Origin of the sequence: Ancylobacter amanitiformis (genome assembly GCF_030814815.1) — a bacterium.
Taxonomy (GTDB): Bacteria; Pseudomonadota; Alphaproteobacteria; order Rhizobiales; family Xanthobacteraceae; genus Ancylobacter; species Ancylobacter amanitiformis.
The window spans coordinates 1-453,712 of the sequence record NZ_JAUSVR010000002.1; the positions used below are offsets into that span (position 1 = coordinate 1).

Genomic DNA, 453,712 nt, shown 5'->3' on the forward strand with positions numbered 1-453,712 from the left:
CCGCTATGATCGTTGCGCCCACACCTTCTTCTCAGCCATCTGCATCGCCGCTACCGTCATCTTCTGGCTCGGTAATCAATGAGTCCTGAGCCTAGTCTATGGCGGGGCGGGCAACCTCTCCGACGAGCAGTTCGAGCGGCTGAAGGAGGAGCTGGAGGCGAATTTCTCCGGCCCCGCCAATGCCGGCCGCCCGCTTCTGCTCGATGGCGGGCTCGACTGGCGCCCGCTCTCGCTTTCGCCCAAGGACATGGATTTCCTGGAGGCGAAGAACGCCGCGGCGCGCGAGATCGCGCTCGCCTTCGGTGTGCCGCCGATGATGCTCGGCATTCCCGGCGATGCCACCTACGCCAATTATGCCGAGGCGAGCCGCGTTCTCTGGCGCCAGACCGTGCTGCCGCTGGCGCGCCGGCTGGGGCAGGAACTGGCGGGGTGGCTGGCGCCCGCCTATGGCGCCGCCCCGCTCGCCCTCGAGCCCGACCTCGATGCGATCGAGGCGCTGGGCACGGAACGCGAGGCGCTGTGGCGGCGGGTGAACGAGGCCGGCTTCCTCACCGAGGAGGAGAAGCGCCGGGCGGTGGGGTACGGCGCGCGGGATTAGCGAAAGCCGGCGGGCGGCCTTCCCCCCCCACCCCAGCCCTCTCCCCGCCGGGGAGAGGGAGCGCCGTCCTCACCTCTCCCGGTCGGGGACAGGTCGCCGCGCCGCGGCGGGTGAGGGGGACGGCTGCCCGCCAGGGAGAAACCCCATGCAGACCCTGATCGAGGCCTTCGCGGCCAAGGCGGACCTCGCCCATCTCGCCCTGCTGATGTGGGCGCTCGGCGCCTCGGCCCTGGCCATGGCGGCGATGCGCGAACTCTCCCGCGCGGTGCGGCGCTTCGACGATTTCGTGCGCGAGATCGCGCGCTTCAACGCCCTGTTCGGAGATGAGAAATGACATCGATGCCGCGCATCCGGGCTTTCCTGCCCAATCGTCCGCACCTGCCCGCGCCGAGCCGCGCCGGCGACGCGCCGCAGGTATTCCGCCAGTTCGGCCGCACGCTCGGCAAGCTGGAGCGCGCCGCCGCCACCCGCCGGCCCAAGGGCGAAGGGGAGGGCGCATGATCGGCTCCGCGCGCCTTGCGGGAGAGGGCGCCCTCCCGCCTTTGCAGACCAAGGCACATGCCGGCCGGCTTGAGCAGATCGAGCCCGATGGCGGTTTCGAGGGCTATGCCGCCCTGTTCGGCCGCGTCGATCTCGGCCGCGACCTCATCCTGCCCGGCGCCTTTGCCCGCTCGCTGGCCGAGCGCGGCACCTCGGGCGTGCGCATGCTGTTCCAGCATGATCCGGCCGAGCCGATCGGCACCTGGATTTCCATGCGCGAGGATGGCGTGGGCCTGCATGTGCGCGGCCGCCTCACGCTCGATGTCGCCCGCGCCCGGGAGGTGCTGGCACTGATGCGAGCCGGGGCGGTGGACGGGCTGTCCATCGGCTTCCGCGCGGTGGAAGGGCGCACCGACCCGCGCTCGCGGGTGCGCCGTCTCGCCCGGATCGACCTCTGGGAAGTGTCGGTCGTCACGTTTCCGATGCAGCCGGATGCGCGCATCGCCTCCGTCAAGCGCGGCGATGGGGGCGGCGGCCTCGGCCTCGCGGCCGCCATCCGCCGCGGTGCGCGGCGCCTGCGCACCCTGCCGGGGCTGACGCCGCTGCCGGCCTGAACCCTTCCTTACACCATCAGTCCGGACGCCCGCGACCGGGATGACGCAACCTTTTGCAACAGGGACAGCACCATGGATCTCAGCAATCCCGCACCCGAAGTGAAGTCCGCCGGCCCGGAAGTCTCCGCCGCCTTCGAGGATTTCATGAGCGCCTTCGAGGCGTTCAAGGACGCCAACGACCAGCGGCTCGGCGAACTGGAGCGGCGGGGCGGCGATGCCCTCACGCGCGACAAGGTCGAGCGTATCAATGCCGCGCTCGACGCGCAGAAGTCGCTGATCGACGAACTGGTGCTGAAGACCCGCCGCCCGGCGCTGGGCGGCTCGGGCGATGCGTCGAGCTTCGCGGGCGATCTGGCGGCGCGGGAGCACAAGGCGGCGTTCGACGCCTATGTCCGCACCGGCGAGGCGGCGGGGCTCAAGCGGCTGGAGGCCAAGGCGCTCTCGGCCGGCGTCGCCACCGATGGCGGCTATGTGGTGCCGAGCGAGACCGAGCGGGAAATCGGCAAGCGCCTCGCCGCGCTCTCGCCGATCCGCGCCATCTCGGACGTGCGGGTGATTTCCGCCGGCACCTACAAGAAGCCGTTCATGACCTCGGGCCCGGCGGTGGGCTGGGTGGCGGAGACGGCGGCACGCAGCCAGACCGCGAGCCCCGTGCTGGACGAACTCACCTTCCCGGCCATGGAAATCTACGCCATGCCGGCAGCGACGCAGACCCTGCTCGATGATGCGGCGGTGAATATCGACGAATGGCTCGCCATCGAGGTCGAGGCGGCGTTCGCCGCGCAGGAGGGCACCGCTTTCGTCACCGGCGATGGCTCGGGCAAGCCGAAGGGTTTCCTCGCCTATGACACGGTGGCCGAGGGCGCCTGGACCTGGGGCAAGCTCGGCTTCGTCGCCACCGGCGAGGCGGGCGACTTTCCCTCCGCCAACCCGGCCGACCCGCTGGTCGACCTCGTCTATGCGCTGAAAAGCGGCTACCGGCAGAATGGCAGCTTCATCATGAGCCGCCGCACGCAGGGCGCCGTGCGCAAGCTGAAGGACGAGAACGGCCAGTATCTGTGGGCGCCGCCCACCGCGCCGGGCGCGCCGCCTCACCTGCTGGGCTTCCCGGTGTTCGAGGCGGAGGACGTGCCGAACATCGGCGCGAACAGCCTGTCCATCGCCTTCGGCGACTTCAAGCGCGGCTATCTCGTGGTGGACCGCGCCGGCGTGCGCGTGCTGCGCGATCCCTATTCCGCCAAGCCCTATGTGCTGTTCTACACCACCAAGCGGGTGGGCGGCGGCGTGCAGGATTTCGACGCGATCAAGCTGCTGAAGTTCGCGGCGTAGCGCGGGCGAGGGGCGCTTCTATGAGGCGCCCCGACCTCATGAAGGTCGGCGAATTCGTTCAACTATCTCTTTCAATATTTCATAGGTTGAAAAAAGCACGTCGGTAGCTCTGACCTCAATTTCTCCGTCGCTTATGACCAATATGGACCCACCTAACTCATCTCCGCATTGGAAGTAACCAATCTCATTTTGGATCGTAGAGACTTGAGATAGACAGCGCACCACGCGTTCCTTCGGTCGATTCAGTACTCCATGCTTGTAGGTGGCAGCCAAATCCCTGAGAAATCGAAAATTGCTATTCTCCGCTGAAATCTTATCGCGGTATAGGTCATCGGTCGGTGGAACTGTAGTATCGCCTAGAGACAGGAGGTCACGGTGTATAATTCCGACGCATGCATCCATCGTCAGAATTGCATTGACGATGTGGCGCTCGTCGCCAGGCCGCTTGCGCGGCTAGCTCGAAATTCGGAAGCACCACTTGGTAGAGGAAGTTGACTGACGGAAGTTCTGTCATCTGACGTGTCTCGCCGAAATCGGTCTGCTACTTCGTCATCGCCCGCAGCGTCGCGTCGATCCAGGGGCGCTGCGGGCCGACCAGTGTCGCGCCGGTGACGCCGCCGCAGCCGCGCGCGCCGCCGGCCGCGGTCGACCAGCCAATGATGCCGGCCACCGCGCCACCCAGCAGCACCGGCCCGCCGCTGTCGCCCGTGCAGCCGCCGGCGGCGGGGCCTTCCGAGAGGCGCACCATGATGCCGCCGGTGGTGCCGATGCTCGGCAGGTCGACCATGCGCAGCGTGCCGGCCGATTTGCCGTCGCCATCCTTCACCACCCCGAAGCCGGCCAGGGTGAAGGCGGTGCGCCGCGCCGGCAGCGCGATCTCCCCGGTCAGCGTCGCCGGACGGAAATCGGCCGGTAGGGCCGCCGAGAGTTTCACCACCGCGAGGTCCGGCGTCGGGCGTCTCGTGTCGAAGGATGCCGGGTCGAAACCCGGATGCACGGCGATGCGGCTGACCGGGATCAGCCGGGGCCCGGCCGGCTCGAACACCACGACCGCATAATCGGCCGCCGGCTGCACACAGTGCGCGGCGGTGAGCAGCACGTTCGGCGCCAGCACCACGCCGGTGCAGGAGGCGCCGCGCGTCGAAACGATCATCGCCGTTTCCGCCTTGAGATCCGCGTCCGCCGGCCGCCCGCCCACGATGGCGAAGGCCGGGCTGATCAAGGTGAGGGCGGCGAGGGCAGAAAACAGCAGGGCGCGCATCGGTCTTTCCGGGTCAGAGCGCGGCCGTTGTGGCGGCGGTTGCGACGCGCGTCAATCGGGGCAGGAACCGTGCGGCGCGCGGAGCGGTGCGCCGGGTCCCGGATCGGCGTTCAGCCCGTGCCGTCACCTGACCGGGAAACAGAGATTGCCCGTGCCTCGGACCGACGGCGGCGCAGCCCAAGCGCAGAGCCGGGATGCAGAGCCGGGATATGGCGCACCACCCCGCCACAGGCGGCAGTTCCGCCGACATTTCTTGTCATCCACCACAGAGGCACACCATGCCCGCCTTGCTTCTCGCCGGCCCGATGGCCGAGCCGCTCGGCCTCGCCGAGGCCAAGACCTATCTGCGCGTCGACCATGACGCGGAAGATGCGCTGATCGCCTCGCTGATCACCGCCGCCCGTGCCACCGTCGAGGCACTCACCCGCCGCGTGCTGATCGACCAGCGTTGGCGGCTGGTGCGCGACACCTGGCCGGTTTCCGGGCTCATCGCCGTGCCGGTGAACCCGCTGCGCGAGATCGTCGCCGCGCATGTGGTGGAGGAGGCCGGCACCGAGGTCGAGGTGCCGCTTTCGGCCTTCACCGCCAATATGGCGCGGCTGCCGGGACTGATCCGGGTCGATCGCTCGGCCGTGCCGGCACCGGGGCGCTCGGTCGCCGGCATCGCCATCGACGTGATCGCCGGCCACGGGCCCGATGCCGACCATGTGCCCTCGCCGCTGATCGAGGCGGTGCGGCTGGTGCTGGCCCATTTCTACGAGCATCGCGACGTGCCCGGCCCGGGCGCGGCCTTTCCCGCCAGCCTCGACGCGCTGGTCGCCCCCTTCCGGGTGACGCGGCTATGACCGCGCCGGCGACCGGCATCGCCGCCCTGCGCCACCGGCTGGTGCTCGAGACGCCCGTGGAGGTGCCGGACGGGGCCGGCGGGGTGACGCGCAGCTTTCTCGCCGTCGACGCGCTGTGGGGGGCGATCGAGACCAGCGCCGCCCCCGGCGAGATCGCCGATCGGCCCGGGGCCGTGCTGACCCACACCGTGACTCTGCGCGCGCCGGCAACGGTACAGCCCGGCGACCGGTTGCGGTTTGGCGCCCACCATTTCCTCGTCGACGCCGTGAGCGACCCGGAAGGGCGCGGGCGCCGGCTCGTCTGCGACTGCCGGGAGGAGACGCCGTGAGATTCGATGTGAGGCTGAAGGGGCTGGCGGTCATGCTGCGACGCCTTGCGCAGCTTGAGCCGAGGAGGCGGCGATGAGCGCGGCCAATGCGCTGCGCGCCGCGGTCCATGCCGCGCTCAAAGCCGATGCGCCGCTCATCGCCGCGCTCGGCGGGCCGCGCATCTACGACGTGCCGCCAGGCACGCCGGAATTTCCCTATGTCACGCTGGGCGAGGCGCAGCTTATCGACTGGTCGACCGCGACCGAGACGGGGCAGGAGCATCGGCTCACCCTGTTCGCCTGGTCGCGGCAGGGCGGGCATGGAGAGGCCCATGCCATTGCCCACCAGCTGCAGCAGGCGCTGCATGATGCGCCGCTGGAACTGGCGGGCTGCCGGCTGGTGAACCTGCGCTTCAGCAATGCCGAGATCCGCCGCGAGGCGGGCGGGCGCACCTATCGCGCGCTGGTCCGCTTTCGCGCGGTGACGGAAACGGATTGAGATTTCCCAACCGTGTCAGCAAATCGCGCCAGGGGATTCACCGGACTCGACAATCCCACCTCAACCTCGCTCAGAACATGAAGGCGGTTGCAGCGGTTTGCGCATGTGGCGCGTGAAGTCGCGCCAGGCTGCCGGCGGCGCGTGTCGACGGCACCCTACGACGCCCGCGTTAACCGCCGCTGAACGCCCCCTTCACATCGCCGGAAAAGGAAAGGCCAGCCCATGGCAGCCCAGAAGGGTAAGGACCTCTTGTTGAAGATCCATGACGGCACGGCCTTCGCGACGGTGGCGGGGCTGCGCTCGCGGCAGATCGCGTTCAACACCGAGCCGGTCGACGTGACCCACGCCGAGAGCGCCGGGCGCTGGCGCGAATTGCTGGCGGGCGCCGGAGTGAAGCGCGCCTCGCTCGCGGGATCCGGCATCTTCAGGGATGCGGCCTCCGACGCGCTGATCCGCCAGAGCTTTTTCGACGGCACCATCCGCGCCGCGCAGCTGGTGGTGCCCGATTTCGGCACCATCGAGGGCGCGTTCCAGATCACCAGCCTGGAAATCGCCGCCGAGCATGATCGCGAAGTGACCTTCGACATCGCGCTTGAGAGCGCGGGCGAAATCAGCTTCGCGGCGCTGTGAGGGAGGACGCCATGGCGAACCGCCATCGCGGCGAGATTTCCGCCGACCTCGACGGACGCGTGCGCACGCTGGTGCTGACGCTCGGCGCGCTGGCGGAGCTGGAGGATGCCTTCGGCGCCGGCGACCTGGTGGCGCTGACCGAGCGCTTCGGCTCCGGCCGGCTTGCCGCGCGCGACGCCATCCGCATCCTCGCGGCCGGGCTGCGCGGGGCGGGCGAGGATGTGCGCGAGGAGGACGTGGCGCGCATGACCACGCCGGGCGGGGCGGCCGGCTTCGCGCGCATCGTCGGCCAGCTCATCGCCGCCACCTTCGGCGCCGGGGAGGGCACGGACCCGGGCCCTTTGGAGCGGGCGCCGCGCGCCGCGAGGTGAGGGGCGCTCGCAGACCCGCCTTTCCATGGCGCGAGACGATGGCGTTCGGCCTCGGCCGGCTGCGCCTGTCCTCGCGCGATTTCTGGGCGATGACGCCGCGCGAGATCGCCGCCGCCGTGGAGGCGGTGGCTGGCCCCGCCCGCGCCCCGCTGGACCGCGCCGCACTGGCGGCCCTGATGGCGCGCTTTCCCGATTGAGAGGGAGCGTCCTTTGTCTGAAGGGTTCTGCCGACAAATCTTGCGCCGGGATCCGGCTCCACGTTCCGCCTGCGGCGTCCCTCGTCCGGGGCGCGGAGGAAGACTGTTTCCCGGAAAAGCCGCAGGCAAATGCAGCGCCGATCCGGCACCCAGCGCAAGATTTCGCCGCAAGACTTCGCCGCAAGACTTCGCCGCAAGACTTCGCCGCAAGACTTCGCCGCAAGACTTCGCCGCAAGACTTCGCCGCAAGACTTCGCCGGAGGCGGCAGAGCCTTCGGATCGCGTGAACGCGGGCAGCATGTCCATCATCCCGGGAGAGCCCCATGACCGACAGCTATGACAGCACGGCGGGCGAGAGCCTGACGGTGGAGATTTCCGCCGACACCAGCGCCTTTCGCCGCGAACTCTCCGAGGCCGAGCGGCTGGCGCGCGGCTTCGGCCGCGTGGTGGGCGATGCGCTCACCGGGGCGGCGCTGAAGGGCCGCGCGGCGGACGACGTGTTCCGCTCGCTGGTCTCGCGCCTGTCGACACTCGCGCTCGACGCCGCCTTCCGTCCGCTGGAGCAGGGTCTTGCCGGCCTGTTTCAAGGCGCCCTCGGCGGCACCCTGGGCGGCGCGCTGGGCTTTGCCAAAGGCAGCGCCTTCCAGGGTGGGCGCGTGGTGCCCTTCGCGCAGGGCGGCGTGGTGGCGGCGCCGACCTATTTCCCGCTTGCCGGTGGCCAGACCGGCCTGATGGGCGAGCGCGGCGCCGAGGCGATCCTGCCGCTCAGCCGCGGGCCGGACGGACGGCTGGGCGTTGCTGCCGGCGGGGCGAGCGGACGCGCCGTCAACGTGACGGTGAACGTGACCACTCCCGATCCCGGCGCCTTCCGCCGCTCGGAGGCCTATCTCGCCGGCCTCGTCACCCGCGCCGTCGCGCGCGGCGAAAGGAGCCTCTAGATGCCGGCCTTCCACGAGACGCTGTTTCCGCTCGACATCGCGCTTGGCGCGGCGGGCGGGCCGGAGCGGGCGACCGAGATCGTCACCACGCTCACCGGCCGGGAGGAGCGCAACACGCGGCTGCATCACTCGCGCCGGCGCTGGGATGCCGGCTATGGCGTGACGTCGCTGGCCCAGCTCTCCGCCGTGGTGGCCTTCTTCGAGGAGCGGCGCGGCCGGCTTTACGGCTTCCGCTGGCGCGACCGGCTGGATCACGCCTCCGCGGCGCCGGGGGCGGGCGTGACGCCGTTCGACCAGAACCTTGGAACGGGCGACGGGGAGCGGGCTGCGTTCACGCTCGCCAAGGCCTATGGCGGCGCGCACGCCCCCTATGTGCGGCCCATCGCCAAGCCGGTGGCGGGGTCGGTGCGCGTCGCGATCAATGGGGCGGAGCGGGTGGTGGGCGAGCATTTCACGCTCGATGCGACGACCGGCACCGTCACCTTTCTCGCGGGACATGTGCCGGGTGCCGGCGCCAGCGTGACGGCGGGCTTCCTGTTCGATGTGCCGGTGCGCTTCGATACCGATTTCCTGGAGGTCAACCTCACCGCCTTCGAGGCCGGCGCCATTCCGCGCATCCCGATCCTCGAGATCCGGCCGTGAGCGCCGGGAACGTGAGCGGCGGAAACGTGAGCTTCGGGAACAGGAGGAGCGGAACATGAGAGACCTGCCCGCCGGCCTTGCCGCCGCGCTCGCCACCGGCGCGACCACGCTCGCGCGCTGCTGGCGCATCACCCGTCCGGATGGCGTGGTGATCGGCATCACCGAGCATGACGAGGACCTGTTCGTGGCCGATACCCGCTTCCGCGCGGCGGGCGGGGTGACCGGGAGCGAGGAAGCGTCCGCGCTCGGCTTCTCGGTCGACGGTGGGGAAATGTCCGCCGCGCTGTCCTCCGACCTCATCGATGAAGGCGACCTTGCCGCCGGCCGCTATGACGGTGCAGAGGTCGAGCTGATCCTGGCCGACTGGTCGGCACCCGCGAATTTCCTTCGGCTGCGGGGCGGCACCATCGGCGAGGTGCGGCGCGAGGGCGGGGCGTTCACCGCCGAGCTGCGCGCGCTGTCCAGCCGGCTGAATATCGTGCGGGGCCGGCTTTTCACCGGCGGCTGCGACGCCGATCTCGGCGATGCGCGCTGCAAGGTGGCGCTGGAAGGGGCCTATCGCGGCAGCGGCACCGTTTCCACGGTCGAGGGCGCGAGCCTGCTCGTTGCGGCGGGGCTCGACGGCTTTGCCGGCGGCTGGTTCACGCAGGGCCGGCTCGTCTTCACCTCCGGCGCCAACGAAGGCTTTGCCTGCGAGGTGAAGACCCACGCCACGGCCGGCGTGGCGCGGCTGGAGCTATGGCAGCGCCCACCCGAACCGCTTGGCGTCGGCGATGCCTTCATTGTCACGGCGGGCTGCGACAAGCGCTTCGAGACGTGCCGCGACCGTTTCGCCAACGCGCTCAATTTTCGCGGCTTCCCGCACATGCCGGGCAATGACGCGGTGCTGCGCGTCGCCGTGCCGGGAGGCTGACCATGTCGATCGATGACATTCGGGCGCGGATCCTCACCGAGGCGCGACACTGGATCGGCACGCCCTACCTGCACCGGGCTTCCTGCAAGGGGCATGGCGCTGACTGCCTCGGGCTGGTGCGCGGGGTGTGGCGGGCGGTCATCGGCGAGGAGCCGGAGGGGTTGCCTTCCTATGCGCCCGACTGGGCCGAGGCGACGCGCGCCGAGCAGATGGCGCAGGCGGCGCTGCGGCACATGCGGGCGGTTCCACTCGCGGACATCGCGCCCGGCGACGTGCTGCTGTTTCGCTGGCGGGCGCATCTGCCGGCCAAGCACGCGGCGATCCTGGTGAGCGGGGACCCGTGGAGCGGGGGCGCCTCGCAGCCGACCTATCCCTGGCGCGGGCGCATCACCTGCCATCCCGCGCCGGACCGGCCCGGCTCGCCGGACGGAACGGCAACCGCGGCTGCGCAGGTGGCGGCGCTGTTCGGCACCGCCTCGGCCGCGCATTTCACGGTGACGGGCGGTGCGGTGAATTATGCGGGGCCGGCGGAATGGACGTTGCGCCGCATGGTGCTGCACTACGCCCGGCTGGTTGAACTGGCCGGCGGGGTGGAAGCCTTCATCATCGGCTCCGAAATGGCGGCGCTGACACGGGTACGCTCGGCCTCCGGCGTCTACCCCGCGGTGACGCAGTTCGCGTCGCTGGCCAGCGAAGTGCGTACCGTGCTGCGCGCCGGAACCAGCATCGGCTATGCCGCCGACTGGACCGAATATGGCAGCCATGTGCGCGAGGGCGGAGCGGAGCTGCGCTTTCCGCTCGATCCGCTCTGGGCCTCGCCGGCGATCGATTTCATCGGCATCGACTGGTACGCCCCCATCGCCGACTGGCGCGATGGCGACGCCCATCTCGACGCGGCGGCGCATGCGAGCGGCTATGACCGGGCCTATCTCGCCGCCAATGTCCGTGGCGGGGAGGGCTTCGACTGGTATTACCCGGATGATGCCGCCCGCAACGCGCAGGCGCGGCTGCCCATCACCGACGGGGCCCATGGCGAGCCCTGGGTGTTTCGCCAGAAGGACATCGCGTCGTGGTGGAGCCATGCCCATCACGAGCGGGTCGGCGGGGTGCGGATGGCGAGCCCGACGGACTTCGCGCCGGGCTCCAAGCCGGTGCGGCTGACCGAATTCGGCTGTGCCGCCGTGGACAAGGGGGCGAACCGCCCGAGCGTCTTCCCCGATCCGAAATCGGTCGAGAACGGCCTGCCGCCCTTCTCCAACGGCCAGCGCGACGACCTGATGCAGCGCCGCCATCTGGAGGCGACGCTGGACGGTTTCGCGCAGGAGGACGCCAACCCGCCGGCCGCGCTGCCGGGCGGGCAGATGATCGATCCGGCGTCCATCTATGCCTGGACCTGGGACGCGCGGCCCTTTCCGATCTTCCCGCTCGCCCGTGACATCTGGGCGGATGGCGCCAACTGGCGCACCGGGCACTGGCTGACCGGCCGGCTCGGTGCCGCCCCGCTCGCCGAACTCTGTGCGCGGCTGGCGGAGGATTTCGGCGCCAGCCTCGACGCCTCGCAACTGCGCGGGGTGATTGATGGCTATGTGGTCGACCGGCCGATGACGGCGCGCGCGGCGCTGGAGCCGCTGGCGCAGGCCTTCGGCTTCGATCTGATGGAGAACGGGGAGGGGCTTGCGCTGCGCCCGCGCGGCGGACGTCTTGTGGCGACGCTCTCGGACGAGGATATCGTCGCCGGCGAGGACATGGCCGTGCCGAGCTTCACCCGCGCCAGTGAGGATGAACTGCCGCGCAGCGTCACGCTCGGCTTCACGGACGGTTTGAACGATTATCGCCGGGCCACCGCCGCCTCGCGCCGCCTTGCCGGCCGGGCGCGGGCCGAGACCGCGCTGGACCTCGCGATGATCGCCGATAGCGGTCTCGTCGCCGGCCTTGCCGAAATGGGGTTGCAGGATGCCTGGGCCGGCCGCGAGAGCGGGCGCCTCACCCTGCCGCCCTCGCGCCTCGCCCTGGAGCCGGGCGACGTGGTGCGGATCGACCGCGACGGTCGGCAGCTTCTGGTGGAAATCACCGCCATCGAGGATCGCGAGGCGCGCACCATTTCCGTGCGCGGCATCGACCCGGCGGTCTTCAGCCTCGCGGTGCGAACCGAGCGCCCGCCGCCCGTGACCGTGCCGGCGAGCCACGGCCCTGCCGAGCTGGCGCTGCTGGGATTGCCGGCCGTGCTCGACACCAGCCCGACAGCTTTGTCCTGGCTGGCCGCCTTCGCCTCTCCCTGGCCGGGCGCCATGGCGGTGTGGCGGCAGGTGGATGGGGCGAGCTTCGAGCGGGTGGCGACGCTGGCCGCGCCGGCGGTGATGGGCGAAACGCTGAACGAGCTCGCGCCCGGTGCACCCTGGCGCTGGCATCACGGCCCGGTGCTCGAGGTTGAGCTCTATGGCGGCCTGCTGGCGGCCGCGAGCGCGGAAGCGGTGCTGGGCGGAGCCAATGGGCTGGTGCTGCTCGCGCCTGACGGGAGTGTCGAACTCCTGCAATTCATGGAGGCGCAGTTGATCGGGGAACGCCGCTGGCGCCTTTCAGGGCTGCTGCGCGGTCAGCTTGGCACCGAGGCGTCGACCCGCGCCATCTGGCCGGCGGGCACGCGTCTCGTGCGGCTCGACGCGAACCTGACCGCGACGGCGAGCGGGCTCGATCTTCTCGGCCGCGGCATCGTTCTGCGCGTTGGGCGGGCGGATCGCGACCATGGCGACGAGGGCGTCGCGCAGATCGCCGGAAATGTCGGCCCCGCCGCGCTGTGGCCGCTGGCGCCGGTGCAGCCGCGGGCGCGCCGTGTCGCGGAGGGCGTCGCGCTGAGCTGGATCCGGCGCACGCGGATCGGCGGCGATTCCTGGGATCTCAACGAGGTGCCGCTCGGCGAAGAGACCGAGGCCTACCGCATCGACCTCCTCAATGGCGGCGCCGTGGTGCGCAGCGTCATCACCACGGTGCCGGCCCTGCTTTACGCGACAGTGGACGAGATTGCCGATTTCGGCGCGCCGCAACCCTTCCTCGACGTGCGCATCGTCCAGCTCTCGGCGAGCGTGGGCCCCGGCTGGCCGCTGGACGCGCGCCTTCCGCTCTGACTTCACCCCGACAGGACATTCCGATGAGCGAGACGACACCGTTGCTCGCGCTGCCGCTGCTCGCGGCGGCGCAGGCGCAGAAACACGTCACCCATAACGAGGCGCTGCTGCAGCTCGACGCTCTCGCGCAACTGGCCGTGATCGACCGGGTGCACACGACGCCGCCCGGCGGGGCGGTGGCGGGCGATCGCTACCTGGTCGCGCCCGGTGCGGGCGGCGACTGGGCCGGGCGCGACGGGCAGATCGCGCTGCAGGACGGAGGCTGGACCTTTCTCGTGCCGCGGGCGGGCTGGCGCCTGTTCGTCGCCGCCGAGCGCACGACGCTGGTCCATACCGGCACGGGCTGGGCGGATCTGCTTGCCGGCACGCCCTTGGGCGGCACGGTGGCGCTGCGCGCCGTGGAGCAGGAACTGGTGCTGAGCGGCGCCTTCGTGACCTCCTCCATCGCCATTCCCGACCGGGCCATCTGCCTCTGCGTCGCCAGCCGCACGGTGGCGGCGGTCACCGGCGCCACGGCCTATGAAGTGGGCATCGCCGGTGAAACCTCGAAATTCGGCGGCCTTCTGAGCGTCGCGGCGGGCGCGAGCAATGTCGGCGTGATCGGGCCGCAGGCCTTCTACGCCACCACGCCGCTGCGCGTGAGCGCGCTGGGCGGCTCCTTCACCGGCGGGCGCGTGCGCCTCGCTCTGTTCTTCCTCGCCTTCGGCATCTGACGCCGCGGAGCCCCCATGCCCTATGAATCCGCCAAGGACCCCTGGCGCGGCAGCGCCGTCTCACCCACCAGCCTCGGCCGCAGCGGCGAGGCGGTCATGCCGAGCGATACCGCAGATCTCCCGCGCTACGCCCGCGTCCGCGTGTTCGCGCCCGGGACGCTCGACAGCGCGCAGGTCTGCATCCTTCCCGTGTGGAACGAGGATGACGAGGCGATTGTCCTGTCGCTGCCGATCGGCTTGCCCATCGTCCTCGAATTCCTCGTCCGGCGCGTGCTCGCGACCGGCACGAGCGCCGGCCTCGACATCCACACGGTGATCTGAGCCCGCCGATCCCGAACCGGCCATCCACGGAGGTTCCATGAGCGCACTCGGACCCGGCCTGTCACCGGGCGGGTGGGGGCGCCGCGCGCTCCCACGGCTCCGTCACGGCTACGTCGTCCTCCGCGGCAAGGCGGCCGACGGCACGCATTTCACCGTTCGCGCCCGGCGCGACGGCACCACCCTCCTCGTCCTGATAGGAAAGGTATTCTGATGTCCGGAGAAATCGATCTGGCCGTCCCCCGCACGCTGAGCCATGCCATCGGCCATGACGCGCAGGGCTATTTCGGCCGGCAGGCCACGGACAGGCTGGTGCGCTACGCCCAGAGCCACGCGGTGCCGTGGGAGCGGGCCGGCGCGGTCGTCGACATCGACTTCATCTATGACCGCGCGAGCTGGTACGGGCTCAAATTCGCGTCCATCGACCGGTTTCTCGCCGCCGTCGGCGGCACGGTGCTTTCGGGCACGGGTGCGAGCCGCGTCATTCGCCTGCCCTGGACGGATAATTCGGTCTACGTGGTCGCCGAGTTCATCAACTCCGCGGAAGCCTGGGCGAGCGGCTCGCGCTACCCCTACGAGTTTTATTCCAACGATAACAACAGAATGACCGCATCGCGGACCACGTCGGGGTTTCTGGGTGTGGCGGCGGTCACTGCGGGCACGACATCGTACCTGCCGGCCGGGTTCGGCCCGATCGGCGGGCCGATCCTGCGGCTGGCGGCCTCCTACGGCGCCACCATGCGCGGCGCCTATAATGGGCAGGATGCGCAGCTGTCGACCAACTGGCCCGGGGCGCCGGTGGTAACGAATCTCGTTGTCGGCGGGGACCGCAACGGCGCGAATTTCGGCTCGCCGTTCCGCCGGTTCACGATCTACGCCGACGCCGTCACCGATACGGCTCGCATCAAGGCGGATAGCCTCCCGGTGTGGGATTGCTGGGTGGACGGCGACAGCTATGGCGGCGGCGCGGGCAACCCCGAGGTCGGCTTCGGGCGCTCGCTGGCGCTGCTCGGCTGGACGCCTTACATGACGGCGGTCGGCGGCTCGACGCTGGAGCAGATCAAGACGCGCATGCTGGCGGCGCCGGCCTTCGCCAAGGCCTTGCCCACTCTCTGGTGGGACGGCGACAATAACAGCTACGACGCGACGACGGCCAATGATGTCGCCCGCCATCAGGCCATCATCACGGCGTTGGGCCATACCAACTATCTCATCATCCCCACCGCCAAGCGCGAGGGGCAGGCGGCGTTGGCGCAGACGGCCGTCACCGCGCTCACCGCGGCGCTGCTCGCGGCCAATCCCGGCAAGGTGCTGCCGCCCATGCCGTATCTCCTCAGTCTCGGCAATGGCACGACGGACAACACCGCGGTGGCCAATGGCAACGTGCCGCCCTCGGCCCTCGCCGATGGCGTGCACCTCACCTCGCCGGCCATGAGCGGGATCGCGGCCCTGGTCGACAGCGCCATGCGCGGCGCCGGGTGGGGCATGGCGGCCTGATCGCCATCCCCAGAGGAAGGTAGGAAACGGATGGGCCGGGCGCTGTGCCCCCCAAGGCGCCGCCCGGCCCATCCGGTCATCGCGCGTTGGTCCTGCACGCACGACGACGCCTCGATACTACGTGGCGATCGCCTCCGCGGTAAATGCGCCGTGAGTTGAGCCGTCGCCGGCGCGTTCCAATCCTTGCCGATATTCCGGAGACGTTTCATGCCCCGCAGCATCAATGCGGCCGGCCTCGCGCTGATACAGCAGTGGGAGGGCAAGCGGCTCGTCGCCTACAAGGACCCCGTCGGCATCTGGACGATCGGCTACGGCCATACCGATGCGGCCGGAGCGCCGAAGGTCACGCCCGGGCTGACCATCACCGACGCCGAGGCGATCGCCATCCTGCGCCGCGACCTCGGCCAGTACGAGGCGGCGGTGCGGCAGGCGGTGACGGTCGCGCTCACCGACAACCAGTTCGCGGCGCTGGTGTCATTCTGCTTCAATGTCGGCCCCGCCAATTTCCGCAAATCGACGCTGCTGAAGAAGCTGAATGCCGGCGATCCCGCCAGCGTGCCGCGCGAGCTGATGAAGTGGAACAAGGCCGGCGGCAAGGTTCTGCCGGGCCTCACCAACCGTCGCGCGGCCGAGGCCGGGCTGTGGGCCAAGGGCGAGTTCGTCGCCTCCAACTATGTCGAGCCGGCGCCGAAGCCGCGCGCCACCGGCAGCACCGAGGGCAAGGGCACCGCCACGGCGAGCGTCGGCGTGCTCGGCACCGCCGCCTCCGACGCCGCGCAGCAGCTGGCGCCGCTCACCGAGGTGTCGTCCGTGCTGAAATATGCCTTTGTCGCGCTGACCGTGATCGGCATCGCCGTCGCGGTCTATGGCGTGTGGAAGCGCAGCCGATCCGATGTGGGGCTGGCATGAACTGGCTCCTCGACCTCATCCCCTGGTGGCTATGGGCGCTGGCGGGCGCCGGCCTGCTCGCCGCGACATGGCAGATCTGGCTGCCGCTGTGGCGCCTCCTGCCGCCGCCGCTGCGGGCGACGCTGATTGCCCTCGGCGCCGCCGTCCTCGCCTATCTCGCCGGCCGCAACCGTGGCGCGGCCGGCGCCCTCCAGCGCGCCCGGGAACAGGAGCAGGCCCATGCTGACGACATCCGCAAAACGGGCGCTGCTGCGCGCGCCGATTCTGATCGCGACGCTGTGTCTGGCCGGCTGCGCGACGACGACGGATGGAAGCGGCGTGACGGGTAGAGCGGTGTGCGAGAGCTTCCGGCCGGTGCTGTGGTCGGAGGCCGACACCGACGAGACCATCCGTCAGGCGAAGGCGAACAACGCGGTGGGCGCCGCGATCTGCGGGTGGGGACGCTGAGGCGCCGGGCCGCGACGCATCCCTACCTGACAGGTGGCGCTGGCAATGGCATTCTCCGCGCGCCGCGTGGTCGCGCGGCGCTGCCGTGAGGATCTGCCGTGCGCCTGCTCGTTGTCGAGGATGACCCCGATCTCAACCGCCAGCTCTACGAGGCCCTGGTCGATGCCGGCTACGCCGTGGACCGCGCCTATGACGGGGAGGAGGGGCATTATCTCGGCGAATCCGAGCCTTATGACGCCATTGTGCTCGACATCGGCCTGCCGAAGATGGACGGCCTGTCGGTGCTGGAGGCCTGGCGCCGCGACGGGCGCAAGATGCCGGTGCTGATTCTGACCGCGCGGGACCGCTGGAGCGACAAGGTCCAGGGTTTCGACGCCGGCGCGGACGACTATGTCGCCAAGCCCTTCCATATGGAGGAGGTGCTGGCGCGCATCCGCGCGCTGCTGCGCCGTTCCGCCGGGCACGCGGCGAGTGAACTGACCTGCGGTCCGGTCATGCTCGACACGCGCTCCGGCCGGGTGACGGTGGATGGCAAGCAGGTGAAGCTCACCTCGCACGAGCACAGGCTGCTCGCTTATCTCATGCACCATTCCGGGCGGGTCGTGTCACGCACGGAACTGGTCGAGCATCTCTATGATCAGGATTTCGATCGCGATTCCAACACGATCGAGGTCTTTGTCGGCCGTTTGCGCAAGAAGCTCGGCATCGAGGTGATCCAGACTGTGCGGGGGCTCGGCTATCTCCTGGCGCCGCCGGAGGCTCCGCGCTGATGCGCGTCGGCTCGCTCGCGCTTCGGCTGTTTGCCTCGGCCACCCTGGTCAGCGTCGCCGTGCTGCTGGTTACGGGCCTGGCGCTGTCCTCGATCTACCGCGACGCGGTCGAGCGCGCCTTCGACCAGCGGCTCGATGTCTATCTCAAGACCATCGTCGCCGACGTCGCCAATTCCACCACCGGCGCCATGCCGGAGCCGACGACGCTCGGCGATCCCATCTTCAATTTCCCCATTTCCGGCTGGTACTGGCAGATTGCCCGCGTCGACGGGCCGGCCCGCGAGTTCAAGACATCGCGCTCGCTGCCCGAAGGCCGCTTGCCGTTGCTCTACGAGCAGGGCACCTCCGCCGACCTCACCGGCCTGCGCGAGGCCTATGGCAAGGGTCCCTCGAACCAGACGCTGCGCATTGTCGAGCGCACGATCGATCTGGGCGAGGACGGCCGCTATGTGGCCGCGGTCGCCGCCGATGCCGCGGAGATCGAGGAGGAGGTCGAGGGTTTCAACCGGGCGCTGGCGATCACGCTCGCGGTCATCGGCATGGCCTTCCTGCTCACGCTCGCCTTCCAGGTGCTGTTCGGCCTGCGCCCGCTCAAGCGTCTGCTCGATGCGCTGCATCAGGTGCGGACCGGCAAGACGGACCGGCTGGAGGGCGCCTATCCGCAGGAGATCGCCCCGCTGGCCGCCGAGGTCAATGCGCTGATCGACGCCAATCGCGAAATCGTCGAGCGCGCCCGCACCCATGTCGGCAATCTCGCGCACGCGTTGAAGACGCCGCTCTCCGTGCTGCAGAACGAAGCCGCGCGAACCGTCTCGCTCCATCCCGACGACGTCCTCGCCGCCAAGGTGGCGGAGCAGGCCGCGATCATGACCGGGCAGGTCGCCCACCACCTCGAGCGCGCCCGGATGGCCGCGCGCGTCACGGTCGCCACGACGGTGGAGGAGGTGGGTCCGATCGTCGAGAAGCTGGCAGCGACGCTCGCCAAGGTCTACCGGGCGCGCGGCATCGCGGTGGAGGCCGAAATTGCGCCCGGCATGCGTTTCCGCGGCGAGCGGCAGGACCTTGAGGAGATTCTCGGCAATCTCATCGACAATGGCTGCAAATGGGCCCGCTCGCTGGTGGAGGTGAGCGTGACGCCATTGCCCGGCACCGGCGGCCAGCGCGATTTTTTCGAGATCGTCATCGACGACGATGGGCCGGGTCTCACGCCCGAGCAGCAGGCTGAGGCGCTCAAGCGCGGCCGCCGGCTCGATGAGACCAAGCCCGGCTCGGGGCTCGGCCTGTCGATCGTCGCGGAGCTTGCTGCGCTCTATGGTGGCAAGCTCACTTTTGATCGCTCGCCCTTCGGCGGCCTCAGGTGCCTCGTGCGGCTGCCGGCCGCCTGAGGCGCTCATGGCGGGTGACGGAGCCGCCGTTTCGCCCTATTCCTACCGCTTTCTGCCGCCCTCTGCGGCTTGATCTCGGAAGGATTCTTCATGCGCGCTGTTCCTCTCGTCGCCCTTGTGCTGATCGGAGCGACCCTGGCTGGCTGTCAGGCCACCCAGGAGAACCCAAACATGGTCGGCGGTGCGGCGACCGGCGCGGTCGCGGGCGGCATCATCGGCGCGATCGCCGGGCGGAACGTGGCCGGTGCGGCCATCGGCGCTCTCGCGGGCGGCCTGATCGGCGGCACCATCGGCGCGGCGCTCGACGACCAGGACCGCCAGCGGGCGCAAGCGGCGGAGATGCAGGCGCTCGAATATGGCTCGCCCGGCGCGCCCGTGAGCTGGCGCGGCGACAATGGCAATTACGGCACGGTCGTTCCCGGCCCGGCCTATGCGCGCGGCGGCTCGCCCAAGTGCCGCGAATTCACCCACACCATCTATATTGACGGCCAGCCGCAGACCGCGCGCGGAACCGCCTGCCGCAATCCGGACGGCACGTGGGCGCCCGTGGCGGGCTGACGCCCGGCCACGGACGTCGCGTCAGCGGGCCGGCTGATGTCCGGCCGCGGCCGTGCGGCCGTGCACGGTCGATGCCTTTGGCAGCACGCAGGACGCTCCGGCGGGGCGATATCCGCCGCGACGCACGGTCGCCCGGCCGGCGGATCGGCGGCCTGCGTGATCACGCTCGCGTGACTTCGGGCCCCGCGATCCCGCGACTGTGAGCCTGCGTCGATCCGACTGAGGGGGTTACGGATTGGCGCGGCCGCCAAGCTCGGCTACCTCAGCGCATTAGAGGAACGCTAATGTTGCTGTGGACCGCCATCTCCCTCATGACCGGGGCCGCCATATTGGCGGTGCTGTGGCCGTTGCGCGCCGGCGGTGGCACCGCGCCGGCCGCCAGCGCCGCCGATCTGGCCGTCTATCGCGATCAGCTCTCGGAGATCGAGCGCGACCGCGTCAGCGGGCTCATCGGCGCGTCCGAGGGGGAGGCCGCCCGTGCCGAGGTGGGACGGCGCATCCTGCGCGCCTCCGCCGAGACGGCTTCCGGTGCGGCCCGCCCATCCGGTGCGGACCGCCGTCGGCAGATCGTCGCCGTGGTCGCGCTGGTCGGCCTGCCGGTCATGGCGGGCGGGCTCTATCTCAAGCTCGGCTCGCCCGCACTGCCGCCGCAGCCTCTCGCGGCGCGGCTGGAATCCCGGCCCGACCAGTCGGACGTCGCCATTCTCGTGCGCAAAGTCGAGGCCCATCTCGAGGCCAATCCCGAGGACGGGCGCGGCTACGAGGTTCTGGCACCGATCTATGCCCGTATCGGCCGCACGGCGGACGCGGCGCGCGCCTGGACAAGTGCCATCCGACTGCTCGGCCCCAGTGCCGTGCGGGAGAATGGGCTCGGCGAGGCGCTGACGGCCGAGGCGGGCGGTGTCGTCACCGTCGAGGCGAAAGCGGCCTTCGAGGCGGCAGCGGTGGCCGATCCCAGGGATCCCAAGGCGCGCTATTTCCTTGGCCTTGCGGCTGAGCAGGACGGCCGCCCCGCCGACGCCGCGCAGATCTGGGGCGCGCTGGCCGCCAGTTCCCCGCCCGACGCACCTTGGATGGGGCTGCTGCGCGCGGCGCTGGCCCGGGTCGGGGCGCCGGTGGCAGCCGCGCCGGGGCCGAGCGCCGCGGATGTCGCCGCCGCGCAGGACATGACGCCGGCGGAACGCGACCAGATGGTGCGCGGCATGGTGGCGCGGCTGGAAGCGCGCCTCGCGCAGGACGGCAGCGATATCGAGGGCTGGCTCCGCCTGATGCGCGCCCGGATCGTACTGGGCGAGGCCGACAAGGCCAAGGCAGCCGCCAGCGAGGCGCGCGCGCATTTCGCCACGGATGGCGGCGCCCTGGGGCGCATCGACGCGCTGGCGCGCGAACTCGGTTTAGGGAGTTGACGACATGACCCGCAAAGGGCGGCGCCTTCTGCTCATCTCCTGCGCGATCGGCGTGCTCGGCGTTGCCGCGGGACTGGTGCTGTTCGCGCTCAACGACACCATCGTGTTCTTCCGCTCGCCGAGCGAGATCGCCGCGGAGCACACCGCCCCGGGCTCGCGCCTGCGGCTGGGCGGGCTGGTCAAGGATGGCAGCGTGATGCGGCAGGACAATGCGCATGTCCGCTTCACCGTGACAGATGGCGGGGCGGACATGGCTGTCTATTATGAGGGCCTGCTGCCGGACCTGTTCCGCGAGGGGCAGGGCGTGATCGCCGAGGGCGTGTTGCTGGGCGACGGCACCTTCCGCGCCGACAGTGTGCTCGCCAAGCATGACGAGAAGTACATGCCCAAGGAAGTCGCCGACGCGCTGAAGAAGCAGGGTGTCTGGAAAGAAGGCGAGGCGGCGCGATGAATCCGGAAATCGGCCACTACGCGCTCGTGCTGGCGCTCGCCGTCGCGATCCTGCAGACCGTGATCCCGATCTGGGGGGCGAGGGTGGGCGATGCCGCGCTGATGCGCGTCGGGCCGGCGCTCGCTGTCGCCTTCTTCGGCTTCGTGAGTCTCGCTTTCGCGGTGCTGACGGTGGCCTATGTGCAGTCCGACTTCTCAGTGCTGAACGTGGTCGAGAATTCGCACTCGCTGAAGCCGATGCTGTTCAAGATCACCGGCGTCTGGGGCAACCATGAGGGCTCCATGCTGCTCTGGGTGCTCGTCCTCGCCCTGTTCGGCGCGATGGTGGCGCTGTTCGGCTCCAACCTGCCGGCCACGCTCAAGGCCAACGTGCTCGGCGTGCAGGGCTCGGTCGGGGTGGCGTTTCTCCTGTTCATCCTGCTGACATCGAACCCTTTCATCCGCGTGATGCCGGCGCCGGCGGAGGGGCAGGACCTCAACCCGGTCCTTCAGGATATCGGCCTCGCCATCCATCCGCCGCTGCTCTATCTCGGCTATGTCGGCTTCTCCATCACCTTCGCCTTCGCCGTTGCCGCGCTGATCGACGGCCGCATCGATGCGGCATGGGCGCGCTGGGTGCGGCCATGGGCACTCGCCGCCTGGGCCTTCCTCACCGTCGGCATCGCGATGGGATCCTACTGGGCCTATTACGAACTGGGCTGGGGCGGCTGGTGGTTCTGGGACCCGGTCGAGAACGCCTCGCTCATGCCGTGGTTCGCCGGCACCGCGTTGATTCATTCCGCCGTGGTGATGGAAAAGCGCGACGCGCTCAAGGTCTGGACGCTGCTGCTCGCCATCCTCGCCTTCTCGCTGTCGCTGCTCGGCACCTTCCTGGTGCGTTCGGGTGTGCTGACGTCGGTGCATGCCTTCGCCACCGATCCGACGCGCGGCGTGTTCATCCTCGGCATTCTCGTCTTCTTCATCGGCGGATCGCTGGCGCTCTATGCGCTGCGCGCGCCGATGCTGCGCCAGGGGGGCATCTTCGCGCCCATCTCGCGCGAGGGCGCGCTGGTGCTGAACAACCTGCTGCTCACCGCCGCGGCCGCCGCCGTGCTCATCGGCACACTCTACCCGCTGGCGCTGGAATCCTGGAACGGCGCCAAGATCACGGTGGGCCCGCCCTATTTCAACCTGACCGTGGGCGCGCTGATGCTGCCCGTGCTCTTCGCCATGCCGTTCGGCCCGCTGCTCGCCTGGAAGCGGGGCGACCTCGCGGGCGCCGCGCAGCGGCTGATGAGCGCGCTGGCCGTGGGCATTCTGATCGCGCTCGCCGCCGCCTACATGCAGGGCGGGGGCCCGCTGCTGGCGCCGCTCGGCATGGGGCTCGCCGCGTTCATCGTCATCGGCGCGGTGGTCGATATTGCCGAGCGCGGCGGCATCGGCCGGGTGCCGGCGGCCACGGCCTTCGCCCGGCTGCGCGGCCTGCCGCGCGCCTCCTATGGCGCGGCGCTTGCCCATGCCGGCGTCGGCGTCTGCCTGTTCGGCATCATTGCCGAGACCAGCTGGAACGCCGAGCGCATCACCGGCCTAAAAATCGGCGAGAGCTTCGAAGTGGGCGGTTATGAACTGACGCTCGCCCGCGTCGAACCGCGCAACGGCCCGAATTATCGCGACCTCGCCGGCGTGTTCACCATTCGTCGCGGCGGCACGGAAATCGGCACCATCGAATCCTCCAAGCGGCTGTTCACCGCCCGCAACATGCCCACTACCGAGGCGGGTATCCGCACCTTCGGTTTCAGCCAGCTCTATGTCAGCCTGGGCGATGAACTGCCCGGCGGCGGCATTGGCGTGCGCGCCTATTGGAAACCCTTCGTGACGCTGATCTGGCTCGGGGCGGTGATCATGGCGCTGGGCGGGGCGCTGTCGCTGAGTGACCGGCGTCTGCGGATCGGCGCTCCAAAACCCGCCAAGACCAAGCCCATTAAGGACAAGCCAGCGAGCAAGCCTGATGCCGCGCCGGCGCCGGCGGAGTGACGACCATGCACCGTGCGCTGCTTCTCGCCCTTCTCGCGCTCGGGCTGCTGGCCGGTCCGCTCCACGCCGTTCAGCCGGACGAGATGCTCCCCGATGCGGCGCAGGAGGCGCGGGCGCGCCAGCTCTCCAAGGAGCTGCGCTGCATGGTGTGCCAGAATCAGTCGATCGACGATTCCGATGCGCCGCTGGCCAAGGACCTGCGCCTGCTCGTGCGCGAGCGTATCAAGGCAGGCGACAGCGACGGCCAGGTGATGGATTTCCTGGTGTCGCGCTATGGCGAATTCGTGCTGCTGCGCCCCACGCTGCACGGCGCCAACATCGTGCTCTGGCTCGCGCCGTTCCTCGTGCTGGTCGTTGGCGGCGCCGGCCTCTGGCTGGCCTATCGCCGCCGCGGCAGCCGGCCCGCGCCGACCGCTCCGCTGAGCAATGAAGAGGAAGAAAAGCTCCGCCGCGTGCTCTCCGAAAATTCCGGCGACGTTACCAAACTGTAACACCACCGCCAGCCTGCGTTAAGGCGCGGACACCTATCTTCTCGTTCGAACCTTCCCGATGGGGAAGCGAGATCTGGTTGAACGAGGAACGACATATGTCGCGCAACGCGCTTTCCGACACCACCAAGACTTCGTCCTCCACGCTGCGCCGCAGCCGTTCCCGGCTGCTCGCGGGCGTGTTCACCCTGGCCCTCGCCGGTGGTGTCGTTGGCGGTGTCGTCCTGCCCGAAATCGTGACCCCCGCCGAGGCGCAGCTCAGCACCAACCAGCCGGCCAGCACGTTCTCCTTCGCCGACATCGTCGAGAAGGTCTCGCCGGCCGTCGTCAGTGTGAAGGTGAAGAAGGACGAGGACGAAGTCGCGTCGAATGACGACGAGCCCGGCATGCAGAACGTGCCGCCGCAGATCGAGCGCTTCATGCGCCGCTTCGGCCTCGGTCCGAACGGCCAGGGCGGTCCCGATGCCGGCCCGCGCCGCGGTGGTCCCGGCCATGGCCGCGTCGTCGGCCAGGGCTCCGGCTTCTTCATCTCGGCCGACGGCTATGTCGTGACCAATAATCACGTGGTGGACGGCGCCTCGGAAGTCGATGTGACGCTGACCGACGGCAAGAGCTACACCGCCAAGGTGGTGGGTACGGATCCGCGCACCGACGTGGCGCTGCTCAAGGTGGACGGCAAGGGCGATTTCCCATGGGTGAAGCTTGCCGAAACCGCGCCGCGCGTCGGCGACTGGGTGGTCGCGGTCGGCAACCCGTTCGGTCTTGGCGGCACGGTGACGGCGGGCATCGTCTCGGCGCGCGGCCGCGATATCGGCTCGGGCCCCTATGACGATTTCCTGCAGATCGACGCGCCGATCAATCGCGGCAATTCCGGCGGCCCGACCTTCGGTCTGAACGGCGAGGTCATCGGCGTCAACACCGCCATCGTCTCCCCCTCGGGCGGCAATGTCGGTATCGCCTTCGCGATCCCGTCGGAGACCGTTTCGCAGGTGGTCGAGGCCCTGAAGTCCGGCGGCCAGGTGGCCCGTGGCTATGTCGGCGTGCAGATCCAGCCGGTCAGCGACGAGGTCGCCGAGGCAATGGACCTCAAGGACGCCCAGGGCGCGCTGGTCGCCCAGGTGCAGCCCGGCACGCCCGGCGAGAAGGCCGGCCTCAAGCCCGGCGATATCGTCACCGCCATTGACGGCGAGACCATCAAGGACTCCCGCGAAATGTCGCGCGAGATCGCCCGCAAGAAGCCCGGCGTGACGGTGAAGCTGAGCGTGCTGCGTGACGGCAAGTCCATCACCGTGCCGGTCACGCTGGAGCAACTGCCGACGGACGTTGCCTCGAACGATGCCCGCAAGGGTGCCGATCAGGAGCAGAACAACCGTGACGTGCCCCGCCTCGGCCTGTCGCTGGCGCCCGCCAAGGGTGTCGCCGGCGCCGGCGACCTGGGCGTGGTCATCACCGAGGTCGACCCGAACGGCCCCGCCGCCGAGCGTGGCCTGAAGGCGGGCGACGTCATCCTCGACGTTGCCGGCAAGCCGGTGATGAAGCCCTCCGACGTGCGCGACGGCCTCGCCGCCGCGAAGAAGGACAACCGCAAGGCCGTGCTGCTGCGCGTCAAGTCGGAGCAGGGCACCCGTTTCGTGGCGATCTCGCTCGGCGACAACCGCGGCTGACGCGGCGCCGGGGATCATTCCGGGGGCGCCCGCTCGGGCGTCCCAAGGGATCGGTTCCGTCTGCGGTCTGTCCCGTCGCCCCCTTGGACTGCAGATGGCCGGTGGCGCGGGGAGTCCTTCAGGACTTCCCGCGTCGTCCTTTTTCAGCGGGGGCGATGGTGCAACCCGGCGGCTCCGATAGGCGCGAGGCTCGAAATGACGTACATGGAGACGAATTCGAATCTTGCCGCCGCCGCCGATTCCTCTGCGGGTTCGGGCCTTCCGGCCCTCGACCCGGCGGAGGTCAGGAAATCCGCCGAAGAATTTGCCATGCGCCTGCTCGTCGTCGAAGATGATCGCGATGCCGCCGACTATCTGCGCAAGGCTTTCCGCGAAGCGGGCCATGTGGTGGATGTCGCAACCGAGGGCGAGGAGGGCCTCGCCCTCGCGCTGGACGGTGGCTATGACGTGCTTGTGGTCGACCGCATGCTTCCGCGCCGGGATGGGCTGTCGCTCATCGCCCATCTGCGTGGGCGCGGCGACCAGACCCCGGCGCTCATCCTCTCCGCTCTCGGCCAGGTCGATGACCGCGTGACCGGGCTGCGGGCGGGTGGCGACGACTATCTGCCAAAACCCTATGCCTTCTCCGAACTGCTGGCCCGCGTCGAGGCGCTGGCCCGGCGCGGCGGCCCGCAGGCGGCCGATACGCTCTATCGCGTCGGCGATCTCGAACTCGACCGGCTGGCTCATCGGGTCACCCGCGCGGGCCAGGAGATCGTGCTGCAGCCGCGCGAATTCCGGCTGCTCGAATATCTCATGCGCCATGCGGGGCAGGTGGTGACGCGCACCATGCTCTTGGAGAATGTGTGGGACTATCATTTCGATCCGCAGACCAACGTGATCGACGTCCATGTCTCGCGGCTGCGCTCCAAGATCGACAAGGGCTTCGATCCGCCGCTGCTCCACACGGTGCGCGGCGCGGGATACATCCTTCGTGACGGCGCTCGGTAGGCTCATCCGGACGACCGCGTTCAAGCTGATCGCGGCCTATCTCCTCGTCTTCGCGATCTTCGCCGGGTCGGTGATCGCCTATCTCGGCTGGCACACGCAGCGCCTCGTGACGCGGCAGGCCGTGGAGGCGATCGAGAACGACACCAGCTTCATGCAGGCTCAGTTCGAGCGCGGCGGCGTTTCGCGGCTGGTGCAGGTGGTGAACCGCCGCTCGCGCGCGCCCGATGCCGGGCTGCTGCTCGTCACCAGCTTCAATGGCGAGCCGCTCGCCGGCAACGTGCTGAACCTGCCGCTGAACTTCCTCGACAAGCAAGGCTGGCGCGAGATCGACTATGTTCGCTCGGAAGATCAGGCCGCCCCGCCTAGCCGGGCGCTGGTCAATGTGCTGTTCCTGCCGGGCGAGTTCCGCCTGCTGATCGGTCGCGACGTGGTCGAGCGCGAGGAACTGCGCAAGATCATCATCGGGCCGGCGCTGTGGGGGCTCGGCCTGCTGGTCGTGCTCGGCGTCGCGGGCGGGCTGTTCGTCACCCGCCGGGTGCTCAAGCGGATCGACCAGATGACGGCGATCTCCGATGGCATCATGGCTGGCGACATGTCCGGCCGCCTCGCGGTGGCTGGCACCGGCGACGAGTTCGATCGGCTCGCCTTCAGCCTCAACGCCATGCTCGATCGCATCGAGGCGCTGATGGCGGGGCTGAAACAGGTCTCCGACAACATCGCCCATGATCTCAAGACCCCCCTCACGCGCCTGCGCAACCGCGCCGAGGATGCGCTGCGCACCGCCCGCTCCGACGAGGAATGGCGGGCGGCGATCGAGCAGACCATCGACGAATCGGACGGGCTGATCCGCACCTTCGATGCGCTCTTGATGATCGCCCGCGCCGAAGCCGGGCAGGCGAGCGCCTCCGCCGTGCGGTTCGATCTCGCCGACACGCTGGCGAGCGTCGCCGAGCTTTACGAGCCGGTGGCGGATGAGAGCGGGCTCGACCTCACGCTCGAATTCGTGGAGCCGCTTGGCGTGATCGGGGTGCGCGAGCTGCTCGCGCAGGTGCTGTCCAATCTCATCGACAACGCGATCAAATACAGCGCGCCGGACACCCCCGGCGGGCGCGGGACAATCCGTCTGGCGGCGAGCCGCGTAGACGGAAAGGCGCGCATCGTGGTGGCCGATTGCGGCCCCGGTATCCCCGAGGCGGATCGTCCACGCGTTCTGGAGCGCTTCGTCCGGCTGGAGGCGAGCCGCACCCGGCCGGGCTTCGGGCTCGGCCTGTCTTTGGTGGTGGCCGTGGTGCACCTGCATGGCGGCTCGCTGCGGCTGGAGGATAACGAGCCGGGGCTGCGCGTGATCATCGACCTGCCTCTGGCACCGGCCGTGGAGGAAGTGGCGGCCGTGTGAGGGACGCCGCGGCGGCAGCGATTTGGCAACCGGTCGCGGTTACGCTAGGGAGCGGTATGGAGGGTGCGGCCCTGATGGCGAGAATGCACAGCGGCACCGGAGAGGCATCCCGGCATGAGGGGAGCGGCGCGCCCGACCCGCTGGCGGCCCGCATGCGGCTCGATCCCGGAATACGGGCGCCCGCCCGGCTGCCCGCCGCCGTGCGGCACCTGTTCGCTCCCGAACACGCGCAGGCCGACGGATCCGAGGCCCGCCTTGCGGCGCTTGCCGCGCGATTCCCGGCCATGCGCGGCGTACTCGCGCGCGTCGCGGCATATTCCCCCTTCCTCACCGAGTTGATGCGGGCCGACCCGGAACGCCTCGTGCGCATCCTGGAGGCCGATCCGGCCGATGGGCTGGCCCGGGCGCGCGCGGCGGCAAGGGCCGTTCTCGCCGTCACCGAGGATGAGGCCGAGGCGATGACGGCGCTGCGCCGGCTGCGCGCCGAGACCGCCCTGACCGTCGCGCTGGCCGATATCGGCAATGTGCTCGATCTCGCCGAGGTGACATCCCAGCTTACCGACAGCGCCGACGGTGCCATCGCGGCCGCGACGCATTTCCTGTTCCGCGAGGCGCAGGCCGCCGGCAAGCTGCGCCGGGGGGCGGTGAAGGCTGGTGGCGCCTCCGAGCATGCATCCTCCGACACGCCACCCGGCTTCACCGTGCTCGCCATGGGCAAGCATGGGGCGCGCGAACTCAACTATTCCAGCGATGTCGACCTCATCGTGCTCTACGATCCCGAGGTGGCGCCGCTGAAGGCGGGTGTCGAGCCGACGCCCTTCTTCGTGCGGTTGACCCAGCGTCTTGTCCGGCTGATCCAGGAGCGGACGGCGGACGGCTATGTCGCGCGGGTGGACCTGCGGCTGCGACCTGATCCCGCTTCCACGCCCATCGCCCTCTCCGTCGAGGCGGCGCTTGATTATTATGAGCGCGAGGGGGCCACCTGGGAGCGCGCGGCCTATATCAAGGCGCGGCCGATCGCCGGCGATATCGCGCTCGGCCACAGCTTCCTGCGCCGGCTTTCTCCCTTCGTCTGGCGTCGTTCGCTCGACTATGCGGCGGTGTCCGATGTTCATGCGATGAAGCAGGATATCCATGCCTTTCGCGGGCATGCGGCCATCGCGGTCGAGGGGCACAATGTGAAGCTCGGGCGCGGCGGCATCCGCGAGATCGAGTTCTTCGCCCAGACCCAGCAATTGATCGCCGGCGGCCGCGATCCGCGCCTGCGCACCCCACGCACGCTGGAAGCGCTTGCCTTGCTGGCCGAGACCGGGTGGATCGGCGAGGGCGCGCGCGGCGAGCTGGACGAGGCCTACCACTTCCTGCGCCGGGTGGAGCATCGCCTGCAGATGGTAGCGGATGCCCAGACCCACACACTGCCCGATGACGCCGAGGCGCTCGCCGCCTTCGCGCGCTTCATGGGCTATACCCGCCGCGAGGACTTCGCCGGCGCGCTGGTCGAGCGCCTGTCGCGGGTGCAGGATCACTATTCCAAGCTGTTCGAGGACGCGCCGCCGCGCGCGCTGGTCGAAGGGCGGCTGGATTTTCCTGCCGCCAAGGACGATCGCGAGACGCTGGCGACCCTGCACAAGCTCGGCTATGGCGATCCGGTCGCGGCCAGCGCCACTGTGCGCGCTTGGCTCGCCGGTGACGACTATCGCGCACTGCGCCCGGACATGGTGCGCACCAGCCTTGCCGCCATCCTGCCGCTGCTCATCGACGCGCTGGCTCGCGGCGGCGCGGCGGATGCGGCGCTGGCGGCGGCGGACCGCTTCTTCCGGGAATTGCCCATCGCCACGCGGCTTTTGCCCGCGCTGGTGCATCACCCCGATCTGGTGCGCCTGCTCGCCACGATACTGGGCACCGCCCCCCGGCTCGGCGAGATGCTGGCGCATCGCCCCTCGTTGATCGACGCGCTGCTCGATCCCGCCTTTTTTGGCGCGCTGCCGGACGAATCGGCGCTGGCCAACCGCCTTGCCGCGCTGATCGAGGGGGCGGAGGGCGAGGAGGACCTGCTCGACCAGGCCCGCCGCTTCCGGCAGGAGCAGCATGTGCTGATCGGCGTGCGCATCCTCTCCGGCACCCTGCCGGCCGCGCGCGCGGGGGAGGCCTTCGCCCGGCTGGCCGACGTCATCATCCGCGCGCTGGAGCGACCGGTGACAGCCCGCTTTCGCGAGGCTTACGGCAAGGTCGCCGGCGCCGAGTTCGCCGTGCTCGCCATGGGCAAGCTCGGGGGGCGGGAGATGACCGCCGGCTCCGACCTCGATCTCATCGTGCTCTATGATTTCGACGAGGAGCGACCCGAGAGCGATGGTTCCCGCCCGCTCCATGGCGCGCAATATTTCGCCCGCCTGACGCAGCGCTTCGTCAGCGCGCTGACCACGCCGACCAATGCCGGCCAGCTCTATGAGGTGGACCTGCGCCTGCGCCCCTCCGGCCGGGCCGGCCCCGTGGCAACCAGCCTGCCGCGCTTCGAAACCTATCAGGCGGAGGAGGCGTGGACCTGGGAGCACATGGCGCTCACCCGCGCCCGCGTCGTCTCGGCCTCGCCCGGCTTTCGCGCGCGGGTGGAGGCGGCGATCGCCGAGGTGCTGCGCCGGCCGCGCGACAGGGCGCGGCTGGCCGCCGATATCATCGACATGCGCGGCGCCATTGCCGACGAGAAGGGCGATGATGACCCGTGGGACCTGAAATATGCCCGGGGCGGACTGATCGACATCGAGTTCATCGCCCAATATCTCGTGCTCACCCATGCGCGCGCGCATCCGCAGGTCATCGATACCGCCACCGCGCGGGTGATCGCGCAGGCAACACAGGCGGGGCTGCTCGACGCGCAGGATGGGCAGGTACTGGGTGATGCCTGCCGGCTGATGCATGACCTGACGCAGGTGCTGCGGCTCGCGCTCACGACGCCGTTTCAAAGCGCTGAGGCGAGCCCGGCGCTGAAGCGCCTGCTGGCCCGTGCCGGCGCGATGCCGGACTTCTCCACGCTCGAAGCGCATCTGTTCGAGACGCAGGCGGCGGTGCGCGCGACCTTCGAGCGGCTGCTGGCGGCGGCGCCCGCGCGCCGACGCGCCTGAGAGAGCCGCGCTTCAGGAAAGCTGTGTCGCGACCCGATCACCAATGGCGAGGCTGGAGGTGAGGCCGGGCGATTCGATGCCGAACAGCTGCGCGAGGCCGGGCACGCCGTGGTCGGCCGGCCCATCGATGCGGAAATCGGCGGCCGGAGCGCCCGCCGGCACGATCTTCGGCCGTATGCCCGCATAGGCCGGGTTCAGCGCGCCGTCGGGCAGCGCGGGCCAATAGTGGCGGATGGCGGCGTAGAACGCATTTCCACGCAACGGGTCAACCTCGTAGTGCGGCGTGTCGATCCATTCCGTGTCGGGCCCGAAGCGCGCCTGTCCGCCGAGGTCGAGCGTGAGATGCACGCCAAGGCCCGCCTGCTCCGGCACGGGGTAGATCAGCCGCGAGAACGGCGCCTTGCCGGACAGGGTGAAATAGGACCCCTTGCAGTAATAGGCTGGCGGAACCGCCTCCGCCGGAATGCCGGCAATGGTCCGCGCCAGCGGCACGGCGCCGTGCCCGGCGGCATTGACGAAGAGCCGGCAGGCGAGCGCCATCGGCTCCTCGCCGCCCACGTCGAGCGAGAAGCCATCCCGCTCCACGCTGCCGCGCAGAATGGGAGCATTGAAGGCGATCATGCCGCCCGCGTCTTCGATATCGCCGCGCATGGCGAGCATGAGCGCGTGGCTGTCAATGATGCCGGTAGAGGGCGACAGCAGCGCCTCGACCACGTTGAGCGCCGGCTCCAGCGCGCGCGCCTGCGCCCCGGTGAGAGGCTGGAGATCGGTGACGCCGGCGGCACGGGCATGGGCGTCGATGGCGGTGAGCTTTGCCGTCTCCGCCGCGCTGGCCGCCACGATCAGCTTGCCGCAGCGCCGGTGCGGGATGGCGCGCGCGGCGCAATAGGCATAGAGCGCGTCGCGGCCGGCGACGCAGAGCTGGGCCTTCAGCGAGCCGGCGGGGTAATAGAGGCCGGAATGGATCACCTCGCTGTTGCGCGCCGAGGTGTCCGAGCCGATCAGCCCGGTGGCCTCCAGAACCAGAACCTCAAGGCCCCTGAGCGCCAGCGCCCGGGCCACCGCCAGCCCCACCACACCCGCGCCGGCCACGACGCAGTCGACAAAAGCCCGATCCGTTCCGCTCATGCCCGCTTCTCAGTTTTCCGATAGTGCCGCATGGCGATACTGCAGCGCGGGGCGTCCGTGCAATGGCAGGCGCAGGATCACGGTGGTTCCCACCCCCTCGGAGGAGCGGATGCGCATGGTGCCGCCATGCAGTTCCACCAGCGACTTGGCGATGGCGAGGCCGAGGCCCGAGCCCTTGTAGGTCTTGGTGAACTGGCTTTCCACCTGTTCGAAGGGGCGGCCGATCTTGGCCAGAGCGCTCCGGGGAATGCCGATGCCGGTATCCTCGATCACCATCAGCGCGGAGCGGGCGGAGGCGCGGGTGCGCAGCGTGATGCGCCCATGCTCGGGCGTGAACTTGATGGCGTTGGAAATGAGGTTGAGCGTGATCTGCTTGAGGGCGCGCCGGTCGGCGTCGACGGTCACGTCCACGTCGCTCTCGCTGGTGATGGTGAGCTGTTTCTCATCGGCGCGCACCGACATGACGCGGATGGCATCCTTGATGATCTCGTCGAGCTTGGTCGGCTGCAGCGTCAGCTGCACGCGGCCGGCCTCGATGCGCGACATATCGAGAATGTCGTTGATGACGTCGAGCAGATAACGGCCGGAATCGCGGATATCGCGGCAGTATTCGTTGTATTTCAGGTTGCCGAGCGGGCCGAACAGGCCGCTCTCCATCAATTCGGAAAAGCCGATAATGGCGTTGAGCGGCGTGCGCAGCTCATGGCTCATATTGGCGAGGAACTCGGACTTGGCGCGGTTGGCGTCCTCGGCCTTGTTCTTCTCGTCGGCATAGTTCTGGGCGAGTTCGGCCAGCTGGAGGGCCTGCATCTCCAGCGTCTGCTGCGATTTTCGCAGGTCCGCGACCAGTGCCATCAGCCGCTTCTCGCTCTCCATCAGCCGCTCTTCGTGGCGTTTGAGCGCGGTGATCTCGGTGCCGACCGAAACGAAGCCGCCATCCTTGGTGCGCCGTTCGGTGACCTTCAGCCAGCGCCCGCCTTCCAGCTGCGCCTCGAAGGCGCGCGCGCCTTCCTCCGGCCGGTCCTCGGTGCGCAGGGGAATGCGCACCACGGGCTGGCGGGCAATGGCGGCGATCGCCTCGAACGGCGTGCCGGGCGCGACATTGGTATCGCCGAAGCCGTGCAGCGACTGGAATTTGGAGTTGCACAGCACCAGCCGGCTGGCGCTGTCCCACAGCACGAAGGATTCCGAAATGCTCTCGATGGCGTCGCGCAGCCGCATGTCGGCGGTGGCGGTGCGTTCGGCGAGGCGGCGTTCCTCGGTCACGTCGACCGCGATGCCGACGAGATGGGGGGGCTCGCCATTGTCCTGCGGCACCACCTCGGCCCGCGCCCGCAGCCAGACCCAATGGCCGTCGGCATGCTTCATGCGGAAGACACGCTCGATGATCCGGCCCGGCTTGTCGGCGATCTCCTTGGCGACATCATAGAGGTTGGTGTCGTCGGGATGGACGAGGGCGGAGACCTCGCCGAAGGAGATGAGTTCGTCGCGGGGTTCATGGCCGAGCAGTTCGAACATCGAACTGGACCAGAACATGCGCCCGCGCCCCATGTCCCAGTCCCACAGGCCGCAGCGCCCGCGCGAGAGGGCGGTGTCGATGCGCGCACGCACGGTGTCGTAGATGCCGTCCGCCTCGCGCGCCCGCGTCGCCTGCCAGTGGAAGGCGAAGCCCAGGATCAGCAGGACCGCGCCGGTCGTCGACAGCAGCGTGACGGTCAGGATCGTATCGGACTGCCAGGTGGCCAGCGCGCTCGACAAGGGCTGCACGGCGACCAGTTGAAGCGGCACGGCGTGCAGATTGTGCACCGTCGCCAGCGCGGCGGAGCCGTTGGCCAGGGTCACGTCCAGCACGCCGGCATCCTCGGCGAACACGGCGATGGCCTGCACATTGGCCAGGATGGTGCGGATGTCGTCGGCGGTCTCCGTGCCGGGCGCCTCGTCATGAATGGCGACGACCTTGCCGGCCGTGTCGATCAGCCCATAGCGGCGGCCCTCCTCGGTGGCGCGCGAGGGCAGGCCCGATTTCAGCAGGCCATCGGGCGCGAGCCCGCTGCTGCCGCGTCGGTCGATCTCGCTGGCAATGGCAACGGCGAACAGCGCCAGTTCGTCCTTGGCGCTGGCGACGGCGTCGGCGCGGTAGGATCGGATCTGGACGGCGGAGGCGATGGCGACGATTGCTATGAAGGCGACGATCAGGGCAGGGACGGCCCTGCGCATGAAAGGTTCGGCGTCGACAAGCCGTTGATAGGCGGGTCTCGCCACCGAACGCGCCAAGCCTCTCATGGCTTGTACGCGCACGGAAGCGCCCGCAGCGTTGGCGCGCGCCATCGCCGGCCTCCCCCGAAGTCCTAGTGCCCCGTCCGCGAAAGGAGCGATGTGCCGCATCTCTCCGAATCAGCTTGATTTGAATCCAATCGACCTCGCGCGTCCAGAGTCCGCAGGAGTCAAGTTAACGAATTAGCAACCTGTGGGTGTTTTCGGGTCGTCGCGGCGATGCATCGACGATGTCGCGGCCCGCCATGGACGAAGAGGCCGCGTCGATGCTATTCGCGATCGCTTGAAGATGCAGGCGATGGAGAATGAACAATGAGCGAGATCTGGTTCCGTACCGGCGAAGCAACGGTTCTTGCGGCTGAGGGACAGTTCACCGACGCCATGCCCGAAGTGCTGATCGGCTCGGTGCGCGGCCCGGCCGGCCAGGCCTTCGCCTCCATGATGGGGCAGGTGCAGGGTCACACCCGGATGTTCGTCGTGCGCGACCTCAACCAGCAGGTGCGCCCGGCAACCATGATGACGACCAAGGCCACCATCCACACGCTGGAATATGTCGACCTGCTCGGCGGCGTGGTGCAGGGCGCCATCGGCGATGCGATCGTCGACGCCCTGGTCGAGGGCATCCTGCCCAAGGATCAGGCCGACGAACTCTGCATGATCGTCATGGTGTGGCTCGACCCGCGCTGCGCGGAGGATCCCAATCTCGACAAGGCCGATCTCTACCGCACCAATTACGAGGCGATGAAGATCGCGCTGGAGCGTGCGATCACCGGCAAGCCGACGGTCGACGAACTGATCGCCAACCGCAAGAGCGTGAAGCACTACGCGCTGGACGGCGTCATCGACTATTGAGCCGGATCAATGCGGGGTTCCCGACCGCGCGTTCGCGAGCGCGCGGTCGGCGCATTCTCCGTGACCGTCATGGTGCGCAGCGTGCCGTCATTCGAGATGCCGGCTGAAGCGATGCAGTTGCGGCCGGCCTGCTTGGCGGCATAGAGCGCGCGGTCGGCGGCGTGGATCACCACGGCCGGGATCATGTTCGTGCCCGGCGGCGAGGCCCCATCGAACACGGAAATGCCAATGCTGACCGTGACATGGCCCAGCGAGCTGCCGGCATGCGGCAGCCGCAGCGCCCGAACGGCGTCCAGCATGGTTCCCGCCATGACGAGAGCGGTGGATTCGTCGCTGTCGGCCAGCACGGCCGCGAATTCCTCCCCGCCATAGCGCGTGACCAGGTCGCCGGCGCGATGCACCGACTTGCGCAGCGCGGCCGCGACCTTGCGCAGGCACTCGTCGCCTTCGAGATGACCGTGCAGGTCGTTGTAGCTCTTGAAATGATCGACATCGATCATCATCAGTGCCAATGACGGGGGATGACGACCTCTGCGGCGCATCTCGCGCGCCAGCACCTCGTCGAACTTGCGGCGGTTGGGCAGTTCGGTGAGCGGATCCATCTCGGACAGGGCGGTGAGGCGGCGGTTGGCGTCGACAAGCTCGCGTTCAAGCTTTTCGCGCTGGCGTACCGTGGCCGCGAGTTCCTGCTCGACATGCTTCTGGCGGGTAATGTCCACGCTGGTCGCGAGCAGGCGCAGCGGCCGGCCCTCGGCGTCGCGCGCGACGATGCGGCCCCGTGCCATGATCCAGATCCACCTGCCGCTCTTGTGTGACACGCGGTAGGTGGCCTCGAACAGATCGGTCCTGCCGTCGAGCAGATCCTGGTAGCGTTTCAGCACATAGGGGCGGTCTTCCGGATTCACCACGCTCCAGGCAATATCATCCGTGCCGCTCACTTCTTCGCGCGACGCATAGCCAAGTCCATGCTTCCAGTGCGGCGAGCGCCGGACCCTGTTACTCGGGATGTCGAGTTCCCAGATCCACTGATTGGCGTTCTCCAGCGCGAACGTGATGCTCTGTTCCATCTCGGCCAGCGCATCGGTGGTCCGGCGCCGCTCGGTGATGTCGACAAAGGCGATGGACAGTCCGACGACCGTCCCGCTCGCGTCGCGGAACGGTTCCGCGGTGACGAGGTAGACATTGTCCCGCCCGGGAATCGACATCTCGCGTTCGTCGATCGACGCGCCGGCCATGGCGCGGGCCAGGCCACGCCTCACCAGATCGGAGGAGCCGGGAACCAGCGCCTCGACCTCCTGCCCGACAATCTCATCGAGCGGGCGGCCAAACATCGCGGCAAGGCGCCGGTTGCCGTTCATGCATGTGAGGTTGCGCCCGATCATGGCGAGTGCAACCGGCGCACTGAGATAGGCCGACGACAGCGTCGTCAGCTCGAATGTCTCGGGGACCGTGCCGTCAGCCACCATGGACCGCCATGTGTCCTGCAATCAATCGTGCAGGCCACGGACTGTAGCGCCAATCCGTACCGACCGGAACGACGAATACTGCGCTTTTTATACGCTTGCTTAGCTGAGAGAACGGGCAGCGATGTCGGCGACATCCGGTGAGAGGCCGGGCGTGTCGGCTACCCTCCTCACTTCAGCCTCGGCAAGGGAGCGGCGCCGGGGCTCCAGCGCACGCCAGCTCTTGAAGGCCGCCAGCAAACGCGCGGCGACCTGCGGATTCCGGCCGTCGAGCGCCAGTACCGTGTCGGCGATGAAACGGTAGCCGGCTCCGTCTGCACGGTTGAATTGGGTCGGGTTGGCGCTGGAATAGGAGCCGATCAGCGCGCGCACCCTGTTGGGGTTGCTCATGGCGAAGGCAGGATGGCCGGTGAGCGCGCGCACGCGGTCCAGCGTCGCGGGCTCGGCGATCTGCGCCTGCAGGGCGAACCACTTGTCGATCACCAGCGGATCGTCGCGGAAGCGCTCGTAGAAGGCGGCGAGGGCCGGCTCGCGCTGCTGCGGTGCGCCATGCGCCAGCACGGATAACGCGAAGAGGCGATCCGTCATGTTGTCGGCCGCTTCGAAATGCGCCACCGCCCGGGCGATGTCGGCGGGCGCCGCAGTGGCGGCCAGCAGATCAAGGCAGGCATTGCGCAGCGCCCGGCGTCCGGCCGAGCCCGCGTCCGGCGCATAGGTGCCGAAGGGCGCGAGGCGGGGATAGGTCATCTCCAGCAGCGGGCGCAGCGCATCGCCCAGCGTCCGGCGCAGGTCCCCGCGCGCGGCATGGATCGCGTCGGGGTCCACCTCGCGGCCGATCTCCCGTGCCACATCGGCTTCCGAGGGCAGCGACAGCGCCTGCGCGACGAAGGCGGGGTCGAGTGCGGCATCCTCCAGCGTCGCGCTCAACGCCTCCACCAGCGGCGTCGCCGAGGGAGCCGCCCCGCCACTCCGCGCCCGCGTCGCCGCGACGAGATGGGCGAGGGCGAGGGTCTGCGCCGCGTCGAAGCGGTTGAATGGGTCGCTATCGCGGCGGGCGAGGAACACCAGATCGTCGGTCGACAGGTTCGAGGTCAGCTTGACCGGCGCCGAGAAGCCGCGATTGAGCGAGGCGACCGGCCGCGTCGCCACCTCGCGAAACACGAAGCTCTGCCGCGGCTGGCTGACGACCAGCACGCCGCGCTCGGCATTGGCGCCATCGTCCAGCACCAGTGGCAGGTCCTCGCCATCCGGCCCGACAAGGCCGAGCGCGAGCGGGATCACCATCGGCGCCTTGTCATCCTGACCCGGCGTGGGCGGCAGGTGCTGGGCAATGTCGAGGCGGTAACTGCGCGTGGCCGCATCCCAACTGCCGTGCACGTCGAGTTCCGGCGTGCCCGACTGCGCGTACCACCGCGCGAACTGCGTCAGGTCGATGCCGTTGGCGTCGGCGAAACAGGCCAGGAAATCCTCGACGGTCGCGGCGTCGCCGTCATGGCGGTCGAAATAGAGGTCCATCCCGGCGCGGAAGCCCTCCTCGCCCAGCAGCGTCCGGAGCATGCGCACGACTTCGGCGCCCTTCTCGTAGACGGTGGCCGTGTAGAAATTGTTGATCTCGCGATAGGTGGAGGGACGCACCGGATGGGCCAGCGGCCCGGCATCCTCGGCGAACTGGTGGCTCTTGAGCAGCCGCACGTCGGCGATGCGCTTCACCGGGCGCGAGCGCTGGTCGGATGAGAATTCCTGGTCGCGGAAGACCGTCAGCCCTTCCTTGAGGCAGAGCTGGAACCAGTCACGGCAGGTGATGCGGTTGCCGGTCCAGTTGTGGAAATATTCATGGGCGATGATCGCCTCGATATTGGCATAGTCGGCGTCGGTCGCCGTTTCCGGACTGGCGAGCACGTATTTGTCGTTGAAGATATTGAGGCCCTTGTTCTCCATGGCCCCCATGTTGAAGTCGGCGACAGCGACGATGTTGAAGACATCGAGGTCATATTCGCAGCCGAACACTTCCTCGTCCCACCGCATCGAGCGCTTCAGCGCATCCATGGCGTAGCCGGCCCGGTCGGCCTTGCCGGGCTCGACATAGATGCCCAGTTCCACCTGTCGGCCGGTGGCCGTCCGAAACTCATCGGCCACCTTGTCCAGCCGGCCGCCGACCAGCGCGAAGAGATAGGAGGGCTTCGGCCAGGGGTCGTGCCAGATGGTGTAATGGCGGCTCGTGCCCTCGATCTCGCCGGCCGCGACACGGTTGCCGTTGCCGAGCAGGATCGGCGCCTCCTCCCGCTCGGCCTCGATGCGGGTGGTGTAGACGGCGAGCACGTCCGGCCGGTCGGGAAAATAGGTGATGCGGCGGAAGCCCTCCGCCTCGCATTGCGTGCAATAGGCCCCGCTGGAGCGATACAGGCCCATCAGCTTGCTGTTGGCGGAAGGGTCGAGCCAGGTCTCGATCTCCACCAGAACCGGCTGCTGCGGCGGGGCGAACAGCGTCAGCCCCGAGGGCGTCGCGCCATAGGCCGTGCCCGCCAGCGGCGTGCCGTCGAGGCTGACCGCCTTCAGCACCAGTTCGTCGCCGTCGAGCGCGATGGGCGAGCCCTCGCGCCCGTCCGGGTTCGGTCGCATGGCCAGCCGGGCCATGACGCGGGTGGCATGGCGGTCGAGGCGGATGTCGAGATGAACCGTGTCCACCAGCCAGTCCGGCGGTCGGTAATCGCTGAGGCGGACGGGTTGGGGCTCGGCATCACGCGACATGGCAAGGCTCCGGAACGCTCATTTTCCCAAGAAGTAGGCCCTCGGCACGCGAACCGGAAGCCCTGCCATGCGCGATGGTTCACCGCGTGCGGATGATTTCGACGCCGACATCGCGGAAGATGCCGGGAATGGGCGCGGCCGGCTTGTGAACCTCCACCCGCACCTTGTCGACCCGCGGATAGCGCGCGAGCACCGCGCCGGCGATCGCCTCGGCCAGCGCCTCGATGATGTGGAACCGATGCCCGGCGGAGACCTCGTGCACCAGCGCGAACACTTTGTCGTAGCCGACGGTCTCGGCATAATCGTCATGGATGGCGGCCGGGGCGGCATCGAGCCACCAGTCGATATCCACGATGAAGCGCTGGCCGAGCCGGGCCTCCTCCTCATACAGGCCGTGATGGGCGTGAATCTCGATGCCACGCAGGAAGATGCGGTCAGCGGTGGAGGCGGCCATGCGGAATTTTCCCGGTCAGTCTTCGGTGAGGGCGGCGGCGAGCAGGCCGACGGCGACGGCAGGCGCGCAATCGGCGGCCTCGCGCGCGAGATTCTCGTCGTCCGTCAGCACCTGGGCGAGGTCGAGATAGGCGAGGTTGCGACGCTCGGCGAGCCGGGCGGCGAGGAAGCGCCCGACGCCGGCACCGACGATGAGGTCGGTTTCCTCCGGCCCGGCGGAGGCGACGCAGTCAAAGGCGCGGCTGAGCCGGTGCCGTTGCTCCTCGGCGAAATAGCGCGCCAATGCCCGGGCCGCCGGCAACACCTGCGGGGCGAAATCCTGCCCCACCATGCGCAGCAGCCGGCGCGCGCTGGCCTCCGCGCTCTTGGGGCCGCCATCGGCGCTCGGATGCAGGTCCGACGCCTCGGCCAGTTCGCCGGTCAGGCGATGCACATCCGCCGTGGTGGCGTAGTGCTCCGCCATGAGGGGCAGCCAGCGCCCGCCCCATGGCGCGGCGTCCGCCAGTGCCATCACCGGCGTGCGCACGACGCCGGCATAGATCAGCTCGTTATTGGCGAGGCGCTCGGCATCGCTGAAGCCGCGCGCGGCGACGCGGCTGGCGCTGAACGGGATAATGTCGCTCGTGGTCGAGCCGATATCGATCAGCACGCCGCCCGGCAGCAGATGGGCGAGCACGGCGGCGGTGGCATACCAGTTGGCCGAGCCGATCGTGTCGGCATGCGCCGCCGCCTCGGTTGCCGGCACGAAGCCTTCCGGGCCGGCGAACAGCGCCAGCGGCGCGGTGCCGAGTTCCTCGATGAGGATCGCCGCCGTGCCGACCACACCGGCCCGGCGGTCCGGCCACAGGTCGGCGACTTCCGCCGTCATGGTGACGGCGGAGGCGGCGTCACCGGGGAACTCGGCGCGCAGCGTGCGGATCGCCTCGCGCAGATGCGTGGCCCCTTTCCACACCGGGCAGGGAGCGATACGCACGGCCTTGAGGCGGCCGTCGCGGCCAAAGGCGGCGAGCTTCACATGCGCGCCGCCGACGTCCCAGCCGAGGCGGACGACGTTGCGCAGGGTTTCGGATGTCAAAGGTTGATCTCCACGGGTCGGGCAGGCGGCAGATGCGGCAGGTTGGGGACGTCGCCCTCGGGAACCTCGCCGTCGCGGATCAGTTCGGCGACGAAGGCGAGCGGATTGACCGCCAGCGCGCGTCGCAGGCCGACATAGGATGTGGTGAGGCGCGGATTGACCTCGATCACCACCGGCCCTGTCGGTGTGGCGAGGTAATCGATACCGACCAGTCCGCTGAGGCCCGGCAGCGCGGCACCGATCCGCTCCGCCAGCATGCGCAGCGTGTCGTCCACCGGAAAGGCACCGACCGTCACGCCGCTGAACCGGAACCGCCCCCCGATGATCGCCACATGCTGCCGGTTGGCCGCGAGAACATGGGTGCGGCCCTGCTGGCACAACAGGCTGAGGCTGGCGGCGGCTCCCTCGACCAGCGGCTGGATGATGGCGCCCGGCGCGATCGGTTCCGCCGGGAGATTCGCGATCGGCAGATCCGCGACCGGGAGATTCGCGACAAGGATCACATCGAGCGCGCCCGCGCCATCATCCGGCTTGATCACGAACGGGCCGGCCTGTCCGCGCGGAACCGAGCCGGGCCGCCAGGTGGGAATGACCGGCACGCCGGCACGGGCGAGCACTTCGGCCGTTTCCCGCTTGCTGGCGCAGATGCGCAGCGTCGCGTCGTCCGGGGCGATGACCCGGCTGTTGCGGGTGCGCAGCCGTTTCACCAGTCGCGCGAGGATGCCCTCGCATTCCGGCGCGATCGGCCAGCAGCACTGCGCCTCTGCCGCCAGTTCGTCCCAGAGCGCGCCGGCATCGTCGCCCGGTCCGACGGGACGGCTGGCCCCGCGCGGCGGCGGGGGCAGGCGCGCGTCATGCGTCGTGACGACGCGGATGCCGGGCAGGTCCTCGAGATCGCCGATCAGCGCGTCGCGCATCAGCGCGCCTTCGGCTATCAGATCCTCCGGCAGCGCCGCGCCGGCATAAAAGCCGCCCGTGACCGTTTCGCATACGAAGACCCGCATTAGGCACGCCCGATCTGGATAGGCCGGAGTGGAGAGACTGCACCGTGGAACTTATACCCGTCCTTGACCTCATGGGAGGTGCGGTTGTCCATGCCCGACGCGGCGCGCGCGATGCCTACCGGCCGATCGAAACCCCGCTCTGCGTCGGGGCGACCCCGCGGGATGTCGCCGACGCCCTGCTGCGGCTCGCGCCGTTTCGCACGCTCTACGTAGCCGACCTCGATGCCATTGCCGGCCGGGGAGGGCATGATGAGGTGCTGGGCGAACTCGCGTCCCGGCATGAGGGGCTCGCATTGTGGGTCGATGCCGGCGAGGCCAGGGCCGCTGCCGTGGCGCGCCGCGCGGTTCACGGACCGGGCCGGCCGGTGGTCGGCAGCGAGGCCGTGGCGAGCCTCGAACAGGGGCTGGCGGCCCTCGCCGTGACCGGCACTGTGTTCTCGCTCGATTTCGGCCCGGAAGGTCCGCGCGGCCCGGCGGCACTGCACGCCGATTCCCAATTCTGGCCGGACACGGTGATCGTGATGACACTGGCGCGGGTCGGGGCGGGGGAGGGGCCCGACTATGCGCGGCTCGGCGCGATCCTCTCCCGCGCCGGCGGGCGGCAGGTCTATGCGGCGGGCGGGGTACGCCATACCGACGACCTCGCCCGGCTGGCCGACCTCGGTTGCGCCGGCGTTCTGCTGGCCAGTGCCCTGCATGATGGACGCCTGGCCCGCCGCGAGATCGAGGCCTATCTGAGCTGACGCGCTCATGCGTCCACCGGCCGTGACGAGAGGGCGGCGGCGAACAGCGTCGCCACGGTGAGATCGGCGCTGGTGCCGGGATTGAGGCCGCGCTCCTTGAGCGAGAGGTCGAAGGCGAGAAGCGGCGGATGGCGCATGGCCGCCGGCGCGCGAAGATCGACCGTGCCAGCCACGCGCTCGGCCTCGCTCCGCACCTCTTCCGCGACGGCTGTCCCGAACTTGCGGGCGATATGGCTGTCGGGGAAGGCGGAGAGATAGGCGAGATAGACCGCCTCGGTCCGCGCCTGGGGTTCGGCCTCCGCGAAGGCGGCAAGCCGGGGGAGGCCGAGTTCGAACACGTCTTCGAATCCGCGGGCATATTGCCGGGCGATGCGGTCGCGCCCGGCCGCCAGCGCCATTGCCTCCACGAGGCCGATGCGGGCGGGAGTGGCCACGTCATGCACGTCCACCCGCCCCAGCCCGCCGGGATTGGCGGCCGCGATGGCCCGGAAGGCGGCCTGCGCGTCGTCCCCGTCGAGCCCGTGGAGGACAGCGGCAAGCTCCGCGCGCAACGCCCCTGCTGCTTCCGCCGCGGCGGCGAGCGGGGCGCAGAGCAGAAGGATGCCGAGATTGGTATTGAGCCCGGTAACCTTGAGCGAGGCCGCCACCGCCGCCTCGATGCGCGCGCCGACCCTCGCGCCGCGCGCCGCGATGCAGGGCGCCGCTGCCGCGGCCGCCCGCTCGAAATGGGCCACCTCCATGCCGTGGCCGGCGCTGAAGCGGTGCACATTGCCCGGTTTCAGCGCTTCAAGCTCGGCCATGCAGGCGGCGCGGAAAGCGCGCGCGATCGCGTCCGGCGTCATTGGGCGGGCATCGGCTCGAGCACGGGCTTGAGCGCGGGCTTGAGCGCGCCTGCGAGATAGGCGGAGAGCCGGCCGGCAATGTCGATTTCGGTGGTCTTCTGCAACCCCTTCCAGGCCGGCATGGAATTGACCTCCAGCACCTGGAAGCCGCCCCGCGCATCCTCGATCAGGTCGACGCCGGCATAGTCGGCCCCCACCGCCGCCGTCGCGCGGATGGCGAAGTCGAAGGCTTGCGGATCCTGCGGCGCGCTCTCGCCGATGGCGCCCTGATGGATGTTGGTGATCCAGCGCGGCGAGCGGCGGATCATCGCCGCCGCAACCTCGCCGCCGATCACGAATACCCGCCAGTCGCGAAAATCGGGTCCACTCCGCTGGGTGACGAAGTCCTGCAGGTAGTAGAGGCCGCCCACCGTCTCCGGTTCCGGCAGGGTGGCGCGGGGGGCGAGGCGGCGGATACCCTTGCCCTGAGCTCCGAAAAGCGGCTTCAGCACCATGTCGCCCGGCGCCTCGTCAACCAGTGCCTGCATCGCCGCGCGGTCCTCGCCCACGAGGGTGCGCGGCGTCGGCAGGCCGGCCTTCGCGATGAGGAAGCTGGTCATGCTCTTGTCGACGCAGCGCTCCACCGCGCGCGCATCGTTCACCACCTTCACGCCCAGTTCGCGCAGGGCGTGAAGCAGGCCGAGCCGGGCGGTGATCTGCTCGGTCGTGCCCTTGGCGATGAGGCGCACGAAGGCGGCGGCAGGCAATTCGTCGCCGAAGCCCGGCAGCATCAGCCCATGCGCCGTCGCGCCGATGGCGAAGCCGCAATCGTTGAGCGAGAGCACGACCACCCGGAGCCCCGTCCGCTCGATCGCGGCCTTGAGGTTGCGCGTGTGCCAGTCGGCATCCTCGGTGAAGATGACGACCGTGTCGCCCGCCCGTCCGCTCATGCGCAAACTCACGCGAAAGAGCGGTCGATCACCGCCTCGTCGAAGGCGCCATGGGTGAAGCTGCGCCCGGTGGAGAGCGCCGTGACCGTCACCCGCGCGGGGCTGAACAGCATGGGATCCATGGCATAGAAATCGCCATTATAGGCCGTGAAGATCTCGCCGAAGGCGCGGCCATAGTCGCGCGAGGTGGAACTGGGCAGCCCGGCCGCCAGCGCCGCGGCCTCCTCCTCCGGCCCCTCGACGAAAAGATGCACGTCGCCGCCGTAAAGGCTCGCGTCGTTGGTCCGGCCCATCGCCGTGATGAAGTCCGGCGCGGGCGGAGGCAGCGGCGCGCTGGCCAGCCCGTCGACGATGCGATCGAGCGGGAAATGCAGCGCATGCGCCTTGTGCAGCGCCACTTCCAGCACGCGCGCCACCACCTGCACGGTGCCGGCGAGGCTCATGGTGGGGGTGAGGATGAGGGTGAGCTGATCGGGCGCGACGCCGCAGCCGGCCGCGATGCGCTCCACCAGCACCTCCGGCGGGAGACGGTCGACCTCCAGCACCAGCACGGCGCTCGACGCCTCGTCGCGATAGCCCAGTTCCCCGAACAGTTCCTCCTTGGCGTGCAGCGCCCGGCCGGGCCCGGAGCCGAGCGCGAAGAACTCGCCTTCGGCCAGGCTCCAGCCGGCATATTGGCTGGCGAGGCAGGCGGTGACGGGGTCGGCGGTGCGCACGCCGATGAGGGTTCCCCAACGCGTGAAGCGCGCGGCGGGCACGATATCCACCGCGCCGAGGCCGCCGAGGCAGATTTCGGCGATCAGCCTGCCCGCCTCGATGCCGCCGCGCGCCTTTATGCCGGCATCCACGATGCGCGCGCCCGCGGCACTGCGGGTGACGGCGAGGCGCAATTGCGGCGCCCGCCCGATCAAGCTTTCGACGAGCGGCTCCGTCAGCGTCGAGACGCTCGGGCGCGGGGTGTGGGAAAGGTGGTCCATGGTCAGTTACTCCGCCGCGTTGCGGCTGGCCGGTTCAGGTCACGCCAGAGATGGTCGGTACGGGTGTCAATCAGCGCACGCGCCTGCGCGGCGTCGCGACCATGCGCGAAGACGGTGCAGAGCGGCTCGCCTTCCCCGATGAGGGCGCCCGCGGGCGGGCGGTCGGCCACCCAGCCGGGCAGCGGCGCGCATGGTATCGCGACAGCCGCCGGGGCATAGAAGACGGCGGCGGCGCGAACCGCCTCCGCCTCGTCCGGCATCTCCGCCGGATCCAGCGTTGCGCGCTCGGGCAGGTGTCCCTCGCACGCCGCGATATGCAGCTTCAGCAGCGGCGGCAGCGGCGCGTGGTCGAAAATGTCGAGAGTCGCGCCGGGGCGCGGGTTGATCTCGATGAGATGCCAGGCCTCATCACTCACGATCAGGTCGGCGCTGGCCAGCCCGACAAGGCCGGCGGCCGCGACGATGGCGTCCAGCGCCACGGCGATTTCGATCTCCACGCCGACATCCAGCCGGATCGGGCCGGCCGCGCCGCCATAGCGGAACGGGGCGCCCCGGGTCGGCGCGCACCATTGCTCGGAGAAGGCGAGGAGGCGCGCCTCCCGGCCATTGCCGAGGAACAAGGCCGAGACCGTGCGGCCCTCGACATGTTCCTGCAGGTACCAGCCTTCGCCGCGTGCTCGGTCCGCCCGGCTCACATGCCCGCCACCGGCGCCGCCGACGCGCTTCTCCAGCACGGCAACGCCCTCCGGCGCGCGATCGAACAGGCGCGGGTGCGGGATGCCGAGATCGCCCAGCAACCGGTCCATCATCCGCGGCTCCTTGAGCGCGAGCAGCGTGCGCCGGCCATTGCCGAGCAGGCGGAACCGCGCGCCGAGCCGCTCGACAAGGCCCGGCGCGGCCTCGAAGCCGGTGCCGAGCACGAGCGGAAGGCCAGGGGCGGCATGGCGGGCAAGCTGCGCCAACAGGTCGTGCGGATCGATGGCGAAGCCGGGAAGGCGCCGCAGCGCGACAGCCTCCACCGCCAGTTCGCGCGTGTCCTCATCGGCGAACAGGTCGAGGACCAGCGCGCGAAGTCCGGCCCGGCGGGCGGCGGCGGCAAGCCCGCGCGCCGCGACAGCGACGATGACGACATCGGCGTCATTCCCGCGCGGCAAGGGAGCGTGCCAGCGTGAAGGCATCCTCGAACCCGATGGTCAGCGCCTGCGTCGCGACGCGCATGCGTGCCAGAAGCTCATGCTGAACGCGGTATTTCAGATGACCGATCGTCAGCGCGCCGATGCCGACCGCACCGCCCGCCGCGCCGCCCGCCAGCGGCTTGGCGTCGGCATGGGCGTCGATGCCGGCAATGCCGGCCGGCGGCACCGCATTGACGTCGGCGGCAACGAGAAGATCGCGGGCGGCGGCGAGGGCATCGGCGGAGAGGATTTCCACGCCCGCCCTGCCGCAGGCCAGCACCACCTGCGCGCCGGGCAGCAGGGCGCGCTTCTCGTCCTCGCTGCTGGCGCTGGCGCTGGCAAGATCCACGCCGAAGCGCTGCTTGAAGTCGCGCGCCTTGGCGGCGACCGCCTCCACGTCGCGGTGGCTGACCAGCGTCACCTCCGCACCCGCCTGCGCGGCGATCACCCCGGCAATGCCGCCGACCACGCCGGTCGCGCCATAGACCTGCACCTTCACGCCCTTGATGCCCTCGGGATGGCTCGGGCGCAGCCGGCGCTCCACCTCGGCCACCATGGCGGCGGCGGTGGTGAACGAGCCTGCCGGATCGACGAAGAGAGAAATCTCGAACGGCGCGAACAGCACGCTCTTCGCCTTTGCCGCCATGTCGAGGGCGAGGCTCGCATCCTTGCCGCCGATGAACAGCCCGGTGCGTGGGGCGGCCTCGGGGCTGCGCGAGAACATCATGTCCTGTGTGAGGTCGGCCATCTCGTCGAGCGTCACGCCGGAATAGGGCAGGATGGTCGCGTAGCCGGCATCCACCGCCATGTTCACGTCGAAGGGCGAGACGTGGCGCAGCGGGGAGACGATGTGGAGAATCGGGGCGATGTCCGCCATGTCGTTTCGGTCCCTGGGCAAAATGGGCCTTGCGGCCTCTGGTCGAGGAGGATCGGAAGAGCGACGCGGGCGTTTACGCCAAAACCGCCGCTAGCACTGCTCGAGGCAGGCAAGCCATTCGATCCGTGCCCCGGCATTGGCGCCGCGCACACAGTCGAAAGCCAGAGCGGGCCGGTCGCCGAAAAGGGCGCGGGCCTCGCTGAGAATCGTTTCCGCTTCCTCGGGGCTGCCCAGCACAGCAAAGCCGGTGGGGCCCCAGGAACTCTGGCCAAGGCCGCGCAGCCCGCGGCTCTCCAGCCAGTCCATCACCTCGGCGACGGAAGAGCTTGTATAGCGGCCGCCCTGGGCACTCGCATAGTGCTCTCCGAGCAGGCGCTGCATTTCGCCGACCGCCGCCGCGAAATAATCCACATCCGCTTCCGCCAGCGCCGGCAACGCCACCATCACAGCCAGCCGCGCCATGTGGCCCGCCAATGTGTCCGCGAAGGGCGGCAGCCCTTCCATCGCGGCGGTTTCCTCGCTGCCGCTAAGCCCCTGATGGCTGTTGTCATATACCAGCAGCAGCCGCCAGTTCTCGGGGAAGGGCAGGCGCGAGAGGATGGGCGGGGGGGCATCCGAGCCGCGCTTCTTGCCGCCATCCAGGATCACGCCGCCCTCGGTGAAGGCGCCGATGCCGATGGCCGAACGCGCCCCGCGACCCAACGCCGCCCCCACTTCGCGCGGGGAGAGCGCCAGACCGTTCAAGAGGCACAGGCCGGTCGCGACGGCGAGGCCGAGCTGGGTGCCCGAGCCGAGGCCGGAATGAGGCGGCAGCGCCGTCTCGACGGTGATCTCCACCGCCTTGTCGATGCCGAAGCGTTCGGCCGCCTTCACCGCCGCCGCCAGCGCCCGGCCGGCATCCGGCCCGGTGGCCGAAAGCGAGGGCGCGCGCTGCATCCGCACGATGGTGGAGGGCCGGTCGAGGGTGATGCCGAGGCTGCCGAAGCGGCGCCCGAGCGTGCCGGCGAGATCGAGGAATCCGAGATGCAGCCGGCCCGGCGCGGTGATGCGCACCACGTTGCTGCCGTCCGGCCTGTGCGCCATCTGCGGGTTGGGCGTCGTCTTGTTCACGGGCGTTTCCTCAAGAGCCATCGTAAGGCGGGCGGGGCGGCAAGGACAAGCGCCCCAGACAAATGAGCCGCGAGGGGGGATTTGCGACCTGCCCCCGCCGCGTGCTACCGAATCAGGTGAGGCCACCCGCGACAGAACGGGGGCACACCGCCCAGAGGACGCTCGACGAGGACGCCGCTTATGGCGCTGGATCCGAAAAAGACCTTCACCGACAATGAGGTGGAGGAACGGCTTGCTGCCGACCTGCCGCACTGGACGCTCCAGGACGGCTGGATCCGGCGCACCTATCGCACCTCCAGCTGGAAGGGAACGCTGATGGTGATCAACGCCGTCGGCCATCTGGCGGAAGCGGCGTGGCACCATCCCGATATCACGGCGTCCTATGCCTGGGTCGAGGTGCGGCTGATGTCGCATGACGCCAAGGGCATTACCGAGCGCGATTTTCAGCTGGCGAAAAAGATAGAGGACGTGGTCGGCTGGCAGCCGGGCACGGAGGCGAACAGCGCGCTGGAAGGCACGCCGCGCGGCGATCTGCGCTTCGCCTACATCAAATATGACTGACCGGGCAGGAACGATGGCCGACGTTGCGATTGAGACGATCGAGGATGTGGTCTGCGGCTTCTGCGGGCTGGGCTGCGACGACCTGCGCGTCGAGGTCGAGGGGCGCGCGCTGCGCGCCGCCGGCACGATCTGCCCGGAGGCGGCGCGGCTGATCCGCCGGCTCGACGTCGCCGACCGGCCGGCCAGCGTGGCCGGCACGGCCGTCGATCTCGACACGGCGGCCGAGGCGGCGCGCCATATCCTGCTGGGCGCGCGCGCCACGCTGATCGGCGGGCTCGGCACCGACATGGCCGGGGCTGGCGCGCTCACCGACCTCGCCATCCGCTTCGGCGGCGTGCTCGATCACCATGCCTCGGACGGTCTGTTTCGCAATTACGCGAGCGTCCAGCGCACGGGCTGGCTGGCCACCACGCTGGCGGAAGTGCGCAACCGCTGTGATCTTCTGCTGGTCATCGGCGAGGATCCCGCCGGCCAGTGGGGCCGGCTGTTCGAGAGGCTGTTTCCCGAAGCGCCGCTTTTCGCCGAGGGCCGCCGCCGGGTGGTCTTCATCGGCGGCGCGCCGGGCGAGACGGCGCGGCGCCAACTGGGGCACGCTGACATTTCACATCTCGCCACGGATGATCCCGTCGCCGTTCTGGAAGCGCTCGGCGCGCTGAGCGCCGGCCGGACGCCGCCGGGCGAGGCGTTTGGCGGGGTGCCCGCCACCGAACTGGCCGCGCTGGCCGAGGCGATGGGCGCCGCGCATTACGTCGTCGCGACCTGGAACGCCGCCGCGCACGATGACGGCGACCTCGTCGCGGAGCGGGCGACGGCGCTGGTCGACCGGCTCAACGTCACCACGCGGGCCGGCGTGTTCCCGCTCGGGGGACGCGACAACATCATCGGGGTGAACCAGCTGCTGCTGTGGCGGCTCGGCTATCCCTTGCGCACCGCGGTGCGCGGGCAGGCCAGCGCGCATGACGGTGCGCTCTACGCCACCGAGGCGGCGCTGGGCGATGCCGACGTGCTGCTGTGGGTCTCCGCCTTCCGGCCGGAGCCGCCGCCTTCCTTCGCGGGCAAGATCATTGCGCTTGCCCATCCCGAGACAATCTTCGACAAAGAACCGGATGTTCTTATCCCCGTGGGCACGCCCGGCATCGACCATGCCGGCACCGTGTTCCGCATGGATTCCATCGTGAGCCTGCCGCTCGGCGCCTTGCGCGTCGCGACGCTGCCCAGCGTCGCCGAGGCTGTGCGTTGCATAGCGGAGGGGTAGATGAGACTGCGGCTCACGGGCGGGCGCGTGCTCGATCCGGCCAATGGCGAGAACGGCGTCGCCACCGGTTCGGTGCGCGACATCGAGATCGAGGACGGGCGCATCGTCGCCCCGACGGACCAGCGGGCGGATGCCGAGTATGATCTCGGCGGCGATGTCGTGCTGGCGGGCGGCATCGACCTGCACAGCCATATCGCCGGCGGCAAGATGAACCTGGCGCGGCTCTTGATGCAGGAGGATCGCCGGGCCTTTCCCGAAATGCCCGGCAATTTCTGCGGCTGCGGCGGGGGGCGGGCGGTGCCGACCGCCCATGCCACCGGCTGCCGCTATGCCGAGCTGGGCTACACCACGGTGTTCGAGCCGGCCATGGTCGGTGCCAATGCGCGCGGCGCGCATCTGGAAATGGCGGATATCCCCAATCTCGACACCGGCGCCTATCTGGTGCTGGGCAATGACGATTTCTTCCAGCGCCTGCTGGCGGCGGGGGCGCATCAGGAAACCATCAACGCCTATGTCGGCTGGATGATCGAGGCGACGCAGGCCTTCGCCATCAAGATCGTCAATCCGGGCGGCATCAACGCCTTCAAGTTCAACGCCCGCAAGCTCGACCTCGACGAGGCCAACCCCCATTACGGCGTCTCGCCCCGCCGTGTGCTGACCACGCTGATCCGCGCGGTGACGGAACTTGGCCTGCCGCATCCGATTCATCTGCACGGCTGCAATCTCGGCGTGCCCGGCAATGACGAGACCACGCTCGCCACCATCGCCGCCGCCGAGGGGCGGCGCCTGCACCTGACGCATCTGCAATTCCATTCCTACGGCACGGAGGGCGACAAGCGCTTCTCCTCCTCCGCCGCGCGCATCGCGGAAATGGTGAATGGCAATCCGAACATCTCCGTCGATGTCGGGCAGGTCATGTTCGGCCAGACGGTCACCGCCTCGGCCGACTACATGTCGCAATACCGCAACCGCGCCATTGCCAGCCCGAACAAGTCGATCGGCATGGATATCGAGCTGGACGCGGCCTGCGGCGTGGTGCCGTTCGAATACAAGGACAAGTCCTTCGTCAATGCGCTGCAATGGGCGATCGGGCTGGAACTGTTCCTGCTGGTGGAGGACCCGTGGCGGATCTTCCTGACCACGGACCATCCCAATGGCGGGCCGTTCACCACCTATCCCCACCTCATCCGCCTGCTGATGGACCGCGATTTCCGCAACGCGCAACTCGCCACGCTCAACAAGGCGGCGCAGGCCCACACGCTGCTGAGCCAGATCACCCGCGAATACTCGCTGGAGGAAATCGCCATCCTCACCCGCGCCGCGCCCGCCCGCATCCTCGGGCTGACCGACAAGGGCCATCTCGGCGTGGGGGCGGTGGCCGACATCGCCGTCCACACCGAGGATTCCGACCGCGAGGCGATGTTCTCGACCACGCGCTTCGTGTTCAAGAACGGCCGGCTGATCGTGAAGGACGGGCTGGTGGTGGAACTCGCGCAAGGCACCACGCATGTGGCGCGTCCCGAGTTCGACCGCGCGATCGACAAGGACATGCAACGCTGGTTCGACGAATCGGTGGGGCTGAAGTCGAAACATTTCCGCGTCGCCGACGGCGAACTGCGCGGCGGCGCCGGCCCGACCATCCTCAAATGCGAGGGAGTGGCGTCGTGATGGCTCTCGACATGATGTTCCTCGCGCGGCCGCTTTTCACCTCTCCCCGTGGGGCAGAGGTCGGCGCGCAGCGCCGGGTGAGGGGCCCCGCGCTCGCCGCTTTGTCGCGCCGCTGCCCCTCACCCCGCCCCTCTCCCCGACGGGGAGAGGGAGCAGGGCGCGTGGTTGTGATCGGGCGTCCGCTCCTCGTGACCATGCAGGAGGCCGCGCGATGATCCTCAATGGCGTCGAGATCCGCGACACCTTCGCGGAAGCCTTCCCCATGGTCGGCACCCGTCTCATCGTCACCGCCGACACGCCCGAATGGGCGCTGGTCGCGGGGCGGACGACGACGGGCTTCGCCACCTCGGTCATCGGCTGCGGCTGCGAGGCGGCGATCGAGCGCACGCTCAGCGCGGAGGAGACGCCGGACGGGCGGCCGGGCGTGTCGCTGCTCATCTTCGCGATGGATTTCGCATCGTTGAAGAAAGTGGTGCCGCTGCGCCTCGGCCAGTGCGTGCTCACCTGCCCGACCACGGCCTGTTATGCCGGCATCGAGACCGGCAAGCGCGTGCCGCTGGCCAAGACCATTCGCTATTTCGCCGATGGGCACCAGATCTCCAAGAAGATCGGCGACAAGCGTTTCTGGCGCCTGCCGGTCATGGAGGGCGAGTTCGTCTGCGACGAGGATACCGGCTCGGTCGAGGGCGTGGGCGGTGGCAATTTCCTCATCCTCGCCCGCTCGCGCGGCGCGGCGCTGAAGGCCGCGGAGGCGGCCGTGGCGGCGATGGGCAAGGTGGAGGGCATCATCATGCCCTTCCCCGGTGGCGTGGTGCGCTCCGGCTCGAAGGTCGGCTCCAAATACAAAGGCCTGTTCGCTTCCAGCAATGACGCCTATTGCCCGACCCTGCGCGGGACCCGGCCGAGCGCCCTGCCGCCGGAAGTGGGCTCGGTGCTGGAAATCGTCATTGACGGGGTGAGCTTCGCGGCGGTGGCGGAGGCGACGCGTGTCGGCATCCATGCCGTCTGTGCGGTCGGCGAGGAGGGCGGGGTCGTGGCGATCGATGCCGGCAATTACGGCGGCAATCTCGGCCCCTTCCACTTCAAGCTGCGTGAGATCATGGGCACCGAGGGAGGCGCGGCATGAGCGGGGTTTCGCTGAAGCCACGCGCGCCGTTCGAGGCGCGGGTCGATTTTTCCGGCATCACGCCGGCGGTCACGGGTCCGCTCACCCTGCGCGAACTGGAACATCTCGCCGTGCCCCATGGCACACGCAGCGTGCCGCTGGCGGAACTTTTCTTCATCGAGGGCGCGCCCGAGGGCGTGCTCCTGATCGAAATCGGCGATACGCGGCTCGATGGTGTGGGCGCCGGCATGCTGGAAGGCGAACTGATCGTCGACGGCCCGGTCGGGGCCTGGGCCGGGCGGGGCATGGCGGGCGGCATTCTGCGCATTGCCGGCAGGGCCGGTGACTTCCTCGGCGCGGAGCTTTCCGGCGGGCGGATCGAACTGGCCGGCGATGCCGGCGCGCATGCGGGCGCGGCCTCCTCCGGCTCGCGGCGCGGCATGTCGGGCGGCGTGCTCAAGATCAGCGGCCATGCCGGCGCACGCGCGGCCGAGCGCCAGCGCGGCGGCCTGATCATCATCGACGGCGATGCCGGCGAAGGGCTGGCAACCGACATGATCGCGGGCACGGTGAGCGTCGGCGGTGCCATCGGCCCGCTCGCCGGTCGGGGCATGAAGCGCGGCACCATCTTTGCGACATCGGTTCCCGCGCTCCCCGCCGGCTTCGTCGACACCGGGGCGCATGAACTCGTGGCGCTCGCCCTTCTCGCCCGGCGCGTGCCGGAACTGGCGGGCCTGAAGGATTGGGGCCGCGCCCGCCGCCTGGTGGGCGATACGCTGCTCGGCGGGCAGGGCGAGGTGCTGGCACCGGGCTGACCAGCCGCTTTTGTGATTGGGGTGTCGTGGTGGCGCGGGTGTAGATTGCCGCCCCGGCGCCGGGCGTGCCGTTCGGTGCCCGAACCACAGGAGGCGTCCATGGGCCGAATGTTCGTCGATTGCCGTGAAGTGCCCAGCGACAGCAAATGCACCGTAGCCATTGCCGCCGACAATGAGCGCGAACTTCTCGATGCCGTCGTCCAGCACGCGGTGGCGGTGCACGGCGCGAAAGACACGCCGGAGTTCCGCAGCGAACTGAAGAAGGCGATCCACCACGGCACCCCGCCCATGCAGGTGCATCGCGCCGCGTGATGCGAGGGAGAACCGCCGGCCGACGCCCCGAGACGCCGGCCGGCGCCGACTAGAGCAATGTCCCGTGCAGGATCAGCAGGGCGACGCTGAAATAGATCACCAGTCCCGTCACGTCGACGAAGGTGGCCACGAACGGCGCCGAGGCGCTGGCAGGGTCGAAGCCGAGGCGGCGCAGCACGAAGGGCAGCATCGAGCCGGTCATCGAGCCGAACGTGACGATCGCCACCAGCGCGGTGCCGACGGTCGCCGCGACCAGCACCCAGTGCTCGCCATAATCATGGAAGCCGGCGAGCTGCCACACGGTGATGCGGGTGACGCCGAGCACGGCGAGGATGGAGCCGAGCACGAGGCCGGAGGGCAGTTCGCGCAGCGCGACGCGCCACCAGTCCTTCAGCTTGATCTCGCCCAGCGCCAGCGCACGGATGATGAGCGAGGTCGCCTGCGAGCCGGAATTGCCGCCCGAGCTCATGATCAGCGGGATGAACAGGGTGAGCACGATGGCGCGCTCCAGTTCGTCCTCGAAATGCTGCATGGCGTTGGCGGTCAGCATTTCGCCGAGGAACAGGATGGAGAGCCAGCCGGCGCGCTTCTTCAGCATGGCGACGAAGCCCATCTCCATATAGGGCTCGTCCAGCGCCTCCATGCCGCCGAACTTCTGCGCGTCCTCGGTGCCCTCCTCGATGATCGCGTCGATCATGTCGTCGACCGTGACGATGCCGAGCACATGCTCGTGCTCGTCCACGACAGGCACGGCGAGCAGGTCATATTTCGAGATGAGCCGCGCCACGTCCTCGCGGTCCATCAGTGGGGCGCAGGTGATCGGATCATGCTTGGGCGCCACCGAGAGGATCGGCTGGCCGCTCTCGCCGGTGATCAGCCGACGCAGGCTCACCGCCTGCTCCAGCTTGTGGGTGATGGGATCGAGCACGTAGATGGCGTAGATGGTCTCGCGCGTGCGCTCGGTTTCGCGGATGTGCCGCAGCGTCTCGCCCACCGTCCACGTGGAGGGAACGGTGACGAACTCCGTCGTCATCAGGCCGCCGGCGCTGTGCTCGGGCCAGGAGAGCAGGCGGTTCAGCTCGGCCTGCGTTTCCGGCGGCAGGCGGGCGAACAGGTGCGAGCGTGCCGGCTCCTCCATCCAGCGGAACAGGTCGGCCGCGCGGTCGGCGGACATGGCCGAGACGAGACGCACGGCCTCCTCGACAGGCAGCGCCTCGATGAGGTCGCTGGACAGGTCGAAATCCGACTGGTCGAGCACCTCCACCTGCTGCTCGCGCGAGAGGCTGGCGAGCACGGCGGAGGCAACTTCCGGCTCTTCCTCGTCGAGCGCCTCGGCAATGTCGGCGGGGTGTTCTTCGGCAAGCTCTGCCGCAAGAGCGGCCGTGTCGACGAACGGGTCGTCGTGGCGGTCTTCCTCACGGCGGTCCGGCGAGGGGTCGCGGATGTCTTCCATTTCGGCTCTCTTTCCGACGTCCGGCCTTCGGCAGGCGGGCGCGGGGAGCCGAAACCCAAGGACGGGCTACGGTCGGCTCACGGCGCCGACCGCTGACGGCCGGACAATCGACTGTAACTGTCGCTGGGCATGGGTAAGGGGGTCCGATTGCGCCACCATGACAGGGGCGGCAGGGGAATGGACCTCGCCGGGTACGAAGTCAAGCGCCGTTGCGGGCCATCTTGTGCGGTGCGTCAGATCCGCGGGAAGCCGCTCGAAAGGCCCAGTTTTTCACGCGCCAGCGCCAGCCGCGCGGGGTCGAGCGTGCCCGTGCGGCCACCCGCGCAGAGCGCCCCGCGAAAGCCGAGATAGTCCGGCCCGACAGGGGCGAGGGTCGCGATGTCAGGCAGCTTGAGCGAGCCGGCCAGCCCGGTCATCAGCCCGTGCCGGCGCGCCTCGCCGACGAACTGGCCAAGCGTCAGCGGGTCGAGATGCTCGGTGAGCGAACCGGACCGCTTGTCCGCCGTGTCGATCATCACGCCGGCAAAGCCGCAGCGCCCGAGCGTGGCGATGTGGCCGAAATCAGGCCCCTCATCGGCGAACAGCACGCCGATGAGCCGCGTGCGGGCGGCCAGCGGCGCGAGCGCCTCGATGCAGGCGCCCGCATGCGGCGAGGCGAACAGCCCCACCTTGACGATGGGCACGCCCGTGCCGGCGATGCGGGTAGCGGCGGCGAGGATGAGGGCGGGCACCATCGGCTGGTCGCCCGCCGTGGCGCTGAGGGCGGGACGGTGGTCCGCGCCGCCGCTGCTCCAGGCGTTCCACAGCATCACCGCGGCGGTCAGTGCCGGCGGGCTCCAGGCGCCCAGCGCGCCGAAGGCTGGCTGCTTGAGGTCGACGATGTCGGCGCCGCCCGCACGCGCCAGCTCCATTTCGTGGAGGTCGGCGACGGAAGCCAGCAGGCCCGGCGGTCTTTCGGTCATGATGCGCTCGCGGGCGGGTGCAGGGGCGGGTTCGCTCAGGAAGCCCGCTTGTGGCGAAACTCGGCGACAGCCTCCAGCATCCAGCCCCATGCCTCCTTTTCCTGCGGCCCGGCGGTCTTTTCCACCGCGATGGCGAGATAGGCCATTTCCTGGTCGATTTTTTCGTCGGGCAGGAAATTGAGCCGGCTTACCAGCACGGCGGCCTCCAATACGGCGGCCTTGGCGCGGTTCAGTCCCTCGAAGCGGCTGTGCCCTTCCGAATGGTAGGTCTTGCAGAAGAATTTTGGCCGTTGCGGATCGTCCTCCACCCGCTCGACAGTGATCTCGTCATGGGAGAGCGCGTCGGCGAGGCGCGGGCAGTCGATATAGGTCGCCTTCTTCACGTCGACCGGCACGCGCTTGCCGACCACGCAGCCCGCGAAGATGCGCACGTCATCGGTGAAGTTGACCACCGCGATGCGGGTCGTCGCCAGATTGTCGAGCGTGCGCGAGGGGCGGAACGGCTGCAGCAGGTAGCCGCCCTCGATCACGCTGGCCCCCATCGGCGCCAGATGCGGCTCGCCCGCCAGTGAACGGGTGGTGACGATGACTTCACGGATCACGGCGGCGTCTCACCAGTTTGCGGCTTTCCGGCGGCTGCCTGCCGGTCGGCCTTGGCCTGCAGGGTCGTGCCGGCCTGCTTGAATGTCAAACGATGGGCCTCCTCGGGGCTGCCGGCAATGTCTCCGGCGACGCCCCATTTCAGGCCCTCGTCCTGCGCATAGCGCTTGCCGAGCTTGAAGGCGATCTCCGCCCGCGCGCTTTCCACGCCGAGATAGAAGGCATGGGCGCCGTCCTCCTCCACCTTGAGATGGGGGAACAGCGCGAAGGGCTCGTCGGCGATGTGATGGCCATCGCGGTTATAGATGTGGATGCCCGCCTCGCTCACCTCGATGCGGAAATTGCGGTCGCGCACCTGGCCGGCAAGATACGCGATCTCGGCGGGCGTGGATGCGTGCGGCTTGCGGTCGCGCAGCGCCATCAGGCCGCCACCGAAGCCCTGCGGCAGCGCCCCGGCCTGCCGCGCGGCAAAGAATTCGCGCCGGGCACGGTCGAATTCGCGAACCGCCGTGCGGCAATGCGGGCTCACCTGCACCGCCAGAACGGCACCGATGTGCAATTCCGAGATCATCCCCATCAGGAGGGCATTGATCCCGGTGGTGTCGGCATCCGTCAGCTCGGTGACATTGCCGATGCCCATGAGGATGGGAATGCTGGGGTAGCGCCGGCGCAGCTCGGCATAGCGCACGATCGAGGCGGTGTAGCCATAGTGGATCGGATCGAGGATCGGGTCGGCAAGGAAGGGCCGGCCGCTGGCGAGGCAGATATCGACCGCACGGCACAGCGATTCCAGGTCGCCCTGCCGGGCCGGCACGAGGACCGGCACCGCCGGACCTTCCTCCGCGACGTGAAGATTGGTTTCATTGAGACTGAGCAGGAAATCCGCGCCGGCGCGCGTCGCGCGGGAGAGTTCGCCAAGGTCGAAGGAATCCACGCTCACCTTCAACCCCTCCGCGTGAAGGGTGGCGATCGCCCACTCCAGATGGGGAAAGGCCGTGTCCGGCATGCAGCCGAGATCGATGACGTCGGCGCCTTCGCCTTTCAGGAAGCGGGCGCGGGCGAGGATGCCCGCCACATCGAGCACGGTGGCGTCGACAATCTCGGCGAAGATGGTCACGTCGTGCCGCGACAGGTCGACGGCGCGGCGCTGTTGGCCGAAATAGTCCGGCAGGTCGGCCATCTCGTCCGGGCCGCGCGAGAACGGCACGCCGAAAAAGCGCTCCAGCCGGTCGAGATCGCCGCGAAACCGGCCGGGCATCAGCACGCGGTCGGTGCCCTCGGGGAGCTTCAGGCGGCGCTCGACGATTTCCGCCGTCATCAGCGCGGCCACCTTTACCCCGACATTGACCACGACCGGATCGAGGCTCGCATCGGCAATCTCGCCGGCGATTCGTGTCAGGCGCGGTTCGGCCAGCGAGCCGGTGACGAGGGCGATCTTCTCCGGCCGTTTCGCCGCGTCAGTCATCGCCGGCCGCGACCTTCGCCGCCACATCCGGCTCCGCGATCCGGCGCTGGCGGGCGGCGATGGCGGCTTCCAGTTCGTGGATGGACTCGACCACCGTCGTATCCTCGAATTCCTTGAGCCTCGCCGTGTTCTCCAGGTCGATGCGGCGCGGATAGACGGGATAGAGGCCCTTGGGCGCCATGGTGATCATCTCCGGCGCGGTGTCGCAGGCGAAGACGATTGTCTGCACGCGGCACTTGCCGGCCTGCGCGAAGCAGTTCGTCACCAGCGTGTCGGAAATGCCGTAGACCGCCTTGGCCACCGTGTTGGAGGAGGCCGGCGAGACTATGAGCGTGTGGTAGAGCTGCTCGTAGAAGCGCCCCACCGGCGCGGAACTCGCCGTCGTTTCCCGGAAGATGCGCGTGTCCTTGGGCAGGTCCTGCTTGTACATGCGCAGCACTTCGTCGGCGGCTCTGGACACGAACAGGTCGACCGCGTCCAGCGCCTTGATCAGGGCGATGGATTCGGTGAAGTAATGCCCCGAGCCGGTGAGCGCCCAGGCCCAGCGCGGATAGAGCCCCTCATTCTCGCTCATGCTGCCCGTGCTCCCTCGTTGAGGCTCGCCCGTGCCGTATCGGGCGTGACGAGGTCGACCGCGCCGCCAAACGCGGCGGCAAAGCTGGCAAATAGCGGGTCGACCAGCCCGGCGGTGGCCCAGTCGGCCGGGCCGCTGCCCGGCGCGGCGGGGGCCGATTTCACCAGGACGAGGCGCGCGGCGTCGGTCTGGCCGGCCAGCCACGCGGCCAGACTGTCGGAGGTGAGGTCCCAGCTTTCGGGCAGTTCGGCGGCTGCCAGCGCCATGCGGGCGGGCAGCCAGAGTGCGGCATGACCCTGTGCATGGGCATGGGCGATGGCGGGCAGGCTGTCGGCCAGCACGAGGCCGGGCGCGAGATCGGCGAAGGCGTGGGCCGCCTGTTCCATGGCGAGGATGGCCATGCGGTGACAGGCGCCATCGCTCAGCGACATCCGGGGCTGCAGCGCGCGCACGCCATCGGCAAGCGGCCCGCCGCCGGCGACCAGCACGAGTGGCGCGCCGCGCCGGGCGAGAGCGGCGAGCAGCAAAGCGAGGCGCGGCGAACCCATCAGGCTGCCGCCGAGTTTCACGATGATGGGGCGGGCCGCCGATCGGCCGCGAAAGGGGGGCGATGTTTCGTGCATCTGGCGTTTCCTCATCGGCGGCCGGCAGGCCGGGCGCCGAAGGGGCAAACTATCTGACGCGGCGAAAGGATCAATGGAAAGGGCGGGTGCGCATCGCCGGCTACAAAAAAAAGACCCGGGGCGAGGCCCCGGGTCGTAACGAAGTCGACGGTCATCAAACGGGTAATCCGTCTGGTATTCCAATTTGAGGATATCCCTCTCGGCACGTTTGTCGAGGGTTGAATCGCCGCCTCACGCGGCCGTTATCGAGCATCCGCAAGGGAATGCAGCACGATACCACTCGTGGTCGCGACGTTGAGGGAATCGAAATCTCCCTTCATCGGAATGCGCACCGTGTGGGCGCGCGCCAGAATGTGCGGGGGCAGCCCGGGCCCTTCCGCGCCGAGCAGCACCGCCGCCCGTCGCGGGCGCGGAAGGGCGGTGATCGGGGTCTTCCCGGCGGGGCTGAGCGCGATCAGCTCGAATCCGTGAGCGACGAGCAGGTCCAGCAGGCTCTCCGCCGAGCCCTCGCGGGCGAAGGGAACGATGAGGCTGCCGCCGACCGAGACGCGGATCGCCTTGCGGTAGAGCGGATCGCAGGAGGCGAAATCGAACAGCGCCGCGTCGACGCCGAAGGCGGCGGCATTGCGCATGATGCCGCCGACATTGTCATGATTGGTGATGCCGAGCGGCACGACCACCAGCGCTTCCTCGGGCAGGCCGGCGATGAGTTCCTCGGCCCCCGGCATCTCCCCGCGCAGGCCGATGCCGAGCAGGCCGCGATGAATGTGGAAGCCGGTAATGCCGTCGAGGACGGTCTGGCTCGCGGTATAGACCGGCAGGTCCTCCGGCGCCCCCGCCAGCAGGCTGCCGAGCGCCTCGATACGGCTTTCCGCCAGCAGCAGCGATTCCAGCGGGAAGCGGTTGCGCGGCGACAGCGCCACGTCGAGGACCGTCTTGCCCTCGACGACGAACCGCCCGCCGCGCCCCACCAGATCGCGTTCCTTGATCACGCGGTAGGCATCGATGCGCGGATCGTCCGCCGAGGTGAGCTCGACGAGCCTCACCCGCCCAGTTCCTCGCGCAGCATTTCCAGCTGCAGCCACTCTTCCTCGGCCTTGGCGTGCTCGGCCTGGATGCGGGTCAACTCGGCGGTGGATTTCTGGAAGCCGGCGGGGTCGCGGGTGTAGAAATTCGGCGTGTGCAGCTTGTTGTTCAGCCGCGCAATGTCGGATTCCAGCTGTGCGATGCGCTTGGGCAGCTGTTCCAGCGCATGTTTCTCCTTGAAGGAAAGCTTGCGCTTGGAAGCCGATGCCGAGGGGGGCGTGCCTGCCGCTTTGGCCGGCTTGGTACCCGCGGACTTGTTGTTTGCCGGCGCCGCCGCGGCGGCTGCCGCCCGCGCCTTCACGCCATGGCCGCGCTGGGCCACCATGTCGGAATAGCCGCCGGCATAGACTTCCCAATTGCCGTCGCCCTCATAGGCGATGGTGGCGGTGACGGTGCGGTCGAGGAAGTCGCGGTCATGGCTGACCAGCAGCACGGTGCCGGCATAGTCGTCGATCATCTCTTCGAGCAGATCGAGCGTTTCCAGATCCAGATCGTTGGTCGGCTCGTCCAGCACCATGAGATTCGAGGCCTGCGCCAGCGCGCAGGCCAGCAGCAGCCGGCCGCGCTCGCCGCCCGACAGGCGCGAGACCGCGGTGCCCGCCTGTTCCGGGGTGAACAGGAAGTCCTTCATATAGCCGATGACATGGCGCGGGTTGCCGCCGACGAACACCTGGTCGCCGCGCCCGTCGGTCAGGGTCTCGCGCACCGAGCGGTTGGGGTCGAGCGCGGCGCGGCGCTGGTCCAGCGTCGCCATCTCGATATTGGTGCCCATCTTGGCCTTGCCGCTATCGGGGGCCAGTTCGCCGGTGAGCATTTTCAGCAGCGTGGTCTTGCCCGCGCCATTGGGCCCGACAATGCCGATGCGGTCGCCGCGCTGGATGCGGATGGAGAGGTCGCGCACGATGACGCGGTCGCCATAGGTCTTGGAAATGTGCTCGGCTTCCATCACCAGCTTGCCCGAGACATCGGCCTCGGTGGCGGCCATGGTGATGGTGCCCAGCGCCCCGCGATGGTCGCGGAACTGCGCGCGCAGGGCGGCGAGTTCGCCGACGCGGCGCACGTTTCGTTTGCGTCTCGCGGTGACGCCGTAGCGCATCCAGTGCTCTTCCGCGACGATCTTGCGGGCGAGCTTCTGCTGGTCGCGCTCTTCCTCTTCCAGCACCTGGTCGCGCCATTCCTCGAAGAAGCCGAAGCCGCGCTCCATGCGCTTGGTGCGGCCGCGATCGAGCCAGACGGTGGCGCGGGTCAGGTCCTGCAGGAAGCGGCGGTCATGGCTGATGAGCACGAGGGCGGAGCGCAGCGAGGCGATTTCCGCCTCCAGCCACTCGATGGCCGGCAGGTCGAGATGGTTGGTCGGCTCGTCGAGCAGCAGGATGTCCGGCTCGGGCGCCAGCACGCGGGCGAGCGCCGCGCGACGGGCCTCGCCGCCCGAGAGATTGGCCGGATCTTCCGCGCCGGTGAGTCCCAGCTCGTTGAGCAGGTACATCGCCCGGTATTCCTGGTCGCCCGGACCCATGCCGGCTTCGACATAATCGAGCGTGGTCTTGAAGCCGGAGAGGTCCGGCTCCTGCGGCAGGTAGCGCACCGTGGCGCCGGGCTGCACGAAGCGCGGACCGCTATCGGCCTGCACGAGGCCGGCGGCGATCTTGAGCAGGGTGGACTTGCCCGAACCATTGCGGCCGACGAGGCCGACGCGTTCGCCGGAGGAGACAGACAGTTCCGCCCCGTCGAGCAGCGGCGTGCCGCCGAACGTCAGTCGGATGTCCTGGAGGAGGAGGAGAGGAGGCGCCATGGCGCGGGGATAGGGGGAAAGCGCGCGCGGGGCAAGGGGAGGAGAGGCCGGCAAGGGCCGCAACGCCCGACACGGATGTAAGCTGTGGTAAGTGAGCCATCATCGCGCTATGCGAGCCTCCATTTCTGGTCCGCCTGTCGGAGACGGTTCATGTCCTCCTCGATCGATAGCCTGCTCAAAGCCATCGCCCAGCGCATCGGCGCTGCCCATGTGCTCACCGCGCCGGAGGACATGGCCCCCTATCTGCGCGAGGAGCGCGGGCTCTATCAGGGCCAGACGCCGGCCGTGCTCCGGCCCGGCTCGACGCAGGAGGTCGCCTTCATCGTCGAGGCCTGCGCGGCGGCCGGCATCGCCGTGGTGCCGCAGGGCGGCAATACCGGCCTGGTCGGCGGGCAGGTGCCGTTCGGCGAGGTGCTCCTCTCGCTGCAGCGTCTTGACCGTATCCGCCAGGTCGACCCCATCGACATGACCATGACGGTGGACGCCGGCTGCATCCTCGACAAGCTGCACGAGGCGGCGGAGGCGGCGGGTTGCCTGTTTCCCCTGCACATCGCCTCGCAGGGCTCCTGCCGCATCGGCGGCAATCTCGCCTCCAATGCCGGCGGAACCGCCGTGCTGCGCTATGGCAATGCGCGCGATCTGGTGCTGGGTCTTGAAGTGGTGCTCGCCGACGGCCGGGTGTGGAACGGCATGAAGCGCCTGCGCAAGAACAATGCGGGCTACGATCTCAAGCACCTGTTCCTCGGCACCGAGGGCACGCTCGGCATCATCACCGGCGCTGTGCTGAAGCTGTTTCCGCAGCCGGCGCAGCGCGCGACCGCCTTTCTCGCGGTGCCGGATCCGGCGGCGGCGCTCGCCCTTCTCAACCGCCTGCGTGGCGAGGCGGGGGACGCGCTGACCACGTTCGAGCTGATGGCGGCCTTCGGCGTCGAGACGGTGCTCAATCACATGCCCGGCACCGTGCGCCCGTTCCGCGACAGCTATGACTGGTATGTGCTGGCGGAATTCTCCGCGCCGACCCGCGCCTTCGACCTTGCCGCCCTGATGGAGGAAAGCCTCGGCACCGCCATGGAGGCGGGCGAGGTGGTCGATGCCGTCATCGCCGCCAGCCAGGCGCAGGCGGCCGCGCTGTGGCGGCTGCGCGAGGATATGTCGGAGGCGCAGAAGCACGAGGGCGGCTCGATCAAGCACGACGTTTCCGTGCCGGTGTCTCGCGTGCCGGAATTTCTCGCCCGCGCCCTGCCGGCGGTCGAGGCCCTGCTGCCGGGCCTGCGCCCATGCCCGTTCGGCCATGTCGGCGACGGCAATATCCATTTCAATCTCAGCCAGCCCGTCGGCATGGACAAGGCCGCCTTCCTCGCCATGTGGGAGGCCTTCAACCGCGTCGTTCACGATATCGTGGTCGAGATGGACGGCTCGATCGCCGCCGAGCACGGCATCGGCATTCTGAAGCGCGAGGAACTGGCGCATTACGCCGATGCGGTCGGGCTCGACCTGATGCACCGCCTCAAGAGGGCGCTGGATCCCGCCGGACTGCTCAATCCGGGCAAGGTGATTCACTTGTGAGACAGTAGTAAATCTCAGTTTAGAATAATGTAAAACTGGTATTTGCTAAGGAATTTCCCGATTTGAAACGTTCTACATTAAGGCGCCGAGGCTTTTTGCTGTTGTCGGCCTCGTGCCTGCGGGTTTATGGAAGCCGGTAACGGACAAGTCCGGCACGCCATGACGCTGTGATTCATCACGCGGAGGAGGGCGGCCGACCGAACTCGGGTTGCCGCCATGCTGACACGCCACACCGCCCTTTCGCCTCGCCTGCGCCAAGCGGCCTTTCTGGCGCTGGCCCTTCTGTTCGGGCTTGCGCCGGTGCAAGCCCAGCAGCCGGCCGCCCCCGCCCCCCAGAGCGGCGCGCCCGTGGCCGGACAGCCGGCGCAAGCGCAGCCGGCGCCCCTCCAGCCGCTGCCCCTCCAGCCGTTTGTCACGCCGTCTCCGGCCACCGCCGTCGAGCCGGCGCCCGTAGTTCCGGCGGGCACGCCCGTCGTGGATCCGGCGGCGCCGGCTCCGGTGGTCGCGCAGGAGGATGTCACGGTCGCCGCGCAGATGCCGCATGATCTGTCGCCGTGGGGCATGTTCATGGCGGCCGACTGGGTGGTGAAGGCGGTGATGATCGGCCTCGCCTTCGCGTCCGTCGTCACCTGGACGGTGTGGCTCGCCAAGTCGGTGGAACTGCTTTTCGCCAAGGCGCGGCTGCGGCGGGCGCTGAAGGGCTTCCTCGCGGCGGCCTCGCTTGAGGAAGCGCGCGATGTCGGCGCCGCGGGACCGGCCGGCGCCATGATCAAGGCGACGGCGCTGGAACTGAAGCGCTCCAGCGATCTGCCGGCCGAGGGCATCAAGGAGCGCGTGTCGATTTCGCTGGGACGCATCGAGGTGGCGGCGGGCCGCGCCATTGCCCGAGGCACCGGCCTGCTCGCCACCATTGGCGCCACGGCGCCCTTTGTCGGCCTGTTCGGCACGGTGTGGGGCATCATGAACTCGTTCATCGGCATCTCGAAGGCGCAGACCACCAACCTCGCCGTGGTGGCGCCGGGCATTGCCGAGGCGCTGCTGGCCACCGCGATCGGCCTTGTCGCCGCCATTCCGGCGGTGGTGATCTACAATCATTTCAGCCGGCAGGTTTCCGGCTATCGCGTGCTGATGGGCGACGCGGCGGCCGAGGTGCTGCGCCTGCTCTCGCGCGACCTCGACCGTCGCGATGTCGCCCGCACGCGCGGCGGACAGGTCCATGCCGCGTCGCCGGCGGCGGCCGCCGCCTCGCGCCTGCGCGCCGCTGCGGAGTAGCGCGCCATGGCCGCCAAGCTGCAGAGCACGGACAGCGACGATCTCGTCGAGAACCACGAGATCAACGTCACGCCCTTCATCGACGTGATTCTGGTGCTGCTGATCATTTTCATGGTGGCCGCGCCGCTCTCCACCGTCGATGTCGCGGTGGACCTGCCGGCCTCCAATGCCGCCGTGCAGCCGCGCCCGGACAAGCCGGTCTATCTCACGGTGAAGGGCGATCTCGGCCTCGCGCTCGGCAACGAGGATGTGGCGCGCGAGGCGCTCAACTCCACGCTCGACCGCGCGACCGAGGGCAAGAAGGACACGCGGATCTTCCTGCGGGCGGACAAGAGCGTCGACTATGGCGCGCTGATGGAGGTGATGAACCTGCTGCGCGCGGCGGGCTATCTCAAGATCGCGCTGGTGGGGCTGGAAATGGCCGGCCAGCCCGCCGCGGGATCTGCCGCCGCGCCCGCTGCCGCCGCGCCGGCAGCGCCGTGAGCGCGCGGCGGACATGAGCGTGCGGCCAGAGATGCGGGCCAAGCCGGAAATGCGGGCCAAGCCGGAAATGCGGGCCAAGCCGGAGATGTGGGCAAAGCCATGAGCCTGATGCTCCTCAAGGGCGGGCCGCGCCAGCGCGGCGTGGAGGTTCTCGTCTGGACCGTGTGCGGCGCGCTGGTGCTGGGCGTGCACGGTGCGGCGGTGGCCTACATGCTGCAGCAGCCTCCCCTCGTCGCGGCCGACGAGCCGGCGGCGATCATGATCGAACTGGCGGAACTGCCGGTCTCGCCCGAGGCCGAGCCTGTCGAACTGCCGCCCGGCCCGCAAATGGTGGAGGCGCCGGAGAAGATCGAGCAGGAGGTTCCCCCCGATCCGCTGTCGGAGGTGGAGGACGTGCCTCCGCCCGAGCCGGAGATCGAGCAGGAGCCGATTCCCGAGGTCGCGCAATCGCCTGCTCCCGACATCGAGGTGCCGCTGCCGCCCCCTCCGCCGCTTGCCGCCGAACTGACGCCGCCGGAGAAGAAGCCGGATCCGCCGAAGGAGCGGCCCAAGCCGAAGCCCAAGCCGAAGGAGCGGGAGAAGAGCGAGAAGCCGCCGGCGCCGCAGACCTCGGCCGCTCCCTCGATCGACGCCGCGCGCGCCGACCGCGTCGCCGCGCCGACGGCCGGCGCCGCCTCCTCGCGCTCGATGACGGCGGCGAACTGGCGCTCGCGCCTGATGGCCCATCTCAACCGCCACAAGCGCTATCCAGCCGGCGAGAATGGCAGCGGCAAGGCGCGCGTCGCCTTCACCATCGATCGCTCGGGGCGCGTGCTCGCAGTGCGGCTGATCGGCGGTTCCGGCAATGGCAGCTTCGATGAGGAAGCGGTGGCCATGGTGCGGCGCGCCTCGCCCGTGCCGCCGCCGCCGGCCGATATTGGCGGCAGCACCATCAGGTTCAGCGTGCCGGTGGACTTCACCCGGCGCTGACGCGGGAAGGACGCGTCAGCGGCACGCCGGATGTGACGGCGCACGCTTTGGAGCGCACGCCCGCTGCCGCGCCCGCTATTGCGCCACCCAACAGGCGACCAGTTGTTCGCCCTTGCGCTCCAGCGGCGGCATTTCCTGCCGGCAGCGCTCCACCACCAGCGGGCAGCGCGGGTTGAACGGGCAGCCCTTGGGCGGGTTGAAGGGGGAGGGCAGTTCCCCTTCCAGCACGATCCGCTCCTTCTTCGCCTCCGGATCGGCCATCGGCGTGGCGGAGAGGAGGGCGCGCGTATAGGGGTGCCGGGGGGCGTCGAAGATGGCGTCGCGCGGGCCATGCTCGACCGCGCGGCCGAGATACATCACCAGCACTTCGTCCGCCATGTGCCGCACCACGCCGAGATCGTGCGACACGAACACGTAGGCGACGCCGAGGCCTTCCTGCAGTTCCACCAGCAGGTTGAGCACCTGCGCGCGGACCGACACGTCGAGCGCGGAAACCGGCTCGTCCAGAACCAGGATCTTCGGCCGCAGCACCAGCGCGCGGGCAATGGCGATGCGCTGGCGCTGGCCGCCGGAAAACATGTGGGGGTAGCGCCCGTGATGCTCCGGCCGCAGCCCGACGCGCGCCATCATGTCCACCGCGCGGGCGTGCCGCTCGGCGGCGGAGAGGTTGGTGTTGACCAGCAGCGGTTCCTCGATCGCCTTGCCCACGGTCTGGCGGGGATTGAGCGAGCCATAGGGGTTCTGGAACACCATCTGCACCTCGCCGCGATAGCGGCGCAGCGTGGCCTTGTCGGCGTCCGCCACATCCACGTCGTCGAGCAGCAGCGAGCCGGTGCCCGGCCGCTCGATCATGGTGAGCATGCGCGCCAGCGTGGACTTGCCCGAGCCCGACTCGCCGACAATGGCGAGCGTCGAGCGCGGCGCGAGGCGGAAGCTGATGCCGTTCACCGCCTTCACGGTGGCGGGCTTGGCGAACATGCCGCGCGCCACCGCGTAGCTCTGGGCGAGGTTGACCGCCTCCATCACGCTGTCGGCGGCCTTGGACTCAAAGGGGGCGATCTCGTTCATGCGGCGATTTCCTGGGCCCGCGGGACGCCGTCGACCAGCGGGGTGTGGCACAGCGCATGGCCGAGCGCGGCGCTCGCGCGCGGTGGCGGCACGGTGCGGCAGGTGTCGGTGGCGAAGCGGCAGCGGGGCGAGAACAGGCAGCCCTTCGGCCGGTCCGCCAGCCCCGGCACCACGCCGGGTATGGAGGGCAGCAGCCGGCCATGCGCCCGCTCGGGCAGGGCCGCCAGCAGGGCGGATGTATAGGGGTGGTGCGGATCGCGGAACAGGCCGCGGGTCGTCTGCATCTCGATCTGCTGGCCGGCATATTGCACGCAGACCCGCTGCGAGGTCTCCGCCACCACGCCCATGTCATGGGTGATCAGCACCAGGCCGACGCCGCTCTCTCTCTGCAGCCGCAGCAGCAGGTCGAGGATCTGCGCCTGAATGGTGACATCGAGCGCGGTGGTCGGCTCGTCGGCGATGATGAGCTTGGGGCGGCAGGCCAGCGCCATGGCGATCATCACGCGCTGGCTCATGCCGCCGGAAAGCTGGTGCGGAAAAGCCTTCAGCCGCCGCACCGGCTCGGGGATGCCGACCAGCTCCAGCAGTTCCACCGCCCGCGCCTGCCGCTGCGCCCGCGACAGGTCGAGATGGGCGGCCATCGCCTCGCGGATCTGGAAGCCGACCGTGAAACACGGATTGAGGCTCGACATCGGCTCCTGGAAGATCATCGCGATGTCGCGCCCGATGATCTTGCGCCGCTCGCGCGGGGTGAGGGTGGCGAGGTCCTGCCCGTCGAAGGAGAGCCGGTCGGCTGTCACCTTGGCGGTCCACGGCAGCAGGCCCATCACCGCCAGCATGGCGACCGACTTGCCCGAGCCGGATTCGCCGACGATGGCGACCAGTTCGCCCGCCTCGACGTCGAGGTCCACCCCGTCCACCGCCCGGAAGGGGCCGCGTGAGGTCGCGAAAGTAACGGAGAGGTTGCGGATGGAGAGTAGCGGCATCTCTCAGCTCCTCCTCAGCTTCGGGTCGAGCGCGTCGCGCAGGCCGTCGCCCATCAGGTTGATGGCGACCACGGTGACGAGGATGGCAAGGCCCGGCAGCGTCACGATCCACGGCGCGGAGCGGATGAATTCGCGCGAGTCGGCCAGCATGGCGCCCCATTCCGGGGTCGGCGGCTGCGCGCCGAGGCCGAGGAAGCCCAGCGCCGCTGCTTCCAGGATCGCGTCGGAAATGCCGAGCGCGGCCTGCACGATGAGCGGGGCGAGGCAGTTCGGCAGCACGGTGACGAACATCAGCCGCAGCTTGCCGACGCCGGCGACCTGTGCCGCGACGACATATTCCTTCGACAGTTCGGCCATGGCGGCGGCGCGCACCAGGCGCACATAGCGCGGCAGGTAGACGACGGTGACGGCCACGATCGTGTTGGTGAGGCTGGGGCCCAGCACCGCCACGACCAGGATGGCCAGCACGAGGCTCGGGATGGCCACCACGAGGTCCATGACGCGCATCACCACCACTTCGACGATGCCGCGCAGGAAGGCGCTGGCGAGGCCGAGCACGATGCCGACCGCGACCGAGACCAGCATTACCGACAGGCCGATGCCGAGCGAGATGCGCGCGCCATAGATGAGGCGCGAGAGCACGTCGCGCCCCACCGCATCGGTGCCGAACGGAAAGGACCAGATGCCCCCCGCCCATACCGGCGGCAGCAGCACATGCTCGCGGAACTGCTCGATCGGCGAATGCAGCGCGAGAAGCGGCGCGAAGATCGCCAGCAGGGTGATGAACACCACCACCGCGAGGCCGAGCACGGCGCCGCGATTCTCGCTGAAGGCCGACCAGAAGGCCCGGAGCGGCGAAATCTCGGGAGGAACCGTCTCGATCAGCGCGTCCGCCGGCGAAGAGGCGGGCGAAGTGGCCGGCGAAGAGGCCGGCGAAGGGACTGAAGCGGCGTTGAGGACCGGATCATCCGCCATGACGAATCCTCGGATTGATCGCGACATAGAGCAGGTCGACGATGAGATTGACGAGGATGACGATGCCGGAGATCAGCATGATGCCGCCTTGCAGCGCGGGATAGTCGCGGCGGGAAATCGATTCGATCAGCCATTTTCCCACCCCCGGCCAGGCGAAGATGGTCTCTGTCAGCACCGCGCCCGCGAGCAGCGTGCCGGTTTGCAGCCCAATGACGGTCACGACCGGGATCAGCGCGTTGCGCAGCGCATGAAGGCCCACCACGCGCAGCGGCGAGAGACCCTTGGCGCGCGCCGTGCGCACGTAGTCCTCGCTCAGCACTTCCAGCATGGAGGAGCGCGTCATGCGCGCGATCACCGCCAGCGGAATGGTGCCGAGCACGATGGACGGCAGGATGAGGTGGGATACCGCCGCGCCGAACGCGCCTTCCTGGTCCGACAGCAGGCTGTCGATCAGCATGAAGCCCGTCACCGGTTCGAAATAGTAATTGATGAGGTCCATGCGACCGGAAACCGGGGTGAGCCCGAGATATTCCGACATGAACATGATGAGCAGCAGGCCCCACCAGAAGATCGGCATGGAATAGCCGGCCAGCGCCACCGTCATGACAGAGTGATCGAAGATGCTGCCGCGCTTGACCGCGGCGATGACGCCGGCGGGGATGCCCAGCACGATGGCGAAGATCAGCCCGCAGAAGGCCAGTTCCAGCGTTGCCGGGAACAGGATGGCGAATTCATGCAGGATGGGCGTCTTGGTGACGATGGAGACGCCGAAATCGCCGTGCAGGATGCCGTTGGCATAATGCAGGAACTGCTGCCACACCGGCTGGTCGAGGCCAAGCTCGTGGCGCAGCATGGCGAGGCGCTCGGGCGCGATGCCGCGCTCGCCGGTGCGCGCCTCGATCGGGTCGCCCGGCACCAGCCGCACGGCGACAAAGGTGACGAACATCAGCGCCACGAAAGTCGGCAGCGTCAGCGCGACTCGGCGAAGAAAAAATCGAAACATCGAGATCCCGGGCTTTGAATGCCCCGCCTCGGCGTCGCCAGGGGCGACGGAGCGCTTGCGCGCCTTCACGAGCGGGGAGGGGGTTGCGCCTCAAGGGACGCGGCACGCGCTACGGCATTGCCTGCGGCACGAGCCGCCGCCCTTGTAAAGGCGACGGCTCATCCGCTTTTTCGCGAATGCACGGCGCCGGCGGGGCGCTCCAGCCCCCGGCGCCGGCATCAGGTCACTTCAGGTCGACGCCGTAGAAATCGTGGCGGCCGAGCGGGCTGACCTTGTAGTTCATCACTTCCTTGCGGGTCGGCTCGTAGACGACCGAGTGGGCAATGGTGAACCAGGGAGCTTCTTCCTTCACGATGACCTGCGCCTGCTCATAGAGCTTGGTGCGCTCGGCGACGTCCGAGATGGTCTTCGCCTTGTTGATCAGGTCGTCGAATTCCTTGTTGCACCACTTGGACAGGTTCTGTCCGCCCGGACGGGCGGCAGCGCAGCCGAGCAGGAAGAAGAAATTGTCCGGATCGCCATTGTCGCCGGTCCAGCCGAGCTGGCCGGTCATGTGCTCGCCCTGCTGCAGGCGCTTGCGATATTCGCCCCACTCATAGGAGACGAGCTTGGCATTGACGCCGATCTTGGCGAGGTCCGACTGCATCATCTCGGCGATACGCTTGGCGTTCGGATTGTAGGGACGCTGCACCGGCATCCACCAGAGGTCGATGTCGAGCGGGGTCTTCACGCCGGCCGCGGCCAGCATTTCCTTGGCCTTGGCGGGGTCGAACGGATAGTCCTTGATGTCCTTGTTATAGGACCAGATGGTCGGCGGGATCGGGTTGATCGCGGCCTGGCCGGCGCCCTGGTAGACGTCCTTGATGATGGCGGCCTTGTCGATCGCCATGTTGAACGCCTGGCGGACTTCCTTCTTGTCGAAGGGCGGCTTCTGCGTGTTGAACGAGAGGTAGCCGATGTTCAGGCCCGGCTGCGAGATCAGGTTGACCACCGGGTCGGTCTTGAGACCGGCAATGTCGGCCGGGTTCGGCGCGATCATCACATGGCACTCACCCTTTTTCAGCTTGGCGTAGCGCGCCGTCGCGTCGGGGGTGATGGCATAGACCAGGTTGTCGAGCGGCGACTTGCCCGCGAAATAGGCCGGGTTGGCCTTGTAGCGGATGACCGCGTCCTTCTGGTAGTTCACGAAGGAGAAGGGGCCGGTGCCGACCGGGATCTGGTCGAACTGCTCGGGCGTGCCCTTCTTGAGCAGCATGTCGGCATATTCTTTGGACTGGATGGTCGCGAAGTCCATCGCAAGGTTCGCCAGCATCGGCGCGTTGGGCTCGGTGAGGGTGAACTTCACCGTGTAGTCGTCGACCTTGTCGATCGACTTGAGCAGGTCCGGCATGCCCATGTCGTTGAAGTAGTCGTAAGCACCGCCGGTGACCTTGTGGTACGGGTTCTCCGGCTTCCACATGCGGTCGAACGAGAAGATCACGTCATCGGCGTTGAAATCGCGCGTCGGGGTGAAGCCGTTGACGCCCGAATGAAACTTCACGCCCTTGCGGAGCTTGAAGGTGATCTCCTTGCCGTCGTCGGACACCGTCCAGCTCTCGGCGAGGCCGGGCACCACCTTGGTGGAGCCACGCTCAAACTCGACGAGCTGGTTGTATACGGGCCGTGCGGCGTCGAAGCTGGTGCCTGTCGTGTTGAGGGCGGGCGTGAAATTCTCGGGGCTGCCCTCCGAGCAATAGACGAGCGTCTTGGCGGCGTAGGCAGGCGCAGCGAGCACGGTGAGCATCGCAGCCGCGATGACCACCTTGGTGTTGATGACCAGCATTTGAAAAACCCCTCTTATGGACGTCACGGCGTTGGCGTGCCCGTTCGAATGGCCAGCCTATTGTTTAGTCACCGTCGCCCGCTTCCACTCAAGCATGTGTCTCGACGTTACGCAATCACACCATATGTATAGACGAAAGTCGCATGTGAATTCGCAAGGCCAGCGTTGGAGCGGCTTTGTGCGTCCCGCCGGCGTGCATGCCGGCGTGCGAAGTTGTAAGACCATGCGGCCGCCGGTGCCGGACCGGCCAAGGTTCAGGAGACAGGATCCGATGAGTGCCGCGCCTTCCGCCACCGCTGCTGGAACCGCTCCTGGAACCGCTCCTGCCGCCCGCTCGTCCGGTCGTGCGGTGTTCGACTGGGCCGATCCGCTCGATTTCGAGGCCCAGCTCACCGAGGAGGAGCGGCTGGTCCGGGACACGGCGCGCGACTATGCACAGGAAAGGCTGCTGCCGCGGGTCGCCTCCGCCTATCTGGAGGAGCGCTTCGACCGCGAGATCATGAGCGAGATGGGCGAGCTCGGCCTGCTGGGGCCGACCATTCCCGAGGAGTTCGGCGGTGCCGGCCTCGGCTATGTCTCCTATGGCCTCGTCGCCCGCGAGGTGGAGCGGGTCGATTCGGGCTATCGCTCGGCGATGAGCGTGCAGTCCTCGCTGGTCATGCACCCGATCCACGCCTATGGCAGCGAGGCGCAGAAGCGCAGGTTCCTGCCCAGGCTTGCCACCGGCGAATGGGTCGGCTGCTTCGGCCTGACCGAGCCGGATGCAGGCTCGGACCCCGCCGGCATGCGCACCCGCGCGGAAAGGATCGATGGCGGCTACCGCCTCTCCGGGGCCAAGATGTGGATCACCAACGCGCCGATCGCCGATGTCGCCGTCGTGTGGGCCAAGCTGCGCGAGGGCGCGGGCGCGGCGGAGGACGGCGAGATCCGCGGCTTCCTGGTGGAGCGTGGGACGAAGGGGTTCTCCACCCCGAAAATCGAGGGCAAGCTCTCGCTTCGCGCCTCCATCACCGGCGAGATCGTGCTCGACGACGTGGAGGTGCCCGAGGACAGCCTGCTGCCAAACGTCTCCGGGTTGAAGGGCCCGTTCGGCTGCCTCAACCGCGCGCGCTACGGCATTGGCTGGGGCACGATGGGGGCGGCGGAGGCCTGCTACGCGGCGGCCCGGCAGTACACGCTGGACCGCCAGCAGTTTGGCAAGCCGCTGGCGGCCACCCAGCTGATCCAGAAGAAGCTGTCGGACATGGCGACCGAGATCACGCTCGGCCTCCAGCTTGCGCTGCGTGCCGGCCGGCTGTTCGATGAGGGCAAGCTGCCGGTGGAGACCATCTCCATGCTCAAGCGCAACAATTGCGGCAAGGCGCTGGATATCGCCCGGCTCGCCCGCGACATGCATGGCGGCAACGGCATTTCCTCGGAATATCCCGTCATGCGCCACATGCTGAACCTGGAGACGGTGAACACCTATGAGGGCACGCACGACATTCACGCGCTGATCCTCGGCCGGGCGATTACCGGGCATCAGGCGTTCTTCTGAGCGATGCGTCGGCGGCGCGCCTCGGCGGGGAAGGCGTCAGTCTTCCTCCGCCAGCGCGGCGATCAGCATCTGCGCGGTGGCGGGGTTCAGCGCCAGCGGGATATCGTAGACCAGCGCCACGCGCATCAGCGCCTTGACGTCGACATCGTGCGGCTGGGCGGTCAGCGGATCCACCAGAAACACGAGCGCGCGCACCTGGCCTTCGGCGATCAGCGCGCCGATCTGCTGGTCGCCGCCGAGCGGGCCGCTCTTCAGCCGCGTGAGCCGCAGTTCCGGGCAATATTCGAGGATGCGCCCGCCGGTCGTGCCGGTGGCGACGATAGGGAAGCGCGCCAGTACATGGCGATGGGCGATCGCCCAGGCCACCATGTCGTCCTTCTTGCTGTCATGGGCGATGAGCCCGACCAGACCCGGCCCCTGCGATGCGCCAAGTGTCATCCGCACCCCGCCATCATCCCGAATCCGCTGTCACGACATGCCCGAAATCACGAAACCGCATGCCGTGGCTACCGCCGGACTGCCGCCTGACAGGGGCTCAGATATTGTACATCAGGTCCGCGTCGGGTGTGCTGGCGAAGACCACCATGTCGTGCAGCGTCATCCGGTCGAGAATGTCCGACATCGCATCGCGCACCTTGGTCATGGTGATGCGCACCGCGCAGGCCGGCAGATCCTCGCAGTCCTGGCAGGGCACATAGGCGCTCTTGGACGCGCACCCGATCGGCGCCAGCGGCCCGTCCAGCGTGCGGATGATATGGCCGATGCGAATCTCGCGTGGCGTCTTGGCGAGGGCATAGCCGCCGCCCGGGCCCTTCTTGGAGCGCAGCATGCCGGCATTGCGCAATTCCAGCAGGATCGCGTCGAGAAATTTCTTGGGGATGTTGTTGGCGGTGGCGATCTCCTGGCCCATGGCGCTGCTGCCCGGTTCCAGCTTCGCCAGAAAGAGCATGGCCTTGAGGCCGTACTTTCCCTTGTTGGTCAGCATGTCCGCCCACAATCTCGCGTTAGGCCGCAGTCAATCCACGTCCGTGATACGCTATATAGATGATAGAGGGGCAGTGATATTGCCAGCGCTGATTTCCGCTCAGCGCCCGGCCTCGGCTGTCGTGGCCGCTGTCGTGGCCGCCGTCGGCGCCGCGCTCTCGCTGGCGAAAGGATGCGCGAACAGGATCGCGCCGAACACGATGGCATAGGCGAGCGCGAAGAGCAGCTTGTCGCGATAATGGCGGATGCTGGTCTGGCTCATGGGCGCCCCTTCCTCGGTGGCCCATAATCTATCAACAATATGGAATTAGTAAACCCTCAGCGCGGCTCGGTCGCCCCGATCCGGCCCGCCGCCTCGAAAGCGGTGGTGAAAGCGGCCACGCGCCGGTCGATACGGATATCGGAGGTGCGCAGCGGGCGCGCCAGCGACAGGCCTTCCAGCGAGCGCGCGCGCGAGAGCGCCACATAGGCCTGCCCGGCCGCGAAGGTACCGCTGTCGAAGTCGATGCGGGCATCGTCCAGCGTCAGGCCCTGCGCCTTGTGCACCGTCACCGCCCAGGCCGGCACCAGCGGCAGCTGGGAATAGGTGCCGACCACCTTGGCCGCGATCTGCCCGGTCGTCTCGTCCCAGTCATAACGGATGCGTTCCCAACTGGTGCGCTCGATCTCGACCACGCCTGCCCCGTCCAGCCGCACGAAGGCGCGATCAGGTGCGAGGCCGATAATGGTGCCGACCGAGCCGTTGACCCATTGCTTCTCGGGATCGTTGCGCACCGCCATCACCCGCGCGCCAACCTTCAGCACCAGCGTCTCGGGAACCGGCAGCCGGTCGGTGGCAAGGTCGAACTCGCCCTCGCTCTTGCCTTCGAAGATGCGTCCCGCCTCCGCCAGACCTTCGAGGCCGCGCCGGTTATAGGCGTCGACACGGGCATTGGTGGGCGCCAGCACGACCGGGACCCGCCCCGGCCGATGCTCGCGGAAGGAGGCGGCATTGATGGCGGCAACCGCGCGCTCCATCTGCCGGCCCATGCGCAGATCGGCCAGATGCGCCACGAACTCTTCGTCGGTCTGCCGGTAGACCTGCGTGAACGGCAGGCGCGCCACCTCCACCTCGCGCAGCACGCGGGCGTCGAAGGCGAAGGGGCCCTCATAGCCGAGATGGCCGAGAATCTCGCGCTCGGCCGTCGGCACCACGGGCGGCAGCTGCAGGAAATCGCCGACCAGCACCACCTGAACCCCGCCGAACGGGGCGGGATCGCTGCGCGCGATGCGCAGGCAGCGGTCGACCGCATCGAGCACGTCGGCGCGCACCATCGACACCTCGTCGATGACGAGACGCTCCAGTTTCTTCATCAGCGTGCGCTTGGGGCTGCGCGGCTTGACCTGGTCGGGATCGACGAGGCGGGGCGGCAGGCCGAAGAAGGAATGGATGGTCTGCCCGCCAAGCTGCAGCGCGGCAACGCCGGTGGGGGCGAGGAAAGCCTGCCGTCCGCCGCCATGACGCCGCAGGGCATGCAGGAAGGTGGTCTTGCCCGTGCCCGCGCCCCCCAGAACCATGATGAGCGGCGCCCCCTCGCGCACGAGGGCGAGCGGGGCGGCGAAGGCCTCCTCCGGCAGGGAGGGGCGAATCGTGGCGGCGGGCAGCGTGTTCATGGGCGCAATGGAGCACAGCCCGGCGCGGGGAGCCAATTCAGTGCAGCTTGATGAGGGTGAGGCCGCCGATCACCATGAAGGCGCCGATGATACGGTCGGTACGCAGGGGTTCGCGCAGGATCGCCACCGACATGATGGCGCCGAACAGCACGCTTGATTCGCGCACCGCCGTCACCAGGCCGATCGGTGCTTGCGTCATCGCCCAGACCGAGAGCCAGTAGCTGACGAACAGCATGGCCCCGCCCAGCAGGCCGAGCGGCAGGAAGCCGGCCATCGGCACCAGCACGCGCGGCCCCTTCCAGGCGAGGACGATGATCACGATCACCACCGCGTCGCAGACGAACAGCCAGGTCGTGTAGGCATTGGCCGAGCCGGAAATGCGCGCCGCCGTGCCGTCGATCACCGTGAAGGCGGTGACGGCGAGGCCCGAGCCCAGCGCCAGCAGCAGCGCGCGCCCCTCCATCATGTGGCCGAACGCCTCGCGCGCCATGGTGAGGATGGCAAGCGCCAGCAGCACGATGCCAATGACGCCGATCAGGCCGATCGGCTCGCTCAGCACGAGTATCGAGATCAGCGCGGTGAGCAGCAGCGCGCTGCCGCGCGCCACGGGGTAGGTGAGGCCGAGATCGGCCCGCGAATAGGCGCCGATGAGGAAGGCGTAATAGCTCAGATGCGCCACCACCGACGCGCCGATCCATGGCCAGAGCTGCCGGTCGGGCGGGCCGATCCATAGCGCGAAGGGCAGCGCCGCCGCGCCGGCGCCCAGCCCCACCAGCACCAGCGCGCTGAACGGGTCGAGCCTGATCTTGAGGATAATGTTCCACGCGGCCTGCATCGCGGCCGAGAGGAGGACGACCAGAAAAACGGCGAGATCCATGGGAGGGGCCGGCGCGGGAGGGGATCACTATCTTGATACCGCATTCCGTGCCGGCAGCCGAGCCGGTTCCCGGACCCCGGCGCGTTTTTTACGTCGGGGCCGGGATATGTCAGCGCCCGGAGGCGATCACAGGCCGAGTTCGGTGACGAACTTGGTGTTCACATAGGCCTCGATGGCCTCGATGCCGCCTTCCGAGCCATAGCCGGAATCCTTCATGCCGCCGAAGGGCGTCTCCGGCAGGGCGAGGCCATGATGGTTGATCGACACCATGCCGCTCTCGACGCGGCGGGCGAACTCGTCGGCGCGCTTGGCCGAGGTGGTGTAGGCATAGGCGGCCAGCCCGTAGGGCAGGCGGTTGGCCTCGGCGATGACCGCCTCGGTGGAGGTGAAGGACTGGATCGGCACGATCGGGCCGAACGGTTCCTCGTTGAGGATGCGCGCATCCGCCGGCAGGTCGGTCAGCACGGTGGGCTGGAAGAAATAGCCCTTGTTGCCGATACGCGCGCCGCCGGTGCGCAGCGTGGCGCCCTTGGCGAGGGCGTCGGCGGTGAAGCCTTCCATCGCCTCAACGCGGCGGGCATTGGCGAGCGGGCCCATGCGGACGTCCTCGTCCAGACCGTTGCCGACCTTCACCTTGTTCACGGCCTCGGTGAACCCGTCGACGAAGCGCGCATAGAGATCCTCATGCACGAGGAAGCGCGTGGGCGAGACACAGACCTGCCCGGCATTGCGGAACTTGGCGCCCGACAGCATCCTCACCGCGTGGTCGAGGTCGGCATCCTCGAACACCACCGCCGGCGCATGCCCGCCCAGTTCCATGGTGACGCGCTTCATGTGCGCGCCGGCCAGCGCGGCGAGCTGCTTGCCCACCACGGTCGAGCCGGTGAAGGTGATCTTCTTCACGATCGGGTGCGGGATCAGATAGGAGGAAATCTCCGCCGGCACGCCGAACACCAGATTGACGACGCCCTTCGGGATGCCGGCATCCTCATAGGCCTTGATCAGCGCGGCACAGCTGGCCGGGGTCTCTTCCGGTCCCTTGAGGATGATCGAGCAGCCGGCGGCCAGCGCCGCGGAAATCTTGCGCACGGCCTGGTTGATCGGGAAGTTCCACGGCGTGAAGGCGGCGACGACGCCCACCGGCTCCTTGTGCACCACCTGGTGGACGCCGGCCGCGCGGGCCGGGATCACGCGGCCATAGAGCCGGCGCGCCTCTTCCGCGAACCAGTCGATGATGTCGGCCGCCGCGTTGGTCTCAAGGCGGGCCTCGACCAGCGGCTTGCCCTGTTCCAGCGTCATGAGGGTGGCGATGGCGTCGGCGCGCTCGCGCAGGATCTCGGCGGCCTTGCGCATCAGCTTGTAGCGCTCGTGCGGGGCGACATGGCGCCACGTCGCGAAGCCCTTCTCGGCAGAGGTGAGCGCGGCGTCGAGGTCGGCGCGGCTGGCATGGGCGAGGGTGCCGATCACCTCCTCGGTGGCCGGATTGATGATCGGCTCGCTTGCCGGCTTGCTGTCATGGCCGCGCCCCTCGCGCCATTCGCCGTCAATGAACAGGAGGACGTCGGGAAAGCTCACGGGGGCGGAACTGGAGGTGACGGCACTGGAGGGGGCGGAGCTCATGGCGGACCTCTGGAAGCTGGCGCGGCGAATGCCGGGAGGAGGAGGGTGGCACACACCTAATCCTCCTCCCGGTCCGGCGAAAGAGGCGGCGCTGCAACATCGCTGTGCGCCGAAACGCAGAACGGGCGGGACCATGGCCCCGCCCGTTCATAAAACCGTGTGATGGCTGAACTCAGCGCGCGTCGCGCAGGATCTCGCGCTTGCCGGCATGGTTGGCCGGCCCGACGATGCCCTCGTTCTCCATCCGCTCCATGATCGAGGCGGCGCGGTTATAGCCGATCTGCAGCCGGCGCTGGATGTAGGACGTGGACGCTTTCCTGTCGCGCAGGACCACGGCCACCGCCTGATCGTAGCTGTCGCCGGATTCCTCGCCCATCGCGCTCTTGTCGAACACGGCCGCGTCGTCCGGAATCGGAGCCGCCTCGTCGTCTTCCTCCGCGGTGACCTCGTCGAGATATTCCGGCCGGGCCTGCGATTTCAGGTGCTCGACGACGCGCTCGACCTCCTGGTCGGAGACGAAGGGGCCGTGCACGCGCGAGATGCGCCCGCCGCCGGCCATGTAGAGCATGTCGCCCTGACCCAGCAGCTGCTCGGCGCCCATTTCGCCGAGGATGGTGCGCGAATCGATCTTGGATGTGACCTGGAAGGAAATGCGGGTGGGGAAGTTGGCCTTGATGGTGCCGGTGATGACATCGACGCTCGGGCGCTGCGTCGCCATGATGAGGTGGATGCCGGCGGCGCGGGCCATCTGCGCGAGGCGCTGGATGGCGCCCTCGATGTCCTTGCCGGCCACCATCATCAGGTCGGCCATCTCGTCCACCACGATCACGATATAGGGAAGGGCGGAGAGATCCATGATCTCCTCCTCTTCCTCGATCAGCCCGGTTTCGCGGTCGAAGCCCTTCTGCACGGTGCGGGTGATGATCTCGCCCTTGGCCGCCGCCTCCGCCACGCGGGCGTTGAAGCCATCGATGTTGCGCACGCCGAGGCGGCTCATCTTCTTGTAGCGCTCCTCCATCTCCCGCACCGCCCATTTGAGGGCGACGATCGCCTTCTTGGGGTCGGTCACGACGGGGGTGAGCAGGTGCGGGATACCCTCATAGACCGAGAGTTCCAGCATTTTCGGATCGATCATGATCAGCCGGCACTGCTCCGGCTTGTGCCGGTAGAGCAGGCTCAGGATCATGGTGTTGATGGCGACCGACTTGCCCGAGCCGGTGGTGCCGGCGACCAGGAGATGCGGCATGCGGGCGAGGTCGACGATGACCGGCTCGCCGCCAATGGTCTTGCCCAGTCCGATGCCGAGCTTGGCCTTGGCGGCCTCGAACTCGTGGCTCGCCAACATCTCGCGCAGCCACACCGTCTCGCGCCGCTGGTTGGGCAGCTCGATGCCGATGACGTTGCGCCCTTCCACGACGGCGACGCGGGCCGAAATGGCGCTCATCGAGCGGGCAATGTCGGCGGACAGGCCGATGACGCGGCTGGACTTGATGCCGGGGGCCGGCTCCAGCTCATACAGCGTCACCACCGGGCCGGGATTGGCGTCGATGATCTCGCCGCGCACGCCGAAATCGTGCAGCACCTGCTGCAGCTTGACGGAGTTGCGATCGAGGAATTCCTCGGAGAGTTCATAGTCCGGCTCATGCGCCGGCGGCTCGGTGAGCAGGTCGAGCGGGGGCAGTTCGTAGCCCATGCCCTCGGACGGCACGAGACGCGGCGTGGGACGTGGGGCAACGGGCGCGGCGGCAACCGCCGGCGAGGCGGGGGCGGGTGCGGCCGGAGCCACGGCCGGGGCCACAGGGGCACGCGCGGCTTCCGCCACGGGGACGGCAACCATGCCGAAGACCGGCCAGCAGAACGAGACTTCCGCCGGCGTCACCGTGTAGCCGCCGAACGCCGCCGGCCCAGCCGGCAGCAGCGCCGCCGTATCGTCGGCCATGGCCGCCTCGGCGGCGGCGAGCATCGCGTCGTCCGTGAACGCATCGTCTGCCACAGCCCGTTCCACAACGGCCCCTTGCGCCACGGCCTCGGCCTCGTCGTCCGCGGCTTCGTCGTCCGCGGTGTCGAAATCGTCGAAGGCTTCCGGATCCTCGCCATCGTCGTCATAGCCGAGATCGTCCTCCGCCTCGTCGGCGTCGGTCTCGGTCTCCTCCGCCGCGAACGCGTCGTTGGCGACCACGAAGGTCTCGTCCGGCATCCATTCCGGCGTCTCGTCCTGCTGCGAGGGCAGAACCGGGGGAACATCCCAGCCGAGCTGGATCATGCCGGCGATCTGGCGGATGGAACTCGGCGCGGCGTCGCGGGCGACCGGCACGGCCACCGTGGCCGGCACGACCCCGTCGGCCATCCATTCCAGCGACGCATCCACGGATGCCGGTGCCGGCGCGGCGATGGCCGCCGGTGCCGGCGGGCCCTGGAAGCTGGTCGGCTGGGAAAGCGGGGTGGGGGAGAGCGGAGCGGGGGAAAGGACGGTGCGGGTGAGGACGGGCGACGGGGCGGGCTGGAAGGCTGGGCCGTGCGACACGGCAACCGCGACAACGGCGCTCTCGACGGCCGGGCTCGTGCCGGCCGTGCTTTCACGGGCAGTGCTTTCACGGGCCGTGCTTTCGCGGGCCGTGCTTTCGCGAGAGGGCGCGGGTGCCGCGATATCCGCCGTCGCGGCGCCCGGGGCGGGGTGCGGCGTGTCGGTGTCGGCGGGCTTCTCGCCACGCGCGGCTTCCTGCGCGGCGCGGGCCTTGCGCAGTTCGGCGGCGATGATCGGCTGCTGAGGGCCGGCGCCCAGCGGCGGCTTGCGCGGCGGCACGCGCAGCACGGGCGTCTGCGAGGCGCGCGGCGGCACCAGCGCGGTGGTGGCATTGATGGTCGCCGCCTCCGAGGCCGCCGGCCGTTCCTGCCGCTCCATCTCCTCGGGAGCCTTGCGCAGCAGGTAGTCCGGCGTGCGGGTGAAGCGCGTGTTCGGGGGCATGGAGAAGGGCTGCAGCCAGCTGGGAATCACCACACGCCCGCTGGGCGCGGCAACCGAGGCCCCCCCCGGCTGGGGCGCCTGCCTGGGGGCCTGCTTGCTGCCCTTGGGCGCCGGCGGCGGCAAAGGCTGCGGGTTGGCCCGCGAAAATCGGTGCGTGGAGACCGGCGCCCGATCCGCGGTCTTGCCGGAAGAGGGAAACTCGCTGGAATCGCTGGGACGCACGGGAGCACGCATGGGACGCCGAAACCTTTGCCGCTGATACCTTCGAGGGCGCTCCGGAAGCGAACCGGGGCGCGCCATTTGGCTGGCCCCTATGGTTAGGAGCACAGCGTTAATGAAGGGTTTGAAACCGGCGGTTTTCCCGGGCTGTGGCCTTTGCGTGACGCTGGGGCGCCGGCGATGCGGCGGCGCTTTTTCAGCCCGGCAGGCCAAGAGTGGCGCGGATTTCCGGGGCCATCAGCCCGTGCGTCTCCGGATGTTTCATCATGTAGCGGCCAAACACCGAACAGCGCGGAATGACCGACAGGCCGCGCTCGCGCGCGCTGGCGAGCCCCGCTTCCACCAGCCGCGTCGCAAGGCCGCGCCCGCCGAGTTCCGGTGGCACCTCGGTATGGGTGAAGATGATGTGATCGGGCGCCAGAATATACTGGGCGATGGCGAGATGGCCGTCCTGCTCGATTTCGAATCGGTCGGCACCGCGGTTGTCGCGGACCGGAATTTCACCATTGATGCTCATGTCGTGCTCCTTGGGGCGGCCTCTGATTATCGCTGCCGCACGAGTCGGCGGCGGCTGCCGTGGGATATTGTCGACCAATTCGGCCGTGGAGTCGCCCCCTGCCCATGGTGTGGGCGCATTTCCCGCCGGTACCTGTTATCTGGGGCGCGCGCGGCGCGGTTGGTAGGCGTCGCGGAGCGTGGAACGTCGCGCCGGTTGGCGCTGCCGCCGCCCGCAGGCAAACATGCCGCGCTGTTGCAGGAAGGATTGCCCGTGTCGTCCGAATCATCGCCCCCCGCGCCGCCGCCCCCATCCGCCACGCTGACGCCGGACCAAACCTGGCTGACGGCGCTGGAGACCCGCCGCTCGGTGCCCGCCGCCCGGCTGGGTGCGCCGGGGCCGACGCCCGACGCGCTGGCGCGTCTCCTCGCCATCGCGGCGCGGGTGCCCGACCATGCCGCGCTGGCGCCATGGCGCTTCATCGTGATCGAGGGGGAGGCGCGCGCCGCGCTCGGCGCCCTTCTGGCGGGGGCCTACCGCACGCGCAATCCCGACATGGCGCCGGAAAAGCGGGAGAAGTTCGCCGGCATCATGTCGCGCCTGTTTCCCGCGCCGCTCGCCGTTGTCGTGGTGAGCCGGCCGAACCGGGAGACGATGATCCCGCTCGTCGAGCAGGAGCTTTCCGCCGGCGCCGTGTGCCTCAACCTGCTGCACGGGGCGCAGGCGCTCGGCTTCGCGGGCACCTGGGTCACGGGCTGGGCCGCCACCGATCCGGAAGCCGTGCGTCTGCTCGGTGCCGGGCCCGGCGAGCGGATCGCCGGCATTGTTCATCTCGGCACCGCCACCGAGGTGCCGCCGGACCGGCCGCGCCCCGATATCGGCGTGCTCGCCACGCACTGGACGCCGCCCGCGTGAGGGGACGCGCCTGAGGGCGCGCGTCAGCCCGTCGCGGCGGCCTCGACGGCGGTCCGCTGGGCAAGGTCGTTGGCGATCTGGGTGCGGGTGATCGCCGCTGCCGCCTGCTCGGTGCCGGCGGGGCCACCCAGCGCCTGCACCGAGACCATGTTGTTGGCGAACTCGATGCCCTGCTCGGGCAGGATGCGGATCATGCGCTTGACCGCCTCGCGCTGGATCACCGTCGGGCGGGTCGGCTTCACCGTGAACTTGAAGCGCACGACCAGCGCGTTGTCGGTGATGTCGGCGACGCCCTGCATCTTCAGCGGCATCAGGAAATCGTCCTTCAGGTCGGGATCCTCGAGCATTTCGAGGCCGATCTTCTTCACCGTCTTGCGCAGCTTCTCGATGTCGGTGTCGCGGGTGAAGCGCAGGTTGAACTTCAGCGTCGCCCAGTCGCGGCTGAAATTGGTCACCTGGCCGAGCTGGCCGAACGGGATGGTGTGGATCATGCCGTTCTGGTGGCGCAGCTTCAGCGAGCGCAGCGTGAAGCCTTCCACCGTGCCTTTGGCCCGCCCGCAATCGATATATTCGCCGACCCGGAACGCGTCGTCGACGAGGTAGAAGACACCGGAGACGATGTCCTTCACCAGCGTCTGGCTGCCGAAGGAAATGGCGAGGCCGATGATGGAGGCGCCGGCGATGAGCGGCATGATGTCGATGCCGAGCTGGGACAGCACGGTGAGGCCGGCCATGACGACGATGGCCAGCATGAGCGTGACGCGCAGCAGCGGCATCAGCGTGCTCATGCGCGAGGCGGGAGCGTCGCCATGGCCATCCGGGTCTTCCTGGCCCGGCATGATGATGGCGACTTTGGCGCTGTGCACCGTGGTGAAGTACTCCACCGCCTGCCACGCGCAATAGGCGCCGAGCAGGATGGCCCCGGCCGGCAGGGCGGCGCCCGCCAGCGCGTTGTAGCGGCTCATTTCCATCATCCCGACGCCGTGCACCGCCCAGATGCGGAACAGCAGCGACAGCGACAGCAGCAGGATGGCGACGCGCAGGCAGCGCATCAGCGCCTCGATGGCGCGCTCGCGCGCCGCCGTCGCGGGCTGCACGTCGGCACGCATCAGGCGGCACACCTTGTCCATGAAGGATTCGAGCACGATGAGCGCGATGAGCACGTCCATCGTCATCAGGATCGCCAGGTGGATACTGCCCACCGAGGTCAGCGCGCCGTAGATGCGTGCCATGCCGAGCGCGAGGAAGAGGGGAATGGCGATCACCAGCCAGAGCCGCGCGATGGTGCGCACCAGAGGGCCGGGACGCCCCTGCTGCGACAGCCCGTGGAACCACAGCGCCACCGGCTCGCGCACCGCCGCCGCCGCGGCGACCAGCAGCGAGGTGAGCAGCAGCGTGTTCACCAGCACCGCGCAGGCGACCACCAGCGGCGAGGAGTGCATGCCCTCAAGGATACGGCGGATGTCGCCGAGCGTGATCGCCACCGCGATGACCAGCGAGGCCCAGCGGTAGATCTTGCGCGCGCCCGCCGTGTCGATCTCGGCAAGACGGGCCTGCGGCAGGTTGGGGCGCAGCGCGATGCGGAAGATCAGAAGGTACAGCCGCCAGTAGAACACGCTGGTCAGCACCAGGAAGCCGAACTTGTCCTGGGGCTCGGTGCCGCTGAACAGCCCGACGACGAAGCCGTGCGTGACGAGCCACATGCCGGTGAGCACGACCATGTCGAGGCTCACCAGAGCGGCGAGCGCCCAGATCGAGGCGGCACCCTCGACCCGCCGCGCCAGGTAGTGGCGCGCGGGTTTCAGCGCCAGCCGCAGCAGCAATTCGGTGGCAAGCGCCGCCGCGACGCAGCCAAGCAGCAGCAGCAGGAAGCGGTTGGGATCGCGCCCGCTGTTCAGCTCCGGCCCGAGGATGGTGGGAATGCGCGCGCCCTGCGCGATGAGCGCGGGAAACTGCTCCAGCGCATCGTCGCCGCGCTCGATCACCTCGATCAGCATCTCGCTGAGCGGTTCCTCATTGGCCATGTCCATCATCGGCGCGCTGGCGGCGGGCGCGGCGGGCGCGGCCTTGCCGGATGCGGATGTCGCGGTTCCCGAGGTTTCGGTGGCTGCCTTGCCGGCGGCGGCGTGGGCGGGTTCGCCCGGCTGCGCCTGCAGACGCTCGCTCACCGCCTTGGCGAGCGAATCGACCAGCTGGTCGAATTGCTGCTGGCTCAGCGGCGCGGGCGGCGCGGTGGTGGACGGTGCGGTCTGAGCAATGGCGGGCATCGCCCACAGGGCGAGAGCGAGGAGCGCGGACAGGAGATGAAGCGACAGGCGCGACAGGAAGGTCATGGATGAGGGCCGAAACGAAAGACCGCCTTGTTGCCTCCGCCGGCTCCAGCGGAAGCCGCATACGGAGCGGGCCCCGGCCGGAAGTCGTCGCTTCGAGGCGGTCGAGGTCGCCGCGACAGCGCCACTATCCGGCGCGCGGGGCGGGCTGTCCATCGGGAAATCGCGGTATCCCGGGAGCCGGAGAGCGTGGGATCCCGCACGCAGGCCGCGCCGGTTTCCCGCCGCGGCCGTTGGACGGTGCCTGTTTCGGGAGCGACCCGCGGTTCAGGCGGCCTGTGCCTGCTTCTGCGCGTCCTTGGCCTCGCGGCGGCGGCGGGTGAGGACGAACTCGGTATAGCCGTTCGGCTGCGTGCGGCCCTCGAAGACGAGGTCGCGCGCGGCGCGGAAGGCCACGCCGTCATAGGCGGGCGCCATCGGCGCATAGAGCGGGTCGCCGGCGTTCTGCCCGTCCACCACCTTGGCCATGCGGCGCAGCGTTTCCTCGACCTGCTCGCGCGTCACCACGCCGTGCAGCAGCCAGTTGGCGACATGCTGGGAGGAGATGCGCAGCGTGGCGCGGTCTTCCATCAGGCCGACATCGTGGATATCCGGCACCTTGGAGCAGCCGACGCCCTGATCGATCCAGCGCACGACATAGCCGAGAATGCCCTGGATGTTGTTGTCCAGCTCTTCCTGCACCGCCGCCGGTTCCCAGTTGCCGCGGTCGACCACGGGGATGGTCAGCAGGTCGCGCCGGGAGGCCGGGGTGCGCGTGCGCAGCTCCGCCTGGCGGGCGAACACGTCGACCTTGTGGTAGTGCAGCGCGTGCAGCGTCGCCGCGGTCGGGGAGGGCACCCAGGCGGTGTTGGCGCCGGCCAGCGGGTGGGCGATCTTCTGCACCAGCATGTCGGCCATGCGGTCGGGCATCGCCCACATGCCCTTGCCGATCTGGCCGTGGCCGTCGAGATGGGCCTTGAGGCCCGCATCGACATTCGCGTCCTCATAGGCCTTGATCCAGGGCTGCGCCTTCATCTCGTTCTTGCGCACCACGGGGCCCGCCTCGATCGAGGTGTGGATCTCGTCGCCGGTGCGGTCGAGGAAGCCGGTATTGATGAACACGACGCGCTCGCGCGCAGCGCGGATCGAGGCGGCGAGGTTGGCGCTGGTGCGCCGCTCCTCGTCCATGATGCCAATCTTCAGCGTGTTGGGCTCCAGCCCCAGCAGGGTCTCGACGCCGGCGAACAGGTCGACGGCGAACGCGACCTCCTCGGGCCCGTGCATCTTCGGCTTCACGATGTAAACCGAGCCGGTGCGGCTGTTGCGCCGCGCGCCGGTGCCCTTGAGGTCGTGCAGCGCGATCAGCGTGGTCACGGCCGCGTCGAGCACGGATTCGGGAATTTCCCGGCCGGCGGCGTCCAGCACCGCGTCGGTCATCATGTGCTGGCCGACATTGCGAACCAGCATCAGGCTGCGCCCGTGCAGGGTCAGTTCGCTGCCATTGGCGGCGACATAGGTACGGTCGCTGGCGAGGCGGCGCTCCACCGTCTCCTTGCCCTTGGCGAAGGCGGCGCTGAGCGTGCCCGTCATCAGGCCGAGCCAGTTGCGGTACACGAGAACCTTGTCCTCGGCATCCACGGCGGCGACGCTGTCCTCGCAGTCGACGATGGTCGTCACCGCCGCCTCGATGACGATGTCGGCAATGCCGGCCGGATCGGTCGCGCCGATGCGGTGGGTGCGGTCGATCTCGATGTCGATATGCAGGCCGTGATTGATCAGCAGAACGGACTGAGGCGCATGCGCTGCCCCGCGATAGCCGGCAAACTGCGCGCCGTCCTTCAGCTCGGCGCGGCTTCCGTCCTTCAACTCGGCCGTGAGCCCGCCCTCGGTGATGCGGTAGGCGACGACATCGGCATGGCTGGCGCCGGAGAGCGGCACCGATTCATCGAGAAACGCGCGGGCGCGCTCGATCACGCGCGCGGCGCGGATCGGGTTGAAGCCCCTGGAGCGGGCCGCGCCATTGTCCTCGGGCAGCGCGTCGGTGCCGTAGAGGGCGTCATAGAGGCTGCCCCAGCGGGCATTGGCGGCGTTCAGCGCGTAACGCGCATTGGTGACGGGCACCACGAGCTGCGGGCCGGGAATGCGGGCCAGCTCGTCATCCACCTTGTTGGTGACGACCTCGAACGGCTCGGGCTCGGGCAGCAGATAGCCGATCTCGGCGAGGAAGACCTCGTAGGCGGCGGGATCGACCGGCTTGTTGCGGTGGGCGCGGTGCCAGGCATCGATCTGCGCCTGCAATTCGTCGCGGCGGGCCAGCAGCGCCGCATTGCGCGGCGCGAAGGTCGCCACCAGCCCGGCGAACCCGTTCCAGAAGACCGCCGCGTCCACGCCCGTTCCAGGGATCGCTTCATGGTTGATGAAGTCGAGAAGGGCAGCGTCAACCTTCAGGCCGGAGACGTCGGTATGGCTCATGGCGTTTCCCCTTGTGGGCGATTGGGCGGCCGTGCCTGGCGCAGAGGCCGGCCAGTTTGTGCTATGCGGCACATAACTGCTGCGACGCAATATCGCACTTAGTCGGATAGGCGGCGCTGGAGCAAGCGTCGACCCGTGCATCCACCGCATGGCTGAACTGCAGGAACCGCAACGGGTTGAGCACGTTTCGACGGGTCGACAAAATGCCAGGCATGGCATCTCGGGTTACGGTCGAGGCATGGTGCGATGCACCATTTTTCGTCTGAGTCCGGCCATCCGGCGCGGGTTTTCACCGGCGCCGGATGACGGACCCGTGCGGTAGGGAAAGTGTCATCCCGGGGCGCCGGACGATGCCGGACCTCAAGGGCGGTTCTCCCCGAACCGGCCAAAGGCTCGCTGGGCTTCCACCCCGGGATGACAAGCCGGGTCGGCTCGCGCCGTCGGAACTGCGCGGTCAGAACTGCGCGGTCAGAACTGCGCGGTCTCGGTCGATTCCTTCATCGCCGTGGTCGAGGACGCGCCCTCGCTCAGCACGGTGGCGATGGCGTCGAAATAGCCGGTACCGACCTCGCGCTGGTGGCGGGTGCCGGTGAAGCCCTGGGCCTCGGCGGCGAATTCGGCTTCCTGCAGCTGGGAATAGGCAGCCATGCCGTCCTGCCGGTAGCGGCGGGCGAGGTCGAAGGTCGTGTAGTTGAGGTTGTGGAACCCGGCCAGCGTGATGAACTGGTACTTGTAGCCCATCGCCCCCAGCTCGCGCTGGAAGGTCTTCATCTGGGCACGGTCCATGTGCTTGGCCCAGTTGAACGAGGGCGAGCAATTATAGGCCAGCATCTTGCCCGGATGCACCTTGTGCACGCCTTCCGCGAAGCGGCGGGCATCATCCAGGCTCGGCGTCGAGGTCTCGCACCACAACAGGTCCGCATAGGGCGCATAGGCCACCGCGCGGGCGATGCCGGCCTCGAAGCCGCCATTGTAGCGGTAGAAGCCCTCCGCCGTGCGCTCGCCGGTGATGAACGGACGATCCAGTTCGTCGATATCCGAGGTGATGAGCCGCGCGGATTCGGCATCCGTGCGCGCCATCAGCACGGTCGGCACGCCCATGACGTCGGCGGCGAGACGGGCCGCGTTCAGCGTGCGGATGAACTGGCGGGTGGGCACCAGCACCTTGCCGCCGAGATGGCCGCACTTCTTCTCCGAGGCCAGCTGGTCCTCGAAATGCACCGCCGCCGCGCCGGCCTCGATCAGCGCCTTGGTCAGCTCATAGGCATTGAGCTGGCCGCCGAAGCCCGCCTCGGCATCGGCGATGATGGGCACGAAGAAGTCGAGTTCGGGGCCGGTGATGCCGTCCGCCTTCTCCATGGTCTGGATCTGGTCGGCGCGGGTGAGGGCCTTGTTGATGCGCTTGACCACCGCCGGGACGCTGTCGACGGGGTAGAGGCTCTGGTCGGGATACATCTCGCCGGAGGAGTTGGCATCCGCCGCCACCTGCCAGCCGGAGAGGTAGATCGCCTCCAGTCCGGCCTTCACCTGCTGGATCGCCTGCGCGCCGGTATAGGTGCCCAGTGTGGGCACGAAATCCTGCGTCTGCAGCAGGTCCCACAGGCGGCGGGCACCGTTCGCGGCCAGCGTGTGCTCGATGCGCAGCGAGCCGGACAGGCGGGCGACGTCAGCGGGGGAGTAGGTGCGGCGGATGCCGTTCCAGCGCTCCGGCGCCCATTGCGGGGCGAGGAACGGCGTGGCGGGGGTGCGAAGCTGGTCCAGCATGGTTCTTCTCGAATTCCGAGCTCGTTGAAGGGGTGCGATGGGGCGCGGGAGCCACGCAGCTGGAGGCTCCCGCGGTGGCCGATCCGGCACGAGGCGCAGGACGCGCCTCCTCGCGCAGGATCGGACGGAAGCGCGGCCTAGCGGCCACGGCGCGTATAGGTGGCGGCGACGAGGTCGCGGCCGTCGAACAGCGAGAGCAGGTCCTGTCCGGCCGGGCCGGCGAGGCGATGGCGGCCGATGCGGTGGACGATGCTGAAATCCTGCTCGGCCAGGCCCTGCTCGCGGAAGGTCCGGCTGATTTCCTCGGCGCTGCCGCCGACGATGGTAACGAATTCCTCGGGGCCGTTATGCTGGCTGCCGTCGTGATGCCGTCTCATGTCAATTCCTCCGTTCGAGGTGTGATGTAAAGATTTCACACTCGACACGAAGGGGCAATAAATATAGCAGTATGAGCATGTTAAGCTGATAAGGCTTGTAAAGTTTACAGGCCTGTTTTGTAAATCGAGCAAAGGACCGGGCCCATGCTCGCCACTGAACCGCGCATCGGCAGCCGCGTGCAGCGGCTGCGCCGCACCAAGCGTATCTCGCAGGCCGACCTGGCGAATGCACTGGGCATTTCCGCCAGCTATCTCAACCTCATCGAGCATAATCGCCGGCGCATCACCGTGCCGCTGCTGATGAAGCTGGCGGGCTATTTCGGCATCGAGCCGGGCGAACTGGTCGAGAATGACGAGCCGCGCCTCGTCGGCGACCTGATGGAGCTGTTCAGCGACGACGTGTTCAGCGAGAACGCGCTGACCAACCAGGATATTCGCGACCTCGCCGCGTCAAATCCGGCGGTCGGGCGGGCGGTGGTGCGGCTCTTCGACCAGTTCAAGACGCTGCGCGAGGCGCGCCGCACGGGCGCGCCCGGCGCGCCGGACGCGGACGAGGTCGGCTATCATCCCGCGACCGATGCGGTCTCCGATTTCATTCAGGAGAACGCCAATCATTTCCCGACGCTGGAGGCGGCGGCCGAACGGGTGCGCCGCGACATCGACTTTGCCTCGGATTCCTTCGAGTACGGCTTGAAGACCTATCTCGCCAACGTGTTCGGGCTGAACTGGCATTGCGCGTCGCTGCCCGGCGGCATCGCCCGGCGCTATGATGCCAATGCGCGCGAACTGATCACCGCCGAGGTGCTGCCGCCCGAATCCGCCCTGTTCGTGGTGGCGCACCAGCTCGGCCTGCTCGCCGCCTCGCGCGAGATCGACCAACTGATCGAGGGCGGCAACCTCGCCGCCGATGCGGCGATCGTGACGCGCAACGCGCTGGCGAGCTATTTCGGGGCCGCGCTGGTGATGCCCTATGAGCCGTTCCTCAAGGCCTGCCAGGACACCCGCTACGATATCGAGCGTGTCCAGCGCCGGTTCCGCACCAGCTTCGAGCAGGTGTGCCACCGCATGACCACGCTGCAGCGCCCGGGCCAGAGCGGCATTCCGCTGCATCTCGTGCGCACCGACATTGCCGGCAACATCTCCAAGCGGTTCTCGCTGTCGGGCATCCATATCTCGCGCCATTCCGGGGCCTGCCCGCGCTGGAATGTCTACGCGGCCTTCCTCCACCCCGAGCGGATCAATGTGCAGCTCAGCCAGATGCCGGAGGGGCAGCGCTATTTCTGCATCGCCAAATCGATCACCAAGGGCGGCTACCGGCACAACGCGCCGCGCCGGCACCTGTCCATCGGGCTCGGCTGCCACATCAGCCATGCCGGGCAGATGGTCTATTCCGACGGCATCAACCTCAGCGACCCCTCCCAGACGGTGCCGATCGGCGTGGGCTGCCGAATCTGCCCGCGGCTGGATTGCGAGCAGCGCGCGCAGCCCCCGCTCGATCACCGCTTCACGCTGAACGAGACGGAGAGGGCGGAGAGCTTCTACGCCACCGCACGGCGGAGTGTGTGAAGGGTTTACACAGTCGTCCCGTCATCCCGGACGGCCGACAGGCCGATCCGGGATCGTAGAAATTGGCGAGCGATCCCGGCTCTGCGGCTTCGCCTTCGGCCGGGATGACGACCCTGGTCAGGTGAGCCCGCCTCAATGGCAGCACGACCCGCCGCCGCCCTTGCGGTCCCCCTTGCCATCCCCCTCGCCGCCGTCCTCGCCTGCGCGATTGTCGCGGGAATGCGCATTCGTCTCCGGCGGCAGGTCCATGGCGATGTTGGCGGCGAAGAAGCCGTTCGGCTTCAGCAGGAAGCCGGCATATTCCACCGGCATGATCGGGAAATCCTCCGGCTTGCACACATGGCTGTGGCCGAAGGAATGCCACAGCACGACATCGGCATTCTCGATTGCGCGGTTCTGCTTCACATAGGCCGGCAGCCCGCCGCCGCCCGCATTCACATTGGGATAGTCGCCCGAGGCGTATTTCTCCGCGGCATCAAAGGCGGTGACCCAGATGTGCTTCTTGGCGAAGCCGCCGCGCTGGGCGACGGTCGAGCCCTCCTGCGCCAGCATCACCGGGCTCGGCATGACCACGATCTTGTAGCCCGGCGCCTTGCCGACGCTGTTGGCGAGGTTGGGATTCTGCACCTTCCAGTAGCGCCCGGTCTCGCCATTGGCCAGTGCCGGGCTGTCCAGCTCGCGCTTGAGCACGCGGCTGCGGGAATCGAACACGTTGCCATACGGGTTGTCGTCGCCCCAGGGGCGCGGCACGAATTCGTGCTCGGTCACGGTGTTGCCGCCGCCGTCAATGTCCATGTGCAGGCGCGCATTGAAGAAATGCTGGTGCGTCGGCCCGCCCAGCCCCTCGTCCACCATGCCGCCCCAGGGGTAGACCTCGCCCGGCGTCACCGCCGCGGTCTGGATGATGCCGGTGAGCTTGGCCTCCAGCTGGATGGTGCCGTCCTGGTAGAGATACCAGTAGAAGCCGTAATCGTAATTGCCCACCGTGGCGAAGAAGGAAATCACCAGTCGGCGCGAACGGCGCGTCTCATAGATGCCGTTGCGGAATTCATAGTGCTTCCACAGCGTGCCATAGTCTTCCTCATGCATGCAGATGGCGTTCCGCATGGTGAAGGGCTGGCCGAGATCATCCGCCGCCGGCACGTCGAAATAATGGATCAGGCCGAGGCAGTCGCAGCCCAGTTCCAGCTGGTTGGCGAGCCGGCCGAGGCCGTATTCTCCGGCATCGAAGGCGCTTTTCCAGTAGTGGTTGGCGGTGGGGTCGGCATAGGGCACCACCATCTCGGTGACGCTGGCGCGGAAGATCACGGGGCGCAGCCGGCCCCCCTCGGTGATGCCGAGTTCGTGCAGAACCAGCCCCTCGCGCGGGGTGAAGCCGATGCGGAAGCTCCAGTTCTGCCATGTGACCTGCCAGCCATCGACGCGGAAGCTGGGCCCTTCCGGCTGCACGATGTTCAGCGGCTTGATGTCGTCGCGTGTGTCGGGGAAAGCCTCGCGGCCGTAATTGCGCTTCTTCTTCGGCACGGGGACGATCTTCTCCTCGTCCACCAGATGCACCACCCTGTTGGCGACGAGGTCGACCACGGCGACCACGCCCTCGATCGGGTGGGCATATCCATTGTCGCGGATGTCCTCGCGCCAGTAGGACACCGCGCGCACGATGCGCCGGCCCTTCTCGAAATCGCGGCCGAAATAGCCGGAGGAGAAGGGGTCGATCTGCACGAGGGGAATGTCGGCTTCGGTGATGCCGCGCTTGGCCACCGCCGCGCGCCAGCCGGCATCGGCCTTGACGATCTCCTCCGCGCGGATGAACTCCTCGATCATGATCGGCGGCTGGCCATAGGGCGGCCGGTCGTTCGGCAGCGTGGTGAAAGAGACCACATGGGCCGTGGCGAGATCGACGATCGCCTCGCTCGCCTCGCCCGTCGTCACCTCCAGCACCAGCAGGAAGGCGAGGCGGGGCAGGGCGCCACCCGTGCGCCAGGCGGCCAGTTCGGCCTTGGCGGGCTCTTCCAGTCGGATGATGGGGAAGCGGTGATAGGCCCCGAGCCCCTTGGCGGCGGTCAGAATGGCGACCGCCTGCGCGATCTCGGCAAGGCTCAGCGGGTCGAGCGGGTGGGTGATGTCGATTTTGGCGTCCATGGCGGACCTCCCGAACGGATGAGGAAACAGGCGGGGCCGCGGCCCCGCCGCCGGGATGGGACAGGCGGGGGCGGCGCCCGCCGGATCACGGGATCAGGGCAGCGAGGCGGCGATGCAGAGCACCGTGTCCATCGGCGCGCCCAGCGCCTCATGCAGGCAGAACAGCGCGCACAGCGCGTGGCTCTCGACGCTCGCCACGAGGAGCAGGGCGAGCGCCGCCCCGGCGAAGGCGGCGCGGGCGAGATCGCGCGCGAGGCCCTGTGCCGGCGCGGACATATCCGCGTGGGGGGAGAAGCTGAGCGCGCTCACGAGAACACCTCCCCGAGGCTGGCATAAAGTTCCGGCCGGCGCTGGCGCAGGAACAGCGAGAAGCCCGCCCCGATGAGGAAGACCAGCGCAATCCCATAGGGAAAGGCCATCACCAGCGGGCTCTCGCTGCCCGTCAGCAGCGACAGGTTCACCGTCACCAGCACCAGCGCGCCGACGAGGCCGACAAGGCCGAGCGCGGGGGCGATGAGCGTCGTCCACACGCCATGCCGGGTGGGGGTGACGCGGAAGAAGCGGATCACCGCCAGCGAGACCAGCACCTGCACGGCGAGGATGCCGAGCACGGCCAGGGCCGACATGAAGGAGAACACGACCGTATAGGGATCGGCGCCGGACGACACGAACAGGGCGAGGATCACCGCCGCCACCGCGCTCTGCACATAGCCGGCGACATGGGGCGAGCCGTGCACCCCATGCACCTTGCCCAGGGCCCTCAACGCGAGCCCCTCGCGGCCGAGCGCGAAGAAATAGCGGTTCAGCGTGTTGTGGAAGGAGAGGATGCAGGCGAACAGCGAGGTGATCAGCAGCAGGTTCATCACCTCCACCGACCAGCCACCCAGCACCGCACCGGCCGCGGTGAAATAGAAGGTCTCCAGCCCGGTCCCGGCCACGGCCTGCACCTGCGAGGGCCCGTAGAACTGCACCGCCGCCCAGGTCGAGAAGGCATAGAACACGGTGATCAGCAGCACCGCGATATAGGTGGCGCGCGGAATTGTCTTCTCCGGCTGCTCGGCCTCCTCGCCGAAAATCGCCGTGGCCTCGAAGCCGATGAACGAGCCGATGACGAAGACCAGCGCCACGCCGAGGCCCGGCGCGAACACGGTCGCGGGCGCGAAGCTGGAGAAGGTGAAGCCCTCCGGCCCGCCGCCCTTCGCGAGGATGCCGATGTCCAGGAGCAGCAGGATGGCGATCTCCGCCAGCATGCACACGCCGAGAATGGCCCCGGAGAAGGCGATGTTGCGCTGGCCGCAGAACATCACCGCCACCAGCGCGACGAGCGCCCACAGCCACCACGGCGCATCAAGGCCCAGCGGCGTGAGCGCGGCGGCGACGAAGACGCCGAACAGCGCATAGACCGCGATCTGCACCGCGCTGTAGGTGACGAGCGCCACAAAGGCGCCGCCCACCCCGGCCGGCTTGCCGAGCCCCTGCGCGATATAGGTATAGAACGCGCCGGCCCCGCCGATCTGCCGGCTCATCGCCGCGAAGCCGACGGAGAAGACGAGGTAGAGCAGGCCTGCCAGCACGAAGGCGCCGGGCACGCCCGCCCCGTTGCCGAAGGCGAAAGCCGCGGGCGAAGCACCCACCACGGCGGTGAGCGGGGCGGCGGCGGCCACCACGAAGAACACGATATGGGCGAGGCCCACCGAGTTCTTCGCGAGGCGGTCGGGCGGCACGAGCGGCACAGCATCGTTCATGGACATCACGAGACCCCTCTCTCCATCTAGGCCAATAATTTCCTGAGAGGAATATCGAGACCCGGCTGGCCCTTGAATTGCTGCGTATGCCGCGAATTCGATACTTCGCGCCAGCGGTGCCACCGGAGCCGACCATCATGGCAAATGCACCGAATTTAGACGGCCACTTGCCCGCAATCGCTTCAATCCGCGCCTCGGTCCTGCTCAGCGTGGTGGCCCAGCTCGACCGCCAGACCGGCAAGACCGACATGCTGCTGGCCGGCCATGGCCTGCTGCGCTCACAGCTGGAGGACGCGTACGGCCTCATTCCCATGGCGCGCTACATCGCCGTGTTCGAGGACGCGGCGGTGCATGCTGGCGATCCCGTCTTCGGGGCCCGGCTCGGCTCCACCTTCCGGCCCGCCGATATCGGGCCGATCGGCATGCTGTTCGCGCTGTCGGCGACCATCCACGCCGCGCTGGCGCGCATGGCCCGGCACGTTGCCGTGGTGCAGGGCGCGACCGGCATCGGCGTGGTCGACGAGGATGACCGGGTGACGTGGAGCTACCGGCTGGAGGACCCGCGGCTGTGGCCGCGCCGGCAGGATGCGGAATATTCGCTGGCCGCCACCTGCCAGCTGGTGCGCGGCTGTTTCAGCGCGCGGTGGAACCCGGTCGAGGTGCATTTCGAGCATGGCGCGCCGGTGGATGCCGGCGAACTGCGACGCCTGTTCCGTTGTCCGCTGCTGTTCGGCCAGTCGGCCAATCGCATCGTGGTCGCCCGTGCCGATGCCGAGCGCGTCTATCGCAGCGAGGATCGCGATCTCATCGCCATATTGGAGCGGCACGTCGCCGATATCCGCGAAAAGGAGCGGCGGGCCCCGGGCTTCGCCGAGCAGGTGCGGGCGTTGATCGGCATCTATCTCGGGCACAAGCCCATCACGCTGACCAGCGTGGCGGCCGAGCTGGGCCTGTCCGCGCGCACCCTGCAGCGCCGGCTGGCGGGGGAGGGGCTGTGCCTGCGCGACCTCGTGCGGGCCCAGCGCCAGGCGATCGCCGCGCACCAGTTCTCCGCCGGCGCGGGCCCCAGCAAGGCGCGGCTCGCCGAGGCGCTGGGCTATGCCGACAGCACCGTGTTCTGGCGCGCCCGCAAGGCGTGGGACCGGCAGGGCCCGTGATGGGGCCGTCGCCGGGCCGGGACGGCCTGCGCCTCAGTGCTCCGGCGACACGGCCAGGAGATGGCGCACCACCGGCCCCTCTTCGAGCAGGTGGAAACGGCGCACCTCCTGCTGCACATCGGCATCGGCATGCGACACCCGCCGATGCTGGCGCAGGTGCTCGGCCCAGCTCTCCACCATGAACCATTCGGTGATCAGCTCGGGCTCGGCGGCGTCCTCCATCACCCCCCAGGAATAGGCGCCGTCGCGCCGGCGCGAATCCGACAGCTGCCGCAGCGCGGTGAGGAAAGCCGCGCGCTCCGCCTTCGCCACGCGGTACTCGATGAGGATGAGCACCGGGCCGCGATCGCCCTCCACCGGCTCGGCCAGCATCGGCTCGGGCCAGTGATGGGAAGGCGTGAGGTCCGCTTCGCCCTTGGGCAGGGCGACGCGATGGACGATCAGCCCGGTGATGACGAGGCCGGCGGCGGAGGCGAGCAGCGCTCCCGGCAGGCCGATCGCCTGCGCCATGAAGCCCCAGCCGAGGCTGCCGCCCGCCATGGCGCCGTTGAATACCGTGAGGTAGACGGCCAGCGCCCGCCCGCGCACCCAGTTGGGCAGGATTGCCTGCGCCGTGGCGTTGAGCGTCGTCAGCGCCACGATCCACGCGCCGCCCATGGCAAGCAGGATGACCAGCGCCGCCCATTTTGGCGGGCCCAGCGCCAGCCCGCCGGCGGCGAGGCCGGTGACGAGGGCGCTGGCGAGCATCAGCCCGTCCGGGCCGAGGCGTTCGCGCAAGGTGGGCAGAACCAGCGCGCCGCCGATGGCCCCGAGCCCGACCGAGCCGAGCAGGATGCCGTAGAACGCCGCGTCACCCCGCAGCAATTCGCGGGTGACGAGCGGCAGCAGCGCCCAGACCGCGCTGGAAAAGGCGAAGAACACCACCGCCCGCAGCAGCACCACATGCAGTTCGCGGCTGGAGCGGGCATAGCGCAGCCCCGCGCGGAAGGCGCCACCGAAGCGCTCGCTGAGCGCGTCCTCGCTGCTGGCCGGGCGCCTCCACCACAGGAGCGCGCCGATGACGATGGCGTAGCTCGCCACGTCCGCGCCATAGGTGAGCGCCGCGCCGAAGCCGGCAAGCAGCAGCCCGCCCACCGCCGGGCCGATGGAGCGGGCGATGTTGATGCCGAGCGAGTTGAGCGCCACGGCGCTCTTGAGCTCGCCGCGGGGCACCAGCTCGGGCACGATGGATTGCCAGGTCGGCCCCATCAGCGCCGCGCCGATGCCGCCGATAAAGGTCAGCATGATCAGCGCCGAGACGGTGATCAGCCCCGAGGCGGAGAGCACCATCAGCGTCGCGCTGACCGAGGCCAGCAGCAGCTGGACGGCGATGAGGAACTTGCGGCGGTCGAGAATGTCGGAGAGCACGCCGGCGGGAATCGCCAGCAGGAAGATCGGCAGCATGCCGGCCGCCTGCACCGCCGCCACCGCGGTGGGCGAGGCCGAGAGGTCCGTCACCAGCCAGGCGCTCGCCACGTCGCGCATGAAGGTGCCGGTATTGCCCAGCACCGTCGCGCCCCACAGCACCGCGAACACCGTGCGCTTGAGCGGGGCGAAGCTGCCCGCTGCCGGCGCGGGTGGCGGGGGCGGGGCGAGCGGAGCCGCCTTCACGTCGTCGGTCATCGCGCGCTCCTCGTCGATTTCCGGCACCGGGTGGCGGCCGGCCTCATGCGGGTGTTTTCGGGTGAACTCGGGTTCAGTGAAAACGCTTCAGGCATCTGTCTTGGCGCGTTTTTCCCGCGAACCGGTATCCACTTCGCCCGAAAACGATCCATAGCGACCTCCGGAGCGGCGGGCACCGCCGCGCGTGCGGCAATGCCGTCGGCCAACGGCCTAGACCGCCCAGCAGGCGCAGCCGAGCGCACCCCAGAAGGAGCGCGCATCCGACACCGGCACGTCCGATCCCCATGCGCCGGCATGGGCGTGGCCGTGCACGTTGCAGCCCTTGGCGCAGCCGCACAGCCGGGCGAATTGATATTTCGGATCCTTGCCCGCCTCGGCGCGTTGCTGGTAGCCGCCGAAGGTGCGCACCGGCGACCAGTCCGGCATGGCGGGCGGCAGATCGGGAGCGAGATCGGCGAAGTCGCCGGCACCATGTACCGGCGCGCCGCCCAGCAGGGTGAGCACCGAGGTGATGTCGGCGATGGCATCGCCCGGCACCGCGAAATAATCGTCCGAGAGCACCACCAGATCGGCGAGCTGGCCCGGCGCGATCTGCCCCTTCTTGCCCTCCTCGTTGGAGAACCAGGTGTTCGCGTGGGTCCACAGGCGCAGCGCGCTGTCGCGGTCGAGGAGGTTCGAGGCGGGGTAGAGCGAGAGGCCGCCCACCGTCTTGCCGGTGACGAGCCAGGCCAGCGAGACCCAGGGATTGTAGGAGGCGACGCGCGTCGCGTCGGTGCCCGCGCCCACGCTCACGCCCATGTCGAGCATGCGGCGGATCGGCGGGCTGCGCTCGGCGGCGCGGGGACCGTAGCGTTCCGCGAAATACTCGCCCTGATAGGCCATGCGGTGCTGCACGGCGATGCCGCCGCCAAGCGCGGCGATGCGCTCGATATTGCGGTCGGTAATGGTCTCGGCGTGGTCGAAGAACCAGTTGAGACCCTCAAGCGGGATGTCGCGATTGACCTTCTCAAAGACGTCCAGCGCGCGGGAAATGGTCTCGTCATAGGTGGCGTGCAGCCGCCACGGCCAGCGCTTCTCGGCGAGCAGGCGCACCACCGGCTCCAGGTCGCCTTCCATGCTCGGCGCCATGTCGGGCCGCGGCACCTGAAAATCCTCGAAGTCGGCGGCGGAATAGACCAGCATCTCGCCGGCGCCGTTCACCCGCAGGCTGTCATCGCCCTGTCCCGGCGTCACCGTGCTGGTCCAGCGGGCGAAGTCGGCCAGTTCCTCCTTCGGCTTCTGGGTGAACAGGTTATAGGCGATGCGCACGGTGAGGTGGCCCTCGCGGTGCAGTTCCTCGACGATGGAATAGTCTTCCGGGTAATTCTGGAACCCGCCGCCGGCGTCGATCACCCCGGTGACGCCGAGCCGGTTCATCTCGCGCATGAAATGGCGGGTGGAGTTCTTCTGGTATTCCGCCGGCAGTTTCGGGCCCTTCGCCAGCGTCGCGTAAAGGATCGCGGCGTTGGGCTGGGCAATGAGCAGGCCCGTGGGGTTGCCGGCGGCGTCGCGGGCGATCTCTCCGCCCGGCGGGTTCGGCGTGTCCCTGGAATACCCGACAGCCCGCAGCGCCGCGCCGTTGAGCAGGGCGCGGTCATAGAGGTGAAGGATGAACACCGGCGTGTCGGGGGCGATCGCGTTGATCTCCTCCAGCGTCGGCAGGCGCTTCTCCGCGAACTGGTGCTCGGTGAAGCCGCCGACCACGCGCACCCATTGCGGGGCGGGGGTGTTGTCCACCTGCCGGCGCAGCATTTCCATGGCGTGGCTGAGCGAGCGCACGCCGTCCCAGCGCAGCTCCATATTGTAGTTCAGCCCGCCGCGGATGATGTGCATGTGGCTGTCGATCAGCCCGGGAATGACCCGCCGCCCGCCGACATCGATCACCTGCGTCTTCGGCCCGGCAAGGGCCATCACCTCGGCGGCCGGGCCGGCGAGGTGGATGCGCCCGCCCGTCACCGCGACCGCCTCGGCCTGCGGGTTCGCGCGGTCCAGCGTCGTCACCTTGGCGTTGAGCAGGATGAGGTCGGCGGTGGCGGGCTGATCCATGGTCTGGGCCTCCGGCAGGTAAGAAGTGACGCCGGCCGCGATGATGTCGCGAGGGGTCGCGACGGCTCGGCAGGTCGCGCTTCGGCGCGCGCCTTCAGGATTTCGGCGGTGCCTCCGGCGGGGCGGAGGCGTTGCGCCCGGGCAACTGGCCGAGCACATGGTCCGAGCAGTCGGCGAGGCCGATGGCGGCGCGCAGCCCGTCGCCGGCCAGAAGGTGACGCGCCACCGGTACCACCTGCTCGCCGAGGAGAATGCCGAACAGCCCGATCAGCGCCACCACCGGCGGCGCCGGCGAGCGGACATTGATCAGGCTGTAGACGATGCCGACCAGCAGGCCGGCGGCAAGCGAGGCGAGATAGAGCTTCATGCCGCGGACCTTCCTGTAGGATCGGGCGGGGTGCCGGCCGCCCCTGGAGGGCTTTCCGCGAAAGTGGAACGCCTTTCGCGATTCGAAAACGCTCCAGCCCGTTGAATCGAGAGCACTTTCTGATCCATCCGGTGATGTCACCGGATGGATCGGGGCTCTAGCCGGCGGAGACCTGCGTCACCGCCTCCAGAATGACCTCGGCGACCGCTTCCGGCAGGGAGAGCAGCGAGACATGGCTCGCCGTCAGCTCGGTGGTGCGGGCCTTCATCCGGCTGGCCAGTTCCCGCTGCAGGTCGACGCTTACCGCCCGGTCCTCGGTGGAGACGATGTACCAGCTGGGCCGATCCGCCCAGGCCGCCTGGCTGACCTTGTCGCCGAACGTCGCCAGCCCCAGCGGGGGCTGGATCGCGGCCAGGATGCGCGCGTCCTCCACGGGGAGATCCTGCGCGACATTCTCGATCCAGCTTTCGACGCTCATCTTGAGATGGCCGGTGCCATCGTCGCTCACACCGCTCAGCCCGGGCGGGGCGGCATGGGCGGCGACCTGGTCGCCGGTCGACTGGCCGACATCGGGGGCGAAGGCGGCGACATAGACCAGCGCCTTCACCTTGGGGTCGTTGCCGGCTTCGGTGATGACCGTGCCGCCCCAGCTATGGCCGGCCAGCACGACCGGGCCATCGATGGAGGCGAGCGCCAGCCGGGTGGCGGCGACGTCGTCGGCGAGCGAACTCGTCGGGTTCTGCACCGCGACGACCGCGATGTCGTGCTTCTGCAGCACGCGGATGACGCGCCGCCAGCTGGACCCGTCGGCCCACGCGCCATGCACGAGGACGACGGTGGCCTTGTTGGGAGAGGACGTGGTCACGGGAAGTCTCCGTCGCGTGGGAGGAACGGGAAGGTCGGCCGCCGCGCTCAGTGGCCTTCCGAGGCGTCGAACATGGTCTTGGCGTAGGTGAGGCCGAGGCCGTACGCGCCGCCGAACTTCCTGGCGATCCCGGTGGTGAGTTCATAGGTCTCCGTGCGGGCCCAGTCGCGCTGCAGTTCGAGCAGGTATTGCAGCGAGGTCATGGGGCGAACGCCGGCATGGATCATGCGCTCCATGGCGCGTTCATGCGCCTCGTCGGAGACGTCGCCGCAGGCATCGGCGATGGCATAGACCTCGAAGCCCTGATGCAGCGCGGAGAGCGCCGGGCCGACGATGCACACGCTGGTCCACAGGCCGGCCAGCACGATGCGGTCCCGGCCGATGCGGTTGACCTCGTCGATGACGGCGGCGTCTTCCCAGGTGTTCATCGAGGTGCGGTCGAACAGCGCCTGCCCGGGGAAAGCCTCGGTGATCTCCGAGAACATCGGGCCCGAGAAGCTCTTCTCGGCGACCGTTGTAAGGATGGTGGGCACCTTGAAGCCGGCCGCGGCATTCGCGATCAGCGCGGCATTGTTGCGCAGCGTGATCGCGTCGATCGACTTGGTCGCAAACGACATCTGCGACTGGAAGTCGATCAGCACGAGCGCGTGATTGTCGGGCGCGATCAGGGCCTTGCCGGGGGTGGGGGTCGCGGTCGCCATCGGACATCCTGTGGTTGGAGAGTTGCCGAGTTTTAGGAAGCGCGAGCGGTTCGGGGCAATTGTGCCCCGGAGGGGGGCGGATTGGCCTTGAGGATAGGACGGTGCCCGCGATCGCGCGCAATTCGGGGCGCGGGCGGTGTCAGCGCGGGTCCGCGGTCGGCCGCAGGCATGCCAGCAGCGCTTCCGGCGATACAGGCTTGGCGAGATACCCCCGGACCCCATCCTTCAGGGCCTGAAGCCGTGTCGCCTCGTCGGGATAGGCGGTGACGAGCACGGTCGGCAGGCGGATGCCGAGGTGCCGGAGGTGGCGATGCAGCGCCAGCCCGTTGAGCCCGGGCAGGCGGAAATCGGCGATCAGCGCGTTCACCTCGACGCCACCGCGCGCGGCGAGGAAGGCGGCGGGGTCATGGAAGACAAGGGTACTGAAGCCGAGCGCGTCGACCAGCCCGGCCATTGCCGCCAGGGATGCCGCGTCATCGTCGACGATCGCCACCACCCAGTGCATCGGCGGGTCCGCTCCGGAAGGCCGCACCCTGTCAGGGGGCGGCGAGACGGGCGAGATTGGCCCCCGCGCCGGGCGGGAACAATTATCCTCGGGTGTGATCCGGTTATACCTTACCGGCATCCCCCGAGAGCCGGTCGGATATGCGCACCAGGTCGGCCAGCGTACGCGCCTTCAGCTTCTGCATGATCTGCGAGCGGTGCACCTTCACCGTCACCTCGCTGAGCTGGAGCGAGGAGGCGATCTGCTTGTTCATCAGGCCGCTCGCGACCAGCGGCATGATCTCGCGTTCGCGCGGCGTCATCGCCGCGTAGCGCTCGCGCAGTTCGAACATCTGCGATTCCGCCATGCGCCGGGAGCGATCGAGCTCGATGCCGTTGCGCACGGCATCGAGCAGGTCCTGGTCGCGGAACGGCTTGAGCAGGAACTCGATGGCGCCGGCCTTCATCGCCGCGACCGACATGGGCACGTCGCCATGGCCCGTGATGAACACGACTGGCGTGGGATTGCCGCGCCGACGCAGCTCGCGCTGGAATTCCAGCCCGCTGGTGCCGCGCAGCCGGACATCCAGCACGAGGCAGCCGGGCGTCGTGCGGACGGGGGCGTCGAGAAAGGCCTGCGCGCTGTCGAAGGTCAGCACCTCGTAGCCCTCGGAGGCGAGCAGGCTTTCCAGCGAGGCGAGGATCGACCGGTCGTCATCCACGACATAGACGACGGATGCCATCATCGCGCGCCCCCCTGTTCCACACCGCGTTGGTCCGCGCCCGCCATATCGGGCGCATCGCCGGCCGGCACCATGGCCGCAGGCAGCGAGAAATGGAAGACCGCTCCCCGCGGCTGGTTGGGGCTGGCCCAGACACGCCCGCCATGCGCTTCCACCACCGCGCGGCAGAACATCAACCCCATGCCCATGCCGCCCGGCTTGGTCGACACGAACGGATCGAACAGCCGCTCGACGATGTCGCTGGCAATGCCGGTGCCGTTATCGGCGACGCTCACATGCACCTCGCCCGCCGCTTCCAGCCGGGTACGCACGATCACGCGGCGTGGCCATTCCCCGCCAATCCGCACGGCATCGATGGCGTTCTCGATGAGATTGCGCAGCACGTGGTGAAGCTGCACGGTGTTGCCGACGACGGTCAGCGGGGAAGGCGCGAGGTCGGTGCGGATCTCGATGAAGCCATGCATCGCTTCCGTGCTCGCGCTCTGGACCGCCCCTTCCACCAGCGCGTTGAGATCCAGCTCGGCGCGCTCCTGCGTGCCGGTGGTGAACATGGTGCGAATGCCGGTGACGACCGTATTGGCGCGGTGGCCATCCTCGACGATGCGCCGGAGCGCATCCTCCGCCTTGTCCAGCCGCGGCTCCGCCTTGGCCAGCCAGCGCAGCGCGGCATCGGCATTGGTGACCATGCTGGCGAGGGGCTGGTTGATCTCGTGCGCGATCGAGGCGGACAGCGCCTCCATCGCGGTGAGGCGGTTCTGCCGCACGCGCCGCTCGGCGGCGACGGTGCGGGCCAGCCGCGCATAGACCATGGTGGTCTCCGCCAGCAGCGCCAGCAGCACGATGCTGGCGGCAACCAGCCCGTAGAGCCGGCCGGCCCACCAGCCGACGCTGAGCCGGATGGCCCCACCGAGATAGGAGATGAGCAGCAGCTCGACCACCAGCGAGAACAGCACGAGACCCACCCACAGATCGAGCTGGCTGCGCCGGCGCCGCAGCAGGATGGCCATGTCCAGCCCGTAAAGGGCGAGGGCGATCGGCGGTACATAGCTCCATAGCCGATCGACGCGGCGACCATCGAGCATGAAGGCCGGCAGGCTCTCGCTGCTGGCGAAGATGGCGAAGGTGATAAGGCCGACCATGCCGGCCACCATCGCGATCGCGCCGATGAGGCTGCGTCGCGCGGTGCCGTGAGGGATACCGCGCGCGGGAGCGAGGGCATAGGCCAGCACGAAAAGGGGAAAGCCGATACGGCGCACGGTCGCGATCGCCGCCGTCGTCTGCAGGCCGAACTCGAGGCCGAAGGCGGGGAACAGGCCGGGAAAGGACAGCAGCCAGCTCGGAACGATCAGCGCGGAAAACAGGTAGCCCGCCGCGAGGAACAGTAGCGCACGGTTCCGCTGTACCGTGTAGAGCGAGAACAGCAAGGCGGCGGTGATGCCTTCGAGCAGCCCGGTCGCGGAGGCATAGGCCGGCAGCAGCAATTCGCTGTGCGCGAGGGGCGCCCGGGCAAAGGGCATGGTCGCCACGAAGCCGGAGACCAGCACGAGCGAGAGGGTGATGGCGACGGCCACCCAGAGCCCGGCCGCGTTGGCGGCCAGGAACGGCTGCAGGAAGGGGCGCGACAGGGAATGCGAAGCGGGATGTTCGTCTCTGTCAGCCACCGTGGCTTTTCCTCCTGCGGCGCTCCCCGGCCGGCATCGGCCTTCCGCCGGCGGCATGCGCCCTGATTATACCCACGTCGCCCGGCCGGAAACGATCCTGCCGCCGTGCCTCGCCGCGACACGGGCGTGCGTCCTCGAAGCCCGGTCTCTCACTGCGGTTGACAGGCGACGTCCGGATGTCGATCTCCTGAGCCAGCGACGCTGCCCGGATAGCGCGCGGCGGCAGTGGAAGGGAACCCGTGCCATGAGCCAGATTCACTACGTGATCGTCCCCCATGACGAGGGCTGGGCCTACCGGCTCGGCGATGTCTATTCCGAGACCTTCACCACGCATGATGCGGCGCTGAAGGCGGCGCGCCACGCCGCGGCGCGCCAGTCGCTGCCGGACGAGACCCGGCGCATCCAGTATCAGGACAAAGCCGGCAAATGGCACGAGGAAACCGCGCTGGGCGGCGACCGGCCCCAGGCGGAAGTGGACGATATTCCCCCCCGATGAACGCGGCCGGCCCGACGCATGGTCGGGCAGGGGCGCCCGTTTGCGTGACGCCGGCGGGTTGGGGGCCCCGCCGGAGTCCATCCGGTGAACCGGCATGCGCTGGAAGGCTGGCGGGAAGGATGCGGTTCAGCGTCGCGCCGCCATCCATCCGGCAATCTGCGGCCAGGTCTGCGCATGCGCCCGACGGCCGGCGAGAATGGCGAGGTGCTGCAAGCCGACGCCGATTTCCGCGGGGTGTTCGAGAATCTGTGTGTCGCCGCCCGATATCCGCGCGAAGAATGGTTCCACCGCCGCGCGCGGGCCGATCTCGTCGGCCGGCGTGATCACCGCGAGCACCGGTGTCGTAAGATCGGCCGGACCCAGCACATGCGCGCCGAGCGCAAGGCGGCCAAGCCGGAAGCGATCCTCGCGGTAGAGCCAGTCCACCATCTGGCGGATGAGCTTGCCCGGCAGCGCCACCTCGTCCAGCGCCCAGCGCGTGACATGGAGATGGACGTTCAGCGCGGTGGGATCGGTAAGGCTGAGCGCGATGTCCATCCAGCGCGCCCAGACGAAGGCGACGGGCGAGAGCATCGCGCAGCCTTGCGACAGCTGCGAGCCCGGCACCGGCCTGTCCTCCGGCGTGTCGTGGTGCTGCGCCACGACGAGATCACGGAACGCGCTCGATCCCGGCTCGAAGCTCAGCGGCGCTCCGAGCAGCACGACACCCCGGGCCAGATCCGGTTCCATCGCGCAGGCAATGGCCGCCAGCGTGCCGCCCAGCGAGTGGCCGATGAGGAAGAGGGGCGCCGGCGCCCCGTCAGGCTCGTGCGCGTCATGCCCGTGCGCGTCAGGCTCGTGCGGGCCATGCCCGTTGCCGTGACCCTCCGCGCGAACATCCCGGATGGCTCCGCCCGCCGCGAGGATGGCGCGGGCATAATCCTCGATTCCGGCCGGTTCGTCGGCGTCGGTCGGCGCGATCCATTCCAGGAGGTGGACCGACAGGCCGTGATCGAGCCAGAAGCGCACCACGCTGACATCCGGCGTCAGGTCCCAGATATAGGGCCGCTTGATCGGCGCCGGGACGAGAAACAGCGGCGCGCCGGCTGCCGCGCCATGGTAGCGCCGCAGCCGCCAGTGCGGCCCGGCGCCGACCACGTCATAGGCGCATTCGTGGGTGCCGAAGCCGAGCAGGTCGAGCGAGCGGGCCTGCGCGCCGCGCATCTGGTCCATCGCGGCGGCCTGCGCCGCGCGCGCCTGCGCGAACAGGTCGGAACCGTCTTGAAAGGGATGACGTTCCATTGGCTGGCCCTCCTGAACCGTGCTTCCGGCCTCACGCGTCTATGTCGATCGCAAACCATGGGCGCGGCCAAGATGGGTTGCCAAGATGGGTTGCCGAACTGGGTTGCCGAACTGGGTTGCCGAACTGGGTTGCCGAACTGGGTTGCACTGGGGACGGCAGGCGCTGATGCGCCCGGGGAGGGGGCGGATCCGCAGGGCTGGGAAAGGGCATGGGCCGACCCTCCGCGGCGTGGCTCTCACGAGGCCAATCGCCGGATGTCGACATCATAGCAAACCGGGCAAGACTGACGATCACCATCTTCATCGAGACAAGCGGATTGGCTCGCGGAGCGCGTTTTTCTGGTTCGCCCGCCGCCGAACCGAATTCACGGCGTGCCTTCCCTAGAGGTAGATCGGCGAGACGGATGGGGTAAGATCACGCCGTCGGCCTCCAGCTGGGCCGACGACTTGCCGTCGGCAGTTCAATCCTGGCCGCAGGCTTGCGTGCTGTTGATCGGCATCAATGCGGGCGACATTTCTTCTGCCAAGCTGCGTATGCACCATAGAAAATACCAAGGGAGACGACCATGCAGGCGCGTGATGTGATGACCTCGCCGGTGATTACCGCCAAGCCGACCGATCGGGTGACCGATGTCGCCCGGCTGCTTATCGAAAAACGCATCAGCGCCCTGCCGGTGCTGAACGAGGCCGGCGATCTCGTCGGCATCATCAGCGAGGGCGATCTCCTGCACCGCGTCGAATCGGGCACCGAGCGCCGGCGTTCCTGGCTGCTCTCCGCGCTGACCGACAGCGACACGCTGGCGGCGGAATATGTGAAGTCGCATGCCTCGACCGTGGCCGACCTGATGCGGCGCGGCGTGGTGACCGCGCCGCCCGACATGCCGCTGCACGAGATCGCCGCCCTGCTGGAAAAGCACGGCATCAAGCGTATTCCGATCCTTGAGAACGGCCGGTTGATCGGCATTGTCAGCCGCGCCAACCTGATCCAGGCGGTGGCGCGCGCCAGTGCCCCGCTCGATATCCCGAAGACCGATTCCGCCATTCGCGAGAGCGTTCTGGCCCGGCTGAACGCGCAGCCCTGGGCCAATACCTGGCGCATCAACGTGACGGTGGATAACGGCGTCGTCGACCTCTGGGGCATCACCAATGCCGAGACCGAGCGGCATGCGCTGCGTGTCGCCGTCGAGACCACGCCGGGCGTGCGCGGGGTCAATGATCATCTGATCCGCGAGCCGATCGGCGGCTCCGCCTGATCGCGGTCCCGCCCGCCGCGCGCGACGGGATCCATAGGCGTCTTGCCTCTGGCTCCCGCCGCCGGGGCTGGTAAAGATCGTGCCGCGCAGGCGGCCCGTCGTCGCCTGCCTTGAGGGCGCGGGTGCGGGATGGCCGATTTCAGCTGCATGTATCGTCACGGTTTCCTGCGGGTGGCGGCCTGCGTGCCGCGCGGGCGGGTGGCCGACCCCGCTTTCGCCGTGCACGAGCATCTGGAACTCGCCGCCGCCGGCCATGCGCGCGGCGTGGGCGTGATGCTGTTTCCCGAGCTTGGCCTCTCTTCCTACGCCATTGACGACCTGCTGCTGCAGGACGCGCTGCTGGACGAGGTGGAGGCGGCCATTTCCCGCATCACCGTGGCCTCGCAGGAGCTTCACCCGGTGCTCGTGGTCGGCGCGCCGCTGCGCCGGGCGGGGCGCCTCTACAATTGCGCCGTCGTCATTCATGCCGGCCGGGTGCTGGGCGTGGTGCCCAAGAGCTACCTGCCGAATTATCGCGAGTTCTATGAGCGCCGCCATTTCACCCCCGGCGGCGGTGAGGGCGGGGAGATCGCGGTTGCCGGGAGGAGCGCGCCCTTCGGCACCGATCTGATCTTCCGTTCCGGCGGAGCCGTGGCGGTGAATTTCCACGTCGAGATCTGCGAGGATATCTGGGTGCCGCTGCCGCCCTCCACCCGGGCGGCGCTGGCCGGCGCGGAGCTGCTGCTGAACCTCTCCGCCAGCAACATCACCATCGGCAAGGCGCGCACGCGCCGGCTGCTCTGCGCCAGCCATTCCAGCCGCTGCATCGCCGCCTATGCCTATTCGGCGGCGGGGCCGGGCGAATCCACCACCGATCTGGCATGGGACGGGCATGCCGCGCTGTTCGAGAATGGCGAGATGCTGGCCGAGAGCGAGCGCTTTCCGCCCCGCTCGACCTTCGTCACCGCCGATATCGATCTGGAGCGGCTGCGTCAGGAGCGCATGCGCACCAACACGTTCGGCGACTGCGCGCGCGCCGAGCTGAGCGGCGCGCCGTTCCGCACGGTCCCCTTCGCGCTGGAGCGGCCGGCGGGACCGGTGACGCTGGAACGCGTGATCGAGCGCTTTCCCTATGTGCCGGCCGACGAGGCGCGGCTCGCCGAGGAGTGCTACGAGGCCTACAACATCCAGGTTCAGGGCCTGTCGCAGCGCCTCGCCTCGACCGGGCTGAAGCGGCTGGTGATCGGTGTCTCGGGCGGACTCGATTCCACGCAGGCGCTCATCGTCGCCGCCCGCGCCATGGACCAGCTGGGCCGCCCGCGCACCAACGTGCTGGCCTACACGCTGCCGGGCTTCGCCACGTCCGACGCGACGAAGGCCAATGCCTGGGAGCTGATGCGCACGCTCGGCGTGACCGGCGCGGAGATTGACATCCGCCCGGCGGCGCGGCAGATGCTGGCCGATCTCGGCCATCCCTTCGCGGAGGGAAAGCCGGTCTATGACGTGACGTTCGAGAACGTGCAGGCGGGGCTGCGGACGGATTACCTGTTCCGCCTCGCCAACCAGCAGGGCGGGCTGGTGGTCGGCACGGGCGACCTGTCCGAGCTCGGGCTCGGCTGGTGCACCTATGGGGTGGGCGACCACATGTCCCACTACAACGTCAACGCCTCCGTCTCGAAGACGCTGATCCAGCACCTCATCCGCTTCGTCGCGGAATCGGGCGACGTCTCGCCGGAAACGGCGACGGTGCTTGCCGCCGTGCTCGCCACCGAGATTTCGCCCGAGCTGGTGCCGGCCGGGGCGGGCACGCCCATCCAGTCCACCCAGCAGGTGGTGGGCCCCTATGCGCTGCAGGATTTCAACCTGTTCTACCTCACGCGCTACGGCTTCCGCCCCTCGCGCATCGCCTATCTCGCCGAGCAGGCCTGGGGCGACGAGACGCGCGGGCGCTGGCCGGCGCATGTGCCGGGCGAAGACCGGCGGGCCTATTCGCGCGAGGAGATCCGCCACTGGCTGCGGCTGTTCCTCACCCGCTTCTTCGCCAACCAGTTCAAGCGCTCCACCTTGCCCAACGGCCCGAAGATTTCCTCGGGCGGTTCGCTCTCGCCGCGCGGCGACTGGCGGGCGCCTTCCGATGTCGGCGCGCGGGTGTGGCTGGACGAGCTCGACGCGGCGCTGCCGCCGGGCAAAAGCGGATAAGGCTAATCCTGCAGCAGTGCCTCCAGCCGGTCGAGCAGCGGCAGCTGGCTCGGCAGCATCTTGGCGCGGGCCTCGACAAGGGTGAACCAGCTTGCCCGGTCCACTTCCGGGTAGTCGCGCAACTGCCCGCTGCGCGGCGGCCATTCCAGCGAGAACCGGGTGCTTTCGATGGTGCTGATGTCGAGATCGCCCTCCTGCGCGAAGGCATGCACGGTCTTGCCGCCCTTCTGCCGCACCGAGCCGAGCGGCTGCAGCGGGCCCTCCGCATGCTGGCCCACCTCTTCGCGGAACTCGCGGCGCGCGGTGGTCTGCTCCTCCTCGCCATCCTCCATCTGGCCCTTGGGTATGGACCAGGCGCCCTCGTCCTTGCGGCTCCAGAACGGGCCACCCGGATGGACAAGCAGAACCTCGATGACACCGCCGGCCCGGCGGTATCGGATGATGCCGGCACTCTTCCTCACGCCCGTCCCCCCGTTCAGGCGAGTTCCGGAACGTCGTCAGGCGCGCGCAAACGGATGGAGCCCCCGCGACATCGCCTCCCGCGCGTCAGCTGCCCTGCTTCGCCGTCGCACCGTTCCGCTCGGCAATATTGAAGGGGTGTTTGGCCCGACGTGTCAAACCGGGCGAAAAACCCGGCGCCGGCCGTCCGCGTCCCGGGCGTCGCCGGCGGGGCGTGCGGCGCGGCGCCTTCATGCCTTCACCCGCATCATCTGCGGATCGTAAAGCGGGGCGAGGCTGGCCGTGGCGGCCACGCGCGTGCCGGCAACTTCCAGCTCATAGCTGCCCGACAGGACATGGGCGGCGTCGACGCCGGCGGGATCGCGCACATAGCCATAGCCGACCGGCTTGCCGAGCGTGTAGCCGAAGCCCCCGCTCGCCAGCCAGCCGGCGCGCACCCCGTTGCGATAGATGGTCTCGCGGCCGAGCAGCACGATAGCGGGATCATCCACCGTGAAGGCGGCCAGCCGCCGCGGCAGCGGCTTGGCGCGCTGCGCTTCCAGCGCCTCGCGGCCGAGGAAGGGCTGGTTGGTCTTCAGCTTCACCGCCCAGCCGAGGCCGGCGACGAGCGGGGAATGGTCCGGGCCGATCTCCGCGCCCCAGGCGCGATAGCCCTTCTCCAGCCGCAGCGTCTCGATGGCGCGGTAGCCCGCCAATGCCAGCCCGTGCGGGCGCCCGGACTCGATGAGCGCGTCGAACACCGTGGCGGCGAACTCGGCGGGCACGTGCAGTTCCCAGCCGAGTTCGCCGACATAGGTCACGCGCAGCGCGATCACCGGCGCGCCCGCGATGGTGAGCTGACGCACCCGGCCGAACGGGAATCCGGCATTGGAAATGTCGTCGCCCGTGAGCGCGCCGAGAATGTCGCGCGCCCTCGGCCCGAACAGCGAGAGCACGGCATGGGCGGAGGTGACGTCGACCAGCTTCGCCTCCAGCCCGTCTGGAATATGGCGGGCGATCCACTCGAAATCATGGGTGGCAAAGCCCGTGCCGGTGACGATGTAGAAGCGCTCGGGCGCGAGGCGGGCGACGGTGAGATCGCACTCGATGCCGCCGCGCGCGTTGAGCAGCTGCGTGTAGGTGAGGGTGCCCGGCGGCTTCGACACATCATTGGCGCATAGCCACGAGAGCGCCGCCTCGGCATCGCGGCCGACCAGCTCGAACTTGGCGAAGGAACTCTGGTCGAACAGTGCGGCCCGCTCGCGGCAGGCTTCATGCTCGCGCCCCACGGCCGCGAACCAGTTCGGCCGCTCGAAGGAATAGCGGTCGCGCGGCTCTTCCCCGTCACTGGCGAACCAGTTGGCGCGTTCCCAGCCGAGTTTCTCGCCGAAGACCGCCCCGGCGGCCTTCAGCCGGTCATAGAGCGGGGAGCGGCGCAGCGGGCGCCCGCTCTCGTGCTCCTCGGCGGGCCATGCCATGGTGTAATGCTTGGCATAGGCCTCCAGCGTGCGGGTGCGCACCCAGCTCTCGTCGCGGTGATTGGCGCCGAAGCGGCGGATGTCGACCGGCCAGAGGTCATAGGGCGCCTCGCCCTTGGCCACCCATTCGGCCAGCGCCATGCCCGCGCCGCCGCCCGAGGCGATGCCGAACGCGTTGAAGCCGGCGCCGACATAGATGCCCTTCACCTCCGGCGCTTCGCCGAGGATGAAATTGCCGTCCGGCGTGAAGCTCTCCGGACCGTTGATCAGCTGCTTGATGCCGGCGCTTTGCAGGGCCGGCACGCGGCCGAGCATGAGGTTCATGGTGGGCTCGAAATGTTCCCAATTCTCCTGCAGCAGCTGGAAATGGAACCCTTCGGGAATGCCGCGCATCGCCCAGGGGATCGGGTTCGGCTCATAGCCGCCGGCCACCAGACCGCCGACCTCTTCCTTGTAATAGGTCAGCCGGTCGGGGTCGCGCAGGGTGGGCAGGTTGCGCGGCACGCCGGGGATCGGCTCCGTCACCATGTACTGGTGCTGCACCGGCACGAGCGGGATGTTCACGCCGGCCAGCTGGCCGAGCGCGCGCGACCACAGACCGGCGCAGATCACCAGCTTCTCGCAGGCGATGCGGCCGGCCGTGGTGACGACGGCCCGGACCTTGCCGTGCTCGACCTCGATCGCCTCGACGCCGATCTCCTCGGCAATGGTGACGCCGGCCATGCGCGCGCCCTTGGCCAGAGCCTGCGTGATGTCGGACGGGTTGGCCTGCCCGTCGGTGGGCAGGAAGGCGGCGCCGACCACGTCATCTATGGTCATCAGCGGCCACAGTTCCTGCGCCTCCTTCGGGGTCAGGAGCTGCATGTCGAGGCCGAAGCTCTTGGCGGTGGTGGCCTGCCGCTTCACCTCGGTCCAGCGGTCGGCATTGCAGGCGAGGCGCAGGCCGCCATTCATCTTCCAGCCGGTGGCGAGGCCGGTCTCGGCCTCCAGCCGCTTGTAGAGCGCGACGCTCTCGCCGAGCAGCTGGGTGATGTTGGCGCTGGTGCGCAACTGGCCGACCAGCCCCGCCGCATGCCAGGTGGAGCCGGAGGAGAGCTTGTGGCGCTCGATCAGGATGACGTCGGTCCAGCCCATCTTGCCCAGGTGATAGGCCACCGAGGTGCCGACAATGCCGCCGCCGATGATGACGACGCGGGCGGAGGAAGGAAGATCGGGGGCGCTCATCGGCGGTCCATCTCGTTGAAGGCGGCGAGGGCGGCCTCGAACCGCGCGAGGTTCTCATGCGTGTAGGCGCGGTAATCGAAGTCGATCGAGGAATGGATTTCCGAGACCATGCTCCACATGGCCTCGCGCAGCAGCGAGGCGGTCAGCATGGCCTGGAAGGCGCGGCGCCGCGCCTCACTCGGCGGCGCGCCGAAATAGAGCGCGAGCAGGCGCTCGGCCTCCTCGGGGCTGAACCCGTTATTGGAGGCGAGCCCGCCGAGGTCGAACAGCGGCGAGTTGAAGCCGCCATAATCCCAGTCGATCAGCCATAGCCGCGCGCCATCGTCGAGGAAGTTGGCGGGCAGGAGGTCATTGTGCCCGAACACGATGTCGACGGGCCCGACGGCGGCCTGCAGCCGTTCCGCCATGTCGAGATAACGTGGAATCTCCCCGCCCAGCCGGAAGCGCGCCTCGATGAGCCGGTGCGCATAGTCGCGCACCACGTGGAATACCCAGAAGGCCGGGGCGGGACCGCGTAGATGCCGCTGCACGCCATGATGGGCCTGCCGCACCAGCGCGGCGACGCGCTCCATATCGGCCCGCACGTCTTCCGCGGCATAGGTGCGGCCTTCGATATGGTCGAGCACCAATATGCCCGGCTCGGCGTGCCGCACGGCGGGCGAGACGCCGGCTTCATGGGCGGCGCGGCTGGCGGCGAGTTCGGCCGTGCGCAGGATGCCGTGCTCGGGAATATCCGCGCCCACCCGCACGACGAAATGGCGGCCGTCATCCTCCACGCGGAAATTGGTGTTGGTGATGCCCCCCGTCAGCGGTTGCGGATCAACCGGCCCGCGCCAGAAGCCGAGCGCGCGCACCTTCTCCCGGACGGCGTCGATGTCGCTCATAGGGCGGTACCCGGGAGCGAAAGGCGAAGCGGGCGAAGGGCGGACAGGGGGACCATGGACAGACACCCGATCTGGAAGGGCCGGCAGCGCGGGCACATTCGGCTCATGACGATGAGGATCACGGACATTCCCACGAAAATCAACACTAACCCCTCAAAATTGTTGATTTGAAAGTCTCAACTCCACAAACTCCCGCGCATGGGAGTTCGCGTATGACCGTTTCTCACCCGACGCGCTGGCAGGCGGCGATCCTTGAGGCGGTGCGCGCGCAGGGCTTCGCCCGCATCCGCGCGCTGGCGGGCACGCTCGGCGTGTCGGACGAGACGGTGCGCCGGCATGTGCGGGCGCTGGTCGAGGCCGGCCTGCTGACCCGCGCGCATGGCGGCGTTGCCTGGGCGGGTGCCGCGCCGGCGCTTGCTGCGCCGCTTGCCGAAGCCCCGTTCGAGCGACGCCTGCGCGAGCACGCCGCGGAAAAGCGGGCGCTTGCCGCGGCGGTCGCGGCGCGGGTCGAGGACGGCCAGGTTCTGCTGATCGATACCGGCTCGACCACCGCCTATGTGGCGCAGGCGCTGGGCATCCGCCGCAACCTTACCGTGGTCACCAACTCGCTGGAGATTGCCCGCCATCTGGTCGGCCGCGCGGGCAACAGAGTCTACATGGCCGGCGGCGAACTGCGCGCCGATCTCGCGGCGACAGTCGGGCCGGAGGCGCTCGCCTTCATCCGGCAGTTCCGCGCGGACCTCGCCATCCTGTCCGTCGCGGCGGTGGACTCCGGCGGAACCTTCATGGATTTCGACCTGGACGAGGCGCGCATCGCCCGCGCCATGATCGAGGCGTCGAGCCGGGCGCTGGTCGTGGCGGACAGTTCCAAGTTCGGCCGGCGCGCCGCCGTCGGCATCTGCGCCACCACCGATATCGACCTTCTGGTGACGGACCGCGCCCCCCCGCCCGCCGACGCGGGCTGGATCAGTGAGGCGGGCATCGAACTCATCGTGGCTCCGGTCTAGCGGCGCACATCGGCCCGCCCCCCAGGCAAATACCTCATGCCGGCTTGACAGCGGGTCCTGTGACGGGCGTGTTGGGCGGGCTGCATGGTGTCCGCGTGGATTGGTCCGCGCGGATGAAACGGGAATGGGGAAGGGTGCTGGTCCACGGACAACGGCGCCCGAAGCCCCGACCGCCCCCGCGACTGTGAGCGGCGAGCGGCCTTCCAACGCGCCACTGGTCTGCCTCGCAAGGGGAGGGCCGGGAAGGCGGAAGGCTAGCCGTGACCCGCGAGTCAGGAGACCGGCCCTGCAGGAAGGCCCATGCAAACGCCGTCGGGTGAGACGGCACAGGAGAGACTTATGCATATCGAACCCGGCCTCGTGGCCGAAGGAAAGATCTGGCTCAGCTATGTCACGGCGGCGGGCGCCGGAACCTATGCGCTCAAGCTGGCGGCCGACGCCGTGCGCGAGCGCGGGCTCGGCTCGCTCATCGTCCGCAGCGTGCTGACCACCGCGCTGGTCTTCGCGTTCTTCGAGGTGCTGCCGCACCATCCGGTCGGCGTGTCCGAGGTGCATCTCATCCTCGGCTCGACCCTGTTCCTGATCTTCGGCCTTGCGCCAGCGGCGATCGGCCTCGCGCTTGGACTGCTGATCCAGGGCATCTTCTTCGCCCCGTTCGACCTGCCGCAATACGGCATGAACGTCACCACGCTGCTGGTGCCGCTCTTCGCGCTCACCGCGCTGGCCGGCCGCATCATCGCGCCGAACACGCCCTACGTGGAACTGAAGTACAGTCAGGCGCTGGCACTTTCCACCACCTACCAGGCGGGCATCGTGGTGTGGGTGGCGTTCTGGGCGTTCTACGGCCACGGTTTCACCGTGGAGAACGCGGCCTCCATTGCCTCGTTCGGCGCGGCCTACATGCTGGTCATTCTGGTCGAGCCGCTGGTCGATCTCGCCGTGCTGGCAGCGGCCAAGGCGCTGCACGGGCTCAAGGGCAGCGCGATCTTCGAGCGCCGTCTTTTCAACGCGGCGTGACGCGGTATCGACACTTCCGGGCCGGGAGGCGCTGCGCCTCCCGGTTCCCCTTGCGGTTCAGACGCTGATCCGCCCCGTCGCGAGGCCATAGAAGGCCAGCACGGCCCCGCCCGCCGCCACCGCGAAGAGCAGCGCCTCCGCCGGGGAGAACACCCGGTGGCCCCGCTCGCGCTGGGCGATGACGAACAGCACCGTGCCGGGCGCATAGATCACCAGCGACAGCAGCAGGAATTTCAGCCCGCCAGCATAGATCAGTCCGGCGGCATAGAGCGTGGCGAGACTGGCGCGCACCAGGTCGACATGGCGGCCCTTCGGCTCCCGCACATAGGTTTCGCCGTGCAGCGCGAGTTTCAGCGCATAGGCGGCGACGAGGAAATAGGGCAGCAGGATCATCGAGGACGTCAGCTTGAGCGCCAGCAGGAAGGCCTGTTCGGCGAACAGCGTCAGGATCAGGAAAATCTGGATCAGGCTGTTGGTCAGCCACAGCGCGGCGAACGGCACCTTGTTGCGGTTCTCCGCCGCCAGAAACGCCGGCATGCTCTCCATCTTCGCCGCGGAATAGAGCACCTCCGCCGCCAGCAGCGACCAGGAGAGATAGGCGCCCAGCACGGAGACGATGAGCCCGAGGCTGATGAATACCGCGCCCCATGGCCCGACCAGCGCGGCCAGCACGCCGGCCATGGAGGGATTGCGCAGTTCCGCCAGATCCGGCCGCAGCATCACGCCATAGGACAGCATCGTCACCAGCACGAGCAGGCACAGCACGCCAAGGAAGCCGAGCAGCGTGGCGAGGCCCACATCCGAGCGTTTCCGTGCATAGCGCGAATAGACGCTGGCGCCCTCGATGCCGACGAAGACGAACACCGTCACCAGCATGGTGCCGCGCACCTGCGCGAACAGGCCTTCGCTCTCCAGCCCCGGCCCGCCGTAGAAATTCACGGCGAAGATGTCGGCCTTGAAGCCGAACCCGACGAAGACGAGGAAGATCAGGATCGGGATGATCTTGGCGACCGTCACAACCGTGTTGATGAAGGCTGCCTCGCGCACGCCGCGCAGGATGAGGAAGTGCACCACCCACACGCCGACCGAGGAGATCGCCACCGCCGTCACGGTGTTTCCGTCACCCAGAACCGGGAACAGCGCCCCCAGCGTCGACTTGATCAGCACCCAGTACGAGACATTGCCCAGGCAGCACACGGTCCAGTAGCCGAGCGCCGAGAGGAAACCGAGATAATTGCCGAAGCCGGCCTTGGCATAGGCATAGACGCCCGCGTCCAGCTCCGGCTTGCGGCGCGACAGCGTCTGGAACACGAAGGCCAGCATCAGCATGCCCCCGCCCGCGATGCCCCAGGCGATGATTGCCCCGAGCCCGCCGGTGACGCGCCCGAAGGTCTGCGGCAGCGAGAAGATGCCCGCCCCGACCATGGAGCCCACGACCATGGCGGACAGCGTCGGCAGGGCGAATTTCTGCGGCGAGGGTTCGGTCATCGGGGTTCCTGAAACGGCCACTCAGCGAACTTTTCCTCTCCCCGTCGGGGAGAGGGAGCTTCCTCCGCCTCAGAAGTCCACCGCGTCGCGGATGATCGGGCAGGTCATGCAGTGGCCGCCGCCGCGGCCGCGGCCGAGCTCGGAGCCGTCGATGGTGATAACCTCGATACCGGCCTTGCGCAGCAGCGTGTTGGCGTAGGTGTTGCGGTCATAGGCGAACACCACGCCCGGAGAGGCGCAGACCAGGTTGGCGCCGGAATCCCACTGGGTGCGTTCGCGCATGTAGTCGTTGCCGCCGGTCTCGACGACGCGCAGTTCCTTCAGGCCCAGCGCCTCGCGAACGGTCTCGACCAGGCCCTTGTCCTTGGAAAGCTCGACCCCGCCCTTGCCGTCCGGGCGGTAGGAGAAGCACTCGATCTTGTCGACGATGTCGGGGTAGAGCAGCACGCAGTCGCGGTCGGCGAAGGTGAAGACGGTGTCGAGATGCATGGCCGCGCGCAGCTTCGGCATGGCCGCGACGATGACGCGCTCGGCCGCGCCCTGGGCGAACAGCGCCGCTGCCGCCTGGCTGATCGCCTGGCGCGAGGTGCGCTCGCTCATGCCGATGAGCACATTGCCCTTGCCGATCGGCATCACGTCGCCGCCTTCCAGCGTGGCCATGCCCCAATCCTGCGTCGGGTCGCCCCACCACACCTTCACCTGGCCGGCGAAGTCGGGGTGGAACTTGTAGATCGCGGTGGTGAGGATGGTTTCCTCGTGCCGTGCCGGCCAGTAGAGCGGGTTGAGCGTGACGCCGCCATAGATCCAGCAGGTGGTGTCGCGGGTATAGAGCGTGTTCGGCAGCGGCGGCAGCAGATATTCGTTCACCCCGGCCGCGTCGCGGATCAGGTCGAGAGTGGCCCCGCCGATGGTCTCGGGGAACTCATAGGTCGACAGGCCGCCAATCAGCGTCTCGGCGAGCTGGCGGTTCGGCAGGCCGTCGAGATAGGAGCGGACCTCGTCGACGAAGCCGAGGCCGATCTGGTTCGGCACCACCTGGTTGTCGAGGATCCATTTCTTGGCTTCCGGGATCGCCACGGTCTCGGTCAGCAGGTTGTGCATTTCCACGACGTCGATGCCGCGCTCGCGCATCTTGCTGACGAAGTCGAAATGATCGCGCTTGGCGACGTCGACCCACAGCACGTCGTCGAACAGCAACTGGTCGCAATTGCTGGGCGTCAGGCGCTGGTGGGCGCGGCCGGGCGCGCAGACCATGACCTTGCGCAGCTGGCCGACCTCGGAATGCACGCCGAATTTCGTTTCCATAGTGAGGCTCCCGATGCTTGTTCTTGTCAGGGTGTGATGATGCCGGTGAGAAGGCCGTAGGTGCCGATGGCACCCGCCACCACGGTCACGCCGAAGATCACCAGCTCGATGGGGGTGAACAGGCGCGCCTTCTGCTCGCGGCGGGCCCAGACGTAGAGGATGATGGTGCCCGGCACGAACAGCACGGCCACCAGCAGCACGTATTTCAGGCCGGCGGCGACGAACATGAACAGCGTGTAGATCACGGCGATCCAGGCGAAGATCTGGTCGCGCCCACGCTCATTCGGCGTCGTCTCGTAGCCGACGCCGCTGCGCGCCAGCAGCACGCCATAGCCCGCCACCAGCAGGTAGGGCAGCAGCGACGTCACGCTGGTCATGTCGAGCATGAAGTTGAAGGCGTCGCGCGACCAGTAGGTGGAAATGACGAACAGAGAGACGACGATATTGGTCATCCAGAGCGCGTTGGCCGGCACGCGGTTGCCGTTCTGCGCCGCGAACAGCTTGGGCATGTCGTTGGACTTGGCGGCGGCGAACAGCACTTCCGCGCAGATCAGCGACCAGGCGAGATAGGCGCCGAGCACCGAGACCAGCACGCCGATGGAGATGAAGATCGCGCCCCAGTGCCCGACAACGAGTTCCAGCGCGCCGGCCAGCGAGGGGTTTGCCACGCCGGCGATCGCCGCGCGGGGTGCCGTGGCATAGGGCAGCATGGTAACGGCCACCATCAGGCCGGTCACGGCGACGAAGCCGAGAATGGTGGCGGAGCCGACATCCGAGCGCTTCTTGGCGAAGCGGGAATAGACGCTGGCGCCCTCGATGCCGAGGAACACGAACACCGTGATCAGCATGGTGTCGCGCACCTGCGCCAGCAGGGTCTTTTCCGGCATGCCCACGCCGCCGAAGAAGTTCTCGGAGAACTGCGCATAATTGAAGAAGAAGACGAAGGCGAGGATCGCCACGATCAGCGGCACGATCTTGGCGATGGTGACGACCATGTTGACGAAGGTCGCCTGCTCGACGCCGCGCAGGATCATGAAGTGGAACAGCCAGATACCGGCCAGCGACACGATGATCGCGGTGGCGGTGCTGCCGTCGCCGAACAGCTCCGGGAAGAAGCGGCCGAGCGTCGAGCCGATCAGCACCCAGTAGAACACGTTGCCCAGGCAACTGCCGAGCCAGTAACCGAAGGCCGAGAGGAAGCCCATATAGTCGCCGAAGCCCGCCTTGGCATAGGCGAACACGCCGGAATCGATGTCCGGCCGCTTTTCCGCCAGCGCCTGGAACACGCGGGCCAGCATGTACATGCCGGTGCCGGCGATCGCCCAGGCGATGATGGCGCCGAACGGGCCCGTCGCCGTGGCGAAACGGCCCGGCAGGTTGAAGATGCCGGCGCCGACCATCGAGCCGACGACCATGGCGGTGAGCGAGAAAAGGGAGAGCTTGCCGACCGACTTGTCAGCCATGATGCGCCTCATCGAGCGAGGAAGGAGGGCGGAATTCCACCCAGCGAGCCGGAATTCTCGGAGTCCCAGTCATGATGCGACGGGCGTCGAATAAAAGCGTGTCATGATACGCCATTTTATCGGAGGCGCATCTGTCGTGTATTTTGCAATAGCTAGCAGGATGGGCCGATTTATCCCGCAATGCAGCAATTGTATTTGATATTATACATGCAGTTCGAGCGCGTCGCCTGGCGCAGGGAGCCGGCGGGCGGGCGTGTCGGCCGCGCCGGGGGCGCCTCTTGGCATGTGTGAAGCTGATCGGGCGCAAGGGATGGTTCGGCGAATGGGGGCGATCGAGTGGCGCATCTTCAGAGCGATGCCCGTGCGGGCGCCGTCAGCCTGTTTGCTGGCAGAGGAATGGCGCAAAGCGAAGCCGGGCATGATAACTGGATACAGCGTGTGACAATGCGCGATAGCCATGGCTACCCGTCGAGCGGCGGCACGCCCGGCGATGCGGGGTGCGCGAAGATTCGGGCGGTCGGTGGACGGGAAGTGATTGGGGCATGTCCGAGTACCACAAGCTGGATATCGATTTTCGCGACGTGCTCACCGGGCTGCGCCCCGGCGAGCGCCTGCGCGGGGCCGAGGCACTGGGCGCAGGCGACGACATCTTCCGTGTGAAGGAGCACAATTACCGGCGCGTGGACGATTACACGCTGCTGCATGTGCTCAATTTCGAGGCCGGGCAGCCCTACAGCCTGACGATCGCCCGGCAGGACCTCGTCTGCATCCAGGCCATCGTCTCCGGCAATTATCACCGCTGGATCGGCCAGCGGATGGATCTTGTCAGCCCGCATCTGCTGGAGATCAGCAACGTGCCGCAATCCGTCGTGGACGTGGGAGCGGGCGGCCGGCTGCGTGGCCTGCTGATCATCTGCGACCGGCGCCATCTGGTGGAACATTACCGGCTGAACGTCGATCGCCTGCCGGCCGCCTACCGGCCCATCTTCCTTTCGCGCACGGGCACGCCCGAGGTGCTGCATCTGCCGCTGTCCTCGACCGGCCTGCACCTGGTGGATCAGATCCTCACCTGCAAATATCAGGAACCGCTGCGCGGCATCTTTGTCGGCGCCAAGACGATCGAGATCATCTGCGACGTGGTCGCCCAGCTCGGCGCGATGCCCGGGCAGGGCGCGCCCCGCCCGGCCGGCCCGCGGCAGAAGGCGCGGGCGATCGAGGCGGCGGCGGAGATCTACCGGCGCGAGTTCGGCAGCCCGCCGACCATCGAGCAACTGGCGCAGCGCGTCGGGCTTAACCGCAATGAACTGACCAGCGGCTTTCGCGACGCCTTCGGCGTGACGCCCCATGCCTATGCGCTGGTTCAGCGCATGGAGCGGGCCCAGCAGATGCTGCGGGAGGGCCGGCTGTCCATCAGCGAGGTGGCCCGCCGCATCGGCTATGAAGGCTATTCCAGCTTCGCGCGGGCCTATCACGCCCATTACGGGCGTCCCCCCTCGCTCGACATTCCTGCGCTCGACATTCCTGCGCTCGACATTCCTGCGCTCGATGTCGCCGCGCCGGACATTCCGCCCCTGGACGTCCGCGCGTTCGATATGCCAGCCCTCGGGGTTCGCGACGAATAGGCGGGGGGTGGGGCTTGCCCGTCGGATCGCTACGCGACAGGTTCGTGCGCGGTTTCCGGCATCAGCCGCCAGATGACGAGCAGGCTCGTGAGGCTGGCGAGGACGACATAGGCGACCGGCGCCAGCGGGCTATCCAGCGCGCTGGTGAGCCAGACGGCGATGAAGGGCGCGAAACCGCCGAACGTGGCGGTGGCGAGCGCATAGGAAATCGACGACCAGCGCGAACGGTCCAGCGTATCGAACAGTTCGACCGTCACCGCCGGCCCGGGTCCCGAATACAGCGCGATGGCAACGCCGAACAGGGCCTGCACGAGAAGAGCCATCGCGAGGCTCTGGGTGTGGAGGACGCTCCAGAATCCCGGCAACACCAGCACCAGCACGGCGAGGCACGAGGCGATGAGGAACGGGCGCCGGCCATAGCGGTCCGACAATCGCCCGACGAGCGGCACCAGCAGCACGATGATCGCCGTGCAGAGCGCGGTCGACCAGCCCGCCTCGGCGGGACTGAGGCCAGCCTGTTTCTGCGTGAAGATCGGAAAGTAGATGACGAGGACGTAGAAGCAGACCGTCCAGTGGATGGTGAAGCCGAACACCGTGAGACCCGGCCGCCGCACACGGTCGAGCAGCGGGCCGGAGCCCCGCGTGCGGCGTGTCCGCGCCTGCCGATAGACCGGGGTCTCGTCAATGCCCGCGCGCAGCCACAACGCGAGGAGGCCGAGCACGGCACCGAGCAGGAAGGGCACGCGCCAGCCCCACGCCGCCATCTCCTCGACCGACAGCAGGCTGCCGAGCAGCGCGGCGGCGGCGCTGGCGAGGCCGCTGCCCAGCGCCACCGTGGCGGACAGGAAGCTGGTGGCAAAGCCGCGCCGGCCTCTGGGCGCCGATTCCAGCAGGAAGGCGCTCGCCACGCCCCATTCGCCGCCCGCCGAGAAGCCCTGGAACATGCGGGCCACCAGCAGCAGGATCGGCGCCAGCACGCCGATTCGGTCGTAGGCGGGGATGAGGCCGATCGCCAGCGTTGCCATCGCCATCAGGCTCGCCGCCAGCAGCAGCGCGGGCTTGCGCCCGCGTCTATCGCCGAGGCCCCCGAGCACGAGCCCGCCGAGCGGACGCATCACGAAGCTCACGCCGAACACCGCGAGCGTGGCGAGCAGCGCGGCATTCGCGCCGTGCTGCGGGAAAAAGGCTCGGGAAATATGGATCGCCAGCAGGCCGTAAATCGCGAAGTCGAACCATTCCAGCACGTTGCAGAGCATCACCGCGACCAGCGCCCGGCCGCGCCGGCGGGGAAGCGCCGAACTGGCGCGCGTCATCGGCACGAGGGTTGACGGATCGTCGCCGGGCGCTGATTGCGGGGCTTGGGTCATGAGCCTCGCGGACATGGTGAGGTGATGCGCCCTCAAGGCACCACAGCCGCCGCGCCGTGGCAAGCGGTGCCGCCGCGCCGCGCCGGCTATGCCGGCTCACCTCTACAACCCAGGGTGTCCTCACCGCGGGCGCCGACGGAGTGGGCCGGCGTGGCGGAATCCTCCGCCATTGTCCATTCAAGATGGAAAGACAACGTGCGGCGTCTTGAGGAATGCTGGGTTAGCGGTCGCGCCGCCCCGTTTTCGCCACATTCTAGCCGCGGCGACCACAAAAGTGTGTCGCGGAAGCCACGCAAGCGGCGATATGTGCCGCCGGGCGTGCGGACCCGTCGAAATCTAGGAGAAAATTGCCGAGAATGTGTGGGATGAGAGCTTCAAGCGTTGCCGAGTGCGTTTTCAGATACGCTCGTTCACATTAGGGCCACAGCATGGATATGGCGCTTCGCCCACATTTCGCAATGGACTTTGACGGCACCATCTGCCCGTCCGATGCTACGGATTCGTTGTTCGACACTTTTGCGACACCGGAATGGCGTGCGATCGAGGATAGGTGCGTCGCGGGCGAAATGACGTCGCGCGAGTGCATTTCCCGTGAGGTGGAGCTGTTCCGGGCCACGCCGAAAGAGCTGGAGCAGGCCATCGCCAAGCTGAGCATCGATCCCGACGTCCCCGATTTCGTTGCCGCCGCGCGTCGCTATGGCGCCACCGTTTCGGTCGTCTCCGACGGTTTCGATCTGTTCATCCATCCGCTGCTGCGTGCCGCCGGCCTCGACCTGCCGGTGAGCGCCAACACCATGCTGCAGATGGGCGCGGATGGCTGGAAGGCAGCCTTCGCCAATGGCGCGGAAGGCTGCGGCAGCGGCACCTGCAAGTGCAAGGCGACGAGCGGGCGGCATCCGCTGGTGCTGATCGGTGACGGGCGGTCGGATTTCTGCCTCGCCCGGCGTGCCGACTTCGTGCTCGCCAAGGGCAAGCTCGCCACGTACTGCGCGCAAGAGGGCATCCCGCACATCGCCATCACGAATTTCGCCGACGCGCTGGCCCTGCTGCCGACGATCATGGCGGAGATCCGCCCGACCATTCCCACGTCCCTCGACGTGTCATTCGAGAGCAGCAATGCGTGATCGCAGCCGCGTCATCGATGTGCGCCGTGCGGCCGACGAGCGCCTTTGCGCGCTCCCGTTCGCCGGCGCTGCATGGGTGAGTGGCGTGTCGTGTTTCCAGAGCCGCCAGGTGAAGCGAGGGATTGTTCCTTGTTGCACCTGATCTTTGGAAGTGAAGACCCGCGCGGAGGGGTTGTTCCTGCCCGCGACGGGGGTTTCGGAGTTCGGGTGCAGGATCGGTGCACCGGAGTTCCGCGCCTTCATCTTTGTCTATTCAACACGGCGCATCAACAGGGTGCGGGCCCTGGCGCCGTTTTGTCTCCGATCGCGTGATTACTTGACTACCTGAGCAGTTCAGCAAGGTTCGCCGCCAATTTCTCGCGGGTCGGCGATCGGTCGGCCGGCGGCAACGGTCAAACCGGAAGTTTGCTGAGCGTCAAGGGCTTGGTCAGGTTGTATTGGAATTGGGAGGGGGGCTTCGATGCGTAATCCTGTTGTCGATAATAGCATCTATTACGAGCGCGGCCCTGTCGGTGTCCTTCTCATCCATGGTCTAACCGGTACGCCGGTCGAGATGCGCGATACGGCCCGCCGGCTCGCGGCAGGTGGCCACACGGTTCTGTGCTGCCAGTTGGCGGGCCATTGCGGCACCGAGCAGGACCTGGTCGCCACCAATTTCGAGGATTGGTACGAGAGCGCGGTCAAGGGCATCGAGCGGCTGGAAAAGCATTGCTCGCAGATTCTCGTCGGCGGCCTGTCCATGGGTGCGGTTCTGTCCGCGCTGGTGGCCGCGCGCCAGCCCAAGCGCGTGCATGGCCTCATCATGCTGGCGCCGACCCTGACCTATGACGGCTGGTCGATCCCCAAATACAGCTTCCTGCTGCGTATCGCGATGCAGACGCCGCTCGGTCGCTATTACCGCTTCGAGGAGCGCGAGCCCTACGGCCTCAAGGATGAGCGGGCGCGGGCCATGGTTGCCTACGCGCTGAAATACGGCAACTCGGCCGAATCGGGGCTGATCTCCAAGCCGGCGCTCTCGCTGCGCGAATTGTGGCGCCTCACCGCCGCCCTGAAGCCGCTGCTCTCGCAGATCAACCAGCGCACGCTGGTCATCCAGGCGCGGCAGGACGACGTGGCGAGCCTCGGCAACATGGTGACGCTGCAGCGTGAACTGGGCGGCCTGGTCGAAACCATGGTGCTGAACGACAGCTATCACATCATCACTGTCGACCAGCAGCGCCATCTGGTTGGCGAGCGGGTGCTGGAATTCGTCAACCGCTTCGCCCGTGGCGCGGCGAGCGAGGCGCCCTATACCGTCCCGGCGCGGGCGGTGGAAAAGGCGAATGGCGTTGTGTCGGTTGGACATGCGCTGCCCGATCCCGGCAGCCTGGTCGGGGGAATGAGTGCGGGTCTGGCGCCGGCGGGCGTTGCGCACGGCTCCTGAGTGCCTGACCTGCCGGCTGCCTTCCTATTCCGTAACCGTCTCTTCCCCCGCGGTACGGAATAGGAAGGCAGCCGGCGGACGTGAGTGATGCTGCGTGCATGGCGTTTGCGATGCCCGCAGGAACTGTGCCGATGGGCGCCATTCGCATCGGCCGGACGACGTGCCTTCCAGATTTCGGTGGGAGGGATGGCCTCGCCGTCTGGATTGGAAGTGAGTGGTCGCCCGTCTTGCGGCGCGGCTCTGGTGGGGCGGGAACACTGGTTCCCGATCACGGCGCGCGTCAGCTCGCCGGAAGAGAATTGGTGGGGTGGGGCAGTGCATAAGCGTTTAACAGATCACACAATTTTCTATGAGCGCGGTCCGGTCGGGGTTCTTCTCATTCACGGACTCGCCGGCACGCCGGTGGAAATGCGCGATACCGCCCGCCGGCTGGCCGCGGGCGGCCACACGGTATTGTGCTGCCAGCTGGCGGGCCATTGCGGCACCGAGGAAGACCTCATCGCGACGACGTTCGAGGACTGGTACCAGAGCGCGATGCACGGCATCGAGCGGCTCGAAAAGCACTGCTCGCGCATTCTGGTCGGTGGGCTGTCCATGGGCGCCGTGCTGGCGGGCCTGGTGGCGGCCCGCCAGCCCAAGCGCGTGCATGGCCTCGTCATGCTGGCGCCGACCCTGACCTATGACGGCTGGTCGATCCCGAAATACAGCTTCCTGCTGCGTATCGCGATGCAGACGCCGCTCGGCCGCTATTACCGCTTCGAGGAGCGCGAGCCCTATGGGCTGAAGGACGAACGCGCCCGTGCCATGATCGCCTACGCGATGAAATCCGGCAATTCGAGCGAGGCGGGCCTGCTCTCCACACCGGCTCTGGCGGTGCGCGAACTCTGGCGCCTCACGGCGGCGCTCAAGCCGATGCTGCCGCAGGTCAAGCAGCGCACGCTGGTCATCCAGTCCCGCATCGATGACGTGGCGAGCCTCAAGAACATGATGACCCTGCAGCGCAAGCTGGGTGGGTTGGTCGACACGATGGTGCTCGACGACTGCTATCACGTCATCACGATCGACCATCAGCGCGACCTTGTCGGCGAGCGCTGCGTGGAGTTCGCCAACCGCTTCGCCCAGCAGATTGCCGGCGAAGCGCCGATCGCCATCCCCCTGCGGGCCGCCGAGAAGACCGGCCACGTCCCGGCCGCGTTGCCGGAACAGGCGGGTCCCGTCAGCCGGCTGGCCACGACAGGCGCCATTCCCGCCGGCATCGCCACGGCCCAGGAACTGGGCCTGCGGCTTATGAGCCTCTGAGCCTTCGCGCGGCCGCCCTTCCACGCGCAGCCCTGGTTTGGGTGAGCGGGTCAAGGGCGGGCCACGCGGTCGCCGGCCGGTGCCGCCCACGCGGAATGACAGCGACGCGGCACCATGACCGCGAGCCGTCTCGGCGGTCTTCCGGCGACGATGGCGACCGGTAAAGGCAACCGGACCGCCTCGAGTTCGATTGCGGAATGTGCGGCTCGTCCGGTGCCGTCGGCGTCGGCGCCCTGCGGCATTGCCGGTGGCACCGCCGGCAGGCGACCGCGCGGTATGTCGGGCTCCCGCCGGGATTGGCCGGTCGGCTGGCCCGCGCCGCGAACCGGTTCCCGCAGGGATGCGCCCCCGCGCGTGCGCAGCATCGGACGGCTGGATCGGCGGCTCGCCGGCCGCCGCCGCTCGATCCTCTCACGAACCTCCCCACCGTCGCCTTTCCGCGCCCTCATCGCAGGCCTCATGCGAGGGGCGGGGGCTCCGCGTGCTCGTGGCTTGGCGCCCTCCCGCGGCGCGGCGCTGCCCGGCCATCCGAAAACGCCCTTGTTCCGGCTTGGACACAGTTCGTTAGCGAAAGAATCAATTTCTGGAGCGCTTCCAGACGAAAAGGGTCCGTGGCCGGCAAACCTGTCTTGTACGACAATGTCACCCTCTGTCACGCCTTGGTCATCGTGTGGGTATTCGCGATGCCGGGGCGGTCCGGGCGGAGGTTGAGGAGGTCGAAGCCGCAGCGCCGGAGGCGCGCGGGGCCGGATACGCGAGCGCAACGATGAAACGCATATGGCATCTACTTGGCGTCGTGCTGGTCATGCTCGGGGGCGTCGCTCCGGCCTTGGCGGATACGCCCGATGACATTCGCGGGGTGTGGATGACCGACGATTCGCAGGCGGCGGTGGAGTTGATGTCCTGCGGCTCCTCGGTCTGCGGCAGGATCGTCTGGCTCAAGACCCCCATCATGGACGGGCAGCCGCTGCGCGACATGCGCAACCCCAATGCCGACGCGCGCAGCAGGCCCCTATGCGGGCTGTCGATCATCGGTGGATTGCGCCCCAATGACGACCGCTTCGAGAATGGCTGGGTCTACGATCCCGTCTCCGGCGGGCGCTACCGGCTGAGCGCCGAGTTGAGATCCAGCGGGCGACTGGCCATTACCGGCTTCATCGGCGTCGAAACGCTCGGCCAGACGCGGGAATGGCGCCGCGCGCCCTCCAGCCTCGGACGCTGCTCGGACCCGCAGACCCGCCAGAGCTGAAGCCCGGCGCAGCGGGAGGCGTGCGGCACGAGAGGTTTCGCGCATCGCCCGCCGGCTCAGTCCAGCGGCTCGCCGGTGATTTCGCCGAGCCGCCGCGCCATCTCGTCGCTGTAGCGCTTCACCGCGTGAGCTTCACTCAGCAGGCCGACAATCCGCCGCTCGGCATCGACAACCGCGAGAGCATCCGCCTCCGCCCGTGAAAAGGTGGCCAGCGCATCGCGCAACGTCGCGTCGGGGGCGAGCGTTTCGCCGGCATGGGTCAGCAGCGCGCGCACGGTCGCGGGGGCATCGGCCGTGCCATCGCTCTCGGCCTCGGCCTCGAACAGCGCGGTGGTGGAGACCATGCCGGCATAGAACTCGCCCTTGTCGCTGGCGACGAGATAGGGGGTGGAGCCCGGCGGATAGGCCCGGCACGCCTGCGCCAGCGGAGTATCGGCATCGACAAGGGGCACTTCGCGGCGCATCAGGCTGGCGACGGTGAGTTCGCGCAGCCAGCCGACATCATGCGCGCCGCGGATGTTCTCGCCGCGCAGATGGAAGCGCCAGGTGGTGAAGGAGAAGCCGAACAGCCGCCGCGTGGTGAGCGAGGCGGTCGCGGCGGCGGCGAGCACCGCGAGCGTCAGCTTGAGGTCGCCGGTAATCTCCAGCGCCAGCAGCGTCATCGTCATCGGCCCGCCCACCACCGCCACCGCCAGGGCGCTCATGCCGATGAGAGCGTAGAAGGCATGCGAGGCCACGAGGCCGGGCAGCACCAGGTCCAGCCCCGCGCCATAGGCCCGCCCGGCCAGCACGCCCATCAGCAGCGAGGCGAAGAACAGGCCGCCGCGAAAGCCGGAGCCGATGGAAACCGATGAGGCCACCACCTTGGCGACCAGCAGCAACCCGAGCACGGTGAACGAATCGCCCGAGACGATGAAGTGATACACCGCGCCGTGGCCGGCCGAGAGCACCGCCGGGTTCCACAGCGCCAGCGCGCCGACGATCAGCCCACCGGCGGCCGGCCGCAAGATTTGGGGCAGGGCCGAGCGGCGGAAGCCGCTTTCCACCAGCGTGACGCCGCGCATGACCGCGATGCCGACGAGCGCGCAGACGAGGCCGAGCAGCAGCACCGCCGGCCAGTCGCCCAGTGTCGGCGGATCGAGGGCCGGCAGCACGGGCACGGGCATGGGCTGCAGGATCTGCCGGGTGAGCGAGGCCGTGAAGCTCGCCGTCATCATCGGCACGAAGGCGGGAATGGCATAGGTGCCGAGCACCAGCTCGAAGCCGTAGAAAGCGCCCATCAGCGGCGCGTTGAAGGCGGCGCCGATGGCCGCACCCGCGCCGCAGCCGACCAACAGACGCAGATCGGCGCGCCGCAGCCGGACCGCCTGGCCGATCCGCGAAGCCGCGCCGCTCGCGGCCTGCGTATAGCCAGCTTCCAGCCCGACCGAGGCGCCGACGCCGCTCGAGAACATGGTCTGCACCGCGACGATGGCGCTGTCCTTCAGCGACATGCGCCCGCCATGGAGCGCGTTGGCCTCGATCGGATCGACCGGCGGGGCGCTCGCGCGGCGCGTCGCCAGCCAGGAGCCGACGCCGAAGACGAGGCCGCCGAGCGTTGGTCCGAGCAGCAGCAGCGCCGGCGCCATGCCGGAAGTGATGGACAGATGCGCATCGAGCGGGATGCGGAAGATGACCTCGTGCATCGCCTGCGTCGCCGCGTTCATCACGACGACCGCCAAACCCGCGGCGATGCCGACCAGCGCCGCCAGCAGCACAATGCCGATCTCGCTCGCGCGAATGAGCCGCCGCAGCGACCGCATCTCGGTCTCAGGCGTGGATGATGCCGGATCGGAAGCCACTATCTACCCGCCAAACCCTGCCATGCCGATATCCGCCGTGCCGATATCGGCCGCGTTTCCGCGCATATCGCCACCCGGAGCCCATCCGGCGAAGGAGCCCACACGATAGGCTCTAATCCATTTCACGCGCCCGGGAAATCGCCGGATTCGCCGTGACCGGATACCGGCGGCCTCCTGTCGGCGATCTCTCGTGGGCTGCCGGCCCGTCGAGCGAGGGCGTCATGGATGCGTATTTATACTTGCATAAAAATAGTTGCAATAAAATGCAATCGTTTTATCTAAGAGAACGACAGGGAGATCCCTGCCGGCCCGCTGGAGGTTAAGCACATGAACCACAATATCGGACGCACCGACCGCGCCCTGCGCGTCGTCGTCGGTCTCGCGCTGCTCTCGCTGCTGGTCGTGGTCGAGGGCGATCTGCGCTGGCTGGGCCTCATCGGCCTCGTGCCGCTTCTCACGGCGCTGGTCGGCAACTGCCCGCTCTATTCGATCCTCGGCGTCTCGAGCTGTCCGCGCGGCGCGGGCAAGCTCGACCGGCGCTCGTGACATCCTCGCACCGCGAGGCCTTCGCACCATGAGCCAGAAACCTGAAGTGACCGGGTTCTTCGATCCGCGGACCTGGTCAATCCAATATGTCGTGGCCGATCCAGTGGCGCGGTGCTGCGCCATCGTCGATCCGGTGCATGATTTCGATGAGAAATCGGGCCAGACCGCTACCGCCAGTGCGGACCGCCTGCTCGCCTTCATCGCGGACAAGGGATACGCGCTCGAGTGGATCCTCGATACCCACCCCCATGCCGATCACTTCTCGGCCGCGCACTACCTGAAGGCCCGGACCGGCGCGCCGACGGCGATCGGCGAGCGCGTGAAGGACGTGCAGGAATTGTGGAAGGGCTTCTATAACTGGCCGGATTTCCCCGCCGACGGCTCGCAATGGGACCGGCTCTTCACGGAGGGCGAGCGCTTCACGGTGGGCGGGATCGATGCGCGCGTGATGTTCTCGCCCGGGCACACGCTGGCCTCCATCACCTATGTGATCGGCGATGCGGCCTTCGTGCACGACACGCTGTTCATGCCCGATAGCGGCACCGCGCGGGCGGATTTTCCCGGCGGCAGCGCGACCGCGCTGTGGGCGTCGATCCAGCGCATCCTGGCGCTGCCGGACGCCACGCGCCTGTTCACCGGCCATGATTACCAGCCCGATGGCCGCGCGCCGGCCTGGGAATCCACCGTGGTTGCGCAGAAGGCGGACAACATCCACCTCACCCAGTGCCGCACGGAGGCGGAATTCGTCGCGCTGCGCGAGGCGCGCGACCGCAGCCTGCCCATGCCCAAGCTGATCCTGCAATCCCTGCAGGTCAACACCAATGGCGGACGGCTGCCCGCGCCCGAATCGAACGGGGTGCGCTATCTCAAGATCCCGCTCGATCTGCTCAACAGTGCCGCCTGGGATTGAGACCATGCCCGACACGCTGAATCCCGAAGCCGCGCAGATGAAGGCGCGGGTCAATGAGGCCTCCGGCTTCCTCAAGAAACTGGCCAATCCCGACCGTCTGCTGGTGGCCTGCGCGCTGGTGGACGGCGAGCGCTCGGTGCGCGAACTGGAGGATCTGCTCGGCATCCGCCAGCCCGGCCTGTCGCAGCAACTTGCCGGCCTGCGCGTCGCGGGGCTGATCACCGGGCGCAAGGAGGGCAAGCAGGTGTTCTACCGTCTCGCCGATCCGCGGGTGGAGACCTTCATCACCACCCTGCACGGTCTGTTCTGCGCGGCGCCGAATGAAGGCGACGGCGCGGCGGAAAACGAGGTGTTCCCATGACTGAGCTATCATCGACCGGATTCCCGCTGACCGACTTCACGCCCGTCGCCTCCTTCCTCGGCGGCGCGCTCATCGGCCTCAGCGCGGTGTTGATGCTGCTGGTGGAGGGGCGTATTGCCGGCATCAGCGGCATTGCGAGCCGGTTGCTGCCACCCTACCGGGACGATGGCTTTGCCGGCCGTCTGGCCTTCATTGCCGGCCTCATCGCCGCGCCCTTCCTGGTCGGCGCCGTGACGGGCGCACCGGTTGTGCAGACGGTCTCCTCCAACCTCCTTCTCATGCTGGCGGCGGGGCTGCTGGTCGGTTTCGGCGCGGTATGGGGCGGGGGCTGCACGTCCGGCCACGGCGTGTGCGGGCTGGCGCGCCTGTCGCCACGCTCGTTCATTGCCACCGGCGTTTTCATGACGACGGGCTTTCTCACGGTGTTCCTCATGCGTCACGTCATCGGAGGCTGAGCCATGTCGGTTCTGGTCAATCTCGCTCTCGGCCTGCTGTTCGGTCTCGGCCTTGTCCTTTCCGGCATGAGCGATCCGGCCAAGGTGCTGAACTTCCTCGATCTCGCCGGCAGCTTTGATCCCTCGCTCGCCTTCGTCATGGGCGGGGCGGTGCTGGTCGCGTTCCTCGGCTACCGGCTGACCCTGACGCGCGAGCGGCCCCTGCTGGCGCCGCGCTTCCAGCTGCCGACGCGGCGCGACATCGATGCGCGACTGATCATCGGGCCGGCATTGTTCGGCATCGGCTGGGGGCTGGGAGGCTTCTGCCCCGGCCCGGCCTTCACCGCGCTTGGCCTCGGCGAGGCCGGTACGCTGGTCTTCGTGCCCGCCATGCTGGCTGGCATGTGGGCGGCGCGGGCGCTGGCCGAGCGGCGGGGCTGACGGGCGGGGCTGACGGGCGGGCCTGAACGTCTGCCGCCAGCGCGGGAGCGGGCTGGGTGAGACGATCCGTCCACCCCCGCGGTGACGAAATCGACAAACCGCGGATGGGCGGGAGTGCGAAAATGGAATACAGGCTGGCCATTAATTTCAGAAACTTCTGAAATCACCGTACGAAACTCGTCGGGGCCAGCGCCGTGAATCTGCCGCCGCTCATACGTTCCTTTGTGCTGCATTTCGGCGAAATGGGCAGCCGCTGGGGCATCAATCGCACCGTCGGCCAGATCTACGCGCTGCTCTATGTGGCGCCCCGGCCGCTCTGCGCGGATGACATCGTCGAGGCGCTCGGCATCTCGCGCTCCAATGTTTCCATGAGCCTGCGGGAGTTGCAGGCGTGGAACCTCGTCGTGCTGAAGCACCTGCCGGACGACCGGCGCGACTTCTTCACCACCCCGGACGACGTGTGGCAGATTCTGCGGACGCTGGCCGAGGAGCGCAAGAAGCGCGAGGTCGACCCCACGCTCTCGGTGTTGCGCGAGATCCTCATGCAGCCGGCCGGCAGCGAGGAGGAAGCCCATGCGCAGCAGCGCATGGCGGAAATGCACGATCTCATCGAACAGCTGACCACCTGGTATGATGACGTGAAGCGGCTGGAGACCGAGCGTCTCGCCACGCTGCTCAGCCTCGGCTCGAAGATCACGCGCCTGCTGGAAACCAAGGACCGCATCGTCTCCTTCGGTCGAGCCCGGAAGTCCGAGCGGCCCGGTGAGCGCCGCACCGGCGCCGCGACACCACGCAAGGACCCGGAAGAATGAGCGAGACGAGCGCCGTTCCCGCCACGCCCTCCTCCGCCACCTCCCCGGCGCCGCCCTCCGGCCGCCGTGGACGGACGGGCACGGCCGCGCTGAGCCGCGCCGAGCGTCGCGCCATCGGCCTGCAGGTGGCGGCCGCGCTCGTCTGGGTGCCGCAGGCCGGGCTGCTCGCCCATGCGGTGGCGGGCATTGCCGATGGCGCGGGAATGAGCGCGGCGCTGCTGCCGGCTCTCGGTCTCGTGCTGCTCGGCATCCTGCGCGCGGGGCTGGATGCCGCCGGTGGGCGGCTGGCCTTCCGCTTCGCCCGGGCCGAGCTGTCACGGCTGCGGGCGCAGGCCGCCCACGCCCTGATGCGCCGCTCCCCGGTTGACGCCGGCCGCGCCACGTCCGGCCTTGCCGCCAGCGTGCTGGCCGAGCAGGCGGAGGCGGTGGTGCCCTATCTCGCCCGCTTCCGGCCGGCCCGGTTCAAGGCAACCTGCGTGCCGCTGGTCCTGCTCGCCTTCGTGCTGCCGGTCTCCTGGGCTGCGGCCTTCGTGCTCGCCTTCGCGGCGCCGTTCATCCCGCTGTTCATGGCGCTGATCGGCTGGCGCGCCAAGGAGGCGAGCGAGGCCCAGCTGGTCGAGGTCGGCGGCATGAACGCCTTTCTGCTCGACCGGCTGCGCGGGCTCGCCACCATTCGCGGCCTTGGCGCGGTGGATGCGACGGCGCGGCGCCTGCGGGCGGATGCGGAGAGTCTGCGCCGGCGCACCATGGTTGTGCTGCGCATCGCCTTCATGTCCTCGGCGGTGCTGGAACTTTTCTCCGCCGTCGCGGTCGCGATGGTCGCGGCCTATATCGGTCTGCACCTCTTGGGCTCCCTCGACTTCGGCAGCTGGGGCCACCGGTTCGGGCTGGGTGAGGGCCTGTTCGTGCTCCTCCTCGCCCCGGCCTTCTTCGATCCGCTGCGCGAACTGGCGGCGGCCTGGCATGACCGGGCGGCGGGGCAGGCGGCGCTGGCCGCGCTTGAGCAACTGGCGGAGCCCGGCCGGCCGGTGGTCGGTGGCGATGTGCCGGTTGCCCCCGTGCCCGCCGGTGGCGGTGCCCCGGCGCTGGCGCTGGAATCGGTTTCCTTCCGCCATGCCGGCACGGATGCGGCGGTGTTCGACGGGTTTGATCTCACCGTGGCGCCCGGCGAGCATGTCGCGCTGTTCGCGCCGAGCGGGGCGGGCAAGTCGACGCTTCTCGCGCTGCTTGCCGGTCTTGCCGCACCGGAAGCGGGCCGGATCCTGATCGATGGCGAGGTGCTGACGGCCTTGAGCGCGGATCGGCTGCGGGCGCGCATGGCCTATATCGGCCAGCAGCCGCATATTTTCGCGGGCACGCTGGGCAGCAATGTCGCGCTCGGCCGGCCCGAGGTGGACGCCCCCGCCATCGGCGTGGCCATCCGCGCCGCCCGGCTGGAGCGGGTGGCGGACGCGCGCGGGCCTGCGCCGATCGGCGAGGGCGGGCGCGGCCTGTCCGGCGGCGAGGGGCTGCGCCTCGCGCTGGCCCGGCTCGCGGCGGCGCCGTCGGCCGGGCTCATCCTCGCCGACGAGCCGACCGCCCATCTCGACAGCGGCACGGCCGGCGAGATCACCGAGGCGCTGCTGGAACTGGCGCGCGGCCGGACGCTGGTGGTCGCCACTCATGATCCGGTGCTGGCGGCGCGGATGGACCGCATCATCCGCCTCGCGCCGAACGGGGAGATCGCGCCATGAGCCGGCTTCGCTCCATCGGCACGATCCTGCGCGTGTTCTTCGCCGAGCGACGCCTCGCGCTTGTCGCCGGCGCGCTGCTGGCGGCGCTGACGCTGGCGGCGGGAACCGCGCTCCTCGGTACCGCCGGCTGGTTCATCACCGCCACCGCCATTGCCGGCTTGAGCGTCAGCGCCGCGCTGGTGTTCGATATTTTCGTACCCTCCGCCGGTATCCGGCTGTTCGCCATCATCCGCACGGCGGCGCGCTATGGCGAGCGGGTGGTGACGCATGATGCGGCGCTGGCCGTGCTGGCGGGCCTGCGCGAAAGGCTGTTCCGCGGCTGGGCCGAGCCGGAGGCGGCGGGGCGGCTGGCCGACCGGCCGGCGCGGCTGCTGTTCCGCCTCACGCTGGATATCGACGCGCTCGATTCACTCTATCTGCGCGTGCTGGTGCCGGTTGTCGCGGCACTGGTGGTGACGCTGGGCGCTGTCCTCGTCATCGGCCTGATCGACCTGAACACCGCGCTCGTCTTCGGGCTCGTCGTGCTCACCTGCGGCATCGCTCTCCCGTTGATCGGCCTGCGGGCCGCGCGGCGCCCGGCGCGCCGCCGGCTGCATGCGCTGGAAGTGCTGCGCTCCCGTGCGGTCGACCTCGTCGCTGGCCAGACCGAGTTCATCATGGCCGGCCGCCTCTCGGCCGCGCGCGACGGGCTGGCCGCCGCCGATGCACGCCTCGCGGCGGCGGACGATGCGCTGAACCGGGTGGAGACGTTCATTTCGGCCGGCTTCGGCATCGCCGGCGCGGTGCTGCTGGCGCTGATGCTGGTCATCGTCGCCGCGCTTGCCGGCAGCGGCGCGATGGACGCGCCGATCGCCGCGCTGGTTCTCCTCGTGGCGCTGGCGGCGTTCGATCCGTTTGCCGCCCTGCGGCGCGGGGTGATCGAGGCCGAGCGCGCGCTCATCGCCGCGGGTCGGGTCGCCCCGCGCCTCAAGCGCCGGGACGCGCTGGTTCTGCGCCACGCGCCCGAGGCGGGGATGGCGGCGGAACTTGTGGCTCTCGACCTTGCCCCTCCCGGCGTGGCGCGGCCGGTGCTGCGCCATCTCGACCTGCGCGTGCCGCTGGGCGAGACGCTGGCGCTGGTCGGCCCCAGCGGGGTCGGCAAATCCACCCTGCTCGCCGCGCTGGCCGCCGAGATCGCGCCGGCGGCGGGCACGCTCGCGGTATTGCCGGCGACGCTGCTCACCCAGCGCACGGAGCTGTTCGTCGATAGTCTGCGCGGCAATCTCCTTCTCGCGGCCCCCGGCGCGAGCGATGCGGAACTGACGGCCGCGCTTGATGCGGCCGGGCTGGCAAGCGTCGTCGCGGGCCTGCCCGAGGGGCTGGACACCCGGCTCGGCGAGGCGGGGCTGGGCCTCTCGGGCGGGCAGGCGCGGCGGCTGACGCTGGCTCGGCTGATCCTGCGCGACGCCCCGCTCTGGTTGCTCGACGAGCCGACCGACGGGCTCGACGGACCGACGGCGCGGGACGTGTTGCGCCGCATCAAAGCGAATGCCGGCCACCGGACTATCATCCTCGCCACTCATCTCGCCCGCGAGGCGGAGATCGCCGATCGCATCGCCGTCCTCGCCGATGGCACCCTTCACACCCTCGCCCGACGCGGCGAGCCGGGCTTCACCGCGGCGCTCGCCGCGCTGCGGCCCGACTGACACGCCTTTCCGGCGCCGCGCCCATGCGGTGCCACAAGACCAGGAGACCGGACGCAACCGGAGACCACGATGGAACTTGATGTCGTCGACCTCTCGCGCCTGCAATTCGCAATGACGGCGCTCTACCACTTCCTGTTCGTGCCGCTGACGCTGGGCCTTTCCGTGCTCCTTGCCATCATGGAGACGGTCTATGTCATGACCGGCCGGCGCGTCTGGCGCCAGATGACCAAGTTCTGGGGTGTGCTGTTCGGCATCAATTTCGTGCTCGGCGTCGCCACCGGCCTGGTGATGGAATTCCAGTTCGGCATGAACTGGAGCTACTACTCGCATTATGTCGGCGACATTTTCGGGGCGCCGCTCGCCCTCGAAGGGCTGATGGCGTTCTTCCTCGAGGCGACCTTTGTCGGCTTGTTCTTCTTCGGCTGGGACAAGCTGTCCAAGGTGGGCCACCTGATCGCCACCTGGGCGGTGGCGGCCGGCTCCAATTTCTCCGCGCTGTGGATCCTGGTGGCCAATGGCTGGATGCAGAACCCGGTGGGTTCGGCGTTCAACCCGCAGACCATGCGCATGGAGGTGACCGATTTCTTCGCCGTCGTGACCAACCCGGTGGCGCAGGCGAAGTTCGTGCACACCGTCTCGGCCGGCTATGTGACAGCCTCGATCTTCGTGCTCGGCGTCTCCGCCTGGTATCTGCTGAAGGGCCGGCACATCGAGATCGCCAAGCGCTCGATGACGGTGGCCGCCTCCTTCGGCCTCGCCGCCTCGCTCTCCGTCGTCGTTCTGGGCGACGAGAGCGGCTATCTCACCACCGAGCACCAGCAGATGAAGCTCGCCGCCATCGAGGCCATGTGGGAGACCGAGCCGGCGCCCGCCGCCTTTACCGTGTTCGGCTTCCCCAGCGAGCAGGACCGCGAGACGCATTTCGCGGTGCGCATTCCGTGGGCGCTCGGCCTCATCGCGACGCGTTCGCTCGACACCGTGGTGCCGGGCATCGAGCAACTGGTCAACCACGCGGAGGAGCGGATCAAGAGCGGCATCATTGCCTTCGACGCGCTGCAGAAGATCCGCGCGGCGGGCTCCACGGCGGCCATTCCGCCCGCCGTCAAGGATGCCTTCGAGGATAACGGCACGGATCTCGGCTATGCGCTGCTGCTGAAGCGCTATGTCGACGATCCGCGCACCGCCACGCCCGAGCAGATCAAGGCGGCCGCCTGGGACACGGTGCCGAGCGTGCCGACGCTGTTCTGGGCCTTCCGCATCATGGTCGGGCTCGGCTTCTTCTTCATCGTGCTGACGGCGGTGTTCTTCTTCCTCTCGGCGCGTCGCACGCTCGACCGCTACCGGCCGCTGCTGTGGCTGGCCGTGCTGGCCATCCCGCTGCCGTGGATCGCGGCGGAAATGGGCTGGGTGGTCGCGGAGATCGGCCGCCAGCCCTGGATCATCGAAGGCGTGCTGCCGACCGCCGCCGCCGTCTCCAGCCTCGGCGCGGCCACCGTGCTTACCACCATCGTCGGCTTCGCGGCCCTCTATACCGTGCTGATCATCATCGAGATGACGCTGATGATCCGGGCCATCGCCAAGGGCCCCGAGCCGGACGAGGATCCGGAAGCCAATCTCATCCCCGCCCATCTCGTCGCCGCGGAGTAGGAACATGGTTCTCCACACGCTCATCGACTACGACACGCTGCGCGTCATCTGGTGGCTGCTGCTCGGCGTGCTGCTGATCGGCTTTGCCGTGATGGACGGTTTCGACCTCGGCACCGACATCCTGCTGCCCTTCGTCGCCAGGACCGACCTGGAGCGGCGCATCGTCATCAACTCGGTCGGGCCGGTCTGGGAAGGCAACCAAGTGTGGCTGATCCTCGGCGGCGGCGCCATCTTCGCCGCCTGGCCCCAGCTTTATGCGGTGTCCTTCTCCGGCTTCTACCTCGCCATGTTCGCCATCCTGTTCGCGCTCATCCTGCGGCCGGTGGGCTTCAAGTACCGCTCGAAGCGCGAAGGCCGGCTCTGGCGCGGCGCGTGGGACTGGGCGCTGTTCATCGGCGGGCTGGTGCCGGCGCTGGTGATGGGCGTGGCCGTCGGCAACGTGCTGCAGGGCGTGCCCTTCCACCTGAACAACGACCTGCGCATCTTCTATGACGGCTCCACGCTGTTCGAACTGCTCAACCCCTATGGCCTGCTCGCCGGCCTGCTCTCGGTGGCCATGCTGACCATGCACGGCGCCGGCTGGCTGGTGCTGAAGACCGACGGGCTGGTGGCCGAGCGGGCGCGCAGGTTCGGCGCCGTCGCGGCGCTGGTGACGGTGCTGCTGTTCGTGCTGGGGGGCGTGTGGCTGTTCCTCGGCATCAGTGGCTACCGCATCACCAGCGTGATCCCGGTGGCCGGGCCGTCCAACCCGCTGGGCAAGACCGCCGAGGTCGCGGTGGGTGCGTGGTTCGCCAATTATGCCGCCCATCCCTGGATGCTGGCGGGTCCCGTGCTGGGCATTGTCGGGGCGCTGGCCGCCTTCGCCCTGCTGTGGGCGCGCAAGGAGGTAACGCCGGTGCTGGCGAGCGCGGTGTCGATCTTCGGCATCATCTCGACGGTGGGGCTGACGATGTTCCCCTTCATCCTGCCGTCCTCGGTCGATCCGAAATCCAGCCTGACCGTGTGGGACTCCTCGTCGAGCCACCTCACGCTGTTCATCATGCTGGTCAGCGTCGGAATCTTCGTGCCCATCATCGTCGCCTACACCAGCTGGGTGTACCGCGTGCTGTGGGGCAAGGTGGATGCGCGCGAGATCCAGAAGGACAACAGCCACGCCTATTGAGAGGCGAAGCCCTTCCGGCGAATCCTCGCTCGCGGCAAGGGCTCCAGATGATCGTTTCGATGCGCTTTCGTCACGCGAACCGGAATCCGCTTCGCTCGAAAACGCTCAAGGGAGAATGCAGATGTGGTACTTCGCCTGGCTGCTCGGCCTGCCGCTCGCCGCCGCCTTCGCGGTGCTGAACGCCATGTGGTACGAGCTGATCGACGATGCCAAGCGGGCCGGACCGGCCGTGCGGGCGGCGCCCGTGCGCCCGGCTCCCGCCGCCGCCCGCCGCCGTAGCTGATAGGGTGAGCGACCGGCCCCGGTGCGCGGCGCATGCCGCTCGCCGGGGCAGACTATTTCCGGTCACTCGGCCGGGGTGGGGGCGGGCGTCGCCTCCGGCACGGGACGGGCGGTGAGCCGGGCCTGCAGCCGCGCGAGATAGAGATAGACTACCGGCGTCGTGTAGAGGGTGAGCACCTGGCTCAGCGCGAGGCCGCCGACCATGGCGAAGCCGAGCGGCTGGCGCAGCTCGGATCCCGTGCCGGTTCCCAGCATCAACGGCACGCCGGCCAGCAGCGCCGCCAGCGTGGTCATCAGGATCGGCCGGAAGCGCAGCCGGCAGGCCTCGGTTATCGCCTCCTCCGGGCTCATGCCACGGTCGCGCTCGCCGGCAATGGCGAAGTCCACCAGCATGATGCCGTTCTTCTTCACGATGCCGATCAGCAGGATAATGCCGATAATGCCGATCACCGAGAGGTCGAACCCGCCCGCCCACAGCGCCAGCAGCGCGCCGATGCCGGCCGAGGGCAGCGTCGACAGGATGGTCAGGGGGTGGATGTAGCTTTCATAGAGCACGCCGAGGATGACATAGACCGCGAACAGCGCCGCCGCGATCAGCGCCGGCTCGCTGGCCAGCGCACTCTGGAACACCTGCGCGCTGCCCTGGAAGCTGCCCGACAGCGTCGAGGGCGCGCCCAGCTCGGCCGAGGCGGCATTGATCACCTGCACGGCCTGACCCAGCGAGACGCCGGGCTTGAGGTTGAAGGAGAATGTCGCCGCCGGGAACTGCGCCTGATGCGAGACCGAGAGCGGCCCGACCGTCTTGGAATCGATGGTGACGAGGGTCGACAGCGGGATGGCCTGGCCCGAAATCGGCGACTTCACATAGATCTGGTCCAGCGAGCCGATATGCTTCTGCAAGTCCGGCGTCGCCTCGATGATGACGGCGTAGGAATCCAGCTGGGTGAAATACTGCGCCGCCTGGCGCTGGCCGAAGGCGTCGTTGAGCGTGGCGTCGATCACCGCCGGCTGGATGCCGAACCGCGCCGCGCGGTCACGGTCGATGGTGATCTTGAGCTGCGGCGCGCTGCCCTGCTGGTCGCTCGACACGTCGGTCAGTTCGGGCATCTGCCGCAGCCGGGCGAGCAGCTTCGGCGCCCAGACGTCCAGCTCGTCGAGGTCGACATCGGTGAGCGTGTACTGATACAGGGCGCGCGAAATGCGCCCGCCGACCGTGATGTCCTGCGAGGGCTGGAGAAACACCGTCGCCCCGCCCACGCCGTTCAGCTTGGGCCGCAGCCGGGCGATGACCTCGGAGGCGGAGGCGTCGCGCGCCTCGCGTGGCTTCAGCGCGATGAAGAAGCGGCCGGTATTGGTGGTGGACGCGCCGCCCGAGCCGAGCACCGAGCCGAACGCGGCCACGGCCGGATCCTGGGCGATGACCTCGCCGAGCGCCTGCTGCAGGCGCTTCATCTGCTCGGGTGAGACATCCTGCGCGGCTTCCGACAGGCCGGTGAGGATGCCGATATCCTGCGTGGGAAAGAAGCCCTTGGGCACCACCACGAACAGCCAGCCGGTGATCGCGACGGAGGCGAAGAACACCATCAGCGTGACGAAGCGGTAGCGCATCGCGATCCGCAGCGTCGCCACGTAGAAGGCGAGGATACCGTCGAAGCCGGCTTCGATCACCCGGTACAGCCATCCATGCGTGTGCGCCGGCGGCTTCAGGAAACGCGAGCACAGCATCGGCGTCAGCGTCAGCGACACCAGCGCCGACACCGCGATGGCGGCGGTGACGGTGAGGGCGAATTCACGGAACAGCCGGCCGACAATGCCGCCCATCAGCAGCAGCGGGATGAATACCGCCACCAGCGAGAGGCTGATGGACAGCACGGTGAAGCCGATCTCCCGCGCGCCCTTCATGGCCGCGCTATAGGCGGGCTCGCCGTCCTCCATGTAGCGCACGATGTTCTCGACCACGACGATGGCGTCGTCCACCACGAAGCCGACGGCGATGGTCAGCGCCATCAGCGACAGGTTATCGAGACTGAAGCCGAGCGCGTACATCACCGCCGCGCTGCCCGCCAGCGACAGCACCACCACGAGGGCGGGAATGAGCGTCGCGCGCAGATTGCGCAGGAACAGCAGGATGATCATCACCACCAGGCCGATGGTGAGCGCGAGGGTGAACTGCACGTCCTCGACCGCGGCGCGAATGGTCGTGGTGCGGTCGATCACCGTGTCGATGGTCATGCCGGCGGGAATGATGCCGTCGAGCCGCGGCAGGGTCGCCTTGATGGCGTCGACCGTCTCGATGACGTTGGCGCCCGGCTGCTTGAACACCAGCAGCACCACGGCGTGCTTCTCGCCGCTCCAGGCCGCCACGTTGACGTTTTCCGCTCCCTCGATCGCGTGGCCGACATCGCGCACCTTGATCGGCGCGCCATTGCGATAGGCGAGGATCACGTCGTCATAATCGGCCGCCTTCAGGATCTGGTCGTTGGCGGCGATGGTGAAGCTGCGCACCGTGCCGTTGATCGATCCCTTGGCCGCCTCGGCGGTGGAGGCGGCCAGCGTCGTGCGCACATCCTCGAAGGTCAGCCCGCTGGCGGAGAGCCGCGCGGGGTCCAGCTGCACGCGGATGGCCGGCTTCTGCTCGCCGCCGATCACCACCTGCGCCACGCCCTGCACCTGCGAGAGCCGCTGTGCCAGCACGTTGTCGGCGATGTCGTCCACCTGCGTCATCGGCATGGTGTCGGAGCGGGCGGCCAGGATCATGATCGGGCTATCGGCCGGATTGACCTTGCGATAGCTCGGCGGCGAGGTGAGATCGTCCGGCAGCTGCCGCAGCGCGGCGGTGATGGCCGCCTGCACGTCCTGCGCCGCCGCGTCGATATTGCGGGAGAGTTCGAATTGCAGCGTGATGGACGTGGAGCCCAGTGTCGAGGACGAGGTCATCTGGTCGAGGCCGGAGATCTGGCCGAAGCGCCGCTCCAGCGGCGAGGCCACCGCCGAGGCCATGGTATCCGGGCTCGCCCCCGGCAGGCTGGCCGAGACCTGGATGGTGGGAAAGTCCACCTGCGGCAGCGGCGCCACCGGCAGCAGCGGATAGGCGACCACGCCGAGCAGCGCCAGCGCCGCCATCATCAGCGAGGTGGCGATGGGGCGTTCGATGAAGGGGGCGGAAATGTTCACGACGCTGTCCTCGGCACCCGGCTCTGGGCGGTTGATCTAAAGCGCTGTCTTCACGCGAACGCGTGTCGGGCGAGCCCGAGTCAGGGGCTTGTCTTGACAGTGCCGTCCTCGGCGAGGTGTTCGCGGCCGGCCTCCTTCTGGCTGTCGCCGCTGATCGCCACCTTCACGTTGGGACGCAGCCGGTACTGGCCCTCGGTCACCACCCTGTCGCCGGCATCCAGCCCCTTGGTCACGACCGCGACGCCGTCGGCGACCTGGCCGGTCTCGATCGGCTTCACGCCGGCCGTGCCGCTCTCGCCCACCACCCAGGCGAACAGCCCGTCCGGCCCGCGCTGCACGGCGGCGACCGGCACGGTGAGCGCATCCCTCACCGTGTCGACCGCGAGCAGCACATGCACGAAGCCGCCGGGCCACAGCCGCTCGTCATCATTGGGGAAAACCGCCTTGAGCCGCAGGGTCGCCGTGCCGGCATCCACGAGATTGTCGATGACGGTCAATTTGCCGGTGCCGAGCACGCCGCCATCGTCGCGGGCGGCGGTGACGGTCACGGCGCCCCGCGCCTGCGCGTTCTTCACGGCGTCGAGATCCTTCTCCGGCAGGGAGAAGATCACCGATACCGGCCTGAGGGCGGTAAGCACGGCGATGGGTGTGGTGTCGCTGGTATGGACGAGATTGCCGGGGTCGATCTGGCGCAGGCCCATCCGCCCGTCCACCGGGGCTGTGACGCTGGTGTAGTCGAGATTGGCCTGCGCGGTTTCGATGGCGGCGTCGTCGGCGGCGATCGAGGCCTTCAGCTGGTCGACCGTGGCCTGCTGCTGGTCCACCGACTGCCGGCTGGCGTAATCCTTCTGCACCAGCTGGGTGTAGCGGGAGAGATCGGCCTCGGCGCCGTGCAACTGGGCCTCGTCCTTGGCCTTGGCGGCGCGGGCCTGATCGAGGCTCGCGCGGGCGAGGCGCGGGTCGAGCGTGGCCAGCACGTCGCCCGCCTTCACGTTCTGCCCTTCAGTGAAGTTGACCGATTGCAGCGTGCCGTCGACCCGGGCGTGGATGTTGACGGTCTGCGAGGCCTGCACCGTGCCGAGCCCGTTGAGCACGACCGGAACATCCCGCCGCTCCACCGGCGCGACATTGACGCGCACGGTCTGCGACCGGGGAGCGGCCGCCGCCGCGGGCTGCGCGGCATTGGCGCGGTTCTCGCGCCAGAGATAGGCGCCGCCGGCGCAGGCCAGAACGGCCCCCATGATCAATGGAACGGCAAGGCGCCCCCGCCGCGAGGCACTCTGTGCAGTTTCCATCGTCACACTCCGCTGGCAGTCCGGACAATTCCCCTCATTGTGCACCGCAAACCCGCGGTTTCCTCATTAAATCTTGTTTAGTCGCAGTACCTTACGTAAGGCGTCCGTCGCGCGGGCGGTCATCCCCAATCCCGTACCGGAAACTCGTGCGGGTGCACGGTGACACTGCCGCCGCTCGCCAGGATGACGGCATAGGCCGGCGATTCGAAGCTGACCGCGTACGGGCCGGTGAAGGTGAGTGCCGACTGGTGGTTGGTGCCCCGCAGCGTCGAGAAGGGAATGCCGCCCCAGCTGCCATTGGCCAGCCGGTGCACGTGGCCGGCGAAGATGTGCCGCACATTGTGGTGCCGCCGCAGCACCTCCATGAGCCGGCCGGCTTCCGCGAGGCAGGTGTCGTCGAGCGCGGGCACGCCGATCGGGCAGGGCGGGTGATGCAGGAACATCAGCACATGGTCGGCATCGGCGAGGCGGGCATCGAGCCAGTCGAGGCGGGCGCCGCACAGCCGGCCCTCGATGCGTCCGGGCTCCAGCGTGTCGAGCAGCACGATCCGCATGCCGTCAATGTCGACGAAGGAATGGGCGAAGCCGTCCGGGTCGAGCGCCTCGGAAAACACCGCTCCGAACGCCGCGCGCGCGTCGTGATTGCCGAGCATCAGCCGGAAGGGCGGGACAAGTGCCTCCAGGCGCTCGCCCAGCGCGGCATAGGCCGCCGGTTCGCCGTCATTGGTCAGGTCGCCCGAGAACACGACGAGGTCGGCATCGGCATGATGGAGGTTGAGATCGACGATGCAGTCCTCAAGCCGGTCCAGCGGGTCGCTGCCGAATAGCGGCTCGCCGGGCGTGACGAGGTGAAGGTCGCTGACCTGGATGATCTTCATGCCAGAGCCTCCATCCGGGCGGCCTCGATCAGGCCGAGCAGATCCTCGCACAGCTGCGGTGCACAGCCGATGACAGGCCCGCCCGCCGCAAGATCCCCACTGGCGGCGAAATCATGGGTCCAGCCGCCGGCCTCGCGGATGAGCAGCAGCCCGGCGAGGCAGTCCCACGCGTGCATGTGCGGCTCGTAATAGGCGGCGAGCCGCCCGCAGGCGACATGCGCGAGGCTGAGCGCGCCCGAGCCGCCGCGCACGAACATGCCCCCGGCTTCCAATAGCCGCCTGATGACGGCGGCGATCAACTGCGCGGGCACGCGGAAACTGGCGCCGACCGACGTAAGGCCGTGCCGCAGGTCGGTGCGCGTATCGACGCGGATCGGGCGGCCATTGAGCGTGGCCCCCGCGCCATGCACGGCGATGAACGTTTCCTGCGCGTTCGGGTCGAGGATGAAGCCGGCCACCGTGCGTCCGCGCTCCACCAGCGCCAGCGCGACGCACCAGTTGGCGATGCCATGGACGAAGCAGCTGGTGCCGTCGATCGGATCCAGCACCCAGACGAAATCCGAGCGCGCGGGCGCGGTGCCCGATTCCTCGCCGAGGAAGCCGTCCTCGGGAAAGGCCTGCGCGAGGCGGCCGCGCACCAGCTGTTCCACCGCGCGGTCGGCGATGCTGACCACGTCCTGACCATTGGCCTTGGCCTCCACCGCCAGCGATTCCACTTCAGCGAAATAGGCAAGCGCGCGGGTGCCCGCCTCGGCGAGGATGGCGTGCGCGGCCTCGATCCGCGCGGTGAGATGGGCGGGAGCGTTCACGGGCAGGCTCCGATGAGGCTGTCGTCGGCGGCGAGGATGTCGACCTGCGGCGCCTCGACATGCGAGGCGGCGGCGCAGGTGGTGGTGCGCGCGATGAACACCGCGTCGAGCCGGGCGGTGGAAGGGGATGCGCCGGGGTCGGCGATACGGCGGTCGAGATGGGCGATGGCCTGCGCGGCGATCCGCGCCGGGTCCTGCCGGAACGTGCTGAGCCCATAGGCGCCCCAGCTCGCTTCGGGGATGTCGTCGAAGCCGATGACCGCGAGATCACGCGGAATGGCGAGGCCGAAGCGCCCGCGCGCGGCGTCCATCAGCCCGAAGGCGACGAGATCGTTGACACAGAACACCGCTTCCGGCCGTCCCGCCCGGGCGAGCATCGCCTCCGCCACCTCCTGCCCGCCGGCATAGTCGGTATCGGCGCCGCGCAGGATGGTGATGTCGGCGCCGAGCTGCCGGGCCTCCTGCGCGAAGGCAAGCTCGCGCTCGGTGATGCTGGGCGTGCCCGATTGCGAGCCGGCAAAGCCGAGGCGGCGGAAGCCCTGGGCGAAGAACAGCCGGGCGGCCAGCCGCGCGGCCCCCGCATTGTCGATCTTCACATGATCGCAGCCCGGCTCGGACCGGCCGATCGACACCAGCGCATGGCCGTTCTGGCGCGCCGTCTCCACCAGCGAGGCGGGCGGCGAGCCGGACAGGATGATGGTCGCCTCCGCGCGATAGCCGAACAGCGCCGCCTGCGCGGCCTGCAGTTCCGCGTCGGAATGGCCGGTATTGATGACGACGGGAACATTGCCGCGCCGGATAAGGGCCCCGGTCAGCGCCGCCACCAGATGCGCGCGGAAGCCGACCTCGGGCTTTGTCACGACGAGCCCGACCAGCCGGCTGCGATTGGCCAGCAGGCCGCGCGCGAGGTCGTTGACCTGGTAGCCCAGCTCGGCGGCGGCGTGCATCACCTTCTCCCGCGTTTTCACGGCGATGCTGGCACCCGGCGTGAAGGCGCGCGAGACCGCCGAGCGCGAGACGCCGGCCAGTTCCGCCACCTGCTGGGCGCTGACGAAACGCCGGGCCGCCGCGGCCTCATCCGAGAATGGCGTTTCTGAAACGGGGAGGGGAGGGTTCGGGTTTTTCACTGGCCGACCTTCGCGAGCACGTCGGATTTGAGAAAGCGTTCCACCACCAGCATGAAGCCGATGGAGGGAACGAGCAGCAGCAGCGCGCTGATCGAGGCGATCTGGTAATTGCCGCCGGCTCCGGCCGAATAGAGCAGCAAAGGCAGCATGTTCACATCCGGCGCGCCGACGAAGTAGCTGCCGGTGAACTCGTCCAGCGATTCCAGGAATACGAAGATCGCGCTGGCCAGCAGGCCGGGCGCGGCGAGCGGCAGCGTGACGTCGAGGAAGGCCCGCAGCGCCCCGGCGCCGATCGAGCGCGCCGCCTGTTCGAGCTCGCGATCGACGGCGGCAAAGGCGGCGGTGGCGATCCACACGGCAAAGACGAGGCCATGGGTGACATGCACCAGCACCACGCCCGCGACCGTGCCGTTGAGGCCGATCTGATAGAATAGCCGCGCGACGTTCACATAGACCGGCAGGTTGGGAAAGGCCTGAGGAACGAGGAAGGCGATGAGGATCAGCGCCCGGCACGGCAGCTTGAGGCGCGCCAGCGCATAGCCCGCCGGTATCGCGAGGGCGAGCGAGACCAGCACGGTGAGGCTCGCCACCAGCAGGCTGTTGCCGAGCGATTCCATCGCATTGCCGCGCGGCGCGAAGACCCGGGCCCAGTAACTGAAGCCGTAGTCGATGGGCAGCGCATGGGGAAAGTACCAGCGCTCGGCCACGGTCCACAGCACGAGATTGGCCAGCGGGCCGAAGATGACGAAGGCCAGCAGCCCGAGAACGAGCCCGCGCGGGATCCACCACAGGTCCAGCGTCGGGCCGGAGCGCCGGAGGAGGGAGGAGGCGAGCAGGGTCATGCGCGCTCCCTCACGCTGTGGCGCAGATAGACGATCGCCGCGCAGGCGCTGATGGCGAGCGAGACGAGGCCAAGCGCGTTGGCCACGCCATAATCGCCATAGGCATTGATGCGGAAGGCGATGTCGGCGGTGATCATGGTCGGCGACTGGGCGTTGATCATCAGCGGAACCGACAGCACCGACATCATGGTGACGAAGGACAGCACCAGCGACACCATCAGCGTGGTCGCCACCTGCGGCACCAGGATCTCGATGAGGATGCGCGCCCGCGAGGCGCCCAGATTGCGCGCGGCCTCCAGGGTGCCGCGGTCCACCGAGGCCATGGCGCCGGCCACCAGCAGGGCGACGAACGGTGTCTGCTTCCACACGAAGGCGATGACGATGCCGCGCCAGTCGAGAAAGCTGGTGGCGTCGAGCGGGGTGATGAGGCCGGCGCCGATCAGTACATTGTTCATCAGCCCGTTGCGGGCGAGGAAGGTGCGCAGCACCTGCCCGACCACGATGAAGGGAATGAACATCGGCCAGCGGTAGAGCCAGCGCAGGATCGCGACCGCGCGGGGGTTTTCGCCGAGCGTGAGATAGCCGCCGATGGCGATGGCGAAGGCTCCGATCAGCGCGGTCGACAGGCTGACGATCAGCACGGTGAAGACGATGTCCGGGGTGTAGAGCGCGAAGGTCTTGACGAAATTGCCGAGGCCGAAGCCGTCCGCCACCACGAACGCCCCCACCACCGAGGCGGCGAGCGGCACCACGAACAGCAGCACGATCACCGCCAGCGCAGGCAGGACGAGCAGCAGTCCGAGGAGGGGGAGGGGCATGGCGGGTTTCTTGAGAGGGGTGGGTTGGAACGGTGGAATTCCGAGCCACAGAGGATATTGCCGAAGAGTTTTGCGCTGGGTCCCGGCTCTGCGCTCCGGCTTCGCCTTCGCTGGTCCGGGACACACTGTTTCCCGGACAAGTTGCGCGCAGCGCAGCGCCGATCCGGGACCCAGGAGAGACTCTTCGGCAATAGCCTCGTTGGCTCGCCAATACGGACGGGACGCTCAAGAGGGGGAGGTGCATGGTCGCACCTCCCCGAAACGCCGATACGCAGGCATGAGCGAGCTAGCTCAGTTCGTCGCCTGGCGCTCATAGGCTTCCAGGATCGCGCTGTTATAGGGCGCGATCGGGAAGGGCTTGCCGTATGTGGCGAGGTCTTCCGGCGTGACGCTGGTGAACAGCTTCTTCCACACCGCGTCGGGAAGTTCGGCCTGCACATAGGTGGCGTCGATGCCGGGATACCAGTTGAAACGCTCGACGATGCCCTGCGCCTGAACCTTCGGGCTGGTGGCAAGCTCGACGAACTTCTCCGCCAGTTCCTTGTTCGGGCTCTTGGCGGGGATCACATAGTGCATCGGCTGGCCGGGCATGCCGGGGGCGGGCAGCACCAGCTTGAAGTCGGGCGGCAGGCGCCCGTCGGCCTGCCAGCTGTAGAACATGTCGACCCAGACCGGGCCCATGGCGATCTCGCCGCGCGAGAGCAGATCGAGCGTGCCGGCATTGCCGGGGGTCAGCGTCGCGTTGCGGGTGAAGTCGCGCAGGCTCGCGAAGGCGGCATCCCACTTCTTCGTCTCGGCCTCCTCGAACGGGCCGTTCATCAGCTTGTTGGCGTCGCCATCGCCGAAGGCATAGATCCAGCCCATGACGAAGCTGACGCCCGAGGCGCCGCCCTTGATGCCGTTATAGCCGAACTGCTTGGGATGGGCCTTGGCCCATTGCGCGATCTCGGCGTAGCTGCGGGGCGGGTTCGGCACCAGCGCGGGGTTGTAGGCGATGGCGGTCTGGCTGTTGAACATCGGCATGACATAGCCCGTCACCTTGGTGCCGAGCGCCATGTCGGCATTGGCGCGGGACACCAGCTTGCCGCTGGAAATCCGGTCGCGGTAGGATTCCAGATAATTGCCCTTGATCATCGGGCCGACGAACTTCTCGTGCACCACCGCGACGTCGGTGTCCCAGGTCGTGCTGCCGGCCTTGTCCTGCGCGTCGAAGCGCTCGACGATCTTCTGCGAGCCGGCATCGCCCGGCCCGGTGCCGACCACGCGCACCGTGTTGCCGGGATACTGCTTCTCGAACAGCGGGGCGAGGTACTGGTTGACGTAGTCGACCATGTTCTGGTCGCCGGCGGTGATGACGGTGAGTTCGGCGGCGCCGGCGGGTGCGGCGGCGAGGCCGAGAAGGAGCGTCGCGGAAGCGAGCGCGGGCGCGAGGAGGCTCTTCATGGGGCAAGGTCTCCGGTGAGGATCAGGAAATGACGGGCTCCCGAACGCGGTCCGGTCGGCTGGCGCGGGTCGCGGTCGGGTGTGTGTCGGTCGCCGGCGCGGCGGCGCCGGACGGCGAGGGGGTGTCGAAGAGAAACAGTTTTTCCGCGGGGATCGTCAGCCGCACGGCGGTGCGCGGTGCCAGCGCATGTTCGGCATCGGCGAAGACCGGCGTCTGGCCGATGCGCACCGAGTGGCGCCAGGCCCCGCCGAGATAGCTCACCGCCTCGACATGGCCGGAAAGCGCCAGCCCCTCGGTGGCGCGCGGCGCATCGAGCGTCTCCAGTTGCACCGCCTCGGCGCGGAAACGCGCCTCCAGCGCGCCGCTGGCGAGCACCCGCCCGTCCCGCGGCACGGCCGCTGCCCCATGGTGCGGGCCGGCGGCGATGTGGATCTTGTCCCCCGCCACCGTGCCGTTCAGCGCCAGCATGTTCTCGGCGCCCATGAAGGCGGCGACGAAGGCGGAGGCCGGCCGGTTGTAGATCTCTTCCGGCGTGCCGGCCTGCGCGATGCGGCCGGCCTCCATGACGACGACCCGGTCGGCCATCGCCATCGCTTCCTCGCGATCATGGGTGACGTGCACGGCGGTGATGCCGAGCCGCTGCTGCAGCGCGCGGATCTCATGGCGCACCTTCAGGCGGATGCGGGCGTCGAGATTGGAGAGCGGCTCGTCGAGCAGCAGGATCTGCGGATCGACCGCCAGTGCCCGGCCGAGCGCCACGCGCTGGCGCTGGCCACCAGACAGAGCGCCGGGCTTGCGCGCCCCGAGCCCGCTCAAGCCCAGCAGCGCCTCGATCTCGCCGACGCGCCGGTCGATCGCGGTGCGCGGCAGGCCCTTGAGCTTGAGCCCGTAGCCGATGTTCTTCGCCACGCTCATGTGCGGCCACAGCGCATAGGACTGGAACACCAGCGCCATGCCGCGCCGGTCCGGCGGCAGCCGGGTCACGTCCCGTCCGGCCACCGCGATGGCGCCGGCGGACGGCGCGACGAAGCCGGCAATCGCCCGCAGCAGCGTGGTCTTGCCGCAGCCGGAGGCGCCGAGCAGCGCCACGAATTCGCCTCGGCCGATGGTGAGGCGCAGGTGCTCCAGAACCCGCGTCGCGCCATAGCCAACCGACAGATCGGTGATGCTCAGGAAGGCGTCGTCGTTCATGCGGATTCCTTGCACAGCTGTGCAACGGGGCGTGTGGCTGGGTGGGCCGTCGCGGTCTCAGCTAGCGCGGGTTCATTGCAGCTGGATGACGCCGCGCCCGGCCGGCGTTGGGCCGCTCACCGGCGGGGTACCTCCTCTCGCCCTGGCGCGGGCCCGTGCGGGGGCGCGGCGATGATGACCGCCGGGTCGAGGGCCGGCAAATCCGCAAGGCGGTGCCGAAACTTCGCAATGTCACGCAACCGTCATGTAGCTCCCTTAGCTGTTCGCCCAAATCCATTGCCTGGAACAGCCATGTCCTGGACCCTCGATGCCCTCTGAAGCCTCTCCAGCGGTCCGCGTTCGCGGCCTCGGCCTTTCCTATGGCCCGGCGCGGATCCTGAACGATGTCGGCTTCGAGGTGACGCAGGGTGAGGTGCTGGCGCTGCTCGGCCCCTCGGGGTGCGGCAAGACCACGCTGCTGCAACTGCTCGCCGGGCTGCTGGCGCCGACTACCGGGCAGATCGACATTCGCGGCCGGCGGGTGGCCGATGCCTCGGGTGGCACGTTCCTGCCGCCGGAGGCCCGCGGGCTCGGCATGGTGTTCCAGGACTATGCGCTGTGGCCCCACATGAGCGTGGCGGACAATGTCGCCTTTCCCCTGGAAATGCGCGGCGTGCCGGCGCGCGAGCGCCGGGCGCGGGTGGGTGCCGCGCTGGAGCGGGTAGGCCTTGGCCAGCTTGCCGGGCGCCGGCCTTCCGACCTGTCGGGTGGCCAGCAGCAACGCGTGGCGCTCGCCCGCGCCATCGTCGCCGAGCCGCAGCTGGTGCTGTTCGACGAACCGCTGTCCAATCTCGATCCCGAATTGCGCGAGGCCATGGTGGGCGAGATCGGCGCGCTGGTCGCCCAGTTCGGCCTGACCGCGATCTACGTCACCCATGACCGCACCGAGGCCTTCGCGCTCGCCGACCAGGTGGCGGTGATGCGGGGCGGCCGGATCGCCCAGCTGGCGCCGCCGCAGGCGCTGGTGGCCGAGCCGGCGAGCCCGGAGGTCGCCGAATTCCTCAATCTCGGCTGCGTGCTGCCCATGCGGCGCACGCCAGACGGATGGCGGATTGCCGGCACCGCGATGAGCGTCGGCACGGAGGGCCCTGCGGGCCGCGAGGCGCGCCTGCTGCTGCCCGGCCGCAGCACCCGCATCGGCACGGCCGAGGAGGGGCGCCCGGCCGGCGAAGTGCTGCGCACCCGCTTTCGCGGCGACGGCTACGCGCTGACGCTCAGGATCCTGGGCACGCCGTTCGAGATCCAGCTCGCGAGCCCCGTGCGGGCCGAGGTCGGAGACGTGGTCGGGCTGTCCTGCCCGCCCGAGGACATGCGCTGGTTCGCCGGCGCGGCCGCCTGAACCCCTTGAAGGAGACGACAATGCGCGCATTCACGGCCGTCATGGGCCTTGCCCTTGCCCTCGGTGCCTCGCTCATGGCCAGCACGGCGATGGCCGACATCACCGTCTATTCCGCCGGTCCCGGCGGGCTGATCGACAAGCTGGCCAAGGGCTACACGGACAAGACCGGCGTCAAGGTCAACGTGTTCCAGGCCACTACCGGCAAGATCATGGCCCGCATCGAATCGGAAGCCGCCAATCCTGTCGTGGACGTGCTGATCTCGGCCTCGTGGGATACGGCGACCGACTTCGCCAAGCGCGGCTGGCTCATTGCCTATGCCAGCCCGAACGCCGCCATGGTGCCGGACTTCCTGAAGAACGACACCGCCGTGGCGCAGGGCATTTCCGCGCTCGGCATCGCCTGGAACCCGGCCTCCGGCACCCCCCGGCCGACCGAGTGGGCGGACCTTGCCAAGCCGGCCTACAAGGATCTCGTGACCCTTCCCGATCCGGCGCAGTCCGGCGCCTCGTTCGAGCTGGTGGCGGCGCTGCAGGCCCGCAATGGCTGGGGCCTGTTCAAGGATCTCGCCGCCAACGGCGCCATCGTCGCGGGCGCCAATGCCGAGGCGCTGAACCCGGTCATGCAGGGCGCCAAGGCGGCGGTGTTCGGCGCGGTCGACTACATCTCGCTCGCCGCCAAGGCCAAGGGCGAATCGATCGACGTGATCTTCCCGGCCTCCGGCACGGTCATCGCGCCGCGCCCGATGATGATCCTGAAATGGTCGAAGCAGCCGGACGCCTCCAAGGCATTCATCGACTACGTGCTGTCGGATGAGGGCCAGAAGGCGGTGGCGGCGACCTATCTCATGCCCGCGCGCAGCGACGTGAAGGCCAATCGCCCGCTGATCTCCGACCTGAAGATCCTGCCCGTCGACGCGGCCGCGGTCTACGGCACGCGCGACACGACGCTGGCCGAGTTCGCCAAGCTGTTGGCCAAGTGAGGGCGGCGGTTCCCGCCCGATAGCCAGATAGAATGAGTGCCTGGGACATGCGGAGGGATGTGAAGACGGGCGGCCATGGGCTTCTGGGCTGGGTCGCGGGCATCAGCCTGAGCGTCATTGTTCTGGTGCCCTTCGTCTTCATCGTTCTGCAGGCGATCTTTCCGGATCTGGGGCGCGGTTCGTTCGCCGCGCCCCTCGCTCATCTCGGCCGCACGCTGGCCGATCCGAAGCTGCTGCACCTCACCGGCAACACGCTGACCCTCGGGCTCGGGGTCATGCTGGGCTGCACCCTCATCGGCGTGCCGCTGGCGGTGGCGCGGGCGCTGTTCCGCGTGCCCTTCGCGCTGGTATGGGACGTGCTGTTCCTCGTCCCCTTCATGATCCCGCCCTATATCGCAACGCTCGGCTGGATCATGTCGATGCAGCCGCGCGGCTATCTCCAGCAACTCACGGGGGTCAATCTCGGCCCGCTGCTATTCTCCGTGCCGGGCATGGTTCTGATCATGAGCCTGAACCTGTTTCCGGTGGTCTATTTCGCGCTGTCGCGCACCATCGAGGCGGTCGGCACGCGTTATGGCGATGTCGGGCGCGTCTTCGGCGCCCGCCCGGTGCGCGCCTTCTTCCGCATCACCCTGCCGCTCGCCACGCCGGGCCTGGCGGCGAGCCTGCTGCTGGTCTTCGCGCTGGCGATCGAGGAATACGGCACGCCCGCCGCGCTCGGCAGCCGCTTCGGCTTCCAGGTGCTGGTGACGGGTATCGAGAACCGCATTTCCGACTGGCCGATCGATCTGCCCGGCGCGGCGATCCTCTCGCTGCTGCTGGTCGGGCTGTCGCTGGTCGCCTTTCTCATCCAGCGCCGCATCCTCGCCGGGCGCAATTACGATACGGTCTCCGGCAAGCCGCAGGCACGGGAGAAGCGCGCGCTGGGGGCGCTGGCGCTGCCGGTGTCGCTCGCCTTCGCGCTGGTCGCCTTTCTCGCCACCGGCCTGCCCATCCTCGCCATTCTCGCCACGGCGCTGTCGAAGACCATTTCCGGCGGGCTGAAGCCGTCCAATATGGGGCTGCAGAATTTCGTCGAAGTCCTCGCCAATAGCGGCGGGGCGCTGCAGGCGCTGGTCAATTCGCTGTCGCTGGGCATCGCGACGGCGCTGCTGGCCGGGGCGCTGGGCGCCATCACCGCCTATGCCGTGGTCAAGGGGCGGGGGCGCGGGCGTCTCGCGCTCGACATGCTGGCCATGCTGCCCAGCGCGCTGCCGGGCGTGGTCGTGGCGGTGGGCATGATCCTCGCGTGGAACCAGCCCTGGCTGCCGTTCACGCCCTACAACACGCCGCTGATCCTGCTCATCGCCTATTGCTGCATCCTGCTGCCGCAGCCGGTGCGCTATGCCAGCGCCGCCTTCCAGCAGATCGGCGACAACCTGGAGGCCGCCGCGCGGGTGGCCGGGGCGCGGCCCTTCACGGTGTTTCGCCGGATCATGCTGCCGCTGGTGCTGCCGAGCCTGATCACCTCCATGCTGCTGGTCTTCGCGGTCGCCTCGCGCGAGCTGGTCGCCTCGCTCCTGGTGGCGCCGGTGGGCATGATGACCATTGCCGGCTTCATCTGGCGGCAGTTCGAACAGGGCTCGGTGGGGCTCGGCATGACCATGAGCTTCATCGCCATAGTGCTGACCACGCTGATTCCGATGCTGCTGATTGCCGTGCTGCGCCGCATCGCCGGAGGACGCTTTACCGGGCTTCACTAGAGCTTTTCCGGTGAATTCCGGTTCACCGAAAAAGCTCTAGGTTATTGTTCTGACGTATTTTCTTCACGCGAACCGGAATCCACTTCGCTCGAAAATGCTCCAGGCGCAAGCTCGCTGGAATGTGCCCGGCGTCTCGCCTTTCTTCATGCAGGAGAAAGGCGTTTTCTTTGCAAGAAATTTTGTTGACACACCTCCGTCCCGATGCAAACATTCCCGGCGTTGAGGGCGCTGGCGGGGCATGTCCTTGCCTGGAAGTCGCCCGGCATTTCCTGTTCAGTTTCGTATTCCGCACCCCGGACTTCGTCGAGCGAAGGTTTCATCAGATATGACCGCCGCATTCCCTCGCAATTCTATTCTAAACGAGCGGCATATCCAGCTCGGGACCAAGTTCGAATCGTCCTGGAACGGCATGCCGCTGCCGCAATTCTATTCGACCGATCCCTATGACGAGGTCGCCACCATTCGCTCGCGCGCGGGGCTGATCGATGTGTCGTCGCTCAATCTGGCGAACGTCAAGGGCAAGGACGCCGTCGCTCTGCTCAACGAGGTGCTGACCTCGGATATCGCCGGGATGAAGCCGGGCCAGTCGGCCATCAGCAATATCGTCGACGATAACGGCTCGCTGATCGACGACGTGCTGGTCTATTGCAACGGCGCCGATGATTTCCGGCTCTCGCACGGCTCCGGCAAGCTGGAGGAGGTGCTGGCGCAGTTCAGCGCCGGGCGCGACGTGTCGGTCGCCAATGACGGGGACACCCATGTCTTGTCCTTGCAGGGCCCGCGGGCGCTGGACATTCTCAAGCCGCATGCCTCGATCGACCTGACGACGCTGAAATATTTCGAACATGCTCCGGCGACCCTGTTCGGCCGCGCGGTAACGCTGGCGCGCGGCGGCTATTCGGCCGAGCGCGGCTATGAAGTGTTCAGCGCGGCGGCCGATACCGTGTTCCTCTGGGATTCCATCCTGGAGGCCGGCGCGCCCTATGGCGCCATGCCGGTGTCCTGGCAGAGCCTCGACATCGTCCGCGTGGAGGGGGCGCTGCTGTTCTTTCCCTATGACATGCCCAAGGGCGACGAGACCCCCTGGGAAGTCGGCGCGGACTGGACGGTGGATCTCGACAAGCCGTCCTTCCGCGGCAGGGAGGCCCTCATCCGCCGCAAGGGCGAGGCGCGCGTCGTGCAGCGCGGCATGGAGATCGACCATCACGAGCAGATCGAGCCGGGCGCCAGGCTGTTCAAGGACGGCAAGGACGTCGGCTCGCTGAACTCGTCCATCTATAGCCGGCACCTGATGCGCTCCATCGCGCTGGTGCATGTTCTGCCCGAGTTCGGGGCGTTCGGTACGGAATTCGAGGTGGTGGGCCCGCAGGGCACGTTCACCGGCCGGCTGGTCAAGACCCCGTTCTACGATCCGCTGCGCCTGCGCACCCATCCGCTCGACGAGCGGGGCTGAGGTTTCCCTTTCGTCATCCCGGACGGCCAGCGGCCGATCCGGGATCGTCGGCAGAACGGGGATCGATCCCGGCTCTGCGCTGCGCTTCGGCCGGGATGACGCCGCTGCAACCAATATGAAAAAGGCCGGAGCGCCCTCGCTCCGGCCTTTTCATCTTCTGCCGTCACGGTTCAGGCGCGCACGCGACTCTTGGTCGGGTCGTAATGCGGGAAAGCGACGATGGTGGCCGCGAGGCGCTTCTGGTGCCCGTCCAGCTTGCCGATCTCGACGCGCGCGCTAGGCTCCGCCGCGCTCACATCCAGCCGCGCCAGCGCGATGATGTGACCCAGAATTGGTGAGCGGGTGGCGCTGGTGACGATGCCGATCTGCGCGCGCCCATTATAGACCGGGTCGCCGTGATGCACCGGTTCGTTCTCCTCCATTGCGAGGCCGACCAGCTTTTTGGCCGGGTGGGCACGCCGGCGGTCGAGGGCCGGCTTGCCGACAAAGTCGTCCGATTTCGATTCCGGAACGGTGAAGCCGATGCCGGCCTCGAACGGGTCGGTCTGGTCGCAGAATTCATAGCCGGCAAAGGCCAGTCCCGCCTCGATCCGAAGCATGTCGAGAGCGAGCAGGCCGAGCGGTTCCAGTCCGTGCGGCGTGCCGGCTCCGAGGATCGCGTCCCACAGCTCGACGCCACGGCTGGGATGGCACCAGATCTCATAGCCGAGTTCACCGGTATAGCCGGTGCGCGACACCATGACGGGAATGTCGCCCACCTTGCCGATGGTGAAGCGGAACCATTTCAGCGCGTCCGCGCTCGGCTGGTGCGCCGGCGTCACCAGGATTTCGCGCAATATGTCGCGCGATTTCGGCCCCTGCAGCGCGAGATTGTGCAACTGGTCGGTCGAGGACTTCACGAAAGCATGCAGCCCGTACTTGGCCGCCAGTTCGCGGAGCCACACGCCGCAATAATCATCGCCGCAGACCAGGCGGAAATTGTTTTCGGCGAGCCGGAACACCGTGCCATCGTCCAGCATGCCGCCATGATCATAAGTGAGGGCGGTATAGACGACTTGGCCGACAGCGAGCTTGCGGATGTCGCGGGTGACGGCAAGCTGCACCAGCTTTTCCGCGTCGGGTCCGAGAATCTCGAACTTGCGCAGCGCCGAGAGGTCCATCACCACCGCACGCTCGCGGCAGGCCCAGTATTCGGCGATCGGCCCGGCGGAGGAGAAGCTTTCCGGCAGCCAGAAGCCGCGATAGTCGACAAGCGTGCGCGTGAGCGCGGAGGTGCGCGCATGGAAGGCGGTCTCGCGCGTCAGCCGCGGGGCGGAGTCGGGCGTCATGCGGTGGGCGATCCCTCTGGAGAAATCATTGGCGCCGTCATAGACGCGCAGATGTATGTCGGTGGGGTGCCAGGCGTTCGACGCATCGATGTCGTCGGCGCAGGAGGAAGAGGCGCAGACGAGATCGGTGAGCGCGCGCAGCAGCACATAGTCGCCCGGCCGCGACCACGGCTCGTCCATGCCGATGCGGTCGCCCGGCGAGACGAAGGTGTTGTAGAAGAAGTTCACCGCCGGCCAGCCCATTTTCGGCGCGATGCCATAGGGCGCCAGCGCACGGTTGAAATTGTCCGTGCAGTTGTCGTGGCCGGGATAGCCCATGTCGTCGTAATATTTGGCGTTGCAGGCCAGCATGAAGGTGTCGTGCCGGCCGACCGTGTCGCGGATCACCTCGACCAGTGCGGTCTGGTCCTCGTCGAAATATTTCGAGTGCAGGCCGGGGCCGGGGCTGGCCGAGCCCATCAGCGTGCGGGTGGTGGTGGGGTCGAGGCCTTTTTCGCGGCCGGCGTGGAGCTTGGCGGCATCGAAGGCGAGGAAGTCCGAGCACTGCTGGCCATCGACATCGATGATCTGGATATAGTCGCCGGCCTTCACCTCATAGGCGCTGGCCGAGGCCGCGCGAATGCGCAGATCGAGCTTTGGTTCGGCGAGCGGGGGCGGCACGGTGCCGGTGGAAGGGGCGGCCGGCTCGATTTCGACGATGAGATCGGTCGGGGCATCCTGGTTGCCCGGCTCCATCGGCCCGCCGGGCGCGATGAGCAGACAGGCGAGAGGCGCCGGCGCGGTGAAGCTGACCTGCGCGCCGGGCGGCTGCGCGGCGTCGAACAGCGCGGTGCCGGCGGCGTCCGGCCCGAGAAGCGCGCGCGCCACCTCGGGCAGGGTCTCGCCCGCGAGGGGAACCTGCCCGGCCGGGCGGCCCAGAAACTCGTCGAGGCTGCCGCTCGGCCCGGCAATGAACAGGAGGCCGGGCTGGCCGCCCTCCGGGTCGAGAATATGCACCCGGTCGCCGGGCATCAGGCCGAAGGCGACATACGCTCCGCCCGGCGCCACGTGCCGCAGCCGCGCGGGATTGAGCCGCCGCGCGCCCTGGCTGGCGAGGCTGGCCCCGGACTGGATGTTCATCATGTCTCTCCCGCCGCTGCAGCGTCCTACTCGGCCGCGACGGCCGCAGGATTGATGAAGGCCTCGAAGGAATCGTCCAGCGCCTCCAGCCATTTGGTGTGGTGCGGCGGCGCCATGTTGCCGGTCATGATCGAGGTGTAGGAATTGTCGCGATAGCCCATGATGTCACGCTCCTTGTCGTGTTCCCACACCTTGAACAGCGCGGCGACGGCGTCGAGGTCGAACATGGGATAGTCGGTGGCCGGGATCAGCTCCTTCATGTAGTCGGTCTGGAAGTCGATCGCGTCGAAGGCGGTCTCGATCGTGCCTTCCTTTTCCAGCCAGCGGGCGATGTCGGCGGCGATTGTCTCATCGGCGGGCAGGGCGATGCGGCCGAGAATGATGTCGCGCACGTACCAGGCCTGCGCGTCGAACATGTTGAACGTGTAATACTGGTCCTGCATGCCGAGATAGAACAGCTTGTGGTTGTTCTCCCAGACCACGCCCTTGTAGAGATCGGGCGGGTTCATGCGGTTGGCGCTCTTGAGGCGCATGTCGTCGGGCAGGAACGGGTAGTGGTGGAGATAGCCGGTGCACAGGATCACCGCGTCCACCTCGGCCGTCGAGCCGTCGATGAAATGGGCGACGCGCCCGTCCAGCTTTTCCAGCAAGGGCTTCTCGGTGAAGCAGCTCGGCCATTTGAAGTTGGAGCGGCGGGTGCGGTAGCTGAAGGTGATCGACTTGGCGCCGTACTTGTAGCACTGGCTGGCGATATCCTCGGCCGAATAGGACGAGCCGACGATGAGCAGGTCCTTGCCGACGAACTCGTCCGCCGCGCGGAAGTCATGGGCGTGCATCACGCGGCCGGGGAACATCTCGATGCCGGGGAAATGCGGCACGTTCGGCGTCGAGAAATGCCCGGAGGCGACCACGACATAGTCGAAAACCTCCGAATAGAGCGCGTCCTTGACGTTGTCCTTCACCGTCAGGGTGAATTTGCCGGTCTCCTCGGAATAGTCGACCCAGCGCACCGGCGAGTTGAAGCGCACATGCGCGCGCAGCCCCGCCTTCTCGACGCGGCCCATGATATAGTCGTGCAGCACGGCGCGGGGCGGATAGGACGGGATCGGCTGGCCGAAATGCTCCTCGAACGTGTAGTCGGAGAATTCGAGGCACTCTTTCGGGCCGTTGGACCAGAGATAGCGGTACATGGAGCCATGGACCGGCTCGCCATACTGGTCGAGGCCGGTGCGCCATGTATAGTTCCAGATGCCGCCCCAGTCGGACTGCTTCTCGAAGCAGACGAATTCGGGAACCTCGGCCCCCTTCTGGTGCGCGGATTGGAAGGCTCGAAGCATGGCCATGCCCGAGGGGCCGGCACCGATAATGGCGACGCGGATGCTCATGTGCGTGTTCCCTTAGGTCCTGATAGGCCGGCTGCAAGGTGCCTGATCGCGGCCACCCTCAAGGGGAAACCCGTCCGTCCGGCTTTACGCAAAGCCTCGCCGATATTTCTTGTTTGTCAAGTTAGTTTCCTGCAAAGAATTTGACACCCAGCTCGCCCTTGTCTTTGGCAGCACGCTCAAACAATGGGCATTCGAAGTTCTTGACGGCCAAAGTTTCCTGCTGGACACTTCATTTTATCGAAGAGAAACATTTGAGTGTCGGCGAGGGGTCTGCTTTCCCAGGCAGCCGTCCGGCTGGACACTCGATGGAACGGCCTCCAGAGACCGCACGCATGCTCATTTCGGACATAAAGAGCCGGCCCGTCTATGAGCGCCTGAGCCTTGACGGCGCCGGCCGGCGCCATCTCGTGCTGAGCGACGCCCCCCGTCCGCTGGGCGAGGTGATCGACGGCACGGACGGTGCCGACGCGCCGCTCGGCTACTGGATCGTCGCCGCGACCAGCGCGGTCGATGCCCAGCCGCAGGCGGAAGCCGCGCCCGGCAATGCGGCGCCGGTGGAATGGCGCGCCTTCCGTGCCGCCTCCCATCTGCTCGACCGGCTGTCCCACCGTCTGGCGCAGGAGACCGTCGGGCTCCGCCTCTACGCGATCGGCGAGGAGGGCTTCATCTGGGATGTGGCGCGGATGGCCCGCGAGGCGGGGCTGGAGCCTTCCGAGTGCTTCACCGCGCATGCCGGCTCGCTGCGTCGCAAGGTGTTCTGCGTCCATTGCAAGACCGTCACCTCCGGCGTCACCACCAGCATTGCCGTGTGCGAGGGTTGCGGCGCGCATCTGGTGGTGCGCGATCATTTCTCGCGCATGCATGCGGCCTTCATGGGTGTGCAGGCCGATGCCGAGGCGCCGGGCGAACTGCCCCCGGTGGAGGAGGTGTTTCCATGACCGCGCGCCCCCGCACCATGCCGCTGCGCGTTGCCGCCGCCATTCCGCTGTCGCCCACGCTCAAGGCCTTCACGCTCATTCCCGCCGATGGCGGGCTGGTGCCGCCCTCGGGGCCCGGCGCGCATCTGCGGCTGAATCTGCCCGTGCCCGGTCGGATGCTGAAGAACGCCTATTCGCTGATCTCCAACCCGGCGGACCGCAGCCACCTCGCCATCATCGTCCGCCGTGTCGCGGGCTCGAAGGGGGGATCGGCCTTCCTGCATGAGGAGGTGGAGGACGGCGATGTGATCGAGGCCGGGCTGCCGGCCAATCTCTTCCCGGTGGTGCGCACGGCGCGCCGTCATCTCATGGTGTCGGGCGGCATCGGCCTGACGCCGTTTCTCGCCTATATCGCGGCCTTCGAAGCCGCCGGCACGCCGTGGGAACTGCACCATTTCTGCCGCCCGGACGAGCGCGGCGTGTTCGAAGGGCTGCTCGCACGCTATCCGGCGGCGAGGGTTCACCTCCATTGCGACGTTGATCTCGGCGTGCTGGACGAGGCGCTGCTGCGCCAGCCGCTCGGCACGCATTTCTACACCTGCGGGCCCGCGCTCCTGATGGATACCGTGATGGAGCGCGCCGCCGCGCTCGGCTGGCCGCGCGCGCGCCTGCATTCGGAATCCTTCGGCGGCGCGGCGGAGGGTGGCGAGCCCTTCATCGCGGTGCTGCGGCGCTCGGGGCTGGAAGTGGCGGTGGGCGCCGATACAAGCCTGCTCGCCGCCATCGAGGCCGCCGGCGTCGAGGCGCCGTGCCTGTGCCGGGGCGGTGCCTGCGGCCAGTGCCTCATCGAGGTGGCGGAAGGCATTCCCGAGCATCGCGATCATTTCCTCGATGGCGAGGAACGTGCCTCGAACCGCCTCATCATGACCTGTGTGTCGCGGTCCCGTACCGCGCGCCTCGTCCTCGACCTCTGACCGGACGGAGCCTGCCGTGACCATCCAGTTCAAGCCGGACGAGACGTTCCGCGACGAGTTCCGCTATGCCAACTCCGACGCCGCGGTGCTGCGCTTTCCGTTCCCCTTCCCGGAAGACGCCTACATGTACTCGGTGAACATCGAGCCGCATGTGCCGGGCGGGGCGACGCCGGCCTTCGACAACCCGTTCGATGTCGACGAGCATTATGTCGCCGAGTGCCGCGAGCGGGCGCGGGTGCTGGAGCAGGACCCCAGCCGCTGCAAGGTGCTGCCGCACATGATGGCGGCGCAATGGGACACGCTGGAACTCATCATGGAGAGCCTGGCGACGTCCTATCCCGCGCATTTCACCCTCACCCGCGAGGGCATCAGCTGGACCTGGGAGAACCGCCCGCTCGGCATTCGCGACAGCTTCACCTTCGGCGATGCCTCAACCCTGCCGTTGCCGCCCTTCGAGTACATCACCCGGCAGGCGCAGGGCGACTTCACCCTGCAGGACCAGCGCGACGACAACCTGTTCATCGATGCCGGCATGGTGACGACGCAGGCCGACTGGTCGCTCGATTTCGATGTCGGCATGAGCTTCCACCAGTGGCACGGCCCGGTGCCGCTCGCCCACCAGAAGGGCGTGTTCGACCGCGCCCTCAAGTTCCTGCTGCGCCTGCAATATGGCGCGCCGGTGCGTCGGCTGAACTGGACCATGACGGTCAATCCCCGGCTCGACACCAGCCCCGAGAATTACCCGCAATGGGGTCCGGATCGCACCACGCTGACGGCCGAGAATATCGGGCAGAAGCTGCATCTGCGCGTCGAACTGCAGTCGCTGTTCCGTCTGCCGCGTTCCAACGCCATTCTTTTCGGCATACGCTGCTATCTCTGCAGCATCGAGGACCTTGCCCGCGTGGAACTGTGGGGCAAGCGGCTGCACCGCGTGCTGCGCGACCTGCACCCGGAGATTGCCGACTACAAGGGCACGACGCGCTTTCGCGAGATGGCGGTGGCCTATCTCGCGCCGTTCGACGACGGCGCCGATCTGCCGGTGGGCACGGCGCCCCGCCAGGACACCCTGCCGCCCACAGCCCTTCCTCTCGGACGCTGAGGCCGGCATGCGCATGCCGCTTCGCACCCTGACCCGACCGACCGAGCCGCCGCCCGCCGCGGCGGCGAGCGAGACGAGGGCAGACGGTGCGCCGGCGGTGAACGGCAGGGCGCCCGCCAAGTCCCTTGCCGAAGCCTTGCCGGCCGCGGGCGAGGAGGGCCTTCCCACCGGCTCCAACGCGCCGCGCGCCGCCAGCCTGACGGTCGAGCAGGCGATCGGCGCGCAGATCCGCCAGCACCGCAAGACGCTGGACATCACCAGCGCCGAACTCGCGGCAACGGCGCGGATTTCCCCGGGCATGATCTCGAAGATCGAGAACGGGCAGATCTCCTCCTCGCTGGCCACGCTCACCGCGCTGGCCAGCGCGCTGAACGTGCCGATCGCTTCGCTGTTTGCCGGCTATGACGACCGGCGCGACTGCTCCTTCGTCAAGGCGGGGCAGGGCGCCCTCATCGAGCGGCGCGGCACCAAGGCGGGGCACATCTACGAACTGCTCGGCCATTCGCTCGGCGCGGGCGTGATGATCGAGCCGTTCCTCATCACCCTGACCGACGAGGCCGCGCCCTATTCCGCGTTCCGCCATGCCGGCGTCGAGTTGATCTACATGCTCGGTGGCTGCGTCGGCTATCGCCACGGCGACCGGATCTACCAGATGGAGCCCGGCGACACCCTGTTCTTCGACGCCTCCGCCCAGCATGGGCCGGAGGAACTGATATCCGTGCCGGCGACCTACCTGTCGATCATCGTCTACCCCAAGGAATGAGTGCCGCGGCGGCATATCCTTCCGCGCGGAAACGTCCTTGGCGCGCCGATCTTGTGGCCTGACATTTGCCTACCAAGAAAGTGATGTTCCTGCGGGGACACTCTTCGCGACGCATTGCCTCCAGAGAACCATCCAAGGGAAAAGATACGATGCGCGTTCAAAGCCTCCTGAAGACACTCGCGGTGTGCGGGGTGCTCGGCGGACTGCCCGCCCTTGCTCCCACCCCGGCCCGGGCCGATGAATCCAAGGACACCATCATCATCGCCCTGCATGACTGGACCGGCCAGCACATCACCTCGCACATCACCGGCGAGTTGCTGAAAGCGAAGGGCTACAAGGTCGACTACGTCACCATCGACTACCTGACCGGCCTCACCGCCATGGAAAATGGCGACATCACCTTCATGTCGGAACTGTGGGCCACCACGGCGGGCGACGCCATGAAGGCCTCCGACGCCACCGGCAAGACCGAGAATCTCGGCCCCCTCGGGCCCTCGGCGAAGGAGGAATGGTGGTATCCGCTCTACATGAAGGAGAAGTGCCCCGGCCTGCCGGACTGGAAGGCGCTGCTGAAGTGCGGCGAGGCGTTCTCCGCGCCCGAGACCGCGCCCAAGGGCCGCTATCTCGGCATGGAGGCCACCTGGGGCGGGCATGATCCCGAGCGTATCGAGGCGCTGGGCCTGCCCTTCGTCGCGGTCGATGCCGGCACCGAGGCGGCGATGTTCGCCGAGCTGAAATCGGCCTATGAGCGCAAGGCGCCGATCCTGCTGTGGGTTTACTCGCCGCACTGGGTACCCTCGGTGTTCGAGGGTGAGTGGGTGCAGTTCCCGGAATATGAGGCGGCCTGCTACACCGATCCGAAATGGGGCATCAATCCCGACAAGGCCTATGATTGCGGCAAGCCGCATGGTGAGATCTTCAAGTACACCTCGGCCGAGACCAAGAAAAAGTGGCCCGGCGCCTATGAGGTGATGAAGAAGCTCAAGGTCGATGGACCCGAGCTGAACCTCATGGTCAAGGAGGTCGATGTCGACGGCAAGCCGCTGGATGAGGTCGTCGCCGCCTATGTGACCAAGCACAAGGGCGAATACTGATCGCTCGCCCGGCGCCGCTGCCCTTTGCCGCGGCGCCGGGTTTGCCTGCCTGATTGCCTTGTCGCCCACCCGACCGATCGATGAAGGGCCCTCTCCATGGCCATGGTCTCTCTCGCGCCAGACACCGCGTCTTCCTCCGCCAAGGTGCGGGCCGCCACGGACGCGCCGGCGGCGCTGATCTGCCGCAACCTGTGGAAGATCTATGGCGCCAATGCCGAGGGCTTCCTGCGCGAGAACCCGATGCCCTCGCATGCCGAGGTGCGCGCCGCCGGCCTGTTCGCGGCGGTGCGCGATGCCTCGCTGGAAATCCGCCAGGGCGAGATCTTCATCATCATGGGCCTGTCCGGCTCGGGCAAATCCACGCTGGTGCGCTGCCTGTCGCGCCTGGTGGAACCGACCGGCGGCTCGGTCTTCTACGAGCACCAGAACCTTCTGCGCATGTCGCCGGCCGAACTCATCCAGGTGCGGCGGCACAAGATGGGCATGGTGTTCCAGAACTTCGCGCTGCTGCCGCACCGCACCGTGCTCGGCAATGTCGCCTTCCCGCTGGAGGTGCAGGGCCTGCCGAAGGAGGAGCGCGAGGCGCGGGCGCTGAAGATGATCGACCTTGTCGGCCTCACCGAGCGCGCCGGCTACTATCCGCGCGAACTCTCGGGTGGCCAGCAGCAGCGGGTCGGCATTGCCCGCTCGCTGGCGGTGGAGCCGGCGCTGTGGTTTCTCGACGAGCCGTTCTCGGCGCTCGATCCGCTGATCCGCCACGAGATGCAGAACGAGTTCCTGCGCCTGCAGCGCATGCTCTCCAAGACCATCGTCTTCATCACCCATGATTTCGACGAGGCGATCCGGCTCGGCGACCGCATCGCCATCATGAAGGACGGGGCGGTCATCCAGGTCGGCACGGCCGAGGAACTCGTGCTCAACCCGGCCTCCGATTATGTCTCGGCCTTCACCCGCCATGTGGCGCGGGCCAAGGTGCTCACGGCCGGCGGTGTGAGCGTGCCGGTCACGCCCGGCGAGACGCTCGGCGCCGCGGTGCCGGCGCGCGCGCTGGTGGCCGAGGTGGCGGAAGCGGTGCTCACCTCAGACCTGCCCGCGGCGGTGGTGGACGCGGATGGCGTGATCATCGGCAAGCTGGAGCGCGCGAGCGTCATCGCCAATCTGGTTGGAGGCGTTTCGTGAGCGAGGTGGCGCTGCCGCGCGGGGAGGCGCACCCGCGCCGCTTTCCCGTCGGCTGGATGGTGGCGGCCATCGTGGCGCTCGCCGTTCTCGTGCCCTATGTGGCGCCGGGCACGTTCGGCTGGGCGAAGTCCTATCCCGCCACATGGATCGTGCCGATCAGCGACTGGCTGAAGGCGTTCCTCTACTGGCTGGCGCGCGACGCCACCTTCGGCCTCTTCACCTTCAAGGACATGACGCGCTTCATCTCCGGCCTGTTCGGCCATGCGCTGGATGTGCCGAAGGCGCTGCTCTCGACCGGCATCACCCTTGGCGACGAGGACGGCGCCTTCCACATTCCTCGCCTGTCCTGGGCCGGGCTGATCGCGGCGGTGACGATCTGGAGCTATCTGCTGGGCGGCGCGCGCCTCGCGCTGCTGGGCTTCGTCGGCTTCGCCTATATCCTTGTCTTCGGGCAGTGGGACAGCGCGATGGTGACGCTGTCGCAGGTCATCGTCGCGGTGCTGAGCGGGGTGATCGGCGGCATCCTCGTCGGCATCCTCGCCTATCGCGTGCCGCGCATCGAGGGCGCGGTGGTGGCGGCGCTCGATTTCATGCAGACCGTGCCGACCTTCGCCTATCTGGTGCCGCTGGTGTTCCTGGTCGGCGTGGGGCCGGTGTCGGGCATGCTGGCCACCATTCTCTACGCCATGCCGCCCATGGTGCGCGTCACCATGATGGCACTGAAGCGGGTGCCGCCGGAACTGGAGGAACTCGCGCGCATGACCGGCTGCGAGCCGCGCCAGGCGCTGTGGAAGGTGCTGGTGCCCTCCGCCCGCGACGACCTCTTGGTCGGCGTCAACCAGGTGATCATGCTGACCCTCAACATGATCATCATCGCCGCCATGATCGGCGCCGGCGGCCTCGGCTTCGACGTGCTCAACGCGCTGCGTCAGGCCAATGGCCTCGGCAAGGGGCTGGAGGCCGGGCTTGCCGTGGTGGCGCTGGCCATCGTGCTCGACCGCATGAGCCGCGCGCTGGTGGAAATGCGCCCGGTGCACGGGCCCGCCGCGCAGCGCCGCCGGCAGCTGTTCTGGCTCGGTCTCGTCGTGCTGCTGGGCTTCACCGCGCTGTCCTTCCTCGTTCCGGCGCTGGAGAAGCTGCCGAACGAATACCGCGTCTCCACCGGCAGCATGTGGTCGGACGTGGTGTCGTGGGTGAACATCAACATGTTCGCCACCACCGATGCCATCCGCACCTTCCTGCTGCTCTACCTGCTGGTGCCGGTGAAGACCTTCCTCATCGGCTTTCCCTGGGTCGGGCTGCTGGCGGTGGTGGGCGGTGGCGCCTATGCGCTGGGCGGCGCGCGCTTCGCGCTGGGCATGATGGCGCTCATCGCCTTCATCCCCGTCGCCGGGCTGTGGGAACGCGGCATGACGACGATCTACCTGTGCTCGATCGCGGTCATCATCGCCATGCTGATCGGGCTGCCGCTCGGGCTGCTCGGCAGTCGCTCGGAGCGCATGCACGGCTTTCTCGGCGCGATGTGCGACACGCTGCAGACGCTGCCCTCTTTCGTCTATCTGCTGCCGGTGGTGATGCTGTTCCGCATCGGCGATGTCTCGGCGCTGGTGGCGATCGTGCTCTATGCCATGGTGCCGGCCATCCGCTTCACCGACCATGGCCTGAGGCGCGTGCCGCCGAGCCTGCAGGAGGCCGGCACCATGGCCGGCTGCACCGGCATGCAACGGCTGACCAAGGTCGAGCTGCCCTATGCGCTGCCGGAAATCATGCTGGGCGTGAACCAGGTGATCATGATGGCGCTGTCCATGCTGGTCGTGTCGTCCTTTGTCGGCACCAACGATCTCGGCAAGCAGATCCAGGTGGCGATCTCGCAGGCCGATCCCGGCAAGGGCCTGTCCGCCGGCCTCGCCATCGCCTTTCTCGGCATCCTCGCCGACCGCATGATCGGCCGCTTCGTCGCCGCCCGCCGCCAGCGCATGGGGCTGTAGGCGGCGGCTCCCGGTCCTCATGCGTCGTCGAGATGTTTGTAGACCGTGGTGCGCGAAATGCCGAGCTGGCGCGCGGTGGCGAGCACATTGCCGCCGGTGTCGCGATACGCTTCGCGGATCTGCCGGCAGCGCAGGCGTGCCAGCATCGTGTCGGCGCAATGGCGGCACGTTTCCGACCCCGTGTCCGGGGCCGGCGGCTCGTCCTCCTCCGCCTCGCCATCCAGGTCGTCGACCAGCACGGCGCGGCGCAGGAAGGATTGCAGCTCGCGTATATTGCCATGCCACGGCCGCAGCCGGGCGCGCTGCAGCGCGGCATCGGGAAGCGTTGCATCGGGCGCATGGAGCGCAAGGAGGTGGCGCGCGATGGCGTCGAAATCGCGCCGCGCCCGCAGCGGCGGGATTTCGATGGGAAAGCCGCACAGGCGATAATAGAGATCGGATCGGAATTGCCGCGCCGCCGCCGCCGTGGCGAGGTCGCGATTGGTGGCGGAAACGATCTGCACGTCCAGCTTCACGCTGCGCGTGCCGCCAATGGCGCGCAGTTCCATCGTGTCGAGGAAGCGCAGCAGCGCGCTCTGGGCGACGAGAGGAATTTCGCCCACCTCGTCGAGGAACAGCGTGCCCTTGTCGGCCAGCCGGATGAGGCCGGAGGAGCCCTCAACGCGCGCGCTGGTATAGGCGCCGCGCTCATGGCCGAACAGTTCGCCGATGAACAGGCTCTCGGGCAGCGCGCCGCAATTGACCGCGACGAACGGCCCGGCGCGGCCGCTGATCTCGTGGACATGGCGGGCCATCAGCTCCTTTCCGGTTCCGGTCTCGCCATGAATATGCACGGCAAGGCGGCTGCGCACCGCCGCGTCCAGCCCGCGCATGCGCCGGCGCAGCACCGGATCCTCGCAGATGAAGGACGGCGATGGGGCCGCCGCCGGGGCCGGCACCACGGCGGGGCGCGCGGCGGGTGGGCCGGCCTTGGCCGGGACGGCGGGGCGCCCGGCGAGGCGGCGGCAACTGACATGCAGCAGGCTGCCGGCGCGGTCGCGCAGCCGCGCCACGCCATGAGTGGCCATCTCGTCCGCCACCGCCCCGAGACGCCCGTCGAACAGTGCCTCGAAGCGCTGGCCCGGCTCGGCCTCCAGCCCTGCCAGCATCGCCCGCGCGGGGCGGTTGAGCGCGAGCAGCACCCCCTCGGGCGAGAGCGCGATGAGCCCGGCCGACAGCGTGTCGAGATATTCCGCGCGCGGGTGCAGGGCGATGAGCAGCACATCGCTCCGCTCCTGCGCGATCAGCCCGTTCTCCACGGCCGCCGCGGCCATGCGCACCAGCGCATGGGTATGTTGCTGCCGCGCCTCGTTGGTCGAGGACGCGTCGATGAGCCCGGCGAGGCGGCCGGCGGGATCGAAGATCGGCACGGCCACGCAGCTCAGCCGGCCGTGGCTGGCGAAGAAATGCTCGCGCCCATAGACCGCGGCCGGGGCCTGTTCCACCAGCGCGAGGCCGAGCGCGTTGGTGCCGCGCAGGGTCTCGTCCCAGCGGCTGCCCGGCACGATGGCGCGCCCCGCCTCGCTCTCGCTGAAGCGCGGGTCGCTGAGCGTGTCCAGCACCACCCCGTCGGCATCCCCGAAGGCGATCATGAATTCGGAGCCGGCAATCTGTTCGTAAAGCAGCTGCATCTGCGCCAGCGCGAGGCGCCGCAGCAGCGCCCGCGCCTCGCGCCGCGCCTTCACCTCGGGAAAGGCCACCACGACCTCGGAGGGGCGCTGGCCGGGGTCGAGCCCGCCGGCGACACAGCGCTCCCAGCTGCGGGCGATCTCCGGATTGAGCGCGCCGCCGGGAAAGCGGCCGCCGGCTTCCAGCGCGGCGCGCGCGCGCTCAAGGCTTGAGAGCGGTGGCATTGGCGTTCCTCCCGCGTTCTTATTTGCGGCGTTCTTGTCATTTTGCGCCAGCCTCCGCCTGATGCGCGCGGATGGCAATAGCCAGAAACTGAACACTGCGTTCGCCCGGCTGTTCAGGCGCTGGACGGTCGGGACGCACGGCGCGTCCACCAAGCCATTGTTATATAAGAAAAACACTCCCTGGCACGGATGCTGCGCTTGTCCCTTTGGCGGCGGCGGCTGCCGGCGCGGAAAAAACAAGGGAGAACGCCATGAAGGCTCAGGTCCTGAAAACCTATGACGAAAAACTCGCCGGCGATCGCTGGGTGGTCGAGGCGGACGTGCCCGACCCGAAGATCGTCAAGTCGACCGACGTCATCGTGCGCGTCGGCGGCGCCGGTGTCTGCCGCACCGACCTGCACATCATCGAGGGCGTGTGGAAGCCGCACATGGACCCGACCGGCGACCAGTTGCTGCCGCTCATCATGGGCCATGAGAATGCCGGCTGGATCGAGGAGGTCGGCAGGGAAGTCGAGGGGTTGAAGAAGGGCGATCCGGTCATCGTTCACCCCAAGATCACCGGCGGCACCTGCCTTGCCTGCCGGCGCGGCTTCGACATGCACGGGCCGGGCAAGTTTCCGGGGCTCGATTGCGACGGCGGCTATGCCGAGTTCATCTGCACCTCGGAGCGCAACATCGTGCCGCTGCCGCGCACGCTGGCGCCGAAGGAAGTGGCGCCCTATGCCGATGCCGGGCTCACGGCCTATCGCGCGGTGAAGAAGGCGACCCGCCACCTGCTGCCGGGCGAGAATTGCGTCGTCATCGGCGCCGGCGGCCTCGGCCATATCGGCATCCAGTGCCTCAAGGCGATGTGCGCCGCCGACATCATCGTGGTCGACAAGTCCGACGCCTCGCTCGCGCTTGCCGCCAAGAGCGGCGCCGACAAGACGGTGAAGGCCGACGGCAACGAGGTGGAGGCGGTGCTGGAACTCACGGGCGGCGTCGGCGCCGAGGCGGTGATCGACTTTGTGGGCGAGAAGGGCACCACGACCAAGGGCCTCAAGATGACGCGGCCCATGGGCAGCTATTACATCGTGGGCTATGGCGAGGACATCCAGATCCCCGCGGTCGACCTGATCATCTCCGAGCGCAACATCATCGGCAACCTGGTCGGAACCTGGGCGGAACTGACCGAACTGATGGCGCTGGCCGATCGTGGCCTGGTTCATCTGGCAACCACGGAATACAAGCTGTCGGATGCCAACCAGGCGCTGCACGACCTCAATGCCGGTAAGATCCACGGCCGGGCCGTGCTGATCCCCTGAGGCCGGTGCGGCATGATGTTGCCGCCGCATGGCAATGTCGGCCGGCAAAATTCTGGAATACCATATATCATTTCGGCGTCCCGGAAAATATATGTCGCGACGCAGCAATGAATTCGGTAAGTAAGTGTTGTTGTCTGTCTCTTCGGCGACGCAACATTTTCTCAAAATGAAACAACAACAAGCTGGAGATTCGCAAAACGGATCAATCCAGCCGGTCATTGGAAGCGGCGAGCCTGAAAAGTCGTTAAAACACCTACTGCGACGAGTTGGCACGCCTCTTGCGAACCTTCACATTAGAAAAATGCTGACTGGTCCCACGGGACGAGAAGCGACAAGAACGAAGGGGAGATATCCGAGGAAGGCACCGGCGCGGCACCCCGCCGCCGGCCGGTGGACGATGTTCGCGCCCTGAGCGCGGCCATCGAACCGCCAGACACGTCCCTCGGATCTTGGACCTTTGCCGTCGTCGAACCCGCCTGCCGCGCCGCGCGTCGGGCAAGGGTTCGCCATGTCCAAAGCCCGGCCGCCGGGCGGCACCGCGTGCCGCGCTGGCGACGGGAGGAAACAGACCGTGGACTCCGATCCAGGAGGAGGATGGTAGAAATGACCAACACACTGACCCTCAACAAGATCACGGCGCAGAAGGGCATTCCCGTCGCGGAAGCCGCCAAGAAGATCGCCGATCTCGGGTGGAATCCCTCCTATGTGCAGGAGGCGATGACCTTCCCCACCGACTACAAGATCACCAAGGCGCCGCGCGACCCGATGAAGCAGGTGCTGCGTTCCTACTTCCCGATGCAGGAAGAGAAGGACAACCGCGTCTATGGCGCGCTCGACGCGGCGCTGCGCGGCGACATGTTCCGCAATGTCGAGCCGCGCTGGGTGGAGTGGATGAAGCTCTTCCTCGCCATCATCCCGTTCCCGGAAATCTCGGCCGCGCGCTCCATGGCGATGGTCGGGCGCCTGGCGCCGGGTGAGGAACTGCGCACCGGCTTCACCATGCAGATGGTCGACGAGTTTCGCCATTCCACGATTCAGATGAACCTGAAGAAGTGGTACATGGAGAACTATATCGATCCGGCCGGCTTCGACATCACCGAGGAAGCCTTCGGCAAGTGCTACGCCACCACGATCGGCCGCCAGTTCGGCGAAGGCTTCATCACCGGTGACGCCATCACCTCGGCCAATGTCTACCTCACCGTCGTGGCGGAAACCGCGTTCACCAACACGCTGTTCGTCGCCATGCCCTCCGAAGCCGCCCGCAACGGCGACTACGCGCTGCCGACCGTGTTCCTCTCGGTGCAGTCCGACGAGAGCCGGCATGTCGGCAACGGCCATTCCATGCTGATGTCCATGTTGAAGGAGCCGGAGAACCACCTCCTGCTGGAGCGCGACATGCGCTATGCCTTCTGGCAGAACCATGCCATCGTGGATGCCGCCATCGGCACCTTCATCGAATATGGCACCACCAACCGCGACAAGAACAAAGAGTCCTACGCGGAGATGTGGCATCGCTGGATCTTCGAGGATTACTACCGCACCTACATGCTTCCGCTTGAGAAGTACGGCATCAAGATCCACCACGATGACGTGCAGACGGCGTGGAAGCGCATCACCGAGAAGAATTACGTCCACAAGATCGCGCAGTTCTTCTCGGTCGGCTGGCCGGTGAATTTCTGGCGCATCGAGGCCCAGACCGACAAGGACTTCGAGTGGTTCGAGTCCAAGTATCCGGGCTGGTATGGCGAGTTCGGCGAGTACTGGAAGTGGTACGAGAAGCTCTCGCATCGCGGCCAGACCAACATCACCTTCAACCCCGACACCGGCTATGTCTATCCGCACCGGTGCTGGAGCTCGATGGTGCCCTGCGTGGTGCGCGAGGACATCGTCACCGACACGATCGACGGCCAGCTGCACACCTTCGCCCATGAACTCGACCGCTGGACCGCGGTTGAAGCTTTCGCCGGCGAATATCAGGGCCGTCCGACCCCGGCGATGGGCCGCTTCAGCGGTCGTCGCGAATGGGAAAGCTGCTACCACGACTGGGATCTGGCGGACGCCATCAAGGATCTCGGCTTCGTGCGCACCGACGGCAAGACCCTGGTGCCGCAGCCGCACCTGCGCTTCGAGCAGGACGAGATGTGGACGCTGGACGATGTGCGCGGCTTCACGCTGAAGAGCCCGCTCATCACCCTGCGGGGCATGAGCGAGGCCGAACGCGAGACGCACCTCGCGCAGTACCGCGCCGGCTTCACCATCAACCCCTGCAACTGAGCGCATGGCCGGGGCCGGTTCATCCGGCCCCGTGCCTGCCATCCGCCTGCACACATCCGAGGGGAGGTCGCGCGATGGGCGACGTCTATACCGTCCGCTTGAACCCGGTCGGCGTCGAATTCGAGGTCGAGGAGGGCGAGACCGTCCTCGATGCCGCGTTCCGGCAGGGTATCGCCCTGCCGCACGGCTGCAAGGAAGGCCGCTGCGCCGCCTGCAAATGCGTGCTGAACGAGGGCGAGGTGGAAATGAAGACCTATTCCACCTTCGCGCTCAACGAGATGGAGCGGGACCAGAACCACATTCTCCTGTGCCGCACGCTCGTCTACACCGATATCGACGTCGACCTGCTCAACTATGACGAGGAACTGCTGTCGAAGTCGATCCCGGTCCGCAGCATCGCAGGGCAGGTGAAGCGGGTCGTCGAACTCACCCACGACATCCGTCGTCTGGAAATCGAGCTCGATCAGCCCATCAAATTCTGGGCGGGGCAATATGTCGACATCACGCTCCCGGGACCAGAGGCGATTACGCGTTCGTTTTCCATGGCAAATACGCCGATCGAAGGCAAAGAGCTCGCGTTCATCATCAAGAAATACCCCAATGGACGCTTCTCCTCCCGCCTCGATGGAGAACTCACGCCCGGAACCCGTCTCGATGCCCGAGGCCCCTTCGGAACCTGCTTCCGCCGGGAAGGCCGATCCGGCGCCCTGATCCTGGTGGGCGGCGGCTCGGGCATGTCGCCGCTGTGGTCGATCCTCAACGACCACTTCCAGAGCGGGGAGGACCGCGAGGTGCATTTCTTCTACGGCGCCCGCACGCAGAAGGATCTGTTCTACCTCGACGAATTCGCGCGGCTCGCCGCGGAATATCCCCGCTTCCACTTCATCCCGGCGCTCTCGCATGCCGGCGATGACGCCGGCTGGACCGGCGAGACGGGCTTCGTGCACGAGGTGCTCGACGCGCATCTGCGCCGGCTCGAATTCGGCGAGGACTGCGATGTCTATGCCTGCGGCCCCGAGCCGATGATCGAGGCGCTGGTGCCGGTTCTGCAACTGAACGACGTCGCCACGGAGCGGATCCACTTCGACAAGTTCACGCCGGCATCCGCCACCACGGAGAGTTTCGCTCACAGCTGAGTGAACCGTCTTCCACGCCGTCTCAATTGAAGTCGCCAATAAAAGGGAGGAACACATGACCGCCACAGAACCGGCAACGTTCAAGTCGGGGGCTGCCGGCTCGGCGATCTTCGCCGATAGCGATAGCCGCAAATACCGTTACTTCGAGCCGCGCGGCAAGCGCGCCACCCATTACGAGGACGTCACGGTCGACGTCCAGCCCGATCCCGAGCGTTACCTGCTGCAGGACTGGATCATCTCCTTCGCCAATGGCAAGGGCGCCTATTCCAAGGACAATACCGCCGCGCTGAGTTCCAACTGGCACCTGTTCCGCGCCCCGGACCAGGAGTGGGAGCGCACCCATTACCAGCGCCAGTCCAAGATCGAGGCGATGGTGCAGGCGGTCATCGCCAATGGCCGCAAGGCCGGCGCGCCCAAGGCCTTCGACCGCGCCTGGATCAAGGTGCTGCAGACCCATCTCGGGGCGTGGAAGCACGCGGAGTTCGGCCTTGGCACCGCGCTGATGCAGGCGCAGCGCTACGGCTACACGCAGATGATCAACAACGCGACGCTGACCAACTCGTCGTACAAGCTGCGTCTGGCCCAGGACATCACGCTCTACCTCGCCGAAATCGGCATGGACATTCCCGGCTTCGACGACGAGGCGGGCAAGCGCGCCTGGCTTGAGGAAGGGGTGTGGCAGGGCACCCGCCACGCGGTCGAGGCCATCATGGGCGCGACCGATTATCTCGAACAGTATTTCGCCATCAACATCGTGTTCGAGCCGCTGGTGGGCGAGCTGTTCCGCTCGGGCTTCCTCATGCAGGTGGCCTCGCCCAATGGCGATTTCATCACCCCGTCGGTGATCTCGGCGGCCGAGGCCGACTACGAGCGCAACCTCGCCAACGCCATCGACCTGTTCCATGTGCTGGTCCACGACGCCGAGCATGCGGGGCACAACAAGGGCCTGTTCCAGGCCTGGCTGCACAAGCACACGGTGCTCGCCGCCAAGGCCGCCGCCGGCCTGCAGCCCATCTGGTCGCAGCCCCATTCCAAGCCGGTGTCCTACGCCGACGCGCACGGCCATTCGCTGGAACGCTTCGGCAAGATCCTCGGCGAGCTCGGCCTCGACATTCCCAGGGAGTGACCATCCATGTCCGTGACATCGCGTTCCGCCACCAACAGCAACATCTTCCAGAAGATGGACGCCATCGTCTTCAACCAGACGATTTCGCATCAGTGCGGCGTCACCATGAATGACAGCGTCGAGGCCCGCGCCATCGCCGAGTTCATGGCCCAGAAGCCCAATGTCACCGTGACCTATCAGCCGGCGCTGATACGCATCGATGGCGAGGGCAAGATCGTGTTCAAGATGGACGAGATCGGCGAGATCCTCGGCAAGGAAATGAATGCCGAGATCTTCGAGGTCAACACGTCCACCCACTATGGCCGCATGATCCGCGTCGACGACAACACCGTCACGCTGTTCGGCGACATGGACGAGATGCGCCAATACATCGAGTGAACGCGCCGGCCGCCCGGGGGAGGGGCTTCTCCCCCGGCTTGCCCGCGCCCGCGGTGGCCGGCCCGCTGCGGGAACCACATCAGAAGGGAGAACGCCATGTACACGACGCCCGACGGCGAAGAGGTCTTCATCATTGACGGCCATACGCATTTCTGGGACGGCAGCCCGGAAAACCAGAAGAACATCCATGGCAAGCAGTTCATCGACTGCTTCTACGGCTACCACTCTTCGCTGAGCCCCAAGGACAAGCTGTGGACCCGCGAGCAGTTCGCCAAATACAGCGCCGACAAGATGTATCATGATCTGTTCGTCGATGGTCCCGACGACATGGCCATCGTGCAGTCGACCTATCTCAAGGACTTCTACAAGAACGGCTTCAACACCATCGAGCGCAATCATGAGATGGCGAAGGGCCAGCCGGGCCGCTTCATCGTCAACGGCGCCTACGATCCGCGCGACGGCGAGGAAGCGCTCGAATACATCCACTTCCTCAAGGAAACCTACGACGTCAAGGGCGTGAAGCTCTACACTGCGGAGTGGAAGGGTGAATCGCGCGGCTGGAAGCTGACCGATCCCAATTCCTATCGCTGCCTGGAGCTGTGCCAGAAGCTCGGCATCACCAACGTTCACATCCACAAGGGCCCGACCATCATCCCGCTCGACAAGGACGCCTTCGACGTCCACGACGTCGACCATGTCGCGACCGACTTCCAGGGGCTCAACTTCATCATCGAGCATTGCGGCCTGCCCCGGCTCGACGATTTCTGCTGGATCGCGGTGCAGGAGACCAATGTCTATGGCGGCCTCGCCGTGGCGCTGCCCTTCATCCATTCCCGTCCGCGCTATTTCGCCGAAGTCATCAGCGAATTGCTGTTCTGGGTCGGCGAGGACAAGCTGCTGTTCGGCTCGGACTACGCCATCTGGACGCCGCGCTGGCTGGTCGAGAAGTTCTGGAACTTCGAGATTCCCGAGGACATCAAGCAGGAACACGGCGTCGACCTGACCCGCGAGGCCAAGCGCAAGATCCTCGGCCTCAACGCCGCGCGGCTCTACAATATCGACGTGGAAGCGCAGAAGGTGCGCCTGAAGAACTCCCCGCTCGCCGTCGCCGCGGAGTAGGCGCGATGACCGGCGCCATGGACACACCGATCGGCGGCGACACGCGTGTCGCCGCCCTGTGGGACGGCCTGTCCCGCGTCATGGATCCCGAGCTCGACGAGTCCATCGTCGATCTCGGCTTCGTGACCGATGTCTCGCTCGACGCGGCCGGCCGCGTCGATGTCGGCTTCCGCCTGCCCACCTACTGGTGCTCGCCCAACTTCGCCTTCCTCATGGTGGACGATATCGCCCGCGAACTGGCGCGGCTGCCCTTCGTGCGCGAGGTGCGTCCCAAACTGCACGACCATATGGCCTCGGACGAGGTCAATCGCGGCGCGCATCTCGGCCTGTCCTTCGCCGAGACGTTCGAGGCCTTCGAGGTGGCCGGCACGCTGGAGGACCTGCGCGAGACCTTCCATCGCAAGGCCTTCCAGCGCCGGCAGGAGGCGGTGATCCTCGGGCTGCGGCGGGCCGGCTGGTCGGATGCCGCCATCGTGACGGCCGACCTCGCCACGCTCGATCGGGTCGTGCTGGAAGATGGCGAGGCAACCCGCCAGAAGCCGCGCTACCGCGAATTGCTGCTGGCGCGCGGGCTGGCATTGATGCCCGGCGACCGCGCCTTCGTGACTCTGGAGGGCGCCGCGCTCACCGAGGCGTCGCTGCCGGCGCATATGCGGGCGCTGCGGGCGGTGCGCATCAACATGGAGGCCAATGGCGCCATCTGCCGCGGACTGCTCGATGCCCGCTATGGCGAGACGGCGGTCGCCGAGCCTCCCGAAGCCCACGCAAACGCGGCGCGTGCAAATGAGACGCATGCCTGCGGGGGCGGTGGAAAATCCTGCTGCGGTGGCTGCGCACGGCAGGCTTCCGCCCCCCAGCCGGCAGCCGCGCCGGATCTCTGACGCGCGGCGCCGACGAACGAGGACGAAACCAGGTCGAGCCGACGTAACGCCAGGGGCGACACGTCACCCCACGCCGGCATCGACCCACGATCAGGTCGTCCCCCGGGACGACATCACAAAATAAAACGCACTCAAGGAGGACGCGATGGCTAAGAGGATCCTGCATGACGCCGAAGCCCGGCACGCACTTTCGCGCGGGGTGAGCAAGCTGGCGGCGGCGGTCGAGGCGACGCTCGGTCCCAAGGGCATGAACGCCATGGTCGACCGGCCGATCGGCACTCCCATCGTCACCCGCGATGGCGTGACCATCGCCTCGGAAATCGAGCTGCCGGATCGCTTCGAGAACATGGGCGCGCAAGTGGTGCGCGAGGTCTCGATGCAGACCAACGCGGTCGCCGGGGATGGCACCACCACCGCCATGGTGATCGCCAACGGTCTGATTCAGAACGGCGTCGCCGCGCTCGACCGGGGCGCCAAGCCGGTCGACCTGTGCCGGGGCATCGACAAGGCGGTCGAGGTGGTGGTGGAGACGCTGAAGAGCCGCGCCCGCCCCGTGACGGATCGCAAGATGCTGGAAGCGGTGGCCACCATCGCCGCCACCAATGCCCATCTCGGCAGTCTGGTCGCGGAGGCGCTCGACACGGTCGGCCTCGACGGCATCATCTCCTCGGAATATGGCCTCACCATCAACACCACGCTCGATGTGGTCGAGGGCATGTCGTTCGATCGCGGCTACATCTCCCACCACATGGTGACGGATGTGGAGAAGATGGAAGTGGTGCTCGACGAGCCCTACATCCTGCTCACCGACCTCAAGGTTCGCGCGCCGCAGGAAATTGCCGGCCTGCGCGCGGCGGTGGCGAAGACCGGGCGCACGCTGGTCATCGTCGCCGAGGAAATCGCGCCAGATGTCGTCGTCACCCTGCTCGGCGAGGGCAATCGCGGCCGCGTGCTGGTGGTCAATCCGCCCGATTACGGCCATTGGCGCAAGGCGATGATGGACGACCTCGCCATCATCACCGGCGGCCGGGTCATCGCCCGCGATCTCGGCGGCCGGCTGGAGGACGTGACGCTGGAGGATCTCGGCACCGCCCGCCAGGTGCGCGCCAGCGCCCGCGAGACCGTGATCGTGCGCGGCGGTGGCGATCCGGACGCCATCGTCGCCCGGCGCGCCCAGGTGCAGCGCCAGCACGAGCTGGCCCCGCCCAATATCGAGCAGGACAAGCTGAAGGAGCGCCTCGCCAAGCTGTCGGGCGGCACCGCCATCATCTATGCCGGCGGCGTCACCCCGGTGGAGCAGAAGCGCACCATCCAGCTGATCGACGACGCGCTCAACGCCACCCGCGCGGCAGCGGAAGAAGGCATCGTCGCCGGCGGCGGCACGGCGCTTCTGCAATGCGCGCCCGTCGTGGCGGCCAAGCTCGGCAATCTCAACGGCGATGTCGGCGAGGGCATCCGGCTGGTGCGCGAGACGCTGTCGCGCCCGGCCGCCTTCATCGCCCGCAATGCCGGCTATGACCCGGAGTCCATTGTCGGCCAGCTGGTCAACGCGGCGGAGGGCGTCGGCTTCGATGCCGCCTCGGGCGAGATGACGGACATGATCTCGGCCGGCATCGTCGATCCGGTGCGCGTCACCTACACGGCGCTGCGCAACGCCGCCTCGGTCGCCACGCTGGTGCTGACCACCACCACGCTGGTGGCGGACATCCCCGATTATGTCGATCCCACCGCCGGCCCCGCCCTTGGCGGCGGCGCAGAAAAGCTGGGCCGGGCATGATCATCTCGACCCGCCGGCGGGCATTGTCCGGCCGGCGGGGCGCTCCGCTCGCCGCGAACGCAGCGCCCCGCCTCGACACCGGCGCCCGCCCGCTTTCGCAGCGGGCGGGCGATGTGGCGTCATCGCCGCCGCAGCCCGGCAGGGCCATCCGCCGGATGCTCGATCGCGCCACACACCTGTTGCGCGGCCTTGCCGAAGCCGTCGCGGCGGGGTGTCGCTTCGGGGTGTCGCTTGTGCTCCCCCACCCGTCGCGGACAAGCGCGGGCGGGGTGGCCGGCCGATCCGAACGGCAGGCTCGGGGTCCGCATTTCTCCCGCCTTGACAAGTGACGACAGTTTGAAACCGTGCTAAGCAATTAGTCTAACTCGGGTGGCTCTGATCAACTCGGGAAGCCAGACGCTCTGGAACAATATAATAAAGGGAGAGAGCAGTGGTTTACGTCATATCCAAACAGGACGGTCCTCGAAAAGAGGATGTCGTTGCCAAGAGAGTTATTCGCGATAACTGGCAAACGATCGATCGTCTTGCCAATCAACTGTCCGGCGGACACTGGAACGACATCAAGCGCTCCCGCAATGCGCCGGTGAAGACGCCGGAGGAGCAGCGCAAAAGTCTGCTCGGCTATGCGCCCACCGGGCGGCGAGACGAGCCGCGCCCCTATGTGCGCATCAGCGCCAATAACCGCGTGGTGATCGTCGACGAGGAGACCAGCCGCCAGATGCTGTTCGTGGGCGAGTTGCGCACGGGGGCCGAGGGCCGGCAGCTGCGGCTGGCGATCCGCGCCAACGGTTTCTTCGACCCGCTGTCCGACGAGGTGCAGGCCGATCTTGCCGACCTGGAAGGCGCCCTCATCGCGGACGAGGACGGGGAGGAGCGTCTCAAGCAGCTGCTTGCCGAGCGCCTCGGCTTTGCTCCCTCGCCGCCCACCGCCACCGCCTGAACGCGCGTCGACGCGCTCGCCGCTCCACGCGGCCGGCGCCTGATGCGCGCGGCGGGGAAGGGGCGATCGTTCTGGCATGCGCACGGACGTGTCCATGATCAAGCCTGCCTATCCGCGCGGACCCCTTGTCTCCCTTCGCCCCGCTGAAGCGGCGAAGCGGGAGGCCCCGGTCGATCCCTCGACCGCGCCTCCCTATAACGAGGCGGCCACCGCCAAGGCCTGGGAACGTTTCGTCACCTCGCGCGAGGCGTCGACGGCGGGCCTGCCGGTGCGCGGCGTCATCCAGCGCTCGTGGGAGCGCAGCGTCCGGCTCGGGGTCGATGCGCACGGGCGAGGCAGCGACGTCATCCTCTCCCCGGAGGAGCTCGGGCGGATCCGCAAGGGCAAGGCCGATCTCCTGTCCATCGCCGGCGTGACCTTCGCGCGGGTCGCCGAACTGCTGGCCGACACTTCCACCATGGTGGTCATCACCGATGACGAGGGAACGATCATCGAAGCGGGCGGCGACCCGCGCACCATGGATGATGCGCACGACATCCGCCTGGAGATCGGGGCGAAGTGGTGCGAGGGATCGGCGGGAACCAACGGCATCGGCACCGCCCTCAGTTCCGGCGCCCCGGTCTATGTGCGCGCCGCCGAGCATTTCTGCGAGGGGGTGAAGGCCTGGACCTGCATCGGCACGCCGATCCGCAGCCCGCTCGACGGCAGCATCATCGGCGTCATCGACTTCTCCGGCCCGCGCGACATCTTCCAGCGCCACAATGTGGCGCTCGGCATGATGGCGGCCAGCCATATCGAGCTGGGTCTCGCCGATCGCATGCGCATCGAGCGCATGCAGTTGCTGGAACTGTGCCTCGGCCGGCTGCGGGTCGGCCCGCAGAGCGACGGCTACGTGTTGCTCGACCGGTTCGGGCGGGTGATCCACCACAGCCCCTGCGCGCCGCGGCGTTGGCAGGAGCGCAATCCCGGCGTCGATCTCAAGATCGGTGCGCGGCTGGTGGATTTCGACGATGCGCAATGGCCCGATACGCTGGGCAAGCCGGCAGCCGGCGGGCTGGACCTCGAAGGCTTCGAGCGCCTCGTCTGTGACGGCGCCTTTTCCGGCGCGATGGTCGTGCTCGGCCCCCATGTGCGGGCGCGGCGCGCCGCGCCGGCGGCACCGTCGATCCGCCCGGCGCCGGGCGAGGCGTTGCTGGCGGCGCGCGCGGCGATCATTGGCGATAGCGAGACGCTGATCGAGGCGATCGAGCGCACCGAGCGCGCCGCCCATGGCAGGTCGTCCATCCTTCTGGAGGGCGAGACCGGCGTCGGCAAGGAACTGTTCGCCCGGCTCATCCATGCCGCCAGCCAGGAGAGCGGCAAGGAGCCCTTTGTCGCGTTCAATTGCGGGGCGGTGTCGAAGGAACTGCTCGGCGCGGAGCTGTTCGGCCATGCGCCGGGCTCGTTCACCGGCGCCACCCGCGAGGGCCGTGCCGGTCGCTTCGAGGTCGCCGATGGCGGCGTGCTCAGCCTCGACGAGATTGGCGAGATGCCGCTCGATCTCCAACCCTATCTGCTGCGCGTGCTGGAGGAAAAGGCGGTCTATCGCATTGGCGAGAGCAAGCCGCGCCCGTTCAATGTGCGGCTCGTGGCCTCGACCAACCGCAATCTGCGCCAGGAGGCGGCCGAGGGGCGCTTCCGCAAGGACCTGTATTTCCGCATCGGCGCGGTCAAGATCATCATCCCGCCGCTGCGCGCGCGGCAGGGCGACGTGGCCCGGCTGGTCGAGCATTTCAGCCGCGAGATCGCCAGCGGCTACGATATGGAGCCGCCGGTCTTCGAGCCGGCGGTGCTGGACCTGCTGGAGCGCTATGGCTGGCCCGGCAATGTGCGCGAACTGCGCAACCTGGTGGAGAGCATGGTGCTGATGGCGCGTTCGCGCGTCGTCGGGCTGGATGATTTCCCCGAGGATTTCGCCGCCGAACTGCACGAGCTGGAGGCGGAACTGGCGCCGGGCACAAGCATGGCGGCGAGCGAGCCGGTGCAGCGCATCGACGCCACCGAGCGGCAGCTCATCGAGAAGGCGATGGCGGCGACCGGCGGCAATACGTCCCTTGCGGCCGACCGCCTCGGCATCGCCCGCAGCACGCTCTATCGCAAACTGCACCAGTACAGGACGGGTCGCTAGGGCGTTTCCGAGCGACGTGGATGCCGGTTCGCATGTCGGAAACGCGTCGAGGCAAAGGCTTCAGCTCCCGCGGTGCTCAAGGTGCCACGGGAACCATCAACGGCGGAAGGCGAGATGTCTCATGACCGAGCCACCCCATTTCGAGCGCGCCCCCAGCCGCTCGACCGCGCTCGCCTCGGCGGTGCTCGATCGGGCCGATCGCGATGTCGCCTTCATCATCCGCATCACCGGGGAGAGCCTCGACCTGCTGTCGCGCCACTTCCAGTCCTTCATCGAGGAGGAGTTGCAGCGTCATGGCGTGCTCTATGGCGATCACCCGCTGCTGCGCCTGTTCGTGGAGTCGCACAGCCGGGAACTGACCGATTTCGTGGTCAACGGCATCGCCCTGCAGCATCAATTGGGCCTGCAGAGCTTCGAGCGCTCGCGCGGCGACGCGATGCGGCTGCTGCGAGCGGACCTGTGGGACACGCTGCACGGCTATGTCGACACCGCCGAGCAGCATTTCGTTTCCAGTCTCGGCGGATTGCGCGACATCCTCGCCCAGATCGATGCCGACCGCAAAATGCTGGGAGGGGGCGATGACGAGCCCTGATTCAGTGGAGATGCCCACGTTCGGCCGGCCCCATCGCCGCCAGCAGGCTGCCGGGGTTCTCCCGCAGCCTTTGATGCGCCGCGCCCATCAGCTGCGTGCGCAGCGGTTCGGCCAGCTGTTTCAGCGCGGCCTCGGCAGCGGCGATGTCGGCCGGCATGCCGGTCTGGCCGGCCCGGCCCAGTGCGGCCGTGCAGGCGTGGCCGGCGCCGAGGGCATCCGTGGCAGCCGCGGCCAGCGCGCTGAACAGCGGTTTGCCGATGAGATCGAACATGGAACCGTCCTTGCCGCCCGCAACAGCGCCATTATCCGCCGCCGCGCCGGCCCGCGTCCAGCCCGGTCGCGTTGGCCGAACCGCCGTCGCGAGGTGAGGTCATGAAGACGGAGCCGGATCTGGCCACCCTGCTGATGCAGCGGCTGGCGATCGTGCAGGAGATTGCCGGCCTCAACGCCCGTCAGCTGAAATGCCAGCAGGAAATCGGCGGGGTGGAGCTGGAAGGCGAGCGCTGCGCGCGCGATGTCGCGGAGGGCGTACCGGGCGCCTCGGCCCGGCTTGAAGCCCTGCGCGTCCAGCTCGCGCAGGCGGTCGCCCGCTTTGCCCAGGCGCGGGGGGAACTGACGGCCAGCGAGGACCGCCTCGACGCGGTCGATCGCCAACTGGCGGGTCGATGAGCGGGCCGTTGCCAGGCCGGCCGGGGCTGCCGGACAAACCAATGAAAAAGAGCAGGAGAGGGAAACATGAATATCGCCGAAGCTGAGACAACCCCGCTCGTCAAGCTTCTGGCCCGCCGCTGGCGGCTCGGCGAGGAGGTGGGCGACTGCCGTTTCGATCGCGCGGGCGGGCGCCTCGCCTTCGTCCTTGGCGACGGCACGCTGGCGCTGGCCTCGATGGACGACCCCGAATCGGCGCAGGCGCGCTGGCGGGTGGCGCTCGATACCGGCCGCGCCAGCATCGCGCCGCGCCGCCGGCCGGTGCCGCCGTTGATGCGGCTGCTGGCCGATGTCGCGCCGCTGCGGGTGGCCCCGTTCGGCGCGGAGGGCTTCATCGTCGGCGGCGCCAGCGGCCGGCTGGTGAGGGTGGCGCCGGACGGGACGACGGCGGTTCTCGTCGAGATCGACACCGGCGCGGTGGATGCCATCGAGCCGCTGCCCGACCACAGCGCGCTGGTCGCCGCCGGCGGGGTGGTGGTGCGCTACGACGCCGGGGGCGGCACCGCGCGGGCGCTCGCTCATATGGAAGGGCCGCTGCGGGCGCTGGCCGCCGCGCCGGATGGCGATCATGTGGCGCTGGCGACGCCGGACGCCGTCGCGGTCATCGGACTGCGCGACGCGGGCCGGACCGATCTGGCACTGGCGCGCGCGCAGGTGCTGGCCTGGTCGCCCGACGGGCAGCGCCTCGCCATCGGCCTCACGGAGGGCGGACTTGCCTTGCTCGATATGGAGGATGGCCGCGTGCTGCGGCTGCCCGACTATCCCGCGCCCATCCGCTCGCTCGACTGGAGCGCCGATGGAAGCCAGCTGGTCACGGGCGGCGCCTTCCGCACCATCGTGTGGGACATGGCCGAGCCGGGCGACAGGCCGCGCACCATCGAGACCGGACGCGCGGGAATGGTGACGGTGGAAGTGGTGCGCCGGCATCCGCGCAGGCCACTGGTGGCTGTCGGCTATGAGGACGGCTCCATCGTCATCGCCAGGATCGGCCACCGCGACGAACTCCTGCTGCGCGAGCCCTCCGCCGGCCAGGTGGAAGACCTGCGCTGGTCGGGTGATGGCGAGCACCTCGCCTTTACCACCGCGCAGGGCGAGCTGGGCGTGATCGATCTGCCGCCGCACATGTTCAAATAGGCCGGATACCGGGCCGCCCAATTTCAATCATCCCAAGGGAGACACGCCATGACATCGCCCGACCGCCAGATCCCCGACCCCCAGGACGAGAGCAAGGACCTGTTCTTCGAGGAAGTCGCCGCCCTCGCCGAACGGATGATCGCCGCTCATGGGCGCGATTTCGCCATGGGCACGCTGGTCCTCGCCGCCCGCTTCATCGCGGAGAAGAAGGATTTCAGCACGGCCGGCGCGCGGGCGGGCTCGCCCGCCCCCGGCCTGAGCTCCTGAACGGCGCCCGCCGCCGCGCCGCCATCTTCCGGCGGCGGCGTCGTGCGGGAGTCAGGAGGGATCGACCGGGTGCACGTGCCAGTGCTCGTGCACATGGCGATGGCCGTGCACCTCGCCCGGCAACAGGCGGCGGTCATGAATGACCATGGCCCGCGTCGCCAGTTCGGCGATGAAATGATCGTCATGCGAAATCAGCAGCATGGCGCCGGGAAAGGCGTGCAGCGCCGCCCGCAGGCGTTGCCCGTTTTCCGCGTCGATGCCGTTGGTGGGCTCGTCCAGCATCAGCACGTCCGGCCGCATGGCGAGCAGGCCGGCGAGGCAGACGAGGCGCTTCTCGCCGCCCGACAGGCGATGGCTGATCCGCTCGGCCAGGGAACCGATGGCGAGCGCGTCCAGCGCCGCCTGCGCGCGCATCCGCGCCTCGGCCGCCGGGCAGCCCATGTTCAGCGGGCCGAAGGACACGTCCTCGATCACGCTGGGACAGAACAGCTGGTCGTCGCTGTCCTGGAACAGAAAGCCGATGCGCGGCCGGAACCGCCGGAACGCGCGCTCGTCGGCGCAGGCCGTGCCGAACAGCCGGACCACGCCCCGCGCCGGGCGCTCCAGCCCGACAATGGTGCGCAGCAGCGTGGTCTTGCCCGCGCCATTCGGCCCGACAATGGCCAGCCGCTCGCCGGCTGCCAGCGAAAGGTTCACGTCCCCGAGCACGGAGGTCGCGCCGCGGGTGATGGAGACGTTCTCCAGTGAAATCAGCGCGCTCATAGCCGGTCGATCACCAGGATGGCGACGCCCGCGGCGGAAATCGCGCCGAAGCCGATCCAGTCCCGCAGCGGCGGAAATGGCGGGGCGTGGTAGGGGAAGCTGCCGGTATAGCCGCGGCACAGCATGGCTTCCTCCACGCGCTCCGCCCGGTCGAGCGCGCGCACCAGCAGCATGCCGATGAGGTTGCCATAGCTGCGCCAGGTGTGGCGGCTGGAGCGCGGCCGGAAGCCGCGCGCGCGCATGGCGTCGTGCAGGCGGCGCGCCTCGTCGCGAAGCAGCGAGGTGTAGCGCATCGTCATCACGCAGAGCCGGGAGAGGCGTTCGGGAACGCGCAGGCCGCGCAGAGCGACGCCGAGGCGCGCGGGCTCGACATCGCCCAGCAGCACGGTGAGCACGAGCACGCAGGTCGACACCTTGGCCGCGATCAGCGACGCGCGCCACACGCCGTCCAGGCTGGCGACGAGCGGGCCGAGGGTGAACAGGGGGCGCCCGTCCATCGTGAAGGGCAGGGTGGCGAACAGCAGAAGCAGGAAGCCCTCCAGATGCCACAGGCGCCGCCAGGGAAAGGCGAGGGGGCCGAGGAACCACGCCAGCGGCAGGACAAGCGCGAGCAGAACGCCCGCCACCGCGAGCGAGTGCAGTTGCGAGAGGCAGGCGATCGCGATGAACGCCGCGAGGAGCCGAAGCCGCAGGTCGGCGGGGGCCATCACCGTCGCCGGCCTTTCTCCCAGAGGGCCATGCCGCCCAGCCCTAGGATGAGGAACACGCCCGAGAGCGCATCGACAAAGCGCAGGCGGGAATCCATCGCCTCGATCCGCTCCTCGAGCGGCTCCACCTGCCGCTGGACCGCCGCCTCGACCAGCGCGGCAAGCCGCGTGTCGGACAAGGGCGGAGCGGGGGTGCCCGTGGCTGAAGCGGCGGGCGTGGCGGGGGGCGCCGCCGCGCCGCCCAGCCGGGACACGGGTAGCGTCGTGGAGGCGATATGCGCCTCGCGCGTGTCGACGGTGATGGTGAGGTCCGAGGCAATCGTGGCCGGGCGCGCGAAGGAGAAGCGCCCCTCCGCATCGGTCAGCCCGGAAGCGACCTCGACGCCCTGCGCGTTCTTCGCCGTCCATGGCACGCCCTGCGGCCGGCCGCCGCCGATGAAGAACGCGTAGCCGCCTATCTTCTCGCCCTCGACCGCCGCGAAGACCTTGAGCTTGTGGGCCTCCGCCGCCCCGGCAAGGCCCGGCAGGATGAGCAGGGTGAGCAGAAGACGGCTCATGAGGCGGATGACGGGGTGGAGGGCGGAGCGGAGGGCGAGGCGGAACTCGCGATCACCGGCCGCAGCGCCTCCGGCTGCACCCGCGCCAGAAAGCCCACGATGGCCGCGGTCACGAAGGCCTCTCCCACGGCGAGCGGCAGATAGGTGGCCAGCAGCACGCTGGCGACGGGAGTAAATTCGGAGGAGGAGAGGGCGAGCGACGACGCCACCAGGGCGCCCGTGCCCAAGACGCTGAGCGCGCCCACCGCCCCGGCCAGCGCGGCGCGCAGGACGCCGCTCGGGGTCGCCCGGATCGCCGGGCCAAGCAGCAGGGCGAAGACGACGCCCGGCAGCGCGATATTGACCGTGTTGACGCCAAGCGTGGTCAGGCCGCCGAAGCCGAACAGCAGCGCCTGCAGCAGCAGGATGACCAGCACGACCGCGAAGGTCGCGGTGCCCAGCATGATGCCCATCATGCCCGACAGCAGCACATGAACGCTGGACGGGCCGACCGGCACGGCGATCAGCGATCCCGCGAACACCGCCGCGCCGAGGATCGCCGCGCGCGGGATCATCCGGTCATCGAGCCGCCGCAGCGCCAGCGCGACGCCGCCAGCCGTGATCAGCCCGCCGCCGATCAGCACGGGAAGTGACAGGATGCCATCGGGAATATGGGCCATGGGCGGCTATTTCCCGCCCATGTCGGTGGCCTTGACCCAGATGAGCGCGCCCAGTTCCACCGGCACATCCTTGCCTTCCGGCGATTTCTGCGGCGTATCGGCCTCCAGCAGCGCGGCAAAGCCCCACCAGCCGCCGCGCGGCATGGCATAGGCGAAGGTGCCATTCGCGTCGGCCTTGATGACCTGCGTCACGAAGGCATCATTGGGCGGCGTGACCGATCCATCATTGATGAATTCCACCTCGACCTCGGCGAAGGGAACCGGCTTGCCGTTCTTGAGCACGATTCCGGAGAACAGATTGCCGGTCCAGAGGCCGGTGGGGCGGGTGAGCGGCTGGATTTCCACCGGCAGCCCGACCAGCGCGTCCCAGCCCTCGCCGGAGGCGAAGCCGTCGACGATGACCTTGGCATAGTGGACGATCAGCTTGCCCTCGGCGGGCTCCCAATAGGGTTGCGGCTCCACGTAGAAGACCGCGGCGCCCGGCGTCGTCAGATCATGGCGCAGCGACCAGGCGCTGTGGCCCGCCACCGGCTTTTCCGTGATCTGCGCGGTGAGGTCGGTCGGCGTGCCGTCGGCCAGCACGCCGACGCGCACCGGCTTTCGCATGTCCATGACCGGCCCGCCCTCGACCGGGTGGGTGAACACCATGTCCAGCGTGACCGTGCCGCCCTCAGGCAGCACGTCCGCCGATGGGATGATCTCCTGAAAATGCGCGGAGGCGGCGCAGGAGCCGAGCGAGAGCCCCAGAAGGGCGAGGCGAAACGAAGCGGCGATCCTGACCAAGTGGCACCCGTCGTATGAATATTGCGAAAATTTATCATACAAGCGGCCTGGCCCGCCGCAAGCGCGCGGCGTCGCGCACGGGGACAAATATCTCACTGTCGGGGCCGTGCCGGGTGAGCCTCATCCGCTCGGTCCGAGCCCGGGTCCGCCGATGCCGGCTGCGCGCCGACGGGGGGCATCGGGAGGGCGGCGGCAGGGGGCATTTCGACCTTTGACGAATTGTGCTAGGCAACAGCGTGGAATGTCGAGCAGCAAAGCGTCGGACGGGCGGAAGGCCCCTTGTGGTCGGGGTACTCGCGCTGGTGGGTCCCCTCGTCTATAGCCCATTCGCGGGCGTGTTGCCGGTATGGGCAGCGGCCCAGCACAAGCCGGCGCCGGCCGCCAATCCGGCGTCAGCCATTGCCGCGCCTGTCCTGGCCTGGCCGTCCGGCGACGGGAGCATCCCCGCCACGCTCCTGGTGCCGGTCGCCCACGTTCCCGCGGACCTTGTGGCTCCCTCCTATGCGGGATGGCTGACCGATCCGCCGCATGGGGCGCTGCCCGGCGACAAATTCGTCGCCCGTGGGCCGGGGACCGTCGGGGCCGAGGTCTTCCAGCGGGTGAGCGCGCTTGCGCCGCCGGCGCCGCCTTCCTCCGCGTCGGTTTCCCCCGCCCTGGTCCCAGCGGCCTTGCCCGCCGCCTTGCCCGCATCATCCGCCCCCCTGCCGCCGAAGCGACTGGCGGAGAAGCGCGGCATTGTTCTGGCGTCGCTGGCGCCACTGCCGCCCCGGCGCCTCGCGGAGCCGGTCTCCGTGGCGCCGCCGGAGACGGCCGCGCGCGAGGATGCCCCGCCGGCGGACGCGCCGGCACCGAGCGACAATGCGGTAGACGCCGGCACCGAGGTCGCCCCGGAAGAGATCCCCCAGGAGGATGCCGCCCGGTCCATCGATGACGCTCCCGAGCCGGCGGCGACCCGGGCGTCGGCCGATCGCGCGCCGCCGCATATCGAGGCGCTGATCCAGCGTCACGCCGAGCGTTTCGATGTGCCCGCGCGGCTCGTGCGTCGTGTGGCCTGGCGGGAAAGCCGGTTTAACCACCGATTGCGACATGGTCCCTATTGGGGATTGATGCAGATCCGCGTCGACACGGCGCGCGCCCTCGGCTTCCGTGGCGAGCCGAACGATCTTCTCGATGCCGACACCAACATGGCCTACGCCGTCGCTTATCTCGCCAATGCGTATCGGGTCGCCGGGCGCGATGAGAAGCGGGCGGTGATGCTCTATGCCCGGGGTTATTACTACGAGGCCAAGCGCAAGGGCATGCTGGGCTCCCTCATCCGCACCGCAACAGCCGAGCAATAGCCGCAGGCGCCTCTCGCGTCGGCCGCTCCCCGTCTGGGCTGCGAACCGCCGCGATTATTGGCGGCTCGAATGGGTCTGCCCGTCTCTCCGTCGGTAATGCACAGGATGGCACGCCCGGGAGCGGTGTCGGGCAGCGCTCGATTCTGACCGATGCAATGGCGCTGCCATCGATATGGGTAAGCGATGGCGGGGCGAAAATAACGGAGACGTTCTTCTCAAGCCGCGTCTTCGGCCATTCGCGGAACTGGGCGGACGGTGCCGCATCCTCTCGACAAGGCGCGGGCGCAGATCAGAGCGACGAAGCGGCGCGAGCCGCCGCGATCGTCGTTGATCCGGGCCGTATCGGGCCGGATTGAGGAGCGCATTGCCAAAGAGGACATTTCACCACGGCCTCTCGACAGAACGTGATATGCAGGTATATACACGCATTATGGAGAAACCCTGCTACTGCACGCAGCTGCGTCAGGCGACGCGCCGACTTAGCGCGGTTTATGACGATGCGCTGGCGCCGCTCGGCATCAATGTCGCGCAATATGCGCTGCTGCGCCGGATCCACCGCAACGAGCCGGTCAGTCTTACGCGGCTTGGCAGCCTGTGCGACCTCGACCGCTCGACGGTCGGGCGCAACGTGCGCGTGCTGGAGCGCATGGAACTGGCGACCAGCACGCGCGGCAGCGAGGACCAGCGCGAGGCCATGATCAAGCTTTCCGAACGCGGCCGCGACCTGCTCCAGCTGGCCGTGCCGATGTGGGAGGCGACGCAGACGGCGGTCGCGGCACGGCTCGGCCCGCAACGCGTCGAAGCGCTCGAGGATCTTATCGCCGCCATCTGACCCATCCGGCGTGGCCCGCCAATCCAATCGCTATCGCATAGAAGCGGGCATCTACCCGCAGAAGGGAACCCATGGAAAGCCAGCCCCCGGAAGCCCCCGTTCCGACCGGGACGCTTCCCGCCTTCTTCGCCCGGCGCGGCATCCATTATGGCTGGGTGGTCGCCGCCGTCACCTTTCTCACCATGCTGGTCACGGCCGGCGCGGTGGGCGCGCCCGGCGTGCTGATCGGCCCGCTGGAGCGCGAATTCGGCTGGGCCACCGCCGATATTTCCTCGGGCTTCGCGATCCGCCTCGTGCTGTTCGGGCTGATGGGGCCCTTCGCCGCGGCGTTCATGAACCGCTTCGGCCTGCGCCCGGTGGCAACCGTGGCGCTCGCCCTCATCGGGCTCGGCGTGTTCGGGTCGTTCTTCATGACCAGGATCTGGCACCTCATGCTGCTCTGGGGTGTCGTCGTCGGCTTCGGCACCGGGCTCACCGCCATGGTGCTCGGCGCGACGGTGGCGACGCGCTGGTTCGCCCAGCGCCGCGGGCTGGTGCTGGGCCTGCTCACCGCCTCGACGGCGACCGGGCAGCTCGTCTTCCTGCCGTTGCTCGCCCAGCTCACGGAAACGCTCGGCTGGCGCAGCGCGCTGTCGCTCATTCTCGCCATGCTGCTGGTGGCCGCGCTCGCGGTGCTAATCCTGCTGCGCGACCGGCCGTCCGATATCGGGCTGCTGCCCTATGGCGCCAGCGAGCCGCCGACGAATCCCGCCCGTCCCACCACGCTGAAGGCGATGCTCGCCTCGCCGCTGCTGGCGCTGCGCGATGCCTCCAGATCCGCCACCTTCTGGGTGCTGTTCGGCACCTTCTTCATCTGCGGCGCCTCGACCAACGGGCTCGTGCAGACCCATTTCGTCTCGCTCTGCGGCGATTACGGCATGGCAGCGGTGACGGCGGCCGGCATGCTGGCGCTGATCGGCGTGTTCGACTTCATCGGCACGGTCGGCTCCGGCTGGCTGTCGGACCGCTTCGACAGTCGCTGGCTGCTGTTCTGGTATTATGGCTTGCGCGGCCTCTCGCTGCTCTATCTGCCGTTCAGCGATTTCAGCTTCTACGGCCTGTCCATCTTCGCCGTGTTCTACGGCCTCGACTGGGTCGCCACCGTGCCACCGACGGTGAAGCTGGCCGCCGACCGGTTCGGTGATCGCGCCAGTCTGGTCTTTGGCTGGATCTTCGCCGGCCACCAGCTTGGCGCCGCTTCCGCCGCTTATGGCGCCGGCTTCAGCCGCACCTTCTACCAGACCTACCTGCCCGCCTTCGTCGTCGCCGGCATTCTCTGCCTGGTCGCCTCCCTCGCCATCATTGCCGTGCGCGAGCGCCGGGGCGGCGGACCCGTGGCAGCGCGGGTGTGACAGCCCGCTCATTCCATTGAAGGAGGGACATCATGAAGTACAGGCTGCTTGGACGGACCGGGCTCAGCGTCTCCGAACTGTCTCTGGGGACCGCGAATTTCGGCCGGCGTTGGGGGCATGGTGCGGATGAGGCGGAGAGCGCCGCCATCCTCAATGCCTATGCCGAGGCCGGGGGCAATTTCATCGACACGGCCGACGTGTATCAGTTCGGCCAGTCGGAGGAATTCCTCGGCGACCTGCTGCAAGGCCGGCGCGAGGATTTCGTGCTGGCGACGAAGTTCAGCAATGGCGCCGCGCCGAATGCCGGCCGCCTCGTGACCGGCAATAGTCGCAAGGCGATGGTGGCCTCGCTGGAGGCGAGCCTGAAGCGGCTGAAGACCGACCGGATCGACCTCTACTGGGTGCATCACCCCGACGCGGTGACGCCTTCGGAGGAGATCGTGCGCGGGCTGGACGACCTCGCCCGCGCCGGCAAGATCCTCTATGCGGGCCTGTCGAACTTCCCGGCCTGGCGTCTGGCCCGCGCCGTCACGCTGGCAGAGATGACAGGAGCGGTGCCGATCGCGGCCGCCCAGTTCGAATACAGTCTCGTCCATCGCGAGCCGGAAGCCGACCTGCTGCCGGCCTCTCACGCGCTGGGCCTGGGCGCGGTCACCTGGTCGCCGCTGGGAGGCGGCATGCTCACCGGCAAGTATCGCGACACCCAGCGTGGTGGCGAAAAGCGCCGCGCCGAGGCGCTCGGCGGCAGGGTGTTCCAGGCGGAAGACACGGTACAGCGCAGCGCGATCCTCGATACCGTGCTCGCGGTGGCGGCCGAGCTTGGTGCGCGGGCCGATCAGGTCGCCATTGCCTGGGCGGCAAGCCGCGGCGCCATTCCGCTGATCGGCCCGCGCTCGGTCACGCAATTGACCAGCAATCTCGCTGCCGCATCGCTCACGCTCGGCCCGGACCATCTGGCACGGCTTGCGGCCGTCAGCCTCCCCCGGGCGACGGCGGCAACGGCTCGGGCGGTTGGGCTCGCGCACGGCGATAGCGGGCTCCCGCCCTTGCCGGTGGCGTGACGACCGAGCAGCCATTGGAACGCCCCTTTGGGAGAAACGCAGGAGCGCTCGTGGCATGACCTGATCCCGACTCGATCGTATCGCAGATTGGGGATGGTCCGGCAGCGGGTGGACCACTCATCCCCTGCTGCGCGCGGCGTGGGATCGACCCGGCATCACGCTCTCAGTTTTCCTTCGCGCTGCCGTGAGCGATAGGATGGTTATCTATCAATCACGCACCCGCATTATGTGAGTTATAGCGGGAGACCCTATCGCTCATGGCGTGGAACTGGACGCCGCACGGCCGGCCGCATTTTGTCTATGATCCGGTTGCCCTCGTCAGCTCGGCCTCGACACCGACAATCGCAACGTGAAGCCGAAGGAGCGGGGCATCGCGGAGATGATGGTCGATCTCTATCGGAGCCGTCGGGCGCGAGCCAGGTGCGGTGTCCGCCAGTGATCCTGCCGGAGAGAGCCGCCGACGGAAGCCTCCGATAGACGGCGCCAAGATTAAGAATGGCGCCAGCGATGGCCGTCGCGGCATCGCCTTTTCTTCGCGATCAGGCCGTCGAAGCGAAAATCGCCACGTGACGGCCCAGCTCCCGGTCGCTGTTGGGGCAGATCACCACAGCTCGACTGTGCGCATTTGCACCCAGCTTGATCGGTTCGGCCGAGACTTTTCCGATGACTTCCGGTTCACCGGAAAAGCTCCAGATTCTTGGTTTGACGCATTTTCTTAGCGCGAACCGGAATCCACTTCGCTCGAAAATGCTCTCGATCCCGGTCGCGCCGATGGTCGCCACCGCTTTCGATATCGGAGAGTCGATGGACGACTTGGCGCATCACCAGTTCTGTCGATGCGCTCTCAAGGCGGAAGAGATATTTCATTGGCACTCGGGTTCGCAAACGGACCCTTGGTGCGGGCGGCGATCTTCGAAGCCCCGGACGTCACCTTGCGAGGCTCCTCATGCGAACCACCTTCGGACGGCTTTCCGGCTTGTGGCTCGGCATGCTGGCGGCGTTGCCGGCTTCGGCGATGCCGCTTGCGCCAACCCCTCTGCCGGATACCCCCATCGCGACCCGCGTCGCTCAGGGCTGCGGCCCGGGCGCGTGGCGCGGGCCGTGCGGCCATTGCCGCGACACTCCCTATCATGGCCGGCTGCCCGGCGGCGGATGGCGATGACAGCAAGTGGCCTCTCCGCCCTGAAATCCAACGACGCGAAAGATCTGACCATGAACCGCGCCCTCATGGCCGCCCTGATGGCCGCCCTGATGGGCGCATTCCTCATCGCGGCGCCGGCCGCGCGGGCCCAGACGGCACCGCCCGCCGGCGCGCCGCCGGAGCCCCCTGCCATCGAGCTCTACCGCGCGGCGGATGCGCAGGCCGTGCTCAATGCGCGCATTCTCGCGCTCAAGACGGTGATGACCCTCACCCCGGAGCAAGAGAAGCTCTGGCCGCCGGTGGAAGCCGCCATCCGCGCGGTGGCGAAGCAGTCAGCCGAGCGCCGCGCCGAGCGCGCGAAGGCGCCACAGCCGGCCGATTTCGTGGACATCCTGGACCGCATCGCCGATGCCGAAGCGGTGCGGGCGCGTGACCTCAAAAGCGTGACGGCCATGCTGAAGCCGCTTGTCGCCACACTCACGCCGGAACAGCAGCGGCGCATTCCCGCGTTCCTCGGCCTGCGCGAAGGCGCCGGCGGCCTGCCCCAGCCCACCGCCGAGATCTGGCTGTTCGAGGAAGAGAACTGACGCCAAATCAATATTATCTCACCAACCCCCGTCTCAAGGAGGCTCGCATGTCCATATCCTTCCTGCATTCGAGGGGCACCGAAGCCCCGATCAAGATCCCGGCCATCGGTCTCGACCTGTTCGTGCGCATGCCGCCGGCGGCGAGTTCCGGCGAGTTCTGCTTCATCGAGACCATCAATGCTCCGGGCGCCGGTCCGCCCCGCCATCGCCACCGCGAAGCCGAGATCTTCCGCGTCATCGAGGGCCGATATCTCTATGAGGCGGATGGCCGGCGCTTCTATGCCGAGGCCGGCGACGTGGTGAGTATTCCCGGCGGGGTCGAGCACGGCTTCTGCAACGTCACCGACAAGCCCGCGCGCCAGTACATTCTGATGGCCCCAGCGCTCGATGCGGCAACGTTCTTCACGGAGCTTGCCGGCGTGATGCATGACGGCATCCCCGACCAGGCGGCGCTCAATGACTTCGGGCTGAAGTGGCACGTGGAGTTCCTCGGTCCGCCGGTGAGCAGGAACGACCAGCCCACGGATTGAGACGCATCGGCACCGCGGCCATCGGCCCACGACAAGGCCGGCCGCGCTGCGGCCGGCGCGCAGCCGGCCAGCGCATGAACTGACGGGGGAAGCAATCATGAAGAACAGCGTTCTCATCGCCGGCGCGGGGCCGGTTGGACTGACGATGGCGCTGGAACTGGCGCGCTATGGCGTGCCGGTGCGCGTCATCGACAAGATTCCGGAAGCGACGCACAGCTCGCGGGCGGTCGCGGTGTGGCCGCGCACGCTGGAGCTTCTCGACCGCTCCGGGGCGGCGGCGGACATCATCGCCATCGGCAACAAGGTCACCGTTGCCAACATCCTGTCGGGTGGCCGGCCCGTGGCCTCTCTGTCGCTCGACGACGTGCCGTCGCCCTATCCGTTCGCGCTGATGGTGCCGCAATACGAGACCGAAGCCGTGCTGCGGCGTCACCTCGCTGGCCACGGCGTCAAGCCGGATCTCGGCGTCGAGCTTCTGGGTTTCGAGGAGGACGGCGATGGCCTCTCGGCCCGTCTGCGGGAAGCCGACGGCACGGAGCGCAGCGAGCCATATGGCTTTCTGGTGGCCTGCGACGGCGCACACAGCATGGTGCGCCATCGCCTCGGCCTCGACTTCCAGGGCGACTCGCTGGGCCTTGACTGGACCCAGGGCGATTTTCACCTGAGCGGCTATCCCTTCCCCGCCTCGCAGATGGCCATCTTCTGGCATGAGCACGGGCCGCTGCTGTTCTTCCCGATGGCGCCCGACCGCGCGCGCATCATCACCAGCCTCGGCCCCTCCACCGCAACGCCGCCCGTTCCGCTGGACCAGGACGCGTTCCAGGAGATGATCGATGCGCGCGGCCCCGGGGGGATCACGCTCACCGGCACGGAATGGGTCAGCGCCTTCCGCATCAACGAGCGGCAGGTGGAGAACTATCGGTCCGGGCGGGTCTTCCTCGCCGGCGATGCGGCTCACATCCACAGCCCGGCTGGCGGGCAGGGCATGAATACCGGCATGCAGGACGCCATCAATCTGGCGTGGAAGCTGGCTCTCGTGATCCGGGGCATCGCCTGTGCGCCGGCGCTGCTGGAGAGCTATGATCTGGAACGCCGCCCGGTGGGCGCACAGGTGATCGCGGCCTCGGGGCGCATGACCCGGATCGGCACGCTGGCCGACCATACGCTGCAGCATGTCCGCGACCTCGTCGCCCATACCCTGATGGGACTTTCGCCGGTGCAGCGGGCCGTTACCGGGCTGATGGCGGAAGTCTCCATCGGCTATCCCCACAGCCCGATCAACGGCCCCTCGCACGGTGACGCGAAGGCCGGCGCGCGGGTGCGGCCGATCATGGGGGAGGTGCCGTTCGGCTGGGGCGACACGCCGCTATTCACCGCGCGCGGCGGTGCCGGCGCGACCGAACTCGCCGCGCGCTTTCCCCGGCTCGTGGCGACGTCGCCGCGTCCCTCCAGCGAAGAACCGCTGCTCTCGCTGGTCCGGCCGGATGGCTACCTCGCAGCCCAGGTGCAGGATGCGAACTGGCAGGAACTCGTGCCCTATCTCCAGCAGATCGGGGCGGAGCGGTGACCGCCCATCACGTGACGTCGCTCCCAAATGGCCGCGGCGGGAAAAACGACGGCCCGCTTCACATCTGAGAGAACCGCAATGCCTCGCCTCCTCGATGCCGAAGAGCTTGACCTGCTGGCCATTGGCGCCTGGATTCTCGGGACCGGAGGCGGCGGATCGCCCTATGCCTCCTACCTCGTCGCGCGGCACTTCTATGAGGAGGGCGGCCGGATCGCCCTGCTCGACCCGGACGAACTGGCCGATGACGACATCGTCGCCGTGGTCTCGACCATGGGCGCGCCGCTGGTGTTTCAGGAGCGCATGACCGATGCCGCCTTCGCCCTCAAACCGGTGCGGATCATGGAGGCCTTCCTGGGCCGGCCGTTCCGGGCGGTGATGACGGTGGAGATCGGCGGCTGCAACGCCTTCCAGCCGCTGCTCGTGGCGGCGGCGTCGGGGCTTCCGGTGGTCGACGCGGATGCCATGGGCCGGGCCTACCCCGAGGCCCAGATGCAGACCTTCTCGATTGCCGGGCTACAGATGGTTCCGCACGTGGTTTCCGACATCCGCGACAATGATGTCATCATCCCTACCGCTTCCGGCTGGCACGACATGGAACGCGTGCGGCGCAGGGTCTGCACGGAATACGGATCGGTCGCGACCACCTGTCAGGCGCCGCGCACCGGGGCGGAGGTGAAGCGTCACGCGGTCCCGCGCAGCCTGTCGCGGGCCATCGCGCTGGGGCGTGAGGTGCGCCGTGCGAAGGCGGCGCATGAGGATCCCGTCGAGGCGACCGTGACGGCGGGCGGCGGCAAGCGGCTCTTCACCGGCAAGGTGATGGATGTGCAGCGGCGCACGACCGAGGGCTTCCTGCGCGGATCCCTCAGCCTCGCCGGCCTCGGCGGCGATGCCGGCGCGTCTTTCGCCATCGCCTTCCAGAACGAGTTCACCATCGGCCGGCGCGACGGCGCGGTGATCGTCACGACGCCCGACCTGATCTGCGTGCTCGACACCATCTCGGGTGAGGCGATCGGCACGGAGAGCTTGCGCTACGGCCAGAGGGTGACGGTCATCGCCCTGCCGTCGCAGCCGATCCATCGCAGCGCGGAGGGGCTGCGCCATGTCGGTCCGCGCGCCTTCGGCCACGACGTGGAATTTCGCAGCGTCTTCGGAGAAGAGCCGGCATGAGCCGCATTGGGATCGATGTCGGCGGCACCAATACCGATGCCGTTCTGCTCGAGGACGGCCAGGTGATCGCCGCGCTGAAACGGCCGACCACCGTCGATGTCGCGGACGGCGTGCGCCAGGCGCTGGTCGATCTGCTCGCCGCGGCCGCCGGCCATCCGGCCCTCCGGCGCATCGACGCGGTGATGATCGGCACCACGCATTTCACCAATGCCGTGGTGGAGCGACGCCATCTCGACCGCGTCGCGGCGCTGCGCATCGGCTTGCCCGCCAATGCCGGCCTGCCGCCCTTCATCGGCTGGCCGAAGGACCTCGCCGAAATGATGCGCGGCAGCGTCCACATGGTGGGCGGGGGGCACGAATATGACGGGCGGGTTCTGGTGCCGCTGGATCGGGCGGCGGTGCGGCGCGAGGCGCAGCGCATCGCGGACAGCGGCATCAGCTCGGTCGCCATCACCAGCGTGTTCTCGCCGCTCACCGACGCATGCGAGCGCGAGGCCGCGGAGATCGTGCGGGAGGTGATGCCCGCGGCGCGCATCACGCTCTCCCACGAGATCGGCCGGATCGGCCTGTTGGAGCGGGAGAATGCGGCGCTGCTGAATGCCGGGCTGCAGGGCCTCGCGCAGCGCACCACGGCCGCCTTCGCGCGGGCGCTGCGCGACAGTGGCATCGCGGCGCCGCTTTATCTCACGCAGAATGACGGCACCATCGTGCAGGGGGCGGTGGCGAAGCGCCATCCCGTCTATTGCTTCGCCTCCGGCCCCACCAACAGCATGCGCGGCGCGGCCTTCCTTTCCGGCCTGACCGATGCGCTGGTCGTGGATGTGGGCGGCACGACGACCGATGTGGGCTGCCTCAGGGGCAGGTTTCCGCGCCCGGCCAATGCGATGGTCGAGATCGGCGGGGTGCGCACGCTGTTTCGCATGCCGGACCTCATCTCCATCGGCCTCGGCGGCGGCACTGAGATCGCCGATGACGGGCACCGGATCGGTCCGGGCAGTGTCGGCTTCCGGCTGCCGGAAAAGGCGCTGTGCTTTGGCGGCGACACGCTGACCGCCACGGACATCGCCGTCGCGGCGGGACGGATCGCGCTGGGAGATCCGGGGCGGGTGCGCAGGCTTCCCGGTTCTCTGGTGGCGGACAGTCTCCGTCACATGGAAGGCATGATTGCGGAGGTGGTGGACCGGATGAAGACCGATGCGGCGCCTATACCCCTCATCGCGGTGGGCGGCGGCAGCTTTCTGGTGCCCGATCGCATGGAGGGCGTCTCGCAGGTGGTGCGCATCGAGCACCATGATGTGGCCAATGCCGTCGGCGCGGCCATCGCGCAGGTCAGCGGCGAGGTGGACCGCATATTCTCGGGTGTCGAGCGCGACGCGGCGTTCGATGAAGCGCACCGGGAGGCCACGCGGCGGGCGATCGCGGCCGGCGCGGAGCCGGGCAGCGTGGAGACGCTTGATGTAGAGGACATCCCTATCGCCTATCTCCCCGGCAATGCGCGCCGCGTGCGCGTGCGCGTCATTGGCGAGATCGCGCGGCTCGATGGGTAGCGCAGGGCGCGTTGGCGGGCCGGCAACGCCCAGGCCGTCATTCTCCCCGGTCCAGAATGTATCGATCTGACCTGCTCACAGGAGTCGCAAGTGCAGAAGGTCCCCACGGGTCGGCGCGTGTATCGCGAAGCCTCGCCTACGGAGATGATCTACATCGCCACGCGCATGATCGTGGTGAGCCGCAGCAGCCTCCGCGGAGCCGTCGACCGGGCACAGTTCGAGGCGGCCGTCGCGCATCTCGAAGCGCGCTATGGAATCCTGCGCTCGGTGGTCGAGGACGGGCATTTCGTGGGTCGGGTGGACGACCGATCCGCGGTCGAGAGCTGGTGGCCCGCCGATAGCTGCTCCGCCGAGGCTATGTATGCCAGATTGCTGAACGCCGACCTCGATACCGGAAAGACCCTCTATGCCATCCACGTCATCGCCACCGATGACGCGCTCGATGTCTTCATGCTCACCTCCCATGCGATCACCGACGCGACATCGCTGGTCGAGCTGCATTCCTGTCTCGCCCATATGTGCGACGGCGTCGTGCGCGGCCAGGTGCCGGCGCTCGGCGCGCAGCCGTTCCCGATCCCGGTCGACGATGCCGTGAGTTGCCGTCTGGCGGCGCTTGGCACGGATGCGCCGCCCTCCTCCTATTGCGGTGTGTTCGCCGAGATTCCCATGCCCGCGCGCCATGATGGCGGCCCCGTGACCCATCGGCTCGAACGCGTCGTGATCGGGGCGGACGCGATGCATCGGATGAAGACGGCAAGCCACGCCACCGGCTCTTCCGTGCACGCGCTCCTGCTGGCCGCGCTCGCTCTCGCCATACGTGACGTCGCGGACGACCACCCGCGCCAGATCCTCATGCGATCATCGGTAGACATGCGCCGGCGGCTCGAGCCCCATATTTCACCCGAACTGGTGTTCACGGCCATCACCGGGCACATCACGCCGGTCCCCGACCTCGACCGGCCCATGGTCGAGATCGCCCGGTTCATCTTTGACGATATCCATCAGGGACTGGCGAACGGCAGCATCTTTCACGACTACATCAATTATCCCAAGGCATTCAGCAGCCCTCGGCAGTCGCCGGTCGCCATCAATGTTTCCGACATCCAGACGGTGGAGTTTCATTGGCCGGTCGAGCGCCTGGCCGTGACCGGTTTCGAGTATGCACTGGGCTGGATGAAGAAATTTCCGAACATCTCCGTGTCGGTCTACGACGGCACACTGATCGCCAACATCGTCTATGTCGAAGAGTTCGCCACTCCGGCAACGATCCGCGCCATCTCGGACGACTTCGTCAGGAGGCTCGATTCGGTCTGCTAACAATAGAAGCGCTGCCCCGAGGAGCCCGGCCGAGTTGCGGGCGATTACGTTTCCTTCGCGGTGAGCGGGACATAACGCGGCGTCCAGACCTTGGCGCGCAGGCGCTGCTGGATCTGATCGACCGCGACGTCGGGCGCATCGCCGTCCCGATGCGCCTGCATCGCAACCGCCAGGGCGACCTGTGCCGCGACCTCGCGCAGGGCGCTCACCGGGGGCAGGAGATTGTGCCGCGGGTTGTCGCGCGCCGGCGACGCATCGGCCAGCGCCTTCGCCGCCGCCATGAACATTCCATCCGTGACGCGGCTCGCGCCGACCGCCAGAACGCCGAGGCCAACTCCCGGAAAGACGTAGGAATTGTTGGTCTGGTCCACCCTGAAGCGGGCGCCGTCGCGCAGGAGCGGGGGGAACGGGCTGCCAACGCCCACCAGGGCCCGCCCATCGGTCCACACCTCGATATCCGCCGGCGTCGCTTCCGCACGCGAGGTCGGGTTCGACAGCGGAAAGATGACCGGTCGCTCATTGCATTGCGCCATGGCGCGGACCACCGGCTCGCTGAAGGCGCCCGCCTCGCCGGAGACGCCGATCAGCACCGTTGGCCGGGCGTTGCGCACCACGTCGAGAAGCTCGATCCTGTCGGGACGGCCCAGCGTCCAGCCGTCGACCGCCGGCCTCTTCTGCACGAAGGGGATCTGGAATGGGGCAAGTCCGGGCATATCTTCGATCAGGAGGCCGTCGCGATCGACCATGAAGAAGCGTGCGGTCGCCTCGCTTTCCGAAAGCCCCGCATCGCACATGGCGGTGTGGATCAGGCGGGCGATGCCGCAGCCGGCCGAGCCGGCACCGAACACCGCCACACGCTGCTCGACCAGTGGCACGCCAGTGACATTGATAGCCGCCAGAAGAGTGCCGGTCGCCACCGCCGCCGTGCCTTGCACGTCGTCGTTGAAGGTGCACAGCCGGTCGCGATAGAGCTCCAGCAGGCGCGTCGCATTGGTCTTCGCGAAGTCTTCCCACTGCAGCAGAACCCGCGGCCAGCGCCGGATGACGGCGGAGACGAAGGCCTCGATGAAGTCGTCATACTCCTGCCCCCGCACCCGCGCGTGGCGCCAGCCCACATAGAGCGGATCGGCAAGGCATTCGGCATTGTCGGTCCCGACATCGAGCAGGATCGGCAGTGTGGTCGCCGGATGAAGGCCGCCGCAGCCGGAATAGAGCGCGAGCTTGCCGATGGGGATGCCCATGCCGCCCGCGCCCTGGTCGCCCAGCCCCAGGATGCGCTCGCCATCGGTCACGACGATCGCCTCCACCCCGTCGAAGCGCGGGTGCGCCAAGATCTGGTCGAGCCGCGACCGATGGGGAATGCTGAGGAACAGGCCGCGCGGCTTGTGGTACAGGCGGCTGAACTGCTGGCAGCCGGCACCGACCGTGGGCGTGTAGACGATGGGCAGCAGCTCTTCCAGGTTCGCGACCAGCGTCGCGTAGAACAGGGTCTCGTTGGTGTCCTGAAGCTCGCGCAGGAAGGCATAGCGTTCGAGATCGGTCTCGAACTGGCGCAGCGACTGCAGGGCGCGGGAGATCTGTTCGTCCAGGGTCGAGACATGCGGCGGCAGCAATCCGTGGAGATGGAAGGCATCGCGCTCGGCCTCGGAGAACGCTGTACCCTTGTTGAGCTGCGGATCAGCCAGCAATTCGTATCCGCTCAGCGCGGTGGCCATGGGTGCCGTCGCTTCAGACATGAAAATCTCTCCTATCCCTGACCGGTGCGCCGCAGCTCGATGTAGGTATCAGGCCCGTAATGCAGGGTGTTGCGCGCGTAATAGGGCGGCACCTGCATGTCGAATTGCGCGTGCCCGTGGCTCACGTCGCTGCGCAGCAGGTCGGTGCGGCTGGCGATGTCGAGACGCAGCCGCTCGCCCGGCTTCAGCACCACGGGCTGCGGCGTCAGGCTGAAGCGCAGCGTCACCGGCACGCCGGGGGTGAGCGGTTCGGGTGTGTCGATGTCGATGGCGATTTCCGTTTCGGTGCAGCGCGCGGCGTCGATCCTGCGGCAGGCGGGGCGGATCGCGCCCATGGAGAGGATCTGGTAGGCGCCATCGGCCGAGACGAGGCCGGTGCGGGCCACCACGTAGGAATCGATCTCGTTGCAGCTGAAGGAGAGGCTCACGGTCACCGGACCGGTCAGCTCGATTTCCTCCTCGATCGGTAGTTCGAAGGTGAGGCGCTGGGTCTCCACCTCGTCGAAACCGGCCGTCACGATGCCACCCAGCGGCACCGCCGCCCATCGGTTCGTCCCGCCGTCGCCCGGCGCGTGGTCGAGGCGATGGGTTGCGGCGTCGGCGCCATCGGAGGCCGGGTAGAGGCGCAGTGCCGTGCCGCCGGGCAGCGGCCAGTCCGGTGCGCTGCGATAGTCCTTCGTGCCCTCCGTCCAGTATCGCACCCGCGGCTGCGCGCCATAGCCGTTCTCCGCGCCGTAGACGAGGTGATCGAAGAAGGCGAGCGCTTCCAGCTGCCACGCATAGACCGGCAGGTCATAGCTCGCGGGGCCGATGATCAGCCAGCGTTGATCTTTCGCCGTGCCGGCATTCTCGAACAGATCATAGGCGCCGAACTGGTGCAGGTTGAGGTACCCGGCATTCTGCACCACCACGAACGGCACCTCGATGTCGCCCAGCGCGCCGGACGGGCCGGCGGGCAGCACGCTCGTCGCCCGGGTCTTGCCGTCGAGCATGAGGCCGGCGAACAGGCGGCGCGCCTGCGGCGTCGGCACCTGTCGCTCGAAGGTCCTCATGATCCGCGCCGTGCGCTTCTTCACTTGCGGCCACCACACAGGCTTCAGGGCGGAGTTGGTGATGTGGCTCACCACCGCGCGCAGCAACGGCGGCACCTGCAGCCGGAACTGCAGGGGCGTGAAGTTCGCGCCCATCCAGAGCGCGAAGAAATCGGGCTGTGGCGCGCCGCCGAACATGGCGATGTGGCGGAAATAGTCCGTGCACATCTCGTTGGTGAAGAAGCCCTTCAGCGCCGGCGGGCGAAGCCGCGCCACCTGCGGCTGGGTCAGCCCGTAATAGGAGGTGCCGAACAGCACCACCTGCCCATCGCACCAGGGCTGCGCGGCGGCCCATTGGATCACCTTGGCGTAGTCCTCCACGTCGGTGTCGTTGAGGTAGACAGCATCGGCGCCGCCGGAACGGCCCATGCCGCGCCGGGTGACGATGACATGGGCATAGCCGCGATCGGTGAAGACCGGCGGGCTCCCGGTTTCGTTATTGCCCGCAGGCACGCCGGCGGCCTGCAATTCCTTGGAATAGGCCCCAAAGCAGATGACTGCGGGAAAGCGGCCGGGCGCCCGGGGCACATAGACATCGGCCGCAAGCGCGACGGCGGGCGCGACCTCGATCATCTGGTCGGCGAGGACGCGGCAGCCGAGCCCCGACTTCGCGACGGGTCCCGGCGTCCAGCCGGCCAGCTGCGCGCCGAACAGGCCGCCCTTCGGCGCGATGAGATTATCCCAGAAACCCGGCTTCCCGTTCCTGGCCGTCATGTGGATTCTCCCCCGGTCTCAGGCTCGCCGCGTCGGGCCACGGCGCGGGGTGCGTCCTACAATTGCGAGCGGTCGAAGCCGGTCTTCGTCTGCGCCGCCAGCCGCATCTCCCGCACCACCCATTTCTGCTTGTCATCGGGAATGAAGAAGCCGCCGATGCCGGATGAAAAGAGCAGGTCGAAGACGCGCTCCGTCATCTCGGTGAGTGCCCGCTCCAGATCCGTCCCGGCCTCGGGCTTCGGCGGAACCATGATGACGATGGTGTCTTCCACCTGCTCGATGATCTCGATCCTGAAATCCGGGCCCGGTGTGTAGCCGAACTCCGCGCAGACCACCCCGACCGGGTCGGCGAGGAGCTTCGCGCGATAGTCGGGATCGGTGGCGATGCGCTCGTAATTCTTTTCGACGAAATCGGCATGGCTCACGGCTGATCTCCCCCGGTGCGGGCCGCATTGCGCAGGGCGAGCAGCTTGAATTTGGCAGCGACGGGCACAAGCCAGATGAAAAGCCCCTGGCTGGACCATAGATCCATCTGGTTGAGCGGCGCCGTCGGCGGCGGCGCGTTGGGCGCACGCGCGGGCGGAATGGTGAAATAGACCCGGTCGCGCCGCTGCACCACGACCTTCACCTTGACGCCGGCCGGCACCTCGACGCCCATGGATCCCAGCGCTGCGACGGGGTCGCGCTCCACCTGCGCGGCGAACGCGTCGTCGGTCCACACGCGCCGCGTCAGCTCTTTCTCGAAATCTCCGGACACGGATGTCTCCCTTACTCCCGGTTCGATGGGGATGCGGCGGGGCCGCGCCGCCGCCGCTTCACGGCTCGCGATCGATGATCAGGCGGCGATGCAGGCCGTGAGGGCCCGCCACTGCCCGACCAGCGATCCCGGCCGCACCACCCCCGCCGCACCACGGCGAGGACCGGGCCGCTGCCGAACCTTGTCCCGGTGCGAAAGCGGCGCGTGGCCTCGGGGCTCGTCAGGGCATGCGACCGACCGACAATCTTCTGCAGGACCGTGATGAGGTACGCTTCATCCGCGATCGTCTTTCGTCCGGCAGCGTCGCGCATCGGGACGGTCAAGTCGAGAAATGCAGCGTCCATGGCCACAGGCTCCCCCAACATCATCTCCAGCTATCGGCCGCATGCGACCAACGGTCTGATCTGATGATCGCCCCTGAAAAAGATCCGTCGGCGGCTGATGAACCGCCCGGCCTGTGCTTATGAGACGTCAGCCTATCGCCACGGCATTGGGGCGCACATCAACAGAAGTGGTGAGGTGCCCAAGATTGTTGTTCGGATTGAAAGACGAGCGGTGAACCCGGGCAATGCCGCTTTAGCTGTATCCCGGTAGTCGGTTTGCGTTGAATGCGCGCCGCGTCTCTGGCATCTTCTGGCTACCTCCAAGGTTGGCCAGCGTGAAAGACACGGAGCGCGAGCTCGCCGATTGCGTCGGCGCCATTTATCAGGCTGGCGCCGGGGACGGCAGCTGGCTTGACGTTGGCGACCGCATCTGCCGGATCATGGACGCCCGGCGCGCCCTGCTGGTCCTCGGTGGCCCCGGGGGACCTCGCAACGTGCTGATGCCTGCCGACGGCAGCGAGAGCGCATACTCGGGCTATTTCCACGCCAGAGACCCCTACGCCGCCAAGGCCCGCCATGACTTCGCGACAGCACGGGCCCACCACCTCGGCAACGCGAAGCTCGGCGCCGAGCTGGTCGCCGAAAACGACCTTCTCCGTAGCGAATATTACTTCGACTTCGCCCGGCATCACGAGCGTCGCCATGTGATCGGCGGCATGGCCGGCCTCACGGAGGCGACGCCGATATTGGTGTCCCGCGGCGACGAGTCCGGGGCGTTCGACGAAACCCATATCCGGCTGCTGAAGACCCTGATGCCGCACGTCCAGCGCGCCATCGAGCTGCGCGCACGGCTGGGGCGGGAATACGAGGCGAGCGCTCTGACGCGGGCCGCCCTGGACGCGCTTCCCGTGGGCGTGGGGGTCGTCGATGCGGGGTTGAAGATCCGCTTCGTCAACGATCTCGCCCGCAGGTACTTGGCCGGTCCCGATTCCGGCCTGTTCTCCATGCGCTCAGGCCCTTATGCCGGCAGTGGTGTGTACCTCGCGGCCATGTCCCGCGAGGAGACCAGCGTGCTGCGGCGGCTCGTGGCCTCCGCAACGTCAGGGGGCACGGGAGGCGCCATGCGGGTGACCTCCCGCAGCGGCGCGGTGGTGGGCCTGATGGTTGCGCCGGCGCCGCAGGGCCTGGCCGCTGAAGTGAGCGGAATGGATGGCGGCGCCGCAAGGGAGGCCCTCGCCCTGCTGATCCTACGCCCGCTCGACCGCAAGGTGGCGCCGCAAGCGGACATGCTGTGCGAGATGTTCGGCTTCAGCCGGGCCGAGGCGGAGGTCGCGATCGCGCTCACCGGCGGCGCCAGCGCCGAGGATGTGGCGCGCGGACGCGGGGTCTCTCTCATGACCGTCCGCAGCCAGATCCGCTCGATCCTGGGCAAATCGGAAGCGGAGAACCTGCGCGATTTCGAGCGTACCATGGCGACGCTCGGGGCGTTTGTGCCGCAATTGCGCTGAAGCGTCTTCGGCCGGCCCCGTCCGGCGGCCCTAGTTCCCGCATAGACAGTTCTGACGATGAGGCCTCTGGCCCGGCCGGCTAGGCTCCGTTCAATCGAACCGGGACCGGACGCACGCCATGCAACTGCACGTCACTCCTGCGCCACGCCGGCGCATGATCGTCGGGATCAGCGGCGCCACAGGGATCATCTACGGGCTGCGCATCCTGGAGGTGCTGAGGCTTCTCGACATCGAGGCGCATCTCGTCATGTCGAAGCCGGGCGAGCGCACCCTTGCCTATGAGACCGACCTGAAAATGCGCGACGTCCGCGCCATGGCTGATTTCAGCTATGGCGACGCCGACATCGGTGCCGCGATCGCCTCCGGCTCGTTCCGCACCATGGGCATGATCGTCGCGCCCTGTTCGGTGAGGAGCCTGTCCGCCATCGCCACCGGCAACACCGACGGCCTGCTCACCCGCGCGGCCGACGTCTGCCTGAAGGAGCGGCGCCGTGTGGTCCTGATGTTCCGCGAGACGCCCCTGCATGCCGGGCACATTGGCGCCATGGCGCAGGCGACCGCGAACGGCGCCATCGTCTTCCCGCCCGTCCCGGCCTTCTACGACCGACCGGCCTCGCTCGACGAGATGGTGAACCACACGGTCGGGCGCGTGCTCGACCTCTACGACCTCGATGCCGGGCTGGTGCGCCGCTGGAGCGGCAAGCCTGAACGCACTCCGCCCGAAGCCGCCGGCCGCTCCGAAATCCTCGCCAAGGAACGCGTGTGATGCCGCTGACCGATCTGCGCCAGTATATCGAGGCCCTGCGCGACCTCGGCGAAATCCGGGAGATCGACGCGCCGGTCTCGCTCGATCTGGAACTCGGCGCCATCATCCGGCGCTGCATCGAGACCGGGGCGCCGGCGCCTTTGTTCAACACCTTCTCGGATCACCCCGGCGGCTTCCGCATCCTCGGGGCTCCGGGCGGCATCAGCGCACAGCCCGGCATGGAACTCGTTCGCGTTGCCGTCGCGCTGGAACTGCCGCCGACCACGGGTGGCCTTGCGATCGCCGAGGCCATTGCCGCGAGCCTCGACAGGCTGGCCATCGACCCGGTGGTCGTGGACGCTGCGCCGGTCTTCGAGAACACCGTCACGGGCGCCGCGGTGGACCTCACCGCGCTTCCCGTGCCGCTGCTGCATTATGGGGACGGCGGGCGCTATCTCAACACCTTCGGCTGCATCGTCGCCCGCACGCCGGACGGAAGCTGGACCAACTGGTCCATCGCCCGAATGATGGTGATCGACGGAAAGCGCCTCTCGGGGATCGTGGCGCCGGAGCAGCACCTCGGGATGGTGGCGAAGGCCTGGGCGGATCTGGGCAAGCCGATGCCGTTCGCGCTGGCGCTCGGGGTCGAGCCGGCCATTCCCTTCATCTGCGGCATGCCGCTGCCCGCGCAAGTCGACGAGGGCGGGCGCCTCGGCGCGCTGCTGGGGCGCGCCATCAGGACCGTGCAGTGCCGGACGGTCGATCTGGAAGCTCCCGCCAGCGCGGAGATCCTGATCGAAGGGCACCTCCATCTCGACGAATTGGTCGAGGAAGGCCCCATGGGCGAATTCGCCGGCTACATCCCTCTCGATACGCAGATGCGCCGGCCCACCTACCGGGTCTCCGCCATCAGCCATCGCGACAACGCCATCCTGCCGGTCGTCGCCGCCGGCGAGCCGGTGGAAGAGAACCACACCGCCTGGGGCCTGCCCTGCTCGGCGCAGATTCTCTACGATCTGCGGAAGGCCGGCATTCCGGCGACCACGGCCTGGATCCCCTTGCAGTCGGCGCTGCACTGGCTGGTGGTCACGGTTCCCCGTGACTGGCGCCGTCGCAGCGGCATCGGCGAGAGCGGGGCATTCTGCCGGCGCATCGGGCAGACGGTCTTCGCGAGCAAGGCGGGGGCGGTGATCCCCAAAGTGATCGTGCTGAATGACGATGTGGACCCCACCGACTTGAAGGAGTTGGTCTGGGCCTTCGCCACGCGCTGCCATCCCCTTCTCGGTCATGCCGTTTTCGACGACATCGAGGCCGCGCCGCTGCTCGCCTATCTCCGCAGGAGCGAGAAGGTTGCCGGCCATACCGGCAAGATCGTCTACAACTGCCTTGCCCCGGACGAATGGGGCGAAGCCCTGCCGATGCGGGCCTCGTTCCGCCACGGCTATCCGGCGGAGATCGTCGACCGTGTGCGTCGGCGCTGGAGCGAGTACGGCTTCAGCTGAGCGTTTCCCACCACCCCACCCACGGACCCGGACAGCCGAACATCCCCTTGGCGGCCGGGAGAGAGGAAATCATGTCCGATCCATTCGAATCCACCCGTCCGGCCGAGATCGCCCCCTTCGTCGGCAAACACATCATCTACACCTATGCCAATGGCTGGCTGTACGAGATGTACTTCAAGAACGAGCGCACCATCGACTACCGCGTGCATGGCGGCATGGTGGGCGGGCGCTGGGTCAAGGGCCAGGAGGTCCACATCGTCCGCCTCGCCGACGGCGTGTACAAGGTCTCATGGAATGAGCCGACCGGCACCTGCGTCAGCGTCGCCTATAATCTCAATGAAAACCGCGCCCACGGCGCCACCTTCTTCCCGCGCTGGATCGAGCAGGAACCGAAGAAGATCATCGGCTTCCAGAACGAGAAGATCGACCTGATGCGCCAGTATCGCGATGCGGGGCCGACCTATCCGACCCTTCTCGTCGACGAGTTCGCCGATATCACCTTCGTGGAAGATTGCGGCCGCGACGACGAGAGCGTGATCGCCTGCGCCCCCGAGGATCTGCCGGCCGGCTATGCCACCCGCCGCAACGTCGGCTGATGGCTGGACGCGATATGGAGGTTCGAGAGCGGTTGTCTGCGACCTTGATCGTCGTCAAGCCGCGATGCTCGGCGTAGCCTTGGCTGCGACATGGCGCGCTCCGGCGGAAGCACAGAAGAGATCCCCCATGCTCTATCCGGGCGAAGAATTGACCGAGGCGGCCGGCTATCCGGCTCTGGTGCGGTTCGAACCGGGGCGCGAGGGCCTTCCCCTCGTGGTGTTCGTCACAGGCGGAGGCGTGCTCGGTCGCATCGCCTACGGACCGCCCGGGGGAAGGGCTGCCGATTTCCTGTGCCACTGGCTGCATGAGGAAGGCTTCCCGTCGCTGGTCCTGTCCTATCCCATCGACAACAGGGGTGTGTTCGACGCCGCATTCCCGCAATTTTCGATCACCGACTGGGCGGAGCAGAGCGCCGAGATCATCGCCCGCTACATGGACCGCAAGGGCCTGCCGGCGAACGCTATCGTGCTCGGCTGGAGCATGGCGGGGCGCATTGCCGAGCCGCTTCATGCCGCGCTGCGACGAAAGGGAAAGGGCATCGAACTCTTCATAGCGATGGCGGCCGCATCGGCGCTTCCCCATACCCTGCCCGGTCTCGACCACCTGAAGCCAGCCGGAAGCGGCCTCGCCGCGATCAGGGGCGCCTACCTCGACTGGCTGCTCCAATGCCTCGCGGATCAGAACGTCGTGACCGGCCATTCGGCACTCGATGGCGACGAATTCACACGCGAGATGACCGGCGATTTCCCGGTCGGGCTGGCAGCATCGGCCATGCGCTATAGAGACGGAGCTTTCGTTCCCGACCCGGCCGGAGACGCGCTCGAGGTCGGCGCCGCGCGGTATCGCGCCTTTCCGCCGCTCGCCTTGATGACGCACGCCTCCGCGATCGACGCCCGGCACGCTCTCACGGACCGCTCCACATGGGGCGTCTACATCACCCAGCAGCTTTGCGAAGGTCTCGTCTTCTCGCAAGTGGACAAATTCGCCGCGCTTCCCTCCGAGAAATGGACCTTGCTGGTCGAGCATGTCGGGCACGCCGCCCAGCGGCTGAGCGCGACGCTGCCGGGCAACCACATGTTCTTCCTTGGAGAGATTGGTGCGAGGAAAACCGTGCAGACGTTGAAGCTCCTCAGGCAAACCGCCGCAGATATTGCAGGCGAGATTTCAGATCTTATGGACTGAAAAATCGCTCATTCAGTCCTCTCCAGTGCGCGCGCGGCAATGTTCCGGCGCACGGATCGTCGCCGGAAGAATGGACGGGTAAGCCGATTCCGTCCCATCCCGGTCGCATGGATGTATCCGAAGTCCATGCTCACCGTGACCGGACCAGCCCCTCCCTTCGCGCGGTCCTTGCCGTACTTGATAAGGCGCTCGCGGTCGAACTCGCCGATCTTCAGAGCGCCGCGCGCCTCGTCGATGGCGGTGAGGCAGAAATCCTTGGAACGACGGATCCTGATCCCCACCTCGGCCATGTCCCGGCGGTGGAGCTCTACGAGATCGCGGAAGCGTTTCGCGTCGCACGACCTGCGCGAAATGGCGGGTTCCTGGCGATCGATGCGGCGCTCCATGTCGAGCGCCCATATGTCGAGCGCCTATATGTCTAGCGCCCATGCCTCGGCATCCCTCCGGCGCAGGAACGTCTCGTTGACGTACGGCCCTTCCGACGGATCTGGGCTCTCCAGGAGCGCGATTTTAGTTTAGTGAGGGTAGCCAAGCCGTGTGCGCTCCGTGTGCACTCACGCGTCGAAAAATCGGAAATTGGGGCGTATCGTGGCGGAAAATCGAGTGTGCACGACGAGCCCCAACTCCCCAAAGTTACAAAATAATGTCGAAAAATCAATCATTTAGATTTTCCGTGGCGCCGATGATGGATTGGACCGACCGGCACTGTCGGGCGTTCCATCGCACGCTGTCGTCCCACGCGCGGCTCTATACGGAGATGGTGACGGCCAATGCGGTCATCTTCGGGGATCGCGAGCGGCTGCTCGGGTTCTCCGATGTCGAGCATCCGCTGGCGGTGCAACTCGGCGGATCGGAGCCGGAGGCGCTGGCCAAGGCGGCGCGGATCTGTGCGGACTGGGGCTATGACGAGATCAATCTCAATGTCGGCTGCCCGTCCGACCGGGTGCAGGGCGGCAATTTCGGCGCCTGCCTGATGCGCGATCCCGCGCTGGTGGCGCGCTGCGTCGCGGCCATGAAGGCGGAAGTCGCCATCCCCGTCACGGTGAAGTGCCGTATCGGCGTTGACGAGCAGGATCCCGAACCCGCCCTGGATGCGCTGGTCGACGCCGTGCTGGCGGCCGGTGCGGACGAGTTGATCGTGCATGCCCGCAAGGCGTGGCTGCAAGGCCTGTCACCCAAGGAGAACCGCGACGTGCCCCCGCTCGACTATGATCGTGTGCACCGGCTCAAGCGGCGCTTGCTCAAGCAGCATCTGCCGGATGTACCGGTGAGCATCAATGGCGGAATCCTGACGCTGGACGCGGCGCAGGCGCAACTCGCCCATGTCGACGGGGTGATGCTGGGGCGCGCCGCCTACCAGAGCCCGGAGATCCTGCTCACCGTCGATTCCCGGATGTTCGGCGCAAGCGATGGGCATGCGGACGGTTTCGCGGCGGTCGAGGCCTTCGAGCCCTATATCGCCGCGCATCTGGCCGCGGGCGGGCGGCTGCACGACATTACCCGCCACATGCTCGGCCTGTTTCCCAGCCGGCCCGGCGCGCGCGCGTTCCGGCGCATGCTGGCCACCGAGGGGGTCAAGCCCGAGGCGGGGCTGGCGGTGCTGCGCGCGGCGGTGAACGAGGTGCGGGGTGCGCAGGCGCGCGCGTCGGAGCGGCGGGCTCTGGTGGCATGATGCTCGCTCTGCCCTGGGATTACCTGCTCTGGCTGGCCGGCGCGCTGCTGGTGGCGGGATTCGCGACCGGCATCCTCGCCGGGCTGTTCGGCATTGGCGGCGGGGCTATCCTGGTGCCGGTGCTCTATGAGGTGTTCGGCGCCATCGGGGTGAGCGATGCCGAGCGCATGCATGTTTCGGTCGGCACCGCGCTGGCCATCATCGTGCCGACCGCGCTGCGCTCCTTCTTCGCCCACCGCGCCCGCACGAAAGTCGACAATACCGTGCTGCGGCAATGGGCGCTGCCGCTCGTGCTGGGCGTCGTCGCCGGCACCGGGCTGGCGGCCATCTCGCCGGACACGGTGCTGAAGATCGCCTTCGTGCTGTTCACCGTGCTGATGTCGTCGAAGCTCCTGTTCGGGCGCGACAGCTGGATTCTGGCCGATCGTCTGCCCGGCCGGCTCGCCATGTCGGCCTATGCCTTCGGCATCGGCGCGGCCTCGCCGTTGATCGGCATCAGCGGCGGCGGCATCGCCACCGTGGTGCTCACGCTCTACCGCGTGCCGATCCATACGGCGATCGCCACCTCGGCGGGGCTCGGCGCGCTCATCGCGGTGCCGGGCACGCTCGGCTATATCGTCAGCGGACTGCCGCATCTGGCGCAGCTGCCGCCCTTCTCGCTCGGCTATGTCTCGCTGCCCGGCCTCATATTGGTCGGCGGCGTGGCGACGCTCGCGGCCCCGCTCGGCGCGCGGCTGGCGCACCGCTTCTCCAAGCGCCAGCTGGAGGTCGGATTCGGGCTTTATCTGCTGATTGTCGGCCTGCGCTTCGTGTTCGCTCTGGCGGGGCTCTGAACGCCGCCCGCGCTCTCTCAGGGCGAGCCGGCCTTCGCCCGCATCACCAGCTTCTCGCCGCGGATCTCGAAGCTGCCGAGCCGCGACAGAAAGCTCATGCCGAGCAGGCTGTGCTTGAGCGAGCCGGGGCTGGCGATCAGCGCGGGCACCTTGCGCTCGGCGATGCTGCCGGCGATTTCCACCTTGTCGAGCACCACGGCGGCGGCGCGCCCGCGCCCGTTCGCGGTGTCGATCGGGATGTCATATTGCAGGAACTCGATCGGCAGGCCCACCGCCACCGCATCCTCGGGCGTCAGCACCATGCTGGAGGCTCCGGTATCCACCAGCATCGGAATGCGGTTGCCGTTGATCTCGACGCGCACGTTGAAATCGCCGTCGCGCGCGCGCGCCACCTCCACCGCCGGCGTGCCGTCCTTGGCCAGCGGCACCGCATAGCCCGGTGCGAGTTCGGCCAGCACGCGATAGGCGGCGGCGTGAATCTCGAAGCGGTAGGTGTAGCCGGTGGCGAGGAAGGCGAAGATGAACACCCAGAGGACGGCGGCGCGCAGCAACTCGCCGATGCGGCCGGTCAGCACCGTGAAGGTTATGGCGCCGAGCACCAGCGCCAGCGAGCCATAGCCCACCGCATGGACGAGGTCGCCCATGTCGAGGCCGGCCACGGCGCCATATTGCGCGGCCCAGACGAGCAGGCCGATGCCGCTCGCCAGCCCGAGGATGACGGTCCACAACAGGCGGTCGGCATTCATCGGCCGCTCTCCGCGGTGGGGAGAGCGGCGAGGCGGGCCATGATCGCGCGCCGCTCGGCTTCGCTCATGCCGCTCCAGGCGCCGATTTCCGCCAGCGTCCGGCCACAGCCAAGGCACTGCCGGCCGCTCACGTCGAGCGTGCAGATCGAGATACAAGGCGTGGAGACCGTCATCGGCATCGGAATCGGTACGCTTAGGGATGCCGGGAGAGGATAAGCAGACCCGTCAGGAAGGCAATCTCGACCACCAGCACAGCCGCACCGGCGACATCCCCCGTTTGCCCGCCGAATTGGGCGCGGGCAAGGCGGACGAGGGCGAAAAACCCCGCTGCCGCAAGGAGAAGGCCGCCGAGCAGCGCCCGCGCGCCAAGGCTGGGGACAACCGCCATGGCGGCGATGGCCAGCGCCGCCGCCAGCCCCGCCGCGAGCGCGGCGCCCGCGGGGCGCCCGGCGCGGCGCGACAGGCCCTCCGCCCGCGCCGGGGGGAGGGCGGCGAGCATGGCCAGCGCCCCGACCCGCGAAAGCGACAGCGCCGCCACCAGTGCCCCGGCCACCGCCGGCACGCCATGCAACGCCAGCGCGTGCAGCGCACCGGCGCGCAGCGCGAAGCTCACCACCAGCGCCAGCACGCCGAAGCTGCCGATCCGGCTGTCCTTCATGATTTCCAGCCGCCGCGCCAGCGTCCCCCCCCCCAGCGCATCGGCGGTGTCGGCCAGCCCATCCTCGTGAAAACCGCCGGTCACGATCATCAGCGCGGCCAGCGCCAGCGTGGCGGCGAGAAAGCTGCCGAGGCCCAATCGATCGGCGAGGGCGAAGACCAGCGCGCCGACCAGCGCGATCAGCGCCCCGGCGACAGCGAAGGCCGGCGCCATCTGGCCGAGTTCGCGCCTCTCGTCTGCCGACCGCTCGAAGGGCAGGGGCGGGATGGGCAGCCGCGAGAGGAAGCGCAGCGCCGCCGGCACGTCGCGAACCGTGTCGCGCAGGATTTGGCCGAGTCCCTGGCCGAGCACGGGAATGGGCATGGCGGGCGAGCTTCCTTCAGCGCTCCAGCAGGAAATCGGCCGGCGGCCGCCTGTGCTCCCAGCCGGCGCGCTCCAGTTCGGGCACGTCGGACGGTTCGCAGGGATAGCCGATGCAGAGATAGCCGACCAGCCGCCAATGGGCGGGCACATCGAGCGCCGCCGCCACGGCCACCGGATCGAGAATCGACACCCAGCCGACGCCGATCCCGCGTGCCGCCGCCGCCAGCCACAGCGTGTGGATGGCCATCACGGCGGAATAGGCGAGCGTTTCCGGCATGGTGGCGCGGCCGAGGCCATGGCCCGCCGGTGGATCGGGCTCGACGAACACCGCGAGATGCTCGGGCGCCTCGTCGAGCCCGGCGAGCTTGAGCCGGGCATAGAGCGCGGCGCGGCTCGCCGGCTGGTCCGCCAGCGCCGCGGCGTTGCAGGCGGCGAAGATGGCGCGCACCGCGCGGCGGCGCGCGGGCGCGCCGACCCGCACGAAGCGCCAGGGCTGGCTGAGCCCGACGCTGGGCGCCTGCATGGCCAGCGCGATCAGCGCCGCCAGTTCGCCCGGCGCCAGCGGCGTGGGCCGGAAATGCCGCACGTCCCGCCGCCAGGCGAACAGCGTGTCGAGCCGCGCGCGAAAGGCTGCGTCGAACAGGGGAGGGTGGAGGCTTCCGGTTGACGGCGCGGGAGGCGCGTCGTCCGGTTTGGGGGGTTGCGCGTGCATGTGCGAGGGTCTACCCCGCCGCCGCGCCCGACGCGATCCCCCGTGCCGGGCGCGCATCACGAACGAGGCTTCCATGCTGCGCTCCGCCACCGGCCTGCCCTTCGACGACATCCGCAACCTTGTTGCCCAGATGCCCGGCCCGGATGAGGCGGCCCGCGCCGCCGCGCGGGCGCGCCAGAACCTGCTGGTGAAGCCGCCCGGCGCGCTCGGGCGCCTGGAGGACATCGCCATCCACATGGCCGGCTGGCAGGGCCGCGAGATCCCGGTGGTGAACCGGCCGACGGTTGCGGTATTCGCGGCGACCCACGGCGTTGCCGGGCGGGGCGTCTCGCCTTACCCCTCCGACGTGACCAAGCAGATGGTTGCCACCTTCACGGCCGGCAGGGCGGCGGTGAACCAGATCTGCGGCGTGTTCGGCGCGGGACTGCGGGTATTCGACCTCGCGCTTGACCTGCCGACCCCCGATATCGTCGAAGGCGACGCGTTCACCGAGGCGGAATGCGCCGCCACCATGGCGTTCGGCATGGAGGCGCTGGCCGGCGAGCCGGACCTTTTGAGCCTCGGCGAAATGGGCATCGGCAACACCACGGTGGCCGCCGCCATCTTCCACGGCCTCTATGGCGGCGAGGCTGCCGAATGGGTGGGTCCGGGCACCGGCGCCATCGGCGAGACGCTGGCGCGCAAGATAGAGGCGGTGCGGGCGGCGGTGGAACGTTCGCGCGGGCATCTCGACGACCCGCTGGAGGTTCTGCGCAAGCTCGGCGGGCGCGAGATCGCCGCCATGGCCGGCGCCATCCTCGCCGCGCGCCTGCAGCGCGTGCCGGTAGTGCTGGACGGCTATGTCGTCACCGCCGCCGCGGCCGTGCTCAAGGCGATGGACCCGGGCGCGCTCGACCATTGCCTCGCCGGCCATGTTTCGGCCGAGCCGGCGCATCGCCGTGTGCTGGATCAACTGGGCCTTGTTCCGCTGCTCGACCTCGGCATGCGGCTGGGCGAGGGCTCCGGCGCGGCGCTGGCGATCGGCGTCGTCAAGGCGGCGCTGGCCTGCCATTCCGGCATGGCGACCTTCGCGGAAGCCGGCGTGGCGGACGCCTGAACCTTGCCCCGGCTCTATCGACGCCCGCGCGGCGGCTGGCGGCCAAGCACGCGGCTTTCCATCCTGTTCGCGGTGGTGCTGGTGGGGATCGCCCTCCTTGTCCAGCATTTCGTTCCCCCGCTGACCGGCGCGGTGCGGGTGGCGGATGGCGACAGCCTGGAAGTGGCGGGCGAGCGCGTGCGCCTCGGCGGCATCGACGCGCCGGAACTGCACCAGTCCTGCGGGCCGGCCGGCAAGGGCTGGGCCTGCGGCGAAAAGGCGAAGGCCGCGCTGGTGGCGCTGGTCCGGGATGCTGATATCCGCTGCCGCCCGGTGGACGAGGACCGCTATGCCCGCGCTGTCTCGGTCTGCGAGGTGGATGGGCAGGATATCGCCGCCCGCCTCGTGGAGCAGGGCTGGGCGGTGGCGACCGGCCTGTCCTATCGGCGCGAGCAATCCGCCGCCCGCACGGCGGGGCGGGGCATCTGGTCCGGCCCGTTCGACCTGCCGGCGGACTGGCGGGCCGCCCATCCGCGCCCCCCGTCCTGAGCCGCTTTCGAACCGGGGCTGCCGCGCCTATCTAATGCCCATGCCCGCCATGCCCCCGACCGAGACGCTCGATACGCTCCTCGCGCAGATCCGCGCCTGTCGCGCCTGCGTCGAGCATCCGCTGGGCCGGCCGCTGCCGCATGAGCCGCACCCGGTGCTGCATATGGGGGCGAGGGCGCGCATCCTGATCGCCGGACAGGCGCCGGGCACAAAGGTGCATGCCTCCGGCCTGTCGTTCAACGATGCGTCCGGCGAGCGGCTGCGTTTCTGGCTCGGCGTCGACCGCGCCACCTTCTACGACGCGGAGACGATCGCCGTCGCCGCCATGGGCTTCTGCTTTCCCGGACAGGATGCCAAGGGCGGCGACCTGCCGCCGCGCAAGGAATGCGCGCGCCTCTGGCATGACCGGCTGTTCGCCGCGCGCCCGCCCTTCGACCTCGTGGTAGCCGTGGGCGCGGACGCGCAGGCCTATCATCTGCGGCGCCTCGGGCTGGAGCGCTTTGCCGGGGGCGGGCTCACCGAGCGGGTGGCGCGCTGGCGGGAGATCTGGGCGGCGGCGGGGGAGACGCGCGTGCTGTCTCTGCCGCACCCGTCCTGGCGCAATACCGGTTGGCTGAAGCGCCATCCCTGGTTCGAGGCGGAACTGCTGCCGGTGCTGCGGGCGGAAGTGGCGCGCCTTCTCGGGCAGCCCCCTCAGCGCGAGAGCAACTGATGCCGGTTGAGCCGGCGTTCCAGCACGTTCCACACCCGGCGCACGATTTCCACCATCAGCAGGTAGAGCGCGGCCGCCCAGAGATAGACCTCCATGTCGTAGGAGCGCGAGAAGGCGAGGCGGGTGACGCCCATCAGGTCGTACACCGTCACCACGGAGGCGATGGCGCTGGACTTGATCATCAGGATCAGTTCGTTGCCGAGCGGGCGCAGGCCCACCGCGTAGGCCTGCGGCAGGAGAATGGTGCGGTAGATCTGGTAGCGCGTGAGCCCCATCGCCTTGCCGCCCTCGGTCTGCCCGACCGGCAGGCTCTGGATGCCGCCGCGCAGGATCTCGCACTGGTAGGCGGCGGTGTTGAGCGTGAAGGTGAACACCGCGCAGTTGAACGCGTCGCGGAAGAACCACCACAGCCCGATATCGGTCAGCGGCTGACGGAACTGGCCGGCGCCGTAATAGATGAGAAACGTCTGCGCCAGCAGCGGCGTGCCGCGGAAGAAATAGGAATAGCCGAAGGACACGGACCGGGCGACCTTGCCGCCCTCGATGCGCGCAATGGCCAGCGGCAGCGACAGCACCGCGCCGATCCCCACCGACAGGAAGACCAGTTGCAGCGTTACCCAGATGCCGCCGAGAAAGCGCAGCCCGTAGCGGTCCATCAGGTCCGCGTTCAGGCCGATGGCGCTCATCAGCCAGAGGAAGCCGTCGCCGGCCTGGGCAAGAAGGCTCATGATCATGCCTTGCCTCCCGCGCGCTTCAGTCCGCGGTTTGCCCGCTGCTCGGCCTTGGTCAGCACGAGGCTGGAGGCGATGGAGAACAGAAGGTAGATGAGGCAGGCGACGAGATAGAAGAAGAAGGGCTGCTTGGTGACGCCCACCGCGATGGCGGTCTGGCGCATCAGGTCGTTGATGGCGATGACGGAGACCAGCGAGGTGTCCTTCATCAGCACCATCCAGTTATTGGACAGGCCGGGCAGGGCGACGCGCCAGAGCTGGGGAAACACCACGAGGCGGAAAGCGTTGAACCGCGACAGGCCGAGCGCCGCAGCCGCCTCCTTCTGCCCGCCCGGCACGGCGCGCAGCGCGGCGAGGAACACCTCGCTGGAGAAGGCCGCCAGCACCAGCCCCAGCGCGGCGACGCCGGCAAGGAACTGGTTGACCTCGATGGTCGCGCCCTCGACGAAATAGCCGGCGACGCGCGAGAACAGCATCTGCCCGCCATAATAGACGATGAACAGCGTGAGCAGTTCGGGCAGGCCGCGAAACACGGTGGTGAAGGTATCCGCCGCGGCCCGCAGTGCCCGCGACTGCGAATCCTTGGCCAGCGCCACGGCGAGGCCGAGTGCGAAGCCGAAGGGCAGCGTCGTCAGGGCGAGTTCCACGGTCAGCAGGGCGCCGCGGGCGATTTCATCGCCCCAGCCATCCGGGCCGAAGGAGAGCAGGCGTAGGAGGTCCAGCATCGGGAGGGAGGCGCTCCGCAACCGGCCGGTGGCCGTTGCCGTGGGACGGGAGCGCCATTCCGGAAGCCTTGGCCCGGAACGGCGCGCGGAACGTCAGTCGGCGCGGGAGCGCAGAGGCACGGGCCGGGCCGGCGCGCCGCCCGAGGCGGGCGCGACGACGGGACAAACCGCCGCGAAACGGGTGACGAGGCTCATGCTGTTCCCCTCTGCCATTGTGTTCCCCTCTGGAAGGTGGGGCCGGCGCCGGCTGTGTTTTTGTTCCGGCTCGCGCAATGCTGGCACTTTTGCCCGCCCCTGCGCAACGATGCCGATGCAATAACGATCATAATCGCGAATGATGGAGAATTAAGCAGAAAACTGCGCCGGACGGCGGCGTGTCCCCGCCATACGCACAACTGATCGGCCGATGTGCATCGATGGGTTGACGCTGTGGGCGCGCTGGTGTCTCACCGCTTGAAACGACATGGAAGGAGCGTGACGATCATGGCGGTAACCGCAGATGAGGTTCGTGCCCGGCTGGCGCAGATTTCCGCGCCCAACGGCCGGCCCGTGACCGAGACGGGTGCGCTGTCGGACATCCTCGTGTCGGACGGCAAGGTCTACATGTCCATCACGGTCGATGCCGGCGAGGCGCAGGCGTGGGAGCCGGTGCGCGCGGCGGTGGAGCGCACCGTGCGCGGCACGCCCGGCGTGACCTCGGCGCTGGTGGCGCTGACGGCGGAGCGCAAGGGCGGCGCGGCGCCGGCGGGCGGCAGTTCCACCCAGCCGGTGCGCGTCTCGGGGCAGGGCGGGGGGCATTCCCACGCCGGCCATTCTCACGCCGGTCATGCCCACGCGCAGCCGCCGGCCGATCCGCAGAAGGAAACCCCCGGCCTGCCGGGCGTCGGTGCCATCATCGCCGTGGCGTCCGGCAAGGGCGGCGTCGGCAAGTCGACGCTGGCGGCCAATCTCGCGCTCGGCCTGTCGTCGCTCGGCCTCAAGGTCGGCCTGCTCGACGCCGATATCTATGGCCCCTCGGTGCCGCGCCTGATGGGCCTCAAGGGCAAGCCGGACGTGGATGGCCGCATGCTGCAGCCGCTGCAGTCCTGGGGCCTCAAGGTCATGTCCATCGGCTTCCTCGTCGAGGAGGAAACGCCGATGATCTGGCGCGGGCCGATGGTGATGTCCGCCATCAGCCAATTGCTCAAGGAAGTGAACTGGGCGCCGCTCGACATCCTCGTGGTCGACATGCCGCCCGGCACCGGCGATGCCCAGCTCACCATGGCGCAGCAGGTGCCGCTGGCCGGCGCGGTCATCGTCTCCACCCCGCAGGACCTCGCGCTGATCGATGCGCGGCGCGGCATCGCCATGTTCCAGAAGGTGAACGTGCCGGTGCTCGGCGTGGTCGAGAACATGAGCTATTTCATGTGCCCGCATTGCGGCACGCGCTCGGACATCTTCGGCCATGGCGGCGCGCGCCACGAGGCCCAGCGCCTCGGCGTGCCCTTCCTCGGCGAGGTGCCGCTGCAGATGGCGATCCGCGAGACTTCCGATGCCGGCCGCCCGATCGTGGCGACCGCGCCCGACAGCCCGGAAGCGCAGATCTACCGCAACATCGCCCAGGGTGTGCGCGAGGCGCTCGCCGCCCGCCGCGCCGGCGCGCGCGCCGCGCCGCGCATCGTGATGGAAAGCTGAGGCGCGCGTGCTGAAGGTGATCGCCCAGGATTTCATGCGGGTCGAGAGCATCGACCTCGTCCTGCCGCTCTATCGGGAACTGGTGGAAAAGACCCGGCAGGAGGCGCACTGCCTCGCCTACGATCTGTTCATCGACCAGAAGGACCCCGGCCATTTCGTCTTTGTCGAGGAATGGCCCGACCGCGCGGCGCTGGACGCGCATTGCCGCACGGAACACTTCACCCGGCTGGTGCCGCTGATCAACGCGCACCAGCGCCAGCCATGCATCATCACGCTGATGGAACCCGTCGCGGCCTGAGCCGGCCTTTTCAGGCGCTCGGGCTGGCCCAGTCCTGCGGCAGGCCGAACGCATCGATGAAGCCGCGACGGCCCGCCGGGGTGATGGCGAGCGCGCGGCTGCCGGTCGTGCGGCGTACCCAGCCGCGCGCCAGCGCATGCGCCAGCAGCGCCGCGCCGAGATGGCCGGCGAGATGGGGCCGGCGCTCGCTCCAGTCGAGGCAGGTGCGGCAGAACGGACGGTTTGAGGCGCCCGCGAGGTCGATGCCGATATCGCACAGGAAGGCGCGGCCGCCCTCGGTGATGAGCCCGGCGCCATCCGCCAGCACGATGTGGTCGCCGCCGGTGAGGGCATCCGCCAGCGCGATGCCGAGCCGGCCGGCCATGTGATCATAGCAGGTGCGCGCCAGCCGCAGCGCCTCGTCCCTTGGGCCGGGCGGGCGGTGGCGCTTCGGGCCGGCGGCGGCGACCGCCATCAGCGCCTCCAGGGCATGGGCGATCTGCGGCGAGGCGAGCCGGTAATAGCGATGCCGCCCCTGTTTCTCCACCGCGATGAGGTCGGCATCCAGAAGCCGTGCGAGGTGCCCGCTGGCGGTCTGCGCGCTCACCCTCGCATGGCTTGCGAGTTCGCCCGCCGCCAGCGCCTGGCCGCCCATGAGGGCGGCGAGCATGTTGGCGCGGGCGGCATCGCCGATAAGGGCGGCGACCTGCGCGATGGCGTTGGCGGAGGCGATGTTGGTCATGACGGCAGATTATCGACGGCACGGGCCTTCGTCACCGGCTCATGGTTCGGCCGGGACCGAAGCATTGGCGGGCGGGGAGGGGCTAGAAGACGGACCCTCCCGTGAATCGCCGGATGCCCGCATGAAGCCCCCCGTTTCGAACCTCGCCACGAATTTGTGGCTGCTGCTGGCGCTCTCCACCCTGTGGGGAGCGTCCTATACCTTCATCAAGATCGGCGTGGAGACCATCCCGCCGGTGACGCTGATCGCGGCGCGCACGCTGATCGCCGGGGTGGTGCTGCTCGCCGTCATGGGGTATCGGGGGCTCGCGCTGCCGAGGGGCGCGCCGATATGGCGGCGTTTCCTGTTTCAGGCCTGCCTCAACAGTGTCGTTCCCTTCACGCTGATTGCCTGGGCCGAGACCTCAACCGATGCCGGCCTCGCGGCGATCCTCAATTCGATGACGCCGATCTTCGCCTTCCTGATGACCGCGCTCATCACCCGCCACGAGCCGGTGACGGGCGCCAAGATGTTCGGCGTGGCCGTGGGACTGGCCGGCATCTGCCTCGTGGTCGGGATGCAGGCGCTGCAGGGCGTGGGGCGCGAAGTGTGGGCGCAACTCGCCATCGTGCTCGCCACGCTCTGCTATGCCGGCGCGGCGATCTTCGGGCGCAACTTCCGCGGGCTCCACCCCATCCTGCCGGCGGCGGGATCGCTGGTCTGCGGCGCGGCGATCCTGCTGCCGGCAAGCCTGATCGTCGACCGGCCGTGGACACTGGCGCCCTCGCTCGCCTCCGTCCTCGCGCTGCTGGCGCTGTCGGTATTCTCGACCGCGCTGGCCTTCGTGATCTATTTCCGGCTGATCGACACGCTGGGCTCGGTCGGCACCACGGCGCAGGCCTATCTGCGCGTGCCGATCGGCGTCGCCATCGGCGTGCTGGTGCTGGGCGAGAGCCTGAGCGGCACGGCCTGGGTCGGCCTGGCCTGCGTGGTGGCCGGCGTCGCGGCGATGACGCTGCCGGCGCGACGGGCCGCGGCAATTGAATAGCCGGCAGTGATCGCGATACTCGACTTAAGGCGAAAGCGGCTCGCCGTTGCGCAGCGGCAAGGCGTGGCGTAACTCTAGTTCAAGAACAAGCAATTCGTGTGCGGAGGTGCGCAAATGCCCAACCGTGCCGAGAGGGATCCCACCAGGAGAGACGAATGAAGCGCCGTCAGTTTTTGGCCGCCGCCGGCACGGGCGTCGCGGCGACAGCCCTTGCCGCGCCGGCCATTGCCCAGTCCGCCCCCGAGATCAAGTGGCGCCTCGCCTCCAGCTTCCCGAAATCGCTCGACACCATCTATGGCGGTGCCGAAGTGATGGCGAAGATGGTTTCGGAACTGACGGACGGCAAGTTCCAGATCCAGGTTTTCGCGGCCGGCGAAATCGTCCCCGGTCTGCAGGTGCTCGACGCTGTGCAGAACAACACGGTCGAGATGTGCCACACCGTCTCGTATTATTTCGTCGGCAAGGATCCGACCTTCGCCATCGCGGCGTCGGTGCCGTTCGGCCTGAACGCCCGCATGCAGAATGCCTGGCTCTACCAGAATGGCGGTAACGAGCTGTTCAACGAATTCTACAAGAAATACAACGTCTTCGGCCTGCCCTGCGGCAATACCGGCACGCAGATGGGCGGCTGGTTCTCCAAGGAAATCAAGACCCCCGCCGACCTCAACGGCCTGAAGATGCGCATCGGCGGCATTGCCGGGCAGGTCATGGCGAAGCTCGGCGTCGTGCCGCAGCAGATCGCCGGTGGCGATATCTATCCGGCGCTGGAGAAGGGCACCATCGACGGCGCCGAATGGGTCGGCCCCTATGACGACGAGAAGCTCGGCTTCTACAAGGTGGCCAAGTACTACTATTATCCCGGCTGGTGGGAAGGTGGCCCGACCATCCACGCCTTCGCCAATCTCGAGAAGTTCAATTCGCTGCCGAAGAACTACCAGGCGGCCCTAGTGGCGGCGACCACCTATGCCAACACCATCATGCAGGCGCGCTATGACGTGCAGAACCCGCCGGCCATCAAGCGGCTGGTGGCGAACGGCACGCAGCTGCGCCCCTATCCCACCGACGTCATGGAAGCCTGCCTGAAGGCGACCAACGAGCTGTGGGCGGAAATCTCGGCCAAGAACCCGGATTTCAAGAAGGCGATCGACGCCATGCAGGCTTTCCGCAACGAGGAATACCTGTGGTGGCAGGTGGCCGAGTACACGTTCGACAGCTTCCAGATCCGCACCCGCCCGCGCGGCTGACGACAGACGGCTGACGGCTGAACGCGGAACGCCGCCCCTCTACCGGACGCCGTCCCGGCCGCTGCCTGGCGCAGGGCCGGAACGGCGTCCGCCCGGGAGGCGCCCGCCTTGATATCGCTGCCATCCCGGGCGCGGTCCGCCGGTCTCGTCCGCGATGACGTGAACGGGGCGGTGTTGCGCAGATCGGGCGGCCTGTGGCAGGACATTCCGCATGAAACGTCGTGACCTCATTCGCTCCGCCGGGCTCGGACTTGCCGCCTCCGCGGTCGCCGCACCCGCCATCGCCCAGAGCGCGCCGAAGGTGCAGTGGCGGCTCACCTCCAGCGTGCCCAAGGTGCTGGACGCCATTTTCGGCGCCAATGAGCTGGTGTCGAAATATGTGAGCGAGGCCACGGACGGGCGCTTCGTGATCCAGAACTTCGCGGCCGGCGAGATCGTCCCCGGGCTTCAGGCGCTCGATGCGGTGCAGAACGGCACCGTCGAAGTGGCGCAGACCCCGCTCTATTACTACACGGGCAAGGATCCTACCTTCGCCTGCTTCACCACCATGCCGTTCGGGCTCAATGCCCGCCAGCAGAATGCCTGGTACTACCATGGCGGCGGGCGCGAGCTGCAGGACGCGTTCCTCGCCAAATACAACCTGGTCGGCTTCCTCGGCGGTAATACCGGCACCCAGATGGGCGGCTGGTTCCGTCGGGAAGTGAAGGACCTTTCCGACTTCAAGGGGCTCAAGTTCCGCATCGGCGGCATTGCCGGGCAGGTCGTGGCCAAGCTCGGCGTGGTACCGCAGCAGATCGCCCCCGGCGACATCTATGCCGCGCTGGAAAAGGGCACCATCGACGCCTGCGAATGGGTCGGGCCTTATGATGACGAGAAGCTCGGCTTCGTGAAGGTGGCGCCCTATTACTACTATCCCGGCTGGTGGGATGGCGGGCCGACCATGAATGTCGTGGTCAACCGCGGTAAATGGAACGAGCTGCCCCGCTCCTATCAGGCGATCTTCGAGGCGGCGACCGCCTATGCCAATGCCGACATGCTGGCGAAATACGACGCGCGCAACCCGGCGGCGCTGCGCCGGCTGGTCGGCGCCGGCGCGCAGCTGCGCCCGTTCCCGCAGAGCTTCCTCGATGCGTCGTGGACCGCGACCAACGAGCTTTACGCCGAACTGAGCGCCAGGAATGCCGAGTTCAAGAAGGTGATCGACGCGCTGATCGCCTTCCGCAACGAGGAATATCTGTGGTGGCAGGTCGGCGAATATCCCTATGACGGCTACATGATCCGCGCCCGCTCGCGCGGGTGACGGGCGTCGTCTCTCCAAGGAAACATCCATGACCCGCCACATCGAACGCCGCACCGTGCTGCGCGGTGCGGGCCTGGCGACGGCCGCTGCAAGCGTCGCGCTGGCCGCCCCCGCCATCGCCCAGACCGCCCCGCAGATCCGCTGGCGCCTGTCGTCGAGCTACCCGAAGTCGCTCGACACCATCTATGGCGCGGCGGTGCTGCTGTCGAAATATGTGGGCGAGGCGACCGATGGCCGCTTCACCATCGACGTGTTCGCGCCGGGCGAGATCGTGCCCGGCCTGCAGGCGCTGGACGCGGTGCAGAACCGCACCGTCGAACTCGCGCAGACCGCGCTCTATTACTATATCGGCAAGGATCCGGCCTTCGCGCCCTTCACCACGCTGCCCTTCGGCCTCAATGCGCGCCAGCAGACGGCGTGGCTCTATCATGGCGGCGGTCTCGAATTGCAGAACGCCTTCCTCGCCAAGAGCAACGTCATCGGTTTTGCCGGCGGCAACACGGGCGCGCAGATGGGCGGCTGGTTCCGCAAGGAAATCAAGACGCTGGCCGATATCAAGGGCCTGAAGATGCGCATCCCCGGCATGGCCGGGCAGGTGCTCTCGCGCCTCGGGCTGGTGCCGCAGAACCTTGCCGGCGGCGACATCTACCCGGCGCTGGAAAAGGGCACGATCGACGCCGCCGAGTTTGTCGGCCCGGTGGATGACGAGAAGCTCGGCTTCAACCGCGTCGCGCCCTATTACTATTATCCCGGCTGGTGGGAGGGTGGCCCGACCATCCATTTCATCGTCAACCTGCCGGCCTGGCGCTCGCTGCCCAAGCCCTATCAGGCGGCCTTCGAGGCCGCGAGCGCCTATGCCAATGCCGACATGCTGGCGAAATACGACGCGCGCAACCCCGCCGCGTTGCGCCGTCTGGTCGCCGCCGGCGCCCAGCTGCGCCCGTTCCCGACCGAGGTGATGGACGCCTCCTACAAGGAGAACATCGCGCTGATGGCGGAGATTTCGGCGAAGAATGCCGATTTCAAGACGATCTATGAATCGATGCTCGCCTTCCGCAACGAGGAATACCTGTGGTGGCAGGTCGGCGAATATCCCTATGACGGCTACATGATCCGCGCCCGCACGCGCGGATAGGCAAGCGCCGGCGCGAGCGGGCAACGCTCCCGCGCCCCCCGGCCAGACAGGCTTGGCCAGACCGGGTTGGTCTCAGAGCGGGTTGGTCAGACCGGCTTGGCCGGCGCCTCGGCGGGCAGCGCGCTTGCCACCGGCGCGGGGGAGGGGCGGTGGCGGTGCATCGCATAGAGCCCTGCGGCCGTGATCAGCGCCATGCCGCCGATCGAGACGAGGTCGGGCATCTCGCTGAACACCGCGGCGCTCAACGCCACCGAGCACACCACGGCGGCGTAGCGGAAGGGTGAAATCACCGCGGCGTCATTGCCGCGGAAGGCGGCGATGGTCAGCATGTGTCCGCAGATCAGCGTGAGGCTGCCGCCGAGCAGCCAGGCCAGCGTCATCAGGTCGAGCGGCCGCCAGTCTTGCACCAGGCTGCCGCCGAAGCCGAGCAGCATGCCGACCATGGCGGTCGCGAAGGTGACGACGAGAATCGGCACATGCGCGCCGATCCGCTGGGTGACGAAGTCGCGGAAGGTGAGCAGAATGGCCGAGCCGACGGGCAGCAACGCCACGGCATCGAAGGCCGAACTGCCCGGCTTGACGATGAGCACCACGCCGGCGAAGCCGACCAGAACGGCCACCCACTCGCGCAACTCGATGCGCACACGGAACAGCAGCACCGCAGCCGCCATGGTGATCAGAGGCGCGATCTGGATGATCGCCGCGGCATCGCCGATCGACATCGTGGTGATGGCGGTGATGAACAGCACCGCCACGAAGGCCTCGGCGGTGGACCGCAGCAGCACGCGGCTGTCGAGCGCGAAGCGCAGGCTGGCCAGCTGGCCCTTGTGCGCCAGCAGGGCGAGAAGGAACAGCCCCGCCATCGCGCCGCGTATCGCGAGCACCTGCGTGGGCGGAATATGCGCCAGCGCCAGCTTGGAGAAGGCGTCGTTGGTCGCGAAAATCGAGGAGCCCGCGATCATCAGCAGGATGCCGCGACGCAGGGCGGAAGACGGGTTCATGTGACGGAACGCAGCGTAAGGCGCGGCGCGAAGGAAGGGGCCGCGCGTCCTGATCGGATGTTGGATTGGAAATAGAGCGCCACCGGCGCCTTGGCCAGAACTATCCCGTCCCACGCCCTGCGGTCAGGGCATGGCCGATCAGCATTCCTCGCAGGTCGCTCCCTCGCGCGCCGCCACAAGGCCGCCATCTCGCCGTTCCAGCGATTGCGAGACCATGCACAGGCCGAGCGCGACCACGGCGAGCGCCGCCCCGACCCAGGGCAGGTCGGCATAGCCCAGGCCCAGCGTGATGGACGCGCCGCCGATCCAGGCGCCGGCGGCATTGCCGAGGTTGAAGGCGCCCTGATTGAGCGTCGAGGCGAGGTTGGGCGCGCCGATGGCGGCATCCACCACGCGCACCTGGATCGGCGCCACCACGGCGAAGACGAGAATGCCCCACACGAACACCGTCGCCACGGTGAGCGCCGCATGGGGGCTGGCGAAGACCAGCGTCACGAGAATCACGGCGAGACCGATGAAGATGCCCATCAGCGACGGCATCAGCCGCCAGTCGGCCAGTCGGCCACCGAGAATGTTGCCGATGGTGATGCCGACGCCGAACAGCAGCAGCACATAGGTGACGGTATGCGGCGCCAGCCCCGTCACGTCGCGCAGCAGCGGGGCGATATAGGTGAGGACGGTGAACAGGCTGGCCGAGGCCAGCACGCTCAGCGTCATGGTCAGCAGCACCTGCGGACGCCGCAGCACGCCGAATTCGCGGATGATGTTGCCCGCCGCATGGGGAATGTCGCGCGGCACCCACAGCGCGATGGCGCTCACCGCGAGGATGCCGATCGCCACCACCGCCCAGAAGGTGGAGCGCCAGCCGAAGGCCTGCCCGAGCGCGGTGCCGAGCGGCACGCCCAGCACATTGGCCAGAGTCAGCCCGGCGAACATCAGCGCGATGGCGCTGGCGCGCTGGTTGGGCGGCACGAGATTGGCCGCCACCACGGCGCCGATGCCGAAGAACGCGCCGTGGCAGAACGCCGTGACCACGCGTGCCGCCATCAGGAACCAATAGTCCGGCGCGATGGCGCACAGGAAATTGCCCACCACGAACATGCTGGCGAGCCCGATCAGCGTGGCCTTGCGCGGCAGCGAATTGGTGATGATGGCCATGATCGGCGCCCCCACCACCACGCCGAGCGCATAGCCGGTGACGAGCAGGCCCGCCGCCGGAATGGAGACGTGAAGATCGGCGGCGACCTCGGGCAGCAGGCCCATGATGACGAATTCGGTGGTGCCGATGCCGAAGGAAGCCATGGCCAGGGCCAACAGCGGGAGCTGCATGGACGGACTCGCTCGATAGGAAATGCAGGATCGGGGCGTAGGTAGCAGGACGTGCCCGCGTAACCTACGCAAATGATGTTGCGATGCGGCAACAATAGGGAGCGATGCCGGCGCGCCGCGCGAAAGGCGCCCGCTCGGGTAGAACAGGGGGGATGGCGGGGCCGCCTGCGTCAGCCGCCGGTGACGCTCATGTGACGGCGCAGGGCCGGCGGGCGGCCGGGGCGGTCGATCACGAAATCGTGCCCCTTGGGCTTGCGGAAAATGGCGTCGTCCAGCGCCGCGTGCAGCTTGTCGTCGCTTTCCGAGGCGCGCAGGGGGCTGCGCAGATCCGCCGCGTCGTCCTGGCCGAGGCACATATAGAGCGTGCCGGTGCAGGTGACGCGCACCCTGTTGCAACCCTCGCAGAAATTATGCGTCAGCGGGGTGATGAAGCCGAGCCGCCCGCCGGTCTCCTTGATCGAGACGTAGCGCGCCGGGCCGCCGGTGCGGAACGCGATGTCCTCCAGCGTCCAGCGCTGCGCCAGCCTTTCGCGCACGGTGGTGAGCGGGAGATACTGGTCGATGCGCTCCGCCCCGGTCTCGCCGAGCGGCATCACCTCGATCAGCGACACGTCCATGTCGCGGCCATGCGCCCATTCGATCAGCGAGGGAATCTCGTCCTCGTTCTCGCCGGCCAGCGCCACGGCGTTGAGCTTCACATGGATGCCGGCGTCCTGCGCCGCGTCGATGCCGGCGAGCACCTTAGGTAGATCGCCCCAGCGCGTCAGCGCGCGAAAGCGCTGCGGGTCCAGCGTGTCGAGCGAGACATTGATGCGCTTCACGCCGCACGCCGCCAGTTCCTTGGCGAAGCGGGCGAGCTGGGAGCCGTTGGTGGTGAGCGTGAGTTCCTCCAGCGCGCCCGAATCGAGGTGGCGCGAGAGCGAGCGGAACAGCGTCATCACGTCCCGCCGCACCAGCGGCTCGCCGCCGGTGAGGCGCAGCTTCTTCACGCCGCGCGCGACGAAGGCTGAGCACAGGCGGTCCAGCTCCTCCAGCGTCAGCAGTTCCGGCTTGGGCAGGAAGGTCATGTGTTCCGCCATGCAGTACACACAGCGGAAATCGCAGCGGTCGGTGACGGAGACGCGCAGGTAGCTCACCGCCCGGCCGAACGTGTCCATCAGCGGCGCGCGCGGCGCCTCCCGCTGCAGGCGGTCGATCAGGGCTTCGCCGCTGAGGGCGTTCTGGAGGCTTTCCGGACGGCTCACGCGCATCGCTCCCGAGGCGCTACGTCGCGCCAGTTGCAGGCATTTCTAGACTGTCGGCCGACGGGCGCCAAGGCGCCACCGCCTATCGCCCGATTGCAACAGTCATTCGACCATCACGACGCGGTGAGGTCTTCCCCGCGCGCACGCCGGCGGCAGGGAATTACCCGTCCGCCCGCTCAGGGCGCGCCGCCCACCGCTTGGCGGATGGCGTCGCCCCCTCTATGTGGGGTGGAGATGCAACCGGGGAAAGAGCACCGTGACCGACGCCTGGCCCACCGAGATTCGCGTCCACAAGGATCATCGCGCGCTCACCATCGCCTTCGAGGATGGGGCGAGCTTCACCCTGCCGGCGGAATATCTGCGGATCGAGAGCCCCTCCGCCGAGGTGCAGGGCCATTCCGCGGCCGACCGGCAGCTGGTGGCCGGCAAGCGCGAGGTGCGCCTGCAGGAACTGATCCCGGTCGGCAATTACGCGCTGCGCCTCGTCTTCGACGACGGCCACTCGACCGGCATCTACACCTGGGACACGTTCCACGAACTCGGCCGCGAGCAGGATGCGCGGTGGACCCGCTATTTGCAGGAACTGGCCTCGAAGAATCTCTCGCGCGACGAAGCCGGCACGGTCCGCCGGCACTGACACGCGCGTCGTCAAGCCGGCGTGCCATCCAGCCGGCGTGCCGCCGGGCGCGAGCATCCCGGATCGGCCACGCCGGCGATCCGGGATGATGCGTCAAGCGCTCTCAGTTCTGCACGATCACCGTGGTGCCGACATTCACCCGGTTATACAGGTCGGTGACGTCGTCATTGGTCATGCGGAAGCAGCCGGACGACACCGCCTGGCCGATCGTCTCCGGCTCGTTGGAGCCGTGGATGCGGTAGAGCGTGGAGCCCAGATACATGGCGCGGGCGCCGAGCGGGTTGTCGATGCCGCCGGGCATGTAGCGCGGCAGGTCGGGCCGGCGCTTGATCATCTGCGGCGGCGGCGTCCAGCCCGGCCACTCGGCCTTGCGGGTAATGGTCTTGACGCCGGACCAGCGGAAGCCATCGCGGCCGACGCCGATGCCGTATTTCAGCGCCATGCCATTGTCCTGCACGAGGTAGAGCCGGCGCTCGCCGGTATTCACGATAATGGTGCCGGGCCGGTACTTGCCATCATAGCGCACCGTCTGGCGCGGCACCGGAGAACCGGAATAGCCGCTTCTCGGGCCGATGCCGAAGTCGAACGGCTTGGGAAATGCGTTGCCCAGCAGCGAACTCTGCGCCTTCGCCGGCGCGCCGCCCGTCAGCGCCAGCCCGCCGAGAGCCAGCCCCGTGAGCGCGAGCCCGGTGAGCACCGCGGCCGCAATTTTTGTCCGTCTCATTGCACGCCTCACAACTCGATCCGTTTGCGGCCTGCCTCTGCGTCGTCCGCAATGGAAGCCATGAAACGACTATGCGCCGCGAACTGCAAACAGAGACTTGACGAAGCGGGATGATGACGGCCCCGCGGCTGTAGCGCCCCCGGCGGGCTGAGCCGGTTGGAGACAGTATCGGAATGCGGCAGGGGAGGGCGGCATTCGCGCCAGGGCTTCGTGCGCCGCTCATGTCCGGCAGGGCCTGCCCGCAGGGGCCGAACCGAATCAGCGATCGGGAACACGCGCGTGATTCGCGCGGTGAAGCGCGTGCCCGCCCGACGTGTGGGACGGCCAACCCGTGCGGCGAAGCATGAAATGTGACGGCGTCGCCCATCCGGGCCGCCAGGAAAATGGTGGGCGATGCAGGGATTGAACCTGCGACCCCTCCCGTGTGAAGGGAGTGCTCTCCCGCTGAGCTAATCGCCCGCTGCCCCGGAGATGTTCCCCGAGGGCGTCGCCGTCAATTGCGGCGGGGGGGATTTAGTGTGTGGGCACCGTGGGTGTCAAGCGCGCTCGCGCCATGGACCGTGGATGAGCAGTTCTTCCACCGTTTCCGGCAGCCGGTCGTAATGGTGGATCAGCGCGTCGCCGCCCAGTTCCTCGGCCGGCGTCTCGGTATAGCCGAACGGCACCACGATCACCGGAATGCGCGCGTTCTTGGCGGTGAGCACATCGGTGGCGCTGTCGCCGACCATGATCGCCCGCTCGGGGATACCGCCGGCGCGCGCGATCGTGCCGAGCAGGTGGCCGGCATCGGGCTTGTACACCGGAAACGTGTCCGACCCGGCGATCACCGCGAAGCGGTCGGTGAGGCCGAGCCGGTCGAGCAGCAGGCGGGAGAGATATTCCAGCTTGTTGGTGCAGACCGCCAGCACGTGGCCGCGCGCGGCAAGCTCGTCCAGCGCTTCGAGCAGGCCGGGAAAGGGGCGCGACGAATCGGCGATATGGGCGGCGTAATGGTCGAGGAAGCGGTCATAGAGCGTGGTGAAGGTCGCCTCGTCGACGCGGATGCCGGCGGCGGTGAGGCCGCGATTGACCAGCGCCCTGGCGCCGGCGCCGATCATGCGGCGGGTGTCGGCGCGCGGCAGCGGCGGTGCGCCGGCCTCGGCGAGCACGATATCGAGCGTGTCGAGCAGGTCGGGGGCGGTGTCGACCAGCGTGCCGTCGAGGTCGAAGGCGATGACGGCAGGAGGGGCGGACGAGCGGGGCATGGGGTCTCCTTCGGCTGGATGTGCACAACGAGGGGGTCGAGTGCCCGCCGCCGCGAGACGAGCCTGCCATTCGATGCCTACAATCCCGCCGCTTTTCCTGTCCAGCGTACCGCGTCCATCGGGCGCATGCGGCAGCGTGGGTGGGATGGTAATCCGGCGACGCAATTGAGGAGCCACGACATGATGACGACGTTCCGCCACACGGGGGCAGCGGCCCGGGGCGCATCCGGCTTGATTGCCGTTGCGGCGCTGGCGCTGGTCATGAACATCGCGGCGGACGGGGCGGCCATGGCGCAGGGCGCCGCGCCCGCCGTGCCGCCGGCGGGGGCGCCTTCCGCCGATCCGCCGGCTCCCGCCGCTACCCAGGCTCCGGCGACGCCCGCGGCCACGGCGGACGGTCCCTACGTCTTCACCTCGCCCCCCTCGGCGCAGGCCAACCGCGTCTATTCCGTGAACATGCGCACCGGCGAGGTGAATGCCTGCCAGTTCGAGCGGCCGGAGGGCAGCGTTATCGGCATCACCAAGTGCTTCCCGCGCGATGCCAGCGCGGCGGGAACGGCGGCCGGCGCCTATGATGTCATGACCACCCGCTATTCCGGCGAGACCGGCATTTTCCGCGTCAACACCCAGACCGGGCAGATGAGCGTGTGCTACGTGCGCGACATGCCCAAGGAGGGCGGTGGCGTCGAACCCGCCGTGGTCTGCACGCCGGGGGCGCGGTGAGGGGCCGGGCCGCTGAAAGACCCGGACACAGGATGTGAGGCCGGAAAGCCTTGTCGCGGCGCCGTTTCGGCGCTACGCAGCGGCGGAACGCGTGACGAATTCCCTAACTCAAGTGCCGGGCCCCTCATGTCCTCTTCTGCCGTCACCGCCGAAACGCTGAAGCGACAGGCCGCCGCGCGTGCGCTGGAGCATGTGCGCTCGGGAATGAAGCTCGGGCTTGGCACCGGCTCGACCGCCAAGCACTTTGTCGAACTGCTGGCCGAGCGCGTGGCGCAGGGTCTGGAAGTGGTGGGCGTGCCCACCTCCGAGGCGACGCGCGCGCAGGCCGAGAGCCTGGGCGTGCCGCTGGGCACGCTGGACGAGCATCCCATGCTCGACCTGTGCGTGGACGGCGCCGACGAGATCGGGCCGGACCTTACCCTCGTCAAGGGCGGCGGCGGAGCGCTGCTGCGCGAGAAGATCGTCGCCAGCGCCGCGCATGAGATGATCGTGATCGCCGACGCCTCGAAGATGGTGGCGCAGCTCGGCGCCTTCTCGCTGCCGATCGAAGTGGTGGATTTCGGTGTCGCCGCCATCCGTCGCGGCATCGAGCGCAGCGCCCGCGCGGCCGGCTGCCAGGGGCTGCTGACCTTGCGGCGCCGTGCGGACGGTCATGTTTTCGTCACGGATCAGGGACACCTCATTCTCGACGCAGCCTATGGCGTCATCCGCGAGCCGGCGCTGCTGGCCGCGCGGCTGGCCGAGGTCCCCGGCGTCGTGGAGCACGGGCTTTTCATCAATCTGGCGAGCCGCGTCATTCTCGCGGGCGCCGACGGCGTGACGGTCATCGACCGCGCGTGACACAATTCGTCAGGGAGACATTCATGCGGGTTGCCCGTGCAGGACAAGACAGGATGCGGCGGATCGGCGCCGGCCTCGCCGCGGTGATTCTTGCCCCGGTGATGCTTGCCCCAGTGATTCTTGCCCCGGTGATGCTTGCCGGGGGACCGGCGCTCGCGCAGCAGCAGCCCGCCGCGCCGTTCCAGCTTGCGCAGGCGACCCCCGCCGCGGGCGCCAAGGCGCCGGAGCCGAGCGCCGGCCAGCTCAAGCTCGCTCGCGAACTGCTGAGCGCCAATGGCGAGGCGTCGAGCTTCGATTCGCTTATTCCCGGCATCATCGACCAGGCGGCGGGCAGTTTCGTGCAGGCCAATCCGGATCTCATCCGCGACCTGCGCGAAGTCGCCAAGTCGCTGGCGCCCGAATATGAGGCGCGCCGCGCCGAGATCACCGACATTCTGGCGCGCGCCTATGCCTCGCAATTCTCCGAGACCGAGCTGAACGATCTGCTCACCTTCTACCGCTCGGCGGTCGGTCGCAAGTTCGTGGAGCGCCGGCAGCAGGTGCTCGATGACGGCCTGCGCGGCATCCAGGCGTGGAGTTCGCGGTTTTCCCGCGAGATGGAAGGCCGGGTTCGCGACGAGATGAAGAAGCGCGGCTTCACCATCTGATCGCGCTTCCCCCGCAGGATCGCTACGGAAACGAAAAATGCCCGGCTCGCGCCGGGCATTTTGCTGTCTGGGCTGGCGAAGGGAGGCGGCGAAGGGGCCGCCTCAGTCCTCGTCGGCTCCCACCGGGGCCTTGCGGCCGGTGAGGAGGAAGAACAGCAGCGGCCCGAACAGGGCAAGCGCGGAGAGCGCGTAGAGCGTCAGCGCGATCGGGCTCTGGAACAGCGCCAGCGGATCGCCGACGCTGATCGCCAGCGCGCGGCGCAATTGCTGCTCGGAGAGCGGGCCGAGGATGAGCCCGACCACGACCGGGGCGATGGGGTAGTCGTAGCGCCGCAGCACATAGCCGAGCAGGCCGAAGATCAGCAGCATGCCAAGCTCCACCAGCGAGGGATTGGCCCCCAGCGTGCCGAGCGTGGCGAATACCAGGATGCCGCCATAGAGCCACGGACGGGGAATGGCGAGCAGGCGCACCCACAGCCCCACCAGCGGCAGGTTGAGGATGAGCAGCATGCCATTGGCGATGAACAGCGAGGCGATCAGGCCCCAGACGAGGTCGGGATTGGTGACGAACAGCAGCGGGCCGGGGTTCAGCCCATATTGCTGAAAGCCGGCCAGCATGATGGCGGCCGTCGCCGAGGTCGGCAGGCCGAGCGTGAGCAGGGGCACCAGCACACCGGCGGCGGCCGCGTTATTGGCCGCCTCGGGGCCCGCCACACCCTCGATGGCGCCGTTGCCGAACTCGTCCGGCTTCCGGCACAGCCGCTTTTCCAGCGCATAGGACAGGAAAGTGGGGATCTCCGCGCCGCCCGCCGGCATGGCGCCGATCGGGAAGCCGAGGAAGGTGCCGCGAATCCACGGCTTCCACGAGCGCTTCCAGTCCTCGCGCGTCATGAACACCGAGCCCTTCACCGGCTCGATGATCTCGTCGGCCCGTGCCCCGGCGGCGGCCACGGAGAGCGTTTCGCCGATGGCGAACAGCGCCACCGCCAGCGTCGTCACCTCCACCCCGTCCAGAAGGTCCGGGATGCCGAAGGACAGGCGCGCCTGCCCGCTCTGCAGGTCGATGCCGATGAGCCCGAGCGCGAGGCCGAGAAACAGGCTGGTGAGGCCGCGCGTCACCGACGAGCCGAAGGCGGCGGACACGGTGGTGAAGGCCAGCACCATCAGCGCGAAATAATCCTCCGGGCCGAAGGAGATGGCGATGTCGACCACGGTGGGGGCGACCAGCGCGAGGCCGATCGTGGCGATGGTGCCGGCCACGAAGGAGCCGATGGCGGCGGTGGCGAGCGCCGGCCCGCCGCGCCCGGCGCGGGCCATCTTGTTGCCCTCCAACGCGGTGACGATGGAGGAACTCTCGCCCGGCGTGTTGAGCAGGATGGAGGCAGTGGAGCCGCCATACATGCCGCCATAATAGATGCCGGCGAACATGATGAGCGAGCCGGCCGGATCCAGCTTGAAGGTGATCGGCAGCAGCAGCGCCACGGTGAGCGCCGGCCCGATGCCCGGCAGCACGCCGACCGCGGTGCCGAGCATCACGCCGACAAAGGCGAATAGAAGGTTGATCGGCTGCAGGGCGATCGTCAGGCCCTGGCTGAGCGCGGCAAATGTATCCATGGCGTCGCCCTCACATCAGCCGTTCGATGGGGCCGGCGGGCAGCGCGAGTTGCAGGCCCTTGGCAAAGATCACGTAGATCAGGAAGCACAGCACGGTACCAGCGAGGAAATGCGCCCAGACCGGCCCCCGGCCGAAGCCTTTGGCGGTGGCGGCGAACAGCCAGCCGGTGGCGATCGAGAAGCCGAGCAAGGGCAGCAGCACGATCTGTCCGACGAGGCCGGCCAGCACCCAGGCCATCGGCGCGAACTCGTCGCGCGGGCGTTCCACCTCGCCACGGCGCAGCGCTTCCGCCGCGGTGGCGACGGCGAGCAGCGCGAGGCCCCCGGCGATGATGGTGGGGAAGGCGGCGGGGCCGACAGCGGAATGCGCGTTGATGCTGGAGAGCCGCCAGGCGTCCCAGCCGACGACGAGCGCCAGCGCGGCCAGCCCGAAGGCGATCACGAAACCGGCCTTGTCGGGCCGTCGGGTGGACGAGAGTCGAGGGTCGCTCATCGGGGCTGCTCCCGGCAGTCGGAACGAAAGGCTCCCCCGCGGTGCAGGCCACGGGGGAGCGGTTTGGCGGCAGGCGCAGAAACGGACGTGAACGTAAGGACGCGAACGTCAGCCCCCGCGCATCAGGCTCTCACTGCGCGAGGCCGATATCCTTCAGGATGGTCTGGGTGGCGCTGATGTCCTTGGCCAGCTGGGCATCGAAGGCCGAGCCGGAAAGGTAGGTGTTGGCCCAACCCTTCTGGGCGAGCAGCTCGGTCCATGCCTTGGACTTCACCATCTTCTCGATGGTCTCGCTGATCTCCTTCTTCTGCTCGGGCGTTATGCCCGGGGCAGCGGCGATCATGCGCCAGTTCTGGATTTCGACATCGATGCCGGCTTCCTTGAAGGTCGGCACGTCGGGGGCTTCCGGCAGGCGCTGGGCGCTCGACACGCCGAGCACGCGCAGCTTGCCGGCCTTGGCTTGCGAATCATATTCCGAGAGGCTGGCAATGCCGGCCGTGACCTTGCCGCCGAGCAGCGAGGCGAGCGATTCGCCGCCACCGGAGAAGGCGATGTAGTTCACCTTTGTGGGATCGACACCCACCGCCTTGGCGAACAGGCCCGCGGTGATGTGGTCGGTGCCGCCGGCCGAGCCGCCGGCCCAGGACACTTTCTGCGGATCGGCCTTCAGCGCGGCGACGAGGTCGGCCAGCGACTTGATCGGCGAGTTCGCCGGCACCGCGATGGCCTCATACTCGCCGGTCAGGCGGGCGATCGGCGTCACCTGCGAGAGATTGACCGGGGACTTGTTGGTGATGATGGCGCCCACCATCACGTAGCCGCCGACGATGAGCGTGTTCGGGTCGCCCTTGTTGGCGTTGACGAACTGGGCGAGGCCGATCGTGCCGCCGGCGCCGGGCACGTTCACCACCTGCACGTTGGACACCAGCTTGTCGGACTGAAGCGCCTGCTGGATCGAGCGGGCGGTCTGGTCCCAGCCGCCGCCGGGGGCGGCGGGGGCGATGATCTTGAGGTCCTTGATCTCGGCATGGGCGGCGCCCATGGGGGCGAAGGCGGCAAGCGCCGCCGCGACGAGTGCCCCGCGCAATATCTGGGTCATCAGTTTCCTCCGGATTCGGGCGCGGGCATGTGATGCCCTGAGGCGTTGCTCCCGCCCTTGTGGGTTGAGGAAGCTAGAGCCTCCCCCAACGGGAGTCGAGCGAGAACGAGCCATGAAAAGGTCGTAGATCTGCCATGAGCCGGCTTGACGGCGAGGGATGGCGGGGCGACATGCCCACATGTGGCGGCGAGCGGGCGTATCGCGATGCGAGCCACGCAAAGATGGCGGCATATCCCGCCGCGAACCGGAGGCCGCCATGTCGAGCTTTATCCAGGATACCCGCTACGACGTGGACCTGTTCGTCATTGGCGGAGGATCGGGAGGGGTGCGGGCGGCGCGCATCGCGGGCGGCCATGGCGCGCGGGTGCGGATCGCCGAGGAATACCGGTTCGGCGGCACCTGCGTCATCCGTGGGTGCGTGCCCAAGAAGCTGTTCGTCTATGCCGCCCGCTTCGCCGGCGAGTTCACCGATGCCGCCGGCTTCGGCTGGACGGTGCAGGGCGCCAGCTTCGACTGGCCGACACTGATCGCCAACAAGGACCGGGAGATCGCCCGGCTGGAGGCCGCGTACCGCGCCAATCTCGATCGGGCGGGCGTCGAGATGGTGGCCCAGCGCGCGGTGGTCGAGGGGCCGCACACGGTGCGCCTGGCCGACGGAACGGTGGTGACGGCGGGCACCATTCTCATCGCCACCGGCGCCCACCCCAATCTCGGCCTCGACATTCCCGGCCGCGCGCTCGCCATCACCTCGAACGAGGCGTTGCAGCTGGAGCGCCTGCCGCGCCGCATCGTCATCCAGGGCGGGGGGTATATCGCGCTCGAATTCGCCAGCGTGTTCGCCGCGCTCGGCACGCAGGTGACGGTGGTGCATCGCGGCGACAAGCTGCTGCGCGGCTTCGACGAGGAAATCCGCGACCACCTCGCCAAGGAGATGAGCCAGCACGGCGTCGCCTTCGCCTTCGGCACGACGATCGAGGGCATTTACGAGACGGGCGAGGCGGGCAAGCGCGTGCGGCTGAGCGACGGGCGGGACCTGTTCGCGGACGAGGTGATGCTGGCCATCGGCCGGGTGCCCAATGTCACCGGCCTTGGCCTCGACGCGGCCGGCGTCGAGCTGAACACGAATGGCGCCGTCGCGGTCGATGCCCGCTCGCGCACCAGCGTGCCCTCGATCTATGCCGTGGGCGATGTCACCGACCGGGTGGCGCTGACGCCCGTCGCCATCCGCGAGGGCCATGCCTTCGCCGATGCGGTGTTCGGCGGCAAGCCGTGGGCGGTGAATTACGAGGTCATCCCCACCGCCGTGTTCACCGAGCCGGAGGTCGGCGTGGTCGGCCTGTCGGAGGCGCAGGCGCGCGCGCAAGGGCGCCGGCTCGACATCTACAAGACCGATTTCCGCCCGCTCAAGGCGACGCTGTCGGGCAGCCCCTCGCGGATCTTCATGAAGCTGGTGGTCGATCAGGCGAGCGACACGGTGCTCGGCGTCCACCTCATCGGCGAAGGCTCGGCCGAGATCATGCAACTCGCCGCCCTGGCGCTGAACCTCGGCGCCACCAAGGCCGATTTCGACCGCACCATGGCGCTGCACCCCTCCAGCGCGGAGGAACTGGTGACGATGCGCAGCAAGCATGCCTCCAGCGACCCGCTGCCCGAAGCTTCCGCCCAGGCCACTCCCGCTTTCTGACGCCCGCCTTCCGAGGCGGGATCAACCGCGCATCGGCGCAAGGATCGGGTGGCGCGAGCGCTCTGGCATTGGCGGGATGCTTGGGTGTATAAGGCCCGCCTTTCCCGCGCGGAATGGTTGTCCGCCGGGCGTTGGTGCTGTGAGGAGGTCGTCATGTCCGATCGCTGGACGCCGGAGAGCTGGAGGGCGAAGCCCATTCAGCAAGTGCCGGACTATCCGGATGCCGAAGCGCTCGCTTCGGTGGAGCGTCAGCTTGCCTCCTTTCCCCCGCTGGTTTTTGCAGGTGAGGCGCGCCGCCTGAAGCGCGAACTGGCCAAGGTGGCCACTGGCGACGCCTTCCTGCTGCAGGGCGGCGATTGCGCCGAGAGCTTCGCCGAGCATTCCGCCGACAATATCCGCGATTTCTTCCGCGTCTTCCTGCAGATGGCGGTGGTGCTGACCTATGCCGGCGCCTCGCCGGTGGTGAAGGTCGGGCGCATTGCCGGCCAGTTCGCCAAGCCGCGTTCGGCGCCGATGGAGACCGTGGGCGGGGTGGAACTGCCGTCCTATCGCGGCGACATCGTCAACGACATCGACTTCACGCCGGAATCGCGCATTCCCGATCCGCGCCGCCAGCTTGAGGCCTACCGCCAGTCGGCGGCGACGCTGAACCTTCTGCGCGCCTTCGCCAATGGCGGCTATGCCAGCCTCGGCAACGCGCATCAGTGGATGCTCGGCTTCATCAAGGATTCGCCGCAGTCCGGCCGCTACCAGGCGCTCGCCGATCGCATCACCGAAGCGCTCGACTTCATGCGCGCCATCGGCATCGATCCCGAGACGCATCCCGAGATGCGCTCGACCGAGTTCTTCACCTCGCACGAGGCGCTGCTGCTCGGCTTCGAGCAGGCGCTGACGCGGGTGGATTCGACCACGGGCGACTGGTACGCGACCTCCGGCCACATGATCTGGGTCGGCGACCGCACCCGCCAGGCGGACCACGCGCATATCGAATATTGCCGTGGCGTGAAGAACCCGCTCGGCCTGAAATGCGGCCCGTCGCTGAAGCCGGACGACCTCATCCGCCTCATCGATGCGCTGAACCCGCAGAACGAGGCCGGTCGCCTCACGCTGATCGCCCGCTTCGGCGCCGACAAGGTGGGCGACCACCTGCCGGCACTGGTGCGCGCGGTTGAGCGCGAAGGCCGCACCGTGGTGTGGTCCTGCGACCCGATGCACGGCAACACGATCAAGGCCGGCTCGGGCTACAAGACCCGGCCGTTCGACCAGATTCTGAAGGAAGTGAAGGACTTTTTCGCCGTCCATGCGGCCGAGGGCACTCATGCCGGCGGCGTGCATCTGGAAATGACCGGCAAGAACGTCACCGAATGCACCGGCGGCGCCCGCGCCATCTCGGACGCGGACCTGAAGGACCGCTACCACACCTATTGCGACCCGCGGCTCAACGCCGAGCAGGCCATCGAGATGGCCTTCCTCGTCGCCGAGTTGCTCAAGCAGTCCCGCAGCAACCGTGTCCGTCCGGTGACAGTGGCGGCGGAATAACCCCGAAACATTCGGCAATGACCGCAATCTCCGGAAAAAGCCTTTGCCGTAGCGGATGCCCTTCCGTAATTTGGTCCCGCCGCAGGCGTCAGCCTGCGGCGGTTGCCAATGCGGGGGGGGTCCGGCTTGCGGCAAAGCATTTTCGAGAGTGCGGAGCTTTCGGTCATCAAGGTTGCGGGCGAGCGTGACGACGTCGTTTTCGTCACCTTCGAGCCGCTCAATCCATCGCGTACCGATGACCGGGAAGGCTTCGGCGAATCGTTCTTCGCGCGGCGCGGATTCACGGCTTATCATTTCCTCGCGCATACCAATTCCTGGTACCAGCTCGACGAGATGCCCGAGGCGCTGGCGCGTGTGCGCGCCGATATCGCCCCCGGCACGCGCGTCATCGGCTATGGCACCAGCATGGGCAGCTATGCCGCCATCCGTTTCTCCGAAGCTCTGAAGCTCGACACGGTCATCGCCTTCTCGCCGCAGGCCAGCGTCGATCCGCAGCTGGTGCGGTGGGAAACGCGCTGGGCGCCCGAGGGCGCGCGCCTGATGTGGGATCGCAATTCCCCGCGCCGCGAGACCAAGATCTACGCCCTTTTCGACCCGCTCAACCTCGACCGCCGGCATATCAGCCGCCTGCGCCGGGAGGTGGAACTGGAGCCGGTGCACACCTATTTCAGTGGCCACGGCTCCATCGGCTACGTCATGGAATGCGGCCTGCTGGAGAGCGTGATCCTCGACATTGTCGGCAACCGGTTCAACGGGGCGGAGCTTGAGGCCCGGCTGTGGCGCCAGCGGGCCTCGACGCCCACCTATGCCAAGATCCGCGGCCGCAAGCGCACCGGCATTCTCCGTCGCTTCCGCTATTACTGCATCGAGCGGATGCTCGACCGCCGGCTCGGGGTGCCTGCCCCGGTCGCCGTGCCGGAACCTTCGGTCACGCTGCTGCCCGAACGCCAGTCGGTGTGAGACGGTCGCCGCCCGAACGGGCGGCGACCGTGGGACCGGATGGGTGCCGGGCCGGGCCGGTCAGTCCGGCCAGCCTTCCAGCACCACCTTGCCGATCGACCGCCCACCTTCGATCGCCTCATGCGCGCGGGTGAGGTTGGCGGCGTTGATCACGCCGAAATGCGCGCCGAGCGTCGTGCGCACGGTGCCGGCATCGACCAGCCGCGCCACCTCTTCCAGGATCTCATGCTGCCGGATCATGTCCGGCGTGTGGAACATGGAACGGGTGAACATGAACTCCCAGTGCAGCGACAGGCTCTTCTGCTTGAGCGGCATCACGTCGAGCGAGGCCGGATCGTCGATCAGGGCGATGCGCCCCTGCGGCCGCGCGGCCTTGACGATTTCCGCCCAGTGCACGTCGGTATGGGTGAGGCTGTAGGTGTAGTCGATCGCGCCGAGCCCGGCCGCCGCCAGTTCCTCGGCGAGCGGGCGGGAATGGTCGATCACCGCATGGGCGCCCAGCGCTTCCACCCAGGCGCGGCTCTCCGCGCGCGAGGCGGTGCCGATGACCGTGACATCGGTCAGCGCGCGGGCGAACTGCGTGGCGAGCGAGCCGACGCCGCCGGCCGCTCCGACAATGAGCAGTTGGCGCTCGGTGCCACCCATGCCGCGCGGCGGGATGCCGAGACGGTCGAACAGCCCTTCCCAGGCGGTGAGAGCGGTCAGCGGCAGCGCGGCGGCTTCGGCGAAACCGAGGCTTTTCGGCTTGTGGCCGGCAATGCGCTCATCGACCAGATGGAACTGCGCATTGGTGCCCGATCGTCCGAGATCGCCGGCATAGAACACCTCGTCGCCCGGCTTGAACCGCGTGACCGAGGCGCCGACGGCGTCGACGATGCCGGCGGCATCCCAGCCCAGGATCACCGGCGCTTTCGGCGTGCCGGCGCGGCGGCGCCGCACCTTGGTGTCCACCGGATTGACCGAGATGGCGAGCACGCGCACGCGCAGATCGAAGGGAGCGGGCTCGGGCAGCGGTGCCTCGAAATCGAACAGGGCGCGCGGCTCCGTGATGGGCAGCGACTGGGCGTAACCGACGGCTTTCATGCGGGCCTCGCGTGATCTGGAATGGTCCGGGCGGTGCCCGGTTTTGTTGGCCAGTGTCGCCAATCGCGCGGCGCGTGCAAGACTGCACGGAAAAGTAGCCACGTATCGAAAATGTGGTCCTGTATCGAAAATGGGATCTTGTATCGAAAAGGATACGCCCTTTCGCGAGGACCCTCGGGCGCCTAGATTCCCCCCGTCGCGAGGGACAGAAAAATGGCGAGACGTCACGGCACCTATACGCGCGAGGGCTGCGCGGTCGAGGCGGCGCTGGAGATCATCGGCGCCAAGTGGAAGGGCGGCATCGTCTATCACCTGCTGCTGAACAGCGAGCTGCGCTTCAGCGAGTTGCAGCGGCGCATGCCGGGCGTTACCCAGCGCATCCTCGCCAAGGCGCTGCGCGAGCTGGAAAGTGACAGCGTGCTGCTGCGCACGGTCTACCCCACCGTGCCGCCGCAGGTCGGCTACCGGCTGACCGCGGAGGGCGAGGCGCTGCGCCCTGCCGTGATGGCGCTGCATCATTGGGGCCGGGCGCGCCGGCCAAGCTTCGAGGCCGCCGCCGAGTGAGCGGCTGCGGTGTCCGGGCCGCCGCATCCGTGTGCGGGGTGCTGGAACGCCCGCGCAACTTGTGCTTTGTGAGCCGCGCGAAGCGCCGGGGGGCGCGCGCCGCCCGATTCTATCGAGAGGTTTCTTGGATACGCCCAATAGCAGCCGGGCCGACATGGCGGCCGCCGCGCGCGAGCTGCCGCGGATTCCCCATCGCGCGCCCAAGCCCCGCGGCCCGTTCCGCCGCTGGCTGACCAGCCGGAGCCAGGCCTTCGGCCGCACGCTCGCCAAGGCGATCTTCGACGCCGCCAACCGCCCGCGCTGGGGTGTGCGCAAGCTGGTCTTCGACGCCTATCGCCGCCCGCGCGAGAGCTTCGCCCCGCTGGTGATCCGCAAGGACGGCCGCCCGCGCCGCGCCTTTGCCGGCTGGATGGCGGATGTCGACGCCGACCTACCGCCGCTGGTCGCGCATGTTCATTTCCCGGCGCCCGGAGAACTCGAACGCCCGGTCGCCTTCGTGCTGTGCCGGCATTCGGCGGGGGAGGCCATGCATCTGGTCGAGGCTCTTGCGGTCGACCACGATGTCGTCGTGCTGCTGATCGATCCCCAGCGGCCGGCGCCCGACATGGCGGCGCATCTGGTGCCCGCCGGGGTGACGATGTCACGCGTGCCGTCTCCCGTGCTGCTGAGCGCGCTCGCCCTGCAGGCGCGCAGCCTGGCGCCGCGTTTCGCGGTCGCGGTAGGCATGGACACGGCCGATATCGCGCTCGCCTTCGAGGCCCGCGACATTCCGGTGGTCTTCATCGCCGATGCGGAGAGCGCCCCGCCCGGGCTGGAGCCTCTGCTGCGGCAGGCGACCGAAATGGTGTTCGCTTCGCCTCATGCCCATGCCGCCGCGCAGGCCGCCTTCCCGGCCTTTGCGGGGCGGGACTACCTGCACATCATCAAGGCCCCGCTCGGCGAGGGTTCGGCGCGCCTCGCCGCGCTCGGGGTGCTGGCGGCGGGCCGGGTCGAGCGCGAGGTGGCGCTCGCGCTTTCGATCGGGCCCGAGCGGCTGGAAATCCTCGATCCCGAGAACAAGGGCGGCGACATCGCCGCGACGCTCAAGGCCAAGGTGATCGCCTGGCGTACGCGCCGCACGGGCGGGGAAAAGCTGTTCCGCGACATTCTCCGCCGGCCCTGCTCGGGCTTCAACCCGATGATCTATGCCGAGCTCAACCCGGTCGACTGCCTCGCCAACCGGCGCTTTCCGCTCGCCCACTGGATCGAGCGCGGCCAGCCCGAGGGGCCATGGTCCTATGGCGTGGTGCGGCCGGGCGAGGCAAGCCCCGCCGCCGGCGCGCTCAAGGTCGCGCTGCACGGGCATTTCTTCTATGTCGACCTGCTGCCGGAGATGCTGGGACGGCTCACGCGCAACGTGGCGCGGCCGGACCTGTTCCTCACCACCGATAGCGAGGCCAAGGTGGCGGCGCTGCGTGCGTCCACCGCCGGCTATCCCGCGCGGGTGGAAATCGCCGTCGTGCCCAATCTCGGCCGCGACATCGGCCCCTATTTCACGGCGCTGCGCGAGCCGCTGCTGCACGGGGGCTACGATGTGTTCTTCCATGTGCACGGCAAGAAGACCAAGGGGCGCCGGCGCAATATCGGCGATCCCTGGCGCACCTTTCTGTGGGAGAACATGATCGGCGGCCAGCATGCGATGCTGGACGCCATCCTCGCCCGCTTCGCCAGCGACCCCACCGTCGGGCTCGCCTACCCCGAGGACGGGCATGTGCTCGACTGGGGGCGCAATGGGAAGGTGATCGCCAAGCTGCGCGCCGATCTTGCCTTGAGCGAGCCGATGACCGCCTATGTCGATTTTCCCATCGGCAACATGTTCGCCGCCCGCCCCGCCGCGCTCGCCCCTGTCCTCGCGCTGAAGCTGGACTGGACCGACTATCCGCCCGAGCCGGTGCCGGACGACGGCACGCTGCTGCACGGGCTGGAGCGCATTCTGCCGCTGGCGGTGCGCAAGGCGGGCTTTCATGCCGTGGGCGTGCGCGTGCCGGGTACCGACTGGGAGGATTGAGGCGGCGCCCGGCGCGAAAGGTGCAGGATTGCCGATCGGCGGGAGGACGCTTAAATGACGGTCATGTCCGATCGCTCCTCCACTGAACCCGCCGACCAGCTTCTCATCGCGCTCGCGCAGCTCAACCCGTCGGTCGGCGACATCGCCGGCAATGCCGCCAAGGTGCGCGCGGCGCGGGCGCTGGCGGCGGAGCAGGGGGCGGACCTCGTCCTGTTCACCGAGCTGTTCATCGCCGGCTATCCCACCGAGGATCTCGTGCTCAAGCCCGCCTTCCAGGCGGCCTGCCGCAAGGCGGTGGAGGACCTCGCCGCCGAGACCGCGGATGGTGGCCCGGCGCTGCTGATCGGCGCGCCGTGGGTCGAGGCGGGCAAGCTCTACAACGCCGCGCTACTGCTGGCCGATGGCGCCATCGCCGCCAGCCGTTACAAGGTCGACTTGCCCAATTTCGGCCCATTCGACGAGAAACGGGTTTTCACTGCCGGGCCGATGCCGGGGCCGATCGCCTTCAAGGGCGTGCGCATCGGCGTGCCGATCTGCGAGGATATCTGGTCGCAGGATGTGATCGAGTGTCTGGCCGAGACCGGCGCGGAACTGCTGCTCAATCCCAACGGCTCGCCCTATCGCCGGACCGTCTATGACGAGCGGACCAATGTCGCGGTGGCGCGCGTGGTCGAGAGCGGCCTGCCGCTCGCCTATCTCAACCAGGTGGGCGGGCAGGATGAACTCGTGTTCGACGGCGCCTCCTTCGTGCTCAATGCCGATCGCTCGCTGGCGGTGCAGCTGCCGAACTTCCAGGAGCGCGTGCGCGTGACCCGCTGGGAGCGCTGGGCCGATGGCTGGCGCTGCGAGGAGGGCGCGCGGGCGCCGCTGCTGGTGGACGATGAGGCGGATTACGCCGCCTGCGTCAGCGGCCTCGCCGATTATGTCGGCAAGAACGGCTTTCCCGGCGTGTTGATCGGCCTCTCCGGCGGCGTCGATTCGGCGCTGTGCGCGGCGATGGCGGTGGATGCGCTGGGTGCGAACCGGGTGCATTGCGTGATGATGCCCTACCGCTTCACCGCGCCGCAATCGCTCGCCGATGCGGCCGACGTCGCGCGGGCACTGGGCGTGCGCTACGATATCCTGCCCATCGCTCCCGGGGTGGAAGCGCTGGAAGCCATGCTCGCGCCGCTGTTCGAGGGCCGCGTGCGGGACGTGACCGAGGAGAACCTGCAGTCGCGTGTGCGCGGCACGCTGCTGATGTCGATCTCCAACAAGTTCGGCGCCATGGTGGTGACGACCGGCAACAAGTCGGAACTCTCCACCGGCTACGCCACGCTCTATGGCGACATGAATGGCGGCTTCAACCCACTGAAGGACCTCTACAAGACGCAGGTCTTCCGCCTCTGCCGGCTGCGCAACCGCTGGAAGCCGGCGCACGCGCTCGGTCCCGGCGGGGTGGTGATTCCCGAGGGCGTCATCGACAGGCCCCCTACCGCGGAGCTGCGCGACAACCAGACCGACCAGGACAGCCTGCCGCCCTATGACGTGCTCGACGCCATCCTCACGCGGCTGGTCGAGCGCGAACTGCCCGTCGCCGACATCGTGGCGGAGGGCTTCGAACGGGCGCTGGTGGCCCGCGTCGAGCACCTGCTGAACATCGCCGAATACAAGCGCCGGCAGGCGGCCCCCGGCGTGAAGGTGACGCCGCGCATCTTCAACCGCGACCGGCGCTATCCCATCACCAACCGGTTCCGCGAAACGGCGTAAAGATCAAGATGTCGCGACGGGCTCCCTCTCCCCGGCGAGGAGAGGTGTGGGGTGAGGGGGCCGCAACGCTCCGCAATCGTACGGCCCCTCACCGATCCACTCCACGGGCCACCTCTCGCCTATGCGGAGAGGATGAAGGCACGAGGACCGGGAATGACCGATATCGGCTAATCGCCGTTGCCCTCCCTCCGGGCCTCCGCCATAAGCCCGCTCATGACCATCAAACCCGTCCTCCGCTTCGCCCCGTCCCCGACCGGCCTGCTGCATGTCGGCAATGCCCGCACCGCGCTCTACAACGCGCTCTATGCGCGGCGCGAGGGCGGCAGCTTCATCCTGCGCTATGACGACACCGACACTGCCCGCTCGACGGCGGCCTTCGCCGAGGCCATCGCCCGCGATATCGCCTGGCTCGGCATCCCGCCGGACCGCGTCGAGCGCCAGTCGGATCGGCTCGTCCGCTATGATGCGGCGGTGGCGCGGCTGAAGGCGGAGGGCCGGCTCTACCCGGCCTATGAGACCGAGGAGGAGCTGGAGACGCGCCGCCTCTCGCGCCGCCGCCGTGGCCTGCCGCCGATCTATGACCGCGGCGCGCTGGGCCTGAGCGATGCCGAGCGCGCGCGGCTGGAGGGCGAGGGCCGGCACCCCTATTGGCGCTTCCGGCTGGACGGGCGCAAGCTCGCCTGGGCCGACCTCGTGCGCGGCGAGCAGGCGGTGGATACCGCGACGCTTTCCGACCCCGTTCTGGTGCGGGCGGACGGCTCCTATCTCTACACGCTGACCTCCGTGGTCGACGATATCGAGATGGGCGTGACCCATGTGGTGCGCGGCGAGGATCACGTCACCAATACCGGCGTGCAGATCGAGATCATCGAGGCGCTCGGGGGAACGCTGCCGATGTTCGGCCATCACAACCTGCTCACCCTGCCGAGCGGGGAGGGGCTTTCCAAGCGGCTCGGGCATCTCTCGCTGGCCGCCCTGCGCGAAGAGGGCGAGGAGGCGCTGGCGGTGGCCGCGCTCGCGGTGCTCACCGGCACCTCGCTGGCGGTGGAGCCGGTCGCGGACCTCGACACGCTCGCCGCGCGCATCGACTTCGGCAAGATCTCGCGCGCCCCGGCGCGGTTCGATCCCGCGGAACTCTCCGCGCTCACCACCGCTACCTTGCACCATCTGCCCTTCGCGACGGTCAGGGAGCGGCTGGCCTCGCTCGGCGTCGGCGGCGGCGAGCCGTTCTGGCTGGCCGTGCGGGGCAATCTCGGCCGTCTCGGCGATGCCGCGCACTGGTGGCGGGTGGTTGAGGGCCCGATCGCCCCGCCGCATCCGGAGGAGGACGCCGCCTTTCTCGCGCAGGCCGCCGAGCTGCTGCCGGCCGAGCCGTGGGACGGCGAGGTCTACACCGCGTGGCTGAACGCGCTGAAGCCGGCGGCCGGGCGCAAGGGGCGGGCGCTGTTCCAGCCGCTGCGCCTCGCGCTCACCGGCGCGGAGAGCGGGCCGGAACTGAAGGCGCTGCTGCCGCTGATCGGCCGCGCCCGCGCGCACGCGCGGCTCAAGGGCGAGGCGGCCTGACGCCACCCGCCGGAGAGCCCGGTTCTCTGCGGCTTACGGCTTCTTGGTCGCGTTGGCCGGCACCGGGGTTGCCGGGCGCGGCTGCGCCATTTCGCGCGAGGCATCCTCGGTCACGACGATATCGCCCTTGCGCAGCGTGGCGTCGTCCTGCTGGCCCAGCGCCTGCGCCCAGCTCATGCCGGCGGGGCGGCACGAGCAGGTCGCCACGAACTGCTTCTTGAACAGCAGCGCGTTGGGCAGAGACATGTAGGGCTGGCCATTGGTGGCCACTGCCTGCTGGATGTCCTCGCCGGGATTGCGATAGGCGAACAGACGAGCCTCGGTGCCGGGGCACTGGCGCTGGCAGGAGGCCTCGTCGGCCGAGAACCGCGCCGGCGTGGCGGCGTAGGAAACGGGGAAGAAAAACCCGTCGCAGGTGCGCACGCACACCGTGCGATAGGTCGACACTTTCGGCATTTCCAGCGGCGGCTGGTCGATCGGGCCGGCCTCTTCCTCGGGCTGGCGCGGCACGCCGAACAGCTGCTCGAAGAAGTTGCGCGGCGCCCGGCGCTGCTGCGCGTTGCCGCCGCCACCCTGCGACTGGTCGATCGCCGCCTGATACTGCGCGCCGCAATTATTCTGCGCGAGGGCGTAGACCAGCTGGCGGCGCTGCTCGTCATTGCCGCTGCGCTGGCCCTGCGCGGCCGACATGGTGCGGTCGAGCGCCGAGCGCGCCTGCTGCAGCCGGCCGTTGAGCGCCTCGCATTGTGGCGGCAATTGCGGCTGGAAGATGAGGAAGCCGCGCTTGTCGCAGCCGAGCTGGCGCACCTGCGCGGTCAGGTCGGCCAGCGTCTGGCGCTGCTGGTTGATGACGGCGCCGAGGTCCTGCTGGCCGCCGCCGCCGCCACGGTCGAGCGCGGCAAGCTGGCCCTCCAGCCGGATGCAGACCGAGCGGTCGCCCGGTTGTCCGCCGCCCAGGGCACCGGGGGGCACGTCCTGCGCGAGCGCCAATCCCGCACAAGCCACGGTCGCGACGGCGGAAAGGAACAGGCGAAGGCGGCTCGGCAATGACATCATGGGTTCGGCTGTTTTCACTCGGCTGCGCGGGCTGTGTGCCGGAAATGAGCGGCGAGGGCAATGAGCATGGCGAGGGTGTCGAAATTTTGAACCGCCCCGCAAGGGTCGCGCAAAGCGCCGGCCGCCTTGGTCCTGTCGCAACGACATCCCATATGGGGAACGCGCCCCACGCGCGCCTGCCGCCGCCGGAGTTGACGTTCATGCCCCGATTCGCCTCCCTTCTCGCCCCCCTCGGCTCGGCCGCGCTTCTCGCCCTAGTGCTTGTGCCGGGCCTCGGCGCCGCGCAGGCCCGCGCGCAGGAACCGGACCTGATCTTCCGCAAGTCCACCGTGTGGAAGTTCCTCACGCCGGACGACAAGCTCGCCACCTATGGCATTGACGATCCGGTCGTCGAAGGCGTCGCCTGCCATTACACGGTGCCCGAGCGGGGCGGGGTGAAGGGCATGCTCGGCGTGGCGGAGGAAGTGTCCGACATTTCCATCGCCTGCCGGCAGATCGGGCCGATCGCCTTCAAGGGCAAGTTCGAGCAGGGCGACGTGGTTTATCGCGAGAGCCGCTCGCTCATCTTCAAGAAGATGCAGATCGTGCGCGGCTGCGATATCAAACGCAACGTGCTGGTCTATCTCGTCTATTCCGACAAGCTGATCGACGGCAGCCCGAAGAACTCGACCTCCACCGTGCCGATCATGCCGTGGGGCGCCAGCGGCGAGGCGCCCCGCTGCGCGGATTTCGTGAAATAGCGGATTTGGTGGATAGGTGAGGGGAGCGGCGTGCCGTCGCGGCAGGCTTGTGTCGCGGCGTTAAGGATTTGGTGACAGGTCCGGCCCCTCACTCGGTACCATCGCCAGATCCAGGGGAAATTCCGTGACCCACCGCCCAGACGCCGCCCCGCTCCGCCTTGCCGTGCTGTTTGGCGGACGCTCGCCGGAACATGACGTCTCGGTGATGTCGGCCACCAATGTCATGCTCACCCTTGATCCCGCGCGCTATGACGCGTTGCCGGTATATGTGACCCGCGAGGGTGCCTGGCTGCTCAGCGCCTTCGCCGAGGGGCGTCTCGCCCGGCCGGAGACCGGCACCGAACTGTGCCTGGTGCCCGGGGGGCGCGGGCGGCTGCTGGCGCTGCCGGCCGATGGGCCGGCCCATGAACTGGCGCCCATCGACATGCTGTTCCCGGTGCTGCACGGCATGCATGGCGAGGATGGTTCGGTGCAGGGGCTGGCCGAGGTCGCCCGCGTGCCGCTGGTGGGCTGCGGCATTCTCGGCTCGGTCACCGCGCTGGACAAGGACATCGCCAAGCGGCTGCTGCGCGCGGCGGGGATCGACACCGCGCGCTCCGTCACGATCCACGAATCGGCCCCGCCCACTTTCGGCGACGTGGAGGCGGAACTCGGCCTGCCCATGTTCATCAAGCCGGCGCGGCAGGGCTCGTCCATCGGCGTCAGCAAGGTGGAAACCGCGGACGCCTTCGCGGCCGCGCTGGCGGAAGGCTTCAAATATGACCGCAAGCTGCTGGCCGAAGCGTTCATCCGCGGCCGCGAGATCGAGTGCAGCGTGCTGGAGGATCCCGCCGGCGGCCTGTTCGTCTCGCGCCCCGGCGAGATCGTGCCGGGAGAGGCCCATGGCTTCTACAGCTACGATGCCAAATATATCGATGCCGACGGCGCGCTCATAAAGGTGCCGGCCGAACTGCCCCAGGGTCTGGAGGGGCGCCTGCGCGAGGTGGCGGCGGCGGCGTTCCGGGCGGTGGGCTGCGACGGCATGGCGCGCGTCGATTTCTTCGTCACCGATGAGGGGGATGTGCTGCTGAACGAGCTCAACACCATTCCCGGCTTCACCGATATCAGCATGTACGCGAAGGCCATGGCGGCCAGCGGCGTTCCCTATGCCGAGGTGATCGACCGGCTGGTGGAGCACGGCCTCGCCCGCGACGCCGGCTAGAGGGCGGAGCACGCGCCCTATCCGCGCCTGTGGAAAAGGGCCGGCATGGCGCCGGCCCCGTCCGCGTTTCTCAGGCTGCCGTGACGGCGTTCACTGGCAGGTGATGGCGACCGTGTCCGGACAGGAATTGCCGGTGCAGGCGGTGCGCAGGCTCTTGCCGGCGGCGGCGAGCGGCGTGGCGTCGCTCTTCACCTTGCCGAAGCTGACCGCGCGCTCGAAATCATGCACACGGCACCAGGCATCGGCGATGCCCTGCCCGCAGCTGGCGCCGGAGGCGAGGCAGGCATCGATCCCGTAGCCTTCCGACGTATCCACGGTGAAGATCTCGGGCGCCGTTCCCGCGCTGGCCGCGGCCGGGGCGAGGGCGAGAAGCGCGGCCGCCAGGGCGAGGCGGAGCGGGGCGGCACGAAAACGCAAAGCGGGGCGCATGATACGAACTGGGGTTGTGGTGTGGCGGAAACGCGGCGACAGGATGCCCGAGGGCCTCCGATCGCTTAACGCGAATGTGGCGAAAAGGTTTGAAGCGACCCTTAACGATTCATCAGCGGCGCGATCCGCCACCAAGGCGCGGGGAAATAATCCGGCCGCCCGGAACCCGTCAACCGCAGCCCGGTAATGGTGCGCCGCCGCCGCGCCGCGCCTTTTGGCCCGCTCCGCTTGACGCGGCGCGCCAAAGCGACGACAGACGCGGCGTCGCCCCCTGTAAACGGGGGCGTGTGGAGAAATGGACACATGTCGGGCAATTCTGCGTCGGGGCTCCCCGAACTGAAGCTGTACAACACGCTCACGCGCGCCAAGGAGGGTTTCGCTCCCTTGGATCCGGCGGCGGTGCGCATGTATGTCTGCGGCCCGACGGTCTATGATTTCGCGCATATCGGCAATGCGCGCCCGGTGATCGTGTTCGATATTCTCTACCGGTTGCTGCGCCATCTCTATGGCGCGGACCACGTCAAATATGTGCGCAACATCACCGACGTGGACGACAAGATCAACGCGCGCGCGGCGCAGGAATTTCCCGGCCTCGACCTCAACGAGGCGATCGGCAAGGTGACCTTCACCACCGAGGCGCAATTCCACGACGACCTCGAAGCGCTGGGCGTGCTGCACCCGGATGTGGAGCCGCGCGCCACCGAGCATATCGTCGAGATGCGCCAGCTGATCGAGAAGCTCATCGCCTCCGGCCATGCCTATGTCGCGGAGAACCACGTGCTGTTCTCCGTGCCCTCCATGCCCGATTACGGCAATCTCTCGCATCGCCCGCTCGACGACATGCTGGCGGGCGCGCGGGTGGATGTGGCGCCCTACAAGCAGGATGCGATGGACTTCGTGCTGTGGAAGCCCTCGAAGCCCGGCGAGCCCGGCTGGCCCTCGCCGGCGGGCATCGAGGCGCCGGGCCGGCCGGGCTGGCACATCGAGTGCTCCGCCATGAGCTGGAAGCATCTCGGCGAGACCTTCGACATCCATGGCGGCGGCATCGACCTGGTCTTCCCGCACCATGAGAACGAGGTGGCGCAGTCGCGCTGCGCCTTCCACACCAACATCATGGCCCAGGTCTGGATGCATAACGGCTTCCTGCAGGTGGAAGGCGAGAAAATGTCGAAATCGCTCGGCAACTTCGTCACCATCCGCCAGTTGCTGGCCGACTGGCCGGGCGACGTGCTGCGCCTCAACATGCTCAAGACCCATTACCGCCAGCCGATCGACTGGACGGTGAAGGGGCTGGAGGAGAGCGCCCGCACGCTCGAGCAATGGTTCGACGCGGCGGCGGACGATGCCTATCCGCGCCCCGCGCCCGCCGTGCTCGAGGCCTTGGCCGACGACCTCAACACGCCCCGCGCCATTGCCGAGATGCACGGGCTGAAGGACCATGCCGGCAAGAAGGCGCTGGCCGGCACGCTCGCCTTTCTCGGCTTCACGCCCGGGCCGTTGCAGGCGTGGCGGGCGGCGCAGGCGCCCGAGCTGGCGCTGTCGGCGCCCGAGATCGAGGCCCGGCTGGCCGAGCGTATCGAGGCGCGGCGCAATCGCGACTGGGCGACTTCCGACCGCATCCGCGACGAACTGCTCGCGCTCGGCGTGGCGCTGAAGGACAACAAGGACGGCACCACCAGCTGGGAGCCCCGGCGATGAGCGCCGCACCTGCGAACGCCGCACCCGCCGCCGCCCTGCGCCCGGCGTTGCCCGGCGACGTGCCGCTGCTCGCCGCCATTGCCATGACCGCCATTCTCGAACTCACGGGCGAGGATTATGACGAGCGGCAGCAGGAGGCGTGGGCGGATGCCTTCGCCGATGAGGAGGCGCTGGCCGAGCGCCTCGCCGACCGGCTGACGCTGGTGGCGACGCGTGCCGGCGAGCCGGTGGGCTTCATCGCGCTGGCCGAGAACACGATCATCGACCTTCTCTACATCCGCCCGGAGGTTGCCGGCGAGGGCGTCGCCACGCTGCTCTGCGTGGCGATCGAGAAGCTGGCCACCGCGCGCGGCGCCAAGAGCCTCACGGTCGACGCCAGCGACACCGCGCTCGCCTTCTTCCAGGCGCGCGGCTATGTGGCGCGCCAGCGCAACACCGTGCAGCGCGGCGGCGAATGGCTCGGCAACACGACGCTGGAAAAGAAGCTCACCGCCGAGACGCCGGCGCCCGGCTGAGGGCGGTCTCGCGCGGGCCCCGGCTCGACACGCCCCGGCCGCGCCGCGGGCGATCGGCGGGCCGGGCGCCGCCCTCCCGGCCATGCCCCGCCGCGCGTGTCACATCCGGTCGAGAACACGCTCCTCGGCCTCGCCGTGCAAGTCCCCCTCGGCGAGCGGCGCGACCACCGCGTTGAGCTTGGGCAGCACGGCCCGCACATGGTGGGCGACCAGCATGCGGATCGGCCGGCCGACATTGACGAAGCCGGTCCCCTGCATGTGGTCGAACAGCGTCAGCAGCGGATCCCAGAAGCCGGCAATGTTGAGCACCATGACCGGCTTGGCGTGACGGTTGAGCTGCACCCAGGTGAGTTGCTCGACCAGCTCCTCCAGCGTGCCGATGCCGCCGGGCAGGGCGATGAAGGCGTCCGCCCGCTCGAACATCAGCCGCTTGCGCTCGTGCATGTCGCGGGTGACGATCAGTTCGTGCGCGTGCTCGAACGCCTGTTCCTTGCCGATCAGGAAATCGGGGATGATGCCCGTGACCTTGCCGCCGGCCTCCGCGCAGGCGCGCGCCGTCGCCCCCATCAGCCCCACGCCGCCCCCGCCATAGATGAGGCGGATCCCCTCATGCGCGAACAGCCGGCCGAGTTCGATCGCCGCGGCGAGATAGACCGGGTCGTTCCCCGGAGCCGCGCCGCAATAGACGCATACGCTTTTGATCTTTGTCATGTGCGCCATGGTGCACAGCAATAGGCGTGTCGACAAGACTCGCCGTGCATCGGAAATGCACGAGCGGGCGGCGAGAGGCGAGGGCGGGGCGGCGAGGGCGGCGGATATCAGGCGCTTTGGTCGGCTTGGTAATCGGCGACGGCCGACTTCACCCGCGGCCGCAGCACGTTGACGAAGGTGTTGGTGCGCTCGGCGAGCCAGGCGAACGCCTGCTGGCGTATCTCGGAATTGTTCAGATCGCCGAATACGCGAGCGTCACCAATATGACGGCGCTCATACGTGCCCGCCTGAATTTTTGCGCCGCCGCCGAGAAGAGGCTGTATCTCGCTCCATTCACCTTCGAGGCGTTGTTCCGCGTATTCACCAACGCTGTCTCGTGTCGAAGCCAGAAATACGCCAACCCGATTATCTTTCATTTCACGGTAGGCGCACAGCCAGCTGCTTCCGTTGGGAGCGGGAAACATGAAGTTGAGATAACCTTGGCGCGATGGATTGGGAATTCGCTGTTCGGGGTCATCGAGCTTCAGCACGCTGAGGAATTCCTTCCAGAACTGCTGACGCTTGGCCGCGATCTCGGTCAGTTCGGGATCGGCCGTGTCCGTGCCTTCGTCATCCTCGACACTGTCGGTGATCGCCATCCCCTCCGGCAGCGCTACGACGTGGCGCACCACGTTCACCGTCCGCGCGAGGACGCGCGGCGCCACCAGCCGGCTGCCGTCCGGCAGCGCGTAGAACGGCAGTTCCACCAGCCCCAGGGAAAAATGCAGGCCCGCATGACGTTGCAGATACTCGGCGATGGCCTCCACCCCCTCGCGGATGCCATCGCCGACGATGAGCAAGAGGAAGCGCCCGCGCCGCAGGTTGACGGTCAGCGCGTCGTTGAACGCGATCTCGTCCACCTCGGGCGCCACGGCGCGCACCTTCGCCAGCAACGCATTCCCGGTCGTGCCGAGGCGGATATTCACCTCGCGCTGGATGTCCGATTGCGTCCAGCGGCTGAGTTCCTTGGCATAGTCGAGGATCTGGCCGACCACCTCGCGGCGCCCTTCCGGGTTGCGCCACAGCTTGCATTCGACGATCACCGGAAGCCCGCTCGGCGTGATGAGGAAATTGTCGATGGAACCGGCCGGCGTGCGCAACTCCCGGCAGATGGCGACCGGCCCCTTGAAGGCGGGGTCGACCTCCGCGATCGGCAGCATCGAGGGATGCTCATGCACCAGCTTCTGGATATCGACTTCGGAAATCGCGCCATCGCCGCTGCCGAGCGTCACGGGCGCGAGAGATAGTGCCGGTAGGTTGTCGCGGATGAGGACGGGGCTGGCATGCTGGCGGGACATGGCGATTCCTGGATGGCAAGAATTGGGGCGGGTGTCGGGGCGTGAAACGTGCATCCGTGCACGCGACGGTAGCACGATGACTTTGCACGCCCCTTGCCGACGCGTCCAGCCCGCGGCCGACGGCGACCTCGCGAACGGAAACGTCGCGCCCTTGCCTCCATCGTCCATCGACGATAAACGATCGGCATGATGATGGCCGACGACGACCTTCTCGCCCTGCGCCTGCGCGCGCTGGCGCATCCGGCGCGGCTGGCGATCGTGCGGGCGCTGGCGGCGGCGGATCGCTGCCAGTGTGGCGAGATCGTGCGCGGGCTCACCCTCGCGCAGTCCACCGTGTCGCAGCACCTGAAAGTGCTCAAGGAAGCCGGGCTCATCACCGGCACCATCGAGGGGCCGCGCTCCTGCTATTGCCTCGACCGCGAGACGCTCGCCGTGCTGGCGGGGCAGGTCGGCGGGCTGTTCGCGGCGCTGGAAGACGGGCAGCGCAACCCTGCACCGCGTGCCGACGCCTTGGTTTCGAGCCCTTCGACGCCTATCTGAACGAGCCTGTGCGAGAACGACAATAAATCGGGAATTCGGGCCACAAGGTCCGAGCCATAAGTCGAACTGGAAGTCTCATGCCCCCATCGGATGGCGGGACGGCGCCGACGCGCCCGACCAAGGCCTCGGAGATCAACCCGCGCGGCAGCCTGCTGGTCGCCCTGAAGGGGCTGTGGCCCTATCTCTGGCCGGTCGACCGGGCGGATCTGCGCGCGCGCGTCGCCTGGGGCCTGCTGCTGCTGGTGCTCGCCAAGATCGCCACCATGACCACGCCCTTCTTCTTCAAATGGGCGACCGACGCGGTGGCGATGCGCGAGGGCGCTGACATCTCGACCGATGCGATCAGCCTTTTGATCGCGGCGCCGCTGATGCTGACGCTCACCTACGGTTTCTCGCGCGTCGTCACGGCGGGGCTGACGCAATGGCGCGACGGGCTGTTCGCCAAGGTGGCGCTGAACGCGGTGCGGCGCCTGGCGCTGGAGACCTTCCAGCACATGCACGCGCTGTCGCTGCGCTTCCACCTGGAGCGCAAGACCGGCGGCCTGACGCGGGTACTGGAGCGCGCGCGCGAGGGCATCGAGACCATCGTGCGCATGCTGGTGCTGCACCTCGCGCCGACCATCCTCGAATTCGCGATGGTGATCGGCGTGCTGCTCTGGCAGTTCGACTGGCGCTATGTGCTGGCCGCCATCGCCATGATCGTCGCCTACACGATCTTCACCTTCCTGATGACCGAATTCCGCATGGGCATCCGCGCGGCGATGAACGAGAGTGATACGGACGCCAATGCCAAGGCGGTCGACAGTCTGCTCAACTACGAGACGGTGAAGTATTTCGGCGCCGAGAAATGGGAGGCGGATCGCTATGACCGCTCCATGGCCCGGTTCGAACGGGCCTCGATCCGCACCGATACCTCGCTGGCCTGGCTGAACGCCGGGCAGGCGGCGATCTTCACGCTCGGCCTCACCGCGGTGATGGTGCTGTGCGTCTTCGACATCCGCGCCGGACGGCAGTCGGTGGGCTCCTTCGTCATGGTCAATGCCATGATGATCCAGCTCTACCAGCCGCTGAACTTCCTCGGCATGATCTATCGCGAGATCAAGCAGTCGCTCATCGATATCGAGGCGATGTTCGCCATCCTCGCCCGGCCGCCGGAAATCCGCGACGCGCCGGCCGCGCGCGCCCTCGCGATCAAGGGCGGGCATGTGCGGTTCGAGGACGTGCGCTTCTCCTATGATCCCGACCGGGAGATCCTCAAGGGCATCAGCTTCGACGTGCCGGCCGGGCGCACCGTCGCCATTGTCGGCCCGTCGGGGGCGGGCAAGTCGACCCTGTCGCGCCTGCTGTTCCGGTTCTATGACGTGAATGCCGGCCGCATCTCCATCGATGGGCAGGATCTGCGCGAGGTGTCGCAGGAGAGCCTGCGCGCCGCGATCGGCATGGTGCCGCAGGATACGGTGCTGTTCAACGACACGCTGGCCTATAATATCCGCTACGGCCGCCCGCAGGCGAGCGAGGAGGACGTGCAGAGCGCCGCCGAACTCGCCCAGATCGACGGCTTCGTGCGGCGCACGCCGAAGGGCTATGCCACCGAGGTGGGCGAGCGCGGGCTGAAACTCTCCGGCGGCGAGAAGCAGCGCGTCGCCATCGCCCGCACCATCCTCAAGAACCCGCCGATTCTCATCCTCGACGAGGCGACCTCGGCGCTCGACAGCCATACCGAGCGCGAGATTCAGGACGCGCTGGAGCGCGTGTCGCGCGGGCGCACCACGCTGGTCATCGCGCATCGCCTGTCCACCGTGGTCGGCGCCGACGAGATCATCGTGCTGGAGCAGGGACGCATCGCCGAGCGCGGCACCCATGCCGCGCTGATGCTCCGGCATGGCCTGTATCACTCCATGTGGGAGCGCCAGCGCGAGGCCGAGCGGGCCCGCGAGACGCTGAAAGCCGCCGGGGAAGTGGTGGAGCCGACGCTCGGGGCCTCCGCCGAGCCCGCCACCGCCAGCGATGCGGCGTGACCGAAGGGCCGTCATGCGCCCGGTTCCGGCGCATGGCATTTGACGGCGCGGGCGCGCCGCCCTACCTCTCAGGGGCCCGCGAACGGGCGGAAGATCTCAGGAACAGCGCCGAATGTCCGTCATCGACTCGATCCGCAGCGGCCTCGTGCCCGTTCACCGCGAGGGGTACCCGTTCATCCTGATCGGCGCGGCAGCGTCCGTCCTGTTCCTGTGGCTGTTTCCCCCGCTCGGCTGGATCGCCGTGCTGATCACGGTGTGGATCTGCTACTTCTTCCGCGATCCCGAGCGGGTGACGCCGGTGCGCGAGGGGCTGATCGTCTCGCCGGCCGACGGGCGCGTGTGCCTCATAGGCCCGGCCGTGCCGCCGGCCGAACTCGGGCTCGGCGATGTGCCGCTGCCGCGCATCTGCATCTTCATGAACGTGTTCGATGTCCATGTGAACCGGGCGCCGCTGGCCGGCCGCATCACGCGCATCGCCTATCGGCCCGGCAAGTTCCTCTCGGCCGATCTCGACAAGGCCAGCGAGGACAATGAACGCTCCGGCATGGTGCTCGACACCGCCATCGGCGCGGTCGGCGTGGTGCAGATCGCCGGCATGGTGGCCCGGCGCATCGTCAGCTTCGTGCGCGAGGGCGACAGTCTCGCGCCGGGCGAGCGATTCGGCCTGATCCGCTTCGGCTCGCGCGTCGATGTCTATCTGCCGGCCGGCACGCGGGCGCTGGTGGCCGAGGGGCAGCGCGCCATTGCGGGCGAAACCGTCCTCGCCGATCGCGAGGCCTTCGGCCCTGAGCCGACCTTCCGCATCGACTGAACCGAAGCGCTGCGAGGCACGAGATGTCCGACCTGTTCCAATCCTTCGAGCCGGACGAGCCGGGGCCGCGCCGCCGCCGCTTCCAGGCGGTGCCGCTGCGGCTGCTGCTGCCCAACCTCGTCACCCTGCTGGCTCTCTGCGCCGGCCTCACCGGCATCCGCATGGCGATCGAGGGGCGCATGGAACTGGCGCTCGGCGCCATCGTGCTCGCCGCCGTGCTGGATGGCATGGACGGGCGGCTCGCGCGCATGCTGCAGGGCACCTCGCGCTTCGGTGCGGAACTGGACAGCCTGTCGGATTTCGTCTGTTTCGGCGTGGCGCCGGGGCTGGTGCTCTACATGTGGGGGCTGGAATCGCTCGGCTCGATCGGCTGGATCGCCGCGCTGGCCTTCGCCATCTGCGCGGCGCTGCGTCTGGCGCGCTTCAACGTGATGCTGGAAGATCCCAACAAGCCGGCCTTCGCCTCGGATTTCTTCACCGGCGTGCCCGCGCCGGCCGGGGCTATCTGCGTGCTGCTGCCGGTCTATCTCGAACTGATCGGCCTGCCGCGGCTCATCGCCTCGCCGGCGGTGGCGGCGTTCTACTGTTTCGCCATCGCACTGCTGATGGCCTCCAAGCTGCCGGCCTGGTCGGGCAAGCGGTTTGGCTCGCGCATTCCGCGCGATCAGGTCATTCCGCTCTTCGTCTGCGTCGTGCTATTCGTCGCCGTGCTGGTCACGTGGCCGTGGGCGACGCTGTCGGTGCTGTGCATCGCCTATCTCGCCTCGCTGCCCTTCTCGGCGATGCGCTATGCGCGGCTGGCACGCGACCATGATGCGCGCCAGCGGGCAGGCGCCACGGAGCCGGCCCGGTCCGAGGGGCCGCACCGCGATGAGATCAAGCCCGAGCCGCAGGAAGAGCCTCGGCAACCGAACCAGTTGAACTGATCTCGGCTCAACCGGGCCGTGAGGCCTGAAGCCGGAACAGGACCTCATCGGCGGGGCACGAGCGGCCTTTCGCCGGACGCCGAGGCAATCAGCGGGCGCGCCGGGCCATGGCCTCGACGCGCGCGGTCAGCGGCGCGGCAGGAAAAGCCTGACGCAGCAGCCGCAGCGCCTCGGCATCACTGCCGGGACGAGTGAGATCCAGCATCTGGGTCATGAGGTGGGCGATCGAAGGGGCATCGCGCCGGGCAAACATCGGACGCGTCGGGTCCGCCTCGCGCATGGCGGACACGGAAGTAGCCGCTCCAAGCGGCGTGGCTCCCAGGGGCGTGGTCGGTGCGGAGCTGGACTGTCTGGTCATCGTCGCTGCCTGCAGCATCACAACCCCCTCTTATCGTACGAGCGAATCAATCAGCTTTTCCGATGGGCAGAATGAACCGCTCCGCCCTTTAACGCACGAACTATTTGCCTGTTCCCGACAATGTGACGGGCAGCTGTTGCCAAGTTCTCACAGCGCAATCACTTCGCAATCCGATGGAATACGAAGTCGACGGAAATCTATTTCAATTATGAGAAGAATTTTTCACGTCCGCATGACAGATGCGGTCATCACGATGCGTAAGTCACCGTGGATCGGGGGAAATGCTTACGTGAAATGGCGTGCAATCCATCCGGAATGACTGGATCGATCCCGTCGCTCAGGAGCGGGTGAGGCTGATCTTCGAGCCGTCCGCCGTGGTCGCACCGTCATACTGACCGGCGCCGGCGGGCTGCAGCCGGGCCGTGACCTTGCCGAGATGGTTCTGCAGCACGATGTCGTTGCCCCAGACGTCCCAGCCCTTGGTCATGAAGATGTCGTTCGGGCAACCCACATCGGCATTGGCGGCGAAGCCGGACATGCCGCGCGTGGTGGAAAGCGTGACCTTGCAGGTCTTCTGGCCGCTGTCCCAGGCGAAATTCCACACGCCGGCCAGCTGGGTGCGCGCCGCGCCGGGCTCGGCATAGGCGACGCCGCCGGGCGCCGTGGCGGCGGGCGGCGAGAGCGCGACCGGGGTCGCCGCCGCGCGCGGGGTGACGGCGGCCGCCGCGGTTGCCGCGGTGGCGCCATAGGTGCCTTCCAGCGCAGGGACGGGGGCGCTGACGATGGAACCGGAGGGAGCGGGAGTGATCGGGCTGGGATCGGCCGAGGCTGTCGCCTGGGCGCCCCCGAAACCGTCTAGCGTCGTGCTGCAACCGCCAAGGAGAACCGCCATGCTGGCCGTTGCCACGAAGGTCTGGAACCGCATCGACCTGTCACTCCTGCCCGCGCGGCGCGCGAGCCCTTGCCCCTTGGATCGCCGCGCCGGCAGGCCGTGCAGCGGATATATCTGTGTCGTCAAGGATCGTGGCGTGAGCGTGACCCTGCCGTGGCGGCAGCCCGCAGCCATCCACGACTCTTTTTATGCTCAACAAATCCTTAACGGACCGTCACCTCGTCAATAACCTCGGACCAGCCCCGGACGAGGCTCCGCGAGCCTCGCACGAGTGGCCTTACCCGCCCACGGGCGCGCCGGTAATGTCGATCGCGTCGCGCGCATGGACGCCAGCATGACGACAGGCTATGTGCGATGCAACAGGCTGCGCTCGCCAAACACTGGAATAGGAACCGCCCGTGTACCAGATGCTGGATCCCTCGACGTTCATCGTGCTCATCACCGGCGCCACATCCGGTATCGGCGCGGCCACGGCGCGGCGCTATGTCCTTGCCGGCGCGCGGGTCGTGGGAACGGGTCGGCGGACCGAGCGGCTGATCGCGCTGCGCGACGAACTGGGCGCGAATTTCCACCCCCTCGAGGTCGACGTGCGCGACAGGGTCGCGCTGGGCGCGGCTCTGGACAAGCTGCCGGAGAGCTTCCGCAACATCAACGTGGTGTTCGCCAATGCCGGCCTCGCGCTCGGCCTCGAACCGGCGCACGCGGCGAGCCTCGACGACTGGGAGGAGATGGTCGACACCAATATCAAGGGCCTGCTCTACACGGTGCGGGCGACGCTGCCCGGCATGGTCGAGCGGGGCGAGGGGCATGTGGTGTTCACCGGCTCCGTTGCCGGCGACTATCCCTATCCCGGCGGCAACGTCTACGGCGCCACCAAGGCCTTCGTGAAGCAGTTCGCGCTCAACCTCATCGCCGATCTCGCGGGCACGCGGGTGCGCGTCACCAATATCGAGCCCGGCCTCGTCGAGACCGAGTTCTCGCTGGTGCGCTTCCATGGCGATTCGGAAAAGTCGGGCGGCATCTACGCCAATACCCAGCCGCTGACGGCCGAGGATATTGCCGAGCAGGTATTCTTCGTCACATCGGTGCCGCGCCACGTCAATATCAACCGCATCCAGCCTTTCGCGACCTGCCAGTCCTTCTCGCCGTTCAAGATCACGCGCGGCTGATCACAGCAGCAGGCCCCCGGCCAGCGCGGCGCCGGCCACCACGGCCCAGGCCGGCACGCGCCACAGCGCCAGCGCGAGATAGGCGAGGAGCGCGAGCGCGAAGCTGCGCCCCGAACTGATGCTCGATGTCACCACCGGATCCCAGAACGCCGCGCCCAGCAGGCCGACCACGGCGGCGTTGACCCCGGTCATGGCGCTGCGCACCCGGCGGTCGGCCGCCAGCGCTGTCCAGAACCGCAGCGCGCCATAAACCAGCAGCGCCGAGGGCAGGAACGCGGCAACGAGGGCGATGAGCCCGCCCGTCACGCCGTTCGGCGCGCCCGGCATGGCGGCGCCGACAAAGGCGGCGAAGGAGAAGAGCGGCCCCGGCATCGCCTGCGCCGCGCCATAGCCGGCGAGGAAGGTCTGACGCGTCAGGCCGCCGGGATGCACCAGCTCCGCCTCGATCAGCGGCAGCACGACATGGCCGCCACCGAACACCAGCGCGCCGGCGCGATAGAGCGTGTCGACGAGACTTATGCCGCCATTGCCCGTCGCCTTCGCCAGCAGCGGCAGCAGCACCAGCAGCCCCGCGAAGACCAGCAGTGCGATGATCGAGGCGTTCCGGCCGGGCAGGTGGCCGGCCGGCGCGTGAGCCGGCAGGCGGCCGGGCGTCGCGTCGGGTGTGAGAAAGGCGAGCCCCGCCAGCGCGCCGGCCGCGATCACGCCGATCTGCCCCACCGCGCCGGGCACGCTCGCAGCAGCCGCGGCGGCGATGAGCGCGATGGTGCGCCGCGCGCGGTCCGGGCACAGGTTGCGCGCCATGCCGAGCACGGCGTCGGCGACGATCGCGACGGCCGCGATCTTGAGCCCGGCAAGCCAGCCCGCGGCCATGCCGGCCGTTGTGGTGATGCCATACGCGACGGCGAGCATGAGCAGCGCGGAAGGCAGGGTGAAGCCGATCCAGGCCGCCGCCATGCCGGCAAGCCCGGCACGCATCAGGCCAATCGCCATGCCGACCTGGCTGGAAGCCGGACCCGGCAGAAACTGGCACAGCGCCACCAGCGTGGCGTAGGCGTCCTCGGTCAGCCATTGCCGCCGCTTGACGAGGTCGTCGCGGAAATAGCCGAGATGCGCCACGGGTCCGCCGAAGGAGGTCAGCCCCAGGCGGAGGAAGGCCAGAAACACCTCGCCGGCCGTGCCCACCGGACGCGCGAGCTCCGCCGCCGGGGGCGGCGTTGCGGCCGCCATGTCATCGCTTCGCGCATTGCTCATGAGACGCACGGTTAACGCGGAAGAACCTCCCGTGCATGTGAATTTTGCACGACAGGTGGACGGGGATCCTTTCCGCCGGACGGGCGCCGCCGGACCTGTTCCGGGCCCGTTTCGCGATAAACCCGCTACGCCGCTACGCCGCTACGCCGCGACGACGACCGTCGGCACGGAAAGCGCGGCGCGCAGTGTTTCGGCCAGGCGCCGCGCGGCCGGTGAGGCGGCGGGGGCGATCAGCAGGCCGACCTCGGTGTCGGGCAGCGGCGGCAGGTCTTCCGCCGGGCCCAGCCGCCGCCATTCCGGCGGGGCGGCGCATTCGGGCAGCGCGGTGATGCACAGCCCGGTCTCCACCGCCGCATAGATGCCGCTATGCGAGGACGACGTGCAGGCGACACGCCAGCTGCGACCGGCCTTGTCGAGCGCCGCGGCGATATGCGGGCGCGCCCGGCAGCCGGTGGGGAAGAGGGCGAGCGGCAGCGTCTCGCCGCGTTCCGGGCGATGCCCGCGCGCGCCGAGCCAGAGCAGCTTCTCCTTCTTGAGCAGTTCCCCGGTCGGGCGGGTGAGATCGCGCGTCACCAGCGCGACGTCGATCTGCCCGCGCTCGACCTCCGGCTCCAGATTCTTGGACAGGTCGCAGCGGATGGAAATCTCCACGCGCGGATAGGCCGCCGCCAGACGCGCAATGGTGGGGGTGAAATAGGCGTCGACATAGTCGTCCGGCATGCCGAGCCGCACGCTGCCTTCCGGCGTGCCGCCCTTCAGATCCGCCAGCGCCTCACTCTCGAAGGCGAGCAGGCGGCGGGCATGGGCGACCAGCCGCTCGCCGGTTTCTGTGAGCGCGATGCCGCGCCTTGAGCGCTCCAGCAGCCGCACGCCGAGACTCACTTCGAGCTGGGCGATCCGCGCCGACACCGCCGACTGCGTGCGCCCGACCCGCTCCGCCGCGGCGGTGAAGCCGCCGGTGTCGACAATGGCGATCAGCATGCCGAGGGATTCTGTGTCGAGATGGCGCATCGGGTGGGTCCGGTCTATGTCGGCACCGCCGCCGACATTCGTTCATATCACTTTTGCGAATGAAACGACAAAATAAACTCGCTTTGGCGATATCTCGGCCGGGTGTACATCCTCTCGCGTCGCGCGGTGCCGGGGCCGCAATGGCGGATTCCCTGTCTCCCGTGTTCCCGCGTTCTCGCGCTGTTCCATCGCTCAGGTCATCATGTCTCCGCCCCCCGCCGCCGCCCTCTCTCCGGTCGCGACCGACAGTCTTCATCTCCTCGCGCCGCTCTCGGGGGAGGCTCATGAGGCGCTCCTGCGTCGCAACGCCTTTCTTGCGGCGATCGCGGGGGCGATATGCATCGGCTTCTCCGCGATCTTCGTGCGGCTGGCCGATACCGGCCCGGCGGCGATCGGCTTCTGGCGCCTGCTGTTCGCGCTCGGTCCCACCGCCGTGTGGGCCTATGCCGAATACCGGGTCGGGCAGGCGCGGCGGCGTCGGGCGGGGGCGGCGGGCCCGCTGCGCCTGTTCACCGTCCGGCAGTTCTTCCTCGCGGCCTTCGCGGGGCTGTTCTTCGGCGCCGACCTGATCGCCTTCCATTTCGGCCTGGTGCGCACGACCACCGCCAATGCCCTGCTGCTGGGCAATCTTGCCGTTGTCTTCGTACTGATCTTTGGCTGGCTGTGCCTGGGCGAACGGCCGACGCGCGGCCTGATGGCGGCGCTGGTGCTGGCGCTTGTCGGCACGGCGCTGATCATCTCGCGTAGCGCCGGGGCGCATGGCGCGGATGCCACCAGCCTGATCGGCGATGCGTTCTGCGTCGTCGCGGCGGTCTCTTACGGTGGCTACATGATCGTCACCCGAACTCTGCGCCGCAATGACGGGGCCGGGGGTGTCGGCCTTGGCGGAGGTATGGCTTCCTTCATTTCCTCGGCGACCGGCGCCATTGCCTGCCTGGTCTGGGCCGTGGCGACGGATGAGGTGATCGTGCCGCAGAGCCTGAAGGGGCTGCTGGCGGTGGTTGGGCTCGGGCTCGTGGCGCATGCGGCGGGGCAGGGGCTGACCACGGTCGCGCTCGGCCGGCTGCCGGCAGGGCTGGTATCGACCGTGCTGCTGCTGCAGATCGTGGTCGGAACCTCGCTGGCGGCGCTGCTATTCGGCGAGATACCCTCGCTCATGGTGATGATCGGCGGCATGATGGTGGTCGCGGGCGTCGTCGTCGCCCGCCCGCCGCGCGCACCGGCCTGACGTGCGCCGCGCATGCACTGGGGGGACGGATGCCCCTTGCGGTCGGCCGGGCGCGGGTCTACCTCCTCGAAGACAGTCAGGAGCGACGCGATGCAGCAGCCCAATCCCTTCGGGGGCATGATCGAGCATTTGTCGGTCGACGAGGTGAAGGCCGGTCTTGAAGCCGGCACCATCCTGCTCGTCGATGTCCGTGAGCCGAACGAACTCGCCGCCGAGCGCATTCCCGGCGCGGTGGACTTTCCGCTGTCCACTTTCGAGGCCAGCCAGCTTCCCGATCCCGGCGAGAAGACGCTCGTCTTCTCCTGCCGCTCGGGCCAGCGCTCGCAGCGGGCGGCGGCGGCGGCGCAGGCGGCCGGCGTCGATCTCCATCGCCACATGGCCGGCGGCATCCTCGCCTGGAAGGAAGCGGGCTTCGAGACGCTGAAGGGCTGAAGCGCCGCGCGTCAGCGCCGCGCGCCGCTTCAGGCCGTCAGTCTTTGCACGACGTCGCGTGTCGCCGCGATGAGGCGGTCGACCTGCGCATCCGTCGTCGCGGGTGAGGCCAGCATCATGTCGTGGAACGGCGCGATCAGCACGCCGCGCACCAGCAGCGCCAGGTGAATGGCGGTCTCCAGCGCCGGAAAATGCGCGGTCTTGGCCTGTCCGCCGTCCCACAGCGGCAGGCGCGCGCGCACCACTTCCACCCGCGCGCCGCAGCGGGCGACATGCCAGGGCAGGCGAGCCTCGGCGATCACCCCCGTCAGCTCGCGCTCCATGCGGTCGGCGAGCCGGTTCATATGTGCATAGGCGTTCTCGGTGGCCACCTGCTCAAGCGTCGCCCGTAGCGCGGCCAGTTGCAGCGGGCTGCCCGACAGCGTGGTGCCCATGCCGGAGCGCCCCTCGGGCTGGCTGTCGCGGGCGCGGGTGAGCCGGTCCGCCACATCCTCGGTCATGCCCCAGACGGAGGCGGGAATGCCGCCGGCAATGGCCTTGCCGACGACGAACATGTCCGGCGACAGGCCGAACTTGCGGCTATAGCCGCCCGGCCCGCTGGAGAGCGTGTGCGTCTCGTCGATCAGCAGCAGCGTGCCGTGGCGACGGGTAATCTCGCGCAGACCCTCGTGAAAGCCGGGCTGCGGCAGCACCATGGCGGAATTGGTCAGCACCGGCTCGGTGATGACACAGGCGACCGTATGGTCGGCCAGCGCCTCCTCCACGGCATCGAGGTCGTTGAACGGCACCACGCGGGTGAGCAGGGTGAGGTCGCGCGGCTCACCCAGCAGGCCCGGGCGGTTGGCCGGCCGGCCATTGGCGGTGAGTCCCACGAAAGTGTCGTCCACCGCGCCATGATAGGCGCCGTCGAAGATGAGGATGCGCGGGCGCCCGGTCGCGGCGCGGGCGGCGCGCAGCGCGAAGCGGTTGGCATCGGTCGCCGTGGTCGCAATCTGCCAGTAGGGCAGGCCGAAGCGGGCTGCGAGCAGGTCGCCGACAGTGCCGGCATCCGGGCTGGGCAGCATGGTGGCAAGTCCGTGCTTCGCCTGCCGGATCAGCGCTTCCGCCACCGGCGCCGGGCCATGGCCGAACAGCGAAGCCGTGTCGCCGAGGCAGAAATCATCATAGCCATGGCCGTCGACATCGGTCAGTCGCGCGCCCGTTGCGTCGGCGACCACGAGCGGCACCGGGGTCGACCAGTCGACCATCCAGTGCATCGGCACGCCCTGGAACAGATGCGCCGCCGCGCCGGCGGCCGCGCGGGTTTTCGGCCGGGTGCCGAGATAGAGCGCCTCGGCTTCCGCGCGCAGCGCCGAGACCCGGGCCGGCGCCACGCCGGAAGCCTCGGAGGAGACGTTGATGTTCATGTCGGACGCTGGCGCACGCCGGTACGCTCCCCTTTGCAGGCGCCGCGCGAGGGCTCCGGCGGCGCCATTCCCTCAAGTGTAGCGCGATGCGTGCGTCACGTCGCCCGGTAGAGGCCGGTCGCCGCGAGCGATGTCGGCGGCCCGGGCGGCGGGGTGGGGCTAGCCCTGCCGCCGCCCGAGGATGACGGGCCTCAGTTCACCCACCCCAGGCGCTTCGCCTCGGCATGGGTCGCGTCCAGCGTCTTGCGGGCGCGGGCAACGAGTTCGTCGATCTCGCCATGCGAGATGACCAGCGGCGGAGCGATGATCAGCCGGTCGCGCACCGCGCGCATGACCAGGTTGTTCTGGAACGAGAAGTCCCGCGCCATCGTGCCCACCTTGCCGACATCGGCGAATTTGGTGCGGCCGATCTTGTCCGGCGTGAGTTCCAGCGCGCCGACCAGTCCCATCATCGGCGCCTCGCCGACGAGGGGGTGCTCGGCCAGGGTCGACCACTGCGCCTTGAGATAGGGCCCGACATCATTGGCGACGCGCTCGACCAGTTTTTCGCGCAGCATGATGTCGAGATTGGCGAGGGCGGCGGCGCAGGCGGCAGGATGGCCGGAATAGGTGTAGCCATGGTTGAAGTCGCCGCCCTGCAGCAGCACGTCCACCACGCGGTCGGCCACCATCACGCCGCCGAGCGGCATGTAGCCGGACGTGATGCCCTTGGCCATGACGAGAATGTCCGGCTCGGTGCCGAAGGTCTCGCAGCCGAACCATGAACCGGTGCGGCCGAAGCCGCAGATCACCTCGTCCGAGATGAACAGGATGTCGCGCTCACGGCAGATGCGGGCGATTTCCGGCCAATAGCTGGCGGGCGGCACGATGACGCCGCCGGCGCCCTGGATCGGCTCGGCGATGAAGGCGGCGATGCGATCCTCGCCCAGCGCGTCGATCGTGCTCTCCAGCGCGCGGGCGGTGCGCAGGCCGAACTCGTCCGGTGTCTCGCCCTGCCGCGCTTCGCCCCAGAAATAGGGCTGGGCGATGTGCACCACATCCGCGATCACCGCGCTCTGGTCGTGCATCGGCGACATGCCGCCCAGGCTCCCCGCCGCGACGGTCGAGCCGTGATAGGCGTTGCGGCGGGAGATGATGATCTTCTTCTTCGGCTGTTCCTTGATGTCGAAATAGCGCCGGACCAGCTTGATGACGGTGTCGTTGGATTCGGAGCCCGAGCCGGTGAAGAACACGCGATTGAACTGCGGAGGGGTCAGTTCGGCGAGCCTGGCGGCAAGCTCGATGGCCGGCTTGTGCGTGGTCTTGAAGAAGGTGTTGTAATAGGGCAGCTCGCGCATCTGCGTGGCGACCGCCTCGACGATTTCCTCGCGCCCGTAGCCGACATTCACGCACCACAGGCCCGACATGCCGTCGAGGATACGGTTGCCGTCGGAATCGGTAAGCCACACGCCATCGGCCTTGACGATGATGCGCGACCCCTCCTCGTTCAGCGCCTTGGTGTCGCTGAAGGGGTGGAGATGGTGCGCGGCGTCGAGCGCGCGAAGTTCGGCAGTGGTCTTGGGAAGGGTCATGGCGCACCTGGGTCTCGATTGCTGGGCCTCAGAATGTGATCACATTTTTCGTGCGTCAAGCGCTTCGGCATGGCACAACTTGGCTCATGGGATGGCTGCGGGGGCATTGACCGGCCCCGCGCGGCCGTGACCAGATCAATGTGACGCATTCAACCAGGTGGATCATGCCATTGCCCGACGCCGCGGGTTCCGCCGCGGCCCCTGCCCGCGATGCCGACCGCAAGGTCGATGAGTTCGGCGCCTATGTCGCCGAGCACGGCATTCCCGAAATCGTCGAGGTTCTCCTGCCCGACACGCATGGCGTGCTGCGCGGCAAATGGATTCCCGGCGGGGCCGGCGGCAAGATCTGGAAGGATGGCGTGGCCATTCCGCTGTCCATTTTCGGCCTCGACATCTGGGGGCGCGAGGTGGAGGAGACCGGCATTCACATCGAGACCGGCGACCGCGACGGCATGTGCCGTCCCGTGGCCGGCACGCTCAAGCCCGTGCCGTGGTCGCCGCGCCCGGCCGCGCAGGTGATGATCTCGATGTTCGAGCCGAACGGGCAGGGCGGCGAGCGGCCGTGGGACCTCGACCCGCGCCACAAGCTGGAAGCGCAGGTCGCGCGCCTCGCCGCGCTGGGGCTCTACCCCTGCGTGGCCTTCGAGCTGGAATTCTACCTGATGAAGCCCGCTCCCGGCCGTGACGGCGCGCCGGAGCCGGTCTTTGCCGCCGCCACCTCGGGGCCGGCGCGGCAGAACATGTATGCCATGTCCGACCTCGACGCCTATGCGACGCTGCTGCACGACGTGCGCGAGGCGGCGCGCATCCAGGGGCTGCCGGCCGACACGGTGATTTCCGAAGCCGCGCCCGGCCAGTACGAGGTCAATCTCTATCACCGCCGCGACGCCATGGCCGCGGCGGATGACGCGATCCTGCTGCGCCGGCTGATCGACGGCGTGGCCCGCAAGCACGGACTGCGCGCCAGCTTCATGCCCAAGCCCTTCCTCGAATTCGCCGGCTCGGGCATGCATGTGCATGTCAGCCTCACCGACGCGGCGGGCAACAATGCCTTCGGTGCCGGCGCGGCGGGCGAGACGCTGCTGCGCCAGGCGGCGGCCGGCATGCTGGCCACCATGGCCGACACCGCCGTGCTCTATGTGCCGAGCTATAACGGCTTCCGCCGGCTGGTGCCGGGCAGCTATGCGCCGACCAGCATTTCCTGGGGATACGACAACCGGGCGGTGGCGGTGCGCGTGCCCAACGGCCCGCCCAAGGCGCGCCGCCTGGAGCACCGCATCGCCGGTGCCGACGCACACCCCCATCTCGTGCTGGCGGCGATTCTCGCCGGCATGTTGGAGGGTATCGAGCGGGAGCTGGAGCCGCCCGCGACCCTGACCGGCAATGCCTATGAAGCGGGCGCGCCGCTGCTGACCTACGACATGGGCGAGGCGATCCGCAATTTCGCGCAGTCGGAATTTGTCGGCCGCGCCTTCGGCCCGGAATATCGCCGGGTGTTCGCCATCATGAAGGAAGCCGAACTCATGGCGTTCGAGCGCCGAATCAATCTGCTGGAGTACGAGACCTATTTGTAAGCGTGACTACGGCTTGAGCACGACCGGCTGACGCTCTAGCTTGATGCACTATGGGGTCTCACGGGGCGCTCGCGTCAAAAACCCTCAACTCTTCCAAGGAGAACAGGATGTCTCGCCTGCTCACGACAATTGCGGCCGGTCTGCTGGCGGCGCTGGCAATCGCGCCGGCGTCCGCGCAGGACAAGGTCGTGAACGTCTATAACTGGTCCGACTATATCGACGAGTCGGTGCTGGAAGCGTTCACCAAGGAAACCGGCATCAAGGTTCGCTACGACGTCTTCGATTCCAACGAGGTGCTGGAAACCAAGCTGCTCGGCGGCAAGACAGGCTATGATGTCGTCGTCCCCACCGGCTCCTTCCTGCAGCGCCAGATCCAGGCCGGCGTCTTCCTGCCGCTCGACAAGGCCAAGCTGTCGAACATCACCTCCCAGTGGCCGGTCATCTCCGAGCGCCTCGCGGTCTACGACCCCGGCAACAAGTTCGCCGTCAACTACATGTGGGGCACGACCGGCATCGGCATCAATGTCGACAAGGTCAAGGAGCGCCTCGGCGACATACCGCTCGACACCTGGGACATCATCTTCAAGCCGGAGATCCTCGGCAAGCTGAAGGATTGCGGCGTCTACATGCTGGACGGGCCGGAGGAGATCATCCCCACCGCGCTGCGCTATCTCGGCAAGGATCCGAATTCCAAGGAGCCCGCCGACATCCAGGAAGCCGGCAAGCTGCTCGCCACGATCCGCCCCTTCGTGAAGAAGTTCGATTCGTCGGGCTATATCAACGCGCTGGCCGGCGGTGACATCTGCATTGCCACCGGCTGGTCCGGCGACATTTTCCAGGCGAAGGCCCGCGCCGAGGAAGCCGCCGAAAAGACCGGCAAGCCGCCGGTCAAGATCGAGTACATCCTCCCCAAGGAGGGCGCGCTCATGTGGTTCGACAACTTCGCCATTCCGAAGGACGCGCCCCACCCGGACGCGGCGCTGGCCTTCATCAATTTCATGATGAAGCCCGAGATCGCGGCGAAGAACTCCAACTATATCTCCTATGCCAGCGGCAGCCTCGGCGCCCAGCAGTTCATCGACAAGGCCATCCTCGACAACCCGGCGATCTACCCGACGCCGGAAACGCTGGCCAAGCTGTTCACCGTCACCACCTATCCGCAGAAGGTGCAGCGCGTCGTCACCCGCACCTGGAGCGACTTCAAGCGCGGCAAATAGGCCCGGTCGCCCGCGCCGATGACATGAAAAAGGCGCCCGGTGGTCCCGGGCGCCTTTTGCGTGTCGAACGGATCACCGGAGTGTCGGAGCGGTGCCTTCAGTATCCCGCGCCGAGATGGCGCCAGCGGCGGTAGAACCACGTCCATTGCTCGGGATGTTCGCGAATCCAGCCCTCGACCACCGAGGTGATCATCTGCATCGAGCCGTTGACGTCGATCTTACCGCCCGTGTCGCGCGGCAGGTCGAGCGGCGGCGTGCACTGGATGCGGAAGCGCCCGCCCGGCAGGCGGATGACCCGCACGCCATGCACCGGGCACTCATAGAGCCGCGCCAGCCGGGCGATGGTCGGGTTCACCGGGCAGGGGTGGCCGAAGAAATCCACCATCGGCCCGCCGGGCCGCGACTGGTCCACCAGAATGCCGAGATGCTTGCCCTGGTCCAGCACGGTGGCGAGTTCGAACACCGCGACATGCGAGGCCGCGACGAGGTTGCCCATCACCTTGCTGCGTGCCGCGAACAGCAGGTCGGCGAGGAAGGTATTGTCCGGCGCGCGGAACAGCACGGCACTGTCCAGCCCCTGCGCGGCGGCGGCGATGGCGGGCAGTTCCCAATTGGCGAGATGGGCGGTGAATACCAGCGCCGGCTTGCCGTCGATCCGCATGGCGACGAAGTTCGAGCCGCCGGCGACCTCGATCCGGCTCTTTGCCGGCTCCCACATGTTGTATTGCCAGATGCGATCGAGATGGACGAACTCGCCCGCCATGCGGCCGAGATTGTCCCACATGCCGATGGCGATCGCCTCGCGCTCGGCGTCGCTCTTCTCGGGATAGGCGAGGCGCAGATTGCGCAGCGCCGCCTTGTGCACGCGGGTGTGCCGGCCGATGGCGCGGGCCCAGAAACTGCCGACCCAGGCGGAAAACTGCGGCGGCTGCAGGCGCAGCAGACGCATGATCGTCCACACGCCCGCCGATAGAAGGCCGTCGCGCAGCCGCGTCGGCCAGGGCGGGGTGTGCTCGTTCAAGGATGTCATTCCGTGGGGATTGGGCGGTGGTCGGATATCAGAACGTGATGACCACCTTGCCGAACACGCGGCGGGTTTCCAGCCGCTCCAGACCGGCGCCGAAATCCTCCAGCGGGTACTGCGAATCGATCACCGGCAGCACGCCGCGCTCCATGCGCGTCAGCCCGTCGGCAATCGCGCGGATGGGCGCGCCGAACGAGCCGATGAGGCGATACTGGCGCTGGAACAGCTGCATGAGGTTCATGTTCACCGACACGCCCGAGGTCGAGCCGCAGGTGACCAGACGCCCGCCGCGCCGCATGGACAGCAGCGAGCCGTTCCAGGTCTCGACGCCGACATGCTCGAACACGACGTCGACGCCCTTCTTCTTGGTGATCTTGCGCACTTCGTGCTCGAAGCGGTCGGTGCGGTAGTTGATGGCGTGGTCGGCGCCGAGCGCCAGCGCCTTGGCGCATTTCTCGTCATCGCCCGCGGTGGTGATGACCGTGCAGCCGATTTCCTTGGCCATGCGGATCGCCACCGTGCCGATGCCCGATCCGGCCGCGTGCACGAGGATGGTTTCGCCCGGCTCCAGCTTGGCATTGTCGAACAGCATGTGCTCGACAGTGGAGAACGTGACCGGCGCGGTCGCGGCGTCCACCCAGGAAATCCCCTCCGGGATCGGCACGCACAGGCGATCCTTGATGTTGAGCCTGTCGCGGGCGAAGCCGTCGACATGGAAGCCCATCACGCCCGCGACTTCCTCACAGAGATTGTCGCGGCCGGATTTGCACATGCGGCACTGGCCGCAGGTCAGCGCGCCATACATGGCGACCTTGGAGCCCGGCTTGAAGCGCGTCACGCCCTCGCCGGTGGCGATCACTTCGCCGACCGCCTCGGCGCCGACGACCAGCGGCATCTTGCGCTTGGCGAAAGCCATGCCGCGCCAGCCCCACACGTCGATATGATTCAGGGCGAGGGCCTTGATGCTGACCTGCACCTCGCCGGGGGCCGGGGCATCCGGCTCGGGCAGGTCGACCAGGGTCAGTTCGCGGTCGGATACCAGTTGAAGCGCGCGCATGGACAACTCCGGGACATCATCGGCTGCGGCCGACCCCCAATCAAAACGTGGAGGCGGGGATGAAAGCGGCGAGGCCGCGTGAAAAGACGAGCGTGATTAACGAACTCAACGCTGAATGGCTAGTGCGGCGGTAAGCCCGCCGTCGACCGGCAGCGTCGTGCCGGTGATATAGGACGCGCCGGGGGAGGCGAGAAAGGCAACGAGGGCGCCGACATCGGCCGGAGCGGCGAAACGCCCGGCCGGGATCTGCTTCTCGACATTGGCGCGGTAGGCGGCATAGGGCGCCAGCATCGCCGTGTCGACGAAGCCGGGGGCGACCACGTTCACCGTCACGCCGCGGCGGGCGGATTCGATGGCCAGCGTGCGGCAATAGCCCGCCAGGGCCGCCTTGGAGCCGGCATAGATGGCGTTGCCGGCATTGGCGACTTCCGCCGCGATCGAGCCGATCGCGATGATCCGGCCGGTGCGGGCCCGGGTCATCGGCCGCACCAGCGCGCCGACCAGCTTGACGAAGGACCAGTAATTGACCTGCATCAGCTGCTCGGCCTTGGCCTGGTCGACCATGACGGCCAGCGTGTCATAGCTCATGCCGGCATTGTGGACGAAGCCGTAATAGGTGGGCTCCTCCGCCAGCTGGGCGGCGAACGTCTCCACCGCCGCCTTGTCGGCGAGGTCGAGCGAACGCGCTTCGAGCACCGCGTCGGGCTTCTCGGCGTGGATGTCCGCGATCAGCGCCTCGGCTTCCGCCGAGGCCGTGCGGACGGTGAACACCACATCGAAGCCGGCGAGCGCCAGCGACCGCACGATCGCCGCGCCAACCCCGCGGCCGCCGCCGGTTACGAGAACACGCTGGGTCATCGACATGGACCTTTCCGGATCTCTTCACGAGGGCGCCGCGCGGGAAGGTGCTTGGCGACATGGAACACGAGGGCCGGGAGGATCCCGGCCCGTCTCAGATTGCCGTCGACGAACGCAGACGCCTCAGGCCGGCTCGCCGGTGAGCAGCAGGCACACATTCTGCCCGCCGAAACCGAACGAGTTGGACATGACCCGGTTCACCTGGGTGTCGCGGGCGACATTGGGCACCACGTCGAGCGGGATGGCCGGGTCCGGGATTTCATAGTTGATGGTCGGCGGAATACGACCATTGCGGATGGTGAGCAGCGAGATCACCGCTTCGATGGCCGCGGCAGCGGTCAGCGTATGGCCGATCATCGACTTGTTGGAGGACAGCGGAATGCTGCCGATCCGCTCGCCGAACACCGCGCTCATGCCGGTGAACTCCATGCGGTCGTTCTCCGGCGTCGAGGTGCCGTGGGCGTTGATGTAGTCGATGTCGTCGGCTGTCACGCCGGCATCGGTCAGGGCGGCGCGCATGCAGCCGATCACCGGCTTGGCATCCGGCGAGGAGCGGGTACGGTGGAAGCTGTCGGCCATCTCGCCCACGCCTTCCAGCACGCCGATGATCTCGGCGCCGCGCGCCATCGCGTGTTCCAGGCTCTCCAGCACCAGGGCGCCGGCGCCCTCGGCGATGATGAAGCCGTCGCGGTTCTTGGAGAAGGGGCGCGATGCCGCTTCGGGGTTCTCGTTATTGGTCGAGAGCGCGGAGAGCAGCGAGAAGCGGATGAGCGCCTCGGCCGTCACCGAGCCGTCGGTGGCGATGGACAGCGCCGCCTCGCAATCGCCCCGCCGGATCGCCTCGATGCCGAGCTGGATCGAGGTATTGCCCGACGCGCAGGCCGTCGACAGCGAGATCGGCTGCCCGCGCGTGCCGAACTTGTCGGCCAGGTGGTCGGCGATCGAGCCGTAGAGGAAGCGCTCGTGCCACGCCTCGTGCGTGCCGGCCTCGGCCGCGCGCAGCAGGTCGTCATAGGTGATCGGGCCGTTGGCGGCCGATTCCTGGGCGAGCACGCGGCGCTGCGGCCACTCGATCTCGATCGGCGGCACCGCGCAGAATAGCGGCCCGGGGAAGTTGCCCTTCGAGCCGATGCCCGATTCCGCGATGGCCTCGGCCGCCGCGAGAGAGGCCAGTTCCTCGGAGAGATCGGGCGCTGAACGCCCGCTCTCGGCGAGGAAATCCACCGTGCCGGCAATGGTGGTGCGCAGCCCGTCAATCGGAAAGCGGGTGATGCGGTGGATGCCGGACTTGCCGGCGATCAGTTTCGCCCAATTGTCCTGCTTGCCCTGACCGAGCGATGTCACCATCCCCGCGCCGGTGACAACGACAATCGGACGGCCTGCCTTGTCGGTATAGGAAGCCATTATCTGCTCCTCGGGAGCGGTACGCTCCCGCCTTTTGGGTCAGTCGACGCGCTCAACCAGAGCCACGCCTTCCCCCCGCCAATGCCCCACTCCGGTAACGATGGCGCGCGTCAGCGTGCCATCGAAAGCTTCTTCCAGCGTCTCGCCTTCCAGCGGCGCGAACAGCTTTCCCTTGGAGACCGCCAGTGCCGCGAGCGCCAGGGCGACGGGCATCTGCGCTTCCAGGCTGTGGCCGACGCGGTCGGTCACGGAGCGAACCGGCAGGCCGGCCCGGCTGATGGCCGCCACCTCGGCGGAGGTCGGTTCGGGAGCGCCGCAGGCCGCGGAGAGGATCGCGGTGCCCTCGCTCACATCGCCCTTCGCCGTGCGGATCATCTCGTCGACGAGCGCCTCGATGGCGCCGGGCTCGCCGCGCTTGGCACGCTCGGACCAGACGCCCGAGAGCTTGGCGATCGGCTTGGCGCCGCGCGCCATGGCGTGCTCGGGCGATTCCAGCACCAGGAACGCCCCGGCCGAGCCGGTCGGCACGCCCTTGGGGTCCACCAGAACCGGAGCCCAGGGGGCGTGCAGGGCGACGCTCTTCAGCGCGAACAGCAGCAGCATGTCGCGCCGCTCGGCATTGTAGGCGCCACCCACGAGGGCGATTTCACTGGTACCCGCCGCAATGCGCGACCAGCCGATGCGGACCGCGTCGGTACCCGAACTCTCTTCGCCCATGAAGGTGCGGGAGGAACCGGTAACGCCGTGCACGATCGAGATGTTGCCCGCCAGCAGGTTGGACAGCTGGGCGAGGAACAGCGTCGGCCGCAGGTTGGACTGCAGCTGCTCGCTGAGGAAGACCTCGGGATTGGGCTGCTTCTCGATATCGGTGAGGATGGCGCCATCGACCGTCTGGTCGCGCTCGCCACCGCCCGCCGCGACAACCATGTCGGTGGTCGCGAGAATTTCCTTGTTGCCCTTCAGGCCTGCCGAATCCAGCGCAAGTCCGGCCGCATAGGTGCCGATGCGCTGCCACGGCTCCATCTGCCGCTGGTCGCCGCGCTTGGGGATCTGCTGGTCGAAGTCGATCTTCGCCAGCGGATGCAGAACGTAGGGCGCATACGTGGTCTCGTCCACCGCCGGCTTGGCCGGGGTGGCGAGCGCAGTCCAATGAGCTTCCAGACCTTCACCGAGCGAAGAAACAAGCCCGATGCCGGTAATCCAGACGTCGCGACGGTCAGACATGCGATAGATTTCCCGAGGACGCCGGCGCTGCTGCCTCGCCCATCGGCATGCCGATGCGTTCGGCGGTCGACAGCAGATAGCCACGCAGTTCCGGCGCCGGGAACGGCATGGTCTTTAGCGTGATGTCAGCGTTGCAGACGAGCTTGCCGTCGACCCGCCCTTCGGCCTTCAGCCGGCCATAGCCGGAGCCGTCATGCTCCAGGCGCGCATCGACCACGATGACCTGGCCCGGCGTCACGAAGGTGCGCAACTTGCCCTTGTCGACCGAGGCAAGAAACGCCATGCGATCGTAATTGTGCAGGCGCAGCAACAACATGCCGCAGCTTTGAGCCATGATCTCGAAGAGCAGGACGCCCGGAAGCAGGGGATGTCCGGGGAAATGACCCTCGAAAATGGGACTCTCCTCGGGAACCGTATTTGCGGTTTTCAAGGTGCGGGCGTCGAGATCGAGCGCCAGCACCTTGTCGATCATCTGAAAATATTCGAGCCGCATTGCTGCGCTCTGCCCCCCCGGTATTATTTCAGTCGTCAGGCGGTCTTGGCGGCAATCAGCTCGTCAATACGCGCGCACAGGTTCTTGAGCACGAAATACTGCTCGGTCGTCGCCTTGCCTTCGTTCACTTCCTGCGTCCAGCTCTCGAGCGGAAGCTTGATGCCGAAAGCCTTGTCGATCGCGAAGGCGATATCCAGGAAATCCAGGCTGTCGATGCCAAGATCATCGATCGCGTGGCTTTCTTCGGTGATGTTCTCGCGCGGAATATCGCACGTTTCGGCAATGATGTTGGCGACGGCATCGAACGTTGTCGACATGAAATGCCTCTGGTATCGGCGGCCGGCCCGGCCACGGTTGAATTGGAAATCCTCCGCGGCTCCCGCGCCGGCAGGCTCGCAATGGATGAGGGCCGGTATACCTAAGCATGGTGAGCTATTCAATGCCGGGGGAATCGCAATCCTCGGCTGTGTGGCAAAAGTGCCGCGACTTCGCCACGATGAAGCCAGCTTTCCGTGCGTCATGACTAGGTGTGGGAATCCGCCTTATTATGGCGGCGCCGGTCCTTCCGGTCGTTCTCGAGGTAGGTGCCATGGTCGCGTCAACCGCTGCCCGTCATTCGGGTTTCCCGCGTCTTCTGAGGGGGTTGGCAGCGGCACTGTTCCTCGTGGCGCTGTCCGCCGCGCCGGGCGGGGCGCAGACGCCGAGCCCGCCCGCCAGGCCGCAGGCGAAGCCGGCGGCAGCGACCCCCGCGCCCGCCGAGCCGGCCCTGCCGAAGACCTTCGCGCGGCCGGATCTGGTCGAGTCGGCGCGCCGGTTGCAGGCGCTCATCGACCGGGACCGCGCGCCCCTCGCCAAGCCCGCCGGCCAGCTGCGCAAGGATGCCGATGCGGCGCTCGCCGCGGGCGATGCGCGCTCCGCCGCCGACCTCTACGGCAAGCTGGTGCGCGCCGGCGCCGGGGATGCGGGGGCGTGGCTGCGTCTGTCGCGGGCGCTGGCGCGCATCAAGCCCAATGACAATGAGAGCGAGGACACGTTCCTGGAGCGGGCGCAGGGCGCGGCCTTCCTCGCCTACCGCAGCGCGGCGACGCGCACGGCCCAGGCGGATGCGCTGTTCGCCATCGGCCATCTCTATGATCAGCGCTCGCTCTGGCGCGCGGCGCTGGACACGCTGGCGCTCGCGCTCACCTATGCCAATGTGCCGGAGCAGCGCGTCTTCTACGACAAGCTGCGCGCCGAGCGCGGCTTCCGCATGCTGGACTACACCGTCGATTCGGACGCGTCCAACCCGCGCATCTGCGTGCAGTTCTCCGAGCCGCTGGCGAAGGGCGGGGTTGATTTCGCCGCCTTCGCCGGCCTGAGCGGCCCCGGCGGCGCGGTCGACAAGCCGGCGGTGACGGTGGACGACAGCCAGCTCTGCATCGAGGGGCTGAAGCACGGCGAGAGTTACGAGGTGCGGCTCAAGCAGGGCTTGCCGTCGGCCATCGCGGCGGAGACTCTGCCGGAGAGCGCCGATCTCACCATCTATGTCCGCGACCGCAAGCCCGGCGTGCGCTTCACCGGCCGCACCTACGTGCTGCCGCGCACCGGCCCGCGCGGCATCCCGGTCGTGTCGGTGAACACCTCGCGGGTAGGGGTAGAACTGTACCGAATCGGCGATCGCAGCCTTATCCCGACGGCGCTCGATGGCGATTTTCGCCGCGATCTCGGCGGCTATGATCTGGAGAAGCTGAAGAGCGGCCGGGCCGAACTCGTGTTCAAGGGCGAGCTGGAAACCGCGTCGACGCTCAATGCGGATGTCACCACATCCTTCCCGGTCGACGAGGCGGCCGGCATGCTGGCGCCCGGCGTCTATGTGCTGGCCGCCCGGCCCGCGGGCGAGGCGGCAAATCCCGATGATGAATGGGGCGCGCGCGCGACGCAGTGGTTCGTGGTGTCCGATCTCGGGCTCACCGCGCTGTCGGGCTCGACCGGGCTGACGGTGATGGTGCGCGCGCTCGGCTCCGCGCAGCCGCTCGCCGATGTGGAACTGCGGCTGCTCGCCAAGTCCAACGAAGTCCTGGCGAGCCTGCGTACCGATGCCTCCGGTTCGGTGACTTTCGACGCCGGGCTGACGCGCGGCAAGGACGGCTTCGCGCCTGCCGCGATCGTGGCGAAGGCGGGGGATGGCGACTATGCCTTCCTCTCGCTGCAGGAACAGGCCTTCGACCTGACCGACCGCGGCGTCGGCGGGCGCGCGACACCCGAGAAGCTCGACGCCTTCGTGACCACCGAGCGCGGCGTCTACCGCTCGGGCGAGGAGGTGCATGTCACCGCGCTGCTGCGCGATCCGCAGGTGCGGGCCGTCGAGGGGGTGCCGCTGACGCTCATTCTCAAGCGCCCCGATGGCGTGGAGGAGCGCCGCGTGCTGGCGCCGGATGCCGGCGGCGGCGGCCGCGCCATCGCCTTCCCCCTGCTGGGCGACGCGATGACCGGCGTGTGGCGCGTGGAGGCCTATGTCGATCCGCGCGGGGCGCCGGTGGGTTTCACCACCTTCCTGCTGGAGGACTATGTGCCCGAGCGCCTCGCGCTCGACCTTTCGACCACGGCGACCACCATCGCCCCGAACGTGCCGGTCCGCGTGGCGGCAGCCGGGCGCTGGCTGTTCGGCCCGCCCGCCGCCGGGCTCGACATCACGGGCGAGGTCGAGCTGCGCATCGCCACCGCCCGCCCCGGCCTGCCGGGCTGGAAGTTCGGCAGGCCCGATGACGGCTTCACGGCCGAGCGCCAGCCGCTGGCCGAAGCGCCCGTGACCGACGCGCAGGGCCAGGCGAACCTCGCCGTGCTGCTGCCGGGCCTCGCTCCCACCGCGCGGCCGCTGGAAGCGGAAATCTTCGTCAGTCTCAACGAGGGCGGCGGCCGGGCCGTGCGCCGCTCGCTGGTGCTGCCGGTGACGCCGGCCGGTACCGGCATCGGCGTCAAGCCGCTCTTCGCCGGCAACGGGCCGGGCGAGAATGGCAGCGCCGGCTTCGAGGTGCAGGCCTTTGATGCCGCCGGCACGCCCGTGGCGCTCGCGGGTGCGCAATGGGCGCTCTATCGCATCGAGACGCGCTATCAATGGTATCGCCTCGGCGGCGATTGGGATTTCGAGCCGGTCGAAAGCGTGGCCAAGGTGGCCGATGGCCGGCTGGAACTGGGCACGGGCGCGCCGGCCCGGCTCGACGTGCCGGTCGCGTGGGGGCGCTACCGGCTGGAGGTGAGCGACGGCAAGTTGACGACGGCCGTTCCGTTCCAGGCCGGATGGGGCGGCGGCGCCACGGCCGATGCGCCCGACCGGCTTGAGGTGAGCCTCGACAAGGCGCAATACGCCGCCGGCGAGACGCTGAAGGTCAACCTCGCCAGCCGTTATGCCGGCTCGGCCACCGTGCTGATCGTCGGCGATGGCGTGTTCGCCTCGAAGACGCTCGACGTGAAGGCCGGCGACAGCGCGGTGGAGTTCCCGGTCGAGGCGGCCTGGGGGCCCGGTGCCTATGCGCTGGCCTTCCTGCACCGGCCGCTGGATGTCGCCGCCGGCCGCAATCCCGGCCGCGCCATCGGCCTCGCCTGGTTCGGCGTTGACCATGCCGAACGGGTGCTCGACGTGACGCTCGACGCGCCCGCGCGGGTGCGGCCGGAGACGACGCTGTCCGTCCCGGTCACGGTGGCGGGCACCGGACGGGGGAGCGAGGTCTATGTGACGCTCGCCCTCGTCGATGTCGGCATTCTGAACCTCACCGCCTTCAAGGCGCCGGACCCGGACGGCTTCTATCTAGGCCAGCGCGCGCTGGGCACCGAGGTGCGCGATTTCTACGGCCAGCTTATCGACGGCATGCTGGGCTCGCGCGGGCGCCTGCGCTCGGGCGGCGACATGATGGCGGCCGAGCTGCAGGCCGAGCCGCCGTCACAGCCCCCGCTCGCGCTGTTCTCCGGCCTCGTGAGGCTCGATGCGCAGGGGCGGGGCACGATCGACTTCGCCATTCCCCCGTTCGATGGCACCGGCCGGCTGATGGCGGTGGCGTGGTCGTCCGGCGCGGTCGGCCATGCGCAGGCGGACGTCACCATCCGCGATCCCGTGGTGATCACCGCCACGCTGCCGCGCTTCCTCGCCATGGGCGATCGCTCGACGCTCAATCTGGCGCTGGCCAATGTCGATGGCGAGGCGGGCGACTATGCGCTGGATGTCGTCACCAACGGGCCGGTGGCCATTGCCAGCGCGCCGAAGCTCATCCCGCTCGACACGGGCGGCCGGCAGGCCTTCAATCTTCAGGTCGAGGGCAACGGCCTCGGCGAGGCGACGATCTCGGTGCGGCTGTCCGGCCCGGGTGGGCTGGCGATCACGCGCGACTACCGGCTGAACGTGCGCCCCGCCTATCCCGCGATCTCCCGGCGCAGCGTGGAGAGTCTCGCGCCGGGCGCCGCGATCACGCTGAGCCACGATCTCGTGGCCGATCTGGTGCCGGGGCGGGGCGGGGTGACGGTGTTCGCCGGCCCCGATCCCGCGCTCGACGTGCCGGCGCTGATCGGCGCGCTCGATCGCTATCCCTTCGCCTGCTCGGAGCAACTCACCAGCCAGGCGCTGCCGCTGCTTTACCTCAGTGATTTCGGCAATGCCTCGCGCTTCCGCCTCACAAAGCCGGCGGCGGAGACGATCGCCGCCGCCATCGCCCGGCTGGTGGCACGGCAGGGGTCGGACGGGTCGTTCGGCCTGTGGCAGGCCGGTGGCAATGATCTGTGGCTCGACGCCTATGTCACCGACTTCCTGACCCGTGCGCGCGAAAAGGGCCATGTCGTGCCCGAGCAGCCCTTCACCATGGCGCTCGACCGGCTGCGCAATGCGCTGGCCTACGCCACCGACGGGGCGACCGACGACGGCAACGCCTATGCCATCTATGTGCTGGCCCGCAACGGCCGCGCCCCGCTCGGCGACCTGCGCTATGTCGCGGACGCCAAGCTGGAGGAGGTGCGGAGCGCCTTCGCGCGCGGCCAGCTCGGTGCCGCACTTGCCATGCTGGGCGACAAGGGGCGGGCGGAAAAGGTGTTCGGCGCGGCGCTGGAACTGCTGCCGGATGCGTCGGAGACGCTGACCACCGGCCGCCCGGATTTCGGCTCGATCCTGCGCGACGCGGCGGGGGTGGCGACGCTCGCCTCCGAGGCCGGCTTCACAGCCACGGCCCGCACGGCGCGGGCGCGCGTGGCGACCGCCGCCATCGATGCCGGCCCGACCTCGACCCAGGAGGACGCGTGGCTGCTGCTGGCCGCCCGGGCCGCGCGGGAGGGACGCGGCATCGCGCTCGATGTCGACGGGGTGGCGCAGACCGGCATCTATGAGCGCGCGCTCACCCCGCAGGAACTGGCGGAAAAGCCGGTCGTCATCACCAATCGCGGCACCGCTCCGCTGGATGTGGCGGTCTCGATCGACGGCCCGCCGGTGAGCCCCGAGCCGGCGGCGGCGAACGGCTTCGCGCTCACGCGTCGCTATTTCACGCTGGACGGCAAGCCGGCGGAGCCTGCCAGCGTGGCGCAGAACCAGCGGCTCGTCGTGGTTCTGGAGGCGCAGGAGGATGAGGCCGGGCCGAGCCATGTGCTGCTGGTGGATCATCTGCCGGCCGGCTTCGAGATCGACAATCCGGCGCTCGCGGTGGGCTCCGATGCCGGCGCGCTGGCCTGGCTAGGCGAGACCAGCGAGGCCGCCCATGCCGAATTCCGCGACGCCTTCTTCGCCGCCGCCTTCGACCTGACGCAGGGCGAGGAGGAGCCCCGGCAGCTGCGCGTCGCCTATATCGTTCGGGCCGTCTCTCCCGGCAGTTACGCCCATCCGCCGGCGACGGTGGAAGACATGTATCGCCCCGGCCGGTTCGCCCGCACCGCGGCTGGCCGTGTTCAGGTGACGGGGCCGGCGCGATGACGGGGTTGACCGGGTGAGGGGAGTGGCGCGGTGAAGCGTGCCCTCGCGCGAATCGCGGGGCTTGCGCTGCTGGCGCTGATGCTGCTGGCCGGCGGCATGGTCGCCTGGCTCGCCGGCCTGCGTGCCGCCGCCCCGCCGATCCCTCACATCGCCACCTCGGTGGAAGTGCTCGACCGCGAGGGACGGCTGCTGCGCCCCTTCGCGCTGGAGGATGGCCGCTGGCGGTTGCGCACGGGCACCGGCGATGTCGACCGGCGCTATATCGCGATGCTGCTCGCCTATGAGGACAGGCGGTTCTATTCCCATGGCGGGGTCGATCCGCTGGCCCTGCTGCGCGCCGCCGGCCAGATGCTGGCGCGCGGGCGCATCATTTCCGGCGGTTCGACGCTCACCATGCAGGTGGCGCGGCTGCTGGAGCCGCGCGGCGAGCGGAGCCTCAAGGCCAAATGGCGGGAGATTCGCCGCGCCTTGCAGTTGGAATCGCAATTGTCCAAGCGCGAGATTCTCGGCCTCTATCTCACCCTCGCGCCCTTTGGCGGCAATATCGAGGGTGCGCGGGCGGCCAGCCTCGCCTATTTCGGCAAGGAGCCCCGCCGTCTCTCGCTGGCGGAAGTGGCCCTGCTCGTCGCGCTGCCGCAGGCGCCCGAGAGCCGGCGGCCGGACCGGCATCCCGCGCGCGCCGCGCGCGGCCGAGACGGCGTGCTGGCCCGGCTCCACGGCCGCGCGCTGTTCAGCCCCGCCGAGGCCGAATTCGCCCTGCGCACGCCCGTGCCGGTCCGCCGCCTCGCCCTGCCGATGCGCGCCGTGCATGCCGCCGAGCGGGCGCGGGCCGAGCGGCCGAGCGCGGGCGCGCACCGGCTCGCCATCGACGGGGTGGCGCAGGCCCGGCTCGAGGATCTGGCCCGCGAGCGCGTGCGCACGCTGGGGGCGGGCATGTCGCTCGCCTTCGTGATGGTGGAGAATGCGACCGGCGAAGTGCTGGCGCGCGTGAGCGGGGCGGACCCGCTGGATGCCGGCCGGGCCGGCGCGGTGGACCTGACCCGCGCCATACGCTCACCCGGCTCGACGCTGAAGCCCTTCATCTACGGCCTCGCCTTCGAGGATGGAATCGCCCATCCCGAGACGCTGATCGACGATCGGCCGATCCGCTTCGGAGCCTATCGCCCGCGCAATTTCGATCGCGACTATCAGGGCACGGTGCCGGTACGGCAGGCGCTGCAATTGTCGCTGAACGTGCCGGCGGTGGTGCTGCTGCAGGCGGTGGGCCCGCAGCGTCTCGCCAGCCGGCTGGGGGAGGCGGGCTTCGCCCTGCACCTGCCGCCGGGCGAGGTGCCCGGGCTGGCGGTGGGGCTCGGCGGGGTCGGCATGAGCCTTGATGCGCTGGCCGGGCTCTATGCCGGCATCGCCAATGGCGGCATGGCCCACGCGCTGCGCGAGCGGCTCGACGGATCAGCGATGGAGGAGCGGCTGGCCCAGCGCCTCATGAGCCCGGTGGCCGCCGGGTATCTGGCGCAGGCGCTCATCGGCACGCCGGCGCCGCAGAACGAGCGCGCCGGGCGCATCGCCTTCAAGACCGGCACGTCCTATGGCTATCGCGATGCCTGGGCGGTGGGCTTTGATGGACGGCGCACCCTTGCCGTCTGGGTGGGCCGACCGGATGGCCAGCCGGTGCCGGGCATGATCGGCCGCGAGGCTGCTGCGCCGCTTCTGTTCGACGCCTTCGCGCGGCTGGTCTCGAAACCCGCGCCGCTGGGCGCCGCGCCGCGCGAGGCTCTGGGCGTGCGCAATGGCGAGTTGCCGCCGCCGCTCCGCCATTTCGGCCGCAGCATGGGGCAGGCGACGGCCAGCGGTGCGCCGCGAATCGCCTTCCCGCCGGATGGCGCCAGCCTCGATCATATGGCTGGCGAACCGCTGGCGCTGAAGGTGACGGGCGGCACCGGTCGCCTCACCGTGCTGGTGGACGGCATTCCCGCCGGCGTTCCGCTTCCCGGCCGGGCCTTCTTCTGGCAACCGGTCGGGACAGGCTTCGTGCGCCTGACGGTCATGGATGCCGCTGGCGCGGCCGACAGCGTCACGGTGCGCATTCGCGCGCCGGCCGATTCGCCGGCAGACGCGCGCAGTTTGATCAGCGACCGTTGACCGCGAAACGGGCGATGTCCTCGCGGGCGAGGCCGCGCTTGGCAAGGGCGGCGTCCGACAGGCGCGACAGTCGCTCATAGCGCTGGGCGATGCGGCGGCCTTCGCCAATGGCGTCGAAGAAGGTGACGACGGCTTCGATCGCACGCGAGAAGAAGTCCGGCGAGGTACGGTGGGTCAGCGAAAAGGTGCTCATCTGAGCTCTCCAATCATCTCAGGCATTCTGTATGCCAAGGAATATAGACCGATTGGTGCGCTGCAAAAGATGGCATGCTGCATGACAGCAATGAACATGACGCATGGGTACTTTGGTGGGGAAATTTCCAAAAAGGGTACTATAAGGTGGATAATGTGAGGGTTGAAACGATGGAAGGTATTTAGAAACCATAAATGCCGATTGTTCCATGCGTCGGACGCGCGGATTGGTCGTCGGGCCATGTGTGGAATGGACGGCAGATCGGCTGTCAGCCGATGCCGTCGGCTCGCGTCGGAGCGATCGCGCACCCCGCAGATCCCGGCGCGGCCGCAGCTTCGGCGCTCCCCGCAGAGACAGCCGCCGGGCGTGACCATCACGCGCCGTCGTCGATCGCGCACCGTGCGCAGGCGCATCGCCACATGCCGGGAAGCCGGCGCCGGGCGGGAAACCATCCTTGCCGGGGATGGTGTGCGGTTTGCTCAATATGGGGGTAGACCGCGCCCGCGGGAGAGGCTATAGACCCCGCCACTGCCGCTGCCCCCGGCGCTGACGCGAACCGTCATCGCCGGCCGGCCCCGGAAATAGCCCCGAACCCGGGGCGTTTCGGTGGGGGATAGTTTAACGGTAGAACTGCGGACTCTGACTCCGTTAGTCCTGGTTCGAATCCAGGTCCCCCAGCCACTTCGATAGTTATTGAAAATCAATGACTTAGACATCCGGGCCGTGGCCGGCTGCAGCCATCAGCTGCCCCAGCCCGCGCCTGCCGGCTGCTGGTATCTCCCCCGGACGACGTCTCTCTCGTTCTCCTGCGGCGCCGACGCGCGGCGGCGCCTCGATGTCTCCGGGGCGCGACAAGCCACGCGCCCGACAAGCCAGCCCCGGCAGCTCCTCGGCATACCCGGCCTCGCAGCGCACGCCGCGCTGCCACGATCGCCTCGCAGCGTCATCCCGCGAGCCGGCCGCCGGCGGTGTCGCTACGGTCGTCAGGCGGGCTCCAGGATACCGTCGGGCACCTGGCCGAACGAGGCGATGAGCACGGGTGGGTCGGCATCGCCGCTCTCCGGCTCGACATCGGTGGAGAACGCGATGGCGCCCAGCTTCACCAGACTCATGCGTTCGGCAATGCGCTCGGCATCGGCGGCATTGCGCACTTCCATCGGCTGGCCGGCCCGTATCGAGCCGCGCTTGCCGGCCACGAAGGGCTGGACGACGTAGAAGGTCTTCTTCGCCATGAGTGTCTCCTGAACTATGCCACTCTGGCGCCTCGTGGCTGAACAAATCAAGAACAATCGCTGCGTTCGCGCGTTTCCGCGGCCAACTCATCGGGGCGATGGCGGCGCGGCCGGGGCTCGGGCCCATATCCCGGCGCCGCGGCTTTATGCGTCCTTTATGCCGGCCTGCCGCATTCCGGATCGAACGCTTATCGCGGGAGGCCTAGAGCATCCGCCAGCTCAACAAGAGGAGCTGGATCATGCTCGATATTGTCTATCTGGCGATCGCCATTGGTTTCTTCGTGCTGATGGCCGCCTATGCGCGCGCCGTTTCAAAGGGGTAGGGCCGATGTTCGATCTCCTGCTCGGCGCCGCTGTCGCCCTGTCGCTCGCCGCCTATCTCGTTGCCGCATTGCTGCGGCCCGAGACGTTCTGACGCGCCGGCGCTTCCCCGGAAAACGCTTCTCCCGATCAAGACATATCTGCCGAAAGGCATTCCAATGACCGTTCTCGGCTGGCTCCAGATAGCCATCGTCCTCGCGCTCGTCGTCGCCGCGGCCGTGCCGCTCGGCGCGTATATGGCGCGTGTCTATGCCGGCGAGCCAACATTGCTCTCGTCGCTGCTCGGCCCGGTCGAGCGGGGCCTGTATCGCCTCGCCGGCGTCGACCCCAGCCGCGAGCAGGGCGCGCTCGCCTATACGCTCGGCATGCTCGCCTTCAATGCGGCCGGCGTCGTTCTGCTCTATGCGATCCTGCGGCTGCAGGGGCTGCTGCCCTATAACCCGCTGGGCTTTGCCGGCGTCTCGCCGGACCTTGCCTTCAACACGGCGGTGAGCTTCGTCTCCAACACCAACTGGCAGGCCTATGGCGGCGAGACCACCATGAGCCTGTTCAGCCAGATGGCCGGGCTCACGGTGCAGAACTTCCTCTCCGCCGCCACCGGCATCGCGCTCGCCGTGGCGCTGGTGCGCGCCTTTGCCCGCTCCAACGCCGCCGGCGTCGGCAATTTCTTCGTCGATATGACGCGCTCGGTGCTTTACGTGCTGCTGCCGCTGGCGATTGTCACCGCGCTCATCCAGGTGGGAATGGGCGTGCCGCAGACGCTGACGCCCACTGTCACCGCCGCTACGCTCGAGGGCGCGCAGCAGACCATCGCCATGGGGCCGGTGGCCACGCAGATGGCGATCAAGCAGATCGGCACCAATGGCGGCGGCTTCTTCAACGTCAATGCCGCGCATCCGTTCGAAAACCCGACGGCGCTCTCCAATGCGCTGGAAATCTGGCAGATGCTGGTGGTCTCCACCGCGCTGGTCTTCGCCTTCGGCCGGCTCATCGGCGACCGGCGGCAGGCGCGCGCGCTTCTCGCCGCCATTGCCGTCATCCTCATTGCCGGCATCGCCGTCACCTATTGGGCGGAATCGGCCGGCACGCCCTCGCTGCTGGCCGCCGGCCTAGATCCCGCGGGCGGCAACATGGAAGGCAAGGAGGTGCGCTTCGGCGTCGCCGCCTCGTCCTTCTTCGCCGCCGTCACCACCGGCCTGTCGGATGGCGCGGTCAATTCCATGCACGGCTCGTTCACGCCGATCGGCGGACTGATGCCGATGTTCCTGATCCAGCTGGGCGAGATCCTGCCGGGCGGCAACGGCTCGGGGCTTTACGGGCTGCTGGTGATGGCGATCATCGCCGTGTTCGTCGCCGGCCTCATGGTGGGCCGCACGCCGGAATATCTCGGCAAGAAGATCGAGGTCACGGAGGTGAAGATGGCGATCCTCGCCGTGCTGATCCTGCCCGCCGCGATCCTCGGCTTCTCCGCGATCGCCGCCGTGCTGCCGGATGCGCTTGCCGGCCTCGGCAATGCCGGCCCGCACGGCCTGTCCGAGATCCTCTATGCCTATTCCTCGGCGGCGGGGAATAACGGCTCGGCCTTTGGCGGGCTCTCGGCAAACTCGCCGTGGTGGAACACCACGCTCGGCATCGCCATGCTGCTCGGCCGCTTCGCCTATATCGTGCCGATGATGGCGATTGCCGGCTCGCTCGCCGCCAAGACCCGGCTGTCGGCCTCGTCGGGCACCTTCCCCACGCACGGCCTGCTGTTCGTCGGCCTGCTCGTCGGCGTCATCCTCATCCTCGGCGGTCTCCAGTTCTTCCCCGCTCTCGCCCTCGGCCCGATCGCCGAACAGGTGCAGATGCTGGCCGGCAAGACGTTCTGACCCCCGCCGTTTCGGAGATAGTCCATGTCCACCAAATCCCATCCGGGCGGGTCGTCTGCGGGCGGTTCCTCCGCGGGCAGTTCCACAGCGGGAACCGGCTCCGCCTTCGCCTCGCCCGAACTGATCGGGCGGGCGGTGCGCGATGCCTTCGTGAAGCTCAACCCGGTGGCGCTGATGCGCAACCCGGTGATCTTCGTCACCGAGGTGGTCGCCGCGCTCGTCACCGTGCTGTTCGCGCGGGACCTGCTGGCCGGCAATCCGCTCGCCTTCACCGGCCAGATCATGGCCTGGCTGTGGTTCACCGTGCTGTTCGCCAATTTCGCCGAGGCGATCGCCGAGGGGCGGGGGCGCGCGCAGGCGGATTCCCTGCGCAAGGCCCGCACCGACACGGTCGCCAAGCGGCTGCGCGATCCCGCCGCGCGCGGCATCCATGAGCGTGTTTCCGCGCTCGACCTCAAGCTCGGCGACCACGTATTGGTCGAGGCGGGCGACCTCATCCCCGGCGACGGCGAGATCATTCTGGGCATCGCCTCGGTCAACGAGGCGGCGATCACCGGCGAATCCGCGCCTGTCATCCGCGAGAGCGGCGGCGACCGCTCGGCCGTCACCGGCGGCACCACCGTCATCTCCGACTGGCTGGTCGTGCGCATCACCGCCGCTCCCGGCTCCTCCTTCCTCGATCGCATGATCGCGCTGGTGGAAGGCGCCGAGCGGCAGAAGACGCCCAATGAGATGGCGCTCTCGGTGCTGCTGGTCGGCATGACGCTGATCTTCCTCATCGCCGTGGTCTCGCTGGCCGGCCTCGGGCGCTATTCGGCGGCGGACGTGCCGGTGCCGATCCTGGTCGCGCTGCTGGTCACGCTCATCCCCACAACGATCGGCGGCCTGCTCTCGGCCATCGGCATCGCGGGCATGGACCGGCTGATCCGCCACAACGTGCTGGCCATGTCCGGGCGCGCGGTGGAGGCGGCGGGCGATGTCGACACGCTGCTGCTCGACAAGACCGGCACCATCACCTTCGGCAACCGCATGGCGTCGGAGATCATCGCCGTGCCCGGCATCAACGAGCACGAGGCGGCGCTGATCGCGGTGCAGGCGAGCCTGGCCGACGAGACGGCGGAGGGCCGCTCGATCCTCGCGCTGGCGCGGGAGAAATACGGCATCACCCCCGAGATGGCGGCGCTGGAGGGGGCCAGTTTCGTCGCCTTCTCGGCGGCGACCCGCCTGTCGGGCGTCGATGTCACGGGGCGCCGCATCCGCAAGGGCGCGGTGGATGCGGTGAAGCGCTTCGTCCACTCGGTCGATCCGCGGGCGTCGACCGGCATCGCCGCCTTCGATGCGGCGGTGGAGCGGATCGCCCGCTCCGGCGGCACGCCGCTCGGCCTCGCCGAGAACGGCCGGCTGCTGGGCGTCATCCACCTCAAGGACGTGGTGAAGCCGGATATCAAGGAGCGCTTCGCGGAACTGCGCCGCATGGGCATCCGCACGGTGATGGTGACGGGCGACAACCCCATTACCGCCGCCGCCATCGCCTCGGAGGCCGGTGTCGACGATTTCATCGCCGAGGCCACCCCGCAGGACAAGCTCGCCTATATCCGCACCGAGCAGCGGCGCGGCCGGCTGGTCGCCATGTGCGGCGACGGCACCAATGACGCCCCCGCGCTGGCCCAGGCCGATGTCGGCGTCGCCATGCAGTCCGGCACGCAGGCCGCCCGCGAGGCCGGCAACATGGTGGACCTGGACAGCGACCCGACCAAGCTCATCGAGATCGTCGGCATCGGCAAGCAGTTGCTGATGACGCGCGGGGCGCTCACCACCTTCTCCATCGCCAACGACGTGGCGAAATATTTCGCCATCATCCCCGCGCTGTTCATCGCCGCCATTCCCGAACTCGGCCTGCTCAACGTCATGGGGCTGCATTCGCCGCAGAGCGCCATTCTCTCGGCGGTGATCTTCAACGCGCTGATCATCATCGCGCTGATCCCGCTCGCCCTGCGCGGCGTGACCTACCGCGCGCAGGAAGCCGGCGCGGTGCTCGCGCGCAATCTGGCCATCTATGGGCTGGGCGGCATCCTGCTGCCCTTCGCCGGCATCAAGCTCATCGACATCGCCATCACGGCGATGGGCCTCGCCTGAGGAGACGACGCACATGACTTCCATGGTGAACCAACTGCGCCCCGCGCTGACGCTGCTCGTCGCCTTCACCCTCATCACCGGGCTGGCCTATCCCTTGGCCATGGTGGAGGTGGCGCAGGCGGTGTTCCCGGCGCAGGCCCGCGGCTCGCTGATCGAGCGCGACGGCAAGGTCGTCGGCTCGGCGCTGATCGGGCAGAACTTCACGCAGGAGCGCTATTTCCACCCGCGCCCCTCGGTGGCCGGCACCGGCTATGACGCCTCGGCCTCCTCCGGCAGCAATCTCGGGCCCACCAGCGCCAAGCTCGCCGAGCGGCTGAGGGCGGATGCCGATGCGCTGCGGGCGGGCGGTTTCTCCGGGCCGCTCCCGGCCGATGCCGTCACCACCTCCGGCAGCGGGCTCGATCCGCACATCTCGCCAGCCTTCGCGCTGGCGCAGGTGCCGCGCGTGGCCAAGGCGCGCGGGCTTGGCGAGGCGCTTGTGCGCTCGCTGGTCGAGGCCCACATAGAGAAACCTCAATTCGGCGTGTTCGGCGATCCGCGTGTCAACGTTCTCCAGCTCAACCTTGCGCTCGATGCATCTGCCCCGGCCACGCCATCGTCCTGAGTGGGAGTTGCCTCGGCGGCGGGCCCTTCGGGGCATCGTCGCATGAGCGCGATGGACCCCACCCGCGCCGACCCCGAGGCCCTGCTGGCCGCCGCCGAGCGGGAGGCGCGCGGCAAGCTGCGCATCTTCCTCGGCGCCGCGCCCGGCGTCGGCAAGACCTATGCGATGCTCTCCGCCGCCCGCGCCGCCAAGGCCGCGGGCGGCGACGTCGTCATCGGCATCGTCGAGACGCATGGAAGGGCGGAGACCGAGGCGCTGGTCGCGGGCATCGAATTGCTGCCGCGCACCAATATTCCCTATCGCGGCCGGCTGGTGCCGGAATTCGACCTCGAGGCCGCGCTGGAGCGCCATCCCGGCCTGCTGCTGGTCGATGAGTATGCCCATTCCAATGTCGAGGGCAGCCGCCATCCCAAGCGCTGGCAGGACGTGCAGGAACTGCTCGCCGCCGGCGTCGACGTGTGGACCACGCTCAACATCCAGCATCTCGACAGCCTGAACGACGTCGTCCAGCGCATCACCGGCGTGCGGGTGCGCGAGACCGTGCCGGACATGGCGCTGAAGAAGGCGGACGAGATCATCCTCGTCGACCTGCCGTCGGACGAACTCATCAAGCGCCTCGCCGACGGCAAGGTCTATGTCGAGGACACCGCGACACGCGCGGTGCAGAGCTTCTTCAAGCCCTCCAACCTCACCGCCCTGCGCGAACTGGCCCTGCGCCAGGTGGCGGCCCGCGTCGACAGCGATCTCGTCGCGCGGATGCAGGGGTCGGCGATTCAGGGCCCGTGGGCGGCCGGCGAGCGCCTGCTCGTCTGCGTCGGGCCCGACATGGCGGCCGAGCGGGTGGTGCGCGAGGCCAAGCGCCTCGCCGACCTGATGGACGCCACATGGTTCGCCGTCACGGTCGAGCGGCCCGGCCATGTGATGGCGACGCGGGACCGGCATCGGCTGGAGGCGGGCATGCGCCTCGCCGAGAATCTCGGGGCGGAGGTGCGCTCGCTGGTCGCCTCCGACGTGCCGGCGGAACTGCTGCGCTTCGCCGGCTTCGAGAACGTGACGCAGATCATTATCGGCAAGGCGCGCCGCTGGAGCCTGCGCGCCTTCCTGCGCGGCTCGCTGGCGGATGCGCTGGTGCGCGCCGCCACCGGCGTCGCCATCCATGTCGTCACCGCCGATCAGCCCGAGCCGGCGGGGCGCGGCCTGCCGCGCCTGCCGCAGGCGGGCCCGCTCGCCGGCTATGTCGTCGCCCCGCTCGGGGTCGGCGCGGCAACGCTGCTCGGTCTGATGCTGACGCGCGTCGTGGCGCTGCCCAACGTCTCGATGCTCTATCTGCTCGCCGTGCTGATGCCGGCGCTGCTCTACGGCGTGTGGCCCGCGATCATCGCCTCGACGCTGTCCTTCCTCGCCTATAATTTCTTCTTCATCGATCCGGTCAACACGTTCACCGTGGCCCGCCCGCACGAATTGCTGGCGCTGCTGACCTTTCTCATCGTCGCGGTGGCGATCTCCGCGCTGGCCGGGCGGTCGCGCGAGCAGGCGCGGCTGGCCGCCCAGCGCATGCGCGCCACGCGCCGGCTCTATGAATTCACCCGCAAGCTCTCCGCCCGGCCGGACAGCGCGTCGGTGGTGGAGGCTGCCGCCATCGAGCTTCACGCCGCGCTGGGCAGCGCCAGCGTCATCCTCACCACGCAGAAGGGCGAACTCGCCATCGCCGCCGCGTGGCCGCCGGAGGACCGGCTCGACACCGCCTCCATGACCGCCGCCAACTGGGCCTTCGACCATGGCGAGCCGGCGGGGGCGGGCACCGGCACGCTGCCGAGCGTGCCGTGGTTCTTTCGCCCGCTCACCGGCGCCAAGGCGGGAACGCCGATCGGCGTGGTGGGTATCGAGCGCACGGCCGGCGTGCCCGCGCTCGACGCCGAGAGCGAGGGCATTCTGGGCACGCTGGCGGAGCAGACCGCCGCGGCGCTGGTGCGCACCCAGCTCTCCGCCGAGGTCACGCAGGCCCGGACCGCGGCGGAAACCGAGCGCGTGCGCAACATTCTGCTGGCCTCGATCAGCCATGATTTCCGCACCCCGCTCGCCTCCATCCTCGGCGCGGCAACCAGCCTGATCGACTATGGCGTCGATATCCCCGCGCCGGCGCGGCGCGACCTCTTGCTGCAGATGCGCGACGAGGCGGAGAATCTCGACCAGATGGTGCGCAACCTGCTCTCCATGACGCGGCTGGAAGCCGGCGCGCTGGACCTTCGCCGGGACTGGATCGACGTGGTGGAGATCATGAACCGGGCCTGCTCGGCCGCCCGCCGGCGCGGCGCGACGCAACGCTTCGTGGTGACGGCGGCGCCCGATCTGCCGCTGCTCAGGGCCGATCCCAGCCTGATGGACCAGGCGCTCGGCAATGTCGTTGGCAATGCGGTGCGCTATGCCGGGCCGCAGGCGCGCATCGGCCTGTCCGCCACGGTGATCGACGGGCAACTGGTCATCGCCGTCACCGATGACGGACCGGGCATCGCGCCCGATGTGCTGCCGCATGTATTCGAGAAATTCGTGCGCGCGGTGCGCCCGGGCGGGGACGGGGGCGACGGCTCCGGCCTTGGCCTCGCCATCACCAAGGGTATTGTGGAGGCCCATGGCGGCACCGTGGCGGCGCGCAGCCCCGCGCCAGGCCAGCGGACCGGCACGCGCATCGCGCTTCGCCTGCCGCTGGAGCCGGCCGCCCCGGCCGAAACGGAGGAGACGCCATGAGCGGCGTGAGTGTCCTTGTCGTGGATGACGAACCCGCCATCCATCGCTTCATGGCGCCTGCGCTGGCGGCCAATGGCTATGAGGCGCTGCGTGCCGACACCGGCACGGAAGCGTTGAGCCTCGTTGTCAACCGGCGGCCCGCCATCGTCATCCTCGACCTCGGCCTGCCGGACATGGACGGCAAGGATGTGATCCGCTCGCTGCGCGGCTGGTCGGAGGTGCCGATCGTCGTGCTCTCCGCGCGCGACCGGGAGATCGAGAAGATCGAGGCGCTGGACCTTGGCGCCGACGATTTCGTCAACAAGCCGTTCAGCATGGGCGAACTGATGGCGCGGCTGCGCGCGGCGCTGCGCCATCGTATGCAGGAAAAGGGCGAGACGCCGATCCTGCGCCTCGGCGATGTCGAGATCGACATTCCCCGCCATCGCGTGCTGCGCGCCGGCGCGGAAGTGAAGCTGACCCCGAAGGAGTTCGAGCTGCTCGCCTTCCTCGCGCGCCATGCCGGCAAGGTGCTCACCCATCGCCACATATTGCGCGAGGTCTGGGGGCCGGCCAACGAGCACGACACGCAATATCTGCGCGTCTATGTCGGGCAGCTCCGCGCCAAGCTGGAGGCCGACCCGGCCAACCCGGCGCTCATCGTCACCGAGCCCGGCGTGGGCTATCGCACCGGCGAGTGAGCCGCGCGCGGGGCTTCCGGCTGCGGCCGCTCGACATGGCTCAGCACCATGGCGAGCACGAAGACGAGGCTGAACATCACCGCCAGCCGCGTCATCAGGACATGGCTCTGCGCATAGCGCGTCGCGGGCCGCCGCGGCGGGCGCCGGCGGGCGTGAGGGGTCGGGAAGATCGACTTCATGGCGTCGGGCTCATTGGCGTCAGGCTCAGGTCCTGCAGCGGCGCGCAGGCCAGCGCCGCGACGGCGACGCGCATGGCGGCGGCGGCGGCGGGCGCCGGCGCGGTCAGCGGCAGGCGGGGGGAGGGGTTGAAGGCCGGATCGAGCAGCGAGACGGCGTATTTGAGACCCGCCGGCTCGGCCTCGAGGTCCAGCGCGTGCTGCAGGATGTCGAGCGGCGCGGCGAGTTCCATCGCCCGCGCGCCGTGCCCCGCCAGCCGCTGGCGCCACAAGGCGATGCATAGCCGGGGCGCGACATTGGCCATGGCGCTCAGGCACGCGCGGGGCGGCCGCAGGTGAGGCGCGAACGGGCTGCGGCAATCGGGGGCGATGCGCCACGGCCGCTCGGCGCAGGCCTCCGCCAGCGCGGTGTGCCGTCCCGTCTCCTCGCCCTCGTCGAGCAGCGCGAAGATGGCAGGGAACGCGCCGAGCCGCTCAAGCGTCGGCGGCGCCAGCGTGATATTCGTGCGGCCGGGCGCGTTGTGCAGGATCAGCGGCATCCGGGTCGCCTGCGCCACCGCCTCGAAATGGGCGAACAGGCCGGCCTGGCCGGGGCGGTTGTAATAGGGTGTCACCACGAGAGCGGCCGAAGCGCCGGCCTTCCGGGCGGCTTGGGTGGCCGTGATGGTGGCGGCGGTCGAGTTGCTGCCGGTCGTCGCGATCACCGGCACCCGGCCCGCAACGGCCTCGACGGCGACCTGCACCAGCCGCGTATTCTCGGCCGGGGCAAGCGTGGGTCCCTCGCCGATGATGCCGCCGGTGACGAGTCCGCCGACGCCGGCCGCGAGCAGCCTCTCGACCTGATAGGCGTAGACATTCTCGTCGACCGTGGCCCCAAGGAAGGGCGTAAGGAGCGGAACGAGGACACCGCTGAGCATGGCGACCCCCTCACAGGGTAAGCAGCAGCGGGCGGCGCACCAGCCGCACGGCCTTGCGCTGGCCGCCGCACTCGCGGCAGGCATAGCGCAGCGCGTCCTCGCGCGAGCGGAACAGGCCGCCACCCAGGCCATGTTCCTCGATGGCCACCCAGTGGCCGAACGGATCCTTGCCGACCGCGAAACGCAGCCGATTGGCGATCGGGGCGATGCCGGCCGCATGTCCGGCAGAAAGATGGTTGGTGGAAATAGGGCTCATGAAGGCAACGAGGGTTCGTCGGCGCGGGGTTGTGCGCCGCCCGCAGAAGCTAGGCGGGCGCGTCTCAGGGATCGATGCGAAGCTCGCGGCCACGCCATAAGGCCGGCATAAGTCGCGCGCGGAGCGGCCATCCGTCCGGTCCGGGCGGCGCGTTCCGGGCATCCCTGTCATGATGGCGATTGCGTTGGCGCTTCCGAATGTTACATTTCCCGGGAGTCATGAACAAAGCGGTCCTTGTGGCGCGCACCGCGCCGGCAGGGCCGCCGGCTTCGGCCGGGGAACCCGAAATGGTCGACGAGACCCAGACCTGGGCAGGCCCGCCGACGACCGAGAGGTCGTCGCGCGAGGATCGCCCACAACCTCACGCGCGCCATCGCCACGGGCGGGGACGGCGCGGCCACGCGGCGCACCCGCCGGCGGAGGCCGGCGGGCCGGCCCGCGCGCGGCCCAATGAAGGTTGCTATGCTGCGCTCGACCTCGGTACCAATAATTGCCGCCTGCTCGTCGCCCGCCCCACCGCGAACGGCTTTCGCGTGGTCGATGCGTTTTCGCGCATCGTGCGCCTCGGCGAGGGCCTGATCGGCTCGGGCCGGCTCGGCGAGGCGGCGATGGACCGGGCGGTGGATGCGCTCGGCGTCTGTGCCGCCAAGATTCGCAGCCGCCACATTGCCGGTGCCCGGCTCATCGCCACCGAGGCGTGCCGCTCCGCCCTGAACGGGGCGGATTTCATTCGCCGGGTCGAGCGCGAAACCGGGCTGGCGCTGGAAATCGTCGATCGCGAGACCGAGGCGCGCCTTGCCGCCGCCGGCTGCACGCCGCTGGTCGATCCCTATTCGGATGGCGCGGTATTGTTCGACATTGGCGGCGGCTCCACCGAGGTGGTCTGGCTCGACCGGGTGGAAACCTGCGACGGCGGCCCGCCCGCGGCCATCATTCGCGCCTGGGTCTCGGTGCCGCTCGGCGTCGTCACCGTGGCCGAGCGCCATGGCGGCGTGAAGGTGACGCGCGACGATTTCGAGGCGATGGTGACGGAGTTTTCCCCCCATCTCGACGGGTTCGTGAAGGCGGTCGGCCCGCATAATTGCGGACGGCTGCACCTGCTCGGCACGTCCGGCACGGTGACGACCATTGCCGGCGTGCATCTCGACCTGCCGCGCTATGACCGCTCGCAGGTCGACGGCACCTGGCTGGGCGCCGAGCAGGTGCGGGTGGTGGTTGACCGGCTGATCGAGATGCCCTTCTCCGAGCGCGCGGCCAACCCGTGCATCGGCGTGGAGCGCGCGGACCTCGTGCTCGCCGGCTGCGCCATCCTCGAAGCGGTGCGCCGGGCCTTCCCGTGCGACCGGCTGCGCGTGGCCGACCGCGGGTTGCGCGAGGGCATATTGGTGGAACTGATGCGCGCGGACGGTGTCTGGCGCGAGGGCGTCGAGGCGCCCGTGGCGAGGACGAATACGTGATCGACAAGCCTGAGGCCCGCAAGGGCGGGGAGGCGCGCCCGCTCAAGGTGCGCCTGAAGAAAGCCCGCTCGCTCTCCTCCTCCTCGCAGAAATGGCTGCAGCGCCAGCTGAACGACCCCTATGTCGCCCGCGCCAAGCGGGAGGGCTGGCGCTCGCGCGCGGCGTTCAAGCTGATCGAGATCGACGACAAGATGAAGATCCTCAAGCCCGGCGCGCGCGTCGTGGATCTTGGCGCCGCGCCCGGCGGCTGGAGCCAGGTCGCCGCCCAGCGCGTGAAGGCGGAGGAGGGGCGCGGCAAGATCGTCGCCATCGACCTGCTGGAGATCGACCCCGTCGCCGGTGTCGAATTCGCCCAGATGGACTTCCTCAAGGACGACGCGCCGGAGCGGCTGAAGGCCATGCTCGGCGGCGAGGCGGACATCGTCATGTCCGACATGGCGGCGAACACCACCGGCCACCGGCCGACCGATCATCTGCGCATCATCGGGCTGGTGGAACTGGCCATCGATTTCGCGCGGCAGGTGCTGGCTCCGGGCGGTGCCTTCATCGCCAAGGTGTTCCAGGGCGGCACCGAGAACGCGCTGCTGGCCGAGCTCAAGCGTGACTTCACCACGGTGAAGCACGTGAAGCCGCAGGCGAGCCGGGCGGATTCCGCCGAGCTTTACGTCGTCGCCACCGGCTTTCGCGGCCGCCAGAGCCGGGATCAGGATCAACTCCCGGATCCGGACTGAGAGAGAGAGAGACTGAGAGAGAGACCGGCGCCGCGCGGCTCAGGCCGTGCTGCCCATCTCGCCCGGCGCCTCGGCCGGCGCCGCCTCCCGGCGCGGCCGGCCGGACAGCGCGGCGCCGGCATCGCGGGGCAGGCGGACGAAGAAGAACACCGAGCACACCGCGATCATCGCCACCACGACGAAGGCCACGCTGAAGTCGGACAGGTGGATCGTCCCGTCGCCGCGCAGGCTGCGCAGGCTGTCCAGCACCAGTGCCGCCACCGCGACGCCGGTCGAGATCGACACCTGTTGCGCGACGCTGGCGAAGCTGGTGGCCCGGCTCATCGCCTCGCTGGAGATGTCGGCATAGGACAGCGCGTTGGTGCTGGTGAACTGCAGCGAGCGGAAAAAGCCGCCGACCAGCAGCGCGATGATCAGCGCCAGATGCGACATCTCGGGCCGGAACACGGCAATGACCGCGATGCAGGCCGAGGCGATGAAACAGTTCACGATCAGCACGCGGCGGAAGCCGAAGGCGCGGATGATCGGCGCGGCGGTGAATTTCATGGTCATCGCGCCGGCGGCGGAGGCGAAGGTGATCATGCCGGAGGCGAAGGGCGAGAGACCGAAGCCCAGCTGCAGCATGAGCGGCAGCAGGAAGGGCAGGGCGCCGATGCCGACGCGGAACAGCGAGGCGCCCACCACGCCGGCGAAGAAGGTGGGGATGTTGAGGAGCGTCAGGTCGAGGATCGGCCGGTCGGTGTGCCGGGCATGGCGCACATAGAAGAACATCGCCACCGCGCCCACCACGATCACCACCAGCGCGATCCACGGCTGCACCGCGTGCTGCCCCAGCAGCGCGAAGCCGAACACCAGCCCGGCGAGGCCGATGCCCGACAGCGCCATGCCATGCAGGTCGAAGGGCGGCAGGTCGTCCTCGCGGATATCGGGAATGAAGCGGGTGGCCAGCAGCACGCCGACCAGCCCGATCGGTATGTTGAGGAAGAAGATGTAGCGCCAGTCGAAATAGGTGGTGATGAAGCCGCCGAGCGGCGGACCGAGCACGGGGCCGATCAGCGCCGGCACGGTGAGCCAGGCGAGGGCCGAGACGATGTCCTGCTTGGGCACGGTGCGCAGGATCACCAGCCGGCCGACCGGCACCATCATCGCCCCGCCCATGCCCTGGATGATGCGGTAGAGGACGAAGTCCGTCAGCGAGGAGGCCAGCCCGCAGAGCAGCGAGCCTATCGTGAAGATGACGATGGCCGCGCGGAACACGGTGCGCGAGCCGAACCGGTCGGCGAACCAGCCGCTGGCCGGGATGAACACGGCGAGGCTGAGCAGATAGGAGGTCAGCGCCAGCTTGAGCGCGATCGGGTCCTCGTGGAGATCGATGGCGATGGCCGGCAGCGAGGTGGCGATCACGGTCGAATCGAGCTGCTCCATGAACAGCGCGCAGGCGACGATGAGGGGAACGAGGCGTTCAGGGCGCACTGGGCAAAACCGGCATGTCGCGGGAAAGGTCGGGCGAGGTGGCATATAGCTCGCCAATGCCGCACCGGCGAGGCCTGACGCCGCGACAGCGGGCTTTCACGATAGGGTGAGCGGGCCCTTTTGCGGACGCGCATCCGCATTGCGTCACAGGCAGAGCAAGCGCCTAGGAAAGCGTCCCGCGCCATGGTATGAGCCCTCGCCAACCCGAAGGGCGCGGATGACGGTTTTTCCGCTCCCTTTTGCGTATTCCATCCATCGGGCTGGCGCGGCTTGGCGCGTCGCATGCCCCAGATCTGGGAGTTGGCGATGTCGGTCCATGACGGCCTCGCGCGGGAAGCGCTTACCTTCGACGACGTTCTCCTCAAGCCGGGCCTGTCCGATGTCATGCCGGGGCAGGTGGATATCCGCTCGCGCGTCACGCGCTCCATCCTGCTGAACATTCCAATCATTTCCTCGGCCATGGACACCGTGACCGAATGGCGGCTCGCCATCGCCATGGCGCAGGCCGGCGGTCTCGGCGTGATCCACCGCAACCTCGACCCGGAAGTTCAGGCCGAGCATGTGCGGATGGTGAAGAAGTTCGAGTCGGGCATGATCGTGAACCCGGTCACCATCCACCCGGACCAGCCGCTGGCCGACGCGCTGGCGCTGATGAAGAATCACGGCATTTCCGGCATTCCGGTGGTCGAGCGCGGGCGCAATGGCCGCGCCGGCAAGCTGGTCGGCATCCTCACCAACCGCGACGTGCGTTTCGCCACCAATCCCGCCCAGCCCATTTCCGAGCTGATGACCAAGGACAAGCTCATCACCGTCCGCGAGGGCGTGGAGCAGGCCGAGGCTAAGCGGCTGCTGCACCAGTTCCGCATCGAGAAGCTGCTGGTGGTGGATGATGAAGGCCGCTGCGTCGGCCTGATCACCGTCAAGGACATGGAAAAGGCCGTCACCAACCCCAACGCAGCCAAGGACGAGCAGGGCCGCCTGCGCGTGGGCGCGGCGACCAGCGTCGGCGACGATGGTTTCCACCGGGCGGAACTGCTGGTCGATGCCGGCGTCGATCTCGTGGTGGTCGATACCGCGCACGGCCATTCGCGCAAGGTGCTCGATCAGGTGAGCCGCATCAAGCAGCTCTCCAACAAGGTGCAGATCCTGGCCGGCAACATCGCCACGGGCGAGGGCGCGCGGGCGCTGATCGATGCCGGCGCGGACGCGGTGAAGGTCGGCATCGGGCCGGGCTCCATCTGCACCACGCGCATCGTCGCCGGTGTCGGCGTGCCCCAGCTCACCGCCATCCTCGACGCGGTGGAGGTGGCCCGCCAGAGCGACATCCCGGTCATCGCCGATGGCGGCATCAAGTTTTCCGGCGATCTCGCAAAGGCGCTGGCTGCCGGTGCCGATTGCGCGATGATCGGTTCGCTGCTCGCGGGCACCGACGAGAGCCCGGGCGAGGTCTATCTCTACCAGGGGCGCTCCTATAAGTCCTATCGCGGCATGGGCTCGGTGGGTGCCATGGCGCGCGGTTCGGCCGACCGCTATTTCCAGGCCGAGGTGAAGGACACGCTCAAGCTCGTGCCGGAAGGCATCGAGGGGCAGGTGGCCTATAAGGGCCCGGTGGGCGGCGTGCTGCACCAGCTGGCCGGCGGCCTGCGCGCCGCGATGGGCTATGTCGGCGGCGGCACGCTGGAGGAGTTCCGCGAGAAGGCGCAGTTCGTGCGCATCTCCGGCGCCTCGCTGCGCGAGAGCCATGTCCACGACGTGACCATCACCCGCGAGAGCCCGAACTATCCGGGCGGGGCGTGAGCGCCCGCCCGTCATCCTGATCCATCCGCTCGCGAAGGAGACCCGGCGCCGTGACCGTCACCGCCATTCTGCTTCCCGTCCTGCTCCAGGTCGCGCTCACCTTCGCGGTTCTGGCGCGGCTCGGCGTGGTGCGCTTTGCCGCCATCCGCGCCGGAGAACTGGACCGGGAGCGGGCGGTGCTGGACGACACCGCGTGGCCGGACCGCGTGCGGCAGGCGGGCAACTGCTTCCGCAACCAGTTCGAACTGCCGGTGCTGTTCTATGTCGTCATGGCGCTGGCGCTGGTGACGCGGCAGGCGGACGGGCTGATGGTGCTGCTCGCCTGGCTGTTCGTCATCAGCCGCGCCGTCCACGCGCTGGTGCATGTGACCAGCAACGACATCCGCCTGCGCTTTTCTGCCTTCGCCGCCGGCGTGGTGCTGCTGCTGATCATGTGGATCCGCTTCGGCTTCGGCATTCTCCTATCGCCGGCGCTGCCGTGACGAGGACCACATGATACCTGCTGCCCGCATATCCGCTGCCATCGAGGTGATCGGCACCCTTCTCGCCGAGCGCCGTCCCGCTGCCGACGTGCTGAAGGACTGGGGGCGCGCGCATCGCTTCGCCGGCTCCGGAGATCGGGCCGCGCTGTCCTCGCTGGTCTATGACGTGCTGCGCCACCGCGCTTCCGCCGCCTGGATCATGGGCGGCGCCGAGGGCGAGGAAACCCCGCGCGGGCTGGTGCTCGGCATGCTCCGGCGCGGGCGTGGCCTTGATGTCGATGCCATCGCCGCCCTGTGCGACGGCGGGCGCTTCGCCCCCGAGCCGCTGAGCGAGGACGAACGGGCGCGCCTCAGCGGGGCCTCGCTCGACGACGCCCCCGCCCATGTGCGCGGCGATTATCCGCAATGGCTCGATGCCGCGCTGGCCGCCGTGTTCGGCGAGGCGCGGGTCGAGGAGGGCGAGGCGCTGGCCGAACGCGCCCCACTCGACCTGCGCGTCAACACGCTGAAAGGCGCGCTCGACAAGGCGCTGCCGCAGCTTTCCCATCTTTCGCCCTCGGTCGGCGAGTGGTCGCCGCTCGCCCTGCGACTGGAGCTGGAGGCGGATGGCAAGGCGCCCCCGCTCACGGTCGAGCCGGCCTATCTCAAGGGGCTGGTGGAAATCCAGGACGAGGGCTCGCAGCTCGCCGCCATTCTCGCCGCTCCGCCGCGCGGCGGGCAGGTGCTGGACCTGTGCGCCGGGGGCGGGGGCAAGACGCTCGCGCTCGCCGCGCTGATGGACGGCGTCGGCCAGCTCTATGCCTATGACGACGACCTGCGCCGCCTCGCGCCGATCCATGAGCGGGTGCAGCGGGCCGGTGCCCATAACGTGCAGGTGCGCTCGCCCAAGGGGCGGGGCCCCGGCCGGGTCGACGTGCTCAAGGATCTCGAATCCCGCATGGATCTCGTGCTGGTCGATGCGCCCTGCACCGGCACTGGTACCTGGCGGCGCAACCCGGATGCGAAGTGGCGCATGCGCCCCGGCGCGCTGGCCGAGCGGGTGAAGGAACAGGCGGAAATTCTCGAGGACGCGGCCCGTTTCGTGAAGCCGGGCGGGCGCCTCGCCTATATTACCTGCTCGCTGCTCGACGCGGAGAATGTCGACCAGATCCGCGCTTTCACCGCCCGCCACCCGGCCTTCCGGGTCATCCCGCCGGCCGAGGCCGTGCTGGCGCTGGGCGAGCGTGGAATCGCGCTGCGCGAGGCTTCGCTGGAGCGCCCGGAAGGACTTCTGCTGACGCCGCGCCGCACCCGCACCGATGGCTTCTTCATCGCCCTGTTGGTGCGCGAGGCCTGAGGCCTGATATGAACGCAACCGAGAACGCCGCCCGCGAGACGATAGAGCCGATCATGACCGAAACCGACGCCCCCGCCCATCACGACACCATCCTCATCATCGATTTCGGTTCGCAGGTGACCCAGCTCATCGCCCGCCGGGTCCGCGAGGAGGGGGTCTATTCCGAGATCGTGCCATATCAGAGCGCGGCCGAGGCGGTGCGGCGGCTCAATCCCGTCGGCATCATCTTCTCCGGCGGCCCGGCCTCGGTGACCGACGAGGGCAGTCCGCGCGCGCCGCAGGAGGCGTTCGATGCCGGCGTGCCGATCTTCGCGATCTGCTACGGCCAGCAGACCGCGGCACTGCAGCTCGGCGGCGAGGTTGAGGGCGGCCATGCCGCCGAATTCGGCCGCGCCGAGGTGACGGTGAACAAGCCGAGCGCCCTGTATGAGGGCGTGTGGGAAGTCGGCAGCCGCTATCCCGTGTGGATGAGCCATGGCGACCGCGTCACCCGCCTGCCGGACGGCTTCGAGGTGGTGGCGACCTCCGAGAACGCGCCCTGCGCCATCGCGGTGGACGAGGCACGGCGCATCTACACCACCATGTTCCATCCCGAAGTGGTGCACACCCCGCATGGCGCCGCACTGATCCGCAATTTCGTGCGCACCATTTCCGGCGCGCGTGGCGACTGGGGCATGAAGGCCTATCGCGAGGAGTCCATCCGCCGCATCCGCGAGCAGGTGGGCGAGGGGAAGGTGATCTGCGGCCTGTCGGGCGGGGTCGATTCCTCCGTCGCCGCGGTGCTGATCCATGAGGCGATCGGCGACCAGCTGACCTGCGTCTTCGTCGACCACGGCCTGTTGCGCCTCGGCGAGGCGGAGAAGGTCGTGACGCTGTTCCGCGATGCCTACAACATCCCGCTGGTGCATGTGGATGCCTCGGAGATGTTCCTCGGCGCGCTCGAAGGCGTCACCGACCCCGAGGTGAAGCGCAAGACCATTGGCAAGCTGTTCATCGACGTGTTCGAGGAAGAAGCCCGCAAGATCGGCGGCGCGCAGTTCCTCGCCCAGGGCACGCTCTACCCCGACGTCATCGAGAGCGTGAGCTTCACCGGCGGTCCCTCGGTCACGATCAAGAGCCACCACAATGTCGGCGGCCTGCCTGCGCGCATGAACATGAAGCTGGTGGAGCCGCTGCGCGAACTCTTCAAGGACGAGGTGCGCGCGCTCGGCCGCGAACTCGGCTTGCCCGAGGTGTTCGTCGGCCGCCACCCCTTCCCGGGGCCGGGGCTGGCCATCCGCTGCCCGGGCGAGATCACCCGCGAGAAGCTCGACATCCTGCGCCTCGCCGACGAGATCTACCTCGAGGAAATCCGCCGCGGCGGCCTCTATGACGAGATCTGGCAGGCCTTCGCGGTCATCCTCCCCGTCAAGACCGTGGGCGTGATGGGCGACTACCGCACCTATGACTATGTGGTCGGCCTGCGCGCCGTGACCTCGGTCGACGGCATGACGGCGGATTTCTACCCCTTCGACATGGCCTTCCTCGGCCGCGTCGCCACCCGCATCGTCAACGAGGTCAAGGGCGTCAATCGGGTCGTCTACGACATAACGTCGAAGCCGCCGGGGACCATCGAGTGGGAATGATTTTTGCCTATCCGGCAGTATCCGTTTTTACGCTCCGTTACGCCATAATGCGTTGAATTTGCTGGGTAATATATACGTCATCTATCGCCGTCTATCGGGGGGCAGTGTTCCGATTTGACGGTATAGCAGACGGTATGGGTTAACTTGTTCGATCGCGAATTTCTCTATACCGTCACGGCTGAGAGAGCTGATGACGGTATAATTATTTGTGTTAACAGGCTGATTAGCAATGGAAATTGTGCTTTCAGCATCGCCTGTTTTCGCCTGACGGTATAATCAGCGCCTCTCCCCGGTTTTTAGACGGTTTTGGAGGCCCTCATGCTTACTGACACTGCGATTAAGTCACTGAAGTCCCAGAAGAAATTATACAAGGTGAGCGATCGTGACGGTATGTACGTCGTAGTGCAGCCGTCGGGGGCGATCGTGTTCCGGTACGACTACCGCCTCAATGGACGTCGCGAGACGCTGACGCTCGGCCGATACGGTCCAGATGGCCTCTCGCTCGCCAGGGCTCGCGAGAAACTGATCGACGCGAAGCGGGCGATTTCAGAGGGCCGGTCACCTGCTCAAGAGAAGCAGCACGACAAGCGGCGCCTGAAGGAGGCGAAGCGGTTCGGCGAGTTCGGTGAGAAGTGGTTCCAGGAGTCGCGCATGGCCGAAAGCACGCGCGCCATGCGACGCTCGATCTACGAGCGGGACATCCTGCCAACGTTTCGAAACAGGCTTTTGACGGAGATCACGCCGGACGATCTCCGCATGATGTGCGGGAAGGTGAAGGATCGCGGCGCTCCAGCCACGGCCGTGCATGTGCGGGATATCGTGAAGCTGATCTTTGCATTCGCGATCTTGCATGGCGAGAAGGTCGCCAACCCAGCGGATGAAGTTGGGCCCGCGTCCATCGCGACCTTCGTACCGAAGGATCGTTCGCTATCACCTGCCGAGATCCGCGTTATGCTCGGTCAGCTCGAGCATGTACCGACCCTGCCGACTATACGGCTAGGGATGAAGCTGTTCCTGCTAACGATGGTCAGGAAAAGCGAGCTGCAGGACGCGACGTGGAATGAAGTCGACTTCGAGAACGCCGTCTGGTCGATACCCAAGGAGCGAATGAAGCGGTCGAAGGCACACAACGTCTACCTGTCACAGCAAGCCGTCGACATCTTCATCGCGCTGAAAACTTGCGCGGGCAATTCGCGCTACGTCCTTCCGTCGCGATATGACGCGGACGCGCCGATGTCGCGGGCGACGTTCAACCGGATCACGACCGCAGTCGTTGTCAGGGCGAAAAAGGAGGGACTGCCACTCGAACCCTTCACCGTTCACGATATGCGACGCACTGGCTCGACCCTGTTGAATGAGCTCGGCTTCAACAGCGACTGGATCGAAAAGTGCCTAGCGCACGAAGACGGAAGGTCCTCTCGGGGTGTCTACAACAAGGCGGAGTACGAGCATCAACGCCGGCATATGATGCAGGAGTGGTCCAATCTGGTGGACGCATGGGTCTTGGGGCGGAAGTACGTCCCGACTCTGCTCCCGCCGACGATGGAGCTGCTTGAGCTCGAGCCTAGTGTTTGACTGGCCGGGAACGGCGCAATCTCACGTCGGGGCCGGGAGCACGTTTAACAGTCTTGGCCCGTGAAGCACGGCGTCGAGCATCGAGCCAGGCTTCGACCTCTGCTAAGTCCCAGACGACGCAGCGCGAGGTGAGGTAGAAGCGCTGCGGGAATTCTCCTCGCTGCTCCATGTCGTAGATCGTGCTATCGGCAAGCGGCACGATCTCTCGTAACTGCTGTCGGCGAATTGTTTTGCGGGCGAAATGCGGTGCAGCGCTCATACTGTATCTCCACGTTTTTGCTCTTGTGGAGATAGAAGGCGATAGATCCTCCGCTTTGAAGCCCACGTGCGCATGCGTGCGGTAAAATCGGGCAGTAGCGTACACATCGGACGGGTGGTCCCAGAGGGCAGGTTTCTCTAGGAGCGCCCACCAAGCCTTTCGGCTCACGTTCGAAGAGCCACCGCCCGTGGAAATTTGGCTCGTTGGAACGCACGACAGACTTCAGAATCCGTGCCTGCAAGGAGTGTCGGTCCGATCTCGACCACCCGCACCATCCTTCAAATCAGCCTGAGACTCAGTGAGCTGGCTCAGCGGAGCAGGTTTGGCACCGTCATCTAAGATGGACGGAGGGACGATGCTGCGTTCTCCAGGTGGCTATCACACGTCAAAGGTAAGGGCGTAGCGCGTTTTGATAAAACGCAGAAGTCGGCGCAAGGCCGGGTTCACGTTGCTGTCGCGCCAATAGGCTGAATAGGCGGTTAGCGCGGGGCCTTGTTCACCGTGCATGGGGCGATAGACCAGCTCAGGATAGCTAACTCCCGTCGCGCATTCGCAGACAATACTGATCATGCTGTTGCTGCCGAGAACGCTCAGGATCGTTTCGCGGCTCGACTGGTTCATCCGGATGTGTGGCGTGGCGCCTGAGAGCGACACGCGGCCGAGCAGGATATCTCTTATCTCCGGACCCGGATCTGCGGCCTGCAGCATGAAACGCTCGCTGCGAAGATCGGTCCAGTGAACCACCTCGCGACCCGCGAGTTCATGGGACGCAGGAAGGGCGACGTGCAAGCGTTCGCTCCAGAGCGGTTCGCAGCGAAACCCCTCATGGCCGGTCGCGCCCATGAGTATCGCAATGTCGATCTCGCCGGTGTTGAGACCTGCGAGCAATGCTCCGCGCTCGCCTTCGATGACCTCGACCTCGACTTCGGGATAAGTCTCGTGCCAGCTCATCAACGTAGCTCGAAGGTTGCCGGCCGATAGCGAGCTGTTATGCCCAAATACGAGGCCACCTGCTTGACCTTGGCCAGCGGCTCGCATCATCGCCACGAGTTTGTCAGCAGAGGCCAACATCGGTTTCGCGCCACGGATGAACGCACTGCCCGCGAGCGTCAAAGTGACGCCCGCGGGAGAGCGCTCAAAGATCGGCATGCCGATCGACCGCTCCAGTTTCAGAATATTACGGCTGACCGTTGACTGTTCGGTGTTGAGGCTTCTGGCCGCACGGTAAAAGCTTCCATGATCTGCCGCCGCAATAGCGTAGCGAAGGTGACGAAGATCGAACATAAAGCTGCCGAGACCTCACTTCCGAACAGTCATTGAACATTATGCTGCGCTACGCAGCGTGAGATGAGTTGGGATTAACCGCGCTCAGCGCCCCGATTACGGCCTCTGCCAGCTTCGAGGACGATTGCGGGTTCTGGCCAGTCATGAGGTTGCCGTCGGTGACCACGAAAGTGCCCCAGTTGCGCCCCTGCTCGAAATGGGCGCCTTTCTTCCGCAGCGTGTCCGCGAGCAGCCAGGGCGCATTGTCGGCGGTGCCGAACTCGATCTCTTCCTCATCCGTGAGCGAGGTCAACCGCTCCGGGTCATTGCGGTTCGCCTCCACATGGATCAGGGCGCTTTCCACCACGCGGGTTCGGCTGTGGTCGGCGCGGTCACGCACCGATCGCGCCAGGTCGGAGAGCGAGAGGTAGCGTTCGTCGGCCGGACGCGAGAACCACTCGGACGAGACGCGGCCGACCCGCTGGCCGCGGCTGACATCCACTTTGTAACCGCCGGTCGTGTCACGGCGCGCATCGAGGACTTGCATGTTCATGGGACCAAACTCCATGACGGGCGCGGGAGCCTCTCTCCAGCTTTTCACCCGTCACGGAAACCGGTCCGCACTCTCACCCTCAGGGGGGCGTTGCGGGGTCTCCCCGCAGAAGGGGTCGGCCGAGACCTTGGCTCGGCCGCAGGGGAAGGCTTTCCCCCTCGCGCTCATCCTTTGCGGACGAATCCGTAAGGAGGGCCGGAGAACCCTAGATCGGGCTTTCAGTAGCGTTGTCTTGGTCAGGAAACCTTTTCCCGCAGCCACGATGACAGGCCGGCGTCGAGCACCATGCGAGAAAGCTTTCGCGGACCAAGAAGTGTGACGCCTGCCGGACTGCTTTCCTCGGAGATGTCGCCGGTGTGCTAGACGAAAAACATCCGGTCGTACGCATCGGCCTCCCCCAAGCGGGCCACATAGTCGTTCAGGGCCGCGGATGTAGCTTGCGATTTGACCTGAACGAAAGCGCGCTCGGCCGTGCTGGGCAAGATGAGCTCCAGGTCCACAGTCTTCTGCGTACGCCCGAGCTGGCTAACCCGGCGCCAACCGCTGGTCGAGAAAACGAGATCGACGAGAAGCTCGAAGTCTTGCCAGGTGAGAAGGCGCATCAGATCCACGATCGCCGTCATCAGCGCTCGTTCGGCCTCTTCGGCTGCGGCGACCTCGGGGGAGAGCTGATCGCTAAGTTTTCGCAGGAGATAGTCTCCCGCCCGAACATCGCAGATCGTCCCCCGGAACATCTGCACCTTCAGCAGACGTCCCGATAGCCGGTCGGCCGAGAGCAGGGTGCCGTTGACGCTTGTGTTGAGCCATCCATCCGCGGTTTGACGACGGTGGCTGCGATCATCGAGCAATTCGACTGGGCCGCTGGGCCGGCACCAGTAGAGGAGTCCGCCGACGAACGTGATGAAGATCGAATGCTCGTCGGCCTCGTAATAGGCCCGGATCTGATTGACATCGCGGGTCGCGGCGCCGGCATCACTGCGGATGGTTTTCATTGCCTCCCAGACACCTTGCCAGTCGCCGCGAGCACACAGGTCGTGCGGCGCCTCTCGATAGCCGAACCGCAGGACGCCATCGCGCAGGCTTTCGGCCTCCCAGTCTCCGCCGCGACCGAGCTTGATGTAGTAGAGGTGGGAGGCCGTGACAGCGGTCATTCAGAAATCAAGCCTCGCCTTCGCATACTCTATCGATCTCTGATCGGACGTGTTCGGCGATCCGATCGAGTTGCACGAGTAGAGCCACGTCGCCTGCCTCGGCCAATCGGTCCGGAAGGTGCCGCAGGTCGTCGCCCGCAAAGAGAATGAAGTCGTAATACGGCGGCCAAGCCATCAGTGTCGTGCCGGCGGCCCTTGGGTCTCGCGCAAACACCTTTCGAACATCGTCACGCGAAGCGATGCCATTTGCCTGTTCGAATGAAAGGCCAAGGTCAATCAGTTGCTTCGCCAGACGCATCAGGCAGAGGTCGACTAAGCCAAAGCGTTTCCACTTGGCGCGGACCCGGCTCAAGTCGGGAGCCGGTGAATCGCGATGAACGAACGGCGCCATCAATCCGCTCGAACCGAGCAAGCCACGCTTCAGGTATGAGCGTAGCCCCTCGTATCCGATAGCGACGATCTCCGCTGCCTTCGCCGTCGTGACGGTCTGTTCCATTGCGCGCCTAATTCGGTTCTGTCAGAACCAATATGCACCACTATAGAAATTGGTGTCAATAGGACCAATCTTTCGCCGGAAAGGAGAGGTTGCGATGCCTACGGGGAAAATTTGAGCGTCATGCGGACAATATCGGGAGATGAAGCGAGGGCACTGATCGAGAGCCAGTTGGCTGCGCACGGCCAAGGCGTGCTCTCCGTCCTCGCGCAGTATCGGCGAGATGACGCGGTGGCGGCATGGCATGAGACGATCCGGGCCGTCGAGGAATTCATCAATCTGCCAAGATTCGGGATCGCCGACGTTCGGCTTCGAGCTTGGTTGTGCGCGATCCGATTGGACGGCGCTTTTGTTGCAAATCCGGGTCCGACATGGCTGGCCGTGCGTCAGGCGCTCGCGCCTCATCTCGAACCATCGGTTGTTGGCCGATTCACGCGGATCATGCTGTACGCCGGGGCAATGGGTGTGGCCTTTGCCGCGCATGGCCAGGACGCTCGTAACGCCAGCATCACGCTCGACACGATCGGCGGGGCAGTCGATTATTTTCAATCGCGGCGACGGCACTTCGTCTCGCTGCTCTACACCATGCCCCATGCGTGTTCCGGCTCGCTGGTTCTTCAGCCCTATGACGCGCTGACCGTCCTTCTGCCCCAGGTCGAGCACAGCTGCATCGCCATCACCGGCTTTCACCATAAGCTTGCGCTGCTCGAGGCGCTGCCGGATTTCAGCCTGGAGGTCGACGGCATTGGTGCGATGGCCAGCCACGACTTTCAGACCTTTGACGACTATTTTCTTGAGCCGGAACGTGCGTCGATCCACGTCATGGCCGAGCTACGCGGCGATCAGTTCACAATGCCGCCCATGGAACCGGTGGATGGCCGGAAGATTTTCTCGACCGCCGAACTGCGCAACGGCGTCAAGCTGATCGGCGCGACCTATGAGGCGTTCGGCCTCAAAGATTCCGACTTTTCCGCCATGGGCGTGCTGGTGGTCGCCTTCGCCCGCTATTCCCGAGACGATTTCTATGTCGAGATCGAGAAGGACAAGTTTCGCTCGATGCTGCGCGCGCAGAACGAGTTGAATCCCACCGAACTCGAGATGCTGCTGGTGAACATACCCTCGGACTACGCAACCAACACCAACGCCTATCAACCGTTTCTGGACCTGGGCGATCGGGTTGTCTCGAACGTCAATCTGCTATCGCGCTTCCTATACGCGTTCAAGAATGTCCACCTCGGCAGCCGCCGACGCTTTCAGATTCACGCGGGTTTTATTTTTGAGGACATGGTCAAGCGTGACTTGGAGCGGATGGGCTTCACCGTCACGAACATCAAGCGCATCAATCGGAAGGAATTCGACGTCGTCGCTACGCATGACGGTGTCATCTTCAACATCCAATGCAAGAACAACTGGATCGATCTTTCGAAGATCGAGGCTGAACGTAAACTGTTCGTCCGGTATAATCGATCTCTCACGAACTACTATTTGCGAGCGCTGAAAAAGGAGATCGGCCGCGAGCATCTGCTCAAACAGGAACTGGGTATGGACAAGGTCGTGCATTACGTCGTCAGCCGGTTTCCGGTCATCGGCGCCGACGCAGCGGTGATCAACTACAATCAGATCGAACGGCTTCGTCCCGCCGGTCGGGTGGGCGCGTGACGAGCGGCCTTGCAGACATCGGCGCGCTGCTCGCGCGGTTCACGGGTCCGGACCTGACACAAACCCTCGCTCGGATCGAGAGCGGGGTTCGCGGCGTGACGGCGGAGGGCTGTGCGAGCTTTCTCGAAAGCGCGGGGGCGGGTCGAGAGGCACTGGCCGCGGCGGCGGAAATGAAACGCCTGGCCGGCCAAATCAACGTTACGATCCATGCGCTCGGCATCCTGTTGTGCCTTCCACACATCCTCGAACCGGATGAGCGGGTGGAATATGTGTCTCTCGGCGCTGGAAACACCGGACGCGATTTTGATCTGGAGACCAACCTGCGGGTCGCCGAATTCAAGTTCATCCGATGGCGGGGCGGCGCGGGATCGATCCGCCAGAATTCGGTGTTCAAGGATTATCTGCTGCTCGCGGAGCATCCTACTGGGAAACGGAAGCACCTCTATCTGCTCGGAACCGAGCACGCGCTGAAGTTTTTGCGAGGCGGCCGGGCGCTATCGAGCGTGCTGAGCCGGAATGACAAGCTGCAGAAGATGTTTTCCGGTCGCTTCGGCGACGCCACCGAGCCATGAGCGCCGTGAGCAACGGCTGGTCGATGTCACCTTCTCCGAGAGAGGTGCGGAACAGTGCTGGTGATGACTGACCCTTGAAGCTGGAAACTTCATGCGTACCGAGGATGGCCGGTGTGCTGCCGATCACATCCTCATAGCGTCGGTCAAGCATCCAAGGATAGATCGAGAACGCCTCGCCAAATAGGACCCGATGCCCGCGCGGATGTCGGAGTTCCAGCGCGCGTCCGTGGGTGACCGCCGAGAGCGCGATAAGATCGCGAAAGCTCGCCAGCGCCGAGACTTCGCTAAATATCGGTGGCGCCGCTGTGTTCAGGATCAGGACGGCGGGTTCGAACTTCTGCCCGAAGTTGTCAGCGAAACGGTTGAGGAAACGCCTGAGCATGGGGTGCGTACGCTTCAGGGTCGCAACGCGGCCATCGTGTCCGGGGGCAAGCGCCGCGATGTCGCAGCCGATTGCAGCTTCCAACGGAATATTGGGAAGGACGAACACTGGCGCCCAATCGGCGGTCATGATCTCGACCCACTCATATTGCGATTTCCGGCACGCCCGCATCAGTCAGAAGCTGATAGAGCTCAGCCACATTGTTTCGGTTTCCGCGTTGTTGGCAGAACGCGAAGATAGCGCGCTGTTTCGCCCGCGAGAGGGCGACGAAAAACGCAGCGACGCCCTCGGGGTCGCCGGGGGTGTGGGCCCACCAAGCACGGTCGTCGAGGCCTACGAAGATGATGGTGTCGTATTCGAGGCCCTTGCTCTTGTGGACGGTCATCATCGGAATCTGATTGACCCCCTCGAACGCATCCAGGCAGGCCGTCCAGTTGGGGGCACCATCGGCCGAAGCGAAGAAGTGGATGCAAAAAGCTTCAAGGATGATCTGAAGCAGGTCGCCAACGCCATATTCGGCATAGGTTCGGGCGATCGCTCCGAGATCCAGATATTCGAAAACCCGTCGGACGAAATCGGCAGCGCTTTGCCGCGACGGGGCAGCAGCCGCCATGTCGGTGCGCAAGGCCGTCAGAAATGCGCTGAGTTCCGCCTCGACCTTGGCCGCGCGCGCATCATCGTCTTGCCCGGTAGCGCGCAGCGCCAGGACAGAAGACGAGACCAGCTGCCATGCGGTCGGCGCGCGGCGTGTCGCGCCCAGGCGGAAGATTGCAATCGCGAGCCGGCTCAGGTCATCAGATAGCAAATCCTGAAGCGAGGTTTTGCCGAGAGCATGGCTCTCATTGCGAATCCGCAGGCCATGAACGGCGAAGGCTCCAGCGAGTTCGTGCTCATAATCATCGGACTTCTGCTTCACTAGGAGGGCGTAGTCGCGCGGCGCCCGGCCGCGAGTGGCAATGTCATTGGCGATCCATTGCGCCAGGTGGGCGGCTTCCGCCGCAATGGTCTGGCTGGACCAAACCTGGGCCACGTCGCCATCGACCTGACGGGCGGTCTGAGCGACTGTAGGGACGGTGTTCGGATCGAGAGCGCGCGCGACGATGTGCTGGATCGCGACCAGGTCCGGCGAGGAACGGAAGTTGAAAAGGAGGGGGAACCTTGCTCCGCCGAAATCGGCCTGCAGCCGCTGAAAGGCGTCCTGACGCGCGCCGGCGAAGACCATGATCCGCTGCTTGTCGTCACCGACGCCGGTGATGATGGTTTGCCCGCCAGAGAACGCCGAATGCAGGAAGTCGTATTGCGCGTAAGTCGTGTCCTGGAATTCGTCGACGAAGACGAAGGGATAGGTGGCGACGAGCGCCCGGCGGATGTGGGGATTGGCCCGTAGCAGCCGCTCTGCGAGCCGGTTGATACCTATGAAGGTGAGTAACGAAGGCTGTGCGGGCTGCAGTTGTGTCGCCCACCACCGGGCGATCGTGAACTCGGCGGCATTCTGGGGCGCGATCGGCCCCATCGGCAGGCGGTAGCTGCCGACGATCTTGGCTTCGAAGTCGCCCGCGCTGTAGCCGGCGATTTCGGCCTGCCATTCCGGCGGCGCGCTGAGGCGGGCGAGCGTCAGGAAGCCTTCGACCGCCTTCCGCTTCGGGAAGGCGATTTCGTAGGGCCGCGTCGGGCGCCAGTCAGTGGGAATGGCGTTGAGAAAACGATCGACTAGGCTCTTGGTGAAGGCGTCGAAGGTGACAGACACGAACCGGTGGGCGAACTCTGGCGGGCACCGCTTGCGGACCCGCGATGCGAGATTGTTGGCCGCATCGGTTTTAAACGAAATCGCCAGCACGCGGTGCGGCGCTCGGCAGAGGCCCGTCTCAAGGAGATAGTCGGCGCGCTGCGCCAGGAATTCGGTCTTGCCGGCGCCAGGACCCGCGACCACGCATGCCGAGCCGGCGTGGCGCAGGGCGTTCCACGCAGCCGGTTCGAGGTCGTCTATGCCGCTGGGGCGCCAGTCCTCTGGCCGAATAAGGCGCATGGTCACAGGCCCGCAAGCGGCGGCGGCGGCGGCGGCGGCGGTGGGGGCGGCGTCAGGCGCGCGACAATCGACGTCAGGAGGGCACGCAACTCTTCGGGCGCGCCCGCCGCGAGCGCGACCGGGTCTTGGGCGCTGAGCACCCGGACGTGGGTGCTCGGCTTGCCGCGCCCCAAGAACAGATAGCGATACCAACGCATCAAGGCGTCGTGGTCAGCACCGTAAAGATGAGGCAAGCCGTCATCGCCCAGAACCGACGTGCGAGGCTCCCCTGCGGGCGACGGCCCTTGGCGGCCCGGTTCAATGACCTGATAGGCCACAGGAAAGGCCCTCAGCATCGAATAGTCGAGATCGAGGGGCGTGCAGAAGTAGACGTGGAACTGGCGGAGCCAGTTCGTCCATTGAGTGATAGCGACGGAGTCCTGGATTGGCAGATTGTCGAAAGCCGCTAGGTTGACCGCTGGTCCTTGGGGATCGAGGAACTGTCCGAAAATGGCTTGAGGCGTGACATTGTTCGCAAGCAGTTGCGTACAGGCCGTCTTTATACGACCCCATCCTCCTCCGGAACGGCCCCAGTCGAGATCCAGCAGGGTGGCGTAGGGGATGTCGAGATCGGTCAGCAGTCGCCAGAGATGGTTTACATGCCGGCCGCCCAAGGGAACGACCGCGACGAAGGATCGATCGATGTCGAGCCCCATGACGTCGGCGAGACGGGGAAGAACGACCTCCTCGGACGCGCCTTCCCCCAGCACGACGAAGCGCGCGAAGTAGAGTTCGGGATAGGTGCGCACAGCCTCGCGGATGAACTTCGAGGCTTCTTCTTCGCCGACGGGGAGGGTGATCGGGCGGATGCGGGCCGTTCGATCCTGCGGGTCGAGGCGGAAGTGCCGGACTTGGGTTGGATCGACCCGGGCGAGTATGCTCGGGGAATGGCTGGAAACAACCGCCTGCGCCTGCGGCGACTTCGTTAGGTCCAGGATCTGCCGGACGATGCGAGAGAGATAGAACGGAGCGAGATTGTTTTCGGGCTCTTCGATCGCGATGAGCGTGAGCGCCGGCAAGGGTACGCCGCCAGGCTGGAAACCAGCCCCGGCGGGATCGGCTACGATCCCACCTTCAACATCCAACGTCGCGGCGGTCATGGCCAGATGGAAGAGTGACCTCTGGCCGTCGCTCAGGTCATCGAGGGCTCGCTCCCGTCCGGCCTCGTCGGGACGGAAGACCACCTCCACCTTCCGGATGAAATGCTCGAACCGCAGATCGAGCGGGCGAAAAACCGGCGTCGTGTCGGTCCCGGCGGTGTAAACTTCCTGCCACCGTCGCGTCACTGCTGCGGCAATCACGTCGACGGCCGGCTCCCCGGCGAAAGCGTGGTTTAATGTGGCGCCGGCGTTCGTGAACGTATCGCGGACGCCCTGCGACCAGTTGATGGCACGCCACAACCGGCCGCGCAGAAAGGCCGTCACCTGGGAGGCGCCGTCCCGCGTCGCCGGTACGTAGATCATTTGAATCCGCGCCCGGTCGGTGGCTTTCAACTCAGTGCAGTCGGCGTCGGCGAATGGCCCGAAGGTCCTGACCGCCCAGTATTTCTGTTCAATCGCGCCGTCGAGCGAACCGTCATCGGTCCAGGTCGCTTCGAGGCGCAGGCGGCATTTCAGCTTGCCGCCCTCTTCAGCGGCCATCTGATGGAAGAATTCCGGGATCGCCGCGCCGGCGGCACCGTCGGCATCCAGTTCCGGAAAGGCGATGATCGCCTCCAGCACGAAGTTTCGCTGGAGTGGCGCAATAAGCTCGGCGGAAGGGACGTGAAAATCCTGACGCCGCAGTCGTCGCTGATCGCCCGTCACGCCGAAGAGGCGCTGCAGGGCCTGCATCAGGGCGGTTTTGCCCGCGCCGTTGACGCCGACAAAGGTGGTGAGGCCGGAGGTTAGATCGACGCTTGTCGCAACTGGGGCGAAGCAACGGAAATTCGTCAGACTGAGTCGCTCAATAAACATTTTAGCCGACCTCCCCTTATTGGTGGCCGATCGCGTCAAGTTTCCCTTGATTAGCAGTCGCGGCCTTCCATGATTGCGTCACTTATACTTCATCGATCAATACAAGGCGCGCTGAAGCTTCAAGAATCGAGAGGCCCCTAAAGCACGCCTTACTCAAGCGTTTGTCGCGACCGCTGACGGCTTCGAAAATAGCGCGTGGCGAAGTTCGATCTGTGATCCGGTTTGGCGGGTGTGCCTTGTTCGGAAGCGCTCAATCGTTTCGATCGCGGCAAGTGGTGTAGGTCCCTCAGCGAGCGCGAGAGGCACATGGCTGCCGATGGCGTCGGCAATCCGTGATTTAGCAAAGGGCATGTCGCCGTCGAGCACGTAACCGAGCATGCACCCCACGGGAAGCTGCTCGGCATACTGCTCGGTGAGAAAACGCATCATGCCCTGGGTGACGTATACGGTAGCCAGGGAACTGCGGCTTCCGCCGTTTATCACGTTCAGCCGCTTGCACTCATAAGCCAGGTATCGCTCCCGATCCCAGTCGAAGAGTACAGCGATGTCGATGATGCCCTTGCTGTATTTCGACCCGTCTGGATTAAGGCCGAAGGGCTCGAACTGATACTCGACCCAATGACACAAGCGACGCACCACGGCGTCCTTGGCCAGCCGATCGACGAGGTTGATGGTGATGGCATCTTCGCCGGGTTGTTCGGGAAGCACCCCCATGCACGATGGCCACGCCGCCGCGATCCTCTCCAAGAAGCGATCGTCAAACGATACGAAGTTGTCGACCCATCCCTGCACATCGCCGATCAGCATCAATCCGCGCCCCGCTTTTGCGGCAGGGCGGCGGCTTGCTGGAGGTCGAGCGCTATACCATCGGCATCGGCGAGCGCGGTGGAGCGCAGCCAGAAGCGCATCTGCATAGGCTTGATGAGATAAAGGCAGTCGCCGACGAAAACGCGCAGATCCGGCATGAGCTGGAAATTGCCGTCCAGGGGCCTGTGGATATGGGCTGCGAGCTGCTCGAGCACGTCGCTGAGTTCACCGGCTGCATCCTCGGCGTAGTCTTCATGGCCGCCCAGATGAAGGCGGAGGATCGCGAGGTCAGCGCCGCGCGCGACAAGGCGCGCATCGATCTTCTTGCCTTTGAACCAGTCCGCGAGGCTGGCCGACAAGGTGTGCGCGTATTGAGCGCGTTGCGGTTCGTCGGGCGCGCCCCAGAGTTTGGGGAAGTGGCCCTCATGCGGCTGAAGCGCGGGGAGGATCGCCTCGACGGTGTCGTCGATCAGCGCGATTTCATCGGGCGACAGGCAGAAGTATTGGTACGCTAGCTGGTCGATCGTCCGCAGGATCTCGCCGTCGTCGACTTGCATCGAGAACGGCTCGTTGGAGCGTTCGCGTGCGTCGTCCACCATCGCGATCAACTTAAGGGCGGCCTGCGTGGCCGCAGTTGGATCGGGGACATCGCCGGGCGACGGAAACGGCAAATGTAGCAGGTCGGCTTGCTGGACTTCGGGTCGATCCGAGCCGAACGAAGCGGTGCCATGAAAGGCGTACCAGACCGCCACGCGACTATTGAGGATCGCGGTCAGTAGTTTGGCGCGGTCACTCTCGCCCTTCGGCACCACAATCGCCTGGAAAATATGCTGGAAGGTCAAAGGCTGATCGCAATAGGCGGCGCGAAGACGGTTCTGCGACGTCTCGACTCCACGCGGGATAAGAATCCGCGAGCCATCGAACCCGGCCTCGAAGCCGCGACGACGAACCGTCGATGATGCGGCCGGCAGCAAGCCCTCCACGGTCTGAGCTAGGCGTGAGTAGGCCGCAATTGGCAGGTCCGGCAGTTGGCCGACATATGCGCTTTCGAGTGGAGGCGCATCGCTATCGCTGTCTTCATTGAAGGGCTGATAGCCTTGCCCGATGACCCATCGGTCGCCCGGCTCTTCGCGGCGGCGGCTTAGGCCTCCAAAATCTTTGACGAAGGCCTCTAGCTTTGGAAGCCTTGCGAGATAGCCGAAGAGTTTGGCGTCCGGCTCGCGCATCCAAAGGCGCTGCTTGAAGATGAGCGGGTTGTCGAGAACCGCGCCCACCCCGAGCGAGGCTTTGTCCGCGCTGCTCAGCGTGATGACACGCTTGATGCGCAGGTTGAGGTCGGCCTTTGGCGCCCAATAATCGAAGCGATACGGGAAATTATCCGGATTCGCGCTGCCGTAGACGATCAGGGCTGCGGGGCGATGGGCTTTTTCGAAAAGCTGAAATCGAAGGTCAGCGAAGTTGATGACGCGGCGGACCTGGGATTTCCGGAAGAATGCATCACGCGCCTCGACCGTCTTTTGGGCGTGGTTGTGCAAAAATCCCATCGCCGGCAGCAGGAACGCGATCACTCCGCCGTCGGCGAGATGCGACAGGGCCTTCCAGCTGAACGCCCAGGCGTCCTCGCCGCCAGGCATGGGATGGCCGGCTTTCTTGCTCCACTGCACAGAAGAACGCGCCGGACCGCGGCGGCTGGTCCATGGCGGATTGCCGATGATGACCTCGTATCGGGCGCCATCAGGTGACACTTCGAAAAAGTCGCGGCAGACGAGGGTCTTGCCCCAAAGTTCCGGGAGGAGTTTCCCCCGGGTGATGAGCTTTCGGATGTCGCGCGGCGACACCTCCTCGAGGAGGGCCACGTAAAGCGAAAACACGGCGACCCGAACGGCGCCGCCATTCAGATCCCAGCCATGGATCTGGCTCAGCAAGGACAGCAGCGTCTTCCAAGAAATCGTCTGCGTCTTGTGCTTGGCGCGCCAGTGTTCGCAGAGTCGTTGGAAGGAGCGGACGAGGAAAACGCCTGAACCGCAGGCAGGGTCGAGGAAGTTTCCTGTCGTCCTTGTCGCATCCGGCAACATCTCCCACGCTTGGGAAACGACCGTGTCGGCGAGGAACATGGGCGTGTAGTAGGCGCCGTTGGCGCGTCGTTCGGCCTCGCGTTCACCTAGGAACCGATCGTAGACGGCGCTGACGAGCTCGATCGGGATATAGCGGAAGTCATAGCCCCAGAACCGTTGCTGTCCGGAACGCGCCATTTCTTCACGGCCTGACCGGAACCGCGCCAGGATCGTCAGATGCGCCGGCGTGACTTCTGGCGCCTCGCCCGTGGCCTCGAAGGAGCACGGCGCGACGAACAGATCGCCGTTAAAATCCGCGTGGAGAGTCCGGAAGAAGGACCGGAAGAGATTCACGTCGCCGGTTTCCAGCAGCGCCGAAAAACTCTCCGCGCTCTTCTCGGAGACGGCGGCAAAGTAGGTGGGGGTTACGATCTCCCGGTCCTCAAGGTAGGCGATAAACATCGCCTGTATGAGCAGGGCCTGGGCCGCATCGGGAGCGAGCGCGGCCTTCTGCAGGAGGTCATGCGACGCATTCAGATTGTCGAGGAGTACCTGATCGATGCGTTCTTTCGGGGGGAAATACTCGCCGTAGTCCTTCCATAGACGTCCGGATTCCGCGCCGTAAATAAGGTTCTGAAACCGCAGCGCTTCCGTCGTTAGGCTGAGGCTATCGATGAGGCAGCGGGTCTCGAAGGCGTCGCCTGGATCGCTCAACGGAGTACGGGCAAGCGAAAACGCTCTGAGCATATCGTCGGCGATAACCAGCAACAGGCTGGCCAAGCCCTGATTCCAGAGCGCGCCGTGAAGATCGATAATAGCTGCGCGGTCGTAGTGATCGGCTTCCAGGATCGCGACGGTTGGGACGCCTTGGACGCAGAAGATCGCCGATACACCCATCTCGGTGAGGGCGGCTCGGATAGCCGGCGCGTGCGGCACGTCGCTGACGGCCTCCGCTGACTCGTAAAGTTCAGGCGAGCGCCGATGTGTGAGCCCCAAGCGGTCTTTCCACTCCGGCGCCAATGCGGATGCCAGGGTGGTGGTCATGCTCGTCTTCCACGTCGTTCGGTTTGCGGGCCGATCGCTGTCGGGGGAAACTGCAGATAGCCTTGAGCGAGATCCGCCTCGGTAGCCGTAAGAGCCGACTGCAAGCGCGACACGATGGGTCCACAAGGAACGCATAGGGTGGAGGCGTCGGGCGACGGACGCGTAGACGTGCCAGCCTCAACGAGACGGATGCTATCGGCTTCGATTAGGGCAACGCAGGTTTCCAGCGAGAGCCAAGATTTGCCGCGACACTCCCTGAATAGTTCATCGAAACGGTTGCCAACTGTGCCAACGCGGACGCCGAAATCTCTGACCAGTTCGGCCACGATCGCCATCGCGACGACGTCCCCAGGTGTGAAGGTTGGAGCGTGACCCTTATGCGCTGCCAAAGCCGGGATGGCATCCCGCCACGTCCGCAGGGCATCCACTGAAATGGATAGCAGCTCGCGAATCTGGCTTTGAGTGTAACGCATTAAGCTAGATTAGCTGGGAACGATGCCCAGATCAATGCGGGGTTAACCCCGTGTGCGTACCCTCCTTGTTCTACGAGGCGACGGAGGATTAGGGGCGCGGATCCTGCAGCCCGAGAGGGTGAGCGCAATGATAAGCGCTGCTGACGGTGCAACGTGTCGGTAAGGTGGTGTTTGGAAGACCCTGACGGTATAGCTAATGGGGTCCGGCTCGATAGTCGGCGTACACTAGCGTGGAAACGACGGCGCCGGTTTGAACACCCGTCGGATGACCGATGCGGGCTTAGATGGCGATAGATGGCGGAAGGTGCGTTTCCGAAATCTAGCCGAAAAAGCCAATGTTTTCAGGAGCGCGTTTTTTCGACGGTGTTCCTGACGGTATGGCGTCTCTCGAAAAACTTTTTAATGTGTAAAATCAATGGTTTATAATGCTAGGAAATAATCGAGTGGGAATGACGGATACAAGCGGCGGCGGTAGCGTGGTTTCGGCGGCGGTTTTCGCCGTCGTTTAGCTACCGTTCCTGTCCCGGGTCACGGTTTCTGAAGCGTTCACCTGCATGCCACGGGCGGAGATTATCGCAGGCGCAGGTGTGGCTCTTCCTTGAGCAGGCCAGCGACGAAATCGACGAAAACCTTGATCGCCCCCGTCATGCGGCGCGTCGTTGAACTGACGGCCTGTATTGGATAGAGCCGCGGCCTGTAATTCTCCAGGACCCACACCATCCGGCCGGCCTCGATGTCGTCGGCAAACATCCAGCTCGGCCCCTGGGCCAGCCCCATGCCTGCCAACACCGCCGCATGGACACTTTCGGGGTCATTGGTGCGGAGCGGTCCGAAAGGCGTTATGGTGATCGGGCCATCAGAGCCCTTAAATTTCCAGGTCTTGGAATTGCCCTGGAAGGTGAAGGGGAGGCAGCTATGGCGTGCCAGATCATCGGGACTGACTGGCGTCCCGTGCGCTGCGAGATAGGCGGGCGAGGCGACCACGGCGGCTTCCACGCAGCCGATCTGGCGTGAGAGCAGGCTGGAATCCGGCAAATCGCCAATGCGGATGGCCACGTCGACGCCATCCTCGATCAGGCTGACATAGCGCTCCGAAACCTCCAGATCGATCGTCAGGTCCGGATATCTGGCAAACAGCGCCGGCAGGCGCGGGCTGATCAGCCGGTTGGAGAAGACGGGCGAACACGTCACCCGCAGCCGGCCCGCGGCGGTTACCTCGCCCGATCGGATGCGCGCCTCCGCCGTTTCGAGATCGCGCAGCATGCCCACGGCGAAATCGTAGAATTCCTGCCCCTTCTCGGTCACGCTCAGCCCGCGTGAACTGCGCCGGATCAGCAATGCGCCCAGATGGGCTTCCAGGGCCGCGACTTCCTTGCTGACGGTCGACTGGGCCACGTTCTCCGCCTTGCCCGCGCGTGAAAAGCTTTCGGTTTCCACGGTGCGCACGAACAGCCGCATTCTTTTGAGCTGATCCATCGTCAGCCGTCTCCATGTGCCGATGCCAGGCAAATAGCATGTATTGGAATAATGGTGAAGATCAGTATTCCATTATGGAATTTCAGCTATTCCCCTGGCCGGAATTGGAAATCCCCAGCCAGCCCGTAAGTAAAGGGGGCATTCCGGCCATTGCCGGGCATAGCAACCAACCAAAGAGGCCAAATTGTCCAGACTCAGTGGAAAAGTCGCCGTCATTACCGGTGGAACTTCCGGAATGGCATTGGAAACCGCAAAAGTCTTCGTCGAGGAGGGTGCTTATGTCTTCGTGACTGGCCGGCGCCAAGATACTGTCGATGCCGCTGTCGCCTATATTGGAGAAGACGTCACCGGCATTCAGGGAGATGTCTCCAACCCTGCCGATCTCGATCGCCTGTTTGCCGTCGTCAAGGCGGAAAAGGGCCATATCGACGTGCTGTTCGCCAGTGCCGGGGCCGGCCATATGGGCGAGCCGGTGGCAAGCGTATCGCCCGAACTGGTCGATCATACCTTCGACGTCAACGTGAAGGCCGTGCTGTTCACCGTGCAGAAGGCCCTGCCGCTGTTTCGGGATGGTGGATCGATCATCCTCAACAGCTCGATCGCGCATCTCAAGGGCATGCCCGGCGCCAGTGTCTATAGTGCCAGCAAGGCCGCGGTCCGCGCCTTCGCCCGCGGCTGGACGATGGAACTCAAGGATCGCGCCATCCGCGTCAATGTTATCAGTCCCGGACCGATCGATACCCCGTTCACCCAGCCCGCGCCGCAAGACTGGAAAGATGCGATGACAGCCATGGTGCCGCTTGGACGCTTCGGCCGCCCGCGCGAAATCGCTACGGCTGCGCTGTTTCTCGCATCCGACGATTCCAGCTTCATCACCGGCATCGACCTATGTGTCGATGGCGGGCTGACCCAGGTCTGACGGGCCCGAGAACAGGAGGCCGGTCGTCCGGCAATATTGTGCTCTTGGCCGTGTGGATCATTCTTGGCGCCGAGATCCTCGCATAGGCCCGGCCGGCATCGGCGCCGAGGGCCGGGATCAATCGCCTTGGCGGCCCATGTCCGCGATCACTTGCGCCAAGGCGCCAGCAAAGCCCACCATGGGACGGCGCTCGGGAAAGTAGAGGCAGAAGCCCGGACTGGGCGGCATCCAATCCCCCAGAACGGGCACAAGCCGGCCGGAAGCGACATGGTCGGCAATTTCGGCTTCGGCGACATAGGCAAGGCCCAGGCCCGCCAGGGCCGCACGGGCGATCAGGCCATGATTGTCGAGACTGAGCGACCAGGGCACGTCCACCTGCATGGCCTCGCCGTCCTTTTCGAACTCCCATTCATAGGGCGCTCCGCTCGGCCAGCGGATGCGGATGCAATCATGCTCACTCAGCTCATGGGGATGAACCGGGCGCGGATGGGCCTTGAAATAGTCCGGCGATCCGACCACCCGATAGCGCAGCCTCTGGCCCAGAGGAACGATGGTCATGTTGGGGGGAACGGCGCTCGCTACACGCACGCCCGCGTCAAACCCGGCGTGAACGATATCCACCAGTCGCCCCTCGGTCACGATGTCGACCTTCACGCCGCCATAGCGGCGGATGAACTCGGTGATGAAGGGAACCAGAATCTGATGCCCCCCGGCGATCGAGCAGTTGATCCGCAACGTCCCTGTGGGGCTGTCGCGCCGACTGCGGGCGGCCTCGGTGGCGGCGTGGATATCGGACAGGGCCGGGGCAATGGCGCGCACGAAATCATGTCCTGCCGCCGTCAGGTCCACCCGTCGGGTAGTCCTGTCGAAAAGTCTCACCCCCAGTTCATCCTCGAGCCCGGCCACGGCATTGCCGATGGCGGTGGGCGAAATGCCCAGATCATTCGCCGCGGCGCGAAAACTGCCGCGCCGGGCAATCGCCAGTATGGCTTCGAGTTCGATGAGCTTGGCCGGCCGCATTATCTCGATTTTCGCTACTCTGAGATCCAATTTATCGCAATTGTTGTGACTATCAACTCCTCCTAGATGAGTTGCGGCAGCCGAAGGCCGGGTCTGCGCTTGGCATGGCTGCTTTCGCAAGGAACGACTGAAATGCCTATCACTCCCGATGATATCGCGGGATCGGCTCGCGTCCGGCTTGGCCATTCCGATCTGGTGGTCCGGCCCGTGGGGCTGGGCTGCATGGGCATGTCGCAATTCTACGGCGAGGCCGACGACGCACGCTCGACCCGGACCATCCGCGAGGCTCTGGACCTGGGCGTCGACTTCATCGACACCTCCGATATCTATGGCGCCGCCAATATGCTGGTGGGCGCCGAGAACCGCGGCTTCGGACACAACGAGCAATTGATCGGCGGCGCGATTGCCGGGCGCCGCGACGCGGTTGTGCTGGCCACCAAATTCGCCGTCAGGTTCACCGATGACGGCGAGGGCGTTATCATCGACGGGCATCCCGACTATGTCGCTTCCGCCTGCGAGGCCAGCCTGCGCCGTCTCGGCGTCGAGGTCATCGACCTCTATTATGCCCATCGGCTCGATCCGAGCGTGCCGGTCGGCGATACGGTCGGGGCCATGGGCCGGCTCGTCGAACAGGGGAAGGTGCGGGCGATCGGCCTCAGCGAAGTCACCCCGGCCCAGTTGCGCCAGGCTCATGGGGTTCACCCGATAACGGCGCTCCAGTCCGAATATTCGCTGTGGGAGCGCGGCGTCGAGCCGGAGATCCTGCCCGCCTGTCGTGAACTCGGCATCACCTTCGTGCCGTTCAGCCCGCTGGGACGCTCCATGCTGACCGGCGCGGTCAGCGCTACAACGCGCTTTGCGGCGGGAGATTTCCGGATCACCGATCCGCGTTTCTCGGCCGAGAACCGCGCCACCAACCTCGCCCCGGTCGAGGCGCTCATGGCGCTCGCCGCGAGCAAGCACTGCCGTCCCGGCCAGCTCGCCCTGGCCTGGCTGCTCGCCCAGCCCTTCGACATCGTGGCGATCCCCGGCACCAAGCGCATCGAATATGTGCGCGAGAATATGGCCGCGACCAATGTCGCCCTGAGCCGTGACGAGATCATCTATCTCAGTACCATCTTCGCGCCGGATCATATCGCCGGAGCGCGCTACGCTCCCAATGATCCCGGGCGCCGCGGGGATGAAGGCTGAAACGGCCGGGAGATTGCCGCCATTACTCGAGGCACCACCCGTTGATCGCTGAAAATAACGATGCTCGTTGCTGCGCGGTAGTGTCTCCGTTTGAAGTCCAACACCGTTGACGCGCCTGCCGCCACCGCCACCACGGCCCCCTATGCTTGGCGGGTCCCGCCTGGCGACAGCATCCGGCAGAAATATCTCGTCAGGTCGAAGCCGCCAAGTTCCAAGAACCCCACGCGCGGTGTCGTGGAACTGGAGATCGCCATCGTCAACCAGAAGGGCGAGATCATCCGGGAAGGTTACGACAAGTATCTGATCGGAGGAGCCGCCTGATGCGCGGTCTGAAAGATGGGATCATCGTCGTGACCGGTGCGGCACAGGGGATCGGCAAGGCGACCGTCCCGCGGCTGCGGGACGAAGAGGCGACGGTTCTTGTCGCCGACCGCAACGGCGAGGGCGCGCAGGCGGTCGCAGCCGAGATCATCTTGTCGCGCGGTCATGCCGAGGCCTTTGCCCGCGATGTTTCCGACCGGCGGCAGGGGCTGAATTTCGCCGCGCATGTGCAGGGCCGCTATGGCCACATCGATGGTCTGGTCAACAATGCGGGCGTGACGTGCGACGGCGAAGGCGGCCTTCACCGATGGCCGCCGCTTCCGGATCCTTGCCATCGTGGATGACGGCACGCCAGAAAGCGTGGCGCCGATCGCCGACGGCTCCCCCGCCTAACGGCGTGTGAAGTCGCATCAGTCAAACACGATGCCGCCGTCGACGTTCAGCGTCTGCCCCGTGACGAAGCCGGCGTCGTCGGACGCGAAGAACGCGACCGGGCCGACGATGTCTTCCGGCACGCCGATGCGGCGCATGGCGGTATTGGCGGTCCAGCGTGCCTTGATCGCCGGATCTTCCAGATTGGTGCGTCCCATATCGGTGAGGATGATGCCGGGGCAGACGCAATTGGCAGTGATGCCTTCGGCGCCGATCTCCTGTGCCAGCACGCGGGTAAAGCCCATGATCGCGGCCTTGGAGGCGGAGTAATGCGCCTGTTCGGGCGCGCCCTGCTTGCCGCCGATCGAGGCGATGTTGACGATCCGGCCGTAGCGACGCGCGCGCATATGCGGCAGCAGCGCCTGAATGACGAGGAAGGTGCCCTTGGCGTTGACATCCATCACCGCGTCCCAGACGCCTTCTTCCAACGTCTCCACCGGGCTGGTGATGAGGATGCCGGCATTGTTCACCACGGCATCGATATGGCCGGCCGCGGCGATCGCCTGCGCGACCATCGCCGTCACCTCGGCCTTTGAACTGACATCGGCGTGAAGGGCAATGGCGCGCCGGCCGAGCGCCTCGATCTCGCCGGCGAGGGCGGCCAGCGCCTCGCCCTGCCGGGCGACGTCGTTCACGACAAGATCGAAGCCGCGTTCGGCGAGGCCGAGCGCGATGGCGCGGCCAATGCCGCGGCTGGCGCCGGTAACGAGGGCGACGCGGGTGGTGTCGAAGGTGCTCATGATGGGTCTCCTCAAAGCGATGTGTAGCCGCCGTCCACCGCCAGAACGGCCCCGGTGATGAAACTCGCCGCGTCCGACGCCAGGAACAGCACGGCGTCGGCGACCTCGCGCGGTTCGCCGAGCCGGCCCATCGGCGTGCGGTCGAGCCAGGTGGCGAACCAGTCGGGATTGCTGCGCCCGGTGAGCGTCAGTTCGGTTGCCGTGTAGCCCGGCGCCACCGCGTTGACCCGGACGCCGTGGCGCGCCCATTCCACCGCGAGCGACTTGGTCAGCATGTTCACGCCGGCCTTGGCGGCGTTGTAGGCGACCTGCGGCTGCGGATGGACGACGATTTCCCCGCACATGGAGGAGACGTTGACGATCGAGCCGCGCCCCTCCTCGACCATGGCGCCGCCGATGATCTGGGCGCAGTGGAACACGCCATGGAGATCGACATCGATCACCGCGGACCAGTCCTCCACGCTCATCTGCGCCGCCGGGGCGTTGCGCACGATGCCGGCATTGTTGACGAGGACATGCGGCACGCCGTGGAGGGCACGCAGCGCGGCGAGTGTTGCGGCAACCCTCGCCCGGTCGGTGACGTCGAGCGCGAGGGCTTCGGCGCACGCGCCGACTTCCCGCAGCCGGGTGGCGAGCGCCTCGGCGGCCACTTCGTCGCGGTCGGCCACCACGACATGGGCACCGGCGGCGGCGAAGCGCTCGCAGATCGCGGCGCCGATGCCGCGCGCTCCGCCGGTGACGACGGCAAGCCGTCCCGTAAGGTGAAAGGCGTTCATCGTCACTCCGGGGAACGGGATGCCGTTTCCGGCGCGCGACGCGGGGTCGACTGGGCGGCGACGTCTTTCAGCGCGGGGTAGAGCGCGCGGTAGCTGCGGTAGATCTCGTCATAGCGGGCGGCTTCGCGCGGGCGCGGCTCGATGCGCCGGCCGGGCCGGACCATGGCGGCGATGCCTTCGTCGATGGAACCGAAATGTCCCGCGCCATGGGCCGCGAGCACGGCGGCCCCCACCGAGGGCGCCGCGCCGGAGGCCGGCACGCAGACTGGCAGACCGGATGTGTCGGCGTGAATCTGCAACCAGAGTTCCGAAGCGGTGGCGCCACCGCCCACGGTCAGTTCGGTCGAGCGGAAGCCGGCGGCCGCCATCTCGTCGAGAATGGCGCGCGTACCCAGGGAAATGCCTTCGATGATCGCGCGAAATATGTGTTCGGGCCCATGCGCCAGCGTCAGGCCGATGATCGCACCACGCGAGAGCGGGTCGACATAGGGCGTGCGGTTGCCCTGGAAGTGATCCTGCACGATGAGGCCGTCGCAGCCGGGTTCCAGCCGCGCGGCGGCCGTGTTCAAGGCGTCGAGATCCATCGTTCCGCCCATCAGCCGCCTGAGCCACTGCAGGATCGAGCCGGTCGAAGTCTGCCCGCCCTCGATGATGTGCCGCGCGGGATAGACCGCATCGGGATAGGAGCCCCACAGGCCCGGATGGTGGACCGCGCGATCGGACACGCCGAACTGGAGATGCGAGGAGCCGGTGATGAGGGCGAGTTGTCCGGGCTTGGCCACGCCGAGCCCGATCATGCCGATCAGCGCGTCGGCGCCGCCCTGCACCAGCTTCACCCCGGCGTGCAGCCCGACATGCTCGGCGGCCGACGCGGTCAGCGTGCCGACGACGGCGCCGGGCGCCGCCACCTCCGGCGGCCATTTGTCGAGGATGTCCTCCATGCCGAGCGCACGCACCAGCGAGGCGGCAAAGCCGCTGCGGGCGGTCGAATAGTGCCAGCGGATCGAGGCGTTGTTCAGCGAGGCGACGCGGCGCCCGGTGAGACGAATGGTCAGGAAGTCCTGATACTCGCCGATGGTGGTGGCTCGGTCGAAAATATGCGGCTCATGCCGCTTCAGCCACAGCGCCTTGGGGATCATCCACTCGGCGGAGACCGGCCCACGACCGGCGCCGTTGGAAGCCAGTGCCGCATCGCCGGTGGCGAGCACGGCCTGCGCCTCCGCGCCGGCGCGCACATCCATCCACAAAAGCGCCGGGCGCAGCGCATTGCCCTCGGCGTCGAGGGCGACAACGGTGCAGGAGGTGGTGGTGAGGCAGATCGCCTCCACCGCCTTCGGATTGATCCCGGCTTTGGCCAGCGCTGCCTTCGTGGCAATGCCGAGCGCGGTCCACCAGTCTTCCGGGTTCTGCTCGGCGCGGGCGCCGGGCGCGAACTCCGTGCCATAGGGATGGCTCGCCTGCCCGAGACAGGCGCCGGACGGGTCATAGACGCCCGCGCGCAGGCTCTCGGTTCCGCCATCGACGGCGACCACATAGGCCATGTCGTTTCCTCCAGAGGATCGCGGGAGTTGATCTCCCGTCGGCACCCTTTATCGCGTGCGGTCAGTTGGCCTCGTCGAAGGCCTTCAGCGCCTTGGCGCCGTAGACCATGGCCGGACCGCCACCCATTTCCACGGTCACGGCGAGCAGTTCGAGCAGTTCCTCCCGCTCGGCACCGAGGCGCCGGGCGGCATCGATGTGATAGACGACGCAATCCTCGCAGCCGCGCACCACGCCGAAGGCGGCGGCGAACAGCTCCTTCTGCGCCGGGCTGAAGCGGCCCGCCGCGCCGGCAGCCTTGGTGAGCTGGCGAAATCCGGCGGCGACCTCGGGCACGGCCTTCGCGAAATGGCCGAGCCGGGCCTGAATCTCCTTCAGTTCGGCGCTCATGCGGCGTCTCCGTCAAACAGCGCGAGAACCTCGCCGGGCTGGTCCCAATGCGGCATGTGGCCGGCGCCGGCGACGAGATGGATCGCGACGGGTGAGGGCGCCGCCGTGACCTGCGTCCACGGGAGGATGCGATCGTCCAACCCGAACACAATGCGCACGTTCATGCGACGGGAGAGGCGGGCCAAGGCCTCGACGATGTCGACCTTCTGCCCCTTCGGCCCGAAAGCGTCGTCCGCCAGCATCGCCAGCCGACCGCTGCCGAGCGTCGCGGCAAGGCCTGTCACGGCGGCGTCGGACAGTCCCGCCGGCCGGGCGGTGAGGCGTCGCAGCAGATGGCGCAGGGCGCCGGGCGAGGGCCGTGACGCCATGCCGGCGATGAACTCCATGTCGATGGCGAGCCCGAGCCCCGCCGGACAGAGCAGCGTCAGGCGCTCCACGCCGGGAAGCGTCTGTGCGAGTGCCACCGCCACCACGCTGCCGAGCGAATGGGCGACAATCTCGGTCGGCCCGAAGCCCTGCGCGGCGAGGAAGCCGGGCAGGGGAGCCGCCAGATCGGCAATGCTGGTCACCTCGGCGCGAGTACCGCCATGGCCCGGCAGATCGGGCACCAGCACGTCATAGCCGGCGCGGCCGAGCTGGCTGGCGAAGGCGGCGAAGGTGGTGCGATCCCCGGCGAAGCCGTGCAACAGCAGCGCCCGGCGTGCGGCACCCGGCGTGCCATGGCGGTCAAACGCGATCGCGCCCGGCGCGGCGACGGTTCCGCCCGCCAGTGCCGCCTCGATATCGCGCGCCTCGATGCGCCCGCGCCGGCCGGTCCCGTGCAGAGCGGCGAGGTCGATCCCGGCCCGCGCGGCGAGCCGCCGGGCGATGGGGGTAGCGCGACGCGGGGCGGCAGGATCCGCGGGAGCGTGGGGCGGCGCCGCGACGGCCGTCGCGACCGGAGCGGTCGTCGCTGGGGCGGTCGTCGCTGGTGCGGTCGCCATCGAGGCCGCGCGAGGCGCCGGGACGGGCGGGGTCGCCTCGTCGGGGAGGAAGCCCTCCATGCCGGCATCCGCCGTCGCGATCTCCACCCGCGCCAGCGGCGCGCCGACCGGCACCATGGAGCCCAGCTCCACCAGCGGCTCGACCAGTGTGCCGTCCATCAGCGCGGGAAATTCGGCGACCGTCTTGTCGGTCTCGATCTCGAACAATCCGTCGCCGCGCTTGAAATCAGCGCCCGGTTGCACCATCCAGCCGACGATGCGGCCTTCCTCCATGGTCTCGCCAAGGCGCGGCATGGCGAGGGTGCGCGTGACCCGCCCGCTCGCGGCCGGCGCCGGCGCGGGGGACACTCCCGCCTCGCCCTTCAGCCGGGCGATGGGGGCGCCGACGACGATCATGTCGCCGGGCTGCACCAGCTTCTCCGCCAGCACTCCGTCGGTGAGCGCGGGCAGTTCGGCCACCGTCTTGTCGGTCTCGATTTCGAGGATCGGGTCGCCGCGCTTGAAGGCATCGCCCTCCGCGATCAGCCAGCCGACGATGCGCCCCTCCTCCATCGTCTCGCCGAGACGGGGCATGGTGAGAATGGCGCCGCTCATGACAGCAGCCGCCGCACGGCGTCGCCAATCAGCGCGGGGGAGGGCACGCTGCCCGCCTCCAGTTCCTGCGACACGGAAATCGGGATGTCCTCGCCGGCGATGCGGATAACCGGATCATGCAGGAAGTCGAAGCATTCCTCGGTGATGCGCGCCGCCAGCTCGGCGGCGACACCGGCGGTCATCGGCCCTTCCGAGACCACGGCGACCCGGCCGATTTTCTCGACATGCTCGATCACCGTCTCCATGTCGAGCGGGTTGAGGGTGCGCAGGTCGATCACCGTCGCCTCGATGCCGTCCTTGGCCAGCGCCTCGGCGGCTTCCAGCGCGTAATGCACCTGACGCGAATAGGTGACGATGACCACGTCCTGGCCCTCGCGGCGCACCGCCGCCTTGCCCCAGGGCCGCTTCGCCGTGGTGAGGTCGGCCTCTTCCTTGCGGGTGTAGAGCGCCTTGTGCTCGATGAAGACCACCGGGTCCGGCATGGTCAGCGCGTGGCGCAGCAGGTGATAGGCGTCCTCGGCGGTGGCCGGCATGACGAGGCGCAGGCCGGGCATGTGCATGACCCAGGCCTCCAGGCTCTGCGAATGCTGCGCGCCGGCGGAGCGGCCGGTGCCGCCCTGCGTGCGCAGCACCATCGGCACGCCGATCTGCCCGCCGAACATGTAGCGGATCTTGGCCGCCTGGTTGGTGAGCTGGTCCATGGTCATGCCGAGGAAGTCGACATACATCAGCTCGGCGACGGGGCGCAGGCCGGTCATCGCCGCACCGACGGCGGCGCCGATGATCGCCGGTTCGGAGATCGGCGTGTCGATCAGCCGGTCGCCGCCGAACGTGTCGATCAGGCCCTTGGTCACGCCATAGGCGCCGCCATAGCGGCCCACTTCCTCGCCGATGACGACGACGCGCTCATCCGCCTCCATCGCGTCGATGAGCGCCTGACGCAGCGCGTCGCGGTAGGTGATCTGGACCATCAGCGGATTTCCTTGGACAGAACGCGGTCGAGCCGGGTGCGCACGGGCTCGGGTTCGGGTTCGCCGACGGCGAACACGTCGCGGAACATCGAGGCGAGCGGCGGGGCCGGCGACGCGGCGGCGAAGTCGATGGTGGCGTCCATCTCGGCGGCGATCTCGGTGTCGAGCGCGTCGAGCGCGCTCCCGGGGGCGAGGCCCCGCTCCAGCAGCGCGGCGCGGGCGATCTTCACCGGGTCGCGCTGGCGGCCGGCCAGTTCCTCCTCTTCGGCGCGGTAGGGGCTCTTGTCCATGCGGGCATGGCCGAAGAACCGGTAGCAGGAGATGGCGAGGAAGCCCGGCTTGCCGGCGCGGGCGGCGTCGACCAGGTCCTTGGCGGTCGCCGCGACCGCTTCGACATCGTTGCCGTCGACCATGGCCCCCTGCAGACCGAAGGCGCGGGCGCGCTCGTCGAACGCCTCGTTGCGCGTCGCCTGATCGACGCGGGTGCCCATGCCGTACTGGTTGTTGATGCACACGAACAGCACCGGCAGCTCCCAGAGCGCCGCCATGTTCATGCTCTCATAGAGGATGCCCTGGCCCATCGCCCCGTCGCCGAAGAAGGCGAGGGAGACGCTGCCGGTCTTCAGCCGCTTGGCCGAGAGGCCGGCGCCGACCACGGCCGGGATGCCGCCGCCGACAATGGCATTGGCGCCGAGATGGCCGAGCGCCATGTCGGCAATGTGCATCGAGCCGCCCTTGCCGGCGCAGTAGCCGGTTTCCTTGCCGGCGATCTCCGCCATCATCCGCGAAGGATCGGCGCCGCGGGCGAGGAAGATGCCGTGGCCGCGGTGGTGGGTGGTGAAGGTGTCCTCCGGCCGCATGGCGCTGGCTACACCCGCCGCCGCCGATTCCTCACCGATTGACAGATGCAGCATGGAGCCGGCGGAGAGGCCGCGCACGAAGAGTTCGCCCACGCGCTCCTCGAAGGTGCGGATACGCCGCATGGTCCTGTAGAGGCCGAGGAGATCGGCGTTGCTGGCCGATGGCGAAGCGGAGGGTCGGGTGTCGGTCATGACGGGGACGGGTCCTTGATGACGCACGTTCGCTCAGAGGAGCTTCAGCTTGGTGGTGCGGGAGACGATCGCGACGGCGACAATGATGATGACGCCCTTCACGATGCTCTGGATGTAGGTGTCGAGGCCGATGAGGTTCAGGCCGTTATTGATGACGCCGATGAACAGCGCGCCGAAGAAGGTGCCGGCGATGGTCGCCGTGCCCGGCCGGAACATGGTCATGCCGATGAACACGGTGGCGAGGCCGTCGAGCAGATAGTCCTGCCCGGCATTGGGCTGGCCCGAGCCGAGGCGGGCGGAGAGCAGGATGCCGGCGGTCGCGGCGAACAGGCTGCAGATGACCAGCGCCAGCTGGCGGTAGCGCCGCCCGCGAATGCCGGACAGCTCGGCCGCCTTGAGGTTGCCGCCCACGGCATAGATGTAGCGCCCGACAATGGTGCGCTCCATGACGAACCAGGCGAGGAGCACCGCGCCGAACATGATGAAGGCCAGCACCGGGACGCCGAAGAGCCGCCCCTGCCCGAGCACCAGATAGCTGTCGGGCAGGCCGCCATAGATCGCCCGGCCGCCCGAGAGCAGGAAGTTCACGCCGAACAGGATGGAGCCCATGGCGAGAGTGGCGATCAGCGAGGGCACGCCGACGATCGTCACCAGCAGGGCGTTGACGAGGCCGACGGCGAGGCCTGCGCCGAGCCCGGCGGCGAGCGCCGCCGGCAGCGGCCAGCCGGCCACCAGAAGGGTCGGCGCGATGAGACCGGCGAGGCCGGCCATGAAGCCGACCGACAGGTCCATCTCCCGCGCGGCGAAGCCGAAGGTGAGGCCGATGGCCACGATGGTGAGCATCGAGATCTGCTGGAGGATGTTCAGCAGGTTCGAGGTCGTCAGGAACCGGTCCACCCCCAGCGAGAAGCCGATGAACAGCAGCACGAGCACGACCAGCGTCGAATAGCGCAGGAAGAGCTGCTTGCGCTGGCGGGCGGCCTCGCCCGCGCGCGGCATCGCGACGGATGCGCTGGCGTCGGTGTTCATGCCCGCGCTCCCGACATCGCCGCGATGAAGCTCTGTTCCGAGAAGTTGGGCCATGCGAGGTCTCCGAGGGCTTGCCCGTTGACGAAGGATACGACGCGGGTGGAGAGGTCCGCGATCTCGATAAGGTCGGAGGAGGCGACGAGGATCGCGGTGCCCTCGGCAGCGAGTCCGCGCAACAGATCGTGGATCTCGCGCTTGGCGCCGATGTCGACGCCCTCGGTCGGCTCGACGAAGATCATCAGGCGATAGCGTCCCTTGGCCCCGTAGAGCCATTTGCCAATGGATATCTTCTGCTTGTTGCCGCCCGACAGTTCGCCGACCACCTGCTCGGTCGAGGAGGCCTTGACGGACAGGCGCCCCATCACGGCCCGCGCCTCGGTGCTCTCGCGGCGCGGGCTGAGAATGCCGAAGGCACGGTAGGCTCCGGCTTCGGGATGAACCATCGCAAGGTTTTCGCGCGCGCTCCACTCGCCGATCAGCGAATGGATCATGCGGTGGTCGGGCACGAAGGCGACGCCGCGCCGGCGCATCTCGTGGGCGGCGATGCGTGGCACCGTTTCCTCCCCCAGCCGCAGCGTGCCCCCTTGCAGGTCCGGCGCGTCGTAGAGCGAGCGGGCAAAGGCGAAATGGCCGGAGCCGGTGAGCCCGATGAGGCCGACAATCTCGCCGGCGCGGATGTGGAACGAGGAGACCCGCGCCTCCGGAATGTTCCAGTCCGACACCTCGACGACCGGCGGGCCGAGCGCCTCGCTCCGCCGGTCCTGTGCGCCGCCGTCGGACGGGCCGTGCCCGCGCTGAAGCATGAGCGAGGTCAACTGGCCTTCCGTCGCCCCGGCGGCCGGGAAGGTTCGGATGAGCCGGCCGTCGCGCAGCACCGTGATGCGGTCGGACAGGGCGATGATCTCGGACAGGAAATGGCTGATCAGCACCACGCCGACACCCTGCGCGGGCAGGCGGCGGATGATCGCCCAGAGCCGCTCCTTCTCGCGCGCCGGCAGCGTCGCGGTCGGCTCGTCGAGAATGAGGATGCGGATGCGCCCGCGCAGCGCGCGGACGATCTCGATGATCTTCTGGTCGGCATAGGGCAACGTCTCGACCGGCTGGTCGAGGTCGATGGTAAGGTCGGGGAACCAGCGCGCCAGCAAGGCACGGGCCTGATCACGCAGCGCACCGCGCCGGACGATGCCGCCGGGATAGCGCGGCTCGCCGCCGAGCAGGATGTTCTCCGCCCCCGTGAGGCTCGGCACCAGGCTGCCTTCCTGCGAGACATGGGCGATGCCGCGCGCCAGCGCCTCACCCGGCGAGGCGAGGCTCACCTTCTCGCCGTCCAGCGTCATCCGGCCCTCGCTGGGCAGCCGGCTGCCACCGAGGATGGAGACCAGCGTGGTCTTGCCCGCGCCGTTCTCGCCGATCAGGCCATGGACCTCATCCGTGCGGAAGGCGACGCTGACGCGGTCGAGGGCCCGCGTGCCGGGATAGTCCATGATGATGTCGGTGAGTTCGATGGCCATGGCCGCTGCCTCCACTGCCGAAAGGGGACGACCGGCGCCGCGACGCGCCGGCCGTCAGACGCTCACTTCGGGAGGAAGTCCTTGCAGTTCGCCTTGGTGACGAGCGGCGCGTCGAGATAGACGACCTTGGAGGGGATGACGTCGGCGGCGGGCTTCTTCTCGACGACGATGTCCTCGATCCACTCGCCGGTCTGCGCGCCCATCTTCTCGAAGGGCTGGCTGATGGTGGCGATCATCTGGCTGCCGGGCTTGCAGACCTCGGCGATCGCCTGCGGGTGGCCGTCAATGCCGATGACCTTGGCGTGGGTGTTGCCGCCCGCCTTCAGCGCGTTCAGCGCCGCCTGCGCCGGCTCGTCCCACGGCGCCCAAACGCCATCGATCTGGTCGCCGAACCGCGTGACATAGTCCTGCATCGAGCGGGTCGTGTCCTCGAAGAAGGCGGTGTAGTCGATATTGTGCTCGGCGAGCACCTTCACGTCGGGGTACTCCTTGAGCACGGTTGCCATGGTCTCGCCGCGCTTGCGGGTGCCGTGGTGCTCGGCCATGCGCAGGAAGATGATCTTCGGGTTCTTGCCGAGTTCGTTGAGGAAGAAGGGCGAGACGGTCGCGCTCATCGCCCAGTTGTTGGTGGTGACATCGACCAGAGTGCCGTCGACCGAGCCGCTGTCGACGGTGAAGATCGGAATCTTCTGCGCGACGGCTTCCTTGATCGCCGCGGAGGAGGCGCGCAGATCGGCCATGGAAATGATGATGGCGCCGACGCCGCGCGACGCCGCGTCCTGGATGTTGGCGGCGGTCTTCTCGCCGGAGCCGCCGCTGTCGAGATAGGCGACCTTCCAGTCGGACTTGCCGGTTTCCTTCAGCCAGGCCTGGAAGCCGGCCTTCACGCGCTGCTCGGACTGGGCGGCGGCGTTGGAATGGACCCAGGCGATGTCCAGCGCGAAGGCCGGTACCGCCGCCATGACGGAGGCGACGGCGACAGCACTGAGGACACAGTTCTTCATTGCTCGAAATGGCATTTTACAGTCTCTCCCTAACTGCGCCTGGTGGCGCAGGATCTGCCGACCGCCTCTGTCGGGCGTTGCGGAGAGGCTATTTCAGGCTCGATACAAACGTCAAGACGAATTACATTTGTTACGAGGGATGATGGACGAGACCGACGATACGCTCATGGTGAAGGCCGCCTGGCTCTACCATGTGGGGGGCCTGAACCAGGCCGAGACCGCCGAACGGCTTGGTCTGACGCGGGCCCGCGTGAACCGCCTGCTCGCCGACGCGCTGGAAGAGGGCGTGGTGTCGATCACGGTCGACCGCCAGCTCGCCGGCATGGTGCCGGTTGAGGAAGCACTGCGCCGGCGCTTCGGGCTCGACTTCTGCCAGGCGACGCCCGCGCTCGATCTCGGCCTCGATCGCCAGCCGGCAACGGATAAGGGCGACAGGGCGGGCCTCTCCCCGGCCCAGAAGGTGGCTTTCCGCGCGGTTGGGTTGCTCGGCGCCAACCATCTGCGCGCCCATCTCGCCCGTGATGAGCCGGCGACGGTCGGGCTCGGCTGGGGCCGGACGCTGGAGCAGATGACGCTGCATATGGCGGGGGTCAGCGCGCCGAACGCGCGGTTCATCTCGCTGATGGGCTCGCTGACCGCCAATTCGGCCTTCAACCCGTTCGAACTCGTCCACACACTGGCCAAGCGTACCGGTGGCGAGGGTTATTTCCTGCCCGTGCCCTTCATCGCCGACACGGTGGAGGACAAGCAGGTGCTGCTCTCGCAGCGGCAGGTGGCGAAGGCGCTCGCCATCGCCGAAACCGCGACGTTGTGCATGATCAGCGTCGGAGAACTGGAGGAAAGCGCGCTGCTGCGCCGACAGGGCATGCTCACCGCCGCGGATCTCGACAGCCTGCACGCGGCCGGTGCCGTGGGCGACACCAACGGCATCTTCTTCGATGCGAATGGCCGCCCGGTCGATCATCCGCTGAACAAGCGCACCATCGCCGTGCCGTTCGACGTGCTGCGCGATCTCAATGTCGTGCTGATGGTCGCGAGCCCCGAGAAAACCCGCGCTGCCGCCGCGCTGCTCGCCAGCGGGATCGTCAACGGCCTCATCATCGATGGCGACGCCGCACTAAAGATGATGGATCGGACGTGAGAAAAAAAGCACCATCTAAATATTATAAAATATACGAGATGATTATTTTTCCATAGCAACATGAAAAGAAAATAATCCAACAATTTAAAATAATATATATTTTGATTGATCTGCGAAGTGTGGCCGCGCAATCAAATGTAGGCCGGCGATACCTTGCGACATGACTGTAATTTCCGGGGTGTCTGGGCTGTTTTATACGATGGCGCGCAGGGTCCGGCCCGAAAATTGAATATACGGCGCCCGCGTGCGACACGGTCGGGGGATCGCCGCAACGCTCAATTTCGGATGGTCGAGGCCCTCGCCAAGCATCTGAATCTGGACGTTACGGCCGAGTTCGCCGCTTGCCTGCCGTTGCCCGCCGCATGGCCCGCCGTGCCGTTCGCCCTATACCGGCGGCACGCCGGGCACCTCGTAGGTCCACACCCGGAACGACTTCAGCACGTGGGGGCCGAACGAGTTGACCAGCGGGATGTCGGCGGCATCGCGGCCGCGGGCGACGACGATGCGGCCGATCCGCCGCACATTGTTGCGCGGGTCGAACGTGTGCCAGGCGCCGTCGAGAAACACCTCGATCCAGGCGCTGAAATCCATCGGGTCGACCACCGGCACGCCGATATCGCCGAGATGGCCGTTGACGTAGCGCGCGGGAATGTTGAGGCAGCGGCAGAAGGCGACGGCGAGATGGGCGAAGTCGCGGCAGACGCCGACGCGCTCGTGATAGGTCTCGAAGGCCGAGCGCGTGGAGCGCGCCTGCATGTAGTCGAAGCGGATATGGTTATGGACGAAATCGCAGATCGCCTGCACCCGTCCCCAACCCGGCGCCAGCGTGCCGAACAGGTCCCACGCGGTCTGGCTGAGGCGATCGGTTTCGCAATAGCGGCTGCCCATGAGATAGGTCAGGCAGGCATCGGGAAGTTCCGGCACCGGCATTTCCCGCGCATCGGGAAACAACCCGTCCAGCCGGCCGTCATCCTCGATCGTGGCATCGCCCCAGATGGTCAGGTCGCCCGCCGGCGCCACCAGCCGCAGGCAGCGGTTGCCGAACAGGTCGAGATAGGTGGATGTGGCGACCTGCGGAGTGGTGAGAACGGTTTCGGGCGCCCGGATATCGGCGGCGCGATCCTCATGCACGGAAAGAAGGCAGACGAGCGCTGTGGGCTGCTGGCAGTTCAGCGTGATCTCGTAACCGTAGCGAATGAGCATGAAGGGTTCCTGGAGCGTCGATCGGTTTGCCGGACATCGGCTTTCGTCACGATACAGACACAGGTGCCGGCCGTCCGGATAAACCCGAGGCGTGCCAACGAAAACTGCGTCCTGCGCGCGTCTGTCGGTAAGGACGTAACTGGAACGGCCCCCCGCAGCTTCCGCGCGGCCGCGCGGCTCCGTCCGCCGCGCGGAAGCTGGGGAACCGCGTTCCGCAACGACTGGTGAATGCCGGGCTCGAAACGCGACGACATGGGCCGCGAGCACAGCCATATTGGCGGGATCAAGCGGCCCGAAACCTGGCGCAAGGTCCTAGGTGGCAAGGTCCTAGGTGGCAAGGTCCTAGGTGGAGAGAGACCCCGCCCGCGGCCGGCGGCGGGTCACATATCCCAGCACGCCATCGGCGAGGATCGCCAGCACCAGCGCGAGGGCGCCATAGCCGAACAGCAGGCGGTAGCTGCCGCCGGACATGGCGAAGAGATAGGAATAGCCATAGCCCGCCAGCGCCTGGAAGGTGGCGAAGATGATGGTCGCCCGGCTCCAGGCGGCAGCCTGCGCGGCGTGGTCGCCCGGCAGCAGGTGGTGCATCTTGTGCAGCACCAGCGGCACGATGCCGGGTGGAAAGGTGCCGATCACCAGCGTGGCGATGGCGACCGCCGCCAGATGCGGGTCGAATAGCAGGGTGCCGAGCGCGATGGCCTGAACACCCAGCAGCAGGCGCAGCGCACGGGCCGAGCCCAGCCGGTCGCCCATCTGGCCATAGACCACCGGTCCAAGAATGGCGCCGATGCCATAGACCACCCAGATGAGCGCGCCGACATGCGCGCCCTGTCCCAGCCCGCGCGCGACATAATCGGCCAGAAACACCATGGCCGGCACCAGCCCCACCGCCATGAGCCCGTATTGGCCATAAAGCACCTTCAGCGCCAGGGCGGGGCGGGGCTCCGCCGTCGCGCGTCCGGGGAGCTCAGCCGCCGGGCTGTTGCGGGGCCAGCCGGCCCAGCTCAGGGCGATGAGGGCGAAGGACAGGGCGGCGAGGCCCAGCCAGGTCGCCCGGAGACCCCAGTGCAGCAGGAACGGAACAACGGTGCCCGAGGCGGCAATGCCGAGGCCGATGCCGAGAAAGATGGCCCCGCCGGCCAGCCCGCGCCGTGCGGGCGGAATGTGCGGCATGAGCGTCGCCGCCACCAGCACCATGATCGTGCCGCCCGTCACGCCCGAGAGCAGCCGCCAGCCGAAGAACCACGCCTCGGAGAGCGGGAAGGCGCAGGCGAGGAAGGACAGCGCGGTGAGCAGCATCATCACCTTGAGCACCGCGACATTGCCGAAGCGGTGGCCGAGCGCGCGGGCGATGATGGCGCCGACCAGATAGCCCGCCAGATTGGCGGCGCCGAGATAGATCACCCGGTCCGCGGTGAACCAGCCCGCCTCGATGAGAGGGGGAATGAGCGGGGTATAGGCGAAGCGGGCGAGGCCGATGCCGATCATGCTGGCGCAGAAGCCGGCCATCACGGCGGCCCAGGGCAGGGGTTCCCTGCCGGGGCGGGAAGGCTCGGAGGGAGCGGCGTTGCGGGTCATGGTGACCTCTCTCGCAGATGCCGGCGCGGCGCCCTCGCGGGCGGCGCCATTTTTGACACCATTGTCATTTTTGACGATATCGTCAAATTTGACATCAGTGTCAATCATGCGATGGTGTCGGTGTCGGTGTCGGTGTCGGTGTCGGTGGCGTGCGCGAAGCGTTCGGGTGTTCGGGCGTCTGGAATTTCGGGGAGGCGAGGCGGCCATGGCCGGGGTCCGGCAGTTCGACGAGGAGCGCCTGCTGGCGGACGCGCTGGCCCAGTTCTGGCGCAAGGGCTATGCGGCCACCTCCATGCAGGAACTGGCCGCGGCGAGCGGCGTGCAGCGCGGCTCGCTCTACAATGCCTATGGCGGCAAGGAAGCGCTGTTCATCGCCGCCTATCGCCGCTATCAGGCGCGCTATATCGAGGGTGTCCGGCGCGCCCTCGCGCCGCCCGATCTGCGCGCGGCGCTGACCGGGCTGTTCGCGTTCAGCATCGATTACATCCGCACGGAACGCCGGGGCTGCCTCACCACCAAGACGGCCATTGACGAGGAGGCCGGCAGTCCCGCCATCCGCGCGGCGCTGCGCCAGCAGATGGGCGATCTCCACGCCTGCCTGGTCGAGCGGCTGTCGCGATCCGCACCGGCACTGCGTCTGCCGGTGGAGACGACGGCCGATCTCATCGTCACCCAGACGCGGGGCATCGTGGTGATGGAGCGCATCCACGATGACCCCGCCCGGCTGAAGGCCGGCGCCGACGCGCTGGTGGGCCTTCTGCTGAAGGAAGCCGGCGCATAGGCGCGCGCCTCGCGGGCGCGCGCTTCTGGCCGTGCCGGATCAGATGTCCTTGACGAGGCGCAGCGCGTCGTAGATCGCCGCGTGGGTGTTGCGCGAGGCTACCGCGTCGCCGATGCGGAACAGCTGGAACGCGCCGTCGGGATTGTCCGCGCGGGTCTGCGGGCGCCCCTCGATGAGCGCGTCATAGTCGACCGCGCCCTTGTTGCGCGAGAGCGGCTTCAGCTCGAAATACAGGTCGTCGAGCGGCACGATGCCGTGATTGATGACGATCTGGTCGACGATCCGTTCCTGCCGCACCCCGCCATGATCCGAGCCGACAATGGCCTTTATGGCATTGCCCGCCCGCTCGGCGGCCTCCAGCCGCCAGGTGACGGTGAAGGTCACGTCGTGCTTCTGCAGGGCACGCATATAGGGCACGAGATTCATGCCCATGACCTCCGGCGCGAAGGTGCGATCGGGCGTCATGATCTCCACCTTGCCGCCGGCCGCGGCGATCACCTCGGCCGCCTGCAGGCCGACATTGTCGCCGGCATCGTCGAAGACCAGCACATTGCGGCCGGGCTTCACGTCGCCGGAAATGATGTCCCAGGCGGAGACGACGAGGTCGTTGCCGGCGGAGAGCACATCGGTGTGCGGCAGTCCGCCGGTGGCGATGATGACGACATCGGGCTTCTGCGCCAGCACCGTGTCCGCTTCCGCCCAGGTGTTGAAGTTGAGCGACACGCCGCCGGCCTCGCACTGGGCGAGGCGCCAGTCGATGATCGAGATCATCTCGCGGCGGCGCTTGTTCTGCGCGGTGAGGCGCACCTGCCCGCCCGCCGTCGGGGCGGCCTCGAACACCACCACCTCATGCCCGCGCGCCGCGCCGACGCGCGCCGCCTCCAGCCCGCCCGGCCCGGCCCCGACCACGACGATCCTGCGTGGCGTGTCCGCGCGCGGGATGTCATGCGGCATCGTCTCCTCGCGGCCGCTGGCGCCGTTATGGATGCAGAAGGCGGCGCCGCCCTGATAGATGCGGTCGAGGCAGTAATTGGCGCCGACGCAGGGGCGGATGTCGTCTTCCCGCCCGGCGATGATCTTGCGCACGATATGCGGGTCGGTGAGGTGGGCGCGGGTCATGCCGATCATGTCCACCTTGCCGGCCGCGATGGCGTGACGGGCCGTGGGCACATCCGGCACGCGCGCGGCGTGGAAGACCGGCCAGCGCGTCTCGGCGCGGATTTCGCCGGCGAAATCGAGATGCGGGGCGCTGGGCATGCCCTGGATGGGGATGACGTCGGTCAGCGCGGCATCGGTGTCGATATGGCCGCGGATGATGTTGAGGAAGTCGACCAGCCCGCTCGCCTTCAGCCGGCGCGAGACCTCCATGCCTTCCTCGCGGCCCATGCCGTCCTTCATGTCGCCCTCGTCGGCGGTGTAGCGCACGCCGACGATGAAGTCCGGCCCCACCCGGTCGCGGATGGCCCGCAGCGTCTCCAGGGTGAAGCGCAGCCGGTTGTCGAGCGAGCCGCCATAGGGCGCGTCGAGGTCATTGGTCGCCGGCGACCAGAATTGCTGCGCGAGATGGCCATAGGCCTCGATCTCGATGCCATCGAGCCCGGCCAGCTTCATGCGCTCGGCCGCGTCGGCGAAGTCCTTGATGACGCGCTCGATATCCCAGTCCTCGATGCGCTTGGGGAAGGCGCGGTGGGCGGGTTCGCGGGCCAGCGAGGGGGCGATGACCGGTAGCCAGTCGCCCTTGTCCCAGCGGGTGCGGCGGCCGAGATGGGTGATCTGGATCATTACCGCCGTGCCGTGCTCGTGGCAGGCATCGGCGAGGTCGCGCATCCACGGCACCACCTCGTCCTTGTAGACCAGCACGTTGCCGAAGGCGGGCGGGCTGTCCTTCGACACCGAGGCGGAACCGGCCGTCATGGTCAGCGCGATGCCGCCCTTTGCCCGCTCGACATGATAGGCGCGGTAGCGCTCCTTCGGCATGCCGTCCTCGGCATAGGCGGGCTCATGCGAGGTCGTCATGATCCGGTTGCGAAGCGTCAGGTGCTTGAGCTGGAAAGGTTGGAGCAGCGGATCGTTGGACATGCATGCCTGCCTGGAAAGGTACCAGACTGAAAATTTAGCCACCTGTACACCCGTGTCAATCTATCAAACAGCGGCGTACATTTCGCGGGGCGGGCGAATGGGATTTGATCCGTGCCGCATGAGCGCGCCGGAACGTGGCGAGCAGGGGAGAGAGCGATGGAACATGGGCAGGAGCCGACCGAAAAGCCGACCGACAGGCGGGTCGGGATCATCGGCGGCAGCGGCTGGCTCGGGGCGGCCTTCGCGCGCGGCTTTCTCGCGAAGGGCGTGGTCCGGCCGGAAAACCTCATCCTGTCCACCCGCGCCGGGGCGGGGCCTATCCCGGAGGCGGTGTGGACGGCGGACAATCAGGCGCTGGTCGAGGGCTGCGACATCGTCCTGCTGTCGGTGCGGCTGGAGCATCTGCCCCATGTCGCCATCGCGGTCGGCGACAAGCCTCTGGTCTCGCTCATGGCGGGGGTCGACGTGGCGACGCTGATCCGCCACACCGGCACGCGCAAGGTGGTGCGCACCATGCCCAACGCGGCGGCCACGATCGGGCAATGCTACACCCCGTGGTACGCGACGGCGGAGGTGGGCGCGGATGACAGGGCGCTGGTGCAGCGGCTGTTCGCGTGCTGCGGCGCCGCCGACGAGGTGCCCTCCGAAAGTCAGATCGACTATTTCTGCGGCTTCACCGGCGCCGGCGCCGGCTATCCGGCCCTGCTCGCCCGCGCGATGATCGCTCATGCCGAGGCCCGTGGCGTCGACCCCGCCGTGGCCCGCCGCGCCGCCGCCTCCATTGTGGCGGGCGCGAGCCGGCTGCTGGCGGAGCCGGGCGCCGTGCCCGGTGACATCATCGAAGCGCTGGCCGGCTATCGCGGCACCACCGCCGCGCTGATCGAGACCGCCGGGGCGGAGGGCTTCGATCGCGCGGTGGCAGCCGGCCTCGCGGCGGCCGAGGCGCGGGCGCGTGAGTTGAGCGCGCTCACCGCCCGCTCGCTCTGACGCCACTCGTCACGCGCCGCTCATGTCGGGGCGGCGATGCCGGCCAGCGCGGCGATTCGCGCCAGCACCTCGGCACGCAGGCGCAGCTGCCCCGGCGGTGCCTGCCGCGCCAGCTTGGCCTGGCCGGGTATGTGCACCCCGAGCCCGGCCAGCCGCTCCATCTGCCGTGACAGCCGGTCGGCGAGGTCGGTGGCGGCACCGCGCGGGGCGATGGCCAGCACGAACAGGCCGACGCCGGGACCTCGCGTGCCGGCCACGAAGCTCGGCGCATCGAGCGACCAGTTGGCGCCGGTCAGCCCCGCCGCGAGGATTTCCACGATCAGCGCGATATTGGCGCCGCGCGCGCCGCCGAAGGGCAGAAGATGGCCATCCAGCGCCGCGGCGGCATCCTGCGTCGGCGCGCCCTCGCCATCCACCGCCCACCCGGCGGGGATCGGCTCGCCGCGCGCGGCCGCCTCGCGGATATTGACGAAGGCGGTGGCGCTGGAGGCCTGGTCGACCAGCAGGGCCGGCCCCTGCGCGCCCGGCGCGGCGAAGGCGATCGGGTTGGTGCAATAGACCGCCCGGGCGACGCCGGGCGGGCTCATCAGCGGCGGCCCGTTGGTGGCGGCCAGCGCGACGAGGCCGTGCTCGGCCAGCCGCAGCGCATAGTCGCCCAGCTCGCCGGTGGTGAAGCTGCCGCGCAGCGCGAGGCTGGCGGCGCCCAGATCCGTCGCCCGCTGAGAGAGCTCCCGAACGGCGCGGTCGAAGCCAAGCTGGGCGATGCCGCCCGCGACGTCCACCTCGATAAGGGCCGGCGCGGGGAACGAGATGACCGGTTCGGCCGTGCCGAGGATGCGGCCGGCCTTCAGGCTTTCCACATAGTCGATGAGGTGGGCGAAGCCGACCGAGGCGCGTCCGCGCTCCTCGGCCCGCACGGTGGCGGTGGCGAGTGCCTCCGCCATGGCCGGACTGGCGCCGACCGCCGCAAGCGCGGCACGGGCGAAATCGGCGGCGGCGTCGGGGGTGAGGCTGAGGAACGCGCTCATCCTAGATCGCCAGCGCGGCCTTGCGGCCCTCATAGATGGCATAGGGCGCCTGCCGGGGCGCGGCGCCGTCGCCGATCTCGACAAAGGGCAGGCCCGCCTCGCGCAGCTCGCGCGCCAGCCAGTCGGCGGCCATGTTGGTGGTGGCCGTCACCAGCGTGTCCGCCTCGATGAAGCGTCGGCTGCCGTCGAGGTGGGAAATCACCGTTGCGCCGTTGCCGTGCCATTCGAGGATCGAGGATTCCAGCACGAAGGTCACGCCGAGCCGGCTCAGCGTGCGGCGCAGCGGCCCATCGGCGGCGGTGCGCTGCAATTCGCGCCCCACCATCGGGTCGGGCGTGAGCAGCGTCACCTCATGACCGTCCTCGGCGAGTTTCCATGCCGTGCCGCAGCCGCGCCAGCCGCCCGCCTCGTCGAGCAGCAGCACGCGCTTGCCCGGCCGCGCCTGACGCGCCATCACCGCCTCGATCGAGACGGCGTTGCCGCGCTCCCAGCCGGGCATGGTGTCAAGTTGGGGGAACGCCTTCTGGAAGCCGGTATCGGGCGTGACCGAGCCGGTGGCGAGGATGACGATGTCGGCCTCCTCCGCGGTGATGTCGGCCGCTTCGACATAGGTGTTGAGTCGCACTTCCACCTGCAGCTTGGTCAACTGGCGCTCGTACCAGTCGATCAGGTCGGTGATCTGCGCGCGGCGCGGCTGCAGGCCGGCGAGGCGGAAATTCCCGCCCAGCTTGTCCGAGGCTTCCGCCAGCACCACGCGATGACCGCGCTCGGCCGCCGCCCGCGCGGCCTCCAGTCCGGCGGGCCCGCCGCCGACCACGAACACGCGGCGCGGCCGCGCGGCGGGTGTGAAGCGGTCGCCGCCCCACTCGAACTCGCGTCCGGCGGAGGGGTTGATGAGGCAGCTGATCCAGTAGTCGCGCGAGCGCCGCCCCCAGCACATCTGGTTGCAGGACAGGCAGCCGCGCACATCTTCCGGCCGGCCCTCCGCCGCCTTGTTGACGAGGTGCGGATCGGCGATCTGCCCGCGCACGATCGAGACCAGATCGGCCGAACCCTCGCCGATCACCGTCTCGGCATTGTCGGGGGTGCGGATATGGCTCTCGGCGGTGACGAGGGCGTGCGTCACCACTTTCTTCAGCGTGCTGGCGAGGTCGACGCCGAGCTTCTCCGGATACTGGAAGGTCGGGATGATCTTGTAGAAGTCGAAATAGGAGCCGCTGCCGCAGGTCACATAGTCCATCAGCTGCTGCTCGTCGTGCAGGCGGACGATCTCGGCGAGGTCGCGCTTCTGCAGCGCCACCTCGACATCGGGCTCGTCATTGACCGCGAGGCCGATGATGAAATCCTCGCCGCACAGCGCGCGGATGCGGGTGAGGATCTCGCGCGAGACGCGGGTGCGGTTTTCCAGCGAGCCGCCCCATCTGTCCTCGCGCCGGTTGGACCAGGGCGTCCAGAACTGGTCGACGAAGCCGTGATAGGCGGCCCAGACTTCCACGCCGTCGAAGCCGGAGGCCTGCGCGCGGCGGGCGGCCTGCACGAAGCCCTCGATCGTCTCCTCGATCTCCGCCTCGCTCATCGCGTGGGAGCCGTCACTGTCATGGTAGCTCGGCATGCCCGAGGGCGACCAGTGCGGATGATAGGACAGGTCGGAATCGCCGTGGCTGCCGATATGGTAGAGTTGCTGGATAGCGAGCGCGCCATGGCGCTGGATGGCCTGTGTCACCGCCTTGAACGGCTCGATGATGGCGTCGTCGCCGGGGCGGAAATTGCCCCGCGTCAGAACCGCCGCCGGATGCACGGGCACCGGCTCCACCACAATCATCGCCGCGCCGCCACGGGCGCGCTCCTCGTAATAGCCGACATGGCGCAGCCCCGGCAGGCCGTCCTCCGCCATATTGGCCGTATGCGCCCCGAACACCACCCGGTTCCGCAGCGTTCTGCCGCGAAGTCGGATTGGTGCAAGCATTTTGGGGAAGCGGCTTGCCATCGTGAACTGACCCTCTGTTCGTCACGGCCTTGAGCGATGCGGACAGTCGGGAACGGCAGCCGATCGCGAGTATACATTGGTGTCGAGTTTTTCAACTGTCACGTACATTCTACGCTTGCGCGATGTCCGGAAGTTCGCTTAGCGTGCTGGGAATTGCCGCTTGGACGGGCATGCCTTGAAAGAGGCATGCGCGTTCGGACGGTGCCTGTCGCCGCGCCGCGACGGGCGGGCATGAGAGGCACGATTCATGCTGGTGAGCCGAACTCAGCCGCATCGGGCGGTGTCGTATCCGGGAGAACCGATGAGCCTCAATTCTTCCTCGATCCCACAGGCGGACGTCGCGTCCAGGCCGCCGCTGCTACGGCTTGACGCGATCGGCAAGACCTTCGGCACCCATGTCGTTCTCGAAGACATCGATCTCAGTCTCGCCGCCGGCGAGGTGGTGGCCATTATCGGCCCCAGCGGATCGGGCAAGAGCACGCTGCTGCGCTGTATCAACCAACTGGAGCCGCCGACCACCGGCCGCGTCACGATCGGCGACACCACCATCGAGGCGGGCCACACGCCGACACGGCGCGAGCTCATGGCGCTGCGCCGCAACATCGGCATGGTCTTCCAGTCCTTCAACCTGTTTCCGCACCTCACCGTGCTGCGCAATGTCAGCCTGGCTCAGGAGCGGGTGATGGGCCGCACGCGCGAGCAGGCGGACGCAGTGTCCATGCAGTTGCTGGCGCGCGTCGGCCTTGCCGACAAGGCGCAGCAATTTCCCAGCCGCTGCTCGGGCGGGCAGCAGCAGCGCATCGCCATCGCGCGGGCGCTGGCGCTCGATCCGCAGATCATGCTGTTCGACGAGCCGACCTCGGCGCTCGATCCCGAACTCGGCCTCGAGGTTCTGGCGGTCATGCGCGAACTGGCCGAGGGCGGCATGACGATGATCGTCGTCACCCACGAGATGCGCTTCGCCGAGAACGTGTCGGACCGCGTCATCATCATGGCCGACGGCCGCATCGTCGAGCAGGGCCCGAGCGGCACGGTGATGCGCAATCCCCAGACCGAACGCGCCCAGCGCTTTCTGCATGCGGTGAAAGATCGATGACGCAGGACATGCTCCTTACCATGGTATCGGGCGTGCCATGGACCATCGCGCTCACGGCCGTGGCGCTGCTGATCGGCGTCGTGCTGGGCATTCCGCTCTGCGCCATGCGGATGTCGAAGCTGGTCGTGCTGCGCATGGTGGCGAACACGCTGATCCTGACGCTGCGCGCCATCCCGCCGATCGTCTGGCTGTTCTTCATCTTTTTCGGCCTCGACACCGGCTTTGTCTCGCTCAACCCGTTCCAGGCGGCGGCGATCGGCCTCGGCCTGATCACGGCGGCCAACATGGCGGAGATCTATCGCGGCGCCATGTCGGCCATCCATTCGGGCCAGTCGGAGGCCTCGATGGCGCTGGGGCTCTCCACCTATCACCGCTTCTTCGATGTCCTCGGGCCGCAGCTTTTCCGGGTGGCGCTGCCTTCGGCGGCGAGCTACGCGATCGGGTTGCTGAAGGATTCCGCCATCGCCTCCACCATCGGCGTGCATGAAATCGCCTTCCAGGCGTCGCATGTCTCGCAGCGCACGTTCCGCGGGCTCGATGTCTACGCCGTCGCCGGCCTGCTCTACATCCTGCTCAGCCTGCCCATCGCCTGGGCCTCGCGCTGGGCGGACCTGCACCTGCGCGCGAGGGTTGCCCGATGAACGATCTGGTCGACTTCTGGCTCGAACACCTGCCGGCCATGCTGGATGGTCTCCTGGTCAGCGTGCAGGTAACGGGCGTCTCGCTCGCCATCGGCGTTCCGCTCGGTCTCATGCTGGCTCTGGCGGTGCAGTCCCGGTCGAAGCCCATGCGCGGCATCGCCATCGTGGTGGTGGAGGTGGGGCGCGGCGCGCCGGCGCTGATCCTGCTGCAGTTCACCTATTTCGGCCTGCCCAATGCGGGGCTGTCGCTCGACAGCTTCGCCTCGGCGGTGATCGCGCTGGCCTGGTGCACCGGCGCCTATACCAGCGAGATCATCCGTGCCGGGCTGGAAGCGGTGCCCCATGGCCAGAAGGAGGCGGCGGAGGCGATCGGCCTCAACCATCTCGACGCGCTGCGCTACGTGATCCTGCCGCAGGCGCTGCGCGTCTCCGTGCCCGCGCTGCTCGGTTTTTCGATCCTGATGCTGCAGGCCTCCTCGCTGTGCTTCGCCATCGCGCTGCCGGAGCTTGTCAGCCAGGCCTATCTGATCGGCTCCACGACCTTCCGCTACATGCCGATCCTGGTCCTGGCGGGCCTGCTCTACGCCGCCATCTGCATTCCCGCGACCATCGCAGTCAGCGCTCTCGAGCGCAAACTGGGTGCCCATGCCTGAACCGCGTTTCAAAACTATGATCCAGAGGGACAACAAGAAATGACGACTCTCCGCATCCGCAGCATCGTTGGGCTGGCCGCCCTGACCGTCGCCCTCACGGCGTCGGCCGTCGCCGCGCAGGCCTGCACCCCTGCGCACGCGTTCAAGACCGTCGCCGATGGCAAGCTGACGGTGGCGATCTATGAATATCCGCCCTTCTCGACCGCCTCCTCGGACGGCAAGATCGGCGGCGTCGATGGCGAAATCGCCAAGAAGTTCGCCGAGAAGAACTGCCTGACGGTCGTTGCCGCGGTGGTCGATCCCGCCGCCACCATCCAGTACGTGCTCTCGGGCAAGGCGGACCTTGCCGCCGGCGACTGGTACCGCACCGCCGAGCGCGCCAAGGTGCTGGGCCTTTCCTGGCCGACCTATCTCGACCAAATGGGTATCTATTCCAAGACCGGCTATTCCAAGGTCGAGGATCTGGTCGGCAAGAAGGTCGGCACCGTCTCCGGCTTCCTGTGGGTCGCCGACCTGCAGAAGCTGCTCGGCTCGAACCTGAAGCTCTATCAGAACCCTGTCGCCCTGGCGCAGGATCTTGAGGCCGGCCGCATCGATGTGGCCGTCGACAGCTTCGGCACCGGCGCCTACGCCCAGAAGAAGGGCGGCTATGCCGGCATCATCATCAAGGTGGCCGAGCCCGACCCGCGCGTGCAGTCCTCGATCCAGGCCGCGCAGGCGAACCTGCTCTACACCAAGGCCAATACCGATCTCGGCAAGGCGCTCGACGCGTCCATCCAGGAACTGCACAAGAGCGGCGCGCTCAAGGAGATTCTCAAGGCCAACGGCCTTGATCCGTCGGGCACCGACGTGGGCGAGCCGCGCGTCGTGAATTGAACGATTCCGATCGGGGCTGCGGCCACTTGCGGCCCCGATCGGCTGGGAATAGCCGTACGCATGCCGCGTCGGCCCTGCCGGCGGGCAAACGAAACGAACGCTCTGCCGGCCCTCGCCGGGCCGGCAGATGTCGAGGTGCGGAGTGCCCATTTTGAACGAAACGGGATGGAGAGGCTCACCGGAGGTCTGGCTGGAAACCGCCTATGCCAGCCTGGTGGAGGGCGGCGTCGAGGCTGTGCGCATCCAGCCCCTGGCGCGCAAGCTCAAGCTCTCGCGCACCAGCTTCTACTGGTTCTTCAAGGACCGCGAGCAACTGCTCGACGCGCTGGTCGACCGGTGGCGGGCCAAGAATACCGACAATCTGGTCGCCCGCTCGCGCGCCTATGCCGAGACCCTCGTCGAGGCGGTGCTCAACGTGTTCGACTGCTGGCTCGACCGTGAACTCTTCGATTCGCAGTTTGAATTCGCCATCCGCAGTTGGGCTCTGCAATCCCCCGAAATCGCCGTCGAGGTGCGCCGGGCGGACGAGGCGCGGATCGCCGCGCTAGCCGAGATGTTCATGCGCTTCGGCCTCGAGCCGCTGCCGGCCGATGTGCACGCACGCACCATTTACCTCGTCCAGATCGGCTATATCTCGATGAAGTCGGACGAGGACATCAACACCCGCGTGCGCCGAATTCCCGATTATGTCGCGATCTATACCGGCCAGACGCCGGAGCCGCGCGAACTCGACCGTTTCTTCGCGCGGCATAATCTCCTCGCCGACGCGCCGGCCGTCGCACGGGCTTTGCCCGGCGCCCGCTGAGTGCCGGCCGGCGCGACCGGCGGGCATCGCTGTTCCGGGCTGCCGGCCGTTGGCAGCGCCGGCCCGCCGGGCGATCCGATGCCCGCGCCGTCATCGGCCGAGGTGGGATATTTCGCCGCAAGCACCGCCTGCCGATGCCCGCCCGTAGCGCTCTCGCGCTCATGTCGGGTATGATCCACGCCAGAATCCACGCCGTTTTGCCGGCTGCGGACCGGTGGCGCCGCGACGAAATGCGCGGGCCAAATCGGCGCGGCGGACTGGACCTTTCTGGCCCTAGGATCATTCTAACGAGCGCGCTATGCTCGCGACTGAGGATTAAGCCACTTGCCAAGCGCCGCGTGTGACGGCGCGTTCAAACGATCTCTGCCTGGAAGGACGCCATGAATCGCTTCGCCATTTCCGCCGCCCTCATTGTGCTCGGCACCACGGCCGCCCTTGCCCAGAGCCCGGCGGGCGACCCTGCAAAGGGTGCCAATGTCTTCAAGAAGTGCATGGCGTGCCACGCCGTAGGCGAGGGCGCCAAGAACAAGGTCGGTCCCGAGCTGAACGGCATTGTCGATCGCAAGATGGGCGCGATCGAAGGGTTCAACTATTCCGAGACACTCAAGGAACACAACGCCAAGGGCGATACGTGGACCGCGGAAGTTCTCGATAAGTACCTGGAAAATCCCAAGGCCTACCTGCCGGGCATCAAGATGGTGTTCGCGGGCCTGCCCAAGGAGACCGATCGCGTCGACCTGATCGCCTATCTCAGCACCTTCAACGCCGACGGCACCAAGAAGTAGCCGGAGGCTGCTTCCCCTTGAGGGAAGCGGAGGCCCGACCATGTCGGTCGAAGACGTGCCGGATCGTCGTCGCGTTCTCCTCCTCGGCGCCGCTCTGGCGTCGGGGGCGGTGATTGATTCGCGCGCGCCCGTTGCGGCGGATGCCGCGCCGCGCGAGGCCGAGCCGCTGCCGCTCGAGGAAGTGGCGCCTGGAATTCTCGTCTACCGGGCGCCTTATGCGCTGGTGGCGCCGGAAAACCAGGGCGCCATCGCCAACATGACGCTGGTCGTCGGCCGTGACGCGGCGGCGATCATCGACACCGGCAACAGCCGGCTGGCCGGCGCGCGCATGCTCGCCGCGGCCCGTGCGGCGACGGATCGGCCGATCCGCTATGTCATCAACACCCACATGCACCCCGACCACACGCTGGGCAATGCCGCGTTCGAGGGCGAGGGGGTGCGTTTCGTCGGCCATTACAAGCTGCCGCGGGCGCTCTCGGTGCGCACCGACACCTATCTCGATCAGGCCCGCCGGATGCTTGGCGACATGGCGGCAGGCACGCGAATCGTCCTGCCGGACCTCCTCGTCACCGAACGGATGGAACTCGATCTCGGCGACCGGGTGCTGCTTCTGGAGGCACACCCGACCGCCCATACCGACAATGACCTGACGATTCGCGACAAGACGACGGACACCTGGGTGATGGGCGATCTGGTGTTCATCGGCCATGTTCCGACCCTCGACGGCAGCCTCAAGGGGTGGCTCGCCCTGCTGCAACGGCTTGACGGCGAAGCGGCGGCGCGCGCCGTGCCCGGCCATGGACCGGCGCAGGTGCCCTGGCCGCAGGCCAGCGCCGACGAGCGGCGCTATCTTGGCCGGCTCCTCGCCGACGCGCGCGCCCTCATCGCCCGTGGCGGCGCGATGGGCGAAGCGCCGCAGGCGGTGGCGCAAGGTGAGAGCGGGCGCTGGGCGCTGTTCGACGAATTCAACGCGCGCAACGCGATCGCCGCCTATCACGAGCTGGAATGGGAGTGAATGCTGCGCTGCCGCATGGTTGACGCAGCCGGATAGGCCCAAAGATCAACGCTTTTTCTTGGTGCCATCCTATGCTGCACTGCGAAGAGTAATCTGGTATATTTTATACCTGACCGCAATTGCGAGAAGATCATAATAAGACTTCCTTCTCATAAGAGTTCTTATTGCGCGTTGCTGGAATTCGGATTAGCCTTCCTCATGTTTTCGGCTTCAACGGCTTTCAAGGGGGAAATCCCTTGATCCGGTTCGTAGGCCAGCTTGGGGCGAGGGCCCCCGTGAAGATCCGGCTGCCTCTCCCCCAGCCGGTCGTGACACGCTGCCGAAAACATAAGCTCAGAACGGCAACAAGCCGCGAGGGGGCCGCCCGTAGGGTGGTTCCGGAGGATCGTTCAGGAGGAGAAAGGCATGCGCAAGGTTCTTGCAGCAGCATTCGTTACGGCTGCGGCCGCCTATGCTTGGCCCGCCGTGGCCAATGATGGGCTGATGAACATTATCAAGGACCCCAAACAATGGGGCATCCAGACTGGTGACTACGCCAATACCCGTTATTCGAAGCTCGACGAAGTCAATGCTGGCAATGTCGGCAAGCTCCAGGTCGCGTGGACGTTCTCGACCGGTGTGCTGCGCGGCCACGAAGGTGGCCCGCTGATCATCGGCGACGTGATGTACGTGCATACGCCGTTCCCCAACATCGTGTATGCGCTCGACCTGAACAATGACGGCCGTATCATCTGGAAATACGAGCCGAAGCAGGATCCGAACGTCATCCCGGTTATGTGCTGCGATACCGTGAACCGCGGCCTTGCCTATTCCGACGGCACGATCTTCCTGCATCAGGCCGACACCACGCTCGTCGCTCTCGACGCCAAGACCGGCGCCAAGAAGTGGTCGGTGGTCAACGGCGATCCGAAGAAGGGCGAGACCAACACCGCGACCGTCATGCCGGTCAAGGACAAGGTCATCGTCGGCATCTCGGGCGGCGAATTCGGCGTGCGTTGCCACGTCACCGCCTATGATACCAAGACCGGCAAGCAGGTCTGGCGCGGCTATTCCATCGGCCCCGACAGCGACATCCTGGTCGACCCCGAGAAGACCACCGATCTCGGCAAGCCGGTCGGCAAGGATTCCTCGCTGAAGAGCTGGGAAGGCGATCAGTGGAAGATCGGCGGCGGCTGCACCTGGGGCTGGTATTCCTACGATCCCGAGACCAACCTCGTCTATTACGGTTCCGGCAACCCCTCCACCTGGAACCCGTCCCAGCGTCCCGGCGACAACAAGTGGTCCATGACCATCTGGGCGCGTGACGCCGATACCGGCATGGCCAAGTGGGTCTACCAGATGACCCCCCACGACGAGTGGGACTATGACGGCGTCAACGAGATGATCCTCACGGATCAGAAGATGGACGGCAAGGATCGCAAGCTCCTCACCCATTTCGACCGCAACGGCTTCGGCTATACGCTGGACCGCGTGACGGGCGACCTGCTGGTGGCCGAGAAGTTCGACCCCGCCGTCAACTGGGCGACAAAGGTCGATATGGACCGCAGCAGCCCGACCTTTGGTCGTCCGCAGGTTGTGTCCAAGTATTCGACGGCCCAGCAGGGCGAAGACGTGAACACCAAGGGCATCTGCCCGGCGGCTCTGGGTACCAAGGACCAGCAGCCGGCGGCCTTCTCGCCCAAGACCGGCCTGTTCTACGTGCCGACCAACCATGTCTGCATGGACTACGAGCCGTTCCGCGTCAGCTATACCGCCGGTCAGCCCTATGTCGGTGCGACCCTGTCGATGTATCCTGCCCCCAACAGCCATGGCGGCATGGGCAATTTCATCGCCTGGGACAACACCAAGGGCAAGATCGTGTGGTCGCTCCCCGAGCCGTTCTCGGTGTGGTCGGGCGCTCTCGCCACGGCTGGCGACGTGGTGTTCTACGGCACGCTGGAAGGCTACCTGAAGGCGGTCGATAGCAAGACGGGCAAGGAACTCTACAAGTTCAAGACCCCGTCGGGCATCATCGGCAACGTCACCACCTATGAGCACAAGGGCAAGCAGTACATCGCCATCCTGTCGGGTGTCGGTGGCTGGGCGGGCATCGGCCTTGCGGCCGGCCTGACCGACCCGAATGCCGGCCTTGGCGCGGTGGGCGGCTATGCGGCGCTGTCCAGCTACACCAACCTGGGTGGCCAGCTCACGGTCTTCGCACTGCCGAACTGACGAGATGACGGAGGGCGGGTCCGGCTTCACCGGCCCCGTATCTTCCCTGACGACGAGGGGCCTGGCTGCCGGTTTGTCCGGTACGCCAGGCCCCGCCGTCTCGGGATATCTGTCTTTATGAGAATCTTAGAAAAATTCTTGGTCCCGACTTCGCTCCTCTCCGGGCGCGGAATCCGGATTATCGCCCCGCCGGGGGGCTTCAGGAGACTGATTTCATGACGAATTCCGCTCGCGGATGGCTTGTTTCCGGCATCCTGCCGGCATCCGCCCGCCTGTCCGCCCTGGTGCTCGGCGCCGTGGTGTCCGCTGCACTGGTTCTGCCGACCCCCTCGCACGCGCAGGATGCCAACACCACGGCCGCCAAGCCGACAACCGAGGCGAAGGAGAAGGACGATCTGGGCAAGTACACGCTGCCGGACGGCGATCCGACCTACAACATCGCCCCTGACGGCACGCTGGACTGGTACACCTATAGCGGCTATCGCCGCTACCATGCCGAGTGCCATGTCTGCCATGGCCCCGACGGCATGGGCTCCTCCTACGCTCCCGCGCTCGCGGATTCGCTGAAGACCCTGACCTACGCCCAGTTCATGGAAATCGTGGTCAACGGCAAGAAGAATATCGGCGTCGGCACGGCGGATCAGGTGATGCCGGCCTTCGGCGAGAACAAGAACGTGATGTGCTACCTCGACGACATCTACGTCTATCTCAAGGCCCGTGCCGACGGCACGCTGGGCCGCGAGCGGCCGAGCAAGCGCGAGGACAAGACGAAGGCATATACCGCCAATGAGAACCAGTGCTTCGGACGTCCGGGCTGACATGATGCGTCGGTTCGCGGGTTTCGCCGTGCGAGGGCTTGCGGGCCTCGGCCTCGCCGCCGTCGCGGGCCTCTGCCTTGGCGGCCTGTCGGCGGCCCGGGCGCAGGTCTCCGACCTTGTCGACCGCTCGACGCTGCGGGTCTGCGCCGATCCGGCCAACATGCCCTTCACCAACGAGAAGGGCGAGGGCTTCGAGAACAAGATCGCCGAGCTGCTCGCGCAGAAGCTCGGCCTCACGCTCGACTACACCTGGTTTCCGCAAGCGACCGGCTTCTACCGCATGACCCTCGGCTCCAAGCGCTGCGATCTGGTGATGGGCTATGTGGCCGGTGGCGATCCGGTGCTGAACACCAACCCCTATTACCGTTCGGCCTGGGCGCTGGTCACGCCGCGCGACGGCGACCTCGCGGCCGTCGACACGCTGGAGGACCCCCGGCTCAAGGGCCGGCGGATCGGCGTCGTGGCCGGCACCCCGCCGGGAGACCTGCTGGCCCGCAACGGGCTGATGGGCGCGGCGCGGCCCTATTCGCTGATGGTCGACCGGCGCTTCGAAAGCCCGGCCGAGGCGATGATCGCCGATATCAATGACGGCACGATCGATGCCGGCATCCTGTGGGGGCCCATCGGCGGCTATTACGCGCGCGCCTCGGCCAAGCCGCTGAGCGTCATGCCGCTGGTCAAGGAGAAGGGGGATCCCTCGCTGGTCTATCGCATCACGCTGGGGATCCGGCCCGGGGAGCTGAACTGGAAGCACCAGCTCAACACCTTCATCCAGAACGAGCAGGGCGCGATTGACCGCATCCTGCTGGACTATGGCGTGCCGCTGCTCGATTCCCACAATCGGCCCCTTGAGCGGGCCCCTTGAGGGCGGGGGCGGCAGACAGAGCGAGGACACGATGAGCACCCGCCGCCCCGAACCGCCCCTGGCACGGCTCGCCTGGCTCGGCATGGCCGGGCTCGCGCTGGCGCTGCTGATTCTCTCCCCCGCCGTCGGCCAGCAGCCGAGCCCGGCGCCGCTCGTCGCGCCCCCTGCCGCGCCGCTTGCCGGCCCGGCCGCCCCGGCGCCGATCGCCGAGCCGGGCGATTACCGCATGGAGGCCTACCGCGCCCCCACCCCGGCGACGCTCACGGGCGCAACCGTGCTCGACACGCCCGCCGCGCAGGCTCTGTGGCGCGACAAGGCCGCGCTGTTTGTCGATGTGATGCCGCGCGACGTGAAGCCGGCGAACCTTCCCGCCGGCACGATCTGGCGCGACAAGAAGCGCGATCACCTGCCGGGCAGCGTCTGGCTACCCAATGTCGGCTATGGCGCGCTCAGCCCGGAAATGGATGCCTATTTCCGCCGCAGCCTCACGGACATCAGCGCCGGCCGCAAGGACGCGGTGCTGGTATTCTATTGCATGACCGATTGCTGGATGTCGTGGAACGCCGCCAAGCGGGCGCTCGCCTATGGCTATACCGGCGTCGCCTGGTATCCGGCCGGCAGCGATGGCTGGGCCAGGGCGGGGCTGCCACTGGAATCGGCGACGCCGCGCGAGTGAGGGCGGGCGGCGGCACAAATACAGGTCCGTCGCAACGAACCGGGCGAGGGCGCCGGAAAGACGCCCTCGCAACAGGGGATGTCACTCCATCGCGCCCTGGATGGTGCGGGCAAGGGCGAAGGCGCGCTGTTCGAGGATCACCGGGCTCTCGCACACGGCGGTGACGGCCTGCGCCCGCGTGTCATAGATGCGGGTATCCCACAGCACCTGCTTTTCCATCTCGGCGGCCTTGGCCTTCTCGTCGTCGGTCGTGGCCGCCTTCTTCGCCTTGGCCAGCGCCAGGCTCTCATCCTTGATCCGCTGGGACAGGGCGATCTGGTGCTGCGAATAGCGCTCGATGCCGGTGAGGATGCGCGTGCGCAGCCCATTGATCTCGTCGAACACGCCGGCGAAGAGCAGCGTGAGGCGCTCCTTCTTCTGGGCGCCGGCCTGCTGGGCGAAATCGCCGATCAGCGCATCCGCCTGCTCCAGCGGCACGCGGCGGGCGATCAGCAGCGGCACCACATCGGCCACCTGGCGATCCTCGCGCCATTTGAGGTTCTCGATCGGCGGGCCGGCCCACATCTGCCCGGCCGCCAGCGTCGCCACCTTCGGCTGGATGCACGGCCAGAGCGGATCCGCCGAGGAAGCGGCAAAGGCGGGCGAGGCCGCGAGGAGGAGGGCGATCGGCGCACCGAAACGGAGCGTGCGGGGCATCGGCATGGAACGTGTCCTTGGAATCACGGCGGGAAGACGGGGCGCGGGGCTCATCGTGCAGGCATCACGGGCGGGCCGTATCGAGCGCGCGTCATCGGGCATCCTCGGGCCCGCCGCGCCGCGCCATCATGCCGGCGGACGGATCATAGGCGAGGATGGCGGCGGCGAGAAACACCAGCGCACATAGGGCAACCACCAGCGCGGCAAAAGGCTCGAACTGGCCATAGAGCGCGAAGCGAATGAGTTCCACCGCATAGGTGAACGGGTTGAGCGTGCAGATCCACCAGAGCACGAGGCTGCTCTCCTGAACGCGCCAGAGCGGATAGAGCGCGGAAGAGGCAAAGAACATCGGGAAGATGACGAAATTCATCACGCTCGCGAAATTCTCCATCTGCCGGAACACCGAGGACATGACCAGCCCCATGGCGCCGAGCATGAAGCCGCTGAGCAGCAGCGCCGGCAGCACCGCGACATAGCCGACCGGCGGCAGTTCCACCTCCCAGAACCAGGCGACGGCGAGGAAAGTATAGACCTGCAGCACCGATACCAGGATGCCCGCCAGCAGTTTGGAGACGAGCAGGAACCAGCGCGGATAGGGGCTCACCAGCAGAATGCGCATCGCGCCCACTTCCCGGTCATAGACCATGGAGAGGGAGGATTGCAGCCCGTTGAACAACTGGATCATCGCCACGAGGCCCGGCGTCACATAAACCTCGTAGAGCACATAGGTCTCATACGGCGGAATGATGGAAACGCCGAGCACGGAGCGAAATCCGGCCGCGAAGATGAACAGCCAGACCAGCGGGCGCACCAGGGCCGAGAGAAAGCGCCCGCGCTGGTTGAGAAAGCGCAGCCCCTCGCGCCAGCAGATGCCGGCCATGCACACGAGATAGCCGGGCAGGGAGAGCCGGAATCCGCCGGGCGGGAGGCTCATGGCGCGCTTGCCCCCGGCACCGGATCGGCCTCGCGCACCAGGTTGAGGAACGCGTCGGCGATGGCGCGGGCACCGGCCTGCGCCAGCACCTCGTCATGGCTGCCTTCGGCGCGGATGCGCCCGCGATGGAGCACCACCACGCGGTCGTCGGGCGCGATCTCCTCGATGATATGGGTGGCCCACAACACGCCGATGCCCTCCTGCGCCACCAGTTCGCGCACCTGCGCGACCAGCGCGGCGCGGGAGGCGATATCGAGCCCCACCGTCGGCTCGTCGAGCAGCAGCAGATGCGGGCGATGCATCAGCGCGCGGGCGATCTCGACACGGCGCATCTGCCCGCCGGAGAGGTTGCGCACCCGCTCGTCCGCCCGATCCGCGAGGCCGGCCCGCTGCAGCACCTCCAGCGCCCGCCGGCGCCCGGCGCGAAAGCCGATGCCGTGCAGCGTGGCGTGGTAGACGAGATTCTGCGCGACCGTGAGTTCAAGGTCGAGCGTGCGCGCCTGAAATACCACGCCAAGCCGGCTCAGCGCGGCGGCGGGGCGGCGGCGCACATCCTCGCCCAGCACCTCGATGCCGCCGCTGCGATTGTCGTAGAGGCGGGTGATGAGCGAAAACAACGTGGTCTTGCCGGCGCCGTTCGGCCCGAGCAGGGCGGTGAAGCTGCCGGCCGGCACGGTGAGGCTCACATCGTCCAGCGCCTTGCGGGTGCCGAAGGCATGGGTGACATGGGTCACGGCGAGGGCCGGGAGAGCGGCGGGCGCGCGGGAGGCCGGGTTCGGCGGAGCCGTCATCGATCGTCCGGTCGGAAAAATGTCCCCGGCGGGAGCCGGGGACAGTGGGATCATGAGGCGAAAGGGAATGCACGGCTCATTTGACGATGAATTCCCCGGACATGCCGCGCTCCTCCATGCCCTTGCAATACCAGGCAAAGCTGCCGGGCTTGATCGGCACGAAGAAGATCTCGGCGTCGCCGGCCTCCTCGAATTCGATCTCGGTCAGCGCCAGCGCCTTCACTTCCGCCTCGCCGGACTCGACCTTGCGCAGGAAGATGTTCTGGAACAGGCCGGGTGACTGGAAGGCGCATTCCTTCTTGCCGGTCGACTTGATGGAGAGCGAATAGGACTTGCCGGTCTCCAGCTCGTATTTCTTCTGCGACACCCCGTAGCCGGAATCGCCGAGACCGACGGTCAGCTCCGGCAATTCGGTCGGCTTGACGGTGAGGTCGCCCTTGGCGTGGGCAGCCCCGGCGAGGGCGAGCGTGGCGGCCAGCGTGGCGGCAAAGGCGGCGGCGAAAGGCGGCTTCATGGCGTATCCTCCAGATATCGTTGGGTTCGTCAGGTGGTGATGGCCGTCTCAGGGAACGATGACGACGCCCCACGGCGCACGGCCGACCGGCACCGATTTGGTGACTTTCTCGCTGGCGACATCAATGATCGAGACGTCGTTGGAGTTGCCATTGGTCGACACCAGGAACTTCTCGTCCGGCGTGAAGCCGAGCTGCCAGACGCGCTGGCCGACCAGCAGATATTTCTCCACTTCCAGCGTCTTGGTGTTCACCACCGCGACGCGGTTGGCCGGGCCGAGGGCGATGAAGGCCTTGGAGCCGTCCTTGGTGATGCGCACGCCGACCGGCTGGATCGCATCATTGTTCACGCCGGGGATCTTGAAGGAGATTTTCTTGACGATCTTCCAGGTCGCCGGGTCGATCACCGAGACGGTGCCGCCGACCTCGGAGGAAACCCACAGCTGCTTGCCGTCCTTCGAGAACTCGGCGATGCGCGGGCGTGAATCGACGAGGATGTTCTCGATGATCTCGTTGGTTGCCGTGTCCACCACATGGGCCATGTTGGTGGTCTCGGAGGTGTTGACCATGTACTTGCCGTCCGGGCTGATGCCCATGCCTTCCGGCTCGACGCCGACGGGGATCTCGGCGATCAGGTCGTTATTCTCGACATTCACCACCGTGACCATATTGTCGTCTTCGTTGGCGATATAGAGCGGATTGCCCGAGGGGTGCAGCACGAACAGTTCCGGGTCCGGGCCCGAGCGCAGCGTCTTCACCAGCTTGAGCGTCGCGGCATCATAGACCTCGACGCGATTGTCGTCGGAGGCGCAGACATAGATCAGCTTGCCGTCCGGGCTGGCGGTGATGCCGCGCGGGCGGCGACCGGTCTTCACCGTCTGCAGGACCTTGAGGCTCTCCATGTCGACCACGCTCATCGTGTGGTCGCGCTCGTTCGAGACGAAGGCCCGCGGGCTTGCCTGCGCCGGCAGTGCGTCTGCCACCGCCAGCCCGGCGAGGGCGGCAAGGCTGGCGGACAGCAAGGTCTGGCGTTTCATCAGTTCCTCCTGGAAGCGTTTGATTTTATTGGAATTTGCAGAGCGTCTCGGGCTTGTCGACGCCCAGCGTGTCGAGCGGCGTGACCTGGTGCAGGAAGCCCTGCTGCGGCGAGAGCGTCACGGTATTGGTGGCGTGCGTGAGCAGGATCGGCTGGCGCAGCTGGTGGTCCCACGGGCGGAACGAGGCGGCGACGCCCTTGAATACCGGCAGGTCGTAATCGGGCGAGAGCATTTGCGCCCGCACCTTGGCGGGATCGCTGGAGCGCGTCTTCAGCCCGGCCGAGCCGACCGCGAACACACCTTCCCACATCTGGAAATCGAGCGGCTGCATCAGCCGGCCGGACTGCTTGAAGAACCGGCTCTGCAGCTGCGAGGCGCCCCAGTTTTCCATGGTCGGATGCCACGATAGCGGCATCAGGCCCTGCGTGCCGGCGATGGGGCGCGAGAGCCAGGTATTATAGGGCAGGATATCGCCGAACTCGCCGAGTTCGTCGGCAACGATCAGCATGTCGTATTCGCCGACCTGCGTGCCGCGCGGCACTTCCGACTGCGCGGTGGCGCGCGCGTCCGGCCCGTAATCCCAGGTCTTCTCGGCGACGATCTTAGCCCCGAATTTGGTGGCGGAACGGCGCACGGCCTCGGCATAGAGCTTGTCGTTGTCGGTGCGCCCGACCATCAGGAACCAGTTGCGCCAGCGCTTGCTGATGAGGAACTGCGCCAGCGCATCCGTCAGCATGGCCCGGCTCGGGGCGATGTGGAACACGTTGGCGCGGCAATCCTGCTGTCGCAGCCGGTCATCCGTGGCGCCGACATTGATGAGGATGACGTCGCTGTCCTTCAGAGCGTCGGCGATGCGCAGCAGCTGGTCGGGCGGCACGTCGAGCAGGATGAAGCGGTTGCCCGCATCGACCAGCTTCTGCGCGGCGGGGAGGGGATCGCCCTCGGTCGGCACGGTCTCGCTGGTGAGCTTGTAGTCCAGCTTGAGGAAGCGCCCGCTGGTGAGGTTGTCGCGCAGACCCAGCTGGGCGCCGGCAATGCCGAGATCGTCCGGCGGCATCTGCAGCGGCGCCACCCAGGGCGGCGGCTCGGGAAGCTGGCGCACCACGCCGATATTGAAAGTCTGCCCGGGCGCAATCGGCGCCGCTGCCTTGGGGGCGGCGAGCGGCGGGGCAGCCTCCTGCGCGACGGCGGGAAGCGCGAAGCAAGCCATAGCCAGCAGCGCCGCGCCGGTCGCGCCCGCTTTCATTCTCATCGGCATTTCCATCCCACGGCTCTATTTGTTGGAACTGTTGCCCATCGCCGTACCGGAACACTAAGCAATGAGATCTAAGTATTCAACACAATAGAAAACATAAGAAACTAATAAGCTCTATTGGTCATGACTATATTGGGTCGGCACACGATGTCTTGATATCGGGAACTTTTCCCCGGGCAGTTGCAGGTGCCGTTGTTGCGCTTATGATCACGCCAGCGTGCCGATGAGCGCGTCGTCCGGGAGAAGCCGCCATGTCCGCTCTTGCTCGTATCGGCGCCGTGCTGGGGGCGTTTCTCTGCCTCACGGGCACCGGCGCGGCGGCGACCCGCGTGGCGGTGTTCGACTTCGAGCTGTTCGACACCAGCGGCGAGGCCAGCCTCAACGGCCCCAAGCCGGAGGAGGCGCATCGGCTCGCGTTGATTTCGGCCGATCTGCGCGAGCGGCTGACCAAAGCCGGCTATCAGCTGGTCGATCTCGCCCCGCGGAAGGCGGAAATCGAGGAGGCCTCTCCGCTGCGCAACTGCAATAGCTGCGAACTCGCCATCGCTCGCGCGGCCGGGGCGCAGATCGAGGTGATCGGGCTGGTGCAGAAAGTGTCGAACCTCATCCTCAACATCAATTTCCAGCTGCGCGATGCCGAGAGCGGCGCCGTGCTGCGGGCCGGCAGCGTCGATATTCGCAGCAATACGGATGAATCCTGGCTTCGCGGCGTCTCCTATCTCGTGCGCAACCGCCTGCTCGATCCGCCGCTCACCGGAAAGGCCGCGCCATGACGCCTCCCCCCGCTCTCTCGCGCCGCGTCCTGCTGACGGCGGCCGCGGCGCTGCCTTTGGCGGCGACCCTGCGCGCTCTCCCGGCATCGGCGCAGACGCCGGCCACGGGTCGCTTGCCCGGGCTGCGCATCGGCACGCTGAAATTCGGCACGCTCAACTGGCTGGTCGAGACCATCCGCGCCGAGGGGCTCGACACGCGCGAGAACCTGCCGATCGCGAGCGTCGACTTCGCCGGCGGGCAGGCCACCACGGTGGCGCTGCAGGCGGGCGACATCGATCTCATCGTATCCGATTGGCTATGGGCGCTGCGCCGACGCAATGACGGCGAGCCGCTGCGTTTCGCGCCGTTTTCCACCGCGCTCGGCGCGGTGATGGTGGCGGCGGACGGGCCGGTGAAAAGCCTGGCCGATCTCAAGGGCCGCAAGCTCGGCGTGGCCGGTGGCGCGCTGGACAAGAGCTGGCTGCTGCTGCGCGCCTATGGCCGCAAGCTGTTCGGCGCCGATCTGATGGAGGTGGCCGAGCCGGTCTTCGGCGCCGCGCCGCTGGTCAGCGAGCAGCTCGCGCTCGGGCGGGTCGATGCCGTGCTGACCTTCTGGCCCTATGCGGCGCGGCTCGACGCGCGCGGCTTCACGCGGCTGGTCGACATGAAGGAGGTCGTCACCGGGCTCGGCATCGATCCGGTTCCGCCGCTGGTGGGCTATGTCTGGCGCAACGCCATCATGGCGGAGAAGGGGGCTTCGGTTGCCGCTTTCCTGCGCGCGGCCGCCGCCGCCAACCGCGTGCTCGCCAGCTCCGATGCCGCCTGGGTGCGCATCCGCCCGCTGATGCAGGCGAGCGACGACGCGGAATTCGCGCGGCTGCGCGACTATTACCGCGCCGGCATTCCCGGCAGTTTCGGCGAGGCCGAGCGGCAATCCTGCGCCCGGCTGTTCCAGGTGCTGGCGGAACTCGGCGGGGCCGAACTGGTGGGGCCAAATCCCAGCTTCGACCGGGCGCTGTTCGGCCCGGTCGGGGAGTAGGGCCGGCGTGTCCACCGCCTCCCGCCTGTTGATGTCGGCCCTCTCGCTGCTGGCGCTCATGCTGGTCTGGCAGGTCGCGGCGTGGTGGGCGGCCTCGCCCCTGCTGCCGGGGCCGGCGGCGGTGCTGGCGGCGATGATGCGGGCGGCGGAGGGTGGCGCGCTGCAGCGCAACATCGCCATCACGCTGGCGCGGGTGGCGGCGAGCTTCATAATCGCCATGCTGCTCGGCTCGGCCATCGGCATCGCGCTCGGCCGTTCGCCGCGCCTCAATGAGCTGTTGGGCCCGTGGGTGATCGTGCTGCTCAACCTGCCGGCGCTGGTGATCATCATCCTGTGCTACGTGTGGTTCGGGCTGACCGAGGCGGCGGCCATCACCGCCGTGTCGATCAACAAGATCCCCAATGTGGCGGTGACGATGCGCGAGGGCGCCGCTGCCCTGTCGCGCGACCTCGACGAGATGGCGCGTGTGTACCGGCTCGGGCGCTGGAAGCTGCTGCGCCATGTCACGCTGCCCCAGTTGGTGCCGTTCTTCACCGCCAGTGCCCGCTCCGGGCTGGCGCTGACCTGGAAGATCGTGCTGGTGGTGGAACTGCTCGGCCGCTCCAATGGTGTCGGCTTCGAATTGCAGACCGCGTTCCAGATGTTCGATGTCGCCCTGGTGCTCGCCTATGCGCTGGCCTTCACCGCCGTGGTGCAACTGATCGAGATCGGCCTGCTGCAGCCCTGGGAACGGCGGGTCAACCGGTGGCGGCGATGAGCGCGATCGGCATCCACATCATGGGCAAGCAGTTTCCCGCCCGCGCGGGCGCGCCGGCGCGGGAGATCTTTCGCGATTTCCGTCTCGACGTCGCCGCCGGCGAGTTCCTCGTGCTGCTCGGGGCCTCGGGCCTTGGCAAGACGACGCTGCTCAACATCATCGCCGGGCTCGATGCCGAGTATCGCGGTGCGATCCGGTTCGCGGGCGCGCCGCCGCGCATTGCCTATGCCTTCCAGAGCCCGCGCCTGCTGCCCTGGCGCACCGTGCTGGAAAATGTCGCGCTGGTGCTGCCCTCGGGAACCGAAGGGCAGGAGGCGGCGCGGGCCATGCTGGCGGATGTCGGGCTCGCGGAATTGGCGGATGCCTATCCCGAGCGGCTCTCGCTCGGCCAGCAGAGGCGCGTCGCGCTGGCCCGCGCCTTCGTCATGCGCCCGGACCTGCTGCTGATGGACGAGCCCTTCGTCTCGCTGGACACGGCGAGCGCGCGCCGGCTCCGGGATTTGCTGCGCCGGCTCATCATCCAGCACCCGGCGACCGTGCTGTTCGTGACCCATGACAGCCGCGAGGCGGCGGCCCTGGCGAGCCGCATCGTGCGGCTGGAAGGAACGCCGGTGCACATCGCGCGCGACGTTCGGGTCGAGCTTGGCGTTACCGAGCGCGGCTCGCCCGCGCGATTGCAGGCCTTTCTGAGCGATGCCGGGCTGGCCGAGCCCGAGGCGTTGTCCGGCGGAGCCTGACCGCCGCACGCGGCCCGATATTCCGCGGCCCGAAATTTCGCCGCCCGGCGCGTTCCGGCCGCGATGCCGCAACGGTCCTTGCATCGAGCGTGCGACATGAAAAAGCCCGGAGCACAAGGCTCCGGGCTTATGGCAAGTCGGCGTTTCGGGAGAGGGCGGAGGTCCGTCGTCTCCCTCACGAAAGCGAAGGCGTCACGCCCTCACTTATCGAGAAATATCGCCGCCAACCGCTGGAGCAGGCCCTTCGGATGAGATGGGGCCGTGGGCGGTGGTGTTGTCTGCCCAGGGTTGCTTCCGATCTAAGCGGCGAACGGATGCTTGGCGGCGCCGGCCTTGGCGAGAACTTCGCCGATCTTCGGATCGCCATCGACGGCGCGCTTGAGCGCCTCTTTGGTCGCCTCGTAGTTGAACTGCTGGATCTTGGCGTCGTCAGCCGCCTCCCAGTGGATGAACACGCCGACCGAGATGAACAGGTCGTCGGCTTCTTCTTCCGGGATCACGCCTTCGGCGACGCTGTCCACCACCGCCTTGGCGACGGCATACTGCGCGGGGCCGAACATCTGAACGGCCTGGCGGGCGTCCTTGATGGTGACCTTGTTGAACAGGATGGTGTTGGGCTTGGCGAGCAGGTTCGGCGTCACGACCGCGAGCAGCGAGGTGAAGCCATCCTTGTTGTTGGTCAGCGCGTTGACGAAGGCGCTTTCCGCAGCCGAGCCGCGCGGCCCGATGATCAGGTCGATATGAGCAACTTCGTTGCCGTCGCCGACGAGCGACTCACCAATAAGTACCTTATTGATCTTGGCCATCTAAACTACCTCCCAAAGCAGGGTTTCACGAGCAAGGAACGGGGCGTCCCTCTCTAATGTCCCGGCTATCTTTGTTGCAGCGTTTGGGGACACCAAACCGGTTGGCCCGATAGCGCGACCGACACGTTACGGGCGAGAGACTAGGCCCGCTTCGCTTTTAACTGCAAGGGATTCTTCGCGCTTCCGCAGGATTGACAACGCTTTCCGGCCGCACGCGCCAAAAGGTCGCCGCCGCCTGCGCGCCGATGAGGAATAAGGCGGCATGATGAAGAGTTATGCATCCCGCGCATTCGCCGTCGGCCCGTCGCGCCGGCTGTGGCAGAATGTAGCTGGTGGTCGTGGCGGGTGGTCGCGCACGGTTCTCTGGCATTCATCTTGCTTTGGCATACCAGCGCCGGAAGGCGCAGATCGGAGTGGCCTTTGGTGCCGCAAATACCGGTCTTGGGGGGAGATGATCGCGGGAGTGGCTTTGTCGCACGCCGAGGGAGCCGCTTATGGAACTCATACTGTCTATCTGTCTCGTGGCGAATCCGGGAACCTGCCGTGAGGAGGCGCTCTCGGTCAGCGTCGAGCAGACGCAGATGCCGATGCAGTGCATGATCGCCGCGATGCCGACCATTGCCGAATGGAGCGGCACGCACCCCAAGTGGAAGGTGCACAAGTGGCGCTGTGGCCGCGCCAACATGGGCGGCCGGGACATCTGAGCGGCAGGCGCCGCCACCCGTCGCCGTTGCCGTCGCCGGGGCTGATCGGCGGCCGTTCGGGCTCACGCTCTGCTGCGGCGCAGCGTGCGCGAGCGCGCGGTCCATGAAATCATTCCCGCGGGCGGCCTGTCGGCTGCCGTGTTCGGGAAGGCAGCATGGGGCGCGGCAGTTTTTCATCGCTGAGGGCGCGAATGGCGTTGCTGCTCGCGGTGGCGGTTTTCGTCACCGCTGCGGCGGCCGTGCTGATCGTGGTCGTGCTCGGTCGGGCCAATGTCGAGCTGGACCGCCTTGTCTCCGCGCAGAACCGGCTGGAACTGCTATCGTCCATATCCGGCCGCATCGGCGATTATGCGCTGGTGTCGCTGCAGTCGGCGCAGCAGCCGGGCGAGCGCAACCGCGACGCGCTGGCGGCGGCCCGGCAGGCGACGCTCGCCGCCTTCCAGCGCTTCGAGACCGCGCTTGGCTTCGAAGTCGAGCGCCGCGGCGACGAGGAACAGCGCACGCTCATGGCCGCGCGCAGCCGCACCGTGGCCCGGCTCCGGGCGCAGTTCGAGGGGATGGACCGGCAGGTCCAGGCCGCGCTGCAGCAGGCCGATCCCACCACGGCCGTGCGTGTGGTGCTGGATGTGTTCGCCGCCGGCTTCGGCGCGCCGCTCAGCCTCGCCATGGAGGAAGAGCGCACGGATGCCCGCGGCGCGCAGGAATCGGTGCATGACCTACGCGAGAGCGCGATGCGCTGGGGTCTTGCCGGCGTGCTGCTCGCCGGCCTTGTCGCGGTGGTGCTCTATCAGGTGCTGGGGCGCTCGCTGGTGCGCCGGGTGGCCGATGTCGCGACCGCCGCCGCCGCCATCGCCCAGGGGCGCACCGACATCCGGCTGACCGTGACCGGCCATGACGAACTCAGCCTCGCCATGGCGCGGTTCAACCGGATGGCCGCCCATCTCGCCCGGCGCGAGGCGCGGTTGATTGCCGACCAGAGGCGGCTGCAGGAGATTGTCGACGCCCGCACCGCCGAATTGCGCGGGGCGAACACGCGGCTGGAGAATGTCGATCTCGCCCGCCGCCGCTTCTTCACCGATGTGAGCCACGAATTGCGCACGCCGCTCACCGTCATCCTCGGCGAGGCGGAGGTGACGCTGCGTGGGGCGCGGGCCAGCGAGGAGGACCTGCGCGCCGCGCTGATGGTGATCCAGAACCGTGCCCGCAAGCTGCACCGGCGTGTCGAGGATCTGCTGCGCATTGCCCGCTCCGAGAGCGGGCAGATCGAGCTGGAGCGTTCGCTGTTCCTCGTCGCCGATCTCCTGCGCGAGGTGCAGGAGAGCATGCTGCCGCTGGCGCGCGCCGCCGGCCTGTCGCTGGAGGTCGCCTGCACCTCGCCGGGCGTGGCCATCGAGGCGGACCGCGACTGGTTGCGCCAGACCATGGACGGCCTGGTCGCCAACGCCGTGCGCCACTCCCCGGCCGGCGCCGTGGTGCAGCTGGAGGCCGAGCGTGCGGGCGGCGAGGTGCTGCTGCGGGTGCGCGACCACGGCACCGGCATTCCTGCGCAGGAGCTGCCGCATGTCTTCGAGCGCTTCTGGCGCGGGGTGGCGGGCACGCGCGAGGGCCCCGGCTTCGGCATCGGCCTCGCCCTTGCCAAATGGATCGTGGACCGGCATGGCGGCCGGATCGACATAGAAAGCGGCACCGCCGACGAAGGGGGAGGCCGCACGGGGACCTGCGTGACCGTGCGGCTGCCTGTCCCGGTGCCCGACATAACGGTGGAGGCGGCCCAATGACCATTCTCATCGTCGAGGACGATCCCGACATCGGCTCGCTGCTGCGGCGCGGCTTCGCCTCGGAGAGCTATCAGGTCGAACTGGTGGGCGATGGCGAGCAGGCGCTGCGGGCCGCGACCGGCAAGCCGCTGGAGGCGATCATTCTCGACGTGATGCTGCCCGGGCGCTCCGGCATCGAGGTGTGCAAGGCGTTGCGCGCGGGCGGGCAGACCGCGCCGATCATCATGCTTTCGGCCCGTTCCAGCGTGAACGAGCGTACGGAAGGCCTGCTCGCGGGGGCCGACGACTACATCGTCAAGCCCTTCGCCTTCGAGGAATTGCTGGCGCGGGTGAAGGTGCAGGCGCTGCGGCGCAGCAGCGGGGAGGGCGAATCACGCGTGCTCACCGCCGGTCCGCTGGCGCTCGATCTCGATACGAGGCAGGCGCTGCTGGGCGGCACGCGGGTGCGCCTCACCGAGCGCGAGGTGGAACTGCTCGCGCTGCTGATGCGCCATGCCGGCGAGCCGCTGGCGCGCGCCGATATCTTCGCCGCGCTATGGGCCGGCCATGGCGGGGCCTCGCTGAATGTGGTGGATGTCTATGTCGGCTATCTCCGCCACAAGCTTGCCGAGGCAACCCCGGAAGGCGGGCAGATGATCGTCACCGTGCGCGGGCGCGGCTTCATGTTCGAGGTGCGAGCCGCTTGACCGGATTTCGTGGCATAATGTATGCCTTTGAAGATATTTTTGGCATTGCTTGACGAGTGGGGATATCGTCTCCACATTACTCATGCGGTGCTAAGTACCGTGCAAACAACCGGCCTCTTATCAACTTCTTATGAAGTATAAGCGGCAGATAATCCTGGAGGAAGAAATGGCCTGGACCACTCCGCATATCGTCGAAGTTTGCGTCGGAATGGAAGTCAACGCCTATATGCCGGCTGACTTCTGAGCTTGGGACGGCCGGCTGGACCGGGGGTGACGCTGCGATGCCAACCTCCGTGTCCCGCCCGCGTCTCATCGTGCTCGGCTCGGCAGCCGGCGGGGGCTTTCCCCAATGGAACTGCCGATGTCCGGTCTGCGCGCTCGCCTGGGACAATGATCCCCGTGTCCGTTCGCGGACGCAGACCTCCATCGCGGTGAGTGCGGATGGTGAGCGGTGGGCCCTGGTGAATTGCGCACCGGAAATCCTGTCGCAGATCCGATCCGTGCCGGCATTGCATCCGCGAGGAAGCCGCCGGCAATCGCCGGTGGCTTCCGTGCTGCTGACCAATGCCGATATCGACCATGTCGCGGGTTTGCTGAGCCTGCGCGAGGCGCAATCCTTCAGCCTCCTCGCGACGCCGGGCGTGCATCAGGTGCTGCGCACCAGCAGCGCCTTCGATGTGCTGGCCGAGGGCGTGGTCGAGCGGCGCAAGGTGGAACTCGGCGCCTCCTTCGATCTGGTCGAGGGTGTCAGCGCCACGATCTTTCCCGTGCCGGGCAAGATCGCGCTCTATCTGGAGGCCCGCGAGGAGGCCGATACCGGTGCCCTCGTCACCGACCGCCAGGGCGAGCAGACCATCGGCGTCGAATTGAGGCTGGGCGAGGCCCGCGTGCTGTTCATTCCCGGCTGCGCCGCCATGACCGACGCGCTCCGCGAGCGGCTGGCCGGCGCGGATGTGGTGCTGTTCGACGGCACGCTGTGGCGCGATGACGAGATGGCGCTGGCCGGGGTCGGCGCCAAGACCGGACGGCGCATGGGTCACATGAGCATGTCCGGTGCGGAGGGCTCCATGGCGGCCCTTGAGGGGCTCGATATCGGCCGGCGCATCTACGTGCACATCAACAATACGAATCCGGTGCTGATCGACGGCTCGCCGGAGCGCGTCGCGGCCAACCGGGCCGGGTGGGAAATCGCCGAAGACGGGATGGAGATCCTTCTATGACCACGCTGCTGTCGGCCGAGGAACTCGAGGCGCGCCTGCGCGACGTCGGCACGCGCCGCTATCACAATCTTCACCCGTTCCATCGCCTGCTGCACGACGGCAAGCTCGATCTCGGGCAGGTTCAGGCCTGGGCGCTGAACCGCTATTATTATCAGGCGATGATCCCGGTGAAGGATTCCTCCATTCTCGCGCGGATGGACGAGCCCGAGCTGCGGCGCGTCTGGCGCCAGCGCATCATCGACCATGACGGACATCACGAGGGCGAGGGCGGCATCGCCCGCTGGCTGAAGCTGACGGACGGGCTGGGCCTCGATCGCCACGCCGTGACCTCGCTGCGCAGCCTTCTGCCGGCAACACGCTTCGCGGTCGATGCCTATGTGCATTTCGTGCGCGAGAAGAGCCTTCTGGAGGCGATCGCCTCCTCGCTCACCGAGATGTTCTCGCCCGGCATCATCGGCGAGCGGGTCGCCGGCATGCTGAAGAACTATGATTTCGTCTCCCGGGAGACGCTGGCCTATTTCGAGAACCGCCTCACCGAGGCGCCGCGCGATGCCGATTTCGCGCTCGATTACGTCAAGCGCCACGCCCGCACGCCGGAGCAGCAGGACGCGGCGATCCGCGCGCTGGAATTCAAGTGCGACGTGCTGTGGGTGCAGCTGGACGCGCTCTATTTCGCCTATGTCGATCCGAAAATGGGCTATCCCGGCGCCTTCGCGCCCAAGGAGACGCGATGACCGCACTCGTTACGTCAGCCATTCCCAGGCTCGCGCGCGGCGTGCGCCTGCGTCACGACGAGGCCCGCGGCCAGTGGGTGCTGCTGGCGCCCGAGCGCGTGCTCAATCCCGATCCGGTGGCGGTGGAGATCCTGAAGAAGGTGGACGGCGTGCGTTCCATCGACATCATCATCGATGAACTGGCGAGTGCCTTCACCGTGGATCGCGAGCGCGTCGCCACCGATGTCGACGCCTTCCTCGCCGGGCTGAAGGAGAAGGGGATCGTCACGCTCGCGGCCGTGACCGTGGGAGATGCGGCCTCATGAACGTGGTCGCCCAGCCCCTCGCGCAGCCGCTCGCACGCCCCGCCCCGCCCGCGCCCTATGGCATGCTGGCCGAGCTGACGCATCGCTGCCCGCTGCAATGCCCCTATTGCTCGAACCCGGTCGACCTCGACCGCCGCACGGTCGAACTCGATACACAGACGTGGCTGCGCGTGTTCTCGGAAGCGGCCAAGCTCGGCGTGCTGCAGGTGCACCTGTCCGGCGGCGAGCCGACCGCGCGGCGCGATCTGGAATCGATGATCCGCCACTGCGTCGAGGTGGGCCTCTACACCAACCTCATCACCGCCGGCGTCGGCGTCACGCCGGAGCGGCTGGCGGCGATTTCGGACGCGGGCGTCGACCATGTGCAGCTCTCCTTCCAGGGGGCGAGCGTCGAGGTGACGGACAAGGTCTCGAATTTTCGCGGCGCGCATGAGAGGAAGCTTGCCGTGGCGCGCGAGGTGCGCCGGCTCGGCCTGCCGCTCACCATCAATTCCGTGGTGCACCGGGCCAATATCCACCAGATCCCCGATTTCATCCAGCTGGCGCTGGAGCTTGGCGCGGGGCGCATCGAGATCGCCCATTCGCAATATTATGGCTGGGCTCTGCGCAACCGCGGCGCGCTGATGCCCACGCGCGACCAGGTGTTCTGGGCGCTCGACGTGGTGGAGGAAGCGCGCGCGCGGCTGAAGGGCCAGCTCACCATCGATGCGGTGGTGCCGGATTATTACGCCAAATATCCCAAGCCCTGCATGAATGGCTGGGGCCGCCAGTCGCTCAACGTCACGCCGTCCGGCAAGGTGCTGCCCTGCCATGCGGCCGAGACCATTCCCGGCCTCGATTTCTGGAACGTGCGCGAGCATGGCCTGAGCGACATCTGGCTGAATGCGCCTTCGTTCAACGCCTTTCGCGGCACCGACTGGATGCCCGATCTGTGCAAGAGCTGCGAGCGCAAGGAGAAGGATTGGGGCGGCTGCCGCTGCCAGGCGATGGCGATTGCCGGCGATGCCGCCGCCACCGACCCCGCCTGCCACAAATCACCGCTGCACGCGCATCTGCTCGCCCTCGCCGAGGCTGACGCTGCGGGCGGTGAGGTCGCCTATGACTATCGGCGCTATGTCGTGCCGGACCGGGCGAACTGAACCCTTTCAGGAGTATCGCCCATGCCCCGACTGTTCGCGCGCCGCCCTCTCTCCGGGCTCGCCGCGCTTCTCGTTTCCGCCCTGCTGTCCGGCGCCGCGCTGGCTGCGCCGACCGCGACCGAGCTCTTCTTCGATACGCCCTACCTTTCGCAGGTTCCGGCCGGCACGACGCTCGACTACGTCTACAAGCACGTGACGGCCCGACCCGATCTCGGCGAGAGTTTCGACGAGACGCTGGCGATGAAGGTGGACGCCGCCCCGGACGATGCGGCCGGGCGCATCGCCAATGTGGTGATCCATCGAGGCGACAAGGAGGGCGAGGCCGGCCCGTTCCCCACGCGCAACGGCAATCCGATCTCGCTCGTGCTGCTGGAGCGCGACGTGAAGGAAATAGCCCTGCTCACCAAGGGCAGCCCGTTCTACCTGCGCAACCGGCTGCGCGACCATCTTGCCAGCGGCACGGTCGAGCCCGCGCGCTTCTCCTTCGAGGGGCGCGAGGTCGAGGGCTGGAAGCTGACCATGTCGCCCTTCGCGCAGGATCCAAACAAGGACAAGCTGCTGGAACTGGCCGATCGACGCTATGAGTTCATCTATTCCGAGGCCGTGCCGGGTGGGCTCTACGCGATCCGCGTCATCACGCCCGCCAAGGACGGGGCGGCCAACCTCATCGAGACCAGCCTGACTCTGACCGGTGCGAGCGCGCCGACGGCCACGAAATAAGCGCCGATAAAAACACGCCGAACAGGCGACCCGAGGAGAAAGCCATGTCCATCAACGCCAGCAGGATCGCCCGCGGCGGCGCCCATTTGCTGCTGACTATCCCGCTGCTCGCCGCGTCCCTGCTCGTGCCCGTCATTCCCGGCGTCGCACACGCGCAGGACGCCAGTCCGCCGGCCACGTCGGGCGCGGCCTCGACCCTGGCGCCGGTGGCGGCCGGCGCGAGCAAGCCGGCCCCTTCCGTGTCCGGCGCCGGCCTCATCAATGACTATCCCACGGTGGCGCGGGCGGATTACGTGTTCGGCTGCATGGCGGCAAATGGCCAGTCGCGGCAATCGCTGGAGAAATGCTCCTGCTCGATCGACACGATCGCGACCATCCTGCCTTACGAGAAATATGTCGAGGCCGAGACCATCCTCAGCGTCGGGCAGGTGGCTGGCCAGCAGGCGGAGGTGTTCCGCTCCACCGCCATGTTCCGCGACATCGTCGCCGATCTGCGCCGCGCGCAGGCCGAGGCCGAGATCACCTGCTTCTACTGAGGCATTATCATCTGGCATTATCCCGGACGGCCCGCAGGGCCGATCCGGGATCGCTGACCGGGAGAGGGCGCCGCGCGGGGCTCACCCGGCCGGCTTCAGGTCGCCCTCGAAGCGGCGCCCGTCCGTGTCGGCGGCGTCGACATGGATTTCCTTGCCGCTGGGCTCATAGGAAAACTGGATCGCCGGATCCTCGCTGAGCGAGATGCCGCCTTCCATCGAGAATACCAGTTCGTCGCCCTGCTTGACCTCGATCGCGTCGACGAACTTGGCCGGGATGTAGAGCCGGGTGATCTGGTCCATCTGCAGCCCCGAATAATTCGGGTGGCGGATCATGAGCTGCAGCTGCGAGACGCGGTTCGCCTTGGTGGCATCCCCCATCTGCCCGTCCTTGACCAGGCGCAGCTTCATCTGGCCGATGCTCTTCAGCGCGGCCTCCTCGTCCTTCATCGCGGGCGCCGAGCAGCCGCCGGAGGCCTTCACGAAGCGCTCGCCCATATGCAGTTCGCCGTCGCTCAGTTCGGCGATGGCGCGGATATAGCTGTAGCTGTTGACCCGCAGCCGGGTGCCGAGCGTCAGGTCGTGACGCGCGCCGCCGAAGGTGAAGGTGGCCGCGACCGGGGCGGGATTCTCGTCGACGATGAGGGTCAGCTTCTTCACCGTGCGGCTATCGCCCGCCGGCAGCGCCACCTCCACCGTGATGGGCACCAACGCGGCGTCTTCGGCGCGGACCGGGGCGGTGAGCTGGACGAGCGGACTGCCGTCATGGATCGCCCGCTCGCCGAAAACATCGGGCTTGAGGCTGTTCCAGGTGGCGTCGGCGCCGGCGTCCTGTGCCGCGGCGGCGGAAACCGCCAGCGCGGAGAACAGGGCGACCGCGAGCAAAAGGCGGATGCGGTGTAGCATGAAACCTCCCACGAGCACGCCGGATCGTTGCTCGTCCGGCGATTGTCTCCATCATACACCCTGCCGAAGTGAAATTGCAGGCACGAAGGCGCGAGGCGGCTTCCTTTGCGTGAGCGCATCATTCCCCAGGCGGGAGGCCTCGCCAAAGGCATTAGGGCAATCACACTGTCATTGGCGCGGTCTAGGATGCTATCCTGCGGTTGCCCGTACCGGGCGGCGATACTATCAGGCGGAAACGGAGCGTCATGTCGACCGAGACCACCTCAACGCCATCCCCGCCCGATTCCGAGGCTCCCGAGGCGGTTGCCGCGGCCCCGCTTCGGCCTGCCGTTCATCCCGCGACCGAGGCCGCGAGCGCCGGGCCGGCCGGTGACGAGGACGCGGCGCCGTCCGCACGGGCCCCGGTGCTGATCGACCTCGCCCTGCAGGGCGGCGGCTCGCATGGTGCCTTCACCTGGGGCGTGCTCGACCGCTTCCTCGAAGAGCCCTGGCTGAAGATCGACGGCGTCTCCGGCACCTCGGCGGGCGCGATGAACGCGGCGGTGATGAGCTTCGGCTTCGCCAAGGGCGGGCCGGAGGGCGCGCGCGCGGCGCTGGCCAATTTCTGGGCCAAAGTGTCGGAGGCGGCGCGTTTCAGCCCGTTCCAGCGCGGCCCGATGGACAAGTTGCTGGGGCGCTGGACGCTCGACAATTCGCCCCTCTTCGTCGCCATGGACCTGATGTCGCGGCTGGTCTCGCCCTACGATCTCAACCCCGGCGGCGGCAATCCGCTGCGGGCGATCCTGGAGGAACTGATCGACTTCGACCTCGTGAAGGTCTCGCCGATCAAGCTGTTCATCACCGCCACCAGCGTGCGCACCGGGCGCGGCAAGGTGTTCCGCAATGCCGACCTGTCACCGGACGTGCTGCTCGCCTCGGCCTGCCTGCCCACCATGTTCCAGGCGGTGGAGATCGACGGCGAACCCTATTGGGACGGCGGCTATTCCGGCAACCCGACCATGACGCCGCTGGTGCGGGAACTGGATTCCGACGACACGATCCTCATCCCGATCAATCCGGTGGAGCGCGAGGGCACGCCCAGCAATGCCCGCGAGATTCTCAACCGGCTGAACGAGGTATCCTTCAACGCCGTTCTGCTGAAAGAACTGCGCATGATGGCGCTGATGCGCAAGGTTGCCGATCCCGGCAATAGCGAGGGCGCGCTATGGGCCAAGATGCGCATCCACATGGTGCCCAACAACGTCATGGGAACGCTTGGTTATTCGTCCAAGCTCAATGCCGAGTGGGAATTTCTCAGCATGCTGCGCGATGAGGGCCGCGCCTCGGCTCAGGCCTTTCTCGACGAGCATGGCGCCGATCTCGGCAAGCGTTCCACGCTCGACATCGATCAGCTTCTCGACGGCGTCTGACGCCGCGCTTCTGGGGGAAGAATGGGTCTCATCGGCATTCTGGTCGGCCTCGGCCTGCTCGTCGCACTCGCTTTCCGCGGCTGGAGCGTGCTGCTCCTCGCGCCCGTCGCCGCGCTCATTGCCGCCGCTTTCGCGGGCGAGCCGCTGCTGGCGCACTGGACGCAGACCTTCATGGGCAGCGGCGCGCGCTTCATCGCGCAGTTCTTCCCGCTGTTCCTGCTCGGCGCGCTGTTCGGCAAGATCATGGACGACAGCGGCTCGGTGACGTCGATCGCCGAGTTCATGACCGAGAAGCTCGGCACAAGGCGGGCGATGCTGGCGGTGGTGCTGGCCGGCGCCTTCGTCACCTATGGCGGCGTGAGCCTGTTCGTCGCCTTCTTCGTGCTGGCGCCGATGGGCATCGCGCTGTTCCGTCAGGCCGGCATTCCGCGCCGGCTGATGCCCGCCGCCATCGCGCTCGGCACCTCCACCTTCACCATGTCGGCGCTGCCCGGCACGCCCTCGATCCAGAACGCCATCCCCATGCCGTTCTTCGGCACCACGCCCTTCGCCGCGCCCGGGCTCGGCATCATCGCCTCGGTCATCATGCTCGCCTTCGGCCTGTGGTGGCTCGGGCGCGCGGAAGGCCGGGCGCGGCTGGCCGGGGAGGGCTTCGGTCCGGCGGACGCCACCGCGCCGGTGGATGCCGCCGCCGAGGACCCGATCATCCGCGAGCGGGCCACCACCGCGCATGAATTCGACCCGGCCGAGATCCATAACGGCGTGCATGCCTATACCAAGCCGTCCTTCGGGCTCGCCGCGCTGCCGCTCGTGGTGGTCGTCGTCGTCAACCTGCTGATGTCGCTCGTCATCCTGCCGCAGATGGATGTCGCCTTCCTCGCCGAGCCGCGCTGGGGCGGGACGAGCCTCTCCGCGGTCGGCGGCGTGTGGTCGGTAGTGGTGGCGCTGACGGCGGCGATTCTCGTCGCGCTGGCGATCAACTGGCGCCGCCTGCCGGGCCTGCGCGCCACGCTGGATGCCGGCGCCAACGCTTCGGTTCTGCCGGTGTTCAGCGTCGCCAGCCTGGTCGGCTTCGGCGCGGTGGTCGCGGCGCTGCCGGCGTTCGAGCTGGTGCGCGAATGGGTGCTCGGCATCGAGGGCGGCCCGCTGGTCTCGCTCGCCATCGCCACCAATGTGCTGGCCGCGCTCACCGGCTCGGCCTCGGGCGGCCTCACCATCGCGCTCGACGCCCTGGGCCCGACCTACATGAAGCTTGCCGCCGAGATCGGCCTTGACCCGGCGCTGCTGCACCGCGTGGCGGTGATCGGCTCGGGCACGCTGGACAGCCTGCCTCATAACGGCGCGGTGGTGACTTTGCTCGCGGTCTGCGGCACAACGCATCGCGAGAGCTATCTCGACATCGTCATGGTCGGCATCGTGGGCGCCATCGTCGCCTTGGTCGCGGTCATCCTGCTCGGCTCGTTCGTCGGGTCGTTCTGACCTGACGAGCGCAGCGCCTAGGGGGAGACGATGACGACGCTTGAGACGCCGGGCTTTCTGACCTTCACCATCGCCATCGTGGTGTTCTTCGCGGGCGTGGCCATCAACCGGGCGATTCCCCCGCTCAAGGCCTGGAACATTCCCGAGGCGGTGACGGGCGGCCTGCTGATGGCGCTGGCGACGTTCCTCGCCTACCGCTTCCTCGATGTCGAAATCCGCTTCGCGCTCGAAGCGCGCGACATGCTGCTGCTCTATTTCTTCACCGGCATCGGCCTCAACGCCAAGCTCGACGACCTCATCACCGGCGGCCGGCCGCTTCTGGTTCTGCTGATCCTGACCGTCGTCTTCCTGGTGCTGCAGAACCTGATCGCCGCCGGCAGCGTCGCGGCTCTGGGCCTTCCGGAGGGGCTCACCGTGTTCCTCGGCTCGGCATCGCTGATCGGCGGGCACGGCACCACCATCGCGTGGGCGCCGCTGATCACCGAGCGCTTCAACATCGCCAACGCCATGGAAGTCGGCATCGCCACCGCCACGCTGGGCCTCGTGGTGGCCAGCCTCGTCGGCGGGCCGATCGCCCGCCACCTGATCTCGCGCCATGACCTGCACGGGCCGAAGACGGGCGTCGACGTGATCGGCCTGCCGGAGAAGAGCGAGCATGGCGTGCGCGACGATGTCAGCCATGTCAGCCTGCTGCGCACCGTGCTGGTGCTGAACGTGGCCATCCTGATCGGCTTCTTCGTCGATGAACTGCTGGATGAGGTGGCGCTCAAGCTGCCGCTCTTCGTGGTCTGCCTTCTGGTCGCCATCGTGATGACCAATACCGTGCCGCGCCTGCTGCCGAACCTGGTGTGGCCGACGCGCACCCGCGCGCTGGCGCTGGTGTCCGACTGCTCGCTCAACGTGTTCCTGTCGATGTCGCTGATGAGCATGCAGCTGTGGACGCTGGGCGGGCTCGGGCCGGCGCTGATGCTGGTGCTCGGCCTGCAGACGCTGGCGGCGGTTCTCTACATCGTGTTCATCGTCTTCCCGGCCATGGGCCGGAATTACGAGGCGGCGGTGCTGGCGGCGGGCTTCACCGGCATCAGCCTGGGGGCGACGCCGACCGCCATCGCCAACATGACGGCCGTGACCAAGACGCACGGCGCGGCGCCGCGCGCCTTCATCATTCTGCCGCTGGTCTCGGCCTTCTTCATCGACATCGTCAATGCGGCCGTCATCGGCTATCTCGCCAGCTGATCGCCGATTCGTTCGGGAACGGCGTTTGTTCACGGCCGTTATTCAAGGACCTGCCGATGCTCTCACGACGCTCGCTCTTCCGGAGCCTCATCGCCGCCGCGCTGACCGTGCCGGCGGGTGCGGCCCTCATTGCCGCGGCCGATGCGCAAGGGGCCCCGCCGCCCCCGCCCGGCGCGCGCCCGGCCGGCCCCCCTGGCCCGCCGCCCCGGCCGCAGCGCGAGCCGCGCCCGGCTCCGCGCCGGGGCTACACCTGGATTCCCGGGCACTGGAACTGGACCGGCCGCCACGGCTGGAACTGGCTCCCCGGCCATTGGGAGGAAAACCGCCGCGGCTTCACCTATGCCGGCCCGCGCTGGGTGCTGCGTCGCGGCCAGTGGATCTACGAGCCGGGCCGCTGGGTCCGCAGCTGGTAACGGCGCGTCTCGCGCGCACGGCGATCGACCCGCCGCCGTCCTAGAGCTTTTCCGGTGAATTCCGGTTCACTGGAAAAGCTCTAGTTTATTGTTCTGACGCATTTTCTTCACGCGAACCGGAATCCACGTCGCTCGAAAATGCCCTAGTCGGCGGCGGGATTTTCCACCGTCTCGCTGACCGAGCGGCCGAGCTGCTGGACCTGGCTCTGGTAGGTGTTGCGCGTCGCCGGATCGACCACCGCGATCGGTGCGCTGATGACGAGGCCGGCGGCGCTGCCCACCGTCTGGCCAACGCCCATGGCGGCGACGCCGATGCGGTCGCCCAGGCTCACGTCGGAATCCGTCACCGTCTGCCCGTTCACCAGCCGCTGGCCGATCGCCTTCACCACTTCGGGGGAGGCGGCGAAACGGCCATGGTTGAGCGCGTCGTCGCCGCTGCGCAGGGCGGTGAGGTCGATCACCACGATGCCGGTCTTCTCCAGTTCCGCGTAGAAGTGCTGCGCATCCACGAGGCCGAGCCGGTCGACGCCGCCGGAAATGCGCCGCGAGAGCTGCAGCGCGCGGTCATCCTGCGAGACGAACAGCGTGAAACGCGCCTTGGGGCTGTTCAGCGAGCGCCATTGCGAGGCGAACACGTCCACGTCGACATCGGGCGCCGCGAGAATGACGTTGCTGATCTTCGCCGGCAGTTTTCCCCGGCGGATCGCCATCTGCCGCAGCCCTTCCATGGCGAGCCAGGCGCCCATGGAGTGCGCCATGATGATGACGTCGTTGACCCGGGGGTCGCTCGCCACCTGCCAGACGGTTTCCTCGAAGGCATCGCGCGAGAAGATCGTGCTCTCGCGATCGAACAGATAATCGAACACCCGGGCGCGCGAGGGCCAGGTGAACAGCACCGGCGCCGCGTCCGAGCGTGAATCATGGGTGATCTGGGCGAAGCGGTAGACCGCGTCCTCGAAGCGGTTGTTGAAGCCGTGCACGAAGATCAGCACGCGGCGGCTGGGCGGCAGATTCTGGTCCAGCCAGTTCTTGGCCGCCTTGGTGCCGTCCAGCGGCTTCACCGCGAGTGTGGCGAAATCGGTCTGCGGATTGGAGGGCAGGCTGCGCGGCCACTGCACCTGCCCGATCTGGCGCCGGTCATCGGGCGGAATCGAGACGGTGAAGGCGGTCAGCGACACTTTCGGGTTGCGCTCGCCGGTGAACAGCACGTTCGGATCGGTCGAGGGCGCCCGCGTGGTCGCGACCAGCATGTTGACTTCGGTCGCATCGGTGGCCGTCTGCGCCACCGGGCCAAGCACGCCCGTCGGCCGGCTGGCACAGGCCGCGATCAGCGTGCCGAGAAGGAGGAGGGCGCAAAGGCCGGCGCGACGTCCGGCAAAGGCTCCCATGCGCTTCACCGCTTCGGCCCGCACGCCGGCCCGCACGCGGGTCTGCGCGTCGTTCTGCCGAGCCGCCTGCCGGGGACCTGCTGCACCGTCACTCACCACGCTACCTCGGCCGCCACTGGTCCCTCGCGGGGTCTCTTCCGCGCCCTGGAACGGTTACAGCGGGCCGGCCTCCGGCTCAAGCGCCGCGTGCCGCCCGCGTCGGATGCGGATGTGATTGCGCCGCGGCGTTGCCCTTTCGCACCGGCGCGTGGCCGAGACGCCACGCGCCTATGTCATCCCTTCACGCGGCTATGTCCTGTCTTATTGCGGTCGTGTCCGGCGGCGCCAATCGGTGCCATAATGGCGAGATCATAGTGAGGAGTCTGCCGGGACATGCGGGATGGGAATCGAGCGGAGCACCGGGCGGCGCCTGGCCTGGGCAACAGGGCCGACGCGGGCCATGGCCGGCGCATGGGAGGGCTGGTGCTTGTCGCGCTGCTCGCCCTCGCGGTGGCCGGTTGCGATGCCGGCGACGAGGATGCGCCCGCGCCGGTTCGCCCTGTGCGTTCGGTCACGGTCGAGATCGGCACCGCCGGCGACGTGGTGACGCTCACCGGCGACGTGCAGGCCGAAGATGAGGCCGCGCTCGCCTTCCGCGTCGGCGGCCGCATGATCGAACGTCTCGTCAATGTCGGGGATCGTGTCACCGCCGGCCAGGTCGTGGCGCGGCTCGATCCGCAGAACGCGCTGAACGGGCGGCGCTCGGCGCAGGCGGCGCTGACCGCCGCGGAAGGCCGCCTCGTTCAGGCGCAGAACCATTTCGAGCGGCAGGAGCGCCTGCTCGGCAACGGCTTCACCACCCGCGCCATTCATGACGACGCCGCCCAGGGGCTGCGCAGCGCGCAGTCGGCGGTGGACGATGCGGAGGCGCAGCTCAAGATCGCCGAGGATAATGTGGGCTATACCGAACTGGTGGCCGACGCCCCGGGCGTGGTGACGGCGCGCGGCGCCGAGCCCGGCGAGGTGGTGCAGGCCGGCCAGTTGATCGTGCAGCTCGCCCGGCAGGGCGGGCGCGACGCGGTGTTCGACGTGCCCGCGCAGCTGCTGCGCGCGGTACCCGCCAATCCGCTGATCGAGGTCTCGCTCGTCGATGATCCGGCCGTGAAGGCGACGGGCCGCGTTCGCGAGGTGGCCCCGCAGGCCGACCCGGTGACGCGCACCTTCCGCGTGCGGGTGGGGCTCGACAATCCGCCCGAGGCGATGCGGCTGGGCTCCAGCGTGAACGGGCGCGTGCATCTGGATGCCGGCGCGAGCATCGAGATCCCGGCCTCGGCGCTCACCGCCTATCAGAGCCGCCCGGCGGTGTGGATCGTCGATCCGGCGACGCTGACCGTGTCGCTGCGCAATATCGAGGTGGCGCGGTTCAATCCGGCGACGGTGATGGTGGCCTCCGGGCTGGGTGAAGGCGACATCGTGGTGACGGCCGGGGTGCAGGCGCTGCATCCGGGCCAGGCGGTGCGGCTGCTCGGGCAGGGTTCGTGATGGGATTCAATCTGTCCGCCTGGGCGCTGCGGCAGCGTTCGCTCGTCATCTTCTTCATGCTCGTGGTGGTCGGGGCGGGGCTGTTCTCCTATTTCCGCCTCGGCCGCAGCGAGGATCCCTCCTTCATCATCAAGACCATGGTCGTGCAGGCGGCATGGCCGGGCGCGAGCATGGAGGACACGCTGCAGCAGGTGACGGAGCGCCTCGAGCGCACGCTGCAGGAAGTGCCTCATCTCGACTTTCTGCGCAGCTATACCCGCCCGGGCGTCACCACCATCTTCGTGAATCTCGATGGGGCGACCACGGCGGCACAGGTGCCGGAGGTCTGGTACCAGGTGCGCAAGCGCGTGGCGGACATGCGCCGCACCCTGCCGGCCGGCGTGGTCGGGCCCGGCTTCAACGACGAGTTCGGTGACACGTTCGGCCTGATCTACGGCTTTACCGCCGACGGCTTCACCCATCGCCAGCTGCGCGACTATGTCGAGGCCGCGCGCTCCAAGCTGCTGCAGGTGCCGGACGTCTCGCAGATCCAGATCCTGGGCGCGCAGGACGAGCGTGTCTATGTCGAGTTTTCGGCCCGCCAGCTCGCCGCGCTCGGCGTCGACCGCCTCGCTCTGGTGGAGGCGCTGCGCAGCCAGAACGTGGTGCAGCCTTCGGGCACGGTGCAGACCGGCGACGAGAAGCTGGCGCTCGACGTGACCGGCGCGTTCGGCTCCGAGCAGGACATCGCCAACATCAATTTCGCGGTGAACGGGCGCATGCTGCGCCTCGCCGACATCGCCACGGTGCGGCGCGGCTTCGTCGATCCGCCGCAGCCGATGTTCCGGGTGAACGGCCAGCCGGCCATCGGCCTCGCCATCGCCATGAAGGAAGGCGGCGACATTCTCGCCCTCGGCGCCAATATCGACAGGTCGATGAAGGCGATCACCGCCGAACTGCCCATCGGCATCGAGGCGCATCTCGTCGCCGACCAGGCGGTGACGGTGAAGGGCGCCATCTCGGAGTTCATGGAATCGCTCTGGCAGGCGATCGCCATCATCCTCGTCGTCAGCTTCCTCGCGCTCGGCGTGCGCCCCGGCCTGATCGTGGCGCTGTCCATTCCGCTCACGCTGGCGGCGGTGTTCGCGATCATGCAGATCGCCGGCATCGACATGCAGCGCATCTCGCTCGGCGCGCTGATCATCGCGCTGGCGCTGATGGTCGACGACGCCATGACGACGACCGATGCCACCATCAACCGCCTCGCGCTCGGCGAGCCGAAGGAAGTGGCGGCCACCTATGCCTTCAAGGCCTATGCCTTCGCCATGCTGGCCGGCACGCTGGTAACGATCGCCGGGTTCGTGCCGGTGGGCTTCGCGGCGAGTTCGGCCGGTGAATACACCTTCTCGCTGTTCGCGGTCGTGGCGATCGCGCTTTTGGTATCGTGGGTGGTGGCGGTGCTGTTCGCGCCGCTGCTCGGCCTTGCGATTCTCAGGCCTCCGAAGCCCGGCACCTCCACCGAGCCGGGCCGGATCATGAAGCTGTACCGGGGCTTCCTCGGAGCGGCGATCACCGCGCGCTGGATCACCATTCCGGCGACGCTGGCGGCCTTTGTCGGCGCCTTCCTGCTGATGCCGCTGATCCCCTCGCAGTTCTTCCCGTCCTCGGACCGGCCGGAACTGCTGGTCGACATCAGCCTGCCGCAGAATGCCTCGATCTACGCCACGCAATCGGCGGTCGAGCGCTTCGACGCGGCGCTTAAGGGCGACACCGATGTCGACCGCTGGAGCACCTATGTCGGCGAGGGCGCCATCCGCTTCTACCTGCCGCTCAACGCGCAACTGCCCAATGACTTCTTCGCGCAGGCGGTGGTGGTGGCCAAGGACGTGGCTGCGCGCGACCGGCTGCAGCAGCGGCTGGAGCAGCGCCTCGCACAGGACTTTCCCGGCGTGGTCGGGCGGGTCTATCCGCTGGAACTCGGCCCTCCGGTGGGATGGCCGATCCAGTACCGGGTGATCGGCCCGGATCTCGGCACGGTGCGCGATATCGCGTATCGGCTGGCCGACGTGGTCGCGGCCAACCCGGATACGCGGCTGGTCAATTACGACTGGATCGAGCCCGCGCGCGAGATCCGCATCCGCGTCAACCAGGACGAGGCCCGTCGGCTGGGCCTGAGCACGCAGGCCATTGGCAGCGTGCTCAACACCATGATCACGGGCGCGCCGGTGACGCAGGTGCGCGACGACATCTATCTCGTCGACGTCGTGCTGCGCGCCACCGATGAGGAGCGCGTCTCGCTCGACACGCTGCGCACGGTGCAGGTGCCGATCGCCGGCGGGCGCACGGTGCCGCTCAGCCAGTTCGCGACCTTCGAGTATGAGCAGACCTACCCGCTGGTGTGGCGGCGCGACCGTGTGCCGAGCCTGACCGTGCAGGCGGATGTCGCGCCGGGCGTGCTGCCCGACGAGGTGGTGGGCCCGCTCGCGCCGAAGATCGAGGAACTGTCGGCGTCGCTGCCGGCCGGCTACCGCATCGAGACCGGCGGCACGGTGGAGGAGAGCACAAAGTCGCTGGCCTCGGTGGTCGCCGTGGTGCCCCTGATGCTGCTCATCATGGTGACTGTGCTGATGTTCCAGCTGCGCCGCTTCACGCTGATGGCGCTGGTGCTCAGCGTGGCGCCGCTGGGGCTGATCGGCGTGGTGCTGGCGCTGCTGCTGTTCCAGCGCCCGCTCGGCTTCGTGGCGATCCTCGGCATCCTCGCGCTGATCGGCATGATCATCAAGAACGCGGTGATCCTGATCGGCCAGATCGAGGCGGAGCGCGCGGAGGGCAAGCCCGTGCGCGAGGCGGTGATCGAGGCAAGCTCGGCCCGCTTCCGGCCGATCATGCTCACCGCCGTCTCCACCGTGCTCGGCATGATCCCGATCGCGCCGACCGTGTTCTGGGGGCCGATGGCCTTTGCCATCATGGGCGGGCTGCTGGTGGCGACGGTGCTGACGCTGATCTTCCTGCCGGCGCTCTATGTCGCGGTCGTGCGCGACACGCCGCCGGCCGCCAGGCAGGCTTCTGTCGTTTCCTGACATCGCCGTGCGAGGGGCGGGGGCTCACCCATCCCTCGCGCGGCGCCGGCTTGAGGTAGAAAGCCGCCGGTCCAATCGGGCGAATCACCTATCGCCACGAGTTGAGCGGCCGGGAGGGGTTCCCGGCTCCATGAAGGGGAGTTTGATCATGACGAAGTCGATCGCGGTGAAGGTCGCGGCCGTGGGTATCGTCGCGCTGGCCATGGCCGGCTGCACCACCACCGAGAAGCGCACCGCCGGCGGCGCGCTGATCGGCGGCGGCGCGGGCGCCATCATCGGCGGCATCGCGGGCGGCGGCACGGGCGCGGCGATCGGTGGCGCCATTGGCGCGGGCACCGGCGCGGTCATCGGTGCGGCCACCGCCAACTAAAGGCCACGCGCGCGCGGCGGCGATCCGATCGATCGTCGCGCGTTTGGCAGAACGGTTTCCCAGGCCGCGTCCGCTATCGGGCGCGGCCTTTTTCGTGTCAGGGGGCGGCGGTCTCGGGCGTTTCCGGCATCGCCGCATCCGGCAGGATGGTTTCCGGCATGGCTTCATCGGGTGCGCGCGGGGATGGGGCCGCGTTGGCCGGCGAGGCAGCGGGTGGGCCGACGGGCGGCTTGGTGGATGCGGGCGCGATGTCGTCGCCGATCCGCTGCTGCATGTAGGGGAAGAACGGGTTGGACGACATGCGCACCAGCGTGTCGAGATTGACGATCAGCGCCCCGCGCTCGCCGCGTATCGCCATCGCCCCGAGTTGGAGGCCGAAATCGTCGGCCGGATCGGGATCCGAACCGTAGAGCCCGTCGCTGGAGGGGAAGGGCAGCGCGACATGGGAGAGCGAGTAGACGTCGCGCGGGTAGGCCAGCCCGAGCGGGCGCACGGTTTCCTCGGTGGCACCGGCCGCCACCGAGTGTTCCGATACCTCGTCGGTGCCCTGAACATTGGTGACGATGGTGGTGCGGAAATGGCGCGGCGCCGGCGGCAGCATGCGCGTCAGGGCGGCATAGGTCGCCGCCCGCAGCAGCGGGCCGAGCTTGGTGTTGCGGTTGATGTCGAACAGCACCAGTTCGCTGCCATTCTCCGGCAGCAGCGCATAGAAGGCGGTGATGATCGCCCGCGTCGAGACGGTGAAGTCCATCACCGACTGGAAGGTGAGCGCCGGGGGAAGGGCGCCCAGATTGCCCTTGCGCGCCTGCGCCGCGATCGAATCCTGCAGCGCCGTGGTCAGGCGGTGCGACTGGCGCGCGCCATTGACCGGAAACGAGTTGTACTTGAACGGGTTGAACTCGGGCAGCACCGCCAGCCAGGCCGCCTTGGCGAAGGCCGGCAGGAAAGCCGGCAACCCGGCAAGGCCGGCGAAGCGCGCGAAGCGGGTGATGCCGATCATCGGCGAGATCAGCACCAGCCGGTCGACGCGCGGCAGCGCCGGATCGTCCAGCGCGTCGAGCGCGTATTTCAGCGCCAGCGCGCCGCCATTGGAGAAGCCGACAATGTGCAGCTCCCCCTCCGGCCCCGCCCGGCGGCGGGCCTCGCGCACCGCGAGCCGGGTGGCGGCGAGCCAGTCTTCCCATTCCACATCGGTGAGGCCCGCCGGCACCGTGCCGTGGCCGGGCAGGCGCGGGGCGATGACGGCATAGCCGGCATCGGCATAGAGCCGAGCGACGTGGCGCAGGCTGTAGGGTGAATCGGTCAGCCCGTGCAGCAGCACGACGGCGCCCTTTGGCGCCCCCGCAACCACCCCCTGCGGGTCCAGCGTGTAGGAGCGGTTCCAGTCATGGGCGAAGCGCGCGGGATAGACGATGCTGCCGGAGAAATAGCGATTGGAGGGGATCCGCTCCGCGTCGTCCAGCTTCTGCACCACTTCCGCGTCGACGTCGCGGAAGATGCGATCCTCGGCGGCGAGGTAGGAGGACCAGTCGCCCTTGTCCATCTCCGCGATGCTGAGCTCGTGCGGCACGAACGTGTGCCAGGGCTCCAGCGGGGCGCCGCTCTGGGCGAAATAGATGCGCGTCGCCATGAAGGTGACGAAGACCAGCAGCAGCGCGCCGACCAGAAGCTTCAGAAGGCGCTTGAGCCTCATCATGACGGCGTTCCCCGTTTCCCTGCGCGCATTTCCCGCGCCTGCTGCCCCACGCCCGTTTCCTACGCCGGATCCGGCGTCCGCCCCGAGAGCAGCCGCGCCACCCAGCGGCTGCCATCATACTGGTCGCACAGAACCAGCACGGCGATCATTACCGGCACGCCGATGAAGGCGCCGGGCAGGCCCCACATGAAGGCCCAGAAGAACACCGACAGCAGCACGATGAAAGGCGACATGGCGAGCGCCTTGCCGGCGATGCGCGGCTCGATATAGCTGCCGGAGAAAAACTGGATGACGTTCATGCCGGCGAACACCGCCACCGCCATCTGCCAGGATTCGAACTGGGCGACGGCGAACAGCGTGGGCAGCAGCGTCGCCATCAGCGGGCCGATGAACGGAATATAGTTCAGCACGAAGGCGATGACGCCCCAGGCGAAGGCAAGGTCCAGCCCGGCCGCGGCGGCGAACGCCCAGATGGCGAGGCCGGTAAAGGCGCTCATCACGCTGCGCACCAGCATGTAGCGGCGGAACTTGCGCGCGATCTCCTCGCTCGCCACCAGCAGCCGGCGGCCACCCTCGCCCAGTTCGGCGCCGGCCAGCTTGGCGCGGATCACGTCCACTTCCAGCAGGCCGAGCATGACGAAGATGGCGGTGACCACGCCGAAGCCGACCATGCCGTTCACCCGGCTGGCCACGCCCTGGAAGAAGCGGATCAGCCAGCTGACGTTGAACGTCTCGACAAAGGTGCCGGCGACATAGAGCCCGTGTCCTTCGAGCCAGCCCGCCCCGCTCATGTACAGCGCCTGGAACCGCGCCGCATTGGCGATCAGCCATTGGGCGGCGCGACCAAAGCCCCACAGCGTGAGGGAGGCGAGGCTGAGCAGAACGACGATGGTCACGGCAAGCGTGATGAACAGCGCCAGAAGCTGCGGCAGGGCGCGCTGCAACGCTTTCTGCAGCGGCCAGACCAGCGCGATGATGAACAGGGCGAAGGCCACCGGCGCGATGATGCTGCTCGCCAGAAACAGCGCCGCCGCCACCAGGATGGCCGTGCAGATTGCAATCATCGTCGCCGTACCACGCTGGCTCATCGCGCTGCGTCCCTTTTCCGCGTCAAGCTTGGCCCGATAAGCCCTTGTCCGGGACGCCACAAGCGCTTTGCCGCGAGGTGGCACGCAGGCGCGCGGCCGAGCGGGGGATAAATATTATTACACCATTGTTATAAAAAGATAATTTCATATATTGTGCTGCAACTAAATATCACTCTATCTTCGCGGTGTGGATGGGGAGGCGATTGTGCTCAGGCTCGGTTACAAGGCGTCGGCGGAACAGTTCGACGCGCGCGCGCTGCTCGACTTCACGGTGGAGGCGGAGCGCCGCGATTTCGATTCGGTCTTCATCAGCGATCATTTCCAGCCCTGGCGGCACACGGGCGGGCACGCGCCGGCGGCCTTGCCCTGGCTCGGCGCGGCGGGTGCGGCGACCTCGCGCATCGTGCTCGGCACCAGCGTGCTGACCCCGACCTTCCGCCATCACCCCGCCATGGTGGCGCAGGCCTTCGGCACGCTCGGCCAGCTTTTTCCCGGCCGCCTCATCCTCGGCGTGGGGTCGGGCGAGTCGCTCAATGAGGTGCCGGCCACCGGCGCGCCCTGGCCGGAGCTGAAGGAGCGCTTCGCCCGCCTGCGCGAGGCGGTGCGGCTCATCCGCCAGCTCTGGAGCGAGGAGCGCGTCAGCTTCGAGGGCGAGTTCTACCGCACCGAGCGCGCCACGATCTACGACCGCCCGCAGACCCCGGTGCCGATCTATGTCGCCGGCGCTGGGCCGATGGTGGCGAAATTCGCCGGCCGCGCGGGCGACGGCTTCATCTGCACCAGCGGCAAGGCGTGGGACCTCTATCGCGAGACATTGCTGCCCAATGTCGCCGCCGGTCTTGAAGCCGCCGGTCGTTCGGCCGACACTTACGACCGCATGATCGAGATGAAGCTGTCCTTCGATACCGACCGGGAACGCGCCTTGCAGGACACGCGGCACTGGGCGGCGCTGGCCCTGACGCCGGAGGAAAAAATGTCGGTCGAGGACCCTCTGGAAATGGAGAAACTGGCCGATGCGCTGCCGCTGGAGCGGGCGGCACGGCGCTGGATCGTCTCCAGCGACCCGGATGACGTGGTGGAGCGCGTGCGGCCCTATGTGGAACTCGGCTTCAATCATCTGGTCTTCCACGCGCCGGGCGAGGATCAGGCGCGCTTTCTGCGGCTGTTCGCCGAACACGTGGCGCCGCGCCTGCGCGCGGCCTTCACCTGAGCCCGCATGAGCGTGCCGCCCCGGATCGAACTTCTCGCGCTGGATGGGCTGCCGCTGGTTCAGCCGGGCGATGACCTCGCCGGGCTGATCGCGGCCGCGCTGGACCGCGCCGGGCTGGTGCTGCGCGTGGGCGATGTGCTGGTCGTCGCCCAGAAGATCGTCTCCAAGGCGGAGGGGCGCCGGGTCGCGCTGGCCGATGTCACGCCCTCCGTGCCGGCGCTGGCGCTGGCGCAGCAGGTGGGCAAGGATGCGCGCCTCGTCGAGCTCATCCTGCGCGAGAGCCGGCGCGTGGTGCGCAAGGCGCCGGGCGTGCTCATCGTCGAGCACCGGCTGGGGCTCGTCATGGCCAATGCCGGTATCGACCAGTCCAATGTCGAGGACGGCTTCGCGCTGCTGCTGCCGGAGGATCCCGATGCCAGCGCCGAGCGGCTGCGCGCGCGGCTGGCTCCTTCGGCGGGGATGAGGCTTGGAATCGTCATCAATGACAGTTTCGGCCGGCCCTGGCGGCGTGGCACGGTGGGCACCGCCATCGGCGCCGCCGGCCTGCCGGCGCTGGTGGACCGGCGCGGCGAGGCCGATCTGTTCGGCCGCCCGCTGCAGGTGACGATGATCGCGCTGGCCGATGAAATCGCCGCCAGCGCCTCGCTTTTGATGGGGCCGGCGGCGGAGGGGCTGCCAGTGGTGCTGCTGCGCGGCGTTCCGTGGTCGGCCCCGGCCAGCCCGGTGCGCGCGCTTCTCCGACCCGCGAACGAGGACCTGTTTCGATGAGCGCGATCTCCTTTCCCGGCAAGGTGGTGGCGCTGTCGGGCGGCATTGGCGGCGCCAAGCTGGCCCTGGGCCTCGACCGCGTGCTCGCGCCCGGCCAGTTGACCGTGATCGCCAATACGGGCGACGATTTCCGCCATTTCGGCCTCCATATCTCTCCCGACATCGACACGCTGCTCTACACGCTGTCCGGCCTCGACGACCCGGTGCGCGGCTGGGGGCGCCGGGACGAGACCTGGACCTTCATGCGCGCCATGGGCGAACTCGGGCGGGAAAGCTGGTTCCAGCTGGGCGACGGCGATCTCGCCATTCACGTCGAGCGCACCCGCCGGCTCGCGGCCGGCGAGACGCTCTCCGGCATTACCGATTTCCTGAGCCGGCAACTCGGCATCGGCTCGGTGATCGTTCCGATGAGCGACGACCCGGTGGCGACGCAGGTCGATACCGAGGAGGGCCGGCTCGACTTCCAGCAATATTTTGTCCGCCGGCGCTGCGAGCCGCGCATTGTCGGCCTCGATTTCGCGGGGGCGGACGAGGCGCGCCTGGCCTCCGGCGCGGCGGCGGCGCTGGCGGACCCCGATCTCGCCCTCATCGTCATCTGCCCGTCCAACCCCTATCTGAGCGTCGACCCGATCCTCGCCGTGCCGGGGCTGCGCGCGGGGCTGCGGGCGGCGCGTGCGCCGGTCGTCGCCGTCTCGCCCATCATCGCCGGGCAGGCGGTGAAGGGGCCGACCGCCAAGATGATGATGGAGCTTGGGCTTGTGCCCTCGGCCGCGACCGTCGCCCGCCATTATGCCGGGCTGATCGACATGTTCGTGGTGGACGAGGCGGATGCCGGCATGGACGCCGACATGGATGCCGGGGCGGGGGTGCGCATGGTGGCGGCACCCACGCTGATGCGCACGCTGGATGACCGGACGCGCCTCGCCCGGATCGTGCTCGGCCTCGCGGGGGAGCGCGCGTGAGCGCGGCGCGGGCTGGCCGTGATATCCTCGCGGTGGTGCCGGTCAAGGATTTCGCGCTGGCCAAGCAGCGCCTTTCCGGCGCCTTTCCGCCCTCGTTCCGGCATGCCCTGGCGCGGGCCATGCTGTGCGACGTGCTGATCGCGCTGCGCGGAGCGGAGGCGATCGCCGGCATCGTCGTCGTCACCGCCGATCCGGAGGCGGGGTTGCTCGCGGGCGAATATGGCGCGCGGCTGCTGTTCGAGGGCGCGGTGCGCGGCCTCAACCCCGCTGTCGCCCAGGCCGGCGCCTATCTCGCGGCCGAGCGGCGCAGCGGCATGCTGGTCGTGCCCTCCGACATTCCCGCCGTGACCTCCGACGAGATCGCCCGGCTGGTCGCCGCGCATCCGCCCGGGCGGGCGGTGAGCGTGGTGCCGGCGCATGACCGCGAGGGTACCAACGCGCTGGTCGTCTCGCCGCCGGATGGGCTGCGATTCTCCTTCGGCCCGCTCAGCTTTCCCATGCATCTCGCCAATGCCCGCGAGGCGCAGGCCGCGCTGCAGGTGCATGAACTCGCGCAGTTTCCCGGCCTCGCCCGCGACATCGACCGGCCCGAGGACCTGGCGCGGCTCGACCGGTTGCCGCCCGGCTCGCACACACGGCGCCTGCTGGCCGAGCAGGGCATGGCGTAGCCCGCACGCGCGACGGGCGATGGTTGCGCGGCCGGGCCTTGCCGACAGGCCGATTCCATCGCGGTACGTTTCCGCGCGGTACGTTTCCGCGCGGTACGTTTCTCCGCGGTACGTTTCTCCGCGGTACGTTTCTCCGCGGTAGGTTTTCCATGCGCGGCTGCGGCGGGTGGCGACGAGCGGGTGGGACAGGCCCGCTCATAATCGCGGCAGCCCCTGCCTTAGGGATGAATATTTGAGCAGCGTGCGATTTGAATAAGGTATCAAAATACCAGTCATACGGAGTGTCTATACACCAGCACACTTTGGCACAGAACTTGGATTACTCATCGGCATAGCCTGTGGAGTGCCCGATGTCGTCCATCGCTTTCGTGTCCGTCGGCAAGCGTTACGGGGAGGTGGAAGCCGTGAGCCGGCTCGACCTTTCCTGCGCGGCGGGTGAGATGCTGGCGCTGCTCGGCCCATCCGGCTGCGGCAAGTCGACCACGCTGAAAATGGCGGCGGGCATCGAGAGCGTCACCGAAGGCGAGATCTGGTTCGGCGAGCGCCCCGTCTCGCGCCTTGCCCCGGGCGAGCGCAACATCGCCATGGTGTTCGAGGACTACGCGCTCTACCCGAACATGACGGTGTGGGAGAATGTCGCCTTCCCGCTGAAGATACGCGGCATTACCGGCCAGCCCGCCGCCGCGCGCATCGGCGAGGTGCTGCAGCTGCTCGGCCTGCGGCAGATGGCCGACAGCCATGTGAAGGGGCTGTCCGGCGGCGCCCAGCAGCGCGTCGCGATCGGCCGCGCGCTGGTGCGCGACCCGGAAGTCATTCTGTTCGACGAGCCGCTCTCCCATCTCGACGCCGACCAGAAGGTGCAGCTGCGCGCCGAGATCAAGCGGCTGCAGAAGCTGCGACAGGTGACGTCCATCCTCGTCACCCATGACCAGACCGAGGCCATCGCCATGGCCGACCGGGTGGCGGTGATGAACCACGGCGTACTGCAGCAGGTCGGCGCGCCGCAGGAACTCTACGAGCGCCCCGCCAACCTGTTCGTGGCCAACTTCATCGGCGAGCCGCCCATGAACCTGATGGCGGCGGAGTTCACGCAGGGCGGGCGCATCCTCGGCGCGGGCTGGTCGGCAGTGATCGAGGCCGTGCGGCTTCCGGCGCTGACGGCGGGCGGCGGGCCGCTGATTGCCGGCATCCGGCCGGAGAACATCGCGGTGCGCGCGCCGGACATGGCGGGCGAGGCCCGCGGCACCATCACCTATCGTGAGCCGAGGGGCGACGCCGATGTGCTGACCGTCGCGCTGGAGGCGCCGGGCGGGCCGGGCGGCCAGCTTGTCGCCGAGATCGCCGGCCCATCGCCATGGCGGACGGGCGACCGTGTCGCGCTCGGCATCGATGTGCGCAAGCTGCTCGTCTTCGATGAACCGACCGGCCGCAACCGGGAGGCGCTGCCATGAGCATGGTCATGAGCGCCATCACCCCGCCCGGCCTGATGGCGCGGGGCATCGCCAAGAGCTTCGCGAAAGCGAAGGCTGATCCGCACAAGGTGCTGCACGAAATCGGCATCGAGGTCGGCCCCGGCGAACTGGTCGCCATTACCGGTCCCTCCGGGGCGGGCAAGAGCACGTTCTGCCGCATTCTCGCGGGGCTGGAGCGGCCGGATGCCGGCACGGTGACGCTGGCCGGGCGCGATCTTGGCACGGTGCCCGCCGGCCAGCGCCGCGTCGCGCTGATGTTCGAGAGCTACGCGCTCTATCCTCACCTCACCGTGCGCGGCAACGCGCTCTCGCCGTTGCAGGCGCCGGGGGGCAGGCTCGCCCCGGCGCAGGCGCAGAAGCGGGTCGACGAGGTTCTGGAACTGCTGGAGATCCGGCACCTTGGAGAGCGCCTGCCCGGCGCGCTCTCGGGCGGGCAGAAGCAGCGCGTGGCGCTGGCCCGCACGCTGGTGCAGGTGCCGGACCTCTTTCTGCTGGACGAGCCGATATCCCATCTCGACGCCAAGCTGCGCCACAAGCTGCGCGGGGAAATCCGTCGCCGCCTGTCCGCCCAGAGCGCGCCCTGCATCTGGGCGACGCCGGACGGGATGGAGGCGCTCTCGGTCGGCGATCGCGTGGTGGTGCTCGATCAGGGGCGGGTCGAGCAGGTCGGTACGCCGGAGGAAATCTGGCAGCGGCCGGCCAGCGCGCGCGTCGCCCGGCTGCTGGGCGACCCGCCGATGAACCTGATCGAGGGAACGCTGACGCGCGCGGCGGACACGCTCTATGTCACCCGCCGCGACATGCGCCTCGCCCTGCCGCCCGCGCTCGCCGTGGCCGCCGCCCGCCATGGCACGGACAGCGTCATCCTGGGCGTGCGCCCGGACGGCCTTTCCTTCGCGCCGGCCGGCGCGCCCGGCACGGTCGCGGCGGAGATCTATTCCAACGAACCGTTCGGCAAGCACGCCATCGTCACGATCGATCTCGGCGCGCTGCTGGCCAAGGTGAAAACCTCGATGGCCGCCGCTGCCGCGCTGGGCGCGGATGGCGGCATCGGCCGGGGCGTTGGCATCACCTTTCCCGCCGAGGGGCTGTCGCTCTTCGACGGCGCGACCGGCCGGGCACTGGCCGGCACCTGAGACGCATAAGCCGCTAACGGCACATACAGAGGGAAAGAGCGATGAAGCGTAAGATCTGGTGTTTCGCCGCCGCCTTGGCGGCAACGACGGCGCTGAGCGCGTCGGCCCTGCATCCGGCCATGGCGCAGGACGCGAGCTTCTATGCGGAAGCGGCCAAGCCCTACAAGGGCACCACCATCCGCGTGCTGGACGAGATCACCCCGCTGCAGGAGACGCTCTCCAAGATCGTGCCGGATTTCGAGAAGGAAACCGGCATCAAGGTCGAGTGGGAGCTGCTCAACCATTTCGAGGTGATCAACAAGGGCCAGGCCGACATGCTGTCGGGCCGCGGCTATTATGATGCGATCATGCTGCACGGCTCCCAGCTCGGCCCGATGCTGTCGGCCGGCGTGATCGCGCCGATCGATGCCTATGTGGCCAATGCCAAGCTCGCCGATCCCGCGATGAACGATCACGACTTCATCCAGACACCGTACAAGACCACCGCGTTCAGCGGCGGCAAGCAGTACGGCTTCATCAACTGGAACTACAACCACGTCTACTGGGCGCGCGCCGACCTCCTGAACAACCCGGAGGAACAGGCCGCGTTCAAGGCGAAGTACGGCTACGATCTCGCCCCGGCCAAGACCATCGAGCAGATGCGCGACATCGCGCAGTTCTTCACACGCAAGAAGGGCGCGCTGCTGGCCGGCAAGCCGCTGGAAAGCGATTTCTACGGGATTGTGCTGGAGGGCATCAAGGGCGGCTCGACCTTCTCCAACCTCTGGGTGAACTTCATCCAGAACTATGGCGGCGACGTGCTGGACAAGGACGGCAAGCCGGTCTTCGACAGCCCGCAGACCGTTGCCGCGCTGACCATGTGGCGCGAATTGTGGACCTATGCCCCGCCCGGCATCGCTGAATATTCGCTGGTCGACGTGCCGACCGTGATGGGCAATGGCATCGCCGCGCAGTCTCTGGCCTGGTCGGACTTCGTCCTCGGCATCGACAAGCCGGGCGTGTCGCCCTACGCGGGCAAGTTCGTCTATGCCCCGGTGCCCGCCAAGGCCGGCAACGAGGCCAAGCGCCATGCCGATGCCGAGCCCTCGGTGACGGTGATCAGCGCCGCGTCCAAGAACCCGGAAGCCACCTTCCTGTTCCTGGAATGGCTGGCCTCCAAGCGCCAGCAGGACAAGCTGATCGAGATGGGCCAGGGCGGCGTGCCGATCCGCGAAAGCTCCTGGGCTCTGCCGGCGATCAAGGACGCCTCCAACTCCACGCTGTTTGCGGCGATGAAGTCCTCGCTCGCGGTGGCCTCGGCGCGACCGAAAATGGAGAAGTACCCGGAAATGTTCGACGCCATGAGCGGCATCGCCCAGCAGGTCGGCCTCGGCAAGATGACGCCGGAAGAGGGCGCCAAGCAGGGCCAGGCCATCCTCGTGAAGCTCTGCGGCGGCAAGTCCTGCACGATCTGAGGATACGGCCTCTGATGGTTCCGAAATCCCTCTCCCCACAGGGGAGAGGGAAAAGAAGACGTCGCCCGAAGACCTTTTGCCCGAAGTGTTGAGGAACCGGCATTCCCATGACCCGTGCAAGCGACAGGATGACGACGGCGCCCGCGCCGGTGAGCGCGCCCGTGCTGCGCGAACGGCGCTGGTATCCCTATCTGCTCATCGCCCCGTCGATGATCATGCTGGTCGTGGTCTCGCTGGTGCCGTTCCTCTATGCCATCTATCTCAGCTTCCACGCCGCCAAGTTCGGCCGCGTCACCGACTTTATCGGCTTCGACAATTACGCGGTCCTGCTGGCCGATCCGCGCTTCTGGAACTCCATCGGCGTGGCGGCGACCTTCGTGGTCATCGCCGTGCCGATCGAATTCATACTCGGGCTCATTGGCGCGCTGGTGTTGAACCAGAATGTGCGCGGGCGCTCGCTGCTGATCCCGCTCCTGTTCATGCCGACCATGATGGCGCCCATCGTGGTGGGCCTGCTGTGGAAGATCATGCTCGCGGGGTCGTGGGGGTTCCTCTCCTACAATGTGCTGGAGCGGTTCAACCTGCTGGAGGGCACCTCGGTCTTCGCCTCGTCGGATTACGCGCTCTATGCGCTGATCTTCGTCGATATCTGGCAGTGGACGCCGTTCATGATGCTGGCCTTCTTCGCCGGCCTGCAGGCGCTGCCGCTCGGCCCCTATCGCGCGGCGGCGGTGGACGGGGCGAACCCGCTGCAGATGTTCTTCCACATCACCCTGCCGCTGATGACGCCGCTCCTGGCGGTGATCGGGCTGCTGCGCTTCATCGACGCCTTCAAGGTGTTCGACACGATCTACATTTTGACCGGCGGCGGGCCGGGCATCTCCACCGAGACGCCGTCCATCCTCGCCAACAAGATGACCTTCGAGTTCTGGAACATCGGCGAGGCCTCGGCGCTGGCCGTCTTGGTGTGGATCGCCTTCTTCGCCTTCTGCTCGATCTTCTACCAGATCGCCAAGAAGAAGCTGAACGCGTTCTAGAGACTTACTTTCTTTCCTCTCCCCAATGGGGAGAGGTGGCCCGCGTAGCGGGTCGGTGAGGGGGTTTCGCGATTGCGGAGCGTCGAAGGCCCCTCACCCCAACCCTCTCCCCGACGGGGAGAGGGAGTCGGAAACCAGGCTCTCTGAACGGGAGAGGAGTAAACATGGCCGAGGCTTCAAGCCGCCCCGAAGGCTCCAGGGGCATTCTCTGGACCAGCGTGACCGTGGTCTACGCCCTCATCATGCTGTTTCCCATCTACTGGATGGCGACGATGATGGTGAAGCCGAACGACGCCATGTTCGCGCGCCCGACGCAGTTCCTGTTCGCCCCGACGTTGGCGCATTTCGAATATGTGCTGGCGCAGGGCTTCCACTGGTATCTGCTCACGTCCTTCCTGCTCTGCACCGTTTCGACCGCGCTGGTGGTGATCATCGGCACGCCGGCGGCCTATGCCTTTGCCCGCTTCGAGATGCGGGCCAAGGACGACCTGTTCCTGTTCATCCTCGGCTCGCGCATGGCCCCGCCGGTGTGCCTCGTCATCCCGTTCTACCTGATCTTCGCCAAGGTCGGGCTGCTCGACACCTTCCTCGGGCTGACGCTGGCCTACATGACGTTCAACCTCTCCTTCTACATCTGGGTGCTGCGCTCGTTCTGCCGCGACCTGCCGGTGGAGCTGGAGGAGGCGGCGGCGCTGGAGGGCTGGTCGCGGCCGCAGATCTTTCGCCGCGTCGTCTTCCCGCTCTTGCGCAACGGCATCGTCGCCACCGCCGTGCTGTGTTTCATCTTCGCCTGGAACGAGTTCCTGTTCGCCTTCATGCTCGGCGGCAGGGCGGTGCAGACGCTGCCCGTTTCCATCCCGAAACTGATCACCTCGCAGGGCGTGCGCTGGGGCGAGATGGCGGTGGTGGGGATGACCGCGCTCATCCCCGTGCTGATCGTGGTGTTCATTCTGCAGCGTCACATCGTGCGCGGGCTCACGCTCGGCGCGGTCAAGGGTTGAGGAACCGCGAATGGCTGAACATTATCTGCCGGCACAGCCCGGCACGGTGAACTGGGGCCAGTGGGATGCCAGCCTCAAGCCCGCGCTCAGCATAAAGTCCGGCGACACGGTGGTGATCGACACGCTGTCCGGCGAGCCGGAGGACATGCCGGACCCCGCGCTGGGCTTCACCCCGGTGCCCGGCCAGCAGGACGTGTTCGAGAACACCTTTCGCGGCCCCGGACCGCATCTGCTGACCGGCCCGATCTTCATCGAGGGCGCCGAGCCCGGCGACGTGCTGGAGGTCCGTCTCAAGCGAATAGAATTCCGCGCCGACTGGGGCTGGAACATCCAGATGCCGTTCTGGGGCACGCTGCCGGAGGACTTTCCCGAGCTGCGCCGCCTGCACATTCCCGTCGATGCCGCGCGCGGCGTCGCCACCATGCCCTGGGGGCAGGAACTGCCGCTGGAACCGTTCTTCGGCAATTTCGGCGTGGCGCCGGCGCCGCAATGGGGACGGCTGTCCTCCACCGAGCCGCGCGTGTTCGGCGGCAACATGGACAATAAGGAACTCGGCGTCGGCACCACGACCTATTTCCCCGTCTTCACCGAGGGCGCGCTGTTCTCGGTCGGCGACGGCCATGGGCGGCAGGGCGATGGCGAAGTGTGCCTCACCGCGCTGGAGACCGCGCTGACCGGCACTTTCGAGTTCCATCTGCGCAAGGACATGACGCTCACCACGCCGCGCGCCGAGACCGCCGACAGCTGGATCACCATGGGCTTCAACGCCGATCTCGACGACGCCGCCAAAGAGGCGCTGCGCGACATGATCGTGCTGATCCGCGCGCATTCCGGCCTCTCGGCGCAGGATGCCTACACGCTGTCCTCGCTGTGCGTGGATTTGCGCGTGACCCAGACCGTCGACCTCAACAAGGGCATCCACTGCGTGCTGCCCAAGAAATATCTGCCGTAAGGATGGCCCAAGATTGCAGAGTTCTCCCTCTCCCCGTGGGGGAGAGGGTTGGGGTGAGGGGTCTTCAACACTTCGCAACCTTGTCGCCCCTCACCGACCCGCTTCGCGGGCCACCTCTCCCCAATGGGGAGAGGAATGATAGCTACCCGCTCGCACCTGCGAGCCGGATTGTCAGGAGCCATCCGATGTCCGCCGTCACGGCCCATAAAGACCCGAAGCTGCCCCCGCCCGTCGCCCTGCCGGAGGATGCGAGCTGGGTCGGCGCGCTGAAACTGTTCGACGCCCATGCGGCCGAGACGCTGGTCGCAGCCGCCCGCACGCTCTACCCGCATGACGGGCTGCCCGAGCGCATCTATCGCCGCACCGTGTTCCATTTCGACGCCATGGCCGCCAAGGCCCCGGTGGCGGCGCAGTCCTTCGCCGAGTTCGTCGACCTCGTCGATGGCGCGCTGCCGCTGAAGTTCGCCGAGCTGTCGGAAGGCTACCGCGTGCAGGTGCTCAAAGGGATCGAGCAGAGCGCCGCCTTCCGGCTGGTGCAGCGCTCGACCGTCCGCTTCCTCTATGACGACGTCGAGGTCTGGCAGGCCTTCGGCTATGAGGGCGCCTCGGTCCATCTCGGCGGCTATGTGAACCGCGGCTTCAACGACCTCGACTGGCTGCCCGATCCGCCGCCCGGCGTCTGATCCGCGGCCCGTATCCCCGATCTGGAGCGACATTCCATGACGACCTACGCATTCGACGACGAGGGTGTCGTCGTCATCATCGGTTCCGGCGCCGGCGGCGGCACGCTTGCCAACGAGCTTGCCCAGCGCGGCGTCGGGGTGGTGGTGCTGGAAGCCGGCAAGCACCTGACCGCAGACGATTTCGTCAATGACGAGTGGGGCGGCTACGAGATGCTGTCCTGGCTCGACAAGCGCACCTCGTCCGGCAACTGGCGGGTGGCGAAGGACCATCCGCTCAACCCCAGCTGGAGCTGCCAGGTGGTGGGCGGCACCACCACGCACTGGTCGGCCTGCTGCTACCGCTTCATCGCGGACGAGCTCAGGGCGAAGACCGTCTATGGCGATATTCCCGGCGCCAGCCTGATCGACTGGCCGATCACGCTCGACGAGCTGGACCCCTATTACGACCTCGCCGAAGCCAAGATGGGCGTGACCCGCACCAATGGCCTGCCCGGCCTTCCCGCCAACAACAATTTCAAGGTCATGTATGCCGGCGCGAAGGCGCTGGGGCTGAATGTCTCGACCGGCCGGCACGCCATCAACTCCATCCCCTATGATGGCCGCCCGGCGACCATTCAGGACGGCTTCACCATCACCGGCGACAAGACCGGCTCGCGCTGGTCGACGCTGAATGTCGAGCTGCCGCGCGGGCTGGCGACCGGAAAGCTGGAGCTGCGGCCGCAGTCGCGCGCGGTGTTCATCGAGCATGACGCGGCGGGCAAGGCTTCCGGCGTGGTCTATGTCGACGGGGCCGGCGTCACCTATCGCCAGAAGGCGAGGGCGGTGGTGCTGGCGGGCAATTGCGTGGAATCCTCGCGGCTGCTGCTGCATTCCAAAAGCGCGCGCTTCCCCGACGGGCTGGCGAATGGCTACGGCCATGTCGGCCGGCACTATCTGCGCCATCTGATCCAGACCGTGTGGTCGACCTTCGACAAGCCGGTGCACATGCATCGCGGCGAGATCATGGGCGGCATGATCGACGATTTCGTGCGCCACGACCCCGCGCGCGGCTTTGCCGGCGGCTACTATATCGAGATGAACTCGATGGGCCTGCCGACCACCGCCGCCTTCATGGATCCGGGCTGGTGGGGCCGCGACTTCGCCTCGGTGATCGAGCAGTACTCGAAGATGGCCGGCATCTTCATGTCCGGCGAGGACATGCCGCAGCCGGACAACCGCATCACCCTGACCGACGAACTCGACGCCTATGGCGTGCCGGTCGCCAACATCCATTATGACGATCACCCCAACGATCTGAAGCTGCGCTCGCACGGCTACAAGGTGCTGACCTCGATCCACAAGGCGGCCGGGGCGAAGCGCTCGGTCGAGGCGCCGGCCTATCCGGCGAGCCACAATCTCGGCTCCAACCGCATGGCGGGACGGGCCGAGGATGGGGTGCTCGACGGGAATGGGCGGGCGTGGGAAGTGCCGAACCTGTTCATCGCTGACGGCTCGAACTTCGCCACCGGCGGCGCCTGCAACCCGACGCTGACCATCGTCGCGCTGGCGATCCGGCAGGCGGGTTTCATGGCCGGGCAGATGGCGGCGGGGGAGCTGTGAGGCGCCGGTGGTGAGCGCGGACTTCACCGAACCCACGCTCACCTATTGGCAGGAACTGCACGACGCGGTTCCCGCCCGCTTCTCCTGCGCGCCGCCCCATCGCTTCGGCTATCCGGTAACGCTGCCGGACGGGCGCGTGCTGGTGCTGCCGCTGCGCGCCCTGCCGGAGGGCGACCATGCCGTCGCTTCGCTGATCGCCAATCAGGCGTCGCATCTCGTGGTGGCCGCTCTCGCCGACATCATGGCCGAAGAGGCGAGGGGGCTGGGGGCGGAGATCGTCGTCGGCCTGCCGACGCTGGGGCTGGCCTTCGCCGCGCTTGTGGCGGAACGGCTCGGGCAGTCGCGCTACGTGCCGCTCGGCTACTCGCGCAAGTTCTGGTACGCCGACGCGCTGTCCGAGCCGGTGTCCTCGATCACCTCGCCCGAGGCCGGCAAGCGGCTGCGGCTCGATCCGAACCTGCTGCCGCTCATTGAGCGACGGCGCGTGGTGCTGGTGGACGACGCCATCTCGACAGGGGCGACGGCGGTGGCCGCCTGCCGGCTGATGCGGCGCGCCGGCGCGGAGATCGCCGGCATGGTGGTGGCGATGAAGCAGACCGGTCGCTGGATGGCGGCGATGGATGGCGTGCCGGTCCGCGCCGCCTATGGCTGCCCGCGCTTCGTCCTGCGCGCGGATGGCTGGTGGCCGGAGGCGGAGACCATGCCGGCGGTGCCGTAGTCATCGCCGCTGGATGGCGGATGAAGCCGCCTGCGGCGGGGTCGTGCGCTGGATCCCGGATCGGCACTGCGCTGCGCGCAGCTGGTCGGGGAAACAGAGTGGCTTTCGTGTCCCGGACCCGCGACACCGCAGGTGGAGCGCCGATCCGGGACCCAGCGCAAAGCTCTTCGGCCGAATCCCTTGCCTAGCCGACCTTCGCCCTCTCGATCGCCTGCCACACCCGCGAGGGCGTCAGCGGCATGTCCAGCTCGGTAATGCCGAGCGGCGACAGCGCATCGATCACCGCGTTGACGAAAGCCGGCGGGGCGCCGATGGCGCCGGCCTCGCCCGCGCCCTTTATCCCCAAAGGATTTGTGGTGCAGGGCGTGTTCTGCGTCGAGACCTCGAACAACGGCAGGTCGTCGGCGCGGGGAAGTCCATAGTCCATGAACGATCCCGACAGCATCTGACCGCTCTCGGCGTCATAGACCACGCTCTCCAGCATGGCCTGGCCGATGCCCTGCGCGATGCCGCCGTGGATCTGCCCGCTCAGCACCAGCGGGTTCAGCGTGCGGCCGAAATCGTCGACCACGGTGTAGCGCTCGATGCGGATGGCGCCGGTCTCGGGATCAACCGCGACCTCGCAGACATGCGCGCCATTGGGGAAGGTGCCGGCCAGCTGCTCGAAATCGCCGACGCCCATCAGCCCGCCGGCCTTGGCGGCGACATCGAGCAGGCTGATATGCCGGTTGCTGCCGGGCACGCGAAAGGCGCCGTCGTCGAACTCCAGCTCGCGCCTGTCGACTTCCAGCAGCTTCGCCGCCGCCTCGCTCGCCTTGGCCAGCACCGCGCCGGTGGCGAGGCGCAGCGCGCCGCCGCCATGCACCATGGAGCGCGAGGCGACGGTGCCGCCGGCGGAGGGGATGGGCAGATCGGTGTCGCCGGTCTTCACCGTGATATGCGCGGGATCGATGCCGAGCGCCTCGGCGGTCATCTGCACATAGGTGGTCTCGTGGCCCTGGCCGGTCGACTGGGTGCCGACATGCACGGTGACGCGGCCGTCCGTGCCGATCTCCACCATGGCACCTTCCTTGCCGGGCACGCCGGTGCGCTCGATGTAGTAGCCGAGACCGATGCCGCGCATCAGGCCGTCACCGGATTGACCCAAGCCTTTGTCGCGGCGCGCGGGGAAGCCGGCCCAGTCCGCCTTCTCCAGCGCGCTGCGCATGACATGGGCGAAGTCGCCGGAATCATAGGCGACGCCGGTCGCGGTCTTGTGCGGCATGGCCTCGGGCGCGATCATGTTGCGGGCGCGCAACGCCTCGGGCGGCAGGCCGAGCTCGCGTGCCGCCTTGTCGACGATGCGCTCGATCAGATAGGCCGCCTCGGGGCGCCCGGCGCCGCGATAGGCATCCATCGGCGCATTGTTGGTGTAGGCGATGCGCACATCGGTGACGACCACCGGGATGTCGTAGACCCCCGGCGCCATGGGCGGGCCGGAGAGCGTCGGGCAATAGACGCCGAAGGCCGAGAGCGCCCCGCCGGCACTGGCCAGCGTCTCGATGCTCAGCGCGATGAAGCGGCCTTCGGCATCGATACCGAGCCGGGCCTTCGAATGATTGTCGCGCCCCTGCGTGTCGGAGAGGAAGGCTTCCGCCCGGCTCGACTGCCAGCGCACCGGCCGCCCCAGCTTGCGCGCGGCGTAGAGCACCAGCCCCTGCTCGGGATAGGGCACCGCCTTCATGCCGAAGCCGCCGCCGACATCCGGGGTGATGACGCGCAGCCGGCTCGGGGGCAGGCCGAACACGCCCTCGAACATGAAGTCGCGGATCATGTGGCTGCCCTGGCTGCCCGTCACCAGGGTGAACTGTTCCGTCTCGCCGTCATACAGGCCGATCGCGTTGCGTGGCTCCATGGAGGCGACGACGATGCGGTTATTGACCAGCGCCAGATCGACCACGCGGTGGGAGGCTTTGAGCGCCGCCTCCGCCGCGTCCATGTCGCCCAGCCGCCAGTGCAGCGCGAGATTGCCCGGCGCCTCGTCGAACAGAAGCGGCGCGCCCTCGGCGAGCGCCGTGGCCGGCTCCACCACGGCCGGCAGGTCGTCGATCTCCAGCGCCACCGCCTCCGCCGCTTCCAGCGCGGCGCGCGCGGACGTCGCCACCACGAAGGCCACCGGCTCGCCGAGATAGCGTATCTTGCCGCTCGCCAGCAGCGTATGCGCGGGCAGCGGCATGCGCCCGCCCTCGACATGGTCGAGCACGATGATGACGGGCAGCGCGCCGATGCCGTCGGCCGCGAGGTCCTCGGCGGTATAGATCGCGAGCACGCCGTCCATCGCGCGGGCGGTGCTGGCATCCACCATGGTGAGCACGCCATGGGCGACCGGCGCCCGCACCACGGCGGCATGGACCTCGCCCTCGTAGCGGATATCATCCGTGAACCGGCCGGTGCCGGTGATGAACCGCAGGTCCTCGACGCGACGGAAGGGCTGGCCAACACCGAATTTCATCGTTTCCGCTCCACCTCGGCTGCGCCCGGCAACGCCCCGGCCCCGTCCGTCCCGCTGCCCGTATATTGGCCAGAGATACTATTTGTGCAAAGATCAGCACATATGGTGCGATAATGTCTATATCCGAATAAGATAGCGGATCACGCAAGAGGCTCCCCCGGGGGATTTTATGGTCGGCCCGCATATGGATGAGCACAGGCTGGACGAGCAGAAGCTGGACCCGCGGCCGGCGAAGGGTCGCGGCGTCGGCGCCTCCATCCCGCGCAAGGAGGATGCCCGCCTCCTCGAAGGGCGCGGACGGTTCATCGGCGACATGCGATTTCCGGGCCAGCTGGAAGCCGCCTTCGTGCGCTCGACCCTCGCCCATGCCCGCATCCGGGGGATCCACATCCCCGCCCATCTGAAGGGCCGCGCCTTCACGCATGAGGACATGGCGGGGGTGAAGGACATTCTCGCCAAGACCGGCCTGCCGGGCTTCCGCGTTTCCGCCCAACCCTCGCTCGCGAGCACCAAGGTGCGCTTCGTCGGCGAGCCGGTGGCGATGGTGCTGGCAGAGACGCGGGCGCAGGCGGAGGATCTCGCCGAGGAGATCACCGTCGACTATGAGGAACTGCCCGCCAATGTCGACATGCTGCGCACGGTGAAACCGGACGCCGCGCGCATCCATGAGGACTGGCCCGACAATGTCTTCCTCGTCTCGCAGGTCGACAGCCAGTTCGACGGGCGCCTCGCCGGCGCGCCGATCAAGGTCACGCGCGAGGTGCGCACCAGCCGGCAATGCATGGCGCCGCTGGAGGGCAAGGGCTGCATCGCCGTGCACGAGCGCCATACCGAGCAGTTGCATCTGTGGACCTCGACGCAGATGCCGCACATCGTGCGCTCGGGCCTTGCCGAATGCCTGGGGCTGGAGGAGCGCCGCATCCGCGTGGTGGCGCCCGATGTCGGCGGCGGCTTCGGCTGGAAAGGGCTGTTGCAGCCCGAGGAAGTGTGCTGCGCCTGGGCGGCGCTCAAGCTCGACCGTCCGATCAAGTGGCTGGAGGACCGGCGCGAGCACCTGATCGCCGCCGCCAATTGCCGCGAGCATCATTACATCATGACCGCCTATGCCGAGGCCGACGGCACGCTGCTCGGCTTCGAGGCGCTGGCCCATGTCGATGCCGGGGCCTATTCGGTCTACCCGTTCTCGGCGTGTCTGGAAGGCGCGCAGGTGGTGTCCAACCTGCCCGGCCCCTACAACCTGCCGGCCTATCGCTGCCGCGCCTATTCCGCCTGCACCAACAAGCCGCCCATCGTGCCCTATCGCGGCGTCGCCCGCACCGGCGTGTGCACGGCGATGGAGCTGATGATCGACGCGGTCGCCCGTGCCGCCGGGCGCGAGCCCTATGAGGTGCGCCTCGCCAATCTGGTGCGGCCCGATGAGATGCCCTTCACCTCGATCACCGGCAAGGCGTTCGACATGGGCGATTACCCCGAGAGCCTGCGCCGCGCGCATGCCATGATCGACCATGCCGGCGTGCGGGCGCGGCAGGCGCGCGGCGAGCCGGACGGGCGGCGTATCGGCATCGGCTACGCCACTTATTGCGAACAGGGCGCGCATGGCACCTCGGTCTATCACGGCTGGGGCATTCCCATGGTGCCGGGTTTCGAGCAGTGCGGCGCGCGCCTCACCCCGGACGGCACGCTGGAACTGCGCGTGGGCAACCAGAGTCACGGCCAGTCCATGGAAACCACGCTGGCGCAGATCGCCTGCGAGGTGCTGGGCATCGACCCCGATCTGGTGAACGTGGTGCATGGCGATACCGCCATGACGCCCTATTCCACCGGCACCTGGGGCTCGCGCTCGGCGGTCATGGCCGGCGGGGCGGTGGCCAGCGCCTGCGAGACGCTGGGCGGGCGCATCAGGCGCATCGGCGCGCATCTGCTTCAGGCGCCGGTGGACGCGGTGCGGATCGAGGGGGCGAGGGTGGTCGGGCCGGCCGGCTCCGTGAGCTTCAAGGAGGTGGCGCACACCTTCTATCGCGCGCCGCAGAACCTGCCGCGGGACGCCGATCCGGCGGGGCTCGACCTCGTCGCGGGCTATCGGCCGACGGTCGATACCGGCACCTTCTCCTATGCCAGCCATGCCTGCGTGGTGGCGGTCGAGCCGGACACCGGAGAAGTCGAAATACTCGATTACGTCATCGTCGAGGATGGCGGCGTGCTGCTCAACCCGATGGTGGTCGACGGCCAGATCTATGGCGGCACCGCGCAGGGCATCGGCACCGCGCTCTACGAGGAGATGGCCTATGACGAACATGGCCAGCCGCTCGCCTCCACCTTCGCCGACTATCTCCTGCCTGGCGCCAATGAGATGCCGGATGTGCGCATCGCCCACATGGAAACACCTTCGCCCAATACACGCTTCGGCCAGAAGGGCATCGGCGAGGGCGGTGCCATCGCGCCGCCGGCGGCCATCGGCAATGCCATCAACGACGCGCTGGCCGATCTCGGCGTGGAACTCACCGTCTCCCCGATGACCCCGCGCCGGGTGCGCGAGGCGGTGACGGCGGCGCGGGCCAGGGCGGGGGTGCGGCCCGCGGGGGGCGTGTCGTGAAGCCGGCACGTTTCGACTACACGCGGCCTGCCGACCTCGCGGCGGCGACAGCGGCGCTGGCCGATGCCGGCGCCAAGCCGATAGCCGGCGGGCAAAGTCTGGGCCCGATGCTGAACCTGCGCCTCGCCCGGCCCTCCCTGCTGGTCGACGTGGTGCGGCTGCCCGATCTGCGAGGGGTGGAGGAGGGGCCGGGCGGCGTGCTGTTCGGCGCGGCCATCACCCATGCCGAGTTCGAGGATGGCGCGGTGCCCGACCCGACGCCCGGCTTCCTCGCCCGCATCGCCCACGGCATCGCCTATCGCGCGGTGCGCAATCGCGGCACCATCGGCGGCAGCCTCGCCCATGCCGACCCCGCCGCCGACTGGCCCACCACGCTCGCCGCGCTGGGTGCCGTGGTGCATCTGGCCGGTCCCGAGGGGCGGCGCGAACTGCCCGTTGAGGCGTTCATCCTCGGCGCGTTCGAGACCGCGCTGGGGCCGGGCGAAATCATTACCGGCGTATTCGTGCCCCGCTGCGCGGCGGGCGCGCGCTTCGGCTATCGCAAGTCCTGCCGCAAGCTGGGCGAGTTCGCGGAAGCCATGTGCGCGGTGCTGTCCGATCCCGCGTGCGGCGTGCATCGCCTCGTGGTCGGCGCTACCGAGGCCCGCCAGCTCGTGGTCACCGAGGCCGCCGCATTGATCGCCGATCCCGCTGGCGTCGAGGATTTGCTGCGCCGCGCGGGGCTCGCCGGCGATCCCGCCACCTTCCGCCTGCGCCGCGCGGTGATCGGCGACGCCATTGCCGCGCTGGCACGCGAGACGACGCCCGAAAGTCTCACCTCATGAACCACATTGCCCCATGACACACATTGCCCCATGAAACGTGTGGCCCCATGAACGCCGTTCACTTCCGCATCAACGGCCGCGGCATTGACGCCGAAATCGAGCCGCGCCAGAGCCTTGCCGATTTCGTGCGCGAGGAATTGCTGCTCACCGGCACGCATCTGGGCTGCGAGCATGGCGTGTGCGGCGCCTGCACCGTGCTGGTCGACGGCGCGCCGGCCCGCTCCTGCATTGCCTATCCCGTGGCGCTGGACGGGGCGAGCATCACCACCATCGAGGGATTGGCGCAGGATGCCGTGGCGGGCGAACTGCGCGCGGCCTTCACCCGCGAGCACGCCCTGCAATGCGGCTTTTGCACGCCCGGCATGCTGATCATGGCGCGCGACATCGTGCTGCGCCGGCCGGGCCTGGACGAAGCGGCGATCCGCCACGAACTTGCCGGCAATCTCTGTCGCTGCACCGGCTATGCCGGCATCGTGCGGGCGATCCGCGCCGTGGCCCTCGCGCGGGCGGGCGCGGCGCCCCTCGTCACGCGCGGGGCGAGCCCGGCGCCGCCGGTCGGTCCGTCCCCGCTCACCCTGCCGGTGTCGCCCGCCCGCCGGGCCGGCGGCGAGGCTCCCGCGATGGCCGCGCCGGTGGCGATGGCGTCGGCGGCCGGGGGCGCGTTCATCCCGGCGCCGCTGAGCAACCCGATCGAGATCACCGAGGCGTTCGAGGTCGACGCCCCGCGCGGGGAGGTGTGGGCGCTGTTCCAGGATCCCGCGCGCGTCATCGCCTGCCTGCCGGGCGCGCGGCTGACGCAGCCGAGCGACGGGCGCCGCCTTGAGGCGGAGATGAGCGTGAAGCTCGGCCCGATGCAGGCGGCGTTTGGCGGGATCGGCCTCATCGCGCCCGATCCGGCCAACTGGTCCGGCGTCATTCACGGGCGCGGCGTCGATGGCCGCAGCGCCAGCCGCATCGAGGCACGGCTGGCCTATCGGCTTGAGGCGGCGGCGGGAGGAAATGCCACCCGCGTGCACATCGAGGTGGCCTATGTGCTGCAGGGCCCGCTCGCCCAGATGAGCCGGGGCGCCATTGCCCGCGACCTCGCCGCCCGCCTGACCAGCGCCTTCGCCGCCAACCTGGGCGCGGCGCTGAAAGGGCAGGCGACCCCGGTCGCGGCGGCGCCGCTCGACGCCGGCGCGCTGTTCCTCGCCCTGGTGAAGGGCTGGCTGGCGCGGCTGTTCGGGCGCGGCTGAATCAGTTTGGGCGAAGCGGCGCGCAAGTCCTCGGGCGGGCTCGCTTTCCGCCTGCGCGAGGGGCTTGAACCACTTTGGGAACGGCGCGGCGCGCGCGGATGAATCAACCTCTGCGCAAGGCCGCGCAAGCGGTTGACCCGCCTAGCCTTTGCCTCAGCGCAGCAGGTCGACGTCGAGCTGCACGCAGTCGCCGCGATAGATGATGTCGGCGAGGTAGATCACCACGTCGTTCTCGTCCACCACCACGAGATGCGCCTCCACGGTGGGAAAGCCGATGCCGATGGCGAGCAGGTTGGCCACGCGCGGCTCCACCGTGCCGACGATGAAGGACTGGCGCGCCTTCTTCACCTGCAGCCCCTCCAGCGTGGCAACGACACTGATGGTCGGCTCGCGCTCGAAGCGGGTAGGGGCGAGCGCGAGCAACCGCTCGTCGACATGCACCCGCGCGAAGGAATAGGGCTGGCCGCGCCGCGACTGCACGCTTTCCAGGTAGCGGTAGCGCGGGGCGGGGCTGCCGTCCTCCGGCTGCACGGTGGGCAGCGGCGGGTTGGCGGGCACGGGCAGGAAGCGCGGCACGTTGGCGCCGATGGTGCCGGCCAGCGAGTGCCATTTGAGATCGAGCTTGAGCCAGCGTTTCTCCTCGACCGAGGCGGAGACGAAGGTGCCCTTGCCCTGGATGCGCCGCACCAGCCCCTCGCTCTGCAGCACCTCCACTGCCTGGCGCACGGTGACGCGGGCGACGCGGAACTCGGCTTCCAGTTCCTGCAGGGTTGAGATTTTCTCGTTCGGCCCCCACACACCGTCCTCGATGCGCCGGCGGATGACCCCGGCGACCTGCAGATAGCGCGGCACCGGGCTGCGACGATAATCGGGACTGGTCAGGCCGGAGGGAGAATCCTTGAGCATGGGCAATGTCGGTTCCGATGGCGGCAACGGCACATTCGCGTGCGCAGCCGCGGGTCAGGTCAGAATCGCTGGGGTCTTCCTATCTTCCCTATCATGTAATCCTATCCATCGCTCCGCGCCCTTCGTCGGATTCCAGCGCCGAAACGACGCCGGAGACCAGATTTTCGCGCAGCAGCGCCTCGAGATCGACGCGGGCGAGCGCACGCACGGGCAGGAGCGCGGCGATCTGCTGGGCGACGGCCCGCTCCTGCGCGCGGCGGGCCTCTTCCGCCTGCGCGACGGAGACGGCGATGAAGCGCACCGAGGCGCCCGGCAGCAGCCGGCCGGCGGCGGGGAGGTCGGCGGAAATGACCGTGGCGATCTTGGCATAGCCGCCGATCGTCTGGTGGTCCGCCAGCAGCAGGATGGGCAGTCCCGAGCCCGGCACCTGGATCGAGCCGGTGACGATGCCGTCGGACACGATGTCGGCACCCCGCCGGAAGCCGAGCGGCGTGCCCTCCAGCCGCAGGCCCATGCGGTCCGCCTCGCGGGAGACGCGATAGGCCGTGCCGAGAAACTCCGCGAGCCCGTCCTCGGTGAACGCGTCGGCCTGCGGGCCCAGCACCACGCGCAGCGCCCCGCCGAAGGTCAGCGATGGCGGGTTCTGGAGTTCAAGACACGGGCCGTCGAGCGAGGAGGCACCCAGCGCGATAACGTCGCCCGCCATCAGCGCGCGGCCGAGATGCCCGCCGAACCGGCCCTTGAGATCGGTTGCGCGCGAGCCCAGCACGCACGGCACGTCAATGCCGCCGGCAAAGGCGAGGATGGCGCTGCCGCTCGCCTTGAGCGGCCCGATCCGCACCCGCGCGCGCTCCGGTATATCGATCGCGCGCCAGGGGCCGAAGCGCCGCGTCTCCCCGCCCTGCTCCACCTCGATCACGCCATCGGCGCCTGTCAGCGCCAGCCGGGCGGGGCCGCCGGTCACCTCGAAGGCGGGGCCGGCGAGCCGCAGTTCCAGCGCGGCCGCCCCGGGCTCGTTGCCCACCAGCGCATTGGCGAGCCGCAGCGCGGGCGGATCCAGCGCGCCGCAGACCGGCACGCCAAAGGCCTGGAAGCCGAGGCGCCCGGCATCCTGCACGCTGGTCTGCGGGCCGGGCTGGAGGATGGCGATTGCCGCGCTCATCGGCTCGCCTCGCAATCCGGAACATGGGCGCCGCGCGCCACCGCCGCGCGGATCGCCGCATGTTCATCCGGCCCCGCTGGCACGAAGCGTACCCCGTCGCCGGGCGTGAACAGGGTGGGCGGCGCCCGCGCGGGATCGAAGAAGCGCAGCGGCGTGTGGCCGATCAACCGCCAGCCGCCGGGCGATTCGACGGGATAGATGCCGGTCATGCGCTGGGCGATGGCGACCGATCCGGCGGGCACCCGCACGCGTGGGCTGGTGAGGCGCGGCAGGTCCAGTTCCGCCGGCAGGTCGCCGAGATAGGCGAAGCCCGGCAGGAAGCCCTGCACATAGACGCGGTAGACCGTGCCGGCATGGCGGGCGATCACCTCGTCCTCGCCGAGGCCGGTGGCGCGGGCGACATCGCCGAGGTCCGGGCCCGCTTCGCCGCCATAAAGCACCGGAATGCGCCAGACGCGGGCGGGAGCCTCGACGCGGGCCTCGCCGATGTCGAGCGCGGCAAGGCTCTCCTGAAGCGCGGCGGCGCAGGTGCGGCGCGGATCGTAATGCACCAGCAGCGAGCGGAAGGTCGGCACCGTCTCGACCATGCCCTCGGGCGGGTGTGCCGCCAGCAGCGCCGCCGTGCGGTGGACGAGGGCGTTGATCTCTGGCGCGATGACGGTGCCGAACTCCACCGCGAAGGCCGTGTCGCCCAGATCGAGGAAGCGCGCCAGCGCGCCGAGGCGCCGGGAACCGGCATCGTGCTGCTCCGCCTTCTCTTCCGTCACGGGAGGTCTCCAGCGCGTGGATAATTCATCCTAATGTTAGGATGATTGAGCTTGAAATGCATTACCAGATAATGTGTTAATCGTGGACGTGAACAGTGATCAGGAGGTTGCCCGTGGCCGTGCGCATCAACATCAACGCCGATATGGGCGAGGGCTACGGTCACTATCGGATCGGCAATGACGACGAGATCCTCACCCTTGTGCAGAGCGTCAATGTCGCCTGCGGCCTGCATGGCGGCGACGCCACGGTCATGCGCGAGGTCTGCCTCAAGGCGAAGGAGAACGGCGTCTCCATCGGCGCCCATCCCGGCTTCAACGACATCTGGGGTTTCGGCCGCCGGCAGATCCGCATGAGCCCGGCCGATCTCGAATATCTCGTGGCCTATCAGCTCGGCGCGCTGGCCGGCATGGCGGCCTATGCCGGCACCAAGGTGACGCATGTGAAGCCGCATGGCGCGCTCAACAACATGGCCGCCATCGACAAGAGCTATGCGCTGGCGATCGGGCGGGCGATCCGCACGGTCGATCCCTCGCTCTATTATCTCGCGCTGTCCGGATCGGCGATGGAGACGGCGGCGCTGGAACTCGACCTGCCGCTGGCGCGTGAGGCCTTCATCGACCGGCTCTATGATGACGCGGGCAACCTGCTCACCCGCACCGACCCGCGCGCGGTGATCAAGGATCCCGCGATCGCGGCGGAGCGCACGGTGCGCATGGTGCTGGACGGCGAGATCATCTCGGTCGACGGCAAGCCGCTGCCGACCCGGTTCGATTCGCTCTGCGTGCATGGCGACGAGCCGACCGCCATCGCGGTGGCGCGTGCCGTGCGCGGCGCGCTGGAGGAGGCCGGCGTCGAACTGGTGACGCTGCCCGAGAAGATGAGGGGCTAGGGCGATGGTGCCGGCGGAAGGGCTCCCCGGCGGCGAAACGCTCGCCCGCGAGGCGGCGCTGGCGCTGGCCGGCGCGGGCGACCTCGCCGCGCTGATGCGGGCGGCGGCGCAGATGCGCGATGCCGGCTTCGGCGCCACCGTCACCGTCTCGCGCAAGGTCTTCATCCCGCTCACCCAGCTGTGCCGCGACGTTTGCCATTACTGCACCTTCGCCCATGCCCCGCGAAAGGGGCAGCGCGCCTTTCTCCGGCCTGACGAGGTGCTGGCCATCGCCCGCGCCGGCGCGCAGATGGGCTGCGACGAGGCGCTGTTCACCCTCGGCGACAAGCCGGAGCAGCGCTACGCCCTGGCCCGCGAGGAACTGGCGACGCTGGGCTTCGCCACGACGCTGGACTATCTCGCCGCCATGGCCGGGCTTGTGCTGCGCGAGACCGGTCTTCTGCCTCACCTCAATGCCGGGGTGATGGCGGCGGCGGATCTGGCGCGCCTGCGCACGGTGTCGGCGTCGCAGGGGCTGATGATCGAGACGACCGCCGAGCGGCTTTCGGCGCGCGGCGGTCCGCATTTCGGCTCGCCCGACAAATGGCCGCAAGCGCGCCTCGCCACGCTGGAGGCGGCCGGTCGCGCGGGCGTGCCGTTCACAACGGGGCTGCTGATCGGCATCGGCGAGACGCGGGTGGAACGCATCGAAGCGCTGCTGGCCATTCGCGACAGCCACGCGCGGCACGGCCATGTGCAGGAAGTGATCATCCAGAATTTCCGCGCCAAGCCGGGCACGAAGATGGCCGGCGCGCCCGAACCCTCGCTGGACGACCATCTGTGGACCGTCGCGGTGGCGCGGCTGATCCTCGGCCCGGCCATCTCGCTCCAGGCGCCGCCCAACCTGCAGCCGGAGGGGCTGAAGGCGCTGATCGATGCCGGGATCAATGATTGGGGCGGCGTCTCGCCGGTCACGCCCGACCACGTGAATCCCGAAGCGCCGTGGCCGGCGCTCGCCGCGCTCGCCGCCGCCACCGCGCGTGCCGGAAAGGTACTCAGTCCCCGGCTCGCGGTCTATCCCGCCTATATCGAGGATCGCGCGCGCTGGCTGGATCCGGCCGTCGCGCCGCTCGTGCTGCGCCGCGCCGATGGCGCGGGTCTCGCCCATGAAGGCGGCTGGCGTGTCGGCGCGCCGGAGGCCCGCGTGGTCGAATGGCCCGCCGCACCGGCCATTGCCGGGCCGGAGACGGTGCTGGAGGCGGTGCTCGACAAGGCGGTCGCCGGCCGCGCGCTCGATGAGGGCGAGATCGTCGCGCTGTTCGACGCGCGGGGCAGCCGGGCGCAGCGGGTCTTCGCGGCGGCGGATGCGCTGCGGCGCGCGGTGGTGGGCGACACGGTGTCCTATGTCGTCACGCGCAACATCAACTACACCAATGTCTGCGCCCATAAATGCGGCTTCTGCGCCTTCTCCAAGGGGCGCCAGCACGAGCATCTGCGCGGCCGGCCCTATGAGCTGGATCTGGACGAGATCCAGCGCCGGACCCGTGAGGCATGGGCGCGCGGGGCGACCGAAGTGTGCATGCAGGGCGGCATCCACCCGGATTTCTCCGGCGACACCTATCTCGCCATCCTGCGGGCGGTGAAGCGGGCGGTGCCGGACATGCATGTCCATGCCTTCTCGCCGCTGGAAGTGCGCCATGGCGCGGCGACGCTCGGCCTCTCCGTGCCGGATTTCCTCCTCGCGCTGAAGCAGGCGGGCCTCGGCTCGCTGCCGGGAACGGCGGCGGAAATCCTTGACGACGAGGTGCGCGCACGGCTTTGCGCGGACAAGCTGACCACGCGGGAATGGCTGGAGACAGTGGCCGCCGCCCATCGCGTCGGCCTCAGGACCACGTCGACCATCATGTTCGGCCATGTCGATGGCTACCGGCACTGGGCGCGCCATCTCCTCCGGCTGCGCCAATTGCAGGCCGAGACCGGCGGCATCACCGAATTCGTGCCGCTGCCCTTCCTGCACATGGAAGCGCCGCTCTATCTCAAGGGCGGCACGCGGGCCGGCCCCAGCCGGCGCGAGGCACTGCTGATGCATGCGGTGGGGCGGCTGGCGCTCAACCCGCTCATCCCCAACATCCAGGCATCCTGGGTCAAGCTGGGGGAGGGCGGCCTTGTCGCGGCGCTGGCGGCGGGGGCCAATGACAGCGGCGGCACCTTGATGGATGAATCGATCAGCCGCGCCGCCGGCGGCGTGCACGGGCAGGAATTTCCGCCCGACCGGATGGAAGCGGCGATCCGCGCGGCCGGCCGCCTCGCCCGGCAGCGCACCACGCTCTATGGCGAGGCGCCCTCGCGGCAGAAGCAGCGTTCCTATGCGGCGGACGCGCTGACGCCGCGCGTCGAGCCGGCGGCGGGCAAGTTCGCGCGCGTGGGGAGCCTGGCGGCGCGCGGCGGGTGAGGGGGCGTCCTCTCCGCGTCAGGGAGAGGACCTTCTGGCTATTTCCGCAGCAGCGGCAGCACCTCATGGGCGAGAAGGTCGATCTGCTCCTTCTCGTAGCGCCACGGCACGAAGACGATCTTCTTCACGCCAGTCGCCATATGGGCGGCGATCTGCTCGGCGCATTCGGCGGGGGTGCCGACAATGGCGCTGTCGAAGGTCGAGAGCGAACCCTTGGACAGGTCCCATTCGGCGTTCAGCCATTCGGTCATCTTTGGCATGCCGACCTCGCGCGGGCCGACATAGATCGGCAGCTGGTTGAGGCTGTAGAGGTCGGCGGGGTCGCGGCCGGCTTCCTCGGCATAGGCCGATATCTTCGCCCAGGACTCGCGATAGGCCTCGGGCGTGTAGAAATAGGTCAGCCAGCCGTCGCCCTTGGTGGCGGCGCGCTTGAGCACCACGTCGACATAGCCGCCGATGAGGATCGGCGGGTGCGGCTTCTGCACGGGCTTGGGGAACATCACCGCATTGCGCAGGTTCAGCTCGTCCCATTCACCGGTGACGGAATCCTCGGTCCACAGCCGCTTCAATATGTCGAGGTTGCGGTCCATGATCTTGCCGCGCCGTTCATAGGCAATACCGACAGCATCGAATTCGCGCTTGTACCAGCCCACCGCCGCGCCGAGCATCAGCCGGCCGTTGGAGATCAGGTCGAGCGAGGACAGCTGCTTGGCCAGGATGACCGGATTGCGCAGCGGCAGCACCAGCACGCCGGTGCCGATCTTGATGGTCTTGGTCCGCGCCGCCACCGCGGTCAGCAGCGACAGCGAGTCGATGATCGGGAAATGCGGATCGGTGCCGAGCAGGATGTGATCCCACACCCAGAGCGAGGAGAATCCCAGTTCCTCCATGCGCACGCCATAGTCGATCAGCGCCCCCGCGTCCGGCAACTCGGGGAAGCGGGTGAAATTGCGCATCGCGACGCCGAAGGAGACGGGAGCGGGCATGGGGCGACCTTCTTCTCACCTCTCCCCGTCGGGCAGAGGTCGCCGCGTCGCGGCGGGTGAGGGGGCGTACGATTGCGGAGCAAAGGAAGAACCCTCACTCCAACCCTCTCCCCGACGGGGAGAGGGAGAAGGAACTAAGCCGTGTAGAGCCGCTGCGGGTCGAGCTCGCGCAGGATGGACAGTTCGAGTTCGGTCGGCGGCTCGGTGACGGGCGCATCGGCCGGCACCGGCAGATCGAAGCCGGTATTGGCCTTGATCGCCTGCGCGGTGACGCCGGGATGCAGCGCCAGCACCGTCATGGCCTTCGTCACCGCATCGAAACCCATGATGCCGAGATCGGTGACGACGCGGAACATGCCGCCCGCCGGCAGCCCGGCCTGCGCCCGCGTGTCGCCGCCGTCGAGGAAGCCCGGCGAGGTGATGAAATCGACCTTTTCCACGAAACGGCGCTTCTCGTGCTTCATGGCGACGATCATGTCGGCGAGGGAGGCGATGTCGTTGCCCCCGCCAGTGCCGGGCAGGCGGATCTTCGGGTGCGCGGGGTCGCCGATGAAGGAGGAGTTCAGATTTCCGAAGCGGTCGATCTGCGCGCCGCCCATGAAACCGACATCGACATAGCCGCGCTGCAGCATCAAGAGCACCTCGGTGATCGAGACCAGCATGTTGGCGCGCCGCGTGCAGCGCTGCTCGTTGGTGGAAGGCGGCAGCTTGCCGGCCTCGACGAACGGGCCGATCACCCCGCCCTCGAACAGGATGGTGAGGCCGGGCGCGCGGGTCTTCTGCGCGAGGATTGCCGCCAGCAGCGGAATGCCGACCCCGGCGAACACGGTCTGGCCTTCCTTCAGGAGCCGCGCGCTCATGACCGCCAGCAGTTCGGAGGCGGTGTAGGCAGGCGGTGCGTCAGGGGCAGGCAGTGCGTCAGGCGCCTGGATACGCGCGGGAGCGTCGAGCGCGGAATCAGTCGTCATGAATGGCACTCCCGCGGCGCTGGGCGTCGATCAGCTCGGCCATGCCGATGCGGCTGAGATAGTCCGCCCAGGTCTTCGGCTCGTGATAGAAGCGCTCGAGATAGTCCCGCGCCCCGGCTTCCGGGTCGCGCGCGGTCATCTGCGCATACATGTCCATGTGGCTGTAGAACGGCTCGTAGAGCCCGTAGCACTCGTGCGGGGCGCAGCCGAACGGCACTTCGACCACGGCGTCGACGGTGAAGAAGCCGATCTTGGTCTGGTCCGGCTGGCGGCGGATCTGCTCGTTGGACACTACCCGCTCGGTGGTGAGGATCACCTTGTTGGCGGCCATCGCGATGTCGATGTCCATGAAGGTGAGCCCGTCGAGCTGGGCGTTGCCATAGGGGTCGCAGCGCTGCACATGGATGATGGCGACATCCGGGTTCAGCGCCGGCACCAGCAGCAGCGTCTCGCCGGTGAACGGGCACTCCATGGTCTTGGCGGCCGCAAAAGCGGGGTCCGCCGGCCCGGCGCTGCCGCCGCTCACCCGGCCCAGCACGTCCGAACCCAGCATGGAACGCATCGGCAGGAAGGGCACGCCCATGGCGCCGGCGCGGTAGCGCAGCCCCATGGCCATGTGGCTCCATTCCTCGAAGCGGGCACGCCCGCTCTCGGTGTAGGCGCGCATCACTTTCGAGACGCCCCAGACGATGCCCTGGCTGAACCAGCTCGTGATGAGGTGTTGCGACAGCCCCGAGGCGTAGAAGATGTCGCCCTCGGTCGACATGATCGAGCGCGAGACGGTGAGGCCTCGCTTCTGTGCCCGCACCAGCGCCCAGATCATGGCAAAGGGCGTGCGTGAGGCGGTGCAGCCGCCGACCGCGAGGTGGTCGCCGTCCTGCACCAACTTTGCTGCCTCCTCCAGCGACATCACCTTGTCGCGCAGGCTGCGGTCACGCGCCTTGGTGCGCTGGCGGAGTTCGGAATAGGCGAGGGGCATCGTCACAAGCGGCTCCTCACGCGGCGTCGGCGATGCCGACATCGCGGTTCATGCGGTCGATCATTTCGTCGAAAACGGGCAGATGGGCGGCGAGGCCCTTCCAGAAGCCCTGATGCCGGCGGCGCTCGAAATCCTCGACCGAAATGCCCTGCTGCTCGACCCAGGTATAGTAACCGAGGTTGAACACGCGCTGGCGTGCCCGATGGTCCAGTTCCAGCACATGGTCGGCATCGCCGCCCAGCAGATGCTGGCCGAACGCCTCCGCCGCATCGATGCGGTCGTAGCTGCCGCCCTTGCGGGCGAGGTGCTGGGCGCGCTCGCTGCCATACAGCGCGGCGCCGTCGGTCGCGACGGTGATGATCACGTCATTGGCGCCAAGGTCGAGCCGGCGCGCGGTCTTGATTGCCGCCAGCACATTGCCGATGCCCGACAGGCCGAGCTGGGACAGGCCCTCGATGGTCGCGGCATCGATGCCGCGCCGCTCCGTGAGATAGGCGCGCCCGGCCTCCGAGCCGAACAGCAGCGCGAGATCGTCGGTCGCCACGTCCGACACGCCAGCGATCATGTCGGTATTGGTGACGTTATGGATGAGCGGCACGTGCTTGTCGCCGATGCCCTGGATATTGTGCTCGCCGAAGCCGTTATAGAGCAGCGTCGGGCACTCGACCGGCTCCATGGCGACGATGCGGGCGCCGTAGCGCTCCTTCAGCCAGTCGCCCGCCCCGATCGTGCCGGCCGAGCCGGTGCCGGCCACGAAGGCGGCGAGGCTGAGCGTGCCGGAGGCATTCAGCGCCTCGAACAGCGTGCCCGCCGCCGCGCCGGTGATGGCGTAATGGGCGAGGTAGTTGGGGAATTCGGAGAACTGGTTGAGGATGAAGTTCTCCTCGTCCCGCGCCATCTGCGCGCAGGCGTCGTAGATCTCCTTCACGTTCGATTCCGTGCCCGGCGTGCGCACGATGTCGGACGGGTCCGTTACCCACTGGCCCAGCCAGTCGAAGCGTTCGGCGCTCATGCCGCCCGGCAGCACGGCAACGCCGCGGCAGCCGAGAATGCGCGAGATGGCGACGCCCCCCCGGCAGTAATTGCCGGTGGAGGGCCACACCGCCCGGTGGCGGGTGGGATCGAACATGCCGGAAACCAGGCGCGGGGCGAGGCAGGCATAGGCCGCCAGCACCTTATGGGCGTGGATCATCGGAAAATGCCGGCCCTGCAGCACCACGATGCGGGCGGCAACGCCGGTCACGCTGGCCGGCAGCTCGATGAAGGACGGCACGCTGGCCCCGCCCACGGTCATTGCATTGTTGAACCAGTGCACGCCGAACAGGTTTCGCCCATCGGGCGCGTTCCTGTCCGCTTCCGCCGCGCGGCGGCGGGCGGCGGGCGGCATGGTGTCCGGCGCGGCCAGCTCGGAAAAGCGCGGCAGTACGATGCCGCGCTCGCGCAGATGCGCCACCGTGGCGACATAGGCGCCGGGGTCGACGACGCGGGAGGGGAGGGCGAAGGGGTTCATGCGGACTCGCAGGCTCGTGCCGGCGCCGACTATGGCGCATCAACGATTTTCTATGATACTAATCATAGGACCAATGATGTAAATTCCTATTTGTGCTCAATGCTCGTGATCGTCCGGTGTGCGTCAATTTTATGCACGGGGCGCCAAACTTGCAGGCAGGTTCGGCCCATCTCCGGCTCGCACCGGGGGCGCGGAAAGCCGGCGCGCACGGGGGCGGGTCCATCGTCGCGCTTGGCACGGGCGTTGCTGCATGCCGGCGACATTCAGGTGCGCCGCGCCGGCTCGCCTCTCGGCAAGGCAATGGAAGGCTCGATGCAGACTCAAGGTGGATCATGGACCTGACCGGCTCCCAGCGCATCGAGGCCCCGCGCGAGGCGGTGTGGCGCGCGCTCAATGATGCGGATGTGCTGCGCCGGTGCATTCCCGGCTGCCAGGAACTGGTGCAGGCCTCGCCAACCGAGTTCGTCGCGAAGGTGGTGCTGAAGATCGGCCCGGTGAAGGCCACCTTCGCCGGCGCCGTGACGCTCTCCGCGCTGGATCCGCCGAACGCCTACCACATTGCCGGCGAGGGGCAGGGCGGCGTCGCCGGCTTCGCCAAGGGCGGCGCGAAAGTGTGGCTGGTGGAGGAGGAGGGCGCCACCATCCTGCATTACGAGGCGCAGGCCAATGTCGGCGGCAAGATCGCCCAGCTCGGCGCGCGGTTGATCGACAGCACGTCGAAGAAGCTGGCCGGAGAGTTTTTCGGCGCCTTCAGCCGCGTGGTGTCGCCCGCGCCAGCCGATTCCGTCGCCCACGTCGAATGAGCCGCGCCAGTGCTGGCGCAACCGCAGAGCCGACCGGGAGCAGGCCGATGCAGACCCTTACCCTCACCGTCAACGGCGCCGCCGTGACGCTCACGCTCGACGAGCGCACGCTGCTGGTCGAGCTGCTGCGCGATCGGCTGCGGCTCACCGGCACGCATGTCGGCTGCGATACCAGCCAGTGCGGCGCCTGCACCGTGCATCTCGACGGGGTCGCGGTGAAATCCTGCGCCGTGCTCGCCGTGCAGGCCGAGGGAGCGGAAATCCTCACCATCGAGGGGATCGGCAGCGCCGAGCACCTGCACCCGATGCAGGCGGCGTTTCGCGAGCATCACGGCCTGCAATGCGGCTTCTGCACGCCGGGCATGATCATGGCCGGAATCGACATCGCCAGCCGCCACGGCCCTGCGCCGGACGAGCCGACGGTGCGCGCGGAGCTGGAAGGCAATCTCTGCCGCTGCACCGGCTACCACAACATCGTGCTGGCCATTCAGGCCGGGGCGCGGGCGATGGGCGCCCCGTCGCCTGTCTCCTCGCCCGCCGCGACCGCGTGAGGAAGGAGCGATCATGTTTCCCTTCACCTATCACCGGCCGGTCGAACTCGCCTCCGCCCATGCCCTGCTGGTGGCGAATGAGGAGGCCAAGCTGCTGGCCGGCGGACAGACGCTGATCGCCACGCTGAAGCAGCGCCTCGCCAGCCCGAGCGACCTGGTCGATCTGGCGCGCGTTCCCGGCCTGACGGGCATCGCGCGCGAGGGCGGGGCGCTCGTTATCGGCGCGATGACCCGCCATGCCGAGGTGGCCGCGTCGCAGCAGGTCGCGGCGGCCATCCCCGCATTGGCCGATCTGGCGGGGCGGATCGGCGACCCGGCGGTGCGCAATCGCGGCACGCTCGGCGGTTCGATCGCCAATAACGACCCTTCCGCCGATTATCCCGCCGCTTGCCTCGGCCTCGATGCCACCATCGTCACCGACCGGCGCGAACTGGCGGCGGGCGACTTCTTCCTCGGCCTGTTCGAGACCGCGCTTGAGCCGGACGAGATCATCCTTTCCGTCCGCTTTCCCATCGGTGGAACGGCGACCTACGCCAAATTCGCCAACCCCGCCTCGCGCTACGCCATGGCCGGCGCCTTCCTGTGGAGGGGCGAGGAAGGGGTGCGCGTCGCCATCACCGGTGCCGGGCAGAACGGGGTGTTCCGCTGGAGCGCGGCGGAGACGGCGCTGGTGGCGGATTTCAGCCCGGCGGCGCTGGTGGATATCGGCCTCGACGGCGACGAGATGATCGCCGACATTCACGGTTCGGGTGCCTATCGCGCCCATCTCGCCGGCGTTATGACGCGGCGCGCGGTGGCGCGCATCCTTGAGCGAGGTTCCCCGTGACGGTCACGATCTACGGCATCAAGAACTGCGACACGATGAAGAAGGCCCGCGCCTGGCTGGACGCGCACGGCGTCGCCTACGCGTTCCATGACTACAAGTCCGTCGGCATCGATGGCGCGCATCTCGCGGACTGGGCCGGCAAGGTGGGCTGGGAGGTGCTGCTGAACCGGGCCGGCACCACCTTTCGCAAGCTCGACGAAGCCGACAAGGCCGATATCGACGAGGCGAAGGCGCTCCGGCTGATGCAGGAGCACAATTCGGTCATCAAACGGCCGGTGCTGGAGGCGGATGGCGCGCTGCTGGTCGGCTTCAAGCCGGAAGCCTACGCGAAACAGTTCGACTGAGGGAAGCCCGGCGATAATTGGAATGTCATCCCGGACGGCCGAAGGTCGATCCGGGATCGCTACCGGAATGAAGAACGATCCCGGCTCTCCGCTCCGCTGCGGCCGGGATGACGGCGAGGGAGGGGCCGGCCCGGACAGCCGGCGCACGTCACAGCGCCCGCCACCCCTTGATCCCGGGCGGCTTCCCTGCCACATCCGCGCCTATGAACGCTCTCTCCAACTCCGCTGCCTCTCCCATCGCGCTCGAAGTCGCGCGCCGGCGCACCTTCGCGATCATCTCGCATCCGGACGCGGGCAAGACCACGCTGACCGAAAAGCTTCTGCTGTTCGGCGGCGCGATCCAGCTTGCCGGACAGGTGCGCGCCAAGAAGGACCGCCGCTCGACGCGCTCGGACTGGATGGCGATCGAGCGTGAGCGCGGCATTTCGGTCGCGACCTCGGTGATGACCTTCGAATTCGAGGGCCACGTGTTCAACCTGCTGGACACGCCGGGCCATGAGGACTTCTCGGAAGACACCTACCGCACGCTGACGGCGGTCGACGCGGCTGTCATGGTGATCGACGCGGCGAAGGGCATCGAGGCGCGCACGCGCAAGCTGCTGGAAGTGTGCCGGCTGCGCGACATCCCGATCATCACCTTCATCAACAAGATGGACCGCGAGAGTCGCGACCCGTTCGAGATTCTCGACGAGATCGAGAAGACGCTGGCGCTCGACACCACGCCGATGACCTGGCCGGTGGGACGCGGGCGTGATTTCGTCGGCACCATGGACATCGCCACCGGCGGCATGCGGCTGCTGGATGGCGACGAGGGCAAGACCGGCCCGCTCAGGCAGATGAGCATGGCGGAGATCGCGAGCCTCAACGTGACGTTGGAGGAGGCCGCGCTGACCGAGGAACTCGGGCTGGTGCGCGAGGTGTGCAACCCGTTCGAGCTGGACAGCTTCCTCGAAGGCCACTTGACGCCGGTCTATTTCGGCTCGGCCTTGCGCAATTTCGGCGTCGGCGACCTGCTGGAGGGCCTCGGCAAATATGCCCCGCCGCCGCGCGCGCAGGATGCCGACAAACGCCGGGTGGAGGCCGAGGAGCCGCGCATGACGGCCTTCGTGTTCAAGATCCAGGCGAACATGGACCCGAACCACCGCGACCGCATCGCCTTCGCCCGGCTGTGCTCGGGCAAGCTCACGCGCGGCATGAAGGCCAAGCTTGTGCGCACCGGCAAGCCGATGAGCCTAGCCACGCCGCAATTCTTCTTCGCGCAGGATCGCCAGCTGGCGGAAGAAGCCTATGCCGGCGACGTGGTGGGCATTCCCAACCACGGCAATCTGCGCATCGGCGACACGCTGACCGAGGGCGAGGAACTGAATTTCGTCGGCGTGCCGAGCTTCGCCCCCGAAATCCTGCGCCGCGTGAAGCTCTCCGACGCCATGAAGGCCAAGAAGCTGAAGCAGGCGCTGCAGGAAATGGCGGAAGAGGGCGTGGTGCAGGTGTTTCGACCGACCGATGGCTCGCCGGCGCTGGTCGGCGTGGTCGGGCCCTTGCAGCTCGACGTGCTGAAGAACCGGCTGGAAGCCGAATACGGGCTCGATGTCGGCTTCGACATGTCGGAATTCCAGCTGGCGCGCTGGGTATCGTCGGCCGATCCCAAGCGTGTCGAGGAGTTCGCCGCCGGCAACCGCCTGTCGACCGCCGAGGACCTCGACGGCGACCTCGTCTTCCTCAGCCCGTCGGCCTTCATGATCGGCTATACCGGCGACCGCTGGCCGGGCATCGTCTTCACCGACATCAAGGACGTGAAGAAGGCCGCGTGAGACCGGAACGTCGCTTCCGCCCCTTCCGCTGCCGCTTTTGCCGGCGGTTCAGCGGGTGATGATGATCTTCGTGTTGTCGGAACCATAGTCGCTGACCAGGCCGAACAGCGTCCGCGCATTGGCCGGGGCGAGCCGCACGCAGCCATGCGAGGCGGGGCGCCCCAGCCGCCGCAGGTCCGTGGTGCCGTGGATCGCGTAGCCGCCATTGAAGAAGATGGCATAGGGCATCGGCGCGTTGTCGTATTTGCGCGAGAAGTAACGCTTGTACATGCGCTGCGGCCGATAGGTGCCGGCCGGGGTGCGGTAGCCCTTGCGGGCGGCGGAAATCGGCCAGCTGTGCTCGCGCCAGCCCTCCACCCACACTTCCATGCTCTGCGTGGACAGGTCGATATGCGCCACCACCGCCTGGGCCCGCGCGATATCGGGCGCGGCGAGCGCGAACAGCGCAAGACCCGCAAGCGTGGCGAAAACCTGTCTCATGCCCCGCGTCTCCCCGAACTGCGCCTGCCGGCCCCCGCCCGCCGGATCCTTCTCACATTGTGCCACGCGCGCGAGGTGAAGGGGAGCGGGTGTGCCCTTCATGGTTTATATCCGCGCGGCGCGGGGGGGCGACCCTGTGACAGGGGCGGGGGGCGCGGTGGATGATGGCATCGTGATTGGAAAGGCTCTAGCGTCGCGCCGAATCCTCCAAGGGAGCGACCGATGATCCTGATGCTGGCCGGCCTCGTGCTGTTTCTCGTCACGCATGTCTTCACCACCCGGCGCGAGGCACGCGCGGCGGCGGTGGCGCAGCTGGGAATGATCCCCTATCGCGCCGTGTATTCGATCGTGTCGATCGCCGCGGTGCTGATGATCGCCTATGGCTATGGCGACTGGCGCGCGGCCGGGCCCGCGCAGCTGTGGAACCCGCCGGTGGCGATGCGCCACATCGCGCTGACCCTGATGCTGCTCGCCTCTATCGCGCTCGGCGGCTATCTCGTGCCGAGCCATATCCGCGCGTGGCTCAAGCATCCGATGCTGGTGGCGGTGAAGATCTGGGCGCTGTCCCATCTCATCGCCAATGGCGATGCGGCGACGATGACGCTGGCCGTGGTGATTCTCGGCTGGGCGGTGTTCGACCGTATTTCGGTGAAGCGGCGCGGCCTGCCGCTGCCGGTCGCGCCGAAAGGGTGGGGCGGCGATCTCGTTGCCGTGCTGGTCGGGCTCGTGCTTTATGCCGTTCTCGCCTTCTGGTTCCACCCGTACATCGTGGGTGTGCCGGTGATGGGCTGATAAAAAGCCCAGTAAAGACAAGAGGAAACTGCCCCCATGTCGGTCCAGTCCATCGCCCGTCGCCTCACCGCGCCCGATATCCGCGCCAGGAAGGGCGGCGAGCCGATCGTTTCGCTCACGGCCTATCACGCCCATACCGCGCGCCTCATCGACCCGCATGTCGATTTCATGCTGGTGGGCGATTCGCTCGGCATGGTGATGCACGGCATGGAGACCACCGTGCCGGTCACGGTGGAGATGATGATCCTGCAGGGGCAGGCGGTGATGCGCGGCTCCTCCCGCGCGCTGGTCGTGGTGGACCTGCCCTTCGGCTCCTATGAGGGCTCGCCGCAGCAGGCCTTCGCCACCGCCTCCCGCGTGCTGAAGGAGACCGGAGCCGGCGCGGTGAAGCTCGAAGGCGGGCGTCGCATGGCCGAGACCGTGCGCTTCCTCGCCGATCGCGGCGTGCCGGTCATGGGCCATGTGGGCTTGACCCCGCAGGCGATCAACACGCTCGGCTCCTTCAAGGCGCTGGGCCGCGACGAGGCGAGCGCCGCGCTCATCCTCGACGACGCGCGCGCGATCGCCGAGGCGGGTGCTTTCTCCATCGTGCTGGAGGCGATCAGCGAGCCGCTGGCCCGGCAGATCACGCAGGAGGTCGCCCCGCCCACGATCGGCATTGGCGGGTCCTCCGCCTGCGACGGCCAGATCCTCGTGCTGGAGGACATGCTCGGCCTGTCCGACCGTGTGCCGCGCTTCGTGAAGAAGTTCGCCGATATCGGCCCGGCCATCGGCGCGGCGGTGGAATCCTATGCCAGCGAAGTGCGCGCCCGCGCCTTCCCCGGCCCGGAGCACGTCTACGCGCCGAAGAAGGGGTGAGGCGCTCGCCTCCTCCCGCCTCCCCGGTGGCATGACGCCGGGAGCGCCCCTCCACGTCTCGGCCTCACCTTCGGGCGGGAGGGCGGCGCGCGCGTCCTGTCGTCCTGCCGATTTGCCTTGTTGAAGCCGCATCGCTAGTTTACGCGCCTTTCCGATACCGCCGCACGCGCCCGCGTGCCGGCGGACCGGAACATTCGTCCCGATTCCTTGCCCACGGATCCGCAATGGCTGACATCTTCCACGAGATCGACGAGGACCTGCGTCGGGAGCGGTTCAGCCGCCTCTGGAGCCGCTACGGCCTCTATGTCGTCGGCCTCGCCGTGCTCATCGTCATCGGCGTCGCCGCCTGGCGCGGCTATGAGTGGTGGAAGCTGAGGCAGGATCAGGCGGCCGGCGCGCGCTTCGAGGCCGCGCTGCAACTCGCCACCGAGGGCAAGCCCGCCGAGGCGGAAGCCGCTTTTGCCGCCATCGCCAAGGATGGCCCGGCGGGTTATCGCATGCTGGCCCGCTTCCGCTCGGCGGCCGAACTCGGCGCCACCGACCCGAAGGCGGCCGTTGCGGCCTATGACGCGCTCGCCGCCGATGCCGCGATCGGCCGGCTGATGCAGGACGTGGCGCAGATCCGTGCCGGGCTGCTGCTGGTCGACACAGCCCCGCTCGCCGATGTGGAGCAGCGCATCAAGCCGCTCGACACGCCCGAGGGCGCGTTCCGCCATTCGGCGCGCGAGATCCTCGGCCTTGCCCAGTACAAGGCCGGTGATTTCAAGGCGGCAACCGAGACCTTCGCGTCGGTGCTGAACGATGCCCAGACCCCGCCCGGATTGCGGCGGGTCGCCGAACTGATGCGCACCCTCGCCAGCGGACAACTGCCGCCCGCGGATGCCAAGCCTGCGGATGCCAAGCCGTCTGACGTTAAGCCGGCTGATGCTTCGCCCGCGATCGCCGCCCCTGCGGCTTCCACGCCCGCGGCGCCGGCTGCCGCTCCGGCGGTTCAGTGAGGGAGGTCGAGATGAACCCTGTCGCGCCCCACACGCGTTCCCGGCGCATGAGCGCACTGCGCCGCGCCCTTCTGCTCGCGCCGGTTCTCGCGCTTGTCTTCGCGACAGCGGGTTGCGAGACGCTCGACAAGATGAACCCCTTCGCCGAGAAGGAAAAGAAGCTGCCGGGCGCGCGCCAGTCCGTCTTCCCCGAAGGCGTGCCCGGCGTCGACTACAACGCCGCCCCGCCGCAGCCGGCCAATTCCGCCAAATATGAGACGCCGGCCGAGCCCGCCGCGGCCCCGGCTGCCGCTTCCTCCTCGTCGCGGACCCCCGCGCCGCTGACGCCGCAGTGAGCGGCGCGAGAGCACATTCGCCATGACCTTCACCGTCGCCATCGTGGGCCGGCCCAATGTCGGCAAGTCGACGCTGTTCAACCGCCTCGTCGGCAAGCGGCTCGCGCTGGTCGATGACAGGCCGGGCGTGACGCGCGACCGGCGCGAGGGCGAAGGCCGGCTCGGCCATCTGTCCTTCCGCGTCATCGACACGGCAGGTCTGGAAGAGGCGAAGGTCGAATCGCTCGAAGGCCGCATGCGGGCACAAACCGAGGCGGCGATCGACGACGCCGACGTGCTGCTGTTCCTCATCGACGCCAAGGCCGGCGTGACGCCGAGCGACCAGATCTTCGCCCATCTGGCCCGGCGCTCCGGCAAGCACACCATTCTCGTCGCGAACAAGGCCGAGGCACGCGGCTCCGAGGGCGGCACGCTGGATGCCTATGCGCTCGGCCTCGGCGATCCCGTGGAACTCTCCGCCGAGCATGGCGACGGCATGGGCGACCTCGTGCGGGCGCTGGCCGAGGTGGTTCCCGACGACGGGGACGAGATGGACCTCGACAATGAGGGCGGACGGCGCATCCGCGTCGCCGTGCTCGGCCGCCCCAATGCTGGCAAGTCGACTTTGATCAACTCCCTGCTCGGCGAGGACCGGCTGCTCACCGGGCCCGAGGCCGGCATCACGCGCGATTCCATCGCCGTCGATGTCGAGCGCCATGGTGTCGAGCTGCGCGTGTTCGACACGGCGGGCATGCGCAAGCGCGCCCGCATCGACGACAAGCTGGAGAAGCTTTCCGTCGCCGACGGCCTGCGCGCCGCGCGCTTCGCCGAAGTGGTGGTGGTTCTGATGGACGCCACCCATCCCTTCGAGGAACAGGACCTGCGCATCGCCGACCTCGTCGAGCGCGAGGGGCGGGCGGTGGTGCTGGCGATCTCCAAGGCCGACCTCGTGAAGGACCAGCCCGGCTTCGTCACCCGCATGCGCGAGGAAGCCGACCATTCGCTGCCGCAGGTCAAGGGCGCGCCGGTGGTGCTGGTCTCCGGCCTCACCGGCGAGGGGCTGGACCGGCTGGTGCGGGCCATCGCGCAGGCGCATGAGGTGTGGAACCGGCGTGTGGCGACCAACCCGCTCAACCGCTGGCTGGGCGAGACCACCGACCAGCATCCGCCACCGGCGGTGTCGGGCCGACGCATCAAGCTGCGCTACATCACCCAGCCCAAGGCCCGCCCGCCGAGCTTCGTGCTGTTCTGCTCGCGCGCCGACGCGGTGCCGGAGAGCTATGTGCGCTATCTCGTGAACAACCTGCGCACCAGCTTCGACCTGCCCGGCGTGCCGATCCGCCTGACCCTGCGCGAGAAGGACAACCCTTACGCGGAGAAGGAGTAGCTCCTGGAGCGGGCTTCACTCCGCGCCACGCACAAGTGACGCACCTCGCTCATCCCGCATCCGGCGACGCGCCCCTCGGCGCGGCTGCCTTCATCGGTTTTCGCCATGCTGATCGGCCTTCTTGCGGGCCTCATGACCGGGGCCCTGTGGGGGCTCACCTTCATTGCGCCGCGCGCCATCCTGCCCTTTTCCGCCTTTGATCTCTCGGTGCTTCGCTACCTGATCTTCGGGCTGGTGAGTGTGGCGCTGATGGTCATTCCGCGCTTCCGTCCCACGGGCCTGTCGCCCCGCATGCTGGGCACGGGGCTGCTGCTCGGGGCCTTCGGCACGTTCGGCTATTTCCTCTCCATCTCCTATGCCGTGCTGCTCGCCGGCCCCGTGCTGCCGCCGCTGATCGCCGGGACCGCGCCGGTGCTGCTCGCCATCGTCGCCAATTTCCACGAACGTTCGCTGCCCTGGCGGCGCCTTGCCTGGCCGCTGGCGCTCATCGTGGCGGGGCTCGGCGTGGTCAATGTGGCGAGCCTGCAGGAGGCGCATGCGAATGAGGCCAGCGCCATTCTCGCCGGCGTCGGCCTGTCGGTGGTGGCGCTGCTGTTCTGGGTCGCCTATGGCCTCGTCAATGCAATGGTGATGCGCGGGGCGGATGCGCCGGACGCGCTGCGCTGGACGGGTATCCAGGGGCTGGGCTGCGGGGGGCTGGCGCTGCTGCTGCTGCCGCTGCTCTCCGGCGCGCCGGCCCTGGTGGATTTCAACAGCGCGGCGACGCAGCGCTTCTTCATCTGGGTGGTGGCGCTGGGCGTGGTCGTGTCCTGGCTGGGGACCTTCGGCTGGGTGGTGGCGTCCGAGCGCCTGCCCATGGCGCTCTCCGCGCAGCTCATCGTGGCGGAGACGGTGTTCGGCCTCGTCTATGGCCTCGCCTTCGAGCGGCGCCTGCCGACCGCCCCGGAAGCGGTGGGCACGGCGCTTCAGCTCGTCGGCGTCGTGGTGGCGGTGGCGATCTTCTCCCGCCGCCGGATCATGCCGGAACCGGGAACGCCCTGAGGCTGCCCGTCGGGAAATCGTAGAGCTTGCCGGTCTCCTCGAAGCTGGGCAGGCACAGGGCGAGGATGGCAGTGGCGATGTCCTCGGGGGCCGGCAGCGTCTGCGGATCCTCGCTCGGGAACGCCTTGGCCCGCATGCGGGTCCGCGTCGGGCCGGGATTGATGAGATTCACCCGCAGGTTGGAGATGTTGGCCACCTCGTTCGCCCAGGTGCGCGCCAGCATTTCCACCGCCGCCTTGCTGATGGCATAGGTGCCCCAGAAGGCGCGGGCCTTGTGCGCGGCTCCGGAGGAGACCAGCACGGCGCGGCCGGCGGTGGAGAGGCGCAGCAGCGGATCGAGCGAGCGCACCAGCCGCCAGTTGGCGGTGAGGTTGACGGCGAGCGCGTCATCCCACTCCTTCGGCTCCACCTGCGCCAGCGGCGTCATGGGTCCGAGCACACCGGCATTGCCGATGAAGATGTCGAGCTTGCCGAAACGCTCATAGAGCGCGCCGCCCAGCCGGTCGATGGCGGGGAAGTCCTTGATGTCCATCGGCACCAGCGTGGCGGTGGAGCCGGCCGCCACGATGGCGTCGTCCAGTTCCTCCAGCGCGCCGGCCGTGCGCCCGAGGGCGATGATATGCGCGCCAGCCTCGGCAAGGGCGAGGGCGGTGGCCTGCCCGATGCCGCGCGTGGCGCCGGTGACGAGGGCGATGCGTCCGGCGAGCGGGCGCGCGGACGGCTCCGGCGCGGCGAGGTCGGTCATGGGGATCCTCCGAATTTTGCCGAAACCTAGAGCCATTCGCCGCGCGAGGAAACCCGCAGCGCGCGGGAAGGCTCTCCCCCGCCGACAATGACCCCGCCTGTGCACAGGCCGAGCACGGTCCGCCCGCTAGGAGGGGTCGGTCATCACCACGGAGGGAGCCGATCGCGTGGCGGGGCCGTGATAGACGGCCTCGATATTATTGCCGGCGGGATCCAGCACGAAGGCGGCGTAATAGCCGGGATGGTAGTCCCGCTCGCCCGGCGCGCCATTGTCGTGCCCGCCATGGGCGAGGGCGACCGCGTGGAAGCGCTGGACCATGGCTTCATCCGCCGCCTGGAAGGCAAGGTGCGTGCGCCCGGTGATCGGCTCGCCGGGCGTCACATACAGTTCATCGGCGAAGAAGTAGCCCTCGCCCTCGATCAACGGCACGCCAATGACCTCAAGCACCGCCTTGTAGAAGCGCAGGCAGCCCTCGTAATCGGCGACGACCAGCTGGAGATGATCGATCAGCCGCCCGCGATGCCATTCCTTTAGCTCGACCATAGCGCTCCCCGCGTCGCCTCAGCTGGCTTCGGCCAGCAGCGAGAGCTGGCGCGGCGCCACCTCGCTCGAACGGTCGGTGAGCGGCGTCGGGTACTCGCCGGTGAAGCAGTGATCGGTGAACTGCGGATGCACGGGATCGCGTCCCTCGAAGCCCATCGACTTGTAGATGCCGTCGATGGAGAGGAAGGCGAGGCTGTCCGCACCGATATAACGGCGCATGCCTTCGAGGTCGTGCGTCGCGGCGAGCAGCTTGTCGCGGTCCGGCGTGTCGATGCCGTAATAGTCGGGATGAGTGATCGGCGGCGAGGAAATGCGGAAATGCACCTCGCGGGCACCGGCCTCGCGCATCATGCGCACGATTTTGACAGACGTTGTTCCACGAACAAGACTGTCGTCGATCAGCACGATGCGCTTGCCCTCGACCACCGCGCGGTTGGCGGAGTGCTTCATGCGCACGCCCTGGTCGCGCACCGACTGGGTCGGCTGGATGAAGGTGCGCCCGACATAATGGTTGCGGATGATGCCGAGCTCATAGGGCAGGCCCGAGGCCTGCGAATAGCCGATGGCCGCCGGTACGCCCGAATCGGGCACCGGCACCACGAGGTCGGCATCGGCCGGCGCCTCGGCGGCGAGCTGGAAGCCCATCTTCTTGCGCACATCATAAACCGAGCGCCCGCCGACGACCGAATCCGGCCGGGCGAAATAGATGTACTCGAAGATGCAGGGACGCGGACGGACGGTGCCGAAGGGACGTAGCGTCTCCACCTTGTCGGAGGAGAACACGATCACCTCGCCGGGATCGATGTCCCGCACGTGGCGCGCACCGATTATGTCCAGCGCGCAGGTCTCGGAGGTGAGGATCGGGTGGCCGTCGAGTTCGCCGAGCACCAGCGGGCGGATGCCGAGCGGGTCGCGCGCGCCCACCAGCTTCTTGTTGGTGAGTCCCACGAAGGCGTAGGCGCCCTCGATGACCCGCAGCGCGTCGATGAAGCGCTCGGTGAAGCGCGGGCGCTTGGAGCGGGCGACGAGGTGGAGCATCACCTCGGTATCGGAGGTCGACTGGCAGATGGCGCCGTCGCGGATGATCTGGCGGCGCAGCGTCAGGCCATTGGTGAGGTTGCCGTTATGGGCGATGGCGAAGCCGCCGCCATCCAGTTCGGCGAAGAGCGGCTGCACGTTGCGCAGAATGGTTTCGCCGGTGGTCGAATAGCGCACATGACCGACCGCGATGCGGCCCGGCAGACGCTTGATCGCCTCGCCGTCGGAGAAGGCGTCGGACACCAGGCCGAGACGACGCTCGGAGTGGAAACGCTGGCCATCATAAGTGGTTATGCCCGCCGCTTCCTGGCCGCGATGCTGCAGGGCGTGCAGGCCGAGAGCGGTGATGGCGGCGGCGTCGGGGTGCCCGTAAATGCCGAACACGCCGCACTCCTCGCGCAGCGTGTCCCCGTAATCATCGTAGAAATCGTTCGCGTCGACCGATTTCGGCACCACGTCATCAACGGCAAAATTGGCCATGTGACCATCGCTCCGCTCTGCGCAGTTCAAGGCTGCGCCGCTTCCCAAGCTGACTTGCAACGCACGCTGCCCGGACGGAATGTCCCGCAGGCGCGGTGAAATTATGGCTTCGCTGGAGACGCCGGCGCCGGGTTGAACGGCTCGGGTGGCGGCTCCGTCGGCTCGGCATCCTTCGAGCTGCGAATATCGCGGATCAGCTTCTCGGGATCTTCCGGCAACACGGAGATGAGCCAGTCACCCGCACTTTGCAAGACCACTTTGGAACGCGCGTCGCGAATCCAGTTGGGCTGCCCCTGTTCGTTCTGGACCAGCCAGTTGAAGAACAGGAAGGCGACCACCATTATAAGGAATCCGCGTGCCAGCCCGAACAGGAAGCCGAGCGTGCGGTCCAGCGCGCCGATGCGGCTGTCCAGCACCATGTCCGAGATACGGACGGTGATGATCGAGACGATCAGCAGCGTGAGCAGGAAGACGCCGCCGACGCTGGCCGCCATGGCGAACGTGTCGTTGGCGATGTACTGCTTGGCGAAGGGCAGGACCAGCGGATAGGCGTACAGCGTCACGCCGGCGGCGATGACCCAGGACGCGATGGCGAACACTTCGCGCACGAGCCCGCGCACCATGGCGAGCAGGCCGGAGATCACCATCACGGCGATGAGAATGATGTCGAGCAGCGTCAAGACTATCGCACCGTGACCGTGGCGGATTTGCAAGGGAAGAACGGCGAATCCGCAGGCTCAAGACGCCCGGCAGTCGCCGAGCGACGTATAGCGCGGCCCGGGCAAGCCGTCATCCCTCTTGACCGACCCGCGCGCAACTCGCCGGGGGCAACTAGCCCTCCTGCCGCTCGCGGGCCCCCCGCCGGGGCGCCTTGGAGGCGATGCCGGCCACGATATCCCCTAGCGAGGTGACGGATTCGACCGCGAGCGGGTGCTCCGCCGCGTCGCCGGCGCCACCCTTGGCTCCCGCATTCGTGCTCGTCGCATTGGTGCTCATCGGATTCTTGCTCGTCGCATTCTTGCTGGCGGGCGCGACGGCGCGGTTGAAGCCGAGCTTGGCCGCCTCCTTCAGCCGCGCCGGCGCATGCGGCACTGGCCGCACCGCGCCGGTGAGGCTGACCTCGCCGAAATAGACGCTGTCGGGCGGCAGCACCGCCCCCGACAGCGAGGAGATGAGCGCGGCGGCGACCGCGAGGTCGGCCGCCGGCTCGGAAATGCGGAAACCGCCGGCGACGTTGAGATGAACGTCATGCGCGCCCAGCTTGATGCCGCAGCGCGCCTCCAGAACGGCCAGCACCATGGACAGGCGCGAGGGATCCCAGCCCACCACGGCGCGGCGCGGCGTGCCAAGGCTGGTCGGCACCACCAGCGCCTGGATTTCCACCAGAACGGGGCGCGTGCCCTCCATGCCGGCATAGACCGCGGTACCCGGCGCGCCGACATCGCGATTGGAGAGGAACAGCGCGGAGGGGTTCGCCACCTCGCCGAGGCCGAGGCTGGTCATCTCGAACACGCCGATCTCGTCGGTCGGCCCGAAGCGGTTCTTCTGCGCCCGCAGGATGCGGAAATGATGCGCGCCGTCGCCCTCGAAGGACAGGACCGCGTCCACCATGTGCTCGACCACGCGCGGGCCGGCGATCTGGCCGTCCTTGGTGACATGGCCGACCAGGATGACCGCGGCGCCGGCGCGCTTGGCGTAGCGGATCAGGATCTGCGCGGAGGAGCGCACCTGCGTCACCGTGCCGGGGGCCGATTCCACCGTGTCGCTCCACATGGTCTGGATCGAATCGATCACCACGAGGGCGGGCCGCCGCCCTTCCGCGAGGGTGGCGACGATGTCCTCGACATTGGTCTCGGCGGCGAGTTCGACCGCCGCACCCGACAGGCCCAGCCGCTCCGCGCGCAGGCGCACCTGCGCCACCGCTTCTTCGCCCGAGACATAGATGACGCGATGGCCCGCCACGGCGAGAGCGGCCGAGGCCTGGATCAGCAGGGTCGACTTGCCGATGCCGGGATCGCCGCCGATCAGCAGAACCGAGCCCGGCACCAGCCCGCCGCCGGCCACGCGATCGAATTCGGCGATGCCGACGCGGGTGCGGGGCGCGTCCTGCGAGGTGCCGGCGAGGCTCTCCAGCGCGATCAGTCGCCCCTTGCGCCCGCCACGCTGCGTTGCGGGAACAGCGTCGCCCGCCGCCTCCTCGACAATGGTGTTCCAGCCGCCGCAGGAATCGCAGCGGCCCTGCCAGCGCGAATGCACCGCCCCGCAGGCCTGGCAGATGAAGGAGGCAGTGCGTTTGGCCATGTCGTTTATCCCTGGAAGACACTTCTTGATGCGTGATGGGGGTGCGTGATCACCCCGGTGTGCAATCCATCCGCATGGCGCCAAGTCAAGTTGGCATCATTTATGCCTCTCAAAAAAAATCCTACCAATTTTGAATTATGACGCTTATCTAACGGTACGCGGATATTGAAGGTGCTGGCCATGGTTCCGGTTGTTGCCCACCTGAACAGTCGATTTCGAATTACGTTTCTCATTCTTATTCCAGCAACGCTTGGAATAGGAAGTCTGTTGCTGTGGCTCTGGCGTCGATCATTCGTGAAGAAAATCGATAGTCAGGGTCTTTATCTTTGGTCTGGCCGCATTGTTCCCTGGGAAAACGTGCAGAGCCTGAGTGCGCGCAAGGCTAGTGGCGAGCGTGCCGGAGAAGTGTTGCGGCTTGAAGTGGATTTCGAGGGGGGCAGGGCTGTCGTCGCTCCCCTCTGGCTGGAAAATGGTGCCGAGGTCGCTGCCGCGTTACGCTCCAAGCTGCGTCGCTCCCGCTCCAGCGATACCGCCATGCGCGTGCATTACGTTCAGAAGCTGCGATAGATCAGGTCCTACCGGTTTCTTCCGCAGCGCAATATCGGCCTCCGGCGCGGGGCCAGTCGCCTGCGAGACGCCAGCCGCATTCGCTCACGCCCAGAGGCGACGGTAGCGGCGGCCGAGCGAGGTCAATATCTCGTAATCGATGGTCTGCGAATGGCGGGCAAGGTCGTCCAGCCCGAGCCCGTCACCGAGCAGCACGGCCCAATCGCCGGCCGCGACGGCATCGTCCGGCACATCCGTCACGTCAACCGCCAGCAGGTCCATCGAGATGCGTCCGATCAGCGGGCAGCGGTGCCCCGCGATCACCGCTTCCGCGCCGGGGCGCAGGTCCGAGGCGCCGGCGCGGCGGGGAATGCCGTCGGCATAGCCGGCGGACAGGATGGCCACCCGGCTCGCACGCAGCACCGTATGCGCGCCGCCATAGCCCACCGTCTCCCCGGCATGGACATGGCGGATCTGCACGATGCGCAGTTCGAGCCGCACCACCGGGCGCAGCGGGGCGATATCCGCGCGCGGACGCCCGCCATAGACGGCAATGCCCGGCCGCACGAGATCGAAATGATAGGCCGGGCCGCTCATGACGCCGGCGGAATTGGCCAGCGAGGCCTTCACGTCCGGAAACAGGCCGGCAATGGCGCGAAAATCCTCCAGCTGCCGCGCGGCGAGCGGATGGCCTGGCTCGTCGGCGCTGGCGAGGTGGCTCATGACCAGCGCGATGGGAAAATGCAGTTCATGGCGCATCTCCGCGAGGCTCACCGCCTCGGTGGCGGAAAGGCCGAGCCGGTTCATCCCGGTGTCGACATGCACGGCGGCGGGCAGGGGCTGGCCGATTTCCGCGCAGAATCCGTTCCAGCGGGCGATTTCAGCCTCGCTACCCAGCACCGGATGGAGCCGCAGCGCGCGATAGAGGGGCGGGGATCCCTCGAACAGGCCGTTCAGCACATGGATCGTCGCGTCCGGCAGGGTCTCGCGCAGGGTGCGGGCCTCGCCCGGCAGCGCGACGAAGAAACTACGCGCGCCGGCGTCCCACAGGGCTGACGCGACGGGGGCGAGCCCGAGGCCGTAGCCGTCGCCCTTCACCACGCCGGCCGTCTCGGCCGGGCCGACGCGGCGGGCGACCTCCTGGTAGTTGGCGCGCAGGGCCGCGAGGTCGATGGTGAGGAGGCCGCCGGCTTCCTCCAGCGGAACCGAGGCGTCTTTCACGACAGGAGCGCCCTTCACCATGGCCGGCTCAATGCTCGGGCAGCCGGTCGCCCGAGGCCAGCGTGGAGAAGCGCGTGTACTGGGCCTCGAAGGCGACTTTCACCGTGCCGGTGGGGCCGTGGCGCTGCTTGCCGATGATCACCTCGGCGAGGCCCTGGGCCGCCTTCATGTCCTGGTCCCACTTGAACCATTCCTCGGTGCCTTCCTTCGGTTCCTTGCTCTTGAGGTAATATTCCTCACGAAACACGAACATCACCACGTCGGCATCCTGCTCGATCGAGCCGGATTCGCGAAGATCGGACAATTGCGGACGCTTGTCATCGCGCGACTCCACCTGACGCGAGAGCTGGGAGAGCGCCATGATCGGCACGCCCAGCTCCTTGGCCAGCGCCTTGAGGCCGGTAGTGATCTCGGTGATTTCCTGCACGCGGCCCTGCGAGGAGCTTTTGGACGAGCCGGTCAGCAGTTGCAGATAGTCCACCACCATGAAGTCGAGGCCGCGCTGGCGCTTCAGCCGGCGGGCGCGGGCGCGCAACTGGGCGATGGAGATGCCGCCGGTGTCGTCGATATAGAGCGGGATGGTCTGCATCATCTGGGCGCAGCTGGCCAGCTTGTCGAACTCGTGCTCGGAAATGTCGCCGCGGCGGATCTTGTAGGAGGCGATCTCGGCCTGTTCGGCGAGAATACGCGTGGCCAGCTGCTCGGCCGACATTTCCAGCGAGAAGAAGCCGACCACCCCGCCGTCCACCGCGCGGATCGAGCCATCGGGCAGCGTCTCCGACCGGTACGCGGCGGCGACGTTGAAGGCGATGTTGGTGGCGAGCGAGGTCTTTCCCATCGCCGGCCGGCCGGCCAGGATGATGAGGTCCGACGGCTGCAGTCCGCCCATCATCTGGTCGAGATCGTCGAGGCCGGAGGCGGTGCCCGACAGGTGGCCATCGCGCTGGAAAGCGCGGCTGGCCATGTCGACCGCTTCCTTCAGCGCATCGTTGAAGCGCATGAAGCCGCCATCATAGCGGCCGGTCTCGGCCAGTTCGTAGAGCCGCTTCTCGGCCTCCTCGATCTGGTTCTGCGGGGTGGCGTCGATCGCCGCCTCATAGGCCTCGTTGACGATCTCCTCGCCGATCTGGATCAGGTCGCGGCGCACCGACAGGTCGTAGATGGTGCGCCCGTAATCCTCGGCATTGATGATCGTGGTGGCTTCGGCCGCAAGGCGCGCGAGATATTGCGCCGGCGTCAGCCCGGCGACATCGAACTCGGTCGGCAGGAACGTCTTCAGCGTGATCGGGGTGGCCACCTTGCCGGCGCGGATCAGCGCTGCCGTCGTCTCATAGATGGCGACGTGGATCGGCTCGAAGAAGTGACGCGGCTCGAGGAAGTCGGAAACCCGGTAGAACGCCTCGTTATTGACCAGGATCGCGCCCAGCAGCGCCTGTTCCGCCTCGATGTTGTGAGGGGCGGTGCGGTACGTCGTTTCGGACTCCGCCACAGTGCGGAGGGGAGAATCGAGCATGGCGGTCCCGGGTGCGCGTGTATGGGGAAACAGCTAACGCCACGTCGTCAGCCGAGTCCGGGCGATTCGCGCACCCGGTATTTTGTCCTGTGGAGGACCTGTGGAAAGCACAATCGTGCTTGACGCGTTCCGGCTCGCCCGAGGCCTTGCCGCGCAAGCCTTCACTCGCCGGCGAGTCGCAGCCCCGGCCGGTTGTTCTTCTCCATGCGCATCAGCGCCGCCTCGGCCTGTGGAATATAGGTGCGGGTCAGCGGCACCACGCCCTCGCGCTTGGCGAGCTGCACCTGGAAGACCATCATTCCCTGATGGCGGAACGCCATTTCCGACGCGGCGAGGTAGAATTCGAACATCCGCACGAAGCGCGCATCATAGAGCCGCTCCACCTCCTCGCGATGGGCGAGGAAGCGCTCGCGCCACGCCCGGAGCGTCTCGGCATAGTGCAGGCGCAGGATCTCGATATCGGTGACGAACAGGCCCGCCCGCTCGATGGCCGGCAGCACCTCCGACAGCGCGGGAATATAGCCGCCGGGGAAGATATACTTGGCGATCCACGGATTGGTGATGCCCGGCCCTTCCGAGCGTCCGATGGAGTGGATCAGCGCCACGCCGTCATCTGCCAGCAGCTGCGCCACCTTGGTGAAATACTCGTCGTAATGGCCGATGCCGACATGTTCGAACATGCCGACCGAGACGATGCGGTCGAACGGCCCTGGCGCGTCGCGATAATCCTGCAGGCGGAAATCGGCGCGCTCGGCGAGACCCTTTTCCTGCGCCCGCGCCCGGGCGACGCCGAGCTGCTCCTCCGACAGAGTGACGCCGGTGACGCGCGCGCCGGCATTCTCGGCGAGATAGAGGCCCATGCCGCCCCAGCCGCAGCCAATGTCCAGCGCGGTCAGGTCGGCCCGGTTGAACTGCAGCTTGGCAGCGATGTGCCGCTTCTTGGCGAGTTGCGCGTCGTCGAGCGACTGGCCGGGATGCTCGAAATAGGCGCAGGAATATTGCCGGTCGGCATCGAGGAACAGCGAGTAGAGCCGCCCGTCCAGATCGTAGTGGTGGGCGATGTTGTCCTTGGCCTTGCCGGGCGGGTTGAACTGGGCGAGGCGCCGAAACAGGAAGCGCAGCTTCATCATGAGCTTGGCGCTGGCGCTGGGCACCTGGAGGCCGACCTGCGCCATCATCAAGGCCAGTATCTCGGCTATGTCGCCCCGCTCGATGACGAGGCCCCCATCCATATAGGCCTCGCCGAATTTCAGCTCGGGATCGAGCACGATGTGGCGTTGCCACGCCGGGGAGGTGAAGCGGAACGCCAGTGGCATTCCCGTGCCGTCACCGAAGGTGACGCGTCGTCCTGAAGTGAAGGTGATGGTGAGCGAACCGCGGGTGACAACCCGCGCAATGACCTTTGCGAGCAACCATTCCATCGGCCAATCCCATAGTGCCGGAACCTCCCACCGGATGGAAGGTGCCTGCCCAATGCCTGGGCATGTATGAGTTGTTGCAAATCATTGCATCACAACATTGGCGGTGTCGCAATATTCCTTCCAGTGAAATCGCACGCAAAAAAGCCCGGTCGTTGCCGACCGGGCTTTTTCACAGCAGATATGCCGCTGCGTCAGGCTATCAGGCTTCCTCGGTCTCGTCGGAAGCTTCGGTCTCGTCCGCGACGTCTTCGAAGGCTTCCTCGTCTTCTTCGTCACGCCGCACGGAGAGGTCCTCGCCACGCGACTGGCGCACGGCCTCGTCGGCGCTGCGGGCCACGTTGGCGTGAACGATCACCTCAACCTCGGGATGCAGCGACACCGGAACGTCATGCAGGCCGATCGTCTTGATCGGCTGATTGAGCACGACCTGGCTGCGCGAGACGGTGAAGCCGGCCGCGGTCAGCGCTTCGGCGATATCGCGGGTGGACACCGAGCCGTAGAGCTGGCCGGTTTCGCCGGCCTGACGCACCAGCACCACTTCGGTACCGGCGAGCTTCTCGCCGACCTTGGTGGCCTCGGCCTTCAGCTCGAGGTTGCGGGCCTCAAGCTGCGACTTCATCGAGTCGAAGCGCGTCTTGTTGTCCTTGGTGGCGCGCAGCGCCTTGCCGGAGGGCAGCAGGAAGTTGCGGGCGAACCCGTCCTTGACGCGGACGATTTCACCGATCTGGCCGAGCTTGGCCACGCGCTGAAGCAGAATGACTTCCATTTTCACTTCTCCATTCGTTCGTTGATTGGGTTCGTTCGATTCGAAAAAATATCAGCCGTCATTGGCGGCGGGAGGCCGGTTGCGGCGCGGGAAGCGGGCGCGGATGCCGAACAGCGTCTCGACAATGCCGAGCACCGCCAGCACCGCGAACGGCCAGCCGAGCGTCAGGGCGGCTATCCACACCGTGGCGATGACCAGCGTCCGCCCCGCCGCGCCGCGCGTGACCCAATGGATGACGGCGAGGCCGATAAAGGCGAAGGCCATCAGCAGGGTGGCGCCCAGCAACTCGCAGATCAGGCCGATGAAGCCATCCGCGAGCATTCCGCCAAGGATGGCGCCCGCGACGAGGGCGACGGCGCCGCGCGGCACGGTGATGGCCGCCAGATCCGGCCAGGGACGCACGAGCCGGCCGGACACGCGGGCCACATGCGCGGCCAGCCAGAGATTGCCGACCTGCGTCAGCATGGTGACGACCGCCGCCGCCGGCGGCATCACGGTGATCAGCAGATCGATCAGGCGCTGGGTGTCGTCGCTGGCCGCATTCGGGTTCTCGGCGAACATCGCCTCGAACAGCGAGCGCAGCGCCGCCTGATAGTCGGCGAAGGAGCCGGCGACGAGCGGAATGAGGGCGGCCACCGCGAGGCAGCCGAGAATGGCGGCGGCCAAGACGATGCGCCCGACCGGAAACCATTCCAGCGGTCCGTCCGGCCGCTCCTGCCGCGCCATCAGAACGAGATAGGCGAGCACATAGGCCGGCAGGCCGACGCCGGCGATATAGGCAAACAGCAGCTCGACGCCGAGAAACAGGCCGATCGCCACGGCCGCGGCCGAGGCGGCGATCAGCGCCGCCAGCTGCGACCAGCCAAGGCCGACAATGAGCACGGGCAGCGGGGCAAGATAGAACAGCGGCACAGCCAGAGCGCTGCCGGTCGCGACGGATGCAACCAGCAGGGCGGACGCCGCACCGGCGCCAAGGGCTATGATCCAGAGCTGTATCATCGACGAGCTGTCCCGCTCCACGCGGTTAGGAACGGATCCGAGCCCGTCCCAGCGAAGACCTCGGGAGGAGTCCCGTGGCCTGTCGGAATATGTGTCGTTCGAGAGCGTTCCCGGCGCGCGGCCGGGGCGCTTGCCGAACCATCCCGGCCAAGGCCGGGATGGAGAGCGTCACGCGATCAGCGGATCACGAAGGGCAGCAGGCCGAGGAAGCGCGAGCGCTTGATGGCCTGGGCCAGTTCGCGCTGCTTCTTGGCGGAGACCGCCGTGATGCGCGAGGGAACGATCTTGCCGCGCTCGGAAATGTAGCGCTGCAGCAGCCGCACGTCCTTGTAGTCGATCTTCGGCGCATTGGCGCCGGAGAACGGGCAGGTCTTGCGACGACGGAAGAAGGGACGACGGGCGCCCGTCGTATTGGCGGAAGGACCGCCGGTGCCACCGAAAGCCATCACTCAGTCTCCACGTTGGCCGGAGCCTCTTCACGATCACGGCGCGGGCCACGATCGCCACGGTCGCCGCGATCCCCACGGTCGCCGCCGAAGCTGCGCCCGCCGCCGCCGAAGCCACGGTCGCCGCCGAAGCCGCGATCCCCGAAGCCGCGGTCGCCGCGGTCGTCACGGTCGCGCTTCTGCAGCATGACCGACTGGCCTTCCTCGAGCTCCTCGACGCGGATGGTGAGAACGCGCAGAACGTCCTCGTCGATCCGCTGCTGACGCTCGAGCTCGGCCACGGCCGGGGCGGGGGCGTCGATGTTGAGGAGCGAGAAGTGCGCCTTGCGATTCTTGCGAATGCGATAGGTGAGGGTCTTCACACCCCAATACTCGGCCTTGGTGACCGAGCCGCCATTCGCCTCGATGACGCCCTTGAACCGGGCGGTGAGTTCCTCGACCTGCTGCGCCGTCAAATCCTGGCGCGCGAGGAACACGTGCTCATAAAGAGCCATGTCTCGTACCTTTCCATTGTTTCCGCACGATTGCGGACCGCCTCCCCGGCGCCGAGCCCTTCGAGCCCCGGAAAGGCTCGAACAATCTCGAAGGCGGGGACACGGGACGGCGGAAATCCATGGATTGCCTGCCACGCCGCTGGCAAAAGCCAAAGCGTAGCCGTCCGTTCAGCCCCCGGCCGGGACTGACAGTGGCGCGCTTATACGGGGAATGGCCGGAAAATCAAGGTCTCTCGCATCCCCCGCGTCCGGCGGGCGTCGAGCCGGCGACGCCGCATCCTCCATCCTGGCACACAGGTCGACTGAGGGCGGGTCTCGAATTCAAGGCGGGTGCGCCCCCGAACCGGCCACCCGCGCGGGCGCCCGTGGGCACTTGGCCAGCATGTGGCCCGCATGCTGCTTGACACCGGGCGCGGGCCGGTGTCACTGCCGGCCGCCAATTCTTAACGAGCGGATTGCGTCAGGTCATGAGCAGCGCCTTTGTTTTTCCCGGTCAGGGCAGTCAGGCGGTCGGCATGGGCCGTGGGCTCGCCGACAATTTCGCCGTCGCCCGCGACGTGTTCGAGGAAGTCGACGCGGCGCTGGGGGAAAAGCTCTCGGCCATCATGTGGGATGGGCCGATCGAGACGCTGACGCTCACCGCCAACACCCAGCCCGCGCTGATGGCCGCCTCGCTGGCGGCGCTGCGTGTGCTGGAAAGCGAGGCCGGGCTGGATCTGGCGCGCGACGCGGCTTTTGTCGCCGGCCATTCGCTGGGCGAATATTCCGCGCTGGCGGCGGCGGGTAGTCTTTCGATTGCCGACACCGCCCGCCTGCTGCGCCTGCGTGGCTCGGCCATGCAGGCGGCGACGCCGGTCGGCACCGGCGCCATGGCCGCGATCCTCGGCCTCGATTTCGATAAAGTGGCCGCCGTGGCCGCCGAGGCTGCCGAAGGGGGCGAGGTCTGCGATGTCGCCAACGACAACGCGCCCGGCCAGGTGGTCGTTTCCGGCCACGCGGCGGCGGTGGAGCGTGCCTGCGAGATTGCCAAGCGCGAAGGCGCTTCCCGCGCGATCCTGCTCACGGTTTCGGCACCCTTCCATTGCAGCCTGATCGCGCCAGCGGCGGATGCGATGCGCGAGGCGCTGGCCAAGGTCGCCGTCCATGCGCCCAAGGTGAAGCTCATCGCCAACGTGACCGCCGCCCCCGTGACGGATCCCGAGCAGATCCGCGCGCTGCTGGTGAAGCAGGTCACGAGCACGGTGCGCTGGCGCGAATCGGTCGCCTTCATGGCGGGCGAGGGCGTGACCCGGCTGGTCGAGGTGGGCACCGGCAAGGTGCTCTCCGGCCTCACCAAGCGCATCGCCCGGCAGGTGGCCTCCATCAATGTCGGGACGCCCGAAGAGGTTGCCGCCTTCGCCGCGGCGCCGAAGGCTTGACGCTACCGGAAATCAGGAGAAGCCCGTGTTCGATCTGACTGGCAAGACCGCTCTCGTCACTGGCGCCACCGGCGGAATTGGCGGTGCCATCGCCCGGGCGCTGCATGCCCGGGGCGCCACCGTCGCGCTCTCGGGCACGCGCCGCGAGGTGCTGGAAACCCTCGCCGGCGAGCTGGGCGAGCGCACCCATGTGCTGCCCGCCGACCTCTCCAACATGGAGCAGGTCGAGCAGCTGGTTCCCCAGGCCGAAGAGGCGATGGGCGTGCTGGACATTCTGGTGAACAATGCCGGCATCACCCGCGACGGGCTGTTCGTGCGCATCACCGACGAGATGTGGGATACGGTGATCGCCGTGAACCTCACCTCCGGCTTTCGCCTGGCGCGGGCGGCCGCCCGCTCCATGATGCGCCGGCGCACCGGCCGCATCATCGGCATCACCTCGATCATCGGCGTGACCGGCAATGCCGGGCAGGGCAATTATGCCGCCGCCAAGGCGGGCATGATCGGCATGTCGAAGTCGCTGGCCAAGGAAGTCGCGGCGCGCGGCGTGACCGTGAACTGCATCGCGCCCGGCTTCATCGCCACGCCGATGACCGACGTGCTGAACGAGAAGATTCGCACGACGATTCTCTCCGCCGTCCCCGCCGGGCGCCTCGGCACGCCGGAAGACATCGCGACGGCGGCGGTCTATCTTGCTTCGGACGAGGCTGGTTATGTCACCGGCCAGACGTTGCATGTAAATGGCGGGATGGCCATGATCTGATAGGCAGGATCTTCTTGATCCGCTAGGAAAGACATGCGAGTCGACGATTCCGCACGCGTCCCCGGGGCGCTGGTCTTGCCGATTGAAGTATGCTAACGACCGGCTCGGCTCGCAGGTTACGGACGCTGCTCAAGTGATGCAGAAACGTCCGGAAAGTTCCTGTACTCGGAGCAGTAAATTAAGCCGCCAGACCGCGCTTGCGCGCGGCTAGGCAGATTGAAAAACGTAGCAACCTCCGAACATTCGGACGAGGGTGAACCGATGAGCGACATTGCCGAGCGCGTGAAGAAGATCGTGACCGAGCACCTGGGCGTTGAGCCCGAGAAGGTCACCGAAGGTGCCAGCTTCATCGACGATCTCGGCGCTGACAGCCTCGACACCGTCGAGCTGGTCATGGCCTTTGAAGAGGCTTTCAACTGCGAAATTCCGGACGATGCCGCCGAGACCATCCTGACGGTCGGCGACGCGATCAAGTTCCTGGAAAAGAACGCGGCCTGAGGCTGCGT

407 protein-coding genes, 2 tRNA genes, 7 pseudogenes and 1 riboswitch are annotated in these 453,712 nt (G+C 68.0%); of the genes and pseudogenes, 235 read left to right on the forward strand and 181 right to left on the reverse strand.

Annotated elements, in window-relative coordinates; translation table 11 throughout:
- Positions 1–88: 88 nt before the first annotated feature.
- The 5 genes and pseudogenes from QOZ99_RS03085 to QOZ99_RS03105 all read left to right on the forward strand — a co-directional run.
- A pseudogene (locus QOZ99_RS03085) lies at positions 89–598 on the forward strand (phage portal protein); the annotation flags it as partial.
- 145 nt (positions 599–743) lie between these two features.
- On the forward strand, positions 744–932 hold the full coding sequence (locus QOZ99_RS03090; protein ID WP_183187987.1) for a hypothetical protein: 189 nt from the start codon (positions 744–746) through the stop codon (positions 930–932).
- Positions 929–1,099 (forward strand): hypothetical protein, encoded by a 171-nt coding sequence (locus tag QOZ99_RS03095; RefSeq protein ID WP_306888444.1) that lies wholly within the window; start codon positions 929–931, stop codon positions 1,097–1,099. Before QOZ99_RS03090 ends, QOZ99_RS03095 begins: the two co-directional genes overlap by 4 nt.
- Positions 1,096–1,692, forward strand: a complete 597-nt coding sequence (locus QOZ99_RS03100; protein WP_306888445.1) for an HK97 family phage prohead protease — start codon at positions 1,096–1,098, stop codon at positions 1,690–1,692. The genes QOZ99_RS03095 and QOZ99_RS03100 overlap by 4 nt, the downstream gene beginning before the upstream one ends.
- A gap of 72 nt (positions 1,693–1,764) precedes the next feature.
- On the forward strand, positions 1,765–3,021 hold the full coding sequence (locus QOZ99_RS03105) for a phage major capsid protein (RefSeq protein ID WP_306888446.1): 1,257 nt from the start codon (positions 1,765–1,767) through the stop codon (positions 3,019–3,021).
- A gap of 541 nt (positions 3,022–3,562) precedes the next feature.
- Here the strand turns inward: QOZ99_RS03105 and QOZ99_RS03110 are convergent.
- Entirely contained in the window at positions 3,563–4,282 is a 720-nt protein-coding gene (locus QOZ99_RS03110; protein ID WP_306888447.1) for a S1 family peptidase, read from the reverse strand.
- Between the two features lie 278 nt (positions 4,283–4,560).
- Between QOZ99_RS03110 and QOZ99_RS03115 the strand changes: the two genes are divergently transcribed.
- From QOZ99_RS03115 to QOZ99_RS03245, 27 genes and pseudogenes are all read left to right on the forward strand, one after another.
- The gene (locus QOZ99_RS03115) at positions 4,561–5,127 is read left to right on the forward strand and encodes a head-tail connector protein (protein WP_306888448.1); all 567 of its coding nucleotides are present in this window, start codon (positions 4,561–4,563) and stop codon (positions 5,125–5,127) included.
- Positions 5,124–5,456, forward strand: a complete 333-nt coding sequence (locus tag QOZ99_RS03120; protein ID WP_306888449.1) for a head-tail adaptor protein — start codon at positions 5,124–5,126, stop codon at positions 5,454–5,456. Before QOZ99_RS03115 ends, QOZ99_RS03120 begins: the two co-directional genes overlap by 4 nt.
- Positions 5,457–5,529: 73 nt before the next feature.
- On the forward strand, positions 5,530–5,934 hold the full coding sequence (locus QOZ99_RS03125) for a DUF3168 domain-containing protein (protein WP_306888450.1): 405 nt from the start codon (positions 5,530–5,532) through the stop codon (positions 5,932–5,934).
- A gap of 222 nt (positions 5,935–6,156) precedes the next feature.
- Positions 6,157–6,564 carry a phage major tail protein, TP901-1 family gene (locus tag QOZ99_RS03130; RefSeq protein WP_306888451.1) on the forward strand — a complete coding sequence of 136 codons (408 nt, stop codon included), beginning with the start codon at positions 6,157–6,159 and terminating at the stop codon, positions 6,562–6,564.
- An 11-nt stretch (positions 6,565–6,575) separates the two neighbouring features.
- A complete protein-coding gene (locus tag QOZ99_RS03135; RefSeq protein WP_306888452.1) occupies positions 6,576–6,935 on the forward strand; it encodes a gene transfer agent family protein in 360 nt (119 codons plus the stop codon).
- Positions 6,932–7,132 (forward strand): rcc01693 family protein, encoded by a 201-nt coding sequence (locus QOZ99_RS03140; protein ID WP_306888453.1) that lies wholly within the window; start codon positions 6,932–6,934, stop codon positions 7,130–7,132. Before QOZ99_RS03135 ends, QOZ99_RS03140 begins: the two co-directional genes overlap by 4 nt.
- Positions 7,133–7,455: 323 nt before the next feature.
- Complete coding sequence (locus QOZ99_RS03145) at positions 7,456–8,070, forward strand: phage tail tape measure protein (protein WP_306888454.1); 615 nt, start codon at positions 7,456–7,458, stop codon at positions 8,068–8,070.
- On the forward strand, positions 8,071–8,712 hold the full coding sequence (locus QOZ99_RS03150; RefSeq protein WP_306888455.1) for a DUF2460 domain-containing protein: 642 nt from the start codon (positions 8,071–8,073) through the stop codon (positions 8,710–8,712). It begins immediately after the preceding gene.
- A gap of 55 nt (positions 8,713–8,767) precedes the next feature.
- Positions 8,768–9,625, forward strand: a complete 858-nt coding sequence (locus QOZ99_RS03155; RefSeq protein WP_306888457.1) for a phage/gene transfer agent baseplate hub protein — start codon at positions 8,768–8,770, stop codon at positions 9,623–9,625.
- A gap of 41 nt (positions 9,626–9,666) precedes the next feature.
- Positions 9,667–12,747 (forward strand): annotated as a pseudogene (locus tag QOZ99_RS03160) (baseplate multidomain protein megatron); the annotation flags it as partial.
- Between the two features lie 23 nt (positions 12,748–12,770).
- Complete coding sequence (locus tag QOZ99_RS03165) at positions 12,771–13,460, forward strand: DUF2793 domain-containing protein (RefSeq protein WP_306888459.1); 690 nt, start codon at positions 12,771–12,773, stop codon at positions 13,458–13,460.
- 15 nt (positions 13,461–13,475) lie between these two features.
- Positions 13,476–13,781 (forward strand): spike base protein, RCAP_Rcc01079 family, encoded by a 306-nt coding sequence (locus tag QOZ99_RS03170; protein ID WP_306888460.1) that lies wholly within the window; start codon positions 13,476–13,478, stop codon positions 13,779–13,781.
- A gap of 210 nt (positions 13,782–13,991) precedes the next feature.
- Positions 13,992–15,275, forward strand: a complete 1,284-nt coding sequence (locus QOZ99_RS03175) for a hypothetical protein (protein WP_306888461.1) — start codon at positions 13,992–13,994, stop codon at positions 15,273–15,275.
- A 207-nt stretch (positions 15,276–15,482) separates the two neighbouring features.
- Entirely contained in the window at positions 15,483–16,184 is a 702-nt protein-coding gene (locus QOZ99_RS03180; RefSeq protein ID WP_306888462.1) for a lysozyme, read from the forward strand.
- On the forward strand, positions 16,181–16,513 hold the full coding sequence (locus QOZ99_RS03185) for a hypothetical protein (protein WP_306888463.1): 333 nt from the start codon (positions 16,181–16,183) through the stop codon (positions 16,511–16,513). Before QOZ99_RS03180 ends, QOZ99_RS03185 begins: the two co-directional genes overlap by 4 nt.
- Positions 16,503–16,631, forward strand: coding sequence for a hypothetical protein (locus QOZ99_RS03190; RefSeq protein WP_306888464.1), 129 nt, complete (start codon positions 16,503–16,505; stop codon positions 16,629–16,631). Before QOZ99_RS03185 ends, QOZ99_RS03190 begins: the two co-directional genes overlap by 11 nt.
- Positions 16,632–16,729: 98 nt before the next feature.
- Entirely contained in the window at positions 16,730–17,401 is a 672-nt protein-coding gene (locus QOZ99_RS03195; RefSeq protein WP_306888465.1) for a response regulator transcription factor, read from the forward strand.
- Positions 17,401–18,786 (forward strand): ATP-binding protein, encoded by a 1,386-nt coding sequence (locus QOZ99_RS03200; protein ID WP_306888466.1) that lies wholly within the window; start codon positions 17,401–17,403, stop codon positions 18,784–18,786. Before QOZ99_RS03195 ends, QOZ99_RS03200 begins: the two co-directional genes overlap by 1 nt.
- Positions 18,787–18,876: 90 nt before the next feature.
- Positions 18,877–19,344 (forward strand): RT0821/Lpp0805 family surface protein, encoded by a 468-nt coding sequence (locus QOZ99_RS03205; RefSeq protein WP_306888467.1) that lies wholly within the window; start codon positions 18,877–18,879, stop codon positions 19,342–19,344.
- A gap of 284 nt (positions 19,345–19,628) precedes the next feature.
- On the forward strand, positions 19,629–20,750 hold the full coding sequence (gene ccmI / locus QOZ99_RS03210; protein WP_306888468.1) for a c-type cytochrome biogenesis protein CcmI: 1,122 nt from the start codon (positions 19,629–19,631) through the stop codon (positions 20,748–20,750).
- A 4-nt stretch (positions 20,751–20,754) separates the two neighbouring features.
- Entirely contained in the window at positions 20,755–21,201 is a 447-nt protein-coding gene (gene ccmE / locus QOZ99_RS03215) for a cytochrome c maturation protein CcmE (protein ID WP_306888469.1), read from the forward strand.
- Positions 21,198–23,213 carry a heme lyase CcmF/NrfE family subunit gene (locus QOZ99_RS03220; RefSeq protein ID WP_306888470.1) on the forward strand — a complete coding sequence of 672 codons (2,016 nt, stop codon included), beginning with the start codon at positions 21,198–21,200 and terminating at the stop codon, positions 23,211–23,213. The genes ccmE and QOZ99_RS03220 overlap by 4 nt, the downstream gene beginning before the upstream one ends.
- A 5-nt stretch (positions 23,214–23,218) precedes the next feature.
- Entirely contained in the window at positions 23,219–23,704 is a 486-nt protein-coding gene (locus QOZ99_RS03225; RefSeq protein ID WP_306888471.1) for a cytochrome c-type biogenesis protein, read from the forward strand.
- A gap of 95 nt (positions 23,705–23,799) precedes the next feature.
- Entirely contained in the window at positions 23,800–25,365 is a 1,566-nt protein-coding gene (locus QOZ99_RS03230) for a Do family serine endopeptidase (protein ID WP_306888472.1), read from the forward strand.
- Between the two features lie 309 nt (positions 25,366–25,674).
- Entirely contained in the window at positions 25,675–26,355 is a 681-nt protein-coding gene (locus QOZ99_RS03235; RefSeq protein WP_306888473.1) for a response regulator transcription factor, read from the forward strand.
- Complete coding sequence (locus tag QOZ99_RS03240; protein WP_306888474.1) at positions 26,339–27,751, forward strand: sensor histidine kinase; 1,413 nt, start codon at positions 26,339–26,341, stop codon at positions 27,749–27,751. The genes QOZ99_RS03235 and QOZ99_RS03240 overlap by 17 nt, the downstream gene beginning before the upstream one ends.
- A 74-nt stretch (positions 27,752–27,825) precedes the next feature.
- Positions 27,826–30,870: a bifunctional [glutamine synthetase] adenylyltransferase/[glutamine synthetase]-adenylyl-L-tyrosine phosphorylase gene (locus QOZ99_RS03245; RefSeq protein WP_306888476.1), complete on the forward strand. Its 3,045-nt coding sequence runs from the start codon at positions 27,826–27,828 to the stop codon at positions 30,868–30,870.
- Positions 30,871–30,882: 12 nt separating this feature from the next.
- Here QOZ99_RS03245 and QOZ99_RS03250 read toward each other — a convergent pair whose 3' ends face one another.
- Together QOZ99_RS03250 and QOZ99_RS03255 are read right to left on the reverse strand one after the other, a co-directional pair.
- Positions 30,883–31,998, reverse strand: coding sequence for an NAD(P)/FAD-dependent oxidoreductase (locus tag QOZ99_RS03250; protein WP_306888477.1), 1,116 nt, complete (start codon positions 31,996–31,998; stop codon positions 30,883–30,885).
- Between the two features lie 9 nt (positions 31,999–32,007).
- Positions 32,008–34,215 carry a PAS domain-containing sensor histidine kinase gene (locus tag QOZ99_RS03255; protein ID WP_306888478.1) on the reverse strand — a complete coding sequence of 736 codons (2,208 nt, stop codon included), beginning with the start codon at positions 34,213–34,215 and terminating at the stop codon, positions 32,008–32,010.
- 369 nt (positions 34,216–34,584) lie between these two features.
- Between QOZ99_RS03255 and fae (QOZ99_RS03260) the strand changes: the two genes are divergently transcribed.
- A complete protein-coding gene (fae, locus tag QOZ99_RS03260) occupies positions 34,585–35,124 on the forward strand; it encodes a formaldehyde-activating enzyme (RefSeq protein ID WP_183188017.1) in 540 nt (179 codons plus the stop codon).
- Here the strand turns inward: fae (QOZ99_RS03260) and QOZ99_RS03265 are convergent.
- From QOZ99_RS03265 to QOZ99_RS03285, 5 genes are all read right to left on the reverse strand, one after another.
- Positions 35,118–36,590 carry a sensor domain-containing diguanylate cyclase gene (locus QOZ99_RS03265; RefSeq protein WP_306888480.1) on the reverse strand — a complete coding sequence of 491 codons (1,473 nt, stop codon included), beginning with the start codon at positions 36,588–36,590 and terminating at the stop codon, positions 35,118–35,120. The two genes, fae (QOZ99_RS03260) and QOZ99_RS03265, sit on opposite strands and share 7 nt — an antisense overlap.
- Positions 36,591–36,689: 99 nt before the next feature.
- Positions 36,690–39,335, reverse strand: coding sequence for an aminopeptidase N (pepN, locus tag QOZ99_RS03270; RefSeq protein ID WP_306888482.1), 2,646 nt, complete (start codon positions 39,333–39,335; stop codon positions 36,690–36,692).
- A 79-nt stretch (positions 39,336–39,414) separates the two neighbouring features.
- Positions 39,415–39,789, reverse strand: coding sequence for a dihydroneopterin aldolase (gene folB, locus QOZ99_RS03275; protein ID WP_306888483.1), 375 nt, complete (start codon positions 39,787–39,789; stop codon positions 39,415–39,417).
- 15 nt (positions 39,790–39,804) lie between these two features.
- Positions 39,805–40,863, reverse strand: a complete 1,059-nt coding sequence (locus QOZ99_RS03280) for a hydantoinase/oxoprolinase family protein (protein ID WP_306888484.1) — start codon at positions 40,861–40,863, stop codon at positions 39,805–39,807.
- A complete protein-coding gene (locus tag QOZ99_RS03285) occupies positions 40,860–41,867 on the reverse strand; it encodes an ATP-grasp domain-containing protein (protein WP_306888485.1) in 1,008 nt (335 codons plus the stop codon). Before QOZ99_RS03285 ends, QOZ99_RS03280 begins: the two co-directional genes overlap by 4 nt.
- Before the next feature lie 44 nt (positions 41,868–41,911).
- On the opposite strand from QOZ99_RS03285, the gene QOZ99_RS03290 reads away from it, so the two are divergent.
- On the forward strand, positions 41,912–42,610 hold the full coding sequence (locus tag QOZ99_RS03290; protein ID WP_306888486.1) for a HisA/HisF-related TIM barrel protein: 699 nt from the start codon (positions 41,912–41,914) through the stop codon (positions 42,608–42,610).
- Positions 42,611–42,615: 5 nt separating this feature from the next.
- On the opposite strand, the gene QOZ99_RS03295 is transcribed toward QOZ99_RS03290, so the two are convergent.
- From QOZ99_RS03295 to QOZ99_RS03320, 6 genes are all read right to left on the reverse strand, one after another.
- Entirely contained in the window at positions 42,616–43,452 is an 837-nt protein-coding gene (locus QOZ99_RS03295) for a triphosphoribosyl-dephospho-CoA synthase (RefSeq protein ID WP_306888488.1), read from the reverse strand.
- Entirely contained in the window at positions 43,449–44,381 is a 933-nt protein-coding gene (locus QOZ99_RS03300) for a RimK family alpha-L-glutamate ligase (RefSeq protein WP_306888489.1), read from the reverse strand. The genes QOZ99_RS03295 and QOZ99_RS03300 overlap by 4 nt, the downstream gene beginning before the upstream one ends.
- Positions 44,382–44,389: 8 nt before the next feature.
- Positions 44,390–45,358 carry a methenyltetrahydromethanopterin cyclohydrolase gene (mch, locus tag QOZ99_RS03305; protein WP_306888490.1) on the reverse strand — a complete coding sequence of 323 codons (969 nt, stop codon included), beginning with the start codon at positions 45,356–45,358 and terminating at the stop codon, positions 44,390–44,392.
- 2 nt (positions 45,359–45,360) lie between these two features.
- Positions 45,361–46,512: an ATP-grasp domain-containing protein gene (locus tag QOZ99_RS03310; RefSeq protein WP_306888491.1), complete on the reverse strand. Its 1,152-nt coding sequence runs from the start codon at positions 46,510–46,512 to the stop codon at positions 45,361–45,363.
- Positions 46,496–47,410 (reverse strand): NAD(P)-dependent methylenetetrahydromethanopterin dehydrogenase, encoded by a 915-nt coding sequence (locus QOZ99_RS03315; protein ID WP_306888492.1) that lies wholly within the window; start codon positions 47,408–47,410, stop codon positions 46,496–46,498. Before QOZ99_RS03315 ends, QOZ99_RS03310 begins: the two co-directional genes overlap by 17 nt.
- 90 nt (positions 47,411–47,500) lie before the next feature.
- Positions 47,501–48,520, reverse strand: coding sequence for a beta-ribofuranosylaminobenzene 5'-phosphate synthase family protein (locus tag QOZ99_RS03320; protein ID WP_306888493.1), 1,020 nt, complete (start codon positions 48,518–48,520; stop codon positions 47,501–47,503).
- A 180-nt stretch (positions 48,521–48,700) separates the two neighbouring features.
- On the opposite strand from QOZ99_RS03320, the gene QOZ99_RS03325 reads away from it, so the two are divergent.
- The 6 genes from QOZ99_RS03325 (at position 48,701) to QOZ99_RS03350 (ending at position 54,236) form a co-directional block, all read left to right on the forward strand.
- Positions 48,701–49,081: a 4a-hydroxytetrahydrobiopterin dehydratase gene (locus tag QOZ99_RS03325; protein ID WP_306888494.1), complete on the forward strand. Its 381-nt coding sequence runs from the start codon at positions 48,701–48,703 to the stop codon at positions 49,079–49,081.
- A 13-nt stretch (positions 49,082–49,094) separates the two neighbouring features.
- Complete coding sequence (locus QOZ99_RS03330; protein WP_306888495.1) at positions 49,095–50,336, forward strand: formylmethanofuran dehydrogenase; 1,242 nt, start codon at positions 49,095–49,097, stop codon at positions 50,334–50,336.
- A complete protein-coding gene (locus tag QOZ99_RS03335) occupies positions 50,337–52,004 on the forward strand; it encodes a formylmethanofuran dehydrogenase subunit A (protein ID WP_306888496.1) in 1,668 nt (555 codons plus the stop codon).
- Between the two features lie 211 nt (positions 52,005–52,215).
- A complete protein-coding gene (gene fhcD, locus QOZ99_RS03340; RefSeq protein WP_306888497.1) occupies positions 52,216–53,130 on the forward strand; it encodes a formylmethanofuran--tetrahydromethanopterin N-formyltransferase in 915 nt (304 codons plus the stop codon).
- Positions 53,127–53,924, forward strand: coding sequence for a formylmethanofuran dehydrogenase subunit C (locus QOZ99_RS03345; RefSeq protein ID WP_306888498.1), 798 nt, complete (start codon positions 53,127–53,129; stop codon positions 53,922–53,924). Before fhcD ends, QOZ99_RS03345 begins: the two co-directional genes overlap by 4 nt.
- Positions 53,925–54,023: 99 nt before the next feature.
- Positions 54,024–54,236, forward strand: a complete 213-nt coding sequence (locus QOZ99_RS03350) for a DUF1059 domain-containing protein (protein WP_306888499.1) — start codon at positions 54,024–54,026, stop codon at positions 54,234–54,236.
- 49 nt (positions 54,237–54,285) lie between these two features.
- Here the strand turns inward: QOZ99_RS03350 and mgtE are convergent, their stop codons facing one another.
- The 8 genes from mgtE to QOZ99_RS03390 form a co-directional block, all read right to left on the reverse strand.
- Positions 54,286–55,689: a magnesium transporter gene (mgtE, locus tag QOZ99_RS03355; protein ID WP_306888500.1), complete on the reverse strand. Its 1,404-nt coding sequence runs from the start codon at positions 55,687–55,689 to the stop codon at positions 54,286–54,288.
- Positions 55,690–55,922: 233 nt separating this feature from the next.
- Positions 55,923–56,651: a (5-formylfuran-3-yl)methyl phosphate synthase gene (locus tag QOZ99_RS03360; protein WP_306888501.1), complete on the reverse strand. Its 729-nt coding sequence runs from the start codon at positions 56,649–56,651 to the stop codon at positions 55,923–55,925.
- A 35-nt stretch (positions 56,652–56,686) separates the two neighbouring features.
- On the reverse strand, positions 56,687–57,253 hold the full coding sequence (locus QOZ99_RS03365; RefSeq protein WP_306888502.1) for a DUF447 domain-containing protein: 567 nt from the start codon (positions 57,251–57,253) through the stop codon (positions 56,687–56,689).
- Positions 57,250–58,716, reverse strand: coding sequence for a DUF6513 domain-containing protein (locus tag QOZ99_RS03370; protein ID WP_306888503.1), 1,467 nt, complete (start codon positions 58,714–58,716; stop codon positions 57,250–57,252). The genes QOZ99_RS03365 and QOZ99_RS03370 overlap by 4 nt, the downstream gene beginning before the upstream one ends.
- On the reverse strand, positions 58,709–59,290 hold the full coding sequence (locus tag QOZ99_RS03375) for a flavoprotein (protein WP_306888504.1): 582 nt from the start codon (positions 59,288–59,290) through the stop codon (positions 58,709–58,711). Before QOZ99_RS03375 ends, QOZ99_RS03370 begins: the two co-directional genes overlap by 8 nt.
- Positions 59,287–59,913 (reverse strand): amino acid kinase family protein, encoded by a 627-nt coding sequence (locus QOZ99_RS03380; protein WP_306888505.1) that lies wholly within the window; start codon positions 59,911–59,913, stop codon positions 59,287–59,289. Before QOZ99_RS03380 ends, QOZ99_RS03375 begins: the two co-directional genes overlap by 4 nt.
- Positions 59,914–60,155: 242 nt before the next feature.
- Positions 60,156–60,959: a TrmH family RNA methyltransferase gene (locus QOZ99_RS03385; protein WP_306888506.1), complete on the reverse strand. Its 804-nt coding sequence runs from the start codon at positions 60,957–60,959 to the stop codon at positions 60,156–60,158.
- Positions 60,956–62,791: an ABC-F family ATP-binding cassette domain-containing protein gene (locus QOZ99_RS03390; protein ID WP_306888507.1), complete on the reverse strand. Its 1,836-nt coding sequence runs from the start codon at positions 62,789–62,791 to the stop codon at positions 60,956–60,958. Before QOZ99_RS03390 ends, QOZ99_RS03385 begins: the two co-directional genes overlap by 4 nt.
- Positions 62,792–62,941: 150 nt before the next feature.
- Between QOZ99_RS03390 and QOZ99_RS03395 the strand changes: the two genes are divergently transcribed.
- The 4 genes from QOZ99_RS03395 (at position 62,942) to QOZ99_RS03410 (ending at position 67,081) form a co-directional block, all read left to right on the forward strand.
- On the forward strand, positions 62,942–64,357 hold the full coding sequence (locus tag QOZ99_RS03395) for an FAD-binding oxidoreductase (protein ID WP_306888508.1): 1,416 nt from the start codon (positions 62,942–62,944) through the stop codon (positions 64,355–64,357).
- A gap of 216 nt (positions 64,358–64,573) precedes the next feature.
- On the forward strand, positions 64,574–65,629 hold the full coding sequence (gene exbB, locus QOZ99_RS03400; RefSeq protein WP_306888509.1) for a tonB-system energizer ExbB: 1,056 nt from the start codon (positions 64,574–64,576) through the stop codon (positions 65,627–65,629).
- Positions 65,630–65,635: 6 nt separating this feature from the next.
- A complete protein-coding gene (exbD, locus tag QOZ99_RS03405) occupies positions 65,636–66,112 on the forward strand; it encodes a TonB system transport protein ExbD (RefSeq protein ID WP_306888510.1) in 477 nt (158 codons plus the stop codon).
- Positions 66,113–66,211: 99 nt separating this feature from the next.
- Positions 66,212–67,081: an energy transducer TonB family protein gene (locus QOZ99_RS03410; protein WP_306888511.1), complete on the forward strand. Its 870-nt coding sequence runs from the start codon at positions 66,212–66,214 to the stop codon at positions 67,079–67,081.
- Between the two features lie 75 nt (positions 67,082–67,156).
- On the opposite strand, the gene QOZ99_RS03415 is transcribed toward QOZ99_RS03410, so the two are convergent.
- The 5 genes from QOZ99_RS03415 to QOZ99_RS03435 form a co-directional block, all read right to left on the reverse strand.
- Positions 67,157–68,149 (reverse strand): dipeptide ABC transporter ATP-binding protein, encoded by a 993-nt coding sequence (locus tag QOZ99_RS03415; RefSeq protein ID WP_306888513.1) that lies wholly within the window; start codon positions 68,147–68,149, stop codon positions 67,157–67,159.
- Complete coding sequence (locus tag QOZ99_RS03420; RefSeq protein WP_306888514.1) at positions 68,146–69,135, reverse strand: ABC transporter ATP-binding protein; 990 nt, start codon at positions 69,133–69,135, stop codon at positions 68,146–68,148. Before QOZ99_RS03420 ends, QOZ99_RS03415 begins: the two co-directional genes overlap by 4 nt.
- A 3-nt stretch (positions 69,136–69,138) precedes the next feature.
- The gene (locus QOZ99_RS03425) at positions 69,139–70,110 is read right to left on the reverse strand and encodes an ABC transporter permease subunit (protein ID WP_306888515.1); all 972 of its coding nucleotides are present in this window, start codon (positions 70,108–70,110) and stop codon (positions 69,139–69,141) included.
- Complete coding sequence (locus QOZ99_RS03430) at positions 70,100–71,113, reverse strand: ABC transporter permease subunit (RefSeq protein WP_306888517.1); 1,014 nt, start codon at positions 71,111–71,113, stop codon at positions 70,100–70,102. Before QOZ99_RS03430 ends, QOZ99_RS03425 begins: the two co-directional genes overlap by 11 nt.
- Positions 71,114–71,336: 223 nt before the next feature.
- Entirely contained in the window at positions 71,337–72,935 is a 1,599-nt protein-coding gene (locus QOZ99_RS03435; protein WP_306888518.1) for an ABC transporter substrate-binding protein, read from the reverse strand.
- A 271-nt stretch (positions 72,936–73,206) separates the two neighbouring features.
- Between QOZ99_RS03435 and QOZ99_RS03440 the strand changes: the two genes are divergently transcribed.
- On the forward strand, positions 73,207–74,472 hold the full coding sequence (locus QOZ99_RS03440) for an acyl-CoA dehydrogenase (RefSeq protein ID WP_306888519.1): 1,266 nt from the start codon (positions 73,207–73,209) through the stop codon (positions 74,470–74,472).
- A gap of 36 nt (positions 74,473–74,508) precedes the next feature.
- Here QOZ99_RS03440 and QOZ99_RS03445 read toward each other — a convergent pair whose 3' ends face one another.
- The 8 genes from QOZ99_RS03445 to QOZ99_RS03480 all read right to left on the reverse strand — a co-directional run bounded on the left by QOZ99_RS03445 (position 74,509) and on the right by QOZ99_RS03480 (position 83,307).
- The gene (locus tag QOZ99_RS03445) at positions 74,509–74,910 is read right to left on the reverse strand and encodes a methylglyoxal synthase (RefSeq protein ID WP_306888521.1); all 402 of its coding nucleotides are present in this window, start codon (positions 74,908–74,910) and stop codon (positions 74,509–74,511) included.
- 97 nt (positions 74,911–75,007) lie between these two features.
- Complete coding sequence (locus QOZ99_RS03450) at positions 75,008–75,457, reverse strand: RrF2 family transcriptional regulator (RefSeq protein WP_306888523.1); 450 nt, start codon at positions 75,455–75,457, stop codon at positions 75,008–75,010.
- 99 nt (positions 75,458–75,556) lie between these two features.
- Positions 75,557–75,718, reverse strand: coding sequence for a hypothetical protein (locus QOZ99_RS03455; RefSeq protein WP_306888525.1), 162 nt, complete (start codon positions 75,716–75,718; stop codon positions 75,557–75,559).
- A gap of 56 nt (positions 75,719–75,774) precedes the next feature.
- Positions 75,775–77,109, reverse strand: a complete 1,335-nt coding sequence (locus QOZ99_RS03460) for an ATP-dependent DNA helicase (RefSeq protein ID WP_306888526.1) — start codon at positions 77,107–77,109, stop codon at positions 75,775–75,777.
- 37 nt (positions 77,110–77,146) lie between these two features.
- Positions 77,147–77,986 (reverse strand): SMR family transporter, encoded by an 840-nt coding sequence (locus QOZ99_RS03465; RefSeq protein WP_306888527.1) that lies wholly within the window; start codon positions 77,984–77,986, stop codon positions 77,147–77,149.
- Between the two features lie 126 nt (positions 77,987–78,112).
- Complete coding sequence (locus QOZ99_RS03470; protein ID WP_306888528.1) at positions 78,113–79,606, reverse strand: NAD-dependent succinate-semialdehyde dehydrogenase; 1,494 nt, start codon at positions 79,604–79,606, stop codon at positions 78,113–78,115.
- Between the two features lie 172 nt (positions 79,607–79,778).
- On the reverse strand, positions 79,779–82,805 hold the full coding sequence (locus QOZ99_RS03475) for a DNA translocase FtsK (protein WP_306888529.1): 3,027 nt from the start codon (positions 82,803–82,805) through the stop codon (positions 79,779–79,781).
- 181 nt (positions 82,806–82,986) lie between these two features.
- Positions 82,987–83,307: a GNAT family N-acetyltransferase gene (locus QOZ99_RS03480; protein WP_306888530.1), complete on the reverse strand. Its 321-nt coding sequence runs from the start codon at positions 83,305–83,307 to the stop codon at positions 82,987–82,989.
- 252 nt (positions 83,308–83,559) lie between these two features.
- Here QOZ99_RS03480 and QOZ99_RS03485 point away from each other — a divergent pair, with 252 nt between their 5' ends.
- Positions 83,560–84,201, forward strand: coding sequence for a nitroreductase family protein (locus QOZ99_RS03485; RefSeq protein WP_370876785.1), 642 nt, complete (start codon positions 83,560–83,562; stop codon positions 84,199–84,201).
- Positions 84,202–84,224: 23 nt separating this feature from the next.
- On the opposite strand, the gene QOZ99_RS03490 is transcribed toward QOZ99_RS03485, so the two are convergent.
- The 4 genes from QOZ99_RS03490 to QOZ99_RS03505 all read right to left on the reverse strand — a co-directional run bounded on the left by QOZ99_RS03490 (position 84,225) and on the right by QOZ99_RS03505 (position 91,123).
- On the reverse strand, positions 84,225–86,534 hold the full coding sequence (locus QOZ99_RS03490; RefSeq protein WP_306888531.1) for a mechanosensitive ion channel family protein: 2,310 nt from the start codon (positions 86,532–86,534) through the stop codon (positions 84,225–84,227).
- Positions 86,535–86,798: 264 nt separating this feature from the next.
- The gene (locus QOZ99_RS03495; protein ID WP_306888532.1) at positions 86,799–88,982 is read right to left on the reverse strand and encodes a malate synthase G; all 2,184 of its coding nucleotides are present in this window, start codon (positions 88,980–88,982) and stop codon (positions 86,799–86,801) included.
- Between the two features lie 468 nt (positions 88,983–89,450).
- Positions 89,451–90,746 carry an isocitrate lyase gene (gene aceA, locus QOZ99_RS03500; protein ID WP_306888533.1) on the reverse strand — a complete coding sequence of 432 codons (1,296 nt, stop codon included), beginning with the start codon at positions 90,744–90,746 and terminating at the stop codon, positions 89,451–89,453.
- A gap of 137 nt (positions 90,747–90,883) precedes the next feature.
- The gene (locus QOZ99_RS03505; protein WP_306888534.1) at positions 90,884–91,123 is read right to left on the reverse strand and encodes a hypothetical protein; all 240 of its coding nucleotides are present in this window, start codon (positions 91,121–91,123) and stop codon (positions 90,884–90,886) included.
- Between the two features lie 144 nt (positions 91,124–91,267).
- Here QOZ99_RS03505 and QOZ99_RS03510 point away from each other — a divergent pair, with 144 nt between their 5' ends.
- Positions 91,268–92,689 (forward strand): helix-turn-helix domain-containing protein, encoded by a 1,422-nt coding sequence (locus QOZ99_RS03510; RefSeq protein ID WP_306888535.1) that lies wholly within the window; start codon positions 91,268–91,270, stop codon positions 92,687–92,689.
- Between the two features lie 132 nt (positions 92,690–92,821).
- Here QOZ99_RS03510 and QOZ99_RS03515 read toward each other — a convergent pair whose 3' ends face one another.
- The 3 genes from QOZ99_RS03515 to QOZ99_RS03525 form a co-directional block, all read right to left on the reverse strand.
- On the reverse strand, positions 92,822–94,831 hold the full coding sequence (locus tag QOZ99_RS03515; RefSeq protein WP_306888536.1) for a primary-amine oxidase: 2,010 nt from the start codon (positions 94,829–94,831) through the stop codon (positions 92,822–92,824).
- 93 nt (positions 94,832–94,924) lie between these two features.
- A complete protein-coding gene (locus QOZ99_RS03520) occupies positions 94,925–95,140 on the reverse strand; it encodes a hypothetical protein (protein WP_306888537.1) in 216 nt (71 codons plus the stop codon).
- The gene (locus QOZ99_RS03525) at positions 95,137–96,582 is read right to left on the reverse strand and encodes an APC family permease (RefSeq protein WP_370876786.1); all 1,446 of its coding nucleotides are present in this window, start codon (positions 96,580–96,582) and stop codon (positions 95,137–95,139) included. Before QOZ99_RS03525 ends, QOZ99_RS03520 begins: the two co-directional genes overlap by 4 nt.
- A gap of 131 nt (positions 96,583–96,713) precedes the next feature.
- Between QOZ99_RS03525 and QOZ99_RS03530 the strand changes: the two genes are divergently transcribed.
- Positions 96,714–97,733 carry an AraC family transcriptional regulator gene (locus QOZ99_RS03530; RefSeq protein ID WP_306888539.1) on the forward strand — a complete coding sequence of 340 codons (1,020 nt, stop codon included), beginning with the start codon at positions 96,714–96,716 and terminating at the stop codon, positions 97,731–97,733.
- Between the two features lie 33 nt (positions 97,734–97,766).
- Here the strand turns inward: QOZ99_RS03530 and QOZ99_RS03535 are convergent, their stop codons facing one another.
- The 8 genes from QOZ99_RS03535 to QOZ99_RS03570 form a co-directional block, all read right to left on the reverse strand.
- Positions 97,767–99,395, reverse strand: a complete 1,629-nt coding sequence (locus QOZ99_RS03535) for an MFS transporter (RefSeq protein ID WP_306888541.1) — start codon at positions 99,393–99,395, stop codon at positions 97,767–97,769.
- 210 nt (positions 99,396–99,605) lie between these two features.
- The gene (locus tag QOZ99_RS03540; protein WP_306888542.1) at positions 99,606–101,480 is read right to left on the reverse strand and encodes an amidohydrolase; all 1,875 of its coding nucleotides are present in this window, start codon (positions 101,478–101,480) and stop codon (positions 99,606–99,608) included.
- A gap of 94 nt (positions 101,481–101,574) precedes the next feature.
- Positions 101,575–101,847 carry a XapX domain-containing protein gene (locus QOZ99_RS03545; protein ID WP_306888543.1) on the reverse strand — a complete coding sequence of 91 codons (273 nt, stop codon included), beginning with the start codon at positions 101,845–101,847 and terminating at the stop codon, positions 101,575–101,577.
- Between the two features lie 157 nt (positions 101,848–102,004).
- On the reverse strand, positions 102,005–102,712 hold the full coding sequence (locus tag QOZ99_RS03550) for an alpha/beta hydrolase (protein WP_306888545.1): 708 nt from the start codon (positions 102,710–102,712) through the stop codon (positions 102,005–102,007).
- A 47-nt stretch (positions 102,713–102,759) separates the two neighbouring features.
- On the reverse strand, positions 102,760–103,413 hold the full coding sequence (locus QOZ99_RS03555; protein WP_306888546.1) for a hydrolase: 654 nt from the start codon (positions 103,411–103,413) through the stop codon (positions 102,760–102,762).
- Positions 103,414–103,552: 139 nt separating this feature from the next.
- Positions 103,553–103,918, reverse strand: coding sequence for a response regulator transcription factor (locus QOZ99_RS03560; RefSeq protein WP_306888547.1), 366 nt, complete (start codon positions 103,916–103,918; stop codon positions 103,553–103,555).
- A gap of 103 nt (positions 103,919–104,021) precedes the next feature.
- Positions 104,022–104,639, reverse strand: coding sequence for a response regulator transcription factor (locus QOZ99_RS03565; protein ID WP_306888965.1), 618 nt, complete (start codon positions 104,637–104,639; stop codon positions 104,022–104,024).
- A complete protein-coding gene (locus tag QOZ99_RS03570) occupies positions 104,639–106,300 on the reverse strand; it encodes an ATP-binding protein (RefSeq protein ID WP_306888548.1) in 1,662 nt (553 codons plus the stop codon). Before QOZ99_RS03570 ends, QOZ99_RS03565 begins: the two co-directional genes overlap by 1 nt.
- A 244-nt stretch (positions 106,301–106,544) precedes the next feature.
- On the opposite strand from QOZ99_RS03570, the gene QOZ99_RS03575 reads away from it, so the two are divergent.
- Positions 106,545–106,796: a DUF2188 domain-containing protein gene (locus QOZ99_RS03575; protein ID WP_306888549.1), complete on the forward strand. Its 252-nt coding sequence runs from the start codon at positions 106,545–106,547 to the stop codon at positions 106,794–106,796.
- A 126-nt stretch (positions 106,797–106,922) separates the two neighbouring features.
- Here the strand turns inward: QOZ99_RS03575 and QOZ99_RS03580 are convergent, their stop codons facing one another.
- Complete coding sequence (locus QOZ99_RS03580) at positions 106,923–108,077, reverse strand: polyhydroxyalkanoate synthase family protein (RefSeq protein WP_306888550.1); 1,155 nt, start codon at positions 108,075–108,077, stop codon at positions 106,923–106,925.
- 566 nt (positions 108,078–108,643) lie between these two features.
- Here QOZ99_RS03580 and QOZ99_RS03585 point away from each other — a divergent pair.
- Positions 108,644–109,330 (forward strand): CBS domain-containing protein, encoded by a 687-nt coding sequence (locus QOZ99_RS03585; protein ID WP_306888551.1) that lies wholly within the window; start codon positions 108,644–108,646, stop codon positions 109,328–109,330.
- A 129-nt stretch (positions 109,331–109,459) separates the two neighbouring features.
- Positions 109,460–111,508 (forward strand): NAD(+) synthase, encoded by a 2,049-nt coding sequence (locus QOZ99_RS03590; RefSeq protein WP_306888552.1) that lies wholly within the window; start codon positions 109,460–109,462, stop codon positions 111,506–111,508.
- Positions 111,509–111,510: 2 nt separating this feature from the next.
- On the opposite strand, the gene QOZ99_RS03595 is transcribed toward QOZ99_RS03590, so the two are convergent.
- The 3 genes from QOZ99_RS03595 to QOZ99_RS03605 all read right to left on the reverse strand — a co-directional run bounded on the left by QOZ99_RS03595 (position 111,511) and on the right by QOZ99_RS03605 (position 115,532).
- Complete coding sequence (locus QOZ99_RS03595) at positions 111,511–111,969, reverse strand: NUDIX hydrolase (protein WP_306888554.1); 459 nt, start codon at positions 111,967–111,969, stop codon at positions 111,511–111,513.
- A gap of 228 nt (positions 111,970–112,197) precedes the next feature.
- A complete protein-coding gene (locus tag QOZ99_RS03600; RefSeq protein WP_306888555.1) occupies positions 112,198–114,648 on the reverse strand; it encodes a GcvT family protein in 2,451 nt (816 codons plus the stop codon).
- Complete coding sequence (locus QOZ99_RS03605; RefSeq protein ID WP_306888556.1) at positions 114,645–115,532, reverse strand: choline kinase family protein; 888 nt, start codon at positions 115,530–115,532, stop codon at positions 114,645–114,647. The genes QOZ99_RS03600 and QOZ99_RS03605 overlap by 4 nt, the downstream gene beginning before the upstream one ends.
- A gap of 212 nt (positions 115,533–115,744) precedes the next feature.
- Between QOZ99_RS03605 and QOZ99_RS03610 the strand changes: the two genes are divergently transcribed.
- Together QOZ99_RS03610 and QOZ99_RS03615 are read left to right on the forward strand one after the other, a co-directional pair.
- On the forward strand, positions 115,745–116,539 hold the full coding sequence (locus tag QOZ99_RS03610) for a DeoR/GlpR family DNA-binding transcription regulator (RefSeq protein WP_306888558.1): 795 nt from the start codon (positions 115,745–115,747) through the stop codon (positions 116,537–116,539).
- A gap of 68 nt (positions 116,540–116,607) precedes the next feature.
- Positions 116,608–116,842: riboswitch (cobalamin riboswitch) on the forward strand.
- Positions 116,843–116,878: 36 nt separating this feature from the next.
- Positions 116,879–117,556 carry an energy-coupling factor ABC transporter permease gene (locus QOZ99_RS03615; RefSeq protein WP_306888559.1) on the forward strand — a complete coding sequence of 226 codons (678 nt, stop codon included), beginning with the start codon at positions 116,879–116,881 and terminating at the stop codon, positions 117,554–117,556.
- A gap of 57 nt (positions 117,557–117,613) precedes the next feature.
- Here QOZ99_RS03615 and QOZ99_RS03620 read toward each other — a convergent pair whose 3' ends face one another.
- The 3 genes from QOZ99_RS03620 to QOZ99_RS03630 form a co-directional block, all read right to left on the reverse strand.
- Positions 117,614–119,044: a basic amino acid/polyamine antiporter gene (locus QOZ99_RS03620; protein WP_306888560.1), complete on the reverse strand. Its 1,431-nt coding sequence runs from the start codon at positions 119,042–119,044 to the stop codon at positions 117,614–117,616.
- A gap of 69 nt (positions 119,045–119,113) precedes the next feature.
- Positions 119,114–120,349, reverse strand: a complete 1,236-nt coding sequence (locus QOZ99_RS03625; protein WP_306888561.1) for an arginine deiminase — start codon at positions 120,347–120,349, stop codon at positions 119,114–119,116.
- Between the two features lie 26 nt (positions 120,350–120,375).
- Positions 120,376–121,812, reverse strand: a complete 1,437-nt coding sequence (locus QOZ99_RS03630) for a basic amino acid/polyamine antiporter (protein ID WP_306888562.1) — start codon at positions 121,810–121,812, stop codon at positions 120,376–120,378.
- A gap of 542 nt (positions 121,813–122,354) precedes the next feature.
- Between QOZ99_RS03630 and QOZ99_RS03635 the strand changes: the two genes are divergently transcribed.
- Positions 122,355–123,434 (forward strand): helix-turn-helix transcriptional regulator, encoded by a 1,080-nt coding sequence (locus tag QOZ99_RS03635; RefSeq protein WP_306888563.1) that lies wholly within the window; start codon positions 122,355–122,357, stop codon positions 123,432–123,434.
- Between the two features lie 29 nt (positions 123,435–123,463).
- Here QOZ99_RS03635 and QOZ99_RS03640 read toward each other — a convergent pair whose 3' ends face one another.
- Entirely contained in the window at positions 123,464–124,801 is a 1,338-nt protein-coding gene (locus tag QOZ99_RS03640) for an MFS transporter (protein ID WP_306888564.1), read from the reverse strand.
- A gap of 458 nt (positions 124,802–125,259) precedes the next feature.
- Here QOZ99_RS03640 and QOZ99_RS03645 point away from each other — a divergent pair, with 458 nt between their 5' ends.
- The 4 genes from QOZ99_RS03645 (at position 125,260) to QOZ99_RS03660 (ending at position 129,896) form a co-directional block, all read left to right on the forward strand.
- Complete coding sequence (locus QOZ99_RS03645) at positions 125,260–125,925, forward strand: HAD-IB family phosphatase (RefSeq protein ID WP_306888967.1); 666 nt, start codon at positions 125,260–125,262, stop codon at positions 125,923–125,925.
- A gap of 460 nt (positions 125,926–126,385) precedes the next feature.
- A complete protein-coding gene (locus QOZ99_RS03650; protein ID WP_306888566.1) occupies positions 126,386–127,348 on the forward strand; it encodes an alpha/beta hydrolase in 963 nt (320 codons plus the stop codon).
- Positions 127,349–127,663: 315 nt separating this feature from the next.
- The gene (locus QOZ99_RS03655) at positions 127,664–128,647 is read left to right on the forward strand and encodes an alpha/beta hydrolase (protein WP_306888567.1); all 984 of its coding nucleotides are present in this window, start codon (positions 127,664–127,666) and stop codon (positions 128,645–128,647) included.
- Positions 128,648–129,413: 766 nt separating this feature from the next.
- A complete protein-coding gene (locus tag QOZ99_RS03660) occupies positions 129,414–129,896 on the forward strand; it encodes a DUF2147 domain-containing protein (RefSeq protein ID WP_306888568.1) in 483 nt (160 codons plus the stop codon).
- 56 nt (positions 129,897–129,952) lie between these two features.
- Here QOZ99_RS03660 and QOZ99_RS03665 read toward each other — a convergent pair whose 3' ends face one another.
- A complete protein-coding gene (locus QOZ99_RS03665) occupies positions 129,953–131,698 on the reverse strand; it encodes a chloride channel protein (RefSeq protein WP_306888570.1) in 1,746 nt (581 codons plus the stop codon).
- 366 nt (positions 131,699–132,064) lie between these two features.
- Between QOZ99_RS03665 and QOZ99_RS03670 the strand changes: the two genes are divergently transcribed.
- From QOZ99_RS03670 to cydX, 11 genes are all read left to right on the forward strand, one after another.
- The gene (locus QOZ99_RS03670; RefSeq protein WP_306888571.1) at positions 132,065–132,283 is read left to right on the forward strand and encodes a YgaP family membrane protein; all 219 of its coding nucleotides are present in this window, start codon (positions 132,065–132,067) and stop codon (positions 132,281–132,283) included.
- A 28-nt stretch (positions 132,284–132,311) separates the two neighbouring features.
- Entirely contained in the window at positions 132,312–133,193 is an 882-nt protein-coding gene (locus tag QOZ99_RS03675) for an MBL fold metallo-hydrolase (protein ID WP_306888572.1), read from the forward strand.
- Between the two features lie 4 nt (positions 133,194–133,197).
- Positions 133,198–133,554 carry an ArsR/SmtB family transcription factor gene (locus QOZ99_RS03680; protein ID WP_306888573.1) on the forward strand — a complete coding sequence of 119 codons (357 nt, stop codon included), beginning with the start codon at positions 133,198–133,200 and terminating at the stop codon, positions 133,552–133,554.
- The gene (locus QOZ99_RS03685; protein ID WP_306888574.1) at positions 133,551–134,009 is read left to right on the forward strand and encodes a YeeE/YedE family protein; all 459 of its coding nucleotides are present in this window, start codon (positions 133,551–133,553) and stop codon (positions 134,007–134,009) included. Before QOZ99_RS03680 ends, QOZ99_RS03685 begins: the two co-directional genes overlap by 4 nt.
- A 3-nt stretch (positions 134,010–134,012) precedes the next feature.
- Entirely contained in the window at positions 134,013–134,429 is a 417-nt protein-coding gene (locus tag QOZ99_RS03690) for a DUF6691 family protein (protein ID WP_306888575.1), read from the forward strand.
- Positions 134,430–134,623: 194 nt separating this feature from the next.
- Positions 134,624–135,241, forward strand: coding sequence for a GbsR/MarR family transcriptional regulator (locus tag QOZ99_RS03695; protein ID WP_306888576.1), 618 nt, complete (start codon positions 134,624–134,626; stop codon positions 135,239–135,241).
- Positions 135,238–136,974, forward strand: coding sequence for a thiol reductant ABC exporter subunit CydD (cydD, locus tag QOZ99_RS03700; RefSeq protein WP_306888577.1), 1,737 nt, complete (start codon positions 135,238–135,240; stop codon positions 136,972–136,974). Before QOZ99_RS03695 ends, cydD begins: the two co-directional genes overlap by 4 nt.
- Positions 136,971–138,659, forward strand: coding sequence for an amino acid ABC transporter ATP-binding/permease protein (locus QOZ99_RS03705; RefSeq protein ID WP_306888578.1), 1,689 nt, complete (start codon positions 136,971–136,973; stop codon positions 138,657–138,659). Before cydD ends, QOZ99_RS03705 begins: the two co-directional genes overlap by 4 nt.
- Before the next feature lie 69 nt (positions 138,660–138,728).
- Positions 138,729–140,306: a cytochrome ubiquinol oxidase subunit I gene (locus tag QOZ99_RS03710; protein WP_306888579.1), complete on the forward strand. Its 1,578-nt coding sequence runs from the start codon at positions 138,729–138,731 to the stop codon at positions 140,304–140,306.
- A gap of 4 nt (positions 140,307–140,310) precedes the next feature.
- The gene (cydB, locus tag QOZ99_RS03715; protein ID WP_306888580.1) at positions 140,311–141,468 is read left to right on the forward strand and encodes a cytochrome d ubiquinol oxidase subunit II; all 1,158 of its coding nucleotides are present in this window, start codon (positions 140,311–140,313) and stop codon (positions 141,466–141,468) included.
- 121 nt (positions 141,469–141,589) lie between these two features.
- Positions 141,590–141,751 (forward strand): cytochrome bd-I oxidase subunit CydX, encoded by a 162-nt coding sequence (gene cydX, locus QOZ99_RS03720; RefSeq protein ID WP_306888581.1) that lies wholly within the window; start codon positions 141,590–141,592, stop codon positions 141,749–141,751.
- 62 nt (positions 141,752–141,813) lie between these two features.
- Here the strand turns inward: cydX and QOZ99_RS03725 are convergent, their stop codons facing one another.
- From QOZ99_RS03725 to QOZ99_RS03765, 9 genes are all read right to left on the reverse strand, one after another.
- Positions 141,814–144,876 (reverse strand): efflux RND transporter permease subunit, encoded by a 3,063-nt coding sequence (locus QOZ99_RS03725; RefSeq protein ID WP_370876795.1) that lies wholly within the window; start codon positions 144,874–144,876, stop codon positions 141,814–141,816.
- Positions 144,877–145,004: 128 nt separating this feature from the next.
- The gene (locus QOZ99_RS03730) at positions 145,005–146,219 is read right to left on the reverse strand and encodes an efflux RND transporter periplasmic adaptor subunit (protein WP_306888583.1); all 1,215 of its coding nucleotides are present in this window, start codon (positions 146,217–146,219) and stop codon (positions 145,005–145,007) included.
- 119 nt (positions 146,220–146,338) lie between these two features.
- A complete protein-coding gene (locus QOZ99_RS03735; RefSeq protein ID WP_306888584.1) occupies positions 146,339–147,097 on the reverse strand; it encodes a phosphodiesterase in 759 nt (252 codons plus the stop codon).
- The gene (locus QOZ99_RS03740; RefSeq protein WP_370876796.1) at positions 147,094–147,912 is read right to left on the reverse strand and encodes an inositol monophosphatase family protein; all 819 of its coding nucleotides are present in this window, start codon (positions 147,910–147,912) and stop codon (positions 147,094–147,096) included. Before QOZ99_RS03740 ends, QOZ99_RS03735 begins: the two co-directional genes overlap by 4 nt.
- Positions 147,903–149,033 (reverse strand): LacI family DNA-binding transcriptional regulator, encoded by a 1,131-nt coding sequence (locus tag QOZ99_RS03745; protein WP_370876787.1) that lies wholly within the window; start codon positions 149,031–149,033, stop codon positions 147,903–147,905. Before QOZ99_RS03745 ends, QOZ99_RS03740 begins: the two co-directional genes overlap by 10 nt.
- Positions 149,030–149,875, reverse strand: coding sequence for an ABC transporter permease (locus tag QOZ99_RS03750; RefSeq protein ID WP_306888586.1), 846 nt, complete (start codon positions 149,873–149,875; stop codon positions 149,030–149,032). Before QOZ99_RS03750 ends, QOZ99_RS03745 begins: the two co-directional genes overlap by 4 nt.
- Positions 149,872–150,693 carry an ABC transporter permease gene (locus QOZ99_RS03755; protein WP_306888587.1) on the reverse strand — a complete coding sequence of 274 codons (822 nt, stop codon included), beginning with the start codon at positions 150,691–150,693 and terminating at the stop codon, positions 149,872–149,874. The genes QOZ99_RS03750 and QOZ99_RS03755 overlap by 4 nt, the downstream gene beginning before the upstream one ends.
- 291 nt (positions 150,694–150,984) lie before the next feature.
- Entirely contained in the window at positions 150,985–152,136 is a 1,152-nt protein-coding gene (locus QOZ99_RS03760; protein ID WP_306888588.1) for an ABC transporter substrate-binding protein, read from the reverse strand.
- A gap of 22 nt (positions 152,137–152,158) precedes the next feature.
- Positions 152,159–153,328, reverse strand: a complete 1,170-nt coding sequence (locus tag QOZ99_RS03765) for an ABC transporter ATP-binding protein (protein ID WP_306888589.1) — start codon at positions 153,326–153,328, stop codon at positions 152,159–152,161.
- 307 nt (positions 153,329–153,635) lie between these two features.
- On the opposite strand from QOZ99_RS03765, the gene QOZ99_RS03770 reads away from it, so the two are divergent.
- The 4 genes from QOZ99_RS03770 to QOZ99_RS03785 all read left to right on the forward strand — a co-directional run bounded on the left by QOZ99_RS03770 (position 153,636) and on the right by QOZ99_RS03785 (position 158,881).
- Complete coding sequence (locus QOZ99_RS03770; RefSeq protein WP_306888590.1) at positions 153,636–154,706, forward strand: ABC transporter ATP-binding protein; 1,071 nt, start codon at positions 153,636–153,638, stop codon at positions 154,704–154,706.
- A gap of 20 nt (positions 154,707–154,726) precedes the next feature.
- Positions 154,727–155,686: an ABC transporter substrate-binding protein gene (locus QOZ99_RS03775; RefSeq protein WP_306888591.1), complete on the forward strand. Its 960-nt coding sequence runs from the start codon at positions 154,727–154,729 to the stop codon at positions 155,684–155,686.
- Between the two features lie 47 nt (positions 155,687–155,733).
- Positions 155,734–157,428, forward strand: a complete 1,695-nt coding sequence (locus QOZ99_RS03780; protein ID WP_306888592.1) for an ABC transporter permease — start codon at positions 155,734–155,736, stop codon at positions 157,426–157,428.
- Between the two features lie 325 nt (positions 157,429–157,753).
- Positions 157,754–158,881, forward strand: coding sequence for an aminomethyl transferase family protein (locus QOZ99_RS03785; RefSeq protein WP_306888593.1), 1,128 nt, complete (start codon positions 157,754–157,756; stop codon positions 158,879–158,881).
- Between the two features lie 170 nt (positions 158,882–159,051).
- On the opposite strand, the gene QOZ99_RS03790 is transcribed toward QOZ99_RS03785, so the two are convergent.
- Both QOZ99_RS03790 and QOZ99_RS03795 read right to left on the reverse strand, forming a co-directional pair.
- A complete protein-coding gene (locus QOZ99_RS03790) occupies positions 159,052–161,328 on the reverse strand; it encodes a trimethylamine N-oxide demethylase (RefSeq protein ID WP_306888594.1) in 2,277 nt (758 codons plus the stop codon).
- 26 nt (positions 161,329–161,354) lie between these two features.
- Positions 161,355–162,713: a trimethylamine monooxygenase gene (locus tag QOZ99_RS03795; RefSeq protein ID WP_306888595.1), complete on the reverse strand. Its 1,359-nt coding sequence runs from the start codon at positions 162,711–162,713 to the stop codon at positions 161,355–161,357.
- 332 nt (positions 162,714–163,045) lie between these two features.
- On the opposite strand from QOZ99_RS03795, the gene QOZ99_RS03800 reads away from it, so the two are divergent.
- From QOZ99_RS03800 to QOZ99_RS03830, 7 genes are all read left to right on the forward strand, one after another.
- Positions 163,046–163,651 (forward strand): dimethylamine monooxygenase subunit DmmA family protein, encoded by a 606-nt coding sequence (locus QOZ99_RS03800; protein ID WP_306888596.1) that lies wholly within the window; start codon positions 163,046–163,048, stop codon positions 163,649–163,651.
- The gene (locus QOZ99_RS03805) at positions 163,648–164,604 is read left to right on the forward strand and encodes a PDR/VanB family oxidoreductase (RefSeq protein WP_306888597.1); all 957 of its coding nucleotides are present in this window, start codon (positions 163,648–163,650) and stop codon (positions 164,602–164,604) included. Before QOZ99_RS03800 ends, QOZ99_RS03805 begins: the two co-directional genes overlap by 4 nt.
- Positions 164,605–164,620: 16 nt before the next feature.
- Positions 164,621–165,703 (forward strand): heme-dependent oxidative N-demethylase family protein, encoded by a 1,083-nt coding sequence (locus tag QOZ99_RS03810; protein ID WP_306888598.1) that lies wholly within the window; start codon positions 164,621–164,623, stop codon positions 165,701–165,703.
- A 7-nt stretch (positions 165,704–165,710) separates the two neighbouring features.
- Entirely contained in the window at positions 165,711–166,466 is a 756-nt protein-coding gene (locus tag QOZ99_RS03815) for a helix-turn-helix domain-containing protein (RefSeq protein WP_306888599.1), read from the forward strand.
- A 149-nt stretch (positions 166,467–166,615) separates the two neighbouring features.
- On the forward strand, positions 166,616–167,560 hold the full coding sequence (locus QOZ99_RS03820) for an ABC transporter substrate-binding protein (RefSeq protein ID WP_306888601.1): 945 nt from the start codon (positions 166,616–166,618) through the stop codon (positions 167,558–167,560).
- A 96-nt stretch (positions 167,561–167,656) separates the two neighbouring features.
- A complete protein-coding gene (locus tag QOZ99_RS03825; protein ID WP_370876788.1) occupies positions 167,657–168,739 on the forward strand; it encodes a quaternary amine ABC transporter ATP-binding protein in 1,083 nt (360 codons plus the stop codon).
- Entirely contained in the window at positions 168,736–170,727 is a 1,992-nt protein-coding gene (locus QOZ99_RS03830; protein ID WP_306888603.1) for an ABC transporter permease, read from the forward strand. The genes QOZ99_RS03825 and QOZ99_RS03830 overlap by 4 nt, the downstream gene beginning before the upstream one ends.
- A 17-nt stretch (positions 170,728–170,744) precedes the next feature.
- Here the strand turns inward: QOZ99_RS03830 and QOZ99_RS03835 are convergent, their stop codons facing one another.
- Positions 170,745–172,619: a sigma-54-dependent Fis family transcriptional regulator gene (locus tag QOZ99_RS03835; protein ID WP_306888604.1), complete on the reverse strand. Its 1,875-nt coding sequence runs from the start codon at positions 172,617–172,619 to the stop codon at positions 170,745–170,747.
- Positions 172,620–172,870: 251 nt separating this feature from the next.
- Here QOZ99_RS03835 and QOZ99_RS03840 point away from each other — a divergent pair, with 251 nt between their 5' ends.
- The 11 genes from QOZ99_RS03840 to QOZ99_RS03890 all read left to right on the forward strand — a co-directional run bounded on the left by QOZ99_RS03840 (position 172,871) and on the right by QOZ99_RS03890 (position 186,313).
- On the forward strand, positions 172,871–173,923 hold the full coding sequence (locus QOZ99_RS03840) for an NAD(P)-dependent alcohol dehydrogenase (protein WP_306888605.1): 1,053 nt from the start codon (positions 172,871–172,873) through the stop codon (positions 173,921–173,923).
- Positions 173,924–174,526: 603 nt separating this feature from the next.
- On the forward strand, positions 174,527–176,197 hold the full coding sequence (locus tag QOZ99_RS03845) for an aromatic/alkene/methane monooxygenase hydroxylase/oxygenase subunit alpha (protein ID WP_306888607.1): 1,671 nt from the start codon (positions 174,527–174,529) through the stop codon (positions 176,195–176,197).
- Positions 176,198–176,271: 74 nt separating this feature from the next.
- A complete protein-coding gene (locus QOZ99_RS03850) occupies positions 176,272–177,333 on the forward strand; it encodes a 2Fe-2S iron-sulfur cluster-binding protein (protein WP_306888609.1) in 1,062 nt (353 codons plus the stop codon).
- A 55-nt stretch (positions 177,334–177,388) separates the two neighbouring features.
- Positions 177,389–178,459: an aromatic/alkene monooxygenase hydroxylase subunit beta gene (locus tag QOZ99_RS03855; RefSeq protein ID WP_306888610.1), complete on the forward strand. Its 1,071-nt coding sequence runs from the start codon at positions 177,389–177,391 to the stop codon at positions 178,457–178,459.
- Positions 178,460–178,465: 6 nt separating this feature from the next.
- Positions 178,466–178,837: an MmoB/DmpM family protein gene (locus tag QOZ99_RS03860; protein ID WP_183188125.1), complete on the forward strand. Its 372-nt coding sequence runs from the start codon at positions 178,466–178,468 to the stop codon at positions 178,835–178,837.
- 96 nt (positions 178,838–178,933) lie between these two features.
- Positions 178,934–179,956 carry an amidohydrolase family protein gene (locus QOZ99_RS03865; protein WP_306888611.1) on the forward strand — a complete coding sequence of 341 codons (1,023 nt, stop codon included), beginning with the start codon at positions 178,934–178,936 and terminating at the stop codon, positions 179,954–179,956.
- Positions 179,957–179,961: 5 nt separating this feature from the next.
- Positions 179,962–180,837, forward strand: a complete 876-nt coding sequence (locus tag QOZ99_RS03870; protein ID WP_306888612.1) for a metal-sulfur cluster assembly factor — start codon at positions 179,962–179,964, stop codon at positions 180,835–180,837.
- A 145-nt stretch (positions 180,838–180,982) separates the two neighbouring features.
- Positions 180,983–182,614: a molecular chaperone GroEL gene (locus QOZ99_RS03875; protein WP_306888613.1), complete on the forward strand. Its 1,632-nt coding sequence runs from the start codon at positions 180,983–180,985 to the stop codon at positions 182,612–182,614.
- 430 nt (positions 182,615–183,044) lie between these two features.
- Positions 183,045–183,554 carry a hypothetical protein gene (locus tag QOZ99_RS03880; protein WP_306888614.1) on the forward strand — a complete coding sequence of 170 codons (510 nt, stop codon included), beginning with the start codon at positions 183,045–183,047 and terminating at the stop codon, positions 183,552–183,554.
- A 94-nt stretch (positions 183,555–183,648) separates the two neighbouring features.
- A complete protein-coding gene (locus tag QOZ99_RS03885; protein WP_306888615.1) occupies positions 183,649–185,721 on the forward strand; it encodes a sigma-54-dependent Fis family transcriptional regulator in 2,073 nt (690 codons plus the stop codon).
- 121 nt (positions 185,722–185,842) lie between these two features.
- A complete protein-coding gene (locus QOZ99_RS03890) occupies positions 185,843–186,313 on the forward strand; it encodes a hypothetical protein (RefSeq protein ID WP_306888616.1) in 471 nt (156 codons plus the stop codon).
- Position 186,314: 1 nt separating this feature from the next.
- Here the strand turns inward: QOZ99_RS03890 and QOZ99_RS03895 are convergent, their stop codons facing one another.
- Positions 186,315–186,584: a hypothetical protein gene (locus tag QOZ99_RS03895; protein WP_306888617.1), complete on the reverse strand. Its 270-nt coding sequence runs from the start codon at positions 186,582–186,584 to the stop codon at positions 186,315–186,317.
- Between the two features lie 101 nt (positions 186,585–186,685).
- On the opposite strand from QOZ99_RS03895, the gene QOZ99_RS03900 reads away from it, so the two are divergent.
- The 3 genes from QOZ99_RS03900 (at position 186,686) to QOZ99_RS03910 (ending at position 188,422) form a co-directional block, all read left to right on the forward strand.
- Complete coding sequence (locus QOZ99_RS03900; RefSeq protein WP_306888618.1) at positions 186,686–186,982, forward strand: hypothetical protein; 297 nt, start codon at positions 186,686–186,688, stop codon at positions 186,980–186,982.
- A 66-nt stretch (positions 186,983–187,048) separates the two neighbouring features.
- Entirely contained in the window at positions 187,049–188,155 is a 1,107-nt protein-coding gene (locus QOZ99_RS03905) for a WD40 repeat domain-containing protein (protein ID WP_306888619.1), read from the forward strand.
- Positions 188,156–188,203: 48 nt separating this feature from the next.
- Positions 188,204–188,422, forward strand: a complete 219-nt coding sequence (locus QOZ99_RS03910; RefSeq protein WP_306888620.1) for a hypothetical protein — start codon at positions 188,204–188,206, stop codon at positions 188,420–188,422.
- A 51-nt stretch (positions 188,423–188,473) separates the two neighbouring features.
- On the opposite strand, the gene QOZ99_RS03915 is transcribed toward QOZ99_RS03910, so the two are convergent.
- Genes QOZ99_RS03915 through QOZ99_RS03935 form a run of 5 tightly spaced genes read right to left on the reverse strand, consistent with a single transcriptional unit; the run spans position 188,474 to position 191,881 of the window.
- Positions 188,474–189,184: an energy-coupling factor ABC transporter ATP-binding protein gene (locus QOZ99_RS03915; protein WP_306888621.1), complete on the reverse strand. Its 711-nt coding sequence runs from the start codon at positions 189,182–189,184 to the stop codon at positions 188,474–188,476.
- Positions 189,181–189,891, reverse strand: coding sequence for a cobalt ECF transporter T component CbiQ (cbiQ, locus tag QOZ99_RS03920; protein WP_306888623.1), 711 nt, complete (start codon positions 189,889–189,891; stop codon positions 189,181–189,183). The genes QOZ99_RS03915 and cbiQ overlap by 4 nt, the downstream gene beginning before the upstream one ends.
- A complete protein-coding gene (locus QOZ99_RS03925; protein ID WP_306888624.1) occupies positions 189,891–190,448 on the reverse strand; it encodes a NikL family nickel/cobalt ECF transporter subunit in 558 nt (185 codons plus the stop codon). The genes cbiQ and QOZ99_RS03925 overlap by 1 nt, the downstream gene beginning before the upstream one ends.
- On the reverse strand, positions 190,445–191,107 hold the full coding sequence (gene cbiM / locus QOZ99_RS03930) for a cobalt transporter CbiM (RefSeq protein ID WP_306888626.1): 663 nt from the start codon (positions 191,105–191,107) through the stop codon (positions 190,445–190,447). The genes QOZ99_RS03925 and cbiM overlap by 4 nt, the downstream gene beginning before the upstream one ends.
- A 6-nt stretch (positions 191,108–191,113) precedes the next feature.
- Positions 191,114–191,881 carry a DUF4198 domain-containing protein gene (locus QOZ99_RS03935; RefSeq protein WP_306888970.1) on the reverse strand — a complete coding sequence of 256 codons (768 nt, stop codon included), beginning with the start codon at positions 191,879–191,881 and terminating at the stop codon, positions 191,114–191,116.
- A 290-nt stretch (positions 191,882–192,171) separates the two neighbouring features.
- On the opposite strand from QOZ99_RS03935, the gene QOZ99_RS03940 reads away from it, so the two are divergent.
- From QOZ99_RS03940 to QOZ99_RS03955, 4 genes are all read left to right on the forward strand, one after another.
- Positions 192,172–193,230, forward strand: a complete 1,059-nt coding sequence (locus tag QOZ99_RS03940; RefSeq protein WP_306888627.1) for a lytic transglycosylase domain-containing protein — start codon at positions 192,172–192,174, stop codon at positions 193,228–193,230.
- A gap of 430 nt (positions 193,231–193,660) precedes the next feature.
- Entirely contained in the window at positions 193,661–194,062 is a 402-nt protein-coding gene (locus QOZ99_RS03945; RefSeq protein ID WP_306888628.1) for a MarR family winged helix-turn-helix transcriptional regulator, read from the forward strand.
- 71 nt (positions 194,063–194,133) lie between these two features.
- Complete coding sequence (locus tag QOZ99_RS03950) at positions 194,134–195,453, forward strand: MFS transporter (protein WP_306888630.1); 1,320 nt, start codon at positions 194,134–194,136, stop codon at positions 195,451–195,453.
- A 32-nt stretch (positions 195,454–195,485) separates the two neighbouring features.
- Positions 195,486–196,514, forward strand: a complete 1,029-nt coding sequence (locus tag QOZ99_RS03955; protein WP_306888632.1) for an aldo/keto reductase — start codon at positions 195,486–195,488, stop codon at positions 196,512–196,514.
- A 675-nt stretch (positions 196,515–197,189) separates the two neighbouring features.
- Here the strand turns inward: QOZ99_RS03955 and QOZ99_RS03965 are convergent.
- Positions 197,190–197,381, reverse strand: a complete 192-nt coding sequence (locus QOZ99_RS03965; RefSeq protein ID WP_306888633.1) for a hypothetical protein — start codon at positions 197,379–197,381, stop codon at positions 197,190–197,192.
- Between the two features lie 79 nt (positions 197,382–197,460).
- On the opposite strand from QOZ99_RS03965, the pseudogene QOZ99_RS22295 reads away from it, so the two are divergent.
- The 7 genes and pseudogenes from QOZ99_RS22295 to QOZ99_RS03995 all read left to right on the forward strand — a co-directional run.
- Positions 197,461–197,670, forward strand: a pseudogene (locus QOZ99_RS22295) (GCG_CRPN prefix-to-repeats domain-containing protein); the annotation flags it as partial.
- A complete protein-coding gene (locus tag QOZ99_RS03970; protein WP_306888634.1) occupies positions 197,604–198,242 on the forward strand; it encodes a Spy/CpxP family protein refolding chaperone in 639 nt (212 codons plus the stop codon). The pseudogene QOZ99_RS22295 and the gene QOZ99_RS03970, both read left to right, overlap by 67 nt.
- Before the next feature lie 47 nt (positions 198,243–198,289).
- Positions 198,290–198,772: a cupin domain-containing protein gene (locus QOZ99_RS03975; RefSeq protein WP_306888636.1), complete on the forward strand. Its 483-nt coding sequence runs from the start codon at positions 198,290–198,292 to the stop codon at positions 198,770–198,772.
- A gap of 97 nt (positions 198,773–198,869) precedes the next feature.
- Positions 198,870–200,339 carry an FAD-dependent monooxygenase gene (locus tag QOZ99_RS03980; protein ID WP_306888637.1) on the forward strand — a complete coding sequence of 490 codons (1,470 nt, stop codon included), beginning with the start codon at positions 198,870–198,872 and terminating at the stop codon, positions 200,337–200,339.
- Positions 200,340–200,417: 78 nt separating this feature from the next.
- The gene (locus QOZ99_RS03985; protein ID WP_306888638.1) at positions 200,418–201,506 is read left to right on the forward strand and encodes an S-methyl thiohydantoin desulfurase family protein; all 1,089 of its coding nucleotides are present in this window, start codon (positions 200,418–200,420) and stop codon (positions 201,504–201,506) included.
- Complete coding sequence (locus QOZ99_RS03990) at positions 201,503–203,053, forward strand: hydantoinase/oxoprolinase N-terminal domain-containing protein (protein ID WP_306888640.1); 1,551 nt, start codon at positions 201,503–201,505, stop codon at positions 203,051–203,053. The genes QOZ99_RS03985 and QOZ99_RS03990 overlap by 4 nt, the downstream gene beginning before the upstream one ends.
- A gap of 144 nt (positions 203,054–203,197) precedes the next feature.
- Positions 203,198–204,370 carry a phthiocerol/phthiodiolone dimycocerosyl transferase family protein gene (locus QOZ99_RS03995; RefSeq protein ID WP_306888641.1) on the forward strand — a complete coding sequence of 391 codons (1,173 nt, stop codon included), beginning with the start codon at positions 203,198–203,200 and terminating at the stop codon, positions 204,368–204,370.
- Positions 204,371–204,414: 44 nt separating this feature from the next.
- Here the strand turns inward: QOZ99_RS03995 and QOZ99_RS04000 are convergent, their stop codons facing one another.
- Genes QOZ99_RS04000 through QOZ99_RS04015 form a run of 4 tightly spaced genes read right to left on the reverse strand, consistent with a single transcriptional unit; the run spans position 204,415 to position 208,668 of the window.
- A complete protein-coding gene (locus tag QOZ99_RS04000; RefSeq protein WP_306888642.1) occupies positions 204,415–206,106 on the reverse strand; it encodes an NAD-dependent malic enzyme in 1,692 nt (563 codons plus the stop codon).
- Between the two features lie 11 nt (positions 206,107–206,117).
- On the reverse strand, positions 206,118–207,911 hold the full coding sequence (locus QOZ99_RS04005) for a CocE/NonD family hydrolase (RefSeq protein ID WP_306888643.1): 1,794 nt from the start codon (positions 207,909–207,911) through the stop codon (positions 206,118–206,120).
- 56 nt (positions 207,912–207,967) lie between these two features.
- Positions 207,968–208,336 (reverse strand): hypothetical protein, encoded by a 369-nt coding sequence (locus QOZ99_RS04010; protein ID WP_306888644.1) that lies wholly within the window; start codon positions 208,334–208,336, stop codon positions 207,968–207,970.
- Positions 208,333–208,668, reverse strand: coding sequence for a hypothetical protein (locus tag QOZ99_RS04015; protein WP_306888646.1), 336 nt, complete (start codon positions 208,666–208,668; stop codon positions 208,333–208,335). The genes QOZ99_RS04010 and QOZ99_RS04015 overlap by 4 nt, the downstream gene beginning before the upstream one ends.
- A 658-nt stretch (positions 208,669–209,326) precedes the next feature.
- On the opposite strand from QOZ99_RS04015, the gene QOZ99_RS04020 reads away from it, so the two are divergent.
- From QOZ99_RS04020 to QOZ99_RS04040, 5 genes are all read left to right on the forward strand, one after another.
- On the forward strand, positions 209,327–210,499 hold the full coding sequence (locus QOZ99_RS04020; RefSeq protein WP_306888648.1) for a PAS domain-containing protein: 1,173 nt from the start codon (positions 209,327–209,329) through the stop codon (positions 210,497–210,499).
- A gap of 118 nt (positions 210,500–210,617) precedes the next feature.
- Positions 210,618–211,265 (forward strand): UbiX family flavin prenyltransferase, encoded by a 648-nt coding sequence (locus QOZ99_RS04025; protein WP_306888650.1) that lies wholly within the window; start codon positions 210,618–210,620, stop codon positions 211,263–211,265.
- Positions 211,265–212,746 carry a UbiD family decarboxylase gene (locus tag QOZ99_RS04030; RefSeq protein WP_306888652.1) on the forward strand — a complete coding sequence of 494 codons (1,482 nt, stop codon included), beginning with the start codon at positions 211,265–211,267 and terminating at the stop codon, positions 212,744–212,746. The genes QOZ99_RS04025 and QOZ99_RS04030 overlap by 1 nt, the downstream gene beginning before the upstream one ends.
- A 71-nt stretch (positions 212,747–212,817) precedes the next feature.
- On the forward strand, positions 212,818–213,342 hold the full coding sequence (locus QOZ99_RS04035; protein WP_306888653.1) for a phenolic acid decarboxylase: 525 nt from the start codon (positions 212,818–212,820) through the stop codon (positions 213,340–213,342).
- Between the two features lie 127 nt (positions 213,343–213,469).
- Positions 213,470–214,525, forward strand: coding sequence for a hypothetical protein (locus QOZ99_RS04040; protein WP_306888654.1), 1,056 nt, complete (start codon positions 213,470–213,472; stop codon positions 214,523–214,525).
- Positions 214,526–214,533: 8 nt separating this feature from the next.
- On the opposite strand, the gene QOZ99_RS04045 is transcribed toward QOZ99_RS04040, so the two are convergent.
- Positions 214,534–214,911, reverse strand: coding sequence for a hypothetical protein (locus tag QOZ99_RS04045; protein WP_306888655.1), 378 nt, complete (start codon positions 214,909–214,911; stop codon positions 214,534–214,536).
- A 257-nt stretch (positions 214,912–215,168) separates the two neighbouring features.
- Here QOZ99_RS04045 and dusA point away from each other — a divergent pair, with 257 nt between their 5' ends.
- Together dusA and QOZ99_RS04055 are read left to right on the forward strand one after the other, a co-directional pair.
- Positions 215,169–216,197 (forward strand): tRNA dihydrouridine(20/20a) synthase DusA, encoded by a 1,029-nt coding sequence (dusA, locus tag QOZ99_RS04050; protein ID WP_306888656.1) that lies wholly within the window; start codon positions 215,169–215,171, stop codon positions 216,195–216,197.
- A complete protein-coding gene (locus tag QOZ99_RS04055) occupies positions 216,194–217,030 on the forward strand; it encodes a sulfite exporter TauE/SafE family protein (protein WP_306888657.1) in 837 nt (278 codons plus the stop codon). The genes dusA and QOZ99_RS04055 overlap by 4 nt, the downstream gene beginning before the upstream one ends.
- A 17-nt stretch (positions 217,031–217,047) precedes the next feature.
- Here the strand turns inward: QOZ99_RS04055 and QOZ99_RS04060 are convergent, their stop codons facing one another.
- The 4 genes from QOZ99_RS04060 to bluB are packed head-to-tail and all read right to left on the reverse strand — an operon-like array spanning position 217,048 to position 219,509.
- On the reverse strand, positions 217,048–217,776 hold the full coding sequence (locus QOZ99_RS04060; RefSeq protein ID WP_306888659.1) for a TIGR02281 family clan AA aspartic protease: 729 nt from the start codon (positions 217,774–217,776) through the stop codon (positions 217,048–217,050).
- Complete coding sequence (locus QOZ99_RS04065; RefSeq protein WP_306888660.1) at positions 217,773–217,949, reverse strand: DUF1289 domain-containing protein; 177 nt, start codon at positions 217,947–217,949, stop codon at positions 217,773–217,775. The genes QOZ99_RS04060 and QOZ99_RS04065 overlap by 4 nt, the downstream gene beginning before the upstream one ends.
- Positions 217,950–217,969: 20 nt before the next feature.
- Entirely contained in the window at positions 217,970–218,797 is an 828-nt protein-coding gene (gene cobS / locus QOZ99_RS04070) for an adenosylcobinamide-GDP ribazoletransferase (protein ID WP_306888661.1), read from the reverse strand.
- Positions 218,798–218,813: 16 nt separating this feature from the next.
- Entirely contained in the window at positions 218,814–219,509 is a 696-nt protein-coding gene (bluB, locus tag QOZ99_RS04075; protein ID WP_306888662.1) for a 5,6-dimethylbenzimidazole synthase, read from the reverse strand.
- A gap of 73 nt (positions 219,510–219,582) precedes the next feature.
- Here bluB and cobT point away from each other — a divergent pair, with 73 nt between their 5' ends.
- Genes cobT through QOZ99_RS04090 form a run of 3 tightly spaced genes read left to right on the forward strand, consistent with a single transcriptional unit; the run spans position 219,583 to position 221,845 of the window.
- Positions 219,583–220,605, forward strand: a complete 1,023-nt coding sequence (gene cobT, locus QOZ99_RS04080; RefSeq protein ID WP_306888663.1) for a nicotinate-nucleotide--dimethylbenzimidazole phosphoribosyltransferase — start codon at positions 219,583–219,585, stop codon at positions 220,603–220,605.
- 3 nt (positions 220,606–220,608) lie between these two features.
- A complete protein-coding gene (locus QOZ99_RS04085) occupies positions 220,609–221,133 on the forward strand; it encodes a thermonuclease family protein (RefSeq protein ID WP_306888664.1) in 525 nt (174 codons plus the stop codon).
- Positions 221,134–221,173: 40 nt separating this feature from the next.
- Positions 221,174–221,845, forward strand: coding sequence for a uracil-DNA glycosylase family protein (locus tag QOZ99_RS04090; RefSeq protein ID WP_370876789.1), 672 nt, complete (start codon positions 221,174–221,176; stop codon positions 221,843–221,845).
- Here QOZ99_RS04090 and QOZ99_RS04095 read toward each other — a convergent pair.
- On the reverse strand, positions 221,827–222,573 hold the full coding sequence (locus tag QOZ99_RS04095) for an ABC transporter permease (RefSeq protein ID WP_370876790.1): 747 nt from the start codon (positions 222,571–222,573) through the stop codon (positions 221,827–221,829). The two genes, QOZ99_RS04090 and QOZ99_RS04095, sit on opposite strands and share 19 nt — an antisense overlap.
- Positions 222,574–222,575: 2 nt before the next feature.
- Positions 222,576–223,301 carry an ABC transporter permease gene (locus tag QOZ99_RS04100; protein WP_306888665.1) on the reverse strand — a complete coding sequence of 242 codons (726 nt, stop codon included), beginning with the start codon at positions 223,299–223,301 and terminating at the stop codon, positions 222,576–222,578.
- Positions 223,302–223,784: 483 nt separating this feature from the next.
- Between QOZ99_RS04100 and QOZ99_RS04105 the strand changes: the two genes are divergently transcribed.
- Both QOZ99_RS04105 and QOZ99_RS04110 read left to right on the forward strand, forming a co-directional pair.
- A complete protein-coding gene (locus QOZ99_RS04105) occupies positions 223,785–224,975 on the forward strand; it encodes an Mrp/NBP35 family ATP-binding protein (RefSeq protein WP_306888666.1) in 1,191 nt (396 codons plus the stop codon).
- 7 nt (positions 224,976–224,982) lie between these two features.
- A complete protein-coding gene (locus tag QOZ99_RS04110; RefSeq protein ID WP_306888667.1) occupies positions 224,983–225,273 on the forward strand; it encodes a putative quinol monooxygenase in 291 nt (96 codons plus the stop codon).
- A gap of 10 nt (positions 225,274–225,283) precedes the next feature.
- Here the strand turns inward: QOZ99_RS04110 and QOZ99_RS04115 are convergent, their stop codons facing one another.
- Positions 225,284–225,994, reverse strand: coding sequence for an ArsR/SmtB family transcription factor (locus QOZ99_RS04115; protein WP_306888668.1), 711 nt, complete (start codon positions 225,992–225,994; stop codon positions 225,284–225,286).
- 121 nt (positions 225,995–226,115) lie between these two features.
- Here QOZ99_RS04115 and QOZ99_RS04120 point away from each other — a divergent pair, with 121 nt between their 5' ends.
- The 4 genes from QOZ99_RS04120 (at position 226,116) to QOZ99_RS04135 (ending at position 230,700) form a co-directional block, all read left to right on the forward strand.
- Positions 226,116–227,021 carry a DMT family transporter gene (locus tag QOZ99_RS04120; RefSeq protein WP_306888671.1) on the forward strand — a complete coding sequence of 302 codons (906 nt, stop codon included), beginning with the start codon at positions 226,116–226,118 and terminating at the stop codon, positions 227,019–227,021.
- A gap of 155 nt (positions 227,022–227,176) precedes the next feature.
- The gene (locus tag QOZ99_RS04125) at positions 227,177–228,265 is read left to right on the forward strand and encodes a TRAP transporter substrate-binding protein (RefSeq protein WP_306888672.1); all 1,089 of its coding nucleotides are present in this window, start codon (positions 227,177–227,179) and stop codon (positions 228,263–228,265) included.
- 211 nt (positions 228,266–228,476) lie between these two features.
- A complete protein-coding gene (locus QOZ99_RS04130) occupies positions 228,477–229,565 on the forward strand; it encodes a TRAP transporter substrate-binding protein (RefSeq protein ID WP_306888674.1) in 1,089 nt (362 codons plus the stop codon).
- Positions 229,566–229,605: 40 nt separating this feature from the next.
- Entirely contained in the window at positions 229,606–230,700 is a 1,095-nt protein-coding gene (locus tag QOZ99_RS04135) for a TRAP transporter substrate-binding protein (RefSeq protein WP_306888973.1), read from the forward strand.
- A gap of 86 nt (positions 230,701–230,786) precedes the next feature.
- On the opposite strand, the gene QOZ99_RS04140 is transcribed toward QOZ99_RS04135, so the two are convergent.
- The 3 genes from QOZ99_RS04140 to moaA all read right to left on the reverse strand — a co-directional run bounded on the left by QOZ99_RS04140 (position 230,787) and on the right by moaA (position 234,187).
- Positions 230,787–231,701, reverse strand: a complete 915-nt coding sequence (locus QOZ99_RS04140) for a DMT family transporter (protein ID WP_306888676.1) — start codon at positions 231,699–231,701, stop codon at positions 230,787–230,789.
- A 138-nt stretch (positions 231,702–231,839) separates the two neighbouring features.
- On the reverse strand, positions 231,840–233,030 hold the full coding sequence (locus tag QOZ99_RS04145) for an MFS transporter (RefSeq protein ID WP_306888678.1): 1,191 nt from the start codon (positions 233,028–233,030) through the stop codon (positions 231,840–231,842).
- A 170-nt stretch (positions 233,031–233,200) separates the two neighbouring features.
- Positions 233,201–234,187: a GTP 3',8-cyclase MoaA gene (gene moaA, locus QOZ99_RS04150; RefSeq protein ID WP_306888975.1), complete on the reverse strand. Its 987-nt coding sequence runs from the start codon at positions 234,185–234,187 to the stop codon at positions 233,201–233,203.
- Positions 234,188–234,530: 343 nt separating this feature from the next.
- Between moaA and QOZ99_RS04155 the strand changes: the two genes are divergently transcribed.
- Entirely contained in the window at positions 234,531–234,911 is a 381-nt protein-coding gene (locus QOZ99_RS04155; protein WP_183188221.1) for a gamma-butyrobetaine hydroxylase family protein, read from the forward strand.
- Between the two features lie 103 nt (positions 234,912–235,014).
- Here the strand turns inward: QOZ99_RS04155 and QOZ99_RS04160 are convergent, their stop codons facing one another.
- The 3 genes from QOZ99_RS04160 to QOZ99_RS04170 all read right to left on the reverse strand — a co-directional run bounded on the left by QOZ99_RS04160 (position 235,015) and on the right by QOZ99_RS04170 (position 236,879).
- Positions 235,015–235,635, reverse strand: coding sequence for a L,D-transpeptidase (locus tag QOZ99_RS04160; RefSeq protein ID WP_306888679.1), 621 nt, complete (start codon positions 235,633–235,635; stop codon positions 235,015–235,017).
- 384 nt (positions 235,636–236,019) lie between these two features.
- Positions 236,020–236,094: transfer RNA gene (locus QOZ99_RS04165), tRNA-Val, on the reverse strand.
- A gap of 77 nt (positions 236,095–236,171) precedes the next feature.
- Entirely contained in the window at positions 236,172–236,879 is a 708-nt protein-coding gene (locus QOZ99_RS04170) for an HAD-IA family hydrolase (RefSeq protein WP_306888681.1), read from the reverse strand.
- A gap of 180 nt (positions 236,880–237,059) precedes the next feature.
- On the opposite strand from QOZ99_RS04170, the gene QOZ99_RS04175 reads away from it, so the two are divergent.
- The 3 genes from QOZ99_RS04175 to QOZ99_RS04185 all read left to right on the forward strand — a co-directional run bounded on the left by QOZ99_RS04175 (position 237,060) and on the right by QOZ99_RS04185 (position 239,089).
- On the forward strand, positions 237,060–237,602 hold the full coding sequence (locus QOZ99_RS04175; RefSeq protein WP_306888683.1) for a hypothetical protein: 543 nt from the start codon (positions 237,060–237,062) through the stop codon (positions 237,600–237,602).
- 126 nt (positions 237,603–237,728) lie between these two features.
- Entirely contained in the window at positions 237,729–238,442 is a 714-nt protein-coding gene (gene rpiA / locus QOZ99_RS04180) for a ribose-5-phosphate isomerase RpiA (RefSeq protein WP_306888685.1), read from the forward strand.
- A gap of 53 nt (positions 238,443–238,495) precedes the next feature.
- Positions 238,496–239,089: a DUF2059 domain-containing protein gene (locus QOZ99_RS04185; RefSeq protein WP_306888687.1), complete on the forward strand. Its 594-nt coding sequence runs from the start codon at positions 238,496–238,498 to the stop codon at positions 239,087–239,089.
- 102 nt (positions 239,090–239,191) lie between these two features.
- On the opposite strand, the gene QOZ99_RS04190 is transcribed toward QOZ99_RS04185, so the two are convergent.
- From QOZ99_RS04190 to QOZ99_RS04200, 3 genes are all read right to left on the reverse strand, one after another.
- Entirely contained in the window at positions 239,192–240,703 is a 1,512-nt protein-coding gene (locus QOZ99_RS04190; protein WP_306888689.1) for a tripartite tricarboxylate transporter permease, read from the reverse strand.
- 10 nt (positions 240,704–240,713) lie between these two features.
- Positions 240,714–241,196, reverse strand: a complete 483-nt coding sequence (locus QOZ99_RS04195; protein ID WP_306888691.1) for a tripartite tricarboxylate transporter TctB family protein — start codon at positions 241,194–241,196, stop codon at positions 240,714–240,716.
- Between the two features lie 130 nt (positions 241,197–241,326).
- Positions 241,327–242,295, reverse strand: coding sequence for a Bug family tripartite tricarboxylate transporter substrate binding protein (locus QOZ99_RS04200; protein WP_306888692.1), 969 nt, complete (start codon positions 242,293–242,295; stop codon positions 241,327–241,329).
- Between the two features lie 256 nt (positions 242,296–242,551).
- Here QOZ99_RS04200 and gor point away from each other — a divergent pair, with 256 nt between their 5' ends.
- From gor to QOZ99_RS04215, 3 genes are all read left to right on the forward strand, one after another.
- Positions 242,552–243,979 (forward strand): glutathione-disulfide reductase, encoded by a 1,428-nt coding sequence (gene gor, locus QOZ99_RS04205; RefSeq protein ID WP_306888693.1) that lies wholly within the window; start codon positions 242,552–242,554, stop codon positions 243,977–243,979.
- Positions 243,980–244,132: 153 nt separating this feature from the next.
- Complete coding sequence (locus QOZ99_RS04210) at positions 244,133–245,518, forward strand: class II 3-deoxy-7-phosphoheptulonate synthase (protein ID WP_306888695.1); 1,386 nt, start codon at positions 244,133–244,135, stop codon at positions 245,516–245,518.
- A 126-nt stretch (positions 245,519–245,644) separates the two neighbouring features.
- The gene (locus tag QOZ99_RS04215) at positions 245,645–246,478 is read left to right on the forward strand and encodes an alpha/beta hydrolase (protein ID WP_306888697.1); all 834 of its coding nucleotides are present in this window, start codon (positions 245,645–245,647) and stop codon (positions 246,476–246,478) included.
- Positions 246,479–246,538: 60 nt separating this feature from the next.
- Here QOZ99_RS04215 and QOZ99_RS04220 read toward each other — a convergent pair whose 3' ends face one another.
- Entirely contained in the window at positions 246,539–247,561 is a 1,023-nt protein-coding gene (locus tag QOZ99_RS04220) for a zinc-binding alcohol dehydrogenase family protein (protein ID WP_306888698.1), read from the reverse strand.
- Positions 247,562–247,774: 213 nt separating this feature from the next.
- On the opposite strand from QOZ99_RS04220, the gene QOZ99_RS04225 reads away from it, so the two are divergent.
- From QOZ99_RS04225 to QOZ99_RS04240, 4 genes are all read left to right on the forward strand, one after another.
- On the forward strand, positions 247,775–248,125 hold the full coding sequence (locus QOZ99_RS04225; protein WP_306888699.1) for a winged helix-turn-helix transcriptional regulator: 351 nt from the start codon (positions 247,775–247,777) through the stop codon (positions 248,123–248,125).
- Between the two features lie 124 nt (positions 248,126–248,249).
- Entirely contained in the window at positions 248,250–250,172 is a 1,923-nt protein-coding gene (locus QOZ99_RS04230; protein ID WP_306888700.1) for a rhamnan synthesis F family protein, read from the forward strand.
- Positions 250,173–250,235: 63 nt separating this feature from the next.
- Positions 250,236–251,921, forward strand: a complete 1,686-nt coding sequence (locus tag QOZ99_RS04235) for an NAD+ synthase (RefSeq protein ID WP_306888976.1) — start codon at positions 250,236–250,238, stop codon at positions 251,919–251,921.
- Positions 251,922–252,134: 213 nt separating this feature from the next.
- A complete protein-coding gene (locus QOZ99_RS04240) occupies positions 252,135–253,484 on the forward strand; it encodes a glutamate--tRNA ligase (protein WP_306888701.1) in 1,350 nt (449 codons plus the stop codon).
- A 33-nt stretch (positions 253,485–253,517) separates the two neighbouring features.
- Here the strand turns inward: QOZ99_RS04240 and QOZ99_RS04245 are convergent, their stop codons facing one another.
- A complete protein-coding gene (locus QOZ99_RS04245; protein WP_306888703.1) occupies positions 253,518–254,540 on the reverse strand; it encodes a DUF2865 domain-containing protein in 1,023 nt (340 codons plus the stop codon).
- 200 nt (positions 254,541–254,740) lie between these two features.
- Here QOZ99_RS04245 and QOZ99_RS04250 point away from each other — a divergent pair, with 200 nt between their 5' ends.
- Together QOZ99_RS04250 and QOZ99_RS04255 are read left to right on the forward strand one after the other, a co-directional pair.
- Entirely contained in the window at positions 254,741–255,280 is a 540-nt protein-coding gene (locus QOZ99_RS04250) for a CreA family protein (RefSeq protein ID WP_306888704.1), read from the forward strand.
- 124 nt (positions 255,281–255,404) lie between these two features.
- Positions 255,405–256,481 (forward strand): D-alanine--D-alanine ligase family protein, encoded by a 1,077-nt coding sequence (locus QOZ99_RS04255; RefSeq protein ID WP_306888705.1) that lies wholly within the window; start codon positions 255,405–255,407, stop codon positions 256,479–256,481.
- 90 nt (positions 256,482–256,571) lie between these two features.
- Here QOZ99_RS04255 and QOZ99_RS04260 read toward each other — a convergent pair whose 3' ends face one another.
- A complete protein-coding gene (locus QOZ99_RS04260) occupies positions 256,572–256,910 on the reverse strand; it encodes a hypothetical protein (protein WP_306888706.1) in 339 nt (112 codons plus the stop codon).
- Positions 256,911–257,213: 303 nt separating this feature from the next.
- Between QOZ99_RS04260 and cysS the strand changes: the two genes are divergently transcribed.
- Complete coding sequence (gene cysS / locus QOZ99_RS04265) at positions 257,214–258,608, forward strand: cysteine--tRNA ligase (protein ID WP_306888707.1); 1,395 nt, start codon at positions 257,214–257,216, stop codon at positions 258,606–258,608.
- Positions 258,605–259,123 carry a GNAT family N-acetyltransferase gene (locus tag QOZ99_RS04270; RefSeq protein ID WP_306888708.1) on the forward strand — a complete coding sequence of 173 codons (519 nt, stop codon included), beginning with the start codon at positions 258,605–258,607 and terminating at the stop codon, positions 259,121–259,123. The genes cysS and QOZ99_RS04270 overlap by 4 nt, the downstream gene beginning before the upstream one ends.
- Before the next feature lie 99 nt (positions 259,124–259,222).
- Here QOZ99_RS04270 and QOZ99_RS04275 read toward each other — a convergent pair whose 3' ends face one another.
- Together QOZ99_RS04275 and QOZ99_RS04280 are read right to left on the reverse strand one after the other, a co-directional pair.
- The gene (locus tag QOZ99_RS04275; RefSeq protein WP_306888709.1) at positions 259,223–259,834 is read right to left on the reverse strand and encodes an LOG family protein; all 612 of its coding nucleotides are present in this window, start codon (positions 259,832–259,834) and stop codon (positions 259,223–259,225) included.
- Positions 259,835–259,941: 107 nt separating this feature from the next.
- On the reverse strand, positions 259,942–261,171 hold the full coding sequence (locus QOZ99_RS04280) for a PDDEXK family nuclease (protein ID WP_306888710.1): 1,230 nt from the start codon (positions 261,169–261,171) through the stop codon (positions 259,942–259,944).
- Positions 261,172–261,357: 186 nt separating this feature from the next.
- Here QOZ99_RS04280 and QOZ99_RS04285 point away from each other — a divergent pair, with 186 nt between their 5' ends.
- The 4 genes and pseudogenes from QOZ99_RS04285 (at position 261,358) to pssA (ending at position 265,466) form a co-directional block, all read left to right on the forward strand.
- Positions 261,358–261,711 carry an ArsR/SmtB family transcription factor gene (locus QOZ99_RS04285; RefSeq protein WP_306888711.1) on the forward strand — a complete coding sequence of 118 codons (354 nt, stop codon included), beginning with the start codon at positions 261,358–261,360 and terminating at the stop codon, positions 261,709–261,711.
- A 77-nt stretch (positions 261,712–261,788) separates the two neighbouring features.
- The gene (locus QOZ99_RS04290; protein ID WP_306888712.1) at positions 261,789–263,729 is read left to right on the forward strand and encodes an ABCB family ABC transporter ATP-binding protein/permease; all 1,941 of its coding nucleotides are present in this window, start codon (positions 261,789–261,791) and stop codon (positions 263,727–263,729) included.
- 109 nt (positions 263,730–263,838) lie between these two features.
- Positions 263,839–264,540 (forward strand): annotated as a pseudogene (locus QOZ99_RS04295) (phosphatidylserine decarboxylase); the annotation flags it as partial.
- A gap of 23 nt (positions 264,541–264,563) precedes the next feature.
- Entirely contained in the window at positions 264,564–265,466 is a 903-nt protein-coding gene (gene pssA, locus QOZ99_RS04300) for a CDP-diacylglycerol--serine O-phosphatidyltransferase (protein ID WP_306888713.1), read from the forward strand.
- 88 nt (positions 265,467–265,554) lie between these two features.
- Here pssA and QOZ99_RS04305 read toward each other — a convergent pair whose 3' ends face one another.
- Entirely contained in the window at positions 265,555–265,746 is a 192-nt protein-coding gene (locus tag QOZ99_RS04305) for a transferase (protein WP_306888978.1), read from the reverse strand.
- A 415-nt stretch (positions 265,747–266,161) separates the two neighbouring features.
- Positions 266,162–266,749 carry a protease inhibitor Inh/omp19 family protein gene (locus tag QOZ99_RS04310; protein WP_306888714.1) on the reverse strand — a complete coding sequence of 196 codons (588 nt, stop codon included), beginning with the start codon at positions 266,747–266,749 and terminating at the stop codon, positions 266,162–266,164.
- A 365-nt stretch (positions 266,750–267,114) separates the two neighbouring features.
- Between QOZ99_RS04310 and QOZ99_RS04315 the strand changes: the two genes are divergently transcribed.
- Positions 267,115–267,885: an SDR family NAD(P)-dependent oxidoreductase gene (locus QOZ99_RS04315; RefSeq protein ID WP_306888715.1), complete on the forward strand. Its 771-nt coding sequence runs from the start codon at positions 267,115–267,117 to the stop codon at positions 267,883–267,885.
- Here QOZ99_RS04315 and chrA read toward each other — a convergent pair whose 3' ends face one another.
- Both chrA and QOZ99_RS04325 read right to left on the reverse strand, forming a co-directional pair.
- Positions 267,886–269,115: a chromate efflux transporter gene (gene chrA, locus QOZ99_RS04320; RefSeq protein WP_306888716.1), complete on the reverse strand. Its 1,230-nt coding sequence runs from the start codon at positions 269,113–269,115 to the stop codon at positions 267,886–267,888.
- A gap of 165 nt (positions 269,116–269,280) precedes the next feature.
- The gene (locus tag QOZ99_RS04325; RefSeq protein WP_306888717.1) at positions 269,281–270,150 is read right to left on the reverse strand and encodes a LysR substrate-binding domain-containing protein; all 870 of its coding nucleotides are present in this window, start codon (positions 270,148–270,150) and stop codon (positions 269,281–269,283) included.
- Positions 270,151–270,352: 202 nt separating this feature from the next.
- On the opposite strand from QOZ99_RS04325, the gene QOZ99_RS04330 reads away from it, so the two are divergent.
- Together QOZ99_RS04330 and QOZ99_RS04335 are read left to right on the forward strand one after the other, a co-directional pair.
- Positions 270,353–271,378: a DMT family transporter gene (locus QOZ99_RS04330; RefSeq protein WP_306888718.1), complete on the forward strand. Its 1,026-nt coding sequence runs from the start codon at positions 270,353–270,355 to the stop codon at positions 271,376–271,378.
- A gap of 90 nt (positions 271,379–271,468) precedes the next feature.
- On the forward strand, positions 271,469–271,810 hold the full coding sequence (locus QOZ99_RS04335; RefSeq protein ID WP_306888719.1) for a rhodanese-like domain-containing protein: 342 nt from the start codon (positions 271,469–271,471) through the stop codon (positions 271,808–271,810).
- A 29-nt stretch (positions 271,811–271,839) separates the two neighbouring features.
- On the opposite strand, the gene QOZ99_RS04340 is transcribed toward QOZ99_RS04335, so the two are convergent.
- Together QOZ99_RS04340 and QOZ99_RS04345 are read right to left on the reverse strand one after the other, a co-directional pair.
- Positions 271,840–273,216, reverse strand: coding sequence for an aspartate aminotransferase family protein (locus QOZ99_RS04340; RefSeq protein WP_306888721.1), 1,377 nt, complete (start codon positions 273,214–273,216; stop codon positions 271,840–271,842).
- A gap of 191 nt (positions 273,217–273,407) precedes the next feature.
- A complete protein-coding gene (locus QOZ99_RS04345; RefSeq protein ID WP_306888722.1) occupies positions 273,408–274,787 on the reverse strand; it encodes an aspartate aminotransferase family protein in 1,380 nt (459 codons plus the stop codon).
- Positions 274,788–274,951: 164 nt separating this feature from the next.
- On the opposite strand from QOZ99_RS04345, the gene QOZ99_RS04350 reads away from it, so the two are divergent.
- Both QOZ99_RS04350 and QOZ99_RS04355 read left to right on the forward strand, forming a co-directional pair.
- Positions 274,952–276,361 carry a glutamine synthetase family protein gene (locus tag QOZ99_RS04350; protein ID WP_306888723.1) on the forward strand — a complete coding sequence of 470 codons (1,410 nt, stop codon included), beginning with the start codon at positions 274,952–274,954 and terminating at the stop codon, positions 276,359–276,361.
- Between the two features lie 107 nt (positions 276,362–276,468).
- The gene (locus tag QOZ99_RS04355) at positions 276,469–277,578 is read left to right on the forward strand and encodes a polyamine ABC transporter substrate-binding protein (protein ID WP_306888724.1); all 1,110 of its coding nucleotides are present in this window, start codon (positions 276,469–276,471) and stop codon (positions 277,576–277,578) included.
- A gap of 97 nt (positions 277,579–277,675) precedes the next feature.
- Here QOZ99_RS04355 and QOZ99_RS04360 read toward each other — a convergent pair whose 3' ends face one another.
- The 7 genes from QOZ99_RS04360 to QOZ99_RS04390 form a co-directional block, all read right to left on the reverse strand.
- Positions 277,676–278,599, reverse strand: coding sequence for a lipid A biosynthesis lauroyl acyltransferase (locus QOZ99_RS04360; RefSeq protein WP_306888725.1), 924 nt, complete (start codon positions 278,597–278,599; stop codon positions 277,676–277,678).
- Between the two features lie 37 nt (positions 278,600–278,636).
- Entirely contained in the window at positions 278,637–279,659 is a 1,023-nt protein-coding gene (locus tag QOZ99_RS04365; RefSeq protein WP_183188257.1) for a zinc-binding dehydrogenase, read from the reverse strand.
- A gap of 105 nt (positions 279,660–279,764) precedes the next feature.
- Entirely contained in the window at positions 279,765–280,523 is a 759-nt protein-coding gene (locus QOZ99_RS04370; RefSeq protein WP_306888726.1) for an SDR family NAD(P)-dependent oxidoreductase, read from the reverse strand.
- 117 nt (positions 280,524–280,640) lie between these two features.
- On the reverse strand, positions 280,641–281,921 hold the full coding sequence (locus tag QOZ99_RS04375) for a beta-ketoacyl-ACP synthase (protein ID WP_306888727.1): 1,281 nt from the start codon (positions 281,919–281,921) through the stop codon (positions 280,641–280,643).
- Positions 281,922–281,960: 39 nt separating this feature from the next.
- Positions 281,961–283,145: a beta-ketoacyl-ACP synthase gene (locus tag QOZ99_RS04380; protein ID WP_306888728.1), complete on the reverse strand. Its 1,185-nt coding sequence runs from the start codon at positions 283,143–283,145 to the stop codon at positions 281,961–281,963.
- Positions 283,138–283,638 (reverse strand): 3-hydroxyacyl-ACP dehydratase FabZ family protein, encoded by a 501-nt coding sequence (locus QOZ99_RS04385; protein WP_183188261.1) that lies wholly within the window; start codon positions 283,636–283,638, stop codon positions 283,138–283,140. The genes QOZ99_RS04380 and QOZ99_RS04385 overlap by 8 nt, the downstream gene beginning before the upstream one ends.
- 35 nt (positions 283,639–283,673) lie before the next feature.
- A complete protein-coding gene (locus QOZ99_RS04390) occupies positions 283,674–283,955 on the reverse strand; it encodes an acyl carrier protein (protein WP_183188262.1) in 282 nt (93 codons plus the stop codon).
- A 272-nt stretch (positions 283,956–284,227) separates the two neighbouring features.
- Between QOZ99_RS04390 and QOZ99_RS04395 the strand changes: the two genes are divergently transcribed.
- Positions 284,228–289,558, forward strand: a complete 5,331-nt coding sequence (locus QOZ99_RS04395) for an alpha-2-macroglobulin family protein (protein ID WP_306888731.1) — start codon at positions 284,228–284,230, stop codon at positions 289,556–289,558.
- 78 nt (positions 289,559–289,636) lie between these two features.
- Positions 289,637–291,697, forward strand: a complete 2,061-nt coding sequence (pbpC, locus tag QOZ99_RS04400; RefSeq protein ID WP_370876797.1) for a penicillin-binding protein 1C — start codon at positions 289,637–289,639, stop codon at positions 291,695–291,697.
- Here the strand turns inward: pbpC and QOZ99_RS04405 are convergent.
- Positions 291,684–291,890 carry a DUF1127 domain-containing protein gene (locus tag QOZ99_RS04405; protein WP_306888734.1) on the reverse strand — a complete coding sequence of 69 codons (207 nt, stop codon included), beginning with the start codon at positions 291,888–291,890 and terminating at the stop codon, positions 291,684–291,686. The genes pbpC and QOZ99_RS04405 overlap by 14 nt on opposite strands.
- 607 nt (positions 291,891–292,497) lie before the next feature.
- Between QOZ99_RS04405 and QOZ99_RS04410 the strand changes: the two genes are divergently transcribed.
- Positions 292,498–292,571: transfer RNA gene (locus QOZ99_RS04410), tRNA-Gln, on the forward strand.
- 302 nt (positions 292,572–292,873) lie between these two features.
- On the opposite strand, the gene QOZ99_RS04415 is transcribed toward QOZ99_RS04410, so the two are convergent.
- The gene (locus QOZ99_RS04415; protein WP_183188265.1) at positions 292,874–293,122 is read right to left on the reverse strand and encodes a hypothetical protein; all 249 of its coding nucleotides are present in this window, start codon (positions 293,120–293,122) and stop codon (positions 292,874–292,876) included.
- 34 nt (positions 293,123–293,156) lie between these two features.
- Here QOZ99_RS04415 and kdpF point away from each other — a divergent pair, with 34 nt between their 5' ends.
- From kdpF to QOZ99_RS04445, 6 genes are all read left to right on the forward strand, one after another.
- Positions 293,157–293,537, forward strand: a complete 381-nt coding sequence (kdpF, locus tag QOZ99_RS04420; protein WP_306888736.1) for a K(+)-transporting ATPase subunit F — start codon at positions 293,157–293,159, stop codon at positions 293,535–293,537.
- Positions 293,538–293,601: 64 nt separating this feature from the next.
- The gene (kdpA, locus tag QOZ99_RS04425) at positions 293,602–295,311 is read left to right on the forward strand and encodes a potassium-transporting ATPase subunit KdpA (RefSeq protein WP_306888737.1); all 1,710 of its coding nucleotides are present in this window, start codon (positions 293,602–293,604) and stop codon (positions 295,309–295,311) included.
- A gap of 24 nt (positions 295,312–295,335) precedes the next feature.
- A complete protein-coding gene (kdpB, locus tag QOZ99_RS04430; RefSeq protein ID WP_306888738.1) occupies positions 295,336–297,447 on the forward strand; it encodes a potassium-transporting ATPase subunit KdpB in 2,112 nt (703 codons plus the stop codon).
- Positions 297,448–297,469: 22 nt separating this feature from the next.
- Entirely contained in the window at positions 297,470–298,051 is a 582-nt protein-coding gene (kdpC, locus tag QOZ99_RS04435; RefSeq protein ID WP_306888980.1) for a potassium-transporting ATPase subunit KdpC, read from the forward strand.
- 42 nt (positions 298,052–298,093) lie between these two features.
- A complete protein-coding gene (locus QOZ99_RS04440; RefSeq protein WP_306888739.1) occupies positions 298,094–300,796 on the forward strand; it encodes a DUF4118 domain-containing protein in 2,703 nt (900 codons plus the stop codon).
- Complete coding sequence (locus QOZ99_RS04445; protein WP_306888740.1) at positions 300,793–301,476, forward strand: response regulator; 684 nt, start codon at positions 300,793–300,795, stop codon at positions 301,474–301,476. Before QOZ99_RS04440 ends, QOZ99_RS04445 begins: the two co-directional genes overlap by 4 nt.
- Here QOZ99_RS04445 and QOZ99_RS04450 read toward each other — a convergent pair.
- From QOZ99_RS04450 to QOZ99_RS04460, 3 genes are read right to left on the reverse strand one after another with little or no spacing between them, the layout of a single operon-like run.
- Positions 301,458–301,655, reverse strand: coding sequence for a hypothetical protein (locus QOZ99_RS04450; protein ID WP_306888741.1), 198 nt, complete (start codon positions 301,653–301,655; stop codon positions 301,458–301,460). The genes QOZ99_RS04445 and QOZ99_RS04450 overlap by 19 nt on opposite strands.
- On the reverse strand, positions 301,652–302,569 hold the full coding sequence (locus QOZ99_RS04455; RefSeq protein WP_306888742.1) for a dihydrodipicolinate synthase family protein: 918 nt from the start codon (positions 302,567–302,569) through the stop codon (positions 301,652–301,654). The genes QOZ99_RS04450 and QOZ99_RS04455 overlap by 4 nt, the downstream gene beginning before the upstream one ends.
- 10 nt (positions 302,570–302,579) lie before the next feature.
- Positions 302,580–302,825, reverse strand: a complete 246-nt coding sequence (locus QOZ99_RS04460) for a hypothetical protein (RefSeq protein WP_306888743.1) — start codon at positions 302,823–302,825, stop codon at positions 302,580–302,582.
- A 218-nt stretch (positions 302,826–303,043) separates the two neighbouring features.
- On the opposite strand from QOZ99_RS04460, the gene QOZ99_RS04465 reads away from it, so the two are divergent.
- The gene (locus tag QOZ99_RS04465) at positions 303,044–304,282 is read left to right on the forward strand and encodes a Ppx/GppA phosphatase family protein (RefSeq protein WP_370876791.1); all 1,239 of its coding nucleotides are present in this window, start codon (positions 303,044–303,046) and stop codon (positions 304,280–304,282) included.
- On the forward strand, positions 304,279–305,013 hold the full coding sequence (locus QOZ99_RS04470) for an RlmE family RNA methyltransferase (RefSeq protein WP_306888744.1): 735 nt from the start codon (positions 304,279–304,281) through the stop codon (positions 305,011–305,013). The genes QOZ99_RS04465 and QOZ99_RS04470 overlap by 4 nt, the downstream gene beginning before the upstream one ends.
- Positions 305,014–305,052: 39 nt before the next feature.
- Here QOZ99_RS04470 and QOZ99_RS04475 read toward each other — a convergent pair whose 3' ends face one another.
- Positions 305,053–306,486 carry an MFS transporter gene (locus QOZ99_RS04475; RefSeq protein ID WP_306888745.1) on the reverse strand — a complete coding sequence of 478 codons (1,434 nt, stop codon included), beginning with the start codon at positions 306,484–306,486 and terminating at the stop codon, positions 305,053–305,055.
- A 306-nt stretch (positions 306,487–306,792) separates the two neighbouring features.
- Between QOZ99_RS04475 and guaB the strand changes: the two genes are divergently transcribed.
- The 5 genes from guaB (at position 306,793) to QOZ99_RS04500 (ending at position 313,301) form a co-directional block, all read left to right on the forward strand.
- The gene (gene guaB, locus QOZ99_RS04480; RefSeq protein WP_306888982.1) at positions 306,793–308,283 is read left to right on the forward strand and encodes an IMP dehydrogenase; all 1,491 of its coding nucleotides are present in this window, start codon (positions 306,793–306,795) and stop codon (positions 308,281–308,283) included.
- Between the two features lie 50 nt (positions 308,284–308,333).
- The gene (locus QOZ99_RS04485; protein ID WP_306888747.1) at positions 308,334–308,765 is read left to right on the forward strand and encodes an MAPEG family protein; all 432 of its coding nucleotides are present in this window, start codon (positions 308,334–308,336) and stop codon (positions 308,763–308,765) included.
- Between the two features lie 10 nt (positions 308,766–308,775).
- Positions 308,776–310,101: an RsmB/NOP family class I SAM-dependent RNA methyltransferase gene (locus QOZ99_RS04490; RefSeq protein WP_306888748.1), complete on the forward strand. Its 1,326-nt coding sequence runs from the start codon at positions 308,776–308,778 to the stop codon at positions 310,099–310,101.
- Positions 310,102–310,154: 53 nt separating this feature from the next.
- Positions 310,155–311,726: a glutamine-hydrolyzing GMP synthase gene (gene guaA, locus QOZ99_RS04495; protein WP_306888983.1), complete on the forward strand. Its 1,572-nt coding sequence runs from the start codon at positions 310,155–310,157 to the stop codon at positions 311,724–311,726.
- Positions 311,727–312,044: 318 nt separating this feature from the next.
- On the forward strand, positions 312,045–313,301 hold the full coding sequence (locus tag QOZ99_RS04500; RefSeq protein WP_306888750.1) for a tyrosine-type recombinase/integrase: 1,257 nt from the start codon (positions 312,045–312,047) through the stop codon (positions 313,299–313,301).
- Here QOZ99_RS04500 and QOZ99_RS04505 read toward each other — a convergent pair.
- The 5 genes and pseudogenes from QOZ99_RS04505 to QOZ99_RS04525 form a co-directional block, all read right to left on the reverse strand.
- Positions 313,291–313,560, reverse strand: a complete 270-nt coding sequence (locus QOZ99_RS04505) for a helix-turn-helix transcriptional regulator (RefSeq protein WP_306888751.1) — start codon at positions 313,558–313,560, stop codon at positions 313,291–313,293. The genes QOZ99_RS04500 and QOZ99_RS04505 overlap by 11 nt on opposite strands.
- Before the next feature lie 378 nt (positions 313,561–313,938).
- Positions 313,939–314,844 carry a LysR family transcriptional regulator gene (locus tag QOZ99_RS04510; RefSeq protein WP_306888752.1) on the reverse strand — a complete coding sequence of 302 codons (906 nt, stop codon included), beginning with the start codon at positions 314,842–314,844 and terminating at the stop codon, positions 313,939–313,941.
- Positions 314,845–315,130: 286 nt separating this feature from the next.
- Positions 315,131–315,376 (reverse strand): annotated as a pseudogene (locus QOZ99_RS04515) (DUF932 domain-containing protein); the annotation flags it as partial.
- A 359-nt stretch (positions 315,377–315,735) separates the two neighbouring features.
- The gene (locus QOZ99_RS04520) at positions 315,736–316,527 is read right to left on the reverse strand and encodes a hypothetical protein (RefSeq protein ID WP_306888753.1); all 792 of its coding nucleotides are present in this window, start codon (positions 316,525–316,527) and stop codon (positions 315,736–315,738) included.
- A 7-nt stretch (positions 316,528–316,534) separates the two neighbouring features.
- Positions 316,535–317,023, reverse strand: a complete 489-nt coding sequence (locus tag QOZ99_RS04525; RefSeq protein ID WP_131627705.1) for a hypothetical protein — start codon at positions 317,021–317,023, stop codon at positions 316,535–316,537.
- 120 nt (positions 317,024–317,143) lie between these two features.
- Here QOZ99_RS04525 and QOZ99_RS04530 point away from each other — a divergent pair, with 120 nt between their 5' ends.
- Both QOZ99_RS04530 and QOZ99_RS04535 read left to right on the forward strand, forming a co-directional pair.
- Complete coding sequence (locus QOZ99_RS04530; RefSeq protein ID WP_306888754.1) at positions 317,144–318,679, forward strand: PDDEXK family nuclease; 1,536 nt, start codon at positions 317,144–317,146, stop codon at positions 318,677–318,679.
- On the forward strand, positions 318,676–319,251 hold the full coding sequence (locus QOZ99_RS04535) for a hypothetical protein (RefSeq protein ID WP_306888756.1): 576 nt from the start codon (positions 318,676–318,678) through the stop codon (positions 319,249–319,251). The genes QOZ99_RS04530 and QOZ99_RS04535 overlap by 4 nt, the downstream gene beginning before the upstream one ends.
- A 524-nt stretch (positions 319,252–319,775) precedes the next feature.
- Here the strand turns inward: QOZ99_RS04535 and QOZ99_RS04540 are convergent.
- The 5 genes from QOZ99_RS04540 to QOZ99_RS04560 all read right to left on the reverse strand — a co-directional run bounded on the left by QOZ99_RS04540 (position 319,776) and on the right by QOZ99_RS04560 (position 329,507).
- Positions 319,776–321,659, reverse strand: coding sequence for a UvrD-helicase domain-containing protein (locus tag QOZ99_RS04540; protein ID WP_306888984.1), 1,884 nt, complete (start codon positions 321,657–321,659; stop codon positions 319,776–319,778).
- Between the two features lie 2 nt (positions 321,660–321,661).
- A complete protein-coding gene (locus QOZ99_RS04545) occupies positions 321,662–323,653 on the reverse strand; it encodes an ATP-dependent nuclease (protein ID WP_306888758.1) in 1,992 nt (663 codons plus the stop codon).
- A gap of 153 nt (positions 323,654–323,806) precedes the next feature.
- Positions 323,807–324,460, reverse strand: a complete 654-nt coding sequence (locus QOZ99_RS04550; RefSeq protein WP_306888760.1) for a hypothetical protein — start codon at positions 324,458–324,460, stop codon at positions 323,807–323,809.
- Positions 324,460–327,558, reverse strand: coding sequence for an HsdM family class I SAM-dependent methyltransferase (locus tag QOZ99_RS04555; protein ID WP_306888762.1), 3,099 nt, complete (start codon positions 327,556–327,558; stop codon positions 324,460–324,462). Before QOZ99_RS04555 ends, QOZ99_RS04550 begins: the two co-directional genes overlap by 1 nt.
- Positions 327,559–328,601: 1,043 nt before the next feature.
- Positions 328,602–329,507 (reverse strand): LysR family transcriptional regulator, encoded by a 906-nt coding sequence (locus tag QOZ99_RS04560; protein ID WP_306888763.1) that lies wholly within the window; start codon positions 329,505–329,507, stop codon positions 328,602–328,604.
- A 184-nt stretch (positions 329,508–329,691) separates the two neighbouring features.
- On the opposite strand from QOZ99_RS04560, the gene QOZ99_RS04565 reads away from it, so the two are divergent.
- Positions 329,692–330,426 carry an SDR family NAD(P)-dependent oxidoreductase gene (locus QOZ99_RS04565; RefSeq protein WP_306888764.1) on the forward strand — a complete coding sequence of 245 codons (735 nt, stop codon included), beginning with the start codon at positions 329,692–329,694 and terminating at the stop codon, positions 330,424–330,426.
- 117 nt (positions 330,427–330,543) lie between these two features.
- On the opposite strand, the gene QOZ99_RS04570 is transcribed toward QOZ99_RS04565, so the two are convergent.
- Positions 330,544–331,446, reverse strand: a complete 903-nt coding sequence (locus QOZ99_RS04570; RefSeq protein ID WP_306888765.1) for a LysR family transcriptional regulator — start codon at positions 331,444–331,446, stop codon at positions 330,544–330,546.
- A 132-nt stretch (positions 331,447–331,578) separates the two neighbouring features.
- Between QOZ99_RS04570 and QOZ99_RS04575 the strand changes: the two genes are divergently transcribed.
- From QOZ99_RS04575 to QOZ99_RS04585, 3 genes and pseudogenes are all read left to right on the forward strand, one after another.
- A complete protein-coding gene (locus QOZ99_RS04575) occupies positions 331,579–332,637 on the forward strand; it encodes an aldo/keto reductase (RefSeq protein ID WP_306888766.1) in 1,059 nt (352 codons plus the stop codon).
- Positions 332,638–332,727: 90 nt separating this feature from the next.
- A complete protein-coding gene (locus tag QOZ99_RS04580) occupies positions 332,728–332,958 on the forward strand; it encodes a hotdog family protein (RefSeq protein ID WP_306888767.1) in 231 nt (76 codons plus the stop codon).
- Positions 332,958–333,233, forward strand: a pseudogene (locus QOZ99_RS04585) (SDR family NAD(P)-dependent oxidoreductase); the annotation flags it as partial. The gene QOZ99_RS04580 and the pseudogene QOZ99_RS04585, both read left to right, overlap by 1 nt.
- A gap of 135 nt (positions 333,234–333,368) precedes the next feature.
- Here QOZ99_RS04585 and QOZ99_RS04590 read toward each other — a convergent pair.
- From QOZ99_RS04590 to QOZ99_RS04635, 10 genes are all read right to left on the reverse strand, one after another.
- On the reverse strand, positions 333,369–334,130 hold the full coding sequence (locus QOZ99_RS04590; protein ID WP_306888768.1) for an SDR family NAD(P)-dependent oxidoreductase: 762 nt from the start codon (positions 334,128–334,130) through the stop codon (positions 333,369–333,371).
- Between the two features lie 11 nt (positions 334,131–334,141).
- Entirely contained in the window at positions 334,142–334,906 is a 765-nt protein-coding gene (locus QOZ99_RS04595; RefSeq protein WP_306888769.1) for an SDR family NAD(P)-dependent oxidoreductase, read from the reverse strand.
- Positions 334,907–334,908: 2 nt separating this feature from the next.
- Positions 334,909–336,447: an FGGY-family carbohydrate kinase gene (locus QOZ99_RS04600; protein WP_306888770.1), complete on the reverse strand. Its 1,539-nt coding sequence runs from the start codon at positions 336,445–336,447 to the stop codon at positions 334,909–334,911.
- A gap of 61 nt (positions 336,448–336,508) precedes the next feature.
- Positions 336,509–336,835 carry a carboxymuconolactone decarboxylase family protein gene (locus QOZ99_RS04605; protein ID WP_306888771.1) on the reverse strand — a complete coding sequence of 109 codons (327 nt, stop codon included), beginning with the start codon at positions 336,833–336,835 and terminating at the stop codon, positions 336,509–336,511.
- On the reverse strand, positions 336,832–338,412 hold the full coding sequence (locus QOZ99_RS04610; protein ID WP_306888772.1) for an alpha/beta fold hydrolase: 1,581 nt from the start codon (positions 338,410–338,412) through the stop codon (positions 336,832–336,834). Before QOZ99_RS04610 ends, QOZ99_RS04605 begins: the two co-directional genes overlap by 4 nt.
- Positions 338,409–339,383 carry an alpha-ketoacid dehydrogenase subunit beta gene (locus tag QOZ99_RS04615; RefSeq protein WP_306888773.1) on the reverse strand — a complete coding sequence of 325 codons (975 nt, stop codon included), beginning with the start codon at positions 339,381–339,383 and terminating at the stop codon, positions 338,409–338,411. Before QOZ99_RS04615 ends, QOZ99_RS04610 begins: the two co-directional genes overlap by 4 nt.
- Positions 339,383–340,435: a thiamine pyrophosphate-dependent dehydrogenase E1 component subunit alpha gene (locus tag QOZ99_RS04620; protein ID WP_306888774.1), complete on the reverse strand. Its 1,053-nt coding sequence runs from the start codon at positions 340,433–340,435 to the stop codon at positions 339,383–339,385. Before QOZ99_RS04620 ends, QOZ99_RS04615 begins: the two co-directional genes overlap by 1 nt.
- A 33-nt stretch (positions 340,436–340,468) precedes the next feature.
- Positions 340,469–341,464 carry an ABC transporter permease gene (locus tag QOZ99_RS04625; RefSeq protein ID WP_306888775.1) on the reverse strand — a complete coding sequence of 332 codons (996 nt, stop codon included), beginning with the start codon at positions 341,462–341,464 and terminating at the stop codon, positions 340,469–340,471.
- On the reverse strand, positions 341,461–342,975 hold the full coding sequence (locus QOZ99_RS04630; RefSeq protein ID WP_306888776.1) for a sugar ABC transporter ATP-binding protein: 1,515 nt from the start codon (positions 342,973–342,975) through the stop codon (positions 341,461–341,463). The genes QOZ99_RS04625 and QOZ99_RS04630 overlap by 4 nt, the downstream gene beginning before the upstream one ends.
- A gap of 62 nt (positions 342,976–343,037) precedes the next feature.
- Positions 343,038–343,994 carry a sugar ABC transporter substrate-binding protein gene (locus tag QOZ99_RS04635; RefSeq protein ID WP_306888777.1) on the reverse strand — a complete coding sequence of 319 codons (957 nt, stop codon included), beginning with the start codon at positions 343,992–343,994 and terminating at the stop codon, positions 343,038–343,040.
- Positions 343,995–344,118: 124 nt separating this feature from the next.
- Between QOZ99_RS04635 and QOZ99_RS04640 the strand changes: the two genes are divergently transcribed.
- Positions 344,119–345,120 carry a sugar-binding transcriptional regulator gene (locus QOZ99_RS04640; RefSeq protein ID WP_306888778.1) on the forward strand — a complete coding sequence of 334 codons (1,002 nt, stop codon included), beginning with the start codon at positions 344,119–344,121 and terminating at the stop codon, positions 345,118–345,120.
- 384 nt (positions 345,121–345,504) lie between these two features.
- Here the strand turns inward: QOZ99_RS04640 and QOZ99_RS04645 are convergent, their stop codons facing one another.
- Both QOZ99_RS04645 and QOZ99_RS04650 read right to left on the reverse strand, forming a co-directional pair.
- Complete coding sequence (locus tag QOZ99_RS04645) at positions 345,505–346,323, reverse strand: transglutaminase-like domain-containing protein (protein ID WP_306888780.1); 819 nt, start codon at positions 346,321–346,323, stop codon at positions 345,505–345,507.
- Between the two features lie 342 nt (positions 346,324–346,665).
- Complete coding sequence (locus tag QOZ99_RS04650; protein WP_306888781.1) at positions 346,666–347,901, reverse strand: YbfB/YjiJ family MFS transporter; 1,236 nt, start codon at positions 347,899–347,901, stop codon at positions 346,666–346,668.
- A gap of 205 nt (positions 347,902–348,106) precedes the next feature.
- Here QOZ99_RS04650 and QOZ99_RS04655 point away from each other — a divergent pair, with 205 nt between their 5' ends.
- Positions 348,107–348,682: a TetR/AcrR family transcriptional regulator gene (locus QOZ99_RS04655; protein WP_306888782.1), complete on the forward strand. Its 576-nt coding sequence runs from the start codon at positions 348,107–348,109 to the stop codon at positions 348,680–348,682.
- A gap of 39 nt (positions 348,683–348,721) precedes the next feature.
- Here QOZ99_RS04655 and QOZ99_RS04660 read toward each other — a convergent pair whose 3' ends face one another.
- Positions 348,722–350,761, reverse strand: coding sequence for an NADH:flavin oxidoreductase (locus QOZ99_RS04660; protein WP_306888783.1), 2,040 nt, complete (start codon positions 350,759–350,761; stop codon positions 348,722–348,724).
- A 156-nt stretch (positions 350,762–350,917) separates the two neighbouring features.
- Between QOZ99_RS04660 and QOZ99_RS04665 the strand changes: the two genes are divergently transcribed.
- Complete coding sequence (locus tag QOZ99_RS04665; RefSeq protein WP_306888785.1) at positions 350,918–351,748, forward strand: pyrroline-5-carboxylate reductase family protein; 831 nt, start codon at positions 350,918–350,920, stop codon at positions 351,746–351,748.
- Between the two features lie 20 nt (positions 351,749–351,768).
- On the opposite strand, the gene QOZ99_RS04670 is transcribed toward QOZ99_RS04665, so the two are convergent.
- Entirely contained in the window at positions 351,769–352,776 is a 1,008-nt protein-coding gene (locus QOZ99_RS04670; protein WP_306888787.1) for an Ldh family oxidoreductase, read from the reverse strand.
- A 1-nt stretch (position 352,777) separates the two neighbouring features.
- Entirely contained in the window at positions 352,778–354,763 is a 1,986-nt protein-coding gene (locus QOZ99_RS04675) for an oxidoreductase (protein WP_306888788.1), read from the reverse strand.
- A 301-nt stretch (positions 354,764–355,064) separates the two neighbouring features.
- On the opposite strand from QOZ99_RS04675, the gene QOZ99_RS04680 reads away from it, so the two are divergent.
- From QOZ99_RS04680 to QOZ99_RS04730, 11 genes are all read left to right on the forward strand, one after another.
- Entirely contained in the window at positions 355,065–355,859 is a 795-nt protein-coding gene (locus QOZ99_RS04680; RefSeq protein ID WP_306888789.1) for an amino acid ABC transporter ATP-binding protein, read from the forward strand.
- Positions 355,856–356,500: an amino acid ABC transporter permease gene (locus QOZ99_RS04685; RefSeq protein ID WP_306888790.1), complete on the forward strand. Its 645-nt coding sequence runs from the start codon at positions 355,856–355,858 to the stop codon at positions 356,498–356,500. The genes QOZ99_RS04680 and QOZ99_RS04685 overlap by 4 nt, the downstream gene beginning before the upstream one ends.
- Positions 356,497–357,153: an amino acid ABC transporter permease gene (locus QOZ99_RS04690; RefSeq protein WP_306888791.1), complete on the forward strand. Its 657-nt coding sequence runs from the start codon at positions 356,497–356,499 to the stop codon at positions 357,151–357,153. The genes QOZ99_RS04685 and QOZ99_RS04690 overlap by 4 nt, the downstream gene beginning before the upstream one ends.
- A gap of 39 nt (positions 357,154–357,192) precedes the next feature.
- Complete coding sequence (locus QOZ99_RS04695) at positions 357,193–358,029, forward strand: substrate-binding periplasmic protein (protein WP_306888792.1); 837 nt, start codon at positions 357,193–357,195, stop codon at positions 358,027–358,029.
- 127 nt (positions 358,030–358,156) lie between these two features.
- On the forward strand, positions 358,157–358,834 hold the full coding sequence (locus QOZ99_RS04700) for a TetR/AcrR family transcriptional regulator (RefSeq protein WP_370876792.1): 678 nt from the start codon (positions 358,157–358,159) through the stop codon (positions 358,832–358,834).
- Positions 358,835–359,214: 380 nt separating this feature from the next.
- On the forward strand, positions 359,215–359,619 hold the full coding sequence (locus tag QOZ99_RS04705; RefSeq protein ID WP_306888794.1) for a c-type cytochrome: 405 nt from the start codon (positions 359,215–359,217) through the stop codon (positions 359,617–359,619).
- Between the two features lie 40 nt (positions 359,620–359,659).
- Complete coding sequence (locus QOZ99_RS04710; protein ID WP_306888795.1) at positions 359,660–360,634, forward strand: quinoprotein relay system zinc metallohydrolase 2; 975 nt, start codon at positions 359,660–359,662, stop codon at positions 360,632–360,634.
- Between the two features lie 405 nt (positions 360,635–361,039).
- The gene (gene xoxF5 / locus QOZ99_RS04715) at positions 361,040–362,845 is read left to right on the forward strand and encodes a lanthanide-dependent methanol dehydrogenase XoxF5 (RefSeq protein ID WP_306888796.1); all 1,806 of its coding nucleotides are present in this window, start codon (positions 361,040–361,042) and stop codon (positions 362,843–362,845) included.
- A gap of 215 nt (positions 362,846–363,060) precedes the next feature.
- On the forward strand, positions 363,061–363,663 hold the full coding sequence (locus QOZ99_RS04720; protein WP_306888797.1) for a c-type cytochrome, methanol metabolism-related: 603 nt from the start codon (positions 363,061–363,063) through the stop codon (positions 363,661–363,663).
- A gap of 1 nt (position 363,664) precedes the next feature.
- On the forward strand, positions 363,665–364,528 hold the full coding sequence (locus QOZ99_RS04725; protein WP_306888798.1) for a substrate-binding domain-containing protein: 864 nt from the start codon (positions 363,665–363,667) through the stop codon (positions 364,526–364,528).
- 31 nt (positions 364,529–364,559) lie between these two features.
- Positions 364,560–365,204, forward strand: coding sequence for a PQQ-dependent catabolism-associated CXXCW motif protein (locus QOZ99_RS04730; protein WP_306888799.1), 645 nt, complete (start codon positions 364,560–364,562; stop codon positions 365,202–365,204).
- Positions 365,205–365,285: 81 nt separating this feature from the next.
- Here the strand turns inward: QOZ99_RS04730 and QOZ99_RS04735 are convergent, their stop codons facing one another.
- The 6 genes from QOZ99_RS04735 to QOZ99_RS04760 all read right to left on the reverse strand — a co-directional run bounded on the left by QOZ99_RS04735 (position 365,286) and on the right by QOZ99_RS04760 (position 370,426).
- Positions 365,286–365,906, reverse strand: a complete 621-nt coding sequence (locus QOZ99_RS04735; protein ID WP_306888800.1) for a hypothetical protein — start codon at positions 365,904–365,906, stop codon at positions 365,286–365,288.
- 85 nt (positions 365,907–365,991) lie between these two features.
- Positions 365,992–366,834, reverse strand: a complete 843-nt coding sequence (locus QOZ99_RS04740; RefSeq protein ID WP_306888801.1) for a lanthanide ABC transporter permease protein PedC — start codon at positions 366,832–366,834, stop codon at positions 365,992–365,994.
- Positions 366,831–367,625: a lanthanide ABC transporter ATP-binding protein PedB/LutE gene (locus QOZ99_RS04745; protein ID WP_306888802.1), complete on the reverse strand. Its 795-nt coding sequence runs from the start codon at positions 367,623–367,625 to the stop codon at positions 366,831–366,833. Before QOZ99_RS04745 ends, QOZ99_RS04740 begins: the two co-directional genes overlap by 4 nt.
- A gap of 76 nt (positions 367,626–367,701) precedes the next feature.
- Complete coding sequence (locus tag QOZ99_RS04750; RefSeq protein ID WP_306888803.1) at positions 367,702–368,139, reverse strand: cupredoxin domain-containing protein; 438 nt, start codon at positions 368,137–368,139, stop codon at positions 367,702–367,704.
- 48 nt (positions 368,140–368,187) lie between these two features.
- Positions 368,188–369,174 carry a PQQ-dependent catabolism-associated beta-propeller protein gene (locus QOZ99_RS04755; protein WP_306888804.1) on the reverse strand — a complete coding sequence of 329 codons (987 nt, stop codon included), beginning with the start codon at positions 369,172–369,174 and terminating at the stop codon, positions 368,188–368,190.
- 25 nt (positions 369,175–369,199) lie between these two features.
- Positions 369,200–370,426, reverse strand: coding sequence for a lanthanide ABC transporter ABC transporter substrate-binding protein PedA1 (locus QOZ99_RS04760; RefSeq protein WP_306888805.1), 1,227 nt, complete (start codon positions 370,424–370,426; stop codon positions 369,200–369,202).
- A gap of 254 nt (positions 370,427–370,680) precedes the next feature.
- Here QOZ99_RS04760 and QOZ99_RS04765 point away from each other — a divergent pair, with 254 nt between their 5' ends.
- From QOZ99_RS04765 to QOZ99_RS04780, 4 genes are read left to right on the forward strand one after another with little or no spacing between them, the layout of a single operon-like run.
- Complete coding sequence (locus QOZ99_RS04765) at positions 370,681–371,202, forward strand: DUF3280 domain-containing protein (RefSeq protein ID WP_306888806.1); 522 nt, start codon at positions 370,681–370,683, stop codon at positions 371,200–371,202.
- Positions 371,199–372,221, forward strand: a complete 1,023-nt coding sequence (locus tag QOZ99_RS04770; protein ID WP_306888807.1) for an ABC transporter substrate-binding protein — start codon at positions 371,199–371,201, stop codon at positions 372,219–372,221. Before QOZ99_RS04765 ends, QOZ99_RS04770 begins: the two co-directional genes overlap by 4 nt.
- A 7-nt stretch (positions 372,222–372,228) precedes the next feature.
- Positions 372,229–372,978 carry an ABC transporter permease gene (locus tag QOZ99_RS04775; protein ID WP_306888808.1) on the forward strand — a complete coding sequence of 250 codons (750 nt, stop codon included), beginning with the start codon at positions 372,229–372,231 and terminating at the stop codon, positions 372,976–372,978.
- On the forward strand, positions 372,975–373,715 hold the full coding sequence (locus QOZ99_RS04780; RefSeq protein WP_306888809.1) for an ABC transporter ATP-binding protein: 741 nt from the start codon (positions 372,975–372,977) through the stop codon (positions 373,713–373,715). The genes QOZ99_RS04775 and QOZ99_RS04780 overlap by 4 nt, the downstream gene beginning before the upstream one ends.
- A 299-nt stretch (positions 373,716–374,014) precedes the next feature.
- Here QOZ99_RS04780 and fae (QOZ99_RS04785) read toward each other — a convergent pair whose 3' ends face one another.
- Positions 374,015–374,521: a formaldehyde-activating enzyme gene (gene fae / locus QOZ99_RS04785; protein ID WP_306888810.1), complete on the reverse strand. Its 507-nt coding sequence runs from the start codon at positions 374,519–374,521 to the stop codon at positions 374,015–374,017.
- Between the two features lie 494 nt (positions 374,522–375,015).
- On the opposite strand from fae (QOZ99_RS04785), the gene QOZ99_RS04790 reads away from it, so the two are divergent.
- From QOZ99_RS04790 to QOZ99_RS04835, 10 genes are all read left to right on the forward strand, one after another.
- A complete protein-coding gene (locus QOZ99_RS04790) occupies positions 375,016–375,225 on the forward strand; it encodes a hypothetical protein (RefSeq protein ID WP_306888811.1) in 210 nt (69 codons plus the stop codon).
- Between the two features lie 191 nt (positions 375,226–375,416).
- Entirely contained in the window at positions 375,417–377,003 is a 1,587-nt protein-coding gene (locus QOZ99_RS04795; RefSeq protein ID WP_306888812.1) for a sensor histidine kinase, read from the forward strand.
- Entirely contained in the window at positions 377,000–377,689 is a 690-nt protein-coding gene (locus QOZ99_RS04800) for a response regulator transcription factor (RefSeq protein ID WP_306888813.1), read from the forward strand. Before QOZ99_RS04795 ends, QOZ99_RS04800 begins: the two co-directional genes overlap by 4 nt.
- A 166-nt stretch (positions 377,690–377,855) precedes the next feature.
- Positions 377,856–377,933: a pyrroloquinoline quinone precursor peptide PqqA gene (gene pqqA / locus QOZ99_RS04805; protein WP_183188636.1), complete on the forward strand. Its 78-nt coding sequence runs from the start codon at positions 377,856–377,858 to the stop codon at positions 377,931–377,933.
- Between the two features lie 37 nt (positions 377,934–377,970).
- Complete coding sequence (pqqB, locus tag QOZ99_RS04810) at positions 377,971–378,909, forward strand: pyrroloquinoline quinone biosynthesis protein PqqB (RefSeq protein ID WP_306888814.1); 939 nt, start codon at positions 377,971–377,973, stop codon at positions 378,907–378,909.
- Positions 378,906–379,643 carry a pyrroloquinoline-quinone synthase PqqC gene (gene pqqC / locus QOZ99_RS04815; RefSeq protein ID WP_306888815.1) on the forward strand — a complete coding sequence of 246 codons (738 nt, stop codon included), beginning with the start codon at positions 378,906–378,908 and terminating at the stop codon, positions 379,641–379,643. Before pqqB ends, pqqC begins: the two co-directional genes overlap by 4 nt.
- Positions 379,640–379,948: a pyrroloquinoline quinone biosynthesis peptide chaperone PqqD gene (gene pqqD, locus QOZ99_RS22390; protein ID WP_306888817.1), complete on the forward strand. Its 309-nt coding sequence runs from the start codon at positions 379,640–379,642 to the stop codon at positions 379,946–379,948. The genes pqqC and pqqD overlap by 4 nt, the downstream gene beginning before the upstream one ends.
- Entirely contained in the window at positions 379,945–381,087 is a 1,143-nt protein-coding gene (gene pqqE, locus QOZ99_RS04825; RefSeq protein WP_306888818.1) for a pyrroloquinoline quinone biosynthesis protein PqqE, read from the forward strand. Before pqqD ends, pqqE begins: the two co-directional genes overlap by 4 nt.
- Before the next feature lie 21 nt (positions 381,088–381,108).
- Complete coding sequence (locus tag QOZ99_RS04830; protein WP_306888819.1) at positions 381,109–381,807, forward strand: hypothetical protein; 699 nt, start codon at positions 381,109–381,111, stop codon at positions 381,805–381,807.
- Positions 381,808–382,004: 197 nt separating this feature from the next.
- Positions 382,005–382,343 (forward strand): hypothetical protein, encoded by a 339-nt coding sequence (locus QOZ99_RS04835; RefSeq protein ID WP_370876798.1) that lies wholly within the window; start codon positions 382,005–382,007, stop codon positions 382,341–382,343.
- A gap of 81 nt (positions 382,344–382,424) precedes the next feature.
- Here the strand turns inward: QOZ99_RS04835 and QOZ99_RS04840 are convergent, their stop codons facing one another.
- Entirely contained in the window at positions 382,425–383,246 is an 822-nt protein-coding gene (locus tag QOZ99_RS04840; protein WP_306888820.1) for a quinoprotein dehydrogenase-associated SoxYZ-like carrier, read from the reverse strand.
- A 245-nt stretch (positions 383,247–383,491) separates the two neighbouring features.
- Here QOZ99_RS04840 and QOZ99_RS04845 point away from each other — a divergent pair, with 245 nt between their 5' ends.
- The 4 genes from QOZ99_RS04845 to QOZ99_RS04860 are packed head-to-tail and all read left to right on the forward strand — an operon-like array spanning position 383,492 to position 387,783.
- Positions 383,492–384,655 carry a patatin-like phospholipase family protein gene (locus tag QOZ99_RS04845; protein WP_306888821.1) on the forward strand — a complete coding sequence of 388 codons (1,164 nt, stop codon included), beginning with the start codon at positions 383,492–383,494 and terminating at the stop codon, positions 384,653–384,655.
- A gap of 21 nt (positions 384,656–384,676) precedes the next feature.
- Positions 384,677–386,134 (forward strand): GntP family permease, encoded by a 1,458-nt coding sequence (locus QOZ99_RS04850; RefSeq protein ID WP_306888822.1) that lies wholly within the window; start codon positions 384,677–384,679, stop codon positions 386,132–386,134.
- A 30-nt stretch (positions 386,135–386,164) separates the two neighbouring features.
- On the forward strand, positions 386,165–387,370 hold the full coding sequence (gltS, locus tag QOZ99_RS04855; protein ID WP_306888823.1) for a sodium/glutamate symporter: 1,206 nt from the start codon (positions 386,165–386,167) through the stop codon (positions 387,368–387,370).
- A 56-nt stretch (positions 387,371–387,426) separates the two neighbouring features.
- Positions 387,427–387,783, forward strand: a complete 357-nt coding sequence (locus QOZ99_RS04860) for a hypothetical protein (RefSeq protein ID WP_306888824.1) — start codon at positions 387,427–387,429, stop codon at positions 387,781–387,783.
- Between the two features lie 143 nt (positions 387,784–387,926).
- Here QOZ99_RS04860 and QOZ99_RS04865 read toward each other — a convergent pair whose 3' ends face one another.
- Positions 387,927–389,171: an alpha/beta hydrolase gene (locus QOZ99_RS04865; RefSeq protein ID WP_306888986.1), complete on the reverse strand. Its 1,245-nt coding sequence runs from the start codon at positions 389,169–389,171 to the stop codon at positions 387,927–387,929.
- A gap of 450 nt (positions 389,172–389,621) precedes the next feature.
- Between QOZ99_RS04865 and QOZ99_RS04870 the strand changes: the two genes are divergently transcribed.
- The 3 genes and pseudogenes from QOZ99_RS04870 to QOZ99_RS04880 all read left to right on the forward strand — a co-directional run.
- Complete coding sequence (locus tag QOZ99_RS04870; RefSeq protein ID WP_306888825.1) at positions 389,622–390,692, forward strand: efflux RND transporter periplasmic adaptor subunit; 1,071 nt, start codon at positions 389,622–389,624, stop codon at positions 390,690–390,692.
- On the forward strand, positions 390,692–393,751 hold the full coding sequence (locus QOZ99_RS04875) for an efflux RND transporter permease subunit (protein ID WP_306888827.1): 3,060 nt from the start codon (positions 390,692–390,694) through the stop codon (positions 393,749–393,751). Before QOZ99_RS04870 ends, QOZ99_RS04875 begins: the two co-directional genes overlap by 1 nt.
- Positions 393,752–393,899: 148 nt before the next feature.
- Positions 393,900–394,100, forward strand: a pseudogene (locus QOZ99_RS04880) (YMGG-like glycine zipper-containing protein); the annotation flags it as partial.
- A 118-nt stretch (positions 394,101–394,218) separates the two neighbouring features.
- Here the strand turns inward: QOZ99_RS04880 and QOZ99_RS04885 are convergent.
- Positions 394,219–395,814 (reverse strand): alpha/beta hydrolase, encoded by a 1,596-nt coding sequence (locus tag QOZ99_RS04885; RefSeq protein ID WP_306888987.1) that lies wholly within the window; start codon positions 395,812–395,814, stop codon positions 394,219–394,221.
- Between the two features lie 62 nt (positions 395,815–395,876).
- Positions 395,877–396,905: an AI-2E family transporter gene (locus tag QOZ99_RS04890; RefSeq protein WP_306888830.1), complete on the reverse strand. Its 1,029-nt coding sequence runs from the start codon at positions 396,903–396,905 to the stop codon at positions 395,877–395,879.
- 205 nt (positions 396,906–397,110) lie between these two features.
- Here QOZ99_RS04890 and fgd point away from each other — a divergent pair, with 205 nt between their 5' ends.
- The 13 genes from fgd to QOZ99_RS04955 all read left to right on the forward strand — a co-directional run bounded on the left by fgd (position 397,111) and on the right by QOZ99_RS04955 (position 410,565).
- Positions 397,111–398,115, forward strand: coding sequence for a glucose-6-phosphate dehydrogenase (coenzyme-F420) (gene fgd / locus QOZ99_RS04895; protein WP_306888831.1), 1,005 nt, complete (start codon positions 397,111–397,113; stop codon positions 398,113–398,115).
- A 6-nt stretch (positions 398,116–398,121) separates the two neighbouring features.
- Entirely contained in the window at positions 398,122–398,883 is a 762-nt protein-coding gene (gene cofE, locus QOZ99_RS04900) for a coenzyme F420-0:L-glutamate ligase (RefSeq protein WP_306888833.1), read from the forward strand.
- Complete coding sequence (gene cofD / locus QOZ99_RS04905) at positions 398,880–399,845, forward strand: 2-phospho-L-lactate transferase (RefSeq protein WP_306888834.1); 966 nt, start codon at positions 398,880–398,882, stop codon at positions 399,843–399,845. Before cofE ends, cofD begins: the two co-directional genes overlap by 4 nt.
- Complete coding sequence (gene cofC / locus QOZ99_RS04910; protein WP_306888835.1) at positions 399,842–400,513, forward strand: 2-phospho-L-lactate guanylyltransferase; 672 nt, start codon at positions 399,842–399,844, stop codon at positions 400,511–400,513. The genes cofD and cofC overlap by 4 nt, the downstream gene beginning before the upstream one ends.
- A gap of 350 nt (positions 400,514–400,863) precedes the next feature.
- Positions 400,864–401,964 (forward strand): ABC transporter ATP-binding protein, encoded by a 1,101-nt coding sequence (locus tag QOZ99_RS04915; RefSeq protein WP_306888836.1) that lies wholly within the window; start codon positions 400,864–400,866, stop codon positions 401,962–401,964.
- A complete protein-coding gene (locus QOZ99_RS04920) occupies positions 401,961–403,121 on the forward strand; it encodes an ABC transporter ATP-binding protein (protein ID WP_306888837.1) in 1,161 nt (386 codons plus the stop codon). The genes QOZ99_RS04915 and QOZ99_RS04920 overlap by 4 nt, the downstream gene beginning before the upstream one ends.
- Positions 403,122–403,162: 41 nt before the next feature.
- Positions 403,163–404,575, forward strand: a complete 1,413-nt coding sequence (locus QOZ99_RS04925; RefSeq protein WP_306888838.1) for an extracellular solute-binding protein — start codon at positions 403,163–403,165, stop codon at positions 404,573–404,575.
- A gap of 107 nt (positions 404,576–404,682) precedes the next feature.
- Positions 404,683–405,612, forward strand: a complete 930-nt coding sequence (locus tag QOZ99_RS04930; RefSeq protein WP_306888840.1) for a carbohydrate ABC transporter permease — start codon at positions 404,683–404,685, stop codon at positions 405,610–405,612.
- A gap of 164 nt (positions 405,613–405,776) precedes the next feature.
- Positions 405,777–406,613, forward strand: coding sequence for a carbohydrate ABC transporter permease (locus QOZ99_RS04935; protein WP_306888842.1), 837 nt, complete (start codon positions 405,777–405,779; stop codon positions 406,611–406,613).
- Between the two features lie 10 nt (positions 406,614–406,623).
- Positions 406,624–407,565: an acetamidase/formamidase family protein gene (locus QOZ99_RS04940; RefSeq protein WP_306888843.1), complete on the forward strand. Its 942-nt coding sequence runs from the start codon at positions 406,624–406,626 to the stop codon at positions 407,563–407,565.
- Between the two features lie 185 nt (positions 407,566–407,750).
- A complete protein-coding gene (locus QOZ99_RS04945; RefSeq protein ID WP_306888844.1) occupies positions 407,751–408,248 on the forward strand; it encodes a hypothetical protein in 498 nt (165 codons plus the stop codon).
- A gap of 36 nt (positions 408,249–408,284) precedes the next feature.
- Positions 408,285–409,847, forward strand: a complete 1,563-nt coding sequence (locus QOZ99_RS04950; RefSeq protein ID WP_306888846.1) for a GMC family oxidoreductase — start codon at positions 408,285–408,287, stop codon at positions 409,845–409,847.
- A 10-nt stretch (positions 409,848–409,857) separates the two neighbouring features.
- Positions 409,858–410,565, forward strand: coding sequence for a phosphoribosyltransferase (locus tag QOZ99_RS04955; protein ID WP_306888847.1), 708 nt, complete (start codon positions 409,858–409,860; stop codon positions 410,563–410,565).
- 184 nt (positions 410,566–410,749) lie between these two features.
- Here the strand turns inward: QOZ99_RS04955 and QOZ99_RS04960 are convergent, their stop codons facing one another.
- Positions 410,750–413,056 carry a xanthine dehydrogenase family protein molybdopterin-binding subunit gene (locus tag QOZ99_RS04960; protein ID WP_306888848.1) on the reverse strand — a complete coding sequence of 769 codons (2,307 nt, stop codon included), beginning with the start codon at positions 413,054–413,056 and terminating at the stop codon, positions 410,750–410,752.
- Positions 413,057–413,240: 184 nt separating this feature from the next.
- Between QOZ99_RS04960 and QOZ99_RS04965 the strand changes: the two genes are divergently transcribed.
- The 3 genes from QOZ99_RS04965 to QOZ99_RS04975 are packed head-to-tail and all read left to right on the forward strand — an operon-like array spanning position 413,241 to position 417,708.
- On the forward strand, positions 413,241–415,649 hold the full coding sequence (locus tag QOZ99_RS04965) for a xanthine dehydrogenase family protein molybdopterin-binding subunit (RefSeq protein WP_306888988.1): 2,409 nt from the start codon (positions 413,241–413,243) through the stop codon (positions 415,647–415,649).
- Positions 415,646–416,473, forward strand: coding sequence for an FAD binding domain-containing protein (locus tag QOZ99_RS04970; protein WP_306888849.1), 828 nt, complete (start codon positions 415,646–415,648; stop codon positions 416,471–416,473). The genes QOZ99_RS04965 and QOZ99_RS04970 overlap by 4 nt, the downstream gene beginning before the upstream one ends.
- 47 nt (positions 416,474–416,520) lie before the next feature.
- Positions 416,521–417,708 (forward strand): xanthine dehydrogenase family Fe-S subunit, encoded by a 1,188-nt coding sequence (locus QOZ99_RS04975; RefSeq protein WP_306888851.1) that lies wholly within the window; start codon positions 416,521–416,523, stop codon positions 417,706–417,708.
- Positions 417,709–417,861: 153 nt separating this feature from the next.
- Here the strand turns inward: QOZ99_RS04975 and QOZ99_RS04980 are convergent, their stop codons facing one another.
- The 3 genes from QOZ99_RS04980 to pxpB form a co-directional block, all read right to left on the reverse strand.
- A complete protein-coding gene (locus QOZ99_RS04980) occupies positions 417,862–418,614 on the reverse strand; it encodes a GntR family transcriptional regulator (protein ID WP_306888852.1) in 753 nt (250 codons plus the stop codon).
- Positions 418,615–418,705: 91 nt separating this feature from the next.
- On the reverse strand, positions 418,706–419,776 hold the full coding sequence (locus tag QOZ99_RS04985) for a 5-oxoprolinase subunit C family protein (RefSeq protein WP_306888853.1): 1,071 nt from the start codon (positions 419,774–419,776) through the stop codon (positions 418,706–418,708).
- A complete protein-coding gene (gene pxpB / locus QOZ99_RS04990; protein WP_306888854.1) occupies positions 419,773–420,543 on the reverse strand; it encodes a 5-oxoprolinase subunit PxpB in 771 nt (256 codons plus the stop codon). The genes QOZ99_RS04985 and pxpB overlap by 4 nt, the downstream gene beginning before the upstream one ends.
- 119 nt (positions 420,544–420,662) lie before the next feature.
- Here pxpB and QOZ99_RS04995 point away from each other — a divergent pair, with 119 nt between their 5' ends.
- Together QOZ99_RS04995 and cofH are read left to right on the forward strand one after the other, a co-directional pair.
- Positions 420,663–421,433, forward strand: a complete 771-nt coding sequence (locus tag QOZ99_RS04995; protein ID WP_306888989.1) for a LamB/YcsF family protein — start codon at positions 420,663–420,665, stop codon at positions 421,431–421,433.
- 4 nt (positions 421,434–421,437) lie between these two features.
- Complete coding sequence (gene cofH, locus QOZ99_RS05000) at positions 421,438–423,864, forward strand: 5-amino-6-(D-ribitylamino)uracil--L-tyrosine 4-hydroxyphenyl transferase CofH (RefSeq protein ID WP_306888855.1); 2,427 nt, start codon at positions 421,438–421,440, stop codon at positions 423,862–423,864.
- A 38-nt stretch (positions 423,865–423,902) separates the two neighbouring features.
- Here cofH and QOZ99_RS05005 read toward each other — a convergent pair whose 3' ends face one another.
- The 4 genes from QOZ99_RS05005 to QOZ99_RS05020 all read right to left on the reverse strand — a co-directional run bounded on the left by QOZ99_RS05005 (position 423,903) and on the right by QOZ99_RS05020 (position 428,307).
- Complete coding sequence (locus QOZ99_RS05005; protein WP_306888857.1) at positions 423,903–424,850, reverse strand: LLM class flavin-dependent oxidoreductase; 948 nt, start codon at positions 424,848–424,850, stop codon at positions 423,903–423,905.
- Positions 424,851–424,984: 134 nt separating this feature from the next.
- Positions 424,985–425,710, reverse strand: coding sequence for a CoA-transferase subunit beta (locus QOZ99_RS05010; RefSeq protein ID WP_306888990.1), 726 nt, complete (start codon positions 425,708–425,710; stop codon positions 424,985–424,987).
- A gap of 97 nt (positions 425,711–425,807) precedes the next feature.
- The gene (locus tag QOZ99_RS05015; RefSeq protein ID WP_306888991.1) at positions 425,808–426,797 is read right to left on the reverse strand and encodes a CoA transferase subunit A; all 990 of its coding nucleotides are present in this window, start codon (positions 426,795–426,797) and stop codon (positions 425,808–425,810) included.
- Positions 426,798–426,813: 16 nt separating this feature from the next.
- Complete coding sequence (locus tag QOZ99_RS05020; RefSeq protein WP_306888859.1) at positions 426,814–428,307, reverse strand: pyridoxal-phosphate dependent enzyme; 1,494 nt, start codon at positions 428,305–428,307, stop codon at positions 426,814–426,816.
- 332 nt (positions 428,308–428,639) lie between these two features.
- On the opposite strand from QOZ99_RS05020, the gene QOZ99_RS05025 reads away from it, so the two are divergent.
- The 5 genes from QOZ99_RS05025 to QOZ99_RS05045 all read left to right on the forward strand — a co-directional run bounded on the left by QOZ99_RS05025 (position 428,640) and on the right by QOZ99_RS05045 (position 432,642).
- Positions 428,640–429,110, forward strand: a complete 471-nt coding sequence (locus QOZ99_RS05025) for an SRPBCC family protein (protein ID WP_306888860.1) — start codon at positions 428,640–428,642, stop codon at positions 429,108–429,110.
- Between the two features lie 47 nt (positions 429,111–429,157).
- Complete coding sequence (locus QOZ99_RS05030; protein WP_306888861.1) at positions 429,158–429,661, forward strand: (2Fe-2S)-binding protein; 504 nt, start codon at positions 429,158–429,160, stop codon at positions 429,659–429,661.
- Positions 429,662–429,674: 13 nt separating this feature from the next.
- On the forward strand, positions 429,675–430,487 hold the full coding sequence (locus tag QOZ99_RS05035; protein ID WP_306888862.1) for an FAD binding domain-containing protein: 813 nt from the start codon (positions 429,675–429,677) through the stop codon (positions 430,485–430,487).
- Positions 430,484–430,831 (forward strand): ArsC family reductase, encoded by a 348-nt coding sequence (locus tag QOZ99_RS05040; protein WP_306888864.1) that lies wholly within the window; start codon positions 430,484–430,486, stop codon positions 430,829–430,831. Before QOZ99_RS05035 ends, QOZ99_RS05040 begins: the two co-directional genes overlap by 4 nt.
- A gap of 203 nt (positions 430,832–431,034) precedes the next feature.
- Positions 431,035–432,642, forward strand: a complete 1,608-nt coding sequence (locus tag QOZ99_RS05045; protein WP_306888865.1) for a peptide chain release factor 3 — start codon at positions 431,035–431,037, stop codon at positions 432,640–432,642.
- 48 nt (positions 432,643–432,690) lie between these two features.
- Here the strand turns inward: QOZ99_RS05045 and QOZ99_RS05050 are convergent, their stop codons facing one another.
- Complete coding sequence (locus QOZ99_RS05050) at positions 432,691–433,122, reverse strand: L,D-transpeptidase (protein WP_306888866.1); 432 nt, start codon at positions 433,120–433,122, stop codon at positions 432,691–432,693.
- Positions 433,123–433,344: 222 nt separating this feature from the next.
- On the opposite strand from QOZ99_RS05050, the gene QOZ99_RS05055 reads away from it, so the two are divergent.
- The 6 genes from QOZ99_RS05055 to QOZ99_RS05080 all read left to right on the forward strand — a co-directional run bounded on the left by QOZ99_RS05055 (position 433,345) and on the right by QOZ99_RS05080 (position 438,512).
- Positions 433,345–433,914 (forward strand): NnrU family protein, encoded by a 570-nt coding sequence (locus tag QOZ99_RS05055; RefSeq protein WP_306888867.1) that lies wholly within the window; start codon positions 433,345–433,347, stop codon positions 433,912–433,914.
- 36 nt (positions 433,915–433,950) lie between these two features.
- Positions 433,951–434,772 carry a 3-methyl-2-oxobutanoate hydroxymethyltransferase gene (panB, locus tag QOZ99_RS05060; protein WP_306888868.1) on the forward strand — a complete coding sequence of 274 codons (822 nt, stop codon included), beginning with the start codon at positions 433,951–433,953 and terminating at the stop codon, positions 434,770–434,772.
- 224 nt (positions 434,773–434,996) lie between these two features.
- Positions 434,997–435,770: a tetratricopeptide repeat protein gene (locus tag QOZ99_RS05065; protein WP_306888869.1), complete on the forward strand. Its 774-nt coding sequence runs from the start codon at positions 434,997–434,999 to the stop codon at positions 435,768–435,770.
- 11 nt (positions 435,771–435,781) lie between these two features.
- Positions 435,782–436,105 carry a hypothetical protein gene (locus QOZ99_RS05070; RefSeq protein WP_306888870.1) on the forward strand — a complete coding sequence of 108 codons (324 nt, stop codon included), beginning with the start codon at positions 435,782–435,784 and terminating at the stop codon, positions 436,103–436,105.
- 22 nt (positions 436,106–436,127) lie between these two features.
- Entirely contained in the window at positions 436,128–437,471 is a 1,344-nt protein-coding gene (gene der / locus QOZ99_RS05075) for a ribosome biogenesis GTPase Der (RefSeq protein WP_306888872.1), read from the forward strand.
- A gap of 105 nt (positions 437,472–437,576) precedes the next feature.
- Positions 437,577–438,512 carry a DMT family transporter gene (locus QOZ99_RS05080; RefSeq protein WP_306888873.1) on the forward strand — a complete coding sequence of 312 codons (936 nt, stop codon included), beginning with the start codon at positions 437,577–437,579 and terminating at the stop codon, positions 438,510–438,512.
- Here the strand turns inward: QOZ99_RS05080 and QOZ99_RS05085 are convergent.
- From QOZ99_RS05085 to radA, 5 genes are all read right to left on the reverse strand, one after another.
- Positions 438,487–439,257: an SDR family NAD(P)-dependent oxidoreductase gene (locus tag QOZ99_RS05085; RefSeq protein ID WP_306888874.1), complete on the reverse strand. Its 771-nt coding sequence runs from the start codon at positions 439,255–439,257 to the stop codon at positions 438,487–438,489. The genes QOZ99_RS05080 and QOZ99_RS05085 overlap by 26 nt on opposite strands.
- 126 nt (positions 439,258–439,383) lie before the next feature.
- Positions 439,384–439,800 carry a VOC family protein gene (locus QOZ99_RS05090; protein ID WP_306888875.1) on the reverse strand — a complete coding sequence of 139 codons (417 nt, stop codon included), beginning with the start codon at positions 439,798–439,800 and terminating at the stop codon, positions 439,384–439,386.
- An 18-nt stretch (positions 439,801–439,818) separates the two neighbouring features.
- Positions 439,819–441,318 (reverse strand): amidophosphoribosyltransferase, encoded by a 1,500-nt coding sequence (purF, locus tag QOZ99_RS05095; RefSeq protein WP_306888876.1) that lies wholly within the window; start codon positions 441,316–441,318, stop codon positions 439,819–439,821.
- Between the two features lie 101 nt (positions 441,319–441,419).
- Positions 441,420–442,004 (reverse strand): CvpA family protein, encoded by a 585-nt coding sequence (locus QOZ99_RS05100; protein WP_306888992.1) that lies wholly within the window; start codon positions 442,002–442,004, stop codon positions 441,420–441,422.
- A 145-nt stretch (positions 442,005–442,149) separates the two neighbouring features.
- A complete protein-coding gene (gene radA, locus QOZ99_RS05105) occupies positions 442,150–443,619 on the reverse strand; it encodes a DNA repair protein RadA (protein WP_306888877.1) in 1,470 nt (489 codons plus the stop codon).
- 171 nt (positions 443,620–443,790) lie between these two features.
- Here radA and QOZ99_RS05110 point away from each other — a divergent pair, with 171 nt between their 5' ends.
- On the forward strand, positions 443,791–444,186 hold the full coding sequence (locus QOZ99_RS05110) for a hypothetical protein (protein WP_306888879.1): 396 nt from the start codon (positions 443,791–443,793) through the stop codon (positions 444,184–444,186).
- 84 nt (positions 444,187–444,270) lie between these two features.
- On the opposite strand, the gene alr is transcribed toward QOZ99_RS05110, so the two are convergent.
- The 7 genes from alr to rpsF form a co-directional block, all read right to left on the reverse strand.
- Positions 444,271–445,407, reverse strand: coding sequence for an alanine racemase (gene alr, locus QOZ99_RS05115; RefSeq protein ID WP_306888881.1), 1,137 nt, complete (start codon positions 445,405–445,407; stop codon positions 444,271–444,273).
- Between the two features lie 7 nt (positions 445,408–445,414).
- Positions 445,415–446,899, reverse strand: a complete 1,485-nt coding sequence (locus QOZ99_RS05120; protein ID WP_306888882.1) for a replicative DNA helicase — start codon at positions 446,897–446,899, stop codon at positions 445,415–445,417.
- Positions 446,900–447,060: 161 nt separating this feature from the next.
- Positions 447,061–448,320: a cyclopropane fatty acid synthase gene (locus QOZ99_RS05125; protein ID WP_306888883.1), complete on the reverse strand. Its 1,260-nt coding sequence runs from the start codon at positions 448,318–448,320 to the stop codon at positions 447,061–447,063.
- Positions 448,321–448,519: 199 nt separating this feature from the next.
- Complete coding sequence (gene rplI / locus QOZ99_RS05130; protein ID WP_306888884.1) at positions 448,520–449,086, reverse strand: 50S ribosomal protein L9; 567 nt, start codon at positions 449,084–449,086, stop codon at positions 448,520–448,522.
- A 51-nt stretch (positions 449,087–449,137) separates the two neighbouring features.
- Positions 449,138–450,085 (reverse strand): DUF2232 domain-containing protein, encoded by a 948-nt coding sequence (locus QOZ99_RS05135; RefSeq protein WP_306888886.1) that lies wholly within the window; start codon positions 450,083–450,085, stop codon positions 449,138–449,140.
- A gap of 176 nt (positions 450,086–450,261) precedes the next feature.
- On the reverse strand, positions 450,262–450,531 hold the full coding sequence (gene rpsR / locus QOZ99_RS05140; protein ID WP_183188383.1) for a 30S ribosomal protein S18: 270 nt from the start codon (positions 450,529–450,531) through the stop codon (positions 450,262–450,264).
- Positions 450,531–451,025, reverse strand: coding sequence for a 30S ribosomal protein S6 (gene rpsF, locus QOZ99_RS05145; protein WP_183188384.1), 495 nt, complete (start codon positions 451,023–451,025; stop codon positions 450,531–450,533). Before rpsF ends, rpsR begins: the two co-directional genes overlap by 1 nt.
- A 467-nt stretch (positions 451,026–451,492) precedes the next feature.
- Here rpsF and fabD point away from each other — a divergent pair, with 467 nt between their 5' ends.
- The 3 genes from fabD to QOZ99_RS05160 all read left to right on the forward strand — a co-directional run bounded on the left by fabD (position 451,493) and on the right by QOZ99_RS05160 (position 453,704).
- Positions 451,493–452,443, forward strand: coding sequence for an ACP S-malonyltransferase (fabD, locus tag QOZ99_RS05150; RefSeq protein WP_306888888.1), 951 nt, complete (start codon positions 451,493–451,495; stop codon positions 452,441–452,443).
- Between the two features lie 25 nt (positions 452,444–452,468).
- Positions 452,469–453,206 (forward strand): 3-oxoacyl-[acyl-carrier-protein] reductase, encoded by a 738-nt coding sequence (fabG, locus tag QOZ99_RS05155; protein ID WP_306888889.1) that lies wholly within the window; start codon positions 452,469–452,471, stop codon positions 453,204–453,206.
- 261 nt (positions 453,207–453,467) lie between these two features.
- Positions 453,468–453,704, forward strand: a complete 237-nt coding sequence (locus tag QOZ99_RS05160) for an acyl carrier protein (protein ID WP_183188387.1) — start codon at positions 453,468–453,470, stop codon at positions 453,702–453,704.
- Positions 453,705–453,712 lie beyond the last annotated feature (8 nt).

Coding starts and splice junctions, on each gene's coding strand:
- QOZ99_RS03090 (WP_183187987.1), top strand. CDS start 744: ATGCAGACCCTGATCGAGGCCTTCGCGGCCAAGGCGGACCTCGCCCAT.
- QOZ99_RS03095 (WP_306888444.1), top strand. CDS start 929: ATGACATCGATGCCGCGCATCCGGGCTTTCCTGCCCAATCGTCCGCAC.
- QOZ99_RS03100 (WP_306888445.1), top strand. CDS start 1,096: ATGATCGGCTCCGCGCGCCTTGCGGGAGAGGGCGCCCTCCCGCCTTTG.
- QOZ99_RS03105 (WP_306888446.1), top strand. CDS start 1,765: ATGGATCTCAGCAATCCCGCACCCGAAGTGAAGTCCGCCGGCCCGGAA.
- QOZ99_RS03110 (WP_306888447.1), bottom strand. CDS start 4,282: ATGCGCGCCCTGCTGTTTTCTGCCCTCGCCGCCCTCACCTTGATCAGC.
- QOZ99_RS03115 (WP_306888448.1), top strand. CDS start 4,561: ATGCCCGCCTTGCTTCTCGCCGGCCCGATGGCCGAGCCGCTCGGCCTC.
- QOZ99_RS03120 (WP_306888449.1), top strand. CDS start 5,124: ATGACCGCGCCGGCGACCGGCATCGCCGCCCTGCGCCACCGGCTGGTG.
- QOZ99_RS03125 (WP_306888450.1), top strand. CDS start 5,530: ATGAGCGCGGCCAATGCGCTGCGCGCCGCGGTCCATGCCGCGCTCAAA.
- QOZ99_RS03130 (WP_306888451.1), top strand. CDS start 6,157: ATGGCAGCCCAGAAGGGTAAGGACCTCTTGTTGAAGATCCATGACGGC.
- QOZ99_RS03135 (WP_306888452.1), top strand. CDS start 6,576: ATGGCGAACCGCCATCGCGGCGAGATTTCCGCCGACCTCGACGGACGC.
- QOZ99_RS03145 (WP_306888454.1), top strand. CDS start 7,456: ATGACCGACAGCTATGACAGCACGGCGGGCGAGAGCCTGACGGTGGAG.
- QOZ99_RS03150 (WP_306888455.1), top strand. CDS start 8,071: ATGCCGGCCTTCCACGAGACGCTGTTTCCGCTCGACATCGCGCTTGGC.
- QOZ99_RS03155 (WP_306888457.1), top strand. CDS start 8,768: ATGAGAGACCTGCCCGCCGGCCTTGCCGCCGCGCTCGCCACCGGCGCG.
- QOZ99_RS03165 (WP_306888459.1), top strand. CDS start 12,771: ATGAGCGAGACGACACCGTTGCTCGCGCTGCCGCTGCTCGCGGCGGCG.
- QOZ99_RS03170 (WP_306888460.1), top strand. CDS start 13,476: ATGCCCTATGAATCCGCCAAGGACCCCTGGCGCGGCAGCGCCGTCTCA.
- QOZ99_RS03175 (WP_306888461.1), top strand. CDS start 13,992: ATGTCCGGAGAAATCGATCTGGCCGTCCCCCGCACGCTGAGCCATGCC.
- QOZ99_RS03180 (WP_306888462.1), top strand. CDS start 15,483: ATGCCCCGCAGCATCAATGCGGCCGGCCTCGCGCTGATACAGCAGTGG.
- QOZ99_RS03185 (WP_306888463.1), top strand. CDS start 16,181: ATGAACTGGCTCCTCGACCTCATCCCCTGGTGGCTATGGGCGCTGGCG.
- QOZ99_RS03200 (WP_306888466.1), top strand. CDS start 17,401: ATGCGCGTCGGCTCGCTCGCGCTTCGGCTGTTTGCCTCGGCCACCCTG.
- QOZ99_RS03205 (WP_306888467.1), top strand. CDS start 18,877: ATGCGCGCTGTTCCTCTCGTCGCCCTTGTGCTGATCGGAGCGACCCTG.
- ccmI (WP_306888468.1), top strand. CDS start 19,629: ATGTTGCTGTGGACCGCCATCTCCCTCATGACCGGGGCCGCCATATTG.
- ccmE (WP_306888469.1), top strand. CDS start 20,755: ATGACCCGCAAAGGGCGGCGCCTTCTGCTCATCTCCTGCGCGATCGGC.
- QOZ99_RS03220 (WP_306888470.1), top strand. CDS start 21,198: ATGAATCCGGAAATCGGCCACTACGCGCTCGTGCTGGCGCTCGCCGTC.
- QOZ99_RS03225 (WP_306888471.1), top strand. CDS start 23,219: ATGCACCGTGCGCTGCTTCTCGCCCTTCTCGCGCTCGGGCTGCTGGCC.
- QOZ99_RS03230 (WP_306888472.1), top strand. CDS start 23,800: ATGTCGCGCAACGCGCTTTCCGACACCACCAAGACTTCGTCCTCCACG.
- QOZ99_RS03235 (WP_306888473.1), top strand. CDS start 25,675: ATGCGCCTGCTCGTCGTCGAAGATGATCGCGATGCCGCCGACTATCTG.
- QOZ99_RS03245 (WP_306888476.1), top strand. CDS start 27,826: ATGGCGAGAATGCACAGCGGCACCGGAGAGGCATCCCGGCATGAGGGG.
- QOZ99_RS03250 (WP_306888477.1), bottom strand. CDS start 31,998: ATGAGCGGAACGGATCGGGCTTTTGTCGACTGCGTCGTGGCCGGCGCG.
- QOZ99_RS03255 (WP_306888478.1), bottom strand. CDS start 34,215: ATGCGCAGGGCCGTCCCTGCCCTGATCGTCGCCTTCATAGCAATCGTC.
- fae (WP_183188017.1), top strand. CDS start 34,585: ATGAGCGAGATCTGGTTCCGTACCGGCGAAGCAACGGTTCTTGCGGCT.
- QOZ99_RS03265 (WP_306888480.1), bottom strand. CDS start 36,590: ATGGTGGCTGACGGCACGGTCCCCGAGACATTCGAGCTGACGACGCTG.
- pepN (WP_306888482.1), bottom strand. CDS start 39,335: ATGTCGCGTGATGCCGAGCCCCAACCCGTCCGCCTCAGCGATTACCGA.
- folB (WP_306888483.1), bottom strand. CDS start 39,789: ATGGCCGCCTCCACCGCTGACCGCATCTTCCTGCGTGGCATCGAGATT.
- QOZ99_RS03285 (WP_306888485.1), bottom strand. CDS start 41,867: ATGCGGGTCTTCGTATGCGAAACGGTCACGGGCGGCTTTTATGCCGGC.
- QOZ99_RS03295 (WP_306888488.1), bottom strand. CDS start 43,452: ATGACGCCGGACGCGATCGCGCGCGCTTTCCGCGCCGCCTGCATGGCC.
- QOZ99_RS03300 (WP_306888489.1), bottom strand. CDS start 44,381: ATGAGCGGACGGGCGGGCGACACGGTCGTCATCTTCACCGAGGATGCC.
- mch (WP_306888490.1), bottom strand. CDS start 45,358: ATGGACCACCTTTCCCACACCCCGCGCCCGAGCGTCTCGACGCTGACG.
- QOZ99_RS03315 (WP_306888492.1), bottom strand. CDS start 47,410: ATGGCGGACATCGCCCCGATTCTCCACATCGTCTCCCCGCTGCGCCAC.
- QOZ99_RS03325 (WP_306888494.1), top strand. CDS start 48,701: ATGGCGCTGGATCCGAAAAAGACCTTCACCGACAATGAGGTGGAGGAA.
- QOZ99_RS03330 (WP_306888495.1), top strand. CDS start 49,095: ATGGCCGACGTTGCGATTGAGACGATCGAGGATGTGGTCTGCGGCTTC.
- QOZ99_RS03335 (WP_306888496.1), top strand. CDS start 50,337: ATGAGACTGCGGCTCACGGGCGGGCGCGTGCTCGATCCGGCCAATGGC.
- fhcD (WP_306888497.1), top strand. CDS start 52,216: ATGATCCTCAATGGCGTCGAGATCCGCGACACCTTCGCGGAAGCCTTC.
- QOZ99_RS03345 (WP_306888498.1), top strand. CDS start 53,127: ATGAGCGGGGTTTCGCTGAAGCCACGCGCGCCGTTCGAGGCGCGGGTC.
- QOZ99_RS03350 (WP_306888499.1), top strand. CDS start 54,024: ATGGGCCGAATGTTCGTCGATTGCCGTGAAGTGCCCAGCGACAGCAAA.
- mgtE (WP_306888500.1), bottom strand. CDS start 55,689: ATGGAAGACATCCGCGACCCCTCGCCGGACCGCCGTGAGGAAGACCGC.
- QOZ99_RS03360 (WP_306888501.1), bottom strand. CDS start 56,651: ATGACCGAAAGACCGCCGGGCCTGCTGGCTTCCGTCGCCGACCTCCAC.
- QOZ99_RS03370 (WP_306888503.1), bottom strand. CDS start 58,716: ATGACTGACGCGGCGAAACGGCCGGAGAAGATCGCCCTCGTCACCGGC.
- QOZ99_RS03375 (WP_306888504.1), bottom strand. CDS start 59,290: ATGAGCGAGAATGAGGGGCTCTATCCGCGCTGGGCCTGGGCGCTCACC.
- QOZ99_RS03380 (WP_306888505.1), bottom strand. CDS start 59,913: ATGCACGAAACATCGCCCCCCTTTCGCGGCCGATCGGCGGCCCGCCCC.
- QOZ99_RS03390 (WP_306888507.1), bottom strand. CDS start 62,791: ATGGCGCCTCCTCTCCTCCTCCTCCAGGACATCCGACTGACGTTCGGC.
- QOZ99_RS03395 (WP_306888508.1), top strand. CDS start 62,942: ATGTCCTCCTCGATCGATAGCCTGCTCAAAGCCATCGCCCAGCGCATC.
- exbB (WP_306888509.1), top strand. CDS start 64,574: ATGCTGACACGCCACACCGCCCTTTCGCCTCGCCTGCGCCAAGCGGCC.
- exbD (WP_306888510.1), top strand. CDS start 65,636: ATGGCCGCCAAGCTGCAGAGCACGGACAGCGACGATCTCGTCGAGAAC.
- QOZ99_RS03410 (WP_306888511.1), top strand. CDS start 66,212: ATGAGCCTGATGCTCCTCAAGGGCGGGCCGCGCCAGCGCGGCGTGGAG.
- QOZ99_RS03415 (WP_306888513.1), bottom strand. CDS start 68,149: ATGAACGAGATCGCCCCCTTTGAGTCCAAGGCCGCCGACAGCGTGATG.
- QOZ99_RS03420 (WP_306888514.1), bottom strand. CDS start 69,135: ATGCCGCTACTCTCCATCCGCAACCTCTCCGTTACTTTCGCGACCTCA.
- QOZ99_RS03425 (WP_306888515.1), bottom strand. CDS start 70,110: ATGGCGGATGATCCGGTCCTCAACGCCGCTTCAGTCCCTTCGCCGGCC.
- QOZ99_RS03430 (WP_306888517.1), bottom strand. CDS start 71,113: ATGTTTCGATTTTTTCTTCGCCGAGTCGCGCTGACGCTGCCGACTTTC.
- QOZ99_RS03435 (WP_306888518.1), bottom strand. CDS start 72,935: ATGCTGGTCATCAACACCAAGGTGGTCATCGCGGCTGCGATGCTCACC.
- QOZ99_RS03440 (WP_306888519.1), top strand. CDS start 73,207: ATGAGTGCCGCGCCTTCCGCCACCGCTGCTGGAACCGCTCCTGGAACC.
- QOZ99_RS03445 (WP_306888521.1), bottom strand. CDS start 74,910: ATGACACTTGGCGCATCGCAGGGGCCGGGTCTGGTCGGGCTCATCGCC.
- QOZ99_RS03450 (WP_306888523.1), bottom strand. CDS start 75,457: ATGCTGACCAACAAGGGAAAGTACGGCCTCAAGGCCATGCTCTTTCTG.
- QOZ99_RS03455 (WP_306888525.1), bottom strand. CDS start 75,718: ATGAGCCAGACCAGCATCCGCCATTATCGCGACAAGCTGCTCTTCGCG.
- QOZ99_RS03460 (WP_306888526.1), bottom strand. CDS start 77,109: ATGAACACGCTGCCCGCCGCCACGATTCGCCCCTCCCTGCCGGAGGAG.
- QOZ99_RS03465 (WP_306888527.1), bottom strand. CDS start 77,986: ATGGATCTCGCCGTTTTTCTGGTCGTCCTCCTCTCGGCCGCGATGCAG.
- QOZ99_RS03470 (WP_306888528.1), bottom strand. CDS start 79,606: ATGAGCTCCGCCCCCTCCAGTGCCGTCACCTCCAGTTCCGCCCCCGTG.
- QOZ99_RS03475 (WP_306888529.1), bottom strand. CDS start 82,805: ATGCGTGCTCCCGTGCGTCCCAGCGATTCCAGCGAGTTTCCCTCTTCC.
- QOZ99_RS03480 (WP_306888530.1), bottom strand. CDS start 83,307: ATGAGCATCAATGGTGAAATTCCGGTCCGCGACAACCGCGGTGCCGAC.
- QOZ99_RS03490 (WP_306888531.1), bottom strand. CDS start 86,534: ATGACCTTCCTGTCGCGCCTGTCGCTTCATCTCCTGTCCGCGCTCCTC.
- QOZ99_RS03495 (WP_306888532.1), bottom strand. CDS start 88,982: ATGAGCCATACCGACGTCTCCGGCCTGAAGGTTGACGCTGCCCTTCTC.
- aceA (WP_306888533.1), bottom strand. CDS start 90,746: ATGCTGGACCAGCTTCGCACCCCCGCCACGCCGTTCCTCGCCCCGCAA.
- QOZ99_RS03505 (WP_306888534.1), bottom strand. CDS start 91,123: ATGAGACGGCATCACGACGGCAGCCAGCATAACGGCCCCGAGGAATTC.
- QOZ99_RS03510 (WP_306888535.1), top strand. CDS start 91,268: ATGCTCGCCACTGAACCGCGCATCGGCAGCCGCGTGCAGCGGCTGCGC.
- QOZ99_RS03515 (WP_306888536.1), bottom strand. CDS start 94,831: ATGGACGCCAAAATCGACATCACCCACCCGCTCGACCCGCTGAGCCTT.
- QOZ99_RS03525 (WP_370876786.1), bottom strand. CDS start 96,582: ATGTCCATGAACGATGCTGTGCCGCTCGTGCCGCCCGACCGCCTCGCG.
- QOZ99_RS03530 (WP_306888539.1), top strand. CDS start 96,714: ATGGCAAATGCACCGAATTTAGACGGCCACTTGCCCGCAATCGCTTCA.
- QOZ99_RS03535 (WP_306888541.1), bottom strand. CDS start 99,395: ATGACCGACGACGTGAAGGCGGCTCCGCTCGCCCCGCCCCCGCCACCC.
- QOZ99_RS03540 (WP_306888542.1), bottom strand. CDS start 101,480: ATGGATCAGCCCGCCACCGCCGACCTCATCCTGCTCAACGCCAAGGTG.
- QOZ99_RS03545 (WP_306888543.1), bottom strand. CDS start 101,847: ATGAAGCTCTATCTCGCCTCGCTTGCCGCCGGCCTGCTGGTCGGCATC.
- QOZ99_RS03555 (WP_306888546.1), bottom strand. CDS start 103,413: ATGGCGACCGCGACCCCCACCCCCGGCAAGGCCCTGATCGCGCCCGAC.
- QOZ99_RS03560 (WP_306888547.1), bottom strand. CDS start 103,918: ATGCACTGGGTGGTGGCGATCGTCGACGATGACGCGGCATCCCTGGCG.
- QOZ99_RS03565 (WP_306888965.1), bottom strand. CDS start 104,639: ATGGCATCCGTCGTCTATGTCGTGGATGACGACCGGTCGATCCTCGCC.
- QOZ99_RS03575 (WP_306888549.1), top strand. CDS start 106,545: ATGAGCCAGATTCACTACGTGATCGTCCCCCATGACGAGGGCTGGGCC.
- QOZ99_RS03580 (WP_306888550.1), bottom strand. CDS start 108,077: ATGGAACGTCATCCCTTTCAAGACGGTTCCGACCTGTTCGCGCAGGCG.
- QOZ99_RS03585 (WP_306888551.1), top strand. CDS start 108,644: ATGCAGGCGCGTGATGTGATGACCTCGCCGGTGATTACCGCCAAGCCG.
- QOZ99_RS03590 (WP_306888552.1), top strand. CDS start 109,460: ATGGCCGATTTCAGCTGCATGTATCGTCACGGTTTCCTGCGGGTGGCG.
- QOZ99_RS03600 (WP_306888555.1), bottom strand. CDS start 114,648: ATGAGCGCCCCCGATCTTCCTTCCTCCGCCCGCGTCGTCATCATCGGC.
- QOZ99_RS03605 (WP_306888556.1), bottom strand. CDS start 115,532: ATGAGCGACATCGACGCCGTCCGGGAGAAGGTGCGCGCGCTCGGCTTC.
- QOZ99_RS03610 (WP_306888558.1), top strand. CDS start 115,745: ATGACCGTTTCTCACCCGACGCGCTGGCAGGCGGCGATCCTTGAGGCG.
- QOZ99_RS03615 (WP_306888559.1), top strand. CDS start 116,879: ATGCATATCGAACCCGGCCTCGTGGCCGAAGGAAAGATCTGGCTCAGC.
- QOZ99_RS03620 (WP_306888560.1), bottom strand. CDS start 119,044: ATGACCGAACCCTCGCCGCAGAAATTCGCCCTGCCGACGCTGTCCGCC.
- QOZ99_RS03625 (WP_306888561.1), bottom strand. CDS start 120,349: ATGGAAACGAAATTCGGCGTGCATTCCGAGGTCGGCCAGCTGCGCAAG.
- QOZ99_RS03630 (WP_306888562.1), bottom strand. CDS start 121,812: ATGGCTGACAAGTCGGTCGGCAAGCTCTCCCTTTTCTCGCTCACCGCC.
- QOZ99_RS03635 (WP_306888563.1), top strand. CDS start 122,355: ATGTCCGAGTACCACAAGCTGGATATCGATTTTCGCGACGTGCTCACC.
- QOZ99_RS03640 (WP_306888564.1), bottom strand. CDS start 124,801: ATGACCCAAGCCCCGCAATCAGCGCCCGGCGACGATCCGTCAACCCTC.
- QOZ99_RS03645 (WP_306888967.1), top strand. CDS start 125,260: ATGGACTTTGACGGCACCATCTGCCCGTCCGATGCTACGGATTCGTTG.
- QOZ99_RS03650 (WP_306888566.1), top strand. CDS start 126,386: ATGCGTAATCCTGTTGTCGATAATAGCATCTATTACGAGCGCGGCCCT.
- QOZ99_RS03660 (WP_306888568.1), top strand. CDS start 129,414: ATGAAACGCATATGGCATCTACTTGGCGTCGTGCTGGTCATGCTCGGG.
- QOZ99_RS03665 (WP_306888570.1), bottom strand. CDS start 131,698: ATGCGGTCGCTGCGGCGGCTCATTCGCGCGAGCGAGATCGGCATTGTG.
- QOZ99_RS03670 (WP_306888571.1), top strand. CDS start 132,065: ATGAACCACAATATCGGACGCACCGACCGCGCCCTGCGCGTCGTCGTC.
- QOZ99_RS03675 (WP_306888572.1), top strand. CDS start 132,312: ATGAGCCAGAAACCTGAAGTGACCGGGTTCTTCGATCCGCGGACCTGG.
- QOZ99_RS03680 (WP_306888573.1), top strand. CDS start 133,198: ATGCCCGACACGCTGAATCCCGAAGCCGCGCAGATGAAGGCGCGGGTC.
- QOZ99_RS03685 (WP_306888574.1), top strand. CDS start 133,551: ATGACTGAGCTATCATCGACCGGATTCCCGCTGACCGACTTCACGCCC.
- QOZ99_RS03690 (WP_306888575.1), top strand. CDS start 134,013: ATGTCGGTTCTGGTCAATCTCGCTCTCGGCCTGCTGTTCGGTCTCGGC.
- cydD (WP_306888577.1), top strand. CDS start 135,238: ATGAGCGAGACGAGCGCCGTTCCCGCCACGCCCTCCTCCGCCACCTCC.
- QOZ99_RS03705 (WP_306888578.1), top strand. CDS start 136,971: ATGAGCCGGCTTCGCTCCATCGGCACGATCCTGCGCGTGTTCTTCGCC.
- QOZ99_RS03710 (WP_306888579.1), top strand. CDS start 138,729: ATGGAACTTGATGTCGTCGACCTCTCGCGCCTGCAATTCGCAATGACG.
- cydB (WP_306888580.1), top strand. CDS start 140,311: ATGGTTCTCCACACGCTCATCGACTACGACACGCTGCGCGTCATCTGG.
- cydX (WP_306888581.1), top strand. CDS start 141,590: ATGTGGTACTTCGCCTGGCTGCTCGGCCTGCCGCTCGCCGCCGCCTTC.
- QOZ99_RS03725 (WP_370876795.1), bottom strand. CDS start 144,876: ATGATGGCGGCGCTGGCGCTGCTCGGCGTGGTCGCCTATCCGCTGCTG.
- QOZ99_RS03730 (WP_306888583.1), bottom strand. CDS start 146,219: ATGGAAACTGCACAGAGTGCCTCGCGGCGGGGGCGCCTTGCCGTTCCA.
- QOZ99_RS03735 (WP_306888584.1), bottom strand. CDS start 147,097: ATGAAGATCATCCAGGTCAGCGACCTTCACCTCGTCACGCCCGGCGAG.
- QOZ99_RS03750 (WP_306888586.1), bottom strand. CDS start 149,875: ATGACCCTGCTCGCCTCCTCCCTCCTCCGGCGCTCCGGCCCGACGCTG.
- QOZ99_RS03755 (WP_306888587.1), bottom strand. CDS start 150,693: ATGCCCCTCCCCCTCCTCGGACTGCTGCTCGTCCTGCCTGCGCTGGCG.
- QOZ99_RS03760 (WP_306888588.1), bottom strand. CDS start 152,136: ATGAAGAGCCTCCTCGCGCCCGCGCTCGCTTCCGCGACGCTCCTTCTC.
- QOZ99_RS03765 (WP_306888589.1), bottom strand. CDS start 153,328: ATGAACGACGACGCCTTCCTGAGCATCACCGATCTGTCGGTTGGCTAT.
- QOZ99_RS03770 (WP_306888590.1), top strand. CDS start 153,636: ATGCCCTCTGAAGCCTCTCCAGCGGTCCGCGTTCGCGGCCTCGGCCTT.
- QOZ99_RS03775 (WP_306888591.1), top strand. CDS start 154,727: ATGCGCGCATTCACGGCCGTCATGGGCCTTGCCCTTGCCCTCGGTGCC.
- QOZ99_RS03780 (WP_306888592.1), top strand. CDS start 155,734: ATGCGGAGGGATGTGAAGACGGGCGGCCATGGGCTTCTGGGCTGGGTC.
- QOZ99_RS03785 (WP_306888593.1), top strand. CDS start 157,754: ATGACCGCCGCATTCCCTCGCAATTCTATTCTAAACGAGCGGCATATC.
- QOZ99_RS03790 (WP_306888594.1), bottom strand. CDS start 161,328: ATGAACATCCAGTCCGGGGCCAGCCTCGCCAGCCAGGGCGCGCGGCGG.
- QOZ99_RS03795 (WP_306888595.1), bottom strand. CDS start 162,713: ATGAGCATCCGCGTCGCCATTATCGGTGCCGGCCCCTCGGGCATGGCC.
- QOZ99_RS03800 (WP_306888596.1), top strand. CDS start 163,046: ATGCTCATTTCGGACATAAAGAGCCGGCCCGTCTATGAGCGCCTGAGC.
- QOZ99_RS03805 (WP_306888597.1), top strand. CDS start 163,648: ATGACCGCGCGCCCCCGCACCATGCCGCTGCGCGTTGCCGCCGCCATT.
- QOZ99_RS03815 (WP_306888599.1), top strand. CDS start 165,711: ATGCGCATGCCGCTTCGCACCCTGACCCGACCGACCGAGCCGCCGCCC.
- QOZ99_RS03820 (WP_306888601.1), top strand. CDS start 166,616: ATGCGCGTTCAAAGCCTCCTGAAGACACTCGCGGTGTGCGGGGTGCTC.
- QOZ99_RS03825 (WP_370876788.1), top strand. CDS start 167,657: ATGGCCATGGTCTCTCTCGCGCCAGACACCGCGTCTTCCTCCGCCAAG.
- QOZ99_RS03835 (WP_306888604.1), bottom strand. CDS start 172,619: ATGCCACCGCTCTCAAGCCTTGAGCGCGCGCGCGCCGCGCTGGAAGCC.
- QOZ99_RS03840 (WP_306888605.1), top strand. CDS start 172,871: ATGAAGGCTCAGGTCCTGAAAACCTATGACGAAAAACTCGCCGGCGAT.
- QOZ99_RS03845 (WP_306888607.1), top strand. CDS start 174,527: ATGACCAACACACTGACCCTCAACAAGATCACGGCGCAGAAGGGCATT.
- QOZ99_RS03850 (WP_306888609.1), top strand. CDS start 176,272: ATGGGCGACGTCTATACCGTCCGCTTGAACCCGGTCGGCGTCGAATTC.
- QOZ99_RS03855 (WP_306888610.1), top strand. CDS start 177,389: ATGACCGCCACAGAACCGGCAACGTTCAAGTCGGGGGCTGCCGGCTCG.
- QOZ99_RS03860 (WP_183188125.1), top strand. CDS start 178,466: ATGTCCGTGACATCGCGTTCCGCCACCAACAGCAACATCTTCCAGAAG.
- QOZ99_RS03865 (WP_306888611.1), top strand. CDS start 178,934: ATGTACACGACGCCCGACGGCGAAGAGGTCTTCATCATTGACGGCCAT.
- QOZ99_RS03870 (WP_306888612.1), top strand. CDS start 179,962: ATGACCGGCGCCATGGACACACCGATCGGCGGCGACACGCGTGTCGCC.
- QOZ99_RS03875 (WP_306888613.1), top strand. CDS start 180,983: ATGGCTAAGAGGATCCTGCATGACGCCGAAGCCCGGCACGCACTTTCG.
- QOZ99_RS03885 (WP_306888615.1), top strand. CDS start 183,649: ATGATCAAGCCTGCCTATCCGCGCGGACCCCTTGTCTCCCTTCGCCCC.
- QOZ99_RS03890 (WP_306888616.1), top strand. CDS start 185,843: ATGACCGAGCCACCCCATTTCGAGCGCGCCCCCAGCCGCTCGACCGCG.
- QOZ99_RS03895 (WP_306888617.1), bottom strand. CDS start 186,584: ATGTTCGATCTCATCGGCAAACCGCTGTTCAGCGCGCTGGCCGCGGCT.
- QOZ99_RS03900 (WP_306888618.1), top strand. CDS start 186,686: ATGAAGACGGAGCCGGATCTGGCCACCCTGCTGATGCAGCGGCTGGCG.
- QOZ99_RS03905 (WP_306888619.1), top strand. CDS start 187,049: ATGAATATCGCCGAAGCTGAGACAACCCCGCTCGTCAAGCTTCTGGCC.
- QOZ99_RS03910 (WP_306888620.1), top strand. CDS start 188,204: ATGACATCGCCCGACCGCCAGATCCCCGACCCCCAGGACGAGAGCAAG.
- QOZ99_RS03915 (WP_306888621.1), bottom strand. CDS start 189,184: ATGAGCGCGCTGATTTCACTGGAGAACGTCTCCATCACCCGCGGCGCG.
- cbiQ (WP_306888623.1), bottom strand. CDS start 189,891: ATGGCCCCCGCCGACCTGCGGCTTCGGCTCCTCGCGGCGTTCATCGCG.
- QOZ99_RS03925 (WP_306888624.1), bottom strand. CDS start 190,448: ATGAGCCGTCTTCTGCTCACCCTGCTCATCCTGCCGGGCCTTGCCGGG.
- cbiM (WP_306888626.1), bottom strand. CDS start 191,107: ATGGCCCATATTCCCGATGGCATCCTGTCACTTCCCGTGCTGATCGGC.
- QOZ99_RS03945 (WP_306888628.1), top strand. CDS start 193,661: ATGGAGAAACCCTGCTACTGCACGCAGCTGCGTCAGGCGACGCGCCGA.
- QOZ99_RS03950 (WP_306888630.1), top strand. CDS start 194,134: ATGGAAAGCCAGCCCCCGGAAGCCCCCGTTCCGACCGGGACGCTTCCC.
- QOZ99_RS03955 (WP_306888632.1), top strand. CDS start 195,486: ATGAAGTACAGGCTGCTTGGACGGACCGGGCTCAGCGTCTCCGAACTG.
- QOZ99_RS03965 (WP_306888633.1), bottom strand. CDS start 197,381: ATGAAATATCTCTTCCGCCTTGAGAGCGCATCGACAGAACTGGTGATG.
- QOZ99_RS03975 (WP_306888636.1), top strand. CDS start 198,290: ATGTCCATATCCTTCCTGCATTCGAGGGGCACCGAAGCCCCGATCAAG.
- QOZ99_RS03980 (WP_306888637.1), top strand. CDS start 198,870: ATGAAGAACAGCGTTCTCATCGCCGGCGCGGGGCCGGTTGGACTGACG.
- QOZ99_RS03985 (WP_306888638.1), top strand. CDS start 200,418: ATGCCTCGCCTCCTCGATGCCGAAGAGCTTGACCTGCTGGCCATTGGC.
- QOZ99_RS03990 (WP_306888640.1), top strand. CDS start 201,503: ATGAGCCGCATTGGGATCGATGTCGGCGGCACCAATACCGATGCCGTT.
- QOZ99_RS03995 (WP_306888641.1), top strand. CDS start 203,198: ATGATCTACATCGCCACGCGCATGATCGTGGTGAGCCGCAGCAGCCTC.
- QOZ99_RS04000 (WP_306888642.1), bottom strand. CDS start 206,106: ATGTCTGAAGCGACGGCACCCATGGCCACCGCGCTGAGCGGATACGAA.
- QOZ99_RS04005 (WP_306888643.1), bottom strand. CDS start 207,911: ATGACGGCCAGGAACGGGAAGCCGGGTTTCTGGGATAATCTCATCGCG.
- QOZ99_RS04025 (WP_306888650.1), top strand. CDS start 210,618: ATGCAACTGCACGTCACTCCTGCGCCACGCCGGCGCATGATCGTCGGG.
- QOZ99_RS04030 (WP_306888652.1), top strand. CDS start 211,265: ATGCCGCTGACCGATCTGCGCCAGTATATCGAGGCCCTGCGCGACCTC.
- QOZ99_RS04035 (WP_306888653.1), top strand. CDS start 212,818: ATGTCCGATCCATTCGAATCCACCCGTCCGGCCGAGATCGCCCCCTTC.
- QOZ99_RS04040 (WP_306888654.1), top strand. CDS start 213,470: ATGCTCTATCCGGGCGAAGAATTGACCGAGGCGGCCGGCTATCCGGCT.
- QOZ99_RS04045 (WP_306888655.1), bottom strand. CDS start 214,911: ATGGAGCGCCGCATCGATCGCCAGGAACCCGCCATTTCGCGCAGGTCG.
- dusA (WP_306888656.1), top strand. CDS start 215,169: ATGTCGAAAAATCAATCATTTAGATTTTCCGTGGCGCCGATGATGGAT.
- QOZ99_RS04055 (WP_306888657.1), top strand. CDS start 216,194: ATGATGCTCGCTCTGCCCTGGGATTACCTGCTCTGGCTGGCCGGCGCG.
- QOZ99_RS04060 (WP_306888659.1), bottom strand. CDS start 217,776: ATGAATGCCGACCGCCTGTTGTGGACCGTCATCCTCGGGCTGGCGAGC.
- QOZ99_RS04065 (WP_306888660.1), bottom strand. CDS start 217,949: ATGACGGTCTCCACGCCTTGTATCTCGATCTGCACGCTCGACGTGAGC.
- cobS (WP_306888661.1), bottom strand. CDS start 218,797: ATGCCCATTCCCGTGCTCGGCCAGGGACTCGGCCAAATCCTGCGCGAC.
- bluB (WP_306888662.1), bottom strand. CDS start 219,509: ATGCACGCGCAACCCCCCAAACCGGACGACGCGCCTCCCGCGCCGTCA.
- cobT (WP_306888663.1), top strand. CDS start 219,583: ATGCTGCGCTCCGCCACCGGCCTGCCCTTCGACGACATCCGCAACCTT.
- QOZ99_RS04090 (WP_370876789.1), top strand. CDS start 221,174: ATGCCCGCCATGCCCCCGACCGAGACGCTCGATACGCTCCTCGCGCAG.
- QOZ99_RS04095 (WP_370876790.1), bottom strand. CDS start 222,573: ATGAGCCTTCTTGCCCAGGCCGGCGACGGCTTCCTCTGGCTGATGAGC.
- QOZ99_RS04100 (WP_306888665.1), bottom strand. CDS start 223,301: ATGCTGGACCTCCTACGCCTGCTCTCCTTCGGCCCGGATGGCTGGGGC.
- QOZ99_RS04105 (WP_306888666.1), top strand. CDS start 223,785: ATGGCGGTAACCGCAGATGAGGTTCGTGCCCGGCTGGCGCAGATTTCC.
- QOZ99_RS04115 (WP_306888668.1), bottom strand. CDS start 225,994: ATGACCAACATCGCCTCCGCCAACGCCATCGCGCAGGTCGCCGCCCTT.
- QOZ99_RS04120 (WP_306888671.1), top strand. CDS start 226,116: ATGAAGCCCCCCGTTTCGAACCTCGCCACGAATTTGTGGCTGCTGCTG.
- QOZ99_RS04125 (WP_306888672.1), top strand. CDS start 227,177: ATGAAGCGCCGTCAGTTTTTGGCCGCCGCCGGCACGGGCGTCGCGGCG.
- QOZ99_RS04130 (WP_306888674.1), top strand. CDS start 228,477: ATGAAACGTCGTGACCTCATTCGCTCCGCCGGGCTCGGACTTGCCGCC.
- QOZ99_RS04140 (WP_306888676.1), bottom strand. CDS start 231,701: ATGAACCCGTCTTCCGCCCTGCGTCGCGGCATCCTGCTGATGATCGCG.
- QOZ99_RS04145 (WP_306888678.1), bottom strand. CDS start 233,030: ATGCAGCTCCCGCTGTTGGCCCTGGCCATGGCTTCCTTCGGCATCGGC.
- moaA (WP_306888975.1), bottom strand. CDS start 234,187: ATGGACACGTTCGGCCGGGCGGTGAGCTACCTGCGCGTCTCCGTCACC.
- QOZ99_RS04160 (WP_306888679.1), bottom strand. CDS start 235,635: ATGAGACGGACAAAAATTGCGGCCGCGGTGCTCACCGGGCTCGCGCTC.
- QOZ99_RS04170 (WP_306888681.1), bottom strand. CDS start 236,879: ATGCCCCGCTCGTCCGCCCCTCCTGCCGTCATCGCCTTCGACCTCGAC.
- QOZ99_RS04175 (WP_306888683.1), top strand. CDS start 237,060: ATGATGACGACGTTCCGCCACACGGGGGCAGCGGCCCGGGGCGCATCC.
- rpiA (WP_306888685.1), top strand. CDS start 237,729: ATGTCCTCTTCTGCCGTCACCGCCGAAACGCTGAAGCGACAGGCCGCC.
- QOZ99_RS04185 (WP_306888687.1), top strand. CDS start 238,496: ATGCGGCGGATCGGCGCCGGCCTCGCCGCGGTGATTCTTGCCCCGGTG.
- QOZ99_RS04190 (WP_306888689.1), bottom strand. CDS start 240,703: ATGGATACATTTGCCGCGCTCAGCCAGGGCCTGACGATCGCCCTGCAG.
- QOZ99_RS04195 (WP_306888691.1), bottom strand. CDS start 241,196: ATGAGCGACCCTCGACTCTCGTCCACCCGACGGCCCGACAAGGCCGGT.
- QOZ99_RS04200 (WP_306888692.1), bottom strand. CDS start 242,295: ATGACCCAGATATTGCGCGGGGCACTCGTCGCGGCGGCGCTTGCCGCC.
- gor (WP_306888693.1), top strand. CDS start 242,552: ATGTCGAGCTTTATCCAGGATACCCGCTACGACGTGGACCTGTTCGTC.
- QOZ99_RS04210 (WP_306888695.1), top strand. CDS start 244,133: ATGTCCGATCGCTGGACGCCGGAGAGCTGGAGGGCGAAGCCCATTCAG.
- QOZ99_RS04220 (WP_306888698.1), bottom strand. CDS start 247,561: ATGAAAGCCGTCGGTTACGCCCAGTCGCTGCCCATCACGGAGCCGCGC.
- QOZ99_RS04225 (WP_306888699.1), top strand. CDS start 247,775: ATGGCGAGACGTCACGGCACCTATACGCGCGAGGGCTGCGCGGTCGAG.
- QOZ99_RS04235 (WP_306888976.1), top strand. CDS start 250,236: ATGTCCGATCGCTCCTCCACTGAACCCGCCGACCAGCTTCTCATCGCG.
- QOZ99_RS04240 (WP_306888701.1), top strand. CDS start 252,135: ATGACCATCAAACCCGTCCTCCGCTTCGCCCCGTCCCCGACCGGCCTG.
- QOZ99_RS04245 (WP_306888703.1), bottom strand. CDS start 254,540: ATGATGTCATTGCCGAGCCGCCTTCGCCTGTTCCTTTCCGCCGTCGCG.
- QOZ99_RS04250 (WP_306888704.1), top strand. CDS start 254,741: ATGCCCCGATTCGCCTCCCTTCTCGCCCCCCTCGGCTCGGCCGCGCTT.
- QOZ99_RS04260 (WP_306888706.1), bottom strand. CDS start 256,910: ATGCGCCCCGCTTTGCGTTTTCGTGCCGCCCCGCTCCGCCTCGCCCTG.
- cysS (WP_306888707.1), top strand. CDS start 257,214: ATGTCGGGCAATTCTGCGTCGGGGCTCCCCGAACTGAAGCTGTACAAC.
- QOZ99_RS04270 (WP_306888708.1), top strand. CDS start 258,605: ATGAGCGCCGCACCTGCGAACGCCGCACCCGCCGCCGCCCTGCGCCCG.
- QOZ99_RS04275 (WP_306888709.1), bottom strand. CDS start 259,834: ATGACAAAGATCAAAAGCGTATGCGTCTATTGCGGCGCGGCTCCGGGG.
- QOZ99_RS04280 (WP_306888710.1), bottom strand. CDS start 261,171: ATGTCCCGCCAGCATGCCAGCCCCGTCCTCATCCGCGACAACCTACCG.
- QOZ99_RS04285 (WP_306888711.1), top strand. CDS start 261,358: ATGATGATGGCCGACGACGACCTTCTCGCCCTGCGCCTGCGCGCGCTG.
- QOZ99_RS04290 (WP_306888712.1), top strand. CDS start 261,789: ATGCCCCCATCGGATGGCGGGACGGCGCCGACGCGCCCGACCAAGGCC.
- pssA (WP_306888713.1), top strand. CDS start 264,564: ATGTCCGACCTGTTCCAATCCTTCGAGCCGGACGAGCCGGGGCCGCGC.
- QOZ99_RS04305 (WP_306888978.1), bottom strand. CDS start 265,746: ATGCGCGAGGCGGACCCGACGCGTCCGATGTTTGCCCGGCGCGATGCC.
- QOZ99_RS04310 (WP_306888714.1), bottom strand. CDS start 266,749: ATGCGGTTCCAGACCTTCGTGGCAACGGCCAGCATGGCGGTTCTCCTT.
- chrA (WP_306888716.1), bottom strand. CDS start 269,115: ATGGCGGCCGCAACGCCGCCCCCGGCGGCGGAGCTCGCGCGTCCGGTG.
- QOZ99_RS04325 (WP_306888717.1), bottom strand. CDS start 270,150: ATGCGCCATCTCGACACAGAATCCCTCGGCATGCTGATCGCCATTGTC.
- QOZ99_RS04330 (WP_306888718.1), top strand. CDS start 270,353: ATGTCTCCGCCCCCCGCCGCCGCCCTCTCTCCGGTCGCGACCGACAGT.
- QOZ99_RS04335 (WP_306888719.1), top strand. CDS start 271,469: ATGCAGCAGCCCAATCCCTTCGGGGGCATGATCGAGCATTTGTCGGTC.
- QOZ99_RS04340 (WP_306888721.1), bottom strand. CDS start 273,216: ATGAACATCAACGTCTCCTCCGAGGCTTCCGGCGTGGCGCCGGCCCGG.
- QOZ99_RS04345 (WP_306888722.1), bottom strand. CDS start 274,787: ATGACCCTTCCCAAGACCACTGCCGAACTTCGCGCGCTCGACGCCGCG.
- QOZ99_RS04350 (WP_306888723.1), top strand. CDS start 274,952: ATGCCATTGCCCGACGCCGCGGGTTCCGCCGCGGCCCCTGCCCGCGAT.
- QOZ99_RS04355 (WP_306888724.1), top strand. CDS start 276,469: ATGTCTCGCCTGCTCACGACAATTGCGGCCGGTCTGCTGGCGGCGCTG.
- QOZ99_RS04365 (WP_183188257.1), bottom strand. CDS start 279,659: ATGCGCGCGCTTCAACTGGTATCCGACCGCGAACTGACCCTGGTCGAC.
- QOZ99_RS04370 (WP_306888726.1), bottom strand. CDS start 280,523: ATGTCGATGACCCAGCGTGTTCTCGTAACCGGCGGCGGCCGCGGGGTT.
- QOZ99_RS04375 (WP_306888727.1), bottom strand. CDS start 281,921: ATGGCTTCCTATACCGACAAGGCAGGCCGTCCGATTGTCGTTGTCACC.
- QOZ99_RS04380 (WP_306888728.1), bottom strand. CDS start 283,145: ATGTCTGACCGTCGCGACGTCTGGATTACCGGCATCGGGCTTGTTTCT.
- QOZ99_RS04385 (WP_183188261.1), bottom strand. CDS start 283,638: ATGCGGCTCGAATATTTTCAGATGATCGACAAGGTGCTGGCGCTCGAT.
- QOZ99_RS04390 (WP_183188262.1), bottom strand. CDS start 283,955: ATGTCGACAACGTTCGATGCCGTCGCCAACATCATTGCCGAAACGTGC.
- QOZ99_RS04395 (WP_306888731.1), top strand. CDS start 284,228: ATGGTCGCGTCAACCGCTGCCCGTCATTCGGGTTTCCCGCGTCTTCTG.
- pbpC (WP_370876797.1), top strand. CDS start 289,637: ATGCTGCTGGCCGGCGGCATGGTCGCCTGGCTCGCCGGCCTGCGTGCC.
- QOZ99_RS04405 (WP_306888734.1), bottom strand. CDS start 291,890: ATGAGCACCTTTTCGCTGACCCACCGTACCTCGCCGGACTTCTTCTCG.
- QOZ99_RS04415 (WP_183188265.1), bottom strand. CDS start 293,122: ATGGCGAAGAAGACCTTCTACGTCGTCCAGCCCTTCGTGGCCGGCAAG.
- kdpA (WP_306888737.1), top strand. CDS start 293,602: ATGACCGTTCTCGGCTGGCTCCAGATAGCCATCGTCCTCGCGCTCGTC.
- kdpB (WP_306888738.1), top strand. CDS start 295,336: ATGTCCACCAAATCCCATCCGGGCGGGTCGTCTGCGGGCGGTTCCTCC.
- kdpC (WP_306888980.1), top strand. CDS start 297,470: ATGGTGAACCAACTGCGCCCCGCGCTGACGCTGCTCGTCGCCTTCACC.
- QOZ99_RS04440 (WP_306888739.1), top strand. CDS start 298,094: ATGAGCGCGATGGACCCCACCCGCGCCGACCCCGAGGCCCTGCTGGCC.
- QOZ99_RS04445 (WP_306888740.1), top strand. CDS start 300,793: ATGAGCGGCGTGAGTGTCCTTGTCGTGGATGACGAACCCGCCATCCAT.
- QOZ99_RS04450 (WP_306888741.1), bottom strand. CDS start 301,655: ATGAAGTCGATCTTCCCGACCCCTCACGCCCGCCGGCGCCCGCCGCGG.
- QOZ99_RS04455 (WP_306888742.1), bottom strand. CDS start 302,569: ATGCTCAGCGGTGTCCTCGTTCCGCTCCTTACGCCCTTCCTTGGGGCC.
- QOZ99_RS04460 (WP_306888743.1), bottom strand. CDS start 302,825: ATGAGCCCTATTTCCACCAACCATCTTTCTGCCGGACATGCGGCCGGC.
- QOZ99_RS04465 (WP_370876791.1), top strand. CDS start 303,044: ATGAACAAAGCGGTCCTTGTGGCGCGCACCGCGCCGGCAGGGCCGCCG.
- guaB (WP_306888982.1), top strand. CDS start 306,793: ATGTCGGTCCATGACGGCCTCGCGCGGGAAGCGCTTACCTTCGACGAC.
- QOZ99_RS04490 (WP_306888748.1), top strand. CDS start 308,776: ATGATACCTGCTGCCCGCATATCCGCTGCCATCGAGGTGATCGGCACC.
- guaA (WP_306888983.1), top strand. CDS start 310,155: ATGACCGAAACCGACGCCCCCGCCCATCACGACACCATCCTCATCATC.
- QOZ99_RS04500 (WP_306888750.1), top strand. CDS start 312,045: ATGCTTACTGACACTGCGATTAAGTCACTGAAGTCCCAGAAGAAATTA.
- QOZ99_RS04505 (WP_306888751.1), bottom strand. CDS start 313,560: ATGAGCGCTGCACCGCATTTCGCCCGCAAAACAATTCGCCGACAGCAG.
- QOZ99_RS04510 (WP_306888752.1), bottom strand. CDS start 314,844: ATGTTCGATCTTCGTCACCTTCGCTACGCTATTGCGGCGGCAGATCAT.
- QOZ99_RS04520 (WP_306888753.1), bottom strand. CDS start 316,527: ATGACCGCTGTCACGGCCTCCCACCTCTACTACATCAAGCTCGGTCGC.
- QOZ99_RS04525 (WP_131627705.1), bottom strand. CDS start 317,023: ATGGAACAGACCGTCACGACGGCGAAGGCAGCGGAGATCGTCGCTATC.
- QOZ99_RS04530 (WP_306888754.1), top strand. CDS start 317,144: ATGCGGACAATATCGGGAGATGAAGCGAGGGCACTGATCGAGAGCCAG.
- QOZ99_RS04540 (WP_306888984.1), bottom strand. CDS start 321,659: ATGCGCCTTATTCGGCCAGAGGACTGGCGCCCCAGCGGCATAGACGAC.
- QOZ99_RS04545 (WP_306888758.1), bottom strand. CDS start 323,653: ATGTTTATTGAGCGACTCAGTCTGACGAATTTCCGTTGCTTCGCCCCA.
- QOZ99_RS04550 (WP_306888760.1), bottom strand. CDS start 324,460: ATGCTGATCGGCGATGTGCAGGGATGGGTCGACAACTTCGTATCGTTT.
- QOZ99_RS04555 (WP_306888762.1), bottom strand. CDS start 327,558: ATGACCACCACCCTGGCATCCGCATTGGCGCCGGAGTGGAAAGACCGC.
- QOZ99_RS04560 (WP_306888763.1), bottom strand. CDS start 329,507: ATGGATCAGCTCAAAAGAATGCGGCTGTTCGTGCGCACCGTGGAAACC.
- QOZ99_RS04570 (WP_306888765.1), bottom strand. CDS start 331,446: ATGCGGCCGGCCAAGCTCATCGAACTCGAAGCCATACTGGCGATTGCC.
- QOZ99_RS04575 (WP_306888766.1), top strand. CDS start 331,579: ATGCCTATCACTCCCGATGATATCGCGGGATCGGCTCGCGTCCGGCTT.
- QOZ99_RS04590 (WP_306888768.1), bottom strand. CDS start 334,130: ATGAGCACCTTCGACACCACCCGCGTCGCCCTCGTTACCGGCGCCAGC.
- QOZ99_RS04595 (WP_306888769.1), bottom strand. CDS start 334,906: ATGAACGCCTTTCACCTTACGGGACGGCTTGCCGTCGTCACCGGCGGA.
- QOZ99_RS04600 (WP_306888770.1), bottom strand. CDS start 336,447: ATGGCCTATGTGGTCGCCGTCGATGGCGGAACCGAGAGCCTGCGCGCG.
- QOZ99_RS04605 (WP_306888771.1), bottom strand. CDS start 336,835: ATGAGCGCCGAACTGAAGGAGATTCAGGCCCGGCTCGGCCATTTCGCG.
- QOZ99_RS04610 (WP_306888772.1), bottom strand. CDS start 338,412: ATGAGCGGCGCCATTCTCACCATGCCCCGTCTCGGCGAGACGATGGAG.
- QOZ99_RS04615 (WP_306888773.1), bottom strand. CDS start 339,383: ATGGTCCAGATCACCTACCGCGACGCGCTGCGTCAGGCGCTCATCGAC.
- QOZ99_RS04620 (WP_306888774.1), bottom strand. CDS start 340,435: ATGACCGACACCCGACCCTCCGCTTCGCCATCGGCCAGCAACGCCGAT.
- QOZ99_RS04625 (WP_306888775.1), bottom strand. CDS start 341,464: ATGAACACCGACGCCAGCGCATCCGTCGCGATGCCGCGCGCGGGCGAG.
- QOZ99_RS04630 (WP_306888776.1), bottom strand. CDS start 342,975: ATGGCCATCGAACTCACCGACATCATCATGGACTATCCCGGCACGCGG.
- QOZ99_RS04635 (WP_306888777.1), bottom strand. CDS start 343,994: ATGCCATTTCGAGCAATGAAGAACTGTGTCCTCAGTGCTGTCGCCGTC.
- QOZ99_RS04640 (WP_306888778.1), top strand. CDS start 344,119: ATGATGGACGAGACCGACGATACGCTCATGGTGAAGGCCGCCTGGCTC.
- QOZ99_RS04645 (WP_306888780.1), bottom strand. CDS start 346,323: ATGCTCATTCGCTACGGTTACGAGATCACGCTGAACTGCCAGCAGCCC.
- QOZ99_RS04650 (WP_306888781.1), bottom strand. CDS start 347,901: ATGACCCGCAACGCCGCTCCCTCCGAGCCTTCCCGCCCCGGCAGGGAA.
- QOZ99_RS04655 (WP_306888782.1), top strand. CDS start 348,107: ATGGCCGGGGTCCGGCAGTTCGACGAGGAGCGCCTGCTGGCGGACGCG.
- QOZ99_RS04660 (WP_306888783.1), bottom strand. CDS start 350,761: ATGTCCAACGATCCGCTGCTCCAACCTTTCCAGCTCAAGCACCTGACG.
- QOZ99_RS04665 (WP_306888785.1), top strand. CDS start 350,918: ATGGAACATGGGCAGGAGCCGACCGAAAAGCCGACCGACAGGCGGGTC.
- QOZ99_RS04670 (WP_306888787.1), bottom strand. CDS start 352,776: ATGAGCGCGTTCCTCAGCCTCACCCCCGACGCCGCCGCCGATTTCGCC.
- QOZ99_RS04675 (WP_306888788.1), bottom strand. CDS start 354,763: ATGGCAAGCCGCTTCCCCAAAATGCTTGCACCAATCCGACTTCGCGGC.
- QOZ99_RS04680 (WP_306888789.1), top strand. CDS start 355,065: ATGAGCCTCAATTCTTCCTCGATCCCACAGGCGGACGTCGCGTCCAGG.
- QOZ99_RS04685 (WP_306888790.1), top strand. CDS start 355,856: ATGACGCAGGACATGCTCCTTACCATGGTATCGGGCGTGCCATGGACC.
- QOZ99_RS04690 (WP_306888791.1), top strand. CDS start 356,497: ATGAACGATCTGGTCGACTTCTGGCTCGAACACCTGCCGGCCATGCTG.
- QOZ99_RS04695 (WP_306888792.1), top strand. CDS start 357,193: ATGACGACTCTCCGCATCCGCAGCATCGTTGGGCTGGCCGCCCTGACC.
- QOZ99_RS04700 (WP_370876792.1), top strand. CDS start 358,157: ATGTCGAGGTGCGGAGTGCCCATTTTGAACGAAACGGGATGGAGAGGC.
- QOZ99_RS04705 (WP_306888794.1), top strand. CDS start 359,215: ATGAATCGCTTCGCCATTTCCGCCGCCCTCATTGTGCTCGGCACCACG.
- QOZ99_RS04710 (WP_306888795.1), top strand. CDS start 359,660: ATGTCGGTCGAAGACGTGCCGGATCGTCGTCGCGTTCTCCTCCTCGGC.
- xoxF5 (WP_306888796.1), top strand. CDS start 361,040: ATGCGCAAGGTTCTTGCAGCAGCATTCGTTACGGCTGCGGCCGCCTAT.
- QOZ99_RS04720 (WP_306888797.1), top strand. CDS start 363,061: ATGACGAATTCCGCTCGCGGATGGCTTGTTTCCGGCATCCTGCCGGCA.
- QOZ99_RS04725 (WP_306888798.1), top strand. CDS start 363,665: ATGATGCGTCGGTTCGCGGGTTTCGCCGTGCGAGGGCTTGCGGGCCTC.
- QOZ99_RS04730 (WP_306888799.1), top strand. CDS start 364,560: ATGAGCACCCGCCGCCCCGAACCGCCCCTGGCACGGCTCGCCTGGCTC.
- QOZ99_RS04735 (WP_306888800.1), bottom strand. CDS start 365,906: ATGCCGATGCCCCGCACGCTCCGTTTCGGTGCGCCGATCGCCCTCCTC.
- QOZ99_RS04740 (WP_306888801.1), bottom strand. CDS start 366,834: ATGAGCCTCCCGCCCGGCGGATTCCGGCTCTCCCTGCCCGGCTATCTC.
- QOZ99_RS04745 (WP_306888802.1), bottom strand. CDS start 367,625: ATGACGGCTCCGCCGAACCCGGCCTCCCGCGCGCCCGCCGCTCTCCCG.
- QOZ99_RS04750 (WP_306888803.1), bottom strand. CDS start 368,139: ATGAAGCCGCCTTTCGCCGCCGCCTTTGCCGCCACGCTGGCCGCCACG.
- QOZ99_RS04755 (WP_306888804.1), bottom strand. CDS start 369,174: ATGAAACGCCAGACCTTGCTGTCCGCCAGCCTTGCCGCCCTCGCCGGG.
- QOZ99_RS04760 (WP_306888805.1), bottom strand. CDS start 370,426: ATGAGAATGAAAGCGGGCGCGACCGGCGCGGCGCTGCTGGCTATGGCT.
- QOZ99_RS04765 (WP_306888806.1), top strand. CDS start 370,681: ATGTCCGCTCTTGCTCGTATCGGCGCCGTGCTGGGGGCGTTTCTCTGC.
- QOZ99_RS04770 (WP_306888807.1), top strand. CDS start 371,199: ATGACGCCTCCCCCCGCTCTCTCGCGCCGCGTCCTGCTGACGGCGGCC.
- QOZ99_RS04780 (WP_306888809.1), top strand. CDS start 372,975: ATGAGCGCGATCGGCATCCACATCATGGGCAAGCAGTTTCCCGCCCGC.
- fae (WP_306888810.1), bottom strand. CDS start 374,521: ATGGCCAAGATCAATAAGGTACTTATTGGTGAGTCGCTCGTCGGCGAC.
- QOZ99_RS04790 (WP_306888811.1), top strand. CDS start 375,016: ATGGAACTCATACTGTCTATCTGTCTCGTGGCGAATCCGGGAACCTGC.
- QOZ99_RS04795 (WP_306888812.1), top strand. CDS start 375,417: ATGGCGTTGCTGCTCGCGGTGGCGGTTTTCGTCACCGCTGCGGCGGCC.
- QOZ99_RS04800 (WP_306888813.1), top strand. CDS start 377,000: ATGACCATTCTCATCGTCGAGGACGATCCCGACATCGGCTCGCTGCTG.
- pqqA (WP_183188636.1), top strand. CDS start 377,856: ATGGCCTGGACCACTCCGCATATCGTCGAAGTTTGCGTCGGAATGGAA.
- pqqB (WP_306888814.1), top strand. CDS start 377,971: ATGCCAACCTCCGTGTCCCGCCCGCGTCTCATCGTGCTCGGCTCGGCA.
- pqqC (WP_306888815.1), top strand. CDS start 378,906: ATGACCACGCTGCTGTCGGCCGAGGAACTCGAGGCGCGCCTGCGCGAC.
- pqqD (WP_306888817.1), top strand. CDS start 379,640: ATGACCGCACTCGTTACGTCAGCCATTCCCAGGCTCGCGCGCGGCGTG.
- pqqE (WP_306888818.1), top strand. CDS start 379,945: ATGAACGTGGTCGCCCAGCCCCTCGCGCAGCCGCTCGCACGCCCCGCC.
- QOZ99_RS04830 (WP_306888819.1), top strand. CDS start 381,109: ATGCCCCGACTGTTCGCGCGCCGCCCTCTCTCCGGGCTCGCCGCGCTT.
- QOZ99_RS04840 (WP_306888820.1), bottom strand. CDS start 383,246: ATGCTACACCGCATCCGCCTTTTGCTCGCGGTCGCCCTGTTCTCCGCG.
- QOZ99_RS04845 (WP_306888821.1), top strand. CDS start 383,492: ATGTCGACCGAGACCACCTCAACGCCATCCCCGCCCGATTCCGAGGCT.
- QOZ99_RS04850 (WP_306888822.1), top strand. CDS start 384,677: ATGGGTCTCATCGGCATTCTGGTCGGCCTCGGCCTGCTCGTCGCACTC.
- gltS (WP_306888823.1), top strand. CDS start 386,165: ATGACGACGCTTGAGACGCCGGGCTTTCTGACCTTCACCATCGCCATC.
- QOZ99_RS04860 (WP_306888824.1), top strand. CDS start 387,427: ATGCTCTCACGACGCTCGCTCTTCCGGAGCCTCATCGCCGCCGCGCTG.
- QOZ99_RS04865 (WP_306888986.1), bottom strand. CDS start 389,171: ATGGGAGCCTTTGCCGGACGTCGCGCCGGCCTTTGCGCCCTCCTCCTT.
- QOZ99_RS04870 (WP_306888825.1), top strand. CDS start 389,622: ATGGGAGGGCTGGTGCTTGTCGCGCTGCTCGCCCTCGCGGTGGCCGGT.
- QOZ99_RS04875 (WP_306888827.1), top strand. CDS start 390,692: ATGGGATTCAATCTGTCCGCCTGGGCGCTGCGGCAGCGTTCGCTCGTC.
- QOZ99_RS04885 (WP_306888987.1), bottom strand. CDS start 395,814: ATGAGGCTCAAGCGCCTTCTGAAGCTTCTGGTCGGCGCGCTGCTGCTG.
- QOZ99_RS04890 (WP_306888830.1), bottom strand. CDS start 396,905: ATGAGCCAGCGTGGTACGGCGACGATGATTGCAATCTGCACGGCCATC.
- cofE (WP_306888833.1), top strand. CDS start 398,122: ATGAGCGTGCCGCCCCGGATCGAACTTCTCGCGCTGGATGGGCTGCCG.
- cofD (WP_306888834.1), top strand. CDS start 398,880: ATGAGCGCGATCTCCTTTCCCGGCAAGGTGGTGGCGCTGTCGGGCGGC.
- QOZ99_RS04915 (WP_306888836.1), top strand. CDS start 400,864: ATGTCGTCCATCGCTTTCGTGTCCGTCGGCAAGCGTTACGGGGAGGTG.
- QOZ99_RS04920 (WP_306888837.1), top strand. CDS start 401,961: ATGAGCATGGTCATGAGCGCCATCACCCCGCCCGGCCTGATGGCGCGG.
- QOZ99_RS04925 (WP_306888838.1), top strand. CDS start 403,163: ATGAAGCGTAAGATCTGGTGTTTCGCCGCCGCCTTGGCGGCAACGACG.
- QOZ99_RS04930 (WP_306888840.1), top strand. CDS start 404,683: ATGACCCGTGCAAGCGACAGGATGACGACGGCGCCCGCGCCGGTGAGC.
- QOZ99_RS04935 (WP_306888842.1), top strand. CDS start 405,777: ATGGCCGAGGCTTCAAGCCGCCCCGAAGGCTCCAGGGGCATTCTCTGG.
- QOZ99_RS04940 (WP_306888843.1), top strand. CDS start 406,624: ATGGCTGAACATTATCTGCCGGCACAGCCCGGCACGGTGAACTGGGGC.
- QOZ99_RS04945 (WP_306888844.1), top strand. CDS start 407,751: ATGTCCGCCGTCACGGCCCATAAAGACCCGAAGCTGCCCCCGCCCGTC.
- QOZ99_RS04950 (WP_306888846.1), top strand. CDS start 408,285: ATGACGACCTACGCATTCGACGACGAGGGTGTCGTCGTCATCATCGGT.
- QOZ99_RS04960 (WP_306888848.1), bottom strand. CDS start 413,056: ATGAAATTCGGTGTTGGCCAGCCCTTCCGTCGCGTCGAGGACCTGCGG.
- QOZ99_RS04965 (WP_306888988.1), top strand. CDS start 413,241: ATGGATGAGCACAGGCTGGACGAGCAGAAGCTGGACCCGCGGCCGGCG.
- QOZ99_RS04975 (WP_306888851.1), top strand. CDS start 416,521: ATGAACGCCGTTCACTTCCGCATCAACGGCCGCGGCATTGACGCCGAA.
- QOZ99_RS04980 (WP_306888852.1), bottom strand. CDS start 418,614: ATGCTCAAGGATTCTCCCTCCGGCCTGACCAGTCCCGATTATCGTCGC.
- QOZ99_RS04985 (WP_306888853.1), bottom strand. CDS start 419,776: ATGAGCGCGGCAATCGCCATCCTCCAGCCCGGCCCGCAGACCAGCGTG.
- cofH (WP_306888855.1), top strand. CDS start 421,438: ATGGTGCCGGCGGAAGGGCTCCCCGGCGGCGAAACGCTCGCCCGCGAG.
- QOZ99_RS05005 (WP_306888857.1), bottom strand. CDS start 424,850: ATGCCCGCTCCCGTCTCCTTCGGCGTCGCGATGCGCAATTTCACCCGC.
- QOZ99_RS05010 (WP_306888990.1), bottom strand. CDS start 425,710: ATGAGCGCGCGGCTCCTGAAGGAAGGCCAGACCGTGTTCGCCGGGGTC.
- QOZ99_RS05015 (WP_306888991.1), bottom strand. CDS start 426,797: ATGCCCCTCGCCTATTCCGAACTCCGCCAGCGCACCAAGGCGCGTGAC.
- QOZ99_RS05020 (WP_306888859.1), bottom strand. CDS start 428,307: ATGAACCCCTTCGCCCTCCCCTCCCGCGTCGTCGACCCCGGCGCCTAT.
- QOZ99_RS05025 (WP_306888860.1), top strand. CDS start 428,640: ATGGACCTGACCGGCTCCCAGCGCATCGAGGCCCCGCGCGAGGCGGTG.
- QOZ99_RS05030 (WP_306888861.1), top strand. CDS start 429,158: ATGCAGACCCTTACCCTCACCGTCAACGGCGCCGCCGTGACGCTCACG.
- QOZ99_RS05035 (WP_306888862.1), top strand. CDS start 429,675: ATGTTTCCCTTCACCTATCACCGGCCGGTCGAACTCGCCTCCGCCCAT.
- QOZ99_RS05045 (WP_306888865.1), top strand. CDS start 431,035: ATGAACGCTCTCTCCAACTCCGCTGCCTCTCCCATCGCGCTCGAAGTC.
- QOZ99_RS05050 (WP_306888866.1), bottom strand. CDS start 433,122: ATGAGACAGGTTTTCGCCACGCTTGCGGGTCTTGCGCTGTTCGCGCTC.
- QOZ99_RS05055 (WP_306888867.1), top strand. CDS start 433,345: ATGATCCTGATGCTGGCCGGCCTCGTGCTGTTTCTCGTCACGCATGTC.
- panB (WP_306888868.1), top strand. CDS start 433,951: ATGTCGGTCCAGTCCATCGCCCGTCGCCTCACCGCGCCCGATATCCGC.
- QOZ99_RS05065 (WP_306888869.1), top strand. CDS start 434,997: ATGGCTGACATCTTCCACGAGATCGACGAGGACCTGCGTCGGGAGCGG.
- QOZ99_RS05070 (WP_306888870.1), top strand. CDS start 435,782: ATGAACCCTGTCGCGCCCCACACGCGTTCCCGGCGCATGAGCGCACTG.
- der (WP_306888872.1), top strand. CDS start 436,128: ATGACCTTCACCGTCGCCATCGTGGGCCGGCCCAATGTCGGCAAGTCG.
- QOZ99_RS05080 (WP_306888873.1), top strand. CDS start 437,577: ATGCTGATCGGCCTTCTTGCGGGCCTCATGACCGGGGCCCTGTGGGGG.
- QOZ99_RS05085 (WP_306888874.1), bottom strand. CDS start 439,257: ATGACCGACCTCGCCGCGCCGGAGCCGTCCGCGCGCCCGCTCGCCGGA.
- QOZ99_RS05090 (WP_306888875.1), bottom strand. CDS start 439,800: ATGGTCGAGCTAAAGGAATGGCATCGCGGGCGGCTGATCGATCATCTC.
- purF (WP_306888876.1), bottom strand. CDS start 441,318: ATGGCCAATTTTGCCGTTGATGACGTGGTGCCGAAATCGGTCGACGCG.
- radA (WP_306888877.1), bottom strand. CDS start 443,619: ATGGCCAAACGCACTGCCTCCTTCATCTGCCAGGCCTGCGGGGCGGTG.
- alr (WP_306888881.1), bottom strand. CDS start 445,407: ATGGTGAAGGGCGCTCCTGTCGTGAAAGACGCCTCGGTTCCGCTGGAG.
- QOZ99_RS05120 (WP_306888882.1), bottom strand. CDS start 446,899: ATGCTCGATTCTCCCCTCCGCACTGTGGCGGAGTCCGAAACGACGTAC.
- QOZ99_RS05125 (WP_306888883.1), bottom strand. CDS start 448,320: ATGGAATGGTTGCTCGCAAAGGTCATTGCGCGGGTTGTCACCCGCGGT.
- rplI (WP_306888884.1), bottom strand. CDS start 449,086: ATGGAAGTCATTCTGCTTCAGCGCGTGGCCAAGCTCGGCCAGATCGGT.
- QOZ99_RS05135 (WP_306888886.1), bottom strand. CDS start 450,085: ATGATACAGCTCTGGATCATAGCCCTTGGCGCCGGTGCGGCGTCCGCC.
- rpsR (WP_183188383.1), bottom strand. CDS start 450,531: ATGGCTTTCGGTGGCACCGGCGGTCCTTCCGCCAATACGACGGGCGCC.
- rpsF (WP_183188384.1), bottom strand. CDS start 451,025: ATGGCTCTTTATGAGCACGTGTTCCTCGCGCGCCAGGATTTGACGGCG.
- fabD (WP_306888888.1), top strand. CDS start 451,493: ATGAGCAGCGCCTTTGTTTTTCCCGGTCAGGGCAGTCAGGCGGTCGGC.
- QOZ99_RS05160 (WP_183188387.1), top strand. CDS start 453,468: ATGAGCGACATTGCCGAGCGCGTGAAGAAGATCGTGACCGAGCACCTG.